This window comes from Pirellulaceae bacterium (assembly GCA_019636385.1).
Lineage (GTDB): Bacteria > Planctomycetota > Planctomycetia > Pirellulales > Pirellulaceae > Aureliella.
The window spans coordinates 230687-692059 of the sequence record JAHBXT010000003.1 but is presented as its reverse complement, the minus strand read 5'-3'; the positions used below and the strand labels follow the sequence as shown (position 1 = coordinate 692059).

Annotated in this window: 351 protein-coding genes, 4 tRNA genes and 1 pseudogene (1 of these 356 running past the window's edge); 193 read left to right on the top strand and 163 right to left on the bottom strand. The window is 54.5% G+C overall.

Annotation, left to right across the window (positions count from 1 at the left end; genetic code table 11):
• From KF752_13410 to KF752_13380, 7 genes are all read right to left on the bottom strand, one after another.
• On the bottom strand, positions 1-1554 hold the 5' portion of the coding sequence (locus tag KF752_13410) for a biotin/lipoyl-binding protein (protein MBX3422546.1). Its footprint begins 129 nt before the window's first position; the window shows 1554 of its 1683 coding nt (coding positions 1-1554); the start codon lies at positions 1552-1554; its stop codon lies off the left edge, out of view.
• Between the two features lie 333 nt (positions 1555-1887).
• Positions 1888-2100, bottom strand: a complete 213-nt coding sequence (locus KF752_13405; protein MBX3422545.1) for a hypothetical protein — start codon at positions 2098-2100, stop codon at positions 1888-1890.
• Positions 2101-2581: 481 nt separating this feature from the next.
• Positions 2582-4384 (bottom strand): tetratricopeptide repeat protein, encoded by a 1803-nt coding sequence (locus KF752_13400; GenBank protein MBX3422544.1) that lies wholly within the window; start codon positions 4382-4384, stop codon positions 2582-2584.
• Entirely contained in the window at positions 4308-5381 is a 1074-nt protein-coding gene (locus tag KF752_13395) for a TIGR03032 family protein (GenBank protein MBX3422543.1), read from the bottom strand. The genes KF752_13400 and KF752_13395 overlap by 77 nt, the downstream gene beginning before the upstream one ends.
• 24 nt (positions 5382-5405) lie before the next feature.
• Complete coding sequence (locus KF752_13390) at positions 5406-6746, bottom strand: DUF1552 domain-containing protein (protein MBX3422542.1); 1341 nt, start codon at positions 6744-6746, stop codon at positions 5406-5408.
• A 235-nt stretch (positions 6747-6981) separates the two neighbouring features.
• Positions 6982-7758, bottom strand: coding sequence for a glycosyltransferase family 2 protein (locus KF752_13385; protein MBX3422541.1), 777 nt, complete (start codon positions 7756-7758; stop codon positions 6982-6984).
• Between the two features lie 12 nt (positions 7759-7770).
• Positions 7771-8679, bottom strand: coding sequence for a class I SAM-dependent methyltransferase (locus tag KF752_13380; GenBank protein MBX3422540.1), 909 nt, complete (start codon positions 8677-8679; stop codon positions 7771-7773).
• A gap of 44 nt (positions 8680-8723) precedes the next feature.
• Between KF752_13380 and KF752_13375 the strand changes: the two genes are divergently transcribed.
• The 5 genes from KF752_13375 (at position 8724) to rfbA (ending at position 16030) form a co-directional block, all read left to right on the top strand.
• Positions 8724-9020, top strand: a complete 297-nt coding sequence (locus tag KF752_13375) for a hypothetical protein (protein MBX3422539.1) — start codon at positions 8724-8726, stop codon at positions 9018-9020.
• Between the two features lie 91 nt (positions 9021-9111).
• Positions 9112-11598: a tetratricopeptide repeat protein gene (locus KF752_13370; GenBank protein MBX3422538.1), complete on the top strand. Its 2487-nt coding sequence runs from the start codon at positions 9112-9114 to the stop codon at positions 11596-11598.
• A gap of 123 nt (positions 11599-11721) precedes the next feature.
• On the top strand, positions 11722-12591 hold the full coding sequence (locus tag KF752_13365; GenBank protein ID MBX3422537.1) for a sugar nucleotide-binding protein: 870 nt from the start codon (positions 11722-11724) through the stop codon (positions 12589-12591).
• A 64-nt stretch (positions 12592-12655) separates the two neighbouring features.
• Positions 12656-15148 carry a tetratricopeptide repeat protein gene (locus KF752_13360; protein ID MBX3422536.1) on the top strand — a complete coding sequence of 831 codons (2493 nt, stop codon included), beginning with the start codon at positions 12656-12658 and terminating at the stop codon, positions 15146-15148.
• Positions 15149-15169: 21 nt separating this feature from the next.
• Positions 15170-16030, top strand: coding sequence for a glucose-1-phosphate thymidylyltransferase RfbA (rfbA, locus tag KF752_13355; protein ID MBX3422535.1), 861 nt, complete (start codon positions 15170-15172; stop codon positions 16028-16030).
• Here the strand turns inward: rfbA and KF752_13350 are convergent.
• The 8 genes from KF752_13350 to KF752_13315 form a co-directional block, all read right to left on the bottom strand.
• Positions 16016-17707: a dihydroxy-acid dehydratase gene (locus KF752_13350; protein ID MBX3422534.1), complete on the bottom strand. Its 1692-nt coding sequence runs from the start codon at positions 17705-17707 to the stop codon at positions 16016-16018. The genes rfbA and KF752_13350 overlap by 15 nt on opposite strands.
• A gap of 9 nt (positions 17708-17716) precedes the next feature.
• Positions 17717-19003, bottom strand: a complete 1287-nt coding sequence (gene nqrF / locus KF752_13345) for an NADH:ubiquinone reductase (Na(+)-transporting) subunit F (GenBank protein MBX3422533.1) — start codon at positions 19001-19003, stop codon at positions 17717-17719.
• Between the two features lie 126 nt (positions 19004-19129).
• Positions 19130-19750, bottom strand: a complete 621-nt coding sequence (nqrE, locus tag KF752_13340) for an NADH:ubiquinone reductase (Na(+)-transporting) subunit E (GenBank protein MBX3422532.1) — start codon at positions 19748-19750, stop codon at positions 19130-19132.
• 5 nt (positions 19751-19755) lie between these two features.
• Positions 19756-20382: an NADH:ubiquinone reductase (Na(+)-transporting) subunit D gene (locus KF752_13335; protein ID MBX3422531.1), complete on the bottom strand. Its 627-nt coding sequence runs from the start codon at positions 20380-20382 to the stop codon at positions 19756-19758.
• Positions 20363-21193, bottom strand: a complete 831-nt coding sequence (locus KF752_13330) for a Na(+)-translocating NADH-quinone reductase subunit C (protein MBX3422530.1) — start codon at positions 21191-21193, stop codon at positions 20363-20365. Before KF752_13330 ends, KF752_13335 begins: the two co-directional genes overlap by 20 nt.
• Entirely contained in the window at positions 21183-22448 is a 1266-nt protein-coding gene (locus KF752_13325; protein MBX3422529.1) for an NADH:ubiquinone reductase (Na(+)-transporting) subunit B, read from the bottom strand. The genes KF752_13330 and KF752_13325 overlap by 11 nt, the downstream gene beginning before the upstream one ends.
• A gap of 8 nt (positions 22449-22456) precedes the next feature.
• Complete coding sequence (locus KF752_13320; GenBank protein ID MBX3422528.1) at positions 22457-23806, bottom strand: Na(+)-translocating NADH-quinone reductase subunit A; 1350 nt, start codon at positions 23804-23806, stop codon at positions 22457-22459.
• Between the two features lie 648 nt (positions 23807-24454).
• Positions 24455-26725: a penicillin acylase family protein gene (locus tag KF752_13315; GenBank protein ID MBX3422527.1), complete on the bottom strand. Its 2271-nt coding sequence runs from the start codon at positions 26723-26725 to the stop codon at positions 24455-24457.
• Between the two features lie 248 nt (positions 26726-26973).
• Between KF752_13315 and map the strand changes: the two genes are divergently transcribed.
• The 8 genes from map (at position 26974) to KF752_13275 (ending at position 35827) form a co-directional block, all read left to right on the top strand.
• Positions 26974-27786, top strand: coding sequence for a type I methionyl aminopeptidase (gene map / locus KF752_13310; GenBank protein ID MBX3422526.1), 813 nt, complete (start codon positions 26974-26976; stop codon positions 27784-27786).
• Between the two features lie 490 nt (positions 27787-28276).
• A complete protein-coding gene (gene hemL / locus KF752_13305; protein ID MBX3422525.1) occupies positions 28277-29512 on the top strand; it encodes a glutamate-1-semialdehyde 2,1-aminomutase in 1236 nt (411 codons plus the stop codon).
• A gap of 338 nt (positions 29513-29850) precedes the next feature.
• Complete coding sequence (locus KF752_13300) at positions 29851-30552, top strand: FKBP-type peptidyl-prolyl cis-trans isomerase (protein MBX3422524.1); 702 nt, start codon at positions 29851-29853, stop codon at positions 30550-30552.
• 14 nt (positions 30553-30566) lie between these two features.
• Positions 30567-31586 (top strand): biotin synthase BioB, encoded by a 1020-nt coding sequence (gene bioB / locus KF752_13295; GenBank protein MBX3422523.1) that lies wholly within the window; start codon positions 30567-30569, stop codon positions 31584-31586.
• Positions 31587-31591: 5 nt separating this feature from the next.
• The gene (hisF, locus tag KF752_13290) at positions 31592-32377 is read left to right on the top strand and encodes an imidazole glycerol phosphate synthase subunit HisF (protein ID MBX3422522.1); all 786 of its coding nucleotides are present in this window, start codon (positions 31592-31594) and stop codon (positions 32375-32377) included.
• Positions 32378-32506: 129 nt separating this feature from the next.
• Positions 32507-33643: a PilT/PilU family type 4a pilus ATPase gene (locus KF752_13285; protein ID MBX3422521.1), complete on the top strand. Its 1137-nt coding sequence runs from the start codon at positions 32507-32509 to the stop codon at positions 33641-33643.
• A gap of 8 nt (positions 33644-33651) precedes the next feature.
• The gene (gene tadA / locus KF752_13280; GenBank protein MBX3422520.1) at positions 33652-35025 is read left to right on the top strand and encodes a Flp pilus assembly complex ATPase component TadA; all 1374 of its coding nucleotides are present in this window, start codon (positions 33652-33654) and stop codon (positions 35023-35025) included.
• Between the two features lie 16 nt (positions 35026-35041).
• Positions 35042-35827, top strand: coding sequence for a hypothetical protein (locus KF752_13275; GenBank protein MBX3422519.1), 786 nt, complete (start codon positions 35042-35044; stop codon positions 35825-35827).
• Between the two features lie 10 nt (positions 35828-35837).
• Here the strand turns inward: KF752_13275 and KF752_13270 are convergent, their stop codons facing one another.
• The gene (locus KF752_13270; protein ID MBX3422518.1) at positions 35838-37697 is read right to left on the bottom strand and encodes a M20/M25/M40 family metallo-hydrolase; all 1860 of its coding nucleotides are present in this window, start codon (positions 37695-37697) and stop codon (positions 35838-35840) included.
• Positions 37698-37931: 234 nt separating this feature from the next.
• Between KF752_13270 and KF752_13265 the strand changes: the two genes are divergently transcribed.
• Together KF752_13265 and trpE are read left to right on the top strand one after the other, a co-directional pair.
• Complete coding sequence (locus tag KF752_13265; GenBank protein ID MBX3422517.1) at positions 37932-39092, top strand: hypothetical protein; 1161 nt, start codon at positions 37932-37934, stop codon at positions 39090-39092.
• Between the two features lie 543 nt (positions 39093-39635).
• Positions 39636-41297 (top strand): anthranilate synthase component I, encoded by a 1662-nt coding sequence (gene trpE / locus KF752_13260; protein MBX3422516.1) that lies wholly within the window; start codon positions 39636-39638, stop codon positions 41295-41297.
• 183 nt (positions 41298-41480) lie between these two features.
• Here the strand turns inward: trpE and KF752_13255 are convergent, their stop codons facing one another.
• Both KF752_13255 and KF752_13250 read right to left on the bottom strand, forming a co-directional pair.
• Positions 41481-41978, bottom strand: coding sequence for a hypothetical protein (locus KF752_13255; protein MBX3422515.1), 498 nt, complete (start codon positions 41976-41978; stop codon positions 41481-41483).
• A 477-nt stretch (positions 41979-42455) separates the two neighbouring features.
• Positions 42456-43859, bottom strand: a complete 1404-nt coding sequence (locus KF752_13250; protein MBX3422514.1) for an undecaprenyl-phosphate glucose phosphotransferase — start codon at positions 43857-43859, stop codon at positions 42456-42458.
• 207 nt (positions 43860-44066) lie between these two features.
• Here KF752_13250 and KF752_13245 point away from each other — a divergent pair, with 207 nt between their 5' ends.
• The 4 genes from KF752_13245 (at position 44067) to KF752_13230 (ending at position 48468) form a co-directional block, all read left to right on the top strand.
• A complete protein-coding gene (locus KF752_13245) occupies positions 44067-45407 on the top strand; it encodes a hypothetical protein (protein ID MBX3422513.1) in 1341 nt (446 codons plus the stop codon).
• A gap of 103 nt (positions 45408-45510) precedes the next feature.
• A complete protein-coding gene (locus KF752_13240) occupies positions 45511-46323 on the top strand; it encodes a DUF1080 domain-containing protein (GenBank protein MBX3422512.1) in 813 nt (270 codons plus the stop codon).
• Between the two features lie 76 nt (positions 46324-46399).
• On the top strand, positions 46400-47503 hold the full coding sequence (locus KF752_13235) for a Gfo/Idh/MocA family oxidoreductase (protein ID MBX3422511.1): 1104 nt from the start codon (positions 46400-46402) through the stop codon (positions 47501-47503).
• Between the two features lie 77 nt (positions 47504-47580).
• Positions 47581-48468, top strand: coding sequence for an RNA methyltransferase (locus tag KF752_13230; GenBank protein ID MBX3422510.1), 888 nt, complete (start codon positions 47581-47583; stop codon positions 48466-48468).
• Between the two features lie 4 nt (positions 48469-48472).
• Here KF752_13230 and KF752_13225 read toward each other — a convergent pair whose 3' ends face one another.
• From KF752_13225 to KF752_13195, 7 genes are all read right to left on the bottom strand, one after another.
• The gene (locus KF752_13225) at positions 48473-49936 is read right to left on the bottom strand and encodes a hypothetical protein (GenBank protein MBX3422509.1); all 1464 of its coding nucleotides are present in this window, start codon (positions 49934-49936) and stop codon (positions 48473-48475) included.
• Positions 49937-50413: 477 nt separating this feature from the next.
• Positions 50414-51889: a hypothetical protein gene (locus tag KF752_13220; GenBank protein MBX3422508.1), complete on the bottom strand. Its 1476-nt coding sequence runs from the start codon at positions 51887-51889 to the stop codon at positions 50414-50416.
• A gap of 254 nt (positions 51890-52143) precedes the next feature.
• Positions 52144-53001 (bottom strand): PEP-CTERM sorting domain-containing protein, encoded by an 858-nt coding sequence (locus KF752_13215; protein MBX3422507.1) that lies wholly within the window; start codon positions 52999-53001, stop codon positions 52144-52146.
• Positions 53002-53378: 377 nt separating this feature from the next.
• A complete protein-coding gene (locus KF752_13210) occupies positions 53379-55715 on the bottom strand; it encodes a tetratricopeptide repeat protein (protein ID MBX3422506.1) in 2337 nt (778 codons plus the stop codon).
• Positions 55716-56166: 451 nt separating this feature from the next.
• Positions 56167-57624, bottom strand: coding sequence for a hypothetical protein (locus tag KF752_13205; protein ID MBX3422505.1), 1458 nt, complete (start codon positions 57622-57624; stop codon positions 56167-56169).
• Positions 57625-58237: 613 nt separating this feature from the next.
• On the bottom strand, positions 58238-59113 hold the full coding sequence (locus KF752_13200; GenBank protein MBX3422504.1) for a PEP-CTERM sorting domain-containing protein: 876 nt from the start codon (positions 59111-59113) through the stop codon (positions 58238-58240).
• 586 nt (positions 59114-59699) lie between these two features.
• Entirely contained in the window at positions 59700-60632 is a 933-nt protein-coding gene (locus KF752_13195; protein MBX3422503.1) for a PEP-CTERM sorting domain-containing protein, read from the bottom strand.
• A gap of 669 nt (positions 60633-61301) precedes the next feature.
• Between KF752_13195 and KF752_13190 the strand changes: the two genes are divergently transcribed.
• Positions 61302-63908 (top strand): tetratricopeptide repeat protein, encoded by a 2607-nt coding sequence (locus KF752_13190; GenBank protein MBX3422502.1) that lies wholly within the window; start codon positions 61302-61304, stop codon positions 63906-63908.
• Between the two features lie 89 nt (positions 63909-63997).
• Positions 63998-64840: an alpha/beta hydrolase gene (locus KF752_13185; protein MBX3422501.1), complete on the top strand. Its 843-nt coding sequence runs from the start codon at positions 63998-64000 to the stop codon at positions 64838-64840.
• Between the two features lie 46 nt (positions 64841-64886).
• Here the strand turns inward: KF752_13185 and KF752_13180 are convergent, their stop codons facing one another.
• The 7 genes from KF752_13180 to KF752_13150 all read right to left on the bottom strand — a co-directional run bounded on the left by KF752_13180 (position 64887) and on the right by KF752_13150 (position 75525).
• Complete coding sequence (locus KF752_13180; GenBank protein ID MBX3422500.1) at positions 64887-66101, bottom strand: glycosyltransferase; 1215 nt, start codon at positions 66099-66101, stop codon at positions 64887-64889.
• 294 nt (positions 66102-66395) lie between these two features.
• Positions 66396-69314: a phosphoribosylformylglycinamidine synthase subunit PurL gene (purL, locus tag KF752_13175; GenBank protein ID MBX3422499.1), complete on the bottom strand. Its 2919-nt coding sequence runs from the start codon at positions 69312-69314 to the stop codon at positions 66396-66398.
• 97 nt (positions 69315-69411) lie between these two features.
• On the bottom strand, positions 69412-70272 hold the full coding sequence (locus KF752_13170) for a prephenate dehydrogenase/arogenate dehydrogenase family protein (GenBank protein MBX3422498.1): 861 nt from the start codon (positions 70270-70272) through the stop codon (positions 69412-69414).
• 5 nt (positions 70273-70277) lie between these two features.
• The gene (locus tag KF752_13165) at positions 70278-71438 is read right to left on the bottom strand and encodes a Gfo/Idh/MocA family oxidoreductase (protein ID MBX3422497.1); all 1161 of its coding nucleotides are present in this window, start codon (positions 71436-71438) and stop codon (positions 70278-70280) included.
• Positions 71439-71733: 295 nt separating this feature from the next.
• Entirely contained in the window at positions 71734-73053 is a 1320-nt protein-coding gene (locus tag KF752_13160; protein MBX3422496.1) for a trypsin-like peptidase domain-containing protein, read from the bottom strand.
• Between the two features lie 297 nt (positions 73054-73350).
• Positions 73351-74541 (bottom strand): glycosyltransferase, encoded by a 1191-nt coding sequence (locus KF752_13155; GenBank protein ID MBX3422495.1) that lies wholly within the window; start codon positions 74539-74541, stop codon positions 73351-73353.
• A gap of 111 nt (positions 74542-74652) precedes the next feature.
• A complete protein-coding gene (locus tag KF752_13150) occupies positions 74653-75525 on the bottom strand; it encodes a polysaccharide deacetylase family protein (protein ID MBX3422494.1) in 873 nt (290 codons plus the stop codon).
• 379 nt (positions 75526-75904) lie between these two features.
• Here KF752_13150 and KF752_13145 point away from each other — a divergent pair, with 379 nt between their 5' ends.
• Positions 75905-77299 (top strand): O-antigen ligase family protein, encoded by a 1395-nt coding sequence (locus KF752_13145; protein ID MBX3422493.1) that lies wholly within the window; start codon positions 75905-75907, stop codon positions 77297-77299.
• Between the two features lie 8 nt (positions 77300-77307).
• Here the strand turns inward: KF752_13145 and KF752_13140 are convergent, their stop codons facing one another.
• On the bottom strand, positions 77308-78057 hold the full coding sequence (locus tag KF752_13140) for a hypothetical protein (protein MBX3422492.1): 750 nt from the start codon (positions 78055-78057) through the stop codon (positions 77308-77310).
• A 326-nt stretch (positions 78058-78383) separates the two neighbouring features.
• On the opposite strand from KF752_13140, the gene KF752_13135 reads away from it, so the two are divergent.
• On the top strand, positions 78384-80252 hold the full coding sequence (locus tag KF752_13135; GenBank protein MBX3422491.1) for a hypothetical protein: 1869 nt from the start codon (positions 78384-78386) through the stop codon (positions 80250-80252).
• Between the two features lie 20 nt (positions 80253-80272).
• Here KF752_13135 and KF752_13130 read toward each other — a convergent pair whose 3' ends face one another.
• The gene (locus tag KF752_13130) at positions 80273-81358 is read right to left on the bottom strand and encodes a lactonase family protein (GenBank protein ID MBX3422490.1); all 1086 of its coding nucleotides are present in this window, start codon (positions 81356-81358) and stop codon (positions 80273-80275) included.
• Between the two features lie 616 nt (positions 81359-81974).
• On the opposite strand from KF752_13130, the gene KF752_13125 reads away from it, so the two are divergent.
• Positions 81975-83498, top strand: a complete 1524-nt coding sequence (locus tag KF752_13125) for an ATP-binding protein (protein MBX3422489.1) — start codon at positions 81975-81977, stop codon at positions 83496-83498.
• Here KF752_13125 and KF752_13120 read toward each other — a convergent pair.
• Positions 83495-83644 (bottom strand): hypothetical protein, encoded by a 150-nt coding sequence (locus KF752_13120; protein MBX3422488.1) that lies wholly within the window; start codon positions 83642-83644, stop codon positions 83495-83497. The genes KF752_13125 and KF752_13120 overlap by 4 nt on opposite strands.
• A 24-nt stretch (positions 83645-83668) precedes the next feature.
• On the opposite strand from KF752_13120, the gene KF752_13115 reads away from it, so the two are divergent.
• A complete protein-coding gene (locus KF752_13115; protein MBX3422487.1) occupies positions 83669-85129 on the top strand; it encodes a tetratricopeptide repeat protein in 1461 nt (486 codons plus the stop codon).
• Between the two features lie 133 nt (positions 85130-85262).
• On the opposite strand, the gene KF752_13110 is transcribed toward KF752_13115, so the two are convergent.
• Entirely contained in the window at positions 85263-87803 is a 2541-nt protein-coding gene (locus KF752_13110) for a hypothetical protein (GenBank protein MBX3422486.1), read from the bottom strand.
• 355 nt (positions 87804-88158) lie between these two features.
• On the opposite strand from KF752_13110, the gene KF752_13105 reads away from it, so the two are divergent.
• Positions 88159-89862, top strand: a complete 1704-nt coding sequence (locus tag KF752_13105) for a divalent metal cation transporter (GenBank protein ID MBX3422485.1) — start codon at positions 88159-88161, stop codon at positions 89860-89862.
• Between the two features lie 78 nt (positions 89863-89940).
• On the opposite strand, the gene KF752_13100 is transcribed toward KF752_13105, so the two are convergent.
• The 9 genes from KF752_13100 to KF752_13060 form a co-directional block, all read right to left on the bottom strand.
• Positions 89941-91125, bottom strand: a complete 1185-nt coding sequence (locus KF752_13100; GenBank protein MBX3422484.1) for a phosphoglycerate kinase — start codon at positions 91123-91125, stop codon at positions 89941-89943.
• A 251-nt stretch (positions 91126-91376) separates the two neighbouring features.
• Entirely contained in the window at positions 91377-92621 is a 1245-nt protein-coding gene (locus KF752_13095; GenBank protein MBX3422483.1) for a DUF1501 domain-containing protein, read from the bottom strand.
• 166 nt (positions 92622-92787) lie between these two features.
• A complete protein-coding gene (locus KF752_13090; GenBank protein ID MBX3422482.1) occupies positions 92788-94401 on the bottom strand; it encodes a DUF1549 domain-containing protein in 1614 nt (537 codons plus the stop codon).
• Positions 94402-94564: 163 nt separating this feature from the next.
• Positions 94565-95737 (bottom strand): exo-alpha-sialidase, encoded by a 1173-nt coding sequence (locus tag KF752_13085; protein MBX3422481.1) that lies wholly within the window; start codon positions 95735-95737, stop codon positions 94565-94567.
• A gap of 257 nt (positions 95738-95994) precedes the next feature.
• Positions 95995-97716, bottom strand: a complete 1722-nt coding sequence (locus KF752_13080) for a sigma-70 family RNA polymerase sigma factor (GenBank protein ID MBX3422480.1) — start codon at positions 97714-97716, stop codon at positions 95995-95997.
• A 117-nt stretch (positions 97717-97833) separates the two neighbouring features.
• Positions 97834-99777 (bottom strand): DNA primase, encoded by a 1944-nt coding sequence (gene dnaG / locus KF752_13075; protein ID MBX3422479.1) that lies wholly within the window; start codon positions 99775-99777, stop codon positions 97834-97836.
• Between the two features lie 470 nt (positions 99778-100247).
• Positions 100248-102263 (bottom strand): hypothetical protein, encoded by a 2016-nt coding sequence (locus KF752_13070; protein ID MBX3422478.1) that lies wholly within the window; start codon positions 102261-102263, stop codon positions 100248-100250.
• A gap of 195 nt (positions 102264-102458) precedes the next feature.
• Positions 102459-102827: a hypothetical protein gene (locus KF752_13065; GenBank protein MBX3422477.1), complete on the bottom strand. Its 369-nt coding sequence runs from the start codon at positions 102825-102827 to the stop codon at positions 102459-102461.
• A complete protein-coding gene (locus KF752_13060; GenBank protein MBX3422476.1) occupies positions 102803-104065 on the bottom strand; it encodes an HD domain-containing protein in 1263 nt (420 codons plus the stop codon). The genes KF752_13065 and KF752_13060 overlap by 25 nt, the downstream gene beginning before the upstream one ends.
• A gap of 486 nt (positions 104066-104551) precedes the next feature.
• On the opposite strand from KF752_13060, the gene KF752_13055 reads away from it, so the two are divergent.
• The 13 genes from KF752_13055 (at position 104552) to KF752_12995 (ending at position 115627) form a co-directional block, all read left to right on the top strand.
• On the top strand, positions 104552-104974 hold the full coding sequence (locus tag KF752_13055) for a prepilin-type N-terminal cleavage/methylation domain-containing protein (protein MBX3422475.1): 423 nt from the start codon (positions 104552-104554) through the stop codon (positions 104972-104974).
• A gap of 34 nt (positions 104975-105008) precedes the next feature.
• Positions 105009-105404, top strand: coding sequence for a response regulator (locus KF752_13050; protein MBX3422474.1), 396 nt, complete (start codon positions 105009-105011; stop codon positions 105402-105404).
• Between the two features lie 128 nt (positions 105405-105532).
• Complete coding sequence (locus KF752_13045) at positions 105533-106972, top strand: PAS domain-containing protein (protein ID MBX3422473.1); 1440 nt, start codon at positions 105533-105535, stop codon at positions 106970-106972.
• Positions 106973-106988: 16 nt separating this feature from the next.
• On the top strand, positions 106989-107324 hold the full coding sequence (locus KF752_13040; GenBank protein ID MBX3422472.1) for an STAS domain-containing protein: 336 nt from the start codon (positions 106989-106991) through the stop codon (positions 107322-107324).
• Positions 107321-109084: a Flp pilus assembly complex ATPase component TadA gene (gene tadA, locus KF752_13035; protein MBX3422471.1), complete on the top strand. Its 1764-nt coding sequence runs from the start codon at positions 107321-107323 to the stop codon at positions 109082-109084. The genes KF752_13040 and tadA (KF752_13035) overlap by 4 nt, the downstream gene beginning before the upstream one ends.
• 24 nt (positions 109085-109108) lie before the next feature.
• Complete coding sequence (locus KF752_13030; protein MBX3422470.1) at positions 109109-110368, top strand: type II secretion system F family protein; 1260 nt, start codon at positions 109109-109111, stop codon at positions 110366-110368.
• A 26-nt stretch (positions 110369-110394) separates the two neighbouring features.
• On the top strand, positions 110395-111579 hold the full coding sequence (locus tag KF752_13025) for a hypothetical protein (GenBank protein ID MBX3422469.1): 1185 nt from the start codon (positions 110395-110397) through the stop codon (positions 111577-111579).
• Positions 111580-111596: 17 nt separating this feature from the next.
• A complete protein-coding gene (locus tag KF752_13020; protein ID MBX3422468.1) occupies positions 111597-112196 on the top strand; it encodes a hypothetical protein in 600 nt (199 codons plus the stop codon).
• Positions 112197-112220: 24 nt separating this feature from the next.
• Positions 112221-112814 carry a type 4a pilus biogenesis protein PilO gene (gene pilO, locus KF752_13015; protein MBX3422467.1) on the top strand — a complete coding sequence of 198 codons (594 nt, stop codon included), beginning with the start codon at positions 112221-112223 and terminating at the stop codon, positions 112812-112814.
• A gap of 4 nt (positions 112815-112818) precedes the next feature.
• Positions 112819-113433, top strand: coding sequence for a hypothetical protein (locus KF752_13010; GenBank protein MBX3422466.1), 615 nt, complete (start codon positions 112819-112821; stop codon positions 113431-113433).
• Positions 113420-113959 carry a hypothetical protein gene (locus KF752_13005; protein MBX3422465.1) on the top strand — a complete coding sequence of 180 codons (540 nt, stop codon included), beginning with the start codon at positions 113420-113422 and terminating at the stop codon, positions 113957-113959. Before KF752_13010 ends, KF752_13005 begins: the two co-directional genes overlap by 14 nt.
• Positions 113956-114960, top strand: coding sequence for a prepilin-type N-terminal cleavage/methylation domain-containing protein (locus KF752_13000; GenBank protein ID MBX3422464.1), 1005 nt, complete (start codon positions 113956-113958; stop codon positions 114958-114960). The genes KF752_13005 and KF752_13000 overlap by 4 nt, the downstream gene beginning before the upstream one ends.
• Before the next feature lie 64 nt (positions 114961-115024).
• The gene (locus KF752_12995) at positions 115025-115627 is read left to right on the top strand and encodes a hypothetical protein (GenBank protein MBX3422463.1); all 603 of its coding nucleotides are present in this window, start codon (positions 115025-115027) and stop codon (positions 115625-115627) included.
• On the opposite strand, the gene KF752_12990 is transcribed toward KF752_12995, so the two are convergent.
• Entirely contained in the window at positions 115606-115791 is a 186-nt protein-coding gene (locus KF752_12990; protein ID MBX3422462.1) for a hypothetical protein, read from the bottom strand. The genes KF752_12995 and KF752_12990 overlap by 22 nt on opposite strands.
• Positions 115792-115918: 127 nt before the next feature.
• Between KF752_12990 and KF752_12985 the strand changes: the two genes are divergently transcribed.
• Positions 115919-116134: a transposase gene (locus tag KF752_12985; GenBank protein MBX3422461.1), complete on the top strand. Its 216-nt coding sequence runs from the start codon at positions 115919-115921 to the stop codon at positions 116132-116134.
• 415 nt (positions 116135-116549) lie between these two features.
• Entirely contained in the window at positions 116550-117131 is a 582-nt protein-coding gene (locus KF752_12980) for a transposase family protein (protein ID MBX3422460.1), read from the top strand.
• Here KF752_12980 and KF752_12975 read toward each other — a convergent pair.
• On the bottom strand, positions 117118-117522 hold the full coding sequence (locus tag KF752_12975; GenBank protein MBX3422459.1) for a hypothetical protein: 405 nt from the start codon (positions 117520-117522) through the stop codon (positions 117118-117120). The genes KF752_12980 and KF752_12975 overlap by 14 nt on opposite strands.
• A 1574-nt stretch (positions 117523-119096) precedes the next feature.
• Here KF752_12975 and KF752_12970 point away from each other — a divergent pair.
• The 10 genes from KF752_12970 (at position 119097) to KF752_12925 (ending at position 133305) form a co-directional block, all read left to right on the top strand.
• A complete protein-coding gene (locus tag KF752_12970) occupies positions 119097-120302 on the top strand; it encodes a hypothetical protein (protein ID MBX3422458.1) in 1206 nt (401 codons plus the stop codon).
• Positions 120303-120631: 329 nt separating this feature from the next.
• A complete protein-coding gene (locus KF752_12965; protein ID MBX3422457.1) occupies positions 120632-123694 on the top strand; it encodes a PSD1 domain-containing protein in 3063 nt (1020 codons plus the stop codon).
• A 144-nt stretch (positions 123695-123838) separates the two neighbouring features.
• Positions 123839-125275, top strand: coding sequence for a DUF1501 domain-containing protein (locus KF752_12960; GenBank protein ID MBX3422456.1), 1437 nt, complete (start codon positions 123839-123841; stop codon positions 125273-125275).
• A 115-nt stretch (positions 125276-125390) separates the two neighbouring features.
• On the top strand, positions 125391-125672 hold the full coding sequence (locus KF752_12955; GenBank protein MBX3422455.1) for a hypothetical protein: 282 nt from the start codon (positions 125391-125393) through the stop codon (positions 125670-125672).
• 274 nt (positions 125673-125946) lie between these two features.
• Positions 125947-127041 carry a tRNA-dihydrouridine synthase gene (locus KF752_12950; protein MBX3422454.1) on the top strand — a complete coding sequence of 365 codons (1095 nt, stop codon included), beginning with the start codon at positions 125947-125949 and terminating at the stop codon, positions 127039-127041.
• 305 nt (positions 127042-127346) lie between these two features.
• Entirely contained in the window at positions 127347-128873 is a 1527-nt protein-coding gene (locus KF752_12945) for a hypothetical protein (GenBank protein MBX3422453.1), read from the top strand.
• 13 nt (positions 128874-128886) lie between these two features.
• Positions 128887-129927 carry a hypothetical protein gene (locus KF752_12940; protein ID MBX3422452.1) on the top strand — a complete coding sequence of 347 codons (1041 nt, stop codon included), beginning with the start codon at positions 128887-128889 and terminating at the stop codon, positions 129925-129927.
• A 301-nt stretch (positions 129928-130228) separates the two neighbouring features.
• The gene (locus tag KF752_12935) at positions 130229-131116 is read left to right on the top strand and encodes a universal stress protein (protein ID MBX3422451.1); all 888 of its coding nucleotides are present in this window, start codon (positions 130229-130231) and stop codon (positions 131114-131116) included.
• A gap of 25 nt (positions 131117-131141) precedes the next feature.
• Entirely contained in the window at positions 131142-132596 is a 1455-nt protein-coding gene (locus KF752_12930; GenBank protein ID MBX3422450.1) for a TrkH family potassium uptake protein, read from the top strand.
• A 52-nt stretch (positions 132597-132648) separates the two neighbouring features.
• Positions 132649-133305 carry a TrkA family potassium uptake protein gene (locus KF752_12925; GenBank protein MBX3422449.1) on the top strand — a complete coding sequence of 219 codons (657 nt, stop codon included), beginning with the start codon at positions 132649-132651 and terminating at the stop codon, positions 133303-133305.
• A 25-nt stretch (positions 133306-133330) separates the two neighbouring features.
• On the opposite strand, the gene KF752_12920 is transcribed toward KF752_12925, so the two are convergent.
• A complete protein-coding gene (locus KF752_12920; protein MBX3422448.1) occupies positions 133331-134380 on the bottom strand; it encodes an aminoglycoside phosphotransferase family protein in 1050 nt (349 codons plus the stop codon).
• A gap of 294 nt (positions 134381-134674) precedes the next feature.
• Between KF752_12920 and KF752_12915 the strand changes: the two genes are divergently transcribed.
• Positions 134675-135730, top strand: a complete 1056-nt coding sequence (locus tag KF752_12915) for an HD domain-containing protein (GenBank protein ID MBX3422447.1) — start codon at positions 134675-134677, stop codon at positions 135728-135730.
• Here KF752_12915 and KF752_12910 read toward each other — a convergent pair.
• On the bottom strand, positions 135715-138699 hold the full coding sequence (locus KF752_12910; GenBank protein ID MBX3422446.1) for a hypothetical protein: 2985 nt from the start codon (positions 138697-138699) through the stop codon (positions 135715-135717). The genes KF752_12915 and KF752_12910 overlap by 16 nt on opposite strands.
• A 1-nt stretch (position 138700) precedes the next feature.
• On the opposite strand from KF752_12910, the gene KF752_12905 reads away from it, so the two are divergent.
• Entirely contained in the window at positions 138701-139483 is a 783-nt protein-coding gene (locus KF752_12905; protein ID MBX3422445.1) for a sugar phosphate isomerase/epimerase, read from the top strand.
• A gap of 224 nt (positions 139484-139707) precedes the next feature.
• Here KF752_12905 and KF752_12900 read toward each other — a convergent pair whose 3' ends face one another.
• Positions 139708-140535: an NAD(P)-dependent oxidoreductase gene (locus KF752_12900; GenBank protein ID MBX3422444.1), complete on the bottom strand. Its 828-nt coding sequence runs from the start codon at positions 140533-140535 to the stop codon at positions 139708-139710.
• Between the two features lie 409 nt (positions 140536-140944).
• Between KF752_12900 and KF752_12895 the strand changes: the two genes are divergently transcribed.
• Entirely contained in the window at positions 140945-141844 is a 900-nt protein-coding gene (locus tag KF752_12895; protein ID MBX3422443.1) for an NAD(P)-dependent oxidoreductase, read from the top strand.
• The gene (locus tag KF752_12890) at positions 141834-143078 is read left to right on the top strand and encodes an MFS transporter (GenBank protein ID MBX3422442.1); all 1245 of its coding nucleotides are present in this window, start codon (positions 141834-141836) and stop codon (positions 143076-143078) included. The genes KF752_12895 and KF752_12890 overlap by 11 nt, the downstream gene beginning before the upstream one ends.
• 31 nt (positions 143079-143109) lie before the next feature.
• Here KF752_12890 and KF752_12885 read toward each other — a convergent pair whose 3' ends face one another.
• From KF752_12885 to KF752_12870, 4 genes are all read right to left on the bottom strand, one after another.
• On the bottom strand, positions 143110-145068 hold the full coding sequence (locus KF752_12885; GenBank protein ID MBX3422441.1) for a trypsin-like peptidase domain-containing protein: 1959 nt from the start codon (positions 145066-145068) through the stop codon (positions 143110-143112).
• A 226-nt stretch (positions 145069-145294) separates the two neighbouring features.
• Entirely contained in the window at positions 145295-146083 is a 789-nt protein-coding gene (locus KF752_12880) for an SDR family oxidoreductase (GenBank protein ID MBX3422440.1), read from the bottom strand.
• Between the two features lie 78 nt (positions 146084-146161).
• Entirely contained in the window at positions 146162-146611 is a 450-nt protein-coding gene (rnhA, locus tag KF752_12875) for a ribonuclease HI (GenBank protein MBX3422439.1), read from the bottom strand.
• A 92-nt stretch (positions 146612-146703) separates the two neighbouring features.
• Positions 146704-148749, bottom strand: a complete 2046-nt coding sequence (locus KF752_12870) for a preprotein translocase subunit SecA (GenBank protein ID MBX3422438.1) — start codon at positions 148747-148749, stop codon at positions 146704-146706.
• Between the two features lie 304 nt (positions 148750-149053).
• Here KF752_12870 and KF752_12865 point away from each other — a divergent pair, with 304 nt between their 5' ends.
• A complete protein-coding gene (locus KF752_12865) occupies positions 149054-150442 on the top strand; it encodes a BBP7 family outer membrane beta-barrel protein (protein ID MBX3422437.1) in 1389 nt (462 codons plus the stop codon).
• A 30-nt stretch (positions 150443-150472) separates the two neighbouring features.
• Here KF752_12865 and KF752_12860 read toward each other — a convergent pair whose 3' ends face one another.
• The gene (locus KF752_12860; GenBank protein ID MBX3422436.1) at positions 150473-151792 is read right to left on the bottom strand and encodes a hypothetical protein; all 1320 of its coding nucleotides are present in this window, start codon (positions 151790-151792) and stop codon (positions 150473-150475) included.
• A 300-nt stretch (positions 151793-152092) separates the two neighbouring features.
• Here KF752_12860 and KF752_12855 point away from each other — a divergent pair, with 300 nt between their 5' ends.
• The 4 genes from KF752_12855 (at position 152093) to KF752_12840 (ending at position 157542) form a co-directional block, all read left to right on the top strand.
• A complete protein-coding gene (locus KF752_12855) occupies positions 152093-153208 on the top strand; it encodes an acyl-CoA/acyl-ACP dehydrogenase (GenBank protein MBX3422435.1) in 1116 nt (371 codons plus the stop codon).
• Positions 153209-153535: 327 nt separating this feature from the next.
• The gene (locus tag KF752_12850) at positions 153536-155194 is read left to right on the top strand and encodes an FtsX-like permease family protein (protein MBX3422434.1); all 1659 of its coding nucleotides are present in this window, start codon (positions 153536-153538) and stop codon (positions 155192-155194) included.
• On the top strand, positions 155187-155990 hold the full coding sequence (locus tag KF752_12845; protein ID MBX3422433.1) for an ABC transporter ATP-binding protein: 804 nt from the start codon (positions 155187-155189) through the stop codon (positions 155988-155990). Before KF752_12850 ends, KF752_12845 begins: the two co-directional genes overlap by 8 nt.
• A 163-nt stretch (positions 155991-156153) precedes the next feature.
• Positions 156154-157542 (top strand): Gfo/Idh/MocA family oxidoreductase, encoded by a 1389-nt coding sequence (locus tag KF752_12840; GenBank protein ID MBX3422432.1) that lies wholly within the window; start codon positions 156154-156156, stop codon positions 157540-157542.
• Between the two features lie 106 nt (positions 157543-157648).
• Here KF752_12840 and KF752_12835 read toward each other — a convergent pair whose 3' ends face one another.
• On the bottom strand, positions 157649-158062 hold the full coding sequence (locus KF752_12835) for a hypothetical protein (GenBank protein ID MBX3422431.1): 414 nt from the start codon (positions 158060-158062) through the stop codon (positions 157649-157651).
• A gap of 403 nt (positions 158063-158465) precedes the next feature.
• Here KF752_12835 and KF752_12830 point away from each other — a divergent pair, with 403 nt between their 5' ends.
• Together KF752_12830 and KF752_12825 are read left to right on the top strand one after the other, a co-directional pair.
• On the top strand, positions 158466-159098 hold the full coding sequence (locus KF752_12830) for a response regulator transcription factor (protein ID MBX3422430.1): 633 nt from the start codon (positions 158466-158468) through the stop codon (positions 159096-159098).
• A gap of 137 nt (positions 159099-159235) precedes the next feature.
• The gene (locus KF752_12825) at positions 159236-159916 is read left to right on the top strand and encodes a tetratricopeptide repeat protein (GenBank protein ID MBX3422429.1); all 681 of its coding nucleotides are present in this window, start codon (positions 159236-159238) and stop codon (positions 159914-159916) included.
• A gap of 109 nt (positions 159917-160025) precedes the next feature.
• Here the strand turns inward: KF752_12825 and KF752_12820 are convergent, their stop codons facing one another.
• The gene (locus KF752_12820; GenBank protein MBX3422428.1) at positions 160026-161453 is read right to left on the bottom strand and encodes an aspartate aminotransferase family protein; all 1428 of its coding nucleotides are present in this window, start codon (positions 161451-161453) and stop codon (positions 160026-160028) included.
• Positions 161454-161512: 59 nt separating this feature from the next.
• Complete coding sequence (locus KF752_12815; GenBank protein MBX3422427.1) at positions 161513-162817, bottom strand: Gfo/Idh/MocA family oxidoreductase; 1305 nt, start codon at positions 162815-162817, stop codon at positions 161513-161515.
• A 163-nt stretch (positions 162818-162980) separates the two neighbouring features.
• On the opposite strand from KF752_12815, the gene KF752_12810 reads away from it, so the two are divergent.
• The 4 genes from KF752_12810 (at position 162981) to truD (ending at position 166961) form a co-directional block, all read left to right on the top strand.
• The gene (locus tag KF752_12810; protein MBX3422426.1) at positions 162981-164066 is read left to right on the top strand and encodes a 23S rRNA (adenine(2503)-C(2))-methyltransferase RlmN; all 1086 of its coding nucleotides are present in this window, start codon (positions 162981-162983) and stop codon (positions 164064-164066) included.
• Positions 164067-164517: 451 nt separating this feature from the next.
• Entirely contained in the window at positions 164518-164961 is a 444-nt protein-coding gene (locus KF752_12805) for a RidA family protein (GenBank protein MBX3422425.1), read from the top strand.
• Positions 164962-164983: 22 nt separating this feature from the next.
• Entirely contained in the window at positions 164984-165778 is a 795-nt protein-coding gene (locus KF752_12800; GenBank protein ID MBX3422424.1) for a crotonase/enoyl-CoA hydratase family protein, read from the top strand.
• A 4-nt stretch (positions 165779-165782) separates the two neighbouring features.
• On the top strand, positions 165783-166961 hold the full coding sequence (gene truD / locus KF752_12795) for a tRNA pseudouridine(13) synthase TruD (GenBank protein ID MBX3422423.1): 1179 nt from the start codon (positions 165783-165785) through the stop codon (positions 166959-166961).
• Positions 166962-167169: 208 nt separating this feature from the next.
• Here the strand turns inward: truD and hemW are convergent, their stop codons facing one another.
• Together hemW and topA are read right to left on the bottom strand one after the other, a co-directional pair.
• Positions 167170-168375, bottom strand: coding sequence for a radical SAM family heme chaperone HemW (hemW, locus tag KF752_12790; GenBank protein MBX3422422.1), 1206 nt, complete (start codon positions 168373-168375; stop codon positions 167170-167172).
• Between the two features lie 160 nt (positions 168376-168535).
• Positions 168536-171247 carry a type I DNA topoisomerase gene (topA, locus tag KF752_12785; protein ID MBX3422421.1) on the bottom strand — a complete coding sequence of 904 codons (2712 nt, stop codon included), beginning with the start codon at positions 171245-171247 and terminating at the stop codon, positions 168536-168538.
• 287 nt (positions 171248-171534) lie between these two features.
• Here topA and KF752_12780 point away from each other — a divergent pair, with 287 nt between their 5' ends.
• The 3 genes from KF752_12780 (at position 171535) to KF752_12770 (ending at position 177703) form a co-directional block, all read left to right on the top strand.
• Positions 171535-173985 carry a hypothetical protein gene (locus tag KF752_12780; protein ID MBX3422420.1) on the top strand — a complete coding sequence of 817 codons (2451 nt, stop codon included), beginning with the start codon at positions 171535-171537 and terminating at the stop codon, positions 173983-173985.
• A gap of 205 nt (positions 173986-174190) precedes the next feature.
• The gene (locus tag KF752_12775; protein MBX3422419.1) at positions 174191-176182 is read left to right on the top strand and encodes a DUF1592 domain-containing protein; all 1992 of its coding nucleotides are present in this window, start codon (positions 174191-174193) and stop codon (positions 176180-176182) included.
• Positions 176183-176329: 147 nt separating this feature from the next.
• Positions 176330-177703 (top strand): DUF1552 domain-containing protein, encoded by a 1374-nt coding sequence (locus KF752_12770; GenBank protein ID MBX3422418.1) that lies wholly within the window; start codon positions 176330-176332, stop codon positions 177701-177703.
• 37 nt (positions 177704-177740) lie between these two features.
• Here the strand turns inward: KF752_12770 and KF752_12765 are convergent, their stop codons facing one another.
• The 9 genes from KF752_12765 to KF752_12725 form a co-directional block, all read right to left on the bottom strand.
• Positions 177741-178133 (bottom strand): CoA-binding protein, encoded by a 393-nt coding sequence (locus KF752_12765; protein MBX3422417.1) that lies wholly within the window; start codon positions 178131-178133, stop codon positions 177741-177743.
• 220 nt (positions 178134-178353) lie between these two features.
• Positions 178354-179643: a methyltransferase domain-containing protein gene (locus KF752_12760; GenBank protein ID MBX3422416.1), complete on the bottom strand. Its 1290-nt coding sequence runs from the start codon at positions 179641-179643 to the stop codon at positions 178354-178356.
• 183 nt (positions 179644-179826) lie between these two features.
• Positions 179827-181251 (bottom strand): DUF4910 domain-containing protein, encoded by a 1425-nt coding sequence (locus tag KF752_12755; protein MBX3422415.1) that lies wholly within the window; start codon positions 181249-181251, stop codon positions 179827-179829.
• Positions 181248-182576: a glutamate-1-semialdehyde 2,1-aminomutase gene (locus KF752_12750; protein ID MBX3422414.1), complete on the bottom strand. Its 1329-nt coding sequence runs from the start codon at positions 182574-182576 to the stop codon at positions 181248-181250. The genes KF752_12755 and KF752_12750 overlap by 4 nt, the downstream gene beginning before the upstream one ends.
• Positions 182577-182674: 98 nt before the next feature.
• Positions 182675-183784 (bottom strand): CDP-glucose 4,6-dehydratase, encoded by a 1110-nt coding sequence (gene rfbG / locus KF752_12745; GenBank protein MBX3422413.1) that lies wholly within the window; start codon positions 183782-183784, stop codon positions 182675-182677.
• Complete coding sequence (locus KF752_12740) at positions 183781-184515, bottom strand: class I SAM-dependent methyltransferase (protein ID MBX3422412.1); 735 nt, start codon at positions 184513-184515, stop codon at positions 183781-183783. The genes rfbG and KF752_12740 overlap by 4 nt, the downstream gene beginning before the upstream one ends.
• A gap of 171 nt (positions 184516-184686) precedes the next feature.
• Positions 184687-185478, bottom strand: a complete 792-nt coding sequence (locus KF752_12735) for a GNAT family N-acetyltransferase (GenBank protein MBX3422411.1) — start codon at positions 185476-185478, stop codon at positions 184687-184689.
• Between the two features lie 451 nt (positions 185479-185929).
• Positions 185930-187063 carry a GNAT family N-acetyltransferase gene (locus KF752_12730; protein MBX3422410.1) on the bottom strand — a complete coding sequence of 378 codons (1134 nt, stop codon included), beginning with the start codon at positions 187061-187063 and terminating at the stop codon, positions 185930-185932.
• A gap of 166 nt (positions 187064-187229) precedes the next feature.
• Positions 187230-188840: a hypothetical protein gene (locus KF752_12725; protein MBX3422409.1), complete on the bottom strand. Its 1611-nt coding sequence runs from the start codon at positions 188838-188840 to the stop codon at positions 187230-187232.
• 508 nt (positions 188841-189348) lie between these two features.
• On the opposite strand from KF752_12725, the gene KF752_12720 reads away from it, so the two are divergent.
• The 16 genes from KF752_12720 (at position 189349) to pheT (ending at position 206297) form a co-directional block, all read left to right on the top strand.
• On the top strand, positions 189349-190707 hold the full coding sequence (locus KF752_12720; GenBank protein ID MBX3422408.1) for an O-antigen ligase family protein: 1359 nt from the start codon (positions 189349-189351) through the stop codon (positions 190705-190707).
• Positions 190704-191897: a glycosyltransferase gene (locus KF752_12715; protein MBX3422407.1), complete on the top strand. Its 1194-nt coding sequence runs from the start codon at positions 190704-190706 to the stop codon at positions 191895-191897. The genes KF752_12720 and KF752_12715 overlap by 4 nt, the downstream gene beginning before the upstream one ends.
• Positions 191898-192031: 134 nt before the next feature.
• The gene (locus tag KF752_12710) at positions 192032-192757 is read left to right on the top strand and encodes a WecB/TagA/CpsF family glycosyltransferase (GenBank protein MBX3422406.1); all 726 of its coding nucleotides are present in this window, start codon (positions 192032-192034) and stop codon (positions 192755-192757) included.
• A 50-nt stretch (positions 192758-192807) separates the two neighbouring features.
• Entirely contained in the window at positions 192808-193851 is a 1044-nt protein-coding gene (locus tag KF752_12705; protein MBX3422405.1) for an NAD-dependent epimerase/dehydratase family protein, read from the top strand.
• Positions 193852-193898: 47 nt separating this feature from the next.
• On the top strand, positions 193899-194915 hold the full coding sequence (locus tag KF752_12700; protein MBX3422404.1) for a glycosyltransferase family 2 protein: 1017 nt from the start codon (positions 193899-193901) through the stop codon (positions 194913-194915).
• Positions 194912-196180 carry a methyltransferase domain-containing protein gene (locus KF752_12695; protein ID MBX3422403.1) on the top strand — a complete coding sequence of 423 codons (1269 nt, stop codon included), beginning with the start codon at positions 194912-194914 and terminating at the stop codon, positions 196178-196180. Before KF752_12700 ends, KF752_12695 begins: the two co-directional genes overlap by 4 nt.
• Entirely contained in the window at positions 196170-197537 is a 1368-nt protein-coding gene (locus tag KF752_12690; protein ID MBX3422402.1) for an oligosaccharide flippase family protein, read from the top strand. The genes KF752_12695 and KF752_12690 overlap by 11 nt, the downstream gene beginning before the upstream one ends.
• 1 nt (position 197538) lies before the next feature.
• Positions 197539-198372, top strand: coding sequence for a hypothetical protein (locus KF752_12685; GenBank protein ID MBX3422401.1), 834 nt, complete (start codon positions 197539-197541; stop codon positions 198370-198372).
• Positions 198373-198378: 6 nt separating this feature from the next.
• Positions 198379-199032, top strand: coding sequence for a PIG-L family deacetylase (locus KF752_12680; protein ID MBX3422400.1), 654 nt, complete (start codon positions 198379-198381; stop codon positions 199030-199032).
• A 46-nt stretch (positions 199033-199078) separates the two neighbouring features.
• Complete coding sequence (locus KF752_12675; protein ID MBX3422399.1) at positions 199079-199789, top strand: methyltransferase domain-containing protein; 711 nt, start codon at positions 199079-199081, stop codon at positions 199787-199789.
• Between the two features lie 558 nt (positions 199790-200347).
• Entirely contained in the window at positions 200348-200959 is a 612-nt protein-coding gene (locus tag KF752_12670; protein ID MBX3422398.1) for a sugar transferase, read from the top strand.
• 411 nt (positions 200960-201370) lie between these two features.
• On the top strand, positions 201371-201985 hold the full coding sequence (locus tag KF752_12665; GenBank protein MBX3422397.1) for a sugar phosphate isomerase/epimerase: 615 nt from the start codon (positions 201371-201373) through the stop codon (positions 201983-201985).
• A 273-nt stretch (positions 201986-202258) separates the two neighbouring features.
• Positions 202259-202465, top strand: a complete 207-nt coding sequence (gene rpmI / locus KF752_12660) for a 50S ribosomal protein L35 (GenBank protein MBX3422396.1) — start codon at positions 202259-202261, stop codon at positions 202463-202465.
• 165 nt (positions 202466-202630) lie between these two features.
• Positions 202631-202987, top strand: a complete 357-nt coding sequence (rplT, locus tag KF752_12655) for a 50S ribosomal protein L20 (GenBank protein MBX3422395.1) — start codon at positions 202631-202633, stop codon at positions 202985-202987.
• 50 nt (positions 202988-203037) lie between these two features.
• A complete protein-coding gene (gene pheS / locus KF752_12650) occupies positions 203038-204105 on the top strand; it encodes a phenylalanine--tRNA ligase subunit alpha (GenBank protein ID MBX3422394.1) in 1068 nt (355 codons plus the stop codon).
• Between the two features lie 158 nt (positions 204106-204263).
• Positions 204264-206297, top strand: coding sequence for a phenylalanine--tRNA ligase subunit beta (pheT, locus tag KF752_12645; protein ID MBX3422393.1), 2034 nt, complete (start codon positions 204264-204266; stop codon positions 206295-206297).
• 104 nt (positions 206298-206401) lie between these two features.
• Here pheT and KF752_12640 read toward each other — a convergent pair whose 3' ends face one another.
• Complete coding sequence (locus KF752_12640; protein ID MBX3422392.1) at positions 206402-208141, bottom strand: tetratricopeptide repeat protein; 1740 nt, start codon at positions 208139-208141, stop codon at positions 206402-206404.
• 149 nt (positions 208142-208290) lie between these two features.
• On the opposite strand from KF752_12640, the gene KF752_12635 reads away from it, so the two are divergent.
• From KF752_12635 to KF752_12620, 4 genes are all read left to right on the top strand, one after another.
• Positions 208291-208812, top strand: coding sequence for a histidine phosphatase family protein (locus KF752_12635; GenBank protein MBX3422391.1), 522 nt, complete (start codon positions 208291-208293; stop codon positions 208810-208812).
• Positions 208813-209262: 450 nt separating this feature from the next.
• Complete coding sequence (locus tag KF752_12630; GenBank protein MBX3422390.1) at positions 209263-209703, top strand: DUF2203 domain-containing protein; 441 nt, start codon at positions 209263-209265, stop codon at positions 209701-209703.
• Positions 209704-209842: 139 nt separating this feature from the next.
• Positions 209843-210418 (top strand): sigma-70 family RNA polymerase sigma factor, encoded by a 576-nt coding sequence (locus tag KF752_12625; protein MBX3422389.1) that lies wholly within the window; start codon positions 209843-209845, stop codon positions 210416-210418.
• On the top strand, positions 210415-212043 hold the full coding sequence (locus KF752_12620) for a zf-HC2 domain-containing protein (GenBank protein ID MBX3422388.1): 1629 nt from the start codon (positions 210415-210417) through the stop codon (positions 212041-212043). The genes KF752_12625 and KF752_12620 overlap by 4 nt, the downstream gene beginning before the upstream one ends.
• A gap of 227 nt (positions 212044-212270) precedes the next feature.
• Here the strand turns inward: KF752_12620 and KF752_12615 are convergent, their stop codons facing one another.
• Together KF752_12615 and KF752_12610 are read right to left on the bottom strand one after the other, a co-directional pair.
• On the bottom strand, positions 212271-213713 hold the full coding sequence (locus tag KF752_12615; protein MBX3422387.1) for a tetratricopeptide repeat protein: 1443 nt from the start codon (positions 213711-213713) through the stop codon (positions 212271-212273).
• 133 nt (positions 213714-213846) lie between these two features.
• Positions 213847-214020, bottom strand: a complete 174-nt coding sequence (locus tag KF752_12610; protein MBX3422386.1) for a hypothetical protein — start codon at positions 214018-214020, stop codon at positions 213847-213849.
• Between the two features lie 55 nt (positions 214021-214075).
• Here KF752_12610 and KF752_12605 point away from each other — a divergent pair, with 55 nt between their 5' ends.
• The 3 genes from KF752_12605 (at position 214076) to KF752_12595 (ending at position 216910) form a co-directional block, all read left to right on the top strand.
• Positions 214076-215725 (top strand): acyl-CoA dehydrogenase family protein, encoded by a 1650-nt coding sequence (locus tag KF752_12605; GenBank protein ID MBX3422385.1) that lies wholly within the window; start codon positions 214076-214078, stop codon positions 215723-215725.
• A gap of 405 nt (positions 215726-216130) precedes the next feature.
• The gene (locus tag KF752_12600) at positions 216131-216337 is read left to right on the top strand and encodes a helix-turn-helix domain-containing protein (protein ID MBX3422384.1); all 207 of its coding nucleotides are present in this window, start codon (positions 216131-216133) and stop codon (positions 216335-216337) included.
• Positions 216338-216367: 30 nt separating this feature from the next.
• Positions 216368-216910, top strand: a complete 543-nt coding sequence (locus KF752_12595) for an SAM-dependent DNA methyltransferase (protein ID MBX3422383.1) — start codon at positions 216368-216370, stop codon at positions 216908-216910.
• Between the two features lie 349 nt (positions 216911-217259).
• Here KF752_12595 and hemB read toward each other — a convergent pair whose 3' ends face one another.
• The 4 genes from hemB to KF752_12575 all read right to left on the bottom strand — a co-directional run bounded on the left by hemB (position 217260) and on the right by KF752_12575 (position 221004).
• Positions 217260-218276 carry a porphobilinogen synthase gene (gene hemB / locus KF752_12590; protein ID MBX3422382.1) on the bottom strand — a complete coding sequence of 339 codons (1017 nt, stop codon included), beginning with the start codon at positions 218274-218276 and terminating at the stop codon, positions 217260-217262.
• 167 nt (positions 218277-218443) lie between these two features.
• Positions 218444-218920, bottom strand: a complete 477-nt coding sequence (locus KF752_12585) for a hypothetical protein (GenBank protein MBX3422381.1) — start codon at positions 218918-218920, stop codon at positions 218444-218446.
• Entirely contained in the window at positions 218917-220251 is a 1335-nt protein-coding gene (locus KF752_12580; protein ID MBX3422380.1) for a prepilin peptidase, read from the bottom strand. The genes KF752_12585 and KF752_12580 overlap by 4 nt, the downstream gene beginning before the upstream one ends.
• A 228-nt stretch (positions 220252-220479) precedes the next feature.
• The gene (locus tag KF752_12575; GenBank protein ID MBX3422379.1) at positions 220480-221004 is read right to left on the bottom strand and encodes a shikimate kinase; all 525 of its coding nucleotides are present in this window, start codon (positions 221002-221004) and stop codon (positions 220480-220482) included.
• 138 nt (positions 221005-221142) lie between these two features.
• Between KF752_12575 and KF752_12570 the strand changes: the two genes are divergently transcribed.
• The 5 genes from KF752_12570 to KF752_12550 all read left to right on the top strand — a co-directional run bounded on the left by KF752_12570 (position 221143) and on the right by KF752_12550 (position 228306).
• Entirely contained in the window at positions 221143-223542 is a 2400-nt protein-coding gene (locus KF752_12570; GenBank protein MBX3422378.1) for a PSD1 domain-containing protein, read from the top strand.
• Positions 223543-223551: 9 nt separating this feature from the next.
• Complete coding sequence (locus KF752_12565) at positions 223552-225018, top strand: DUF1501 domain-containing protein (protein MBX3422377.1); 1467 nt, start codon at positions 223552-223554, stop codon at positions 225016-225018.
• A 41-nt stretch (positions 225019-225059) separates the two neighbouring features.
• Positions 225060-226367, top strand: coding sequence for a hypothetical protein (locus KF752_12560; GenBank protein ID MBX3422376.1), 1308 nt, complete (start codon positions 225060-225062; stop codon positions 226365-226367).
• Positions 226367-226840 (top strand): tRNA (adenosine(37)-N6)-threonylcarbamoyltransferase complex ATPase subunit type 1 TsaE, encoded by a 474-nt coding sequence (tsaE, locus tag KF752_12555; GenBank protein ID MBX3422375.1) that lies wholly within the window; start codon positions 226367-226369, stop codon positions 226838-226840. The genes KF752_12560 and tsaE overlap by 1 nt, the downstream gene beginning before the upstream one ends.
• A gap of 251 nt (positions 226841-227091) precedes the next feature.
• Positions 227092-228306 carry a GNAT family N-acetyltransferase gene (locus KF752_12550; GenBank protein ID MBX3422374.1) on the top strand — a complete coding sequence of 405 codons (1215 nt, stop codon included), beginning with the start codon at positions 227092-227094 and terminating at the stop codon, positions 228304-228306.
• Between the two features lie 13 nt (positions 228307-228319).
• Here KF752_12550 and KF752_12545 read toward each other — a convergent pair whose 3' ends face one another.
• From KF752_12545 to KF752_12530, 4 genes are all read right to left on the bottom strand, one after another.
• Positions 228320-229219 carry an endonuclease/exonuclease/phosphatase family protein gene (locus KF752_12545; GenBank protein ID MBX3422373.1) on the bottom strand — a complete coding sequence of 300 codons (900 nt, stop codon included), beginning with the start codon at positions 229217-229219 and terminating at the stop codon, positions 228320-228322.
• 177 nt (positions 229220-229396) lie between these two features.
• Complete coding sequence (locus KF752_12540; GenBank protein MBX3422372.1) at positions 229397-230014, bottom strand: hypothetical protein; 618 nt, start codon at positions 230012-230014, stop codon at positions 229397-229399.
• Positions 230015-230062: 48 nt separating this feature from the next.
• Complete coding sequence (locus KF752_12535; GenBank protein ID MBX3422371.1) at positions 230063-232225, bottom strand: AAA family ATPase; 2163 nt, start codon at positions 232223-232225, stop codon at positions 230063-230065.
• Between the two features lie 93 nt (positions 232226-232318).
• Positions 232319-233527 carry a hypothetical protein gene (locus KF752_12530; protein MBX3422370.1) on the bottom strand — a complete coding sequence of 403 codons (1209 nt, stop codon included), beginning with the start codon at positions 233525-233527 and terminating at the stop codon, positions 232319-232321.
• Positions 233528-233843: 316 nt separating this feature from the next.
• On the opposite strand from KF752_12530, the gene KF752_12525 reads away from it, so the two are divergent.
• Both KF752_12525 and KF752_12520 read left to right on the top strand, forming a co-directional pair.
• Positions 233844-234542 carry a phosphoribosylanthranilate isomerase gene (locus tag KF752_12525; protein MBX3422369.1) on the top strand — a complete coding sequence of 233 codons (699 nt, stop codon included), beginning with the start codon at positions 233844-233846 and terminating at the stop codon, positions 234540-234542.
• A gap of 185 nt (positions 234543-234727) precedes the next feature.
• Positions 234728-236056 carry a DUF1015 domain-containing protein gene (locus KF752_12520; GenBank protein MBX3422368.1) on the top strand — a complete coding sequence of 443 codons (1329 nt, stop codon included), beginning with the start codon at positions 234728-234730 and terminating at the stop codon, positions 236054-236056.
• 105 nt (positions 236057-236161) lie between these two features.
• On the opposite strand, the gene KF752_12515 is transcribed toward KF752_12520, so the two are convergent.
• From KF752_12515 to KF752_12500, 4 genes are all read right to left on the bottom strand, one after another.
• Positions 236162-237448, bottom strand: a complete 1287-nt coding sequence (locus KF752_12515) for a beta-ketoacyl-[acyl-carrier-protein] synthase family protein (protein ID MBX3422367.1) — start codon at positions 237446-237448, stop codon at positions 236162-236164.
• A gap of 84 nt (positions 237449-237532) precedes the next feature.
• Positions 237533-238198, bottom strand: coding sequence for a 1-acyl-sn-glycerol-3-phosphate acyltransferase (locus KF752_12510; protein ID MBX3422366.1), 666 nt, complete (start codon positions 238196-238198; stop codon positions 237533-237535).
• 289 nt (positions 238199-238487) lie between these two features.
• A tRNA-Gln gene (locus tag KF752_12505) sits at positions 238488-238558 on the bottom strand.
• A gap of 48 nt (positions 238559-238606) precedes the next feature.
• Positions 238607-239299, bottom strand: a complete 693-nt coding sequence (locus KF752_12500; protein ID MBX3422365.1) for a redox-sensing transcriptional repressor Rex — start codon at positions 239297-239299, stop codon at positions 238607-238609.
• A gap of 449 nt (positions 239300-239748) precedes the next feature.
• Here KF752_12500 and KF752_12495 point away from each other — a divergent pair, with 449 nt between their 5' ends.
• The 3 genes from KF752_12495 to KF752_12485 all read left to right on the top strand — a co-directional run bounded on the left by KF752_12495 (position 239749) and on the right by KF752_12485 (position 245301).
• Positions 239749-241395: a hypothetical protein gene (locus KF752_12495; GenBank protein ID MBX3422364.1), complete on the top strand. Its 1647-nt coding sequence runs from the start codon at positions 239749-239751 to the stop codon at positions 241393-241395.
• A 622-nt stretch (positions 241396-242017) separates the two neighbouring features.
• Positions 242018-243040, top strand: coding sequence for a DUF1573 domain-containing protein (locus tag KF752_12490; protein ID MBX3422363.1), 1023 nt, complete (start codon positions 242018-242020; stop codon positions 243038-243040).
• Positions 243041-243540: 500 nt separating this feature from the next.
• The gene (locus KF752_12485; GenBank protein MBX3422362.1) at positions 243541-245301 is read left to right on the top strand and encodes a hypothetical protein; all 1761 of its coding nucleotides are present in this window, start codon (positions 243541-243543) and stop codon (positions 245299-245301) included.
• Positions 245302-245600: 299 nt separating this feature from the next.
• Here KF752_12485 and KF752_12480 read toward each other — a convergent pair whose 3' ends face one another.
• Entirely contained in the window at positions 245601-250793 is a 5193-nt protein-coding gene (locus tag KF752_12480; protein MBX3422361.1) for a tandem-95 repeat protein, read from the bottom strand.
• Positions 250794-251800: 1007 nt separating this feature from the next.
• On the opposite strand from KF752_12480, the gene KF752_12475 reads away from it, so the two are divergent.
• The gene (locus KF752_12475; GenBank protein MBX3422360.1) at positions 251801-252520 is read left to right on the top strand and encodes a hypothetical protein; all 720 of its coding nucleotides are present in this window, start codon (positions 251801-251803) and stop codon (positions 252518-252520) included.
• 106 nt (positions 252521-252626) lie between these two features.
• Positions 252627-253394, top strand: coding sequence for a segregation/condensation protein A (locus tag KF752_12470; protein ID MBX3422359.1), 768 nt, complete (start codon positions 252627-252629; stop codon positions 253392-253394).
• A 19-nt stretch (positions 253395-253413) separates the two neighbouring features.
• Here the strand turns inward: KF752_12470 and KF752_12465 are convergent, their stop codons facing one another.
• Positions 253414-254274 (bottom strand): hypothetical protein, encoded by an 861-nt coding sequence (locus tag KF752_12465; GenBank protein MBX3422358.1) that lies wholly within the window; start codon positions 254272-254274, stop codon positions 253414-253416.
• Between the two features lie 374 nt (positions 254275-254648).
• Between KF752_12465 and KF752_12460 the strand changes: the two genes are divergently transcribed.
• The 3 genes from KF752_12460 (at position 254649) to KF752_12450 (ending at position 259032) form a co-directional block, all read left to right on the top strand.
• The gene (locus KF752_12460) at positions 254649-255383 is read left to right on the top strand and encodes an ABC transporter ATP-binding protein (protein ID MBX3422357.1); all 735 of its coding nucleotides are present in this window, start codon (positions 254649-254651) and stop codon (positions 255381-255383) included.
• A 9-nt stretch (positions 255384-255392) separates the two neighbouring features.
• Positions 255393-257756 carry an ABC transporter permease gene (locus KF752_12455; GenBank protein ID MBX3422356.1) on the top strand — a complete coding sequence of 788 codons (2364 nt, stop codon included), beginning with the start codon at positions 255393-255395 and terminating at the stop codon, positions 257754-257756.
• Between the two features lie 67 nt (positions 257757-257823).
• Entirely contained in the window at positions 257824-259032 is a 1209-nt protein-coding gene (locus KF752_12450; protein ID MBX3422355.1) for an HlyD family efflux transporter periplasmic adaptor subunit, read from the top strand.
• A 48-nt stretch (positions 259033-259080) separates the two neighbouring features.
• On the opposite strand, the gene KF752_12445 is transcribed toward KF752_12450, so the two are convergent.
• Complete coding sequence (locus tag KF752_12445; protein MBX3422354.1) at positions 259081-260742, bottom strand: Na/Pi cotransporter family protein; 1662 nt, start codon at positions 260740-260742, stop codon at positions 259081-259083.
• A gap of 159 nt (positions 260743-260901) precedes the next feature.
• Positions 260902-262551: a citramalate synthase gene (cimA, locus tag KF752_12440; protein ID MBX3422353.1), complete on the bottom strand. Its 1650-nt coding sequence runs from the start codon at positions 262549-262551 to the stop codon at positions 260902-260904.
• Positions 262552-263066: 515 nt separating this feature from the next.
• Here cimA and KF752_12435 point away from each other — a divergent pair.
• The 5 genes from KF752_12435 (at position 263067) to KF752_12415 (ending at position 268590) form a co-directional block, all read left to right on the top strand.
• Entirely contained in the window at positions 263067-264770 is a 1704-nt protein-coding gene (locus KF752_12435) for a hypothetical protein (protein MBX3422352.1), read from the top strand.
• A 118-nt stretch (positions 264771-264888) separates the two neighbouring features.
• Positions 264889-265698, top strand: a complete 810-nt coding sequence (locus KF752_12430; GenBank protein ID MBX3422351.1) for an ATP-binding cassette domain-containing protein — start codon at positions 264889-264891, stop codon at positions 265696-265698.
• A complete protein-coding gene (locus KF752_12425) occupies positions 265695-267914 on the top strand; it encodes a CPBP family intramembrane metalloprotease (protein MBX3422350.1) in 2220 nt (739 codons plus the stop codon). The genes KF752_12430 and KF752_12425 overlap by 4 nt, the downstream gene beginning before the upstream one ends.
• Before the next feature lie 123 nt (positions 267915-268037).
• Entirely contained in the window at positions 268038-268241 is a 204-nt protein-coding gene (locus tag KF752_12420; protein MBX3422349.1) for a twin-arginine translocase TatA/TatE family subunit, read from the top strand.
• Between the two features lie 70 nt (positions 268242-268311).
• Positions 268312-268590: a twin-arginine translocase TatA/TatE family subunit gene (locus KF752_12415; protein MBX3422348.1), complete on the top strand. Its 279-nt coding sequence runs from the start codon at positions 268312-268314 to the stop codon at positions 268588-268590.
• An 80-nt stretch (positions 268591-268670) separates the two neighbouring features.
• On the opposite strand, the gene KF752_12410 is transcribed toward KF752_12415, so the two are convergent.
• The 4 genes from KF752_12410 to KF752_12395 all read right to left on the bottom strand — a co-directional run bounded on the left by KF752_12410 (position 268671) and on the right by KF752_12395 (position 273947).
• Complete coding sequence (locus tag KF752_12410) at positions 268671-269297, bottom strand: DJ-1/PfpI family protein (GenBank protein MBX3422347.1); 627 nt, start codon at positions 269295-269297, stop codon at positions 268671-268673.
• An 80-nt stretch (positions 269298-269377) separates the two neighbouring features.
• Entirely contained in the window at positions 269378-269953 is a 576-nt protein-coding gene (locus KF752_12405; GenBank protein ID MBX3422346.1) for a DUF1801 domain-containing protein, read from the bottom strand.
• Between the two features lie 207 nt (positions 269954-270160).
• Positions 270161-271996, bottom strand: a complete 1836-nt coding sequence (locus tag KF752_12400) for a UbiD family decarboxylase (protein ID MBX3422345.1) — start codon at positions 271994-271996, stop codon at positions 270161-270163.
• 190 nt (positions 271997-272186) lie between these two features.
• Positions 272187-273947, bottom strand: a complete 1761-nt coding sequence (locus tag KF752_12395) for a tetratricopeptide repeat protein (protein ID MBX3422344.1) — start codon at positions 273945-273947, stop codon at positions 272187-272189.
• Positions 273948-274366: 419 nt separating this feature from the next.
• Between KF752_12395 and KF752_12390 the strand changes: the two genes are divergently transcribed.
• Positions 274367-277228, top strand: coding sequence for an exo-alpha-sialidase (locus KF752_12390; GenBank protein MBX3422343.1), 2862 nt, complete (start codon positions 274367-274369; stop codon positions 277226-277228).
• Between the two features lie 43 nt (positions 277229-277271).
• On the opposite strand, the gene KF752_12385 is transcribed toward KF752_12390, so the two are convergent.
• Complete coding sequence (locus tag KF752_12385) at positions 277272-278360, bottom strand: calcium/sodium antiporter (protein ID MBX3422342.1); 1089 nt, start codon at positions 278358-278360, stop codon at positions 277272-277274.
• Between the two features lie 164 nt (positions 278361-278524).
• Here KF752_12385 and corA point away from each other — a divergent pair, with 164 nt between their 5' ends.
• On the top strand, positions 278525-279487 hold the full coding sequence (gene corA / locus KF752_12380) for a magnesium/cobalt transporter CorA (GenBank protein MBX3422341.1): 963 nt from the start codon (positions 278525-278527) through the stop codon (positions 279485-279487).
• A 9-nt stretch (positions 279488-279496) separates the two neighbouring features.
• On the opposite strand, the gene KF752_12375 is transcribed toward corA, so the two are convergent.
• Positions 279497-280837, bottom strand: a complete 1341-nt coding sequence (locus KF752_12375) for an MFS transporter (GenBank protein ID MBX3422340.1) — start codon at positions 280835-280837, stop codon at positions 279497-279499.
• Between the two features lie 14 nt (positions 280838-280851).
• Positions 280852-281607, bottom strand: a complete 756-nt coding sequence (locus KF752_12370; protein ID MBX3422339.1) for a pyridoxine 5'-phosphate synthase — start codon at positions 281605-281607, stop codon at positions 280852-280854.
• A gap of 244 nt (positions 281608-281851) precedes the next feature.
• Here KF752_12370 and KF752_12365 point away from each other — a divergent pair, with 244 nt between their 5' ends.
• Positions 281852-286306: a neutral/alkaline non-lysosomal ceramidase N-terminal domain-containing protein gene (locus tag KF752_12365; protein ID MBX3422338.1), complete on the top strand. Its 4455-nt coding sequence runs from the start codon at positions 281852-281854 to the stop codon at positions 286304-286306.
• 355 nt (positions 286307-286661) lie between these two features.
• On the opposite strand, the gene KF752_12360 is transcribed toward KF752_12365, so the two are convergent.
• Both KF752_12360 and KF752_12355 read right to left on the bottom strand, forming a co-directional pair.
• Positions 286662-287825, bottom strand: coding sequence for a hypothetical protein (locus KF752_12360; protein ID MBX3422337.1), 1164 nt, complete (start codon positions 287823-287825; stop codon positions 286662-286664).
• 141 nt (positions 287826-287966) lie between these two features.
• Complete coding sequence (locus KF752_12355; GenBank protein MBX3422336.1) at positions 287967-289457, bottom strand: hypothetical protein; 1491 nt, start codon at positions 289455-289457, stop codon at positions 287967-287969.
• A 592-nt stretch (positions 289458-290049) separates the two neighbouring features.
• Here KF752_12355 and KF752_12350 point away from each other — a divergent pair.
• Both KF752_12350 and KF752_12345 read left to right on the top strand, forming a co-directional pair.
• On the top strand, positions 290050-292047 hold the full coding sequence (locus KF752_12350; protein MBX3422335.1) for an ATP-binding cassette domain-containing protein: 1998 nt from the start codon (positions 290050-290052) through the stop codon (positions 292045-292047).
• A gap of 50 nt (positions 292048-292097) precedes the next feature.
• Complete coding sequence (locus KF752_12345; protein ID MBX3422334.1) at positions 292098-292559, top strand: thioredoxin family protein; 462 nt, start codon at positions 292098-292100, stop codon at positions 292557-292559.
• 128 nt (positions 292560-292687) lie between these two features.
• Here KF752_12345 and KF752_12340 read toward each other — a convergent pair whose 3' ends face one another.
• The 4 genes from KF752_12340 to KF752_12325 all read right to left on the bottom strand — a co-directional run bounded on the left by KF752_12340 (position 292688) and on the right by KF752_12325 (position 298284).
• Positions 292688-296131, bottom strand: coding sequence for a pyruvate carboxylase (locus tag KF752_12340; GenBank protein MBX3422333.1), 3444 nt, complete (start codon positions 296129-296131; stop codon positions 292688-292690).
• Positions 296132-296290: 159 nt separating this feature from the next.
• On the bottom strand, positions 296291-296521 hold the full coding sequence (locus KF752_12335) for a carbon storage regulator (GenBank protein MBX3422332.1): 231 nt from the start codon (positions 296519-296521) through the stop codon (positions 296291-296293).
• Positions 296522-296583: 62 nt separating this feature from the next.
• On the bottom strand, positions 296584-296820 hold the full coding sequence (locus KF752_12330; protein MBX3422331.1) for a hypothetical protein: 237 nt from the start codon (positions 296818-296820) through the stop codon (positions 296584-296586).
• Positions 296821-297024: 204 nt separating this feature from the next.
• Positions 297025-298284, bottom strand: coding sequence for a 4Fe-4S dicluster domain-containing protein (locus KF752_12325; protein ID MBX3422330.1), 1260 nt, complete (start codon positions 298282-298284; stop codon positions 297025-297027).
• A 765-nt stretch (positions 298285-299049) separates the two neighbouring features.
• Here KF752_12325 and KF752_12320 point away from each other — a divergent pair.
• Positions 299050-303567: a hypothetical protein gene (locus KF752_12320; GenBank protein MBX3422329.1), complete on the top strand. Its 4518-nt coding sequence runs from the start codon at positions 299050-299052 to the stop codon at positions 303565-303567.
• Positions 303568-303721: 154 nt separating this feature from the next.
• Here KF752_12320 and KF752_12315 read toward each other — a convergent pair whose 3' ends face one another.
• The 4 genes from KF752_12315 to KF752_12300 form a co-directional block, all read right to left on the bottom strand.
• Positions 303722-304762 (bottom strand): hypothetical protein, encoded by a 1041-nt coding sequence (locus KF752_12315; protein ID MBX3422328.1) that lies wholly within the window; start codon positions 304760-304762, stop codon positions 303722-303724.
• Positions 304763-304968: 206 nt separating this feature from the next.
• Positions 304969-305649, bottom strand: a complete 681-nt coding sequence (locus KF752_12310; GenBank protein ID MBX3422327.1) for a hypothetical protein — start codon at positions 305647-305649, stop codon at positions 304969-304971.
• 49 nt (positions 305650-305698) lie between these two features.
• Positions 305699-306694: a 50S ribosome-binding GTPase gene (locus tag KF752_12305; protein ID MBX3422326.1), complete on the bottom strand. Its 996-nt coding sequence runs from the start codon at positions 306692-306694 to the stop codon at positions 305699-305701.
• 378 nt (positions 306695-307072) lie between these two features.
• Positions 307073-307585 carry a glutathione peroxidase gene (locus tag KF752_12300; protein MBX3422325.1) on the bottom strand — a complete coding sequence of 171 codons (513 nt, stop codon included), beginning with the start codon at positions 307583-307585 and terminating at the stop codon, positions 307073-307075.
• A gap of 403 nt (positions 307586-307988) precedes the next feature.
• Between KF752_12300 and KF752_12295 the strand changes: the two genes are divergently transcribed.
• Complete coding sequence (locus KF752_12295) at positions 307989-308495, top strand: EVE domain-containing protein (protein ID MBX3422324.1); 507 nt, start codon at positions 307989-307991, stop codon at positions 308493-308495.
• Between the two features lie 109 nt (positions 308496-308604).
• Positions 308605-311022, top strand: coding sequence for a penicillin acylase family protein (locus KF752_12290; GenBank protein MBX3422323.1), 2418 nt, complete (start codon positions 308605-308607; stop codon positions 311020-311022).
• 158 nt (positions 311023-311180) lie between these two features.
• Here KF752_12290 and KF752_12285 read toward each other — a convergent pair whose 3' ends face one another.
• The 7 genes from KF752_12285 to KF752_12255 form a co-directional block, all read right to left on the bottom strand.
• Entirely contained in the window at positions 311181-311576 is a 396-nt protein-coding gene (locus KF752_12285) for a response regulator (GenBank protein MBX3422322.1), read from the bottom strand.
• A gap of 250 nt (positions 311577-311826) precedes the next feature.
• Entirely contained in the window at positions 311827-312495 is a 669-nt protein-coding gene (locus KF752_12280) for a hypothetical protein (protein MBX3422321.1), read from the bottom strand.
• A 37-nt stretch (positions 312496-312532) separates the two neighbouring features.
• Entirely contained in the window at positions 312533-313444 is a 912-nt protein-coding gene (locus KF752_12275) for a ParA family protein (protein MBX3422320.1), read from the bottom strand.
• A 241-nt stretch (positions 313445-313685) separates the two neighbouring features.
• Positions 313686-317120, bottom strand: a complete 3435-nt coding sequence (locus KF752_12270) for an aminotransferase class I/II-fold pyridoxal phosphate-dependent enzyme (GenBank protein ID MBX3422319.1) — start codon at positions 317118-317120, stop codon at positions 313686-313688.
• Positions 317121-317514: 394 nt separating this feature from the next.
• Complete coding sequence (locus KF752_12265) at positions 317515-318003, bottom strand: transcriptional repressor (protein MBX3422318.1); 489 nt, start codon at positions 318001-318003, stop codon at positions 317515-317517.
• 107 nt (positions 318004-318110) lie between these two features.
• Entirely contained in the window at positions 318111-318947 is an 837-nt protein-coding gene (locus KF752_12260; GenBank protein ID MBX3422317.1) for a TatD family hydrolase, read from the bottom strand.
• A 109-nt stretch (positions 318948-319056) separates the two neighbouring features.
• The gene (locus tag KF752_12255; GenBank protein ID MBX3422316.1) at positions 319057-319284 is read right to left on the bottom strand and encodes a hypothetical protein; all 228 of its coding nucleotides are present in this window, start codon (positions 319282-319284) and stop codon (positions 319057-319059) included.
• 157 nt (positions 319285-319441) lie between these two features.
• Here KF752_12255 and KF752_12250 point away from each other — a divergent pair, with 157 nt between their 5' ends.
• The 6 genes from KF752_12250 (at position 319442) to KF752_12225 (ending at position 328220) form a co-directional block, all read left to right on the top strand.
• Positions 319442-320848: a hypothetical protein gene (locus tag KF752_12250; protein ID MBX3422315.1), complete on the top strand. Its 1407-nt coding sequence runs from the start codon at positions 319442-319444 to the stop codon at positions 320846-320848.
• 399 nt (positions 320849-321247) lie between these two features.
• Positions 321248-323338, top strand: a complete 2091-nt coding sequence (gene glgX, locus KF752_12245; GenBank protein MBX3422314.1) for a glycogen debranching protein GlgX — start codon at positions 321248-321250, stop codon at positions 323336-323338.
• A 543-nt stretch (positions 323339-323881) separates the two neighbouring features.
• Positions 323882-325099 (top strand): DUF1080 domain-containing protein, encoded by a 1218-nt coding sequence (locus KF752_12240; protein ID MBX3422313.1) that lies wholly within the window; start codon positions 323882-323884, stop codon positions 325097-325099.
• Positions 325100-326015: 916 nt separating this feature from the next.
• Positions 326016-326567, top strand: coding sequence for an RNA polymerase sigma factor (locus KF752_12235; GenBank protein ID MBX3422312.1), 552 nt, complete (start codon positions 326016-326018; stop codon positions 326565-326567).
• Between the two features lie 2 nt (positions 326568-326569).
• A complete protein-coding gene (locus KF752_12230; GenBank protein MBX3422311.1) occupies positions 326570-327484 on the top strand; it encodes a zf-HC2 domain-containing protein in 915 nt (304 codons plus the stop codon).
• Between the two features lie 181 nt (positions 327485-327665).
• Positions 327666-328220, top strand: a complete 555-nt coding sequence (locus tag KF752_12225) for a hypothetical protein (GenBank protein MBX3422310.1) — start codon at positions 327666-327668, stop codon at positions 328218-328220.
• A 327-nt stretch (positions 328221-328547) separates the two neighbouring features.
• Here the strand turns inward: KF752_12225 and KF752_12220 are convergent.
• Positions 328548-329623, bottom strand: a pseudogene (locus tag KF752_12220) (IS3 family transposase).
• 374 nt (positions 329624-329997) lie between these two features.
• Here KF752_12220 and KF752_12215 point away from each other — a divergent pair.
• From KF752_12215 to KF752_12205, 3 genes are all read left to right on the top strand, one after another.
• Positions 329998-331569 (top strand): TolC family protein, encoded by a 1572-nt coding sequence (locus KF752_12215; GenBank protein ID MBX3422309.1) that lies wholly within the window; start codon positions 329998-330000, stop codon positions 331567-331569.
• Between the two features lie 31 nt (positions 331570-331600).
• On the top strand, positions 331601-333685 hold the full coding sequence (locus KF752_12210) for an efflux RND transporter periplasmic adaptor subunit (GenBank protein MBX3422308.1): 2085 nt from the start codon (positions 331601-331603) through the stop codon (positions 333683-333685).
• 151 nt (positions 333686-333836) lie between these two features.
• Positions 333837-337334, top strand: coding sequence for an efflux RND transporter permease subunit (locus KF752_12205; protein MBX3422307.1), 3498 nt, complete (start codon positions 333837-333839; stop codon positions 337332-337334).
• Positions 337335-337538: 204 nt separating this feature from the next.
• Here KF752_12205 and KF752_12200 read toward each other — a convergent pair whose 3' ends face one another.
• Together KF752_12200 and KF752_12195 are read right to left on the bottom strand one after the other, a co-directional pair.
• Positions 337539-339047, bottom strand: coding sequence for a DUF1501 domain-containing protein (locus KF752_12200; GenBank protein ID MBX3422306.1), 1509 nt, complete (start codon positions 339045-339047; stop codon positions 337539-337541).
• A gap of 9 nt (positions 339048-339056) precedes the next feature.
• Positions 339057-341900: a PSD1 domain-containing protein gene (locus KF752_12195; protein ID MBX3422305.1), complete on the bottom strand. Its 2844-nt coding sequence runs from the start codon at positions 341898-341900 to the stop codon at positions 339057-339059.
• A gap of 493 nt (positions 341901-342393) precedes the next feature.
• On the opposite strand from KF752_12195, the gene KF752_12190 reads away from it, so the two are divergent.
• Positions 342394-343812, top strand: a complete 1419-nt coding sequence (locus KF752_12190; GenBank protein MBX3422304.1) for a hypothetical protein — start codon at positions 342394-342396, stop codon at positions 343810-343812.
• Positions 343813-343986: 174 nt separating this feature from the next.
• On the opposite strand, the gene KF752_12185 is transcribed toward KF752_12190, so the two are convergent.
• The 6 genes from KF752_12185 to csrA all read right to left on the bottom strand — a co-directional run bounded on the left by KF752_12185 (position 343987) and on the right by csrA (position 348283).
• Positions 343987-346266, bottom strand: a complete 2280-nt coding sequence (locus tag KF752_12185) for a DUF1553 domain-containing protein (GenBank protein MBX3422303.1) — start codon at positions 346264-346266, stop codon at positions 343987-343989.
• A 235-nt stretch (positions 346267-346501) separates the two neighbouring features.
• Positions 346502-346801, bottom strand: coding sequence for a DEAD/DEAH box helicase family protein (locus KF752_12180; GenBank protein MBX3422302.1), 300 nt, complete (start codon positions 346799-346801; stop codon positions 346502-346504).
• A complete protein-coding gene (locus KF752_12175) occupies positions 346780-347283 on the bottom strand; it encodes a hypothetical protein (GenBank protein ID MBX3422301.1) in 504 nt (167 codons plus the stop codon). The genes KF752_12180 and KF752_12175 overlap by 22 nt, the downstream gene beginning before the upstream one ends.
• Before the next feature lie 206 nt (positions 347284-347489).
• Positions 347490-347562, bottom strand: a tRNA-Glu gene (locus tag KF752_12170).
• Between the two features lie 111 nt (positions 347563-347673).
• Positions 347674-347823, bottom strand: coding sequence for a hypothetical protein (locus KF752_12165; GenBank protein ID MBX3422300.1), 150 nt, complete (start codon positions 347821-347823; stop codon positions 347674-347676).
• Positions 347824-348079: 256 nt separating this feature from the next.
• Positions 348080-348283: a carbon storage regulator CsrA gene (csrA, locus tag KF752_12160; GenBank protein ID MBX3422299.1), complete on the bottom strand. Its 204-nt coding sequence runs from the start codon at positions 348281-348283 to the stop codon at positions 348080-348082.
• Positions 348284-348561: 278 nt separating this feature from the next.
• Here csrA and KF752_12155 point away from each other — a divergent pair, with 278 nt between their 5' ends.
• On the top strand, positions 348562-350313 hold the full coding sequence (locus tag KF752_12155) for a hypothetical protein (protein ID MBX3422298.1): 1752 nt from the start codon (positions 348562-348564) through the stop codon (positions 350311-350313).
• A 131-nt stretch (positions 350314-350444) separates the two neighbouring features.
• Here KF752_12155 and metF read toward each other — a convergent pair whose 3' ends face one another.
• From metF to KF752_12140, 3 genes are all read right to left on the bottom strand, one after another.
• On the bottom strand, positions 350445-351326 hold the full coding sequence (gene metF, locus KF752_12150; protein ID MBX3422297.1) for a methylenetetrahydrofolate reductase [NAD(P)H]: 882 nt from the start codon (positions 351324-351326) through the stop codon (positions 350445-350447).
• A 202-nt stretch (positions 351327-351528) separates the two neighbouring features.
• On the bottom strand, positions 351529-352083 hold the full coding sequence (locus KF752_12145; GenBank protein ID MBX3422296.1) for a hypothetical protein: 555 nt from the start codon (positions 352081-352083) through the stop codon (positions 351529-351531).
• 6 nt (positions 352084-352089) lie between these two features.
• Positions 352090-352887 (bottom strand): methionine-R-sulfoxide reductase, encoded by a 798-nt coding sequence (locus KF752_12140; GenBank protein ID MBX3422295.1) that lies wholly within the window; start codon positions 352885-352887, stop codon positions 352090-352092.
• A 323-nt stretch (positions 352888-353210) separates the two neighbouring features.
• On the opposite strand from KF752_12140, the gene KF752_12135 reads away from it, so the two are divergent.
• Entirely contained in the window at positions 353211-354134 is a 924-nt protein-coding gene (locus KF752_12135) for a helix-turn-helix transcriptional regulator (protein ID MBX3422294.1), read from the top strand.
• 31 nt (positions 354135-354165) lie between these two features.
• Here KF752_12135 and KF752_12130 read toward each other — a convergent pair whose 3' ends face one another.
• On the bottom strand, positions 354166-355005 hold the full coding sequence (locus KF752_12130; protein ID MBX3422293.1) for a sugar phosphate isomerase/epimerase: 840 nt from the start codon (positions 355003-355005) through the stop codon (positions 354166-354168).
• A gap of 430 nt (positions 355006-355435) precedes the next feature.
• Here KF752_12130 and KF752_12125 point away from each other — a divergent pair, with 430 nt between their 5' ends.
• Positions 355436-356488 (top strand): zinc-binding dehydrogenase, encoded by a 1053-nt coding sequence (locus tag KF752_12125; GenBank protein ID MBX3422292.1) that lies wholly within the window; start codon positions 355436-355438, stop codon positions 356486-356488.
• 25 nt (positions 356489-356513) lie between these two features.
• Here the strand turns inward: KF752_12125 and KF752_12120 are convergent, their stop codons facing one another.
• Entirely contained in the window at positions 356514-357050 is a 537-nt protein-coding gene (locus tag KF752_12120) for a sigma-70 family RNA polymerase sigma factor (protein MBX3422291.1), read from the bottom strand.
• 546 nt (positions 357051-357596) lie between these two features.
• Between KF752_12120 and KF752_12115 the strand changes: the two genes are divergently transcribed.
• Positions 357597-357875 (top strand): ferredoxin family protein, encoded by a 279-nt coding sequence (locus tag KF752_12115; protein MBX3422290.1) that lies wholly within the window; start codon positions 357597-357599, stop codon positions 357873-357875.
• Between the two features lie 34 nt (positions 357876-357909).
• Here KF752_12115 and KF752_12110 read toward each other — a convergent pair whose 3' ends face one another.
• The 8 genes from KF752_12110 to KF752_12075 form a co-directional block, all read right to left on the bottom strand.
• Positions 357910-358767 carry a hypothetical protein gene (locus tag KF752_12110; protein MBX3422289.1) on the bottom strand — a complete coding sequence of 286 codons (858 nt, stop codon included), beginning with the start codon at positions 358765-358767 and terminating at the stop codon, positions 357910-357912.
• 125 nt (positions 358768-358892) lie between these two features.
• Positions 358893-359084 carry a hypothetical protein gene (locus tag KF752_12105; GenBank protein MBX3422288.1) on the bottom strand — a complete coding sequence of 64 codons (192 nt, stop codon included), beginning with the start codon at positions 359082-359084 and terminating at the stop codon, positions 358893-358895.
• 1 nt (position 359085) lies between these two features.
• On the bottom strand, positions 359086-359667 hold the full coding sequence (locus KF752_12100) for an RnfABCDGE type electron transport complex subunit A (GenBank protein MBX3422287.1): 582 nt from the start codon (positions 359665-359667) through the stop codon (positions 359086-359088).
• On the bottom strand, positions 359664-360335 hold the full coding sequence (rsxE, locus tag KF752_12095; protein MBX3422286.1) for an electron transport complex subunit RsxE: 672 nt from the start codon (positions 360333-360335) through the stop codon (positions 359664-359666). The genes KF752_12100 and rsxE overlap by 4 nt, the downstream gene beginning before the upstream one ends.
• Positions 360328-362190, bottom strand: a complete 1863-nt coding sequence (locus KF752_12090) for an RnfABCDGE type electron transport complex subunit D (protein ID MBX3422285.1) — start codon at positions 362188-362190, stop codon at positions 360328-360330. Before KF752_12090 ends, rsxE begins: the two co-directional genes overlap by 8 nt.
• On the bottom strand, positions 362187-363557 hold the full coding sequence (gene rsxC / locus KF752_12085; GenBank protein ID MBX3422284.1) for an electron transport complex subunit RsxC: 1371 nt from the start codon (positions 363555-363557) through the stop codon (positions 362187-362189). Before rsxC ends, KF752_12090 begins: the two co-directional genes overlap by 4 nt.
• Positions 363557-368527 (bottom strand): 2-oxoacid:acceptor oxidoreductase family protein, encoded by a 4971-nt coding sequence (locus KF752_12080; GenBank protein ID MBX3422283.1) that lies wholly within the window; start codon positions 368525-368527, stop codon positions 363557-363559. The genes rsxC and KF752_12080 overlap by 1 nt, the downstream gene beginning before the upstream one ends.
• Positions 368528-368581: 54 nt before the next feature.
• Complete coding sequence (locus KF752_12075) at positions 368582-369448, bottom strand: RnfABCDGE type electron transport complex subunit B (GenBank protein MBX3422282.1); 867 nt, start codon at positions 369446-369448, stop codon at positions 368582-368584.
• A 356-nt stretch (positions 369449-369804) separates the two neighbouring features.
• On the opposite strand from KF752_12075, the gene KF752_12070 reads away from it, so the two are divergent.
• The 12 genes from KF752_12070 to hypE are packed head-to-tail and all read left to right on the top strand — an operon-like array spanning position 369805 to position 380857.
• Positions 369805-370278: a cyclic nucleotide-binding domain-containing protein gene (locus KF752_12070; GenBank protein MBX3422281.1), complete on the top strand. Its 474-nt coding sequence runs from the start codon at positions 369805-369807 to the stop codon at positions 370276-370278.
• 13 nt (positions 370279-370291) lie between these two features.
• The gene (locus tag KF752_12065; GenBank protein ID MBX3422280.1) at positions 370292-371434 is read left to right on the top strand and encodes a 4Fe-4S dicluster domain-containing protein; all 1143 of its coding nucleotides are present in this window, start codon (positions 370292-370294) and stop codon (positions 371432-371434) included.
• A complete protein-coding gene (locus tag KF752_12060; protein MBX3422279.1) occupies positions 371431-372300 on the top strand; it encodes an FAD/NAD(P)-binding protein in 870 nt (289 codons plus the stop codon). Before KF752_12065 ends, KF752_12060 begins: the two co-directional genes overlap by 4 nt.
• A gap of 2 nt (positions 372301-372302) precedes the next feature.
• Positions 372303-373127: an oxidoreductase gene (locus tag KF752_12055; GenBank protein ID MBX3422278.1), complete on the top strand. Its 825-nt coding sequence runs from the start codon at positions 372303-372305 to the stop codon at positions 373125-373127.
• Positions 373120-374433 carry a Ni/Fe hydrogenase subunit alpha gene (locus KF752_12050; GenBank protein ID MBX3422277.1) on the top strand — a complete coding sequence of 438 codons (1314 nt, stop codon included), beginning with the start codon at positions 373120-373122 and terminating at the stop codon, positions 374431-374433. The genes KF752_12055 and KF752_12050 overlap by 8 nt, the downstream gene beginning before the upstream one ends.
• A 6-nt stretch (positions 374434-374439) precedes the next feature.
• Positions 374440-374985, top strand: a complete 546-nt coding sequence (locus KF752_12045; GenBank protein MBX3422276.1) for a hydrogenase maturation protease — start codon at positions 374440-374442, stop codon at positions 374983-374985.
• Positions 374986-375045: 60 nt separating this feature from the next.
• Positions 375046-375414: a hydrogenase maturation nickel metallochaperone HypA gene (locus tag KF752_12040; GenBank protein MBX3422275.1), complete on the top strand. Its 369-nt coding sequence runs from the start codon at positions 375046-375048 to the stop codon at positions 375412-375414.
• On the top strand, positions 375411-376109 hold the full coding sequence (gene hypB / locus KF752_12035) for a hydrogenase nickel incorporation protein HypB (GenBank protein ID MBX3422274.1): 699 nt from the start codon (positions 375411-375413) through the stop codon (positions 376107-376109). The genes KF752_12040 and hypB overlap by 4 nt, the downstream gene beginning before the upstream one ends.
• Positions 376106-378424: a carbamoyltransferase HypF gene (gene hypF / locus KF752_12030; GenBank protein MBX3422273.1), complete on the top strand. Its 2319-nt coding sequence runs from the start codon at positions 376106-376108 to the stop codon at positions 378422-378424. The genes hypB and hypF overlap by 4 nt, the downstream gene beginning before the upstream one ends.
• Positions 378415-378669, top strand: coding sequence for a HypC/HybG/HupF family hydrogenase formation chaperone (locus tag KF752_12025; GenBank protein MBX3422272.1), 255 nt, complete (start codon positions 378415-378417; stop codon positions 378667-378669). The genes hypF and KF752_12025 overlap by 10 nt, the downstream gene beginning before the upstream one ends.
• On the top strand, positions 378666-379796 hold the full coding sequence (gene hypD / locus KF752_12020) for a hydrogenase formation protein HypD (protein MBX3422271.1): 1131 nt from the start codon (positions 378666-378668) through the stop codon (positions 379794-379796). Before KF752_12025 ends, hypD begins: the two co-directional genes overlap by 4 nt.
• Before the next feature lie 5 nt (positions 379797-379801).
• A complete protein-coding gene (hypE, locus tag KF752_12015) occupies positions 379802-380857 on the top strand; it encodes a hydrogenase expression/formation protein HypE (GenBank protein MBX3422270.1) in 1056 nt (351 codons plus the stop codon).
• A gap of 347 nt (positions 380858-381204) precedes the next feature.
• Here hypE and KF752_12010 read toward each other — a convergent pair.
• The 5 genes from KF752_12010 to KF752_11990 all read right to left on the bottom strand — a co-directional run bounded on the left by KF752_12010 (position 381205) and on the right by KF752_11990 (position 387288).
• Positions 381205-381286: transfer RNA gene (locus KF752_12010), tRNA-Ser, on the bottom strand.
• A 294-nt stretch (positions 381287-381580) separates the two neighbouring features.
• On the bottom strand, positions 381581-382894 hold the full coding sequence (locus KF752_12005; protein MBX3422269.1) for a cytochrome c: 1314 nt from the start codon (positions 382892-382894) through the stop codon (positions 381581-381583).
• Between the two features lie 182 nt (positions 382895-383076).
• Entirely contained in the window at positions 383077-385209 is a 2133-nt protein-coding gene (locus KF752_12000; protein ID MBX3422268.1) for a penicillin acylase family protein, read from the bottom strand.
• A gap of 91 nt (positions 385210-385300) precedes the next feature.
• Positions 385301-386926, bottom strand: a complete 1626-nt coding sequence (locus KF752_11995) for a radical SAM protein (GenBank protein ID MBX3422267.1) — start codon at positions 386924-386926, stop codon at positions 385301-385303.
• Positions 386920-387288, bottom strand: a complete 369-nt coding sequence (locus KF752_11990; GenBank protein MBX3422266.1) for a hypothetical protein — start codon at positions 387286-387288, stop codon at positions 386920-386922. Before KF752_11990 ends, KF752_11995 begins: the two co-directional genes overlap by 7 nt.
• A gap of 286 nt (positions 387289-387574) precedes the next feature.
• Here KF752_11990 and KF752_11985 point away from each other — a divergent pair, with 286 nt between their 5' ends.
• From KF752_11985 to KF752_11945, 9 genes are all read left to right on the top strand, one after another.
• Entirely contained in the window at positions 387575-388756 is a 1182-nt protein-coding gene (locus tag KF752_11985) for a hypothetical protein (protein MBX3422265.1), read from the top strand.
• A gap of 132 nt (positions 388757-388888) precedes the next feature.
• Positions 388889-392050 carry a c-type cytochrome gene (locus tag KF752_11980; GenBank protein ID MBX3422264.1) on the top strand — a complete coding sequence of 1054 codons (3162 nt, stop codon included), beginning with the start codon at positions 388889-388891 and terminating at the stop codon, positions 392048-392050.
• A 45-nt stretch (positions 392051-392095) separates the two neighbouring features.
• Positions 392096-392710: a 5-formyltetrahydrofolate cyclo-ligase gene (locus KF752_11975; GenBank protein MBX3422263.1), complete on the top strand. Its 615-nt coding sequence runs from the start codon at positions 392096-392098 to the stop codon at positions 392708-392710.
• A gap of 237 nt (positions 392711-392947) precedes the next feature.
• The gene (gene fhcD, locus KF752_11970; protein ID MBX3422262.1) at positions 392948-393877 is read left to right on the top strand and encodes a formylmethanofuran--tetrahydromethanopterin N-formyltransferase; all 930 of its coding nucleotides are present in this window, start codon (positions 392948-392950) and stop codon (positions 393875-393877) included.
• A gap of 6 nt (positions 393878-393883) precedes the next feature.
• The gene (locus tag KF752_11965) at positions 393884-394621 is read left to right on the top strand and encodes a hypothetical protein (protein ID MBX3422261.1); all 738 of its coding nucleotides are present in this window, start codon (positions 393884-393886) and stop codon (positions 394619-394621) included.
• A gap of 340 nt (positions 394622-394961) precedes the next feature.
• A complete protein-coding gene (locus KF752_11960) occupies positions 394962-396131 on the top strand; it encodes a hypothetical protein (GenBank protein ID MBX3422260.1) in 1170 nt (389 codons plus the stop codon).
• Positions 396076-397371 carry a hypothetical protein gene (locus tag KF752_11955; protein MBX3422259.1) on the top strand — a complete coding sequence of 432 codons (1296 nt, stop codon included), beginning with the start codon at positions 396076-396078 and terminating at the stop codon, positions 397369-397371. The genes KF752_11960 and KF752_11955 overlap by 56 nt, the downstream gene beginning before the upstream one ends.
• Before the next feature lie 90 nt (positions 397372-397461).
• Entirely contained in the window at positions 397462-398886 is a 1425-nt protein-coding gene (locus KF752_11950; protein ID MBX3422258.1) for a YcjX family protein, read from the top strand.
• A gap of 421 nt (positions 398887-399307) precedes the next feature.
• Positions 399308-400360, top strand: coding sequence for an IS481 family transposase (locus KF752_11945; GenBank protein ID MBX3422257.1), 1053 nt, complete (start codon positions 399308-399310; stop codon positions 400358-400360).
• A 606-nt stretch (positions 400361-400966) separates the two neighbouring features.
• Here KF752_11945 and KF752_11940 read toward each other — a convergent pair.
• The 20 genes from KF752_11940 to KF752_11845 all read right to left on the bottom strand — a co-directional run bounded on the left by KF752_11940 (position 400967) and on the right by KF752_11845 (position 414584).
• Positions 400967-401413 carry a hypothetical protein gene (locus KF752_11940; GenBank protein MBX3422256.1) on the bottom strand — a complete coding sequence of 149 codons (447 nt, stop codon included), beginning with the start codon at positions 401411-401413 and terminating at the stop codon, positions 400967-400969.
• Between the two features lie 75 nt (positions 401414-401488).
• On the bottom strand, positions 401489-402070 hold the full coding sequence (locus tag KF752_11935) for a hypothetical protein (protein MBX3422255.1): 582 nt from the start codon (positions 402068-402070) through the stop codon (positions 401489-401491).
• A gap of 37 nt (positions 402071-402107) precedes the next feature.
• Complete coding sequence (locus KF752_11930; protein MBX3422254.1) at positions 402108-402743, bottom strand: hypothetical protein; 636 nt, start codon at positions 402741-402743, stop codon at positions 402108-402110.
• A 327-nt stretch (positions 402744-403070) separates the two neighbouring features.
• Entirely contained in the window at positions 403071-403895 is an 825-nt protein-coding gene (locus KF752_11925) for a DNA adenine methylase (GenBank protein MBX3422253.1), read from the bottom strand.
• Positions 403892-404101, bottom strand: coding sequence for a hypothetical protein (locus tag KF752_11920; protein ID MBX3422252.1), 210 nt, complete (start codon positions 404099-404101; stop codon positions 403892-403894). The genes KF752_11925 and KF752_11920 overlap by 4 nt, the downstream gene beginning before the upstream one ends.
• 28 nt (positions 404102-404129) lie before the next feature.
• Positions 404130-404432: a helix-turn-helix domain-containing protein gene (locus tag KF752_11915; GenBank protein MBX3422251.1), complete on the bottom strand. Its 303-nt coding sequence runs from the start codon at positions 404430-404432 to the stop codon at positions 404130-404132.
• 2 nt (positions 404433-404434) lie between these two features.
• Positions 404435-405637 carry a hypothetical protein gene (locus KF752_11910; GenBank protein MBX3422250.1) on the bottom strand — a complete coding sequence of 401 codons (1203 nt, stop codon included), beginning with the start codon at positions 405635-405637 and terminating at the stop codon, positions 404435-404437.
• A 12-nt stretch (positions 405638-405649) separates the two neighbouring features.
• Positions 405650-406411: a hypothetical protein gene (locus tag KF752_11905; protein MBX3422249.1), complete on the bottom strand. Its 762-nt coding sequence runs from the start codon at positions 406409-406411 to the stop codon at positions 405650-405652.
• The gene (locus KF752_11900; GenBank protein MBX3422248.1) at positions 406411-406590 is read right to left on the bottom strand and encodes a DUF3820 family protein; all 180 of its coding nucleotides are present in this window, start codon (positions 406588-406590) and stop codon (positions 406411-406413) included. The genes KF752_11905 and KF752_11900 overlap by 1 nt, the downstream gene beginning before the upstream one ends.
• A 257-nt stretch (positions 406591-406847) precedes the next feature.
• Positions 406848-407180, bottom strand: coding sequence for a hypothetical protein (locus KF752_11895; protein ID MBX3422247.1), 333 nt, complete (start codon positions 407178-407180; stop codon positions 406848-406850).
• Between the two features lie 55 nt (positions 407181-407235).
• Positions 407236-407571 carry a DUF3307 domain-containing protein gene (locus KF752_11890; GenBank protein MBX3422246.1) on the bottom strand — a complete coding sequence of 112 codons (336 nt, stop codon included), beginning with the start codon at positions 407569-407571 and terminating at the stop codon, positions 407236-407238.
• A 36-nt stretch (positions 407572-407607) separates the two neighbouring features.
• A complete protein-coding gene (locus KF752_11885; GenBank protein ID MBX3422245.1) occupies positions 407608-410070 on the bottom strand; it encodes an AAA family ATPase in 2463 nt (820 codons plus the stop codon).
• Positions 410067-410537 (bottom strand): hypothetical protein, encoded by a 471-nt coding sequence (locus tag KF752_11880; GenBank protein ID MBX3422244.1) that lies wholly within the window; start codon positions 410535-410537, stop codon positions 410067-410069. The genes KF752_11885 and KF752_11880 overlap by 4 nt, the downstream gene beginning before the upstream one ends.
• A gap of 318 nt (positions 410538-410855) precedes the next feature.
• Entirely contained in the window at positions 410856-411158 is a 303-nt protein-coding gene (locus KF752_11875; protein MBX3422243.1) for a hypothetical protein, read from the bottom strand.
• A 173-nt stretch (positions 411159-411331) separates the two neighbouring features.
• Positions 411332-411913 carry a hypothetical protein gene (locus KF752_11870; protein MBX3422242.1) on the bottom strand — a complete coding sequence of 194 codons (582 nt, stop codon included), beginning with the start codon at positions 411911-411913 and terminating at the stop codon, positions 411332-411334.
• Between the two features lie 165 nt (positions 411914-412078).
• Positions 412079-413098: a hypothetical protein gene (locus tag KF752_11865; protein ID MBX3422241.1), complete on the bottom strand. Its 1020-nt coding sequence runs from the start codon at positions 413096-413098 to the stop codon at positions 412079-412081.
• A 57-nt stretch (positions 413099-413155) separates the two neighbouring features.
• Positions 413156-413226: transfer RNA gene (locus tag KF752_11860), tRNA-Met, on the bottom strand.
• Positions 413209-413538 carry a hypothetical protein gene (locus tag KF752_11855; GenBank protein MBX3422240.1) on the bottom strand — a complete coding sequence of 110 codons (330 nt, stop codon included), beginning with the start codon at positions 413536-413538 and terminating at the stop codon, positions 413209-413211. Before KF752_11855 ends, KF752_11860 begins: the two co-directional genes overlap by 18 nt.
• Positions 413531-414313, bottom strand: a complete 783-nt coding sequence (locus KF752_11850; GenBank protein ID MBX3422239.1) for a ribonuclease H-like domain-containing protein — start codon at positions 414311-414313, stop codon at positions 413531-413533. The genes KF752_11855 and KF752_11850 overlap by 8 nt, the downstream gene beginning before the upstream one ends.
• Positions 414314-414350: 37 nt before the next feature.
• Entirely contained in the window at positions 414351-414584 is a 234-nt protein-coding gene (locus KF752_11845) for a carbon storage regulator (GenBank protein ID MBX3422238.1), read from the bottom strand.
• Positions 414585-414888: 304 nt separating this feature from the next.
• On the opposite strand from KF752_11845, the gene KF752_11840 reads away from it, so the two are divergent.
• Entirely contained in the window at positions 414889-415197 is a 309-nt protein-coding gene (locus KF752_11840; GenBank protein MBX3422237.1) for a hypothetical protein, read from the top strand.
• A gap of 170 nt (positions 415198-415367) precedes the next feature.
• On the top strand, positions 415368-415949 hold the full coding sequence (locus KF752_11835) for a superinfection immunity protein (GenBank protein ID MBX3422236.1): 582 nt from the start codon (positions 415368-415370) through the stop codon (positions 415947-415949).
• A gap of 106 nt (positions 415950-416055) precedes the next feature.
• On the opposite strand, the gene KF752_11830 is transcribed toward KF752_11835, so the two are convergent.
• Positions 416056-416364: a hypothetical protein gene (locus tag KF752_11830; protein MBX3422235.1), complete on the bottom strand. Its 309-nt coding sequence runs from the start codon at positions 416362-416364 to the stop codon at positions 416056-416058.
• Positions 416365-416492: 128 nt separating this feature from the next.
• Between KF752_11830 and KF752_11825 the strand changes: the two genes are divergently transcribed.
• From KF752_11825 to KF752_11810, 4 genes are all read left to right on the top strand, one after another.
• Positions 416493-417374: a hypothetical protein gene (locus KF752_11825; GenBank protein MBX3422234.1), complete on the top strand. Its 882-nt coding sequence runs from the start codon at positions 416493-416495 to the stop codon at positions 417372-417374.
• Positions 417371-419530, top strand: a complete 2160-nt coding sequence (locus tag KF752_11820) for a hypothetical protein (GenBank protein ID MBX3422233.1) — start codon at positions 417371-417373, stop codon at positions 419528-419530. Before KF752_11825 ends, KF752_11820 begins: the two co-directional genes overlap by 4 nt.
• Positions 419531-419928: 398 nt before the next feature.
• The gene (locus tag KF752_11815) at positions 419929-420210 is read left to right on the top strand and encodes a hypothetical protein (GenBank protein ID MBX3422232.1); all 282 of its coding nucleotides are present in this window, start codon (positions 419929-419931) and stop codon (positions 420208-420210) included.
• 674 nt (positions 420211-420884) lie between these two features.
• A complete protein-coding gene (locus KF752_11810) occupies positions 420885-421451 on the top strand; it encodes a hypothetical protein (GenBank protein MBX3422231.1) in 567 nt (188 codons plus the stop codon).
• A gap of 148 nt (positions 421452-421599) precedes the next feature.
• Here the strand turns inward: KF752_11810 and KF752_11805 are convergent, their stop codons facing one another.
• Both KF752_11805 and KF752_11800 read right to left on the bottom strand, forming a co-directional pair.
• Entirely contained in the window at positions 421600-422184 is a 585-nt protein-coding gene (locus KF752_11805; protein ID MBX3422230.1) for a hypothetical protein, read from the bottom strand.
• Entirely contained in the window at positions 422184-423161 is a 978-nt protein-coding gene (locus KF752_11800) for a hypothetical protein (GenBank protein MBX3422229.1), read from the bottom strand. The genes KF752_11805 and KF752_11800 overlap by 1 nt, the downstream gene beginning before the upstream one ends.
• Positions 423162-423249: 88 nt before the next feature.
• Between KF752_11800 and terL the strand changes: the two genes are divergently transcribed.
• From terL to KF752_11690, 22 genes are all read left to right on the top strand, one after another.
• Entirely contained in the window at positions 423250-424770 is a 1521-nt protein-coding gene (terL, locus tag KF752_11795; protein MBX3422228.1) for a phage terminase large subunit, read from the top strand.
• Positions 424734-425204, top strand: a complete 471-nt coding sequence (locus KF752_11790) for a hypothetical protein (protein ID MBX3422227.1) — start codon at positions 424734-424736, stop codon at positions 425202-425204. The genes terL and KF752_11790 overlap by 37 nt, the downstream gene beginning before the upstream one ends.
• A gap of 256 nt (positions 425205-425460) precedes the next feature.
• Entirely contained in the window at positions 425461-426345 is an 885-nt protein-coding gene (locus KF752_11785) for a KTSC domain-containing protein (GenBank protein MBX3422226.1), read from the top strand.
• Position 426346: 1 nt separating this feature from the next.
• Positions 426347-426592, top strand: coding sequence for a hypothetical protein (locus KF752_11780; GenBank protein ID MBX3422225.1), 246 nt, complete (start codon positions 426347-426349; stop codon positions 426590-426592).
• Between the two features lie 65 nt (positions 426593-426657).
• A complete protein-coding gene (locus KF752_11775) occupies positions 426658-428163 on the top strand; it encodes a DUF935 family protein (protein MBX3422224.1) in 1506 nt (501 codons plus the stop codon).
• A 3-nt stretch (positions 428164-428166) separates the two neighbouring features.
• A complete protein-coding gene (locus KF752_11770; protein ID MBX3422223.1) occupies positions 428167-431496 on the top strand; it encodes a hypothetical protein in 3330 nt (1109 codons plus the stop codon).
• Positions 431497-431498: 2 nt separating this feature from the next.
• The gene (locus tag KF752_11765; GenBank protein ID MBX3422222.1) at positions 431499-431816 is read left to right on the top strand and encodes a hypothetical protein; all 318 of its coding nucleotides are present in this window, start codon (positions 431499-431501) and stop codon (positions 431814-431816) included.
• A 3-nt stretch (positions 431817-431819) separates the two neighbouring features.
• On the top strand, positions 431820-433352 hold the full coding sequence (locus tag KF752_11760) for a hypothetical protein (protein MBX3422221.1): 1533 nt from the start codon (positions 431820-431822) through the stop codon (positions 433350-433352).
• Positions 433353-433460: 108 nt separating this feature from the next.
• Complete coding sequence (locus KF752_11755) at positions 433461-435029, top strand: hypothetical protein (protein MBX3422220.1); 1569 nt, start codon at positions 433461-433463, stop codon at positions 435027-435029.
• Between the two features lie 82 nt (positions 435030-435111).
• Positions 435112-435513: a hypothetical protein gene (locus KF752_11750; GenBank protein ID MBX3422219.1), complete on the top strand. Its 402-nt coding sequence runs from the start codon at positions 435112-435114 to the stop codon at positions 435511-435513.
• A gap of 125 nt (positions 435514-435638) precedes the next feature.
• On the top strand, positions 435639-436679 hold the full coding sequence (locus KF752_11745; GenBank protein MBX3422218.1) for a hypothetical protein: 1041 nt from the start codon (positions 435639-435641) through the stop codon (positions 436677-436679).
• Positions 436680-436721: 42 nt separating this feature from the next.
• Positions 436722-437228, top strand: a complete 507-nt coding sequence (locus KF752_11740; GenBank protein MBX3422217.1) for a hypothetical protein — start codon at positions 436722-436724, stop codon at positions 437226-437228.
• Entirely contained in the window at positions 437229-437834 is a 606-nt protein-coding gene (locus KF752_11735; GenBank protein MBX3422216.1) for a hypothetical protein, read from the top strand.
• A 15-nt stretch (positions 437835-437849) separates the two neighbouring features.
• Positions 437850-438302: a hypothetical protein gene (locus tag KF752_11730; protein MBX3422215.1), complete on the top strand. Its 453-nt coding sequence runs from the start codon at positions 437850-437852 to the stop codon at positions 438300-438302.
• Entirely contained in the window at positions 438299-438790 is a 492-nt protein-coding gene (locus tag KF752_11725) for a hypothetical protein (GenBank protein ID MBX3422214.1), read from the top strand. The genes KF752_11730 and KF752_11725 overlap by 4 nt, the downstream gene beginning before the upstream one ends.
• Positions 438790-439623, top strand: coding sequence for a hypothetical protein (locus KF752_11720; GenBank protein MBX3422213.1), 834 nt, complete (start codon positions 438790-438792; stop codon positions 439621-439623). The genes KF752_11725 and KF752_11720 overlap by 1 nt, the downstream gene beginning before the upstream one ends.
• Before the next feature lie 211 nt (positions 439624-439834).
• Complete coding sequence (locus KF752_11715) at positions 439835-440518, top strand: hypothetical protein (protein ID MBX3422212.1); 684 nt, start codon at positions 439835-439837, stop codon at positions 440516-440518.
• A gap of 54 nt (positions 440519-440572) precedes the next feature.
• Positions 440573-440899, top strand: a complete 327-nt coding sequence (locus tag KF752_11710) for a hypothetical protein (GenBank protein ID MBX3422211.1) — start codon at positions 440573-440575, stop codon at positions 440897-440899.
• Positions 440896-441288: a hypothetical protein gene (locus KF752_11705; GenBank protein MBX3422210.1), complete on the top strand. Its 393-nt coding sequence runs from the start codon at positions 440896-440898 to the stop codon at positions 441286-441288. Before KF752_11710 ends, KF752_11705 begins: the two co-directional genes overlap by 4 nt.
• Positions 441289-441311: 23 nt before the next feature.
• Positions 441312-441494, top strand: coding sequence for a hypothetical protein (locus KF752_11700; protein MBX3422209.1), 183 nt, complete (start codon positions 441312-441314; stop codon positions 441492-441494).
• A gap of 6 nt (positions 441495-441500) precedes the next feature.
• On the top strand, positions 441501-443369 hold the full coding sequence (locus KF752_11695) for a hypothetical protein (protein ID MBX3422208.1): 1869 nt from the start codon (positions 441501-441503) through the stop codon (positions 443367-443369).
• Entirely contained in the window at positions 443369-445642 is a 2274-nt protein-coding gene (locus tag KF752_11690) for a hypothetical protein (protein MBX3422207.1), read from the top strand. Before KF752_11695 ends, KF752_11690 begins: the two co-directional genes overlap by 1 nt.
• Before the next feature lie 9 nt (positions 445643-445651).
• On the opposite strand, the gene KF752_11685 is transcribed toward KF752_11690, so the two are convergent.
• Positions 445652-446494, bottom strand: coding sequence for a hypothetical protein (locus tag KF752_11685; GenBank protein MBX3422206.1), 843 nt, complete (start codon positions 446492-446494; stop codon positions 445652-445654).
• Between KF752_11685 and KF752_11680 the strand changes: the two genes are divergently transcribed.
• The 10 genes from KF752_11680 (at position 446488) to KF752_11635 (ending at position 460825) form a co-directional block, all read left to right on the top strand.
• Entirely contained in the window at positions 446488-446841 is a 354-nt protein-coding gene (locus KF752_11680; GenBank protein MBX3422205.1) for a hypothetical protein, read from the top strand. The two genes, KF752_11685 and KF752_11680, sit on opposite strands and share 7 nt — an antisense overlap.
• Positions 446842-446843: 2 nt before the next feature.
• Positions 446844-447929, top strand: a complete 1086-nt coding sequence (locus tag KF752_11675; GenBank protein ID MBX3422204.1) for a hypothetical protein — start codon at positions 446844-446846, stop codon at positions 447927-447929.
• Complete coding sequence (locus tag KF752_11670; protein MBX3422203.1) at positions 447926-451426, top strand: hypothetical protein; 3501 nt, start codon at positions 447926-447928, stop codon at positions 451424-451426. The genes KF752_11675 and KF752_11670 overlap by 4 nt, the downstream gene beginning before the upstream one ends.
• Positions 451427-451441: 15 nt before the next feature.
• Positions 451442-452530 carry a hypothetical protein gene (locus KF752_11665; GenBank protein ID MBX3422202.1) on the top strand — a complete coding sequence of 363 codons (1089 nt, stop codon included), beginning with the start codon at positions 451442-451444 and terminating at the stop codon, positions 452528-452530.
• A gap of 3 nt (positions 452531-452533) precedes the next feature.
• On the top strand, positions 452534-453094 hold the full coding sequence (locus KF752_11660; protein MBX3422201.1) for a hypothetical protein: 561 nt from the start codon (positions 452534-452536) through the stop codon (positions 453092-453094).
• Positions 453091-455190 carry a hypothetical protein gene (locus KF752_11655; GenBank protein ID MBX3422200.1) on the top strand — a complete coding sequence of 700 codons (2100 nt, stop codon included), beginning with the start codon at positions 453091-453093 and terminating at the stop codon, positions 455188-455190. The genes KF752_11660 and KF752_11655 overlap by 4 nt, the downstream gene beginning before the upstream one ends.
• 2 nt (positions 455191-455192) lie before the next feature.
• On the top strand, positions 455193-456707 hold the full coding sequence (locus KF752_11650) for a hypothetical protein (protein ID MBX3422199.1): 1515 nt from the start codon (positions 455193-455195) through the stop codon (positions 456705-456707).
• A gap of 79 nt (positions 456708-456786) precedes the next feature.
• Positions 456787-457926, top strand: a complete 1140-nt coding sequence (locus tag KF752_11645) for a hypothetical protein (GenBank protein ID MBX3422198.1) — start codon at positions 456787-456789, stop codon at positions 457924-457926.
• Positions 457927-459530: 1604 nt separating this feature from the next.
• The gene (locus KF752_11640) at positions 459531-459860 is read left to right on the top strand and encodes a transposase (protein ID MBX3422197.1); all 330 of its coding nucleotides are present in this window, start codon (positions 459531-459533) and stop codon (positions 459858-459860) included.
• An 80-nt stretch (positions 459861-459940) separates the two neighbouring features.
• Complete coding sequence (locus KF752_11635) at positions 459941-460825, top strand: DDE-type integrase/transposase/recombinase (protein ID MBX3422196.1); 885 nt, start codon at positions 459941-459943, stop codon at positions 460823-460825.
• Positions 460826-461373 lie beyond the last annotated feature (548 nt).

Sequence of the window (461373 nt, the reverse complement as noted above, 5' to 3'; positions counted from 1 at the left end):
AGGAGGTCCACGACGCTCCGATGAAATCGGCTGACCATTGGCCGGCGACTGGGACTCGGGCGATACAGTTGATTCTGCTGACGAACCAGATGGCAGTTCGCGGTTCGTGAACTTGGCCAATTCCACCTTTTGACTTGGGTCTTCCAAAACCGGCAGCGTCATCAGCGATAGAAAGTTGCGTGGATTCAAGGCGACCTCATCCTTTTCCGCCAATCCCGCCAGGATGGTCACCATTTTTTCATTGGTAGCACCGATCTGAATCTCACGTGTCTCCCACTGCTGGCCGCGTTTGACCAGACAGAAATGATGGTCGCGATACTCATAAATTCCGTGCACCGGAATCTGCAATGCATCGGGCAATTGCTCCACGAAAATACGCACTTCTGCCGACATACCAGTGCGAATAGCCTCTGGTGGGTCAAGTATCTCCAGGTAGGCTGCATATTGCTTTACCGACGAGCTAAACCAACTGCCCGGCTCGGCATATTTGTTGACTCGTAACACGCGTGCCAGCAGTTCCTGGGAAAACGCGCTGACGCGGATTTTGGCCGGCATTCCGGCAGAGATGCGCACGACTCGCGATTCATTGATCAGCGCCTTGACCTGCATCTTGGTAGGATCTGGTAAGCGAATTATTGCTTGCCGCTCGCGAACAATCGCACCGGGTTCAACGATAAACTCGCTTCCACCTCGACCACTACGCTGGTTGTAATATACCACGATACCATCTGAGGGCGACTTGATGTTGCACTTGCGAATCTGGTCCTCAATCTCATTCTGTTTGGATTGCTCCTCGCTCAACACATTTTGGTCGGAACTGAGCTTGGCGCGCGCAGATTCGATATCGCTTTCCAACTGCACGCGATTCTTTTCTTTGGTCAGATTGTCAAGCACCGACAGCCTGGCTTGGGCCGATTCCAAGACATTGCGAGCATTGGACACCGAGAACTCTTCCGCTTCGATTTGCAAACCTTTTAACATACCCTTAGCAGCCAATCGACGAGCACTATCCAAATTCAGTTCGGCGTTACGCAGTTGTTGCTCGGCCACTGCAATCTCAGACAAAATGGCCTTACGTTCGGATTGATAGGTGCCGTTGAGGTACTCCTGCAGGGCAATCTCGTTGGTGCGTACGGTAGCCTGGCTACTAATGACTTGCGCCTCGGCGCTGGAGACCGTGATGCGCTGTCGTTTGAGTTCGTCTTCCAGAGCGGAAGAATCGAGTTCAATCAGCTTGTCACCTTTCTTGACAAAAGCCCCTTCTTCGATGACCCACAGAATAGCGGTACCGGTACTGCCCCGCGATTTGACTTCATTGATCACATCGATATTCGAGCTGCTCTCAATCTCGCCTTGTTCCAGCACAACATGATCAAACGGCGCTTTGACGGCAGCGACCGTCAAAGGCTGCTCTTTGAGTGACGTTCCGCTAGCGTTCCCGCTAAATTGACGCCAAGCGTAGAAGCTCAATGACACCACGGCCACTAAACCAATTAGCCAAATCAGGCCGCGACCGTGGTGGGAATTTCGCCTGAGTGATTTGATTGCAGACACGCTGGGGCCATCCTGGAAGTGGAGGGGAGCTTAGTAGCTGGGGAACGGCCGGGCTTGACGTTGTTGGCCCACCGATCGAGGAACTTCCATTCTAATTGCAAACTCGCCCCACCGCAGCCCCGAACATCGGCACTTTCGGCCTGCCGGAAATACCCGTACAGCCACAAAGACGCTCTGTAATCAAAATTCCATGAACATTTACGATAAATCTTTATCGGTCAGCTTGCGATGCTGCGCTGAACCTAGGAGCGGAATCGCGCGAGCCACCCCATAATTCGGAAAATTATCTGCGTGAACGGTCTCAAAATACTGCGCCCTAATCATCTTGCAGATTTACTGCGAGTACAAATCGTCCATGGCTTGATCAATCGACTCAACTGGCATCCTGCTGTCCAAAAGTTCGCGCCGGCACTTGAGGGTGCGATGATTCGCGGTATCTGCTCGAGCCAACAGCCGATCGCGAGCTGCTAGGACATTCGTAGCTGGCTTGGCTTGAGCTAACCCCAGCCGAAGCGTGGTACCGCGCTTATGGATGAGTGCTGCCACCTGCGTAGCTGCGCTCGCCAATTCACTTTGAGTCCAATCGGCGAGCGTGGTAGTTGGGGACTCTCTGCGAAGAGCATATACATTCTCCGGAACACTTCCGGTGTACCTAGCCCCGTCTCGCCGTTAGCCTTAATCGTCACTCGCCGCCAGCGATTGACGATCGCATTATCGGGCCACTCGATAACGACGCGCGACATAGCACCGGGGAGAACGGTGATTGCCGATGGCAGGGGACCTGGGGCCCAGGCCGATGGCGGATTGGCACCGACATTTTTCTTTGCAGTTTGTTGCGGTCCGGGGCTTATCGCGACGGTTGCTGGCGATACTGACGCACTGGTTCTGGATGACGCTTCGCACAGTTTTCTGCTTTCAGCAGCTCTAAGCCTCGAACTCCTATCGGCCGTCGATTGGCAACTTCGTTCACACGTGTTGAAACGCAAAGATCGGCTACGGAACGAACTCATACCATCGACCGTGATGCTCAGGAGCACCACCGGCGTAGCATCTCGGCAACATCTACCACGTCTTGAGAGTTTTCAAAAAGTACGTCGCGCGTATCAACGATGGCTTGTCGCATGGCATGCCGATAGTCGCCATCCGTGGCAAGCCAAACGGCGGTTTCCACATAATGCTCCAGACTGTCGGCAATCAAATCTTCCATACCCATGCGGTGGTACATACCCAGCGCCAAACGCCCTCGCAGAAACTGCGCTCGGCTGGTGACAACCGGCGTGCCCATGGCCAGAGCTTCGTAGGTCGTATTGCCACCGCCAAAGGGAAAGGGGTCTAGCATGACGTCTCCCAGGCTGAGCAGTTGCAGGAAATCCGGCTGAGCAACGGCCGGAATGAATCGCACGCGGGGCAATGTATCTTCCAAAGTCTGCTGCCATCGGGCCAACAGCGCTTTGGTCCAAACGGGTACGCGGCCTTCGATCACAACCAGCTCGCCAAGCGGATCTGCCTGTAAAATCCCACGAATCACCGCATCGTATTCCGGATGGAACTTAAATAAGGTCTGCGGACACAAGTATAAATGGCGACCCGGGCTCAGTCCAAAATACTCGCGGCTGCGCGATGGTCCTTCACATTGCGGGCGATAATAATAGACTCCCATCGTCGGCAGCCTGACCAATTGCTCGCTGTAGTGCCCGTCGGCATCGATTGGTTCAGCCAACGCTGTCGAAATGAAGTAGTCGATGTGTGGACTGCCGGTAGTATCAGGATGTCCCCAGGTAGTGGCTTGAATCGGTGCCATACGCGAATAACACAGAGTTTGAGTTAGCGCATCCATTCCAATGTCAGAAAAAATCAGAATATCCAAATCCAACTCGGCAATCATTCGTCTGGCCGCTTCCGGGGCACGCGGCACCTCCACGTAGCTCTCGGCGGCGCGTTTAAATCGCCGCGAGAAATCGTCGTCATGATGACGCAGAGCGACGACAGAGACTTCAAACTCTGATTTTGGCAGTAGTTCGATCATCCCTAAATTCAGCCGCCCAATCGTGTGATTGCAGTAGTGTGCCGACAAGAATCCGATACGTGGTCGCGATCGCTGGGGCCGCCAGTTTGTACCCATGGCGGCCGGACAACTCTGAACCCCGTGATAGATGCGGGCCAAATTCTGCATGACGGGACGATCATTTCGACCGTGGTAAGCAAAGTTGAAACTGCTGGGAATCATCGACCGGCTAGTATCCACCTTCACGCCGGAATCGGCCAGTGCCGCTACTCGTTTTTCCAGGCGCTCACGCCAATAGTCGACCTGCTCCTGAGACTGATACATGATCGGCAGCATGGTCGCGCCCAACACCAGATTCACTGGGCTCGGCTGGCTGGCCTGAGCGGCTTCGTAGTGCTTGAGCGCCTCGTGGGGCTGGTTGTTCGCAGCACAGATGACACCCAAATTCTGATGCGCAGGGGCGTAGTCAGGCTCCAATTCAATGGCTTGCTGGTAGCAGGCAATAGCTGCACTCTGTTGGTGCAAGTCTTGCAGTAAATTACCCAGCAGATTGTGCACCTCCACATTTCTGGGCTGAAGCGCAGCCGCTTTTTGAAACAATTCTAAGGCTTCATCCAAGCGACCTTGCTCATGAGCAATTTTGCCTTCCGTGATATAGCTTAGGAAATTCAGCGACGACTGGCCGGCCGCTTCCCGCAACTCGTGTTCAGGCGATGGTGCGGGTACTACCCAAATTTCCTTTTCGCCATCATCTGCCAGCGAGGGCCCACACAGCTTTGGGGTTGCGTGAGCCCGAAATAACTTCGACAGCGAAAATTTCTTCAACGCCGGATCGAAATTGCAGAGTAGCCACAGTCCGGCCAGTCGCTATATCGATCACTCCTACACCACATTTCAATTCTTCAGCATGCTGGCCAATCGGCAAACCGCCGAAAATATTGGTCTCGCGAATGCGCGACAGCCCGATAAAGGCTAGGCCACCGGCGAATGCCAGTCCGCGCGTGTAACCGGGCAACTGGGCAATGGAACGAGACTGCCCGCAGCGTCTGTCGATCCACACCAGTTCGCCTCGCCCTGAGTTCAGTACGAACAATTGCCCGTCGTGGACACGCGGCGAGTGTGGCATACATAACTCCCGCGATACGACCCGACCGCTGGGCACCTCCAGAATCGCGCCACCACTGACTTTATTGTCGCGCCAACCCGCCGGTTGATCGGTCTGGCCTAGCACGGTAACAAATCGAGGCTGTCCAGATTCCATCGCCAGGCCATTGAGGTGGCAGCGATCCTGATCGACCAACTGCGAAATGAACGGTGGTTGCCAGCGCGGCACAAAATTATATTGGTTGCTGAGCGTACAGAGGCTGGAGAACAGCGTATTGACGACCCACAATCCATCGCTGCCCCAAGCCAGGTCGTGAACATGAATGCTACCGGTGATAAAAGACATCCGCGATAGCCAGCAACTGTCATAGGTTCCTGAAGGTTCAATGCGCGGTGCCAAATCCTGAGCAGAATTCAGAAAATAAATCTGTCGGCGCGTCCCCACAGCAAGGCGATCTGGGGCGACAGCCACTCCCATCACTTGCTCGAAATTGTGGAACGCAAAAGCCAACTGTCCTTGATGAGTACCAATCGAAATCAGCTTGCCAGCTTGGTAAGTCGACACCAACAGCGATACACCCAATTGCTCAAGCACCGCTGCAAAGTTGCTGGTATGCGTATATTCGACCTCCCGCTGCAACGGAGCCGCGACGTTAGTCTTCTCTGGGTCGACGGGGGAGTCTCTGTGACCGCCGGCCGAGTTAACTGGGGAATCCATCGGTGATGGTCTTGACGAAAATATTTATGCGAGATCCGACAGTGCATGAGTGCTATCACCCAGCCGGTCTACGGAGATACCAATGATGCCTAGCATACTCAGGTACAGATTGGTTAGCGGCGTACCGTCGGGATAGGCTAGATGACGGCCTGGTCGTACGGCTCCTGCGCCTGAGCCAGCCAACAAGATGGGCAAATTGTTATGAGCGTGAGCATTGCCGTCTGCGATTCCACTGCCATACACGATCAAGCAATTGTCCAGAAGTGTGCCGCCACGCTCGGGCACTTCTTTCAGTCGCTGAAGAAAATAGGCCAGCTGGGTCACATGAAACTGATTGATCTTTTGAATCTTAGCTTGCTTCTCCGCCTTACCTTCATGGTGCGATAGATCGTGATGACCTTCGGGAATATCTAGGAATCCGTAACTTCGATTACTGCCTTCATTGGCCAGTACCAGCGAAGCTACGCGCGTTGAGTCTGTCTGAAAGGCCAGTACTAACAGATCGGCCAACAGTCGCAGATGCTCAGCATAGTCAGCGGGAATTCCCGCCGGTCGCGACATGGGCAGTTGATCGACTGGCGGTGCCGAACCGGCTTTGGCGATTCGCAACTCAAGCTCGCGTACCGCCGTTAAGTATTGATCCAGTTTGCGTTTGTCGGATTGTCCTAGTCGGTGGTACAGCCGTCGAGCATCATCTGACGCCAAATCGAGTATGCTTTGGCTGTAACGCAACCGTCGCTGGCCGGCTGCAGCCGTCTCGCCAGGCCGTCCCGAGCCAAATAGCCGATCGAAGATTAATGCTGGGCTGACTTCCTTGGCTAAGGGTTGCGTCTCGGTCATCCAAGCGATGTTCGACGAATAGGCGCAGCTATAGCCTGAGTCGCAATTACCCGACTGAGCGCCCGCGTCGGCTCCCATCTCCAATGATGGTAAGCGTGTCCATTGTCCTAAGTGACGCGCGGCGACCTGATCCACTGAAATACCGGCGCGAATGTTTGCTCCGTCGGTCTTCTTGGCTTGAGTGCCAGTTAGAAAAGTGGTAAGCGCACGAGCGTGATCGCCACCACCATCTCCATTGGCTTCTGCTTTCTTGTGCGATAGGCCGCTCAGCACACAGAAATCTGCCTTTAGACCTGCCAGCGGCTGCAGAGTGCGCGGCAGTTCGTAGTCGTAACCCTCTGTGTGTGGTAACCAATCGGGCATGTGTTTGCCGTTCGGAGCATACAGAAATGCCAAGCGGACTGCGGCGGCCGATTCCTGAGCACCCAACAGCCGACGTGGTTCCATCGCTTCCAGCAGTGGCAAGGCGATGGCGGTCCCAATTCCTTTGAGAGTCGTGCGTCTGGAAATAGATCGTCTCAACATGTGCAATCCTTGTTTGGAAATCGCTTGAGTTCCAAGCAACTCTTCGAATTGGCCACTTTGGTACACTCGACGCCGAACTATTATAGCAAACCCTGCGGAGCCTATAAACTACAGTGTCGCCAAGTTGAATGCTGAACGCTGACAGCCCCCACGCCAGAGTTCATTCGCTTGCAGAGAAGTTGAGCTCAATAGTGCAATGCGCGCAAAGGAAAACCCGCCGAGGCACCGACGAAACTCACACGTCCTGTGGTGGCACTCTGAGCCGCTGGCCCGTGGGACTGAAGATTGGCGATTGATAGACTCCCCATTGCGACAGTCGATAAAGACTGGCGGTACCCAGGCAGCCAAGACCATAGATGCAAGATCTACGGAAATTGATCGACGAGGCTTCAGCAAAGTACTTCGTGGGACAGGAGACCTCTCCAATTTGGAATCCGGCCCGAATAATCTGTGCCAACATCTGATTGTCGAACACGAAATCATCTGAGTTCTCCTCCAGCGGCAGCTCCTCCAGAATCCGTTTAGAAAACGCACGATAGCCGGTATGAAACTCGGTGAGTTTGGAACTCATCAGCAAATTCTGAGCAAAGGTTAGTCCACGATTGGCGACATACTTGTATAGCGGCATTCCGCTGCGCCGCGCTTTTCCACCCAGGATGCGGCTAGCGATGACGCAGTCGTAAAGTCCATTGCCAATCAGCGGCACCATGGAAGGGATTAACAGCGGCGTGTACTGATAGTCCGGGTGCAACATCACCACAATGTCGGCACCCAGCTCCAGCGCTTTGGTGTAACAGGTCTTTTGATTGCCACCGTAGCCGCGATTGCGTGGATGCTGAAGAACATGCAAACCAAGTTCATGAGCTATGCGTACCGTATCGTCCACACTAGCGTCGTCCACCAAGACAATTTCGTCCACCAACTGCCGATCGACCTCGCGGTACGTCTGCAACAACGTTCGAGCGGCATTGTAGGCCGGCATAACCACGACGACCTTTTTATCTTGAAACATTCAACGACTTCCTTACAGATCTCGGCGTCGAGCAAAAAAAATAAGTGTCCCACCGTGGCCCCGCAACCCGCACAAGCCGACTGGAATAGCGGCAACCGCACACAGCCAGCCGCCTAAGACAAAGTTAGTCAGTTTTAACCAGGTGGGCTGTTGGACGCGGCGTTTGGTCAACAGCTTGAAGAATGTGTTCGGAGCGAACCCCAGCCAATTCAAGGTGCTTTGCGCGAACCCCAGCAGATCGTATTCATATTCCGAGCGACGTAGTTGTTGCGCTTCAAATCCTGCCGTCGCCAACAAGCCACCCAAACTACGGGCTGAAAAGTGATGCAGATGGCGCGGGACGTCCCAGTGCAGCCAATGCCGGCCAAACCAACGCGCCACCCAGCTCCCGGCGTCCGGGACTGCAATGATGAGAACGCCGCCGGGTTTCAGCAGAGAATGAATTGTCTCTAAGTCCTGCTGTGGCTCAGTTAGATGTTCCAGGACATGCCAGAGCGTCACACAATCGAATGGACCTTCAGCCCCAGCCTCATCTAGACTTCCAAAGACCGTTAACCCGCGCTTGCGCGCCAGTTCTGGAAACCGCTCGACGCCATATACCGACCACCGCTGGCGACGCGCCGAATCAATCAACGTTCCATCGCCGCAGCCGACATCCAACCATTTCGGTGACGCACTTGCCAGCCAGCTTCGGACGATGCGCAAGCGACGCCAATCACAGTAGCGTGCGGTAAATCCATGGCGATCTCCGTGATAGCTGGCCGAGTAGTAACGATTCAAGTCATTTGGCACTGGGTGCGTGGTCAGATGCCCTGTCTGGTCCGCTTGAACAATCGAAAAAACGTCACCGCTGTCGGCATCGACGACTCTCTCAAGTACGACACGCGCGCCGGTAACAGCAGTCGTAGATTTCTGTGGCACTCGCAGTTCTCGCAGCCCGTAATGGAGACAAGGTGAAGATTATCGTGAATTTTTCACTAACCGCAGCCATGTCGGCCGGCGGATTGGAATTCATTATTTTAGACACCCGTCCAGGCCGTGGCGAGCATTGCTGCGAGTCGGCGGTTTTCTTTCGATGGCTACCGTCGCCAGAGGGTGGAGAAGTATTGGTTGTCCCTAACCTAACGTGCGCCGATGCGTTTCGGCGCGCCGCCGATTTCATTGGTACAATTGGAATAATCGATTCCAAACTACCTGACGCTGATCCGGATTGGATAGATTCGCTCGACAAACGTTTCGGTCTTATAATGGGTAGTTTCTAATGGCAGTTGGCTGGCGATTGGCCACCACAGACATAGCCTTTAGCCACCTTGTGCCCACAGCGGCTCGCCCCCCACCAGCAAATCCCTGTCCATGCCGAAGCGCAAGAAAAAGCACAATCAGCCAGTTGCTAGATCAGCGCCGGTTGGCAATAAGACCACAAGCCCTGCACTTCTCAGTGTCTTGTTGGCTGCAGTCACACTTGTCAGCTACCTGCCGGTCTATCGAGCTGGGTATATCGAGTTCGACGATCAGATGTATGTGCGCGATAACGTGCATGTAGCTAGTGGATTGACGGCAGACAATATCGCTTGGGCAATCACTTCGACCGATTACGCCTCGAATTGGCATCCGCTAACGTGGATCAACCACATGCTGGATGCCGAACTGTTTGGAACAGCGCCCGCAGGCCACCATGTGATGAATGTCCTGTTCCATGTGGCTTGTGTTGTCTTGCTGTTCTTGCTATTGCGAAGAATGACGGGACAAACGATCGCCAGTCTAATCGTCGCCGGCTTATTCGCAGTACATCCCATGAATGTCGAGTCGGTGGCTTGGATAGCGCAGCGTAAGGCGACGCTCAGTACGCTGTTGGGCATTTTGACAATCTGGTTTTATAGCGACTACGCACAACACCGCAGCCTGCGAGCATACGTTGTCAGCCTGGTCATGTTCGCATTGTCACTTTCGGCCAAGCCAATGCTGGTAACACTACCCTTTGGGTTACTGCTCTTGGACTACTGGCCGTTACAGCGTCAGGCAATGGAGCCGGCCACCGATAGTGCATCGGCTCGGTTGCAAGCACTTATTTGGGGTGTGGTGCGTCTGCTTCCAGAAAAAATCCCGTTTTTTGTGCTGACGATGGGTGGCGTGTGGATGACGCTCGTAGCTCAATCGGATGCGATGAATCCATTTGACAAATATCCATTATCGGCTCGGCTAGGTAATGTCACGATCGCTTACGTTGAATATCTATGGATGATGATCTGGCCAGTCAAGTTGGCTGTCTTATACCCGCTGTACGCCGACACCATCACGGTCATCAGGGTTGCTGGAGCAACGCTTTTCGTAGCAACTGTCTCTGTGGCATGCCTCTGGTTGGGCCTGAGGCAGCGTTATCTGTTAGTGGGCTGGTTGTGGTACTTGGGGATGCTGGTTCCAGTCATCGGTTTGATTCAGGTGGGTGCTCAGGCACTGGCAGACCGTTATGTATACGTGCCAATTTGGGGCATCTGGATAGGACTGGTTTGGGCAGGGCACCACGGATTGCAACGCCTGACGATTTCGCAGTCCTGGAAATGGGCCCTGGCACTGGTGGCAACCGTGATGTTTGGCTGCTTGAGCTGGCTGACATTTCGGCAAGCCGCAAGATGGCATGACACGGAAACACTGTTCGGTTCGGCTGTCGAAAACACAGAGCGCAATTGGCTAGCGCATCGCGTACTAGCCAATCACTATCTGCAACTGGAGGACTATCGCCAGACCATCTACCACTGCCAACAGCCAGAAACCTGGGGACGAGAAGACCCGCATTTCCTATCGGCATATGGGCGCGCGTTACACGCCATTGGCTCGGCTACGGAAGCCATCGTGCGGCTGGAACGCGCGGTCGAATTAGACCCCAGCATGGCACTGGCTCGTGCCAATTTGGGCTGGGTTTACCTGGATTTCGGAAGATACCAAGATGCCGCCGATCAGTTGTCCGCCGCTGCGCAACTCTTGACCGACAAGGATACGGTCTATTCAAAGCGAATCACCTATGCCAATTGGGGAATTGCGTTGTCCGAGTTGGGGCAACCAGCCGAGGCATTAGGGAAATTTGAGTACGCGTTGTCGCTTGAACCTAACCAACCTGATTTACTTCGGGCTGCCGCGCAGCTGGATATCCGATTAGGGGCATTGCAGCGTGCCGAGCAGCGAGTGCACTCCATTTTACAGGGGAATCCAGGCGATTTAGCAGCTTTCCAATTGTTGACTGAAATCTACCGGGTTCAGGGGAATCTGCCGGCAGTCATCCAAAACCTACGACAGTTAGTCGAATCCATTCCGAATCATTATGACGCTCGATTACAGTTGGCCAATGCGTTGCAGCAGGCGGGTCAAGTGGATGAGGCCCGCGCCCGGTGGCAGGCCCTAATTGACGAACTATCAAAATTCGATCAGGCTAAAGTTGCTTCTTTTCTGTCGCGGGTCTATTGTCAATTGGCCGAGTCGTGGACAAGGGCAGACCCCGCAACTGCCGTGCAGCTACTCACGAAGTCTCTCGACTACTGGGCGAACAACGCCATGGCAATCAACAATCTGGCATGGTTGTTGGCCACGTGCTCCCAAGCCGAACTGCGTGACCCCCAGCGAGCCTTGACTTTGGCTCAACAAGCCCTCGAGCTGTCTGGTGACAACGAGTGGTCGGCACATTCAACTTTGGCAGCAGCCCTGGCGGCAAACCAGCAATTTGATCAGGCCGTTACCAGTGCCGAGCGAGCCAGGCAGTTATTGCAAATTCACCCCATACCAGATGCAGTTCAGTCGCTGAACGAGCAGCTAGAGAAATACAAGAACGGTCAGTCACACCTGGAGTAAGCGCATGCCGTTTGAACACCGCATCCATTGCCGACAAAATAGGAACACAAACGTTCAATTCGCACCAGTACGTTTGCTACTACAACAAATTAGGCTCAATGGTCTGGCTTCTGCGAGGCTGCTATGCTTCTGATTCTTGGCAGCAGCGGCTATGTGGGCTCGGCCCTCACTCGCTTTCTCGATTCCAGGGGGGTCGCCTATCGCGGTCTTTCGCGTCGGGATACCCGCAACTATGCGCTCGAGAATTTAGACCAAATAGTCCGTGAGTTGCGTCCAGATTTTCTGATCAATGCTGCAGGCTATACCGGCAAACCCAATGTCGACGCTTGCGAGTTGCACAGGACGGAATGCTTGTCGGGAAACAGCGTTCTGCCCGGCGTCGTTCGGCAGGTTTGCGAGGCCAATAATCTGGCATGGGGGCACATTTCGTCGGGCTGCATTTATAGCGGCGCACGCCCCGATGGTTCTGGGTTTACCGAAGCCGATCCACCCAACTTTGACTTTCGACACAACAACTGCAGCTTCTATTCAGGCTGCAAGGCACTGGGCGAAGAACTCCTGAGCGGAAGTTCGCAGACGTACATTTGGCGCTTGCGAATACCATTTAATCATCAGCATTCAAGTAGAAACTATCTCTCGAAATTGCTCAGCTACGATCGCTTGCTGGACGCTCGCAATTCCGTGACTGATCTAGACGATTTCGTGCGAGTGTGCTGGGAGTGCTGGCAGAGGCAGGTTCCGTTTGGAACCTACAATATTACCAATCCAGGTTCGATTACGACGGCTGAGGTGGTCGAACTGATTCAGCAATTACTCCGTCCTAACAAGCGCTTCCAGTTTTTCGAAAGTGAACAGGAATTCATGCGTCTAGCGGCTAAGACACCACGCTCCAACTGCGTGCTGGACACTTCAAAGCTTTTGGCCACCGGCATCGAGATGTTGCCGGTCCGCGCGGCAATTATTCGAGCGTTGGAGAATTGGTCCGTGAACTAACTTATTGCGCCCCACAGGCGGTCACTCGTACCCCAAAACTCACTGTTGCTCTCCAGTTCCATCTATGCCTAAGCGAAAGAAACCAGCACGGCCCGCTCAACCATCAACCAGTCTACCGTTGGCTGACAGATGGATAGTGATTGTATTGTGCTGTGCGTTGGTACTGCTGACTGTGGTCAGCTACATACCAGCGTATTTCGCAGAATTTGTCAACTACGACGATCAAACCTACGTCTTTGGTAATGCACGAGTACTGTCGGGCCTGTCTATCCCAAACATCTTATGGGCGTTTAGCGACGCCAGATCTGCGAGCAATTGGCATCCATTGACATGGATCAGCCACATGCTGGATGTAAGCCTGTTTGGCCCGCGTGCAGAATTTCACCACGCCGTCAATGTCGGCTTGCACGCAGCGAACGTCGTATTGCTCTTTCTGTTGCTTAAACGACTGACTGGTACCGTGCTACCCAGCATACTTGTGGCTACGATGTTTGCAGTGCATCCCTTGAATGTGGAATCGGTTGCTTGGGTCGCTCAACGGAAGACTGTCCTAAGCACCTTGTTTACAATCCTATCAATTTGGAGCTACGCACGCTGGACCGAACGCTCGCGCATGATTGATTATGCGGGGTGTATCGGCCTGTATGCATTATCGCTGATGGCCAAGCCGACGATGGTCACCCTACCATTGACGTTGCTTCTGCTCGATTTCTGGCCATTGCGAAGATCGCCTTTCCAAAAGGAGCTGCGAAGTGGATGGCCAAGTGCTGTCGACCTGATAAGAGGCTGGTGGCACCTGCTACCGGACAAAATTCCCCTAATCGTCATGGCGATGGCCACCAGCCTGTTGACATTGTATGCACAAGACAACGCGATCGCCCAGTCGAGCAAGTATCCATTCCAAGAGCGCCTGGCCAATGTCGTCGTGTCCTACGTCGAGTATCTGCGGATGATGGTTTGGCCAGTGAAATTGTCTGTGCTGTATCCTCTGTACGGCATCGACAATCATGCACTCAAGGTCGCGGGCTGTTTGATGCTGTTAATTACAGTGACCGCAGTGTGCGGTTGGTATGGGCAGCGGCGACGTTACTTACTAGTTGGCTGGTTGTGGTACTTGGGGACGATGATCCCCATGATCGGGATCGTCCATATCGGCGCCCATGCAGTCGCTGATCGTTACGTTTACATTCCCTTTTGGGGACTGTGGATTGCATTGGCATGGATGCTGTATGATTCTGTGAAACATTCTCAGAACCGCTGGCTAACGCTATCTGGATTGTCAATAGCGGGTATTATCATGGCCGTCGGGCTAGGCTGGATGACCTTCCGGCGCGCGGAGAAGTGGCAGGACACGGTAACGCTGTTCTCGGATGCAGCAGCCAATACCGAACGAAATTGGCTAGCCCATCGCTATCTGGCCGAACATTACCTGGTAAATGAAGACTATCAGCGCTGCGAGTTTCACTGCCGCCAATCTGAGCAATGGGACGACGAAGATGGCCTGTTCTTAACGACCCATGGTCGGGCGCTGCATGCCTTGGGGGATACGGGGCGAGCACTACCCAAGCTGCAACGGGCGATCCAATTGCGTCCTGACTTGCCGATGGTTCACGTCAATTATGGGTGGGTGTTATTAGATACAGGGCGCTATTTTGATGCTGCCGATCAATTTGCGGCCGCTTCGCGCTTACTAACCAAGGTACATCCCGACGCCGCCTGGCGCACCACACTGGCCAACTGGGGAGTTGCACTTGCTAAGTCGGGACGACCTCAGGCAGGCTTGGAAAAATTCGAGTTAGCTCTGCTCCGCGAGCCGGATCACCCGGATTTGCTGCGCGCAGCGGCTGAAATAGAGTTGCAAATGGAACAGACAACTCAGGCGGAACAACGAATTCGCAAATTGCTCAGCGCGAATCCGCAGGATGTCGCCGCCATCGAACTGCTAGCTCGCGCTTTGGCTGCGGCTGGCAAATTGCCGGCCGCCGCCGATACGTTACAGCAGTTGATTCGCGACATCCCGACGCACTTCAGCGCTAGAATGCAACTGGTCGGGATACTAGACCAATTAGACCAAGGCGACGCGGCTCGTAGCCAACTGCAGGAGATCATCAGGCAGTTGTCCGGCAATGAACGGCCCGACGCCAAGCGCTTCTTATCAGGAGTCTACATGCGACTTGCGGAACTGGATAGTAAATCCGATGACGCAACTGTAGTGATGCACAGCTATCAGCGAGCAATCGAGCTGTGGCCGGACAACGTTCCCGCGAACAACAACTTGGCATGGCTGTTGTCCACCCACCGCGACTCGGCAGTTCGCAATCCATCGCGAGCCATCGAGCTGGTTACCCAAGCGCAGAAGCTGCTCGACCAGCCCGATGCCCAGTTGCTGTCAACTTTAGCTGCTGCCTATGCGGCCAGTGGACAGTTTGACCAAGCTGTCGCGACCGGTCAGCAAGCCTTGCAGTTGGCCGAGCAAGCCGGTAATTCACAGTTGCAAACATCACTTGGCGCGCAGATTCGCCTGTATGAACAGCAGCAGCCTTACGTCGAACCGTAACCCCACTGAGGAGACACAATTTTGAAAGGTATTATCCTGGCGGGCGGTTCGGGCACCCGACTCTATCCTCTAACACGGGCGATCAGCAAACAGTTGCTGCCAGTCTACGACAAACCGATGATCTATTATCCGTTGTCAGCCCTGATGTTAGCTGGCATTCGCGACGTGCTGATCATCTCCACGCCCGAGCACTTGCCGCTCTTCGAACAACTGCTGGGCGACGGATCCGATGTGGGCTGTCGATTCGAGTATCAACCGCAATTGGTACCCAATGGATTGGCGCAGGCATTTGTGATTGGTCAAGAATTCATTGGTGACGACAAGTGCGCGCTCATCTTGGGCGATAACATTTTTTACGGTGCGGGACTTGCCAAGACGCTGGCCAGTTGCAGCGATCCTCAGGGTGGCATTGTATTCGCCTACCGCGTGGCCGACCCCGAGCGGTATGGCGTTGTAGAATTCGACCAGCGCCAGCAAGCCATCTCGATTGAAGAGAAACCCGCGCAGCCCAAATCCGACTTTGCCGTGCCGGGCATATACTTCTATGACAATCGTGTCATCGACATCGCTAAGTCTCTTAAGCCCTCACAGCGCGGCGAATATGAAATTACCGACGTCAATCGGCGATATCTTGAAATGGGCGAGCTGCAAGTTCGATTGCTGGGGCGCGGTACCGCCTGGTTGGATACCGGCACCTTCGCATCACTGTTGCAAGCCAGCGAATTCGTGCACGTCGTCGAGCAGCGCCAGGGGTTGAAGATCGGCTGCGTCGAAGAGGTCGCCTGGCGCCAAGGCTTCATCGATAACGCTCAACTGCTACGCCTGGCCGCCCTAACGCAACATAGCGGCTACGGACGGTATTTACAGTCATTGCTCGACTAACAAGATCGCGCGGCTGACGCAGCCGTCGTGGGCTTGGGCGACTGTGGCTGCGAAGTCGGCCAGATAACAACGCGTGTGATCGAGCTTGGGCGCACGCCAGGCGGCGCGGCGCTGAGCTAACTGTTGATCGCTGACGTGCAGCGTAATGGTACCGGCTTGCACGTCAAAGCTAATTTCATCACCGTCCTCGACCAGTGCAATAGGCCCTCCCACTGCAGCTTCGGGCGAACAGTGTACGCCAATGGCGCCGTGAGAAACACCTGAGACGCGCGTATCCGAAACCAGTGCTACCTTGCCGTCTAATTCCGGAACCGCCAGCGCCGCTGACGCAATCAGAACTTCAGGCATCCCGCTGGCTACTGGTCCAAGATAACGCAGCACGATCACATTGCCGGCTTGAATGCGTCGCGATTGAACGGCTTCGGCTACACGGCGCGCATCATCAAAGCAGATGGCAGTGCCCCGAAATTGCGGAGCCTGTAAGCTACTGACTTTGAAGACAATCCCCTGTGGAGCCAAGTTGCCAAAACAAATCTGCATGTCGGCATAAGGCTTAAACGGCTGGCCGATAGGTGCCATCAACTTCTGCTGGCGCGGCACATCGGGGACGTCTTTCAAGTTGTCGGCTAAGGTGCGGCCAGTTACGGTCAGGCAACTGCCGTCCAACAGACCTGCCTTCAACAAGTGTTTCAACAGTACCGGCGTTCCACCCAGATGATGCAAATCCACCATCGTCTGATCACCGCGTGGCGCAAAACTGCACAGGATGGGTGTGTTGCGAAATATCTCTTGCACCTCGCGCAGACTCAATGGTACCTGAGCTTCTCGAGCCAGCGCCAACAGGTGCAGCACGCCGTTGGTCGAGCCACCGATGGCGGCGATCGTTGCCGCTGCGTTGCGCAGAGACTGACGAGTCACAATATCGCGCGGACGCAGATTCATTTCTAATAGTCGCCGCACCGCCGCGCCCACTTCCAGACATTCTTGTCGTTTTGCTGGGTCAACCGCCGGTATCGAACTGCTGTAGGGCAACATCAACCCCACGGCCTCAAGTAAGATGCCCCAGGTGTTGAAGGAGGCGGCGATACCACAGCCGCCGGGTCCGGGACAGGCCACGCGACGAATCGCATCGGCCTCGGACTGTGAGATGGCGCCGACATTGGCCTGAGCCTGCGAATCGTAGACATCCAAGATGGTGACATTGCGACCCTGGTGACACCCCGGCATGATGCTGCCACCACTGACAATCAGGCCCGGAAAGTTGGTGCGCGCCAGGGCCATGGCAAAGCCCGGACCATTCTTGTCGCAATGGTGCATACCCACAAGCGCATCGTAATAATGCGAAGTAACAACCAATTCAGAGCAGTTGGCGATTACGTTGCGCGATACCAGACTCGCGTTGCCGCCATCGTGACCTTGAGTGATATTGTCGCTGACCCCAGGCGTTCCGAATGGGAAGCCAAACATGCCAGCTTGCCGACAGCCGTCAGCAATCAGTCGTGCCAATTCATAGGCATGAACATTGCAGATGTTGCCTTCCAGCAGGGGCACGCCAATTCCAATTTGCGGCCGATCGAACTCGGCTTCGGTCATACCCAGACCGTAGTAGAAAGCGGTGATCGAGCGCTGCCAACCTTGCGTCAGAAAGCGACTGTTCCAATTCAGAGGCTGCGTCATCGACTTGGTCTATCCGCCGAAATCGTCGTAGGCAATATTGTCTCTCTCGACGCCCATGTCATCCAACATCTTGAACACCGCGTCGTTCATCATTGGCGGTCCGCAAAGATAGTACTCGATGTCCTCTGGCGCTGGGTGCTTGGAGAGATAGTTATCGCGGACGACTTGGTGAATGAACCCCACGTAACCGGTCCAATTGTCTTCCGGCTTGGGTTCGGATAACGCGATGTGGAACGAAAAATTGGGGAATTCCTTCTCGATAGCTCGGAAATGGTCAATGTAGAACAGCTCGCGCGTACTGCGACCGCCATACCAATAAGACACCTTGCGGTTGGTCTTGAGGTTCCGAAATAGCTCGAAAATATGGCTGCGGAGCGGTGCCATGCCGGCGCCACCACCGATGTAAACCATTTCGTTTTGCGTGTCTTTAATAAAGAATTCACCATATGGTCCCGAAATGGTAACTTCATCGCCGGGCTTGAGTCCAAAAATGTAGGAACTCATTTTGCCAGGAGGCGTCCCTTCGGGTGCTCGCGGAGGCGGGGAGGCCACGCGAACATTCAGCATGATGATGCCCTTCTCCCCAGGGTAATTGGCCATTGAATAGGCGCGAATCACCGGTTCGTCGACTTTGGAAACATACCTCCAGACGTTGTACTTATCCCAGTCTTCGTGGAACCTTTGATCAATTATGAAGTCCTTGTATGCCACCGAATGTGGTGGAGCTTCGATCTGAATATAGCCGCCGGACTTAAAATCGACTTGCTCGCCAGGCGGCAACTCCAACACCAACTCCTTGATGAAGGTAGCCACGTTGTCGTTGGACCGCACTTTACAGCGCCATTTCTTGGTCTCGAAAACCTCATGCGGCACTTCGATCTTCATATCCTGCTTGACGGCCACCTGGCAACTCAATCGATAACCCGCCTTGGCATCGCGATTGTTGATATGGGAGCGTTCGGTATCCAGAATATCGCCGCCGCCGGAGTGAACTTTGACTTTGCATTGAGCACAAGTTCCGCCGCCGCCACAGGCGCTAGAAACGAAGATGCCTTGATCGGCCAGAGCGCCCAGCAGCTTGCCACCGCACGGAACCGACAATTTCTTGGATTCGTTGATCTCTAGCGTTACATTGCCCGAAGGCGTCAGCGATCGTCTAGCGACTAAGATCACGGCCACCAGAGCCAAGACCACAGACGTAAAGGCAACTACGCCAACAATGATCGTATTGGGTGCCGCCGGTGCGGCAACAGCCGCCACAGCTTCAGCTAACACTACTGCGTCACTTGTGACCATAACCACCCGCTCCAAAAGGAGACCCCGCGAATTCTTAGTCAAACTCTAAACTGTAACCGCCACTGGTAACCGCGCCAACCAAGCACGGGCCAAGCCAATTCAGCCGCCGCGTGCTGGCGAACACCGCTACATACCGGAGAAGGCCATGAACGCCATAGCGATCAAGCCCACCGTTATGAACGTAATTCCTAAACCTCGCAGGCCCGCCGGAATGTCGGCGTAACGCAGCTTTTCGCGAACTGCAGCCAAACAGACAATCGCCAGCGCCCAACCGAAACCCGAGCCAAGTCCGTAGACGACGCTCTCGACAAAGTTGTAGTCGCGTTGCTCCATAAACAGCGTGCCACCTAAGATGGCACAGTTCACGGTGATCAACGGCAGAAAAATCCCCAGCGTGTTGTACAAAGCTGGAACGAAGCGATCCAAGATCATCTCCAGAAGCTGCACACTGGCCGCGATCACTCCGATGTAGGTGATCAACCCCAGAAACGACAGATCCACCGTAGCGTAGCTCTGGCCCAATAAACCAGCCAAAGCGCCCTCTTTCAGCACATGCTGAAACAGCAGATTGTTCAAAGGTACGGTCAACGCCTGGACAACGATCACGGCAATTCCCAATTGAATAGCCGTCTTCACGCTCTTGGAGACCGCAATAAATGTGCACATTCCCAAGAAGAAAGAAAGCGCCAAATTCTCGATGAACACCGCGCGAATAAACAGGCTAGTCAGTTCCCCTAATTGATCCATAGCGACTACTCCTTCTCGACCTGTTCAGGATTGAAGGTTCGAATAATCCAAATGATGATGCCGATCAAGAAAAAGGCGCTTGGCGACAACAGCATCAGTCCGTTGGGCGTGTACCAACCTTCAGCCGTAATGGGCTTCAAGAGGGCCACTCCAAACAGACTGCCCGAGCCAAACAGCTCCCGGACAAAAGCCACGCTCATCAGGATAAAGCTGTATCCCAAACCATTGCCGACTCCGTCCAAGAACGACATCTTGGGGTCGTTCTTGAGCGCAAACCCTTCGGCTCGCCCCATGACGATGCAGTTGGTGATAATCAATCCCACAAACACGCTAAGCGTCTTGCTAATGTCATACAGGAACGCCTTAAGAACTTGATCTACCAGAATCACGAACGAGGCAATGATGACCATTTCCACGATGATGCGGATATTGCCGGGAATTCGGTGCCGGATCAGGCTGACCGCCGCACTAGAAAACGCGGTAACCAAAGTTACGGCGATACTCATCACCAGTGCGGTGTCCATCTTGGTGGTCACGGCCAGCGCCGAGCAAATGCCCAACACCAACAGTCCAATGGGATTGTTTTTAAAGATTGGCTTAAGGACCACATCCTTAACTGTTTGCTTTGCCATCGGCGGCTCCCTGTTGTGACGCCAAATTCTTCAGGAACGGCCCAAAGCCTTCCTGACTGAACCAATACTTGAGCAACATACTCACGCCGCGACTGGTAATCGTAGCGCCCGACAGCCCATCCACTTCGTAAGCCTGATTGGCCTCGCTGGGCGCTCCCTTGGCAACGCCCACTCGCAGATTTTCATCAACCGCCGGTTTGCCTTGCTCCCACACTTGCTGACCGATCCACTTGGCCTTCCACAGTGGATTCTCAACTTCGCCGCCCAGGCCGGGCGTTTCCGCATGTTCGTAGAAGGTCAAGCCGGCAATACTCCGCAAGTCCTTCTCCAAGCACACGAAACCATACAGCGTGGACCACAGCCCTTTACCGTAAACAGGCAGAACGACCTTTTCGATTTGGCCAGCACTATCTTTGACCAGGTAAACCCACGCCTGAGGCTCGCGATTGCTGAGTCCAATCGGATAACTGCCTTTAACCGGCTTTTGCGACTGCGGATCTTTAGCAGCTTTGCGAGCATCATAGTTGGCATCAGCATCTTCAACGAACTTTCCCGAAGCGATGTCTACCAGCTTGCGTTCGATGCGTGATTCGAATACCTGATTGATTTCGGCAGCCGTCATTTCGCCCACTGAACGATCGCCGCTCAGCCCTGCTGCCCCAACCACATTCTTCTTCAAATCCAATTCTTTGTTGGCAGCCTGCTGACTTTTCAGCCCCACAGCGGCGGCGCTGACCAACAAAGCGCAGACGACGCACAATGCAATCGTCACCAACAGCGTGTTTAACAGCGAATCCTTATTAAGCGCCATAGCGGATAGCCCTCCGTTTGATATTCGCCTGCACCACAAAATAGTCGATCAGCGGCGCAAACACGTTGCCAAAGAGAATGGCCAGCATGATTCCTTCTGGAAAGGCCGGGTTCATCGATCGAATCATAATGGTCAGCGCTCCAATCAATGCACCGTAGATCCACTTGCCGGTCTCGGTCATCGACGCGCTGACAGGATCGGTAGCCATGAACACGGTACCAAATGCAAAACCGCCCAGCACAAAATGCCACCAGGGAGGAATGCCAAACATAGGATTGGCGGGATTAGGTATCAGGTACAGCAGCGATGAAAGCACCAATGCTCCGCCACACACGCCAGCCATGATGCGCCACGAACCGATGCCGGTAGAGATCAACACCAGCGCGCCTAATATACAAGCCAAGGCGCTCGTCTCGCCCATCGATCCTGGCATCACCCCTAGGAAGGCATCCCACCAAACCAAGGACTGAGTTCCGGTGGTGGTCGCGATATTCTGCATGCAGTCCATAACCACATTGAGTTGCCCTGGCTGTACGGCTGCCAATTGCCCTAAGGGTGTCGCGCCAGAAAAACCATCGACGGCGGTCCACACTTTATCGCCACTCATGTGGCCCGCATAGGCAAAGTACAGGAAGGCTCGTCCGGTCAGGGCCGGATTCAAAAAGTTTCTGCCGGTGCCGCCGAATATCTCTTTGCCGATCACCACGCCAAACAAGATTCCTAAGGCGACCTGCCACAGTGGAATGGCTGGCGGCAAGGTAAGCGGAAACAGCAAGCTCGTGACTAAAAAGCCTTCATTGATTTCATGCTTGCGGATCACACTGAAAATCAATTCGGCGGTTCCACCGGCTGCCAAGGTGACGATGTAGACCGGAAAGAAAAACAAAGCACCGTAAACGATATTGTCCCACAGGTTCTGGGGGTCATGCCCCAAGCCCAACCAGGTGTGCAGATCATGATGCCAATCCAACTTTGGAGCAGCCCCCACTGCCTCCAAGCCTGTGATTGCCAAGTTCGCCTGATAACCGGTGTTCCACAAGGCCATGAGCACACAAGGAACCAATGCCATAACCACCATACTCATCATGCGCTTCAGATCCAGCGCATCGCGAATGTGGGTTAGACCGCGCGTTACGGCACCAGGCGCGTATAAGAACGTATCGGCAGCTTCATAGACTGGATACAGCTTCTCAAACTTTCCGCCCTTATCAAAGAGCGGATGCAGTTTATCCAGCATATCGCGCAATAGCTTCATGACTCAGACTATCCTTCCTTTTCAATTCTCAGCAAGTTGTCGCGGAGAATGTCGCCATAGTCGTACTTGCCCGGACAAACAAAGGTGCACAAGGCCAAATCCTCCTCGTCCAATTCCAAACAACCCAGCTCCTGGGCTGTTCCCGTATCGCGCGAGATCAGCGACCGCAACAACAGCGTTGGAATTAGATCCAACGGCATAACTTTCTCGTAGACGCCAATCGGCACCATAGCGCGCTCGCTACCGCCCAAATTGGTTGTCAAAGCAAAACGCTTGGCAGCCACGACTGCAGAAGCAAAGGCGCGCGTGGCTGAGAACTTGCCAAAGCCCGGCTTCTGCCAACCTAAAAACTCACGCGCAGTGCCCTCAAGCAGCACGCTGACCTGCAAGTGATAACGCCCCAAAAAGCCGCAGGGTGAATGCAGCTTGCGACCGCATAGCACAGACCCCGAAACGACTCGCTGCACACCGTCCTTCAGTTTTCCGGCGGTCAGTTCGTCTAACGATGCTCCCCAAACAGTCTTTATCAGTCGCGGCTTTTGGACTCCCGGACCTGCTAGAGAAATAACGCGAGTCGCATCCAGTTTGCCATTCAAGAACAAATGCCCAATTGCAATCGCATCTTGATAATTCAAGTGCCAATTGGTGCGTTTACTGCTGACCGGACTCAAGAAATGCATCTGCGTGCCGACCAAACCGGCCGGATGCGGACCATCGAATTCAGCGATTACAGTTCGGCTGCCAAAGTCGGTCGGTGCGTCGCTGCCCGGCTGCCGACAGACGTAGGTCTTGCCCTCAGTCAACCGAGAAACCAAGCGCACACCAGCAGCAAATTCTTCACGACGCTCACGGATGATAGCATCCGGATTGGGTGCCAGGGGATTGGTATCCATCGCGTTGATAAACACAGCGTGAGGCACCGATTGCGGCGCCGGTATCCGAGAATATGGCCGCGTACGCAGCGCCGTCCACAGTCCAGATTGCACCAGTTGGTCGACGACCTGCTGGCGCGACAGGGATTCAAGTCGGCTTGCCTCATGAGTGGCAAACAAGCGACTGGCCTGACCATCGCGCTCGATGACCAACGACTGAAACAGCCGCTTCTCGCCTCGATTGATCTCTACAACTTTGCCGGCGATAGGACTGGTAAACAGTACGCCCGGCGTCTTCTTGTCTTCCAACAGAGGTTGCCCAACCTCGACGCGCTCGCCAGTGGCCACCAGCATGGTAGGACGCATCCCGATATAGTCTTCCCCGACTAGTCCAACGCGACCTGTATCGATAGCATCCATGTGCTCGGCGGGCTGACCTTCAATGGGAATGTTCAGTCCGCGGCCAATCTCAATTCGTTCAACCATTACTGCCGCCCTTTAACTTTCCAGTGGCTGTAACAGACGCGCCTGCCCACCAGCGACCTTCCTGCATACGCGATAAATCGCCCTTTTGCAGCCAGAAACATGCTAGTTTGTGAAACCTTTCACATAGGCAAGCCAAAAAATTAGGCCGCCAAGAACTCTGCTCGGTCCAGCCCATGTTAAAGTCGCCTGGCGCATCCAGCCCAACGACCATCTCTCCAATATGACGGGCAAACTAGGTGCTGGCAATCGCAGATTCGTCCGAACTTTGCCACAGCCGACACACCAAACGCCAAAACCCCCAAACATCGCAGCTTAGCAGGCCGGCGCCGCAACGTTTCCCAGCGACGTTTTCTAGGGAAGAAATTTGCTAGCCGACGTCCACACTAAGGTTCGGTCCATTGCGATAAGCATCGCCAGGTCACGGTGAGTTTTGGCAATAAGTTTTGGCAATTCCTGAGCCTTATTTTGCACGGTCGGCTCCTGAGTGTGCTTGGGGTATACGAATCTCCCAACATAAACTATCGCAAATGGCGGTGGCTGCTGCGCACGCTGCAACCACTGGGCGCTTCACGCTCTGGCGAAAGTAGCTACTGGGGAACAGTTCTATAGCGAACGTAGCGACGGGGGTGCCAATTTTGCCGTAGGTAGCTACCTTGAGGCTGCCGAGCCGGCATGATAGCTGCGCGGCGACTGCGCGCGAATTTGCTGCCAGTCGAACAGGGTGTCTTTCATGCGACTCTCGGACATCAGTTGAGCCTGATCGAAATAGTGAGGTGAATTCGGGTCGCTGCTACTGCCGTAATTATGCAGTGACTTACTACGCACTCCCTGACTCGAAAATTCGACCACGCCAGAATAGGACGCACCAACCACCGCGTATTGATTGCGTGTCTCGCGCAACAGCGGAATAAAGATGCTGGGTGTATAGTAGACTGTAAACACAATCCCCAGTGGACCGGGAGCGCCGGCACAGGGAATGCTGGGCTTGCGGTCGCTAAATGGGATGGCGATCAGATTGGCCACATTCGGATGCCGCTGCAAGCGATAAATGTCGCCCCACCGCACTTTCCAATTCTTGAAATTCGATTGCAGCTTATTGGCAGCCTTGACCAAGGCCTCAAATTTCTTATCCGGGTTTTGGACATATTCGGGCTTGAGCGTCTCTGCCGGATAGCCGAAGCCATACAGTTCTTCGTACCAAGCAACGCACAGCGCCGAGCGTGTGCAATCGACACTCACGCGGCAATCCCAGCCGTCAAAGTGCTGTAAATAAGGCCGGGCTTGTTCGGCCAGCGCCGGCGTGGATTGCTCAAGCCGAGCGAAGTGCCTGCGTAAGGCGGGCAATTCATTGATTGCCCAGTACAATCGGGTGTCAAAGGCCAGGTTTTCGAATTGATCCAGAGTCAAGTCTTGGGCAGCGCGGAGAATCGATCGGCTGACCTGGGCGCGGCGCTTGTCATCGTGCTGATCGGTCACCATATACGGCGGGAAATCAAGTCGCGATGGATTTCCGTCATCGGTCGTGGTAAACGGTGTTGCATTGCAACTCTGCACATATCCGGTTGGCGGATTGATCACCTGCGGCAGTTCGTCTACGGTGTGTAGCCCGCGCCAGTCGGTGCGGGGATCGTTGCCGTCGACGGGCTTAGTCCAATCCCAGGCCGGATCGCGGCGCGGAACGACACCGCTGTACAGGTACAGGATGTTACCCTGATCATCGGCAGCCACCGTATTGAAAATGGGCAGACCCTGCATGCCCATGGCATCACGCACTTGATAGACGTTCTCACTACGCAGCATCTGCTTGAGCTGACTAAGGAAATCATGCTCAAACAGATTGGCGCATTGATATGCCTGGAATGTGCCATCCTTATTCTGTTTGACGATCGGACCATGATGCGTCTTGCGCAGCACCAGCCTGCGCGTCGGCTGCCCCTTGACTTTGATTTCTTGCTGCCACTGAGTGGCTTCCCGTAGCTGCTCCCCATGGCGGTAATGATTGGGCTGATCCGACTCGAATTTGACATTCCAGACATCGAACACATCCGGCTCGTTGACTGTAAAACTCCAGCCACAGCGGTGGTTGTGGCCGATGGCTGGCAGGGGACTGCCGAAGAAGGCTGCTCCATAGAAGTCAATCCCGTCGTCGGTGCGAATGTGCCCCTCGTACCATTGGCCGTATCCATAAAATGGTTGATGCGGATTGATGAATAGCATCGTCGAACCAGCCGCCGTTTTCGATGGCCCAACCGCCCAGGCATTGGAACCGATTTGGGCCACAGCATCACCAGAGCCCATGGGATTCATGCCGGTGTTGATGTGATTGGACAGGCACGACAGCTCCAAGTAGACACGACGCCCCAGCGCCAACAGGTGCCAGGGCTCGAATCGGGTCAGCAGTCGCGGTTTGACGTCCGGATTCTTGGCCAGGTAATAGTTCAAGCCTTCGATAAACGCCTCACCGACCTCGCGGTTTTCTCCCGTATATTGAACGTAGTCTTGTTCGGTACGGCGAGGTATCTCGAAAGCATGTGTCAGGGTGTCGCTATCGACGCCCGTCGCGCCATTTAGCTCGGCGTAACGGCCCAACGACCAGACGATGCTGTCTTCGACTTGCCAAAAGTAATCCTCGCACTGGCAATAGCCAAACGCAAAGGCTGCTGCCGGAAGATCACGCGCGTCGATATGCGGCACGCCAAACTGGTCGCGGTAGATGGTCGAGCGGCTGGCCAGCTTCTGGGCTAATTCGGAAACCTCCGCTGCGGCGGCCGGACCCGGCACAAGCCAGCATACGGCCAATCCACAGCTTACCAGCCAGCCTGCCAGCGGTAGCCCAATAACGCGGCACCTTCCACGTACTGACGAGAGACTGCTAGCTATCACGTTATCCAGCTGTGTATAAGAACCATTCAAAGGCATCGAATCGACTTCCAGAAAACTTGTGAACATCACAAAAAGGCGGCGTGATTGGCGGTGGTCCAACCAACTTACGAACGCCGCTCACGGTACGACCATTCTAATGCAAGCTGCCAATATGGGAACGCTGGGCGACTCAGACAGCCCTTGTAGACTATAATTCTTTCCGAGTATCATCTTTTCTCAGCCTCATCCCGTTCAATTGCGCGCCGCATTTCCATGCGAGCGGTCGACCATTTGACACCTAATCCATGCTTCAGCCCGACAAACAAACACGCAAGCTCCTCTTGGGCTACGAAGGCCGTGAAAGGATGCGCACGGCATGCCGATTCAACGCGCAGTTGATGGACGAAGTCCGTCGTCGGATTCGTCCCGGCATAACCACGGAGTCCATCGACTCGCTAGTCTACCAATACACGCGCGACCACGGGCATCAACCGGCCACGCTAGGATACATGGGGTTTCCTAAGAGCTGTTGCATCAGCGTCAACGATGTCATCTGTCATGGCATACCCGGCCCACAATCACTGCGTGAAGGCGACATCGTCAATATCGACATCACCACGATCGTCGAAGGGTGGTATGGTGATCAGTCCGAGACGTTCATTATCGGCAGTGCCAGCGCCGAGGCCATCGCGGTAACTCAAGCGGCATTTGACTGTATGCACTTGGCGATCGACGCGCTCTCGCCGGGCTGTCCCGTCAGCACGATTGGCGATGCTATTGTGCGCGAGGCACATCGGCGCGGGTTTTCGGTGGTGCGCGAGTACGTCGGGCATGGGCTCGGTCAAGTCTTCCACCAACCACCTAACGTCCCTCATTTTCCGGATCGAAAATCGCGTCAACAGCGGCTACTGCCCGGCATGTGCTTTACGATTGAGCCGATGATCAACGCCGGCACACGCTTTACGAAGCTGGACAAGTCCGATGGCTGGACGGTGCGCACTCGAGACGCACGCTTGTCGGCGCAGTTCGAGCACACGATACTCATGGCCGAGGATGGTCCAGAAATACTGACTCAGACCCAAGACGGGCCACAACGCGGCCATCGCTTCAGCACCTGACTTTGCATCGCAAGGTAGGGTATGCGGTGGGGGTACACAGCTACGTAGGGTGGGACCAGCGGGGTCGTGAATGGATAAATATGTTTGAGGCAGTTGGATTTTTTTCACAGCGCATGAACTTCAGATGCAGAACCGTCCAGATGCAGAACAGTTCGGCCCCGCGCCGGCCCAGCAGCAGCTTTGCATCGTAGGGTCGGACGGGATTTATTTCAGCCCCGATGGTGGGCCGGCGGTCGCGGGACTGTGGTGGTGTGATAATTAACGGTTTTGGATTGAGTTTGTTGGCTATTTGCGCCGCGACCGAGACCCACCTAACGAAGCTAGGCAGGGTTTTCGCCGTCTGGCGACGGTAGCTACAATAGCCCGCTGGCTGTGGTTAATCGAATCATTGTGTACGCAATTGCCCCTGGGAGCATCGGAATTGAACTCACCATCCGCCGGATTTCAGCAGCAACGTTCTCTGGCGGCTTTCGAGCGCGCTTGCAACAGGATGCCGGGCGGAGTCAACAGTCCAGCCCGGGCGTTCGGGGCAGTCGGTGGCCGGCCACTGTTTATCCAGCGCGCTGCAGGGCCATTCCTGTATGACATCGATGGCAATCGTTTGATCGACTATATTGGATCGTGGGGGCCGATGATTCTGGGTCATGCTCGCAAAGAGGTCATCGAGTCGATTGTGCTGGCGGCTGAGCGCGGTACTAGCTACGGTGCACCTACCGAATCGGAATCACAATTGGCAGAGTTGATCTGCGCCGCCATGCCCAGTATTCAAAAACTGCGTTTGGTCAGCAGTGGAACGGAAGCCACGATGAGCGCCATTCGCTTGGCGCGCGGAGCGACCGGGCGCGATGTCATCGTGAAATTCTCTGGCAACTATCATGGTCACGCCGACAGTTTACTGGTAGCCGCCGGCAGTTCGGCAGCTAATCTGGGTGTGCCGGATTCACCAGGCGTGACCGTCGGCACCAGTCGCGATACTTGCGTCATGCCCTACAACGACATTCAAGCGCTGGAAGCGCTGTTCGCCGAGCGTGGCCAGTCCATTGCGGGAGTGATCTTGGAGCCGATCGTTGGCAACATGGGCTGTGTAACGCCGCGAGAAGGTTTCCTACAAACCGCACGCCGCCTATGTGATCTATCAGGTGCAGTGCTGATTTTTGATGAAGTAATGACCGGCTTTCGCGTGGCTTATGGCGGTGCGCAACAGTTGTACTCGGTCATCCCGGACATCACGACTCTGGGCAAGATCGTAGGCGGTGGCATGCCGCTGGGTGCCTACGGTGGCCGCGCTGACTTGATGGACAATGTCTTGCCTGCAGGCAAGATCTTTCAAGCGGGCACCCTCAGCGGAAATCCGGTTGCCACTGCGGCTGGCATTCGCACCTTGGAATTGTTGCGCGACGAGAATCCCTATGACTTGCTTGAGCGACAATCGCGGCGACTGGCTGAGGGACTGTCGGCGGCCGCGACTGCTGCGGGGATTGCCCACCAATTACAGCGAGTTGGCAGCATGATGACGCTGTTCTTTAATCCGAAGCCGGTGTGGAACTGGGACGACGCCGCCAAGTCGGACCGCACGCGCTTTGGCAAGTACTTCTGGGGGCTGATTCGCCAAGGAGTCTACATGCCGTGCAGTCAATTTGAGGCTCTGTTCGTATCAACCGAGCACAGCACGGAACTAATTGACCAGACAATTGCGGCAGCCAGGCGCGTCCTAGCTGACCTGTAAATCCTTGGGTCTGGCAGCATGCGTGCGGACGGAATTCGTTCCCAGAATCCGCAGGGAAGGCCCTGATTTTGAGGCTCCGCTCGGACTCACGGTGCGACCGCAGGTCTGTCGAGCCGCCCAAAAGCCGCCAAAGCCTGGAAGACGGTCGGGCTACCTGCCGAAGCCCAGCAACCAGAGGGTGCGGAGACGAGTCACCTCAGGCTTTTTGTCGGATGCATCGGGACGACCCAATTGACCTGTGTTTTTGGTAGGTTTGCGATATAACTCTGGGACACCTGGGTCGAAACAGCGACCGGCGGATTAGGCTGGCAGCTTTTACCAATCAAAAGGACAAGTGAATGCGAAGTATCATTGTGTGTGCCCTCGTAGCGCTAGTGGCGGTCCGAGTCGGCGGTCAAGAGAAGCTTGAAATTCTGGACACTAAACCGGCCAAGCCAGTTGGTGATGTGGTGTCCTATGGCCTAGGTTTCAACTATGGCGCGAACCTGGCCAGTCAAGGCGTAAAGGCCGAAGATATCGTAGAAGCTGATTTCGTGCGCGGCCTGCTGCGAGGATTGAACTTGGTCGAGCCAGAGGCTACGAACGAGCAACTGCAAGCTGCCATGCAGCAATTCGTGGGCAAACTTGAGAAGCGAAGGAGCGAGATGATTGCTGCCAAGCTCGTTGAGTCGATGAAGTTTATTGAAGAAAACAAGAAGCAAGAAGGGGTTCAGGTTACTGCCAGTGGCCTGCAATACAAGATCATCAAGTCTGGCAGCGGCGCGACCCCGACGGCGGAAAGCACGGTCACGGTACACTATGAAGGCAAGCTGACAGATGGACGCATTTTTGATAGTTCAATCAAACGCGGCGAACCGTTCACAACCCCCGTTGGCAAAGTCATTCCCGGATGGACCGAAGCCTTGCAGCGAATGAAGGTTGGGGACAAGTGGATGCTGTACATTCCACCCAATTTGGGCTATGGCGAACAGGGCTCGCAGGGCGCCATTGGACCCAATGAGGTCCTGATTTTTGAAGTCGAACTATTAGAAGTTAATTAACTACGGATTGGACGATGAGCCTCATACATGAAGTCGCCGCCGAGAGCACCCAGTGGCAGCGGTTGGCCGAACAAGTTCTGGGCGGCCAACCGCTCGACGACCGTCAAGCGCTCAGCATATTGCAGTCAGGTGATGACCAATTATTGGACCTGATCGCCGGTGCCTTTCGCCTGCGACAGAAGCACTTTGGCAAGACAGTTCAGCTCTATTTTCTAGTCAACGCCAAGAGCGGCCTGTGTCCTGAAGACTGCGGCTACTGTTCACAGTCGAAGCTCTCGTCTGCTCCGATCGAAAAATACCGGATGCTGTCGCCCGACCAGTTACTTGAGGGTGCACAATTGGCTCATGAGCGCGGGTCCAAGACCTATTGCATCGTGATCAGCGGCCGCTCGCCCAACGAGCGTGAAATGAACGCCGTGGAAACTGTGGTGCCGATGATCAAACAGCGCTTTGACCTGCATGTTTGTGCGTGCTTGGGACTGTTATCCTCCGATCAAGCATCACGACTAAAATCCTGCGGCGTGGATCGCGTGAATCATAACCTCAACACTAGCCGCGAGCATTACGCCGAAATCTGCTCGACCCACACCTACCAGGATCGGCTGGATACGTTGCACAACGTCCGAGCCGCTGGCTTAGAATTGTGCAGTGGTGGCATCATTGGCATGGGGCAATCGCCGGAAGATCTAGTGGCCATGGCCATGGAGCTGCGCAATTTGAACGTCGAGTCGATTCCGATCAATTTTCTGCATGCGATCGAAGGCACGCCGTTGGAACAGCGCGATGAGCTGACCCCGCAAGATTGCTTGCGCGCTCTGTGCATGGTGCGGTTTGTCAATCCTGCCAGCGAACTGCGAATTGCCGGCGGTCGCGAAAAGCACTTGCGGTCGCTGCAGCCGCTCAGTCTGTACGTGGCCAACAGCCTGTTTGTGGGCGACTATTTGACCACCAAAGGTCAACCGCCTCAGGCCGATTACGATATGATTCGCGATCTGGGCTTCCAGATGACTCGTGTTCAGACCCCGAGCAACTGAGTATCATGCTGGCCAAACGCGTTATCCCGTGCTTGGACGTGACCGAGGGGCGCGTCGTGAAGGGCACCAATTTTGTGAATCTGCGCGATGCTGGCGACCCGGTCCAGGTGGCTGCGCGTTACGAGCGCGAGGGGGCCGACGAGCTGGTATTTCTGGACATCACGGCCAGTCACCAAAAGCGGGCCATCATGCTGGATGTGGTCCGTAGGACCGCCGAACAGGTCTTCATGCCGCTGACTGTCGGCGGAGGCATTCGCAGCCTAGAGGACATTCGAGCACTGCTGCAGGCCGGATGTGACAAAGTCTCCATCAATACTACGGCGGTCACCCACCCTGAACTAGTCGCTCAAGCCGCAGACCGTTTTGGCAGCCAGTGTATCGTCGTAAATATCGACCCTAAGCGTGTCTATCGAGACGGTCAGGAAATCTGGGAGGTTCACACCCACGGAGGGCGAACTCCCACCGGCCTGGAAGCCGTATCATGGGCTAGGCAGGTCCAGGAATTGGGCGCTGGCGAGATCGTTTTGACCAGTATGGACTGCGATGGCACCTGCAACGGTTACGATCTAGAGATCACGGCTGCGGTCAGCCGAGCCGTTCAAATCCCGGTGGTGGCCAGCGGAGGAGCGGGTTGTCCTGAGCATTTGGCTGATGCAATTCAGCTTGGAAGGGCCGATGCCGCTCTGGCAGCCAGTATTTTTCACTTCGGTCAGTTTACAATAGAACAGACCAAGCGCATTATGGCGGACAGGGGTATTCCGGTCCGCCTGCGCCGGACCACCCCCGCCTGATGTGCGATATGGCCTGCCGTCGGGTTGGGGATGTTGGAGCGGTCGTCAACCTTTTCATTTGTTTCGTTGTGACGGAGAGTTTAACACGTGTCCGACGCTGAAGAAGTACGCGGAACAGGCGACGCCACCATGGATCGCCTCATCGGCAGCCTGCTCAAGAAGCGCGAGGCGCTGGAGGTAGACAAGTTCTTCCGCGCGCTGGTCAAGCTCAAGGGCAGCGACTTGCACATGAAGGTCGGCAATCCTCCCATCGTTCGCGTTAACGGAACGCTCAAGCCGCTGAATCATCCGGCGATCGAAAACGAGGAGATGGTGCGGCTGCTGGTGCCGATGCTGGACGACCGCAACCGAAAGATTTTTGAGCAGGATGGCGGAGCGGACTTTGCGTATGTGGTTGAAGTGGATGGCATCCACTGGCGATTTCGCGTTAATATGCTCAAGCAATTGGGCCAGATCGGTTTGGTGGCCCGCCGTGTCAACAACCAAATTCCACCGTTTGCCGGTTTATATCTGCCACCATCGATTGAGCACTTATGCCACCATGATCAAGGCATGGTTTTGTTGGCTGGTGTCACCGGTTCGGGTAAGAGCACGACCATCGGCTCGATTTTGAACTACATCAACTCGATTTATAGCAAACACATTTTGACGCTCGAAGACCCCATCGAATTCGTGTTCACGGAGGATAAATGCCTGATCAATCAGCGCGAAATTGGCCAGGACGTCAGGGATTTTGAGATTGGCATGAAGCACGCCGTCCGCGAAGACCCAGATATTATCCTGGTGGGCGAGATGCGCGATCAAGAGACGTTCATGACGGCCATCCATGCTGCCGAAACCGGCCACCTGGTATTTGGAACCATTCACGCATCCAGCGCACCAACCACGATCGGTCGTATTCTGGACTTATTCCCTGAAGAGATGCACGGTGCCATCCGCTCAGCAATTGCATTTAACATGAAAGGCATCGTGGCACAAAAGCTGCTCAAGTCGATCAAGCCTGGTGTCGGTCGAGTACCGACTGTCGAAATCATGACCTTCACACCCATGATTCAGAAATTGGTGCTGGAAGGCAAAGATTCGAAACTGCCTGACGCAATTCGCATCGGCGCGGCCGAAGGCATGCAGGACTTTACGATGAGCTTAAAGCAACTGATCGACGACGAACTGATCGATCGACCGACCGCGTTTGCCGTTGCGCCTAATAAAGACGCGCTGAAGATGGCGCTCAAAGGAATCGAAGTTAGCTCTCCAGGAATCATCTAAGGCGCAGCATGTTTGGCAGAAAGAAGAAGCCGGCGTCCAACGAACCGACGCTCTTGGCGGGCACAGACCCCAAGGTGGCTTTGCCACCGGTCGAGTTCAAACCGGACGCCCCGGACAAGCAACAACAGCAGGGGGTATTAATCTCCAGCCGCGCCATGCCACATTATCCGGTGGCAGTAATGCTGGTCGCTCATTCACTTCGTAATCGAGCCGACCAAATTCTGCTGGACTTTACCGCCCAAGGTGCCAGCCTGCGCTGCCGCGTAGACGGAGTATGGGAGAAGCTACCACCGCTGGACCGCGAAAATGGTGATGGCATGTTGGCGGTACTGAAGACACTGTGCTTGCTGAATCCTAGTGATCGCCGATCACAACAAAAGGGCAAGCTACCGGTGAAGTTTCAAGGCATCGACTGGATTTTTCGCTTTGCCAGTCAAGGGGTCGCCACCGGCGAGCGTGCGCTGATCACCATCGCCCCCAAGAAGCCGGTGCTCAACACACTGACAGACCTGGGCATGCGCGACGGCATGCAGGAGCGATTCAAACAGTTGATCAATAGTTCCGATGCGCTGTTCCTGTTCAGCAGCCCTCCCGGACAAGGGCTGCCGACGACTTGGCGAGTGGGACTTGAGGCAGCCGATCGCTTCATTCGCGACTTTCATGCGGTATTTGAGGTGACCAGCGATGAACCGGAAATCATCAATGTGACCAATCACACCTTCAGCTCCGCCGCCGGCGAGACCGCCCAGACGGTGCTCAAGAGCCTGCTGCTCAAACAACCCGATGTGTTGGTCATGCCCGATCTAGGGTCTGCGGAATTGGCCGAATTGATCTGCGAAGAGGTCAAAGATGAACACCGTTACGCCATTACACGACTTGTGGCAGGCTCGGCGGTCGAAGCACTGTTGAAACTGTTGGCCAATTACCGCAAATCAGCCAAGTTGATGCTGGAGATCACCTGTGGAGTCCTAAACCAGCGCCTCGTGCGGCGACTGTGCGTTGACTGCAGACAACCGTTTCAACCAAGTCCGGCTTTGCTGCAGAAGCTAGGATTGCCACCGGGACGTATTCAGGTTCTGTACCAGCCCTGCATTCCACCGCCTCCAGAACAGCGTGTCGACGCCAACGGCAAGCCTATCGAAATCCAGATTTGCAGCAAGTGTGGCGGCCGTGGCTATTTTGGGCGAGCAGCCGTTTTTGAGCTGTTGGCTCTGAACAACGAAATACGACAAGCGATTCTCAAGAATCCTGAACCAAGTCACGTACTTTCGGTGGCTCGCAGGCAAGGTTTCTTGACGATTCAAGAAGAAGGCGTGTTGGCGGTAGCCACGGGCATTACCAGCCTGCCGGAATTGCAGCGCGTGCTGACAGCCAAATCTTAAACGAGGTACCGTTCGGATGACGAACCCGACTCCAACTATTCAGTTTTCATTGGGCGCATTCGAAGAGGAAAGCCTCAACACCCGACCGGTCAGCAACGTAGCGGTGCTTTCGTTGATGGTTGGGCTGTGTAGCCTGTTGGTCCCGCTGTCTGGATATCTGCTTCCGTTGTCTTTGCTGGCCATCGTGCTGGGTGGCGTGTTAAGCTATCGTCTCAGTCGTCCGGACGCCGATGCCGGCGTGTGGATGGCCAACGTGTGCTTGGGCTTGGGACTAATGAGCGCCGTCTGGGTCATCGTGGCCAATCGCATGCACTCCGATTATTTGTCTGCGACCGCCAGCCGCCACGCCGCAGAATTCTTAAGCTTGGTCGCTCAGGGCAAGAACTATGAAGCCATGGAACTGCGGCTACCGAATGCCCAGCGCCAACCTGCGGATATGAACTTGCAGGACTACTACGAAGCTTATGAAGGCGTGGTTGTCCCTGAAATGGCAATGCTCGGATTATTTGGCGGTGGGGAAGAAACTCGCGATCCACTACGCGAGCGCAAGCTGTCGAGTCTGATGTTTCGCCAGGATCCCGTGATAACTCACATCCAACACAACCCGACTGCAAACTGGCGTTATCAGGCTACTAAGGAGATTCAATACAATAAAGAAGTCACCAGAATCCAAGTGGTGATGCGCAGCGATCAAGACGCCTCCAAGCCGGTTGTGATCGAATTAATGCGGAACCTCACCCAAGAACATGCCGACATTGCCGAGTGGCGCGTCAATCGGATTTTCTTTCTCGATAGCCACTAGTCCTTGTCGCTTAGCTCCCCAGTTGGATCGAGACCGTCAGCAAGTTTTCTTCGCGAGCGAGTTCGACCCGCACTACCTCACCGGCCCGAAAGCGGCTCATGACACGGGTCAGATCGCGACTTGAGTCGATCACATGGTCGTCGATGCGGACGATCACGTCACCAGGGCGCAATCCAGCTTGCATCGCCGGACTATCCAGGCTGACGCTGGCGACCAAGCAATTCTGGGCTCGCGAATCCATGGTGATTCCTAAAACGGCTCGCTGCCACCCAGGATTAGTAGCGATTTTGGCTTGAGAACGGTTCACGCGCAGCGTGGGTGGCACCGGATGGGTCGCCAGATGCTGCATAACGCTTACCGTAAACTGGGTCACGCGGACCATGCCGGGGTAGTCAATCAAATGCGAATCGTCGCTGGGGCGATGGTATTGATTGTGCATGCCGGTAAACAGGTGCAAGACCGGCATACCGACCTCGTGAAAGCTCTGATGATCGCTGGGACCATAACCTGCCGATTGAAGGCTAACCTGGATGTCCAAGGGACGCCGCAGATCTTCAACCCAACCCGGAAATTCGCTGGCCGTGCCGGTACCGTAGACGATCAACGCACCGTCGTGCATCCGTCCAACCATGTCCAAATTAACCATGGCCTTGGTTTGTTCCAATGGGAATCGGGGATGTCGGACGTAATGCTTACTACCCAGCAAGCCGCGCTCTTCTGCCGCAAAGGCGATCAACACAATATTCCGACGATCGACTGAGGTGTTGACCGACAATTGCCTGGCCGCCTCCAGCAGAACCGCTGTACCGGATGCGTTATCATCTGCGCCGTTGTGGACAGCGATAGTGCCGGGCGCTAGCGAACCGGGACCGCCCATGCCAACGTGATCGTAATGCGCGCCCAGAACCACATATTCATTAGCCAGTGTCCCCGAACCAGGCAACAACCCCACGACATTGTGAACCTGCGACTGGCGCGGTTCGATCAGTACAGCGCCAGAGACGGTAACCCCCGCAAGTAATTGACTAGCCGGCTTGGAATCGGCGTCGATTTTTTGCTCCCATTCAGCCAGCGGACGACCGGTGCACTGCTGGATCAGAGGATCGATGGCATCTCGCAGCACATGCATGACCGGTATTCGAGTGGTACTGAGCGCCTTGCCAGCCTCATCGATCAGGAACAACCGCTCTGCTTCTTGGTCTTGCAACGTCTCGCGATCGTTGACGAAGATGATCGCAGCCGCGCCTCGCGCCGCTGCATTGGCCAGCTTTGTAGAAAAATAGGCATGTCGCGTCGTGCTGCGAGTGCTTCGGAAACTACTGTCGGAGTTCATCAATCGCGGCTGCTTGCGAATGATGACCACTACCTTGCCGTCAACATCCAGTCCTGCATAGTCGTCATACTGATGCTCCACACTGCTAATGCCGTAGCCGGCAAACGCAACCGGACCTGAAAAACTACCGTTAGCCCCGAGGGATAGCGGAGTCCAGTCGGTACTTAACGTTAGCTCCAGCGGCTGAACCGACTGAAAGACGAGCCGATTCTTGGGGGGCAGGTCGGGAGTGCTCTGTAGGGCCACTTGAGAGCCATTGGGGATCGAAAACGATTGAAACGGGGATCCGGCGAACAAATCGGTGGTTAGTCCCAGTTCAGAAAAGCGAGTCGCAATCATCTGTGCAGCCGCCTCCAAGCCGTGGGTCCCCACGCCGCGTCCCTCACGCTCATCGTCAGCCAGAAACGTCACGTCGGCCCGCAGTCGCTCCTGGACGGCTTCGGGCGATTCCTGCCCCCTCAGGCCGGTTTGGCAGTTCAATAAACCCAGTACAATAACAGTGGTGTAACCGATAGTGCGAAGCAAAGGCTTGATCATAGTCGTGTCGCTTTACGAGTCGGCGGATTTCGAGCGTCAACCAACCAATTCGTTGAGCTGACAAACCCCGGCGGCCCACGTTCTGGTCAACGTAGCTACCCCCAAGGCTGGGACGGAATGTCCTTGGCTGCTAAAGTGTACGTGCTTTTGCGTCAAACGCAAAGTTCGGTGAAGCCTGAAATTAATACCCCGTTGAACGTCGCCAAACTACCCAACCACTGAGAGATTTGGATCATGAGTGCCAGCTTAATTTTTCACGAACATCTGCAGGACATGAAGTTGGCGAGGCCCCGGGCTGGAATTCGCACTTATGCAATACGAACCCGCGCGGTATCGCTACGGTCATGCACCCTATGCCTGGCGGCGGTCGCCTGCCTATCTTCAACCCTTTTTGCTGAAGATCCGCCCACAACCGCCCCCGCAGTCGAAGCATCCAGACCGCAGTATCGCACGAACTCTGGCAAAGAAATTTCCATGGTAGTTGAGGGGTTGCTCCACCCGACCGGCGTTGCCTTGCAACCTGAGACTGGACTGGTTTGGGTTGCCGATTCTGGAAACGGCCAGATCGTGCGCATTGTCGACGGCAAGTCCGAACCAATGATTACGGAGTTTGTTCGACGTGAGCAACCCGCTGGTATTGCTGGGCTGGGTGGACCGCTAAGCATTGCGTTTCTTAGTAAGAATACGTTGGTCGTTAGTTGTGGCGCCCACGGCGAGTCGGCCTCCACGTTGAAGGTCTTTACGCTGCCCGACCCAATAGAACCGCTGAAGGCGGAAGCGGCCAAGACAACACTCACTTTGCCACAGGACAATCAGAGCGATGGATCGGGCGATTTCTTTAGCTTGGCGATAACTGCCAACGCAGTTTTCGCAGCCACTGCCGGTGATACTGCTCAAACATGGATCGCGCGGGCCAGTCGTAACGGCGATGAATTATCTGAGTTTGACAGATTTGCCGATGCAACCAATGCCCTGGGAGTTGGCAATTCTGGTGGTGCTACGGTTAGTCCACATGGCTATCTGGTGCTTGGTCAAATGTTCCAGCTTGGGACAGAAAAGGACAGCCTGATCGCTTTTTTCGATACGGCCACAAAAGAGGCTTTGCTGAAATTGGATTCCGGACTCATGGACATCTCGGCTGTGGCGTATAGTGCCCGGCGTCAGATGTACGTCTTAGACGCCGCCTGGTCACAGCCGGATGCAGGCGGACTTTATCGAATTGTCGCCGACGCGACAGTCACCAGCGGCATGAAAGCCATCAAACTGGCCGATCTGCTGCATCCGATTTGTATGGCCTTTGATGGCGAAGGAGGGCTGTACGTGACCCTGCGCGATGCGGCAGATCATTCGGGCGGTGGAAGATTAGTGAAAATCCCGGCTGACGAAAACCTCTAAACTGCCATCCTGGAGCCCCGGCCAGGCTTGGATTGGCTTTAATTTGCCAAGGGTTCTCGGTACGCCTCTGTCGAGACAGGCAGTTTTCGTTTAGGATTTCCGCTGTGTGACAGCGATCCTCCCGTCTGATGTGGCAATCGGCGATAGCGGATTGCTCATTGCGCTCCACCTGCAACCGTAGCTACTCAATGGACGGCACCGATATGAGTTCCGCAGATGATCCGGAAATCGACTACCCCGACAATCCAGTTTTGGGAGCAGAAATCGCTTCTGCGGCTGAAGAGAACGACGCGGAACGGGCGGAAACGCTGATTCGAGCCAACGATTTTATCGTCTTACAGCAAATCGACTTGGAAACCGGTGAAGTCGAGATCGATGAGGACGAGAACTTTAGCGTCGTGCTGGCCGAAGTTGATGACGATTTGGCGGTGGTTTGCTTTACCAGTTACGCTGCGGTGGAAAGCTTCATGGAGATGATTTGTGAAGAGGTAACCGACGGCAAGCGCCTGCCGGCCGTAGTCATGGAAGGCGATCAGTTGTTAGATGGTTTGCCAACAGGCATTGGCTTGTTGGTCAATCCGACGTCAGATCAAGAATGTTATTTTTCGCCATGCTGCTTCGAGTTCAGTGAAGAGTCAAACGAGGACGATGAAGGCTCGATTTTTCCCGACCCCTGAACGATTCTTGGAGTTAGCACGCAGCTTCGACATCGTTCCCGTCTATCGGCGACTGCTCAGCGATACGTTGACGCCCGTCTCGGCGTTTCAACTATTGGAACCTGATAGCCCGTCGGCAATTCTGCTGGAAAGCGTGATTGGCGGAGAAAAGGTTGGCCGTTACAGCCTGGTGGCCGTCGCGCCCTATCAGCGCATCTCCGCCAGCGGCAATATTTTAACCATCCAGCGCGGACAGACCGTTACGGAAGAACAGGTCGCTGATCCATTGCAGGCTCTATGGGAAACCGTCTCGGGAAAGCGCACCGCCCGTTTGCCAGAATTGCCTCCCCTGACCGGTGGCGCATTTGGGTATGCCAGTTACGACGTAGTGCGCTATGTGGAAAACTTGCCGAATCCTCCGACCGATGACCGCGGTTTGCCCGATCTGGATTTTTCGCTATTCGACGACCTGGTGATTTTCGATCACGTCACCAAGTCGCTGTTTGTCGTAGCCTACGTGCGACTGTCCGAGTTTAAAGATGTTGCTGACGCCTTGGCAGACGGTGCCTATCGAGTGGACGAATTGTGCAAGCGCATGGAGCGCCCGTTACCGCCCAGTCCGTTAGAAGATTTTGAAATGGATTCCTGCATGCAGTTGACTCCCACTAGCAATTTTACGCAGCCTGAGTTCGAGCTGGCTGTCGGGAAGTGCGTTGAATACATCCGTGCGGGCGATATTTTTCAGGTGGTTATCGGACAGCGGTTGGAGCTGCCGCAACTGTGCGATCCCTTTGAAGTTTACCGTACGCTGCGAGTCGTGAATCCCAGTCCTTTTATGTTCTACGTGCGCACACCAGCCGTCACTTTGGTTGGCTCGTCGCCCGAAGTAATGTGCCGCGTCATGGACGGTGTAACCACAGTGCGCCCGCTGGCAGGTACCAGACGACGTGGCAAAGATGACCGAGAAGACGCTGAATTGGCTGCGGAACTGCTGGCCGATCCCAAAGAACGAGCTGAGCACGTGATGCTGGTAGACCTGGGCCGGAACGACATCGGTCGCGTCGCCCAATATGGCAGTGTTGAACTGAGCGATGTCATGGTTGTCGAGCGCTACAGTCACGTCATGCATATTAGCTCGAATGTACAAGGGCGGCTCAGACCCGAGCTGACCGCGATGGATGCGCTCAAGGCTTGCTTGCCAGCCGGTACCGTATCGGGAGCACCCAAAGTGCGGGCCATGGAAATTATCGACGAAATCGAACCACATCGCCGTGGGCCTTACGCTGGTGCCGTCGGCCACCTGGATTACAACGGCAACATGGATACCTGTATCGCTCTGCGAACCATCGTCTTTTGCAATAACAAGATCTATATCCAAGCTGGGGCCGGAATCGTGGCCGACAGTGTTCCGTCAGCCGAGTACCAGGAAACGCTGAACAAGGCCGGAGCAATGCTGCACGCCATACAAATCACGGTCGGACGAAGTGAAGACCGCCGGCATGAGGCAGTGACTGAAGATCAGCAGCCAGCCCGACGAGCCGCGAATTAGCAACGAGTGTCGCTTTCGCGTTGGGTCAATGCTTTTGCGTTGGTTCAATGGATTGTCCTCCGTCTAGACACTGGGGTTGCTGGTCTAGCCCTATCGGCCTCCCGCCCAAATGACAGCCCGCAAGTTGACAGCCCGCTAGTTGACAGCTTGGCTAGTTGACAGCTTGGCTAGTTGGGAGCTTGGCTAGTTGGGAGCTTGATTGGCCGGATAGACCCACAGCTCTTGTTTTTCAGGATTGTAGCGATACACCATTCCCTCCTTCAGCTCTGGCAGCGAAATTGAGTTGGCTTGCAGAATCTCGCGCACAAATTCATCGTGACTCTTAGGTGCGGCGCCATTTAGCGCCTTGTATAGATTTAGTGCATGAGGTATCTGCACGTCAAACACAGCGCGCTGGCGAGCTTGAAATAATTGAATCGCCGGCCCCGTAATGAGCCTGTCGGCGGCCGTGTCATTCTCCATACTCGCCCCCTGCTTACCGACGCCCACCTCGGCAGGTTGCGCTGCCATAGGCGGCGGGGCGGGGGCTGCGTTTTCGGCCGCTGGTTGTTCAGGCTTTTTGGATTCGCAAGAGATACACATCAGAACCAATGCGTTTAGTGCTATGGTGATCGCCAAGTTCGGACGTAAGCGGTGAAGCGCCGGTTTGGCCCCAGCAAAGTAGGTTATTTTCGACAACATGTTAGTTAGCTCCGATTGTGAACTGCGCTGAAAAGACAATGCCGGTATTTTGAACCGAGTAGCGACCACGACAACCCTGAGGTGCATACTGCCCATAATTGTAGCTCCGTAGCCAATGTCAGCAGATGGTGGTCACCCCATTGGACAACCGCGCGAGTTTTGAAGTTGCGCTTTTGGTCCTGGAATCGTACTTGTACTCAATGCAATGGTACTCCTGCTCGTACTCGAAACGCACTGTTCGAGTATGAGTACGATGACCGCCAAAGGCTGAGTACGAACAACCAGCTCATGGGGTATTTCCGGTCCACAAAACATGAAGTGCGCAACTACAAAACGCGCGAGCGACTTCAGCTACATCACGGCGCTTATCGTAGCAATCAGAGCCTGTGCGCCAATCACCGGCAGTGACGGTGCATTTGTCCTGCATTTAGAAACCGCCTGTGGAGCGATCCGAGCCCCACTGCAGAAAACTTTGCCCTAGTAGGCGTTTTCCTGCCTGAATACCACCAGGCAGGTGCGTAGCAGAATCTTGACATCCATCCACAGCGACCAGTGCTGTATGTATTTGTGGTCGAATTCAATGCGCTTTTGCATTTTGTCTAGGGTTTCCGTCTCGCCGCGACACCCCTGAACTTGGGCCAAGCCGGTAATTCCAGGCTTGACTTTGTGGCGCAGCATATAACCGCGAATGAGCTTGCGATAGTGTTCATTGTGCGCGCTGGCGTGTGGCCGTGGCCCAACCAACGACATACTGCCTTCAATCACATTCAGCAGTTGCGGCAGTTCATCCAAGCTCGTTCGACGCAAGACTGCGCCAATAGCTGTAATGCGCGGGTCGCCCTTAGTCGCTTGACGTACCTCCGCGCCATTTTCGCAAGTGCGCATGGTGCGGAATTTCCAAACCCAGATTTTCTTGCCATCAAGACCATAGCGCAACTGGCGGAAGAACACCGGTCCGGGCGACGATCGCTTGACCAGCAATCCGCATACCACGAACACCGGCAGCAAGGCAACTAAGGCTGCTGAGGCGGCGGCGATATCAAACAGTCGCTTGACTAAACCATCCACTCCATACAGCGGGGACTCAAAGACGGAAACGGCTGGCAGTCCTCCGATCGAATTCCATCGCGAATGCAGCAATTCGAATACGAAGAAGTCGGGTACGATATAGACGCTGCTCGTGGTATCTGCCAGCTCATCCAGCAACCATCGTATGCGGCTCTCCGCTCGCATCGGCAACGTCACGAAGACTGTATCCAACCTTCCTGCTTTGGCTTCTGCAACTAACTCTTCCAGTTTACCGCGATACAGATTGACGACTTCATCGCCTAACTGGTGGCGGCTCTTGATACGGTCGTCATAGAATGCAACTACATCTAAACCGCATTCTGGATTAGCCTGAGAATTCTGTAACAATTGCCAGCCCAGTTCGTTCAAGCCGGCCACGGCGCACCTACGTCTACTCCAAGCGGCTGAGAAGAACATGTCGGTTGCGAGGCGCAGGAGGATATTGACTAGGCCCAAGCTGGCACCAGTTAACGCAATCCAACTTAGTATACTGCTACGTGCGAAATACTCGCCATGGCGGGTAAAGAACGCGACTAAGGACAAGCACAACACCGTGAACGACCAATTGAATGCAGTCTTGAGCAATTCCGAATTTGGAGTTCTTTCCGTGCTTGTGCTGACGGCAGCCGAAAATTCGCTGACCAACAGGTAAATCACAATTGCAATTGCAATCGCGGCTGCCGTGCTTTGGCTGGTAGGCTGGCCAGCCAGCCATTGACTGGCATACAAACTGACTGCAATGGTGATCGCGTCGCAAACTCGTAAAACCGCGCGGAGCGGGGACTGCGATTGTTTGATTCGAAAGTTTGTCATTTTCGAGCGATGCGGACGGCTTGATGCGGGCCAATAGATTCAACAATCTTCGAATCTTAGGCCATATTCAGCCTCGCCACTTGGAAAACATGCAATCCCAGGCAGCCCAGGCCGCCCAAGAAGTGTGCTGTCCTTGGTATCGGGATTACAATCGCTAGAATCGATATCAACTGCTGCGCGATGCGGCTTGAAAATGTAGGGATTGAAATGGCGAAAATACCCAGTCGGTTGGAAGACTTGTTGCCCGTAGCTGCGTTTGAAAAGGTCGTGGATGCCCTGCAGCGTCCCGAACTGTCCCATAAAGTCCGTGATGCGCTCAGCAAAGTGGGCTTGAAGGATGTCAATCCGCTGCAGCAGGCTCATGAAGCTTGGCAGCAAGTACGCAGTTGGCTAAGTTCCCTTGCTGGGGACAGCGTCGGCCCAGATAGTGAATTGCTGAATGCCACTGGCAGCTTATTTCTGTCAAACGCGGATCGCTGGCCGATCATCTCCTCGGCCGCATGGTCGTATGCGCGCGCCGCAACCGCCTATCATGACCGACAACGAACTATGCGACGGTCCAACGAGGCGGTCAGACATTGCTTGGCTGGCTGCAATCATTTGTGGTTGAGCGACATGTTGGGCGGACTGCAGTTGGTTTCTCGCACGTTAGCTCCCGGCGGTTTGGTAATGGCTCGAACCGATTGCGTGCGTCTGGCTGGCGTAGGTGACGTTCAACGGCAAGCCGCTGCCTGGGGCAATTCAGTGTCCGAAGTTGGTACCGTCAACGGCGTAGAAGCCAGCGACTGGCAACAAGCGTTGTCCAATCGCCACGATCAGGCGATCTTGTTGGTGAGTCCGAATAACTTAGACTCTCAGACGGCAGCGGCGCAGCGTGCTCAGGCATTGACTGCTGCGAAAAAACACAATGCGCCGGTCATCGAACTGCTGGCTGATGGATGTCTCAGTCCGCAACTGAGTCAGCAGATGGGGTTCCCACTGGCCAACCAGCGGTGTGGTGACGGCACAGATGTGGTATTACTACCTACCCATTTGTTATTGGGTGGAATGTCCGGCCTGCTGTGCCTGGGTGGCACGCATCCGCTCGAAAGAATCAGCCAAGCCGCATCAAGCCTGGGAGCCGGGATGGATGCCTCGACTGTCGCAGCTAACGTCCTAGCGATGCAGTTGGCAAGCGTTGAAGATGATCTGGAATGTGGCCTTGTTATTGGAGGGTTGGTTGCCAATCCACAAGTCTTGAAGAATCGCAGTCAACGACTGGCGGTGCAGCTGAGTGGTCTAGGTCCAATTGCTGGCGCGAATGTTGTCGATCGCTCGCAACCGCTGGGACCAGCACCGTGGTGTCGATACCAATTGGCAGGCCCGGCCATCCAGGTGCATGTTTCCGCAAATGCTTCTACATTCTTCGACTGGCTGGAGACTGGTGGAGAACAACGAGCAGCCATCGCCATGGATCGCCGGGTTGACCCAGCCTACATCGACCTGCGGTTTGTAGCGCCAGAAGATGACCATCGTATTGTGGCTGCGGTGGGCGAGTGGACGCCCTAGCAGGTGCTACTACATCCGCGTACACCACGCTAAAATGGGCATTGGTTACCGAGCGCGATGTTGCTTTACAGATATTATAGGTTTTAACTTGGAGCAGACAGCCATGAAATTGGTCTTGAACTATAAAGTCAAGAGTGCTTGGAGACTAGCACTGTTGCTGCTGTTTTTCGGTGCGTCACCGGCAGCGGCCGAAGAATACTTGTCTGGTATCAGATGGGAAAAACCCAAAGTGCTGACCCCAGGTGCCACTTCCGCTGATGCTCCATCAGACGCAGTCATTCTGTTTGACGGCACGGACCTTTCTCAATGGAACAATGCGGACCAGTGGCGGATCGAAGAGGGTGCCATGGTATCTGGCCGAGGAGACATCTTTAGCAAAGAGACATTTGGTGACTGTCAGTTGCACCTTGAATGGTCCGCGCCAACGGAGATTCGCGGCAGCGGTCAAGGTCGTGGCAACAGTGGCATTTTTTTCATGAATACCTATGAGATTCAGGTGCTAGATTCGTTCGAGAACGAGACATATCCCGACGGCCAGGCGGGAGCCATCTACAAGCAGACTCCGCCGTTGGCCAACGCGATGCGACCTCCCGGTCAATGGAATGTTTATGACATTGTTTGGACGGCGCCGAGATTCAATGAAGACGGCTCGCTGAAGTCTCCCGCATACATTACCGCCATTCACAATGGCATCTTGATCTTGAACCATTTTCAGCTAGAGGGGGACACACCCTATCATCGCCCGCCAGAATACAAACAACATGCGGATGCCGGACCGATTCGCTTACAGGATCACGGCAATCCTGTTCGCTTCCGCAATATTTGGGTCCGACGGCTGCAGCCAATTCAAGGCGAACGAGAGCGCGGTCCATTTATTCGTCGCGGCGCCCAGGAAATACCTGTGCAGGACAAATAGCGATAGCTCGCGGCTTCCATCGAACCTGCTACGCTGGATTTTACAACCGGAATACATCTTGAAGTAGGGATTTGGAATGTCCGATCGCGTGTGTCGGTTTGGGATATTGAGTACAGCCGGAATCGGCCGCAAGAATTGGAAAGCCATGCGCTTGGCGAGCAACTCTCGAGTGGCGGCCGTAGCCAGTCGTAGCCAGCAGGCCGCGCAGCAGTTTATCGACCAGTGCTCCAGTGAAGTACCGCAGACCTCGCCACCACAAGCCTTTGGGTCTTATCAGGAATTGCTCGATAGCGACCAAGTCGACGCCGTTTATATACCGCTGCCCACAGCCCTGCGACACCAATGGGTGATTCGAGCTGCCGAGGCCGGCAAGCATGTGATCGGCGAGAAGCCATCGGCATTGCACGCCGGTCAGTTGAGTGAGATGCTGGAGGCCTGTCGCCAACACGGCGTGCAGTACATGGATGGCGTGATGTTCATGCACAGCCAGCGTCTACCGCTGGTTCGTCGGCTGCTGGCCGAACCAGGCAAAATTGGAGACGTGCGCCGCTTGGTATCCGAGTTTAGCTTTGCTGGTGGCGATGAATTCGCGCGCGAAAATATTCGTACCAACAGTCTACTGGAGCCCTATGGATGCTTGGGGGACTTAGGCTGGTACTGCATTCGAGCATTCTACTGCCTGATGGATGAGCAGTTGCCCGTTGAAGTACGTGGCCGGACGCTGACCACCATGCGCGGCCACGCCAGCCCCGGCGATGTGCCCGGTGAATTCTCCGGAGAGCTACTTTTTCCCGGCGGAGTAACCGCCTCATTTTACAATTCATTTCGTACGGCGCACCAGCAATGGCTGCATGTTAGCGGTTCGCTGGGATACTTGAGGATTGACGATTTCGTTCTGCCCTACCGCGGAGCTGAATTGTCGGCCATCGTTGGTAACGATCATTTTGCCATCGACAATTGTTCTTTCCACATGGAAAGCCATGTGCAACGCCACACTGTGAACGAATACGATGCCGGACATACTTCAGCGCAGGAAGTCAGGATGATTCAAGCGTTTGCTGCACAGGTACTATCAGGTCAATTGAATTCGCAGTGGCCTACTTGGGCGCTGCATACCCAACAGATCATGGACGCATGCTACCGGTCTGCTCAGCGTGATGGGGCTGCCGTTACTTTGTAGGCGTTGCACCTAAAGTGCAACTAGATGTTTGCACGTTCGACTCGACACCACACGCGATACGCGGCGATGTTCGCTCAATGAAAGAAGATTCGACATCTGCTAATGAGGCCTATATCCAGGACTTACACCATCCGCTACTGGCTGCGTATTATGACTTGCGCAACAGGAATTGGACCTGGCATAGCGGGATTTTTATCGCCGAAGGGCCGCTAGTTGTTCAGCGGCTGCTGAATAGTCACTATCAGGTGCAAAGCGTACTTCTGGATCAAAAATACTACGCACAATACCGTCCGCAGGTACCGGATTCCATTCAGTTGTTAGTAGTTCCACATGAGTTAGTCGAGCGACTGGTAGGCTTTCATTTTCACCGAGGCGTACTAGCATGTGGCGTTCGACCGGCAAGAAAGTTCATCACGGACTACGACCTTTCGCAAGTCGATTGTGCAGCACAAGCAGAATGCAGTGACCTTCAGAACCGAAACGAACCGAGTTCCACCAGCGCCACAAACCAGACATGGTTAGGACTGATCGGTGTTCAGGACCCGGAAAATGTGGGCGGAATGCTGCGAACCGCAGCTGGACTTGGAATCACGGGGGTTCTGATCGGGCCCAGTACAGCCGACCCTCTGTCGCGACGCGCCTTGCGTGTATCAATGGGTAATGCGCTCAGCCTGCAGCTAATCCACTGTTTAGATTTGAAACGCGACCTACAGTCATTCAAGAAACGAGGCTTTTCCTGTGTAGCCACAACCCTCAGTTCCAACAGCCTGCCGCTGACCAGTGCTCGGAGGTCCGGACCAGTACTTTTGCTGATGGGAAACGAGCGTTATGGATTACCGAACGACGTACTAACCCTGGCAGACCAATGTGTGCGAATCGAAATGCACCACTGCACGGATTCTCTGAACGTGGGCGTTGCCGCAGGCATCGTCATGCATCACTACTGCGGCCATTCCGGAACATGATCCGTTAGGGATTGGCTGGGATGGTAATCCGCGTTAATTGAGCAGAAATATTGTCACGCATCGCCGTAATGTCCGCAAAGGCTACCGTTCCGTTCTTGTCGATGTCGGTCAGCCCACCTGCGCCAACAATCTGGGCGACGGTGTTCTTGATCTCAGTAATGTCTGCCAATGAAACCGTAAACGTCGGCGTTGCATCTGGACCTGTGGTTTCACCTCGCAGGTGCCCCACATACAGCTCCCGAGTATTTTCTCCGACAGTTGCCTTGATGCACAGATAACGGTTGGCGATCGCACCGTCAGCCCACAAAATCCGTACGCGGTCATTTCCGCCCGCCTCGGCCAAGTCCGGATGCAGCGTCACCGATGTCGGTGCCGGAGCGTTAGCCCAGCCTGACACTGGATTGGCACCTTCGTTGAACGCACCGGTAGGACTCATCTTGTATTCCAAACTAAGATCGCTCAACGATGCTAAATTATCGAAATCTAACACAACTCCAGTCAGTCCACGAGTATCGTTGGTCAGGTTGATCAGGCCAACTTGAACCGGCGCAGCACCGCGTTGAATCAGTTCCTTGATCGGGTTGACTGCGTTCCAGGGCGGGGTCCCACCACCACTAAAGCCATTGTGATAAACCAGTTCGGACGCTGGATTAGACAGAGTAGCTGTGGCCACGATTTGCCCGTCAAATCGCGAGTTTTCAAAGGGCAAGTCGAAGATGAACAAGGTGAATAGACAATGGATGCCCATTGTCAGCTTGCGGTTCCGTCCTCCGGTGTTTTCAATCGTCAAATTCCCAGTGTTGGTTCCCTGAGTGGTCCCAATTCTGATCCGATCAGGAAACGTTATGAAAAACGCCCAGAAGTCAAGAATTGCACCATCCTCTCCACCAACCGTAAGCGTGCTCGCGTTACCCGTCCAGGGGCCCGAGCCGCTCAAATTCACGGTACCATCAGCATCGAAGTTTATCCTCCACATAGCGCAGGGAGCAATTCTTGAAACCCCACCCAATGTAAGATCAAACGCAACTGCCGCTGGATGGCCATTGGCGGGGAGAGTATGGTAGTCGAAGCGCTTTGGTGGTCCCGGATTGTAGAAATTGCGGTCCGGAATAAAACTACCAACTTCTGCAATTCTCATATCGTCATTGCCAAATGTAAATTGAACGCGAGAGCCTTCGGTGTAGTTTGTATTGAACGTTCCCTGCAGGCGTGACAACCTTCCTGCACTATCCTGCCAGTCAGCTACTGGATTTGGCATAGTAGGGTCATTGGGGTCGAACGGCGTGGGAGCACCCCGCAGATACACAGGAAGCAAACTACTTCCAACGGCAAACACCTGATCAGGAATTGTAAGTCGAATCCAACTCTGGTTCGAGTCGATAGTCCAATTCACCTCGGCCGCTTTAACTTGGCTTGCAAGGCCGTTAGCAAGCGCAACCGTCCAAAACAATACATTTCGAACCTTCATACGCTGATACTCCTGAAGGTAAACGAAGTAGAATTAAAACCGCTAAGCTCGCTGCAATACAACCGCTGGAGCTATGATTCTTCTGGAGCTTAAACAACTGTCATTGGAGCATCATCTTGAATTGTCTCTAGTTGTTCAGTCCCGTCAGGTTCTACTGTATTTCAGGCGTGGTAAGTAGAGAGAGTGTCACGTACGCGCGGACGGTTCTTTGTGTAGCCGATGAAATCAGATTATCTGCAACATACTTGGGTCAAAGCGAAAGCTTCGGCGACGCCTCGTTGATCCTGCCCGATGAATCGCCAACCCAGCGCTACGTGATTTATCGTGACGTGGCAGAATTCGCCCGCACTTTGGTGCTAACCCCATTACACGAAGGCCATAGCAAACGTACCTACGAAAAACTGCTTGGGGTCATCCCCCAAGCAGTTGTAAAATCTCAGATTACATTGGCATCCAACCTGCCCAGTACATCATCCATTAGGGACTGACTGGGATGGTAATCCGCGTCAACTGAGCAGAAATATTGTCACGCATCGCCGTGATGTCCGCAAAGGCTACCGTTCCGTTCTTGTCGATGTCGGTCGGTCCACCTGCGCCAACAATCTGGGCAACTGTGTTCTTGATCTCAGTTATATCAGCAAACGAAACCGTAAACGTCGGCGTTGCATCTGGACCTGTGGTTTCACCTCGCAGGTGCCCTACATACAGTTCCTTCGTATTTCCTCCGACCGTTGCCTTGATGCACAGATAACGGTTGGCGATCGCATTGTCGGCCCACAGAATCCGCACGCGGTCATTTCCGCCTGCCGCAGCCAAGTCCGGATGCAGCGTCACCGATGTCGGCGCCGGAGCATTGGCCCAACCTGATACTGGATTGGCACCTTCATTGAATGCTCCCGTTGGACTCATCTTGTATTCCAAAGTAAGATCGCCCAGCGCTGCCAAGTTATCATAATCCAGCACAACCCCGTTTAGTCCGCGGCTATCGTTGGTTAGGTTGATTAGGCCAACTTGAACCGGTGCGGCACCGCGCTGAATGATTTCCTTGGTCGGGTTAACCGCGTTCCAGGGTGGCGTCCCGCCACCACCAAAGCCATTGTGATAGACCCGCTTGGCGACCAGATTGGCCGCTGGACTTGGCAGCGTAGCAGTAGCCACGATCTGCCCGTCAAACCGCGAGTTCTCCAACGGCAAACCGCTAATCAACACAGTGAATAGGCAATTAATGCCCATTGTCAGTTTGCGGTTCTGCCCTCCGGTGTTTTCAATCGTCAGATTCCCGGTGTTGGTTCCCTGAGTGGTCCCAATCGTGATCCGATCAGAACCTGTTATGGAGAACGCCCAAAAGTCAAGAATTGAACCATTCTCTCCACCAACGGTAAGCGTGTTCGCGTTACCCGTCCAAGGGCCCGTACCGCTCAAATTCACGGTACCATTAGCATCAAAGTTCATTCCCCAAATGGCACAGGGAGCAATTCGTGAGAAACCACCCAAAGTTAGGTCAAACGCAAATGCTGCTGGATGGCCATTCCCAGGGAGCGTATGGTAGTTGAAGCCCTCTGGCGGTCCCACCGTATAAAAGTTGCGGTTGGGAATAAAGCTACCAATTTCCGCAATTGTCGCAGCGTCATCGCCAAATGTGAACTGAACGCTAGAGCCTTCGGTGTAGTTTGAATTGAACGTTCCCTGAAGGTGTGACAGCCGCCCGGCACCGTCCTGCCAGTCAGCTACTGGATTTGGAGTAAATGGGTCATTGGGGTCAAATGGCGTCGGGGCACCCCGCAAATACGCAGGTACCAAACTACTTCCAACGGTAATAAGTTGATCTGGAATCGTCAGTCGAATCCAGCTTTGCGCGGTGTCAATGGTCCACGTGACCATTTCAGCCTGGCCAACATTGGACAGACAAACGGCAACCAGTGCCGCAAGCGCCATCGTCTTCTTAATGATCATTTAATACTACTCCTATGAAACTACTATTGTAACTGAAATTACGATTGTAACAGTCAATTGCTATAAGGACACCGATTTGGCGAGCAGCAAGCTCAACTGACTAGCCTGACTTCAACAGCTTATCAACGGACAGCCGAAAAAAAACCTGAGACGACCGTCCAGCACACAAACACCACAGACATACCACAAAACCCCAGTTCGCCAGGTCAACGCCCGCCAAACTGGGGTTATAGTCATTTCGAATTTCCTGAAAGTTACACCTTACGGCGACGACGCAATGCGCATGCCGAAACTGCCAATCCCAGCAGACTCAAACTAGCAGGCTCAGGCACTGTGGCCGTCGCCAGAATCCGGGATTGGAAGCTGGCATTTACCGGCAATCCATTGATGAAAGTGACAAACGGCACGGTATGCGTAATCACCATTTCACGGTTCAGCCCACCGGTATTAACGATGTTAAGCGAACCGTTCACACCCAAATTGGAATTACCGACCAGTGCACCGAGATTCGTGCGACTGTCAGTGATCAAAAACAGTGCGTCCAGGTCGAGAATCGTCCCCAGTGCGCCGACTGCCAATGTCCCTGCACCGGTTCCAGCATAGCTAGATAGACCCGTCGCAGTTCCAGCGTAGTCTGTATTGACATTGTAAAAATTCAGAAAGGCGATCTTGAAGGCTCCGGTGTGGGTCAAGTCCGCAGCGAACACCGACGGGCTGACCGCGCCATTGGCGGTGTTAAACGTACTTCCATCCCAAGACGCCGCATCCGGTCGCCAATTTCCAGTCGCCGCTGCAGGTGCCGCGTGTGTACCGGAAGCAAAGGTTATCGAATTGGAGGTCATATTCGACGCAATCACGCCGGATACTGACGCTAATCGTTTACCGGAGTCCGTCCAGCTGCCGGCCACCGGATCGCCTGGGTTGGCGGTTTGATTACGGAGATACGCAGGCAGAGTATTGCCACCACCGATGTTAATCACCTGATCCGGCACGCTCAGCCGAATCCAACTCTGGTTGGAGTCGATTGTCCAATTCACCACGGCCGCTTGACCTTGGCTTACGAGGCCGCAAGCAAGCGCCACCGTACAAAGCAATAAAGTTCGAATCTTCATACGCCAATACTCCTGAAGGTAAACGAAGTAGAATTAGGGCCGCTATGCGCCCCGCAAACATTGCGCTAGCGGGACCAGAGTAGACCTAAGTCCAATTTAGCTGGCGGAAGAAATTACTCAATGCTCTCAAGCCATATTTCCGTCAAGAAACGTAATGTTTCTATAAACAGACCACCCCACATTACAGGGGGCTGCAAGTACCATGGCGAGCACAAGCCGTCTGAATTTGCTTTTGGATACTTTTTTGGTTCCCCAACTAAGATTTGCCAGGGACGGCAAAAAACGGCTCAGCTCGTTCGCACCTGCGAATGGCGTCCATGAGGTTATGGTGCTGAAGAAACTCAGTACCTTAAGACCCTTTTCAGACGGCTGATGAGTCAATTCTTGGTGGTATACTCCGGATCGCGATACCTTTGGCCACTGCGATACAGTTTCAGGCGCTCGGCCAGCGGTTCAGCGGCCTCTTGGCCATCTCTGGCTGCCAGAGCCTCCTGTGCCTGTTCGGCGAACTGTACAGCGGTCGCAAAATCTCCCGCTGCTGCGTGAGCCGCCGCAAGGGTGTCCACCAGCTCCGGTGTCTTGTACTGGACCTTTCCACACGCGTCTGCCGCTAGTTCAATGGCCCGTTGGGGGCGGATCACAGAGTCAGGCCCCGTAGCCAGGATCCACGCTAAGTTATTGGCGATCAGGATTTGAGTTGGCCGCAGTCGCAGCGATTCTTCAAACTCGCCGACGGCTTCCACCAACTTCCCTTCGGCCAACAAGACGATTCCCATTTCCGAATGAACTTCGGGCGACTGGCGGTCCACGGCCAGCGCCTGCTGAAGATACTGCATGGCCTTGGCCGAGTCACCTCGTCGCGTTTCCAGTCGGCTGAGCGACTTGAGCGCCAAAATTGAATAGGGATCCAGCTCGACCGACCGCTTGAGTAACTTTTCGGCCTCATCGAATTTGCTTAGTTCAATTTGCACAAACGCTAAATTGGCCAGGGCGTTTGAATTATTGCGATCAATGGCCAGCGCCTTTCTCAAAAAGCCTTCAGCAACTTGCCATTTCTTTTGAGACATGGCACCAGAGGCCATGTTATTGTAGGCAGGCGCAAAGTTAGGCCGAATACGAATCGCCTCCTCGAACTGCTCCAAGCCCTCGTCGTAACGCTCCAGATCGTTGAGCGCCGAGCCTACACTAAAGTAGGTTACTTCGTCACTGTGCAAATCCGGCAACGGCCAGCAGGTCGCAATGCCAATTAGAAATGCCAGAAGTGTGGCTGGTACAATTTCCCGGAGCGCCGCTGGAAATTGGCGCTCGGTCCACAATTGCCAGGCGCTGACCAATCCGGCGGCAGCAAACAATGTAACCATGGGGACCAGCGGATAGCGATAGCGGGCAAAGACATAAAACAGCGTTACCGCCAGCGCGAAAGCCAAGGTCAGTCCATACAGCCACAACAACTGTGGCCATTTTTTCCTTGTCAACCACATCCCCGCCCCAGCCAGCGCGTTCAAGATGCCGAAATTCATGACCCAACTCAAGCCCATCAGAACTGGCGAATAGCGCGCATGAACGCGAATTCCTTCACCGTCGACAGTCTCCAATTGATTCCAAGTCAAAAACCACTTCCAGGCCAGCAGCTTCAGCCAACCTACGGGATCGTCCAGGATATCCCGGCGCGTGCGCGACATCCAATACTGCGAGACCTCACCTGGAGTCAGCGAGCGGCCTGCGGCCGCTTCAGCCAAGAGCCGCGCGTCTGTACGTTCAAAGCGTGGATCCCCTCGATCCGGGCGTAGCGAGACGTACTGCCCGCGGGCTCCACGATGATTGCCAATAAAAAAGTTGGGTCCCATTTGAGCCGTTGTTAGCAGGAATTCGCCACCGACGTGATAGTTCCGCAGTCCAACCGGCAGCAACACCAGCGACAAACCAGCTACCAGCATAACCAGATTCACGGCTAATCCGCGCAGCAATTCCCGCTGCCAGCTCAACCAACCGACCCAACCGACCAACACCGGAAAAAGCACCCAAGCGTTTTCTCGATTGAGAATTAGCCCGCCTAGCAAAACACCGATTGCCAAAGCACTACGGGAGCGCATCTGGTACTGACGGCGGCTCACAACCCACAACAACGCACACATCAACAGCAAGTCCAGCGAGGCCTTCTGCAAAATGCCGTCAAAGAAAATGGCTGGAGGATAGGCCGCCAAGATAATTCCTGCGCACCAACCAACGCGGCGATCAAAAAGGTGACTGCCAGCTCTGGCCAACAGTGCACTGGCCAGAGCACCAAACATGGCTTGTACAATGCGAACTGCCCAAACGGAATGTCCGGTAATGGAATAGATCACCGCTAACAGGTAGGGATACAGCGGCGTTTGATAGAACACTTCGCTGCCCATCCACTGACCGCCAGCGATCTCGCGCGCCCAACGATCGTACTGCCAAGCGTCTCCGATCAACACCTCAAAGATCAGCGAGCGAGACATGCCCCAATAGTGTAACAATCGAATTACCAGAGCGACGGCAAACACGACGCCAAACTGCAACCATGCGCCAGACGATTTTAGATCACTCGGATGTGTTGTATTCAGGAAGGTCGCTTGGCTTGCCTGCTGACCAGCGGTTCCAGCCTCAATCCAGGTTTTCTGGAATTTGGGTGCAGTGCTGCGATCGCCACGGAAATCGACAGCTTTGCCTTTTTTTTTACCACGCGTCACGTTCGACTATGCCTGCTGGGGCTTGAATACTTCTGGAGCTGAAATAAGTGGCCGTGGAGCATCATCTTGAATTGCCGGCGGATGTCCAGTCCCATCAAGTTCTGCTGAATCCAAGGGGTGGCAAAATAGAGTTGAGAAGGTCTGGCTTTTATCGAACGATCTGTGACCTCAACTAGTCCAACATTGTCGGAAGTGCATTGATTCTTCGAAGCTGAGCCTTTACCGGTAACTGAGCCATAGGGGCCAGAGGCTGTTCACGCCAACCGTGGGCCGACGAATCGCGTCGTCGGTTACATCAAAGGTTAACTGACTTGCTGAATCGTCCGCGCTTGTGGCGATTCCTACTACACTAACCTGCAACATGCAGAAAAAAAACTGCTTGGGGTCATCCCCCAAGCAGTTGCAAAATCTCAGATTACATTGGCATTCAACCTGCCCAGTACATCATCCATTAGGGACTGACTGGGATGGTAATCCGCGTCAACTGAGCAGAAATATTGTCACGCATCGCCGTGATGTCCGCAAAGGCTACCGTTCCGTTCTTGTCGATGTCGGTCGGTCCACCTGCGCCAACAATCTGGGCAACTGTGTTCTTGATCTCAGTTATATCAGCAAACGAAACCGTAAACGTCGGCGTTGCATCTGGACCTGTGGTCTCACCTCGCAGGTGTCCTACATACAGCTCGCGTGTCACTCCTCCGACCGTTGCCTTGACGCACAGATAACGGTTGGCGATCGCATTGTCGGCCCACAGAATCCGCACGCGGTCATTTCCGCCTGCCGCAGCCAAGTCCGGATGCAGCGTCACCGATGTCGGTGCCGGAGCATTGGCCCAACCTGACACTGGATTGGCACCTTCATTGAATGCTCCCGTTGGACTCATCTTGTATTCCAAAGTAAGATCGCCCAGCGCTGCCAAGTTATCATAATCCAGCACAACCCCGTTTAGTCCGCGACTATCGTTGGTCAGGTTGATTAGGCCAACTTGAACCGGTGCGGCACCGCGCTGAATGATTTCCTTGGTCGGGTTAACCGCATTCCAGGGTGGCGTCCCGCCACCACCAAAGCCATTGTGATAGACCCGCTTGGCGACCAGATTGGAGGCTGGTGCGGGTAAAGTGGCATTGGCGACAATTACACCAGTGATAGTCGCTACCAGTGGCAAGTCTTCAACGTCCACCGCGAAGGGCATGCTGATAACCATTGTCAACCGGCGGTTGTTACCGCCCGTGTTTGTAATCGTCAAGCTTCCATTAGCGTTGGGGGCAGTTGCGCCAGCGTCAAGAGTCACCTCCCTATCGCTCAACAGAAATGAATCAAGATCCGCGAAGGCACCGGCCTTCAACCCAACATCAAAGATATCACTAGTTGTCCATCCGCCACCTCCAGGAGACAGATTGACTGTTCCCACCACGTCATAGTCGATGTTCCGCAAGGCGATGTCCCCGAGGACGAATTGCCCTTCTTGGCCAGGTCCCAAAATGACGTTCGCACCGAATGCTGCAGGTGCACCGGTATTGGGGGCGTAGGACCCTGGAGGACCTGGATTCCAGGCAGCCGGATCAGGTCTAAGTATGTTGTTCTCGAGCGCGTTAACATCTTGCTCACCAGCGACAAACGCCAAACTTGAACCTTCGACATAATCTGTCTTGATGGTCCCGCCAACAAAAGAACGCCGGCCACCAGCGTCTGTCCAATCAGATGCAATCGCAATGCCATCCACATAATCTCTCAGGCCAAGCGGCAGTTCACCAGCCTCCCCAAGCGGAACAATCTGATCCGGAATACTCAATCGAATGTAGCTATTAGCCGAATCAATAGTCCAATTTACCGTGGCGGCATGGGCTTGGCCGATTGCGCCCACCAGCAGCGCGGAAGCCCACATTATTCTTCGAAGTTCACATCTCATTGCTCTGTTTGCTCCCAATTAAAAATGAGTACCAATTTGAATTTACGGAAAACACGTCAAAATCACGAGTCACCCGCCCTTAATGGACTACCTGACGTCAGCCTCAACGCTTCTAGCGACTGTTAAGGAATTAGGCCCTCCTTAGCGTCACACTTTAGCAAGACTTTTGCTCCCGTAGGACTGTCGATTGTAACCGATCTGCGAGATATAATCAACAATCTGGATTGGAATTTCAGGGCAAAGTTAACTGGAATCAGTTTCCATAACGGCAGTGTAGCCGGGTTGCCGAGAGTAATTAGCCTGAAAGCTGCAGCCTTCGGCGGGGAGCCTGGTAACAGCACCGAGTCGGCAGAGGTAGTACAATGCGGCGTTCACCAGCATTCCACTACGGGCCTCGGCCGTAACTGACACTGTCCCAAGCGCGCTCTCGGTCAATGCTCAGCTACTTTTTGGCTCCGCTCGGCCACTTCCTGGCTCCGGTTTCGCGTATAAGTTGCGAGCAACAGCCCATGACGCTGAGCGCCGTGCCTGACGCACAAAAAAAAGCGGGACGAGCCATTCAACTCGTCCCGCCAGTTTTATCCAAGCCGGAGACAATCTCGATCTGCGCCAGCTAATAACCAATCGCACGCCGACGTCGGAAGACACCCATCGCCAAGGCTGCAGCCACTAATCCCATACTTGCGGGCTCCGGAACAGTGGCAAAGGCCACGATCTGACCGGTGATACTGGCAGTTAGAGGCAGGTTGTTCAGCTCAAGGGCTACTGGCAGATCTACAACAATGGTCAGTTTACGCTGCAAACCACCGATATTTTCGATCATCAGCCCCCCTACATTCGTGCCCAGCAACGGATCCAGAGCCACCCCAAAGTCGGTGATTAAATCGATTAAGTCGACATCGATCGTGGCACCAGCTAAGGTACCTAGGTCCAGCGAACCGCTGGTCTGGCTCCAAGTACCCGTCGGACCTTCAGTCAAGCCTGCGGTACCGTTTACATCGTATTGAATATCCAGAATTCGCACATGACCCAATCTCAAATTGGCATAAACTCCAGGTAGTTCTTCAGGATCCACTTCGCCCGAGAGCCAAACATCCGCCGCAAACGAGGCAGGTCCAGGCGTACCGGGAAGGAACGAACCGCTCTGGACAGCAGTGGCGTTGTGAGTACCAGAAGTGAACTGTATGCTGGAGCCTTCAGAGTACCAGCTGGACAGCGAACCGGTAACAAAATTCCTTCTCCCACCATCGTCGGTCCAGAGCAACGGTTCATCTGGATCACCCGAAAGTATCGGATTTTCCTCGCTACCACCGTTGGTCTGATAATCCCTCAACGCAGCCGGCAAGGAAGTATCCTCGGTAACCGGCACCTGCTGGTCGGGCACATTCAGTCGAATGAAGCTTTGCGTGGAGTCTATCGTCCAAGAGATTAAAGCCGCCTGAGCTTGGCTGGAAAGCAGAACGCTTAGACAAAACAAGACCGCTCTCATCGTTACACCTCGAACGTAAAACACAAATGAAAAACATGCGTATCGAGCGAAAACATCCATAAGCGGTGGCACTACGGAACCGCTTTGCACACCACAGACTCGTTACAATGCTCTTACTTTAACTAAGTGCGCAATAGACGCAAGCTATTGTGAGTCTAGGAACCGGACTTTTCTCCGTAATTTCTACAATCCGGTGGGATACGGGACATCTCCCGATACATCAACCTTGCTCATCTTGATAACGGCGGCGTTAGTTTAATGGCTGATTCTGGTCGTGATATTTCTGGACCAGGCTCATCTTCCTCAGTTTCGTTTTACGAGCGAGTCGGCAGGGATTGGCTTATGTGGCGGGCAAGGGCTTTCGTTCATCAAAGAATCAATCCACGTGTATTTGATTAGCTACTTCTTGGCTTGCTTTTGCTTGCCAGTTGCGAGCGTCAGTCAATGACGCCCCGTTTCATACCTGAAGGACGCACAACGAACAGAGCCCTTGGGACTTCGGGGAAGTCCCAAGGGCTCGTATGAGAAAGTTGCCAACTAAACTTGGCTGCCCAGCGGCAAGCTGAGTCAGAAATTTAGCGAATATTTAGCAGGATATCCGTCGGCGGCGACGGAACAACGAGCATGAGCCCGCTAGACCAACCAGGGCCAAACTTGCAGGCTCGGGAACGGTAGCAAAGGCTCGCATGTGTCCGGCCAGCGAACCGCTAATCGCAATTCCGTCACCCAAATCAAGAATGAGCGGGATATTGATGACCTGATCAAGCCGGCGATTAAGTCCGCCTAAATTGGTGATCGTAAGTCCACCTGAATTGCCGAACAGCGTGTTTCCAAACAGACCGGTTACGTCACCGCCTGCTTCGTCAGGCAACAGTTGGCCGAGCCCTAAGCCGATATCGGCAGCGTCTATGTCGTACAAACCACCTGATAGACCAAACTGCCCTCCGGTTCCTGTGTAATTACCACCAGAGCCCGACATCGCTACTACGCCACCGGCGTTGTAATTCAAATCTCGAAGGCCGATGAAGCCCACGGTAGCATTCACAAAAACCAACGCGTTGATGTTAATTCTGAGTGCGAACGAGTGAGGCGATCCACTAGTATTTGTGAATTGACCTCCAGGATTGGAAGCGTTTGTTGCGGTTGGATCGAACGCGGCAGGGTTGGGCCGGAAGGACCCGAAGTTAATGGAGGTCAAGCTGTGAAGACCGGATGCGTACGCAAAGCTGAGCGGACCACCGAAAACATTTGGCGGACCTTCTTCATTGTACCAAGTTGCCACTGTACCACCGAACCGCGACATACGTCCGCCAGCATCACTCCAGGTTCCGTTGTCAGCATTGCGCAATCGAACGTTAATGGTCGTACCGGATACGTTCGATGCGGTATTCAATGGCAAATTGATACGAATGTAGCTATTCGCCGAATCCACGGTCCAGTTCACGAGCGCAGCGTCCGCTCGACTGGCCATTAGGCTCAGCATTGCCGCCGAGCACATTAACAACATTTTTCTCATCATCTTCAAGGCACTCCCTAAAAACACACTCGATGTAGATCTTGACTGAATCAACAAGATCCAGCCAACCAAAACTAAGTACTCACGGCCCTAGGGTGTATTAAATTGCACTCTAGGGGCCAGCAGGGTAGAGTTTAGTTACATTGGAAGCTAGTGCAAGCATCCTAAAGCTGAGAACTGGAAAATTCGGAAGATTTTCCGATCCACTACCACAAGGGGGGTTACCTAATGGAACTGGTTAACCGGTTTTGCAGATATTGGGCTTAGTAGCAAGTTGAACTTGCCGTACCATTGCGTCGGCCCTTCGGGTTGAGTGACACATCGCTGCCTGGCCACCGTTGGGTTGCGCCAATTGCCGTCAAGCAGAACATTCAGCAATCCCTTGTGAACCAAGTTAAAGCCGGCGATACAGTCAAATAAACCGGGCCGTGCAGGTGAACCTAGCAACGCAATCCTCCTGTAGGGACCAAACATTGCTAAAAAATGGCGTATACCGGGCAAGAGTCGTCCTGTAGGGACGAGACGGAATTGGCGGGGCTGATCGGAGCTACCAATATTGTGTCCCTTCGGGACACTGCCGATGCGGCGTGGCGGATGGGTTCTATTAAAACATGTGTTCCTTCGGGACGAAGCGAGTGACTGTCCGTTTTCTAGTTCGTGGTTCGTCCGTGCATGGTTTGGTACGAGGTGGATGTGGGTAAGAAGACAAATCGCTCGAACTCGACTCAGCCCAGCGTTTTGAGTTCCAAATTTGGCGAATCGCGACAATCAAGAAGCGATAGCGTGCCAAGTGCCAGCAGTTCGCCAAACGAGTTTCGAGCCACTTTCTGGTGGAGCCGCCCGTGGATACTGTGTGCGGTTCTAGCGGTGGGTACGCTGGCGGCCTATTGGCCAGCCACTCAGGCGGAATTCTTGCCGTTTGACGACCAAGAGTACATCTTTCGCAACCCCCAAGTCTTCGATGGTTTCAGCCGTGACTCCATCGTGTGGGCGTTTACGAAAGTGCACATTTCCAATTGGCATCCGCTGACTTGGTTGAGCCACATGTTGGACTCGGAGATGTTCGGGGTCCAGCCCGGCGGGCATCATGCGATGTCCATTCTATGGCACGTTGCCAACGTCATGCTGCTGTTCATAGTGCTGACTAAGTTGACTGACAAAGCCTTACCCAGTTTTGCCGTGGCCGCCTTGTTCGCGGTTCATCCCACGCACGTCGAGGCGGTAGCCTGGGTAGCGCAGCGCAAGACGCTGATCAGCACGTTTTTTATTCTGCTGTCCATCTGGACCTATTTCAATTACGTACGTCACAAATCGTGGCGATGGTACGCAGCGAGCCTGCTACTCTTTGCCTTATCGCTACTGTCCAAACAGACCTTCGTGACCATGCCGGGGCTGCTGGTTCTGTTGGACTTTTGGCCGATTCGTCGCGGGCTGGACAACGCTGGTGCCCAGCATAGTTCACTCATCAAGATGATTCAGGACGCGCTACGATTTCTGCCCGATAAATTGCCGTTTGCAGCATTGGGTGTGGCGGCTGCGCTAGTTACTGTGCTGGCCCAGACAGATGCCATCCAGTCGCTAGAAAGCTTGCCGGTGCCCTTGAGGCTGAGCAACGTGTGCGTGGCCTACGTCAGGTATTTGGCGGGAATCTTTTGGCCGGCCAAGTTGTCGATCTATTACACGTTCCACGCCGAGGATCTGACTACGGTCCGCATCGCAGGGGCAGTGTTGCTGATCCTGATACTCAGTGGCGGCGCATTGTGGCTGCGAAACCGACTTCCCCAACTTGTAACGGGCTGGTTCTGGTTCTTGGTATCCATGCTGCCGGTCATCGGGATCATTCATGTCGGCTCGCAGTCCATGGCTGACCGCTATCTGTACAACGCTTCTTTAGGCATTTTCCTGGCAGTTGTGTGGATGGTGGCCGATTGGCTGGCAAAGATTGAGCGGCATCGACCGTTGTGGATCCGCAGCACGATGTGCGTGGCCATGGCTGGAATCATGGCCTTGGCCGTGTTGACCTATCAGCGCACCAGGCAGTGGCGTACTGTGGAAGGCACGTTCGGCGAGGCCATCCAGCATGACCCAACCAATTGGTTAGCTCACTGTTTACTGGCCGAATGGGCCATCGAGAAGCGCGAATTCGAAAAGGCCATTCCGCACGCGCAGCAGGCCCTTGACGAGTTGGAACTGCCGCGCTTTTACGTGATGTACTCGGTAGCCAGTCGCGAACTGGACGATCGCCCGGGGGCGATTGAAAAACTGCAGCGCGCACTGGAATTGGAACCCGACGATGCGCTTGCCAGCAGCCTGCTGGCGGTAAATTTTCTGGAGCTGGAGCGCAATGATGAAGCCGAAGCCATGCGGATCCTGGCCGAAGAAAAGATCCAGCTGCCAGCCAATCAGGCGCATCCGCGAATTCCTGCGCTGGCCCTGCGCAATTGCGGGAACGTTTTACTGCAGTTCAATCGTCCGGCAGAGGCGATGGAGCGTTTTCTGGCGGCTCTCAAGTGGGATCCTCGCGAGCCGCTGCTGATTCATGACCTGGCGCGAACCGAGCTACGGCTCGACCGAGTGCAGCCTGCAATTGATCGGCTTACGGAATACCTTCACCGCGAACCCAAGGACGCCGCTGCCCGGGCACTGCTGGCCACGGCCTACAAACAGGCCGGCGATCGGGGGCGAGCTGAAGAGCTACTGCGTGAGGCGTTGCAACTGGATCCCGAGGACACTTTCGCGACGTTGCAGTTGACCGACATGCTGGTGCAAGCTGGCAAGATCGAACAGGCCGATAAAATGTTGCGTGAGACCTTGGATAAGCAACTCCGCCGGCCAATATCCCGCGATTCCAAACATTGGATTGGCGAGTTGAATACGCAACTTGGCGACATTTGCCTGGCGCGAAAATTACTGCCCGAAGCGGTCGCTCATTACCAAGTCGCCTTGGAGAATTGTCCAGAGCAGTTTGTGGCTAACAACAATTTGGCGTGGCTACTGGCGACTGAGCCCGATCCGCAAATTCGTAATCCGGACGAAGCCTTACGATTGGCTCAGAAGGCGATCGAATTGCCAGGCGCTAAAGACAAAGGAGCCTTGGGGACATTGGCGGCTGCACTGGCCGCTGCAGGCCGCATGCAGGATGCGGTGCAGGCCGCCGAACAGGCACTGACGGTGGCTCGAGAAAAGGGCGATCCCGCCGCGATCAGCCAGCTCCAGCAGCAGTTGCAGTTGCACCAAGCTGGCCAAGCGCTGGTCGAATCGGTACTATCTAGTCCGTGAGGTGGAGGTGCCAAAGGCGGGTTCGCCACTAAGCTCTCCACGCTCTGGCGAGTGTAGCTACGTAGTGCCAGTACGTCGGTCTAGCCAAAATGAATCACTCGAACGAGTTAAAAGTACAAATTCCTGGAACCGGTGGTCCGCTGCGCGGTAGCTTGTTGACTCCACCGTCTGCGCAGCCCACAGCGGCCGTCCTGATTTGCAACGCAACTGGGGTACCGGCTCGGTATTATCTGCATTTCGCTCGCTGGCTGGCGGCAGAACGCGGGATGGCGGCGTTGGCTTGGGACTATCGCGACTTTGGTGAATCCGGACACCCGCGACGATCGCGAGCAACCTTGGCCGATTGGGGTATTGACGATGCCGCCACGGCTCGACGCTGGCTGGCCGGCCGTTTTCCTGGAATCCCAATATGGATTGTGGGACATTCGTTGGGGGGATTGGCCATGCCGTTTCAACCCGAGCTGGAGGCTGTCGACCGAGTGATCACGGTTGCCGCTGGGCCGGTACATTTAAGCGATCACCCCTGGCGGCACAAGGTTTTAATCGGTTCAATCTGGCATGGCCACGGTCCATTGTTAACCGCCATGCTGGGGCATTTTCCAGGAACGCGATTGGGGTTTGGCGCAGATATTCCTGGTCCCGCCTATTGGCAGTGGCGGCGGTGGTGCAGTCGCCGGGGTTCCGTAATGGCCGATCGAACTCTGCCTCCACTGGCCAGTGATCGCTTGCGAGCCCCGGTGACGCTGGTAGCATTTTCGGATGATCCACTGGTTCCCCCCCCAGCAGTCTGGCGACTGGCCGACCTGCTACCGCAAGCTCCGGTGACTCGCCGATTAATTCGCCCAGAAGAGCATGGCCTGAAGAGTATTGGTCACGTGGGGGCTTTCGCGCCGCGTTGCCGGAGTGTGTGGCCGGCCCTTGTTGAGGCGTAACAGGCGAGAGCCAGAAGGCCTTGGCCCTGGCCAGTGTAGTTAGGGGTCAGCGCTGGGCATGCCCAAGGATCGAGGCGTAGACTTGGGCAACGCGCTGGGCCATGATGCGGTCGGTATAGTTTTGGCGGTGACGCTCCAACGCCGCGCGGCTCATCTCCTGCCAGCGCCGTCGATCGCTGACCATCTGGATGATTTTCGCTGTTAGACTCGTTGCGTCGCACGGTTCAGCTAACAGCCCTTCTGTGCCATCACGAACAACTTCTGGCGTGCCTTCAACTCGAGTCGCAATGACCGGCACGGCGGCAGCCAGCGCTTCGAGTACGACCATGGGCATACCTTCACCGAACAAGCTGGGCAGCAGTAGCGCGTCCAAGCGGCGTATTGCGCTGGCGATGTCGCTGGTAAAGCCAGTCCAAGTGACGTTACCATCCAATCCCCAAGAGTCGATGTGGGCCTGGATTTGATTGCGATACTGGTCGCTTTCGAAGCCGCCGATCAATTCCAGTTCAATCGGCAGATCGCGCCGCTTGATCTCGGCCATCGCTTCAAGCGCTACTTCAACGCCTTTGCGCGGTCGCATGAGTGCGATCAGTCCCAAGCGCCAGCGTTGTCGATCCAGACGCGCATGGGAGTCGATGGGCTGGATGGCCGGCACGCCGTTAGGTACCACACTCAATCGCTGTCTGGGAACTCCCAGTCGCAGCATTTCGCGGCGCAGACTGCGACTGACTGTCAGCAATCGTGTGCAAGATCGAATTGAGTAGCGCTCGATCCAATCATTGAGACGATTGACCAGCCCGCGCGTGCTGTCACGCGAAGTCGGGCTGTGAACATGGTAACACCAGGGCCGACCCGTGCGTTTAGCCACCAGCGCCGTGATCAACGCCGATCGTGGTGTGTGGGCGTGCAGTAGATCGAACTCCTGCGCGCACACTTTTTCAGCCAATTGATGGACGACTCGCAGATCCGCGCGCCCGCGCATGGGTATCGAGGTAACGCGATCAGGCTCCAACCCACACAGCGACGGAAACTTTCCCGGCTTAAGGCAGACAAACTCGGACTGAACGCCAAAATCTCCTAAGCACTTCCCAAGCAATTGCTGCACGCGCTCCGCCCCCGAAAAATGCTCGCCGTTGATCACGTGCAGGACTTTCCCGATATGCGGCACGGCCTGCACCGTCAGCTCGACCGGAGCTGCATCGGCAGTGGGCACAAACGGTGAGAATGGTGTCAGGTTGGAGGAGATCTCGGTCGCGGGCATGATTGGAGGATGTTCTGTAGTTAGGAAGTTGGCAGACTGCAGTACCGCTACACCTTGGTTGCGACTTGCAAATCTAGGCTACAGCTCAGCCGGCCCCCGTCGACAGGCAGCGTGAACTGCTGTAGCGCTTGTTTGACTAGGGGGATCGCTGCCGGAGGTAGCGATTATTCGGATGGGAGCGAGCGTCCAGGTTCGGATTTGCTCTAGACGGGTTCGGCAGAAGGTCGCTCGAAAAACGCAGATGGCCGACCAGAAAATGTCCACGCTCTGGCGAGCGTGGCTACGCTTGCCAAGCTAAGCCCAATCGAGGGGCGTGCGCCAAGCGGTCAACAGCTCAGACCAGGGTAGGTCGATGAGCATTCGCTGGGCGGAACGAATCAGGCAGCGGTCGTTTGCCGCCACTTGGCCAAGCAGCCACAGTGGTATTCCATGCATCTGTTGCTGAAAGGCTTCTTCAAATTCCGGTGCCACTTCGACAACAAAGCGACTGTTGCTCTCTGCAAACAACAGTTCGACGGGACTCAAATTGGCGTCGCGGACGGCTTGAGTAATGTCAACATCAATTCCCAGTTGCCCGCCGAAGGACATTTCCGCCAGAGCTACTGCTAGTCCACCTTCGCTGAGGTCATGGCATGCACGAACATGGCCATTGACGATGCTGGCGTGCAGCGCATGGAAAGTAGCACGCGCCTGCGACAGATCAACTTGCGGCACTTGACCACCAACCAGTTTCAAGATCTGAAACAGATGTGATCCGCCAAACTCGCAGCGACTGTTGCCGATCAGGTACAGTCGATTGCCGGCTTGTTTCAAATCCATCGTCACGCACTGGCGCACGTCACTCACTTGGCCGAGCGCGCTAATCAGTAGCGTACTGGGGATAGCGATCGTTTGACGCTCGCCTGCAGAATTAATCCACGTGAATTCGTTGTTCAGGCTATCTTTGCCGCTGATAAACGGCGTTTGCCAGGCAATGGCCACATCATGGCAAGCCAGCGCCGCGCGAACTAGCGTTCCCAGCGTTTCAGGACGATCGGTATTGCCCCAACAAAAGTTGTCCAGGATCGCGATGCGACGGGGATCGGCCCCCACTGCCACCGCGTTGCGAACCGCTTCGTCAATCGCACTGGCGGCCATGTGATACGGGTCAAAATCGCCGTAGTTGGGATTCATGCCGCAACTGAGCACGACGCCTCGCTGGCTGTCCAATCGCGGTCGTACGACGGCGGCATCGCTAGGCGCCTGGCAAGCCGGACCCACCAACGGTTTGATGGCGCTGCCGCCCTGCACCTCGTGGTCATACTGGCGAATGATCCAGTGCTTACTGGCCACATTCAGTGAACCGAGAATGCTCAGCAGGCTACTCTGGCACTGCTGTTGATCCAGATCGGGAACGTGCGCGATGATGGATGCCGGAGGTAGATAGGCGGCTTGACGGACCACGGGTGGTCGGCCGCCGTGTAGAAACTCCATTCCTAGATTGCCCACCTCGTGGCCATCGTAACACAGTCGCAAGCGGCCCGAATCGACAAATTGGCCAATCACAGTCGCCTCGACGCCTTCCGCCGCGCATAGTTCTTGCATGCGATCCAATTTGCCGGGAGGTACGGCCAGGATCATGCGCTCCTGTGCTTCGCTAATCCAAATCTCGGTGTAGCTCAGGCCTTGATACTTCAGCGGCGCTCGCTCGAGCCACACCTCTGCTCCAACGTGCTCGCCCATTTCGCCCACGGCACTGCTAAAGCCACCGGCACCGCAATCGGTCACAGCGCTATACAGCGCTTCGTCGCGGGCTTGCATGAGAACATCCAACACCATCTTCTCGGTGACCGCATTGCCGATCTGGACGGCCCCACCCGAGATCGACTCGCTTTCGCTAGTCAATTCGGCGCTGCTGAACGTAGCGCCATGAATGCCGTCGCGTCCTGTGCGTCCGCCGACAGTCACAATCCAATCACCGGGCTGAGCTTTCTTGTCAACTTTATCAATCGGCAACAGTCCCGCGTTTCCGCAATAGACCAACGGATTACCAAGGTACCGGGAATCAAAGTAGACCGCACCGCCCACGGTAGGGATACCCATGCGATTGCCATAATCTCGTACGCCGGAAACCACTCCTTTCATGACGCGGCGCGGATGCAAAACACCGGGAGGCAGCGCGGCGGGATCGACGTCAGGTGGTGCAAAGCAGAAGACGTCGGTATTACAAAACGGTTTGGCACCCAGTCCCGTGCCCATCGGATCACGGATCACACCTCCAATACCGGTGTTCGCTCCGCCATAGGGCTCAATGGCGCTGGGATGATTGTGCGTTTCGACTTTGAAGACCACATGATAATCGTCGTCAAAGCGTACGACACCCGCGTTATCCGAAAAGACCTTCACGCACCAATCGTCTGCGCCCAATTGAGCGCGAATCGTTTGAGTGGCCTTGAAAATGGTCTCTTTGAGCATATTGTCGAATTGTCGCGTACCAATTTCATCGGTGTAAGCGATGCGCCCAGCCAACGTCTTGTGGCTGCAATGTTCGCTCCAGGTTTGCGCAATTGTTTCCAGCTCGATATCCGTTGGCTCGCGGCCTAGCTCTGCGAAATGCCGCTGGATCGTCTGCATTTCGGGCAAGGTCAAGTAGAGCTGTCCCTGCTTGCTGAGCTGCAGCAATTCCTGCTCATTCAAGGTAGAAATCGCAACCGTGCGCAAGCGGAAGTCGTACTGAGAGCCGACATCCAAGCTACGTAGCTCGAGCGGGCCGAGCACCACACGTTCGATGGAATCGTTGGACAGAAGCTTTTGAATGAGCCTCTGCGATTGTTGAGGCGTGAGGTCACTGAGCCAGTACTTACGGTAGGTGGCCACAAAGTCGACTGGCAAGCTCATATCTTGCAGGGCCTGCAGCGAGCTGATCGCCACCGGATCCATGACACCTGGGCGCAGCAACACATGCACCAATTGGCTCAAGCCGTTGCGGGACTCGGCCATCACGGGATCGCCAACTTGGGCGATTGTAGTCGATTCGACAATGGCGTCAGACAAAAGCGAACTGGCGGCTTGCTGGGCCAGTGTCCGGTCTAGTTGACCTTGCAGTAGAAAGCCGTGAGCGGCCGAGATGGACAAGTGGGCATCGAGTCCCAGATCGCGTGCTTCAGCTTGAAGTCCCTGGCCGACAACATCGGGCTGACCAGGTGCTGGAAGGATTTCAATCTGCCAAATCATCTCAGAAGTTGCATCGTGCATGGCTGGAACAGGTCAATGGAGGCGTCATAAAAGTGAAATGGAATTTGAGCGCAGTTGGGCGCGCTGCGGATGTTGCTCAATCACCCGATGTTTCGCGTGAACCGACGACGCTGTCGCGTCGGGTCTTGCCCGCCTGCAACAACTCGACTAACTGCTCGGTATCGCCGCGCTCGATTGCGCCGATCCACTGCTCAAGTGAGCGAGCGTAAACTCGCATGGCTTGCTGAACAGGCTGCCGATTCTCACTGATGATTTGCTGCCACAATTCAACATTTCCAGCGGCGACGCGGGTCGTATCGCACCACCCCGAGCCGACCAGCGGTAGCAATTGCTGATCCGTGATGGCTGCCAGCGCCGAGGCGACGATGTGCGGCAGGTGGCTAACGTGGGCCAGGGCCTGGTCGTGCTGATCCGGGCTCATTACTACCGTGCGACTTCCTAGTGACTGCCACAGCAACTCAGATTGCCGGGCCAACTCGGGTGGCGTATTGGAATCTGGGGTAACGATGGTCAGTCGATCAACCAACAAATCCTCCCTAGCAAATCGCACGCCACTCTTTTCGCTGCCCGCAATGGGGTGTGAGCCACAAAACCGAGCGCTGGCCGAACGGAGCGATTTGCAAATATTGGCTTTAGTACTGCCAACGTCAGTAATCAAACAGTTGTCTGACAGCTCGCACTTCAAGGCCTGCTGCACATAGTTGACAATGGCCTGAACTGGGGTGCACACAATGATTAAGTCGGCAGCTTTGCAAGCAGTCTGAATGTCGCTGCACACACAGTCGATGGCTCCCAGCTCGAGCGCCGTTTGCAAGGTTTGCGGGCGATGCCCAAGTCCGACAACAGTCCGCGCCAGCTGTCTGCGGCGCAGGGCCAAGCCGATGGAGCCGCCTAGTAGCCCAACTCCGATGATTACGGCGCGATTGTACTGCGTCATAACGTTCAACGACGAGCTAAAGCATAGCTAAATGGCAGCCATGCGCCAGCCTGCTGGCTGCTGGCCACCGACTGTTGGATAAACAGCATACCTTCAACGCCATCCAGTACATTGGGATAGACCGTATCTCTCTGCTCGACGGCCTGACCTTGGCTGTGCGCCAGCATGGCATCAAAAGCGGCAGTGTAGACGTTGGCAAACCCCTCGAAAAATCCTTCCGGGTGTCCGCTGGGCAATCGGCAGGCGGCTGCCCCGCTACCGGCCATGTGCGCAGCGTTGGGATCGCGCGTGTACAACCGATGAGGCTGGCCGTTCTGCCGGACAATAAGCAGGTTGGGATCCTCCTGTCGCCACTGCAACGCAGCCCGCGTGCCATCAATTTCGATGAACAAATCGTTTTCGCGACCGTGACTGATTTGCGACGCGGTGACGGTGCCTAAGCAACCATTTTCGAACTTGATAATCGCTGTACCGTAATCGTCCAGCTTGCGTCCAGGTTCAAAGACTCGTAAGTGAGCCGAGATCTCCGTTGGCCGCAACCCAGTCATATACCGTCCAAGATTATAGGCATGAGTCGCAATGTCGCCGAAGCAACCGGCGGCGCCACTTCGCGCTGGATCCGTTCTCCAGGCGGCCTGTTTTTGATCCGCGTCTTCGAGCCGCGTGCGCAGCCAGCCTTGAATGTAATTGGAGCGAATCGCTTGAATCTCGCCCAGTTCGCCGGCCAATATCATTTGACGTGCCTGGCGAACCAGGGGATATCCCGTGTAGTTGTGCGTCACGGCAAACACCAAACCGCTAGCAGCCACCGTGGCTGCCAGGTCCTCCGCTTGCGCCAAGTCGAACGTCATGGGCTTGTCGCACACCACATGAAAACCTGCTTCCAAAGCAGCCTTGGAGATTTCGTAGTGCGTGTGATTGGGAGTCGTCACGCTGACAAAGTCGATGCGCTGGTCCGCGGGCAGCGATTTCTCCTTTTCGAACATCTCGCGGTAGGAACCGTACGCGCGATTCTTGCATACATCGTAGTCAGCGGCGGACGCGTGGCTGCGCGCCGGGTCGCTGGAAAATGCCCCGGCCACCAAGCTAGCGCGGTTGTCCAGGCAGGCAGCAATCGAGTGCACGCGTCCGATAAACGATCCCTGTCCTCCTCCCACCAATCCCATCCTGAGTTTACGATTGAGCGGACCGTTGGTCATGTCGAAATTGCTCCCATGAGGTGAAGTGCTAAGTCGGCAACCTGAAAGTGTCTGTTCTACCACATTTTTCTCGATAGTGGCAGGACCCGCCGCCGCGACTGCAATCACAAGCCTCGGCTGGTGTTGGAGCGGATGGGGGCGGCTGTGCAGCGGGATTTATTCGAGCCTGCACGAGTCTCAGAGGCCTGTCCGACATGTGCAGCCAGACGTCGGACGATTCGCAGAATGATTTTTGGGGAGCTGACAATCCCCGGGTAGCGCGCTATTCAGGGCTAGGTTGCAGCAAGGCGGAAACCTTGTGGACCGCACCTTTGCGGAACAGGGACAATTCCGCTTGACTGCCGGCCGGTGTCAGACTGACCATCTTGACTAGGTGGCCATCATTCTCGACAGCTCGGCCATTGAACTCCAAAATAACATCGCCTACCTGAATTCCTGCACGTGCTGCTGGCGAACTGGGCAGAACCGATTTTACAAGTGCACCGCGGCCCAGCGGAAGCCCGATATCTTGCGCTGCTTGAGAACCGAAATTGACTTCCAACTGCACCCCTAGATAGCTGCGGCGCATCGAGCCGCGACGAACCAACTGTTCGGCGACAACCATCGCCATGTTGATGGGGATCGAGAATCCAATACCTTCGTTACCACCCGAGTTGCTGGCGATGGCTGTATTGATGGCGATGACTTCGCCGCGCAAATTAAGCAATGGGCCGCCACTGTTACCGGGGTTGATGGCCGCATCGGTCTGAAAAAAATCCTGGACTTCAATCTCCTTCGAGCCCAGTTCCAAATTGCGCCGCCCGCGCGCACTCAGGATCCCGTAGGTCACACTATGACTGAGTCCAAACGGACTACCGACAGCCAACACAAAGTCGCCAATACCCATCCGGTCGCTATCGCCCAGTCGCGCTGCCGTGAATGAATTGCCATCCAACTTCAGCACCGCCACGTCGGTGGCAGGATCAGCCCAAATGCCTGATGGACGCAACGATGTACCGTCGTTTAGCTCAAGCCGTATCGATGACAGCTCTGCCGGGTGCACCACGTGACGGTTGGTCAGCACATACTGACCGCCCGGCAAATCCACAATGACCCCGGCACCGGCTTCGTCGATGCGACTGCTAGCAAAGCCCTTGCCGGCCCCCGACTTCTTGCTGGCCTCAATGTGCACGATGCTGGGGCCAGCAAACCGTACAATGCGACGGATCAAGCCTAGCTGGCGATCCAGTGCCTCAGCCTCGCGAACTATGGATTCAAATTCTTGGTCGCGATTGTCGGTGGCAGATCCGCTGGCAGTCGTTCTGCTGGGGTCATTGCCCCGCAGTTGGAGGGACAAACCACCTGGTACGGGCAACTCGGCAAGCGGCTGCACCATGGGCTCGGGCAGCACATTGCGGGACACCGAGCGCTGACGGCGCGACGAGGAGCTATCGGCCGACGACGGGCCCCAGGCAATGTCTGCCTGCTGGTCCGCGCCCGGTTGCAACGTGATCTGTGCCGAGCAAGGCAAGCTGCAACTGGCCATCAGTGCGCAGGCTATTGCGTAAGCGCTGAAGCAAGTGAGCCGACGAAATCTTGACATCTGTACTCCTCGAAGATGCCTGCTGAGCCGCAAATGCCCGTATGCGGCGAGCACTTGCCGAATGCGACTGCCAGGACCATTGGGCTCGTCCACGCACCGTCCTGCCGCGTAGCTAAGCTTCCAAGTCGATTGGTGAATCGGCAGTCCAGCCGAGTCAGATAGACGCGAATCGCCGTCCGCGCCATTGATAGCGAAAAACTCCCCCCAATTGTGCAAGCAATTCAACCAATGCCGATCGGTCGGATTTTTCGTGCCGCTCCAAACAGACGGGTGGCGCATAGCAAAACGACCTACGCACTAGGCTTGCAGCAACTTGCTAATCGTATGCGGCTGCGATCGGCAAGTCCACTCGGGGCGCCCGCAACGTCGCGCCTGCTGGTTGTAGAGTCGCTGGATCAGATGCTGATAGCCTTCAATCATTGCCTGTAGACTCCAGGAAGCGCTGACCATCTGACGTCCATTGACCCCAAGTTGCCGGGACGCTTCTGGATCTTGCAATAGTTGACAGATCGCCTGACAGGTATCGCCAGCATCCAAGGGCTTGGTAAGTATTCCGGTCCTTCCGGGTTGTACAGTTTGTGAGATGGACCCAACGTCGGGACTCACGACGGGGATGCCACACGCCAGAGCTTCCAAGATGGAGACGGGATTGGCCTCATTGCGACTGGTCAAACAGAAGACATCTAACCCTGCCAATACTTGCGGCGTGTCCTGTCGGCTTCCCAGCAGATGAAAACGCTCGGCGTGACCGGTCCGCTCAATCTCCATCAGAATCTTAGAACGCTGTGGACCATCCCCCACGATGACCCAGTGAGCGTTGGGAAAACGCTGCAGCACGCCGGCGGCGGCTTGCACGAATTGTTCGTGATTTTTTTCTTCGCGGAGCGCGGCGACGATACCTACCAGCGGCGCGTCAAGGGGAACGCCCAGTTCACGACGCAGCCATGGACGTTGCTGTGGCTGTGGTACAAAACGATCGACGTCAACTCCGTTAGGAATCATAAACACGCGTTCTGCTGGGAAACGTTCTTTCTTGACCAGATACTCTGCATGTGGAGTAGCGACGGCAATGAAGCCGCTGGTGATCGAGGTCAACAGTCGATTCAGTCGTCCAACTCCATCGGGCCAACCTGTCGAATGCAATGCGCTACAGATTACGGGAACGCCTGCCAGTTTAGCGCCCAGTCGTCCCCAAAACATCTTGTCTCCTGCACCAACCGTGATCACCGCATCGGCTTGCCGCTGCTTGAACAGACGTTGCAGTCGAAACACTACGCCCACATCCCATTTGCTGCCTATCAATCGGCTGTGCACTGGAACATGCTGGGACATGCTCTGCCCAAGTTCGCCAGGCTCTTTCAAACAAACTACTTCCGGCGCAAAATTATGGCGATCCATGCCGCGTACTAGATTCAACAGCAGCGTTTCGGCGCCACCCACCGGCAAGCTCGTTACTACAAATTGAATTCGTAAAGGTCGATGATTCATGATGGCGCGCCTCCAAGGCGCGACTGCAATTGAGTCTTTAGTGATATGCCAAAATGGCTAGCGATCGGTGGAGGTTAATCACCTACCGCACGAGCCGTGCGGGGAATTCAATCAAGTGAAGTCGGCCAGACAATGTGGCAAGGCGGGTGTTTGGTCAACAAAGGGCAAAACAGTGCGATCCAGCAGCTTGCGTGAATCCAGCGTGAGCCAGTTTTTCAGCCGTTCCAGCCCCGGATCGGCGTGGATTCTGCGCAAGTGATAGCCCTCGTGCCCTGGCCAATTGAACGCTCCATAAGCGCTGCAAAACCCCGCCAGTCTCAGTTGCCGAATCAGATTCACGGCCTGTTGAGTCATATTGCGTGGCTGGCCGTACGGAAAGGCGAAATAGCGGCAGGGATGTCCCAGCCAGTGATTTAAAGCTTCAACGCTGCCAGCAATTTCATGTTTCAAGATTTGGGCATCTGTCACGTTCCCTAGATCCACGTGAGATCTGGTGTGCGCACCCAATTCAATTCCCTGCCGCGCAAACTCCTGCAGTTCGTCCAGCGAGTTGGCCGCCAGGGGCTTGCCCAAATCCGCATCATGCGGGAAGGGTACATGTGCACCGACAAAGTCGGTAGCAACAAAGTAGGTCGCTGGCAAGCCTCGCGCAACCAGCTCTGGAATCGCATAGCGCGCGTTGTCTGAATAACCGTCATCAAAGGTGATGGCCACTGCCAGCCGCTGGTTGTGTGGCGAGCGTATTCGCTGTTGAGCTGCGCAGAGTGACACAATATCACAGTTTGTCTGCAGCCAATCTAAGTGCCGTCTGAAATCGCCTGCGCTGATTGACCATGGATTGTCAATATCGCTGACCGCCACTCGATGATAAAACAGAATGGCAACAGGGAACTGGCTGTCGCGGCGCAATTGGCGCAGCAACTGCTGACGATTTCGATCGGTCATCTGCCGATAAAGCCAAATTGCTGCGTCGCGAATACGCATGAGAGTCCTCGTAGGGTGCCAGTCCGTGTTTTGATCCGGTCCTATGTTCGTTCAAGCACAGACCATCAAGTCATCTAAACTTGGGATACGAATGCAGGCGATCATCCACAGATCCTGCCGCCAGGGACAAAACTTCGACTGCCTGCAACCAGTCATGACGATCGAAGCGACTTTGAGGATTTGCTCCGCCGATCGGGTGCGGTAGCGTTTCAGTCCAACCCGCGCTGGGGGCTAACTGGAAGCTAAGCTTGCTTGCTAGTTCTACCCGTAGCGATTCCGCTCTTGGCGTCCGTTACCTAACCTTCAGCGCGTAACTACAGAGTCAGCGTGTAACGACAGGCTACCGACTAAACTCATCAAGCATATCGGCGAATTTGACATGGAAACGCTGGCGCTATTCGTCCTGCCTGCAGTGCTGGTGTGGGGGGCAATTTCAGTTCGATACAGTACGGCATTTACCTTGTCCGCGATCTTCTTGGTGGCTGCCTGCGTTTTTCCGGCTGAGTTCCAAGCGATCCAAATTGGTGGTTTGACGTGGACCGCCGATCGACTTGTGCTGTTGGCTGTGGGGGCCAATTTCATCTGCGGTTGGAAGCTGGGGAAATACCGAATTGGCAGCTGGGAAGCTGTGGACATGCTGGCGTGTGTGTTCCTGTGTTGGCTGACGTTTCGCACGTTAACGCAACCGCTTGGTTCCATTTCGCCCCGACAACCCCATACGTTGATGCACATGATCAATGGCTACTGCGTGCCCTTTGCGCTGTATTTTGCTGTGCGCTGCTCGTCAATCAACCGCAGTAGTTTGAAGCCCATGTTTTGGATTCTGGTCGCCTTGGGAGGTTTTCTAGCGATTACCGCAATATTGGAAGTCGCCAAATTGTGGCCACTGGTATTCCCGCGTTTTGTGGCTGACCCAACGTTGGGCATCCATTTCGGTCGCGCTCGCGGACCGATGTTGCAATCTGTGCGGCTGGGCACGTGCTTGCTGTCTGTCATCAGCCTAGTGACGGTCTTTTCTCTGTGGATGAATCCACAATCCAGAGCGCATTGGACAATGGCGTTCGCAGCGCTGCCCATCTTTTTGGTTGCAATTATTGCAACCTACACGCGGAGTATTTGGCTGGGGCTGATCTTCGTTGCCGCAATTCTGGTCATACTGGGTTTGCAGGGTGCCCTACGGCGTGGGCTGATCGTCTCGGGTGCGCTGGCAGCAATTGTGCTGGCAGTCACTCTAGGCCCCAGCCTGGTGGCCTTCAAGCGCGAATATTCGGCCGCAGAGACTCGCGAGAGCACGTTGATGCGCGGCGCGTTCGCCTACGTCTCTTGGCAAATGTTCAAAGAGCGACCGGTGGCCGGCTTTGGCTTCAATCAGTTCTGCGAATCCACCCCCGAATTTCTTTCGGACCGCAGCACCGACATGCGGCTCGAGTCCATTCGCGGATATGTGCATCACAACAGCTACTTAAGCCTGTTGGTCGATTTGGGGCTGGTGGGCTTCAGTCTGTACTTTTTGATGTTGGTGGCGTTTATTCGCCGGACCTGGCGGCTGTGGCAGCATCCTCACGCCGAAGACTGGGCACGCGGTATCGCTCTAGTCACGCTGTGTGTATCAGGCGTGCACTTGATTCAGATGGCCTTCCATGAAGTCTCGTACTCTTCGATTGAGAACAGCATCTTACTGATCGCCTTCGGATTGGTAATCAGTTGCCTTCGCCAAATCGAAGCTGAGGCCCAAGTGGGCCAGGCTCAGCCGGCAGCTATCGGCCTCCAGTAGCGCCCCCATCAGGGTTCAGGTCGAGCCTCTTTGGCTGAATTATCCGTCGAGCCCACCACCGGCTCTGTGTTCGGCTGTACTTCAGTCAGTACTAACCGAACCGGCGTCCCAGGTTTGGGAATCCGCGAGCTGTAAGCCACGTACAGTAGCCCAGCATTGGCTTCGGTACTCTTAGTAGGAATATCCAAAGTCGCCGTCGAAAAATTCGATACGCAGATCAAGTCGCCGGACTCGGCCAAATATCGCTTTAGCTTGCTGTCGGGATCCTCCCAGAAGCCGCTGCCGGCAAAAACCCAGTGGTGCTGCAAGTGCTTATCGCCCGGTCCGGCCTGTCGAATCCACTGGCGAACGTCGATTTTGTGCCGCTCTCCACCCTCATCGAGCCACAACGCATGTATTTGAATTTGACTGCCCGATGGCGGACGGTACTCGGGATCCCACTGAACCGGCTTACCGACCCGTGCCCCAATTGCCAGCAGCCCTGCGTGAACGGTTGCAGCCTTGCAAAACAGAGCGACAATCGACTCGTGTTCCTTCGTAAATACTGGACAGGCCAGCATTTCCAGTGGCCCTTCCTGTACGGCAATGTAACCATCGACAATCAGCCGACCATGTTGGCGATCGACCCAGACTCGCTCTTTAGGAGTCAACAGCTTCGCATCTTTGGGAGGTCCAAACGTTTTTTCGACTGACGCCAATAAATCCTGACGCCCCTCCCATTGGGCCAGAGCCCGATCACAACTCAGACTCAGTACCATGCAAATTGGTAGCGAAAGCCACCGGCAGCCAGCTCGCAAATTTCTGCACATCTCTACCATCTACAACCCAACGAACTGCAATTGAACAACTTCGACATTGGGGGGACTAGGACAACGCGACAACTCCAAGCACAATAGCGGGCTAGCTGATAGGCGTTTCGTACGGCCCAGTATATCACGAATGCGGAACTACGAGAGACCATCGCACCCTGAGCGCCCTATCGGTTAGCTAGCACTGCCCTGCCGATCAGAATTGAATTTCGCGAAGCTTCGCGCGTGCACCAGTAACACTCTGCCTGAATACTCAGCTTGAAAGTAGTACGATCGTGGATTGGATTGATCCCAAGGCGTCAGCGCACTCGCGCAAGGCCGACAACAAGCCTAAGAAATCCAAGAAGTCGGGAAACCTGGGCAAACAAGTGGCAGCCGCATTGGCTCAACCAATCGACGTCTGGTCTGCAGCATTCGAATATGAAATAGCCAGCTTGAAATGGCCAAGCCAGATCAACCTGGAAAGTACCTGGTTGTGGTCGGCCTTGATCCCTGAACAGGCCGAAGTGCTGGTACGGGCCGGGGTCAGCGGGCGGCGCATCGCAGAGCTGACGAAGAGTCAGTCTGCTTCCGACGATAAGCAGCGATTGAGCGCCGTCAGTGGCCTGATGCATCAGCCTCTGGAAGATTTGGCGATGCAATGGTTGGACCAAGCCGATTCTTATCCGCGCGCGGCACTGGGCGTCATTGCCACCGCGTGGCATTTACCCAGTCACGCCCGGCGTCAAAACGGCCAGCACTTCGCCGAGTGGTTACGTGAAGCCTGTAAACGGACCGTGGAGAATTGGGATGAGCCCAGCCAATGCCTCCTGGGCAACCTGGTGTTTCATTGCGAGTTGCCTCTTTTGCTTCAACTGTTAACCGCCACCTCATCGGCCGCTGCTCAGACCGGTGCCAGCCGCTCAATGGATGATTTGGCCGAGTATCTGGAAAACAGCCAGGATCATGTCGGATCTTGGCTCGACCACGGAGCAATGTACTTGCGAGCTGCTCTGGCCAGCGTAGTTCGGTGTCGGACCATTGCCGATCACCTTGGATTGCGCGAGTGGTATAAGCCTCAAAAGAAAGCTTTGGAACAACTGTTAGAACATGCGGCTCGGTGGGCACGCAGTGACGGCTCTCAGCTGCTGACTTCTGCTGCAGGTTCCACACGCTGGTCCAGCGCGATCTGGAGCGCGTTGTGCAAACAAGCATCGGCTGGCCCATCTGTTCGGTCAGCACTAACGCTCAGCGGTCTGCTGCCCGGAGACCGCAACGCGGCCAAGGTGCGCAGCTTGCAGCGGATTCCGAAGCTGTCTCATCATGATGACGAAGCTCTGTGCGCCGTCTTCCAGCACGCCTGGCACCATCGCGGTGCCCGAGTTGCCGTCGATTTCTCCGAGCCGCTGGTAAACCTGGAGGCCATTGGACCCAAAGGCTCGCCACTGATCCAAGGCGGTTGGTCAGCCACCGTTGACAGACGTGGGCAAGTGCAACAGCACGTCGATAGCTGGGAACACCAGTGTTGGCACTCGGACGAGGATGTTGATTATTTGGAAATGGAAACGCGCTTTGGTGATTCTGCGCGATTGCAGCGCCAGTTGATGCTATTGCGCAAGCAACGCCTGCTGTTGGTCGCCGACGCGCTGATCTGCGATCACGTTGATGACTGGAGGTTGACATCGCGATTAACCATGGGCCGCGGTGTCGAGTGGCAAACGGATGGCCGACATACCGAAGGCTGTTTGCGGCTAGGTTCGGCTGGCTGCCTGGTGGTTCCACTGTACCTGTCGGAATGGCGCTCCGCCACGAATCGCGGTAGTCTGTCTGCGCAAGAGCATGAACTGATTGTGGAAAGCTCCTGCACCGGCGGACGCGCCATCTTCATGCCGCTGGTCATCAGCCTGTGCAATCGCCCGGCTCGTCAGGATTACACTTGGCGACAATTGACTGTGGCAGAAGACCTGCAACTGGTCGCTAGAGATCAAGCAGCCGCGTACCGTTTGCAGCTTGGCAAGCAGCAGCTCGTGTTCTACCGCAACCTTTCACAGGTGACTCGTCGAACCGTGCTTGGCGCGCATCTACTGTGCGACTTTTATGCAGGCACTTTCGATAAAGACAGTGGTTTATGCGACGAACTGGTGGAAATCGCAGTCAATCATTAGCGCCTGCCAAGGCAGCTCCCTTACTCGTGGGCAAACAAAACGCAGATCGGCGCAGGTGTCGAAATAACACTGTTGGCGTAGGTGATTATGCCGGTTTGTTGATCAATGGCAAAACTGGCCAGCGTGTGTGAGTCTTGACCGGCTGCCAACAGCCACTGTCCAGAGGGATCCAAGTTGATATTTCTGGGAGTCGCTCCACGCACCGGTTCGTTCTGGATCTCTCGCAAGCGTCCGTCGTCACCTACTGAGAAGACCGTAACGGTATCGTGGCCACGATTGGCAGCATAGATAAAGCGCCCACTGGGATGAACTCGGATTTCGGAGCAGCTTTTGTTGCGCAGCCGCTCAAGCTGGGCCTGAGGCACGGTCGGGACCGTCTCACGCAATGTCATCTGGCCACTGACCGCATCCCAGTCAAACAGTGAAACGCTCAGATTCAATTCGTTCAACACGTAGATCCATGTGCCGTTGGGATGAAATTTCATGTGCCTGGGACCCGCGCCTGGCGGTAGTTGACCGGCTCCATGTTCGACCAATTCTGCCGATTTCGTTTCGACGCGGTAAATCACAACTTTGTCCAACCCCAAATCAGGTGCAAACGCGAATCTCAAATCCGGCGAAAAGCCGACCCAATGCGCATGAGGCGCATCTTGTCGTCCAGCCACAACGCCACTGCCGCCACGATGCTTAACTAGCGCTGTCCGCCGCAAGATCTGTCCGTCTGATCCAAGCGCAAAGGCGGCCACCGAGCCTGCACCGTACTGAGCGGTCAGCAGCGCTGCGCCATCGCGCGACACGCTAATGTGAGTCGCTCCACCATCGCCGATCTGTGCGGAACTTGAAAAGCGAAGTTCTGGATAACCGTCATTGCGCTGGATGTGATACTCGGCTACAACCGCTTTGCCATCCAAACTTCCAACCGCATACAGTCGAGCAAGCACAGGATGCATCGCCAGGAAGCCCGGCGAATTAATCTCGGCTGCCAAGCGCGATGCCGACAACTTGCCCGTCTGTGCATCCAAAGAGCAATGGTAGATACCCTTGCTGGGCGCACCGCCCGTTCCGATCCACACGTCTAGCGATTGTCCTTGGCAGTCGGTGTGCATAGCGCAGACAAAACCAGTAAGTATTACCCAAAGCGCACAGTCGCTGACTCTTCTCATGTTCGCGTCTTTCGTTGGCTAGTATGGACAGCAATTCGACAGACTGCAATTACCCGGCTTGCAAGCTAGCATTACCGATCGGCTACACAAGTCGTTAAGCGGCTGGCAGTTGCGTACGGGAGCGGAAAGTGTGTTCCGACATCACCCGTCAGCGACTGACAGTTTTTCCACCGAATCAATTAGTCAAAAAACAGTTTCCGTGGTACGATGCCCGATGGCTTAATGATGAAGGACAGCCAGTAAGTTGTTGGCTTTCCGACGTTGCTTCCGTCCCTTGGGCCTGTCGCACTTCAGACAACTATTTGACATGCATGATAGCAATTCTACAATCGCCCCTCGCGTGACGCTTACTGCGTCGTGCAGATTGATGGCAACGTTCAGCGGAACAGGTCTGTGCAGCAGCCGATTGCCGGCGACTGCGTGGCAATCCATATGGATTCATTTCCGCCGCCACTGGACGTTGCTCTGGAGCGTGGCAAGGTATGCCACATGCGTCAAACACACTCTAGTTTGTGCAGGAATTGCACGACGATTTGACCGGTAGGAGCACGCGGCGAGTATGGCACACGAAGTGATCCACCATCGACAGAATTGGGTAACTGGTATCCAAGCTGCGCTGTCCCAGCGAATCGGCAGCGAGCGCTATGAGCTATGGTTGCCCTCAGATACTACGTGGGATTTCTCAGATTCGGTTGTGAGTATTGGCTTTACGTCCGAGTTTGCCTGCCAGTTGTGCCGCAAGATGTTGGGGGCCGATATCGTGCATGTCGTCCGCCAGGTCTTGGGCGACCCTGCAGTTCAAGTGCGGTGGCAGGTACAACCCCAACCGCTCGCACACCAGCCGTCATCCCTGCAGACATCAACGTCACAGTCCGCACGATGCCTGCCAAACGCTGCGCAGCCCCCAGTTACAACTCTCAGCACCCAGCCAAGCAAACAAATCGTGGCTGAGCCGGCCGCCAAGTTGGCGAACCTGAAAGTACCTCGCACCCGACCAGCAGCCCCCAGCGCAATACCTTCGGTCAGCGCGAAGGCTGCTAACGTCACGGACGCTTCCGCAGACCTGTGGCCGCGAATTGTTCAGGGCAGCTCTAATCAATTGGCCTGGACTTCGGTCAACATGGTAGCCGCCGAACCCGGGCGACTAACCCCCGTCGTAATTCACGGCCCCACCGGTACAGGCAAGAGCCTACTCTTGGCGGCGCTGGCTCAGCGACTGCGGAGCGCGCGACGCTTGAAACGGGTGCTGTACTTGACCAGCGAACAGTTCACCAACGAGTTTACCGAGGGGCTACAAGGTCGCGGCTTGCCGATGTTTCGTCGCCGTTATCGCGATGTGGACGCGCTGTTGCTGGATGACATTCATTTCTTCATTGGCAAGCGCTCCACGTTGGCCGAAGCGCGTTACACGATCGACTATTTATTGCGTGCCGGTAAGCAAATCATAGTCACAGCTGACCGACCTCTGAGTGAGCTGTCGGCGCTGGGTGGCGATTTATTGGGACGCTTGCGAGGCGGACTGATAGCGCCCGTCTATCCGTTGGATCAGTCGATGCGACTGACCTTGCTGCGACAACAAGTCCTGGAATCGGGCATTCATATCGCTGGAGAAGCACTGGAGCTGTTGGCCGATCGGGTCTGCGGCGATGGTCGGCTAATTCGCGGCGTGGTTCATCGACTGGTGGCTACCGCATCGGTCTCTAGCCGCCCATTAACTGTCGACGGCTGCTGGAACGCCGTGGCTGATCTTGTCCAGGCAGCCCAGCCGATCGTGCGTCTTTCGGACATCGAACGCGCCGTTTGTGGAATGTTTGGGCTGCAGCAGGACAGCTTGCAATCGAAATGCAAAGTCCGTACCGTCAGCCAACCGCGGATGTTGGCCATGTTTTTGGCGCGGAAATACACCTCAGCAGCCTACAAAGAGATCGGCGACTATTTCGGTAGCCGTCGCCATAGCACCGTCATCTCGGCTGAGAAAACCGTCGCCGAATGGCTCAGCCAAAACGTGCAACTGGATGGAAGCCGACGCTGGAGCGTGCGAGACGTGATTCGTCACGTTGAATCGCAATTGCAGGTGGGTTAACATGGCAGCTCCAGTGCACTTAGTCCCTCGACCCCAGACTTCGCAATCGTCGGACGCTGGAATCTCAGCATCCCCACCGCGCAGGCGACGGTCGCTACTGATACTTGGCGAGGGTCGCTACCGGTAAATTCGTAATAGCTGCTCATCCCACCTCACCTGCTACGTTAACTATGTTGCGTCAACCTGCTTGGTCTTGCCTGTTGATCGTTGGTCTGGTGATCGCATTGGGTCAACGCTGCACGCCGCTAGCCGCTCAAGAAACTCCGGGAACAGACGCGGCGACGACTGCTGAAGCTCCTCCAAGCGATGGCCAATCCAGAGGCGACCAGTCAACCACCACCGACTCAGCCGCGGCGGAAACTCCAGCCGGCAGCGACCATTCTGAAAGCAGTGGTGAGCAAATACCCCCGCCCGTTCCACCGACCAACCCCACCTCTCCCGATCCAATCGTGGCCCGCATCGACATGACTCTTCGGCTGAAGGACGAAATCATTGACACCATCCACAAGGGCGACTTGCTGACGGTCGTCGCTGAGCGGGCCAATGACTATGTCATCGCTACGCTCTCAGGTCGCAAAGGTGCAGTCGCCAAAGACAATGCCGCGCGGCTCTCCGAGTCGATCCCAATCTACGACGAACTGATTCTGCAATCGCCTGAAGAAGGGCGACTGTACACGCTACGAGCCAGCGCCCACTGGGCTCAAGGCGATCCGGAAAGCGCACTTGCAGACTTCGACAAGGCCATCCAGTTGGGCTATACCGAATCTCATGCCTACGCCAGTCGCGGCCTGTTCCATTCTACGATGGGACAGCACGACAAAGCCATCGAAGATTTTACGCTGGCCATCGCCAAGGATCCCAAAGACCAAGTACCGCGCATGAACCGGGCCAGCGTCTACATGGTGGTCGGTAAGTACGATCTGGCAGTGGCGGATTATTCCGCTGCTTTAGAGACACACTCACAGAATCCGGTGCTGTTTTCGCAGCGAGCTGTGGCCCACAAGTTGCTGGGTAAGCTGGAATTGGCCGTTAAGGACTATGATTCTGCGATCGACTTGGTTTCCAACGATATTTCGGCTTGGATGGGGCGCGGCTTCATCAAATTTCAAATGGGCCAGCATCAGGCCGCCATCGACGATTTTACCAAAGTCATTGAACTGGCCCCGCAATCGGCAGTGGCCTTCAACAATCGCGGCTACAACTACCAGATGCTCGGTAACTTTGCTCGTGCGACCGCAGACTACCAGCGCGCCGTCGAACTGGCTCCGCGATTCGTTTTAGCCCTGGTCAATCGCGCGTGGTTACTGGCCACTTGCACCGAAAGCCAACTACGCGATCCGGTAATCGCCATCGAATTGGCCAAAGTGGTGAACGATATCAGCCAGTACAAAGACGTCAACGATTTGACTCTGCTGGCTGCATGCTTTGCGTCCGCTGATGATTTTGAAACCGCTATTGGCTGGCAAGAAAAAGTTATTCAGCTAGCCAACGCAGATCAGCTTCCCGTCGCGCAAAAAATCCTGGAGCTGTATCAAGACAAGAAACCCATCGACCCACAGTTGCTAATTCCTCCGCAGGCAGCCGGACAAGAACCTACGCAGCCAACCGAACGACAACCTGAGTCAGAATAGTCATGACCGCCCCTGGGCAATTCCGCAGAACTCCATTTTCCGGCCACTGACATGCGTGGGCGTAGTTCTAAGTGGTGCCTAGATTCATTTCTGGGGCAATGTCGAAGATAAGAGGCAGGTCGCATACGGCTATCTATTCGCTAGCCTCACCCGCTAATCGGTTCAACCTTTGCGCCCAGAGTGCGTTTATTTGCGGCGCGGTCGCCAGGAACAATCTCGCCGAGTTCTTAGCTTCATCGATGGCGCCGCTACGCACAAGCAGCCTTACTAGGCACAATCGAGCTGCCGATTGCAGGCTACTGCCTGCCGGGGCGAACGCGGCGATGCGTCGAGTTCGCTCGATGGCTGGAGCCAACTGCTCAAGCTCGGCCAGACGATAGGCGTACATGAGCTGCACGAAACCGTGCTTGGCATGTTGCTCCGCGAATTCTTGTAAGCTTACGTCAGCCCCCTCGGTTTGCTGCCAGGCCGCGACCCGCAGTAGCGCCATGTGAGCCAGGGGGTTGAGCTTCTGCGGCTTCAAGCCTTCGCTTGACGGGCGACTCCAGTGCGGTTCCAAAGTCAGTTGCAGCCATGCCGCGCGCCGCTGGTCGGGAGCACACCAATCCAGAACCGCCACCAATGCCGGTGCCACGCCAGCCCGTCCCAGAGGTGTCAGTTGGTTAAAGGGATTGTCTTGCCCGTTAGGCTTGGATTCCGGCTGCAACGGCAATTCTTGATACCTACCTTGGCGAGAATCTGGACTCAGAGTTGGTACCACTTCACGTTGCAGTCGTAGCTCATCCAGCGCCACGGCAATCGCCACGAATCCGGTTACCGACCATTGGCTGGCTGTCGAGTCACTCAACCAGCCGGTCATTTCTTGCCATCGCCGCCGAATATCTTCCGGCTCGCTCCACGAGCCACCGAAGGCACACTCAGACAATTCCAGGGCTGCCAAAGCTACCAACCGAGCGGCGTACGCAACCTGCGGTTCGGCAAACGGAACGGCTGGCGTCTCGATCCAGTCAAGAGCTGAATCGGTTGTCAGCGATGCACCTCGATTGAGCGTCACCTCAATCCACTCATTCAGCATCGCATCGGCAACGCTCGGCTGGTGAACTCGCGGCAATTCGGCTTGCATGAATTCCAAATACTCAGATGCCTGCCCCCTGGCCATCATCCAATTCTTTAACCACAGCCTAGCCTGCGAGGTTGCCTGTTCATCGGGCCACAGTCGCAACTGTTGCTGGATAGATGCTTTAAACGCCTGCCCAGCGGTGGGGTGAGCGCTCGGCTCGCGCAACACCTCCGCACGAGCACGAATCGCCCACAAATGCGTCTCAGCCGCCTCGGGCGCTTGTGACCAATCACCGGCCGACTGCTCGATTACCTCAGCGGCTCGCTGCCACTGTTGACTGCGTCGCAACATGGCAGCCGCCATGGACAACCACTGCAATGCATCAGCCGCATTGCCCGCCGACAACTGAGCTGTGTAAGCCTGTAAAAGTTTTTCTATCGCCTGCTGTTCACGACCAGCAGCAATCAATTGGCGAATTTCAGCCATCAGCAGCACCGTCCCTAACTGCGCATCTTCGGAACGTTGACTGGCAAGGTGACTCACTAGCAGCGCCTCGGCACGAGTCCGCCAATAACCACCGAAACGCTGGCCTAATTGCTCAGCCTGTTGAGTCAATTGACCGGCAACTGCGGCTTGCTGCTCGGGCTGCATCTCCGCCATACGGCCGAGAGTGAGTTCGATTTGCGAAAGCTGCCACAGTGGCTCCAAGCTGGCATCGTCACGCAGCAACCATTGCAGACGGTTTAACAGTTCCTCAGCTTGCCTGAAGTCTTTGCGCTGCGTGAAATACCTGACCCCGAGAACTCCGGCTTGCAGACGCAGCGCTGGTCGGTCAGCTCGTTGGCTCAAGTCAACCAAACGCTGCAACGCCTGCGGATCACCAAGTTCCACCTGGGCGGTAGCCTGCGCTACCAGCAACGCATCACTGCTTGGCAAGCGTCCGCCGCCACGACTTTGGAGAGCTTGAACTTTCTCGAGCATTTCGGACAGCGCAGCCGCGCGATCTGCTGCATTGGGTGGGTAAAGTTGGCTACGAACTAGGAGCGCTTCGCATTGCAACAGCTCGGTATCGGCCAAGAGATTCCGCAGTTGTTCTGCGGCTGCTTCGGCGCCATCTTGAGGCGACTGTCGAGCCGCGATGGGTTGTCGTCGACGAATTTCGGTAAGCAGCCGTTCTGATCGCTCGATAAGACCCCGTACTAATTCCAGTGCCTGATCGCGCGCCTGAAGTTGCATCGGGTTGGCCAGAAAGGTGGCCAACACGGATTGAGCGTGCACCAAGTCACAGCGAGCCAATTGCCACTCGATCCACGGTCCTCGTCGGTTTTTAGTCAAGTCCGAATCCACGTCTGGCCGCTGTCGGTACCGCTCGGCTGCTGCTCCACATTCTTGCCAGCCATTAGAGCCAGCCATCACACCATGTAACGCGGCTTGAGCCAGGAATTCCATTTCGCGCATAGTCCACCAGGCCACAGCGTCAGACTGGCGAGCCACTGCACCGCCCGGCACATCACGACGAGCCCGGGCATAGCCGACGGCAATGTCAGGCAATCCATGTTGGCAGATCGCCTGTAGAACCCGATCATCCTGGGGGCCAGCAATCGCCCACAACATCGGTAGGCTCACTAGACAAACCAACGGCAGCGCACATGATTTCCAAAGGACCTTCACCATCTAACTGCCCACGCCCAGTCTCCTACCTGGTTCACTCAACCCATGAATGCCGACATGTAGGACGCCGGCCGTTACGATTCTAGCAACTGTGATTGGCTGAAACCAGCGACCTGCATTGTGCGTCTGGGATAAGTTGAAAAGGTTGCGAAACAGCTTCAAAAAATGCCGGACCTATCCCCTTCCTCGGCTTAGGAAGCTATTGTAATGACCTAGCCAACGACCTAAGCGCCCCTATGTCCAATCCTGATTGATCGATCAAGATTGAACGTCACCGCGATTCGACCTCCGAGGTACCATGAAAGACCAATCAGAAATTGATCACAATCGACATCAACTGGTGTCAGCCCAAAAGCACGGTCCATTGGCAACGCTGGGAGTTTACGTGCGGCTATCGGGCCCCGGCTGGCTGCAGAGCGCTATTACGCTGGGTGGAGGATCGCTGGCAGGAGCGTTGTTCTTAGGCGCTCTGGGGGGTACGCATCTGTTGTGGCTGCAGTTGGTAGCGATCACCATGGGAGTGATCATGCTTAGCGCCATAAGCTATGTCACTTTATCCACAGGCCAACGACCATTTCCGGCAATCGCCCAGCATATCAATCCAGTACTGGCCTGGGGATGGCTCATTGCCACCATGATGGCCAACATGATTTGGTGCATGCCGCAGTTTAGCTTGTGCTACGCCTCATTGAATGAGAACTTGGTGGGCTCGGCGATGAGCGACTCCTTCGCCAATAAACTGTGGGTCTCGGCAGTACTTCTGGTCGTGTGTTACGGCGTCGTTCACATGAGCCTGAAAGGTGGTCTTGGCAGAAAACTGTTCGACCTCGTGCTCAAGGCGCTCGTCGGTATGATTGTCATTTGCTTTTTCGGTGTCGTGGTACTGTTAGTCAGCCAAGGAACGATGCAGTGGCAATCCATTCTCAGTGGCTTTGTACCCGACTTGACGGCTATGTTTCGACCCATCGGCAAGTTGGCAGAGCTAGTGGGTCATCTAAGTCCCAGCCATGCCGAATTTTGGTCTGCGCGAATCGTGAAAGAACAACGCGCCGTGATGATTGGCGCAGCCGCCACCGCCGTGGGCATCAATATGACCTTCTTGTTGCCCTATTCCATGCTGACTCGCGGCTGGGACAAGCCGTTTCGGGGTCTTGCCCGATTTGACTTGGCAACTGGCATGGCGATACCCTATTTGATTGTAACGAGCTGCGTGGTGATCGCCTCGGCAGCAACCTTTCACGGCCAGGAGCTAGACGACAAATTAGCCAGCTCTCAGCCCGACGTGATGGTCAGCAGCCCCATGTTCAAGTCCGTGGAAAAATCGCTGGCGGCTCGCATATCACACGAAGTAGGATCGGAAGCCTATGCGAATTTGAGTCGCGATCAGCAATTGGCAGCCATGGCCACACTCGACACAACCGAAAAGCAGATCGCATTGACTTTGGTGCAGCGCGACGCATTCCAGCTCTCGAAATCCCTATCACCATTGTTGGGCGAAAAACTGGCCAGCATTATCTTCGGACTGGGTGCCTTTGGCATGGGTGTCTCGACCATTATCATCCTGATGCTCATCAATGGCTATGCGTTGTGCGAGGCATTCGATCATCCACAAGGTACACAGCCCACATTTACAATTGGCTGCCTTCTGGCCGGAGTGTCTGGCGCGTCGTGGCCGCAAGTTTGGGACGGTCCTTCGAAGTTGTGGTTGGCCATTCTGGCTTCGTCTTTTTGCATGTTGCTACTGCCGATTGCATACATCACATTTATGATGATGATGAATAGCCGCTCGCTGCTAAAGGAGGAAAAGCCCGTCGGCGCGTCGATGTGGATTTGGAATATCTTGATGGCGGCCTCGGTGCTGGGTGCCATTGCTGCGGCCACCACCGTGCTGATCGACAAGTCCAGCGACCCAACGGCGGGCACTGTGGTCTTAGCCGTCACCGCAGGTTTTATCGTGGCCGTGTTGATCGGCTTTGCAGTGCGACTGGGGAAGCAGCGGTAACAAATACGTGAGCCGCTTCAACGCAACAGGACAGCCCGAACTGTGGCCAACGCCGCATCGGTCATGCACAAGCTTGGGCTAGGCGTTATCCAGCAGCTCGACGGCGGCAAATTTTTGACCTTCCAACATCGACAGACTGGCGCCGCCCCCAGTGCTGACGTGCGTGATCTGATCGGCCAGTCCCATTTGTTCAATGGCCGCAGCCGAATCGCCTCCGCCGATAATGCTTATTGCGTGACTCGCGGCAATGGCCTGAGCGACGCGCTTGGTCCCCGCGTCAAACGGCGGCATTTCAAATACTCCCATCGGTCCGTTCCAAACCACGGTCTTTGCGCTGGCCAATAATTGTCCGTAGTGTTCAGCCGTCTTGGGGCCAATGTCCAAGCCCTCCCAGCCATCAGGAATCTGTCCTGCCGGTACCACTTGTTTGGCGCAATCGCTAGAAAACGCATCGCCACAATGCGTGTCGCTCGGCAGGACCAGCTTAGCACCGCCAGCGGCGATGAGCTGCTTGGCCAATTCCAGCTTGTCGGCCTCAACCAAACTCTTACCCACACGACCGCCTTGAGCCAGTGAAAAGGTGTAGGCCATCGCGCCACCAATCAGCACATAATCGCATATCCCCAGAAGATTGCTGATCACGTTGATCTTGTCACTGACCTTAGCACCACCCAGGATCGCCACAAACGGGCGTGCAGGGTGTGCAATCGTGTCGCTCAAATACTGTATTTCTTTGGCAACCAGAAATCCCACGACGCGCGGCTTGCCGGCCATGGCTTGCGGCACAGCCAGCATGGACGCATCCGTGCGATGACAGGTTCCAAAGGCGTCGTTGCAGTAGATGTCCGCCCAACCTGCCAGCGTCTCCGCGTATTCGCGGGACTCCGACGTTTCTCCGGCATTGAATCGCACATTTTCCAGCACCAATACCTGTCCGTCTCGCAATGCCGCGATCTTGTTGGCTGCATCAGCACCGACCGTGTCGGCAGCAAATGCCACGGGCTGATTCAACAATTCAGCCAGTCGCACTGCGGTGGGTGCCAAGGTGTATTTCGGATCGGGCTTACCCTTGGGCCTTCCCAAGTGGCTCATCAGCACCAGCCGGCCTCCTCGCTGGAGCACTGACTGGATCGACGGCAGCGCCATGCGAATCCGGCGATCATCGGTGATCGCTCCCGAGTCGTCTTGCGGGACATTAAAGTCCACACGCATCAATACAACTTTGCCTTGGGGATTAACGTCTGCGATGGTCTTCTTGGCCATAATACGTGCTCAACTTGTAAGCGAAATGAAATAATGCTGAAATAGTTCGCGCGACACGCCGGTCGTTGGCCGCGCGGCCGATAAGAATGACAGGTCGCCACCTGCACCCGTCGGTGGAACGCTCGTTCGTCCACCGCCCGCGTCACGGAAACTACCAACAGTCCACTGGCCCATTGAGGTGTGGCGGGGCAAGGATTATCCCAGACATGCGGCGACTGTCGAGTCCCTCTCGAAATCGCTGCCCGGACTGTCTAGCCAAACAGCGGTTGAATGATTTTGCCACCACCAGCAATTTTGATGGGCCGACCGTTGGGACTGCGATAGGTCGTCTCCAGGGAAATGCCCAGCGCGTGGCAGATCGTGGACATCAAATCCTCGGACGAATAGGGCTGACTGGTGACGGCGCGACCTTCCTGATCTGTCTCGCCGATAGCTAACCCACCGCGCATACCGGCACCGCCCAGGACCGCGCTCCAGGCCCGCGCGTAGTGATCTCGGCCTGCATTGCCATTGATTGACGGAGTCCGACCGAATTCACCCATCCAGATTACAGCGGTATCCTTGAGCAGTTCCCGCTGTGCCAAGTCTTCCACCAAGGCGCTCATAGCCTGATCTAGAACCGGCAGTCGTTGGTTCTGAAGGATTGGAAAAATGCCCTGATGATTATCCCAGCCGCCTAAATCAACTTCGACAAATGGCACACCCGTTTCAACTAGCCGCCGCGCCATCAAACAGCCGCGGCCAAAGGCGCTGTCACCGTAACGCTCACGAACCGCCAGCGGCTCGGAGGAGACGTTAAAGGCTGACATCTGCTGGCTGGTCATCAATTGAAAGGTCTTTTGAAGGATGGTTTGATGGCTCTCGGCGGCTGACCCGCGGTTCTGACGGACGAAGCCTTGTTCGATGACCTCCAATGTCTTCATACGCTGAGCGATTCGCGGATCGTTCGTCCACTGCTCAAGATTTCGTATACGACCATCGCTAGACACGCTGAATGGCGCGAAGCTCATACCCAAAAACCCAGGCCCAGGACTTGCTCCGCCGATAGTGATAAATGGTGGAATCTCTAGATCGCTGCGGCGCGCCATCAATTCTCGAGCCACCACAGAACCCACGCTGGGATGCTCGACAGTAGGATTCGGAACATAGCCTGTATGCATGTAGTAGCGTCCACGGTCATGATCGGCTTCGCGAGTACTCATCGACCGCACCACGGACAGATGCTGCATTTGCTTGGCGATCTGTGGCAAGTGTTCGCAAATCTCCACATCACCCGTGGTACGAATCGGCTGGAATGGACCGCCAGTGGCCGCACCGGGTTTGAGATCCCACAAGTCAATCGTCGCTGGACCACCACCCATCCACAGCAGGATGGCAGATTTACGTTGTCGCTTGAGCTGATCAGCATGAACCGTCAGTGAATGGCCCAGCGCCAGAGCCGAAGCCGCCAGCGGACAGGCGCTAGCCGCATGTTGCAAGAAATGCCGCCGGGACATGCCAGGCGGCTGACTGTACATCTTCCAAAGCATCGTTAGTCGACTCCAGCTAGAACCTCAGTTTCGACGATCGGCCTACTGGCCACTACCATCGTCAGATGGTGGTAGGCCAATTCTTCCACCGTCTGGCGACGCTAGCGACACTTATTTCAATTTGTGGCGCAGCTCAGTGCACCAGAATGAATTCATTACTGTTGAGTATCGCCCACCACAAGTCCTGGAGGGCCTGAGTGACATTGCCACTACGGGCCGTCAGCAACTGAGCCGCGATATCCAACTCGCGCTGGTTGGCACGCCGCGCTAGCCCCAGAGTAAACAACATCTGCACCTTATCAGGATACCTGGACGGCCTAGCAGCCAAATCGTTTAACAACGAACCTGGTTCAGCCTGAATAGCCCGCTTGACTAATTCGCCGTTGAACATCATCAGTGCTTGAGGAATGGAGCCATTGAATGTCGTGGCTTCGTCGCCGGCATCGTTTCCAAAGGCGACCACAAACTGATTTAACCACTCTTCTCGCTGTCGTTGCTGATCCTGGCTTGATATTTCTCCCTGATCTGCCACCGTCAACAGTGATTGATACAACTGCTCAGCCGTCATCTGTCGCATGTAGAAGCGGCTGAACTGCGGCGGGACTCCCAGGGCCGGATCGTCTTGGCGGTTACCACCGGACTGGACACTGGAGATCTGATAGGGCTGCGATAGCACGATCCACCGCATCAACGCCCGCAAATCATAGTCGGAGTCTATGAAGGCTTGGGTCAGGTCGTCCAGCAATTCGGGATGCGATGGGACGTTATGGGGACCAAGGTCGTCGATGGGTCGCGTGAAGCCATACCCCAGAAACTGCGCCCAAGTTCGATTGACGACTGCAGTGGCCAAGTCTCGACTACCCACAATCAGTTTCCCCAATTCCTGACGGCGGTTGACTTTGGCTACCAGTCCACTGCGACCAATGGCGGTTCCATCTACGAACACGGGGTACGCACTACGCACCACTTGATTGCGTTCTTCGTAGAATATGATTGCCTCTTCGGGCTGCGCGCGATTGCCTTCGCCGCCAAAGTCTTCGTCAACCAACTCAATGAAATCTACATTCTGCGTGCCAGGGACAAACCGCCGGAGCGCTCGAGTCTGCCGAAAGAAGGCATTCAGTTGCCAGAACCTTTCTTGTTTCCATTGATTGAAGAAATGGTTGTGGCACTGAGTACACTGAACCTGCATCCCCAGAAAGATGCGGGCGGTGGCGGCGGTGGCCAGCGTCGCATTGTCTTGATTGACTTTGTCAGCTAAGTAGTTGGTGGCACCATTAAAATCACTCTCGCCCGGCTTGTTGGTTCCGGTGGCCGTAATCAACTCGAAAGCCATGCGATCGTAGGGCTTTTGCTGGGCAAAGCTGGTACGCAGATACTCAAACATACCGCCACGATTGGTCAGCGAATTAGCGTTGTTACCGCTAGAGCGACCGATCAAGATATTGCTCCACACGCCAGCCCAATAATCGGCAAACTGAGCAGCATATCGCTCGTCGCTCAGTAATCGCTCGACCAATTTGCGGCGTTTGTCGGAACTCTTGTCGCGACCGAACTCCTGTTGCTCTTGATCAGTGGGAATGCGACCGACTACATCCAGCATCAGCCGCCGCATCCACTTCAGATCGTTCTCGTTCTTGGATGCGACCAGTCCGGCCGCTGTCCAGCTCTGCTGAATCGCCTCGTTAATTCGCTTAACCTCTGGCAGCTCAGAATCTGCCCCGGCAGCCGGACCCAGGCAGATCATGCCGCACGCCAGCAGCAGGCAGCTGGCGATAACGCCCCGCCTCAGTGGCAGGAACCAAATTCCCGTTACGATACGCCTGGACACCGTCGGTTACTCGAATACAGTAAGCCAAATTCACTGGGTGCTCCTGAGAGCCATGACGACCACGTCTTGACATTATACTCTACTGCCCCAGCAAATAGGCCTCTTCAAACTCGACATGCTTCATGCTTTTGCCCTCATCGCTGAAGTAACTGTAGACGGCGTGTATTTTGCCGTCGCGAGTCTGAATGATGGCCGGATAGTGGTACGCTCCCTTGGGCTGATCCTCTAACAGCACCGTGATCGGCCAAGATTGTCCCTCGTCTTTGGATACGGAAATGGCCAACCGATTGCGACCGACGATCGTATTGTTGGAGATCAGTAGCCAATTGCCACTGCGAGTCTGCACAGCATCCAGTCCCGAGCCGGGATTGGCTATGGGGATCGTGCCGACCGGTCCCCAGGTCTGGCCATCGTCGCTCGATTCGCTCACGCGGACTTGTCTGCGAGGCCCGTTCTCGCGCATGTAGGCCACCAGCGTGCCATCGTTACGTCGCAGGACACTTGGCTGGATGTTTCCGAATCCCATTAGTGGTTCCGAAGCATGCCACGTTAGCCCACGATCGTCGCTGATCGCCATGATGGAGAAGGAGAAGGTGTCCGAATAAAGCGGCAGTAGAATACGTCCGCTGGGCAGCACTGTCGGCTTGCAGCGGCCTTGCCAACCTAGTCGCTGATATAGCTTATCCTGAACTCGCTCGCGAAACTTTACCACGTCATCCAGTTCCGCTTTGGCTGACTCGGGCAACACGCCCAGCAGCTTATCCAACCCCTCCAATGCTTGCGGGCTGAAGTCCTTGGGCTTGAGCCACAGCGAATCGCGCCGAGTCCACTGCGGCGAACCTATTCCTTCCGGCTGCTCAGAAATCAGCATTTGCGTGACACACGACTCCCACGTATTGGCCAGTACCAACGGCCAGAACAGAAACAGCCTACCGTCTGTGTCCACCATCAGGCAGGTGTTTCCATCGGGAAAGCCGGGGGTGTCGACCATCACGAATGGCTCGCTCCATTGCCGTGATCCGACGGGTCTCCGGGCTCCGTACACGGCGACATCGTCAGCAGTTCGTTCACCAGATCCGCGAAACCAAGAGACGATCAATTCACCACTGGGCAACTCTGCAATCCCCGGAGCATGATTATGTTTAGGATGCAGCGGGAAGATCAGCTCCGACTGCACCGCCTCCTGGGCACCACTCCAACTACCAACCAGTGCAATACAGCCAACGCAACACAGCAGTCGCAGAACATTCATTCCGATACACTTTTCTTGTCAAGCGAGTATGCAGGAAACCAGATTGCCAAGCGGCTCTGACAATAAGACACAATGCAGCCACGTTCGCCAGACGGTGGAGACCGCGTCACTCCCCATCTGCTGGCGAACCTGGCTACAGAGATTGTGGTTTACCCAGTCTGCACTCGCAACCGCCGGCGAACCCCAGTGCCAGAAAAACCTGCGTTTTTCTGGCATTTCAGGCTGTTGTCGTCAAGCGGCTTGACTCGGCGGAATGGCTAGGCGGCCTCGCTGCGCAGATAGCCTGCCAGTTGTTGCGCACGGACCGGATTCTGCATCTTAGAAACCGCTTTGGCCTCGATTTGTCGTACGCGCTCGCGAGTCACCTTGAAGATACGTCCGACTTCCTCCAGCGTGTATGAATAGCCATCCACGAGACCGTACCGCAAGCGAATAATTTCGCGTTCACGAAATGTCAGCGACTTGAGCATCGTATCGATTTGCTCCCGCAACAAACCATGGCTGGCATTGCGAATCGGGTTACCGTGGTCGTTGTCTTCAATGAACTCACCGAACGAGTTGTCCTCGCCTTCGCCTACCGGACGATCGACACTGACAGGGTGCCGGCCGATATCCAGCACGCGCCGCACCTCTTCTACGGGAATGTCAGTCTGCGCCGCAATTTCTTCGGTGGTCGGCTCGCGATGCAATTCTTGAGTCAACTGCTTTTGGATATTGCGCAATCGACTAAGAACATCGATCATGTGCACCGGAATGCGTATGGTCCGCGCTTGATCGGCAATGGCCCGCGTGATCGCTTGACGAATCCACCAAGTCGCGTAGGTGGAGAACTTGAAACCGCGTCGGTACTCGTATTTGTCCACAGCCCGCATCAGGCCGGTATTGCCTTCTTGAATTAAGTCCAAGAAGCTCATGCCGCGATTGCGATACTTCTTAGCGATGGACACCACCAACCGCAGATTGCCCTGGCACAATTCGCGCTTGACGGCCTCGAAATCGGTGTAGTGCTTGCGGAATTCCTGGCAACGACGGCGCAACGCCTGCGGACTCTCTTGAGTCACAATGATCAGCCGATGCAACTCGCCACGCAGTCGTCGATATTCCGACTGCCGATCGGGTTGACTGGCCAACTCTGCCACCAGCGTTTGCAGATTCTCCATGCGCGTCGCAAATTGTTCCAATTGCTTCATATTGGGAACGACGCGGCGCGATCGAAGACTAAGTTCTTCTGCCAGGACAATACACTTGTCTCGCAGCCTGCGATGACGTTGAACCAAGACCGGCTTTTCTTCGGCTGGTGTGTGGCGATTGACGATGCGGGCAAACAACTGACGCCGCATCGCCGTCAATCGCTTGAGGGTTGCCAGATTGGCGGGCATGCGCAAGCTGATCTGCTCTTTAGTCAAACGCTCGGTCAGCGATACTTTGATCGTGCGATCAAACGGCAGATGGCCCTTATGAACGCGATTTAGAATTTCCACTGTCTGCCGTAACGCAAAATCGCTGCCTAACAGGCTGCGTCGGAATCGCTTGCGAGTAATTTCGATCTTTTTGGCGAGAGCGATTTCCTGTTCGCGCGTGAATAGCGGAATTTCCGACATCTGACTGAGATACAGGCGAATAGGATCATCGCTTAACTTGGCAGTCGAGCGTTTACCAGCCTTGCCGTGGGCCTCAACGTCCAACAGGTCATCCATCCGAGCATCGGCGTCGACAGCTTCCAAGGCGTCCAGTTCCACCAAGCTCTCATCGCCGGGAAATCCATCTTCCATAGTCGCCAGCAATTTGATTTTGCTGGTGGCTGGCGGTTGATCGACCAGCTTGATGCCCTTCTTTTCCAGGGCGACCAGCAAATTATCCAGCTTTTCGCTGCTGCTGGCTTCGTCCGGCAGGTATTTCCCGACCTGTTCGTAGGTCAGATAGCCTTGCTGACGCCCGGTGTTAATTAGTTGCCGCAAATCTAGGTCTAATAATTCCACAGTTCAACTCCTTTTGAAAATCCCTGGGTCGCGCCGACAGCGTGCCCAAGTGTGGATGGGGTTATGTCCTGAGTGGCCCTTGAAAGAGCGTCTCGTCACTGGCGATGCGTGGACCGACTACCGACTGGCGGGTACGTCCGAGTCCTGTTCAGGCTGCGACGGAACCGCTGGATCGGCGGATAACGCGGCAGTCTGCAAACCTTGACGCAGGCGAGCTTGACGAATCACATCTTGCAAGAGATCCATTTCCTCCTTCTCAGAAACACCTTTTCTCAATTGTTCCACCAACTGCAGTCCGCGCAGCTCGTCGTGCCGCTGCCCGATGCGCTGCGTCAGAGCACGCAACCGCTCGTCCGCAGACGCCTTCGTGCTGCTGGACTTGGCAGCCGCCTGATCGTGCAGCGTCACCAGCAGACTCTTCAGTGATGGATCCTCAACCGCCGACAGCACGCTATTGAACTCCAGCGATACGCCGCTGAAGTCCAACTGCTGATAGGCGTCCAACATGGCTCGAGCCGCTTTGCACTCAAGCCATCCCGATTGCACTCTTTCCAGTACAATCGGGGCAACTTGCGGAGCGATGATTAACAGCTCTAACAATTCGCGTTCAAACGGCGACAAATCGCTGAGATGAAAGGCGATGGGCGGAGCAGTTTCCTGCGGCTCCTGCGCTCGACTGCGAACCGACTGAGTCAGTTGGGATTGCCGCTGGCGCAGTGCGCTTAACTGCTGCCGCAACACCTCTTCACCAATCGTAAACTGCCGCGACAACCTGGTCAGCACTTGATTTTGGCGGATGCGAAAGGCTTCATTGGATATCAGCCCCGAGTGCGGCACTTTGGCCAACAACGACAACATCTCTTCGATGGCACGGTGCACTCGATGGGTGTCGACCAGCGGATCGATTCCGGCGGTGGCTCGCCGCAACCGAAACTCCAGTGCATCACAGGCTGTGGCCACACTGCGTTCAAACGCCTCTAGTCCATACTTATTCAAGTAATCGGCGGGGTCCAAGCCTTCAGGCAACGTTACAATGCGCACGTCCAACTGTGCATGCAGGAACAACTCCAGCACCTCATCGCTGCGCCGCTGGCCCGCCTCGTCGCCATCCAACAGCAAGACCACCGAATCGCAGGAATGCCGCAAGGTGCGCAGGTGTGCCGCTCCCAAGGCGGTGCCCAGCACGGCTACAGCGTTATCGACGCCAACTTGATGCGCCACAATGACATCGGTATAGCCCTCCATGACCACAGCCTGTCGCTGTCGATGAATGGGTATGTGAGCCACATCAAAACCGTACAACTGCCGGCTCTTTTGAAACAGCCGGGTTTCCGGCGAGTTGATATATTTGGCCCCCTCGCCCGCGCCTGGCATGATTCGCCCGCCAAATGCAATCGTCCGATTCTCGCGGTCGCGAATCGGGAAAATGATTCGCTCGCGGAAACGATCGTAGTAGCCGCCTTGCCCTTCGCGCTTGACCACCAGCCCAGCAGCCTCCAGTAGCGTCGGCGAGATTCGTTCGCCAGCCGCTGCTTCCAATAAGGCAGACCAACTATTGGGTGACATCCCCAAGTGAAATTTTTCCTGGGAATGGTGGGTAATCCCGCGCTCGTTCAAATAATCCCGCGCCGCCGCTGCTTGTGGCGACTCCAGCAGATAACGATGGAAGAAATCATCAGCCCAGCGCAAAACGCGATATAGTTCGGCTTTTTGGTCGACTGTCGCATCCTGGCCACCGCGACCTGATTTGCCCGATGCACCGCGGCGGGCCATATTGATGCCCGCGCGCTCAGCCAAACGATGCAGCGCATCGGCAAAGCTGCACCCTTCGATGCGCATCACGTAGTTGAAGACATCGCCGCCAATATCGCACACCCAGCATTTCCAAGTCTGCCGAGCGGGATTGACTTGGAGACTGGGTCGCGAGTCGTTGTGCCACGGACAGTTGGCGACGTACATCGCCCCCTGCCGGCGCAACTCCAGACGGCTGCCAACCAGTTCCACAATGTCCGTTGCGGTGCGGACACGTTCTTTGATATCAGGGTCGAACGAAAACGACACTGGCACTCCGTTAGCAAGCCTGCCATAGAAGAATCGAAAAACAACGCGACGATCTGCGGAGCAATCAGAGAGCCACTGCAGGCAATCCGATTCATTACAGTCACACAAATTGTAACGCGCTGCCAGTTCCTCGCTAAGTCCTGGCCTGCTGTGTCGCTGAAGGTTCCATTTTCCTCGCGCCGAAGTCACGAATCGGGGGTTCATGCGTCTCCAGCGGTGCAATCCATTACACGGCCAAACAATATGAGCCCTGCAAGCACCCGGAGTCAACGGCAGAATGAGGACTGGTGAATAATTGGCAAAGAATTCACGCGGCCAAAGACAGCATTGCCAGAACATCTTTAGAGCCTATTGCGCCTGGATTTAGGCTCGAGTGCTGCTCAGTGCTCAGTGCTTCGACTCGCTGTACAGGCAGATGGGCATGCTGGACTGGAAGTTCGAGCAGCGTGGAGACCTCCATGCCCTTCCCGCTAAAGCCTGGCATCGCGCCAGGAAGTAACGGGCTTGTTAATGGCATCGTACAACGTAGGCTCCGGCCGAGTTGCCTTTAACAATTCGGGAGTCAGCAGAGGCATTGTCGCGCGTTCGAGTTCCAACTGCTCACCCTCCGGCGGGCACTGAGTACAGTCCACGATACGCGGCAACAAGGCGACGATTACTTCAGTTCGTTGCCGATCGACACTACGTCGCTGGAACAGTCGGCCGATGACCCATAGATCGCCCAATAAGGGCAGTTTCGATTGCCGCTCGATGTCCGACTCTTGAATCAATCCCCCAATTACTATCCCAGTACCATCGGGTACCATCACACTCGTGGTCAATTCGGTCGTTTCTTCATCAGGCAGTTGCGTGGTGGGATTGACCTGACCGCTGGAGACTTTGGGGCTAACATGCATCAGAATTTGGCCGTTGTCCGTGATATGCGGTGTGACGGTCAACAGCACGCCCACCTCTAAGAATTGAACGCCTTGCACGGTTGTCGTTTGGGTTGTGGTGCTAGTGGTATAAGCCAACTTCTGACCGATTTGAATCTTGGACTCTTGACCATTGAGCATCAACAGCTTGGGAGCTGCCAACGTCTTGGCGTCCGTTGTGGTATTGAGTATGTCCAGCAGTTTGTCAAATCGCGTGCTGTCTACTGAGAACACCGCACCTGGGCCGGTCGAGGATGCAAATGCTTTGGTACGAAACCAAATCTCATTGCTGCCACTGCGGCTCAATAGACCATCCAGGTTCACACCGTGCTTGCGATCGTCAGTCAATCGAACTTGTAAAACTCGCACCTCCACCATCACCTGTCGGGGCGGTTGATCGGCGCGCGCGAGATATTCACTAACGCGCGCCACGTACGGTGGCAAATCTTCGACAACCAGTTGTTCGTTACTGCGTCGCTTGTCGGATTTGTCCAGTTGACGCGAGAATACTTTACCGACTGGCGATAAGATGCCGGTAACCACTTTCTCGGCATCGTTAGCAGACATGTAGCTGAGATCAAACACCTGAATCATTCGGCCTTGTATCAGAAAATTCTGGTTTGCCTCCTTATTCAGGGGTGTTACATAGACCACATTGTTATACTGAGTCCAGACGCAACTGCTAACCGCCATGATGGCGTCCAAGGCATTCTCCAGATTGGTTGGCTGCAGAGTCATCGTCAGTTTGACATCTAGTTCAGTCGGCGAAACGATGCTCAATCCATGCTGCTGGGCAATCATGGACAGCACAGAATGCAGCGTCGCGTCGCGAACACTTAGTGCCACCCTGCCATCGACAGTGCGAACTTGATCGGACCCCATTTCGCTGCCCTGGATGGGGATCTCTATCGGGTCTGCCAAGGCACTTGGGGAAGGCAATATTGGGGGTGGCGGCGTCGTCACAACTGGAGAATCAGTTTGATTGGGAATCAATTCCCAGTCTTCCAGCCCGCCGTCAGTAACAACACTGGCACCGAGTGAAGTACCGGAGTCGCCATCTGGCATGGGCAATTGCACCGCGACCGTCTTAAACGGTGACCTGGGAGAATTTGAGCTGAACCTGCCGTCATTGACCACTGATCCAGGTGCCGGGGGAAGATCGACGAACTTCAGTGCATCAACGTTTGACTCTGCCAAAGATGCGTTTCGCTCAGCCCGTTGGCGATCGGTCAGAATGAAGTTCGGCGAGGAAGCCAGCTTGAATTCCGAGGCAGATTTGGCTGACAAATCAGGTGATTCTCGAACGAGGGGGACTCTCGGCAACTGCCCGTCGCCAAGCGGTGCGTGGGCGCGGTCATCTATCAGTGCATGGGGTGGTTTAGAATCTGCAGTTCGTATTGCCGATTCTACTGGGAATGCGACGGTGCCTGTCTTATATGGCTTGGATTGGCTTGAATCACAGCCGATGCTCGGCAGCAGAACACAGATGGCCAGGCTGGTGGCCAACACCAACAACCCCCAGGTTCGGCGACAGCACGAGGCAAGTAGATTGTGTTGGTGCTGACAAACCATGGCTGGTCCGCGAATTGAATGCTAGCTCAACGGTCGCCGGCAGCGGCAAACGACATTGGCGCGCTGGCAGACTGTATCAGCTGTATCGGTTCTAACGACTTGCGGTGTGTGGAATTCTGAGAGATTCACTCAGGAAACTTCGCTGGGCCAAAGTTTCGAGTGCTAGCAAAGCTTCGCTCCCTCTAAAGAAATCCATCAGGAACCTAACAGTTTGGCCGCGGCAGCGATTTTGCATGCGACGGGGAAAGAATGAATACTGGAGCTAATCTGGTTCGGCTTGCAGAATTGATTCTGCACGTCTCGCCAGTGGCTGATGATATTCATGATGGTGTCTATTGAATCCAGAAAGGCCTGCACAACCACTGGATCCCATTGGCTTCCGGCACCGCTGATAAGAATGGAGATCGCCTTGTCCGCCTGCATACCAGGCCGATAGGGGCGATCGCTGGTCATGGCATCCCAAGCATCGGCAACCGCCAGCACGCGAGCCATTAATGGAATTTTATCACCGCGCAGCCCTTCGGGATATCCTGAACCATCTACGGCCTCGTGGTGATAGAGCACGCCGGGAAGTAGTTTGCCAAGGGCTTAAGTCCGCGCAACAAATGAGCCCCGATAACCGGGTGTTGTTTAATCTCGTTAAATTCTTCGTAGGTCAACTTCCCAGACTTGAGTAACACTTCATCGCGCACGCCAATTTTACCGACGTCATGCAGCAACCCCGATGTATAGATGTCTTCGCATTCGTCAGCCGGCAAGTTCAACTGTTGGGCGAGTTGGCGGGCAACCAGTGCAACGCGGTGGCTGTGACCGCAGGTATATTCGTCCTTGGCTTCAACAATGCCTACCAGCGTATGGATCGAACTGACCACTAACTGTTCTAGTTCTTGAAACAGCTGACTATTCGAGGCGTGTGAGGCCAACAACTGGGCGGCCACTTCCAACAGCGATGCCTCCATCGACCCCAATTCATCATGACCCAACGAATTGATAAGCAAGTCCTTTTCACCCCCATGAGAACGCTTGTTGACTGCCAACAGCCAGCCAAATACTTGGCCTTCCTTTTGAATGGGGACTAAAGCCATAGAGCGCACACCCTGCGGGGCCTTGATCACTTCCTGCGAGTTCATCTGACTATTGAAATTCTTTACCAAGACGCGACGACTGCGCGGACCGAGTTCAGCAATGAACTGTCGCCATTGCTCAGCATCATGCGGCAAGGCTCCCTCTGCGACAGCAATATCCACGAAACTCTCGCAGCGTACCGAGTCCTGATTGTTAATTTGTAGCAAGGCTAAGCCTTGGACCTGAATCAAATCGAAAAGCTCGGTCAATGTGGTTTTAGCCACATCTACCAAGGAGCGATTGGCCATGCAAAACTCGACATGCTTGGACAAGCGGCGCAGAAAACACAACTCTTCGTAACTGGTTGACAGCCTGGCTGCATACTGATCGTGCAGCTCGTGTAGATCGGCCGCATCCACTTTTTGGACAGCCAATTCAGCGGCGCGCGTCGCCAGTTGAAGCGGATCGAGTGGCGCAACACCTCCCACAACTTCGGTCACACCAACGTCATTCATTGAAACTGCCGCCACGAATACTCGCTGTCCGTCCAGTGGCAACACCTGCGGCATATCAGGCAATTGTTCGACCAAATCGTCCAACCACAATTGCACACTTGCCCACCGCGACTCTTCGATCGCCGGGTTTGACTCCCAAGGTATCTCTGAACGCCATCCGTCAGAATGACGACACCAGATACTGAGCTTTGTATTGAAAGCCTCAGACAATACTGATTGCATTTGCAGGGTCCGACTGGATGAACTGCCGGGGCCAACAGACATGAAAAGCTGGGAAGCAGTCTCGATTGCGTTCATAACAGGTGCACCTACAAGCAGACCAATGACTAATGACCAGAAATGTTTGGAGCGAGCGTGCGGCCAGTCCGCAGGCGTTCTCAGCTGCAGAAAGGGTAGTTTGCGATAAGCGCTGGCACTCCTGAGTCTCCGCACTTTTGCTGCGGTTGGTTCATGCACTTGGCCAACCGCGCACTTACAGCCCCTACAATCGGACATCCTTTCCCAAGATGGGTGCGATAGTAGAGGTTGCAAGGCTTGTGAATCGGTTTGCGATGAAATTCAACACTAAAGCCAATATCTGATTTTTGACAAACCAGCCCTGAAACCTAACGTTCACTGGCCATCGGTAGGCCGACCCACCGGGTAGCCCGGTCGGCTCGCAGTCATCCTCGTTTGAAATACTCTCCAGTCAACCGTAAAGGAAATCCAATGAGATACGAAGTTGAAGCAACTCGCCGACGTAGGGCCTTCACACTGGTCGAGCTGGTGATTGTCATCCTGATTATAGGGATTTTGGCAGCCGTCGCGGCTCCCAAGATGTTCGACACGACAACCGCTGCGCGATCAAATTCAACACGGCACAGCTTGTCAGTGCTGCGCAATGCGGTGGAGCTTCATCGCGCTGCGCTGGGAACGCTGCCAGGTGATGCGGGGACAATGGCCGATCTCAAGGCTGATCTGACGCCGTTTCTGCAAGGGCAATTTCCGTCATCAGAAATTGGCAACAAAAACTCAGACGTACGCATACAAAACACCGGCGCGGCGCTGGCAGTTTCTGGAACACAAGCTTGGGCGTATGACAATCAGTCAGGCCAATTCATCGTAAACCACGCCTCCGCCAGCGACTGGTGATCCAGTTCACCACAAAGTATAAGAGACGACTACCATGATAAATCAACGCAGGGCTCTAGTTGCCGAAGACGATCGCGCACTGGCGGACATCATGCGCCTGTCGTTGGTTCGCGCGGGCTACGATGTCTTGGTTGCGCATGATGGTCAAAAGGCACTCAATCTGGCCCGAGAAATTAGATTCGACGTTATTGTCAGCGACCTGCAAATGCCGCGTTTGAACGGCGAACAGTTCTTGACCAGTGTCCGAGCTGGCAGCGAATCCAGCGCAGCCAAGCTGATTCTGTGTTCGGCCAAAGCCTATGAACTAGGAACAGAAAGCTTTGCACCAGAACTCAATTTAACCGCCGTGTTTTACAAGCCCTTTAGCCTGTGCGAATTAATCAATACCTTACAAGCTGCCATCGAACCGACGCCTGAGGTACCGGCTTAAGTGGCTCGCTTGACGATTTCCGACAGCCAACTGGAGTAACTAAGGTCCCAGCCCAAATTTCTCTATTGCATAGCAAACGGTTCATTCCTCTGGCAGCGACTTGACCACTTTCAGCCCAACATGCACTGATGATGAACACTCAGACGACTCTGGCACATCGCGATTCGCGAGCGGTGCTCATCATGTTCGGTGCCTCCCTCGTGGTGGTTGGCTTTACTGCCTGGGCCGCCGATGCGGGTCATCAGTATCTGCCAGAGTACGTGTGCTGGTTGGCAACAGCGGTCTGTCTAGTGGGTGGCGGGCTATTGGTCCGCGAACGGCTCAGTCGGCTTTTGCAATGGAATCAATGGCTCTCGAGTTTGTCACAGTGTGACCCGCAGGCCATAGATGCTTTTAGTCTGCCGCAAGCCAACGAAAACGAACCGGCAGCTCGAGGCTGGAACCGGTTGATCGAAATTGGCCGCCGGTGGCAGACTTTGAATGAGCTGGAAGGTTCACTATCGCGAATGTTGGCTGGAGCTGAGCGACGCCATGGGCCGCCGTTGTTGGACGCGCTGTCCGAAGGCGTGGCCACGACCGATCAGTCCGGGACGATAACCTACGCTAACGCAGCCTTGGCAGCCATTTGCGGTGCCGAATCCGGCGATGCGTTGCTCGGTAGACCGTTCGTCGAGGCTCTGACTACGGACAATGACGCCGCTGTTGAACTCCGCACCGCCAAACCACTTACGGCAATTCAATGGGAGGTAGCCACCGAGTCTGGCAAGCGCACTCTGCAAGCGCGCTTTCGTCAGGGCCGTAAAAGCGATGGCGCGGCGATTGCTCACGTGTGGACCATCCGCGACATTACTCAGCAGCGCCTAGCCGACCAAATGCGCGACCAATTCTTAACTACGGCGACCCACGAATTCCGGACGCCGCTGGCCAACATCCGAGCCTACGCCGAATCGCTGGACGTCAGCGATGATTTGGATACCGAAACTCGAAAGCGATTCTACAACGTCATCCAATGTGAATCGGTGCGGCTATCTCAACTGGTGGACGATTTGTTAGATATCAGTCGCATGCAGGCCGGAGCATTGGCCCTGGAATCACACGAGACAGATTTGGGACGGCTGGTTGAGGAAGTAGCCGCTAAAGTTCAAGGCCAGGTGGCTGAGAAGCAGCAAGAATTCCGCTGTGAAATACCGCCCAAATTGCCGCCCAAAGTCTGTGTAGACAAGGGCAAGCTGGTTGCATCATTGGTCAACCTGTTGGGCAACGCCGTCAAGTATACGCCGGATGGTGGCTGTGTCACGTTTCGCGTGGATATAGCTGAACACAAAGTGCAGTTCACTGTGACCGACACTGGAATTGGCATCAGCCCACAGGAGTTGCCCCATGTATTCGATCGTTTCTATCGCAGCTCGGACGAACGCGTTCGCGAATTGACCGGTAGCGGCCTAGGCTTGGCGCTGAGCCAAGAGGTGGCTCGGCTGCACGGTGGCGAAATCACGGTCGAAAGCCGACTGAATCATGGCAGCACCTTCTGTCTGACTATTCCGCTGGAAACCAATTCGGCCACTTAGTCGGGAGACGTTTACGATGGCCCAGCGCTACCAACAAGGTTCGGTCGAAGTCATTCAATTGGACGACCGCCTAACCACAGATGAAGTTTCCAGCGTGAGCGGGCTGCTGGAAGCCGCCCTGCGCCATCGACTGCCGCAAGTTGTCGTCGATCTGCGCCGCCTGCGCTTGGTCGATAGTTTCGGACTGCAATTGCTGTATGACACGCACAGTCAGTGCATGCAACGTGGTGGAGCGGTTCACTTAGCCGCACCATCGGCCATGATACGCGATGTGCTTCGCGTCACCGGCCTCGATCAAGAATTCTCCATACACCGCGATGTCGTGGCAGCGGCAGGAGTGTTTGCGCTATGAGCGTCACCACTCGCACAGTACCGACGTGCAACTCATCGCCTCGCACGCTCCCCCATGAAATGCGCTCCGCCAGTGCTACCAAGCCTCGCTTGGGCGAACGGCTGATCAACGAAGGCATCATATCCCAGGAAGACCTGGAAAGCGCGCTCAGCCAACAGTCGCACGGAAAGCGATTGGGGGAAACGCTGGTGGCCCTTGGCTTGATCGACGAAGTCGATTTGCTGCCGTTTCTGGCCGAACAATTGGGGGTGCCACACGCGCTGTTGCGCGACGGTCTGATTGACCCGCTGGCTGCACGCCTAGTGCCGCGTGAATTGGCTGAAGCTTGTGCGTGCCTGGCTCTCTTCCGCGTGAATAAGACACTGACAGTTGCCCTGGCCGATCCTCAAGACTTGGATGTCATTGATCGCCTGGAAAGCGCAACCGGCTTACGTGTCCGCCCTGCATTGGCACTACGTTCGGCCATCGAACTACTGATTCCACGTGTCTACGGCGAAGGCTTTCAAGCCGATACTGTAACGGCCGATTTAGATCACGAAGCAGTAGCACTCAACGACGAAGCGGTGAACTTGGATATGGAATTGATGTCGGCGGCTGACGACAGCAGTCCCGTCATCAATCTCGTCAACTTTATTGTCCTGCAAGCGGTCCGACAGCGGGCCAGTGATATTCACATCGAAGCCGGTGGACAAACCAGCAGTGTGCGCATTCGGGTCGACGGAATGTTGCGAGAAATCTTGCGTCCGAGACGAGAATTTCATCCGGCGATTATTTCACGCTTGAAAGTGATGGCCAAACTAGACATCGCCGAACACCGCCTGCCACAAGATGGGCGCATCCATGTGGTCGTCGACAAGCGACCAATCGACCTGCGCGTTTCCACGTTGCCGACGGTCCTGGGCGAAAAGGCCGTGTTGCGAATCCTGGATCGCTCTAGCGTGACATTCCGCTTAAATGACTTGGGCATTCCAGCAGATCAGTATAGTACAATTCGGTCGATGCTCGATCGGCCCAATGGACTGCTGCTGGTCACCGGGCCTACCGGCAGCGGCAAGACCACTACGTTGTATTCAATGATCGAACTACTGAAGTCCGTGGAGCGGAACATTGTAACGGTGGAAGACCCTGTCGAGTATCGCTTGGAATTGATCAATCAAGTTCACGCCAACGCCGCTACCCAGATGACGTTTGCCAAGGCGCTGCGGGCGATCCTGCGGCAAGACCCAGACGTGATCATGATCGGCGAAATTCGCGACCTGGAGACTGCCGAAACCGCCATCCAGGCTGCGCTGACCGGACACCTCGTGCTCAGCACGCTGCACACCAACGACAGCGCCAGCGCCATTACGCGATTGTTGGATATGGGCGTAGCGCCGTTTAAAATCTCAGCGGCCTTGGTAGGCGTGATCGCCCAGCGGTTGACGCGCAAGGTTTGCAGCGAATGTCGCACTGCCTATTACCCCAATCCCGCCTTGCTGGATGCCATTCAATATGCAGGCGATCGCAATCGTGCGTTTGTCCGGGGCAACGGCTGCAATCACTGCTTCGATACCGGCTACTCCGGTCGCATCGGCGTCTACGAGCTACTATCGGTCGATCGTTCCATGCGTGAACTGATCGCCACAGGTGCTCCCGTTTCCCAATTGCGCGAATATGCACAGCGGCAGGGACTTCACAGCCTGGCCGAACAATCGGTGGCTATGGCCGAAGCCGGTGTGACATCGTTGGAGGAAATTCTGCGAGTCGCCGTGTTCGAATAATTCATGCAGCTCAGGCGAATTCCAATGAAAACTACGCTCCCATCACTGACAGCCAAACCCAACCGGGCACCGGCAGTAGGTGCAACCGCCAAGTCAGCGCTTTACACGGGCGGGCGTGCAAGCACCGTGGCCAGATCGGGTACGACTTGGAATTCCAGCCCAAATGGCATCAGTACCGCGACCGTCGCTCAACTAGCCGGTCGCATAAACAACCTGGGGAGCCGCAATCGCGCTGCAGCACACAAGCCGCTACGAATCCGCGAGCTCCTGACGATTGTAACACAATTGTCGATCATGCTCCGTTCGGGAGTAGATCTAGCCGATGCCGTGCGCAGCATTGCGACGCGTTCCAAACGAGAGTCCATCCGACAAGCGATGGCAGCTGTTTACAGTTCGCTTGAAAATGGTTGTCGCCTTTCCGATGCTCTTCAAGCTCAGCAGCGTCAATTCGGGGCGCTCATGGTTGCCTCTGTGGCAGCCGGCGAGGCGTCGGGAACTTTGTCTGACGTGCTCGCTCGCGTTACGCAAGTCTTAAACGACGAGCTGCGGATGCGAAATTCAATTCGTTCCGCTCTCAGCTATCCGCTGATTCTGACAGCCGTCACCAGCTTTGTCTTGGCGGCGATGATCTTTTTCGTGTTGCCGCAGTTTGGTGATATCTATGCATCTGCCGGCGCACGAACGCCCGCTATGACTCGCATGCTGCTTGATGCTTCCGAACTGGCACGCAGCTATTGGTGGCTGCTGCTGGCTGCTGCCGGCATGGTGGCAGCCAGTGTCTGGAGGTATTTCGCTTCCTCCAATGGCCGATTAGTCGTGGATCGCGTTCTGCTGAACACACCCCTATTGAGGTCTATTTGTGGTCCTCTTATTTCCGGTCGCGTGTTTCGACTTCAAGGCGCGATGCTGTCCAGCGGCGTGCCCATGGTCGATGCTCTGCAATTGACCCGAGAGTGCGTCAGCAATCAATGCTTCAAACACATGCTCGACCATGTCGAATCGACTGTCATCAATGGTGAAGGCGTCGCAGTGGCCCTCCGAAAGTACCCGTTTGTGCCCGATGAAGCGACAGACATGATTGCAACGGCTGAGTCCAATGGACAACTGGCCAGCGTCCTACAAACGGTGGGCGAGTTCTACGAATCGCAAGGAGAACAAAATCTGCGTGACACAATCAAATTTGCCGAACCAGCCATCATTATTGGTATGGGGTTGATGATTGGTGCCATCGTTTTAGCCGTGATGTTGCCCATGTTGGACCTGTCTACCGCCGCCCAGGCCTAAGATAGCTCATTACACAGTAAGACTTTATGATGAACCTCCGGTCACTGAATTTCCTAAATGACAACCACCGCCAGTCTGCCCCAACCTTTGGTTTGGATATCGGCACACACGCGGTCAAGCTGGTGGCCGCGCAGCTTAGCGCTGGCCAGTGCAACGTCACCAATTGCGGCCGGCTGGAGCTACCACCCCACGCATCTAAGGATGCCGTACGGCTTGGCACCTTGATTGCCAATTGGTTGGACGACATGGCCATATCGGCAGATGCTCAATTTGCGTGCTCCCTGCCATCCACATTGGTCGACTACGCATCGGTACCACTGGCGAATTCGCCAAGCGAGCCGGAAGTTTCCGATCTGGCATATCAGATGTTGGGGGACCTGCTGGGCGATAAATTGCCAGAGATGACTCACGATTATTGGCATGGGGATGCGTCAACATCCACCGATTTGCACCTGGTGTGGACATCGGCAAGCTTTGCCAAAGAACTGGTACAGCGCATCGCGCAGCACGGACCCAAATGCCGGCAGTTAGACGCACCAGCAACTGCCTTAGCACGACTGGGGCAATGGACACAGGAACACACGCTATCAACCAAACGCCGTGGTCGGCAGCAAACAAGTGCGGCGTCGCCGACACACGTAGAGGCCTGCTTGGTGGTAGATCTAAGCGGCGATCAAGCAAGCTTCGTATGGTCACGAAATGGTCAGGCCGTCTATGTCCGCAATCGCATCCGCTTTAGCGATCAAACGGCCATCGACACATTGTCTGCCCGCCTCAGCATTTCGCCGTCAGCTGCCGAAACGCTGTTGAGCACGTGGGGCGTTTCAGACGACCAGACACAGCCACTGGCATGTGCCAACAGTCGCTGGCTGTCCGATTGGCTGGACGGATTAGAATTTGAACTTCGACGCACAACTGGTTTTCTACACAATCGCCACGGCACTACCGCTGTGGGTCGATTGGTGTTGTGCGGAGGCGGGGCTTGCATCTCGGGGCTGGCCCCCTGGTTGAGCGCGCGACTGGAATTGCCTGTAGCTCTAGCCGAACCTGCCGTGGGCTACCGCTGGCGAGCCGCACATCCCTATCGCGCATGCTACGCTCAAGCTCTGTCGCTGGTTCAGCTCCAGTTACCACAACCATCGCTTCCTGCTCGGGCGATTGAAGTATCCCTGCCAACCACCGCCGGCCAATATGCCAACACCGGAGCATAATCGCCACAAGTACCGCCATGATATCCTCAGTTAACCTTTTGCCACTATCGACGGAATTACGATTCCTGCGCGCCAGGCAGTTTCGCTTTTGGTTACGCATGTGGATGGGCTCTGCACTGATATTCGGTTCCATCTTCGTCATGCTGGACCATAAGCGTCGACTGGCCGCCGAACAATTGCTGTCTATTGAAGCTGAGGTAGCCGAAGTGCGACAGGCTGCATCTGACGTTCAACGGCTCACAGAAATGACTGAGCTTCATCGCAAGCTGGTAAACGATAGCCAGACGCTGGAGCAGACCGATGTTCCACTGGCTATTTTGCAGACCATTGGTCAATGCTGTCGCGAGGCGGGGGATTCTATCCTCCTTAGCTCGTATAGGGTCAGTGAAATTAATACGACGGCTCCCACGACCAATGCTCAGAGCGCCCAGTTGACAATTGTCACACCGCGGAAACAGGTACAACTTTCAGGCCAAGCACATTCCGACCAGTGTTTAGGGCTGATCGACAACTTACGGAGTTCTGGAGCGTTCACCAAAGTGGAATTGCTGAGTGCGCAGACTAATTCGGAACAAGTCGGTTCCAGGCAGACCTTTCAAATCGTTTGTGAACAGTAAATCAACCAGGTTTAAATGCCAATCATGTTTGGACTCTGTCAGCACAACTGTCAAATTCAACTGCACCGTGTGACGAGTGTCTTGGGCGGAAGCATCACTTGCGCGCTGATGGCTGCTGGCTGGTGGTATGGCCTCATTCTCCCCATTCAGGCCACGATTCATCAAAGTCAGATCGATCAGCAGGCCGCTCGACAGTTGCAGTCCGAGCGGCCTGCCATTGTGCAGCGCTTGGCGGAAGTCCGTTCGGAAGCCTCGTATTGGCAAGCCGCCAATAACGCTCGGCTGGAACGTGTATCACCAACACTAGACGATGCTTCGTTTCTGGGCTGGCTGCATCAACAGGCAGACAACTGCGGATTGACTGTACACGACTTTCGACCGCAATCCAAGATAATGGACAGCGGTTATGTGAGCTGTGGAATTGCGATTTCAGCCCACGGATCCTACACAGCGGTGTGCCAGTTCTTGGATTGCTTGCGAAGTTGCCCGCGCATGAATCGGCTGACTACTATCGACTTGGTCCCGCGAAATCCCGAAGGCACACATTTCAACTTGAACCTACACGGCCTGTTGTTTACCCAATCTTCTGCCTCCACCAGTTCAGGTGCAGGAGCCTAATACAATGTCGCAACCGCAGTCAAAATCCACTCCATCAGAACAACGCAAGAAGCTGCTAGCCGCCGCGCTATTGGTGGCCCTGCTGGCTGTCGCGCTGATGAATGCTTTCAGCCCATCGGATTCTGAAGCAATCGACTCACTTGCTTCAGCTCAGCCGGCCTCCGGAGCAGCAGCGCCGGCAGTGCCTGCACCAAGCGTGCCCGTAGTCACTGCCGTTACCTTGCGGGACGGGGCTGCCTCATTTGGTGTTGCACAGCAGCCGATGGCCACACTACCCGAGGTCCATTTGGATCTAATCCTGGAGGCTAACCCTTTTTTCAACGCTGAAGCCGCTCGCCAGACCGCTGAGGCATTCGCGAAAACCAAGGCTAGCCAACTGTTGATAAGTGCTGGCATTGACGGCGCGGTTACCCCACAGGCCACTGTAGCGGAATTGTTGACGGCTCAAGCCGGTAGTCTGTCGGCCATCGTGAGTGGTACCGAGCGGCCTGCAGTGCTGATTGGCGATCGCGTGTATTACGAACAAGACGTTGTGGCTGATCGGTGGCAAATCGTATCCATCCGACCCAACAGTGTGGTGGTGCATCCGGTGGAATCACCAACAAATGAGATCAACTGAGCCTGCCATGGATCTGATATTCTCAGCCCTACGTTCGATGGCACGAACCATGTTAGGTTCCTCCAAACGCAGCGCCGTGACATTGCTGGAACTGGTGATCGTCTTACTCATTCTGGGCGTATCAGCCCTCATGGCTGCCCCGCGATTTTCTGGAGCTCTGAATCGCTATCGGCTACAGACCGCCGCCGAGCGCATCGCGTTAGACTTGCAAATGGCGCGGCGAGCCGCACGAAACTCAGGCATGGACATAGCGGTCATATTCGATAGCGCCACGCACTCCTACTCCATGCCTGGCGTTCCGCATCTGGACCATTCGCATCAGCCCTACGCAGTGAATCTGACTCAGCCACCTTACACGTGCTGGATACACTCGGTCGACTTTCCTGGCGGGTTGGGTGGTAGTTCCCAGGTAGTCTTTAACCGCTTCGATACTGCGGATGGTGGAGGGACTGTTGTATTGCACCGCAGTGGACAAACCAAATCAGTCGTCCTGAATGCCACGTCGGCGGAGGCGACCGTCCAATGACGAATTCTTATTCGATTACCTGGAACTTGGAACTAAAACCTGACAATCGAAAATGGATGGCCTTCACTCTGTTAGAAATGGTCATAGCCATGACGGTTACTAGCATCGTGATGGTGGGTATGGCGGCTACATTGTCACTGGCGATCCAGTCGGCCAAACCGCCAACCACGGCGACTGCTGCCGCAACTACTGGCGATCTGGCCGATCGACTGCTAACCGATCTTGCTACGGCGAATGCTTTTTCAGTTCAGTCGGCCAATGATGTGCAGTTCTCCGTTCCCAGCAGAAGTGGTGGTGCAGGCCTGGATACGTTGCGCTACCAGTGGACAGGTCCAGTACAGAAGCAATTGCTGTGGTCAATCAATAGTGGAATTCCTCAAGTCTTGGCCAGCGACGTTGACATCTTGCGCCTGAATTACTTTACTCGCGCCATGGGCCCCACGGTTCCGGCTCCCATCGAAACAGGGGAATTGCTGCTGTTCCAAGATGTTACGCCACCGGGCAGCCCCAGCAGCTTCACCATCTCCCTTACCGATCAGTGTGCCCAATGGTTCAAGCCTCGGCTTCACCCGGATGCAATTTCCTGGTCAATCACCCGGGTTGAAATGATTGTTCGTAAGAGCAGCATCAATCTAGGCGGCCAGTTCATGATCTCAATTCGCCAAGCCGACCCCATCACGAACAAGCCCATGCCAGGCCCGAGTACATTGGGCTCAATAACTGTGCCAACCAGTTCATTGCCCACCAGCTTTCAATGGGTTTCGTTTAGCCTAGGCCCGATCACGGGGCTGGTGCCGGAAAATGCGTATTGCTTGGTGGTTTCCCACGCCTTTATAGACATTTCCTTTCCAACGATCCAATACAAAGGCTCTGGAAGTGCACTGACCCCGCGTGCGCACTGGCTGAGTTCTAACACTGCGGGGTCAATATGGTCGAATCCTAATGACATTCAAGACATGCGGTTCAAGGTCTATGGAACAATCACCTATCAACCCTGGTAAGTGGCACAGGCGAACCACATCTAGTCAGATAAACTCGCACCGCAAAAGGCGATGCGGGTTTTCGATGATCGAGGCTATCGGCAGTACGCTGCTCGTGGGCACTCTGGCCGTCGCTAGTATGCGCAGCTCGGCTGCCACGGTGCGTTCCTACTTTGAACTGAGCGATCAACGGCGGGCGGCGGCGTTGGCTGAGTTGTATCTGACGGAGATTATGCAGAGTTACTACGAAGACCCTGTGTCTCCCCTCTTTGGCCCTGAGCCTGATGAACCGCGTACAAGCCGAGCAGCCTTTGATGACGTAGACGACTTCCATGGTTGTGATGAGTCACCACCACAATCAAGAACTGGCGCTCTACTGGATGGATTCGGAAATACGGGACAGTGGCGTGTGCAAGTAACTGTAAATCTCCTCCCAATTTCTAACTCTACATCGGGGACCGCAAATTCGGACACTGGGCTCAAACGAATCACCGTCACAGTTACCACTCCAGCGAAAAAGATTGTGAGGGTACAGGGACTGAGAAGTCGCTATGGAGGCAACGATCGCCCACCGAATGTGGCCTCTAACTTCGTGCAGGGAGTTGAGCTATCGATCCGAAAGTCGGGATTGAACTATAGCCACTTTGGTGGCACACAGACGCTCAATCACGCTACCAGCGCCCAGTAGACAATAATGACGAACATATTGCTTTCGATTCCTTGGAAACGCCAGCCGCTGATCGGACCACCGAGAGATTCCGGCAGGAATACATGGAGCCATTCGCGGCACCTGGGCCCATCGAATGGCCGCCGCGCCAGCACGTATTTGCTGGTCTTGATGGTCACCAGCATCGTATTCACCATCAGCCTAGCCAGCCTGACGGTAGCACGCGCATTCCGACGCAGCTGACCTGCTCCCCAAAACCTGATCCAGGTGATATGAAAGTCGAAGAGCCCGAAACGGGCAGGAGGACTTTCAATGACAAGGCGAAGACGCAAACACACAAGCGAACAGATCATCAAGAAACTACGAGACGCCGACGCGATGCTTGCGGCTGGCAAGAGTGTGGGCGAGGTGCTGCAAGCGTTGGAAGTGAGTGAACCGTCACTGAGCCGCTGGCGCAAGCAGTACGGCGGCATGAAGAGCGAAGAGGCCAAGCGTTTAAAGCAACTGGAAGATGAAACACTCGGCTGAAACGACTGGTGGCGGACCAGGCGTTGACATTCAGATGCTCAGGGAGGTCGCCCGGGAAACTGAGCACCCTCAGCGCGTCGAGAAGCAGTGGAGATGCTGCAAGCGAAGTATCAAGTATCGCAGCGTCGAGCCTGTCGGGTGTTGGCACAACCAAGATCCACCCAGCGTTATGAGGGGCATCCGAAGGACGAAGACGAGCGGCTAACAAACGCATAATGGAGCAAGTTAGGCGTAGACCGCGTTGGGGCTATCGCCGGATTGGACAACTACTGCGTCGAGAAGGGAGACAGCCTCAACATGAAGCGTATGTACCGACTGTGGAGATCGGCAGGGCTGAGAGTACCAAGGAACGCAGGAAAGCGAAGTCAAGGCCAAGCGGTGAACGCCTGTCATCGGAAGCCAGCCAGCCAACCGAATGATGTATGGACATGGGATTTTATGGAATCGACGACGCTCCAGGGCACAAGACTCCGATGGCTCAATGATCGACGAATACACGCGGATGTTCTGGCGATCAAGGTGTCACGAAGCATCACCAGCGAAGACGCGATTGATACGCCGGGCTGAGCTATTCTCGATGTATGGAGTCCCCAAGATGTTGAGAAGCGACAATGGGCCTGAATTCATGGCCAAAGCGATCCAGCAGTGGCTAAGCAGACTATCGATTCAGACGCTGTATATCGAGCCAGGATCGCCGTGGCAAAACGGAGTGTGCGAGAGTTTTAACGGCAAACTCCGAGACGAGTATCTGCAACCGAGCGAGCTGGTTTCAGTGGCAGACGCAAGACTCAAATCCCGACAGTGGCAAGACGACTACAACAGAGTCAGGCCCCACAGCTCGCTGGGCTACCTGACCCCCAACGAGTTCGCCGCTCGCTGTGCTGATTCCGTTCCGTTGTCGAGTAGGCACGGGGGATTGCTCCCCCGCACCTCTCACAGAACCGGACTTGTGGGCCCACATCCGGCTCCTCAAGCTGAACATGTTAGAACAGCATAAGCTGTCCTTGGACCTGCGCGGCTGGCTGGAGTTCTTGCCATCGGACGGAGAGCGATACAAGCCGTTGCTCGAACCATGCGTTCGAGTAGGCTTTGTGGACACCAAAGCTGCTGCTTCGCTTCCAAACGCTACGAATCTGATAGGCGGTTTTCCAAGCTTGGCCCCGGGATACGCCGCGGGTTTGCAAATGACGGTACAGGTGACGTGAGCGTTTCTTCTGGCGGACTAAGATGGCTCGTAGCCGTCGCCGGATATGAGCATCAAAGTTGCTGAAGGAACTTGGGCTGGTGCATAACCGAAAGTAATCAACCCAACCCGTTAAATAGCGGTTGGCACGTTCGACGCAGCGAGCGAATGAGTTACCCCATGTGCGAGGTGTTAGCTCGCGAATGCGGCAGACAAACGTTGCTTTGTCTTAGCGGAGATACTGACTGAGATTGAGCCATCGGATGCTTTCCGCAGGCTAAAGCCAAGGAAGGAAAGGTCAAATGGCTGACTCACCGAACTCTTTCCGTATTCACCTGGAGGCGAAGACGGTCTCGATGAATCGTTGCACGGATGCCATCACGCGTTCTCCAGCCCTGTGACTGCGGACGAAAATACGGAAATCATCAGCATGCGCACGAAGCGAAGGCCACGACGACTTAACTCCCAGTCGAGTTCGTCAAGGACGACGTTCGAGAGGAGTGGTGAAAGCGGACCGCCTTGCGGGGCCCCTTCTGCGTCGGAGAACTACTGCCATCTGGTAAGACGACTTTCGCTTTCAGCATCAAGTGAACGCTTCGGGATACGTCCATCGCCGACCGCTGGGCCAAGCGGCTAAGCAAGCGTTGGTGATGAACTCGGTCGAAGAACTTGAAAGATCAATATCGACCGAGGTGCCGTAACCTTCGCGAAGTAACCCCTTAGCTTCGGCGATCGCAGTCTGTGCACCGCGACGACGGCGAAACCATGACTGCTGTTATGGAAGCTTGGTTCAAAGATCGGCTCCAGAACCTGGAGGACCGCCTGCTGAACAATTCGATCCACGACATTGGGAATGCCTAAACCTCTTTCGCCACCCCCGGGCTTGGTATCCAAACTCGGCGGATGTCTCCAGGATATACGCACCCTCGATCAAGGCTTGATGAAGATCGGCCAGCAACTGTGGAGCATGCTCGACAGCCGATTCGACGCCTCTCCATCGACGCCGGGAGCACCTTTATTCGATGCAACCTTGAGCAAGCGCGCGTGCCAGTTCGGCAGCCATGCTACTGTTCCAACAACTGACCGGGGTCAGTTGCTCGTGTCTGTTTCGTTCGTCAAATTGACTTCCGCTTGATGCTGCAAGTACTCTTGGCCTGGCAGATACGTCTGTGGACCGCGCGAACTCGCCCCTGAACTCTGCATAGTGTCAGGACTGTCGGCAAACACGAACTTCAGTTGACGTGATTCAGAACTTTCAACTTGTCACTCCTTCGCTCCACCGGCATTACCCGGCTTCAACGCTACTACGAAGTGATCCGACTTCTCCATCGACTTTGGGCAGTTGTCGTTTCCTGCGTGCCCTACCACATGCTCGTGGGAGTCTGATTGTGGACCGATAGAGATCTCTTGGGGTAAGGTTGAGTAATGTATTGCCGCGCCCGCCTCGAATACTTCCTGGCCCCGATCGGATATTGGGCGTCGTGTATAGCGGCACACTAACCCGGGCCAACAAGCCTACAATGAGGTTCACTTGCGTTCGGTGCTGCAGTTCGCTAACAGCTTCCATCCCACATGGCCTCGCGGCGTATGAAACAGCTAGATTTAGTTGTCCATTCATGCAGTTGCCTTCGCTCGCGGTTACCTCCGATAGGTCCCGCAAAGGACTTTCACCTTCAATTACTCAACCATGCCCAACGCACCGCTGCGCTCACTCCTCTCCATCAGCACAGCGAACATTCCATTCCCTTACCTATTTCCTAACCCAATCTTTCATATCACGTGGTACAAATAAATGGGGCAGCTCACAGCACCCTAGATGCCAACGATGCGCAGCAAGCCATGTGGATTGCCTACTCAGGGATGGAACATTGTATCGCCACGCTTTCCAATAACCCCAACTGGCGAAGCACCTACTCCAATGGCACGCCCATATCTCAAATCACCATCGGAAATGGCACCTTCACCTGGAAACTTGTGGACAGTGATGGCAATCTGTCTGACGATGCCAACGATCATGTTACGGTAATCGCCACCGGTAAAGTTGGCACGACCACCCGCGTCTTGAAGCAGGACCTGGAGCCAACCGGACAGGGTTTTGATGTTCTGCAGACTGTTGTGCATTCCAGCGACAAAATGGAGGTCTACTCCGCAAATATCTGGGGTGGTAAATTCTCGAGCAACGTTCGCCTGAAACTTCCATCAGAAAACGTGCTCACCGGAAACAATCAGGGAATCATTGCCCAAGGTACTTCTATCGATATTAAAGGCACCCTCATCGGCGGAACCAGCGCAACGTTTCCGAACGCCATGGCCATGCCTGCAGATTCAGTCTTTGAATCGTATTTGTCGCGAGCCGCCATGCTCGATTACGCGACCGTCACCAGCGGTCAAGGATTCAGCGGCAAGCTAATAACAAGTCAATTCAATCCATGGGGCACACCCAGTCCGGACGGCATCTACGCCATTTCGGTACCCAGCAACGGTCTGTTGACCATCGCCAATTGCCGCATTCGCGCTACCTTGTTAATCGCACTCAATAGTGGCTCGGCACTTCGAGTAACAAACAATGTAATCTGGGAAGCCCCCTCGAATCGGCAACCTGCCAACATTACGAAGGCCAGTTCTAAAGGTAACACAATTGAATTTGACGGTACGGGAACACTCATTGAATCTGCATGGTCCATCAATTTCAATCCGCCAGGCACCCCCTATCGAAATTCGCAGAATGCCAATACCACCGATTGCCTGCCCGCCACACTGCGAGGGTTATTCCATATCATTCGGCCATCTGGTGACAGTACGGAGACCCTCATTAAAGGTGACCTACCGCACAGCGGTTGTTTCTTGATCAAAGGCGGTGCCCTGATTCAAGGCACCCATTTCACCAACAACATGGCGATCTGGCAGGAGGCCCCCATCGGCTACATCGCCGCTCCCATCATGCGCCCACGACAAAGTACGATGTCTTGGGAACCGACCAACTAACCCGGCACGCTCGGCGTCCCCGAAGCGTGGTTGCTACTACGGCAGGTTGCCGCAATTTAGACAAGCGACCTACTCGTAGCTATCGTCGCCAGCCGGTGGCAAGCCAAATCTCCAACGACTGGAAACGCTGGCTGCTGGCGCGATCTTGTGAGGCCGCCCATGTTATTTCGGCGTGGGGCCGGTGTGAAAGTCAATTCTACTGTCTAAAATGGAGGGCAGCAGCTGCGGTCTGAAGTTTCAGACTGTGAGTTTTACGATTTCAAATATGACATGAATCCTTAGTGAAGAGTCCAACTGGACTCCACTTGCCAACAGATATGAATGCGTCAGTGAGTACACGCGATTTTCGTATGTTCGTCGGAATTCTGGTGGCCAGTGCGGCCATCGGGCAATTGGCGGTGGCGAACGTCGATTTTGACACGCAGATTCGACCGATTCTGGTGGAACATTGCTTGGCTTGTCATGGACAGGACGAAGCCGCGCGTCATGGCGGACTGCGGCTGGATATCCAGCCGGCAGCGATTGAGGGGGGCGACAGCGGTCGGGCAGCCATCGTGCCTGGCGATTCCGAGGCTAGCGAACTGATGCAGCGCGTAACGTCCCAGGACACAGATGCGCGCATGCCTCCTGAGTCGCATGGTCAGCCGCTTTCGACACAACAGATTGCGGTACTACGACAGTGGATCCAGGAAGGTGCGCATTACGCCCAGCACTGGGCATTTACACCACCTCGTAAGGTAGACTTGCCAACCATAGACAACTCACAGCGACTATCCCGCGATGCGCCACTGCAACCGCATCCGATTGATGCTTTGGTGCACTATCGCCTGGCCCAACAGGGTCTATCGCCCTCTCCGCCTGAATCACCTTGGACACTGTGCCGCAGACTGTATTTGGACATCGTTGGCTTGCCGCCATCGATTGACGATCTGAATGCATTTCAGCGCGACGGGTATCTTGCCACTGTTCAGCGCTTGCTGGCCAGTCAGCGCTATGGCGAAAGGTGGGCTCGGCCCTGGTTGGACGCCGCGCGCTACTCGGATACCAATGGCTACGAAAAGGACCTGCGTCGCGAACAATGGGCCTGGCGTGACTGGGTCATTCGACAGCTCAACGCTGATTTACCATATGACCAGTTTATCATTCAGCAGATCGCCGGTGACCTATTGCCGAATGCCTCGCAAGACGAGATTGTCGCCACCGGCTTCTTGCGCAACAGTATGATTAACGAAGAAGGAGCTATCGTTCCCGAAGAGTTCCGCATGGTCGAGATGTTCGATCGTTTGGACTGTCTGGGCAAGGCGGTACTGGGGCTGTCCGCACAATGTGCACAATGCCACACCCACAAGTTCGATCCGTTGTCGCAGGACGAATACTACGGCCTGTTCGCTTTTCTGAACGACACTTACGAAGCCCGGTCCTGGGTCTACACGCCAGAGCAGCAAGCGCAGATCGACCACATTACCGCCCAGCTAGTGAGTATCGAGCAGCAGATTCGCGACCAACGCCCAGCGTGGCAATCTGAACTCGATCAATGGTCTCAGTCGGTGCAGGCCAGCCAGGCCCATTGGCAGCCTATTTCCTTCGACGACATGAATAGCATCAGCGGCTTGAATCACCCGGTACAACAAGCAGACTTGTCGCTGTTGATGCTGGGCCACAATAGCGACGACGTCTATTTCATAGGCTCACCGGAGTTAACTGAAGCGACCGGTTTGCGTCTAGAGGTCTTAACGCATCGAGACTTGCCTTTCGGTGGTCCCGGTCGCAATTCTGTTGGCGGTTGGGGAATTCGCGAGCTGGAGCTGTTCATACAACCGCCCGATAGCGACAAATGGGACAAGGTCAAACTCGTCGCCGCCACAGCCGACTTTTCTGAGGCAGAGCAGAAACACAATTCTGACAAGGATCGCAGTGGTCCTGTTCAACTGCTGATTGACGGCGCAGACAATACCTGGTGGCGAGCCGACCGTGGAGTTGGCCGACGCAACACGTCGTCGGTCGCCGTAGTTCAATTTGAGCAGCCGCTGAGCGCTCCGGCTGGCACGCGGGTCAAGATCGCCATGCGCATGAACGACATGGCCGGTTGCTGTCGACTATCGTTGACCAAGTCACCGCAACCAGTTGCCGCCAACGTGAACTATGATGCCGTGCTGGCGATGGCGACAACACCTGAACAACGCACACCTCAACAAGCGGCTGCACTGTTTTGGGCTTGGCACAAGAGTGTGCCGGAGCTGGAGTCATTCAGCCAGCAGATTGACCAGTTGTGGCAACAGTATCCCTCGGCGCTGACATCTGTATTGCATTTGGCTGAGCGGCAGCCGCACCAGCACCGCGATACCCATTTCCTCAGCCGGGGGCAGTGGGATCGCCCCGAACACGTGGTCGCGCCCCATGTGCCTGCAGCGCTGCATGATTTACAACCTGCGGACGATCCCCCACGATTGCAGTTTGCTCGGTGGCTCGTGGACCGGCGCTCGCCATTGGCAGCTCGTGTGGCCGTCAATCGTGTCTGGCAGAATATCTTTGGGCGCGGCTTGGTTGAGACGGCGGAGGATTTTGGATCGCGAACACCGATACCCGAATACCGCGACCTGCTGGATTGGCTGGCCGTCGATTTTATGGAAAACGGTTGGAGCACCAAACATTTGATTCGGCAGATAGTGACCAGTCAAATCTATCAACAGACGTCACGAATATCCGAGGCTGCTTGGCAGGCCGACCCCGATAATCGTTGGTTGGCGCGTGGCCCGCGTTTTCGGGCTGATGCCGAAGTAGTGCGCGATATGGCGCTGGCGCTGAGCGGACTAATTCACCATGAACTGGGCGGACCAGGAGTCATCCCACCGGTGCCGCAAAACGTGTTGGATTACAACTACGTTTATCCCAGTTATTGGACTCCGGCCGAGGCCCCGGAGCGATATCGGCGGACCGTGTACAGCTTCCGCAAACGCTCCATGCCTGACCCCGCCATGTCCAGCCTGGATGCGCCCAATGGCGATTTCGCCTGTGCACGTCGCGTTCGATCCAATACCCCACTAGCTGCGCTAACCGGGTTGAACGAGCCAATCTTTGTCGAATCGTCGCGGGCCTTGGGACTGCGTATTTTGTCCGAAGGCGGTTCAGATGACTTGCAACGCATCAATTTTGCCTATTTGTTATGTATGGCGCGCTATCCGTCCTTAGCCGAACGGACTGCGGTGCAAGAACTGTTAGCCGCACAGCGTCAACGCTTGGCCGAAGGTTGGTTAAACGCTCGCGAGATCATTACCGGAAAACCCGATACCCTGCCCAGCCTGCCGCCAGCAACCACGCCGCAAGATGCAGCCGCCTGGGCGCTGGTAGCCCGAGTGCTGTTGAACCTAGACGAAACCATATCCAAGAATTAGCCGCCTAATCGCGTTGGCCAGAAGTTGTATAGAGCCCAACAGCCCTCGTGTTGGCGGACGTCGCTGCCCCAGCCACTGTGTTGCAATAGTCCTAAGAATATTTCCGGCTGCATTTGAACGTCGCACCTTATTGAGAACTGTGTTATGAACCTTGTTCAAGAATTACGCCAAGCCAGCGCCCAGTATCAGCGACGCCGCTGGTTCTTTCGCGATTGTGCGGTTGGACTCGCAGGCTTGGCTGCGGCGACTCTTGGTAGTGAAAGCGGTGCAGCCGAATCAGCAATCGCTGCCGACAATCCGCTGATGCCCAAGTCACCTCACTTTGAGCCCAAGGCGCAGCGCGTGATCTACATGTTCCATGCGGGCGCTCCCAGCCAGTTGGAGTTATTTGATCCCAAGCCAGAATTGCAGGCGCGAAGCGGACAACTGCCACCGGCGAGTCTCTTGGAAGGCTATCGCGCGGCCTTTATCGATCCGCGTTCTGCGCTGTTGGGCGGAAAATTCAACTTTGCGCCGCGCGGCGAGTGCGGCATGGAATTGAGTGAAGTCATTCCGCACATTTCCACAATTGCAGATGACATCTGCCTGATCCGTTCAATGCACACCGATGCTGTTAATCATGCTCCGGGTCAAATCTTAATGAACACCGGGACACAACAATTTGGCCGCCCGAGCTTTGGCGCTTGGACGTTATATGGCCTGGGCAGCCACGCCAGCGATCTGCCTGGTTACGTCGTCTTAACCAGCGCCAAAGGTACCAGTGGTGGCGCCAGCAACTACGGGGCGGGCTTTTTGCCGACGGCCTATGGCGGCGTGCCTTTGCGCAGCGCGGGCGATCCCGTTTTGTATCTTTCCAATCCGCCTGGCATTGATGCAGTGGCCGCGCGCAGCTCACTGGATGCCATCAATCGACTGAACGAACTGTCGCTGCAATCGCTGGGGGACCCGCAGACGGCAGCGCGCATCCAAAGCTACGAAATGGCTTTTCGTCTACAATCGAGCGCTCCGGAACTGATGGATTTGTCTGGCGAACCGCAGAATATTTTGGACATGTATGGCATTCGCGACCCCCATGCGGCCAGCTATGCTCGCAACTGCTTATTAGCCAGACGATTGATCGAACGCGGCGTGCGGTTTGTCCAGTTGTTCCATGAGGCTTGGGATCAGCACGGCAATTTGACGTCAGGAGTCAAACAAAATGCGGCCGATACCGACCTAGCCAGCGCCGCATTGGTGCAGGATCTCAAGCAGCGCGGCCTGCTGAAAGATACGCTGGTGATTTGGGGTGGCGAATTCGGCAGAACACCGATGGTCCAGGGCGGCAACGATGGACGCGATCACCACAATCGCTGTTTTAGTGTGTGGCTAGCCGGTGGCGGCGTACGCGGCGGCTATGTGCATGGACAGACCGATGAACTTGGCTTCAACGTGGTGCAAGATGCGGTACATGTCCACGATCTAAATGCCACTCTATTGCACTTGTTGGGCTTGGATCATTTACGATTGACCTATCGCTTTCAAGGCCGCGATTATCGGCTAACCGATATTCACGGTAATCTTGTCAAGCCTCTGCTGGCCTAGATCAAATGTAGCCGTTCACTCCCAGACTCCGTTCTCGCGCGTAGCATTCTGGAGTCGCTGGCCCGCGCCCTCTACCGCGAGTGGTTCGTCCACTTCCGCTTCTCTGGCCAGATCGATGTGCAGGTCATGGATTCATGAGCCCCCCGCCTACTCCGAAGACCAGCTCGTTGAACAACCCTCCATCGGGCTGATTGCGGCGCTTGGCTGGCAGACGGTGTCAGCGCTGGAAGAGACATTGAGCGCGGACGGCACCGTTTCGTGCAATCTTAGCCGCGAGACCAAGGGCGAGCTGGAGCTGGTCAACCTCGAACTCAATGAGGACAACTGTCAGCTTATCGAAGACGCCGCCCTGGACAACGAGCAGGAGCGCCTTACCGAGTGGCCACCGATCCCCTGAGAATTATTGGCGTTCGATCATCTTGTTCGGGAGCAATGTCACCTCTTACAAGTTCGCACTCGGCACGTTGCTACTCGGGCGTTTGCAGCCAAGTTGGTCCGTCTTCATAGGAACGGACCAGGTCTGCGGCCAGGCTTGTCATTCGATGGTCTCAGGATTCAACGGGTAGTCATCAGATGCTTCCCAGGAGTCAATAACCGTTTGGGATAGACCCAAGTGGTGCCATCGTTGAAAATTGCTCAGAGCTTTCCAGCTCACTAAACGGAGGAGAACCATGCTGCTGAGCCCCCAGGTAGCCGATCTTGAACAACCGCTGCCTTACTTACGAATTGGTAATGTGGACATCGGGTTTCCATGTGTCCAGGCGGCGCTCAGCGGCTACAGCGACTGGCCGATGCGATTGATCGCGCGCCAGCATGGTGCCAGTTATTCGCTGTGCGAAGTCATGTTAGATCAATTTCTAGTGACGCTCCGTGACCGTCAGCGCAATCGACACTTTTTGTTTAATACTGCTGACGAACAGCCGGTGGCTGGGCAATTGATGGGCGCGGAGCCCATTCAGTTTGCAGCCGGCGCGCGGCGTCTGGTCGAGGCTGGCTTTGCGGTCATTGATATCAACTTTGGCTGTCCAGTAAAAAAGGTGCTGGGGCGTTGCCGAGGCGGCTTTCATTTGTCGCAGCCGGCTGTGGCGTTGGAAATTGTGCGACGAACACGTGACATTGTCCCGCCGGAAATTCCAGTGACGGTCAAGATGCGCCGCGGTCTGGATGACACGCCGCAAAGCCGTGATCGGTTTTTCGAGATACTCGAAGGCGCATTCCAAGCCGGCATCGCTGCGGCCACGATTCACGGCCGAACCGTACTGCAACGTTACAACGGTCCCAGCCGCTGGCAGTTTCTGCGCGAAGTTCGAGATGCTTTTCCGGGACGTACTCTTTTGGGCAGTGGTGACCTGTTTACCGCTCAGGATTGCCTGCGCATGATTCGGCAGACGGGCGTGGACGGGGTCACCGTCGCGCGCGGTGCCATTGGCAATCCGTGGATATTCGAGCAGGCCCAGGCGCTGGCCAGTGGACGACCGTGCCCTGCACCACCTGACTTGCGGCGGCAACGAGAAGTCATGCAGCAGCACTGGCGGTTGGCCGAAAGCCTATACGGCCCCGAAAGGACACCTACGTTGATGCGCAAGTTCGGCATCAAGTACTCCGCTAGTCACCCACAGCACCTAGAAGTCCGACCTCATTTCGCTCAAATTCGTTCGCATCAACAGTGGAACGCCGTGTTGGACCAGTGGTACAACCATGACGGGCCGGGAGTCTTTCCCTCCCTCGCCACTGCCCAGGAAAATACAGAGGGTTGTAGCGATTGAAACCTTCAGGAGGTCACCGCCAACGGTACAAATTGGCCGACTTGGCCCAGAATCGCCAACGTTTGCTGCACAATGGTTGACACTCGGCCTGGCGCCCAAATAGCCTATAATGATAGGCATGTCGTGTGTCTTCGGTTCTTAGGGAGCGTAGCTGCCCCAACTGTAGCTACCTTCGCCAGACTTGTAGCCACCTTCGCCAGAGGTTGGATGTATCAGAAACTGACCACGTTGCGTTCAACCCCACGTTCTGGCGACCATAGCTGCGCAAGACATCCCAAGTAGAATTTGACCGGGAACTGGAATCCATGGATAAGTATTTAAGGCGGTTGTCGCTGATATTAGCGCTGAGCTGCACCCTGACTCGTGGCGTATCTCTAGCACAGGCCCCGCCCGCACAGCGCCCGCTGGACAGCAAGACGATCAAAGCTGCCAAAGATTTCATGGAGGGACCTGCCACAGACAGCGCGGGTCTGGAAGCCCTCAAGCAGTGCTGCGTTGCTTACCTCAGAGAGTTTACTCTACCCTATCAAGAAAAAGAAGCGCTCCCCAACTTTCGCACCACCTGGAGCAAACTGCAGGAATTGACCAACCACCCGAAGCAAACACCCGAAGCGCGTGCCGTGCTGGTTGCACAGCTCGTTCCGCTGGCTAGGAGGCTTGCCGATGATTCAAAACAGACTGCGGCGGCGCGCGTCAATTGTGTCGTCCTGCTGGGCGAGCTAGACGACGCTCGCGACATGCGCACCAACATCCGCATGCCTTCGAGGGAGGCGCTCAAGGGGCTAGGCGAGCTATTGAAGAACGACACGACGCCGGCCTACTTACACGCGGTTGCCTTACATGCTTTAGAGCGCCACACCAAGGACGGATGGGCTAGATGGAATGATAATGCGAAGAGTTATGTGAAGACCTTGGCACTGAAGTTCGCCGGCCAACTACCGGCCAACCCCACCGAAGCTCAGATGAATGCTTGGCTCGTTCGTCGCGGTTTGGATGTGCTGCGCATTGCTCGCGCCCCGGATGCTATCGACTTGGCTCTCGGTTATGTGGCTGATGCGGAGCAACTGCCCAGTATCCGATTATCGGCGCTGCAATATCTATGCGTACAGGATGCCACAGCGCTTACCCCAGAACAGCAAACGCTGTACGTACTGGGACTAACTCACTTTCTGCGCAGCCAATTGGTTGCTTGGCATCAACATGAAAACGATCTTCAACGCCGCACGAGCGGCTTTGCCGGCGGCGGAAACGACCAAGGCCTGGGTGGCATCGGGCGCAGCATGTCACTTGGCGGTGGCCTGGATGGTGCAGGCTTTGACAATCCGGCCTCGGACCGTAGCGGAGCGACACGCGGTGGACGCCTGCGTCCTGGGCGACCAAATCCCGGTGGTACAACGACCGTTCAGAGTCGCGATTGGGAAGCCACGAACTCGCGGCGGCGATTGAATGAACTGCTACAACCCGCGCGACTCGCGTTGGAAGGCCGCCGTATCGAGGCCGAAGAGAGCAAGCTCACCAATCACCTGACCTCCGACAAACTCGAGTTGGACAAGCAATATGATTTGAAGCGGTTGATCGAGTTAGTTGATGCCATACAATCGCAAATCAACAACACCTCGCGGGCCACATCCGTTCAGGCAATCATGAACCTCGCCCGAAGGGATATTGAAGGCATCATACGCTACTCAAACAACCTGTCTGGCTTCTTAGCAAAATACCCTGAACTCAGGGAAGGTGATGAGGAGTTGGAGGAAACAGAGGAAGAGCCGGCCGAGACACTTGGCGAAGACCAAGAACCAACTAGCCAAGACACTCCCGCCGCCGGGACGTAATGTAGGGACTTTGATGGACAGGTGGTCGCGAGGTCTGTTTGGCCTGATGACGGTCGGCTTGATTCAATGCTTGGCGTTGTGTCGCGAAGTTATCTCGTGGTACGCGCCGAGCACACCTCGGGGGATGCTGTGTTGCTTGACGATTGTAGTGCTTTCAGCCAATGCTCGACCTTGCCACGCACATGAACTGGTAGCCAATGCAGCCGGTTCGCTGTTGGAGTTGTTGCTGGGGCCAGGCATTGAGGTAACTGCGCAAGTACGCCAGCCGCTGCCTGGAGCTTTGTTGACACCCGCGGATAGTTTAGCCGAGCGCCGCCAGAAGCTGAATGCACTTGCAGCCCGACACGGTTGGGAACGTTTTGCTCGCCGGTCCGCGATGGCTCCGGTGCATGTCGAGCTGAATTACATCGTCGATGCAGGCGGACAGCGCGTCGGCCATCACGTCTATAGCGCCTTTGTAGCCTACGCTAAGTTAGAGCAGCTTCGCGACCAGCAACTGATGGAGGGCCTCTTCGGCTCGGCAGGTGCCGATCAAGAGCAGGTTGGCTTCGCACCCGAGGCGGTTTCCACCGAACTGTTGCAACAATTGGGTATTCAAATAGCCGACGAGTCTATGGAGCGTTACGCGACGTTCTTTGCGCCACTGATGAATAGGGTCGAGCTGCGCGGAACGGCTCGCGTGGAAAAAATCGAATCCGCTGGATTCGTGTTAATGGCCTGGCAGTTGGATCCTCGATTTACCTTTGCAGCAGATGCCACGCCTACGGACGAACTTCAGTCCCTAGCCAATCGTGCGTTTAAAGTGCAAAGAGATGAGCTGGGCCAAAAGACGCAATCGGCGCCTACTCCCTACTCGGGTTGCGGCGGATATGTGAGTGTTCAAGAAACAGGACTGGAGACCGACCAACTGCTGATCGAGACGCGACTGGTTCTGCACGAGCCACCCGATTGGTTCTCTGGAAGCAATTTCTTGAGGTCCAAGTTTCCAGCGGTATTGCAAGAGAGCGCACAGACATTTCGGCGGAAGTTGGAGTTGGCGCGCACCAGGCAGTAGTCATGGGATCAGCCGTCGAGCATGTGTGGTTAATCATCGCAGCGTCGTACTGAAGTGCTCTGGCCATAGAATTGCCCGCAGTGTGTTTAGCGGCAGCGCTCCAGCAGCCCAACTTTGGTCATTGATCAGAGATCAGCGTTACCACCGCCCTAGCTTCCCTCATTACCATTTATGGCTATCCGCACAACCGATAGGGGCCTGACGGCGAACCACTGCGTCTGGAGTTCCGAGTACGAATGCTGTATGATAGGGGCGCGCAGACGAGGTTAGTGTCGTATCAAATTTGAGGAGGTTATGTGCGATGAAAGTCTTACTGGCGACGGACGGTTCGGCCAACGCGGAGTTGGCTGCGTGGTTTTTGGCTCACCTGCCTCATCACGAAAAGCTTGAACTGGATGTGATGGCGGTCATTTATCTGCCAGACATACACGGCAGTCTTGAGGCGCAGACGTGGGTAGCTAAGAACGCTGACGCTGAGCGGCAACAGGCCGGCAAAACGCTGGAGAAGGTCCAGCAGATGTTTCAGGGTGCCAATGTTGTCATCAAACGCCACGTCGTCGAGGGACATGTTGGCAAGACCATTGTGGAGAAGGCACGTGAATTCTCGTCGGACTTGATCGTACTGGGCGCCCAAGGGCATTCGGCACTCTCGCGGCTACTGCTGGGCAGCGTGAGCGATTTTGTAGCGACTCATGCACCGTGCTCGGTGATGGTCGTACGCGATACCGGACTGCGCAAAGAGAATCACCGTCAACTGAGAATCTGCATCGGCTATGACGACTCTGCGCCCAGCCGACACGCCATCCAAGAGCTAGGACGATTTGGTTGGGGCAAAAACACGATCATCGACGTAGTTAGCATGGTCGCTTTCCCGGTGATTGGTTTAGACGAGATTCCGCTGCAACTGGACATACCGCAGATCATGAGCAGCACCGAAGAAATGGTTCGCGACGCAACAGAAGAATTGCAGGGGTTAACGCCTAATCTGACACCTCATGTGCGTCAATGCAATCACGTTGGGCTGGGCCTGTCCGATTTTGCCGACGAAATGAAGTCCGACTTAATTGTCGTGGGTGATACAGGCCGCGGCAGACTCGAGAGATTCTTCCTGGGTAGCGTTTCTCGCAATGTGCTCCGCAACGCCAATTGTTCGGTGTGGATTGTGCGCCAGCGAGCGAGCGCGGGCTAAAGGCCCTCGGCAAAATTGATCAACTATGCAGCGAACTGATCGACGTCCCGCAAGGCATCGTGCGCGCGCAAAATGGACCGCCACCAATCGGCGGTGGAATTTGCCTCGCGGCAAGCGAGTCTACTTCTGGCAGCGACTGAATCCATCGCAGTTGTTTGTGCTATCGTTTGTAGGCTTGATACTGATGGGAACTTGGGGCTTGATGGGTCTGCCAGGCCTATATCAAGGCCAACCTCTGGGCTGGCTGGATGCGCTGTTTACGGCAACCAGCGCTGCCTGTGTGACCGGATTAACCGTGGTTGATACCGGCACCTACTTTACGGCCTGGGGCCAAGTCTATTTGCTGATTTTGATTCAGCTTGGCGGTCTAGGAATGATGACCTTAACGAGCATGATCATTGCTACCCTGGGGGGCCGACTATCGCTGAGAACCGAGGCGGCGACGGTAGGCTACAATCAGATTGGGCCCTACGTTGGAGCTCGGCGCCTGGTATTGGATGTTCTGAGATTCACAGTAGTGATTGAATTGTCAGGCGCACTACTGCTATATCTGCTGTGGTCGCGCGATATGGGGCACGCCCGAGCTGCCTGGCATGGATTGTTTCATTCGGTAAGCGCCTTTTGCAATGCCGGCTTTTCGACATTCAATACATCGATGATCGAATATCGCCATTCGCCAGCCACGACTACCACGATTATGCTGCTGATCGTGCTTGGGGGCTTAGGTTTCTTGACGTTGGAAGAACTCTATGTGTCACGAGCACGACGGACTCGGGCAACACAGGTCCGGCGCCCGATCTCCATTCATACACAACTGGTGTTGTACATGACTTTCCTGTTGAGCTTGTTAGGGGGCCTGGCGTTTTTGGCGTTTGAGTGGAATGGTACATTGCAAACTCTGGCCTGGCAAGACAAGCTGCACAACGCGCTGTTTATGAGCATTACAGCACGTACCGCCGGATTTAGCGTCATCGACTACGGCCAAGCCTCGGATAGCACGAACTTCATTACCATCCTGCTGATGATGATTGGCGGCGCGCCTGGTTCCACGGCCGGAGGAATGAAAACAACAACCTTCGCCCTATTAGGGCTGCTGGCATGGGCACGCATACGAGGCCGAAGTTCGACGACCTTTGCTAGCCGCTCGATTCCGGACGAAACGATTCAGCGGGCCGTGGGCCTGTTCGTTATAGTAACGGGCACGGTCATGTTGGGGGTACTGCTAATGACCTGCACTCAGCCAGTATCGCAAAAACTACAACCATTCCTGTCTGCAGCTTTCGAAGTGGCCAGCGCGTTCAATACGGTCGGATTATCCATGGGGGTGACTCCCGAACTAACTACATCGGGTCGATGGCTGGCAATTGTGCTGATGTTCCTGGGACGCGTTGGGCCGCTGGCGCTTGCGTCTGCTTTTATAGTACGCCGAGGTCGCGTGGTAGCGTTTCGTTATGCCTACGAAGATGTGATTGTAGGCTAAGCCCGCTACGTCTATAGTTGATTTCTCACACACCAGAGTTGATTGATCCTCCATGAAACGCTTCATTATTATCGGTCTCGGGAATTTTGGCTCAACGCTGGCACGATCGCTAACGGATAACGGCCATGAAGTTGTCGCTATCGACATCGATGGAGAGGTGGTGGATCAAGTGGCTCCACATGTTGCTCGCGCGGTAGTTGGCGACGCTACGGTACTGGAGACGTTGGAACGATTAGGTGTTCGCGAAGCTGATGCAGGCATCGTTTCGACAGGAGAAGATATTGCGTCCAGCATCCTGGCGGTCATGGCGCTGAACGATCTGAAAGTACGTGACGTATTTGTGAAAGTCATTTCCGTCGATCACGCCCGCGTCATGAATCGGATCGGAGTTACGGAAGTGATCTTCCCCGAGCGAGATTCGGCCCTTGAATTGGCCAAGCGCATGGGGGGCGACGCACTGCTCAAGTATGTCAGCTTAGGTATTGGTTTCGGTCTGCAAGAGATGGGCGTGCCGGATGCATGGTGCGGCAAGTCCATTCGCGAGCTGGCGTTACGTCAAGGTTATGACGTGACCATCGTGGCCGTGCATGACATGCTTAAAGATCGCATCACCGCCTCTCCCAACCCCGACACTAGGCTGTTGGATTCCGATACTTTGCTACTGGCGGGCACCGATGAAGCCTTGGCGCGCATTGCCAAAGTCAAATAACGCAACCTTGATGCCGATGCGCACTTCACCAATCGGCACAATCAAGTCGCTCAAGCAATCCGGCCCAGCGGCGATAAAGCTGCAGTACAGGCTGCTTGAATTGGCGTTCTTGCCAGACTAGCCAATCCAACCATTGCATCGCCGAAAGTAGGGTCGAAACTTCATCCAACACACCAAATCGCCAAGCGGCTTCGCGCTTCCAGGAGTGTAACACGGAGACGCCAATTCCTTCACTAGTTGTCTGATTAAGATACCACTCAAGCGTCTCGTATCGCGCAGACTTGTCGCGCGGTGAAAGGCTGGTCAACAGGCGTACTAAGTCAATAAGTGGCTCGTCGGCCTGTACAGCTCCGAAGTCGATAACGCCGCTTACTTGATCGCCCGTAAACAGTACGTGTTGGCAATGGATGTCCCGCAAGGCAACGTGTACCAGCGTGGGAAATTGCAGCGCAGTTAGTTGCGTTTGTAGTCGGTCCGCTGAATTCCGAAAATGCTCAATTGTCCGTCGCGACAAGTCTGATAGCTTGGTGCCGGCAGATTGACCAATTCCTTCGGCAGACCATGGAAGAATCGCGGAATTGGTGCCTGCTGAATCCCATTGCCGTAACTGGGTTCGATAGTATTGAATCTTTTCGATACGAATCCCAACGGCCGGGGAGGTCGCCACTCGGCACTCGTTTTTCCTCCAAATACGGTGAATGCTGGCGAGTGCTACGGAGGCAGCTTTACGCCGCACTGGCCCGGCGGATTCACTACCATCGGGTTGGCCAGCTTGCCAAGAGGTGACCTCCCATAAATGCTGGCCAGATTCAATCCAGGTGCCTCCCAGCGGGCTGTTGGCCAATGCAGGAATGAAACTCAAGCCCGCGTCGGTCAGCATTCTTTGACAGTGATGGATGCGCGCAAGCCTGACGACGGGTGTGCAGGCCAACGGCCAAGCCTTTAAACAGCCATCACCTGCGGGGATCGCCAGTCGCCAAACACCAGCACTGGACAATCCGCTGTCGCAGGGCTGAATATGCTCCACACCAAGCGGTTGCAACCAATGCTGTTGAACGAACGAAGAAATCTGCATACAGTTTACCTGTAAGGTTTCAGGGGCTATGTAGGGTGGGACAAGCGGAGCCGGTAATAGCTGTTCGACGAGATATCGCGTATGCGTTTGGCGCATGAATCCATTCATGCATCATTGGTTTAGCCACGTGCCGGCCCACACTTACCCAAAGCAGCATTCTGCCTGAACTGTTACGTGAATCATAGTTGATGCTCAGTTGCTCAATAAATCCATGTTCCACTTTACAATATGAATCAGCCTGAACGTTCTTCCAGCAAGTTACGGCGGCAAATATGTCATGAAGCTGCCCGGTTCATGTACTATCGGCAAGAGTCAGAATACTATCGCGCTAAACAAAAGGCGGCCAGTCGCATCTGTAAGGGCTGGATCAAGCCTGCCGATCTGCCGAGCAACGCTGAGATTCGCGACGAAATTCAGGCCTTGGCCAGGTTGCACGAGGGCTCACAGCGCCTGAATCACCTACTGGATATGCGGCTGGTGGCTCTGCGGCTGATGCGTCAGCTGGATCGCTTTCGACCAAAGCTCATAGGTAGCGTGTTGACCGGTCATGTGCGGCAAGGTTCCGATATCGACATCCACTTATTCTCGGATAATCTGTCCGCCATCACCATGTGCCTGGATGGGATGCTACTGCCCTATGATGTCCAGCGGAAGCAGGTGCGCAAAGAAGGAAATTTTCAGGTCTACACGCATATCCATCTGCGCGATCAATTCCCAATTGAATTGACGATCTATCCTGCGTCGCTATCCAGCCATCATTTCACCAGTTCGATCACGGGCAAGGCCATTGAGCGGGCCTCGACGGCGGAACTTGAGCAGCTACTTTACCACCAATACCCGGACTTGAATCTGTCACAGAAGCTCGACGAAATGGAGGAATTGCCAGATCGTTTTCAGTTGTACATGGCGCTGATGCTGCCGCTGGAAAACGTCAAGCAGCATCCACGATATCATCCCGAAGGAGATGCACTGTACCACAGTTTGCAGGTATTTGATCTGGCCTATGAGCAATTGCCGTATGATGAAGAGTTCCTATTGGCTGCACTGCTGCATGACGTAGGCAAAGGGCTGGATATCGACAATCACGTTGCAGCTGGCCTGGAAGCACTGGCAGGCTTCATCACACCACGAACGGCGTGGTTCATTGAACAGCACATGCATGTTCATCGCATCTACGACCGAACGATCGGCTCCCGGGCTCACCGCAGGCTGCGTCAACATCCATCGTACGACGAACTGCTATTGTTAGGAGAGTGTGATCGCGGCGGGCGAGTGCCAGGCGTGCAGACCAGCGAATTGGAGGAGGCGCTGCAGATCATTCGCGACTTGGCCGATTACTCCGACGCTTGATAGTTCAAAATCAACTTGTCGCCAATCTTTTCGCAGCGAATCCACATCGGCACCGACTTGGAGCGTGATGAGGCGGGGATCTTCAGTTGTCGAACATGGCTGCTACTGCCGGTGGGCGCATCCAGAATTTGTATTCTCTGGTAAGCCACCGCTTGCGGAAAGAGCTTGCAGTCAAAGCTTACCGGCTGGTCCGTATGATTGACCAGTTCGGCCTGCATTTCGACCATCTCTGCATTGATTCGCCTGGCTTTCCAGGTGATCTCGTAGTCACGGTGGCCGAGCTTCAATGGCCGATACAGGCTAAAGGCATAGCTGCGATCGGCATCCAAGAAAAACGCGAATTCTAATTGATGGATGCCAGCAGACGCATCTTGCCGCAATTGAAATGGCACCTCCAGGCGAGAAGCACTGCGCGGTCCCAATTGCAGTTCTTGACTTACGCTTCCGCCCTTGAACAAAGTCTCGCAGTGCACCGTCAAGAATCCACTGGCGGGCTGCGCCAGGCTATTGTGTATTGAGACCGGTAGTTGGCCTTGTGCTGCAGATTCGCTAGCGATCAGATCAACCAGCAACTCGAAGTTCTGCTGCCAGCGAATTAGATTGGCGTTGATGCCGCGCACGATGACCGGCCACTGTGCCACAGGCACGCGACTGACCAGACTGCCCGACGGTAGCTGCTCAATCTGGATGGCCACTGGGCGGCCAAAGACATCGTAAGCGGTCAGGTCCTGACAGCCAAAAAGCTCCTCCTGAACAGGACTGCTATTCCAGAGTATCATCACACTGTCGACTTCATTTTCAAATATGTGATTGTGGCTGCCTTGCGGAAGCTCGATCGAGCCGATGGGCTGGCGGAGTGCAATTGCATCGGCAATGAGCGTCCAGGGCACCAGCAACTCATTCGCCTGAAGGTGACGACTGAACAATCCCGAATCATCGTCAACTAGCTTGGTTACAAAAGCCGCCTGAATACTGGACTGCTTTACGACAATCATTTTCTGCAACAAATCCAGCACGCGGTCCCGCAGACTATATTTTTCAGCCGAAACGGGGTTGATTGAAACCCAGGTCTGGTTGCTGGCAGGCGTTTGCTGAATGTAGGCGGCCAGTTCTTGAGCGGTAAGATGGGGATTGGTGGAGTAATGCACTGCGTTGGACAATGGTCTGCCAGCAAGTGCTGCACCAGGACTAGCTGAGTTCGCCCACGGCATATTGCCTGCGGAATTACTTGGTTCAGGCCGAGCGGCATGCGGTAAAATGTCGATAGGGTGCAACCAGTCCCAAACTACTGTCCAAGGCGCATCGTGTCCAATCGAGCGAAGCCGGGTCAACATCTGCGAAATATGTTGCAGCGCCTCCGGATTCTGAACGAAACTGAAATCCTGTTCATCGCCCAATTGAATGCCAGACAATTGGGCACCCCAAGCAGCCAACGCTGGCTCGATGGACTGCTCCCAAATCGCAGGGTCGCTAAAAGCCATGGCGGCACTAGGCAATTGATTGTCGCGCGATCTTCCTAGGAATTGACCATCTCGCGCGTGATCAAAACGACCCACACAGCGGACACCTCGCCTAGAAAGTTGTGAAAGCTGTTTGCGGAGCGTATCAACGTCTGGAGGACTGTGCGCATCATACCATATAGGCAACTTCACCCAGCCAACCGCTGCCCGCTCAGCCATCGTGACCAGCGGACCCAATTGAGTACCGGAAGACTCGGAAGGGATGGACCAACCGAACGGTCCACCCGATTGTGGTCGAAGATCCATCACTGCCAGCGGAATTTCTGTTGTGAAATCGCCATCAACGCTTGCCCGGACAAAATAGAATCCCTGCCGCTCAGGAACAAACTGCCATTTGGCTGCTAAGGCGAATGCATTTTCTGCTGGTGATGTACTAGGACCGGATGCCAAGTCCCGTTTGGCAACCAACCTATTTGTGGGTGGTGAGGATGTGCTTGGGGCGGATGGCTTGCTTATCAGACGAGTACCCTCTGTGGATTCAGAACCCATTCGCTGATTACCTTGGGACTTAGTATCTATTGATTCCAGGGGCACGTTCGTAGCTTCCACAATCTGCCGCTCTACGTCCAATAACTCGCAGCGAAGTGTCTGATAGGGACGAGGCAGTCCCTTGGCAATGAAGTTGAGTTGCACTGACCGCCCCGTTTGAGTTATATGGTGTGCGGCGTCCGTCGTAAGTGTTAACCGGGGGAACTGCAGCACCTTGATGTTGTCAAACCGAACTACCCCCCGTGAGAACGCATCTATGGTTGGACGAACGCGAATGTGAACCTCGCCTTGAATCAACTCGTCAACTGGTAATTCAATCAATTTGGACCGCACAGTTCGCCAATCAAAGTCACCAGTCTGCCCAGGCGTACATAACACTTCCACCGCTTCCGCACTTGCGCGATAAATATGTAGTTCAATTACTGCCTCATGCCCGGCCAACTTCTGACAGGCAATGTCTGCCTCCATGCAATAGCAATACTGCGAGTTCAGATCAAACCGCGGACTGACCAATTCGAAGGCCCCGCCATCGATCTGTACTTGGTAGCAATTGGTTAGAGCGACACCATCCATCAGCTGAGTGATCAGCGGAGGGATAGTCTCCGGCACATAGTTCGGGTCCCAGGACTTGGTTTTCCAGGCTTGCCACAGCCGAGCTAATAAAATTTGAGTGCTCTGTGCTTCGCGAAACTGCTGCGGGTTGCGAGGTACGATCTCAGCCGTCAGATACGCCGGATGATGTCGATCGCGGCGCCGGCGCCATCCGTCAGGCTGACGATCGGAGTTGGCATCGTAGCCACTCTGAAAATTGCATTGAAAGACGGCTTTCGCGGCCTGGCGGTGACTGTCGGCGTGAATCTGGCCGCTAGTCAACCCGGCGAAAAACAACACAATAGCGACCGTCCAACGCTGGTCGCGCGGGAGCCGACATGCACGTTTCAGGCTGAGAAGAGGATTCATTGTGCCAGAATTGAAAATCGCCATCGCCTTATCCGGTGTACGTATGCCGTTTAAGAAAGCTTTGCACACAGCGGCCAAAATGGGTGCCAGTGGTATCGAAATCGACGCCCGAAATGGCATTCAGCCCAGCGAAATTAGCGATACTGGACGTCGCCAGATTCTCAAGATGCTTACCGATCTGAATTTAACGGTTGCAGCGGTTCGCTATCCGACTCGACGCGGTTACGATGTGATCGACGACCTGGACCGGCGACTTGAGGCAACCAAACAGGCCATGACGTTTGCCTACAGTCTTGGTGCCAGGATCGTCATCAATGCAGTGGGGATTGTCCCTGAGGACGATCAACACCCGGCTCGCTCTCAACTACTGGCCAGCTTGACCGATCTGGCCCGCCACGGTGAGCGTGTTGGAGCCGTCTTGGCCTGTGAAACAGGGAGTGAACCCTGCCCAGTACTGGTTCGACTTTTGGATCAAGTGCCAGGGGGATCGCTGGGCATCCACTTCAATCCAGCACGATTGATCCTGGCCAATCACTACACCCCCCAAGACATTCGCATCTGCGCTCATTACGTGCGATCAGTGGCAGCGCGTGATGCTGTACGTGATTTTTCACAACGCCGGGGAATTGAAGTCAAAGTCGGACGCGGCTCGGCTGAGTTCCCTGAAATCCTGGGCGTACTGGAAGAGCACCGATTTAATGGCTGGTTTGTGTTGGAACGCGCTGGTGCAGGTGACGCCATCCAAGAGATGTCTGATGCGCTGGCGTATTTGAGGGCACTGTAATTGGCGGTGGTTCAGCAGATGCAGCGCGCCAAGGTAACCATTCACACTATTGGCAGGGCAGGACCAGCGGGGTGATGAGCAACCACCAAGCAATGCAAATACTGAACTATTTGCACAACAATCAAACACGACTACGCAATGATCTCGCCGCGCGCCGGCTCACCCCGCCAGTCGATAGGTTTGATAGGCATGCAGTGCATTACCCGCTAGATGTTGCCTAGCGGTTATACGAAGAAGTCGGGGGCCAGTTTTTCGGGAGGAAGGCTGTCGTCGACTTGGTAACTACGCAAGTCGACAATGCCTTGCTGAGCTAGCACTTCATCGTCGATCGCAAAATTGCCGGTGAATTCGCGACTGGGCTTGGTCAGAATCGCATGGGCAGCATCGGCCATGATATCGGGCTTGCGGCTAAGTCGCATGATTTTGTCACCACCTAACAAATTCTGAATTGCCGCCGTGGCAATCGTAGTTCGTGGCCACAGCGCATTAAAGGCGATACCTTCTTGACGAAACTCCTCGGCCATACCCAACACACACATGCTCATCCCAAACTTAGCCATAGTGTACGCGACATGCGGCGCAAACCAGCGAGCTTCCATGTTCAGCGGTGGTGAAATCATCAATACGTGTGGATTGGTAGCCTTTTTCAGGTGAGGCACCGCGTACTTGCAGCACACGAACGTCCCGCGTGTGTTAACACCATGCATCAGGTCATAACGTTTCATTTCAACCGCTTCTGTACCTACTAAGTTGATGGCACTGGCGTTGTTGACCAAGATGTCGATCCCGCCGAATTCAGCGGCCGCTTTAGCAAAAGCATCTCGTACCTGTTCTTCATGCCGTATATCGACGGCCAGAGGCAGCGCATTACCGCCTGCTTGACGAATCTCATTGGCAGCAGTGTAGATCGTTCCTGTCAGTTTGGGATGAGGTTCGGCAGTCTTGGCTGCTATCACTACATTCGCCCCGTCTCGCGCAGCACGTAACCCAATGGCCAACCCAATCCCCCGACTGGCTCCGGTAATAAACAAGGTCTTGTTCTTAAGGCTCATTGCCGTTCTCCGCTAAGTGACGTCAGATCCAACCACACCTGGGCGAGCGCCCCTGCAGACCCCAACCGTAGCCACCATCGACAGACAGTGGCTGGACTGAAGCTCCACCATCGGGCGACGTTGGCTACTACACTGGCCGCTCGCATCACGCGGCCAGCAAGTTTACTCAGGAAATGACTGGTTTTGGATGGGGGCGCTTGGCTCGCAGCCAATCTTGAGTCGAGAATTTCCTTTCATGCGTATTCCCATACGTCTGGCCGTGAGTGTAGCTCTCTCCATCCAATGGTCAGTGGCGGTTTAGCAATCCCTGGTCGTCCCTGGAAACTTCAATCCGTCAGTCTGTGGTGGGGCGGTGCGACACGCTATACTGCCTGGAATGAGTGGATAGCATTTCCAGCGCGGGTGTAAATTGAAAGCTGATAGCCAGGACTCGACGGACGGTTCTCTGCCTCCAATTGTTGGACTGATTGGCGTTGGCTTGATGGGCACCGCTATTGGCCAGCGACTGTTGGATCAAGGATACCAGGTGTTTGCCTGGAATCGCAGCCGCGACGAAGCCCAAGCATTGCTGGACTACGGCGCACAGTGGAGCGACAACCCGTTGGAATCCTGCGATCGCGTCATCGTCAGTTTGTACTCAAGCCCAATCGTCCATGAGGTCCTCCAGAATCTGCAGAGCGGTTTTCGACCTGGTAGCATCTTGATCGACACAACGACCGGCGATCCAGACGACGCCTGCCGCGCCAGTCAATGGCTGCGCAAATACCGAGTTGGATATCTGGAAGCCCCAGTCTCTGGGTCGAGCGTACAAATGCGAACTGGAGAGGCGGTCATCTTGGTGGGTGGAGATCGAGCTGACTACGAAGCCTGTGTTGACCTGTGGAAGTCACTTGCACACGCTGCGTATTACATTGGCCCTTCCGGATCAGCCGCGCGGATGAAGTTAATCACCAATCTGGTACTGGGGCTGAATCGCGCTGCCCTGGCTGAAGGGCTGACCTACGCTCAAGCTTTGGGAGTCGATCCAGCGACCGCCCTGGATGTCTTGAAGCATAGCGCGGCTGCATCACGCGTGATGGAATCGAAAGGCGATAAAATGCTGCGAGGCGACTTTAGCGTTCAAGCTAAGCTGTCACAGCATCGCAAAGATGTGTACTTGATTCTCAAGACGGCCCGTGAAGCTGGTCTAGACCTGCCGCTGACGCTGACCCATCGTCAACTGCTTGATCTGGCTCAGCAGGCAGGTCTGGGGGAATTGGATAATAGCGCGATCATCTCCGTGTACCGCAGGCGGACTGATGAGCAATGATTCACAGCTGACTCGGCCCACAGGTGCGTTGGTTCTGATAACGACGCTGTTGGCCCTATTTTTGGATGGAGTCGAGTTGGGTCTGATGCCGGTTGCGTCGCTGTCGGTTTCCAAGAGTTTACTGGGTACCGATTTCACACCGCAGCTTGGTGGCGATTGGTTCGCACGTTACACCGCCGCTTTGATGCTGGGGGCCGCCCTGGGCGGCATCGCGCTGGGGTGGTTGGGGGATCGCATTGGCAGGTCGCGTGCAATGGGACTGAGCATTCTGTTTTATTCGCTGTTTGCCGGCTTGGGCTCGTGGGTACAGACTCAAGAACAGATGCTGCTACTTCGTTTTATGGTGGGACTGGGAGTCGGCGGGCTGTGGCCTAACGGTATGGCGCTGGTCAGCGAATGTTGGCCAGGGGCTTCTCGACCTTTCGTTTCCGGCATCATGATGGCCGGCTTGAACGCGGGAATCTTGGCGCTGTCACAGGCGGTGCGACTGTGGCCCATCACCGCCGATTCGTGGCGATGGGCATTTCAATTGGCGGCGTTGCCTGCGGTGCTGGGAGCCTTTACACTTGTCTGGTTACCCGAATCGCCGCAATGGCTGGCGACGCGACATGCACTTTCTGGCTACTCGCCAAAGCCACCGCTGGCCGAGCTATTTCGCGGAGGCCTCCTAGCCAGGACACTCACCGGAATTGTCATCAGCGCTATACCGATGGTCGGTGCGTGGTCGGCCAGCAAATGGATGATCCCCTGGGCAGATAGCGTAGCGGGCTCGAGCAACCTGAGCTACAAAGCGGCCACACAAGGCTGGTGGGCGCTCGGCGCAACCCTGGGAAGCTTTTTTGGCGCTCAGCTCGCACACTGGCTAGGCCGTCGTCTAAGCTACTTTTTGATTAGCCTGCTGACCTTTGCTAGTACGATGACGATGTTCTTGTGGTCCGCGCCTTTACAGCCTTCGTTTCAACCAATCGTATTCGCACAGGGTTTTCTGGCGACGTTGTTTTTTGGTTGGCTGGCGCTGGCATTGCCCGAGTTATTCCCGGTTCGCGTGCGCGCGACTGGTAGCGGCCTGTGCTACAACTCGGGGCGCTTCGCAACAGCCACTGGAGTGCTGTTGGCCGGAGCTATCTTCACAGCGCTAGGCGGAGATTACTCGCGCGTTGGTGCCATTTGCGGATTGATCTATGCCTTGGGCATAGTTGTGATTTGGTTGGTGCCCTGGCAGGAACCACCATAGTTCGCAACAGGTCGATTGATTTTGATAAGACCTAGCCTCCGTTTTGTCGAACGAAATCTACCACCGCACTTTGGGGCACCGCAAACGATCGCACTCGACTGTAGCGGGCAGTGTTCAAGCCTACCCAATTGCCTTGCAGATCGAACACAGGACCTCCGCATTCATGGACGCCCAACGTCGCATCGTGACAAAAGACCTCTGGAAATCCATCGCGCCGGAGACTCTTTGCTACGAGATCGGCGGCATGATTGGCCGACGAGGGAACAGTACCCAGCACGATTTCAACCTCAAACTGCTGTGAATTGCGAAGCACGGTGGCTTGCAACTTGGCATGCGGATCGCTGTTTCCCAATTGATGCAGCACATCTCCACGCTGGCGAATGGCACGCCCATCCAATTTGACGATCACATCGCCAACGACCAAGCCGGCCCGCTGGGCCGCTCCGTCGTCGACCTGAATTAACACGGCTCCACCTTGGGGATGATCGCGGAGCACGACCCCTAAATAACCTTTGCTTGCTTCACGCTGTGACTGAAAAATTGACGAGCCTACGATGCTTACATAGCCCGGACCTTCTGGGTCAGCTGAAACTAGCAGTTGCCCCGGGCGGGGTTGAGACGCGGATTTGACCAAATGAACGCCATCTGCGTTCGGCTGCGGTGAACGCAATAGAACCAAGTCCCATTGGGCATCTCTAGCAACCACCTCCAACTCAATCCTCTGTCGGCCATCGAGCAAAATCGGAAGTTGCTCGACAAGTGAACTCTTGCCGACTAACCAGCGACTTTGCGCAATCGCAATTACAGGACAGCGCAACAACCTGTCGTGACGCTGCTCGGATTCCGTAGTTACCGTGCTCGCCCGCTGACTTTCGACGATCCGGCAAACATCATCCAGGCGGTCTTCCAGCGCCGCGAATTGTTGAGGGAAGGCTTCCAATCGCTTCAAGGATTCAGGCAAATCTGTGATCACTGCAGGTGGTGAATCCAAACCGGCAAAGCGTTCAGCCTTTGGCGTGCTCAACCGTTCTCTAGGGACCCAATACTCAACTTGATCCATGCCGCGCAACACGGCAACATTAAATTGTTCGGCCTGGGAATCAATCGCTTTTTCGAGTTGCGGTCGCAGATCGTCCAAGCAGGTTAAGTTGGCGTCATGCACGCGAGTCAGCACGTCCGCAGCCTGCAATCCAATTTGCTGAGCAAGGCTTCCGTCGAATACTTGCACAATGGTAATGCCGCTACGATCAGGAGTATCTTCGCCGACAAACCCAAGCTTGGGTACGGCGCGACCATGCAGACTACTAAACGTCTCAGGAATGTTCAATTGATCCCAATACTGCCGAAAAACTTCGACGGGCACATCAAAGTTCTGGTCCATGCGCGCACCAATTCGCGAATGAATGGCAATCAGTTGCCCGTTTAAATCGACCAATGCTCCACCAGAATCACCGGGTTCCATCAGCGCACTGGACTGCAACAAACGCCCTGGGCGCAGCGAGCGCTGTACGAATCCTAGCCGAACCACTGGCTGGCGGTCGGCGCGCTGTCCTCCGGGGTAGCTGAGACTCAGGCACGGCTGATCAGACCGCAATCCGGCCGTACTTCCCAAAGGCAGATACGGCAAACTGTCGGGGTATTCGATTTTTATCAGACCGCAGTCGATCCGTTCGCCCCGCATCTGTTCGCATTTACCCAGCGCTTGCCCCCTGAAACGTCGGCCATCAGGCAGCGAAATCGTATACGTCAAACCTGGCTGAATGGTATGACCAGCGGTGAACACATGCCCCTGAGGGCTAACAATCACACCGCTGAATGCAGATCCTGGCCGGTGTATTTCCACCACTGCGGGTGAAGCTGCTTGGACTGCGGCATAGATGCGCTCCTGCAACTGTCCGACAGAGCTCGGCTGTCCGGAACAGTGCGCGGAAAATACACCAAGTGCAAAGGTGCTCCACAGTACCATCGTCCACAAATGTCGAGTCGGCATAGCTGGTCTCCTGAGTCGAGATCCAAAGGTCTCCGTCATTCTAACGAAGGGGATCCCTCAATGACAATCTATACACTTTGGGTCGATAGCCCAATGTATCGACCTCGGTTGGCCGGAATAGCAAGTCAACTCTGACGATCGCGGGCCAATACAGGTCCGTCGAAGTTGCTTTATATCGACCCGGTGGTTTACAAGCGAGCGGGGAAACGGCTTGTGTCGGTGGACACTAATGTGCCGTCCAACCCCCGTCGACCGCCAACATGCTGCCGGTCGTGTAGCTGCTGGCGGGGCTGGCCAAATAGATGGCCGCTCCCTGAATCTCTTCCATCCGCCCCCACCGCTTGAGGGCAACGCAATCATCAACCAGCTGCCGGCCTTCATCGGTGTCGGCAATCGGTACGTTCATCTCGGTTAAGAATGGTCCGGGGCACAGTGCGTTGCAAGTGATACCGCTATCTGCCAGTTCAAGCGCCAGCGAACGTGTCAACTGCGCGACCGCCCCCTTGCTACTGGCATAGGGCGTGCGCTTGGCCAAGCCAACCGATGCCAGCGCGCTGGCCAGATTGATGATCCGGCCGTAGCGGGCTTGCTTCATCTTGGGAACCACGCTACGACATGTGTTCCAGGTACCGTGTACATTGGTTCGTATGACCCGATCAAAATCTTGTGGACACATCTGCTCGATCGCCCCACGAATGTTGATGCCAGCGCTGTTGACCAGAATGTCGATTCGTCGCCAGCGCACCCAAGCCGCCTGAACCATCCGCTCGACAGCCGCCAGATCGGTAACGTCACAGCCGTATCCAAACGAATCCAGCGCATAGCGATCGACCAGATCCATAGCTGCGGCGACCGCTTGACTAGTAGCGCGACTAACCAACATCGTTCTTGCACCCGCAGATGCCAAGCCAGCGGCGATGGCCAGTCCTAGTCCTTTCGAACCTCCCGTAATGATTGCCGTCCGGCCGGCCAAATTGAACAGTTCGACTCCCGGTAATTCAACGGATGCTGACATGATTGGCACTCACTGATGAAATGCGACGCCACAAAATGACTGAGCGCGGAAAAATTTGACAATTTGCAAACGGACCGATCAGCGATAGTTCTCGCTGGCGGCCACGGCCAGTTCGTCACAGCGTTCGTTTTCCGGGTGACCGCTGTGTCCACGCACATGATGGTAGCTTAGTTGATGCTGCTGGACGAGCTGATCCAGAGCTTGCCATAGCTCCACGTTTTTCACCGGTACCCGGCGGCTCCCGTCCTTGCGTTTCCAACCATTACGTTTCCAACCCGCCATCCACTCCCGCAATCCCTGCAACACATAGGTACTATCAGAGTATAGCTTAACCTGACAACTTTTCTTGAGCGTTTTCAGTCCCTCGATGACCGCCATCAGCTCCATACGATTGTTGGTGCTATCCCGTTCACCACCGCTGCCTTCCAGTTCTTTGCCGGTTTTAATATCGCGCAGGATAAACGCCCAGCCACCTGGTCCAGGATTTCCGCTGCAGGCACCGTCCGTATACAGATACACTTCACGCAAAGTGGTGCGGGAATGAGCAGATTTGGGTGTGGTGGATGTCAAAGAAATCTCCAGCGAGCTGCACGACACGGTTGAAAAGAGGTCAAGCTTGATCACTCGGCTGTATCCAAGTACGGATCCTGGCCAATTTCGCGCTGCATCTTGGTGCGTTCGCGCTCATGATGCAACAACATCATACGGTCGCGAAAGTGCTTCCGTTCGACTTTGCGCTGTGCCTTGCGAAACATGCCGGCCAGCGAGTGAAAGCTGCGGCCCCCCGCCTCGCCCAATTTCTTCAACGCTTCAAACCGCTTGTACCCGTAAGCGTTGCGCAGGATATCATCGTCCAGCGAGAGGTATTGGCAATACGAACCGGGATCGCCCTGGCGTCCACAGCGCCCGATCAATTGCCGATCAATCCGAGCTGCGTCGTGTAGCTCGGTGCATATCACGTGCAGGCCCCCAAGTTCTCGAACATCGTCGGCGATTTTGATATCCGTCCCGCGGCCAGCCATATTGGTGGCCACGGTCACTTTGCCACGCACCCCAGCCGCCTCGACGATCTCGGCCTCGCGAGCCACCTCGTTGGCGTTAAGTACCTGATGTTCGATGCCGGCCTCGTTCAATAATTGAGACAGGATCATCGACTTGTCAATGGACCGAGTACCCACGAGTACCGGTCTTCCTTGCTGGTTCAAGTGCGTGATCTCTTGGACGATCGCCCGAAATTTCTCCAGCATGGTACCGTACACTTGATCGGGCAAGCGTTGGCGGCGGGGCGGGCGGTTGGTCGGCACCAACACGACGGGAGATTTGTAAATCTTAGTCAACTCACGGGCGCTGGTGGCCGCTGTTCCGGTCATGCCTGCAATGTGCCGATAACGATGGAATAAATCCTGTACGGTGATACGAGCCGCCTGACCGGTCGGAACCGATACTTCGATTTTTTCCTTGGCTTCGATGGCTTGATGTATCCCGTCACGCCACTTGCGTCCCTCAGCCAGTCGCCCCGTAAACTCGTCGACAATCACAATCTCGCCATCACGCACCACGTAATGGCGGTCCAGATAAAACTCATGATGCACCTTGATTGCCCGCTCGGTGTACTCATACAAGTCGATCAAGGCCACTTGCCGCATCACGTCGTCACGAGGCAAACTGCGAACCAGCGCGCGACCACGACTGGTCAATTCGACTTTGCGTTTATCTTCATCCAGTGTCCAATGATCATCTCGCAGGTACTTTTCAGCGTGCTCAGCGGCCCAACGGTATGTAGCGATCACGGTTTCGCGTGTCTCGTCGCCCAGCGACCCGATGATCAGTGGTGTGCGTGCCTCGTCGATCAAGATGCTATCGGCCTCGTCCACCAGCGCAAAGTGTAGCGGCCGCTGAACAGGTTCGTCACCATGCCCCGTCCAACGCTCCGAACTACCTTCACCCAAAAAATCGCTCAGCAGTCGCCCTTGGGCCCGAAGCAATAGCCGATCGCGTAGAAAATCAAAGCCAAACTCTTTGGCTGTCCCATAAGTAATATCGGCTGCGTAGGCCGCACGGCGCTGATCTTGGCTGCTGTCCGTTAACACGACCCCGACGCTTACGCCCAGTCGGTCGTAGATGGGTTTCATCCACTGGGCGTCGCGCGCGGCCAGATAATCATTCACCGTCGCTAAATGTGCGCCCTTGCCGGACAGACAGTGCAAATACAACGGCAATGTGGCCGTTAACGTCTTGCCCTCCCCGGTCTGCATCTCAGTGATACAGCCGTCAAACAACGCTGCGCCGCCGGCGATTTGGACGTCGAAATGCCGCATTTGCAAACTGCGCCGTCCAGCCTCACGCACCAGAGCAAAGGCTTCTGGCAAAAGCTCCTCCAGCGCCTGACCGCTCATCGCGCGGTATCGCAACGAAAGACTACTCTTGCGAATTTTATCGTCAGGCAATTGCCGCATCGCCGGCTCGAGACCGGCGACCATTTTCAACGCCCCTATCCATTTCCGTACTCGCAATGCAGCCAATCCAGGCAGTGCCAGACCCGATGTAACTCTGGGATTGGATGGCAGCTTACCGCTATCGGGCGGAATAGCAGTACCGAAATCGGGCACAGGATTGACGTCGGCTGCAGGCGGCAGGGCTTCAGATTGGGTCGAACTGCTTGGCATAGGGTGTTGCTTGCAATTGCTCAGCTAGAAGTACGGCCAAATATGCCTCAGCCCGTCGCCACGACATCCGTCAAACTCGATGGCCTTCCTTAGCCAGGACCGCTCAGACCTCAATTGTATCAGCATTTGCAGCGATCCGCAGGGCAAATCCGGACCGAGACAGGTCTCTCAGCAGTGCTACTGTCAAAATGCAAAACCTGCGTTGAGTGTTCCGGATGTTCGATTTTTTCTTGCGGTATCGGTAGCACGGACCGATCTATGTGTAACGACTGTGAGACTCGATCCATTTAGTGAGAATAGAACGATGAAAAGTAGAATCTTGGCATTGATCACGTTGCTTTCCACTTGGACTTGGCAGCCTACCGCCGTGGCCCAAAGCGACATGCACTTCACTCCCAGCGCTGCAGTGCGTAGCCTCCAGGACGATTCGGGCAGTGCTACCCCGACCTTCAGTACCCCTGCCGCCAAGTCTCGAAACGTCAGCTTGGCATCGTCGAGCGGCCAGGATGTCGATCTGAGCGTAATTGCACCGTCCGCGCAGAACTATACACCCTACGATTTGTCGAGCCAATCGATTGGTGGCTGCGCGCAATGCACTTCGGACTGCGGCAGCGGCGGCTTGGGATGCGGTCGCTACGGATGTGCCATCCCCTCGTGCGGTTGGCTTTCTGCCGAGACACTGCTGTTCTTTGCGGCTGACCGACAGTCACCACCGCTGGTCATGACAGCTCAGGACGGGGTGAATCCTTTGGATGGTCAAGTTGCATTTGGCCAAACCTTCGAATCCGGCGTGTTACCCGGATTTCGTGTCTCTGCAGGTCGCTACTTGGGATCGTGCGGCCGCTTGGGCGTGGGTGCGCGAGCTTACGGAATTTTTGACGACCGCAATGATTACTCTATAACCAGCGACGGCTCAACTTCTGTTGGAGTACCGTTCTACAATCCCCTGCTGACACCGAATGCTGGCACCGATGCTTTTATCGTGGCGGGCAATCTGCCTAATAGCGACCCCATTTCGACTGGCAGCCTGCAAGCGGGTGAGCGACTATCGATGATCGGAGCGGAGGCTTCCGGATATGTATTGCTCAGCCGTACAGCCTGCCACCGTTTCGATATGGTCGCGGGATATACCTACAATCAATTGCGGAACTCGGTATTTCAAAACTTTGTCTCGACCAACCTGTTCGACGGGGATGGCATCGTTGATGGAACAGTGTTTCAATATAATGATCGATTCGCGACGGAAAACCAATTCAATGGAGCCCACCTGGGCGTGCTAAGCTCGGTGGTACGTAAGCGTGTCAACCTGTCGACGCTGGCCAAAGTTAGCTTTGGCAACATGAGGACGCGAACACAGATCTCGGGCAGCGGGTCAACGACAGTACCCGGTAATCCACCGGATGTTGATCAGCATGCTGGCTTTTTTGCACGGGCGAGTAACATTGGCAACCAGGAAGACAATCGCTTCGCATTCATTCCTGAACTAGGAATCAAGCTGGGCTATTGCGTCCGCCCCAATGTACAACTGAGCGTCGGTTATACACTGCTGATGTGGTCGTCAGTTGGACTAGCCGGACAGCAGATTGATCCGGTCGTCGATACACTGGATCAAACTGGCTATCCACGGCAACTAAATCAATTGTCCGCCTACTGGATGCAAAGCGTAGACCTTGGCTTGACTTGGTCCTATTGATCGTGACATCTCCACTGCGTTCCAGCCGCTTTACTGAACAGGATCGGTTGCCAGCCGAGTTGCGACTTGTGCCGGCACCGCATCCAGTTCGCGTAACTGCTCTGACAATCTCTGCAATTCTCGCGCGGTCTTTTCCAATTGTTGGCTGAGCGCTAGACGCAATTGCTGTTGTCGCTCTGCTGCTGACTGCTCAATTGCCAACAAGTCATCGGGGGCGGATGGCGAGTGGACAGTAGCACCGCTGCCAGCGTCCCAGGAATCGCTACTGACACCAGTCTGTTCACTGGTTGTTGACGGCGCACTGTCGAGGGCCGATGAAGTTGATGCAAACGACGGGGAAGATGAATCTGCGGTAATGCTGGGAACATGACTCCACTGTCGAACCTGCTGAGCTGGCAACAGAAATTCACGACCGTCAAGCGGTAGAATCACGAACAACGGGTTGCTGGATCGACTTCCACCCTGTGTGCGACGGTGGCTACCGATAGATTCAATTTCGCTGCTGGTGGCCGGGCTTGATAATTCGGCCGCCAGACGCAACCCACGTTGCCATGCATGCTGGCCCAAGCCAGATACGTTCGGGCTCAGTTGCCCGGCCACCATGCCGATTCGCGAAGCAGTTTGGCGTTCTACCGGCTTGTCGAAAACTGCAATCCAGAACGCCACTGCTTTGTGTAAAAATTCTCGAGCTTGAGCCAGCTCAACAGGCGTCGGTGAACTGGGGACAGGCTCTGCAATTGCCAACTCGCGGTCGGGAATGACCGTCACAAAATTGGTTGCCAGGTCCTGGATCGAAAACCCGTCCAAGCGATTCAAACCGCGATAGCTTTGATCGACTCGCCAGTCCCAGATCCCTGTCACGGCCGGCTTGGCTAACGCAACAGCCCTTTCGGCAGTCAGCGGCAGGTCAGTCAGTGGCAGGACTGCTCGCCCGTCAATCAGACCAGGTTCGAACTGCACGCAATCCTCGATTCGTTGCTGCTGGTTCAAGTAGTTGGGGCCAATCGTCCAACTCGGTGGCTGAAGACTCTCCAAAGCTTCGATCGGCACGACCGCCGTCGGTGGCAGGGCCATAGGCTTTGGTAGCAGAGCAGGCAGCGAAGCAAGTTCCGTCACGCTGGGACGCAGGTCCAGAATGGTAGGCTTGCTGGCAAATTGCCTTGGGCCGAGACCAACTTCGGCCAAGTTTTGCAAAGTAATGGCATCCGCCAATCTAAACGAAAGGGGCGAAACCGCTGCTCCCGACTCCAGGCTGGGAAAATCATGCGCTGCGCCGAACTGGCATACGCACGCCAGCAGTGCTGTTGCGACGAATGGCCGCCAACACATGTATGCCAATCCCGTTTTCATGCGAAGCACTCTCTCCTAACTACAAAGCTTGCCGATTTGGAATACTCAATCGTCTTTAGCTAGCATGACAATTCCCATTTCCTGCGAAATCTGCCAGTAGCTAGTATTAAACAGTTCCGAACGGGCAGTTTTGAACGGCTGTTCCTGTATTAACGACAGTGAATTGCAACGGACATTTCAGCTCGACCGACCACCGCTGAACCGTGCTGTGGTTTACAATGATGGCATTGGCCTGTGCGTCTGAAGTACCGGCATCTTCAGACCTCGCACGTCGCATGCCCCAAGTGAAGGCGGTTCAAAGTGCTGGACGATACGAGATTCTCAGTAGAGCAGCTCGCCAAGTCACCAGGTATTGCCGATCGGTTGTTGCCTGTGTGCCAGGCGCTCAGCGAGCGTGCCGATGAAGTTGATCGCGGTGGTGGTTGGCCATCCGAGTCGTTGGAGTGCTGCGCTGCTGCTGGCGTCTATCGTTGGTTTCTGCCGCCCCAGTATGATGGCTGGGGATGGAACCAGGCGCAAATTCTGGCGGGCCTCTTGGGGTTAAGTCAAAGCTGTCTGACCACAACATTTATAGTTACACAGTGGCACGCCGCTTGCCGCCGCATCCAATCAAGTACCAATTCGGCGCTGCGAGATCGAGTGCTGCCACAGATGGCCAATGGCCAGCTGTTCGCAACCGTAGGCATCAGCCATCTGACCACCAGTCGTCAGCATGTGTCTACACCTGTCCTGCGAGCCACCACGGCAGGTGAAGGCTATCAGCTAGATGGCTTTTCGCCTTGGGTCACCGGAGCTAGCGCAGCGCATTTGCTGGTGCTAGGTGCCACACTGCCCGATGGACAACAGATTTTGGCTGCAGTACCACGCCAGGCAACGGGAGTCACCTGCCATCCCGGCCAGAGTTTACTGGCGCTCAGTGCGACCTGCACTGACCGCGTGGAAGTGGCCGGTGTCACGATTCGAAACGAGGACATTGTGGCCGGTCCCGCTCAACAGGTCATGCAAGTGAACACCGGTGGCGAGGGAGGAGCCGGCGGTTTGCACACCTCAATTCTGGCCATTGGCCTTTCGATGCGAGCCGTCGAGTTCTTGCAACACGAAGCGCGTCAGCGTCCCGCGCTTCGAGCTGTGGCCGACAAGTTGGCCAGCGACGTCTCACGCTTGCACCGAGTTCTTCAAGCTATGTCGGCTGGCCAAGCTGTGATGACTGCCACCGGACTTCGTCAACAGGCAAACTCGCTGGTACTGCGAACCACCCAAGCCGCCTTGCAAGCCGCCAAAGGCGCTGGATTCGTTCAAGGACATCCCGCCGGACGCTGGGCGCGAGAAGCGCTGTTCTTCCTGGTGTGGAGTTGCCCACAAACCGTCGTAGACGCTAACTTATGCGAATTAGCTGGGTTGGATTCACTAGGCTAGTGTCACGTAGCCTGCCGTGAAGCCTTAGCTGTGACGCAACGCCTGAGCGGGATGCAACGTCAGCCGCCGTGTAGTTGAAGACAGATGACACAGTATTGCAATTGCCCATAGCCTGACGCGGATCATTGGTCACCTGGCTGCGAACTACTATGCTAGCTTTACCAACGCGCTGGATTTGAACTACTTATTGGCAATTCTGCCGCTCGCAAAATCTCCGTATCGCCCGTAGAACGGGTTCAGTACACTCGCGGCAACTTGCAGCCCTGCTCGCTAACTGCGACCGGTACAGGGCATTACATGAGTACTCAAGGCTACAGGGACCGGTAGATGTATCGATGGCTGTTATGTTGGCGATATCTGCGCACACGGTTCATTGCGTTGGCAAGCGTAATCAGTGTGACGCTGGGAGTTGCCACGTTGCTCATCGTCAATGCAGTGATGGACGGCTTTGTGACCGAAATGCAGGATCGCATACATGGCATTCTGTCGGATGTGGTCATTGAGAGTCACAGCGCCAGTGGCATGCCCAATCACGAACAACTGCAGAGCCGCATCCGGCAAATCGTGGGCGATCAAATCGAAGGTATGACCACCGTTGTTCACGTGCCGGCCATGGTCTGTATTGATCATCGTGGTGAATCGATCACCCGACAAATCAACTTGATTGGCATCGACACCCAGACGTATTCCAAGGTCAGCGACTTCAGCAAGTACCTGTTGCATCCCGAGAACTGCCGATTACTTTCCTTCGGACTGCGTGAGTCCGGTTACGCACCCGATCGACAAGGCTTCCCTGACTCCGGTTGGCAGCATCGTCGGCAAGTTGCGGCCGGGCGCAAGCGGATCGCTCAGCTACAAGCCGAAATCGAACAACAGCGTCAACAACGAATTCAACTCTTGCAGCAGCATATCGATAGCCAACCCTTGATTGGACCTGGCGAAGGGTCACTGGCCACCGACGAAAGTGACGGCGACTCACGGCAGTCGTCCGAAAGTCAAATACCGCTACTCACCACCGATGCCACTGTAGATTCTCCGCCAGTCGCGTCGTCACTCTTGTCCGGCCCTGGGCTAGATGCTGTGGACACACGTCCCGAAGATGTTGGCAAATTGTTTGATCCTGAAGTGGATCAGCATACCGGCATCGTGATGGGGATAAGCATCGGGGCAACTCGTTATCGAGATCAATACGACGAAGTGCACGACTATTACTATGTGCAGCCCGGAGACGATGTCAAAGTCACCTTTCCATCGGCGGGCACCAGCCCACGAGCCATCGAGCAGCGTTTTACGGTAGTCGATTTCTACGAAAGCAAAATGAGCGAATACGATTCGACCTTCGCCTTTGTGCCCCTGGATCAATTGCAGCAATTCCGAGGCATGTCAGCTGATGCCGTCAGCAGTATTCAACTCAAACTCAAACCGGGTGCAGACCTGGAAGCGGTTCGAGATCGACTGCGAGCCCAGTTTCCGCTGGAGATGATGATCCAAGTCAATTCTTGGCGAGATCTGCAGGGCCCGCTGCTAGCCGCGACGCAGATGGAGATCACCTTGTTGAACATCCTGCTGTTCCTGATTATCGCTGTGGCAGGTTTCGGCATTCTGGCCATTTTCTTTATGATCGTGGTCGAGAAGACCAAAGATATCGGCATCTTGAAGTCCCTGGGAGCCAGCGGTCGGGGTGTCGCGTCGATCTTTCTGGGTTATGGCCTGCTGCTGGGGTTGGTAGGCGCCGGAGCTGGGGCTGTGGCCGGGTTATTGTTTGTTGATAACATCGATGGCGTGGCCGAGATGACCGAGTTGATAACCGGCCGCGAAGTTTTTGATCCTACGATCTATTACTTCCAGTCGATACCCACGATCGTCCGTCCTGTCATGGTAATCTGTGTGGTGGCGGGAGCGATTTCCATAGCCGTCTTGGCAAGTGTTTTACCGGCGTTACGCGCCGCACGCATGCATCCTGTGGAGGCACTTCGTTATGAATAGTGCTGCCGGCCAATCGCCGCTAAAAATCGTCGCCGACGAAACCACACCGTGGTATCGCAGTCCTTCGCAACCGTCCTATCCGGCCAATCTGCGCGTCGTCGATGCGTGTCTGCTAGAGGCGCGCCAAGTCAGCAAGACCTATCGCAAGGGTCGCCATGAAGTACCGGTCTTGATCGACTGCGACTTTCAGGCCGCTGCCGGCAAGGTAACCGCCATACTTGGGCAAAGCGGCTCCGGCAAAAGCACCTTGCTCCACCTGCTGGGTACTTTGGACCCACCCGACCAAGGCGAAATTCTCTTTGACGGTCAGCGAATTGATAATTTGCCGCGCCGCCATCGCGATCATTTTCGCAATACTAAGCTGGGCATGATTTTTCAGTTTTATCATCTGCTACCCGAAATTACGGCCCTGCAAAACGTGCTCATGCCGTTGATGATTCGCAGTGGCGTATTTTCCTACTTGCGACATCGCCGCGAGATCATTGATCGAGCCAAAGAGCTGTTGGTGCGCGTTGGCCTGGAGCATCGAATGCACCACAAGCCACGTGAACTGTCCGGTGGCGAAATGCAACGCGCAGCCATCGCTCGGGCGTTGGTGACTCAACCTCAACTGCTGCTGGCCGACGAGCCGACCGGGAATCTGGATCGCAAGACGGGTGGCGCCATTCTGGATTTAATTCTGGAGCTGAACCAGCAGGACGGCCTGACCATTGTGATGGTCACTCACGACGAGTCGATCGCGCGCACCTGCGATCGCACCATCCGCCTCCAGGACGGCCGCATCGAAGGCGCTTGAGCCGACCCAAGGACCAACAAAAACGGCGGCCAGGGCGGTTGCCATCACTGGCTGGAACAACCACAATAACTGAGTTGTCTAGCCGCTCCCTGTGGTACTGCAGAAATGGAGCGGTCCCGCCTTCAGCTCCCAATCGATAATTCCATCCATCCGAGGATTCCACATGACCGCCAAGCGTCGCCTGACCACTCGCCGTCAATTTGTTCAAACCGCTGCTGCAACCGGGTTGGTTAGCAGCGCACCCTGGATACTGCCCAAACTTTGTGCGGCTCAAGCACCGAGCGATCGACTAGGCGTGGCGTGCATCGGCGTGGGCGGCCGTGGTTCCGGAATTGGAGCAGAAGCCGCCGACTTGGGGCAAATCATCGCCTGTTGTGACGTCAGCGCATCCAACGCTCATAACTTTGCCGACGGCCAGGCAAAAAAGGAACGGCAGTGCAAGGTCTACAACGACTATCGCGAAATGTTGGAGCAGGAACCGGGTATCGACTTGGTCACCATCGGCACGCCCGACCATTGGCATGTGAAGATCGCCATCGACGCCATGAAGGCTGGTAAACACGTTTATTGCGAGAAGCCGCTGACGTTGACGCTTGAGGAAGGACAATTGGTCCAACAAGCGGTACAGAAGTATGGCAGAATATTCCAGGTTGGAACCCAGCAGCGCACCGAGCACGAAGGACGATTTATCAAAGCAGTCGCGATCGCTCGCAGTGGTCGCTTGGGCAGTAAGCTGGAAGCGGTCAGTTCGGTGGGTAAGTCATCCTCTCGCAGTCCAGACAAGAACAAGCCCTTTGGGCCGTTCGAAAATTCGCCTCCTCCGGAAGGCTTTGATTGGGATTTGTGGTTGGGCCCAGCACCCAGAGTCGATTTTTGTCCTGAGCGCGTCGGCTGGAATTTCCGCTGGTGGTTCGAGTATTCTGGTGGGCAAGTGACCGACTGGGGCGTGCATCACACCGACATCGCTTTTTGGGCTTTGGCTGGCGACGAGGGACAGGCAGTCGAAGCTGAGGGAACAGGCGAGTTCATGGGTACAGAGCGTCAGCAGTCGCTCGATTTTCTACTTGGCAAGATTGCGCCCGATCAGATGCCAGTGGCTTTCAATGTGGCTCACTCGTTCGATGTCGACGTCACGTTATCCACGGGCAATAAGATCAAGGTGCTCAGCGGAACCAACGAACTAGTGATCACCGGGGAACTTGGCAAGATTCGCGTCAATCGCGGGTCGCTGACGGGTACTCCGGTCGAAGAGGTCGATGCAGACCCGCAAGCCAAACGCGAAATCGAAGAGGCGATGGTGCAAATCTACGGCGGCGAAATTCCCAGGAGCCACATGGTAAATTTCTTCGATAGCATCCGCAGCGGTCGCCAGCCTGTAGCCAATGTCCGTGAACACGTGCGCGCCGTTAACGCAACGCACCTGGCCAATGTTGCGCTGCTGACCGGACGCAAAGTGCAATTTGATCCGGCTGCAATCAACTTTCCCGGTGATGCGGAGGCTAATCAGTTAGTTCGTCGCACGCGGCGAGCCGGTTTCGAGATTGAGATTTAGCACGGGTATCTGCTGACCCGGCCACATTATCGACACAATGCTTGGTCTGGCGATGATCTATTGCCAGTCAGCATCTGCTTGCGACAGTCAATGGAAAATCTGCTGGCTACCGCTGCCACTGCAGGTTCGGCGCGTTGTCACTGAAGTTAGCTCGCACAACCGGGGGCGTGTCCACAGGGTATGAGCTGCCGTCAGGTAAAGTATTGTTGAGAAGCGGAGCTGGGTAGCTGGATGCCGCTTGGGCTGGTACCGTGAATTGAGCTGCGGCGACATCTGCACTAGGTGTAGTGCTCAAGTATTCGGCGTTTGCCAGACCTGCGGCGGGTTGAATGGCAGGCGAAACTGCCGATTGAGCACCCATCGTATTGTTATAGTAGGCACCTGGCATTGGGTAAGATCCAGTGCCTGGTGGCGGCACGCGTGTCATGCTTTGCATAGGATAGCCCCCGCCGCACATGTTTTGGCAGCCACTCAGAGCCAATAGGCTCATTCCAAGGATTCCGACGATTCTTGTACGCATTGCAAAGACTCCTTGACGTTTTGATCCTGGCCAGATTGAAAATTCCACGACCCCGCATGTCAGGACGTAAGTCCTTTATCTACTGGACTCTATAGCTTTTCGGCCCCCGAACCAAGGTCATTTTCAACCATTCTCCGTAGCACGGACCCTCATTCCTGAGCCGGCTTCCAAATGCGCTCGGAAATCTAGCAAATTCAGTCCGATAAACATGCTCGCCAAAACACGCGGCTTGCGCTCCCGCCCCACTCCCCCACCTTTTGACCGTGCCTGTAGCTAATGATGCCTTCCCAATCCAAAATTGAGGTAGCTCGACGAATTGCATCAATGGTTTACTCGCTGCCGAAAGCTATTAAACTGATAACTAGTCCAACTTGGTACCATCGTACCACCTGAGAGAATCAGAATGACCATTTCATTGATCGTCGCCGACGACCACCACATCGTCCGCATCGGAATCCGTAATTTGCTGGCGGACAGCGGTGTAGAGGTAATTGAAGAGGCGGCAACGGGCGACGAGTTGCTGGCGAAACTTGCGCAGCGGCAACCGAATGTTGTGCTGTTGGATGTACGCTTGCCGGGCGGCGATGGGCTGCATTTCCTTGGTCGAATTAAGATTTCCCACCCAACCTTGCCGGTAATACTCTTCTCCACTTATGACAATCCGACCTACATCGCCCGGGCGGTCGCGCTGGGGGCATCGGGTTACGTTTTGAAGAGTGAACCTCGCGAACGTCTATTAGAAGCAATCCAAACCGCGTTGCGTGGCGAATTGGCCTGGACACGCGAAGAGTTGCGACGCGTGACTGGAGCGTTGGCCACGCCGCGGGTCGTCTCAGACATCGAAGTCCCCCTGACACAGCGCGAAAGCGAGGTGTTAGAGCAACTGGCTAGTGGGCTCACAAACAAAGAAATTGCTCAGTCGCTTGGAATCAGCTACGAAACCGTGAAGGAACACGTTCAGCATATTCTGCGAAAGATCGGCGTTTCTGATCGAACTCAAGCTGCTGTGTGGGCAGTGCGCAAAGGATTGATATAATCAGCCCTCAAGGAGACACGCGGCTCCGATTTTGTTCTTCACAGTTCGTGCATTGAAAAGGGGCAGCAATGTGCTCTCGCCGTACAATCGTCTGTTTGATTCTGTGGGCTGGTATCGGTTCCAGCTGGTCACTTTCAATGCCACTGGCAGTGGCGCAAAGTGAACTGGCACTGGCAGATGAAGTTTACGCTGGTGGCGACCTCGGTGCTTACAAACGCTCCGCCGGTATGTACGCCAAGATTTCTGACGGGACACCCAAGGATTATGAGGCTGCCTGGAAGGCAGCTCGCGCTTATCGCCAGTACGCCAGTTACTCCAAGGAGCAAGACGTTGACGATTGGGAGACGATTTGTCGCGAGTACGGCAAACAAGGCATGAAATATGGCGAGCGTGCCATCGCCAATAATCCGAAAGGTGTCGAAGGATATTTTTGGTACGGATGTGCCGTTGGAAACTATTCAGACGGTGTCAGCATTGCGACGGCACTTAGCGAAGGGCTAAAGGGCAAAACTCAGGCCAATCTCGAAAAGGCGTACGAGATCGACAAGACGTATCGAGATGGCGGTCCCATCAAGGCCATTGGTCGATTCTGGTATGTATTGCCTTGGCCCTTGACCGACAAGAAGCGTTCCCTTGAGTATCTGCGCGAGATGCAACAACTGTATCCTGACGATCCAGAGGGGCAAGTGTTTTTGGGAGAACTTCTGATCGACATGAAGGAAAAAGCGGAAGCCAAAAAACTTCTAGAGAAAGCCGCCAGGTCGGAAAACAGCTACTATGCGAATGAGGCCAAGCGTTTGTTAGCCAAAGTGAATTAGCCAGTTCACATGAAGCTATGCTCGCCAGAGCCTGGTCAATTCGCCCCGTCTCCTGGTGCTGCCTCCGCGTTTTGGTGAACGTGGCTACAGGGGTTTCTGGCAAATACGGCTACAGTAGGTTCTGGCTAACGATCCTGTACATCGCCTCCAGGTACCGCTGGGCCTCGTCGCAGGGCATGGTCAGTGGCGGACTGATGCGAATCACTGTGCCTGCCAGCGGGCCGAGCAAATGAATGGCCAATCCGTCGGCGCCACCTAAATAACAGGCATGAACAATTTCCACAGCCACTTGCTGGGCGGATCGTCCGCCTGCTGCTTGACACTCGATTCCCCACACACAACCTTCCCCGCGCACATGCGCGATTAGCCCGGTGTCTTGGAGTCGCAATAATCCTTGACGAATGACTTCGGACAATTGGCTGGCGTGCTGCAGTACGTCGGTCGCTTCAAACTCATCCAGCGTCGCCAGCACGCCGGCGCTGGCCAATGGATTGGCGCTCCAAGTGTCTGAACCTTCGCCATAAGCCAACGCCGCAAAAACGTCGGACCGGCCAACGGCTGCGCTAACTGGAATACCATTTCCCAAACCCTTGCCCAAGCAAACGATATCCGGCTGGATGCCATAGCGCGTGTACGCGTACATCGGTCCCGTGCGACCAAAGTTGGCTTGGATTTCATCCAGTATCAGCAGGGCTTGGTGTTGGCGACAGAAGTGCTCCAGCAATTGCAAGTATTCAGGTTGCGGGTGAAACGAACCACCTCCACCCAGATACGGCTCGGTAATCAAGCAAGCAATGCGATTGCCGCACTGCTTAGATATCTCTTCTAGCTCGCGCTGATAGATTGCCAAATCAATCGGCTGCTCTCGACGATGCACATTGATGCATTCTTGTTTGGGGAAGCCGATAAAGCGTACTCGTGGATCACGATCCGCATCTTGTTCGCTGCCGGTCACCGCTCCGGCCAGCCCCTTCTTGCCATGAAATCCGCCGCGCGTAGCCAAAATCAGATTGCGATTTCGATCCAGCGCCAACGCTGCCCACAGCGCCTTTTGAATGGCTTCGCTGCCACTGGCCGCCCACATCACGCGCTCCATCCGCTGGCCGCCAGGCTGCCCTTGCATATTGGCCAACAGACGTTCGCAGGCCATGACCTCTAATTCTGTCACGGCGTTGTAGGCGGTCAGTGGTAATGCGGGAAAGTAGCCTGCTGGACTTTCTGGTTGGCCTGCAGGTTCATTTGGAAACCGCTCCAGTCCCAAGTACTTCAGAACCCTCTGCCACCAACGGGTCGGGTTGTGACCTAAATTGGCAACCAACACACCCGAAGTGAAATCGGCCAACTTGCGGCCATCGGATGTCCAGTGATAGCTGCCCGCGCTGCGTGCCAAGATGGCCTGAGTGGGCGTAAAGGTCCGCAGTGCCAGCGGTTCAACCCGTTGCATTCTCTGCCGCCACTGGTTGGACTGCGGTTCAGCGGGATGTTCAATGGCTGGAGTTTCCATAGCAGGAACCGCAGTGGCATGCTGTTTCGTCATAAAACCCAATCCTACAAATTGTCTACGCGCTGAAAATGTGCATCCATTCACATCAATCGTTACACCGCAGGCTGGTACAACACATGACTTGATCCACTAGGCTCACGCAGAACGACACCACCCTCGGGCGCGTTGATATCGACCACACAATTTGCGACTCCCTGGACCTGGCGCTTCAGAATCGCTTCCAGTGCTTGCACAGCCGCAACTATCTGGCGATCAGCCGACAGGTCATTGTAATCGAGCGCCTGGACCTGGGCTAAGCGATCACCGCGTTCTGTTTGTGCGCCGCCAAATTCAACTAGAGCAACTTCTCTGGCAAACCTTTCGATGGTTTCGATGCCATAGCCGCGCTGTGCTCGTATCCCATACGGCTCGAGGACTTCTGCGTTGTAGTGATTGTTCATCGTGATCTTGGTTTCCAGTGGCGTGCGGCCCTCGATCGTACACTCGACGCCTCGCTTGCGGCTGTGCCCGTTCCAGACCCCATTGTCGAAGCGAAACTGCACTTCCTGCTCCACATAGCCAGGAAAATTGTCGGGCGTCACCCAACTGGTGTGGATATCAAATGCCGCCTGACGGCCGTCGGAGTACTGGTAAATCAAACGCAATTGGGTCGAATCCCAGGTCGAGCCATCGGCGGGGCCGACCAAGCCTCGTTGGCCCGAGCACAGAACATGCCGCAGCCGCCCACCAAAAGTAAAGTCGATCAGCTTGACATAGTGCACCGCCACATACGTTCCAGGATTGCGGCCCGTGATCCACTCAGCGAATTGCGAGCCTGAAATCACTTTGGGCTCCAGCAGCGAACAGTAGCCGTGGTTGACATGCCGCAATAACCCGTCCACAACCAACGTACGCAGTTTCTTGTGATCTGGATCTAACAGCTTATGGTAGACAACTTTCGCCAGGACACCGCGCTGACGAGCCAACTCGGTCAAGCGATCTAACTCGGCCAGCGATAGCACCGAAGGCTTTTCGATTAGCACATGCTTACCGGCCTCCAGTGCGGCCAGTGCAGCCTGAAAGTGCCGATCGTCCGGCGTGGCGATGCAGACAAAATCCACCTCGCTGCTCAGCAGCTGCTCGATAGCCCGCTCGCCAGACCAGCTCGTAAAATCACCGATTCGCTGGCCTGCCGACTGACGATACGTCTCGGCGCGTGTTCCCGTGCGGCTGGCAACTGCGGCCAGTTCGATCTCGCACACGCCGAATCTTCGGTCATATAGCGCATCGCGACGAACCTTCTCGAAGAAAGGACGATAGGTTTCTTCAAAGATCATTCCCATTCCCACCATGCCGGCGCGGAGGCGATGGGGGGCCGGCGAGTTCGTCAAAGCGGGGCTTGAGGCTGGTTTTTTCATGGTCAGCAGCATACTCGATAAACATCGTTCTGGCTACTTGCATTGGGTTTCCGTCGAGTCAGGACTGATGCTGTTTCAAGCTAGTCGAATAGAGAGATTCGACTAAACTTCTAGCCTCGCTGGCCCGGCCCGCACACAGCCAAATGCAATTCGACTGACGAGCATGTCTTCACATCCAGTTCAAATTCAAAAACCAGAGCGTCCCAGTCTGCATCAGCCAGAGGCCGTCGAGCAATTTCGGCGTGACCTGCGACTGGATCCCGAACGCGTCCGCAAGTTTCGCTACCTACTGTACCAGCAGCATCGGCCACTGGACCAGGCGCTGGATGCCTTTGGCCAGCCGGCCCGAAGCGTAGCACAGGAGACATTTGACACGCAAGTATTGAAGGTTGTCCAACGATTGGACTCCAGCGTCGATCCATCGGTCAAGCTGATTCTGGAAACGCATGACGGGCACCGCTTGGAAACTGTTCTGATTCGATCGGGACCATCGCGTGCAGCGGTCTGCGTGTCCACGCAAGTTGGCTGTCAAGCCGGCTGCCCCTTTTGCGCAACAGCCAGAATGGGATTGCGCCGCAATTTGACCGCCTCGGAAATTGCTCAGCAGGTTTTGTTGGCAGCACAGATTACCCGCGCCGATAACCGAAGATTACGAAACATCGTCTTCATGGGCATGGGGGAACCGCTGCACAATGAAGCCGAGCTGTACGAGTCGATTCACTGGTTTACCAATCCGCGCATCTTCAATTTACCGCCGCGCAGACTGAGTGTCTCCACTGTCGGTGTACCAGACGCCATGCGACGGCTGATCGATACGTTCCCTGGAATTCAAATGGCCTTCAGTCTACACAGCGCCCGGCCTGAGCTGCGCGCCAAACTAGTACCTTGGTCGCGACGCTACTCGTGGCAAGAAACACAGGAGGCCTTGCGCTATGTTGCTAGTCGGCCCAAGCTACATCGACATCAAGGTCCAGTGATGATCGAGCACATTCTGATCGAGGGTCTGAACGACAGCGATGCCGACGCCGACGCTCTCATTGAATACCTGGACGGTATGTACGTGATGATCAATTTGATTCCTTACAATCCAACCGATTTTGTCCAGAATTGGCAGCCCACATCCCGCGACCGGCGAGGCGAAATTGCCAAACGACTGCGCGAAGCTGGCTTCTTCACGACCATCCGCTATTCGATGGGCTCGGACGTCCAAGCCGCCTGTGGACAACTGGTCCAAAAGTCGTCGTTATAGTATTCGCAGAGTGGGACAAGCGAGGCGGCGAACTATGTTGGATGTTAGCCCTTGATTGGTAGATTGCGTAACTCTGGAACTTGCAATTCAAGCTGGTCCCGCCCTACGCCGGCCCACCACCCGCATGGCAATAATCCGCAGTCTTGCACTGCGGATATTTCAGTTGCTCACTACACAGCGGAGCCCCAGAATGAAAGTCGCCCGTGCCTCGGATTTGCCCCACTAGACAAATCCGAGGCACGGGCGAGAGCTAGTCATTCGCAAGCCTCTTAGCGAGAAGCCGAACGATCCGCCCGTCGCGGGGTTTTGGTGGTGTGAATTTGCTTGGTTTGATTTATGATGGATCGCTGCGCCACCGCGACCTTGCCCTAGCCTACGAAGACTAGCCCCAGCCTATTAAAGATAAATCCCACCTGACCAGAACCATAATCAAACCATGAGGAGTACTGCTGTGAGTCCCGAGATGTTGGCACGCAATCTGGGCATTGAATTTCCTGAACAGAAGCCTGGCTATCTGAACATGTGCATCCGGTCCGGCAATTTGCTGATAACCTCCGGTCATGTCAGCACGCTTAAAGGCGTTCTTGGACAAGACATGACTGTCCAGCAAGGCTACGAAGCCGCTAGAGATTGCGCCATTAAGATTCTTCAGTCCGTGCATTACCAACATGGAACACTCGATGGCCTACGAGTCATCAAGCTGCTAGGCTGTGTGTACTCGGCACCGACCTTTACCGATCAGCATCTGGTCATCAACGGAGCATCGGACCTGTTGCATGAAATTTTTGGCAAGGACGGTGATGGCTATCACGCTCGCAGTGCACTGGGATTTGCCGCTCTACCAACTGGTGCGGCGGTAGAGGTGGAAGCGATTTTCGAAATCAAGAATCCGTAAACTTTACAGCCAAGACTATGCCATGCCCTTACTCGAAACGCTGACACCTCGCGCTGGCGTCGTCCAAATCCAGCTCAACCGGCCTGAGAAGCGCAACGCGCTGAGCTTTCAGCTATTGGGGGAATTGTACGCAGCAGGACGCGCACTGCGACGCCGACGCGACATACGTGCCGTGATCCTTACGGGAGCCGGACCATCGTTCAGCGCTGGCATCGACTTGAGCGATTTGCGCAATCCGAAGAACAAATTCAAAGCCCTGCTGGCACTATTGAGTCCTCGGGCCAACATGTTCCAGAAGGTCTTTCTAGTGTGGCGAGAATTGCCAGTGCCGGTGATTGCGGCAATACATGGGCATTGTTATGGTGCCGCCATGCAGTTGGCTTTAGGAGCGGACTTCCGCATCGCCACGCCAACTGCCGAACTGGCGATTATGGAGGCCAAATGGGGACTGCTGCCCGATATGGCGGCCTCCGTAACTCTGCGAGGACTGGTGGGGCTGGATCGCGCTAAAGAATTGACGATGACAGCTCGCGTCGTTTCGGGACTGGAAGCCCATCAATTGGGATTGGTCAGTCACGTCGACGATGATCCGCTGGAACGTGCCTTGCAACTGGCGGCCGAGATTATGGAACGCTCGCCGGATTCGGTTGCGGGCGTCAAACAATTACTCAACGCCATGCAGTCTAAATCTGAGTACCGCACGTTGGCACTGGAGCGCAAGTGGCAACTGCGTTTGCTGCGCAGCAGGAATTTTGTGCGCGCAGCGAAACGCGCCGCCGACCCGGCTGTCGCCTATGAGCCCCGGCAATGGGATTAGGTCGATGAAGCTGAAATCCTTGCCTGACGACTTTCAGGTTAGCGAAGTCGTCCAGCTGACGACCGGAAATGGCCCGTTTGCACTGTATGAATTGCATAAGCGTTCCTTGGGAACACCAGAAGCGATTCAAGCCGTCTTGCGCAGTTGGAATCTGCCTCGTCAAAAGATCAGCTACGCCGGACTGAAAGATCGCCACGCCACGACAGTTCAGTTCATTACCATCCACCATGGCCCCAAACAAGACTTAACTCAGCGCTCGTTTGAATTGCGCTATGTCGGACAGGTCCAGCGTCCAATTGGCGCCAAGGACATCGTCGCCAATCGCTTTAGCATTCTGATACGCGGAATTGCTCGAGGGCGGCAAGCGGACTTAGCGACGCGACTACACGCCATTCAAAATTTCGGGGTAGTCAACTACTTCGACGACCAACGTTTCGGATCTTTAGGGGTTTCTGGACGCTTCATCGCCGAGCCATGGTGCAAAGGCGACTACGAAGCGGCCTTGTGGCTGGCAATTGCCGAACCCAACTCACATGATCGCCCGCGCGAGCGGCAGCAGAAAGAGATTCTTCGCCAGTCATGGGGACAATGGCCACGCTGCAAGCAAGGACTCGATCGTTCGCACCGTCGCAGCATCGTCACTTATTTGGTCGACCATCCGACCGACTTTCGTAGAGCCATTGGACTATTGCGTAGCGATCTACGCAGTCTGTACGTCGCGGCCTTCCAAAGCGCTCTATGGAACCAGTGGCTCAGCCGAATCATTGCCCAACGCTGCGGCACTTGGGGGCGACACTACCATTCTGCCATTGGAGCATTGGCGCTGCCAAACCTACAGCCTGATACCGGGTGCACGCTAGTTGAGGAGCTACAGTGGCTGAGCGCTTTGCAGTTACCACTTCCGTCCGCCCGCCAACACGATTGGCCACCTGAACTTGTCAGCGTGTTGGACGATGTATTAGCTCAGTACGATTTGCAGAGAAGCCAAATTCGCTTGAAATATCCACGCGACACCTTCTTTTCCAAAGGTCAGCGAAACTGTTGGCTGCGACCGCGTGACCTGCAAAGTCACTGGACTGATGATTCGATCAATCTTGACTGTCTAGCGCTCAGCTTGAGTTTTGACCTACCACGTGGCGCCTACGCCACCATGCTGATCAAGCAATTGCAAACCACATCGTAATGTCTGCCGTAGGGTGGGGCAGACAGAGCGGTGAGCGTCCAGAAAACGTTACATTTGGTTGGTCGTGAAGTACCCGCTGCTCTTCAAACACATACTGATCCCACCCTGTGACGCCCCACCCTTTCATAACTATTGGTGGTGCACTAGTTACCGGTTGAGTCGATGTTTTTGCTTCGTTCCTGCGGTATTTTATGCCATCCTGCGAACGCTACCCGAACAGCCAATCTGGCCATAGGCTGTCGCTGACCACCAGACCGGCGCGAGTTAACCTCAACTGGTTGCCAACCAGCTCTAACCATCCCTGCTCCAAATAGCGACTCAATTGTGGCTCCAGCAACGGCTCGACGGGCTGCCCCCAATCAATGGCTAGCTGCCTGAGGTCGACACCAGCTAACTGCCTCAATCCGAATACCAAACGCTGGCGCAATACCTGTTGGCGATCTAACCATTCTTGTTCTGCAATCGGCGACTGGCCGGACCGAAGGCGTTTGACGTACTGTGTGGTACTGCGGTGATTCGTAGATAAGGCCCACTGTACTTCCAACCGGGCTGTTGCATGTTCATCTATACATTCAGCCCAGTCGCTGGCTAGAAGGCTAGCGGCCCCCGGTCCAAAGGCCAGCCAGGATTGACCGCGCCAATAGGCCACATTGTGACGACACTGAAAACCTGGCAGACAAAAATTGGAGACTTCATAGTGCTGCCACCCGTGGTCGCCAAGCTGATCGAGCGTATGCAAATACATCTCGAGCTGAATTTCGGTGGGCACTTCCGACAATTGCCCGCGCTGTGCAAGTCCATAAAAAGCCGCGCCGCGCTCGATCGTTAAGCCATAGGTGGACAAGTGAGTCAGCGGTAGCTGGAGCGCCTGCACCAAATCCTGCTGCCAGTCCTGCAGCGATTCGCCTGGCGAGGCGAATATGAGATCCAGCGACAGGTTCTCGAAATACTGTGCGGCCAATTCCAAGGCGCCAATTAACTGGCGGCCACTATGATCGCGTTCCAGACGCTGCAGCTTCGGATCGCTGAACGATTGTCCGCCAACACTCAACCGATTGACGCCGCCCTCGCGCAGCAGACCGAGCAACTGTGGCGAGCAATCCAGTGGATTGGCTTCGCAAGAATACTCGCCGCCTGGTTGCACAGGCAACCACTGATTTAACAGCTCAAGCAATCTGCACAGATGCTCGGCTGGCAGATGCGTTGGCGTTCCGCCGCCTACAAACAGGGTTTGCACCGGATGCGGACCATGCAATTGCCGACGGAGTTCCCGCTCAAGGCAGTCCAGATAGGCCGCCATTAAATCATCGCGACCGGCGATCAACGTGAAATTGCAATAGCCACAGCGACGACGGCAAAAGGGCACATGCACATAGACAGATCGGGGGATTGTTTCAATCACATTGCTAAACATTCAGGTAGGCGATGTCTGCCGTACACGTCAGACTCTGCTGGCCAATGTGGCGGGCCGACGCGGGGCGCACTGAATCGGATTTGACCAAACTGTCGACTTCCGCATTTTGGGGACCTAACCCCCGCTTTGCGTCAGGACGGCTTGCCCCGGCCTTACGAGCCTAACTGTCGTTAGCCTTTTTGACAGACTTCTTGGTCGTCTTTTTAGTTGCCTTTTTGGTGCCTTTGTTGGCCGGCGTTTTCTTCTTGGTGGCTCGCTTGGTGCCAGTTGACTCTTTGGCAGCCCCGCCACGTCTAGCAACCTTCTTCTTTCCGCCACCCATTGCAGCTCGCGTCGCCAACAGGTCCAGCGCAGCTTCAAACGTCAATTGACTGGGGTCGGAGTCTTTAGGGACCGTGGCGTTGGTGGTGCCATCGGTGACATAGGCACCAAAGCGACCATCCAAGACCTGTACGATATTTCCGGTGACTGGCGACTCGGCAAAACTTTTGATCGGCTCGCGCTTGGCAGCTCCACGACCACGGGTCTTGGGCTGATTCAACAGCTCGATTGCCTGATCGGCGGTGATGTCCAGAGGCGACAAACCTGTGGGAAGGCTTCGATTCTCGCTGCCGCATTTGATGTATGGCCCAAATTTTCCATTGAGCACCGTGATGGACTCTCCTAGGGTTGGATGTGGCCCCAAATCGCGCGGTAGCGACAACAGCTTTAGGGCCAAAGCCAAGTCAATTTGGTCACCCGTCATTCCGCGCAGCAAACTGGCGTTGCGCTTTTCGGGATCGTCGTTGTCGCCTAACTGAATGTAGGTTCCAAAGCGACCGTTCTTGATGTAGATCGGCTTGCCTGAATCGGGACAATGCCCCAGCGGCTGCTCGGCCTGTGCCGCCCCCTGCAACAGCTCAAGCGCCTTAGCCAGTGTCAATTCGTCGGGTGCCAATCCCTGTGGAATACTGGCCTTGCGATCGCCGTGTTCGATAAATGGTCCGAAACGACCGTCGCGGACAAAGACTTCAGTATCACTGCCGGAATCGGCGGGCTTGCCCAAAGAATAGCGACTGGTGACCTTGGGATCGATTTCTCCCAACTTCGACGCCAGCAGCGGCTTGAGCCCAGCGGCGCTCTCATTGCCAAAATAGAAGTTGCGCAAGTAGTCCAAGTAGTCTCGTTCATCGCGACTAATTTCGTCCAACGATTCTTCCATCTGCGCAGTAAAATCGTAGTCCACTAGCGAGCCGAAATGCTCCTCCAGCATTCGCACGACGGTAAATGCCGTCCAGGTAGGCACGAGTGCGCTGCCCTTCTTGAACACATAGTCGCGATTTTGAATCGTATCGATGATCGATGCATAGGTGCTGGGACGACCAATACCGCGCTCTTCCAAAGTCCGTGTCAACGAGGCTTCGGTATATCGGGCCGGGGGCTGAGTCGTATGCGACTTGGCTTCCAGGCTGCGGCAATCGAGCACCTGGTCAGCCTGCATTTCCGGCAACAGCACCTCCTGTTCGGCCAGGGCCTCTTCGGGATTATCCGTGCCTTCTACATACGCTCGCAGGAATCCTTCAAATTCGATGGTCGTGCCGCTGGCCTGGAACACGGCTCCATCGGCTTCGATAGTCGCGATCACGCGGCGTTTGCGGGCGTCGGCCATCTGGCAGGCGATAGTCCGCTTCCAGATCATATCGAATAATTTGAACTGTTCGTCGTTCAACACACCTCTCACAACACGTGGCAATTCGAACGTATTGCCTGCTGGCCGAATGGCTTCGTGTGCCTCCTGAGCATTCTTGACTTTGGTGGCATAAACGCGAACGCTGTCGTGCAAAAAGCCATCACCGTATTCCTGACGCACCAGTTCGCGAGCCGCTTTGACCGCTTCGTTGGATAACGCGGTCGAGTCGGTACGCATGTAGGTAATATGCCCGTTTTCATACAGATACTGGGCGATTTGCATGGTCCGTCGAGCGGTAAAGCCGAGCTTGCGATTGGCCTCTTGCTGCAGCGTACTTGTGGTGAACGGCGGCTTGGGGCGCTCCGCAAACGGCTTAACTTCCACTGATCGCACATGGAACGGCTTGGCCCGCAATTGATCCGCCAATTCCTGTGCCTGTTGCAGATTCAGCCACAGCAACGCGGGGTCTTTCAGTTGCCCCGTAGCGGGATCGAAATCCTTGCCAGAAGGGATCGATCGACCCTGGTAACTGATCAGAGTTGCGTTAAATGGACTGCTGGACTGTGTAGCCAAGCCTGCCACCAAGTCCGCGTAGGTGGCACTATGGAACGCCATGCGCTCGCGCTCGCGGTCAACGATCAGTCGCACGGCCACACTTTGAACTCGGCCTGCCGACAATTTTGGGCGGACCTTAAACCACAGAATGCGAGAGACGTCAAAACCATACAGACGATCCAGAATTCGCCGTGTTTCTTGAGCCCTCACCAGGGCTTCATCGATTTCCCGCGAGTTCGCCAATGCACTTTGAATGGCTTCACGAGTTATCTCGTGGAAAACCAATCTACGTACTGGCACCTTGGGTTTGAGCACCTCTTGCAGGTGCCAGCTTATGGCCTCACCTTCGCGGTCTTCGTCAGTCGCCAGATACAGGTCTTTGCACTCCTTCAGTTGCTGCTTGAGCTTGGCCACCTGCTTTTTTTTGTCGGCTGGAACCACATAGACCGGCTGGAAATCTTCCTCCGTGTTGACGGCCAGGTAAGCCCAGTCCTTTTTCTTGTATTCGTCTGGCAACTCGGAAGAACGAGGCAAATCTCGAATGTGGCCAATACTGGCTTCCACGACAAATTCTTTGCCTAGGAACTTGGAAATTGTGCGTGCCTTGGCGGGCGATTCGACAATTACAAGGGATTTTCGGTCACTCATCGTTGCCTTGGGTTCAGTGCGCGAGGATGGCGAAAGTTTCAGTTCATTTTTTGAAAATGGCCTGCCAAGGCCAGTTGGTCAAGTGGGGTTAGCGGTTAATTATTTTCCGCGGCAACTTGCTATCGGTGGATTTGGACGTACCTGTTATCCTTGTGTTCCCAGTTTAGAACCATAGAATTGCAGGTTTTCGGTCGCCGCAGCTAGGCCACTGCTGCCGCCGGTTTTCGACAGTGTCGGCCCAAAAACTTAAACTCATTTCGCGCAAAGTCACGTTAGGAATCCGCAGGATGTCGAGCCCTTTTGCAACGTTTCGGAAGAATCGAAGATTTTGGATGGCATTGTTGACGCTATTGGCTGTCATTTCATTTGTTGTCTTGCCAACGATTGATCAGGCCCGACAAGCCCTCCAACGTGACAACTCAGCTGCGGCCGTCTACGTGCGATGGAACGGCGGCCGACTGACCGTGGGTGAATTGCAGAATGCAATGTCGCAACGTCGACAATTGATGGACTTTCTGGAAGCACTGGCTGAAAAAGTCATTGAAAAAGGTGGAGAACCAGCAGTTCCGTTTTTCTCGCGAGCGGCTGACGGCAAAATCACCAGTTTGGGGATCGACACGAATGTGAGTCCTGAGCGCATTGCCTTCACGCGAATCATTGCCTCGAAGGCGAGCCAAATGGGAATCGAATTCGACGATCTTTCGGCTGATGAATATCTCAAGGCCTATATTGACGGCCAAATCACGGACGCCGAATTCAACGAAATTCTAAAGTCGAGCACCAACGGCTTGACCATCTTTAATATCCGCGAGCTACTCAAGCAAGAATTGGCCTTCGTAGTAGCGCAAAGCGTAGCAGTTGAAGGCGTCAACGCCATGCCGCCCGGCAAGACATGGATGGATTTTTTGAAACTGACCCAGACCGTCAAAGTTGAAGCCTATCCAGTCGAAGTCAACAGTTTCATGGACAAGGTGACCGGTCAGCCTAGCGAATCTGAGATTCAGGCCCTTTACGATCAAGGCCATCAGCGGCCATTCGACCCGAACTCCTTTCAGCCCGGCTTTCTTCGTCCCGAACAAGCGAATATCGAGTACATCGAGTTTCGATTCAAAGACTTTGTTGATCGCGAGAAAGCCAAGTTAACCGAAGAGGAGATTCGCGCCGAGTACGATCGCATGGTCTCACTGGGACAACTGCGCGTTCCGGAAAACCAGCCTCCGAAGGATCCGTCCGATGAACAGGCTGCTCAGCCCACTGCTGATGCCCCAGCAACAGATCCAGCAGCTCCCGCCGAGAGCGCGCCGGCTGCCCCAAGCGACCCGAACGAGCAGTCGGCGGCGACTCCAGCCAGCGATACTTCGGACGCTCAGGCTCCGCTCAATCCACAAGCCGATGCACCAGCTTCAACTGACGAGACTCCTACGGAACCATCCGCACCCGAGGCTCCACAACCAGCGGGCGATCCTCAGGGGGCAAAGCTGCGCAAGTCTGCAGTGCGATTGGTAAGTCTTTCGCAAGAGGAATCTACCCCTGCGACCGATGCATCCGCCAGCCCTGAGCAACCCCCAGCGTCAACATCCAATTCGTCAGATCAACCACTAGCCGAGAGTCCAGCATCAGTTTCGACCGATCAGGCTCCGGCTGCTGCTCCATCGACTGCTGAAGGCGAAGTTCCTCAGGCAACCGCCTCGACTGCAACCGTCGCTGACAGCAGTCCCGAAAGCGACGCGGAGCAAGGCATCGCGACTGCCGAGCCAACTCAGCCAGCGATGCGAACTCAGACCTTTGAAGAGGCCAAGGACGAAGTGGCCACAAGTTTGGCTCGCACGAAATCGTCGCCAATTTTCGAAGCATTGGATGCACAACTTAAGCAGCTCATGAGGGACTTCAACCTCAAGTATCGCCAGTATGTGACGCTTCGAAACAACAGCAATGGTGCCAATGTAGATTTGGCAATGCCTTCAAAGCCTGACCTCAGGAAATTTGCCGAAGATAATCAGCTCAAATATGGCGAAACGGGCTTGAGTGATCGCAACCAGCTTGCAGCGACGCCGTTAGGCAGTAGCAGTCTGTTTCGAGAAGGTCGCTCGCTGGGAAATGTGGCCAATGTCATTCCCTCGGTGTCTATCGAACTGTTTGAGCCCATGGATAGCGTCTACTTTTCTCCAGAAGGATCCGAGTACATTCAATTCTGTTTCTGGAAAATCGATTCCCGGCCTCAATCAATTCCGTCGCTGGAAGAAGCGCGTGGCGACGTGATTGCCGCTTGGCAGCGGGGCAAGGCCCAAGTATTGGCCGAGACGGCAGCCCAGGAGATGTCGCGTAAGGTTGGCGATCCCGACGACCCTTGGAAGTCAGCATTGGCCGGCATGTCTCGCTCACTGGTCATCACCACAGACCACTTTCCATGGCTAACCCGCATGGGCAACAATATCGTGCCATCCACCATTCCCAACTTGGATCGCACCGGCTATGAGTTCATGCAAAGAGTGTTTACGACCGAGGTCGGCCGTACCGGCGTCGCTGCCAATAATCCAAAGAGCATCTACTATGTCTATCGCGTGGTCGAACGCGCTCCGGATATGGCAGAATTGCGGCAGCGCTTCGAATCCGATCCGACCAAACAAGGGGCAGCCATGATTGCAAACATGGAATTGTCGAATTGGGGTCAAACTTGGTTAAGCCGGATCATTACCGAGCTGGACGTCCAGTTCAGCAACGACGTGTCAGCCTTGTAAGATTTCTAGTAACCTAGTGTGGGACCGGCGGGGTACGACACGCTGGGACCGGGCCCCTGGAATCAAGATCACTGTGCAGCATGTCCTGAAAATGCTAAGAGCAGAAGAGGTCGCTTAAGAACAAGTGATCGCTTAGAAACGATGGGCATGGCGTCGCGCCAGCTCCCGTCACTTCGACGAACAAAATTGGGCGCCAACGGTTACCATGACGGTCTGGAAGATAAACAGCGGTTGGGGGCAGCCTGCGACGTCATGCTGCACATGGCTGACCGCTTTGTGCGTTCTCTTAAGCCCAGGCGCGTCATCGGTCTTCTGCCAACAGACCGCTTCCGAAGTGGAAACAGCTGCGACCACACCCCTGGAATCTGAGCAAGCAGCGATCGCCTTTCTAAATGATTACTGCCTGGACTGCCACGCAGCCAACGATCCACAAGCCGGCTTGAATCTCGCAGGCTTTTCGTCGGCAGCTCAGATCGCCAGCGATGTAAGTACCTGGAAAAAGGTGGCTCACCGCGTCCACGATAGCTTGATGCCTCCGGTGGACAGCCAGCAACCGTCCACACAACAGCGTAAGGAGTTTGTGCGATGGCTGCGACAGACGATGACCGACAGTATCTGCGGAGGGCCAATTGACCCCGGACCACCGCGTTCGCGTCGCCTGTCCCGATTCGAGTACTCCAATTCTGTCCGTGATCTACTAGGCATTCCTGTCAACTTCAGCGCGCTATTGCCTGACGAGGGGGCTGGCGGCGAAGGATTTGACAACGCCGCAGAAACGCTTTTCATTTCTGCGACGCATGCAGAGAAGTACATTGCCGCCGCGCGTGTCGCTCTGGATTACGCCGTCAAAGATCCGCCAACTCGCCAGGCCTTGCTGGTTGCCTTTCCAACAGCAGATCGAACCGCTGACGAAGCCGCCAGAGAGGTGCTGCAACGCTTTCTCCCACGCGCCTTTCGCCGCCCGGTGGCGGACATTGAAGTTGACGAATATTTGCAACTGTTCCGTGACGCAATCAACGACTCGGTCGACTACATGACGGCTATTCAATACTGCCTTGAGGCCGCGCTCGTCTCGCCGAAGTTCCTTTTCTTGAATGAAGCTCCGTGCAACGATGATCAAATGCAACCGGTGGCAGACTACGAAATGGCGTCGCGGCTATCGTATTTTCTATGGGGCACCATGCCCGACGCTGAATTGCTGCAACTGGCACAGCAGGGGCAGTTGCATGATTCGACAGTATTGCGACAACAGGTTTCTCGCATGTTGCACAGTCCGCTGAGAGATGATGGCATTCGTCCCGGCGCGCGAGTGCGCGACTTTGTTTCCAATTTCGTCGAGCAATGGCTGGGGACTCGGGCACTGGGTCGTGAGTTCCAACCTGATCCGTCGATCGCCCGTCGTTTCGATTCCGAACTGGTCGGAGCGATGAAATACGAGCCGATACTGTTCATGGAAGAGCTGCTGTCCGAGAATCGATCGCTGTTAGAAATAGTCGATGCCGACTTTACCTACGTCAATCGGCAATTGGCTCGACACTATCGCGTGTCAGGCGAATTTCGCGAACAGCCCAAGCGAGTCAGCTTGACGGTAGATGACAAGCGCGGTGGCGTGTTGGCTATGGGCGCGGTGCTGGCCATATCTTCGCTGCCACACCGTACCAGCCCGGTGTTGCGTGGAAAGTGGATCCTTGAATCGCTTTTGGGAACGCCTCCGCCGCCGCCCCCTCCCGGCGTGCCTCCGCTCGAATCACCGGCAGGGGAAGTCGAGAAGCCGACGACTTTGCGCGAGCGGTTGGAACGGCATCGGGCAGATCCCGCCTGTGCCGGGTGCCATAATATGATGGACCCGTTGGGGTTTGGCTTGGAGAACTACGATGTGCTTGGACGATGGAGAACCAAGATCGACGATCACGACCCCGTGGACGCTCGTGGACAGCTAGCCGACGGCCAACAATTCGATGGGCCGGTGCAGCTGAAACAGGTGTTGATGGAACGCAAGCAGCAGATCGCCCGCAATTTCACTTCGAAAATGCTGGGATACGCCTTGTCACGTCAACTGACCGATCACGACCATTGTACGGTCGAGTCGATTGTCGCGCGGCTGGAGGCTGACGACTACAAAATGCAGACTTTGGTGTTCGAAATCGTCACCAGCCTGCCGTTTCGATATAAAATGAACAGTTCCTCAGCGCGGTAGATGGATCGGTTATTTGTCGCGTGACGATACAGTCGTAGAAACACCATTTGACGTGTACTATCTGGGTTAGCATGTACTTTCTGGGCCTCTAGCTTCGAGACTTCAATGACAGGCAAACGAAGAATTCGGCCGACACCATCACCGGCCATGAAGTTCGCTTCAGGACGCTTACAACTTTCCCGTCGATGTTTATTGCGTGGCTTAGGGGTTTCTCTGGCGCTGCCCTGGCTAGAAGCGATGCAGGGCTCCCATGGTCCCAGCCGAACGATGGCCGCTGAAGCCGAAAGTGCGTCAACCGCACCAGTTCGCATGGCGGTACTGTATGTCCCGAACGGCGTTCGGCAGGATACCTGGACCCCAATAGGTGAAGGTACTGAGTTTGAGCTGTCTCCGACGCTTGAGCCTCTCCAGGAATTCAAAGATCAACTCCTGGTACTAACTAACTTGTGGAATCAAGGCAGCAAGTTTGGTGACGGTCATTACGTGAAAACATCGGGCTTCTTAACCTGCACCACGATCTCTAAATCGCTTGGCATTGACGTAAGTTGTAATGGCGTTTCTATGGATCAGGTTGCCGCTGCGGCGGTTGGTCATCAGACTCCCATTCCATCCTTGGAACTGGGAATTGACCCGGTGACAACGGGAGTCGATACGAACGTGGGCTACACGCGCGTCTACGGATCACACATTGCATGGAGTGGCCCGACCAGCCCGCTGCCTCGCGAACTTAATCCGCATTTGGTCTTTGAGCGGCTTTTTCGAGCGTCGCAACCCAATAGTCAGGCGGCCAAACGCGATCAATTGTTGCTGGATCGCGTTTTGGGCGATGCCCACCACCTGCGGCAGCAACTGGGTAGCGGGGATCGACAGCGTATCGACGAGTACTTGCAATCTGTGCGATCCATCGAACAACGCTTGCAAAATTTTCAACGCAACGCAGGTCAGCCCTGGCGACCACTGGCACCGTTGGACCCTGCGCAGCGACCAGCTGAACAGCCGCCCGAAGTACACATCGACCATGTGCGATTGATGCTGGACATGATTGCGTTGGCATTCCAAACTGACTCAACGCGGATTGCAACCTTCATGTTTGGTAACGCCGTTAGCGGGCGGAATTTTTCATTCCTGGAAGGCGTCACCGGTGGCCACCACGATATCTCGCACCATCAAAACGAAGAAGCCAAACTTCGCGAGTATCAGATCATCAATCGCTGGCATGTCGCCCAGTATGCATATCTCCTGCAACGGCTGCAGTCGATGCCTGAAGGCGAGGGCACAGTGCTGGATAACTGCATGATCCTATATGGCTCGGGGCTTCGCGATGGCAATAGCCACAATCCACGCAATCTGCCAATTGTCGTTGCTGGCCGTGCAGGCGGAAGAATTGCCACGGGCAGACATGTGAGCTACGCCCCAGATACACCACTGGCCAATCTTTACACCGCCATGCTCAACGCAATTGGATGTCCCCTCAACTCCTTCGCAGACAGCACCGAACTGCTGCCCGGCGTGCTGAGTTAGTGCTGTTAAACTTGCACTTACCGGAGTCCACTGGCGATTACCGCTTGGCAGCCAATGCAACCAGGATGCAACTGCCGTCGTCGATGACGTTTAGCCCGGCGGTCCGGGCGGCTTGGCTGGCTTGGGCATCTTCTGCGCCTGGCTGCATCCAGATCTGCCGGACGCCCAGAGCGATGGCATCTTCTACCACTTTCCGTGTAACCTGTGGCGGAGTGATGATCGACAACGCCTCAGGCACCTCTGGTAGATCAGCCAAAGAAGCGTACGCCGGCACGCCTTCTACGTGATCTGCTGTAGGATTCAGCGGATAGACTGTATCACTCCATCGCCGGAGTGCCAACAAGACTTTATTGCCGTATTTGGACCTGTCGGTAGAAGCTCCCGCGACCGCAAAGCTGGCCGCATCAAGAAATTGGTCGATTCGATTCACATTTTGCCTTTCAATCACTCGGCGGAGATATAAAGTCGCGCACTCTTGTTCAGGCAAATGTTACGCATCCCGCCAAATGTTGACCAGCTCGCCAAGGCTACTAAATCGGAAAGCTTCACGACCCTGGCGGGTATGGCTCGCAGAATAAGCGCAGACCAGACCACTGACGCTTTGGGAGACTTGCGGCCTGCGCTAACTATTCTGTACGAACTACCAATCTCTACGACGGATCGAGTATCACCGCTTCGGGAATGGGAAGTACGAATTTGCCGCCCCACTCGCGAATATAGCTGAGTTGCTGCATGATCTCGTCTTTAAGATTCCACGGCAGAACGACGACGTAATCGGGGCGTGTCTCCCGAATTTTTTCGGTTGGGAATACCGGAATTCGAACACCTGGCATGAATCTGCCGTGTTTGTAAGGATTTCGATCAACGGTGTAGGCAATCAGGTCTTCGCGAATGCCGCAATAATTCAAGAGGGTGGCCGCCTTTCCAGGAGCTCCATAACCGGCAACCTGTTTTCCTTCCCGCCGCAATCGAATCAACAGATCCAGCAGCTTGTGTTTGGTTTGGATCACCTTTTCACCAAACTCACGATAAACGGCCAGATCACCATAGCCCATTTCCAATTCCCGTCGACGAAGGTCTGTCACGTGCTGTGAAACCGGTTTTGAATCATCCTCAGCATGACGTGCATAAATACGTAGTGAGCCGCCATGCGTCGGAATTTCGTCCACATCGAAGAGCGTTAGTCCATGGGCTGCAAAGACTTTTTCGATCGTGTGAAACGACAAATAGCAATAGTGCTCCTGATACATGGAATCGAATTGGTTGCCTTCCATCGTGGTGACCAGATGCGGAAATTCCATTGTATTGACTCCCCGGTCGGCCAGTAGAACCTTGATTCCGCCTACAAAGTCGTTGAGATCAGGCACGTGTGCCAATACGTTATTGCCGATCAACAAGTCCGCGCGACAGCCTTGCTCGCGTAGCTCGGTTGCCGTTTTGACGCCGAAAAACTTGCAGAGTGTGCGGATGCCTTTTTCAATTGCAACCGCCGCACAGTTTTCGGCTGGCTCGATCCCCAGCACCGGAATGGCCTGTTCGACGAAGTACTGTAGCAAGTAGCCGTCATTGCTGGCCAGTTCCACGACTTGGCTGTGGCTACCTAATTTCCATCTGTCGATGGCCTGATGGGCGTAGCGTTTGGCGTGCGCCAACCAAGAGTCCGAATACGATGAGAAATAGGCATACTCGCCACCGAAGATCTCCTCACCGCTGACGTATTCGTTGACTTGCACCAAGAAACACTTATGGCAGACATACACATGCAGTGGATAGAAAGGCTCCATCTTGTTCAGATCAGAAGCCGCCAGCCAACTTTCGCACAATGGTGAGACTCCGAGATCAACACAAGTTTCGCGCAGTTGCTCGCCGCAAAACCGGCACCCCTGAATGGGTTTTAAAGACGTGGTCGAAGAGGTAGGCAGGCAGTTAGCTGTGTTCATAGTCTCGTTGGATCTGAAATGGACCAAAAGGGGACTGAGCTGTGCTCGAGTTCCGGAGGCTGGGTGAATTGAAACGTGGGAGCGATGCCGAGCTGGTCATGAACACCAGATTTTCGATTCCAGGTCAGTAGTACTCTGGAGCCGATCGGTCGATTTTCAATTGTGCTTAGCATCTTGGCGAGTTCAATTGATTTTGGTCAATAAATTGCAGTCGCTTAGTTTTTCAATGGCTCGTCGAAGCAACTGAGCATCAAGACCGCTACGAACAACAATATCGTCAAACGTGTGCTTGCCGTCAGATAGATTCAAGGCCCATAAAACAGCTTGCTGGAATGCCATGTTCTGCACCTGCCCGTAGCCTTTATACAGTCCGTAGCGATCTAATTTGGGCTCGCCAAAGGGATGCAGGTTTACATAGACGTCACTGCCCGAAATTGATTTGCCTGCACTACTGGAAGATGATTCTGCCACGGACTGGGCTGCGTGTATGTTTTCCGATTTCCGCGGGAACGACTTGGCGAACTCGGAGATAATCCAACACAGCACTTGCAAAGATTGACTCAGGTAGCCCGGCTGAATCAGGTTTAGGTCATCGGCAGAAGTATGATACTGTGGATACGCACCTTCTGGCGATCGCGTGAACCGTCCAATAGGAAGATCAAATCCCGGCGAGCAGAACTGGCGTTCATCATACCCCCAGGGTACAAAATCTCGCAGCCGTGCGCCAACCGTCAGGCGTTTCAAGACCAAGTTGACCGTTTGGTCAATCAAGGCCGTTCGCTGACGGCTGGATTTGTAAGTAAAGGCTCCTGAATCCCCCAGATTAGAAAGCACCAAACCACCGCAGATGCGCGAAACGTTTTCACGATTCTGATCGAGCCAGGCGATTGCTCCGATGGTCGCCGGTATGAACAAAAATCGAAACGAAAATGGCAATTGGGGCAGGGCGGCCAAGCGTCGAGCCAATTCCGTGGCGATCACGATTCCGGATAGATTATCGTTGGCCAAAGAAGGGTGACAGATATGTGTTGAGATCAGAAACTCTTCGGACCGCTGACCTGCAAGAAATACTTCGCCCCATTCAAGGTGCCCTGGCTTTTGCTGCGCGTCAATCAATGCGCGGAACGTACCCGCTGGTGGGTCGCTCTCCAGACTTTCCCAATCTCGATGACTCAAACAAAATCCCCATCGCGTTTGGAAATGGGCCGTCCGATAGGGAATCCAGTCGGGATGTTCTGGTAGCGTATACAGGAATGGCTTCAACTCTGGCCAGGAAAGCTGTTCATCCACGCCAACACTGTAACTGACTACATGCAGATTCGATTTGGCCAGCTGGATTACTTTGTGACCGGCCGGATGCTGCACATAGGCGTCACGAAGCTCCCATTCACTGGGCACTTCCCAATCCAGAACCGGAAGTCCTGTCGGAAGCCGCCGCACCTCCAGCGGGATGCGTTGCGCAATTGCGGTCAATGTGGAACGCACGCCGGCACCGGTGATCGCTCGATGAAAAGGAAACAGCTCCGCAGCAAACTGCTGCATTGACTGACCTGCTACCCGCGAATCAGCTACTTCCAGCATCAAGTTGCCCGTTGAATCTACCGTCATTTCGTGTGGGGCTGAGGATGATTGAAGCGGCGATAAACCACCTGCGAAGGCTTGCCCACTAAGTAATTCTGCGGTCCATTTTCTAATGCCTGCCGGTAGACCACCAGTGCCTCATTCATGGCGTCCAGAGTCCGATCAATGTCTTCCTCGGAATGCGTGTAACTGACTACCAGCGTCGTCATTAAGATGCCACGTTTGATCGTCTCCTGCAGAAACAGCGAACGCATTAACTGGGAAGGCTGAAGTTCAGCGTCCAGTGTTGAGAACACCAGGCAACATGGCCGACCGATGATCTGAATGTGATCGGACAAGCCATGACTGGCGATGATTTGTGTGCCCTCTTCCTGCAATCGACGCCCACGAGCATAAAGCGTCTCGATCACCGGTTCGCGTTTATAAAACTCAATGGTCGCGATTGCCGCGGCCAAGCCATGCGTTTCTGCTCCGTGTGTCGTCGAGAGCAGGAAAACCCGTTCGCGGTCATGGTGCATCCCACCCAGTTCCATAAATCTCCGTTTACCGGTCAGTGCAGACACCGAAAAGCCATTTCCAAGTGCTTTGCCCCAGCATGACAGATCGGGATCGACCCCATATTCGGCCTGGCCGCCTGCGCGATGCCAGCGGAAGCCTGTAATCATCTCGTCAATGATGAATAAACTGCCCTGCTGATGACACAAATCGCGAACCTGATTCAGGAAATCGCTGTGCGGTTCGTCGTATTTGGCCGGTTCCATAATTAGCCCGGCAATTCGGTTGGGATGCTCGGCAAACAGGCGATGAACACTCTGAATGTCGTTGTAACCAAATGTTACTGTCAAATCTTTGACGCATTGTGGAATGCCAGCATCCAGTGGGGTCGTACCGATGAACCAGTCATTGGTTGCAAAGAAGGGTTGGTCATGGCAGCAGGCCACCAGATCGCGCCCTGTCCAGGCACGTGCCAGCTTCAAGGCAGCGGTAGTGGCGTCCGAGCCATCCTTGCAGAACTTGACCATTTCAGCGGTTGGAATCAAATCCAACATGGCTTCGGCAGCCTCCACTTCGATCACCGATGGCCGCGTGAAGTTGACTCCCTTTGCCAACTCACGCTTGACGGCATCCAAGACTGCCGGAAAGGCGTGCCCCAAGGCCACGCAGCGATTGCCTTGTCCGTACTCAATGTACTGGTTGCCGTCGACATCCCAGACATGCGAACCCGATCCACGAACGACAAATCCAGGAGAAAGTTCCGGATACTGATCGTCGCCTTTGGCGTAGGTATGACATCCCCCCGGAATTATCTGATGAGCGCGCCGACGAAGCTGATTGGAATATTCGAAGTTCATGGCATCCAGTTACAAATCCGAAAAGGATGATGGTGGGATGGGGTGAGGATACAGCAAGTTACGTCCGATCAAATCAAACTGGCTTGCTCTGTTGAAGACTAACGCGCCATACGATTTCGCAGGAGCGATTCGTATTCTTCAATCTGTTTTAGACTGGTCTCTTGCATCGAAGCCGTACCGCGTTGTTGTTGAGTTCGATACCAATGCGCGGTCTGCCGAATGGTTTCACGAACGTCCCAGCCGGGCTTCCAGCCCAGGTTCCACAGCGCCTTGTCGATCGACAGCCGCAGAATACCAGCCTCTCTGGGCGCGTGAGGATCGCCAACATCAATCCATGAGCCTGACCCCCAGGCTTGAATGAACAGATCGACTACTTCGCGAACTGGAATCTCGTTGCCCGGCAGCGGCCCTATATTCCAGCCACTGCAGTACATCGGATCATCGCTGGACATAAGTTCTGCCGCCAGTGTCAGGTATCCGCTTAACGCTTGCAGCACATGCTGCCAGGGTCGAAAGGCCCCCGGACTGCGAATCGTAATTGGCTGGTTCACGGAGAGTGCTTTGACGACATCCACAATCAGCGCGTCCGGCGTCCAATCACCTCCGCCGATCACATTTCCAGCCCGGGCACTGGAAATCTTGATTCCATGTTGGCTAATCTTATCCACTGGAAAAAACGAGTCGCGGTAGGAACGAATGACCAGTTCGGCGGCACCTTTACTGCCACCATACGGATCGTGATCGCCCATTGCGTCGATCTCTCGATAGCCCCAGGTCTGCTCGCGATTCTCATAACACTTGTCGCTGGTTACCAACACAGCACTGCAAGGTTCATTCCTCAGCCGAATGGCTTCCAGAACACTAGCAGTTCCCATCACGTTGGTCGAGAACGTTTCCAACGGTTCGCGATAGCCCTGACGTACAATGGATTGGGCAGCCAAATGCAGAATCAGGTCAGGTTGACAACTGCTGATGGCCCGCAGCACGGCATCTGTGTTGCGCACATCTTCGATGTAATGATGTTCCAACACGTCCGCAATGCGGCTTTGCGTGAAGTGGTTCGGATCCGTCGGTGGTTCCCAGGCGAGGCCGGTTACCTTGGCTCCCAGACGAGCCAACCACAGGCACAACCAGGAACCTTTGAATCCGGTATGACCAGTGACCAATACCGACTTACCCTTAAAAATTCCGTTCAACACCGGTCTCATGGCTGGCTCTCCGAAGCTGGTATTTCAGCAGTATAAACTAAACTCCGAATGTGGGTCCAATAGCCTGTCGGCAAGTCAGCCTCCAGACGTAACCAGGGAACTTGAGTCATTGGGTTTTCATCTTCAAGCGGTTGCAGATATATCAATTTCAACGTTCGCGGAAACTTCTCTAGTGAGCGTTTGATTTGCTCCAGGGTTTGCCACAGCACCGTACCGGTGAAGGAATTGAACAAAAAAATGTGATTGATGTCAGCCGGTACTTCGAATTGAGTCGCATCCTGCTCAATGATCTCTACCTGCTCAGCGCGAAACCTCCCCTGAGATCTCAGGCGCCGCAACATCTCGTTTCCCACTCGCGCTAGACTCTGACTGAACTCGATTCCCATTACAGTTCCGTAGGGTTGCATACCAGCCAAAATGACGGCCCGGCCCATGCCGCAACCATAGTCGAGAAATCCGTCGGCTCTGGTAATGGGCTGCAAATAATCCATGATCTGATCGAAGCAGCGATAGTCGATAGGCTCGTAGCCAAGTTGTTCCCCTTCCGTTTCCACAACGATGCCATGCGCGAATTCGCTGGTATTTGCCCCCAAGCGCCATTCGCGATAACGCCATTGAAACTGATACCAGACCCAGCCACAAGCATCGCCCAATCCGCGCTGTCGCAGACGAACCATCCACTTCTGTGGAGCAGCGCACAGTTTTTCAACCAGGGACCTGCGGACAGTCATTAGCCGTTTTCCGGTTGGATAGTATTGTTTGAGTCAAGCGGGTGTGAGGCATCGGTCAACGGCGGTCCAGAGGACCTGAGCGAGCCAACATTCAAGGATAATCAACCATGCTACCACCGACCGAAAATTGACAACCCATCATGGCAGCATGGCACATCAGGGGCCTGCACGTTAAGTGAGATTGCATTTAACCTCTGCTTTGTGACGCTGACGATCCCCTTGAACCGACTTGGGGCGCTTATAGACCCCCACAAGCCACTTTTTTGTGTGGAACAGTGTGCGTGCCATTCGTTGCCGCCATTGGTTTCGAAATATCGCTCCAATAGCCATTTGAGAGGTCGAATTTGCCAGTTTTACTTTTAGCGGATTCTCGCCACGTCCCAGGTTGATATGAGTGATTCCCCGCTCCGAGCTACATCGCAGTAATTCCAAATGCAACAATGCCCCAGGGGAATAAGAGGAAAACTCCGGATGGTGCGTGGGAATCCAGGCGTTCAAGACCTGCCCGCTGCGTTGACCGAGATGAACGGCAACCAATTGACTTCCGGCGTACAAGGCAGATAGCCATCCAGCAAAATTCGGCGTCTGCTCGCGAACCGTCTCTTTCAGCAAATCCCGAGCCCATGGTGAGTGAAACACATTTTTCCAGCCAGCCGCCAGAATTTGTTGTTGTTTCCACTCTATCAGAGCCTGCAAGACAGCGTGATTCTCCGTATGCAATTCAAAACGCAGACTGCCGACTTCTCGTGCTAACTTTCTTTTTTTTCTCTCCAATTGCTGACACCACTGGCGGTGTCTGCTTTGCAGCCTGCACAGATAAGAAGCATAGCCTTGATCTAGGCACACCCAGTAGCTTTGATCAAGGTAGAACCGCTCCACTTCGGTCCAGCCGTTTTCAACAGGGACATGATCAAAACGAAATCCAGAAAGCCCGCAAGCTGCCAATAATTGGCGAACATCCACAGGAGAAACGCCCGAAGCCAGGATTGCTTGGAAGTCTGAAAAATGCCCACTTATTGGCGATGCCAAGTTAGCATAGCGTTCATATACAAACCATCCTGTGGAACCCTGGCATTCAAACTCGGCCGCTTCGACAGGGCGACCGATCCGTTCGGCAATTCTACTCCATTCTATGGTCATTTGCGGATGACATCGCCACAACTGAGTATCCATCAGTTGCCGCCAATGTTCCGTTTGTCGCATAGTTAGCTGGCTTGGTCTAAAGATTCTGGCGCGCATAGTCATTCTTACTTTTGAACCTGCCCAGCGGTTGCAGCATCAGCGAAACCGTGTGCTGGATTAGCAATACGCACTGAGTCGCGAACCGAGTTCTTTACAAAGCAAGCCGCCCAGGTTGCATGCATAGATGCGAACCCAGATGTCTGTCCAGCAGTCGTGCGCAGGCTTACGCGTATCATGGCGCTACTCCTTTTTGCCGACCGCGCATGTTGCGAATCCATTTCAAAGGCATGCGGAAATACGAGTTCGATGAGGCGACTTCTCGCGCTCGAATCCATGCGGACAACAACATCTGGTCCAATTTCTTTTGGCAAACGATGCCTTCGCCCACAGTCAATGAACCATTGCTGAGACTTGCCTTATACCGCTCGTCGCCTTGGCCTAGATCGATGCGTTCAATTCCGTAGGCTGTCGCATCTTCAATCAGTTTATGCATGACGATCCGACCAGGTGAAAATGCAGCGTAGGTTGGATCATAGGCATGAAACCAACTAGCCATTACCCGATTATCGCGCAGCCCATAGTGAATCGCAATCGGCTGCCCGGCGACGCTCAACGCTGCCATGACCCCACCAAACCGCTCGCTGGCCTGTTCCAGCAAATGACGGAGCAGATCGCGAACCGCAGGAACTCCCAACACGTCCAACATTCCGGTTCGTCGATACTGAATGCGCTTCCAGCGTATCAATTCGTCCAGCAGCTTTGAATCAGCTTGATGCCAAACCCAACTGAGAGGGCCTCGTTCGCGCTCGAGCTTTCTGGATTTTCGCGCGTTCTCTGCAAATTGCCGACAGTTTCGAGCGAGAAGCGACTCGCGATAGCTGTCATATCCATCTTGTAAACTGATGAAGCTCGAACTCATGTTCCGTATGATGAACGGCGAGAATGCAGATTGTGTTTCCGGTACACAGTCAAATCGCCAATGATGCAGTCCCATAGCAGGCAATACATCACCCAGATTTAAGGGACGACTGGCATCAAAAATCAATCCTGTCAGTTCGGTCACTAGCGAAGCGACGGGGCGTCCAGAACGCCGCTGAACTTCAAACGGCCAAAACCCTACAATCGACTCTTGGTCGCGCAGCACGGCAATACGCACAGCTGGGTTGAAATGGGCAACAGCCCGGACAAAATCAGCTGCGAAGAACGGTGAGTCTAACCACTTGGTCGTAGTGCGTAACGATTCCCAGACTTGCCATTCATCGCAAGTCAACTCGGCGGGCGTCTTAACCCGAACCAAGCAGTCGCAAGCTACACTGGTGATTGCCGCTGAATCGGGAGAATCGTGCTTCAGAATTAGTTCAGACAATATTGCGGAGTTCCCAATTTCAATACAACTGGCTGTGCGCACAACTCCAACTGAATATCGATCGGCATTAGCAGAAGAGAAGTGGGGCGGGTTAGGCAGGTGCTACCGGTGATTTTGCTACTGAGAACGTCTCACGAGCGACTAGAGCCAGTGAATTACAGTGTCCTCATTTCACTTGAAACTCGGATTCTTGGCTATTTTCGGAGAGGGGCTCCAGTTCTTCAGTTTCAAAGGGTGCAAGAACGGAAGAGCGAGATTCGCGAGCCCTCTGGAAGTAGGGTTCGTCCAGTATTGGTTCTGTTTCGTCAATGTCAGCGGAGGCTTCTGCCATAGCGAACCAATGTTGCAGGTCAGGAATTATTAGGATGCCTATGCCGCCCATCATCGCCAGTGCGTAGAATGCCAGCAGCAGAACAAGACGCGGCAATCCGACCGGTTTCTCCATATAGTTGGCTGGTTGGACTACGTTTAAGTTAGAGATGTTCTGAGAACGTAATTCCTGGTCCAAACGTGCCTGCTCCAAACGATCCGTGTAATTGCGAAGGCTGCCTTCAGCCATTTCAACTTCCCTCTGAAGAGCAGAGATGCGAATTTCACCCTCATTCAGCAGAGCCATGTCGCTCTGCGTGGTTTGAATCTGACGTTTGAGTTCATCAATCCGGCTAACCAGGGATTGAGCCATTGACTTTTCAGTCAAATACAGCAATTCCAAATTCTGCTTCGACGGGTGAATCGAGGTGGTTATCTGCTCTCGTTGCTGACCTTGGGCCTGATAAACCGATTCTGCCTCAGCAACTAGTTTTCTGACCTGTACGACCGCTGGATGATCCTCAGTATATTTCGCCAGAAGTTCCCGTTCGCGAATTTCCAACTGATAAAGCTGCTCGCGCATTCGATCTGTAGCTTCGTTGGGCAGACCTGATACATTGGCTGCAGGGAGTCGGTCGGGAAGTACCGACATCTCTCCTTGCAAACTGGCGATTTTCGCTTGGGTGGCAACTAGATTCGTATTGGCTTCAATGAGTTGCTTGGAAATCAACGCATATTCATCTTGCAACTTAGCACGTGCCCCTTCGATACTAACTAATTGCAATTTATTCTTTTCGCTTCTTAGAGCTTGTTGTGCCGCCTTCAATCGCTGATCCAAAACTTCACGCTGTCCCATCAAAAACTCGTGAGTTCCTACTACACGATTGATCCGAGCGTGCTCCTCCTGGAAGATTTCTAGGATTCTGGCCAAGACTTTTTGTGCCATGGCGGGAGACCTGGTATCGTACTGCAGTACCAACACCGTAGACTTTTTGGGGATGGTCACGCTGAGATTCTTGATCAAGCGACGTGTCGCACGTTCACGAAGTGAGACATCACGACCGTCATTAAAACGGCGAAGGGAATCGATAGCGGAACCAATCATTTGCTTAAGCTGCGATTCCTGCTCGTTTTCCGAATTGGGCACGAAGCCAGACAGAATATTCTCCGGACCAAACTCATCGACGACCCGTTCAGCTATAGCGCGGCTGCGCAACACTTCCATCATCGACGTGACTTCTGTTTCCCGTGTTTCGTTGAGGGCAACCGTGGAAGTCGTGGTTACTGTCGGGTCCAGTGCCACGCTCTCTCGCCCGAGTTTCACGAAGACAGATGCTTCTGAGCGATATACATTATTCTGCAGCAGTACTACAGCAGTACCTAACCCGGCCAGTAAACAGAAGAGTGCAATGCTGAGTTTCCAGTTTCGTTTCGGACGTTCAGCAACATTTGAGGCTGCCAAGTTCACTGGACTGCGATCCTTCGGTTGGGTGTGGCTGTGTGCTGATTTTCGGTGTTGCATAGTTGACCCAAATGATATTAAGTGGTCAAACTTGGACTTCATCAGGCAGCCGTAAAGCCATTCCAAGCAGAGACGAGACGTACTTCCAGGCATACCTGGACAGGGTTCTGGACATTATGTTCCGGCGAAATCTGATTTACAAGGTCGCCTACAAGTCCATGTATGATTCCATGTCCAGGCGAGCGAACAGTCATCAGAATCGTCACAACCCGGACTTTGCCCAGTAGCAGTGCCGTTGCGTCAGCTGGCGAGCATCAATTTGCCATGGTATTGCAAGGCCGAAGTTTGCGGGGCCAATGCGTCCGTCTATAATTACGAACGTCGTCCAAATTGGCTCGACAGCTATCGTTAACACGACAATGACAGTCCGGTGAGGGCCGCATGCTGCGACGGAACAATGGCTGTTTGCATTGCCGACCACGACGTTTCTGGCACCTCAATTTGACGATTCTCCATGCCTTCTTCGCCCGTCCGTACTTCGCAGCTCTATGAACATCTAAAGCTGGCACTCGGCGTTTCTATCAGCCTGCTGTTGATCAGTGCGTTTCGCGCGCCGGATGGTATGGAAGGTCTGCAATCGATTGTTTCAAAAATCAAGATTCTGATCCGCTTCTCAGTGCTAGGTGGGCTTGGATTCCTGCTGCTGACCTACGTGACTCGCAACCGTTTGAAACCGCAACTGTTGTGGCATGTGCCATTCTTCGGATTTGCAGGCTGGGGCATGGTCTCAGTCTTGTGGTCCGCTCGGCCGGACGAATCATTCGGCCAAGTCATCAGTTTGCTGACGTTAATTCTTGTGTCGCTGGCAGTGTCGATTGTCTTGCGACGGGAACGTGATGTGTCCGATGCAATTCGATTCATCACGCTGAATTTGATGGCCTTGTGCCTGTTTCTGTTGGTGACTGGAATTCTGATTCCGTCCTCGCATCACATGACGCGTAACGGCATGGGATTAGGACACTCCACCAACTCGGGTTCTACAGCCTCGTTGGGGCTGGTGTTACTGTTGGGTTGTGGCGCACTTTGGAACTGGCGCTGGATTCGGTATCTGATGGTTCCCGGATGCCTGCTGTTTGTGTCCGTGGCACTCTTTTCAGCCAATCGCTTGTCGATGGCCATTACAGTCTGTATGGTTCCCAGCCTATGGCTTCTGTATGGCAGCCGCAGATCCCTTGGGATCGCCTTGGTTTTGGCGGCGGTGGTCGGGAGCGTTTTCCTAATATCTGACCCCAATTTTTCTAGCATCAGCGATACGCTACAAACCGTAAATCGTAACCAATCGGCTGATGAGATTAGCTCGTTTTCAGGCCGTCAGCAAATGTGGGCCGCGATGTGGACCTCGTTTTTGACGTCTCCGTGGATTGGTCATGGATATTTTTTGAGTTCCCAAACCGGCGAACTCGAAGTCTGGTACCTTTACGACGAATTGACGGGAGTCAACTGGACAGCCCACAATCTTTGGCTTCAGGCCATGGTCAGTACGGGAATGATTGGGCTGGCCTTATTTCTGCTGGCTATGCTTGCCCCAATCACCGCTTTATGCCTCAGAGCCTGTTTCAATCGGACTTGGCAGAGAATCGACAGCTGGTTCTTTATTCTGCTGTTCTGGTACTTGTTGTGGGGCATGCTGAACGAATCGTTTCTGGGGCCTGTTCAGCCTGAGTCAGTCGTCTTCTTTTTTGTGCACGGGACGCTGATTGCCAGGCTTTGCGGAAATCTAAAATTGGAATCGAAAACAGCTAGTGGACCAACTGAATTGAAAAGTCGCTCCTCAGCTTCGTGGACCAGGCAGGAGGTCCTGCCGTCATTATGAGAGTGTTAGTGTGTCACAACTACTATCAGCAACGCGGTGGCGAGGACCAAGTCTTCGAGGACGAGGCATGGATGCTACGCGAACGAGGACATGACGTCATACAATTTGAGATGAACAACCATGTGATCCATGGTATGAAGCGGACCGACATAATTCGCAAGACTTTTTGGAACGCGGAAGTCGAGAAGGAGTTGCAACAGAAGATTGGGCAGTTTCGACCCCATGTCGTGCACTGCATCAATTTCTTTCCGCTCATTTCACCAGCGGTATGCCAGGTAGCAGTTTCCATGGGTTGCGCGATGGTTCAGGTTTTACAAAACTATCGTTTGATTTGCCCTAATGCCCAGCTTCTGAGAAATCATCAGCCTTGCCAACTATGTATCGGCAAGCGATTTGCTTGGCCAGCCATAGTGCACGGATGTTACCGTGAAGATCGCATGGCGACCTCTGTCGTGGCCGGAATGTTGAGCTACCATCGGTGGCGTCGTACGTGGGATCGGTTTGTCGATCGATTCATAGTGCCCTCACATGTGACTTGCCAAAAGTACGTTGAGGCAGGCTTTCCCGCAGAGAAGATCGCAGTCAAACCCAATTTTCTCCGGCCTGATCCTGGCGCAGGCGATGGCGCGGGAGACTACGCCATTTTCGTCGGTCGATTGTCGGTTGAAAAAGGCTTACTAACACTACTGGATGCATGGAAGAAGGTTCCTGGCAATCGTCGCTTGGTGATCGTCGGCGATGGCCCCTTAGCTGATGCCGTGACCCGGGCTGCGGCCAGCGATTCACGAATCCAGTGGCAGGGCCGATTGCCTCTGGAGCAAGTCTGTCGCCAACTCGGCAGCGCTACGTTTTCGATCATGCCTTCCATCTGGCATGAGCCATTTGGTCGCACGGTGATTGAATCGTTTGCAGTGGGCACGCCCGTATTAGCTTCACGAATGGGAGCGATGTCTGAGTTGATACTGGAAAATGAAACCGGTCGCTTCTTTCGCCCTGGCGATGCGGACGATTTGGCCCTTAAGGCTGTGGAAATGTTCGCCGATTCGACATTATCAGAAACTGGCCGGCGACTAAGAGTGCGACAGGAATACCTAAACAAATACACGGCAGAAAAGAATTGCGTTCAACTGATTGCAATTTATAATGACGCGATTGAAGCGCATTTAATGCGCAAGCAGATTTCTTCCTGATACACAGCATGAATTCTCTTACTCCCATAGCCGTCGGATCACCGACGTCGACCAAGTTGCCTTCACAATCTGCCCACCAACTTCAACAACGTCAGGTTTTGTGGCCGACGAAGTTTCGGGTACTGAATGTTCAAGTGAGTGCTACCAACTACCTTGAACTAACCCAGACGATTCTACAAGCGGCTGCACTGCATCAGTCGGCGATTGTCAGTTGTCATGCCGTTCATGCAATTGTGACGGCCTCAGATGCTCCTGAGCTTTGCCACAAAGTGAACTCATTCGAGGCTGTTACCCCAGACGGCCAACCAGTTCGCTGGGCTTTGCGTTGGTTGCACGGCATAAAACTTAAGGATCGAGTTTACGGACCTGAATTGACCCTCCGAGTTTGTGAAGCGGCAGCCAAAGAAAAGGTAGGTGTCTACCTGTACGGTGGCACCCCTGACGTCCTCGAAAGACTGAATCGTGAATTGTTACGAAGATTTCCCGATCTTGTGCTGGCTGGCGAAGCTCCGCCATTTCGACCGTTAACGGCAGCGGAGGACCAAGCTGTCATAGAGCGCATTGCTGCCAGCGGTGCCGGAATCGTGTTGATTGGTTTAGGCTGTCCGAAGCAAGATGAATTTGCGTTTGCACATCGCCACCAGATCGACGCTGTTCAAATTTGCGTTGGTGCGGCCTTTAATTTTCACGCCGGGGTACAGCCCATGGCCCCCTCGTGGATGCAGCGGAATGGCTTGGAATGGTTGTTTCGATTGTATCAAGAGCCGCAACGACTTTGGCGGCGTTACCTGCACACGAACAGTAGATTTTTGTATCTCTTGTTGTTGCAAATGCTGCGAACGCGGGGAGCAGCTGATTAGGATAAGTCCATATAAATATTACTTCTGAATCGAATCGAGAATTCGCAGCCATGAATAATAAAGTCATCTTGGTAGCCGGTGGAGGCGGTTTTATTGGAGGCCACTTGGTAGCCAGTCTACGACAGCGGCCCCATGTCGAGGTCCGCTCTGTGGACATCAAACCACTGGAGGAGTGGTATCAGGTGTTTCCAGATGTGGAAAACATCGCGGCTGATTTGCGAAACAAGTCCGATTGTGAGCGAGCTTGCGCAGGCGTGTCAGACGTCTACAACCTTGCCGCTGACATGGGGGGCATGGGGTTTATTGAGAATAACAAAGCCTTGTGCATGTTGTCGGTGTTGATTAACACGCATTTGTTGCAGGCCGCTACTGCAGCCGGTGCCAAAAGATTCTTCTATGCCAGCTCTGCCTGTGTGTACAACGCCGACAAGCAGGTGCAATACGATTTAGCACCATTGAAAGAAGGAGATGCCTATCCCGCGATGCCGGAAGATGGCTATGGTTGGGAAAAGCTATTTTCAGAACGAATGTGCCGACATTTTCAAGAGGACTTTGGCATCCAGACTTGGGTTGCCCGATTTCATAATGTCTATGGAGCCCACGGAACCTGGGACGGTGGACGCGAGAAAGCTCCAGCTGCTATCTGCCGAAAAGTCATCGAAGCAGTCGCCAATGGTCGGCATGAAATCAAGATTTGGGGCGATGGCCGACAAACACGCAGTTTTACCTACATTGACGACTGCATTCACGGAATCGACCTACTCATGGGGAGCGATTTCCACGAGCCGCTCAATCTAGGCTCAAGCGAAATGGTTTCCATCAATCAACTAGTCGATATCGTCGAGGGGTTCTTTGGTATCCGACTGAAACGCCACTATCAGCTCGATGCCCCTAAAGGTGTCAATGGGCGCAACAGCGACAACACGCTGATCAAGTCGCTGTTTGACTGGGAGCCGAGTACCAGCTTGGTACATGGTATGCGGCGAACATGTGCTTGGATTCGAGATGAATATATCGCTCGCTTAATGAAATCCGGAAGTGCTGCACAGGAAATCGACCGATTGCGTCAGGCGGACTTAATCGCTGCCAGCTAGTGAAGTGGTAGTGCAACCGGCGTCGCCAAACAAGTCGATTGTTGAACATGTCCCCCAGAAGACCAAAAATCAGTTTGGGAATGCCCATCTACAACGGCGCCGCGTTCTTGCGCGAAACGCTGGAGTCGCTGCTGGGACAGACCTATGGCGATTTCGAACTAATCATTTCAGATAATGCCTCGACCGATGAAACCGGCGAGATCTGCCAAGAATATGCCAATGGCGATGATCGAATCCGCTATCAACGCCTGGAGGCCAACCTGGGAGCAGTTGCCAATTTTAATCGCCTGATCGGTTTGGCTGGTGGCCAATATTATAAGTGGGTTGCGGCGGACGATATGTGCCAGCCAACTTTCCTGGAAGCTGCTCTGGAATTGATCGAATCAGACCCAGATTCCGCCTGGGTGCATTCGGCGTTCGGAAAAATCGACCAGTATGGCACGATTTTGGATGCAGGGGATGATGCGGCCGATGGGTTAGCTCACTCGCGGCAAGCCGGACATCCGCGAATTCACCATGATTCTCAGGCCCGGCACCAGCGATTTCAGGGAGTGTTGCTAGGCACATCGTGGTGCTTTGATGTCTTTGGCTTAATTCGCAAAGCGGTCTTGGACAAAGCGCTTCCGATGCCGGGCTGCTATGGTGCCGAAAAGGTACTATTGGGCGAATTGGCCCTCTGGGGCAAATATCGCCAAGTTCCGGAAACCTTGTGTTACCAACGGGTGCATTCGAAAGCGGCCGGCGAGATGGCCACTCGGGAACAGCAGGAGGCTTATATAGCACCCCAGCGCAAGAAGAAACACTTCGCTGGAACTCGATTGGCGTTGTTGAAAGGACACTTGAGATCGGTGCAAAACGTACCTATGAGTGGCCTCGAGCGCTGCTTGTGCTGGTCCGTCATCGGTAGGTACATGGGACAAGTATCGAAATGGCCACAGCTTGTACGTTCGGAACTTTATCACGAACCGATTCGGGGTACTTCTCACATTCCAGCCGCAGCAGGCAAACAGCCTAAGAAATTCCATTCGCTGCCGCACAATCAACCAGAACTGCGGCAACCATGAACTTGACTAGCTCCAGCTCCCTTACGCAGGCTCCGGCAGCTCAAATCGTAGCCTGCAATGCCTGCGGTTCTTCGGACACGACGCCGTTTTTCGACCTGCCTGAATTGCCCGTGCATGTCGGCAATTTTTATGATGATGCTGCTTCAGCTAAACGGACCCCGCGCGGAAGCATTGAACTGGCTTATTGCCAGGGGTGCGGTCACGTCTTCAATCAAGCCTTCCGTTCAGACTTAGTCGATTATCAGCCGGGCTATGAGGTTGCACTGCATCATTCGCCGGGTTTCCGAAACTTCATGCAGTCCGTCGCTGAGCGGCTCCGCGACAAGTATCAATTGAGCGGGAAGACGATCGTCGAAATTGGTGCCGGTAGCGCCTGGTTTCTGGAACTGTTGTGTCAGTTGGGCGGAAACAAAGGGATTGGCATTGATCCAACCATCGGCCGGCCTGGTTGCTATGAACAAAACGGTGTCCAGTTGGAATTAATCCAGGCTCGGTTCGACCGACGACTCCATTCGAGATTCGAAGAGTGGCTGCCAGATTTTGTTTGTTGCTTGTCGGTGCTTGAACATATTGCCCAACCACAAGTGCTGGTTCAAGATTTACGAAGTATGGTTGGTTCGCGTAACATAGGCATTTATTTTGAGATTTTCAACGCGTTTAGGGCCTTTCAACGTCAGGAGATCTGGAGTATCCACTACGAGCAATGCAGTTACTTCTCGGAAAGCTCCTTCCGCCGGTTATTCACGTCTTCAGGGTTTCAGGTGCTTGAGGGTGGGGGGTGCTATGGTGAAGATCAATACTTGTACCTTGATTGCCTACCCGCTTCGGTTGCTGCGCCAGTATACGGTCAGAGCAACCTTCGACCAACGGTCATAAGCGATTATCAAGACTCAGGCGTCATCAACAATCTGCCACCAGAGATATCCCAGTTCGCCTGTTATTTTCGGCAGCGTTGTGAAATTTGGAGCGAGCGATTTCAGGACTACCGCCGACAAGGTAAGGCCGTTGTGTTTTGGGGTACAGGCGGCAAAGGAGTGACTTTCTTGAATTGTTGCCCATGCGCGTCAGCCATTGAAGTCGTGGCAGAGATCAATCCCGCCAAACAAGGCAAGTTTGTTCCCGGCAGCGCCCAAAAAATTGTAGCGCCAGAGGACTTAATAGACTATCAGCCCGATGTGATCATCGTCTCCAATGCACTCTATGAACAAGAGATACGCGATCAGGCATCTGCGCTGGGATTAAGGAGCGAGATTCATGTCGCCTGATTCCAGTTTCGCTGATACTGCTGCGCCCAATTCGAATACTGGGCTGCAACGCCTAGTTGCCCAGGGCCATCAGATATTCGACCGCTTGTGGTACTCGCCGGCCAGTTGGGCTCTCTTGGATCAGATGATTGTCAGCGGCTTGAGGTTTGCGACAACGATGATGATCGGGCGGTTTTGCGGCCCGGAGGAATTGGGCATCTATGTCTTGGCCTTCTCAGCCATCCTGTTTGTTTCCTTATCCCATGAATCTTTAATTGCCAAGCCCTATCAAGTCTTTTGCCAATCCATGAAAGCAACTCGCCAGCGGGTTTACACCGGCAGCGCGTTAATTCAGCTAATCTTGTTGGCAGTGCTGGTTATCACCGTGGCTTTGCTGTCGGTGATGACTATGTGGCTCAATTCGCTGAGCCCCAAATTATGCTGGGTCGTTCTGACACTGGCAGCCACCATGCCAGGCATTTTGCTGTGGGAGTTTGTTCGTCGCCAAGCCTTTGCGATGATGGATATGCGTTCAGTGGCAATCCTTGATAGCTGTCTGGCGTTTTTGCAACTGTCCTCATTGGTCATCATGGGATTGCTGGGGCACTTGACCCTCGTGCGGGCGTTAATCCTGATTGCCATCTGCTCGTCGGTGGTTGGTATGACACGTTTGTGGCAGCTACGTTCTCGGTATCGGGTACTACGACGCCGATTGGGATCAGACTTAGTCAAGAACTGGCGGTTCGGACGCTGGTTTTTTGCAGGACAAATCGTCGGACTGGTGCAGTCCTATGCAGTACCTTGGATTCTAACGTTCTACTATGGTGCCGAGAAAACGGGGATTCTGATGGCGTGCCAGACGCTGGTGTTACTTTCCAATCCACTCTTGATAGGACTGGCAAACTGGCTGGGACCGGCTTCGGTGCGCACCTATGTGACTGCCGGTGTCCAAGGAATGAACCGATTGCTGCTGAAAGTCTCTCTACTATCTAATGGCTGCATGATTTTCTTCGCACTGATGCTCTACCTGCTAGGTGAGTGGGTGCTGGTGTTAACGTTTGGTCCTGACTACAAAGGCCACGGGCACTTGGTAGCCATTACCGGCGTCACGGCCTTGGGGTTCAGTATGACAGTTTCTGGAAGTAGCGGTCTCTCCGCAATCCTGTACCCACGAGTCATTTTACTGGGCACACTCACGGGCTCGTTGGTCTCCGTCTTAACACTGCCATTGATGGTACAGCAGTGGGAATTGACGGGTGCTGCCTGGTCCTTGGCGGCTGGCAGCTTAACCTCAGGCAGCATTCATTTGTTTGGTTACTGGCTGTTTTCCAAGGCAAATCATTTGCAGCAGGATGCACCAGCTACGGAGGTGCCTTGACATGAAGGTAGTACTGTTTTGTGGCGGATTTGGCATGAGACTCAGAGAGTACTCCGAGGCCATTCCCAAGCCATTGGTGGGAGTGGGTCATCGACCCATTCTCTGGCATATTATGAAATACTATGCACATTTTGGTCACCATGATTTTATTCTGTGCTTAGGTTGGAAGAGTGAAGCCATCAAAGATTATTTCTTAAACTACAACGAGTGTCTGGCCAATGATTTTGTATTGTCGAAGGGTGGCAGTTCGGTCGTGTTGCTTAACAGCGATATCCAAAATTGGAATATTACTTTTGTAGATACCGGTATGCGAGCCAATATTGGCGAACGTCTCAAGGCTGTGCAATCGCATTTGGCAGGCGAAAAGACCTTTCTGGCCAACTACGCAGATGGTCTCAGCGATCTAGATCTAAACGCTCTGATTGACTTCCATCAGCGGAATGAAGCCATCGCGTCTTTCATGACCGTGCGACCAACCCAAACCTTTCATTGCGTGAGTTCGCAAGAAGATGGTCTGGTGACTCGCATCGAAGCGATCTCGGACACCAACACACGAATCAACGCAGGTTTCTTTGTGTTAGACCAAGAGATTTTTTCGTATATGCGCCCAGGCGAGGAGTTGATCCTTGATCCGTTTGACCGGCTGATTGCCAAAGGAAAACTGTTCACGATGCCACATGAAGGTTTCTTTGGCTGCATGGATACCTTCAAGGAGAAGCAAATGCTGGATGACATGCATGCCGCCGGCAACACGCCATGGGAATTGTGGCGTGCCAATGGTGCCCTTCATCGTGCAGACCCGTGTGAAACGAACAGCCAACAGATGCCGCACTAGTCCACTATGCATTCACTAACTCTATCGAATATTAAGCATGTTTTATGCCTGGGCGCCCATCCCGATGATATCGAAATCGGTTGTGGCGGATTACTATTGAATCTGTTAGCTGCGAATCCCAAGATACAAATGGATTGGGTAGTGATGTCCGCTAACGAAACGCGGAAACGAGAGGCCGAAGCAAGTTTTGCGACCTGGTGCCAGAATCGAACGCAATGTAGGCTAATTTGTCAGACATTTTCAGATTCTTTTTTTCCTTGCGAGAGTCGAGAGCTTAAGCAAGCGCTGCACCGTTTAGCCAGTGAATTGCGCCCAGACCTGATTTTGACGACGCGTCGTGCAGATTTGCATCAAGATCATAGACTGCTGGCAGAACTAACCTGGAATGCATTTCGAGATCACCTAATTTGGGAATACGAAATTCCTAAGTATGATGGAGACTTGGGGAGACCCAACCTATTTTTTCCGCTAACAGAGGATGTGGCTCGGATTAAAATTAAGCGATTGATGACGCACTTCGAGTCGCAACACGCCAAAAGTTGGTATCGACCGGAAACGTTTGAATCGCTGATGCGCATTCGTGCCATCGAATGCAATGCTGCGTCAGGATTTGCTGAGGCGTTTGAGGCTGCTAAGGTTAGCCTGACGGTAGCTAGTTGAATTGAAAGTCCCTTCAAACGCAAACAGTTGAACAAGGTATTGCAAGATGAGCCTAAAATTCACCATCGAGAAATTACGACAACAACCTTCGCGGATGACCAAGCGAATTCGCGAGCAAGGTCTCGGAACGTTTGTGCATTGGAGTCTGTATCAACTAAAATTCCGACGGCGTGAACGCAAGCTAGGGATTGATACGTTGGAGCATGCGTATGGGATCAATGTCTGGGGCAAGAACGGTGGGCAATACTACGACCCCATTGATTACAACTGCCTAGATTTGATTTTGGATTACATGGATCCCAATCCAGCCAAGGATGTCTTTATTGATTACGGATGTGGTTTGGGTCGTCCCATCATAGCTGCGGCTCATCGCCCATTCAAACGCGTGATCGGGGTCGAGAATAATGAAGTGTGTCTTGATCTATGTCGCAAGCATGTGGCCAGCGCCCAGCGCAAAGGAAAATTTCGCTGTCCGGTAGAGATCGTCGAGACCAATGCGGAAGACTATGAATTGCCTAATGATGTGACCAAAATTTTGATGTACAATCCGTTCGTCGAACAAAAAATGATGGATCAAGTCTTAGCGCGGATCGAGCGCTCGCTGCAACAGCACCCCCGCGAAATTGATCTGGTCTATGCACCGCTTCACAAATACTCTCATTTCCTTGACAATTGTCAATTCTTGGAACACGTCAAGGACTTACCAACCGTATTTTGGGACCACGTCAGCATTAAGGCATACAAAAACAAACTGTGAAGTTGTGTGGATTGTTGACGGCTGAGCCATCCAAGAGCAATACACCATTGAGTTTTCTGCGAATTGAAGATGACTACGAAGCGAGTAGATTTTCGCGAATCAGCGGCGATTTCTGCGGATTCTGGCGAAACGGGACTCAGTGCTAAGGAGTCGGCCGGCGGAGTTCGGCTGACAACAAAGCCCGCTAAGCTGCTACCAGCAGACGCGATGAGGGCGGAATTGGAATACTGTCGAATTCGTGCCGATGAACATGAGACACCGTTTTCAATGCTTGTTTGCACATTTCCAAAAGCGGAAGGGATTGAGGCATTTTGGGAAGTGTTGTCTGAAGTTCTAGCGAAGTTTGAAGTGCGCGGACCGGTGGGATTGTTGAACCCAAATCAAATAGGCATTGCCATCGACCGCCCAAATTGGAAAAGCATCGATGATTTGCTTGAAGTAGTCGAGCTTGGCATCGGTTCTGGTAAATGCAGATTTGATTTGTATACCTATCCGATTCCGCTTGTGCTCGACAATCCATCAGGACATCTGCATTCAGATCGTCTTGGTCATAAGTCCATGCAGCCTGTGTTTTCGATACCACTTCCTTGGCAGAAGCGGGCTGTTGATGTGATTGCTGCGTCCATCGGCTTGTTGCTACTGTCACCAGTGTTCTTGATTGTGGCGATCTTAGTGCGCTGTACTTCTTCAGGGCCAGTCTTCTTTTGCCAGTTGCGGTCAGGCCTTGGTGGCGTTCCCTTTGTGATCTTCAAGTTTCGCAGTATGGTAAATCAGGCTGAATTGCAGCAATTCGATCTTATGAGTCTCAATGAGCAGGACGGACCCGCTTTCAAGATAAGCAGCGATCCGCGGGCTACGCGGTTTGGTCGGTTTTTGCGAAAATCATCTCTCGACGAACTGCCACAACTTCTGAATGTGTTGCGGGGCGAGATGTCATTGGTCGGCCCGCGTCCACTGCCGTGCAATGAAAGCGATGCTTGTCAATGGTGGCAACGTCGTCGCCTGGATGTGACTCCCGGTATCACCTGCACGTGGCAGGCCCGTGGTCGAGAATTAGTATCCTTCGATCAGTGGATGCGCATGGACTTGGAATATGTGCAAAATAGGTCTCTGCAAACGGATTTGCGGATCATCCTCAAAACCTTGAAGTTTGTTTTGCTGCGTCGGTAATGAGAGGCAATGGCGTACTCTAGAAAACGCACTGTTCGGGAATCGCCAGCGTTACATAGCTGGTGCTGAAGTCGTGCCTGGTCCACACCTGCTGGCGCAGCCAAAATGGACTTTCCATCATCCGCCTCAGGGTTGCCCCCAACGCTATCACCGGAGCGCTGGTCGAATGGATGTTGCCAGAATGGCTATGGCGAGATACTCTGTGAGCTACGGTGTGGCGGTGCTCTGGCTTGTATCCCGCCGGTAGATAATTGGATCCCCAGGAGTTGTGGGCAAGTGTATATAGCAGCATCAACGGATTGTTGGCCCGATCAGCCTTTGCAAGATGTGGCCGATTGGCTGGCCGATTTGGAGTTTTCGCATATCGAAATCTCGCTGCGCGAGAACGGTTCGTCGCTGTCACCCAGTCGCATCGACGCTGAGTTTGATAAAGCGGTGTTTTTGGCTCAACGCAGTCACCGGCTTGAGGTCTGTAGCTATGATGTGCATATCGAAGCAACTGGACCCGAGTATTTCGAGCAATTCTCAGCGATTTGCCGATTAGGGAAGGCTACCAAGGTGGTTACACTGACGATTCCGTCGGTGGAACTGGGTACGCCCTTCAACGAAGAAGTCGGGCGTTTACAGCGGATGGTCGAGATCGCGGAAAATGAAGGTGTGCGCGTAGCCATGAAAAGTCACGTGGGGCACCTGACCGAAGACCCCGATACGGCCAAGATGCTATGCGACACCATTAAGGGCTTGGGGGTGACAATGGACCCCAGTCACTATCTGTGCAGTCCACATGCCCACAAGAGCCTCGACAAACTCATGCCCTATGTCTTTCACACCCACCTTCGTGATTCGACCAAAAACAAGCTTCAAGTCCGTGTAGGGCAGGGCGAGATCGAGTATGGTCGATTGGTCACGCAGCTGAGCCAAGTGGGCTACACTCACGCCTTGAGTATCCAAATAGCCCCCATGCCAGATGTCGATCAACGAGGCGAGCTTAGAAAGCTGCGACTTTTGTTGGAAACGTTGCTGTAAAACCAGCAGGGCCGTGCGCTTGCCGTGGCCAGACGGTTTTTCAGTTGAGTATCGCGCGTCTGCTGATATTGGGCTGCTGGCATGTTGCGATCCGGCAGCAGGCTAGTCGCGTCCCGTTTCAGTAGGCCTTGTGGGGGATTTTGGCCTCCGGTACACTGTCTGCCTTGCGGTCAGGATTCAAACATCACCCCCAATTTGGGCCTGGAAGTTCGTAAGATCGGACCTGTCAGGCGACTTTGGTTGTTGGAATATTTTTGACGAAGTGAAAGTCCAATCATGCACAAGATGAAGACCCACAAGGCAACGAAGAAGAGATTTCGTGTCACAGCCAAGGGCAAAGTGAAACATCGCGGAGCTGGTACCAGTCACTTAGCTGTTCGCGTTAGCAAGAAGCGGCGGCGCAATCTGCGAGGCACGCGTGTTACTGCAGATGCTTCGACAAGAGCGGTTCTGGATTGCTTGCGAGGAAATAGTTACTGACCTGCGCTCGGGGCGCAGCCGTCTGAAATACGAAATGAACTGCGGCAGTTTTTAGTCAAGTTACCTGGGTTTCAACGCTAACGCATAAGCGAGCCGCCGACTTGCCCGACACGGTCAGGGCAATGCATAGCGACCTGAGGTATACAATTTTTCAAGGATTCTCCGATGAGAACCAGAAAAGGTGCGGCGCGGACACAAGCCAAGAAACGGCTTCTCAAACGCGCCAAGGGTTACGTTAGTGGTCGTCGCAAGCTGTTGCGATCTCGAAAAGAGACACTGCTACGTGCTGGTGCATTCGCTTATCGCGATCGTCGCGTCCGACGCCGTCAGTTCCGCCAACTGTGGATCATTCGGCTGAGCGCCGCATGCCAAGAGCATGGCATGCGTTACAGCCAATTCATCCACGGCTTAACGTTGGCGAGCATAACCCTGGACCGCAAGCAGCTTTCCGAAATGGCGATTAACGATCCGGCCGGTTTTTCCAGCGTCGTTGAGAAAGTCAAAGCTGCTTTGGCCGCCTAGGATTCCTTGGCTGGCTACCATTGAATCTAGCTACCATTGGAAATCGCAAAGTGGATTTAGCACAGTTCGTCCAGCAGCTTGAATTGCTGGCCACGCAGGCCGAGCAAGCGTTTGCGGCGGCAGCCGATCGTGATGCCTTCGAGGCGGCGCGGGTCGAGTTCGCCGGGGCGCGTAGCGGCAAGCTCAAGGCAATTCAAAAAGAACTGGGCGGACTGGCCACTGCCGACAAGCCGGCTGGTGGTAAATGCCTGAATGATGCCAAGGCGCGCATTGAGTCGGCATTGGATAGTGCTTCGCAGCGGTTCGCCTCAGGTGCCGCGTGTGGATCGTTTGTCGTGGGTGGCGGCGGGTCGATAGCGGCACGGGGTCCGATATTGGACCCCACGTTACCTGGGCTGCAACGACACCTTGGGACGACGCATCCGATCACCCAGACGATCCAGCATCTGCAAGAGATCATGGGGCGGCTGGGGTTTTCGCCTGTCGAAGGCCCCGAGGTTGAAGACTCATGGCATAACTTCATCGCCCTGAACATCCCCGAAGATCATCCGGCCCGTGATCCTCTGGACAACTTCTACCTGTCGGTAGCCGGACGGAGCGTGGATGCCAGTGCCGAGTCAGCTCGATTATTGCGGAGCCAAACCAGCACGGTACAAATTCGGGTCATGGAGCAATCGCGGCCGCCGATTCGCGTCATTTCGCTCGGGCGTGTGTACCGTCCCGACGAGGCAGACCGGACGCATTTTCCGATGTTTCATCAGATGGAGGGACTGTGGGTCGATCGTGGCGTCACGATGGCTCATCTCAAAAGTGTATTGCGGATGTTTGCCACCAGCTACTTAGGCAAGGATGTGCACATTCGCTTTCGCCCCAGTTTTTTTCCATTTACCGAGCCAAGCGTAGAAGTGGATTATCTGTGGAATGACAGTTGGGTCGAGTTCGGCGGTGCCGGGATGGTCGATCCTAATGTGCTAACCACAGTCGGCTATGATCCAGAAGAGGTCACCGGATTGGCGTTTGGACTGGGCGTCGAACGGCTATGTATGCGGCGTCACGGCGTGGAAGATATTCGCGACCTGTTTCGGGGTGACCTGCGATTCTTGCATCAGTTTTCGTGACGTAAATCGGACCTCCAGCGACTGGGGGGTGCAAGCCGAACTATTGGTGGCCCCAGTCCGATGAAGGGTTTTCACAACTTTTGGTGAAGTAGCAGATCCTCTAGATTTGGCTTGCCTGTCCCACCCTACGAAACCTTGAACTAACGAGATTTTTGGCGATGCTTGTAAGCTGGCAATGGTTGAATGATTATGTCGATCTGTCCGGAATCACAGCGGATGATTTGGCCAGTCGTTTTGCCATGTCTGGACTGAATCACGAGCAAACGCTGGCGGTTGGCAAAGACACGGTGATTGACTTGGAGGTAACCAGCAATCGCGGCGATTGCCTGGGACACATCGGCGTGGCCCGCGAGGCGGCCGTGTTGCTGGATCGCAGTTTGCGCGTGCCTGAGCCTCAGCCGCTTGGTGGCTTAACGTCCTGTCGTCTGTCAATTCGAATCGAAAATGAATTTCCCGAGGCGTGTACTCGTTACATTGCACGCGTGATTCGTGGCGTCCAGATCGGCCCCAGCCCCAGTTGGTTGGTGCAGCGTTTGGAGGCCATTGGCGTCAAGAGCGTCAACAACGTCGTGGATATTACGAACTATGTGATGTTCGAATGCGGCCAGCCATTACACGCTTTTGATTTGAAGCAAATCCGAGGTGGAAAGATCGTCGTTCGACCGGCCAGTCCCGGGGAACAATTCATCGCCATCGACCATCGTACCTACAGCCTGGACCAGACAATGGTGGTGATTGCAGACGCTCAGCGGCCAGTGGCTCTGGGGGGTATCATGGGAGGAGCCGAAAGTGAGATTTCGTCCCAAACCACTGATCTGTTGATTGAGGCCGCATTGTTTCAGCCGTTGGCGATTCGCCGTGCGGCTCGCCAGTTGAAGCTTCACAGCCCCTCGTCGTTCCGGTTCGAGCGGCGGCCTGATCCCATGGGGACCGATTGGGCTAGCCGACGTTGCTGCGAGCTGATTTTGCAGATTGCCGGAGGCAGCTTGGAATCAGACAGCGTTTCTACTGGCCAAGCCCCGAGTACTCCTGCGGCCATTCGATTGCGCCTGAATCAGATTCCGCGATTGCTGGGGATTGAAATTGATCGTAGTCGGGTTGCGAGCATCTTGTCGGCTCTTGGGTGTCGAATTGCGCAGCAGAGCGATAGCAGTGATGGAGAACTGTTAGTTACAGCGCCTAGTTGGCGCGGAGACGTATCGCGCGAAGTGGACTTGATCGAAGAAATCGCCAGAATTCATGGCTATGATCGCATACCTGAGGACGCGCAAGTTCCCATGTCAGTAGCTCAGCCACGTCCGAAGGATTTGGCGGTGGTTAAGATTCGCCATGTACTGAGCGCCTATGGTATTGACGAGGCCATGACGCCCAGCGTGGTGCAGGACCGGCTGGAATCACACGGCAGCCCGTGGACAGACCAAGCTCCGCTCGCGACCGAAACACCGCTTTTGGAGGGCGCACGGATGTTGCGGCGTAGTCTGCTACCCAGCCTACTGGCCGCGCGGCAGGCGAATCAGGCTCAGTCTATTCGCAATGCTCAGTTGTATGAAATCGCCAATATAGTCTTGCCCGACCCAAACCCTGGTCACTTGCCTCGCGAACTGCCTGCACTAGGCTTGGTAACGGCTGGTGACTTGCGACAAATCAAGGGTATTGTGGAAGCTATCTTGGATAATTTGGGCGGTGGACAACGTACCATCTGGGCAACTGCCGACCATCCCATGTTTGCGCCGGGTACCTTGCAGCGATTGGAGTTGGATGGGCAATTGCTGGGCTGGTTAGGACTGGTAAGCGCTGCCATGCTCAAGGCTCATGACTTGGACGGTGCTTGCGCGGCTGCCGAGCTGGATGTTGGCGGCCTGGTGAATTGTTTAGTTGAAGTGCGTCGAGCGGTGCCGTACAGCCTGTTCCCAGCCATCGAGCGTGATCTGAATTTTATCGTCGACGAAGCGCTGCGCTGGGATGATCTGCAACGGACCTGCCGCAGCCAGGGTGGAAATCATTTGCAGCGAGTGACCTATAGGGAAACGTATCGCGACAGCAAGAAAGACGGAGCGGACAAGAAGCGAGTGCTGTTGTCGTTGAGCTTTCAGGACATGCAGCGCACGCTGACCGGTGAAGAGGTCGATAGTGCCGTAGCCAGCGTTGTTGCGGCCTGTGGCCAACAATACGGAGCCAAGCTGTTAGGTTAGTGGCATTCCGTCAAATCGAAAAACTCAATAGCTTCCGTGACGACAATGTAAAAACGGTCTACCGGCCTGGCGATCCATGTACTGGCGAACGAAACTAAATTGAATTAGGTATCGATAGCTTCGGCAGCGGACAGCGGCTTCTTGTTTTCTTCAGTAGATTGCTCTTCGCGCCACGGTTTGTTCTGTTGGTAGGATTCCAGCTCCTTCTCTAACTGGTCGATCTGATCGTGCTTGGATTCGCGCCCCAATTCGACTGCTTTGCTAGCCCACTGTCGAGCGTTTTCGAAGTCGCCTGTTTCCGCGTAGGCGGCAGCCAGTGTGCTCAGGATGTGCGCTTCTTTGTATTCAGTGGCCTCACAGGCCTTGAGGGCTAACTCAAGCGACTCTGCTCCATTGCGGAGATCATCTTTAGGCGATGTTGATAGCAGCCAGGAAAGGTTGTTGTAGAGCCCACTCAGCTCAAGCATCAGGTCCTTGACGTCGCCTTTTAGATTCGGATCGTCCTTAGAAGCCTCCGCGATGCGCACCGCCCGACGATAGTCCTCAGCAGCTTCATGGTGCTGGCTGATGGCCAGCTTGGCGTCACCGCGCGTTCGCATGGCGCGCCACTCTTTATTGTTCTCGGCCAGCAGTTGGTCTAATAACTGGATAGCCAGTCGGGGCCGGTTGTCCAACTGGTAGAACGACGCCAATTGCATAATCCAACCGAGATTACTGGGATTATGTCGAACCAACATTTCCATGTCTTTGATGGCATCTGCATATCGCTTCTGTCGCGCTGACACATGGGCACGCAACAAGACGCCAAGCGAAGAGTCTGGTTCGATGAGTAACGAATCGCTGACATCGCGACTGGCCTTATCGATCTGTTCCTGGCCGAAGTAGATTTGACCTCGGAATAGCAGAGCTTCGAAATCTCGCGGATTGAGTTCAATCGCTTTTGAAAAATCAGAGATCGCCTCGTCGTTACGATCGCGGCTCATTTCCAATCTGCCGCGCCAACGATAGTAGTCCCCGTTTTCGGGCTGTTTTTCGATGCGTTTGGACAGTATCTCGTGCACCTCATCCAGCCGCCCCATTTCGATCAATGTCTCGACGACAACTTGAAATGCGAAGTCGTTGCTTTCGTCGTCAGCCAGCAGTTTTTCGGCATCTTGGCGTGCCTCCTCGAATTTGCGCGACGCTAGTTGCAGAGCGATCTTGGCCTGCCAGGCGTCTTTGTTGGTCGGGTCCAATTCGAGAGCCTTTGAAATATCGGCAATTTTGTCGTCGTTACTCGAACGCAAGCCAGCCCGCAACAGGTAGGCAGCAGATTGATCGACTGGTTTATCTTGCAGTGCTTCGATAGCCAAATTCATGTGATTCAGTGCCCGATCTCGGCTGCCGCCAGGCAACGTCTCTAATCGGGCCAGCAGCATGTGCGCTTCGGCTAGTTTATCGTTGTAGGAAATGGCCTTTTCCAGATCAGCTCGCATATTCATAGTCAAATTGCGCAGCGCGCTGGCGTTGTTGACGACCTTGGGCAGTTGCTGCAGCAAGAGCTGCGCCCGTTGTAACGATGAAGCGGCGATCATACCCTTGGCCAATTGGGTACTGACTTCGTCCAGCCCAGCCTCCAGCGCCTGTTCGCACAATTCGACCACTTTGGCCAAGTCCGCTTGGCTATTGGCGTTCAACTTGCGAGCCGTGGCTTCGTCCAGCTTGGCTTGGCCGGCATCCTGAGCCGTAGCCAGCCCTGCAGTTAAGGAAGCAGCCATCATCAGCGTTAGTAGGCCAAGACCTGCGCGTCGCGCAGCGCTTTCCAGGCCAAGTGTGCTACTCAACCATCCAAGTGCATGGCCCATCGATTATCTCCCTGAAATTCGCGTGGTTCTGGTCTTCGGCCGATTGAAGCCGCTTGCTGTTGCAGTACTATCCTACGCTGCCTACCGGAAAAGAAGAATACCAGCCCCCCGGCATTCTCCAGCCCTCACCAGACTCCTTGAGCCGCCACATGCAGCCACGAATCGTCATCTTAATGCGTCATGCCAAGAGTGACTGGAAGAGCGGTGTCACTAGCGATCACGATCGACCGTTGAACTCGCGTGGACGTCGCGCCGCCGGGCAGATGGGAAGACACCTAGAGAAACTGCAGATTACAGTGGATGCCGTGCTGGCCAGCACGGCTTGTCGAGTACGGCAGACGCTCGAATTGATGCGACAAGAGTGGCAGCGCCTCGATCCTGAGATCGTATACTGTCAAGGACTCTATCTGGCGACTCCCGGTCAGATTCTGAGACAGATTTCACAAGCCGACGAATGTTGGCAGCACCTGCTGGTGATAGGACATAACCCTGGAATGGAGGACTTGGCAAGCTCTCTGGCGGGTAGGCCGATCGAGTTTCCGACGGCCTGCGCGGCTCTCTTCGAGGTGACTGTGAACCGGTGGCAAGATATTCTGTCGCTACCTGGCGATCAGGTTAGGTCTAAGTGGATCTTCAAGCATGCCTATCGCCCCAAGGAGTTGGACGAGTAACGGCTTCAACTAGCCTATTCAGTCACTTTGGTCTGGATTTTGCTGCCAGGATTTTGGCCCGACGGAAAGAAATATCTGATTCCAGGGAAACGTGCAAGCCTTTTGTTAGCAACGACTTGCGAAAATCCACTGCCGCAGCTGCTTAGTTCTGGGCACCCCACAGACTGCCAAAACTACTTGTGGGATTATGATGTTTGTAAAGAATGTTTGCCGATGAACAGACCCAGGCGCTTGCCTGGTGCGTACAGGTACTATAGGTAGTGTTTCCTAGTTGAGCTACGAATTGGGAACTTTTGCCTTAAACAGCTTGTCACACCAGCTAGCTAAAGCAATTGCGGAAACCGTCACTCGTTGGCGCTTTCTTAGTGTTGCTATGCGCTTGCAGATGCTAAGGTTGAATTAGGATTGCCGGTCACGGATCGAACAGGACGAATTAGTAGAGTCCACGCGATGATCAACGACATGACCTCACCGCAAACCATTACCAAGCGATTTACGCTTGACCAGGCGACCGCGATGTTGCCTTTGGTCCGGTCGATCGTTTCGGACATCTGCGGCGTTTTTCGTGACGTTACCTCGCGCCGCGTCGAACTTCATCGTCTACTGCGCAAAGGCAGCCGTGGCGCAGGTCGAATGTACGACGACGAAATGGCCGAAAGCCGCGCGGATCTGCAGGCCCAATATGATCAAATCTGGCGATATCGCGAGGAACTAGAGTCTCTAGGAATATTCCTGCGCCAGCCCGAGAACGGCCTGATTGAATTTCCAACCCAGATTAATTCCCAGGAGGCCTTCTATAGCTGGCAGCTTGGTGAGACCAATGTCTGCTACTATCGACTCGCGTCTGAGCCGCAAAACGCACGCTGGCCGGTATCTTTAGACCAGAATTAGCGACCGGCGCTTGTTAGCCAGCTGTTACACTTAGGTATCGCCTGTCAAAACTATTGCGCTTCATGTAGCGTTCTATTGGGAACTGCCCAAGCCAGGCGATCGTCTACCACCTCTAGCGCCAATTCAGTCAACACCACGGATGCCGAGCGACCAGGAAATTATCGACGCCGTTCTAGCTGGCGACGCGGACCAGTTCGACGAATTAGTCAGCCGGTACCAGCGGCGACTGCTAGGATTGTTATGGCACGCCTGCGGAGATCGGGAACTGGCCGAAGATATCGGCCAAGAAGCCTTTTTTCGAGCCTACCGAAAGCTTGGGTTGTTCGCTGGTCAGTGCCAGTTTTTCACATGGCTATCGCGGATCGGACTGAATCTGATGTTCAGCTATCGTCGCCATCGTCGTGTGGAAAGCCAGCTTGGTCGAGTAGGCTATGATGCCGTGATTGACCGGTTAGGAACCGACGGTGCTAGTAGCGAAGCAATCGAGTTGTCGGAAACGCAAACCGTTGTTCGCCAGGCGCTGGAACTGTTAGACGAACAGCGACGGGTCATCCTGCTGCTTAGGGACTTTGAGGATATGGATTACGATACAATCTCGCAAATCCTCAAGATACCGATAGGCACCGTACGCAGCCGGTTACACCGTGCCAGAATGGAATTGAAGCAGATTCTCCAGCAGCGTTCCGCGCAACTTGGCATATCGGAGGATCCATGAATCACATTCGAATTCTTCCGCAAGGTTTTCCTGAAGACTGGCTAACGGCCTATCTGGATCGGCAGCTTAGCCGCGAACAAAGCCAAAAGGTCGAACAGGCTCTAGCATCCTCCCCTGAACTCGCGGAACTCTTGAAGGAGCTGAAGGCCGGCCGTGCGATGGTCGGACAATTGCCGCAATTTCCGCAGCCATCTGCCGCCATAAGTCCCACAGCCCAACCCATGAACTCGGCAGAAGATGCTCCGAGCAACTTTCGGACTTTCGCCTCAGAACTGGATGACGGCTTGGAGGGAGCGGCAGACGCACAACCACTCCGCGATGCGCTTTCAATCACACCAATGCAATCCGACCGCCCAGAGAGTCACTTATCGGTCGAGAGTCTTGATGCCGCATCACAGCCTGAACCTGAGACTAAGACCGATACTCCAGGACAGCTGGAGGCTGGCAATCAAAACACTGCCGCGCAAGCTCAGTCTGATAACCCAGTAGAACAAGAAATCGTGGGAGAACAGCCTCAAGACGATTTTGTCGAGGTTAACCAAGACCCATGCGCCGAAGAGATGTTCGCAGTGGCTCATCTCGATATCGCAACTCACCGTCCACCGTCCGATTTTACTAGCGGCACACTTATCACTCGGCGCTGGCCGTTGACAATCGCCGCTAGCTTGATTGGCATTTCGATTATCGTCGGTGGGCTGTTGATGATATCCCGTCCGCGAAACGGTATTGAACTGGCCAAACAAGAATCATCGGCTGCCCGTGAGTCGGAATTGCGGGCTGCAGAAACTTCGATGGCGCAGGCGGATGTTGCTTTCGATGCGACACCATCGAACAATACCGCGCGGGTGTTAGCAGCTGACAGCGCACTAAGGGCACCGGTCCCGATGTCAGCAGGCTCTGAAACACCTTCTGCTACAAGCAAATTAGCACGCCCGCAAGCAGACCACAAAATTCTCAATACTCCTGCTCCTGGTTTTGGGGACGCTCTAGCGTACTCTGAGCTTGCCGACATCGCCGCTGAATCCAACGCTAACCGGTACTCGAAAATGCTGGATGCGACTGCTGAGGCACTGGCACCGCCAGCGCAGGCCGCGCCACAAACCATTGCTCAATCTAATCAGGACCAAAGCCAGACATCAAATGAGACATCACAAGTCGATGACAGGAGCCGAGTTGGCAATCGAGCTCGTCGCGGAAACGCGACCTGGCACCGTTCAGCTAACTGGAGTGAAAGTTCCGTTGCCTCGCAAATTCAGTCAAACGATGTGCTGACACCGCTTCGGCGGCAGTTAAGCTCTCCACCTCAAAACCCCGCCTTCGCGGAAGCGGATAACACCCCAGCGAATACGCAATCAAAAGCAAGCGATGAGGCTGTTCCCATCGCAGTTCTAGCGGTCCCCAATTCGCAGCAACGAGTACTAGCGACTTGGGCTGAAAGCGTCCAGTTACAACCCGGCGTCACAGAGCAGGCGGATGTTGCCAGTCGCGTGCTGTTTTTGACTAACCAGGAATTGCAGCGATTACTCGACAGTCAACCCGAATTATCAGCGCAGCTTTTCTGGATTACGCCAACGCAAGCTGCTCAACCCACAGAACAGCGCATTTTGATCATTAACCAACAGTGACTCCACCGAGCGGATTTACATCCTTTGGCGGGCCGGTAGCGAGCATGGTGTTCTTGCAGGGTGGGTCAAGGTAGTCGCAGCAACACAACCGCGAAATGCGTGACCCTATTCAACCATCATCACGTGGCCAACAACCCGCCACCCAAAGCCGGCACTGACGGCGACCTCCGGTGATCGCAGTCGCACTGCTTGGCCGCACTACATTCCGCCAAGGAACAACTACGATATCATTTTCCAGTCAGTTCGCGATTTACCTGTGCTCGCTGAGGAAATAGACCGCGAGTGTTCGCGGCGGCCGCCAGCAGCCTGTGGCTATCGTCAAACTTGCCTTGCTTGGCGAGCAGGCGTGCCAGATAGTAGGCGGTCTGCGCAGACATTTGTCCGCGTGACGCCAATGGCTGTAGCAAGGTAGCTGCAGGACCCAGTTCACCAGAATGCGTTTTAACCCACGCCAACGTGGCTATTGTGGCCTCAGATGCTGGGGAACGCTTGCTGTTGGACTCCGCTAATTCGGCTGCCCGCTTCAGTTTGTCGGCATCGCCACTTTCCACCAAAACTTGTGCTAATTGGTCACTGAAGTCCAGATCGTCCGGATGCACCGCCATCGCTTCAGTCAACAACTGTTCTGCGGTTGAATAATCTTGCAGATAACGGGCCGCCAGACAGCGCAATAAGGTAACGTTGCGATCCAATTTGTGCGGCTCTGAGAGTGTTTGATACAGTGCAATTGCTTCCTGCGGTCGATCCGACAACAGCAGCCAGTGCATGTAGCTTGACCCGGCCGAAAGTTCATCGGGATGCTCTTTCAAGGCCAGTTCCATCCAACTGTCGATGCGCACCACATGTTCCCTATCACGGACCCAATCGGTATTGGCTTCCAGAACCTGTGCGATGGTTAATTCGGGTAATGGCAGATTGGGGTGATTTTGGCGAGCCTGTTTGAGAAGTTCGTAGCTACCCTTCAGGTCTCCAGCCAACACCTTCGTGCGTCCGGCACGCAACATAGCATATCCCTGCCCTGGCAGTAACTCATAGAGTTTGAGAAACAACTGCTCGCTCTCCGACCACTGCTGCCTACGTTCGGCGACTTCCGCCCGTAGCTCGGTCAGGCTAGGCAGTGCAAACTTGGTGCGAGCCTCAGGCAGCTTGCCCCGATCCACTAACCGCTGAGCGTACAGCGACTGCAGCCACGCATCGCTGAATCGCCCAGTCTTCATGGCGATGATCCCCAAGGCCACGTGAGCTTCGGCATCTTCTTGATTCTTGAGCACGTATTCTTCTAACATCTGAGTCGCATCGGCAATTTGATTGTTTGTAATCAGCAGCTTACCGAGGAAAACTTCTACTGCCGGCAAGCTGGAGCTAGTCGCCGCCAATTCGTCATAACCCTTCCTAAAATTCTGTATGTCGCCAATTTCAAGCGAACGAAGCGACGTCCCAAGTTTCGCAATGTCTTCTTCAGGCAATTCCCTGGCCACTAACTCGGATAGGCGATTCTGACGTTCGGTGTTTCGGGGGCCCTCTTGGGTAATTAGATCGCCAGTGACACGGGACGCTGCGCACCAGCATGCGATCCAAACCAAGAAGCGAACAATGCTCCGTGAGCACACAACCCCCTGGCGTGTCGTGCGTTTACAGACCGACCACGGCCCGTCGTTAGAGCGACTCATCACAGATTCTCCTTGGCTACGCTATCAATTAGGAATCGCGGCTGGCCCCGCGATATTCTTACATACACACAAACGCACTGGCCGACTACCAAACTACGTCCCGCTGTCATACGCTTCAGCCTATAATCGTAATCTAGCCCATGGCCACCGCAACGCACCCCACGCATACTTGCAACCGCTCACGAAGACCTTGGATAACGGCTTTCAGTGTAGAGCCATTGTCGCCAATGGCTTGATATCCTTGACGAGGTCGATCGATCTTGGTTCCGAAAATTATCGGGGCCATGGTTGTAAGTGACGGCAGCATGAACGGCTGCATAAACGCGAACACTCACCTTCCACCTTCTGCGACTTGCTCAATCATGACTCCAAGTGCCCTAGAATCCTCGTTTACCACGCATCAGGTTACCAATCAGTCACCAGTTTTCGGAGGGCACAATGCCTACGCAGATGATCCATTGATACGACACCTGACCAGCGACCTTTCAACCGCCGTGCGGCAGCAGCTGGATGCCCACGGCCAATGGGCGGGGCAGCACGACACTCTGGAACTTGCGCGACTGGCCAATCGGCATCTGCCGCAATTGAAGTCATTTGATACCAAAGGGCATCGCATCGACCAAGTTGAATTCCATCCCGCATGGCATGAGCTGATGCGGTGCAGTATCCAACAGGGGATGCACTGCTCGGTATGGCAGGATACACCAGCCGAAGTTGGCCAGCGTCATTTGGCACGAGCCACTCGTTACTATTTAACAGCCGGCGTTGAAATGGGCCACTTGTGTCCGATCACCATGACGAATGCCTGTGTGGCAGCGCTCAATGAGAGCCCCGAAATTGCACAGCAATGGCTGCCTCAAATCACCTGTCGCCACTATGATCCCTCCAATCGGCCTGCTAGCACCAAGCAGCAAGTCATATTGGGTATGGGCATGACCGAGAAGCAGGGGGGAACCGACGTTCGCGCCAATACCACGCGAGCCGAGCCGACCAGCGATGGTTGGTGGCGCATAGTTGGGCACAAATGGTTTATGTCCGTGCCCCAGTCCGATGCTTTTCTTATCTTAGGCCAGACGGCGGACGGACTGAGTTGTTTCCTGTTGCCTCGACTGCTGCCCGATGGCAGCGACAACGGCTTGCGATTTCAACGCCTGAAGGACAAGCTCGGCAACCGCTCGAATGCTTCCTCGGAAGTCGAGTTCCATGGTAGCCTTTCTCAGCTTGTGGGCCAACCGGGTAAGGGCGTGCAAACCATTATCGAAATGGTGACACTCACGAGGTTGGATTGTGCAGTGGCCACCGCAGGACTGCTGCGCGCCTCGCTGTGGGAGGCCGTCGAGCACTGTCGCCATCGCGAGGTACTTGGTAAGCGGCTGATCGCCCAACCGCTGATGCGGCGTGTGCTGGCTGACATGGCTTTGGATTTGGCTGCCGCCACCGCCTTGGCCTTGCGTTTGGCTCGTGCCTACGATCGCGCAACCCACGATGCTGCAGCGGCAAACTTTTCTCGTTTAATGACTCCCGTAATCAAATACTGGACCTGTAAGATCGCTCCAGGTCTGGTGTACGAAGCCATGGAGTGCCTGGGAGGCAACGGCTACGTAGAGGAGGGAAACCTTGCGAGACACTATCGCGAGGCACCTCTGAACGCCATCTGGGAAGGCTCAGGCAACGTCATGTGTCTGGATGTCATACGCGTGCTCAGCAAGGACCGCGATGCAATTGAAGAAGTTTTAGTCGAATTGCAGAATCACCTGGATACTCAACAACAAGCCGATGCTTTGAATCCGGTGCGAACTGCAGCCAAGCTGGTAGCCGATGATCCGGGCGGCTGCCGAGTACTGACCGAACGCCTAGCTTTGGCTGCTGCAGCCGCAGAATTCAATCGAGTTGGTCTGCCAGAACTCGCACAAGCTTTCATCGACAGCCGCCTTTGCGGCCCGTGGCGCAGTACCTACGGCATGATCGACGGTTGTTTTGAAGACGCCATCCTATCGGCAACTTTCATTTGACATTGGCCTTGGTAATGGTCATTGTTGCTTAAGATCGCCTGCCCTGGTTGATGCACGGCGTTCGCGCCATGCCCATCTGAACCCAAATACCCTTGCTTTGCAGCGTTGGTCGATGCGACCTCGTGCGCGTTGTGGTGGCGATTGGTGGGGTGCGTTCTACTTGCGCCGGGCCAGCGTTTGGTCTCCTAGTGTTTGGGTTTCGAATTCGTCTGAATGACGACACACATGGAGCCATGGGTTTCGGGACAGCTCAAGCGTTCGCTGACCACAATTCGGCTGAAATTTCCACGATTTCGGACCGGTGGCCAGAATTGGCCATGAATGGCGGGGTGGTGTCCCAACCGTGCAGGGTTTAATAGACTGGGACCCTGGCGAATTCACGCGATTATAAGGGGGACGTATCCCATGACCAAATTGACCGAATACCTACACACGGCCGCAGCAGCGGAATACCTGGGTGTTGCTCAAAACACAATTCGAAAATGGGCAGCTCGTGGCGACATTCCGATGCATCGAAACCCGGCCAACGGCTATCGCTTGTTCAAGAAGTCGGACTTGGACAAGTTTTTGAAGCAGGCGGCTAAACCGGTGAAACCAACCAAGGCGAAGTAGCTATTTCGAACAAGCAATCAAAGGCAACCTATGGCAAAGCGAACAACGACCAACGGCAGTTCCGCCAACATCGGCTTTGAATCCGAATTATGGCGGGCAGCCGATGCGCTGCGATCCAACATGGATGCGGCGGAGTACAAACACATCGTACTTGGGTTGCTGTTTTTGAAGTACATCTCGGATGCCTTCGAGGAGCAGCACGCCAAACTGGAAGCCGACCAAGCCAACGGTGCTGATCCGGAAGACCCCGACGAGTATCGTGCGGTGAATATCTTCTGGGTGCCCAAGGAAGCTCGTTGGTCGAAGCTCAAGGCCGAAGCGAAGCAAGCGACAATCGGCAAGACGGTTGATGACGCCATGTTGGCCATCGAGCGAGACAACCCGTCGCTCAAAGGCGTGCTGCCCAAAGAGTACTCGCGTCCTGGGCTCGACAAGCAGCGGTTGGGACAACTGATCGACATGGTTGGCAACATCGGCCTGGGAGACAAAGCCAATCGTTCAAAAGACATTCTTGGTCGCGTGTACGAATACTTTTTGTCGCAGCATTCCCAGGCCGTTGGCCTGGGCTGGTAGAACCGGCCTTTCAGGCCGAACGACGGTCTACGCAAACCCATACCCGGAAATGACTTCTGAATGTCGGTGGTCAAAACCGATCCGCAACTCGCCGTCTTGGCAGTTACCCATCGAGTTCCAATGTCGGCGTGGCATGTTGGTGGCTAGTACCGCTTGTTTTCAAGGGTCTGCGGCAACCGCGTGCCATGCCGGCGGCGTTCATGTGTGAAATGCCGGTCTGAGAATATCTCTCGCTCGGATGCAGGGCTCGCGAAGTTCGACTGGCTTGTTTCCCTGGCGGGCATTGCTTCGTAGCTTGATCGTGATTCCATAGGCCGTCATAGCTTTGCCGGTCGAAATATTTTCGTCATCACCCTAGCTTCCGCAGCTCTAACGCCGCCTCGCGCGCAAAATAGCTCAAAATCATATCGGCTCCCGCTCGGCGGAATGCCCACAGGCTTTCAATCATGCAGGCACTGCGATCCAGCCAGCCGTTGGCAGCGGCCGCGCACAACATCGCGTATTCGCCGCTGACCTGATACACGGCGGTCGGTACTTGAAACTCTGCCTTGATCCTGTGAACAATATCCAAATAAGGCATACCGGGCTTGACCATCACAATATCAGCGCCTTCGCCAAGATCCAACGCAACTTCGTGCAATGCTTCTTGGGTGGCTGACGGTGACATTTGGTAGGTTTTCTTGTCGGCCGCTCCCAGGTTGCCTTTGGACCCCACTGCGTCACGAAACGGCCCATAGAAGGCCGACGCGTATTTGGCAGCGTAACTCATGATGCACACGTTTTTAAAGCCTTGTTCGTCCAACGCTTGACGAATGACTCCCACCCGACCATCCATCATGTCGGACGGCGCAATCACACTGGCTCCGGCAGCCGCTTGCACGACCGCCTGCTGTTGCAACACCTCCAATGTTTCATCATTCAGAATCACGCCGTCACGCAACAATCCGTCTTGGCCATGGCTGGTGTAGGGATCCAAAGCCACATCACACACGATGCCAATCGAGTCCCCAAATCGCAGGCGCATGGCCCGCGCCGCCGTACATATCAGGTTGTCGGAATTAAGTGCTTCGCAACCGTCATGAGTTTTCAGCTCGGATGGTGTCACTGGAAATAGCGCCACGGCGGGGATGCCCAGTTCGATGGCGTGTTGCACATCGTCCAGCAACAGGTCGACCGACTTACGCGAAACCCCCGGCAAACTGGCGACAGGCTGTTCCTGCCCTCGTCCTGGCAATACAAACAACGGCCAAATCAGATTATTGGGCCCCAACGAAGTCTCTTGGACTAATGCTCGTGACCACGGATGTTGCCTCAGGCGACGCAGTCGAGTAGCAGGAAAACTGCCACGAGCTGATTGAAAGGTCATGGGATACTTCCGATTGAAGGAATTGAACACTAGCATCCACGGTAGGCCGGCGCGGGGCCAATTGCACTCCGCCGCACCTTTTACCGTAAATTACTGACCATATGGAGGGGGAAGTCTCAGGCTAGTCTGCGGCCCCGTGTGTCCCTCCCCACAACGCCTACGGACGACTAGTCATTGTCGGTGGATAACCGTCCGCGCCAATAGGCTGGTATTGCCGGATAGACGCCGTAAAAACGTTTGATGTAGTGCCGGCCTGGCCAGCCGCTGCAGTGCGGCTGCCAGCCCCAACGCCGCATCAAGCGGTCGGAAATTCGATCGTTGGTTACATGGCAAACGATGGCGTCTGCGCCGCGAATTCGTGCCTGCTCGTCTAGCCCCAGCAGGGCGACGTACACTGTGCTCAACGATGTGCGCGCGCTTGAGCGCAGGTAGCTGAGCGACAGAAATTTTCCAGTCCCATGCGGCTGATGAAAATACAACTCACAACGATCACCCCAGCCGGGGCGCCAGCGTCGGTCCAACATGGCTTGCAAGCAATTGCCGCGATAGGGCCACCACCTGATCTGGACGCATTGCAGACTTCCGTCCTGGCTGATGATCCGACCGCATCGCCAACGGTGATTGTTCAAAGCCTTGGTACTCATTTCGGCTTACGCGTTGCGAACACCGCTCGTTTGATCAACTGCCAGACCCACAGGATGATTCCGATTAACAGGACGCAAACGACGATAGCGGCCCAAATAGGGCCAACTCCAATGGCAAAGATCGGAGCCGCCCAGCCGATCCAAATGCTCTGCCATCCGACAGCCAGCACAACTACTGCCGCGCACAGATAGGGACCATAGGGTGTGGCAGTGTCACCCGTCAGCATCCAGCGAGCCATCACAAACACCAACGCAACCACTGGTGCCAAGAAGAATACAATCAAGCTGGGTTGCCATCCGATGTACGCCCCGATCATGGCCATCAGCGTAACATCGCCAAAGCCTAACGCTTCAGCACCGAAGCCGCGGCTGGCAGACACACGCACTGCCCACGTTACGCCACCGGCCACCGCAAGCCCGATCAGGCTGCTCATCAGAAATGGCCAACGGGCAACATGTGCCAGCCAGCACCAAGTCACCAGGCCCATCAAACCGCCAGTTGTCAGCAGTACGGTGGCCAGGAGTACTCGATTGCGAATTAACCGCGCTACGAAATAGACCACCGCCCTGTACATTCCACGTCGAAGAATGACTCGCCGATCCAGCAGGGCAAACCCCCAGACGGCCACAATGCCCATGGCCGTCAACCAGCCTTGCCAACCGCTGATCCACAGTGGCGCAGAGTCCGGCCAAGCGGCGTCCAGTTCAACGACACCATCAACGCCAGCGACTCCCCACTGGACAGTTAATGGTAGCCAAACCGGCGACAGGGCGGCACCCATCAAACCAATTACGGTTCCCGGCAGGGTCACGTAGTCCGGAATCGACTGCTCGTCGAAGTCAATAAACGTAGCGATCGTCATCAGGGTCAGCAGTACCCAGTGGCCAACGAACTGCCAATGCATCTGCGTTGCCAAAGGCAGCAAAAACCTGGCCGCGCCCGGTGGAAGCGCACAACCGGTTACCTGAAAACGGTAATACCAGGCCAGCGCGATCGGATACAGCAGCTCAACTAACATCGGTCGGACCCAATACAGCTTTCCATGCACTGCCGATTCGCTGCGCAGTCGCCACCAGCCGATGGCTGGTAGATGATCCAACCATGACCGAGCGCGCCAGTGCAGTTTCCGCCCGGGCGTTTGCTTTTTTCTGGCCTGGCGAGGTCGCGACTGAGCTTCAATGAATTGTTGCGCAGGACTCCAGGGGCCAAGCTGCCGGGGAAAGTAGGCCCAGGTGTAGATCGCCCAATTGATAAATCGCGCGCTTGCGATACCAAGTAGCGCCACGACCAGCACACGCAAGGCTAGCGGTAGATCCACGAAGTTTTGCACTAGGGATTCCCCACGCGCGCTCAACGGCGCGGCAACGCGACAACGGTGAAGTGGTGGTGTGCAGTCCGGTGCAACACCATGCATTCACGGGTGAAACGTCCGTGCAAAATACGGGGTTCATTCCATTGATGAAGATTGGCCCGCAGAGTTCAGCGATTGCCGGCGCAGAAGCTCAAGTACTTCCGCACGCGCTAGCCAGCGCATTTTCCTGGGGAGGTCGGACGCACGTTAAGCTAACGAGCGCAGCCAGACTACGATATCTTCGACTATCTCATCGGGCGAGCGCCCGGTGGTACAAACAGTCAATTCTGCCAGCGACTGGTAAATCGGTCGGCGTTGGGCCAGAACTTCCGCGACTTCCTCAAGACCGCCGCGATCGGTTAAATCGGGACGACGTAGCACGGTAGAAGAATCGGCACAAATGCGCGTGTACAGTTGTTCCACTGAGGCATCCAGCCATACACAATGACCGGTCTGGCGTATGACCTGTTGATTGGCAGGGCGTAGGACGGCACCGCCACCCAATGCCACCACCAGGGGCTCGGCCGATTCTGCTACTTGCCGGATCGCAGTTTGCTCCAAGTCGCGAAATGCTTGCTCGCCTTGAGTCGCAAAAATGTGGCGAATCGTGTCACCGGCCGCCGACTCGATCCAGTCGTCGGTGTCCACCATGTGCCTATCCAGGGCCTGTGACAACAGTTTGGCCGTGGTCGTCTTGCCCGAACCGCGATATCCCATCAAATAGGTATGCATGCCACTTGTTATCCTTGGTGATCCAGATTGTCGACTACTACAGTCGCCAGGGTCACGATTATAATGACGCTGTCCGGCGCACGGGGCGTCAATCCGGCATTCGCTGACCGACTCGTTGAACAGAATTAGACCTTTCCAATGACACGCCGCTGTTTGCTGCTGCTCGCTTTCGCATGGGGACCGGGTTGGACCTGCGCCGAAGATGTGAATTTTGCTAGCCAAATTCAGCCCCTACTGGCGCGGCGCTGCTACGCGTGCCATGGTCCAGAGCAGCAGCAATCGGGCTTGCGATTCGACCAACGCGAATCGCTGTTAGCAACCCCAGATAGTGGCGACACGGTCGTTGACCCAGGAAACCCCGATGGCAGTTCGCTGATCCTCCGCATCACAAGTGATGACCTGTCCAATCGCATGCCTCCCGAGGGCAATGCGCTCACCGACACTGAAGTTGCGCTGTTGCGCAATTGGATTGCTCAGGGTGCGCCTTACGAGCGGCACTGGGCATTTCAACCAATTACGCAGCCGATTCCGCCAATTGTCCAGCGTTTGGAATCAATATCTATACCCATCGACCTATTTGTGCAGAGCCGCCTCGAAAAGGCTGGTATTGGCTGGAGCGATCCGGCTGAGCCGGCGGTGCTGGTACGTCGAGCCTTCATGGATGTGGTGGGGCTGCCTCCTTCGCCGGAAGTGGTCGCCAGGTGGACAGGGGCCTGGAGCGACGAGACCTACCAACAATTGGTGGAAGACCTGCTGGCCAGCCCGGCGATGGGTGAGCGCTGGGCGCGTATGTGGTTGGATGTCGTGCGATATGCCGAATCAAATAGTTTTGAGCGTGACAACCCCAAGCCCAATGCCTGGAAGTATCGCGACTGGGTGATCCGGTCCTTCAACAGCGATAAGCCCTACGACCGCTTTGTCCGCGAACAGATTGCCGGTGATGAACTAGACGAAGTCAATTTGGAGACATTGACTGCTACCGGATACTATCGGCTAGGAATCTGGGACGACGAGCCAGCCGATCCACTGCAAGCGCAATTTGACGAGTACGATGACTTAGTCAGCACCACCAGCCAAGCCTTCCTGGGACTGACGATGGGATGTGCACGCTGCCACGATCACAAAATCGATCCGTTGACCCAGCGGGACTATTATTCGATGGTGGCTTTCATGCGCGATGTCACCTCATACGGCACGCGATCTGACCAGGAATCGAACAATCAACTCGACCTGCGACCCGACATCGTGGAAGAACACAAACGGGCGCAATCGAAGGTCAATCGCCTCAAGCGACGCCTGGAAAAAATGGAGCAAGCCGCCATTGAGAAGATGCCCGCGCCCGATCAACGCGCCACTGAGGGCCCAGAGCGCGAGGCGGTGCTCAACGCCAAGCTTAAGGACTTCATGGATGGCGATACCTGGCAGGCGTACAGTCAACAGAAACAAGAACTCGTTGCAGCACAACATGAGCTGAATGCCTTACCTCCGCGCATTACCACACTGGGGCTCGCGCGATTGGAGTCCCGTCCGCCTGCGACTTTCGTGCTGCACCGCGGCAGTCCCCACAGTCATGGGGCTGAAGTTTCGCCAGCCTTCCCTGAGCTGCTGGGCGGAGGCAACCCCGAGATATCACCAGCAGGCGAGGACGCGCGTTCTGCAGGACGGCGACGCGTCTTGGCGGAATGGCTGGCAGCCGAAGACAACTGGTTAACAGCCCGCGTCATCGTCAACCGAATTTGGCAGCATTATTTTGGCCGTGGCATTGTGCGTAGCCCAAACAACTTTGGATTGATGGGCCATCCGCCAACACACCCCGAACTCGTGGATTTTCTAGCCACCGAGCTGATCCGCAATGACTGGAGCCTCAAGCATGTGCATCGCCAAATCCTGCTTTCGGCTACCTATCGCCGGAGCACACAGAACTTGGATGCTGCTGTGGCTGCTGATCCAGAGAATAATCTATTCTGGCGTCAAAACCTGCGTCGCCTGAGTGCGGAACAGTTGCGTGATGCGATCTTGACGACGACCGGTCAACTCAACCTAGCCCAGGCTGGACCACCAATGTATCCCGAGTTGTCGGCGGAAGTGTTGGCCAGTCAGTCGCAGCCTGGCCGGAATTGGGAAAGATCTTCGGCCAGTGAGCAAGCGCGACGCAGCGTCTACATCCACGTAAAACGCTCGCTACCAGTGCCGTTGCTGAGCGTATTTGACTTTCCAGAAACGGACGTTGCTTGCGAGGCTCGATTTTTAACCGTTCAGCCCGGTCAGGCGCTCTCATTGCTCAACAGCCACTGGATGCAACAGCAATCGTTGGCGCTTCTGGGCCGCCTGGAACGCGAGGTTGGACAGGACTTGCAGCGCCAGGCCGAACGATGCTTGGAATTGGTTCAAGGTGTCCCCGGCACGCCAGAAGATGTAGGTAGCCTGCTCCGACTGGTGGATCATCTGCAACATCAACTGCACCTAGACGACACCGAAGCACGGCGGCGCATGTGCTTAGTAGCTCTCAATCTGAACTCTTTTTTGTATCTTGAATAGGAATCCACCATGAGCCACAAGTCGAAGCACAGGCGTTTTTGTCGTCGAATGCGGCGAGAATTCCTGTGGCAAGCCGGAGCGGGCATGGGGGCCGTGGCATTATCTGCCATGCTGGAGCCAAGTTTTTTTGATCACGCAGCATCGGCTGCGCCATCCTCTGAGCCAACGGATCAGCCAACCACCAGGGCCACGCATTTTGCGCCGCGCGTCAAGAGCGTCATCTTTCTGTTTATGTATGGCGGTCCCAGCCACATCGACACCTTCGATTACAAGCCGACAATGGTTGGCATGGACGGCAAGACCATCGGAGTGAAGACATTCGGTCGCGGCGGCCATCGCAATGAAGGCAGAATTGTAGAGCCGCGTTGGAAGTTTCAACAATATGGCCAATGCGGCAAGTGGGTCAGCGATTTATTTCCAAATCTCGGCCAGTGCGTTGACGATATTGCCTTTCTTCACAGCTTGACAGCCGACTCACCCATTCACGGCTCGGCCATGCTGATGATGAATTCAGGCAAGATCCTCAGCGGTTCGCCGGCTCTCGGTTCCTGGGTTAACTATGGCTTGGGATCGATTAACGAGAACTTACCCGGCTTTGTCGTCATGCTGGATCCAACCGGCGGCCCAATCAGCGGTGCCAAAAACTGGTCGTGTGGTTACATGCCAGCCACGTTTCAGGGCACGGTACTGCGCAGCAATGGCAGCCCGATTGTAGATCTTAAACCCGCCGACGGCAGCAGTCGGGAAGCTCAGCGCGCCATGCTGGATTCACTAGCTGAAATCAATCGGCGGCATTTAGCCGATCGCTCCGGGCATGATGAATTGAGCGCTCGAATCGCCAACTATGAGCTGGCGTTTCGCATGCAAGAACATGCCCCAGAGGCAGTAGACCTGTCTTCAGAAGATGCCGCAACATTGGAAATGTATGGTGTCGGACACAAGAAGACGGATGACTTCGGACGCCGCTGCTTGATCGCTCGCCGTCTGGTCCAGCGCGGCGTGCGTTTTATTCAGCTCTATAGTGGCGGTGCACACAACGATGACAATTGGGATGCACACGGCGATTTGGAAGAAAACCACAACAAACATGCTGGAGCGACCGATCAACCCATTGCTGCGTTGTTGAAAGACCTGAAGCGCACCGGACTGCTGGAATCTACCCTGGTGGTTTGGGGCGGTGAATTCGGCCGGCAGCCCACGGCCGAATACGCCAAAGGCTCAGGCCGAGATCACAACAGCTACGGGTTCACCATGTGGCTGGCCGGTGGAGGTATCCGTGGAGGCATGAGTTTTGGCACCACCGATGAACTAGGGGCCGCCGCAGTAGAACATCCGCTACATGTGAAACATTTGCACGCCACCATTCTTCATCAACTGGGGATCGATCCCAATCGTCTAAGCTACTTCTACAATGGATTGGACCAAAAGCTTGTCGGTGTGGAACACATTGAACCCGTTCGCGAGATCATGGCTTGAACCTTGAAACGCGATGGTCGGTGGTTGTCCAAAGGATTTCAATGGTCAGCGGACTGGTTCTGTTGGCCGCCACCTTCCGCTTGTGGGTGCCTGGGTGCCAGTCGTCCTTTCCGCAAGTTCCCTTGCTCGGCTGGGCGGTGTCCGCCGGGCCAATTTGGGATTGGGTTGGGCTGATCGTGCTTGTCAGTTGTTTACTGGCATCCGCAGTGTTTAGTGATCAATTGTCGATTCAGTCGGATACTGGCCATTGGTCGTCACGCTCGATTGGGGCACCAGTGCATCGGCTACTGCTCTGGGCAATCGTGTGCTCGGCCAGCCTGTTGGTTGTGCTGAACCAACACCGACTTCAGGCTTGGTTCTTTCAGTTGTTGCTCTTTTCCTTTGTTTTCCTGCTGTCGGACGAAAAGCGTCGCCTGCGTTGGCTTCAGTGGTTGGTCGTTAGCCTGTACGCATATTCAGCATGCGGTAAGTTGGATTACGAATTCTTGCATACAACAGGTCAGGATTTTCTGCGAGCCACTGTAGCGCCGTTGGGCCTGGACATTGAGGATTGGCCACAGAGTCGACGCTTGGCTGTCACCGCGTTAGCTCCCCTGTCCGAGCTTGCCATGGCGGCTGGCCTGCTATGGCGGCCCACGCGGAAGTTTTGCGGCTTCTTGGCCGTCGGTTGTCATTTGTTTATGGTCTGGCTGTTAGGATTTCAGCTCCACCAGTCCTTAGGTGTGTGTTTGTGGAACCTGCAATTTGCGGCGCAATCGCTGGCGCTGTTTGCACTACCGAGCATTGCCGGCGAGAACTCTAATTCACCCAAGCCTTCAATGCACAGACCTGGTATTGTATTGCGCGAGTACGCGATTCAGACACTATTGGCAGCTTCGCTGGTACTTCCATTGAGCGAGCGATTGGGCTGGTGGGATCACTGGCCAAGCTGGGCGTTGTACTCGTCTCACAACAGCCGGCTATATATAGTGGTCGCGCCTTGGGCAATCGACCGCTTACCACGCGAGCTGCAATCGCTCATCCAGCAACACCATCCAACCACTGTCGGTGGATATACTGTACCGTTAGCCGAGTGGTCGGTGCGCACTCTGGGAGTTCCAGTGTATCCGCAAGCTAGATTCCAACTTGGCGTAGCGCGCGCTTTGAGCGATACTGTCGACGCCAAGTTTGCCATCAGTGCCCAGGTGTGCTCGGCAGCGAACCGTTTGAATGGTCAGCGTGACAAGACCCGTTGGCTCTTGGACGATCAACTGCACGCTGCCAGCCGAAACTTCTGGCTCAACAGTCAGCCGCGTCAGGTCTGGATGCCATCTTCGCAAACTCAATCCTCGAGCCTAGCAATACGTTAATGGACGGCTCATTGACTATCAATCTGCCGGACTTGTCTGCTACTAAACGTATAGCGGAGCAGATCGCTGCTCTGAGCCAGCCTCCCCTGACCATCGCCCTGGTTGGCACGTTGGGAGCTGGCAAAACGCAATGGGTTCGCTATTTTGCCGCTGCCTGTGGAGTTTCTGAACAGTGCGTTTCCAGCCCCACCTATGTTCTGCTGCAACGCTACATGGGCCGCGACTGCTCCATCTACCATCTGGACTTCTATCGACTGGATTACGAAGCCCAGGTCTGGGATTTGGGATTGGATGAACTGCAGGAGCAAGCCGTGCTGATATTAGTTGAATGGGCCGATAAGTTTCCGCAAACTCTGCCTGGTGATCGCCTAGAACTCCGCTTTTCGCTTTTGCCCAATGACACGCGACGTATCGAACTACTGTCACATGGCAAGCGTTCGGCGGAGTTGCTCAGAGCCCTCCAAGCACCATAAACTGGACTTAGAACTCTTCTCGCGTTGCGACCGCCAGCCTGCCACATTCACCAACTTGTGAGCAATGTAGCAGTTATGACCTCTTTTCCGGAAGATCGGCGACGGACCCGGCTGGAATTCCTGAGAACCGACGACGCAAGTGCACTTCAAAATCCTAGATTCTAGGTGGCGAGAGCTTGTTCGATCAGGCTCAATCGATCGCCAGCCACCACAGCGCCGCATGATGTCATATCCAATGGCGAGACCCAGAAATGTTCAAAACCGAGTTAGTAGCGGCTTCAGAGTGGGCAGATTGGCTGACGGGGCAATGGAATCAATTGTGCGCTGCCAGTCGGTATGGACATCCTAGCAGCAGGTCCGAAATGTTGCGCTGCTTCCAAGCCCATTTTGCCCCGGGACAACGTTTGCATTTGTTGACCGTCCGTGACCAAAGCAACCGTTTGATAGCCGGCCTGCCCATGCTGGCCGATGGCACCTCACCCAGAATTCTCAAATACCAAGGTGTCAATAACGAGTGGTATCCGACAGGGCATTTGCTCGTTCACCAAGAGGTGCAACTGGCCACTGCCATCGCAGGCTTGGTCGAAGGTCTGGCCCAGCTTGGCGCCTGCAGCATCTGGCTTGATTGGATTCCGATTGACCGACCGGATTGGCGAGCGCTTATTGAACAGGTTCGAGGAATGGGCTGGGGGGTACAGGCCAGAACCAAGTTCGAAGTGGGAACCACCAGGCTTCCAACGACCTGGTCCGAATTTGAAAGCGAACTATCGAAAAATAGTCGCAAGCGTGTCCGGTCCGAATGGAAGAAGTTTTCGGAAGCGGGGCAGATGCAACTGCAGGTGTTCGCAGGCGTCGATCGCGTCCGGCTTGCACAAGCCATGAATACCGTCCTAGAAATTGAAGCCCGCAGCTGGAAAGGCACCGCCGGCACTACGATAGGCTGTAGGCCGGCAGCCAGAGGCTTCTATTGCGAATCCGTGGCCACACTGGATGCTATAGGTGCACTTAGGCTGTTTCTATTAACGCTGGACGGACGCCCAGTGGCATTTGACCTTGGAATCGTCGGCGGAGGAGTCTATCGAGCTAAGAAGGTGTCCTACGCAAAAGAATATGCAGAACTGTCGCCCGGGCATGTGCTGAATCAATTGGTCTTTCGGCACTTCATCGAGTCGGGCCATGCCCAGATCGTCGATACGGTAGGCCCCATGAACGATGCCAATCGCCGGTGGAGTAACGGCAGTTATCGTTGTGGTCGGCTTGTCCTGGCACCCGGCAATTGGTTCACCAATGCCACGGGTCGATCGACGGTCACCCTCTTAAGAGCCAAGGCAGCTTTGCACAGCGTCACTCCAGAGCTAACGCTGCCAAACACCTGGGCTGACGATATCTGGAACAGCACACGGAGTTCTGAGTTACTTCCGCATGCGCCAATCTCCGTGCCCGAATCAAGTCCAAGCTGCGTCTGACTGGAGGAGTCTATCAGTTGTATTCTATTTCGGCCAAGACAGGCAAATGATCACTGGCGAAGCGACCAGCTGGTGTGCGCGGATCCAGGGTGGTGTAATTGACTACTCTGATACCTTCGCCTTGATAGAGTATATGGTCAATGCGCTGTCCGTCAGCAATCTGTTTGAAACCATTCCAGGTGCTATTGGGGCCAGTCGCTGGGTTAGCCGTATGAGCTTTCGCGTCCACCAAAACTGGAAACGGAGCTGCTTCGGCCAACAACAGTTCGTCTAACGGTGGCGAGCCCACGGTCGCATTCAGGTCACCGATCAAGATCGCCGAAGATGGACCTCGGTTTTGGCTGATCCACTTGCGTAGTAGTGCCGCTGATTGTTTGCGGGCTTGAACGCCACGATGATCAAAATGAGCGTTGACGACTAAAACGGTAGTTGGCTCTCCCTGGGCACTCTTGCGTCGAGACGTCAAACGCACCCAACTGGCAACGCGGGGCAGCGCGGCATCCCAAGCAGCCTTGCCAACGCGATATGGCGAATCGCTTAACCAAAACGTGCCTTGCTCCAGCGCAATCAACTTCTTGGTGTTCCAACCTACCGCTGCCATTTCGCCGGCCCGCAGTCCATCGTCACGACCAACACCGTACCATTGCCATCCTGGCAACTGCTGCTGAATCTGGTCAAACTGCCCGGCTAGCACCTCCTGAAGCCCGACCACATCCGACTTTCCGATGGTCTCAATGACGATGTCACTACGATTCTCCCAGATGTCTTCTCCATCACTGCGATTTTGGTAGCGGATGTTATAGGTCATTACCTGAATAGGTTCGCCGGCCACCACACCACCCACGATCCACGCCGCGAACAGGGTTGCGACCAATTCAATTCGTGCGGCTACAAGCAGATGGCAGCAGTTCATAGGAAAGCTTCTTATGGGCCAGAGTGGAGGGAGTGGTAATTGGCAACTAAGAGTTTGCGACTAGCATACCACGACAAGCGGAGAATTGTGGCCCGCCACGCGTCCGAACATGGGTAGACGCAGTTACCAGCACAATCCACCCTCGGTCAAGCGACTTCGCCTTGCAGATCAAAGCTACTAAGCTGCCAGCGAACTGACCAGTGTACCGGCGATGTGCGACCCGCAGTATGCATGATAGTCAATAAACTGCATCAGCCACTGAGCGGAAGCGCAAAAATTAGGGCCCAATAGAAGAAAATTCTGATCGCACAGGCGGCCCAGCATGCGGCTGGGCACCAGATGAATTGGACCTAAATCTAGCAAAATAAGACTGTAGCCCAGTTTCCAGTTTACAACCCACCGAGGCAATTGCTGAAGTGCAGGGCTGGCGGTGCTGCCAAGTTGAATGGAGATTTCCGTTTGATGCCACGCTCCCAGGGCAGATTTCTGGACCAGGGGCTCGACCGACTCCTCTACGCCCGACTTCATGCCGGGTAGCTTCGAATACATACTCAAACGAATCAACAGTAACCCTTGATTCCCCGGAATCGAATTTATCGCCAGCGACAGTTCCTTCGCAACCATATACACGGCCCGTAAGTCACACGCATCGCGATGGCCACTGATCATACCAATCGATATTCCTCGGCCTGGCACGCGACCCACGACCATCCCCTCAGCCCAAGTTCTAAGGCTACTCGGAAACGACCCGGGTGTGCGATCGCATGGCTCAGTCGTCGTAGTTTCAGCAATCACGGTATCCTCAATCTCTTTGATAAGTCATCAGCTAATCAAAATGCCGATCTATTTTCGCAGTTTGGTAAATAGCTGGGAATATGGCGTCGTATGCGTAGTTGGCTGTGCAGTTGTGGGACGGCTCAGCAGTCGCGTGCTGCTTGGAATTTCCTCTTCAACCACCAGTAAATCGCGATCGTCGTCATATGCCTGGGAAGCGAACCAATGATCAGGCGACTGTTCGCTGCCAGCAGTCAACTTCGTACTGTCGGATGCTCGAAACGGCAGCAACTGTACCGGACTTTGGTTGTTAGAAAACCGTTGTTTCTCGGCAATATCCAGGGGAATCTGTTCCACGCTAAACGGCTCGACCTGAAACGCCGAAAAGTTCATTTGCGAGACGATCTCGGCAAGCTCGCGCTCAATTGGCTCCGCCTGACCGCTGGTTGGGGCCACGTTGTAACGCCACAGAATTTGTTGACTGGCGTCAGTATTTTGCTGATCCGGCGGCAAATTATTTAGTGCTTCCTGGCCATCCAATTTGGTGGAAGAGGTTGGCTCCCTATTCACACCACTAGTTGGTGACTGCTCGCTCTCCAACTGGCTGACCTGTATGATGGTTTCGGCGTATGCATTCATCCGCCTGACGTAATCATGGTCGCTTGTCGCCTGTTGAATTCTTGCTGAACTGGTACCAGCGTTTGCCGATTGCGTCGGTTGCACGAATGCACCGTGATCCGGAATAATTGCTTCGTCTTCAAAATCAGAGCCGAACAGATCACACGGCTGGGACGCTGGACCTGGACCTGGCGCCTGGAGTGCCATAGTTATTGGATTGTCACCAATCGCCAGGCCTGTCGGCTGAGGCGTTAACAACGGTGGATCGTTTTCCCATACGCCCATGGCGTCGTAGCGTTCGGGCTGCGCAACTCGATTGTCAGCGCACGAATGATCGCAAGCGCCAATCGAGTCGCAGCATTTCCGGGACGAATTCGGTTGCGAACATGAAAGCTTCTCAGCAGCAAGATTTGGATCGTCCAAGGGCTCAGCCGCGAAGGCTGAGAAGTAATTGAAATCGGTGGATGATAAATTTGGGTGAGGACTCAAATCTGATTCACAAGGCGGAGTGGACTCGGTCGCTTGGACAGGTTGAGCCAACTCGACTGACGAATCAGGCCATGGTTCAAACGTAACTCTTTCTTCACCAGCCATCTTAAGGTCACCGTTGTTGGTCCCGGTATCGGCATCCATATCATCAGCCAAATCGTCGGACAGTTCACCAAACTCGATGGATCCGGCAGGCTGCGAAAGTTTGGTCGATGCTATTGCCGAATAGCTTCCAAAGCTTGGCCTTTCGACATGTGCATCTTGCTGTATAGTTCCTGGGGTTTTACTGGATGCGGCGTCAACCCATTGTACTGGCAACTGTTGCAGATCCGCCCAGGCCTCGCCGATCATAGCCACCGAGATGGGGCTTTGAGCTTGCGCAAGTGCCATGACTTGAGCGTGATCCATTAGTTGGTTGGCCAACCGCGGAATACCCTGGCTGGCCGCATGAACCGCTTGCAACGCCTCGTGGGTGATCGTGGAATTCGGTTCCTGCCCAGCCACTCGCAATTGGTGTCGCACAAATTCCATCGTTTCGGCTTGGCTCATGGGTTGCAAATAGCAGCGGGCTGCCAACCGCTGATTGAATGATTCCAAGTGATGACTAGCCAGTGTCTCTTCTAAACGCATAGAACCTAGCAACATCAGGCGGACACGTGGCTGATGTTTTCGTGTATAGTTACTCAATAGTCGCAGTTCGTCCAATAGTTTCCAGTGCAGCAAGTGAGCTTCGTCGGCTATGATCAAGATGCCGTCGGGAGCAGTCTCTGGCGAGGGTTCCAAGCGGTCAAGAATTGACAGTCGCAGTTCGCCTTCGGACAGATCGCGGTAGGGAAGTTGTAGTTCGTAGAGTAAACACTGCAGCAACGCGCGGCGACTGCACAATTGCGACGCTTGCAAGCGCACCGTGTCCATTCGGTAGCTTAGTTCATCGGCTACCAGTTCTGCGAGCATACTCTTTCCCAGGCCGGTTCCGCCGATCACCAAGACCGGGCCCTCGGCTCGTATCAAGGCACGCATCGAAGTTTCGCGCGCCGCCTGAATGCTGGAGTGCGGAAAATAGAGACGCACATCTGGTGCTGCACAGAAAGGTCGATCTGAAGTTGGGTTCCAAGTATCGCTCATGGCATTCTCGTTTTGCAATTCTGGCGAGTAGTGGAATTCGCGTGACGGTGATTACTAACTTTTCCGAATCAAATTTGCCAGTTGAAGTTGACTCTAGTGCAGGCCCGTTACCAATCTTCCAAAGGCTGCCAAGGGATTGTCAAAGGCCAACGATCGCCAGATCGGATCCAGGGCGATTCTGCCCGCGATCAGCAAGCACCACGCAGCCAAGGTCAATTCGCTTAGCCAAATCAAATTGCGGGCGGTCCGACGTCCCGCTTCGCTCGCACGGCGTCCAGCAATTTCCATCCAATCTGTAGAGTCGATAAGATCACTGGGCAATTCGATTCGAGCCAGTGGGCTGTAGCCGCGACTGGCCAAATGAGTGGCCACATCTGCTGGGTCGTGAACGCCTCCGGATTGCAATCGCCATTGGAACCAGCCTGCGCTGGCACCCGCCGCTAGTCCGACGATAATGACACTGGCTGCGATCCACACTGGGATTCGCCCTGCAATGGGAGTGATCCGAGGTTTGTCGGTTATCTGCAATTGTCCCAAAAAACGCTGCATCCATAGATCCACCTCGGCTTGGCTGCGTACGACGCCTTGTTTCGCCCGATCAACTTCTTGCGCCAGGTGGTCACGCTCCCGACTCGCGTCAAGATAATCATGTCCGGTACGTAGTGGTGCAGATGCTAAGCGTCCTGTGCCCACAGCGGTTACCCTGGCTGGGGCGGCATCGCTCATGGTGTCGCTCAATGCAGGCTGGGTTGTGTCGAAGGCCAATTGCTTAGCTTCAAGCTGTTCAGCTAGTTCGCTGGGCGAATGACTCAGATAGTTATGTTGCGCTCGGTAATGCTCGGCAGCAGTTAGCTCCCAGCGTGCCATGCGCTGGGCCGCGACTAGTTGTGTTTCACGAGATTGACTGCTGGGCAGTTGCGTAATCGACTCAACCCAACTCCGAAACTGGTCTGAGTCACAACGTTGATGCCAAATACTGCGTATCGTAAGATAGATGCGGTCAGTCCCATCCAATATCTTCGTCGGCTGTTCTTTTAGGCCCGTTCGATCCAGGACGCGAAAATCCTGTAACCAGGCGGGAGATGCCAGGTTGGTGGCCTGCTTCAGATTGCGCATCAGCGCCTCGACACGAGCAGGCTCAACCATCAACTTGGCCTCGACGCGATAATGCATCGGAACGGGCGGCAACACGTTCAGTACCGTCAAGAGTATTGCGAGCGCGAACACCACGCCACACCACGTGGACTGGCGCGCAATTTGACGCGTGTAGATCGCTAAATCCATGCGTTCTAGTCGCTGCACGGTCAAGACGACTCCTTGTCTGAAACGCTGCCTACAGTTCGAATGGTCCGGGCTCCGGATCGCCGCGCCTGCAAGCCAGCCAGTACCGGATGGACCTTCCGGGCCCACATCGTAGTCCGTTATCGTCGGAATAATCGACAAAGATTAACGCAATCCACCTGCTGCAGGCCTAAGTTCGCTGGATTGACTGAAGTGCCGACCGTAAGATCGCAGTTGAAGATGCACCGTTTTGTCCCCGAGAGACACTTTGATGGATTCCGCCCCGAGAACCACTCGAATCTGTTTCCCCCAAATTAAAGTCTGTGGCGTAACCCGGTTGGAAGAGCTAGCACCCTTAGCAGCAGCCGGAGTTGACACTGTAGGCTTCAATTTGGTTCCCATCAGCCAGCGACGAGTGGATGTTGCGCGCGCCGCAAAACTGGTGGCGCGCGCCCACGAACTGGGGCTGACGACAGTTGCCGTCGTGATGGATCCAGGTCCGGCCGAGCTTACAGAGGCCCTGAACGCTGCTCCATGGGATTACGTCCAATTGCACGGTAGGGAGTCCCCAGACATCTCGGCCTACTGCCCGCGCGTTGCTATCATCAAGGCGATTTCCTGGAGCGGTCGAACTGAGGAGATCGAGTTGGCGGCGGCCTGGTCGAAGCGATTTGGCAAGCCCAACCTCGCAGCCGGTGGCGCTGGAGAGAGTCGGTCGCTGGGCTGGCCCGGATCACTAGCAGGATTCTTGGTCGATGCCTACGCACCGGGTGTCGGAGGTGGCACAGGAATGCAAGCCGATTGGGGCACGCTGAACCCCCGTCCGGCCCCGCTATGTGATTGGCCGCTGCTCCTGGCTGGCGGGCTGACGCCCAAGAATGTCCGTCAGGCAATCGTGTTGACGGGCTGCGACGGAGTCGACACCGCCAGCGGAGTCGAGCTGAGTCCGGGGGCGAAGTCAACCGAACTGGTGACCGCGTTTTCCAAACAAGCCAGACAAGGTTTTGCAAGCATCAGCAGCCAGAGGCTGAGTTAACTTGCCACCAGCAGGCGCATGGCACCACTAGAAATTCGCGTGGGCTTATCCTGCCCTCCCCTGCAACAAATCGGCAGCTTCCAGTAAAACGGTGCAACCTCGTCGGACCACTTCGGATTTGCCGTGGCGAAACTCCTTCGCCTGCCTTAAACGCGTCGAGGCACTCGATCCCGCAAACCACTTAAATGCCTCAAATCCAAGCACTGCGTGGACTACGATACAATCTGGCCCGTGTTGGTTCCCTAAGTTCGGTTGTCGCTCCGCCGTACGATGTGGTCGATGCTCAATTGCAACAGCATCTCTATGATCTTAGCCCGTTCAATTTCATCCGCCTGGAACTCACTCGCTCCGAACCGGGAACCATGGATCCGGATGGCGTCTACCAACAAGCCGCAAACTTGTACCGCGATTGGATCCGGCAGGACGTGCTGCAGCGAGAGCCCGATCCTGCGCTGTACGTCTATCACCAGATATTTGAGTACGCTGGTCGAACCTATACCCGCCGTGGATTCATGGCCCGCGTAAAGCTAGTACGATTTGGTGAGGGCGAGATTTACCCGCACGAACAGACTCACGCCAAGGCAAAGGACGATCGACTGAAGCTAACGCGGGCCTGTCAGGCGAACATGAGCCAGATTTTTGGGCTGTATCCCGACGCTGACAATGCGGCCCAGAATGCTCTGGAAAATTGCATAGCTGGCCAACCAGCCGTTGAGGCCGTCGATCACCTGGGAGTAAAACATCGTTTGTGGGCGGTTACGAACCCCGCGATCATTGCTCAAGTCTCCTCAATCGTCGACAGCAAGCCCATGTTTGTGGCTGACGGTCACCACCGATACGAAACGGCCTGCAATTACCGCGATGAATTAGCCCAGGCTGCGGGTGGCACTCTGCCAGCTGATCATCCGGCAAACTATGTGCTTTCCATGATGGTCAGCATGGATGATCCTGGACTGATCGTATTGCCCACACACCGTCTACTGCACGGCATTCCGGCGATGTCCAGTGCACAGTTGACTCAAAAGTTGACTCCGGTTCTCGATTGCCAGCCGGCAGGCTCAGGACCAGAGGCAGCGCCAGCGGTATGGCGGCAGATCGAGGAACTGAACGATCAGGGTGCGTTTGGATTGTATTCTGCAGCCGATAAGACCTGGACGCTGGTGACGGCGTCCACGGGCACTCAACATGCAATGGCTGACGCTTCGCCCAACCAAAGTCGCGATTGGCAGGGGCTGGGCGTAGCCATGCTGCACAATTTAATCATTGATCGCCTACTTGGACTGGCCGGACATCCAAAGCCAACCTACGTCCACTTAGTGCAAGAGGTAATCGACGGATTGCAAGGCAGATTAGAAGGCAACCTGGACTACCAGCTCGCAGCCCTTGTCATGCCCGCATCAGTCGAGGACATTCGTCGCGTCAGTCTGCACAACGAACGCATGCCAGCCAAGAGTACCTATTTCTATCCAAAACTGCTAAGTGGCTTAGTAGTGCACTCGCTGGAAAAAAACTGAGCGACGCTCATCCGAGTTTGCCTTCTGGAACTGCTGAGCTGCGTGCGTAGAATTGGCCGAAGGCAGCGATCGTTTCCCATGGAACACCGGTAGCGACTAGCGAAACTAGCTGCGAAAGCGACCTACGACCAAGGAGACATTCTGTCCGCCGAAGCCAAAGGAGTTATTCAGCGCGATGTCCAGCTTGGCTTGCCGAGCTACATTGGGAACGTAATCCAAGTCGCACTCCGGATCCGGATTTTCCAGGTTGATAGTCGGCGGCAAGACTCCGTCCCGAATCGCTAACAGACAGACGATCATTTCGGTCACGCCAGCGGCGGCAATCAAATGCCCCATCATGCTCTTGGTGCTGGAGACTGGAATGCTAGAAGCCAGTTGGCCAAATACGGCCTTACAGGCAACGGTCTCTACACGGTCATTGACAGAGGTACTTGTACCATGCGCGTTGACGTAGCCTACCTGCTCGGGTGAAATTCCTGCATCGCGAATGGCAGCCGACATGCATGCGATGGCACCACGCCCTTCAGGATGGATATCGGTAATGCGATACGCATCTGCGCTGCAGCCGTAGCCGAGGACTTCTCCGTAGATTGTGGCGCCACGCCGACGGGCGTGTTCCAGCTCTTCTAAGATTACCACGGACGATCCTTCCCCCAGTACGAATCCGTCGCGCAGCCTGTCGAAGGGGCGCGAGGCACCGGTCGGATTGTCGTTATTGGTCGATAACGCCGTCAGCAGACTGAATCCTGTCAATCCGAACGGATGAATCATGCTGTGCGCTCCGCCGGCCAGCATGGCGTCAGCGTCACCGCGACGGATCAATTCCGTAGCCTCGCCCACCGCCTGACTACTGGCTGCACATGCGGTCAAGCAATTAAGGTTTGGCCCCTGAAGATCATACAAACCGGCTACGTGGGCCGCCGGCATACTCGGCTCTTGTTCGATTTCCATGGCCGGATTGAGTATTTTAAGACCTCGCGCCATAAAGCGATCCAAGTCGAAATGTTCGGGCACCTGGGTCGCGTCGGCGATCATCTGCGTAAAGTTCGCAAAGTCCTGATTGCCCTCACCAGCTCCAAAATACACGCCGACTCGCGACCGATCGTTGATCGCATCCAGGAGACCCGAGTCCAAAATCGCCTGCTTGGCGGCTCCAGCGGCAAATTTGGCATGACGCCCACGATTGGCCCATTGTTCGGCAGTTTCTCCGCAGTCCGTAATGTCCCAGTCGCGGACTTCGGCGGCAATTCGCGTGGGATAGTTTTCGGCAGGGAATATCGAAATGTATCCGACGCCGCTTTGGCCATTCTTCAAGGCCGCCCACACGGTGTCGACACTGCTGCCCAACGGATTGATCATCCCCAAACCGGTTACTACGACTCTACGCCTCATCTTCCCCCTCACTCCTTGAACCACGAGCCAGCATGCCGGTGGAAGAGACCACTATAACCAGCGAATTGGCAGATCGGAAGGTCTCTAAACGTCTCGAAGTGCTCGGACCGCTTGTCGAGCACGAGCCAGAAAATCAGCCTTGGGCTCGCCAGCCTCGAGCCACATTGGCGGCCCAATTGTAATGCTGCTCAGCAGAGGTACTGGCAGGTATTCGCCGCGCGGCAATATGCGGTTTAAATTGTCCATATAGACCGGCACAAGCTCGATGTCTGGTCGTTTTTTTGCCAAATAGTAGATGCCGCTCTTGAACTCGCCCATCGAATCGTCATCGCTGCGTCCGCCCTCAGGGAAAACGATCAACGAGTAGACATCGCCAATGGCTTGAATCATTAGGTCCACAGGACTATGGTGAACTTTGATCGCGTGGCGATCAATTTGGAGCGCGTTGAAAGAACGGGCCAGAAATCGTCTCCATTGCGTCTTGTTCCAGTAGTCTTGGGCTGCTACGGGACGGGTCAGATTTCGTATCTCTGGCGGCAGCGCAGACCACAGAACCACGGCATCTAGGTGACTGGTATGATTGGCAAAGTAGATTCTCTGGCAAGTGTCTGGCTGGCAGTCTACCCAACGCACCGAGTAACCACTGAAGAACCTAGCCAACTGGATGACAGTCTCACTAGTCAGCTTATTGAGCCAACCTGATTCGCTGACAGTTTGCGGAAGAAATTTTGGGTTGATGGCGGCGGTCATAGCAATTCTGTCTCAGTGCTTGTCTGGCATCTCCGCAACAATTCAGCACTGTAGCCTCGAACCAAGTATCTAGTGCCCCACGCGTAAAATACACGCTAGAAATATACAGCCAGGAAATCGGAACATACTGCGCCGCAGCACAAAGACCGGACTTAGATCAGCTTGGCAACTCAACTGCCTTCCCAAACTACCTATCACGCGGCATATACCACGCCACAAACCCCACCAACGGTAATAGATTACCCTTCTGCGGAGGGGATTAAGTTTATGGAATTTCTGTGGTGGTCAGCTACCGGGCATGGACTCGAACCATGAATGACTGAACCAAAATCAGTAGTGTTGCCATTACACCACCCGGCAGTATGGTACGATTTTCTCGACTAGAGCACGTACAGGACTGACAATAATCTAGCTATGCCTCTCGGAATTCACAACGGCAAATGCCAACCGCTGCATTTCGATGCTCAGATCAACGTCAACTGTAGACAGTCCCGAAACGTGTGACAAGCTGACCGGCGAAAAGTTCAATATTCCGACAATTCCAAGATTGGACAGTCGCTTGGCCAAGCCGGGAGCAACGGCGGCGGGGACGGCAAGAACCGCCAGTCGCACGTGCAGTTTCGGAAGCACCTCTTCGAGGTCGTCCACCGAATAGACGGGGATTCCCTCGATTGGAATTCCGACTTTGGTGATATCAGACTCGAAGATCGCCTGAAGAACGAACCCCTGCATGGGAAATCCCCGATAGCGAACCAAGGCGCTTCCGAGGTTACCCAACCCGAGCAAGACTGTATTCCACTGGCCATCGGTACCTAAAGCGCGCCGGAGCGCCTGGACCAGACCCGCTACGTCGTAGCCAACTCCGCGTGTGCCAAATTCGCCGAACAGCGCCAAGTCTCGACGAATTTGCGAGTCGCTCAATCCCAGGCGATTGCCTAGGGCATTGCTCTTGATGGTTTGGATACCGCTGCGCAGAAAATGCTGCAGCTCGCGCAGGTAGAGTCCCAGGCGACTGGCGGTTGCGGCTGGGATCGTGTCGGGCAGGACGGCTGGTAGTTGTTTCTTCCTGGGGCTTGCCGTGGCTTTTTGTCGGTGTTTCATAGTGCATCGGTGAATGTAACCGCAGTGCTCTGAGCAACTTCGTCCTCCCTATTCTAGCTTAATCCGTTAAGCGTGCCGCTTAATGGCTGCACAGCCCTCTCGATTGCTACATCCGTCAAACGCCAACAAAACCAACATTAAATACTAGCCATTTGACACATATTTCCAGAACACCCCAAATCCCCTGAGCAATGCTTCTTCACTGGTCGATCTAAGTGGTGCTAAGAGCACATTCTCGGCGTAAGGACCAAACTCCGCTGGCCTAAGCTCCCACCTAATCAGCATGGCTTCGGGAGGAATGCCGGTGAGGTTAGATGGCGTAGCTCATTTGTATGAGAGCGGAATTGGACGCGCCGCGAGGATGCTTGCTTAACACCACGGGCGAACTGGCGCCCAACCAGAAAGTCACCCAGTTACAAACACGTTTCGATAACTAAGGAGAACGGGAGATGAGAAGGCTGTTTGTGGTACCGGTCTTAGTAGCCCTGCTGGCTGCTGTGTCCGGTCGAGCCCATGCCGGATACTGTGGAGCTGTAAGCTACCAGGATTGCGGCGGCAGTGCAGCCGGATGCTGTGAAGCACCGGCAACCCACACTGTCATGAAGACTGTACGTCGTACAGTCTATGAAAATCAAACTGTGCAGCGCACGCGCACCGAGTGGCAAACGGTTACCGAAGACAAGGTAATCAATGTAACTCGCATGCAGCGTGAGACTCGGACACGAACCGTCAATCAGACGATTCGAAAGCCGGTCTATGAGACGCGGACTCGTGAATACACCGTCATGAAGCCGGTCCATAGCACGGAAGTACGACAAGTAACGTACAACGTTCGTCGTCCCGTGTACGAAACGCACACCAAGGAAGTTCAGTACACGGTCCTGCGACCAGTGCACGAAACTCATGAAAAAGTAGTCAATTACACGGTCATGAAGCCTGTTCGTGAAACACACGAGAAGGTAATCAACTACACCGTTCGTAAGCCAGTCTACGAAACTCGTCAGCGCGTCATCAACTATACCGTGATGAAGCCAGTTCGCGAAAACCACGAAAAAGTTGTGAACTATACCGTCATGGTACCAGTTCAAGAACAGCGTACACGTGAAGTTGTTCGCACGGTGGTTACCCCTGTGAACTACACCAAGACGATCACTGTTCGTGGCGGTCACTGGGAAACTCGTACAGAAGAAATTCCTGGTCCTGTAGTTCGCCGAGTAGTTCGCGAGCCAGGTACTTGGACTTGGGACGAGTGCCGTTGCAAGTGCGTCTATTGCCCAGGTGCCTGCCGCACGGAATGCGTTCAGTGCCCACCGCGGACTGTCTGCAAGAAGTGCTGGGTTCCCACCTGCGAGACCAAGGAAATCAACTGCGTACGTCACGAGCGAAGCTGTGTTACAGAATCGGTTCCGTATACCGTATGCAAGATGGTTCCTGAGTGCCGACAGAAGACGGTTTGCTACACGACTTGCAAAATGGTGCCTGAGTGCCATCAGAAGACCTGCAACTACACAGTTTGCAGCTATGTTTGCGAGCCACGTAGCCGTACCGTTTGCTACACGACCTGCAAAATGGTTCCTGAATGCCATCAGAAGACCGTTTGCTACACAACTTGCAAGATGGTTCCTGAGTGCCGCACTCGAACAGTTTGCTACCGCACCTGCAAGTGGGTCTGCGAGCAGCGCACTAAGGACGTATGCGTGCGAACCTGCACCATGGTTCCTGAAACCCGCACTTGCAACTACACGGTTTGCAGCTGGACTTGCGAAAACGTATGCAAGGAAGTTCCTTACACGGTCTGTGTACCTGTTTGCGAACAGCGTACCGTCAAGTGCTGCAAGCGAGTTGCGGTATGTGTACCTTACGAAGTAACGGTTTGCGTACCTCGAGTAGTCTGCGAACAAGTTCCAGTTGAAGTTTGCTGCGGCGGTTGCGACCAATGCGGAAGCTGTGATCCTTGCTGCAACGCTGGCCGTCCAGGCCTGCTCCGCCGAATTTTCGGTGGACTGCGTGGCGCTCTGGGTTGTGGCTACCGAGCTGCGGCCTGTGACGCTGGCTGCGGCTGCAACGCCGGTAGTGACAGTGGCTGTGGCTGCTAGTCCAACGCCAGTCGATTCGAATCGTCCCCGCTGACCCAAGTGGTCAGCGGGACATTCGGAACGGGCCATTCGGGGAATACCGAACGGGCACCTGACCTGGCAAGATTCGGCATGAAACCATAGGTAACGCGACTTGGTCCAGGAGGCTGTCCCCAGCCTGAAGAAATACCACACTCCGCTGGTGTGGATTCGACCTTCGGGTCGACTACAGAGCCGGTAATGAACCTTCCACCCGTCCGGATGATGATCTGGTGGAGTTAAGCAAAGACGGTCAGTTTGCCATGGAGGTAAAACTGGCCGTTTTTTTTTGCTCTGTCGATTCTGCCAACCGCGACCGCATCCCGCGATCGGACTTGAACAAATCCAGATTTTTTTGGAAATTAGTGGCGGGGCTGAATACGATAGTAGTTGACAAGTTGTCCAGGAGAAATCGTGGCACAGCTCGTCCACCATGCACCCGCTCCAAATCTCGTGCATGGAATTGAGGTCACCTGAAGTTGCTCCGCTCCAAAACTCAGCAGCTTCCTCGTAAACCTCTGCAGTGGACGGCAACCTGTGGTGTTCGTTCGGTTCAGGCCCGAACAGAAGTCGCTCCCTGTCAATACCTTCCGTGGAGTATCGTATGCGAAAGCTCTTAATCTCCTGCGCGATAATCGCGCAGGGCCTCGGCGTTGTCTGCGCCCAGTCCATTTCGGATGTCATTCCCCAAGAACAACGGCACCATGACTTTGGGGCGGTCGCCAAAGCATCTCGGGCAGAACATCGTTTTGTGCTGCACAATCCGTTTTCTACCGACTTGGTAATTCAATCGGTCCGCGCCAGTTGTGGATGCACGACTCCCGTGCTCGAGACACAGGTCATCAAACCTGGCCAGTCAGGCAGTCTCATGGCTAAGTTTAACACCGACCGTTTCAATGGCGAAAAGAAGGCTACACTGACCCTGTCCATTGCTCAGCCTTACTCCACCGAGCTGCAATTGAACGTGCGCGGCTATATCCGTACCGATGTGGTATTGCAACCAGGTGAAGCGGTTTTCGGCAGTGTCCCCGAAGCCAGCCGACCAACTTTGACGTTAGATTTGAATTACGCTGGCCGGTCTGATTGGCAAGTCTTGGATATCTCCTGCCCCTTCGCCTACGTCAAAGCTTCCTTTACAGAAGTCAGCCGTGGGGGCGGACGCGTCAGGTATACCATCGAGATCTCATTGGAGCCGTCAGCTCCGGAGGGCTATCTGGAAAGCCAGTTGGTAGTTCACACCAACGATAATCGACTCAAAACACTCCCCATTCGATTAGCAGCCACCATCGAAAAGCCTCTGCGTGTCGCACCCGCAACCATTGCCTTGGGACGTGTGAAACCGCATGAGCCCATACCGCAACGGTTGACCATTACCAGCAAATCTGATTTCCGAATCAGCGACATTAAGAGTGAAATTGCTGAAATACGCTTTGACAGCCCTGGCAAGCCCAGTCGTGTACACATGTTGCCGCTGGTCATCGCCCCCAACCCGTTAAGCGACTTTTCCGAGGGCGAAGTGAAGGGCAAAATCCTGGTCCATATCGACACCAGTGAGACGCCAATTGAAGTTCCGCTGTCGTATACATTAGAGTCCGACAAGCTGGCCGATGCCCAACTTGCACCCTAGCATCAACACCAGGAATCAGGCCATCTAATGTAGCTGACTGGCCAGGTCTCCTTCCAAAACTCGATGCAAACCAACCCCAGCCAGCGGAAGAAGAACCGCTGGCTGGTTTATTTGCTGAACCTGAAGCGCGTTTTGACGTCGATACATTCAGGTCACAGGCCGTCTCGCTAGCTAGAGACGCTCGCCGCGTTGTGATCTGCTGGCAGGTTCGTTTTGGAGTCATGGATTTAGGCAGCAAAAACTGAGAAACCTTCCTCAATTTTGCGATTGTCCAGACGATGCACCGGTCCCGGCAGTTGCTTTCGATGGAAATCTTCTATCGCTGTCGGGCACTGCGTCGATTCACTGACCGGATAGCAGGCGCTATGGAGTGCGCAATTCGAGCATTGTCTACGCGGCAGATGGGTTAGTACCTTGTCTGCAAAACAATGCAATTGAGCCGGCGAGCCAACAGCTCGCTGCGTTCGGAACTAAGTGTCATACTCAGGGAGGAGTAAAAAGTGAAAAGCTATTTGGCTTTTGGTCTTGCCTTAACCTTAGGCATGGGAAGCGATCAATCGGCGCGGGCACAGTACGCGCCCTATCATTACAACACTGGCCCCAGTTCTTATGCGGTCCAGTCGCCCTATGGGCCGCCGGTTCCCGGCTACCATTTGGCAGCGGTACAGGACAATTCTGGAGCGTTCAACCAATCGGGACAAGCTTTGCCAGTTGTTCCAACGCCTGCGGCCAATCAGCCGGTTCCCATGGCGCAACAGTACGCTCCAGTACCCATGGCTGCTCCTCCGCTGCAGCAGTCGTACACATCGCCTGCAAACACCGAATCATCGTATCAGTCGATCGCGCCCGGCTGTACCTCGTGTGGTACGCAACCGGTCGGTCAGCCAGAATCGGGTGGCTATTTTCCTGGTTACGCCTACTCTGCTCCGAGTGTCGGCTGCGGACCTGCATGCCAGGCCGCTCCTGGTTGCGGAAGTGGTTGGGGCCACGGTAGCTTTATGGGTCATGGATTTGGTGCAGGTTGTGGCTTAGGAGGGATGCCGTGCGGAGCAAAACCCTGGTTTGCGGGCGGCAGCGTACTGATATTCCGACGAATCGACGACCACAATCGCCTGCTTTCGGTGGACGATTCTGGCGCAGGTGTTCTCTACACCCAGGATGCCCAGCTGGGCACTATGGCTGGGTTCGAGACCATGGCAGGTCGCTACTTCAACTGCGGCCGCAATGCAATAGCGGTCAGCTATTGGGGATTGTTCCCAGAGACGCAGTCAGTTGCGGTGTATGATGACGGAGGCGGACTGCGTTCCAGCCTGTTTCGCCCCTGGGGTGGACCGGATCCCTGGACTGGTGAATACCAATGGCAAGCAGGTCCTGTAGCTGACGACACCACCGACCCGGATGTGTACGGCCTGTATGACACGGCCGATACTCACCAACTTCGACGCTCCAGTAGCTTCCATAATGTGGAAATTAACTTGTTGGGATTTGGTGTAGGTGGTGCAGCTCGGAACTTCAATCGCTCAACGGCGGGTAGCTGCTTCTCTGGTTCTCGGGCAATGGCTGGACCTTGGCGAGGCGGCATGGCTGCTGGAGCCGGTCACAGTGCATACAATTCCTGCGGCGACTGCAACTCGTGCGCACCAAGCGCTGCCTGTGCACCGTGTGGTCCGCCAAGCAAATTTGCGACCGGGCCTTGCTGCTATGTAGCCCCCGCCTGCGGTTCACGACTGAACCTGAGTTGGTTGGCTGGCGTGCGCTATTTCCGCTTCGGCGATGATCTATACTACGACGCTTCGGACATTGCAGGATATCCAGCTCAAGTATTGAGCTACCATGTCTGCACGGTAAATCACTTAGTGGGTTTCCAGATTGGTGGCCGATCCGATTTTTGCGTAGGCAATCGATTGAATCTGTATTCTACCGCTAAAGCCGGCATCTACGGCAATAGTGCTTCCCTGGATAGTAACCTGCGCACCGCAGGCTACTTCGCATACGTCTCAGGCGATCCATCGACGCAGTTCAACATTGAACGAAGTGGTAGCGACGTGGCCTTCCTGAGCGAACTCGGAACCGGCTGCGGTGTTCGCCTGTCCTCGAAATGGACTGCCACGGCAGGATATCGCGCAATGATTGCTACCGGTGTCGCCACCGCAGTCGGCAATATCCGCCACCAAGGGCAAACCCTTGCACAAACGCAGATCTACAATCGCGATTGCCTAGTACTACACGGATTGAATATAGGAGCATTGTATAACTTCTAGGTTACCGACCAGTCTCCAATAGCAGCCTTTCCGTTGGCTGCAGCAACGCGGATTGTCGGCAAGCTGCAACTCTTCTCCCGAAGCCTGCCGCACACCCATCCTGGTCGCCTAGAACGTGAACCCAATCCCTATGCATCTGCTCGCGAAGCGTAGAACGCGAGTGTGAACTCAGGAAAGCACAAACGGCCACGACTCCATGTCGTGGCCGTTTTTCGTTGTGCGCCAGGCATGACGCGGAGCGTCATTGACTGACGCTCGCAACTGCTAAAGAACCAGAAAGTTCGGTACTAGCTCTCGACTCAATGCGCAGTGTTCAGTCGCACCGAATTTGCCATCTCGTCAAAAAACCACTCAATATCTTCGTCATCCTCATCCGCAGACGCAAACCAGCGGTCGACTTGATTCGCAAATTGTGAATAGTGTTCGACTTGCGGCTGTGACTTGCCGGCTGGTGCTGGCGTCACCAGCGGCTGGGCACTAGAAATTGGTTCTACTGGATCAGTGGCGCTTCGAGTCCCAACGGCGTCGAGCCGGTTGCTGCCGTTGCCAAGAGGTGGAGCAGCCAGGCGTGAGCTATCGCTTGGAGCAGCGACCATACTTTGGACGACGTGCGCCTCAAGGATCGCATTGGCACCTCCTTCACCCTCGCCAGAGCCTGACATCGCTCTGCGGTTAGAATTCAAGTAGTTGATCACCAACAAGGCATCGAAGGCGCTGATTCGACCGTCCGCATTGGTGTCAGGAAATATTCGGGTAGTCGCTTCGCCTTCGCCGCTGCGAAGAACTCCAGTACCATTCAGATGGTTAATGATCAGCAGTGCATCGATCGACGAAATGCGACCATCATTGTTCACATCCAACGGCCGTCCCGCATTGTGATATTCACCGCCAGCCCCACTGCTACCGGACGCGACAATTTGCACCTGGTCAAATCCATAGCGTATACGATCTGGCGTTACGACCTCGGGTGGCAAATAAGTCAGTGTATCGTGGAAAGGTGCGATGTCGGCTGGGTCGGCAATAAAGGTCGCTGTGCCCAATGCATTGGCCGTCATGGTAATCGTGTACAGCAGGAACCGTCCACTGCCGACCGGAGCCCCCAGATTTGATACCTGGGCTCCAATCTCATTAACGATTCCGGGTACACGAATATCACCTTCACGAACATCTGTGTAAGGCTCGGCAAAGCTAACCAAGAATCCCAGATTGGGATCATTGGTGCTGCTGAGTACCGGCGATACTAGACTGGCGTTGTACAACATATCCATGTAGGCCGTGAACAGCCCACGATCACTGCCCGCACCGCGCACATCTTGGATGTAGGCTCTAACTTGGAATCGGCTGCCCAGAGCCACCGTGTCAATCGGCTGGCCACTGAGGTCCGTTACAACGATATCAAAATCGGCGGTCGTATTGGCAGCTGGCTGAGGACCAACCCGCACACTGACCGTGGCTGTAGAACGAAATCCACGACCGTCCTGAATGGTGTAGGTGAACTGGTCGAATCCTGAGATTCCGAAGTTAGGCGTGTACTGAACTATTTGACCGGGAGTTCCACTGCGGCTGGCAAAGGCCACCGATCCACGCGTCCCTTGAGTGACCTCGACGATCGTAATGCTGCCGGTCAAGCCCGGTCGGTCGTTAGCTAAGACGTCAATCGGGAACTGAATCGCATTGACAGGAATCACCGTCGTCAACGAATCATCCACGGCCTGTGGAAACTGTACGCCGTCAGCGAAAATCTGCAACTGAGTTCCCAGGTAACGAATCCTGTCGATCGGGACCGCCGAACCAGGTACGTTAAACAGCAGGGTATCTGAAAGCTCGGCCAAATCGGCTGGATCTGGCATGAAGTTGGCAATACCGGCGGAGCGCGCGGTGAACGTTATTTCCGCCAGTCTGATTGGATCCGGGTTCTGCAAATTCGTTCGACTGCTTGTGGCCCCAAACTCATTGACAATTCCAGGAATCGATGCATCACCGGTTGTCGCCGCGTCATAATTATTCAGGAAACTGACTTCAAAATTGAACCGCGAGCCAGGGGTATTGTTAGCCTTGAGAGAAACCAACTGCATGCTGTATAGCAGGTCCATATAGGCTGCAAAAACTCCGGAAGCTACACCAGGGTTTGCCGCATCGAATCGCAAGTCGTCGACCTCGACCGCAATCTTAAAGTCCCTGCCCTGCTCGATCACCGAAATCGGAGTGCCAAACATGTCGGTCGCGATGAGTCGAACCTGAACCTGATCATCCAGGCGATCCCCCGGAATGGTGTGCAGCGTCACCTTGGCCGTGGAGCGTGCTCCCGACAAGTCGATCACTGTGTACGTGAAGCTCTCTGTGCCACCAAAGTTGCGCGCTGGCGTGTACCGCAAGCTCTTGCCGCCCGTGGCAATTGAGACTGCCCCGCCACGATTGGGCTGAGTTATCGACAGAATGGTTAATGCACCATTCTGCCCTTCAATGTCGTTGGCCAATACATTCAGAGGGAAGTCGACCGAATTGACCGGAACGTCAAAACTGTCATCGACCGCCAAGGGATTTTCGAAGAACAGATTGACGTTGACGGTCACCGTCGCCGTCCCCTGCTCGCCCAGCGAGTTTTGCATGGTATAGGTAAAGGTATCGATGCCAATGAAGCCGGCAGCGGGACGATAGAGGACGCCGGTACCATTGGGTGCCACCTCTGGCGTTCCTCCAGCAGCGGTCGGGCCGCTGGTTCGGATTACCCGCAATGTTTCGCCGGGTGCCCGAAAATCATTTGCCAAAACGTCGATCACATTCAGTACCGATCCAGCCCGCACCGAGGCTGTATCGTCGATGGCTAAGCTGAAGGAGTCGACAATGGTTAGACGATGGTCTTCCACTTCGCCACTGCTGCTGGCGCCGGTTGGCCCCAAACCGCGCTCATGACTGTAGCGTAAGCGAGTTATCACGTTGCCTAACTGGGCGGTTGCTGGAATGCTGAACGTGACGATGTGACTGCCGGAACCCAGCACCTGATCTGACACGAATTTTTCGTTGCTGTCGAATACGCCATTGCCATTGAAATCGGCCCACACACTCAAATAGGCTTCGCGACCTGTCGTATTGGTGGCCGTGATACGCAGTCGATTATCGTTTCGCCCACGGACCAACGGTCGAATCAATTCGACGCCATCTTCGTCGTCGATCACTGAGGCATCTGGACCAATCGTCCCACTTAAGTCATCAGCGTCGGCAGCAGCCGAAAACTGCGGGGCCGGATCTGCATCCCACTCGGTTCCCAACCGCAAACCGTCGGTAAAGCCATGGCTAGCCACGCCGTAGCTCGCCGGAGCGTCGCCGTAGTCAACCAAGATGCGATTGCCAAAATCCAGGCCAGTCAGTCGGGCCGCATCCGTGACTGGATTTCCAGTCAACGTCACCGTGTGCGCAAAATTGCTTGCGGAGCCGGGGAACGACTGAATCCAGCCAGATTCAATTACCTCTCGTATCTGAAACGTTCCCACGCCTGGATGTGGCAAGACGTAAGTACCGTCGTCCTTGGTTCGGACAGACGGCTCGCCGATATCCAGACGCCCATCGCCATCCAAGTCGATATAAACCCAAGTGCCACCAATGTTCGGTTCATCGGAATCTCGCAGCCCGTTACCGTTCAGGTCGTTCCACTTGCGGCCGGTGACGGTGGTCTCCACTAGCTCGAGACCAAAATTGCGACCAGTGATTGTCCCGGTAGCTCCAACGGTTACAACCTGGGCATTTGTTTGAGGGGCGACTAGGCGGAAGCCGGTAGGTACAACGACTCGAATCGTGCGAGATCCCGAGGGCACCAACAGACTGTAGGAGCCATCTGCTGCAGTACGGGCAGAAGGCTCGGAATTATCCAATACGCCGTTGCCGTTAAGATCCGCGTAGACCACGATATTCGAAAGCCGTGTGTCTATGGCATCGAGCGTCCGATTAAGATTGCGATCCTGAAAAACCACACCACTGACTCGCGCACCCTGTTGTCCTCCAATCAGGCCCCAGCCCAGCCAGTTGACGACATCGTTGACTCCTCCGTCAAAAAACGGCTGCGCACCGCCAAATCCATCCGCCGCAAACTGGATTGGCACATCGTCGGCCGTGCCCCAAATCCCGTCGCGGCCCGCACCGGTGCTGATCACAGGGTCAAAGAAAGCATCCATTATGGACAGAGTCGTATTAGAAGGATCCTGATGCCAGGCACCAAAATAGTGACCGGCCTCATGCGCAATGACCACTGCCATGGCTTCGGCAATGACGTTCATGCGAGGAACGGCTGAACTAATTGGGACTGAATTCATAGATGCGATGAGTGTATCATGCATGACCAGCGCAGTCTCTTGTGTGTCATAGTTGCCGGGGTCGATTGACTGTGCAATACCCAGCAATCCGCTGGGAGCTTCGGGGTCTCCTACGAGCTGCTGGAAGGTTCCCGCGATGACCACGCGACTAACATTCGATTCGCCCCAAGGATCAAAGTGATCCTTGCTGTTGCGAATCTCAATCGCGAAGTTTGGATTGGTCGTGAGGGCTCCCAAAGCCTGGAACTTGGCGGTTACTCGACTGACGATTTGGTCGATAAAGGCCGCTTCATCGCTCGGCTGCAGCCCATACTGCTGCATAAAAGTTCGCATTGGCGACATCCGCGCACTTCCGATGCCAAACCCAAAGAGTGAGCGACTGACAAAACCGCCTTCAAAGTCTAGATAGAGAATCTGTTTCGTGCCTGCCGGTTGCGATTCCATGGGCGGCCGGAATCGTCGCATATTAAGGGTATAGTTGTTCAGAGTGCCTGTTTGAGTCACACTGGCATCGCTGGTCCGCAGATAATACAGGCCGCTACTTGGAATCACGTAGTGAAAGGCTACCTCGCCACCGGTTGCTCCGGAACTTAAGCTGCCAGTTAATGGCGAATCATCCGGCATGCTCGACACCTGCGCGAGGGGACGCCACTGACTGGAAATCAGCTCTTTCCGACTAGCGTCAAAGAGCGACAACACCCCGGGGCCATTAACTCCATTTCTCAGGCCGCTCAGCCGAAGGTCCAGGATATCCCCAGCATTGAGTTGGGCGCGATAATAATCTTGATCAATGTTGCTCGACACTGAACCGGTCACAATGATGGTCGAGCCATTACCAAAATTCAGAAGCTGTGCCGTACTGAATCCATTGTTCGGCTCCGCCTCGACGACAGTCGTTACGCCGGCATCGTAGGCCCCCTCGGGAAAGGTCGCCCGTGAGTTGGAGCCGCTCGAACCGTTTGTCTGGAGATAGGAAATCACCGCCTGCTGCGACTGACTGTTCGTAAACCAACCTGTCTGTAGTATCTGCGGAACATCAACAGCCAAGAGTTCTCGCTTTTCCAGCGACTCCAGTAATCCCTGACGCAGCTGCGAACGCCTACTTCCTGCCTGCGCAGTCCGGCCAGCGGTCCTGCCAGTGATCCTGCGGATGAAGCTAATTAATCCTGATTTCCGAGACTTCACTTTGGAATCCTCTGCCCACCGCAAGGCCCAGGCCGGGTCAAACTGTGGTAATTAGAAGTTGCTACTGGGCCGTAATTTTGAAAAGTGCGCAGCTCCGCTTTGGCAACGCCCCCACCTTTTGGTGGCTGGTAATCTGGGAGCCCTGGGAAGAGCAGTCTCGATTCTAATTCCACCACCCGCTCTGTCAACGAAGCGTCCCGTGCCTAGGACGCGCTGGGGTCATGCGTAGTTCCACGTTTTAACAGTTTTAACGATTGCGCACGCCCCGCACGAGAGCCCACCACATGGCGGGTCAACTCATTGGCAGCCATGGCGTCGGTTCTTGCTACCGCGCTCGTCGGCAGCCAGACCGCTCTATGCACCATTGCGTCGGCAGCCTGAATCGGAAGCTGAGCCCCCAACAGCACACAGCGAACCTCAACTGCGGACCCGCCTAACAACCTGATTCCAAACCCAACTCGAGGCCGAGTGAACGGCTAGCTAACCACCCTCTAAGCGAACACACAATCAACAACCATATCCGACACGACGGAGATACACAGACACATCAGACATCCGATATCACACCGAGAAACGCAAAAAACCCAAAAAATTGGGCAACAAAAACCAATTCAAGACGGAACTCACAGCAAACAGCCAGAGACAAAGAACCAACAAGGATGTCAAATAAACATCCGAATACAAAAAGGAGAATAACGTACCTTCTCAGCCGTGGAACCCTGAGACAAGCCGCACAAGTTAGCCGAATTTCGATAGCTCCACTGGGATCCGCCCGATTGGACACTTGGTTTCTGGTGCATTTCGGCGACTGCTCATTTATTAGGCAGTCGCCACGACTAGTCATTTTGGGTGGATGCCAAAAACTTGCGCAGCGGACAGATCTGACTGTAACCGCTTGCAAGCAAATGGTTTACGAGCAATCGATTGCTTGCGTTAGATGATTGAACTGAAAGTCGAGCGACGGAGGCTCGGCGCTTTTGCTTCACTTTAACGCATTCGAGGACGCCATGAATCCAACTTCCCTCCAGCAACCTTCGGTCGGCCTTATGACCGGCACCGCCCCCCAGTACGTCGATGGCAACACCAGTCGGCAGCCCACCATTCGGACAGGACTATCAAGCTTCCCTAATCGGCTTGCGATGGAGTTGACTCAGTTTAACAAAGTCGCTCAAGGCATTCGTCAGGGCCTTCAGCCTGCCTCGGACTTTGGCGCTCGTTGCCAGCAAGCGTTTGAAGTTGCAAATGACCTGTTTGTGCATGCGCCAACTTGGGTGTGCTTCTACCGCGAATTGATGGGCGGTTCCGGCCTGATCAACGTGCTGTTTGCAGATGCCAACGACTTTGGCCGGTTCTTGCGGTCGGATCAGTATCATCAGATCCAATTAATGCTCACCGCACTTCGCAGCCGAGACCTGCCCGAAAACGATCCCAACGATCCTCAGCGGATGATTACCGTCCGTCTACCCAAGAGCCTTCATGAAGCGATGTGCGAAGAAGCTGGACGACTGAATATCAGCGTCAACCGACTGTGCATCTCCAGAATGCTGCAGCTGCTGGATCCCAAAATGATTCCCGAGATTCAGTCCAAGCCTCGTGGACGCAAGCCACGTACGCGCTCCAGTAATGAGGCCCGGCAGGATGAGGCCACGATGACCTGCTCGACCATGCCGCAAACACCACCAGCCACGCAGGCTACGCATATGCCGCAAACTGCACAGCTTAGCTAATCTCTCTGTCGGCAAGCAGAAGTGCCCTGCGCTGGTCGCAACCTCGACCCGCGTGGGGCATTGTGTGTTCGTTCCACCATTACCGCAGTCGATCGCTGAGCCTGAAATGTCTTTTCAAGTCGACATCGACCTGTTCAGCGGTCCGCTTGACCTGCTGCTTCACATTGTTCGCCGAGAAGAGTTGGATTTAGCCCGACTGCCGCTGGCTGCCATTATCGACCAGTACCTTGACTACCTCGAGGTGTTGGTCGAGTTGGAAATTGACGACGTAGCCGATTTTCTGGACGTCGCCAGCTTGCTGATCGAACTGAAGTCCAAACAGGCAGTGCCGACCTCCGAGTTGCCCTCCGAAGGCAGTGATCGCTCTCCCGTGGATGAATTGGGCGAGGACCTAGTTGAACGATTGGTGCAGTACAAGCAAATTCGAGATGCTGCAAGCGTTCTGGACGACCAGTCCCGTCGTTGGCAACTCCGCTACTCGCGGTTAGCCGATGACCTGCCAGTGCCTCGGCTTCAATCCGATCAACAGCCGATCGAGCCCATCGAAATATGGGACTTGGTTAGTGCCTTCGGCAGAATCCTTCGCGAGCGGCAAGCCCCAAAATCCGCCGAAGTCATCTATGACGATACCCCTATTTACACCTACATGCAGCGCATTCACGGACTAATCAGACAGAACCAGCAAGTCGAATTGACCTCACTGTTCGAAGGCGGAATGCACAAAAGCGCGCTGGTAGCTCTATTCCTGGCAACACTTGAGCTTACCCGGCACTACGGAGTTAGTACTCGACAGGCTGAACCCTCTATGCCGCTATACCTGACCGCCGGGCCCAACTTTCAACCGGATGTTCAGTTGCCTCTAGCATCCGCGTAGCTGAATTACAGGCGGACGCTCAGTTGTGCCTGCCATGTGAAACCCGCGAGTCGCCTGCGTGATCCTGCAGCGTAAACGAACTGAGCGCTTGCAAGGCTTTGACGACGGTGTCGGGAGAGACCTCAGCCCAATCGTTGCTTCGATGATGAATGATTGCTAGCTTGAACTGCTCCACGGCGTCCGACAGGTCCGGCGGCAGTTCGGGCAATCCTGCAAACGGTGACTGTATGGAAACGGATTTGTTGACATCTTCCCAGGGCGCGGCATCGTCATCTGCCGCCTGGCTACGAGTATCATCGGCATCGCCGAAGTCTGGATCGTCGTAACGCGGGCCGGCCTGCTGGATGTCGCGCGGCGCATCGTCAGCATCGGCCTGTGAATCGGAAGTGCGCGTGGTGGTCTCGGCAAGCGGTACAAAGTCTTCGTCTAGGCTGCTAGCCGCAATCTCGGCATCTTTGGGTTCGGCTGCTGGATCTGCCCCTTGGACTTCCCAGCGTGCACGACGCATTTCCGAAACGCTCCACTGGCTCTGCACAGCACCTTCCAACCACATCTCCGCATCATCCCACTCCAGCGCCGCCAGAAAATGGCTCCAGTACAGTCCTTGGAACGTCGAGAACTGCTGGGCAAATCGCTCAGAAACCCTCCTCAAGCGTCCGACGTGCTGTGAAGTGACTCCGCCCACACGCTGGCTCCATGCCTGATCGGAGTAACTGGCTGCGGGGGCACCGGAATCGACGAGCGCCTGACGCCAACCGCAAATGATTTTGCCCTTTTCCCAGTTTGTGGTGCTGATCAGTTGCGTCCAGCGTCCCACGTACTGTTCCGACAACTGATTTGTGGCTGCATCGCTGATGTCCACAGGTGCATCTATTTCCAATATTGCATCTCCAGCTCTACTCAAACGATCTTTGGTACCACTAGCTACCTGTGTGTCAACAGACGAATTTTTCCCTGATCCAGTCAATTGGCTTTCTCCTGACGAGCCTTTGAGTATTCCATAACAGTTTGCGCCACGCTTAGTTCACCTGTGCGGTTTGCCCGAGCGACGATCTGATGTTTTACCGAGTATGCTAGCAAGCAGAAAGCGATTGGAGTACAAAAAGACGTTGCATGGAGGTCTGCGCGTGAGCAAGTTACGCACTGGATAAACTTTACGGTGCGCCGCCAATTCTGACCCTCCGCTGAAATAATTTGATTCCAACGGTCAATCCATGTGGATCATTTGTCAATTAACGCCGCTGAGTTGCTTCTATGAATAGAGGTCTTCAAGCAACAGAAACTCGTGCGGTAGTTTTTGAGTCCCGCGACATCACCCGGGTTTATCGGATGGGCGAAGTGGACGTGTGTGCACTACGTGGAACGAGTTTGACACTGTTCGAAGGGGAATTCGTAGTTCTGGTTGGACCATCGGGCAGCGGCAAATCGACGCTACTCAATATCTTGGGGGCACTGGACTTGCCTACATCCGGTCAGGTGTTCTATCGCGGTCAAGAATTGACGAAGATGTCCGAAGCCCAGTTGACCCGATTCCGTCGAACCAACGTGGGCTTTGTCTTCCAATTCTATAATCTGATTCCCAGCCTGACGGCCGAAGAAAATGTAGCATTGGTAACTGAGATTTGCGAAAACCCGTTAGCGCCCAGTGAAGCACTGGAGCTGGTGGGGCTCGCCGAGCGACGTCATCATTTCCCATCACAGCTTTCCGGTGGCGAACAGCAACGGGTTGCCATTGCTCGCGCCATTGCTAAGCGCCCCGGTGTGCTGCTGTGCGATGAACCTACCGGAGCGCTGGATGTGACCACTGGAGTGCGCGTGCTGGAGGTCATTCAGCGCGTCAATGAAGAATTGGGCACAACGACGGCCGTCATCACGCACAACGCCATGATCGCCGAGATGGCCGATCGGGTAATCAGCATGTCCGACGGTCGAATCGTCAATCAGCGTCAAAACATGCGACGCCTGGCACCTCATGAAATCCAATGGTGAGACAGGCGTATGCGAGCCATAGACAAAAAGCTATTGCGCGACTTGTGGACCCTGCGCGGCCAAGCATTGGCGGTGTGCTTGGTGATTGCCTCTGGCATCGCCATTTGCGTCATGTCCCTCAGCACACTCGATTCCCTGACGGAAACTCGGGATACCTATTACAGTCGCTACAACTTCGCTCACTTGTTTGCTACGGTACGTCGCGCACCGTTGAGTGTAGCGCAGCGGATCAGCGAGATAGATAGCGTGGCACAGGTTGACCCACGAATTGTCCAAGACGTAACTTTGATTGTCAGCGGTATGGACCAGCCCGCCACTGCGCGCTTGATTTCCATACCGGACCTACGACAACCGGCGCTCAACCAGATTTACCTTCGTCGCGGCCGAATGCCCGAAGCGGGCCGAGGTTTGGAAGTCCTGGTTGGCGAATCCTTTGCAGAGAAACACGGTTTTCTCCCAGGGGACAGCGTTCAGGCAATCTTGAACGGACGCTTGCGAACGCTCAATATCGTGGGCATCGCGTTGTCCCCAGAGTACGTACTACAGGTTAAGCCTGGACAGATTTTGCCCGATTCCCTCCGGTTTGGCATTTTCTGGCTACCCAGTTCCGTCATGGAAGCGGCGTTCGACATGAAGGGAGCCTTCAACGACGTTAGCATTTCGATAATGCATGGGGCCAACGAGACAGAAGTCGCACGACGCGTCGATACGCTGTTGGATCCGTGGGGAAATGCAGGCTGTTTTGGTCGCAGTGAACAGATGTCGGCGCGGTACCTGGCCGACGAAATCCGGCAATTGCGCGGGACGGGCATGATTGTGCCCACTGTATTTTTAGCGGTCGCCGCTTTCCTGTTGAATATCGTGCTTTCGCGGCTCATACAGACTCAGCGCGATCAGATTGCTGCGCTCAAGGCATTCGGGTACTTCAATCTACAAGTTGGCTGGCACTACTTCAAGCTGATTGCAATTGTTGTGTTGGCCGCCTCAATTTTGGGGACGTTGGTGGGGTCGTGGATGGGACGCGGCCTAACCCAAATGTACACCACGTTCTACCGTTTTCCACTGTTCTATTTTCAGTTGGATCTTCGATCAACAATTGTCGCAACGCTGCTGAGCTTAGGGGCCGCATCCCTAGGTAGCCTGAACGCCGTCTTAGCCGCAGTACGATTACCCCCGGCCGAAGCAATGCGTCCCGAGTCGCCCGCGCGATACAGCGTGTCGCTGATCGAGAGGTTTGGTCTGCGTCGCCTAACTACACGCACGATGCGCATGGTACTGCGACAGCTTCAGCGTCGTCCCTGGAAGTCGGCTCTGAGTTGCATTGGCATCAGTCTGGGAACAGCTGTCATGGTTGTGGGTGGATTCATGACCGATGCGCTGGACTATCTGGTAGATTTTCAGTTTCGCTTGTCACAACGAGATGACGTCACAGTGGTCTTTCGCGATTCAATGCCAATCAGTGTCGTGACCGAACTGCAGCATCTACCCGGCGTAATGCGTACCGAGCCCTTTCGATCGCTGGCCGTGCGACTAACTCATGGTCCACGCTGGCGGCGCATGGGCATCATGGGCTTGGATGGACAGCAACAACTCTTCCGCTTATTAGATTCCAACGAACAACGGCAGGAAGTGCCCGAACGTGGCCTGCTGGTGTCGGAGAAGGTCGCACAAGTACTTGGCGTTCAGGTTGGAGACATGGTCGACATGAGCGTACTGGAAGGCAAGCGCCCGCGCTGCCAGGTTATGATCACAGGGCTGATCCGTGATTTTGGAGGCATGAACGCCTACATGCCAATTTCACAAATCAATCAGCTCATGACTCAACCGCCGGTTGCATCCGGAGCATGGCTTAAAGTTGACAGTCGTTGGCAAGACGAACTGTATCGGCGGCTTAAGGCCACACCGGGCGTGACCGGAGTCACTGTCAAACAGGCCAGTATTCAAAGCTTTATTGATACCATCGCCGAAAACCAATTGAAGATGCAGGCTTTCAATATTGCTTTTGCCTGTGTGATCGCCTGCGGTGTCGTCTACAATACAGCCCGCATATCTCTGTCCGAGCGCGGCCGCGAATTGGCGACTCTAAGGGTACTTGGCTTCACCGTAGCCGAGGTCTCGGCAATTCTGCTGGGCGAACTGGCCGTGATAACGTCTCTAGCGATACCATGTGGACTGCTGATTGGCAACTTGCTAACGTGGCTGACCACGCTGGCAATGCAGACCGAGATGTACCGCATTCCGTTCGTAGTCAGTTGGAACACCTGGTTTCGAGCAGCCTTCGTTGTATTGCTTGCAAGCGTGATATCTTCACTCATCGTCCAACGTCATGTCAAATTGCTCGATATGATTAGCGTGTTGAAGAGTCCAGAGTAACGGATAGCGGCTGTTCGGCCGCACAGGATCCTGAGCGTTCCCAGAAGAGTGAGGAAGTATGCGCCGCATGGCGATCTTAGCCGGACTGATCCTTGCTGCTGGAGCGGCCTGGTATTTATTTAGCGAGCAACCGGTGACTGTTGATTTAGCGACGGTTGCCAGAGGTCCGCTACGCTTGACCGTGCATGACGACGGGAGGACTCGCATCCGAGAAAAATACACGGTTTCTACGCCCGTTGGCGGCCGACTGATCCGCATAGACCTGAAACCTGGCGATTCAGTATCGGCCGGCGAGACAATTCTGTCGGTGATCGAACCAACAGATCCCGCCTTATTGGACCCACGCTCCTTAGCCGAAGCTCGGGCTCGCGAAAGCGCAGCAGAGGCTCGTCTCGCACAAGTTGAACCGCGACAGCTACTTGCCCAAGAACGATTGAAGTTTGCAGAGTCTGAGCTGCAACGTCTGCGCACACTACATGGCAGTCAAGCGGTTAGCCAACAAGAGGTTGACGCTGCTGTGCTAGCGCTGGACGCTGCACAATCAGAATTGGCAGAGTCCAATTATGCACACGAAATTGCCAAATTTGAGTTGCGGATGACTCGGGCAGCCATGATTCATACAGGTCAACAAACAGGATATTCAGACTCTGATTCATTTCGGTTTCCGATCTTAGCGCCGATCAGTGGCAAAGTCTTACGTGTGTTGCAAGAAAGTGCTACGATTCTGCCAGCCGGTGCACCGCTACTCGAAATTGGCGACCCTAACGACCTGGAGATCGAGGTAGATGTATTGTCCACCGATGCTGTAAAGATCCGGCTGGGGGCATCGGTTTACGTGGAGCATTGGGGAGGTGAACAGCCATTGCGCGGCAAAGTCCGACTGATTGAACCATCAGCATTCACTAAAGTCTCTGCCCTAGGGATTGAAGAGCAGCGTGTAAATGTGATTATCGACTTCGATCGCCAGCAAGATTTATCGGTGCTGGGGGATGGCTATCGGCTTGAAGCGTCGGTCGTAGTCTGGGAAGACGACGACGTACTAAAGGCACCCATCGGTGCTCTGTTCCGTTCCGATTCGGACTGGGCAGTGTTCGTGAATGCTGCGGGCCGGGCCGAGCTGAGGCGAGTAACCATCGGCAAACGCAACGACCTTGAGGCTCAAATCCTGGATGGACTATCCGAAGGTACGCAGGTAATAGTGCACCCCGGAGATCAGATATCCAGCGGTGCTAGGCTCAAGCCCCGACCACCTGAGGGCTCGACTGCCGGCCCATGATGCCGCCAACTCCAATCCGTTCCACGCAATTGAAGCTACCGGCCGACTCTAACCCGTGACCGTCTCTGCGATGTTCTCCAAGTGATCGCGAATGCGCGCATAAGCATTAAGTGCGGCCAGAAAAGCGACGCTGATCTGAGGCGCGATGTCACCCTTGGATAGGTCCTCCAGGTGCTGTTTGCGAAACTGCTTGATGCGTGACCTGATTTCCTTGGAAGTATTGTCGGTATCGCGAGCGACATTCGGATCATTGCGGGCAACTCCGGAATTTACCGCCTTCAAGTAGTTGAGCGTCATGCCGTTCAATTGCCCAAGCTGTTCGCGCTGACCTAAGGTGTATCGCAACCCGGATTTTCGTAACTTGCGATCAAACTTATCCAGGCCTACAAAGTAGTCACTGATCGACTCATATTCGTCAGCCATCGTCAGTTGCCGTCGTGCCTCATCGGCCACTTTGTGCGGCAAGGCTTTGGCTAACAGGTCGGTTACGAAGGAGGAGACTTCATCTTGAACGGAATCGAATACCTGTTCACGGTGTTTCAGTCGGTTTTCGAGTTGCGTATCCAGCACCTCCTGATCCTGCAGTTCCTCCAACCAACGAAGCATTTTTTCGCATCCGTCGCCCATCTTCAGTACTTCATTCCGAGAACGTTCAATGGCCAGTGCGGGTGTGTCCAAGTAGCGAATATCTAAGTCCGTCAATTTGGGTTTTTCTTTGAATTCTTTGTTGGGAGCGACGCTCTCCAGTATTTTCACGATCAATGGAACAAACGGCAGAAACAACATCGTATTGGCAATGTTGAACAAGCTGTGCGTCAGGGCGATTGAGGAGCTAATTTCGGTCGACGATAAAGTCGCTTGGCCTGGTTCGATACCGACGAAGTATTCAATCAGCCGAATGTAATACGCAAAGATCGACGAGATCCACAACACTCCCAGCACGTTAAATATCGAGTGAAAATAGGCGGCACGTCGAGCGGCAGTGGTTGTGCCGATCGAGGCGAGCAGCGCCGTAATCGTTGTGCCAATATTTTCGCCCAGCACAAGTGCACCGGCAGTCTGGTAGTCGATTAAACCCTGTGTTGCCAATGAAATCGTGATCCCCAAAGTTGCCGAGGAGGACTGCACAACGGCCGTCAATACACACCCGATCAACACGCATTTCAGTACGCCCAAATAGCTGTCGGCATGAAACTGGTGGAACCACTCAACGAACTGCGGGTTGGTCTTAACAATCGCGCAGGCCTCCTTCATGGTCTCCAATCCGAAGAATACCAAGCCGATTCCTAAGGCCGCCAGTCCCACGTACCTCCAGCGATCTGCCCTGGAAAACAGATACAACAACACCGCTATCCCGATGATTGGCAGTCCGTACTTGCCGATCTCCAGTACCAAGATCCAGCCGGTAATCGTAGTTCCAATATTGGCGCCCATGATGACGCCCACTGCTTGCCGTAGCGTCATCAAGCCGCTATTGACAAACCCAACTGCCAGAACGGTGGTGATGGAGCTGGACTGGACAATACAAGTAGACAATGTACCTACTGCAGCGGCCATAAGTCGATTGTTAGTCACGAGCCCTATCAATCGCCGGAGGCTTTCGCCGGCAATAGCTTGCATGCCGTCGGACATGTTTTTCATGCCCAGCAGAAACAGCCCCAATCCGCCCAACAACGTGCAGAATAGGTGAACTAGCGTTGAAGTATCCATGTGGTAACGGTCAAAGAATAGTGGACGGCCGCTGCGATTCCTCCAGCGGAGTGAACCGCCAGAACGATAGTTTTGAAGCGCGGCAGCGGCGCCATATTATCAAAAGCAGCGGTTTGACAAACCGCAGAGCGACCTCCAAATAGCCAATTAACCTATTCTTCACAATCCAGCTTGGCCCGACGATCCGACCTTGCTATGCCTAGAACTGGGCGGAGCGGTGGAATGTCGCAATTCTCCTTCCGCCAACGCCAGCTTGTATTCCACAGCGTCGATGAGCGCCAGCCAGCTGGCTTCGATTAGATTTTCACTTGCGCCAATAGTACCCCAAGTATGTTCGCCATCGGAGCTTTCAATGTTCACGCGGATCCTAGCGGCCGTTCCCGCTTCGCTGTTAACCACACGCACCTTGTAGTCGACCAAGTACATGTCCGAAAGCACTGGATAGAAGCGTTCCAGACACTTGCGCAAGGCAGCGTCCAGCGCGTTGACCGGTCCATGGCCTTCGGCCGCCTCGAAGCATTCCTGATCGCCGACTCGCAACTTTAGAATTGCTTCGGCAAATGCCGCATGTCTAGGGGCATCTCGATCACCGGCCACGACACGGTATTTCACAGTCTGAAAATGCGGCTTAAACGTATTGGCGACGCGCTGCACCAACAAGTCAAAGGAAGCTTCAGCGCTTTCGTACTGATAGCCGCTATTCTCCCGCCGTACTACTTCGGCCAAGATCGCGTCCATTAACTGTCGATCGGAGTCGATGTTATGCTTGGTGGTCAACGCTATGATGTTCGACCGCCCGGATAGTTCGCTGACCAAGATGCGTCGTTGATTGCCCACGAGGCTGGGGTCTAGGTGCTCGTATGAGTGCGCCGCCTTATTGACCGCATGCACATGCATGCCACCTTTATGCGCAAAGGCGCTTTGCCCCACAAACGGCTGATTATTACGGTGCTGCAGATTGGCAGTTTCATAGACAAACCGCGACAACTCGGTTAAGTGTTCCAACGGCCGACCGCCGCAGACTTCATAGCCCTGCAACTTGAGGGCTAAATTGGCCATGACGGGAATCAGATCGGCATTACCGCAGCGTTCGCCAATTCCGTTGATGGTGCCCTGCACCTGATTACAGCCAGCGTCTACTGCCGCCAACGAATTGGCGGTCGCCAAGTCACCGTCGTTGTGACAATGGATTCCCAGTTGCACGGAGTACTTAGACAGCTCGGCCAACACAGTTCGAACGATCTGCGCCACGTCCGCGGGTAGCGTTCCACCATTGGTATCGCAGAGCACGATCCACTTTGCACCAGCCTGAGCTGCCGCTTGCAGCGTTCTCAACGAATAGCCGGGGTTGGCTTTGAAGCCATCAAAGAAGTGTTCGGCATCGTACAAAATTTCAGCATGGCGTCCCAGAAATTCGATGCTGTCGCCGATCATCGCCAAATTCTCATCCAAGTCAACGCCCAGCACGTCGGTAACTTGGAAATCCCATGTCTTGCCAACGATCGTACAGGCCCCGGTTCCGGCTGCTAACATCGCCTGCATACCTGGATCTTCGGCCGCCTTGAAACCGCGACGTCGCGTCATTCCGAATGCGCTCACCACAGTCTGGCTCAAGTTCAACCGCCGTACATTCTCAAAAAAGGCAACATCCTTCTCGTTAGACAGCGGGTAACCACCTTCGACGTAGTCGATGCCAATCTCCGCCAAACGTTGACATATATTCAGCTTGTCTTGGAGCGAAAAACTGACACCTTCCCCCTGGGCTCCGTCGCGGAGCGTTGTATCGTAGATGGCGATCGTGCGCTTCATGAAAGACTGTATCCGATCTCATTGCGAAACTTTTTTGCCAGACGCAGCACTTTTGTCGTCGACACATAGCATCAACAAAAAACCCTGAAGCTGTATACGGCCTCAGGGTGTTGACGAGTCCCGTACATCGCTTTCGTCATCAATTCTCCGCCGGCACTGTCCCCTGTTTGACAGGCTTGCGTGTGGCAAAATACTAACGTGGTGGTTTGCAAACTAAGGCACACTCTCCAGGCTGTCAACTCCTAATGGTAGTCGAATTCAGCCGTAGCCCTCTCGGCAAATCAACGAATTCATGCCGATAGTCGCCGCGACTACTAATTTCGGCACTGTCGGCAATATCCGCAGAATGTGAATCGCGCGTTCAGCGACTAGCTAAACGTTGGCTGATTTCCAGCTCAGGCGCTCGGGTAGACAATTCCAATGGGCTACGGTTCCAAGAATCGTTTCTCTACGCGCGGTTTTGCCCGATTTCCCCTGCAATCCGTGCCAGGAACCCGTATCGCCCCGACTGTATCATGAATCGCGCAACATCGGAATCGTCAATCGCACAACTCAGTTACCTTGTCAATTCATTCTGGCAGTGGCGGAAGCTGTGGATCGGTTGTACCCTGGCATTTGCTGCAGCGGGTGTGCTCTACGCCATCCTGCTGAAGGACACGCTGTGGGTAGCCTCCCAGGGCTTCATCGTCCGGGACGAAGTCACAGGCACGATGATGAAGCTGGGGCGTTTCGAGAGCCAGTCGCAAATGAAGGCATCTCAAGAGACCATCCTGGAAATGGCTCAAAGTCCTCAGGTCGTCGCACACGCTCTAAGCGCCGTCGGGCGCAAGTCTGTGTGTTTTGGTCTATGGCAAAGCAAAAAGCCCTATTCTGCTGCCGAAATTGAAAGCTTTGCCAGGAACTGTGTCAAAGTTCGAGCGCCTCGAGGTGCAGAATTGGGCACCACCGAGGTTATCTATTTGGACGTCAAACACGACTCACGCGATCGTGCGATTGAACTCACAAAAGCAATCTGCGATAGCCTGGAAGCCCAGCTCCAGCAAGTGCGCCGCTCGCGGGCAGAATCGGTTTTGGTCGAATTGCAAGCGGCAATGACTGTGGCCGAAAACGAATTATCTGTAGCCACCCAGAAACTGCAACAAATCGAACGCGATGCCGGTGCCGACTTGGCCGACCTGCGCGGCATGACCGATTCCAATGTTGGTAGTACCTATCGTCTGATGTTGGACTTAGTACGCGACGATCTCAGAAAATGTGAGTTCGAATTGCAAAGTCATTGGCAAAACATCGAAGCCTCTCAGGCTGCCATCGACCATCCCGAAATGCTATTGCATGTCGCCGATCGACTAGCCGCAACTCTGCCAACTTTCGCTAAGCTCCGTGACGGACTGGCCGAAGCCAAGACTCGCACGGCTCAAATGCAAGGCAAATTCGCTAACTCGCACCCTGAGGTAGCCACGGCCCTGAATATCGAACGCCAGTTCGAGCAAAACTTGCGCGAACAACTGGCGGCCGCCATCACTGCCCTGCACGGATCGATTGACCTGTCCAAACAGCGCATCGGGGTACTGCAGTCCCAAGAAATGGAACTTGGTAGGCGTCTCAATCGCCTGGCCGACATCCGTGGACGATACACCAACATTGTGTCAGAAGTTTCTGCTCGCAATCATGAGTTACAAGAAATCAATCGTGAGCTCACTCAAGCCACAGCGGCCCGAGATGCTGCATCGGCCAGCAGCCTATTGACGCGGATTTCGGAACCATCTCTGGGAGATCGCCCCGTGGGTCCCGGCCGGACTACGATCGTCGGTGGTGCCACCCTGGGCGGTCTGTTCTTCGGATTGGGAATCGCATTTATGTTGATTCCGCTGGAAGGGGTTGTTGCGACTGTGCCTCAGCACACTTCGCCCACATCAACTTCAAGAAAGTCCCAAGTGTCTGGCGACGCTGGCAGGGAGTTGCAGAACCCTGGCCAGACTAAGTCAGCGGTCGCGGTCGAGTTAGCCAAAGCGTTGTCAAGTTCGAAAAGCACGCCTGAAATGCTGTCGGGAACACCCCAATCGGCAAAAGCCCCTAGGCCTGCGGACGAGATTGCATCGACGAGTATCACACCAACCGCTGCAGCCTCAAGTTCGGGATTTGATCAACAAAGACTTTCTGAAGTTCAAGCGATTATCGCCAGCGCCTTGAAATGTCAATCATCGGCAGCGCGCACGTAAACTGACACCGCACATTGCCCCGTGCAAAATCACGGCACAATGACCGGCAGACAACTACCACGCCAACGCTATTCCACTAACGATCCCTTCGCGGTACGCCTGCGACAGAGCCCAACCAATGGTCGAAGCAGATGGTCTCACGAAATCGTATCCAGATTATGAGGCCGGCCAGTTCCTAGCGCTGGACCGAGTGAGCTTCCACGTTGGGCCCGGTGAGATATTTGGTCTATTAGGGCCAAACGGTGCCGGCAAGACGACGGCTCTGCGGATTCTGAGTACCGTCCTGAAGCCCACCGGCGGCTGCGCTCGCATCAACGGCTTTGACGTGGCGACTCACGCCGATCAAGTGCGATATAGCATTGGTTTTGTTTCCAACAATACGGCTACTTACGACCGATTAACCGCCTGGGAAATGGTGGAGTACTTCGGCAAGCTGTACGGAATTCCATCCGAGCGACTGGAACAACGCATGGAATTAATCTTCGAGCAACTGCAAATGCAGGATTTGCGCGATATCGCATGCGGACGCATGTCCACCGGGATGAAGCAGAAGGTATCCATCGCCCGCGCCATCGTTCACGACCCGCCCGTACTAGTGTTTGACGAACCATCTTTGGGACTGGATGTGATGGTCGCTCGGGCTTTGCTAGAAATTATCGCTGAATTCCGACGGCATGGAAAATGTATTATCTTCTCCACACACATTATGCGTGAAGTAGAAAAACTGTGCGATCGCGTGGGAATTCTCTACCGTGGCAAGATGTTAGCTACCGGAACATTGCCAGAATTGGCAGCGCGTTACCAGCAAGACGATTTCGAAGAGTTGTTCTTTCACTTGCTGGTCGAATCCGACCGTCAACATCGCCAGCCCCAGCCGGTAAGCAGCTTTCCTCTTGCCGGCGAAGGACTTGATAAGGTGCGTTCGTGAACTGGAAGCATGTCCATCTGATTTTCAAGCGTGAGATGCTGGATCAGCTCCGCGATCGCCGGACGCTGTTTACCATTACCGTTCTGCCGCTGTTGCTGTATCCGCTGCTGGGCATGTTGATGATGCAGGTAGCGCAGTTCCACCGCGAAAGCCCTGTCCGCGTCTATGTGCTCGGCCATGAAAACTGGCCCGCAAGTCTGCCGTTGCTCGACGACACTGGACAAATCGTGTTAGCCAACGCAATGGACGAATCTCGGCAGCTGCTGGAATTCACCTTGCTGGATTGTCCTGACGATACCAAAGGTGGAATCGAACAATACGCCCAAAAGTTTCTGAATGCTCAACAAGCTGATGCCGTAATCATCATTGATCAACGTTTCACAGACCGTCTAGGAATTGTACACGCCAAGGAAGCACACGCCGACGGTGAAGAACAGACTCACCAACCGCCAGTAGCTCAACTGGCAGCCCTCAATGCCCAATCAGGCATAACATTGCTGACGAACATGGCCCGTGATCAGTCTATGATCGCCCATACGCGACTATCTCGCTTGATCGATCAGTGGTGGGACCAGTGGCGTATGCAGCAATTGGTCATCGCTGGTCTGCCGCCAGTCTTATCAGCTCCCATCCAGCTTCAGCACCTGGATACTTCCGTGTCGACGGTACGACAAGCTGTTCGCTGGACCAAAATCTTGCCATTTGTGATGTTGGTCTGGGCATTGACGGGGGCTTTCTACCCTGCCATCGACTTGTGCGCCGGCGAGAAAGAGCGAGGTACCCTGGAAACACTGCTGTCCAGTCCCGCCAGGCGGCGCGAAATTGTGTGGGGCAAGCTGTTAACGGTCAATGTGTTTAGCATTGCCAGCGCGCTGCTGAATCTGCTGAGCATGCATCTTACCACGGGTATGGTCGTCAAAGGATTGTCGGCTGGCATGCCCGGTGGACTTTCAGAATCATTCGGACCAATGCCCATCCATACCATGGGCTGGCTGCTATTGCTGCTGATTCCAATGTCGGCATTTTTCAGCGCTCTAGCTTTGGCTGTGGCCGCTTTGGCTAAGAGTACCAAGGAAGGACAATACTATTTGATGCCGCTGCTGTTGGTAACGCTGCCACTGGTGGGTGTGCCAATGATCCCCAGCGTGCAAATGAACTTGGGCACCAGTCTGATTCCAGTTTCCGGCGCCATTCTGCTGGTTCGATCGCTGATCGAAGGCCGATATGCCGAAGCCGTTTCGCATCTGCCGGTCGTGTTTCTAATAACCGGGCTGTGCTGCGCGTTTGCCGTTCGCTGGGCCATCCGCCAGTTTGAAAGCGAATCGGTCATGTTCCAGGAAGCGGGACGCTGGGATATGCGTAGCTGGGCTCGACATCTGTGGCGAGATCGCGAAGCTACCGCTCAGCCTTCGGTGGCGTTGCTGTGTGGCGCCTTGATTTTGGTAGTCCGTTTTTTCGCTCAGTTCTTTGTGAGTGCCGACACCTCGTTCATCACGCAAACCCTGCTAGTTCAATTGGGCATTATCCTTCTGCCGTGCATCCTCATGGCCTGCCTTTTGACTCGCAAGCCGCGATGGGCGTTGCGGATCCATCGCACACAAGGCTCACATTTGGTGGCCGCCATGCTAATTGGCTTTGCGTTGCACCCCAGCTATCAGGTGCTGGGACAAGCGATCGTCGAAGTCTATCCGATCAGTCAGGATACGCTGCAAGTTGTAAAGCAATTCGAAGGCAAGATCTTCGAACACAAACTGTGGGTTATCCTGGGATTGCTGGCTGTCCTGCCAGCCGTGTGCGAAGAACTGGCATTTCGCGGTTTCATCTTTGGTGGACTACTACGCCGACAGGGCGTGCTGCGGGCTGTCATTGTCAGTTCGCTGCTGTTCGGCTTTGCCCATGCCATACTGCAGCAGTCGATCACCGCGTCAGTAATGGGGCTACTACTGGGCTTGATCGCCTGGCGAACTGGCGGTGTGTTGTGCACTATCGTCGTCCATGCCATTAGCAACGCGCTCAGCCTGTCGCTTGCTTGGGGCAGCCGTAATTGCACGGAAATTCCCGATTTCCTGAGCTGGGCCGTTGAATCTGGGCCTCAGGGCTGGACATACGTTCCACACTGGCAATTTACCAGTGTTGTACTGTCGATCGCGCTGTTCTTGATTCTGTTCCAACGTAGCCAAAAAACAGAACGCGTTGTCTTGGCCGAGACGGCCTAGTGCGGTCTATCGCCGAACGGTTTGACTGGCCGGGCTGCTGTCTCTAGAATATTGACTCATGCAGCTACGAACCGCAATGGCTGCATCCTGCCGCCGAACACTAAGTAAAACCTGGGGTTTTCAATGACCTTACTCGCCATTTTAGGGCTGGGCACCACTGAACTGTTGATCTTCATGGGCATTTTGTTGCTGCTTTTCGGCAGTGCAAAATTGCCCAGTCTGATGCGCAATTTGGGCCGTAGTGCCAATGAGTTCAAGGCTGGTATGAGCGACCCCATATCGGCCACCAAGGACGAATCTGACGACGATGCCGGCGCCAAGAGTTAGGCGATTCGTATAGCATCTGCTAGTTATCGGCGCTGATTGGTGCTCGGTTCCTGCCGTAAAGGTTTCGCCAATGTTTTCCAGCTTCGGCTACACGGAAATGCTCCTGCTGGGGGTCATTGCGCTGATGCTGTTCGGTAGCCGATTGCCCGAGGTAGCACGCAATTTTGGTCGGGGATATCGCGAGGTTCGTCGCAAATTGGATGAGGTCCAACGTGAATTTCGCGATTGGGACAAGCCTGAACCCAATCCACCCAGTCGTCCTCAATCTTTAATTGGCCAAACGGACGATGTCCAACGCTACCAACCGGCCGCGCCCAGGTTCGTGCCTCCCACAGACAACGACGACTAAACGATCAGTCTTCGAACATCATCTCGCTTGGAACGTCCCCTCGCCTTGGTCAGGCAACATTGGGCGATGGGCGATGCGGCTTAAAGAACAATCCGGCGCGCATCGCTTGCTGGATAGGGATACTCCATGTGCCTCGCGGTAGCCTCAGCAATCGAACGGCTGTAGTAACGCTCGACCACCTTCAATGACATGTCAATGCCTGCTGATATTCCGGCGGACGTGAAAACATGGCCGTCGACCACAAAATGCTTATCCGATTGAACCTTTACCGCGGTCAGCGACTCGGCCATCCATGCCAATGATCGCCAGTGCGTTGTGGCTCGCCGGCCGTCAAGCAATCCAGCAAACCCCAGCACCATCGAGCCGGTGCAGACGGATGCGACGACTTCCGCCGACTTGGAACGGCTTTTCAGCCATTCGAGTAACACATTGTTGTTGATTTGAATTCGCGTTCCCCAGCCACCAGGCACCAGCAATATGTCAAGGTCTGGACAATTGGCGAAACTGCAATGGGGTTGAACGACCATGCCACCGGTGGTTGTGATCGGATTCAGATGCTCCGCCACCAATTGCACGTTAAACGGCGACAGCGTTTCGCGCCGTTGCGGCTCGTCTAGTCGCACCGCCGAAAACACCTCGTAAGGTCCACAGAAATCGAGAATCTCCACGTCGTCGAAGATGACGATGCCGACTTGTTTTCGTTCCATGCCAAACACCTCTTTAGACGCTTCTCTGAGCCGCAGTGCGCGCGCGTAATACCAAGCACACTATCATAATACCAAGCACACTATGGGGTCCAACCCGGCAGCGCGGCGGCCTGCCTTACCCAGCTGGCCAACTGTTTCTCATCGACTTGATCATTCTCGTAGATATCGATCCAGCGGGCATCCTTGCTGCGTTCGGTACCGCCCGGAGGCAGCGGTTGCAGAGACACTCCGTTAAAGAACGTCACTTTAACGTAGCGCGTGAACACATGGAATGACAAAAAATATCCTTGTCCCTGGACGCCATAAACTGGGGAATTCCACCGTACCGCTTTGTTCACCTGTGGAACCTGACGATCAACGATCGCATCGAGCCGCTTGCCCAAAGCACTTTTCCAACCAGGCATGGCTGCAATGTAGGCCTGAACTGGAGCATCGCCATCGCCCTTAGCAATCTGCGGATTTCCACCAGATAGTAACACGACGCCCGAAGCTTCACCGATATGCTTGCCGGTCTCTGCCTTGGTTGCAGCCGTCTTCTTCGAATTCGATGTAGACCTCCGGCCTGGGCGACAGTGGCATGGAATCGCGTTGTTCGGTTTCTGACTCTTTTTCGCCATCCGACGGCTCCCATTCAAAGCCCTATCGCTCATGCTCATGCTGGCAGACCGCCATGCAGCCTACAGTATATGAATGTTGACGCCTCAATGCAGCACGAAGCCGTACTGCATCATGATGATATTCGCCTCGATATTCATCCATCAATGACGACTCCACATAGCGGCAGGAAGCATACGTGATAGTCCGCTAAGTTTTCTGCCGCGTCAGACAGGAAGTGCAGATGATCCGAATTGCGAATGATTCATCTACAAATACCTGGCCAGTGCATCGTTGCGGCTGGCGCGGGCGTCGACCTGGGCGGATATTTGTGGGTCTTCAATCAGCGGTGGGGCGTGATGCGCTTTTCGGCGGGCGTCGATTACCAGCGAACCGAGGCAGCCAAAATGCTTGTCTACCAACTCGGCACCCAGCCCATATACATCTACCGCTGGATCGCTGCGAGTGAACGTTGCCCACAGCCAATTGTCCAGCGACTGCGCACAGAAGCGGCTATCATCAACGACCACAATCAACGGAAAACCCTGGGGATGTTGTGCGGTGGGCCAGTGATCACATTGCTGCCGAACCCAATCGGTACTTTGACGCGCAACATGAGGTTGCGTCTGAACGACCATGACCCCTGGCAAAACGACAGCCGGTTGACTCCAGCCAGCGGGCAGCGTCAAATCCGCAGGAATAGTGGCAGCGAGATTCCTCGACGGCTGGCGGCCACAGGCAACTATCAACTTCGAGCCTTGATTGAAACCAGTACCAGAGTAATCCAAGGTGTCCATGGTTGTGTGCGTTACGAAGTGCAAGTCCCGCTGCCATAGCACACGCTGCAGGATGTAGATGAAGAATTCGCGAATTTGGTTGGCTCTCGGAGCCTCCGGATCCAAGCCATCGATGATCCACAGATACTTGGCTAGGGAAAGTTGCCCTTGTCCCAAAATGGCGCAGGCCTGTGTCATCAACTCTTGCGGGCGTTCTGGTCGTTGATATGGCGTGTAACGCTCGCTACCGACGGCCAACAACAGCGGGTGGACTCCAGAAGCGTCCACGGCGTGCACTTGTCGCACTCCCGGCAGAACAGTCGGGATTACCGGATCGGTTAACTCGTGAATCAACTGTCCGAACGTCGTGTCTTCTTGCGGTGGTCTGCCGACAACGGTCATTGGCCATACGGCATCGTCGCGATGATACACGGCTTGCACTTGGAAGACCGGAAAGTCGTGAACTCGAGCATAGTACCCTAAGTGATCGCCAAACGGGCCTTCGGGCTTGAGTAACCCCGTGACTACTCGACCAACGATGCAGAAATCCGCGTCGGCGTATAAAGGTGCCAGCCCTGGCAGCATCAACATCGGAATGCGATGACCGGCCAGCGCACCGGCGAAGCCCAACTCGCTCATGCCCTCCGGAAGCGGCATGACGGCAGACAGCGTCATGGCCGGTGTCCCGCCAATGGAAATATTGACCGGTAAGTCCTGCCCACGAGCAATTGCTGCAGCGTGGTGGACACCGATGCCGCGGTGAATTTGATAATGCAGTCCGCACTCACGATCGGTCGCATATTGGTTCCCGGACATCTGCACCCGATACATGCCTAGATTCAGCCCGCTCAATCCACTGTTGCCCGGTGCTTGGCTGAGTACCTGGGGCAAGGTTACGAATGCTCCACCATCATCGGGCCAGCAGACGACGTGGGGCAGTTCACTTAGACGACATTGGTTGCGCATGACGGCTGCACCATTCGCCCTGCGCGGCATCATTCGCCAGCCGACAGCGGGCAATCTCCACAGTCTCCAGGGACGCCGCAATGCTTCGTGTGGATCAGTCTTGACTTGCACCGCTTGGCGCACAGCCTCAATTTGGCGCCGAAAAATAAAACGGGCTCGCTCGAGCGTTCCGAATAGATTCGATGCCACCGGAAAGCGGCTACCGTGGACATTGGCAAACAGCAGTGCAGGACCCGCATTGCGATAAACGCGGCGATGGATTTCGGCCAGCTCCAAGTGCGGGTCCACCGGATCGTCGATAATCAGCAAATGACCGTGCCGATGGAGGTCCTCCACCAATTGCCGAGTGCTTCGATATGTCATGTTGTAGAACGCTAGAGACAACAACGGGCTAGTAGTAATCTTCCAAGCCGCAGACGCGTTGCCCGACCAACTTAGTATACGTATTCCTCGGAATCGTCGCGATGAGGGAGTACTATGAAAACATGTCTAGTGCCATTGGGAAAGCTGGAAAATCCACCAGCCTAAAGGCTGCCACACCGGCTGTGCCTGGCTACTCAAGGTAAGGCTGCCCACGCATGTAAATTTCCCGGCGAGACTGGATCGAGCTGGCTAGCTGCGGATTTCTTTGGTCTACTGCCAGGGCAATCGCGCGATCAGCCTCGAGTACTGCCTGGTCAAACCTTCCGCCAGCAGCATAGGCGGCTGCCAGCGTATCCAAAATTGCCGGGTTCTCCGGCGACAGCTTGTTTGCCAACTCGCCAAGTCGAATCGCTTCGACTGGGTCACGCAACTTGCTATCTTTGACTGTGGCCAGAATCCAGGCGAGGTTGTTGGCCAGCTTCGAATTATCGGGGTACGTTTGAATCAGATTTCGGAAGCTCTCAATGGACTCGGCGAATCGGCGCTGAGCCGCCAGGGCGGTTGCCAGACCAGCTTGTACGTCCTGAGCGGGATTGATTGATTCTGCGCGCCGATAGGCCTGCACGGCCTCGTCGGCCCGGCCAGTCATTGTCAACGCCGCGCCCAGGTTCGACCACGCCAAGGCACTATCTGGACTGACTTGTGTCGCACGAGTAAACAATGCCTCGCTATCGCGCCAGAAACGCTGCTGGCGAAGAGTGGCAGTCACCAAGAGCGCTAACGCCACTGCAAGGCAGATCAAAATCGGCAGTCGCGTTTGTGGCGATCGTTGAACAAGCGTTGCCAAAGTCCAGCTGATGATCCAGGCCACTCCGATTGACGGTAAATAGGTATAGCGGTCGGCGTGTGCTTGACCGCCTACTTGCACCAGACCAATCACGGGAATTAAAGTGCCCAAATACCACAGCCAGCCAATCATGAAAACTGGAACACGACGCCGTAAGACTACGGCCGCCAGAATCGCTAAACTGAGTGCCATGCTGGCAGCAAACACAACGGGCCAACTTATTTGCGCAGTGCGAAATGGATAGAAGACGGCCAATTGCTGCGGCCAGATTAATTGCCCCAGGTAGATCCAATACGCCGACAGTGCGTTGGTCAACCTTGCCGCTAGCGAAAGCCTGTCGGTCACTACCGCTCCACTGACCCATTGAGAGTAGTAGGTTAGACAGCCAGAAATCAGGACCAGCCCCCCAAGCGGCAACTTTTCACGTACCAGTGGCACCAGGGCTCGCAGATCCGGCACACGCGTCGTCCACGAAAATCGACCAAGCGGCCAATAGTCGAGCAACAACAGCACGAACGGTAGAGTGATCACCATTGGCTTGGCCATCACTCCAGCCGCAAAACCAACCAATACAGCACAATACCGCCACCACGAATGACTGCCTCGCACATAGTGCACGTACAAGCCAATTGTGACGATCCAAAATAGCCCGCTCAGTACGTCCTTGCGTTCCGCAATCCAAGCGACACTTTCAACTCGGAGCGGATGCCAAGCAAACAGCGCCGCCAGCAGTGCACTGCTCCACAAGCTTCGGGTCATCATCCACCACACGCCGAACAGTAAGGCTGCATTCATACCGTGCAGTACTACACTGGTAAGGTGATGGCCAAAGGCCGACTGCGGGTTGACTCCCCATATCGTCGAATCCAGCAAGTGCGAAAGCCACGTCAGCGGATGCCAATTGCTGACCTCGGTGCTAACGAAGGCCCAGCCAATTGCCTCCAGGCTAAGCCCACGGCGCACGTGAGGATTTTCAGTGACATATAAATTGTCATCGAAATTGACGAAGCCACACCTGGTGGCTGGCCAGTAGATGGCTACTGTGGCCAGAGCTAGCCCCAGCGCCACGGCAACGATCTGCCATTGCCATAGACTTTCAGACACTATCGACGTCGACGGGCTTACCTGCGCCGATTGACTGGTCCTAGCCCGCGCTCGCTGTTTCGCTGTCGGCTCGTGTTTTTTCTTAGACGCCATGCCCGGCAACTCAAACTAGCGATTTCTAACATCAAGCCGCGATAATCATTATCAATTCGCATGATCTTAATCGGCAAGACATGTTAAACTAGTGCTCCCTAGTGTCAAGCAAAGCTGCCTTTGACAACATTGGTGCTCACCGCTTTCATATCTGCCAGAGGAGATCATCCGTGCAACCTTCGTTCATCGCTCCTTGCCTGTTAGCACTTTGCTGGGCAAGTAGTCAGCACCAGGCGGTGGTCGCTGCCGAATACAAACTACAACCTCTTCAGTACAACCATCCGAACTTGACTGTCGATTTAGGAGTTGGACTATGGGCTTGGCCAATGCCGCTAGACTACAATCAAGATGGCAAGCTGGACTTACTGGTCGCTTGCCCTGACAAGCCATCCAACGGCGTGTGGTATTTCGAGAATGCGGGTCGAGCCGGCGAGAAGCTACCGCTTTTCAAGGCAGGTGTGCGACTTGGACCTGCCAGCCACAACATGCAAGTGTCTTATGTTGCTGGACAACCTCGCATTTTGATTCCTAGCGCCGAGTACACCGACTTCCGTAAAGTGGGATTCGAAAGTCCAACGCCTATTTACTCGCGATCGAACGTCCACGATCCGGCACGGCGCATTCGAGCCAACATGTGGCGTTACGTGGACTTTGATGGCGATGGAGCCCACGATCTGATTGTGGGAGTTGGCGACTGGAGTGATCTGGAGTGGGACCACGCTTACAATGCTCAAGGCCGCTGGCGCAATGGTCCTTTGCATGGATACGTGTATTGGATGAAGAATCACGGCACGGACGACCAACCAAATTATTCGCAGCAGCCTGCGCTGTTAACCACCACCGATGGAAGCGCCATCGACGTATTTGGTTGGCCTTCGCCAAATTTTGCAGACTTTGATAACGACGGCGACTTAGACCTTCTGTGCGGCGAGTTTTTGGATGGCTTTACCTACTTTGAGAATATCGGCACGCGCCGGCAGCCAGGCTATGCCACAGGCAGAAGACTTACCACTACCGCCGGACTTCCGCTGGTTATGCACGTGCAAATGATTACGCCCACAGCCATAGACTGGACCGGTAACGGTTATATGGATTTGATCGTTGGCGACGAAGACGGGCGAGTTGCACTGATCGAACACTCTGGCACCTTCGAACACGGCGTACCGCAGTTTCACGATCCTGTCTACTTTCAACAGCAAGCCGACACGTTGAAATTTGGTGCATTGGCTACCCCGTATATCGTTGACTGGGACGCCGATGGGCAAGCGGATATCCTATGCGGCAACACCGCTGGCAACATCGGCTGGTTCAAGAATCTTGGGCGAGGCCAAGACGGATTGCCCAAATGGGCTGCACCCGTGCTGCTCGAATCCACGCTAGACAAACAGCCCTTTCGCGTCATGGCTGGCGACAACGGATCGATCCAAGGGCCCTGCGAGGCCAAATGGGGCTATACCTGCCTTTCGGCTGCCGACTGGGACCGCGATGGTCGCTGCGATATTATTTACAATTCGATTTTTGGGCGCTTGGGCGTGCTGCGAGCAACTGCCAATCCGCAACGCGTAACACCCACGGTCTTCGATTCTGGAGTTCGTGAGCTACCGCCTAAGTGGGCATGGTGGCAAGCACCAGCCAGCGATACTTTGACTCAGTGGCGCACCACGCCGTTAGTGTTAGATTTCAATGGTGATGCAAAACTGGATTTGATTGCGCTAGATCAAGAGGGCTACTTAGTACTTCGCCCAAATTGCGGTCCTGCCGAGAGAATTTTCGTCGACGAAGACAATCAACCTGTGCGTCTGAACGCCGGCTCGTGCGGCAAGAGCGGTCGGATCAAACTGGCCATGGTCGATTGGGACAGCGACGGGCGGTTGGACCTGCTGGTCAATTCGCGCAACGCTACTTGGTATCGCAATTGTGAGGATCGCGAGGGAAAGTTGGTGCTCAAGAAGGTGGGCGATCTGGCTGATCGCGATGTTTCTGGACACACCTGCAGCCCAACCGTCGGCGATTTGGACGGCAGCGGTAAGCCAGGACTCTTACTGGGCGCCGAGGATGGACGACTGTACTACATTCGACACCAAGATTGTCAACACTTCTCTAACGAGCAAATACAGGCCCGCCCAGCAGCTCCGACGGAACCAGCCAAGTTTCCGGGTTTTGTAAGCGAGGAGTTCATCTATCAGAATGCAAGTTTTCCGCAGTGCCACGCCAGTACCTTGGTCGAGACCAGTCGCGGCCTCGTGGCCGCTTGGTTTGGGGGAACCCGTGAAAAACATCCGGACGTTGGAATTTGGTCCAGCTACCACGATGGTCAGCAGTGGAGTGCGCCCGTCGAGTGGGCCAATGGAGTTCAGCATGACGGCAAGAGACACCCCTGTTGGAATCCGGTGTTGTTCCAACCGCCGGGTGACGCACCGACCTATTTATTCTTTAAAGTCGGTCCTGATCCGGATTCTTGGTGGGGCGAAATGATGGTCAGCTACGATCGCGGTCGCAGCTTCCGAGATCGTCGGCGTTTGCCTGAAGGAATCGATGGTCCTGTGCGCTGCAAGCCGATTCTATTGCCTGGTGGCGTACTGCTGGCTGGTTCGTCGACAGAATATGACGGTTGGACGGTACACTTCGAGCGGATTCAACTGCAGAACGGCATGATCAGCGGCCCCTGGCAGCGCATCGGCCCCATCAATCACAAGCAACAGTTTAATGCAATTCAACCTACATTCTTAAATCACCCCTCTGGCAAGATTCAGGTTTTATGTCGCACTAAGGAAGGCGTCGTTGCGACTAGCTTTTCTGACGATCGAGGACTAACCTGGTCGGAGATGAAGGCCATCGACCTGCCCAACAACAATTCAGGCGTCGACGCAGTGACACTGGCTGATGGACGGCACCTACTGATCTACAATCATCTTGGTAGCGGTGTCACCGGCTGGGGCAGACGAGGCCTCTTGAATCTGGCCATCTCAAACGACGGCATGCAATGGCACAAGGTTGGCATCCTAGAACAAGAAACTAGAGCCGAATTTAGCTATCCTGCCATCATTCAAGCGGCCGATGGCCTAGTGCACATGACCTGGACTTGGAAGCGCCAACGAGTAAAGCACGCAGTCGTCAATCCAACGCTGATCGAGGTTGGTGAGCCACTCGGTTTGGGGCCTTGGGATGCAGCCAGCCCTGCGCCATAGAGACAGTTGACTGGCATGCACTGCAAATGGCTTCAATATGGCTTCAATCATAGGTCGCAGGCGGTTGACCCCACGCGCGAAAGACTGTTACCAACAGCGTAATCACCGTAAGGGGTATGACAAACACCAGCATGATCAACGCAAACCAGCCAGCTGCGCCGGGCGCGGCTGCGTTTAGGATCAGGAAGACTGTATACGCAATATAGTATCCGAAAAACAAACCGCCTTCCCAGCGAGCGATCGTGTTGCCTGTGAAAAAAATCGGCAGGCAGGCCACAGTCACGGCAATCATGATTGGAATATCAAGCTGCAGAGCATCGCGGGAAACCGCGATGCCTTGTGGCGAGGCTAGGCTGGCAATCCCTAACACGCTCATAATGTTGAATAAATTGCTGCCCACAACGTTTCCAACTGCAATATCGCGCTCCCCACGAATCGCAGCCATTATCGACGTGGCCACTTCGGGCAGCGAGGTACCGACAGCTACGATCGTCAAGCCAATAACGAGTTCCGAGATTCCCAAGCTTCGCGCAATATCTACGGCTGCTTCCACGAACCACCTTGAACCCAAAATCAGCATTGCCAGCCCAACCGCAATCAAAGCCAAGTTCTTCAATATGCTGCTTAAGCCTGAGGATTTTTCAACAGGCCCAAATTCTGCTTCGTATTCTGCTCGAATACCAGCCTCTTCTTTGCGGCTCTTGACCACGGCAAAAGCTGTATAGGCAACCAATCCGGAAGCCAATAACAATCCGTCCAGCTTGCCGATCAATCCATCGTAGGCCATTGCGCCCATAATCAGACTAACCAAGACCAATAAGGGAACATCCAGCCGAATTAGCTGCTGCGACACACGCAGCGGCACGATCAGGGCTGAGATACCCAAGATGAAGAGTATGTTGAAGATATTGCTACCAACAACGTTTCCCAACGCCACATCGGGTTTTCCAAGATACGCCGATTGGACGCTGACCACCAATTCTGGCGCGCTTGTTCCGAAAGCCACGACTGTCAATCCAACTACCAGTGGTGAGATCCCACAAACCACAGCCAGCTTTGTCGCTCCGCGTATCAACAATTCTGCACCAGCGGTCAAAATTACCAAGCCAGCGACTAACATCAAAAGCGCCATCGAATCTCTCTTCGTATTGAGAACGCGGTAAACTACGCGGACTGAATCGGAAAACGACAGTCTACGAGACTTGGCTGAAGGCGATAAGGGGCCTTGCCCAACTTCCCAGCGCTGGTAAAGATCAACAGTGTGGTCGGCATCAAACGCTTAAAAACCAGTAAAAGATGTTTCGCACGCTAGAAACTACACATTCAGGCTCGATCTTCGGCACTAGCGACCTGGCTAGCGTTGACCTACCTGCCACGGGGTGCATCCGTTGGATCGACTTAACTGCTCAAGACGAAGCACAGCTTGCTATATTGGCAGAGCGTTTTAGGTTCCATCCGCTGACGATCGAAGACTGCGCACATTTTGATCAACGTCCCAAGCTGGAATCATACGGCGAGTATCTATTTGTCGTACTGCATGGTTTTCGACCGCTAGCCGACGACAATCAAGTTCCCGACCCTTATGAACTGCATATTTTCTTAGGCAAAGATTACTTGGTGACGGTCCACGCCGAGCCGATTCCGGCACTTGAGACCGTGTGGCGCAGAATCGAGTCGGACAGCAAGTTGCTTCATCGAGGCAGTTCGTTCATCTGCTACTTACTGGCCGACGCAATTATTGACGCCTACTTCCCAGTGCTGGACCAGATTTCCATTCACGTGGACGATATTGAAGAGCGTGTGCTGGATCGTCATCACTTGGTCGATCTTAGTGAAATCTTTCTATACAAGAGGCTGTTGGTGGCCTTGCGGAGAATCCTGTCGCCACAGCGCGACGTTCTGCTGATGCTGGCCAAGCAGGGCGATGGCTGGGTGGACGAACGTACCTCGCTTTACTTTCAAGATGTGTATGACCACGTACTGATTCTTACCGAATCGGTGGAGTCGACTCGTGATCTGCTGGGCAATGCACTAGAGGCATACTTGTGGAACGAATCGCAGCGGACCAACGAGATCATGAAGCGGTTGACGCTGTTAAGCGCGATTTTTCTACCGTTAACTTTTGTTACCGGTTTCTTCGGGCAAAATTTTGCAGATATTCCGTTTGAAAATCGGGCCTTGCTAGCGCTCATGCTGATAAGCTGTGCCGTCATACCTGCGAGCATGGTCTATTACTTCAAACGCAGTCGTTGGTTTTAATGCCCAGCTTTACCCTTCTAGTTCGGCCTGTTGATGACCGCGCTGGACGTTCACCAGAAGTACAAAGAACCAACCAATGATGAAGAAGACTAGTAAGCTCAAGACAGCGTAGTGGGCGCTGTTGGTCACATGCAAAATGGTGGCAAATAGGATCGGCCCCATCATACTGACTGCTCTGCCTGATAAGTTAAAGAATCCCATAAACTCGGCAGAGCGCGACGGCGGTGTCATCATCGCCATCAAAGCGCGGCTGACCGACTGGGCCCCCCCCATCACCAAGGCCAGCACTCCCGCCATCACCCAAAACTGTGGCTTGGTGGTCACAAAAAAGGCAGCCACCAACAAGCCCACCCACACGGCTAAGTTAATGTGTAATGTTAGCTTGGTACCAATCCTATCCGATAACCAACCCATCATCAGCGAGCCCGGCAGCGATATGAACTGAACCATCAAAATCATCATCGACAGTTCACCTGCCGCCATCTTCAACTCGCGTTCGGCAAATACCGAAGCTTGAGTAATTACCGTCTGCATACCGTCGTTGTAAAACAGGAAGCCAATCAGAAACAGAGCCAGCGGAGCATAGCGGCGCACACTACGCAAAGTCTGAAACACCTGTGCAAAGGCAGCTTGCGTTTGTGGAATTAGCGAAAGCGGCTGGATCTTGGGCGTGGCCTTGTCGCGAAGGATAACCAGTGTTGGAATCGAGAAAATCGCCCACCACAAGCCCATGATGACGATGCCAACTCGCAAATGCGGGACCACATCAATACTCGGGTCGGGTAGTCCCATGACCTGTCCGTATTGCAGCACCACAATTGCCAAGGCCAACGCCAGTCCTCCACCGACGTACCCCAGGCCGAAGCCCCAAGCCGAAACACGATTGATACTTTGCTGGTCCGCAATTTCCGGCAGGAATCCGTTATAGATTCCCCACGACAGCTCAAAGCCCAGGCAGGTCAAAAAGAACAGAACGGCTATCAACCACGTCTCTGTAGGCGGGACAATCCCCATCAACGTTCCGCAGCCTGCTCCCATGACCGTTGCAAACACAAGCCAACTGCGTTTGTTGGCTCGGGCATCGGCCATAGCGCCAATCACGGGCGATGCCAGCGCAGCCAAGAACATGGAGATTCCAATACCGTAGGCATAGATGTTGGCGCCTGTAAAAATCGTTCCTTCGCGCGGAAAAACAACGGTAGTGATGTAATAGACCACAATGGTGATCTGTATGGTCGACCAGGCGCTACTGCCCCAATCATACATTGCCCAAGCGATCTCCTCGCGGCGTGTGCCTGGTATTCGAACGCCATTCACAGTGGTGTTTGAATCGACAGCCGGCTTAGACATAGTTGTTCACCCGTTTAGGATCGTGATTGGCTACCGCTGCACGCCGCCATAAATCTTTGAACCGTTTCAGTCATTCCAAATTCCAACGCATCGGCGGTGAGCGCATGGCCGATCGAAACTTCCAACAAGTTCGGAACTGCGGCGACCAGGGGGGGCAGGTTGTCGACGGTCAGATCGTGGCCTGCATTGACACCAAGCCCCTGCTGACTGGCAAATCCGGCTGTGCGCACCAGCAGCGATAACTCCGAGCGCGCCGCTTCGGCATTGTCATACGTGACTCCGTAAGGCCCCGTATACAGCTCGATGCGGTTAGCACCGACATCCTGAGCCGCTTCCAGCTGTTGCTCAGTAGCATCCGGGTCGCAGAACAGCGAAACGCGAGGAACCACCTGATGAAGTCGGGCTACGATCGACTTCAAGAAATCCCGATGCGCAATACAATCCCAGCCGTGATCCGAGGTGCTCTGCGAGGGATCATCTGGGACAAGCGTTACTTGATCAGGCCGGTTCTGGCTGACAAGCTCCATGAATTGCGGCGTCGGATAGCCTTCAATGTTCAGCTCAACACCGCGGCGCGCAGTCAGCTCACGCAGCGGTTGTAAGTCGGTGAATCGAATGTGACGCTGGTCTGGACGCGGGTGAACCGTTAGTCCGTGCGCGCCTGCATCCAGCGCCAGCCCGCCCAGATGCAACAGTGAAGGCCAAGGCAAGTTTCGCCGGTTTCTCAGCATGGCCACGGCGTTTAGGTTGACCGAAAGTTGTGCAGCCATTGCCTTCTCGATATTACCGCTTCTGCGGGTCTGCTCAGTCGCCGACCGAAGTTGCAGATTCTACGAACCGGACGATACTTCCTCAAGCCACCACGCGCCCTGCCTTGTGAGGGTGGTGCTGATTTTGCAACAAATACTGAATTACGTTGCCCAGAAGTGTTTGGGCAAGTTGGAGCAGGCAATGTCGACGGGTATCCTAAATTGCTTTACGAATGAAGCGCTGGCCGTAAGAGAGGCTCCACCAATGATTAAATTCCTGACAAGAATGATATGTGCCGCGACAGCGTCCGTTGGATTGCTGCTCGTTTCGGTAAGGGCTTCAGCGAGGGAGAGAGTTTTTCAGGCCGGAGCGGCTGCGGTGAGCATCACTCCGGAGAATCTGCCGGTACATTCCGCTGGCAGCATGACGCCGCGATTGGCCAGGGCAGTACACGACGATTTATTCGCACGGTGCCTAGTGCTGGATGATGGCCAGATGCAAATCGCGCTGGTGACTTGTGACAGTTGCATGCTACCGCGCGAGCTGATGGATGTGGCCAAGGAATTGGCTCAGCAACAAACCGGCATTCCTACCGAAAACATATTGTGCAGTGCGACGCATACTCATTCAGCGGTCTGTGCAGTGCCGGTGTTCCAGAGCCCGGCCGATGAGCCTTATGTTGCATATTTGACCAAGCAAATTGCAAAGGCAATAGCCACGGCACATGCTCATCGACAGCCAGCACGCATCGGTTGGGGTGTGGGCAATGCGCCCCAGCATGTTTTCAACCGTCGCTGGCACATGCGACCGGGAGTGGCCAATACCGACCCCTTTGATGCTGGAACTGACCGTGTGCGCATGAATCCACCTGCCAACCACAGGGAACTGTTGCGACCGGCTGGCCCGACAGATCCAGAAGTCTCTGTGCTGGCCGTACAATCGCTGGAGGGTCATCCACTGGCGATCTGGGCTAATTACTCACTGCATTATGTCGGTGGAATTCCAGGCGACAGCCTGTCCGCTGATTACTTCGGCTACTTTGCTCAAGAAGTCGCGCGACACATTCAACCCGATACTAAGGGGACTCCGCTGATTGCGGCGATGACCAACGGTACTAGCGGCGATATCAACAACGTCAACTTCTTCGAAACTACCACCAATCGCCAACCCCTGCAGCAGATACATGTGGTAGCCGGCGATCTGGCTCGCGTCGTGCATGGAGTTTACCAACGTATCCCATTCCACGACTGGGTACCGTTGGCCATGCGACAATCCAAGCTGACTGTTGGCGTTCGCAAACCATCGCCCGAGGAAGTCAGCAAAGCCAAAGACACGCTAGAATCCGCAGGTCCAGCCCCATGGAGCAAACTTAATGCCATCTACGCCAACGAGACGGTACACCTAGCCGACTTTCCGGACCATGTCGAAATTCTACTGCAAGCAATTCGCATTGGAGACCTAGGAATTGTTAGCTCACCCTGCGAAACGTTCGTTGAAACCGGACTGGCAATCAAGCAACTTAGCCCACTTCGCCCCACGTTCACCATCGAATTGGCCAATGGGTATAACGGCTACCTGCCAACTCCCCAGCAACATGCACTGGGGGGCTACGAGACATGGCGCGCCAAGTCGAGCTATTTGAGCGTGGATGCCGAGCCGCAAATTCGTCAAGCGCTGTTGAATTTACTGCAAACGGTCTCAACACCTGAACAACCCAGGGTGGATACGGGAGCCAAACAACCCGCACCGATCCGCGACGCGCTGACAACTATCGAGAGTACACGTGGTGGCCGGCATTGGGTGGATACGCCCATTCAGCCGCCGCTCCGCCCCGAAGAATCGTTGGCCGACTTCCTGGTCGAGCCGGGGTTGCGAGTCGAACTAGTGGCGGCCGAGCCCTTGGTCATGGACCCGGTATGGATCGCCTTCGACGAACACGGACGCATGTTTGTGGCCGAATATGCGGATTATCCCACAGGACCAACCGACGACGATAGCCCGCCTCTTTCGCGCGTGGTGATGCTGTTGGACGAAGACGGAGATGGCCAAATGGATCGACGACATGTATTTGCAGATCAGCTCGATTTTGCGCATAGCCTGATGCCGTATCTCGGTGGATTGCTGGTAGGTGCCAAGACAGAGATTCTGTATCTCAAAGATACCGATGGCGATCATCGAGCTGATGTCCGAGAAACGTTGTTTAGCGGCTTTACCCCACCACATCCGCAAATGCAAATCGGTTGTCCGCAGTGGGGAATGGATAATTGGATTTACTTCACCTATGGATCAGGAGATATTAGCCTTCACGAACACTCGACGATTCGAGCGGCCGGTGTTGGCAGTCCGACACCCACTGCTACCGCGCCCGGCAACACCTCCATTAAACTTGTCAATCAGGACTTTCGCTTTTCACCGCTCAGCTTTGGTTTTGGAGCTGCCAGCGGTTTCGGACAATTCGGCAACACGTTCGACCAGTGGGGGCGCAGGCTGCTGTGTACGAATCGAAATCCAATCATCCATGCTCCGATTGAATTGGAATTGTTAAGTCGTAATCCGCTGGTCGCGCCACCACCCCAACAATATGACGTGGCACCCTCGGGTGCCAACTCACGGGTATTTCCCCGTGTGAAAATGAAAAGCAACTACCTGTCACACGCGGGCACATACACATCGGCCTGCGGCACCACCGCCTACGTCGGGGATCAGCTAGGCGCGCAGTTTGACAACAGCGTGCTGGTGTGCGAGCCCATTGGGCATCTGGTGTCGCGATATGTGTTGGAGCCCAATGGAGCTGCACTGGCTGCCAACCGGGCTCGACCTAGCCAAGAATTTCTGACATCGACTGACACTTGGTTCCGCCCGGTCAGCCTAGCCAACGGACCCGACGGCACGTTGTATTTGGCGGACATGTATCGCTTGTGGGTCGAACATCCGCAGTTTCTGCCGGCTGAGGTTGCACAGCGTTTGGATTGGCAGGCGGGTAAAGATCGCGGCCGGATTTGGCGGATCGTTTCAGCCGACCACCGCAATTTGCCGGTTGCCCTGACTAGCACCCCCAGCAATTGTCAGGCAGTCAATATGCTCGGCGACAGCAACGGCTGGCGACGCGAGTTGGCTCAGAGGCTAATTGTTGAGCGCAACGCTATTGAACTTGCTCCGCAGCTTCGAGGCTGGATCCGTCAAGACTCAAACGCTCACGCTGCCCAGCGGTCGCTGTGGATACTGGATGGATTCCAGCAGCTAGAGCCAACGGACGTCCAGGCCGGATTGAACTCGAAACATGAGTTCGTTCGACAGGATTCTGTTCGCCTAGCCGCACGGTTTTGCGACAATTCGAATGTAGCTGAGTCTGTATTGGCTGCAGCTAGCGATGCTAGCCCATACGTGAGGCTGTGGTGTGGGTTGACTCTGGGTCAGTTACGCGATATCCGAGTGCCCGGTGCTCTTGCACGTCTGGCGACGACGCATCCACTGGACGACCTGACCGTTTCCGCGATCATGAGTTCTGCGTTGAATCAAAGTGCACGGGTGCTGGAGAGATTTGCATATGAGACGGATACCTCACACCAACTTGTGGCCAGCTCGACAGCTCGACGATTGGTCCAACAGCTCGCAGTCACTTCGGCTGCCTGTGGCGATCCGACTGAGTTGACTAAGCTTCTTGAGGTTCTATCGGCTCCAAGCACTGCCCAAGAATGGTGGGCCAGCGCTGCTCTGAGTGGCCTCGATGCGGGACTGAGACGTCATCAAGGCCCCCTGGGACGCACTTCCTTGGCACAACTCTTAACTAAACCCTCTGATGAGTTTGCTCCGTTCGTCGAACCCATCCGTCAGTTGTTGCTCAAGGCAACCGTCGCTGCCAGCGTTCAATCGGCTGACATGAATCAGCGATTGACAGCTATTGAACTTATTGCTCATTTACCAAAACAGTCAGCGATGGAGACATTAGCAGAGCTGTTTGCGGATAAACAGCCCACCGAAATTCAAACTGCGGCATTGGAGGTTTGGATGCAGCTCGACCGCTCATCTGCCGTCGCCGCACTACTGCGGCGCTGGCCGTCGCTCAACCCAGGCGTTCGCAGGTTTGGACTCGACACACTGTTGGGTCACCGCGATACGACGTCTATAGCCCTTCAAGCCATGGCGGATGGGACGATTCAAGCGGCATTGGTCGGTACAGATCAACGCGCTGTGCTGCTGGCCCATCCCGATCCTAAAACTCGACAGGCGGCACAACAGGTCCTGGGCAGTGCGGTGTCACTGGATCGCTACCAAGTTGTCCAGAGCTATTGGGACTGCCTGAAGCTGATTGGGGATCGCAAAGCGGGCGAACAGCTCTTTAGGAAATCTTGTTCTGCTTGCCACCAACTGGGCGGCTATGGCCATCAGGTAGGCCCAGACATCAGCGACTCCCCCAACCGCTCGCGCGAGGCGCTGCTGATGGATATCTTGGATCCCAACCAAAAACTGGAGCCGCAGTTTATCGCCTACCAATTGCTGACTGTGGATGGGCGGTCACTTCAGGGATTAATGATTGCCCAAGATGCTAATCAAATCACTTTGAAGCTGGCCGACGGCGTCCAGCACACCGTAGCCCGATCAGAAATTGAACTTCTGCAAGCCACAGCCACATCCCTGATGCCAGTTGGATTTGAAACGGACATTCCAGTCCAGAAAATGGCTGATCTCTTAGAGTATTTGCAAGGCAGTAGTTATTAGATGCATCCCAGTTAGGGGTCTAACCCAACGTCCCAAGGTTAGACACATAACGTTGGGCGTTTTTCCGATACTATTTGGACGCGATGCCCGGTACCATTTTGACACACTGGCCCAAGTTGCAAAACATCGATGCGATTAGAGAGGCTCCGACTCTCGACGGAAGTGTGGCCGTGACTTGGATAGTATGTCGCAGCCAAGTCCTGGTAAAGCATCTGCGACCTACGGCACAAGTTGGTGGGTGCTCGGCCGACAGAGGCCCGCAGTGACTTGGCAGTCGCTGGACTCACTAAAGACAAAGACCACAGGTAGTCCCTGTGGTCTTTATTTTATTAAGTTCTTTGACTCTAGCTAGCGATTAAGGGGCAATTACTGTTGGGGGAGGAGGAGTACTGCCACCGCTACTGGCTAGGGCTACTATCCCAGTGGCCAGACCAGCTGCGCCAAGCAAGCCACCGCCAGCAAATAGCCCGCCACCGCCGCCACCGCAGCAGCCGCCACCACCTGCAAAGCCTCCACCGCTACACGGTGAACCACCGGCACCATACGCCTCGACGATACCGCAGGACTCGCACGGGCCACCAACAATCACGCCTTCCGATGCAGCAGGAAAGACATCGGACTGATGAACTAATTCAGTGTTCAATGTATCAGCCGCTACCATGTTTGCTGCGTTGGCCGCTACAAGATGTACTTCCGATTGATTTGAGGCTTGCTTGACTTCTGAAGCAATGTCATCGTCTACTGCTTGGAACTTGAAGGCCGCAAACCCATCTGGACCAGCTACCAGCATGTCGTACACACCCGGCGCAACGTCTGCAAATTTGTAGAAGCCGTCCTTGTCAACCAGCGCTTTGTCCAGCACTTCCCCACCCTTAATGATGTGGGCAACGCTTCCGGACAAATCTTGCTCTGAGTAACTCCAACCTGGACGGGACACTCGTCCAATCAAATCGCCATCCTGCAACTTAACTTGATGATCGCGATTGAACTGTCGCTGTGTCGCGATCGGGTCAATCTTGTGTGTGCGATAATATTGATCTTCGCCAACCGTCAAGTCGGCAGGCACCATGCTACTGACCATCAACTCGCGGACCTTATTGCCAATCGTGGTAGTGTACACATCCAATGTACTCGCCAAATGGCCGGCATCAGCAGGCAGGATATGCAGGGCGAACGTCGCAAATGTGTAATCGCCTATCGCCTGCAAGGCATAGGAACCTGGATCGACTCCTTCGATCTGGAACCAACCATCAGTGCCAGATACGGTTTCAAAGACGATTTTGCCGTCGCGGGAGAGAACGATCTTATTATCGATGCGTCCCCGAAGAGTGTCGGGCGACTCGATCACCACGATGCGTCCAACAATCTTGCCGTCTTCTTGCAGCCTAACCCATTCACGTTGGTGCAAACGGTTGATCATGTCCACGCTCTCAATGGCGACTGGTCGCTCATTAGCTTGAGCGTACAAAGACGATCCAGCCGCTAGCAAAACTCCGCACAGCAGGTATTTCAGATTCATTGCCGGTTCTCGATTCTTGATGCAGGTTAGAAATGAAGCTGTTTGAGTATGACATTATTATGAGACTCGCAGCCCGAGTTTGTTCTGGAAACCGCTGAATCTCTAGTTCTATTACAATTGGACTAATACTAAAAGTCAAGCCTATGGTTTAGAGGAAGTTGAATATATCTCACTTACGCCACCCGCACTTCGGGGGGGCGAGATCGGACTGCGAACCTTGAAGTCCTGCCCGCGTGTGCGTTCGCCTAATGGAACGACTCTGGCCGACTCATCAACCTTTAGCAGTCCCAAAAGCTTCTCAATAGAGATGGTGGTCAGTCCGTTTTGTCGAGCTTTCTCTATGAAACGCGCATACTCCTTGCTGCGTTCTTCTGCCGTCGCGCTTTCGGCAACGCTAGACACGTCACTTCCAATTACCAGATAGCTGGTACTATGGGTAATCCCTGGCAGGTCGCCCGGTGTGTCCGCACGAGTCGGAACTTCGGCATCAATTGTTCCGCCAGCGTTGAGAATCAATTGCCTAATCTGGCTTATATCGTCTGTGAAGTTATCCTTGATCCCCATTTTGCCAACCAATGCAAAGGCAACTTTGCGTCCAGGGCGCCAGGCGGGTGAGTATATTAAATCCCCGGTCTTAACGATATTGCGATAATAGCGCGTCCGGGCTACCGAATCATCGGTATCAAAATAGACTCGACCGCGGGCATGATTCTCTGCCACCTCTTCAATGATCATGTTAGCCTTAGGAACAGCCTTAGCGGTATGAGTTTCATTAGCGTCCAGGATCGCAAATGGAACCCCGCGAGTCAGCCCTTGAGCCTTCCCAATATTGATCCACACCAGTGACCCCCCGTCGCGAACGTCGATGATTCTTCCTTGCGGAGTCGCATAGTCGGGATTGAGAAACTCTTGCAGTTGCTTGGTTTGTTTGGCGATGGCCTCCGATTGACTCTTGTTCACTTCTTCAAGCCGCTTGTTGTCGCTGGTGATTGCGGTCAATTTCGAGTCAAAATCAGCCTTATAGTCGTTGTATTTTTTGATCGTATCAGCCATTTGGCGATTGAGCTCTTGCATCTTCGACTCAAACGTGGCACGCACTTCCGCCAGGTCGTTTTCGGCCTGCTTTTGGGCCTTTTCGGCTGTTTCGCGAGCTTGCCGATGGTCTTCGATCTCCTTCTGCATTTGCTGCTGGAGCGCGGTTGTGCGCGTGCGAGCCTCAGCCACTTCTTCGTTGCGCTTGCGTATCGTCTCAAGTAGGTGTTGGGGCAGCTTCGAAAGGTTTTTATCGCTCAGCGGGGTGTTGACCGGAAACAGCGCTTGGGCTTTGCTGAATTCCAGTTCGGCATCTTTCAGCTTGGGATCCTGCTTGAATTTTTCCGCCATGCTCTCCAAGTCCTGCTGAGACCACTGTCCAAAACCCAGCATTGACAAAAGGCGATCAACTTGTTGGTTGGCCGTGGTGAACTCTTGTTGCGCCGTCGCCAGTCGTTGGGCCTGGGCATCGAACTGGGCCACACGATCGCTGTAGGCGCGCCACAGAAAAAACAGCCCGACCAACAACATCAGCGAGACGATCGAACTGGCGATGACGTAGGCTTGCCAAACAAAGAGATTCCTATCTCGAACTGCCATGTGTGGGTCCCGCTTGGGGGTGATGAGTATTTTGGTCGATGAAACACGAGATCATGGCGGAAAAGCTGGAGATGGCCGCCTACCTTCTCAAACCTTCCAGTGTATTTAAGCACGTTTCGATCGTCAAATACTCTCCAAACTTCCGGGCCCCACCAAAGCGCGTTCCACCCGTACAATCCGTGCAATCGTTACTAATTATACGGGCTTGGGGACCGAGGGTGGTCATGGTGAACCCATATTCTCAACCCGGGATCCCTGATGCGGTAGTTGAGGGCCACGCTGATGCGCTGCCCGGCCGCAGCTGACTTCAGGCACATGAGATGACATTTTTACCCGTGTCAGACTCGGACGTATTGCATGGCGTTCACATGCTAGCAATCAGGCGATCTTGCCCTGGACGCAGCCAGTCCATTTCGCCACAATCCCCCCCGTCCATCGGACTTTCGATGGTCCACACTTTGTCGGGACTCCAGAGTCCGGAAGGAAACTTCGGCTATCGGGTGATTTCGCACCCCAACGTTCTGTCAGGAGTGCCTGAATCGTGATTCGTTGTGTGCAACAGCGGTAGCCCCTGTCAGTCGGTATTCACTCCATGAATAGTTTCATTCAGTTTCTTAAGGGTGCCAAACGCTACTGGGCCTCGCTCGTCACTGCAACCGTGTGCTCATTCGCAGTAGCCGCACTGTGGGGAGGCAACATCGGTGCGTTCTATCCCATATTAGAGGTCACTATTCGGGGCAAGTCAGTCCACCAATGGTTTGATGAACAGATCACGTCTCTTGAATCCCGCCTAGCAACTTTGGACGAGCAACTGCTGGACATACAGGCTCAGCGTAACGAGATCGTTCACTCGACCCAGGAAGTACAATCAACGCCTGCTTCCCCGAAGACTGAGGAACTCGCCAGACAGCTGGACGCAGTCACATACGAGAAGAATGATCTGTCACGGCAGTTGAGCGGCTATCATCGAGCGCTGCCGATAGTACATCAGTGGGTACCCGAAGACCCTTTCACCGTGATTGTTCTGATCGTCGCCATTCTGTTGGTGTCGACCCTCGTCAAGCATGCGTTCATGATCGCCAATGACTACCTGGTAGGACGCGTGGCGGTGGACTTAACGCGAGAAACCCGTGTTCGATTGTTTTCGAAAGCGGTTCACCTGGAACGCGCTGCCTTTGCCAAACACGGCTTGAGTGCATTTCAGTCGCAGATATCACACTCATGCGATCTGCTGTCCCAGGGACTATCGGCCACCTTTGGGGCCGCTATTCGCGAGCCACTCAAGCTTATTGCGTGCCTGATTGGCGCGGCCATCATCTGCCCGCGGTTGTTACTGTTGAGCCTTATCGTCGCCCCCGTGTTGGGATGGATACTGTATGCAATCACCCGCCAGATTCGTAGCAATACCGGAAGGATGATCGGTCGTGTAACCGGATTTCACGGAATCATGATCGAATCGTTGGCCAATGTGCAGACGATTCAAGCTTTTGGGATGCAAGATCATGAAGTCCGGCGTTTCGAGGAGGCGACTTGGGCCACTCGCAAATTCCGATTGAAGTATATCCTCTTGGCCGCCTTGACCAAACCGGTCATTGAGTTTCTGGGCGTTGGAATGTTAGGTACGACCATCGTGGCCGGTGCGCATTTGGTACTGAACCGCGAAACACAACTCTTCGGGATCACGATATGCTCCGAACCACTGAGCGTCTCGGCGCTGCTTGTGTTTTTTGGAATGTTAATCGGGGCCAGTGATCCGCTACGTCGGTTAAGCGCGGTGTATGGCCAGATTTACGCGGGAATCGTGGCTGCCGAATCGATTCACAACCTGCTTGACCAACCGATCGCGATCCGCGACCCCGAGACTCCTGGCAGCGTCCCACGCCACCATCGAATACTTTCGCTATGCAATGTGGACTTCGGTTATTGCCCTGAGAACCGACTGCTGCGCGGAATTAATCTCAACATTCCGTTTGGTACAACTGTAGCCATCGTCGGGCACAACGGCAGCGGTAAGTCAACTTTGATCAATCTGCTGTGTCGCTTTTACGACCCACTATCTGGGTCCATCAAACTGGACGGTGTGGATTACCGCGATATGCGACTGGACGACATTCGCTCGCGCATTGCTCTGGTCAATCAGCAAACCGAATTGTTTAACGAAACGGTAGCCTACAACATTCGCTACGGAAACCCTGCGGCCAGCGATGAACAGGTGCGCGCAGCAGCTTGCGATGCTCAAGCGTCAGAATTCATTGAAACTGTTCTGGAAAACGACTATCAAACACGAATCGGCAGCAACGGGCAGCGTTTGAGCGGAGGGCAAAGACAGCGAATTGCCCTGGCGCGCGCCCTACTTCGGGAGCCGGAGATATTAATCTTGGATGAGGCCACGAGCCAGGTCGACATGCACAGCGAGCAGTTGCTGCGGCAGGCATTAGCTACGCACCGAGGGCGACGCACCATGATCATTATCACACATCGTGAGAAATTACTTGAATTGGCCGACGTAGTTTACGAAGTCCGCGCGGGACAGCTTGTGCAAACATCGCAAGCCAACGTTCATTCGACACTTCAACGAGACGTGGCATGACCATGAATTACATGACCGATCTGGACAGACAGGCTACTAGGAGTTCCTGAATGAATTACGTCCGAACATTCGTCTGTGGCTTGACGTGGCTGGGTCTAACGTCAATGGCCATCGCGCAAGCAACCGATTCCGATGACGGACGGATCGTCTGGTTGCGCAGCGCAAGCGAGGCAGCCGAGTTGGCCCGTGAAACCGGTAAGCCAATCTTGGTCTATGCCCGATCGGAGAACTGCTACTATTGCGACTTACTACAAAAGAAAACATGGCAAGATCCGCGCATCGCAGCTCAAATCAATCGCGACATGATTCCGCTTAAGCTGACGCTAGAAGAGAACAAAGAAGCGATTGAAGCCATGAAGATCAAAGGCTTTCCCAGCACCATCGTGTTTTCGGCCGACCGGCAGTACGTGGCACGTATTGATGGCTACGTGACTGCTGGCGAGTTCATGTCGCGAATGGCCAAAGTCCGATTGACACTCGCCCAGCAATCTCCAGTTACGGTTGTACGGTAAGACTTGCGACCAATACGAGCATACCGGCCCGCTCCCCTTGCCAGCCTGTAGAACCCAAGCTCACTCACCGTCTGGCCACGGTAGCCAGTCAGGAGCCGGGCAGCCAAACACTCACATTCGACTGGGTGCTAGTCGACGACCATTACCAAGTCGCCCGTTTCGACAGGCGTCCCGGTCTTGACCAAAATTCTCTTGACGATGCCGTCGTGATTAGCTTGGATCGTGGTCTCCATCTTCATGGCCTCCAACACAACCAGCTTGTCGCCCTTCTTGACTTCTGCCCCTTCGCTTACTGCAATGCTGATGACCATTCCCGGCATATTTGCCGCAACGTGAGTGGCATCGGCCGAGTCCGCTTTGATCGCCTGCACAGCCGGATTCTCTAACGAGCGATCTACAACCTCGATTTCGCGCGGCTGGCCGTTCAGTTCAAAGAAGACCGTGCGCGTGCCATCAGGCTTGGGTTGTCCGACAGCCAAAAAGCGAATGATCAACCGTTTGCCGGTTTCGATATCGACCGCCAACTCTTGGGTTGGGTCGGGGCCATACAGAAAATCGGGAGTCGGCAGGATGCTCAAGTCGCCAAATTTCTGTCGGTTGGCGATGAACTCTTCATACACCTTGGGGTAAAGTATGTGAGTCACACAATGATGATCGTTGGCCTGCTTGCCCAACAGTTCCGTTAGCTTGGCCCGAGTACCCTCCATGTCTGCGGCAGGCAGCGATTCGCCGGGGCGTCCCTTGACGCGCGGTCGATCGCCCAACACCGCCTTCAACACTGGCTCAGGAAAACCGCCGGGTGGCTGCCCCATCATCCCGCTCAATAAGTCCACGACCGAAGCCGGAGGCGCCAAATCGCGATCGGCGTTCAAAACATCATTGGCACTTAGGTTATTCGTCACCATAAACAGCGCCATGTCACCTACTGCTTTGGAGGTTGGCGTTACTTTGACAATGTCGCCAAACATTTGGTTCACGTCAGCGTACACTTGGCACACTTCCATCCAACGATCGGCCAGTCCCAACGAGTGGGCTTGGTGGTACAAATTGGTGTATTGGCCGCCTGGCATCTCATGTTCGTACAGGTCGCCGCTGGCCGCTAGCGATTCGCTTTCGAATGGCTTGTAGAATTCGCGCACCGCCTTCCAGTAGTCGGAAATCTGAGTCAGTGCCGATGTGGATAACTGGCTAGCATGTGGACCGAATCGCAGCGACTCAACCAGAGTGTTCAAATTTACTTGACTCGTTCCACCAGACATGCTGCTGAATGCAGCGTCGGCAACGTCCAAATCTTCCTCGGCTGCCGCCAGGATCGAGGCGGCTTGAATGCCGGCCGTATCATGGGTATGAAAATGAATGGGGATGCCTATCTCCTGACGCAAAGCCCTGACCAACACGCGGGCAGCAGCCGGCTTAAGCAGCCCAGCCATGTCCTTGATGCCCAGCATGTGCGCGCCCATTTTCTCCAACTGCTTGGCCAAGTCGACATAATACTTCAAGTCGTACTTGGGACGCTTGGGATTCAGAATGTCACCCGTATAACAAATAGCAGCCTGGCAGATGGCACCGCTGTCAACGACGGCTTCCATGGCCACGCGCATATTGTCCACCCAATTGAGGGCATCAAATATACGGAACACGTCGATTCCGGCCTGTGTTGCTTCGCGGACAAAAATTTTGACCACATTGTCCGGGTAATTGGTATAGCCCACGGCGTTGCTGGCTCGTAGCAACATCTGAAATAGAATGTTGGGGACCAACTGTCGCATGTCGGCTAGTCGCGTCCACGGACTTTCTTTGAGGAATCGCATGGATGTGTCGAAAGTTGCCCCGCCCCACATCTCCAATGAAAAGAATTGCGGAGTGAGCTGTGCGTAGGCGGTGGCGATCTGCAGCATATCGTAGGTCCGCAACCGGGTGGCCAGCAACGATTGATGCGCGTCGCGCATGGTGGTGTCGGTCAGCAGCAGCGTCTTTTGCTGTCGCACCCACTGGCAAAACTTCTCGGGCCCCATCTCTTGCAACAGATTACGGGTTCCCGGCGGTGGCGGTACGCGATCATCGTAATCCGGGATCGGTGCTGGCTGACGGCGGGTTGCCTCTGGTAAACCTTTGACCAGTTCGTTGCCATTGACAATGGTCTCGGCCAAATAGGTCAGCAGTCGAGTCGCGCGATCCCGCCGCTTGGGAAGCTCGACCAAATCGGGAGTAGTATCGATCAAGCGGGTTGTCGCCTGCCCTTGCAGCAGAATCTCGTTGGTGACCATCTTGATCAGGAACGGGATGTTGGTCTTCACGCCGCGGATGCGGAACTCTTGAAGCGCCCGCTCCATGCGTGCCGCAGCCTCGCGCATCGACAAACCACGTGCGGTGACTTTGACCAGCAGCGAATCATAGAATGGATTGACTACGGCACCGCTAAATGCACTGCCGGCATCCAAGCGAATGCCCATGCCTCCAGAGCTACGATAGTGTTTGATCCGCCCATAGTCGGGTCGGAATTGGTTCGTGGGGTCTTCCGTGGTAACGCGACACTGCAACGCAAAACCATTGACCCGCACGTCCTGTTGTGTGGGCAAATGGACCTGAGGGTCGCCCAATGCATATCCCATGGAAACCAAAATCTGCGCGCGAACGATGTCAATTCCGGTAACCTCTTCGGTTACGGTATGTTCCACCTGAATCCGAGGATTGACTTCGATGAAGTAAAACTGCTGACTATCCGTGTCAAACAGAAACTCGACCGTCCCAGCAGCCCGATACCCCACGGCATTACCGATGGCCAGGGCAGCTTCGTGCAGTTGGCTGGCAATCCTGGCAGACAAGTTGGGTGCTGGAGCAATTTCAATCACCTTTTGATGGCGTCGCTGCACGGAACAATCTCGCTCGTGCAGGTGAATTAGATTGCCATGATCGTCGCCCAACAATTGAACTTCCAAGTGCCGCGCGTTGCGCACCAGCTTCTCGACGAACACCTCGCTACTGCCGAACGCAGTCTGGCTCTCGCGCTGAGCCGACTCCAGGGCTGTTGCCAACTGCTCCGGGCCATCGACCATTCTCATACCGCGCCCACCACCACCCTTGGCGGCCTTGAGCATGACGGGATAACCCATTTTTGCAGCGATGTCGCGAGCTTCGTCCAAGGACGCTACCGCCTGGGGACTACCAGGTAGCACAGGCACACCCGCACTAATGGCGATTTCTCGGGCAGCGACTTTGTCGCCCAACTGACGCAACGCGGTGACACTGGGGCCGATAAAAACAATGCCCGCAGCCTCCAGCGCAGTGGCGAAGTCCGGATTCTCGGAGAGGAACCCATAGCCTGGGTGAACCGCATCCACCTCATAACGTTTGCATATGCCGACAATGGCGTCGATGTTCAGGTAAGAGCGAATCGGCTCTCCAGGCTCACCAATCTGGTACGCTTCATCGGCTTTGAACCGATGAAGCGCAAAACGATCCTCATGCGAGTAGATCGCTACGGTACCAATGCCTAACTCGTGAGCCGAACGAAATACGCGGGTCGCAATTTCGCTGCGGTTAGCAGCCAATATCTTCTTGATGCTTCTCATTTTGCCTAATTCGCGGTAACCCGACCACTTCCACGTACCCAACCATTTGGCTCACGCAGCGACAACCGGAAACTCCGGTTGACAGTGCGTGTACTAGCTAAAGTTATATCCAGGCGGCACGCTTTGGCTAGGCAGGATCAGGCCGGGTTTTGTCAGTCACTAGGCGGCTTTGCGGTGCGGCTGGATCGCCGTTGTCTGCACAGCCTGTTGATTAGGCAGCGGCAACGGTAGCGTCGCACTGTCGACTTCCAATTCGCTACGCAGAATACGCACGCCCGGGGGGGCCTGTACTCCGATTCGTACGCGGTCATTTCCGAGGGCGACGATCGTCAGCACAATATCATCGCCTAAACAAATACACTCCGCTTCGCGACGTGACAAAATCAACACAACTAACTCCTCCGTGATAATGGTTAAATGAAATCCTGTTCAATATATTTTTAAGCTGTGCCTCAAATGCACATTGGAACTGGTTGGCTAGATGAACGGCGACCGAGTGAATCGTAGAAGAATATGGCTGCTTTCTGAAAATCCCAAACCGCTGTCAATCGAACGCTACGTGGACCATGGATGCAAAAGTAGTACCCGCAGGGATTACCTTTGCGAGTCAACACACGCTGGGACATGCCAAACGCATCTTTCTCCAAATAATTCCTGTGACATAACTCGTCCCGAACAAACTCGCTCACAACCTCTAGGTTTCCTCGCTGAATGGCAGGGGAATCGACCATTGTTCGCTAAGTCCTCTATGGTGTAATGGGGGCACTGCCAAGCGGCGCAAACCGCCCGACAGAATTATCTCATGTTGCGCCAAGCTCTTGGTTTTGCTTGACGCCCAATGCTATCGGCAAGCCACCATAGAATCATTAACCGGGAGGCTTAGGTAATCTGTACTACAGGTCAACTTGCCTGTAGGCACGATCTAGGACCTGTACAGTGTGCAAAACCGGTATGACTTGCTGCATCTCGCGAAGGTGATTTTCGATTTGAGCCAGACAACCGATATTTCCCGTAGCAACAATCTCGGCCCCAGAGTCGATCACCGATCGGGCTTTGCGAAGCCCCAATTTGCCCGCAAGCTGGGGCTGTTGGATATTGTAAATCCCCGCACTGCCGCAGCAGGTATCGCTGTCACCCAACTCCACCAGTTCCAGTTTGGGAACTAGCTTCAAGAGTTCACGTGGTGGCTGGCGCACGCCTTGAGCATGTGCCAAGTGACAGGCATCGTGATAGGCTACCCGAATTGCCCGGCGTAGAGGCGGGACCGGCCGAATACCGACTTGGCTAAGGTACACTGAGATATCTAGGGACTTCTTAGAAATTTGCTGTGCTTCCAGCAAACTTTTATCTCCAGCCAGCAGTAGAGGATACTCATGAATTGCCGATCCGCACCCGGCAGCCGTAGTAATCAGTGCATCTATATCCTTGGGCATGGAGCCCATTAATCGCCGCGCAAACCGCTCCGCCGATCGGCTGTTTCCGGTATGCCAATCCAAGGCGCCGCAGCACGACTGCCCTGGTGGCACAACGACTTCGATTCCGTTGAGCGACAATACTCGGACTGTCGCGGCGTTTATGTCAGGTGCGAGCACTTGTTGTGCGCAGCCGGCCAACAAGGCAACACGACCGCGCCGTGGCCCGACCGCAGGCGTGATTACCGGCAGCCGCTGGGCGGTTGGCAGCGTCTGCGGAATCATGTCTAGCATTGGTCTCAAACTGCTGGGAACCAGCATTCGGAGCGTTTGGCCAATTTTGCCCAGTCGCATCGCCAATCGAAATCGCGCTGGATAGGGAAGCGTTTGTCGAGCCAACCAATCGCGCAAGCTGAATCGCGCCGATGTTGAATTCTGTGAATGCGCGCGGTACGAGCTAATCAAGTCGCCATAGGGCACTCCGGATGGACAGTGCGTGACGCAAGCCAAACAACCCAAACAACGCTCGATATGCGGCCTGGCCTGCTCCTGAGTCAACTCACCCTCGAGTACTGACTTCATTAGCAAGATCCGCCCGCGCGGCGAATCCATCTCGCTTTCGACTTCTTGGTAAGTCGGACAAGTTGGCAGGCAAAACCCACAATGCACGCACTTACCTACCGCATCCGCCATCGCTTGGCCGCGCGGACCGAGTCGTTCAGGTTCGATCTTGTGGAGCATGATTTGTGTGCGGTGAATGCGAGCCGGATGCTGTGCACAAGAACTCTGTTGAGGACGCGTCCAGCGATTGGTAGAGCCGACACTATTCTGGAGGTTCAACCTAATGTTCACAAGGTCCCACCGATCAGCAGTTTCGAGAACTAAATAGCCACCAAGGCAGACCGGTGGCGATTCCAGCAAATGGCCGACATATCCCGGTTTGTGGCGATTTCGATTGGTTTTGCTCCAGTCTTCGCTTGTCTAAAGTCGCGGGCCAACTAAACTCGTGGCTTGAATTTGGATGCACTGTCCTGTAATTCTGTCGAAGGCGTTCGGCTAATGCCCGAACGCTAGGCTATGAACAGAACGCATGCAGAAGGAATCAGCCTTGCGAGCAGCCCGCACTCAGTCATTTTGCGCTATTGACTGCCAACGCTTTGCTGCATTACCCCGCGCCCCTCGTCTGCGGATCGTGTGTCCGTAGCGACCCAGGGCCGCCTGCCAATTCTCAAATCATCGTGGCCTGCATGGCGAAATGACATGGATCGAGCAGGGCCGACCATGTGTGGCAAGGTATCGCGGACAACTCCTGACCGACAATCGACTTGACCCCCGAATAAACCATTGACTATGGTCACTCGCTATTGGACTAAGTTTGTTAACATGTGGAATGAATTCGTACATTTAGTCCGGCACAGAATTCGGCAGCGACACAGCCACCTCCGGCGCACAGTAAGGCGGGCCCGATTCCAACTGTCATTTGAGAGACTGGAAAATCGCGCGTTATTGGCAACGCTCGGCCCTGGTGATTTGGTTTTCACAGGCTACCAAGCTTCAACCATCGACAAGATTTCCTTTGCCTTATTAAAGAGCGTAGACAGTGGAACGGTGTTGACGATCACCGACAACGCTTGGACAGGTAGTGCGCTTTCGACTAGCGAGGGAAACAGCGTAATTACCTTTGGGGGCAGCTTTGCTGCAGGCACTCAATTCAATTACGACGCTAGCCGAAGTGCTGGCTTGAGATGGACAGTTGATTCCAGTACCACGAATCTGTCGGATGTGACCGGTGGAAATTTTGCGTTGAATGCTTCCGGTGATAACCTGTTTGCTTACAACGGTTCAACGCCACCAACCTCTGGAAGCAGCTCTGCTTGGGTATCCGCGTTTGCCAGTAACGCTTACTTGAGTAGCGGTTCATCGACCGCCAGTTTGACATTGCTCCCTAGTGTACTTGCCTCAACGCATTTGTCTTTCTCGCTGGGGCTTCCCACTGGAGCGGCTAACGAGAATGGCGTGTACACTGCTGGCAGCGTGACAGGGACGACCGCACAGATTCAAAACGGGGTATACAGCGTTGAGAACTGGACCACATTCACCGCTGCAGGCGCTCAGGCAATCCCTCCGAACGCGGTTTTCACCGTGCAATCGTCGGGCAACAGCCCTCCGTCGGGTCTTGCTCTGTCCAATTCAACGATCGCCGAAAATGCCGGCAGCAATGCTGTCGTGGGCTCATTCACGACAACCGATCCAGACCTCGGCAATACGTTTACCTATTCCCTGGTTTCGGGCATCGGCAGTGCCGACAACGCCAGTTTCAACATTAGCGGTAATCAACTGCGTGCAACCAACTCGCTCGATTTTGAAACTAAGAGTAGCTACAGTATTCGTGTTCGAACCACAGACCAAAGTGGCTTGACATTTGATCGGCCGTTCACAATTCAAGTTATTGACTACAATGAGAGCCTCAATTTGAGGCTCAATGAGCTGAAAGTTAATCCACCCGGCAATACGGCGGCCGGAAATAAATTTCAGTACATCGAACTCATTGGCACTCCCGCTCTCAGTCTCAACAATACGCAGCTCGTGATGCTTGACGGCAATGGTGCTACCAGCGGCACTGCGGGCTACGTGATCGATCTATCAACATACGCGCTGGGAAGTAACGGACTGTTGATTATTAAGAGTCCGACAGGTGGCCACAATGCCGCTATAGGCACTAGTGTGGTGACGGACATTCAATTCGATTCACCAACTGGCATCCTTAGTAAACAAACCGTCTCCTTCTTTTTGGTGACTGCGACCGACACTTTCGTTCAGGGGCACAATTACGATCTGAATCGTGATGGCCTGCTAGACAATTTGCCAAGTGGATTTTCGATCATCGACCACGTTGGTTGGTCTGATGGTGATGTCGGTGATTTTGTGTATGGAGACGTTGTGTTGACTCAGTCGCAGGGCACACCGGCCGCAGCTACGCGGATCGTAGGAAACACCTCTGTGGTAACGTCGGCCTGGTTCAATGGCGATTTGGAGGCTGCCGATAATTTGCCGTCGCAAATTGTATATGCTGCGACTCGCAGTAGCCCCAACTTACCGGTAAGCCCTATCGCATTTCTGACTCCAGGTGCTGTAAATTTTGTCGATCCCGCCGCAGTTGCGACAACTTTGCGCATTGTAAACTACAACTTGGCTGCCGGATCCGAACCGAATATGCTCAGACCCGGACTGGCTACAATCCTGCAGGCGATTGGTAGTGAAGTGGTGGCTGGGATCTCCAGACCCATCGACATTCTGGCGGTGCAAGAGATTTACAGTCAAGCGAACACCTCGTCGGCAGTGGCTGGCCTCTTGAACGAAATCTACGGAGGCGGCATCTATGCTCACGGTGTGCTCAACGGAAATAGCTCGGGGTCTGGGACGTTGGGAGTGGTTTACAATACGCAAGTCCTTCAGTTGCTGGGCGAATCTGCTGTAGGCACCGTCTCTACGTCAGGACAGGCGCGACAAACGTTGCGCTATCATTTTCAGCCACTTGGCGGCGGCGAAGCAACCGACTTCTATCTCTACAACAGCCACTGGAAGGCAGCTAACGACCAGGACTCTCGAAACCGCCGCCAGATTGAAGCGCAGGCCATTCGCGCCAACGCCGATGCGCTGGGCAATGGCAAGAACATTATCTATGTCGGAGACTACAATCTGTATGCGGCTAGCGAATTAGCGTTTCAAACAATGATCGGAGTAGGTAATGGCCAGGCCAACGATCCGATCAATCGACTGGGAAGCTGGAGCGACAATTCCAGCTTCATCGATGTGTTTACCCAGTCTCCGGCTGTATCGCCACCATCGGGCTTGGTTGGTGGAGGACTGGATGATCGCTTTGATTTCCAGCTCATAAGCGGGGAACTAATGGACGGGCAAGGGCTGGATTATCGCCCAGGCAGCTACCGCACTTTTGGAAACAATGGATCAGTGTCCATTAACACCAGCATCAATAGTTCCAGCAGCACTGCGTTGCCTGGCCTAGCCAATCGCATGACCGTACTGAACCTGCTGACCACCGTCACAGACCACTTGCCTGTGGTCGCTGACTATACGCTGACGACAGCGCTGTTTGCCAATCAACCGCCAAGCGGAACCGATGGCTTCGTTACTACCGACATGAACGTGCCATACACGTTTACAATGGCTGACTTCGGTTTCTCCGACCCCAACAACACCCCGTCCAATACATTCGAGTCGGTCGTGATCGCCAGCCTGCCTACGTCTGGAGCCCTGACCCTGGACGGCCAACCAGTAACCGTTGGACAATCCATCTCAGTGTCCGCGATTGAAGCTGGAAATCTAAAATTTACATCGGCCATCAACGCAACTGGCACACCTTACTCGTCCTTCAGTTTCCAGGTACGAGACAATGGCGGCACCGCCAATGGCGGATCGAATCTTGATCCATCTCCCAATGTCTTGTCGATTAACGTCAACCCCATCGTCCTACCGGCAATACGAATCAATGAAGCATTGATTAACCCCAGCGACGCTGACGACGTGCGTGAGTTTGTTGAGCTTATTCGTTTGTCACCGAACGAAACGTTGGACAACGTATGGTTGCTGGAGCTAGAAACAGATCACGCAACCGGGCGGGGTACGATTGACTTTGCGCTGCCTCTGTCGAGCGCCAACTTCGGATCAAATGATCTGTTGCTGATTGGCCATAACTACCAAACGTCCACGCCATACAGCGTACCAGCGGCTACTGGGCGCTTTAATCTGAATCGTCCAGGGTCAACGACCATCGAAAATTCTGTCAATCTGCTGTTGGTCTACCAGTTTAGCGGATCGGTCGGTGTTGATTACGATGCCAACGACGACGGCATTCTTGACACATTGCCGTGGATAGCGGTGATCGACGCAGTCGCCATGGCCGCCGAACACGAACCTGCCTATCAACCCGGCACGCGGATACTGAATTCCGATAATAATGGCGTTGTAGATGCAGTCGTTCGGTTGCCTGGAGTCACTGAGGCAGCGACATCGACTGCCTTCTACGGGGGCAAGATTCTTGACACGGGTAATGGAGCGATCGACCTACAGTTCCAAATGGCACCAGGACGCACCGCGAACTTTCCGGCAGGCGGCATACTCACTCCCGGCGATCACAACGCGCCGGAAAGTAATGCTCAAGTGGTTGCGGCGTATATCTACCATGCCCATTCCAGCCTAGCATCCGGTGGAATCACCTCGGCGCTCGATACTAGCAAGATGCTAGCCAAACAAGGCCCCGCATCACAGACGCTCAGCTTTGACAATTTGATCAACTCGGCGCGTGGTATCAACGGTATCGTGTTCGACATCGACAAGCTGCCAGCCAACGCTGTGACTGAAGCAGACTTTCAATTCCAGATCAGTCCGCAGGGTACGTTTAATGAAGCCGCTAATCCGCCAGCCAGTTGGCCTGCGGCTCCAGCACCGGCTTCCGTCTCGGTCCTACCAGGCTCGCCAAAGCGAGTCGTTATTGAGTGGCTGGATAACGTGATATCGAATCGTTGGCTGCGTGTAACCATCAATTCCAACGCCAACACTGGCTTGGCTCAATCAGAATCCTACTATCTAGGTCACTTGCTAGGAGAGACGACCGGACATTCGTCTGGCGTTTACACGGTATCCTTCGCCGATGCCACTCCCATTCGAAGCTCGGTGTCGCAAGTGGTTGGCCCCGGCAGTATCTACGACATCGACAAGAACGGGATCGTCGCCTTCGCTGACATAACTGCCATGCGAAGCAATATCTCAGCACAGCTCACCAACATTACGATCCCGGCTGTAGCAGGCGGCGAAAATGAAAGTCTAGCTTCTCGGAGCAGAATTGAAGCTGCGGTTTCAAATGACTCAGACAACTCGGAAACTAGCCTGACGGGCCTCGATGTCGATGTAATCCAATTCCAACAGCTCGCCTACGCCGCCGCAGTGGACATTGCGTTTGAGGATTCGTTCTACTCCGTGTCGCGCCTACGCAAGAAGCGCTGAGGCGGACCCCGAAACGTGCGCAGCGGATTCATCCAATCCAGTCATATGTTGCTGATGGTGATGAATTGAGGGTTGCCTCCTGCGGTCGTCTATTGAGCCACGATCCATGCCGTCCCATAATCCCTCGAATCTGACGTATATTGCGTCGCGTTTGCTACTTGGTGGGACTGGGCGGTGACTGCCCCGCAGCGGTCTGGGCCGCTTGCAGACCGGCTTCGTGCCAGGATGCAGTGTCGACGATCATCAGACCATGTTTACGGGTGCCAACTGCCAATCGCTTGCCGTCGGCAGCCAATTTCATATCCCAGATGCCACTTTTCGCGACCTGTGTAGTCTGAACGGGTAACAGTGTCGCGTAGTCAACAAGTATCACGTCGCCGCTGAGCGTCCCTGCCGCAACCAGCGAACTGTCTGGCAATGGCACGAGGCTGGTAACCCAGTCGCGCGTGCTGGTAATGGCAACCACGGGATCACCGCTGGCTACCTCCCAGACTTGCAGCTTGCGATCAGCACCGCCACTCATTAGTCGGCCACCATCGGCGGTATACACGACTGACCACACCGCAGCGCCGCCTCCGCTGATCGTTTTGACGGGTTCAAGCGCCGGCCAAGTGCGGATGTGTAAATTGCCATCTCCACAGGCCACCGCCACAGAAGTCCCGTCCGGGCTGACCGCAACATCGAAAATAGCGGCTGCGGCTATCTCGGCTCGCCGCAGTTCCGAGCCATTCTCAGCCGACACCACCAACAGCTTGCCGTCCTCAGTGCCGGCCAAAATAGAATTTGGATCACCAGGAATAGCCACCAACTTGCGAATCCAGCGTACGCCGAGCTCAAGTGTTTCTACCTCCGAGCCCTTCACTCGCAGCAAGCGGCCTTTATAGTCGCTGGCCAACAAACCAAACGGCGTCGATAAGATCGACCACAGCGATGTTTCGGCTTCCGTAAGCGCTTCAAGTTCCTGAGTATGTTCAGCCGACACACGGACAATCTTGCCTGGCCGCAACAACAGCCCCTGCGACTGTGTAGCTGCCAAGTGATTCTCATCCAGCCAAGTCACCGACGAAATCCAAATATCCGACACTGCCGACTGTTGGTCCTCGGCCATACCAAGGGGATTCAAACCTATTAGCAGCGTCAAAGCCAACAGCAGCTTTCCGCAGTTTCTTAATACTCGATCAACATCACAGCTCATCTCATGCCACCTCACACTCACCAAATCTTAAAGTCACCACAAGTGGTGGGCCGGCACGGGGCCGGACCAATCTTGAATGAAGTACTGCAGAAAGCCCCAGATATTTTGGGGCAAGTCTCGCAAACTACCAAGGTCCGCTTGTCCTACCCGAAAAATGGCGGGACGGTTAACAGCAGGGTTCCACACTGGCCAACGACAGACTGATTCTAGTCTCCATGCTGCGGATTGCTATCAGTACCGTGAGACCAATCGCCAAACGTACGCAGATTGACCAAATGCACCGACACGCCTTCCGGAACCGAAGAGGCGAAATAGGCGTCTACGATTCCTCGCTCAGCTGCATCGGGCAGTTGACTATGCCGCTGTCCGACCGCAAACGCATCGGTTGACTTGAGAACTATCAGCTCCTGTGCGCCCACCACCCGTGCCAGCAGTGCACTTATGCTATCGCTGGTGGTATCCCAGGATTTAGGGAGTGCGTCGGCGTTACATTGTCGGCTGTAGAACGTAGTCGGTAAAACGATGGCAACACAGGTCTCTGTCGGGCGGCCAGCCCGCTGTTCAGCCGCTGCAGTTACAGAGGAATCCACACCATTCTGCGCGACCCAATTCTTAAGTTCATCGGACTGGTATATGCATTGCCACTCTGGAAATAAACTGTGCGCGAGCCACGCCGTCACATCCATTAGTTCAACACATAACCAGTGGCATAATTCGCCCTCCAAGCAATGGGCTTTGTGCAGGCTGCGCACGGCCTCCACTAAATCGCCGCCGCCGACCACGATCAACGTCGGCTCGTTTGGTGTCAGTTGATCGATGAAACCACGCAATCGGCTGGGCAGTTCCGGCCAGTTCAGCAGACTGCCTCCCAATTTAACTACACGCATTGCGCGCCCCTCGCCGCTTGAATCACGCCGTTAGAGTGGCCATTGGCTGTTAGCTCGCGTGCAGTTCGACGACATCGCCGTCGTGTGGTTGGTAATCTGGTTTAACCTGAGTCCCATCGTGAACCGCTGCGCCCCAGACGCGAGCCGACTTCAGCGAAGCTGCCATGTCGCGGTGAACGTGTTCGGCGACTTCTACCAACGTCTGGCCACGCCGAATGGTTAGTGGCTTGCTTCGATCAGGCTCTTTTTGCTTGGGATGTTTGGGATAAACACGCACGATCTCCAACCGATCAAATACTGCCTTGCGCACCGCATCCAAGCCGATGCCTTGCGCACCACTGATAAGCAAACGATCGAAGGGCAGTGCTAAAAACTCGTCCAGCAGCGCCAGTCGATCCTGGGCGTCGGGAGCGTCGCACTTGTTCAGCAATGTCAACGTCATGGTAAAGCTGACACCGACATCGTCTTCATCCAAACCCGTCAGGCGCCCTAACCGCGTTTTGGAGCCGGAGAATCGGTCCAGTACGGCTTGCGTATCCTCGATCAGCGAATCGCTGGCCAAATCCACAACCAGCAACACCAAGTCAGCGCCACGGACCAAACCGATCGTCGACTGTTCCAGGAAATCCGCAGCTACTGGCGGCAGGTCAATCAATTGAAACGGGCAGTCTTCATACAACATCATGCCTGGCTGCGGAACCTGTGTGGTGAACGGGTAGGCTGCGATCTCTGGATGCGCCCTGGTCAGTGCGGCCAACAATTGACTCTTGCCGCTATTGGGTGCTCCCAACAGCACTACACGTGCGGCGCCCTGTTTGGGAATCTTCGTCGCACGTCCCGCCTGTCCCGTTGTCGGAGCCTTTTGGGCATCCAGGCGAACTTTGGCGATCTTCGCCTTCAGTTCGGCCTGTAGTTTGTCGGTGCCCTTGTGCTTAGGGATTTCCCGCAACATGAGCTGCAAACATTCCAGCTCCTCTTGCAGACTTTCCGCCTGTCGATACGCAGCTTCCGCTTTGTGATACTGTGGAGTTAGATTTGCAGGCATGAAATCGAGCCGATCCTCGGGCGTCGGTGAGAACTACCAGGCTCCACACATTCTAGCAGCTCACAGCCCGGGCACGAAGCAATGGCACATAGTGCCAAGTCCCGTCGGGAGTATGGTAGGCCAACGCTGGGACTGAACCGATCTGTATTTGTGTTACGGTATTGTAGGTCGCGGCAGATTGAGGCTTGCATTTTGATCCAGCCATTGGATCCTACACCGCCACAAGTTCAGCGACCGCAGGCCCACCATGAACGCTCTGCTATGACTGTGCCAAGGTTGAGCGTTAGGTCACCATCAAGCACAGTTCCAGCGCGGCTGACGACGGTCACGCTGGTCCCATTCCACGCCGCTCCGACCTGCCAGCCGGGCGAACATCCGCTACTTCTTTGACAATTCCTTCTCAATCGCAGCAATGATTTCTGGATCGTCTGGTTTGGTTCGTGGAGAAAACCTGGCGACCACCTGACCATCGCGTCCGATGAGGAACTTTTCAAAATTCCAACTGATGGCGCCGCTTCCCACCGGCTTGGTGTCCAGGGCGGTCAACGTTTTATAAAGTGGGCAGGCACCGTCCTTATTGACATCGACCTTGGCAAACATATCAAACTTGACGCCATAATTCTTATCGCAGAAACTGGCGATTTCATCTGCCGAACCTGGTTCTTGCGCCCCAAATTGATTGCACGGGAACCCCAAAACCGCCAAGCCGTCTTTGCCATACTTGTCGTGCAACGCTTGCAACTGTTTGTACTGAGGTGTCAGCCCGCACTTGCTGGCGACATTTACGACCAATACCACCTTGCCTTGGTACTGCTTGGCGAGTTCGACATCTTTGCCATCCAAACTCTTCATGGTGACGTTCAGTGGCGAATCAGCTTTGTCTGCGGCCATGGCCCAACCTACTACGGAGAGTGTGCCCAAGAAAATCAAACTTCGTAACATGACGGCACCTGCCTTGTTTTAGGAGTCGAAACGGACAACTTGCATGCGGGGTCATTGTATAGTACGCGGCATTGGAGAGGGAAGTCACCAGGATGAAAAATCAGTAATCGTTCATGTCAAAATGCTGCTTCTGTAAGTGGCGGACCAGCCCGGGGCAAGGATTTCTCATCCCAGCCTTCCGCGACACTTTCCCAGACACCATCGTTTGTCCAACAGAGTTTGCGAACTCTACTGGCCCCTCCCCACATACTCGCGAATGTCGGCAAAGTAGCGACTTGACGCACCCAGTTGTGGCTTTCAAACCTACTGTGAACCCTTTCCGTTTCTGGTGTTGTCAGGTACCGTGTTATACATGGCGAAAACAAACAAGAAGTACCAATCCACATCCGGCAGATATTGGCTAGTCAAGAGCGAGCCGGATACATTCAGCATCGACGATTTGGCAGTTGCTCCCAAACGCACCACCCACTGGGATGGCGTGCGGAATTACCAAGCTCGAAACACGCTTCGCGATCAGATGCAACTGGGGGACTACGTGCTGTTCTACCACTCCAGTTGCGACGAGCCGGCAGTGATGGGCGTTGTGCAGGTCGTCCGCGCTGGTTATCCGGACTTTACAGCGTTTGACCGGCATGATCCGCACTTCGATCCCAAATCACGGACCGAACAACCGACTTGGTACATGGTGGATGTACAGCTCAGGGAGCGGTTTGCACGCCCTGTGTCGCTTCGACAACTCCGCCAAGTCAAGCAATTAGCCGGGATGGTTCTGCTTCAAAAGGGCTCGCGGTTGAGCGTCCAACCTGTTCGTCCAGCCGAGTTTGCCACGATTGTCGAATTGGCACGCAGTTTCACGTAACTACACAGTAAGTACGATTCGCATGACGGCCGACAGTCCTCAAACGTCTATCAAGCCAGCTCGAAATAAGTGGCGGAGTCGACTTAGGAACGTCACCTTCAGCCTATTCGTGATAGCATTGATTTCCGTCACGGCCATCTATGCCCTGTTACGCGGATCATTGCCGCAAACACGCGGCCAAGTCGAAATTAAGGGTTTGGCAGCCAAAGTCGCGATTCGGTTCGACGACCAGCAGCGCCCATTTGTTCAGGCACAGACTGCTGCCGACGCGCTAGCCGCTCAGGGTTGGCTGCATGCCCAGCATCGGCTGTGGCAGATGGAAATGTTTCGTCGAGCGGGCCAGGCCAGATTGTCTGAGCTACTGGGTGGCAGCATGTTGGGGACCGATCAACAATTGTTGAGAATTGGAGTGCCCCAGTTGGCGAGGCAGCTTGAAAAAAACGCCACCACGGAGCTTCTGCAGTACATCGATGCCTATCTGACTGGCGTCAACACTGCCATTGAGCAGTTGCGAACCCGGCCGGTCGAACTCTTGTTGCTGATGCATCGCCCTCAAAATTGGACACGCGCAGATGTATTTGCGGTAGGCGCCGTAATGGCCTACCAATCGGCGGGCAACATGCACCATGAACTATTGCGTTTTGAACTATCACGCGTTCTAACTCCAGGGCAACTGGAATATTTCTTGAGCGACGGGTCCGAGACAGCCGCCGACTATCCGTATGTCTTACCGCGCCAGGAACTGTCATGGCAGGAAGAATCGCCACCCGTGAATGGACCCGCCGGCCTGTCCGCAACAGATTCACAAAGAGCCCAAGATGCACTTTCCAAATTGCCGTCAGTCGCCTTGGCGATCGATGCTCTATCGGCACTGGACGCAGCCGTCAATTTACAACTGCCTCGGTTGAGCCTGGGCAGTAACGGCTGGTGTGTTGCGCCAGGTCGAAGTGCTACAGGCCATGCGCTATTTGCGTTTGATTCACACGACGAACTTGGCCTGCCGAACTTATTTTACGAGGTTCATCTGTTCTTCGGCGACGGGCGACAAATTCGAGGCTGGTCTGCGGCGGGCTTACCCGGCGTGATCAATGGCTACAATCATCGCATCGCTTGGGGATTCACCAATATCGGAGACACGCAGGACCTGTTTCTTGAAACGCGACATCCGGAAAACCCAGATCAGTTTCTCGATGGGCAGCAGTGGTACACCGCCGAGAAACAGGAGTACTTGATCCCGGTCTCCGGGCGAATGGATGCGGAACGATTCACGGTTATCTCGACGAGAAACGGACCACTCATTAGCGAACATCCACCAATTTCGCTCCGCTGGACAGCCCATCATATTGGTGACATGGGTTTGGAGGCGTTATTGGAACTGAACTTTGCAGAAGATTGGCAACAATTCACCGGCGCACTCGACCGATTGGCAGCGCCTAGTCTAAACGCGACCTACGCCGACGTGGATGGAAACATCGGATTTCGAACAGCCGGACTGCTACCAAACAGAGCTGCGGGCAGTGGGGTTCAACCACTGCAAGGCCACGACATGTCTAATCGCTGGCTGGGAATGGTATCGCCTACTGATCACCCTCGGCTTTTCAATCCGCCCGCAGGCTACGTTGCGGCGGCCAACGCACGTGTGAACGCTGCCGGGCAGGGGCCGCTGGTTTCTGCCGACAATGCCGCCGCTTATCGTATCGCTAGAATTCAATCTGTGCTCGCCTGCAGCCAGACGATCAGCGTCGACCAAATGCGAAAGCTGCAAGTCGACAGGTACGACGGTCAGGCTGCTAAACTGTTGCCTGCCCTGCTGAACAGCACGCCCTGTCAGACGTTGTCGGAACCGGCACAAGAGGCCTGTCAAATGCTGAAGAAATGGCAGACTTTACCGATGGCAGCGGCCGATAGCGCTGCGGCACTTATCTTTCAGGCTTGGTACGTCCAGCTGGCCACCGAAGCTTTCAGGCAGCCACTGGGTGATAGTTTGTTTGCCAGCTTGCTGCGTCGCGGATATATGCTCAATCACGCGTTGGATCGCTTGCTGTTGGAAGAAGCTTCAACGTGGTGGCCTCGAGGCAAGGCTCAGCATCTGGCGGCAGCGCTTGAGCGAACGGTGACAGACCTGATGGATCGCTTGGGACCTGAACTGAAGTCATGGCGACTGGATCAACTACAGAAATTGACTTTGCAACATGAACTGGCAACTGCAGCGCCCCCTCTTGAGATGCTATTGAATGAGTCGTCGCGCGGCTTAGCTGGAGGACCGTCTACGGTTGGTCGCGCGGGATATCGATACGATCGCCCGTTTCAAGTATCACACGGCGCGACGGTGCGCGTGGTGATTGAAATGGCTGCACCCCCGCAGGCTCAGGCGATCATGCCCGCCGGACAATCCGGTCATCCGCTCAGTAGGCAGTACACCGACCAGCTTGACAATTGGCTGGACGGCACACTACAACCAATCGCTGCCACTGCAGACACGGTCCTCGGCGATAGTCTGGAACTAATTCCAGCAAGAGACAAGTAGTCCGACCAGAGTGAAGTGGCCCGGCGCGAGACCGTACTAATCTCCAATAAACGCAGTTTGTCATGAGCAACTTGCGTTGGGATTGGCCACCGATTGAACAGGTCCGACTGGTCCCACTCTACGAATCAGTAAAACGTTACGAACAATCGGCCGGATGACTAGATTTCCCAACCGTAAGAGCGTCTTAGCGCCTCTTCTACAGTAGCTGTCAGGTCGCGCAGCGTGAAAGGCTTGGCCAAAATCCCGGCCGGGTTCAACGCTTGGGCCTCGCGCACGATGCGATCGTCCATTTGAGCGCTCATCAAGATACAGGGCAGTGACCAGCAATCGTGAACGCGCAGGTGTTGCAACGCTTCCAACCCGGTTACTCGAGGCATGTGCACATCGAAAATCACTAAGTGCAACTGGGGTCTGGCGTGACAAATCTCCAACGCTTCCTGACCATCAGCAGCCAGATGGGTAGCGTACCCTCGGCGATGAAACACCTCCGCCAGCGTTTCGCGAAAATCCCGATCGTCATCGGCAATCAGCAGTTTAGGCTCGATCCACTGCACCGCTCAGTCTCGCGCTATTTTGGAATGTTGTTCACTTAATGGAATCCACAGATTTCAGCCAATGCTGACGCGGACGCCAATTTGGCAGGTCACGGCTCTGGGTCCAGCACACAGCGTTCCCAATTATTCCCATAGTAGTTCAAAATGGAAAGATAGGCCGAAGGAATTGTAACTAGCGTCGCCAGAAGGTGGATTTCTGAATGCAGTCCCGGCAGCCTCCACGTACTGGCAAACGTAGCTACCAAGAACGTTAGTGACGACCGAGTAGACCATGCTTGGGCGGTTGGACGTTGGAGATCCGACCTAGTATTCCAGCCATGATCCGCTGTTCCAGGTCTGCATCCCGGCCAATCTCGAACCAGCCCAGGGTCACCGGCAGCTGCCTCTGCTGATTTTCATTGCGCACGATGGTGCCATCATGTCGCTGTGCAGAAGACCCGGCCGTCGAAGCCTGCGCTTGATCGACATCCTCTTGTTCTTTGAGGACCGTAACGTCAATTACATAGCCGCTTTCTTCGGGAATAACCCGAACGGTAGCGGTGCGACGAATCGTTTGAATTGTGCTTTGCAGCCGCTCGATGCCGCGTGAGGCTTCCCGCCTCCAAGGTTCCAGGCTAGTGCCGCTGACTTCAGGATAGGTCGTTAATCTACCTTCCAGCCAACCATCTTGATCGCGACGGACCCACTGTTCGCTTTGAATGCGAAAATGATCATCCACAGCGTCTACGACTTGCAGCCACAGGAATTCAGGATCATGTGGGCCTACACGAGATGGATTGGACACCGGTACTTCAATTGTTGGAACAAACAACGTCGGCAGCGCATCTTGGCAAGCCTGCTGAAACCGTTGACAACCCGTGACGGCCACCAACAGGCCGCCGAGGCAATACGCTTTCGCTACGGTCGACAGTGATAACACAAGTCTTTCCTATTTGGGCCGTTGCTTGGGTACCGGTTCAACCTGCTATTGGCAGCACCAGTTGCCCCCGATTCATCGCTCCCACAGTCTGCGCGGTGGGCCCAGCCGCAGCAGAGGCACTAATGGCTTGTGCCTCCGTCCGATCCGTTGAGTCCGAAGCCATCGATAGCCCCATCAATTCACGGGACAATTGTCGATAATCATCCGCTCCGTTGGATCCGGGCGCGTACTGAAAAATGCTCTGGCCAAAACTGGGCGCCTCGGCTAGACGAATATTGCGCCGAATGCGAGTCTGGAAAAAACGGGCTCCAGCCCAGGCTCCGCTCGTTCGGGTTTGCATGGACAAGAATTCATCGACATCGCGAGTCACTTCGGCTGCCAGTCGCGTGGCCGATTCATACATGCACAACACTACGCCGGTCAGTTTCAAATCCGGATTGAGCCGCTTGGCAACGACGTCGATCGTTTTAAGCAGTTTACTGAGCCCGTGCAGGGCCAGAAAATGGGGCTGCAGCGGTAGCAGGACCTCATGAACGGCCGTCAGGGCATTGAGGGTTAACACGCCCAACGAGGGTGGGCAATCCAAAATCAAATAGTCGAATTGCTCAGTATCAGCCTCGAGCCGATCGCGCAAGATGACTTCGCGGCCAACTTCGCCCGCCAGCTCTAGTTCGGCGGCGGCTAAGTCCAAATTGGCCGGTACGATGGATAAGCATTCGTTTATCCATTGCCGCGTCTGTGCGATGGTGGCTTCGCCACAGAGTAGATCATAGGTACTTAGTTGATGGCTGGTAAGCGACAAGCCCAGATGCAGGGTAGCGTGGGCTTGCGGGTCAAGGTCGAACAAACACACGCGGCATCCCTGTTCGGCCAACCCCGCAGCCAAATTCACTGCTGTTGTCGTTTTCCCGACTCCGCCTTTCTGATTGATGACTGCGATCGAACGCATACGGCAACTCCTTTGGCTGGGGCGACGCGTATTGGCACTAGCCACGAGCTGGTTAGCCACTTGTAGCAGGTCAATGGTTTTGGTCGCGATGCGGACAAACAGATTATTGTCGGCTTATAGTGCATCGACAGAGTCTAGGACTAGGGCAGTTGCACTTTGCTAGCGCCCAGCATTGCCAGCATTCGGCGGCGCTACTGGGACGGGGCTCGACAAACTGGGCCGAGAGAAAACGCGACTTGACTCAGCCCGCAAAATATCCTGGATGAATTTCGCGGAGCGCAGCCGCAGTATGCTGTACTGCATAGCGAATCTGTTCTTCGCTGTGTGTACAGTTGATAAAGAATCTCAGCCGGGCAGCTGACTCCTCAACGGCAGGATACAAAATGGGCTGCACGTTAACTCCAGCTTCAAACAATTTGCGTGACAACATCAAAGCGTGCAATGAGTTTCCGGTGATCACGGGAATTACTGGGGTTTGGCTGGAACTACCGGTATTCAGCCCTAACCGCTGAGCTTCGTTCAGGAACAGACTTGAGCGGGCATGCAACGTCTGCACGCGCTCGGGATGCGACTTCAGGACAGACAATGAAGCCAAGGCCGCAGCCGTATTGGGTGGCGACAGGCCGACGCTGAAGACGAATCCCGGCGCGGTATATTTCAACAGTTCGATCAGTTCCCGACAGCCAGCGATGTATCCGCCACAACTACCATACGACTTGCTGAGCGTACCCATCCAAATATCGACGTCGCGCGGTCTGGATCCAAAGTGCTCGGCGATACCGCGACCGGTTGGTCCCATCGTGCCTGCAGAGTGTGCCTCGTCGACCATCAGCCAAGCATGATGGCGCTGCTTGACTTCGATGAACCGCGGCAGTTCCGGGAAGTCGCCGTCCATACTGTAAACGCCCTCCACCACGATCAGAATGCGTCGATAGCTGGACCGAACCTCGGATAAAATGTTGCCCAATTCGCGCCAGTCGTTGTGCGGAAACGGACGCCGCCGGGCACCGGACAAGATAGCTCCCTGGATAATGCTGTTATGTGATAGCGCATCGTGCAAAATCAAATCGCCATGTCCCACCAAATGGCCAATGGTCGTCTCGTTAGTCGCGTGACCGCCTACCATAACGACTGCGTCTTCGACGCCTACCCAATCAGCGATCGCTTGTTCTAATTGCCGGTGCAGAGGCTTTTCTCCGCTGACCAACCGCGATGCACTTACGCTGGTTCCGTACTGCGCAACGGCGTCCTGCACAGCAGACGTTATGGCTGGGTCGCCAGACATTCCTAAATAATTGTAGGATGCAAAACTAATCAGTTCACGACCAGCGATACGCGTGGTATCGCGGACAACGCCCTCATGGACCGAGAAATAAGGATTAGGGACACCGGTCATATCAAACTGTGCCATGGTCCGCTTCAGCCGACGATATTCCGGCAAATGATCGAAGCAATATTCGTCGGGTTGAACCAGTCGACTGTCGGCGGGACGCAGTCCTGACTCAGTCGGTATCAACTCCAGACGCATGCGGTTCTTGCCTAAATGGCGCTCGATGGCCTCCGCTACTTCTTGGACCGTTTCAATTTCAGGTAGCACGCTCTCGGGGAAGCGGCCGTCGAAGGTCTGTTCCAGCGAGTGAACGATTTGCATTCGTTCCAAACTATCCAGCCCCAAATCAAGCACGATGTTGGTCTTGACGTCCAGCTCCTTGGCACGCTCTTGAGCCACCGCGCGAATGGCGTCCATGACTACATCGATGATCTCGTTGTCAGGTAAGTCGCTCGATGCAGTGGCTGAAGCCGATTCGGGAGATGCCGAGGACAGATTCTGAGCGGAGCCAGATCGCAAGGTCGAAGCCGCAATCATCGGCTCGCCAGGCGGCAAATCCAACTCGAATGAGCGCCACTGGGCGACTACTTTCAACGAACCACGCACATACAATTCTCGGCAGGCATGGCGTTGAATCTTACCACTGGATGTTCTGGGCAAAGTCCCGAAACGCACCAGAACTACAGCATCGGGGGGCAAGTCATGCTGCAATGAAACATCGCGACGAATTGCTTTGATGACCTCGTCCCAATTGGTCCCGCCCTCGCGTCTCTGCACTTCGGCGCACACGACCAATCGCTCGCGATCGCCGCTGTCATCGGCAAAGGCCGCCGTCATGCCGCTCTGCATAATCTCGTGAGCCTGCTCGGCGGTCTGTTCGATATCCTGTGGATAGCGATTAACGCCTCGGACGATAATGACGTCTTTCAACCGGCCGGCGACATACAACTGTCGGTCATAAACAAATCCCAGATCGCCGGTCCGCAAATATGGCCCCTTGCCATCTATCGTGCGGGCACCAAAGGTTTCCAAGGTATCCGCTTCACGCTGCCAATAACCTTGCCCGACACTGGGGCTGCGGACCCAGATTTCGCCGATGCGATCAGGTGCCATTGACTGCCTCAACTCCGAATCGACGATTAATACCTCTTCGCCGGGCAAAATCGCGCCACTGCCAACCAATTCGCGGGCGTCCGCGTCCGATGCGTCACACGGAACGATGCGACCCAAGTCCAGTTGCTTGCCGTCAAATGTTTGAAAGACTGGAGGTTCCGGCTGTGGGCCGCCCGTTACGATCAGAGTCGTTTCGGCCATACCGTAACAGGGCAAGAAGGCCGCTGGGCTAAAGCCATAGGGTTCAAAGCGCTGGATAAACTGCTTGAGCGTCGCCGCCCGAACCGGTTCGGCCCCATTAAACGCTGTCTTCCAGCTACTCAAATCGATCCCGACCAGTTCTTCGTCACTGATTTTGTCCACGCACAGTTGGTATGCAAAATTGGGCGCACCAGAAATCGAAGCGCGAAAATGGGAGATTGCTTTGAGCCAACGAATCGGCTTTTGCAGGAACGCCATCGGACTCATCAGAGCCATTGGGCAACCGATAAACAAGGGCTCTAGAATTCCTCCGACTAACCCCATGTCGTGATACGTCGGCAGCCAACTGACGCCCACCGAGCTTTGGCGAGTCTCAAAGGCCACCATGATCAGCTCGGCGTTACGCATCAAATTCGAATGCGAGAGCATCACGCCCTTGGGCTGACCCGTCGAACCTGAGGTATATTGCAGTACCGCCAAGTCCTCCGGCCGTATTTGGGGTGGCTTCCATTGGCTGGAATATTCTTGAGTCAGCGAGTCAGACGCCACGATCGAGATCGACTCCCATTCAACCCAGTTGTCGTCCCCTTCGATTTGCTGTCGCACCTGTTCGTTGGTAAGCGCTAATCGGACCTGACAATCTTGAGCGATGCCATGGATGCGCTGGCCCTTGCGGTTGCGTCGAGGAGGAAACGCGGGCACAGCGGTTGCCCCCGCATACAAGCAGCCGAAGAATCCGACCAAAAAATCCATGACCGGTGGGTACACCAACAGCACCCGCTGGCCTGCGACATTCAAACGCTGCAGATACCCAGCTAGATTTCGGGCCGCCAAATCTAACTGACCGTACGTGATGCATTGGCTATGGACGTAGTCCTCGCCGTCGCTGAAGTAAAACGCTGGCCGGTCTGGGTAGTGGCGAGCCCAGTGCTGGAGCACGCTTACCAAATCCGTGCGCGGCGGGACCGCCTGGCCAGTGAAATGGTGAAAGTGCGATTCGTCGACGCCAATGACTGGCTCTACTACTTGCATTGAAATTGGACGCCCAGCGTTACAAATCGTACTCGACATTTAGCAGCCTCTCTCGAGACAAATAAACGGTTATACTGTCCCCTGTCGGACCAATTCTGGCAAGCCTGGCAAGCTGCATAGTGTACACGGGATCACTATTTAGGGGGCAGTACGATGCGAAATGCTCGCATTCGCATAACAGAGTATCGTGCCTCTAGTGGGACAACAGTCGTGGCAATTGCTTGAAAATAGCGATTCGCTAGCGAATTGAACCTTCAATTCCCTTGCAAATGACAGAGTTTATCCAGATTTTGGCGGTTGGCATAAACTCTGACTGGTCTATCGGCGAGTCCTTTTGGGGCAGCTTTAACCATTGCAGTAGCCGGAAACTAATCACCATTGACCAATTGCGACGCTATTCAGGGGTGGGTTCTCCGCAATCCGGGCACTGGCCTTTAATCAATACATCAACCACTTTGCCAAGTTGCGGCGCAAGCTGAACATTTACGTCTGCCTGATTCAAGCAGCGAACAGAACCACAATCCACACACAGCAGGTGTGGATGCGTATGCTCGGAGTCACTTTGCTGGACCAACACCCCTTCCTGGACAAGCTCATAGCGCCACAAATGGTCCCCCAGTTCCAAGCGATGCAGCAATCCAGCTTCGGTCAGATCCTGCAAACCACGAAAAATGGTCGACTTTTCCAAGCCCAAATCGTGCAGTTTGAGTGTCAACTCCTGGTGCGTGACAGGACCGGCGCAATTGCCCAGTTCGTTCAGGATTGCAACTCGCGCGGGCGTTGTGCGCAGGCCCTTGGCTCGCAGAATCGTACGTGCTTCCTGTCGCTGCTGCTGGCCGCTCATTGCCTTGACCGCCTGGGGATTATGATGTTCATCTGCCACTGTCGCTCAAGCCCGCAGAGGTTGGAATGTTTGCGCTGACAGGCAAATTTGCCTGTCAGTCACCTCGTAAAATCTGTTGACAGATTGGCAATCTGAACTCGCATGCGTCAAACCCCAACTGCACTATCATACTCGACGCGAACCGGCTGAATATCAAACTTTGGATTCTGCCCCAAAAATCGACAGGGGTTGTTGTGAAACACTTCCAGAGCTTCTTGGAGCGAATGTCCGCGGCGTCGGAATTCTACAACGCACTGCTGTAAGGTAAATGGATCGCTGGGCCCCCAGTCAGCCGACGAATTCACCAGAATTCGCTCCCAACCATACTTTTCCAGCATATCCACAGCTCGCTTGGGCGAACACTTGGTAATCGGATACAGGGTAAATCCAACCCAATAGCCCGCATCCAAGCACGGGCCGATGGTCTGTTCTTCCACGTGATCAATCCAGATGCGTTGAGGATCGACGTTCATTGCGGCTAAGACTTCGAGTACGCGCCGTGTACCATGAGCTTTGTCTGCCAAGTGTGGCGTGTGAATCAGCACCAATTGACCATGCTTCATGGCCAGTTCAACGTGGGCCTCCAACGCTTCACACTCGTTCTTAGTCGATTTGTGCAACCCGGTTTCACCCACGCCCAAGCATGTCGGCTTTGCAAAGAACTCTGGCATTTGCTCCAATACCGCGCGCGTCAACGTCACGTTCTCTGCTTCTTTGGGGTTCACCGCGACCCAGCAAAAATGTCGGATGCCGTATTCCGCCGCTCGCGTCGGCTCAAACTCGCTGATCTGGCGAAAATAGTCAATAAACGTTTCCGGATAGCGGCGATCAAAGCCGGCCCAAAACGCAGGCTCAGCGACTGCGACCACTCCGGACATCGCCATGCGTTCGTAGTCCTGAGCCGTTCGGGCAATCGCGTGATAGTGGGGCTGGATAATTTGCATATAGAAAAATACCTCCGTAAAGGCAGTGGCTCTGACTAAGCACTCGCGAAGCGCATTGGGAATCTATGGCTAGTATAGTCCGTTCCGCGTCAAGCTTGAAGACATTCTGCTACGACGCAAACAGCTCCAACAAATCGCAGGCTCGACCGCGTTCTGAGGGGGGCGTTCGCAAGACAGCTAGCGCCTGGTCAATCAGTTTCAGCTTGTGCGGCACGGGCCCCGACTGGCCGGTGCGCTGCACTGCGGCATCGTAACGGTCTAGGTAGGCCGCAATCTCCAACAATTGGTGGCGATGTTCCAAAAAATCTTTGTCAACGACTTCGGCTGGCGTCAGCACGCTTAACTCCTATGGCAATTGCTGTAATCGCGAGGACTCCGGGAATCAATGCTAGTAATCTTATAACACACGGCTTGGCAATTTGCTATTGAATGCGTCGTACCGTTTTGCGAAAAGGCGATTCTGAACTGGCTGTCGGTCGGGTGGAGTTTAACGTATGAACGACGATTCTGAGCTGATGGAACGCATCGACCTGCGCTTTCGGGCGGCTCCCACACGGCCTCTGCCTGGTGGTCTGCTGCCCAAAGGCGGCTGGATATGGTTCTGCCTCGGACTGGTGGCTGGAGTCGCAGGGTGGGTTTTCGGACAGCGTCAGCTCACTAGCCAACTGACACGCCAGATTACCCCCAAAGGCTCGGCTGCCGAAGTGTTGTGGTCTCTGGAAGCCTTGGGAATTCTGGGCGCTGACACGGAAGTCGTCTTGGCCAAAGGGCTGCAACATCAGGACACGCGTGTGGCTCGATCAGCCTGGGAGAAGTTGAACCTCTGTGTGGATCGTTGGGAGCAAGACGACACGAAAAATCATTACGCGGCGATGCAACGCTTGGCCGAACAACTGCAGAGCCAACCGTCCGACCTGCCTGCGGAGAATCAACGACTGGCGCGCAGCCTTGCAGCCCGACTGTATGCGCGCTGTGTTGCGCTGGACGATCCGCAGCTATCAGCGGTAACCGATCTTTGCCAACGCACGATTGCCAACAGTACTCTCAGCGAACCGGCTACCGTGATGCAGTCCGCGGCTCGCCTCGGTGCTCTGGCCACTCCGCCTACGCCCCTTCCAAACTTTCCCGCCCCCCCGCTCCCGCTTGAGCAATCCAAGCCGCTGACTGAAACGATGTCCGTACACAGTTCGACCAGCTCTCCACTGACTAGCCAACGCGTACTTTCGCTACCGACTGGTTTGGAAACCAGGAGTCCCGCTGGCCGAAATGAAGTTCCTGCAACACCCATGCAACTTTCTGATTCGTCCACCGAACCTTCGGCTGCCAACCGATTCCAATATCAATATCCGTCTGGCGATCCATCGCATGGATGGGCGCAGGCTGACTCAGCGGCGCAGCCAGGAGCAGTTCCGTCTGCGTCTGTCGATTTACCTATGATGGTCAAGACATCGGCTTCTATCTCACAACACTCACCTGCCCAATTCCGCTTGATTTCTAACCGCTTCGACCGGCAGGGATTCGAGCAAGGAGAAATCGCTGGTCTGGTTCGATTGCTGGGTAGCCAACAGCCCAATGTCGCCAAATCAGCCGCGCTGGCCCTGCGTAAACATGGTTTTGATGATGAACGCATCGAATTGGCTACTCAATTGGCGGTTGGCTCTGCCTCGCAGCGACTGGCGTTGATCCAGCAGCTGGCGATTTCAGATTGTTTAGATCCCCGGCCTTGGCTGATTTGGATGGCACAGGACGGGCAGGCCGAAGTTCGCAGCATGTCTGTCTCGCTACTGGCGTCGATGTTGGACAATGAAGTTCAGCGCAGTCTGCGCATGTTGATGGCGACTGAGTCCGACACTCATGTAAAAGAACAGATACGTAAGGCCCTGCTGAACGCCGGACGCTAACTCAGTAGCTACGCTGACCAGGGCTCTGAAGCTACACTGGCCAGAGTGTGGACGTATTAGGTTGGCCCCTAACCCTCGAGGGACGGTAGCTACTGGACGTCGACGGTAGCCGGACGGGTCGGTGCATGAGGCAAGCCTGTTGTCATCGCACTCACCACTAACCGCTACAGCTTGACTCGGCTACACTCTATAACAGTTGCCATTATGTCGCGCTGGATGAATCGGAAGTTCTTAGCTGGTTGCTAGGCTTTGGTTGCTCGAACTATCGCGTCGTGCTGCGACGCTTATTCGGTGCTGCCAGACGCATTTTTTCCTTGCACTTCTTGAGCCGGTGGTATGCTTCCCTGTGTCACGATCCTCATCCGGAAGCCAACTCGCTCAAGAAGGACTACTTGAAGTATGCTCATGCGACACCCGCATCCTGAATTGCAATTTACCTATTCGCTACCCTACGGAGCGATCGCAACGGAACGGGGCGTGCAGTTCGTCGTCTTCAGTCGCAGCGCTACGGCGATGCGTGTCCTGTTGTATGATAAGGTCGAGGATCGCGAACCGGTCGAGATTATCGAACTGGATCGTGACACGGATCGCTGGGGAGACGTATGGAGCGTTTTTGTTCCTGGTCTCAACCCAGGTCAGTTGTACCACTTTCAAGCCAGCGGACCCTATGACCCCGAGTCAGGTCAGTGGTTTGACGGACAGGCGCGGCTGATCGATCCGTATGCGAAAGCACTGGCCGGTTGTTTTCAACCGAGCACCGATGGCATCATCCGCCCACCAAAGTGCGTTGTCATCGACGACTACTTTGACTGGGAGGGAGATCGCCATCTGCGGCGTCCGTTGACCGACACGGTGATTTACGAGACTCATGTTCGCGGCTTTACGCAACATGAATCCTCTGGTGTCAAGTATCGCGGAACCTACCTCGGTTTAATCGAGAAGATTCCGTATCTACAAGACCTGGGAGTCACCGCCGTCGAACTGATGCCGATACACGAGTTCCCAATTCGCGATATCCATGGAAACCAGCCGGATCAACCCAATTACTGGGGCTATGATCCCATGGCCTTCTTTGCCCCGCATCGTGGCTATGCTCATAGCGACGTGCCGGGGGCTCAAGTGACTGAGTTCAAGCAGACGGTCAAAGCACTGCATCGTGCCGGAATTGAAGTGATTCTGGATGTGGTGTTCAACCATACCTGCGAGGGCAATCAGCACGGGCCGATTCTGAGCTTTAAGGGACTCGAAAATCAGGTTTACTACATCCTCAATAGCGGCGGCAGTCACTACAGCAACTATTCAGGGTGTGGTAATACGTTTAACGGCAACCATCCGATTTGTCGGGAGTTGATCTTCCATTGCCTGCGGCACTGGGTGCACAACTACCATGTGGACGGTTTTCGTTTCGACTTGGCCAGCATCTTGTCTCGCGATCGATTTGGTAACCTGACGCCTAACCCGCCGATGGTTGAATTCATCGCCGAAGACCCGATGTTGGCCGACACGAAGATCATTGCGGAAGCTTGGGATGCGGCTGGTGCTTACCAGGTCGGATCCTTTGGCGATCGGCGATGGGCTGAGTGGAACGGTCACTATCGCGACGATGTTCGCAGATATTGGCGCGGCGATCCCGGCATGATCGGAGCCATGGCCACGCGCCTGGCCGGGTCTTCAGACTTGTACGAACATGCCGGCCGCGCGCCGTATTGCAGCATCAATTTCGTTACCAGCCACGATGGGTTTACCTTGAATGACTTGGTCAGCTACAAGGACAAACACAATCTGGCTAATGGCGAAAACAATCGCGACGGCGACAACAACAATTGTAGTGACAACTATGGAGTCGAAGGTCCGTCGCGCCGCAAAGCGGTGGAGACACTGCGGGTGCGACAGATCAAGAATATGTTGGCGACCCTCCTGATGAGTCAGGGGGTTCCCATGATCGTCATGGGAGATGAAGTTCGTCGGACGCAGCATGGCAATAATAATGCCTACTGCCAAGACAACGAAATCTCCTGGTTCAATTGGTCGTTTGTTAAGCGCCACCAACACATACGCAACTTTGTGAAGGGCTTAATCAAACTGCGCAAAAACCAACCCACTCTGCGTCGTCAACGCTTTTTGACTGGCCGTCCTTTTGATGGTCGCGGTATTCCGGACGTGAACTGGTTTAACCATCAAGGCCTGCCGTTTAATTGGGAACACCCCAATGGCGGTTTGGTCTGCTGGCTACCGGCTCCGGCCGCCGCCGACGATCCGCAAGGCAAAGCGCGCGATCTACTGTTCCTGTTTAATGGGACCGCTGAAACGCTAACTTTCCGACTGCCAGAACAGACGCGGCAACTTCGCTGGAGCTTGTTGTTTGACACCACTGCGGACTCACCTCTGGATATTTTTCCGGATATGGATGGTCCGCCCGCACCGGCAAATCGACAAGTTGAATTGGTTTATCGCAGTCTGATGGCCTTCGTCGCAGAGCCTCACGCGTGATGCGTTGGCAGCCGGCAAGCAGCTTGGCCGAACTCGAATTCCTTAACCGGAGGCGAGCCACCAATGCCTGCGGCCTGCGCGGACTGACAAACGGTAGTTTTCACCGGCCCGGCCCATGGGAGTTATCGCGCCCCGGACCGACCGGCGATCGTGAACCCTTTTTTTCGGCGGCAAAGGCGCTGAACGAGAATGAGACGGTTGTCGTGAGCTATCCTCGGATGGCTTGGTTAACATGTAAACTATAACCTTCACATCCAAAACCCTTTTGAGCCCGAGGCGTGCGGTCCGTCCGCCGTCTCGGGTTTTTTCGTTGTCTATCGGGCAGGGCAATGCGGTTTGGGACCATCGCTTGGCCGCAAAGAACTTGATTAGCGATCACCCGCATCTGAGGTATCGACATTCAGGCAGTGTCATCCGGCTAACCGCTGGCGGCGGCAGAGTTATTCACAGTATCCTGTCCTGTTTGGCTGTCGGGTTGAACTATGCATGGTCGGCAATCACAATAGACATTTGTCTATTTCTTTCTCCTGCATGAAGAACATCATGACAATTCAGTTGAGAGTTGCGGTCATCTTGGTGGCCGGGATAGCGACTTCCAGTATTGCTTGGGGCCAGGAGCCGGCTGCGAAAGGGATCGGTGAACGCCTGGAGCGTGTCGCCTACACCCAGCCGCCTGAAGGTGACTTGGACTACGAACTGTTGGGCGAGTTCGTGGGCCTGGTCAATGTCGGCGATAAGCCCGCCGAGCCGTTGGGACTTCAACTTCGTCCGGTCGGCCTCGGCAATTTCGAGGCGCTGCAGTTTATTGGCGGATTGCCAGGGCAAGAAGGTGTTCAAAGTCAAGTACTGCCCTTACTGGGACGGCGTTTTGAAGATTACTTGGTACTGTCCGGAGGTCCCTGGGTGATCGTGGTCGAGGCTGATGCCTGCCGACTGTCGGATCGTCATGGCAATTCGATTGGTCGCCTGGAGCGCATCCGTCGCGGCAGTCCGACCATGGGTGCACTTCCGCCGACCGGTGCTGTAGTACTGTTTGATGGCACCAACACCGCCCAGTTCGTAAGGGCTCGAATGACCGACGACGGGCTGTTGATGCCGGGCGCCGACGTGCTACCGATGTTCCAAGACTTCAATTTGCATGTGGAATTCATGGTGCCCTACATGCCCAACTCGACCGATCAAGCTCGCGGCAACAGTGGTTGCTATTTGCTCAGCCGCTATGAGGTACAAATCCTGGATTCATTCGGAGAGCTGCCGACATTCAACGGTGCCAGCAGTCTGTATCGCACGAAGCCGCCCGATGTGAACATGAGCTTCCCGCCACTCGTGTGGCAGACCTACGATATTAAATTCACCAGTCCTCGGTGGGGTGCGGACGGTGCCAAGCTCCAATCCGCCCGAATCACCGTCTGGCACAACGGGGTCAAGACGCAAGACAACTTTGAAGTACCCAACAAAACGGGGGCTGGCCAAGAGGAGGCGCCCACACTGCTGCCTATTCGCTTCCAAGATCACCGCGACCCGGTGCTCTTTCGCAACATTTGGATCGTCGATCGCGGTCTAGTCGATTTCTCGCCGTTTCCCGTGCTGTCTCCCACGCCCGAAGAGCTGGCCGCCGTAGCGGCAGCCAAAGCTCAGGCCGCCGCACAGAAATTGGAACAAGAGCAAGCGGCTCAAGCGGCGGCTACCAGCGACAGCGCTCCAGTCACTGATACAGCAGACAGTGTTATAGGCGAAACACAGCCGAGTGAGGCCAACTAAGTTGCCTTGACCATGACAGTTCGTTGTCGCTTTCGCCCTGCCTTGGTGAGTATACTTCAACTACTATCGGCTTATAGATTCCGCGCCTATTAAGCTGTCAGTCGCCAGAACTGCGTTTGGAGATATTGAAGCCAAGCTGCCCAAATGCCCAACGGACTGGAGGTTGGCGTTGAAATTAGCATAGTGTCGATTGAAATGAACAGCATCGAACGGCAGCGCGTTGTGTGACTGCCAGAGGCGAGACCTACCAGGGAGGAACCGGCCAGGTCGTTCGCTGCGGAATTGTCGCGCTTCGCAGATCAAGCACCAGTGGCAGCAATGGTCCGAGCTGCCTTGGAGATAATAGCATCGCTACGTGAACTGGATAGGATTCTTAAGGAGGGCCGGCAGCGACAATATCAAAACAGGCTCCCATTTTCTAGCGCAGTTGGCGCCGCTGACACTGGCGGTAACTAAACAGCCATGAGCATGGTGCAGGCTGGCGAGATCGTCTAGGAGAACTTATCGACTTACTAAGTGGCCCATGAAGTGGTTACGACTTGGACGGAATTGGAGATTGCGATACCAAAATGGCCAGTGGCAAGTTCGCTTGGCGAAGCTTGATCCAGATCAACGCGCGCACAAGCTAATGAACGTTCAGGCAAGACGCAGCTGCGCTGCGTATAGCAGGTATCGGCGGGAACCAAGGCCCCCTAGCCACCACGGAGCTCAGTTCCACCGCAACACCGCTCGCCTGCTCATTCAACAGACCTGTCCGCTTGAAAGCGGATAGTAGGTTTGGGGAACGCAGGTGAATCCGACAACAAAAACCCCAAAAGTTGTCGCTTATTCGTGAAGAAATACGGTTCAGCGAGCATCTAAGGCCGCGACGTAGATTTCCGCGAGTGTCTGCGGTAGCACGAAAATCGGGGGTCTAATGTCAGACAGTGATGAAACAATCCAAGTCAAGGTCATTAGCCGTGCAGCGGTCGGAGATCGAGATGCGCAGCGACAGATTTACGAATGTTTCAGTGGTCGAGTCTATCGAATGGTTCAGCGAATTGTGGGCGAATCCGATGCAGCGGATGTGACACAAGATGTGTTTCTGCATTTGTTCGCTAGATTGTCCACGTTCCGCTTTGAGTCGTCATTTACGACCTGGTTGTATCGTTTAGTAATGAATGAAGCGGTTCAGCACCTACGTAGACGAGGTCGCCGGGTCACAAAAACTCATTCGCTGCCGAAAAACGGTGTGGCTGCTAGCGATTGCACCTCGCATAGCAGGGAATTGGCAGAGATTTTAACTCGCGCGATGGAACAGATCGAACCAGAATTGCGCTTGATTTTTCTATTGAAAGAGGTGGACGACTTGTCCTACGCACAGATTAGCGAGATGGTCGGAATACCCGAGGGCACCGTAGGATCGCGGTTGAATCGAGCGCGAAGGGAGTTGCGTGACCAGCTATTGAAACTCGGATGGGTACCATAACTATGAATAAGAAATGTCACTTTGTTCGCGAGCAACTCTCGGCATTCCAGGACGGAGAATTGCCAATCGCTGTAGAGGATCAGGTTCAGAAGCATCTCGATATTTGTTTAAGCTGTGCGCACGAGCTAACCCAGTTTAAGCAGCTCGGCAGGCTCGCTAATGCTTACGTCGAACCTTTGAGCCATCGGCCGCCGGCCTTTGCTTCGATTTCGCAAAGATTAAGCGACATGGCATTACCCACCGATGGGACCAGCAAAGCATTGATAATGCCCAGGCGATCACACATTCTTAATCGAAAATGGAAATTGACCATGGGGGCATTAGTCGCAGTCGCCGCAACTGCGTTGATAATCGCAATCCCCATGATGCCGTACTATCAGAATGGTATTAAGGTGAGGCACCCATCCATCGCCACCCTTGACTTGCAGCCGGTCCTTGAGATATTTCGACACGATGCGCAAACAGCAATCGACGCTCTAAAAGAGCAGTATACATTAAAGGATGTGGCGTTAGTCGATGCTGAATCAAGCTTCGGGCATCCGATTTTCGTGAGCATCTTATCGAAAGACGCTGGCTTACCGGGCAATGCTAAGGTGGCATCGACTAAAACATTTTCGTTTCCGTCATGCCAATGCCTCGAAAAACAATGCATGTGCGGTCCGGGGTGTTGCAAATGCGTCACGGTTGTATGCGAACGACCTGATGGTTCAACCTATCTCATCCTTGAACAGTGTACGTCGCAAACTGTCACTTTCGGCAAATTCCCAGTTCAGTCTGTCACGCGGAACGGCCTGGAAATCCAGCAAGTCATTGTCGATGGCACAAGCACCATCTCAGTCAATCGTCCCACCGGCCAAGTTACCGTGATTGGTCTGCGTGACAATGTTGAGATCGACACCATGCTCACGAGTCTCTGAAGGCAGCTCTGAAAAGTATTGTTTTTTTGTGAAGAACCTTGCAAGGCTGTGCATCTAATACTAAAGGCCAAATGTGTTGGCTCTTTTTTGCATGAGCGTCGGCTTTTTCTGTTAGTTTAGTCGAGTTGACAACTTCTGTCGCTGGCGTCGAACTGGCAGTTTGCATGAAAGGAACCGTACAATGAAGTTTCGAAATTTCGGATTCCTGGCGTTGACCAGTATCATGCTTACCGCATGGATTAGTGCCTCTGTGCTGGCTCAGAGATCGAGAGGTGTCGACGGTACGGGTCGTGGTTACACCGCTGGTCTGTCGAGCGGTCGGCAGATTAATCACGCGCGACAGAGTTCCAGAGCCCTCTATTCGTACACGGCTCCAGCTGCGATCACTGCCGGCGTTGCGGCAAATGCGTCTGTGGTTCATGCTGAGGTTATTCGCCCAGATGTCGAAGTTATTGGTCATAACATTGCCGCTGCGCAAGCAGGCATTAAGGTGATGAAGAAGGAGTTCCCAGAGGAGGACATTCAGAAACGCATTTCAGCCATCGAAAAGCATTTGTCGGAAGCGGCGACACTTCAGAAAGCGGCACATGCAGAATGTATGAGGGAATCTCCCGATGGAAAAATGGTTATGTCCTGCTGCAACGACCTGACGAAGGAACTTGAGAAGGCACGCGCAGAACACGCGGCCTTGATGCGTCATCTCGAACCGGCACCCCTTAAACCCGATGAAAATTAGAGCTGTTCGAGCATTGCATGCAAGATTACCGACGAATGTTGAATCGACTAAGTATCGGTGCAACTTTTGTCGGGCTGGTAGTGATTTGTAATCGTTGACGACGAACGTTCACCATCGGCACATTCGCTGACTCAAGTAGCTTGATGGTCTGATAAGTCGACTTTGGTCGCAAATGTGAGCTGCCCCATTTATTTGTACCACGTGATATGAAAGATTGGGTTAGGAAATAGGTAAGGGAATGGAATGTTCGCTGTGCTGATGGAGAGGAGTGAGCGCAGCGAACGGAACGGAATCAGCACAGCGAGCGGCGAACTCGTTGGGGGTCAGGTAGCCCAGCGAGCTGTGGGGCCTGACTCTGTTGTAGTCGTCTTGCCACTGTCGGGATTTGAGTCTTGCGTCTGCCACTGAAACCAGCTCGCTCGGTTGCAGATACTCGTCTCGGAGTTTGCCGTTAAAACTCTCGCACACTCCGTTTTGCCACGGCGATCCTGGCTCGATATACAGCGTCTGAATCGATAGTCTGCTTAGCCACTGCTGGATCGCTTTGGCCATGAATTCAGGCCCATTGTCGCTTCTCAACATCTTGGGGACTCCATACATCGAGAATAGCTCGGCCAGCGTATCAATCGCGTCTTCGCTGGTGATGCTTCGTGACACCTTGATCGCCAGACACATCCGCGTGTATTCGTCGATCACATTGAGCCATCGGAGTCTTGTGCCCTGGAGCGTCGTCGATTCCATAAAATCCCATGTCCATACATCATTCGGTTGGCTGGCTGGCTTCCGATGACAGGCGTTCACCGCTTGGCCTTGACTTCGCTTTTTCCTGCGTTTCCTTGGTACTCTCAGCCCTGCCGATCTCCACAGTCGGTACATACGCTTCATGTTGAGGCTGTCTCCTTCTCGACGCAGTAGTTGTCCAATCCGGCGATAGCCCCAACGCGGTCTACGCCTAACTTGCTCCATTATGCGTTTCGTTAGCCGCTCGTCTTCGTCCTTCGGATGCCCCTCATAACGCTGGGTGGATCTTGGTTGTGCCAACACCCGACAGGCTCGACGCTGCGATACTTGATACTTCGCTTGCAGCATCTCCACTGCTTCTCGACGCGCTTGAGGGGTGCTCAGTTTCCCCGGGCGACCTCCCTGAGCATCTGAATGTCCAACGCCTGGTCCGCCACCAGTCGTTTCAGCCGAGTGTTTTCATCTTCCAGTTGCTTTAAACGCTTGGCCTCTTCGCTCTTCATGCCGCCGTACTGCTTGCGCCAGCGGCTCAGTGACGGTTCACTCACTTCCAACGCTTGCAGCACCTCGCCCACACTCTTGCCAGCCGCAAGCATCGCGTCGGCGTCTCGTAGTTTCTTGATGATCTGTTCGCTTGTGTGTTTGCGTCTTCGCCTTGTCATTGAAAGTCCTCCTGCCCGTTTCGGGCTCTTCGACTTTCATATCACCTGGATCAGGTTTTGGGGAGCAGGTCAAATGGAACTTAGGGAATCTGGCCAATGCAAGATAGCTCGAAACGATGATTTATCTGCTCTGCGTTAAACCTTATTTGATCGCAATTACCCTAAATGTCGATGAAAGGTGGTAGGGTCTGATTTATAAGCGGTGTTGATCGATGACAGGACTCCGAATTGCTATTGGCTTTGTACGCTCACTGCCACGGTTTGCTTAATATGGATGCTGATCACGCAATGGTAACCAGAGCTAGTCTGCCGCACTATGCTGGCATAAGCGTCGCTTGCAAGCAAAAGTGAAATTGTTCGCGGAGTCGAGAATCATGATCGTGCCGAACAGACAGCAGTCGGTTTGCCGAGTAGCATTGGCATGTGCGGTCTGCTTGATCGGTGGCTGTCGTAGCGATCCATCGCTGAAACTTGGTAGCACGCTTGCCAAGGTCGGCCAGCCCAGTCAGACAATTCTGACAGAAGCTGCCGTAGCATCCCATCGATCGACTGCCAACACGGTGTCAACAGTTGAGACGCCGCAGCTGAATCTGGTTTCGCTAGCGCAGTTCAATACACAAGTCTCTCAAGCTCCAGAACTGCTCGACACTCTTACCGGACCTGTGGATAGCCAGGTAAGCAACCAAGAAGCCGCAGCGTTCGGCAGTAGCAACGGTCAGGCACTGGTGGAGCTCGTCGACTTTGCAATTGCTAATCATCCGGAGATTCGTCGGCTGCGGGCTAATACGCGAGAAGCATGGGCACGGGTTCCGCAATTAAGAGCCTTGCCTGACCCGATGGCCCGAGGGAGTGTCTTCGGCGAGCCGATGATGATGGTCGACGGCCAGACACGTGGCACGCTGATGATCAGCCAAACGCTTCCGTATCTCAAGCGACTCGATGCCCGGGCACAACAAGCATCCTTTGAGGCCATGATCAACCAGCAGATAGTCCGCGCGGCTGAGCAGCGGATTGCCGCTGATGTCCGCGAGGCGTGGTATCGGCTGTACTTGCTCGAAAAGTTGCTGCAGATCAATGAGGCCAATGAGCAGTTGATCCGTTCGCTAGTTTCCGTCGCGACGGCTCAAGTGGAGGTAGGACGCGCTACATCAGGTGACGTCATTCTCGGTACGGTGGAGCTGAGCCGGACTGAGGAGGAACGCCTGCAACTGCGCCAGCAACTGGCGTTACGCAAGGCGATTTTTAATCAATTGCTCAATCGACCAGCCGACTCGCTGGTGACGATCCCAGATGCTTTGGATAATCCAAGCTTTGAACTGTCGCTTGAAACACTGCGGGAGATTGCACTGAATCAGCAAGCCGAAATCGCGCTGGCTCAACTGCGAACCCAAGCAACCGCCTGGGGTGTGCAAATTGCAAAGCTTGAGCGTGTGCCGGATTTAACACTCAACTATGAGCACATGTTTATGCGAATGAATCCGGGAATGAGCAATTCCGATCCCTGGCAAATTGGAGCCGGAATTAATATTCCGCTGTGGCACCAGAAATATGCGGCGATGCGGCAAGAGGCCTCCTGGAAGCACTGTGCGGCTCATTTGGAAATAGAAGAGGTCATACGGGCAAACGAAGTGATGCTGTTGGACTATAATGAACAGGTTCGAGCAGCTGATCGAACTGCCAGGCTCTACCTGATTACGATTCTGCCTCAGATTCGCCAAGGGTTCGAAGCCGACCAACGTGCTTATGAACAGGGAGCGGTGCAGTTCGAACGGGTCATTGCCAATGCACGCAACCTACTGACTGCCGAATCGGCATACTACCGGGCTTTGACGGACAAGGCGATTGCTTTGGCAAGGCTGGAACAAACCGTGGGAGGACCGTTACCGGTTTCTGACCAAATTCAGAGCACTGGTTTGCTTGAACCAATGACCGTGCCGAGCGATTGAACCTACTGGAAATCAACCAAAGCCTGTAGTGATGGCAGACGCAAGCAAAGTCCACTCGTCTAGAATTGAGCCTGTCGACTCCGATCAACCTGGGGTGAGTTCGATGGGGGCTTCCCAAGATCCTTTACCACCGCCACCTCGACCAGACTGGCTACATCTTAAGCTCTTGGCTATTAGGGCGGCAGTATTCCTGTGTGTAGGAATTCTATTGATCGTGTTGGTCGGTCTTGCTCAAAGAGTTGGCTGGATTAGCGCTGGCGGAATTGGCGCTCGCGGTGACACAGCGGATGCCGCCGGGGCGGTATACAGTTGCCCGATGCATCCGCAGATTCGCCAGCCCAATCCAGGTCGCTGTCCGATCTGCGCGATGCCGTTAGAACTAGCGACTACTGGTTCAGAAAGTCAGCTAGATCAATACTCGGTCACCATCGAACCGGCATCGCGACGACTAGCGAATATTCGTACCGCAACAGTTGAGCAGCGGGCAGTCGAACGCAGACTTGAATCACTCGGTCGGATTGCTATCGACGAAAGTCGTCAAGCCACCATCGCGGCTTATGTCTCCGGTCGCATCGAACGGTTATTCGCCGACTACACTGGGGTCGAAGTCATGCAAGGCGATCATCTGGCGGTGATCTACAGTCCGCAACTCTATTCGGCCCAGGTAGAGTACTTGGAAAGCCGGCGGGCAGTCGAGACCTTACAGGGCGCAGCCCTATCCGGCGTCCAGCGTACACAGCAGCGACTGGCCGATGGTGCCCGGCAACGGCTGGTTGAACTGGGAATGACCGCAGATCAGCTCGCGGAACTCGATCACACCGGTCAAGGGCAATCGCGCATCACCGTCTATTCGCCCATCGGAGGAACGGTGATTCAGAAATTGCTGGTCGAAGGAAAGTATGTTGAAGTGGGTGACCCCATATATCAGATTGCCAACTTAAGTACGGTTTGGCTGCTGCTGCAACTGTTTCCCCAAGATGCAGCCATGATCCGCTTCGGCCAACGAGTGGAAGTAACTGTCCCGTCCACTCCCGGAATCCCGCGACAGGGACGAGTAGCGTTCATCAGTCGCGTTGTGGATGACAATACGCGCACGGTTGATGTGCGAGTCGAATTACTCAACACCGACGGCACTCTGCGCCCAGGAGATTATGCCAGTGCCATGGTCCTTGTCCCGTTGGGCCAGCAGGGCCTAGTCTACGATGCCGATCTGGCAGGCAAATGGATCAGCCCAATGCATCCGCAAATCATTCGCAATGAACCGGGGTCGTGCCCAATTTGCGGAATGGATCTGGTGTCGACCGAGCGATACGGCTACTCCGCTGAGCCGGTAGCGCAGCCTGAAGTACTGGTTGTCCCAAGGCGAGCAGTGTTGATGACCGGCAGCACGAGTCTGGTCTATGTGGAAACCGAGCCGGGGCGTTTCGAGATTCGTCCTGTCAAACTAGGACCGCTTCTGCGCGACGAAGCGGTTATTCAAAGTGGTGTCCAGGTCGGTGAGCAAGTTGCCGTTAGTGGAACGTTTTTGATCGATTCGCAAATGCAATTGGCGGGAAAACCTTCGCTCATCGACCCGCAACGGGCGATCGCCCGAAAGCCTGAGGCAGTAGGACCGATGAACCTTCCTGTCGCCGTTTCGAAACGAGTTTCGGGCTCATTGGGCGACGACATCGAGCTGCTGTATAAGAAGTATTCCGCACTGGTGACCAGCTTTGCATCCGATCAGCTTCCAACTAGTGCTCAAGTCGAAACCTTACAAGCTACAGCCCGCCAACTAGCTGCCGCCGACTCTTTGCCACAGGCGGTGCGAGATCTGGCCTCGCAGATCGATCGTACCGTAGCCCATATTCATCATCGGTCGCTAGAGGAGGCACGCGAGCAGTTCAAAAGCGTCAGCCACCTGACACTACAAATCGCGGCTGCAGTCCGCGGCGACAATGCCACCAGCGACATGATTCACTTTTACTGTAGCATGGTACCCAGCGGTGGGGCCGACTGGCTTCAAATCGAGAAGCCAACCGCCAACCCCTACATGGGAAGCAAGATGTTGCGCTGTGCCACACATGAGAAGTTGCTGAGTCTGCCACCTCCAGCAACTGGAACGGAACTAAAGTAATAAGTCCTCAGCTCTTAATCTGGATGCAAGCAGTCTCTTGGTGAATATCCAGTCAATCAACATAGTGGGATCCACCTGGTAGTGGTACCGACCGAATGATTTGCTTCAAACCCACCCGCAGCAACGCTACCCAAACGATCGGCTTCGAGTGATGCTACCATCCGTGCTGCGTTTTGTCGTTCGCGAACGTCTTGTCGTGCTGCTGCTGGCTGGTGGGCTAATCGCAGCCGGTTACCATTCGACCCGAGTCGTTCCGGTGGACGCGATCCCGAACGTTGGTGAGAACCAAGTCATTGTTTTTGCTGATTGGCCGGGTCGCTCTCCGCGTGACGTCGAAGACCAAGTCACCTATCCGCTATCGGTGGCCTTATTATCAGTACCTGGGGCCGAAAGCGTGCGCGGTAAGAGCATGTTCGGATTTAGTTTTGTCCAGGTGACCTTCACTGACGACACTGAGTTTTACTGGGCGCGGACACGCGTGCTGGAGCGACTGGGTGGCGTGGCTTCACTGTTGCCCGATGGTGTGACCCCGATGCTGGGCCCTGACGCTACTGCGCTCGGCCAGATACTTTACTACACGCTGCAACCGCCAGACGCTGGGATGGATCTGGCCGAATTGCGATCGTTGCAGGACTATGTCGTCAAGTTGGAGTTGCAAGCCATTGATGGAGTCAGTGAAGTCGCCAGCATCGGGGGATTTGTACGTCAGTATCAGATCGAAGTTGATCCAGATCGGTTGCGCTTCCATGAAACTCCTCTGGCAGAATTGGTCGACGCCGTTCGTGATTCCAACATTGACGTCGGTGCCAAGACCGTTGAGAGTGGTGGAATGGAGTTTGTCATCCGCGGCCGGGGATTCCTGGGCAGTGGTTCGCCCGCAGAGACGGTGCCTGACATCGAAGATACGGTCGTCATGTCACGTAGTGGCGTACCAGTTCGCGTTCGCGACTTAGGCAATGTTCAAATGGGGCCCGAGTTCCGACGTGGTGCGCTCGACCTCAATGGCGCTGAGGCGGTCGGCGGCATCATCGTGATGCGATTCGGCGAAAACCCGCGACACGTCATTGACGCGGTGAAGGAACGGATGGCCTCGTTGGAACCAAGCCTAGGTGGCGTGACCTTTCGAGTGGTCTATGATCGCACGCAACTGATCAATGAGACGATTGCTACTCTCACCGAGGCGCTCCAAGCAGAGATCATCATCACTGTTGTGGTTGTGTTGCTGTTTCTGCTGCATATCCGTGCTAGCATCGTCGTGGCAGTGACACTTCCGATCGCTGTGTTAATGACCTTTGTCGCGATGCGAGTTTTTGGTATCGACGCTAATATCATGTCACTGGCGGGAATCGCCATCTCAATCGGCGAGATCATCGACCTGTCGATTATTGTGTCGGAGAATATCTATCGTCATCTGGCCGATTGGGAGGCTGAAGGGGCTCCCGGCGGTCAACGGCGAAGACAAGCGATCATCGTTGAGGCAACGCATGAGGTAGCGCCAGCGGTAATGACGGCCATCTCCACGACCATCGTCAGCTTTCTGCCGGTCTTTTTTTTGGTTGGTCGCGACTACCGTTTGTTCGCACCGCTGGCCTACACAAAGTCATTTGCCATGGTCGCGGCCTTGATCGTTGCAGTGCTACTGGTGCCGATGTTAGCCCGACTATTGTTGCGATCCAAGCCAATATCGCGTTTTACATCTTTAGTCGTGGGGAGCGGACTGGCAGTGATCTTTGCCGCTCTGGCTGGTGTAGTTTGGTTCGAGGCGATTGGCCACTGGATCGCCCTATCGCGAGTGTGGTTAACGCTGTTAGCTGGACTGGTTGGATTCGCGGTTGGGTACATGCTCGGGCGAGAACGCTTGCGCCCCATTGAAGAAAACCCGGTCAGTCAGTTGATCCACTGGATTTATGAACCGCTGCTTCGACTTTTGTTAGTACACAAGCTAAGCTTTCTGACTGTGCCTGCTGCAGTAGTCTTGCTGGGAATTGGAGCCTGGATCGGATTGCCGACGATTCTGAGACCGCTCGAACGCAGTGTGGCTTATCTTGGTACAGACCTCAATGAATTGCCAGGTTATGTTGAGGCCAAACATCTGTTTACCGGACTAGAGACTGACGACTGGATCGCGCTGGACGAGGGTACTTGGTTCTATATGCCAGTACTTTATCCCGGTGCCAGTCTTTCACAAGCGCTCGAGGTACTGCAAACCCAGGGGGCTCTCATCAAGCAAATTCCGGAGGTGGCGGATGTCTTGGGCAAGATAGGCCGCGCCGAATCGGCTCTCGATCCCGCCCCAGCCGCGATGATCGAAACCTACGTCATGCTATTGCCCAAGGGGCAGTGGCGTCCTGGGACCACAGAAAGGATGATCTGGGACGAGATCAATAACGTAGCCACGTTGCCTGGCGTGACTCGCGCATCGCCTCTACAACCGATCGAGGGGCGAGTCGTCATGCTGCAATCCGGAATTCGCGCCTCGATGGCGATTCGAATCTATGGCGATGATCTATCGCAGCTGGCTCAAGTTTCCTTGGCGGTTCGCGACCATCTGCGGCGATTGCCCCAGGTTCATGCCGAGACCGTCAACCCCGACATCGTCCTAGGCAAGCCCTATGTCGAGTTTGAGATCAATCGTGAAGCTGCGGCACGATTCGGAATGTCGGTGACCAGCGTCAACGAGATTGTAGAGGTGGCCCTGGGTGGCCTAAACGTCACCCGCACGGTTCATGGGCGTGAGCGATATCCCATCCAAGTACGCTATCAACGCGATTTGCGTGATGAGATCGAGCAACTTGAGAGAATTCCAGTTGTCACTCCCAAAGGCGAGACGGTACCGCTAGGACAATTGACGCACATGACCACCACTTGGGGCCCGGACGAGATCAGTAGCGAGAACGCACGTTTAGTAGCCTATGTAATGTTTTCGCCCTCGGGTTCAATGGGCTCACTGGAAACCGCGACTTCAGTGCAACAGTCGCTGCGCGAGGCCATGCTGTTACCGCACGGAGAGCATGGTCGACTCGATTTGCCAGATGGGTATTTCATAGAACCGGTGGGATCATTTCGAGAACAACTCGCATCCAATCGGCGTCTGATGTTGATCATCCCAGTCGTAATTTTGATCAACTTCCTCTTGATCTACTTTCAATTTCGCAGGCTGTCGATTGCATTAATCATCTTCGCTGCGATTCCTGTTGCTTTCGGCGGTGGCATGATTTTGGTCGCCCTGGCGGGAGTGAAAATGAACACTGCAATCTGGGTTGGCTTTATCGCCGTATTTGGGCTGGCCGTCGATGACGGACTGGTGATGGCGACTTATCTTGACCAGGTCTTTCGTCGTCGCCGGTTCGACTCGATCTCTCAGATCCGCGATGCGGTAGTCGATGCAGGTCTAAAACGCATTCGCCCCTGCCTGATGACCTCTTTCACCACCTTCGCCGCATTGACACCGGTACTATTAGCGACTGGCCGAGGGGCCGATGTTGCCAAGGCAATGGCTTTACCAGTTTTCGGAGGCACGCTGTTCGTGCTGATCACGCTGTTCGTCGTTCCGGTACTCTTCAGCCTCTTGATGGAATCTAAAATGCGAATGAACATGCACGACGATTACTGGGCGGGTGAAGAACATATCGAAAATGCGGACAATTGATATCAGCATATAAGCACAACTGGTTGGTTATCCGCCAACGTGCCCGAAGCACCACCCTGCTGTTTGCGGCGCGCATCGCGAACTGCGGTGTAGCTGATTTTGATCGCCATGTGCCAGTTGGGAGACTCATGCCGGATGTGCGCAATTTTATCTTTTATGAACCAGCCTTGGCCGGCTGCATCGGCAATCAGTTGGCCACGGGCCTTAGGCCAGAATCCCTGTTGCGACTTGGCCGGCCACGTCGGTCAGCCGAAAATCGCGGCCGGCGTATGGAAACGTCAATCGCTGATGGTCCAGTCCCAGCAGATGCAGCAGCGTGGCGTGGAGGTCGTTGATGTGCATTTTATTTTCGACCGCGTAATAACCGTAGTCGTCAGTCGCGCCATAGGCCATGCCGCCGCGTACGCCGCCCCCGGCCATCCACATCGTAAATCCGTGCGGATTGTGATCGCGACCGTTACCTCCTTCAGAGGTTGGCGTGCGGCCGAATTCGCCGCCCCACAACACCAACGTATCGTGCAACAGTCCGCGCTGTTTTAGGTCAGCCAGCAACCCGGCGATCGGCTTATCAACTTCAGCGGCGTTCTTAGTGTGGCCCTGATAGAGATTCGAATGCTGGTCCCATTGGACTTCGCTATCGGAATGCGTCACCTGCACAAATCTAACTCCGCGCTCCAAGAAGCGCCGAGCCATCAAGCACTGGCGGCCAAAGTCGGCTGTGATCGGGTCATCGGTGCCGTACAGTCGATGTGTGAGCGCCGTCTCTTGTGATAAATCTTGAGCCTCCGGCATCGAGGCTTGCATCCGAAAGGCCAACTCGTACGATTGCAAGCGACCTTCTAACGCCGCACGATCGGCCGCACTGCTGATTCCTGCTAAGTGGTCCGAATTTAATCCACCTACAAGGTCGATCTGCTGCCGTTGTATCTGCGTCTCGAATCGCGGATTGCGAATGTGGCGTACCTGAGCTGTCAGCGACGATTGGCTGGCGTTACCAATGGGTGTGCCCTGGCAATAGGCCGGCAAGAAGGCGGCCCCCCAATTGTTCACTCCGCCGTGTGCTAACGTGGGGCAAATGGTCACGAAAGCAGGCAGATTGTCATTCTCGGTCCCCAAGCCGTAAACCACCCAAGCGCCCATGCTGGGCCGCACAAATTGGTCGCTACCAGTATGCAGTTTCAGCAGCGCTCCGCCATGTGCCGGATTGGTGCCATGTACCGATCGCAACACGCAGATACTGTCTACATGCTGGGCGACCTTGGGAAATAGATCGCTCACCGGCAAGCCGCTCTCACCGTATTGTCGAAAATGCCAGGGAGATTTTAGAAGATTGCCCTGTGCCGCAAATGTCACGCGCGGCAGTGCAAACGGTGGCGGCTGACCATGATCGCGATCCAGCAGCGGCTTGGGATCAAACGTATCAACGTGTGACGGCCCACCCTTCATAAACAAAAAAATAATCCGCTTGGCCCGCGCTACGAAATGCGGTTGCTTGGCGGACAGTGGGGATAGACCCACAGTTGGGTCAGCCGCTGTATCGGCTGCATGGGCCACTGTCGGCGTAGTGCTCATTCCCAGTAGAGCTCGCAGCGCCACACTCCCGAACCCAACCGCAGTGGTCTGAAGCAACATGCTGCGGCGACTCAGCTCCAACGACTGACGCTGGCTGGCCCCAGCACTGCAAGCTGCGCAATCGAGTTGGTGGTCGTGCATCATTGCTAGTTACCTCACATACAGAAAGTCGTTGGTGGCCATCAGGCCCTGAGCCAACAGCGACCAGGCGATGAACTCGGGCGACGATTGACTCTCAAGCACTCTGGAATCAATCGCAACTTTGGCCTGAGCCAAAAAACTGGTGCAGCGCTGACGCTCGGATTGTCCAGGCAGTCGGGCCAAAAGGCGAACGTACATCTCGTTAATACGCTGATCGGTGTCCGAGTAATCGTGCGTGATCTGCCGGGCCAATTGACTGGCAGCATCCATGACCAGATCGGCATTGAGTATCCACAAGGACTGCGGCGCGACGGTTGTAGTCTGCCGCCAGCCGGTCGGCATCGTCGGATCAGGAAAATCGAACTGCTCCAACAGCGTGTACAGATTGTTGCGAATGATCGGCAGATACAGCGTGCGTCGAGGACTGTCGTAACGCGTGTGATCAATTGAAGTATGGTCGAATACGAATTGGTGATTTCGCAACGGCACCGATTTGCCGCCAATACCAGCATCCATCAGGCCGCTGGCAGACAGTAAACTGTCTCGCAACTGCTCAGCATCCAGCCGCTGTATGCGGAATTTCCACAATAGGTCGTTGGCAGGATCATGCGCCTCGGCCTGCGCAGCCTGCGGATGTTGCGAGTCCATCTGGTAGGTACTCGAGTTCAGAATCAGGCGATGTAACTGTTTGATCGACCAGCCCGACTGCATAAAACTGCGCGCTAGCCAATCCAGCAACTCAGGATGCGTGGGTCGGCCCCCCAGTGCACCAAAGTTTTCGGTCGTATTCACCAATGGCCGGCCAAAATGCCAGCCCCAAATGCGGTTGACGATCACCCGCGCCGTAAGCGGATGTGTGGTACTGGCCAGCCATTGAGCCAATTCCAATCGCCCGCTCTGATGATCTGGCAAGATAGGCTGGACTGTTGAAGTCTGCATGACGATCGGAAATCCACGCGGTATCGGCTCACCCAAGTTCAAATGGCTGCCGCGAATGTGAATCGGCAACCAGTTGAGAGGCGTGCCATCGGCCACACCCATCGCCGCCGACAAGTCTTCAGCACCACTTTCCAGGATTCGAGCTTCCTCCATCAGCCGGTAATACTCGCGCAGTGTATCTTCGTCAAACGCATATTGCGGTTGCGGAGGAACGACCAGCATGCCCGAAGGATCGTTCAGTTCCTGGCGAGCCTGCTCCAGTTGTCCATCGCTCAGATTGGCAACCTTGGGCTCGGTTCGCTGTGCAGCCTCCCATGCAGCCCAAGCGCGACTAAACAGATCGGCATAATGTTGTTGCACGGCAATTCCGTCGTCCCGCAACCTATGCCAAGCGGCAAAAAACTCCGATTCGCGCTGATTCTCCAAGTGCTGACGGCAGTGGTATAGAATCCGCGGATGCAATTTCAGTGGCCGGGCTACCTCGGCAACATCCACCAGCGACGCACCCAGCGGGATTTGAGTAGCCGCCATCAAATAGTCGGCTGCCTGCAATACGGCCTGGCTGCGAATCTTTGACATCGCCTGCGACTTGTAGCTGGCTGCTGCGCTCTTGGCGGCAGCCACCCGCGCGTCAACGCTTTTGATGCGTTCACGTTCGGCCGGGTCGGCCATCGAGTGTTCGTACCAGTACTTGATGGCGCCAAATCGCTCGCCGGAAAATGTGCGAGTACCTTTGAAGATCGCTGCCAAGGCGTAGTAGTCGCGTTGTGTGAGCGGGTCGAATTTGTGATCGTGACAACGGGCGCAGCCCAGCGACAAGCCCATAAACGCCTTGCCAACACAGTCGATCTGCTCGTCAACCGTGTCCATCACCAGCTTTTCCATATCCGGTTCGGCCAGCACCTTGGCCCCCAACGCCAAAAAGCCGGTGGCCACGCGCGACTGCTCGTTCGCATCCGGCAACAGATCACCAGCGATTTGTTCGATCACAAACTGGTTGTAGGGTTTGTCAGTATTAAACGCTGCAACCACATAGTCGCGATACCGCCACGCATTTCCATACGCCATATTTTCATCCAAGCCATTGGAGTCCGCGTAGCGCGCCACATCCAACCAATGCCTTCCCCATCGTACGCCGTACTGCGGCGAGGCCAGCAACTGTTCCACTAGGTCCGCAAATGCACCGGGCGAGGGATCGTTGACAAACTGATCGACTTCCACCGGCGAGGGTGGTAGGCCAATCAAATTCAGGTAGACGCGACGAATCAGCGCTGCCCGACTGGCTGGTGGTGCTGGCACGATCCCCCGCTGCTCAAGTTTGCCGAGCACAAACGCATCGACGGGCGATTGCAGCCATGACGGATTGTCAACGCTTGGCAAGTGCGGATTAGCAACCGGTTGGAATGCCCAGAATTGTCGGCCCTCGTCTAGGCTCATTCCCCTGAGCGGTTTAGGGGATTGGCCTGTATTGGAGGGGATTCTGGTATCCGCAGCCCCCGTTGTAATCCAACGAGTTAAAGCCGCGATTTGAGCATCCGACAGCTTTCCGGCGGGCGGCATTTTTAACTCATCATGCTGGTAGCTGATCGCAGCAACCAACAGACTCTTCTCTGGCTCGCCCAGGCGCATCGCCGGTCCCGAATCACCACCGGCCAGCATTTGCGCACGGGACTCAATCGACAGACCTCCGCTCAGCTCCGTGCCCGAATGACATTCGTAGCAGTGATCGACCAAAATTGGCCGAATCTGCCTTTCAAAGAACTCCAGGTCGTTGTCGCTAAAGCCTAACTTCTCAATTGCGGGCTCCGGATCGTCGCCGGCTTGAACAAATGATTCAGAAGTTGTTGCTCCGACAATTGTCGATCTCAGCTGATCCGGCGACTGGCAGTTGCCGACCGCCGAACAGAAACTCACTGCCGCACCAACCAGCGCATGGGTTATCGCGTTCCAGAGAACACAAGTCGATATGCAACGAGCCAGTTGATTCATTCCAATAGTCACACCGCTTTTGTCGGACAAGATCAATATCAATATCAATACGGGCAATCCATCACCAGTTCCATTCTAACATTGATTCTGTCCACTTTCACTGGACTGTCGTTTAAAACGGACCTCCGGGATAGCAAACTGAACGTAGTAACCTGCTGTGGGTTGGGTCAGACCGAGAGGCTCGGCCAATCGTATCCGCTCACGCCGGTGGTGGGTCGGCGCGGGGCCAAGCATCAATCGCTCACTTGTACTTGCCTTCATCCAAAAAACGTTGAATTAGATTACCGGCCTGCACTGGCCCCACCCTACAATATGCGTGAATTGTTACCACAAATCTACACATGCGTACGCTACAATCTATGGGGTAGTTGCTCAGTCCACTGACTAACGAAAGCTTGTTGTACAGACTGGTTTCCCTATGACTCTACAAAGCCTCCTCCAGTCAACCGGAACGACCATCCGCACGAAATCGACTGTCCTAACTTGCCTGACATGCCTGGCAATCGCCGGACTAATTGGATCGGCGCAAGGTGTCTCAGCACAGTGGGAGGCGGGTGTTGCGCGGGCGGATATCACTCCCGCACAGTCGGTGCCTCTGGCCGGTTATGGAGGCGCGACGCGGATGTCGCAACGCGTCGATCATCCCATCTGGCTCAAGGCCCTGGCGCTGCGCGATGCTGGTGGCCAAACGAGCGTGTTGGTAACTGCCGATTTGGTCGGCCTGAGTACCAAGATGGTCGAGCGCATTGCCAGTCAAGCGCTGGCCGAATATGGATTGCCACGCGAACGGTTAATTCTGAATACGTCACACAATCACAGTTGCCCTATTACGGAGGATGTGCTGTGGTTGTACTACGAACTGTCGCCCACCGAGGCGGTTGCCCGCGACCGGTACACTGCAATGGTTTACGAGCAATACCATCGCGTTATTGGCCAGGCGATCGCCGATTTAACAGCGGCTGAACTATTTTTTGAACAAGGCTTGGCTGGTGTGGCTGTCAATCGTCGGCGCTCGCGCGGCCCTGACTCACGACCGCTGCCCGGTCCTGTCGACCACGATGTGCCGGTGCTGGCCGTCAAATCCGCTGGCAGGCTGCGAGCTATCGTGTTTGGCTACTCTTGCCATACAACAGCCTTGGGCGGATTGAGCGTCAACGGCGATTATGCTGGCTTCGCACAGTTGGCATTGGAAGAAACCTATCCAGACTGCACAGCCCTGTTCATACAGAATTGCGGCGGCGACGCCAATCCGCTGCCGCGCATCCGCGGCCGCGAGGATGCGGCTGTGCAACTGGCTGCGATGTACGGCGATATACTGGCCGAATCGGTGCGGCAAACTATCGAAGCGCCCATGGTTGCACTCTGTGGACCACTGAGTGTGACCATGGCGCACACCGAACTACTACTGGAGCCCGGTCCATCCTTACAGGAACTTCAACAGCGCTTACCGACCCTGCGCGGTATGCCACTCCGCGAGTGTCTACACTGGATTCAGCAGTATAAAACGTGGGGGTCTTTGCCCGATCGTGTGCCCTATCCAGTGCAGGTCTGGAACTTTGGGCCGGAACTGACGCTGATTGCGCTGACCGGGGAGACGGTCGTGGACTACTCGCTGAATTTCAAGCAACTGTTTGGATGGAACACAACGTGGGTCTGTGGCTACAACAACGATTTGTTGAGCTACGTGCCCAGCGCCCGCGTACTTCGCGAAGGCGGCTATGAGGGTACAACTGGCATGCACGAATACGGTCATCGCGCGCCCTACACCCATGAAGTGGAAGAGCGCATTCGTACCACGGTTCAAACCTTGGTAGAACAGGTCACGTCGAAGAAATAATCATCGGTAGAGTGTCGACCGTGTTGTGCTGTTCCCTCGGGTCGAAGGCATGCTCTTTGAGCCATCGCGTGTGTTTGTAGAGCTGCCTGAAGCGATTGTCAACAAATGGGCATGTACCCGCGAAGCAGCAGAAGGCGCGCTTGAACACGGGCCGGACAATGGCGGTGCGCTCTGCTAGTCGATGAAATAGAATTCTGGTCCGTTGAGCAGCGCCCAGGCGAGATCTTCAACGGCCTGCCGACGACTGGTCGATGTCTCTGCCGGAAATAGTTTCATAGCCACTGACAATTCTGTTTCGTTCGGCGGTCGGCTATAGAAGCACAGGTACAGTTCCTCAACTACCTCCTGGCTGGCCAGCAATCCAGCAGCCAGGGCCGCAAGTCGACCCTCATCATGCGAGATTTTTTCGTGAACAGCCTTCGAATTCATCAAGTGCAAAATCTGAGGTGTAGTCAGCTCATACGAGCGTTCGTAAGGAGGGTCCAGGTTTTCGTCTGGACGACCGAAGGTATCCAAGAACAGGCTGGGCGTACGGTGAGTCCAAAGCTGCATGGCTCGCGAACCGGGCGGCAGAGCAGCCAACTTTTCTTCTGTCCCCAGAACATCATTGACTGCGTCCAGGAGCGATTCGGCTCGCATTCGCTGGCGATAATAGCGCGAAAAGTTGCGTGTGTCCGCGACGTTGTTTGTACTGGGGTGACTTGAGCGGGCAAACGTTGCTGAGGTGGCTATCAGCCGAATGAGTTGTTTAATATCGAAGCCTTGTCCTCGAAACTCATTGGCCAAGTAATCCAGCAGCGGCTGGTTGGACGCCGGATTGGTTGCCCGCAAGTCGTCCACCGGATCGACCAAGCCCACGCCCATCAGCTCGGCCCACACTCGATTGACCATTACGCTTGGAAAGTGACGATTTGACGCGCTGGTCATCCAGGCGGCCAGCAATTGCCGTGGATCATCGTCAGGCCCCAATTCCAACGGATCACCGGTCAGCGTCTTGGGTTTGACAACTTCGCCTGTACGTTCGTGCACCAGCTTGCCCGAGGCTGCGCTGAAGATCATCTCTTCACTGCCAGAGATGGGCGGTGACAGACCAGTTCCCTTACGGCCAACTCGAGCGAAAAACGCTGCAAAGCCGTAAAAATCATCCTGGCTCCAGACCTCGAATGGATGATGGTGACACTTGGCACACTCCAGGCGAATTCCCAAGAACAGTTGGCTGATCGACGACGCGACTTCGACAGTCTGTGGTCGATCTCGATACAATACCGTCGCACCGTTGTGCCAGGTGCTACCCTGCGCGGTAACTAGCTCGGTGACAAACTGATCGTAGGGCCAGTTCTCACGAAACGCGCGGCGCAGCCAGGCGTCCATATTCAGTACCGCCTTCATGCCGACGCGATACGGGTTGGGACGCAGCAGATCAGCCCATTTGTTCGCCCAAAAATCTGCATATTCGGGACGTTGCAACAAAGCATCGACCAAGTTGGATTGTCGATCAGGATGGGGATCCGCCAAGTATTGCCGGGCCTCATCGGCCGTTGGCAGGCGACCAATCAGCCGCAAATAAGTTCTACGGACCAGCGTCGATGGCAAAGCGGGGTCAGACGGCAAGATTCCCAACAGCCGCAGTTTTTCGTGAACCAGACGATCAATCTCGCCATTTGAAGGTAGCGAAGCGTAGACTTCTGGCGGCGCAGGATTGGGTAGTGGGATGGTAATACCGCAAACTGCAATATGGTTCATATACCGCGCCATCACTGCCGTTTCTCCTGGCAGGTCGCCGGCTTGCAACATCCCGGTCGCCGACACGTCCACAATATTGCGGTCGTTTGAATCAAAGGCAGTCGCGTCCGTCACTTCGCGCTGCGAACCATCCGAATACTCGGCCCACACGGTTAGCGATTGTGATTGACCAGCACTCAAACTGCATTCAGGTGGCTCGACGCGCACACGAATTAAACGCGGAGCCGTTTCGGGAGTGCGTGGAGCACCTTGGGCGATCCAGCTATGAAACATTTCGTAGTGTGGGCTGTCGACGTCAAATCGTACACCGCCTTCATGGGGCTCCTGGCCAGTCGCCTTGCGCAACAGCAGGCTATTCTCGGGCGATGTGAACTGGACTCGACGTCCTCGAGCCTGCAGCACGATAGCTGAATAGTCAAAATCCGAGTCGAACCCCAGTAACGACAGCGCGAAACCGTTTTGGCCACGCGACTTACCGTGGCACGCTCCTGCGTTGCAGCCAAAGCGTGTCAGCAGCGGCTGAATATCATTATCAAACGTCAGTTCGACTGGTCTCAAGCGTTCTACACCAGCCTCCCCAGCCTCATGACCGCTGCCGTCGCCAAAGGGTAGACCAGACCCCACCGCATCTGCATCCTGCGCGCGCAACTGCCCAGCTAGCAAGATTGCCCCAGCCAACCACATCCAGACAATGCCACACCTGAATATCAACGCAGCCCCATCCTTATTCCGCCAACACATAAACCGTCGCTCCGGCGCCGCGAACCCCTCAAGAACGCCAATTCTTGATTATCCTCTATTCCGAACCAAGACGCAAACGCCCTCTTACCCATCAGAAAATCACGCCACCCTGCTCCTGGCTCACCCGGACGAGGCTACCGTTAATGGCTGAAAACCTTCTGCAAATCTTTAAGCGGTGCACGGACGCGCAGCCTTTTCTAGCGGCTCAACCTGTCAGCCCTTCGATTCGAGGCTGCAACGAGTCAAAGTAGCGAAATATCGCGCCATACTTCTGGTAGACCGACCGATGGGCTTCGTCGATGATCACCAGGTCGAAATGCCCCGTGCCGAATCGTACCACGCCTCCCGAAGTTTTGTCGATCATGCCCATCATCGTGGGATAGGTGCAGACGTAGACCCGCCCCTCGGTCTCCCTCTCGGTCATCAGATTCACCGGACTGGATTCGGGCAGATGGTTCTTGAACACACCTACAGACTGATTGACTAGGGAAACCCGATCTTCCAAAACAACGCCCGCTTAACGCGGCCAGCTCGCTGCAGCACATCCACCGGGGCGATCGCCGTTCGCGGCTTGCCCTGCTGAGGATCGACGGTTGCCTTTTTCGCTTCGACCACCGCCAGTGGCTTGCCGACATCGCCCCATAGCATATAGTCGGCGTAGCCAATGCCCTGCGGTTTGGGCATCCCGGTGACCTTGTACTCCCGGTCGCGGTGTTGATCGAGAGTCCAGCCGGCGCGGCCCAGGTCCACATCGATCAGGTAGTGACGCGTTTCGGCCTCGAAATAGTCGTGCGAATCGGTCTGCTGTGCGGTTTCCGCCCGAATCTCGGCCGGTTGCTTGTGCAGCATTTGCAGCTCGGCATCCAGCTGGTCGCGCTCCTGCAGCTGTTTCAATGCCGCCTGGTTCTGATCGGCTAATTTTCGTTCCAGTGCCTCCAGGTCAACTGCTCGATCACCGACAGTGGGTTCGAGATACCGCCGGACCACATCGTGTCCCAGATGCGGTCTACCTTGGTTTTTAGTTGGCCAGTAATCATGGAAAGTTGGATTCTCCTTTGATCAACCGCTAGCAACTTTCGTGAGTGGCGCCTTCATTGACGATGCCGAATCCCTGACCAAAAATTATGGCACAAAAAAACCCTTGGAAATCATCGGTAGTGATGGTTCCCAAGGGTTGGTGATGGCCGACCTAATGACCCCTATGGGGTTCGAACCCATGTTGCCGCCGTGAAAGGGCGATGTCCTAGACCACTAGACGAAGGGGCCGCTGGTTTGCGATGACGACTTCTACGTGATTCGCCCGCGCCAGTACTTAAGCCGGAATTTTTATCAGCCACGTTGCAGTCAGTCAACCCTAGTGGTCAAACTGTTTTCAATTCATTGAGTCGAATGGGTGTAGCCGCTGCGCGCGTGAGGTAGGCGCTGGTCGTTGGCCAGTTCATCGCTACCCTCGCCAAACGCATGTTCATAGCTACCGTCGCCACACGGTGAAGGATCTGTGGTTCCACCGTCCGATATTGCTAACACCTAGTACGGTGGCCATACGAACTCTTCGTATGGCTCAAGCACCTCGACGACGAATTGCCCCCGCGCCACTTGGCGAGCGTGGCCAACTGTTAAAACGCTTTGAGCCCATATCGCAGTGCTCGGGAGGGCCGAACATCGCGATACAGGCTCGAAGTAGGCTACTATGGATGCGAGTCGAACTTAGCAAAAACGAATCGGCAAACAAACTGGGGTCAAGCAGGCACTTCCCCGTTTGCAAAGTTGACGTAGTTGTGTTCTAATCCTGAGCAGCACTGGCGCTCGAATCATCAGCTTGATGATTCCGCTGAATCGCTTCGTAGACCTCACGACGATGTACCGGAACTTCACGGGGAGCTTCCACACCGAGACGAACCTTGTCACCGCGAATCTCTACGACAACGATGGTGATATCGTTGTTGATGACGATGCTCTCGTTTTTCTTTCTTGAGAGTACTAACATACGTGACCCTTCCTTTGGTATTAAATTGACCAGTCCCCATTCGCTGCGGATCTGGGTTCTAACTGCTGTCGGTCGCGGGCAGTTCCCTAGCCAGACTAACATTTCAGCCTTCTCAATATATTCACTCTACGCACAATGTCGGTTGAGTCAAGAAATCAAGCCGACCTCAGCCATCTTTTTGTTGATTTTTTGCAACTTGCGCTCCAAAACCGTCAAAAATTTCCCAGCTCTCCTCAAATCCGGCAGACATAGCCTAGTTTAACTCGCCAGCCTGAACGATGACGCCCACCACCTCAAACGCTGGAAGATCTCGATTTTTGGGGTATTTAGGGAGCTTGGGTGAGCCGCTAATTTACCTGACCCTGGCGATGGTATTGGTGGGCAGCCCGACACCGGGAGTTAACGAGTCCCACTACCTCCCCAAGGCAAAACACGCTTGGAATGCGACATTTGCCAATGGTGGCGACCTGTTTCTTGAGTCAGGCGACTCCCATTTTCTTACGACCACTGTAGCTGGACTGGCGGCTCGGCTGTGGGAATTGCCCACCGTAGCTTGGGCCGGACGATGTGTGGCTTGGGGGCTGATGGGCCTGGCTTGGATGCGGCTGGGGTGCGTCTGCGGGGTCGCCGGAGCGATTCGACCACTGGCTTTCAGTCTGTGGTTCCTGCTCGTACACTACGGTAATTGGGCGGGCGAATGGTTTCTGGGCGGCTTCGAAGCCAAGGCGATTGCCTATCCATTAGTACTGTTGGGTTTGGCTGCCGCAATTCAGGGGCGGTGGCATTGGGCGTGGCTGTGGTTGGGCAGCGCCGTGGCGTGGCATCCGGTTGTGGGGGGTTGGGCTGGAGTCACTGTGGCCGGGTTGTGGCTGACAGAACCACACCGATTTGTGCGCGTGCGTGAGCAGTGGATTGCGTTGGCCACCGCTGCCGCCATCGGGTTGTTAGGGGCTCTGCCGGCGCTGCAGGGATTGGGTGGCAGCGGTCAGCAAGACCAGATATCTGCGCCACAAGTGCATGTGTTCTTTCGCTTAGCTCATCATCTGTTGCCACGTAGCTTTGCCATGGAGCGGCACATGGCTGCCGGTGCAGTCTTGGCAGCGCTGATCACAGCGACTTGGTGGATATTGACTCGGAGGGCTCAGTGGCGTGAGCGACCGGTATCGAAGCTAATGATCATCGCCTGGCTGTCCGTGCTCATTAGTTTGATTGGTGGCTTAATCGACTTGGCAATCCAGTTGGGTTTGCGGCAGGATATGGCTGCACGGTTACTGAGGTTCTACTGGTTTCGTTGGTCCGATGTAGCTGTGCCCTTGGCACTGGCGCTAGTGGCTGGCAATTGGCTGACGAACATCAGCTATACGGGCAGCTATTGGAATTTGAAAGATATTTCGCCGGCTGGCAGGCGCTGTATGCCGTTGGCGATAGTTGTTGTGTGCGGGCTGGTGACGCTCCACTGGGCGCGATTTACAGCCCCAGCTGTTCCGCCGGCTGATCTACTGCTGATACAATCGCCTGGGCCTCACTCCGTCAGTTGGGACGATGAGGTAGACGACCAGGCCGAGAACGATCGGTGGGAGGCTGGGGCGTTATTGACGCGACGGTCAACGAGCAACGACCAGTGGAGACGCCATCGTGACTGGCTGGCTGTGTGTGATTGGATTGCCCAGCATACGCCAACGGATTCGCTGTGGTTGACGCCTAAGTACCAGCAAACTTTCAAGTGGTACGCCGGTCGTGCTGAGGTGGTGAGCTGGAAAGATGTGCCTCAAGATAACGATTCCATTATCGAGTGGTATCGCCGGATCGAAGCCTGCAAGCCGCCGCGAGACGCTAGTGGAGCACTGCGGGGATGGACAACCGAAGAGCTGCTAAAACTCGCCCGGCAATATGGCTTCCGATGGGTCTTGGTAGATCGGACCTATCAGCCGGAGCCGCCGCTGCTGGAGTGCAAATACCCGCTCTTGATCGACAACCGATCTTTCGCAGTACTGGTGATTTCCGATTCGGCGCTGGCGGTTTCGCCATAGCAATGTCGACAGCTGTTTGAAGCTTATGGCGTGAAGGTTGAAAGGTCCTAGTTAAATGGAACCCGAATGATCTGGTTTTCATTGCCGGGAAGCCGCTGGATCGAAAACGCAAGGTAGCTCAACGAGCTGGCTTACCGTGCGGAAGCGGAATCGAGCGACAGGTTATCCAGAATTTGACTGGTAGCAGTTGAGCGATTCAGCACGTAGAAGTGGATTCCAGGTACACCCGCCTCAATGAGCTCTTGGGCTTGCGCCAGCGCATGCTGGACGCCAACTTGAAACTGCCACTGGGAGTCGTCACGATGACTGAGTCGCTCGACGAGCGTTTCCGGTAGTTTAGCTTTGCAGAGTTTCGTAATGCGTTGTACTTGCCCGAGGCTCAATACGGGCAGCAGCCCGGGCACAATCGGCACGGTGATACCGGCCTGGACACAACGCTGACGAAACTGAAAAAAATCAGCATTGTCGTAAAACAGTTGCGTGATGACGATGTCGGCACCGCATTGCACCTTGCGCACTAGATTTTGCAAGTCGACGTCCGCATTGGGTGCCTCCTGATGCACTTCCGGGTAGCCAGCTACGGCCACTCCAAAATCGGGGAACTCACTCCGAACTAAAGACACTAGCTGATTGGCGTACTGCAATCCACCTACCACCGGTTTGAACTGGGTGTCGCCTTGAGGGGGATCGCCGCGCAGGGCTACGATGTAGTCGATGCCTGCCGCGCGCGCGTCTGCCAGATATCCGCGCAGCTGATCGACTGTGGAACCCACGCAGGTTAGATGCGAAGCAACTGGAATGGAAAAATCCCGACGAACATTGGCAGCAATCGACAGAGTACGATCACGCGTCGATCCACCAGCACCATAAGTACAGGTGAAATAGTCGGGCTTGTATCGAGCCAATTCTTCGACGGCTCGCATCAAATCTCCAACGCCCTCCTCGGACTTGGGCGGAAACAATTCGAAAGACAAGACCGTCTTGCCCGAATCGTACAAACTTGACAGGTTCATTCGTTATTGCTCGAAGACAATTTGCCGCCAGATGTTGCATATTGGTGCCCCCGTGAAGGCCGATCATATCGTGCATTCCTGGGTTCAGTTTACAAGTGGATAGTATAGTCGCGACGGGCAACATTGCGGCGACCCCAATTCCATTCCACGCCAAATAATTCCTGGCAAATCACTGTTCTCAAGCAGTTCAAACGGCTTAGGGTTACGGTTGTAGTGCGTAAGCGAACAGCAATTGCCACTCCCACCATCCAACTAGCACCATTAGATCAGACCGCGCGGATGTGCAGGTGCAGGCATAGTGAACTGTATCCACCAGCGATTCAACCCAGGCTGCATCGGAATTGGACTGCCGACTCGCCGTTGGTTGATTGGCCAGTTCTTCAGCCAATTCGGGCTGCCGCTGTCTGACGACGTGCGCTAACTGGCTAAAAACCGGGTGCCTGCCCGCCTGCCGAATCCAGTATTTGCTGTTGGAGTAGTCTCCTTCGCGACGATGCATGATGGCGTGCCAATACGAACCGCTTGGGTCATGTAGCAACTGGCTAATGGCGTGTGAACGTTCCAGGTCACAGGCCAACAACCATAGCGCGGCCGCAACGTGGCCACTTACCGACTGCTCTGAAATCAGTCGAGCCACACGTTTCGTGGTTAGCGAACACTTCGGCTGATCGTCCAGGCCGGGCAGTGGGGCCGCCTGGACCACAGACAAAATATCTGTGCCCAGCAACGCAGGTTCGATTACATCCAACTGAGGCATGAACGATTACTGGTTGTCGGCAGCCCGGTCAGCGTCTGACAAATTGTCATTCGCATCCGCCTTGGCTCTGTCGTCTCGCCCCTTATCTTTGTCAAGCGTTTTGCTGATGGCCTCTTGGGGCGCGAGCAGGTCCGGTAACGGTTGGTCGCTGGGTACGAATTTGATGGATACAGAGTTTACGCAATGCCGAGTATTCTTGCGAGTAAAACCTTCACCGTTGAACACGTGACCAAGGTGTCCACCACAGTTCGAGCAAACGATCTCAATTCGATAGCCATCTTTGTCGGGAACTCGTGTGACGGTGTCAGGGATTTCGTCATCAAAACTGGGCCATCCGCACTGGCTATCGAACTTGTCTGAACTGTTGTAAAGCGGTGCGTTGCAGCGCCGACAGATGTAGGTCCCCTGAGCCTTGTGATTCCAAAATTCTCCCGTGAAGGCTCGTTCAGTTCCTTTGTGAACGAGAACCCAACTTTCGAATTCGTCCAGCTTGTTGAATGTCCCCGGCTTGAGTTTCCCTCTGGGGTTGGCAGCAATGGCTTTCTTTTTTCGCAAAGCTTCAATCTGTGATGGATGATCGGCTGGAAGTTCGGATTTCACTTTACCCTCGACGGATTTCTTTTGGTCAGCAGAATTTGACGATTGGTTCTTAGATGTTGCTGCCTGATTCACGTCAGTCGATTCCGCAGCGGAAGTTGCTGGATCGGACTTGGAGGTTGCTGTCGATCCAGCAATTGAATCTTGAGAGATCAACGGCGGTCCAAAAATCGACAGTGCTATCGATGACGCCAGCAGTGCCAACATCAGTGCAATTAAGTTTGTTGCGCTACGTGATCGCGGCATATCAGGGTCCTCCTCTGGTTGGCAGTGATATCCGAAGCCGATGATGAATTCTAGCAGCAATGGCCGTGAAAGTTTAGTAAATTCCGGGAGCACGTCGCGCAAAATAAGTAGCCAGCAGCAAGGTCTCTGACTTCAAACCAATGGGGAAATCTTTTCTCTAAGACCTTGGCTAAGGGAACCTGACCAACTATACTTGCCTCAAAGGGTTTAAATGAGCCGTGCTGACGCCCACGGATCACTCTCAGGCGGTGAGAGAGTCTGCTTGGCGTCGGAGCCCTTATAAGATGTCTTCGTTGCCCCACACCCTGCGCGGGAGTGAGCTGGGGATTCTCCACCTGAGCGCTGAGCATGCCAGCGCTGAGACTGGTGCGGGAAACTCACAGTCATTCGCGCCGCACGAGCCACCTCAGCTGGCGGTTCTATTTGTTCAAGATTCCCCGACGGCCGATAGTGCGGTTTCCGACTTCGAAGCTGTGGCCGACACCGATTGTGGTGACAGACTTGGTCGGAGCGCCCGGGACGATGCCCACGGTGACAGCCGTGTAGTAGCTGTCAATGGAATAGCTGACGATGTAACAGCGGACAATGAGCCTTGTGACCCAGGTAGCACTGACGCTCGTACGCCGATAGCATCCGATTTAACGGTCAACGCGCATGCAAGTACCACGAACTTGCCGATCGACGCTGGTGCTCGGACCAGTAGTGCGTCGAAGGCTAATGATGACTGCGGGCACAATCAACCTCCAGATACTGCACCGCGCAAACTGAATCGGCTGGCCGAAGTTCGCACTAGCCAAGGCCTGAGCGAGAAAAGCATGTGCAAACGACTCGGCATCGACCTAGCCGAGTTGCGGCGAATGGAAGATCCGATGTGTGACCTGAGCCTGTCTCAAATGCGCAAGTTTCAAGTGGCCCTAGATGTCCCACTGGTTGATCTGTTAGAGGATAGTGGCGGATTATCTCGACCGGTCTATGAACGTGCCCAGTTGGTCAAAGTGATGAAGACAGCGGCCTCAATCGCCGAGTGCAATTTGACGCCGCGCGTTGAACGATTGACGCAAATGCTGCGAGAACAATTAATTCAGCTCATGCCGGAGCTGTCAGAAATAACCAGTTGGCCACAGTTTGGCTCGCGACGCAACTCCGGCGCAGTAGCACGAATTTTGGAACAAGAAATAGACGTATCGCGTCTCAGGCCCAACGACTGACGCGGGCCTGTCAGTTGGTTACTAATGCATCTTAAACCGTCTGGCGAAGCTGTGTTAGCAGACGAACAGCGTGACCGATTTCTACTTTTTGGCGTTCCGGATCTTGCGGGATTTCGCGTTCAATGGTTAATGGCCCGTGATAGCCAATTTCCTTGAGCGTCCGGAGGTACGCTGCCATGTCAACCTGCCCCTCGCCCAACGGCATCTCGCGGCCCCAGGTCACACCGGGTTGGTCGCTCCACAGAGCGTCCTTGCAATGCACGCTGCGGACGAAGGCCCCAACCCTCTTGAGTGCCTCAATCGGCTGACCGGTGCCATATAAAATCATATTTGCCGGGTCAAAGTTAATAAACAGGTTTTCGCGCTGCGTATCCTGCAAGAACTGCAGTAAGCCATCGGCGGTCTCCTGCCCGGTCTCCAAGTGCACGCTTTGCTGATTTTTCGCAGCGTGGTCGCACAATTGACGGCTTACCTGCACCACATCTTGATACACCAAAGACGTTCGATCGTGAGGTACAAATCCCAAGTGCAGGCCAACCACCGAACATCCCAGCAGCTTCGTGAAATCACTGATTTCCTGCATTTCTTTCAGCCGTTGCGCCCGAGTGGCGGGAGGCACTAGCCCCACCGTCCGCTCAACAGTTGGTATATCGGCGTAGCTTTCTCCCTCAAAGCCGCCAAAGACACATGTTAACTTGATCCCGAACTCCTCGAGTCGCTTTAAAAACCGCTGGGCGTGCTCAGCGGTTCGCGTTTCACGATGTGGCGCATGCAACTGTATTGTGGGAATAGCAAGTTCATGTGCCACATCCAGTTGAACACCTAATCCCGCATCGATACTAGTAAAAACGCCGATGGGCCAAACTGACATAACTGGAGACTCCGCGTGGAAGGATTTCGATTGGATAGACGTATGGTTCTTCCGTCCGCAATGGGAGGTTGGCTGGGGTACATGCATCCAAGATACTGGACTGCGTGCACTGGGGTGCGCCTACCGGGTACGGAAATAAATGGCACTACCTGCTGCCCAAATACATTCCTCCAGATTCTATGCCCAGTTGCACTCTCACGAAACGCCCCCGAAGGGACATAAACGACCCTGTCGCGATGCTCTAAACGAATTGGCGTGTTTCGTCTACAATGCCATTCTTCAGCCATGCCGATCAAACCAGTTAGGCAACTTGATCGTCAAGCATGTGGGCACCTACGAGCCGCTTGAAGGATGCTTCAAACGCCCCGACTAGTGCCCTTGCGCCAAAATATTACACCCTTCTCAAAGCCTGGATTAAATCAAGATCATCATGTCGCAGCTTCAACCGGCCGTCGTCAATTTTGCTCCACAACCGCACAGTGTCCAATTACGAGAGATCGAGATTCCAACGATTGGTGCCGATGATGTGCTGTTGGAAGTATCCGCTGTGGGAGTCTGCGGAAGCGACCTGCACCAATGGACGGCAGAACACAGTTGGCCCGTGAACTACCCGGTAACGCTGGGACACGAATTCGCGGGCTTCGTGGCACAGCGCGGCGCAAACGTGACGACTTATCGCGAAGGCGATCGCGTGTGTAGCGAAACGGCCGCAGTGATCAACCCCGATAGTCCGCTGTCACGCGTGGGGCGTTACAATCTGGACCCATCGCGTCGCGGATTCGGCTACGGAGTCAATGGCGCGATGACTCGATTCGTGCGCGTGCCCGCTCGATGTCTCCACCGGGTGCCAGATTCACTGCCATTGCGTTTCGCCGCGCTAACCGAACCTTGCTGTGTGGCCTACAGCGCCGTGGTTGCCAATGTAACGATTGCTCCTGGCGATCGCGTCTTGGTACTGGGACCAGGACCGATCGGATTGTTGTGCGCGGCGATTGCACGGCTGCGCGGGGCCGAGGTCGGAGTGGTTGGATTGCCTCGCGACGGCGAGCGGCTGCAATTGGCCAAACAATTTGATTGCCTGCCGTTGTTCAATGAACAAGCCAAGGAGTGGGCATTGCAGCGCGATGGCCTGGGCTGCGAAGGCATCGTCGATGCAGCTGGCGTTTCTGCCACGCTCAAGGTTGCCATGGACTTGGTACGCCCGGACGGCTGGATCAGCAAGGTTGGCTGGGGTCGCGATCCCGTCGGCTTTTCACTCGACCCCTTGGTCCAAAAGAACGTTCAATTGCAAGGCAGTTTTTCGCACACTTGGGCCACATGGGAGCGAGTTCTTTATTTGCTTAGCACGCAGGCGCTCAAAGTGGATCGGATTGTCGGCGGTGTTTGGAAGCTGGAAGATTGGCACGATGCCTTCGAGACCATGCACAGCGGTCAGATCGTCAAGAGCGTATTGGAGGTCAAGCCGGAGACGTGCAGCAGTTAGACGACATCTCCTCAACGGACAACCGTTACGAACCTGGGTCTTGATTCCCGTCCAGCATTTTCATGTGATTGCGAGCGCTAGAAAGCAAAGGACCAATCGAGTTTTCAGGTATGCCCATGCGTCCCGATATCTCGTTGTAAGTCAAGTGTTCTAGATGAAATAGTCGAATCACTTTAGCCTCTTGTTCAGGCAAGCGTTTCAGCAGCGATTCAATGCGCTCGACCCGCTCTAGTTGCAACGTTGGCGAGCTGTGGTCGGCGGAAGCGGCCGCGACCCGCAGGTGGGGTGGGGGATGTCCATTGCCATACGATGCCAGCCGGCGGGCTACCACGCGTCGAGCGACCACGACCAGATAGGTGCCCAGAGAACTATGCCCGCGAAAGCCTCGCAATACGGCATAATTACGATCGATCAACGCCACAAGAACGTCCGCTACCAAGTCGTCGCGGACGGCCTCCGGAAGTCTCCCCAATCGTAGGCGACCGGTCTGATTGACAACATGGACAATCAGCGGCAAAAAGCGGTCGATCAGGTGTTCCCAGGCTTCTTTGTCGCCCTTCAAACAGCGTTCCAATAGCGTTCGATCTAAGTCGGACAGAACCACAAGAGCTGCTATCGTCGAATGAGGTCTAAGGTTGGCCAGGCCCACCGACCGTGAATGCCAGAATCGCAGAAACGATGCTGCCAAGTTCACTTACGGTCACGTCAGGGTAGTTGATCTAACAACATTAGCATAACTGCAAATCGTGGCGATTGCCATTTCCGCAGATTACCTCGGCAGCCAATTGCCGACGAATGTACGCAGAAGTGCGTGCGAAGTACAAAAGTCACTAGGTATAGACGGTCCGGACTACTGGCTTGGCGGTGGAAAACTGTCCGAGGTTGAGCCCCGGCACGCTAGCTTGACAGCCAGTGCGGGGCTGCATAACATCTGGCACCAAGGGCCGGTATAGATTGCCCAGGTGGCCAGCTAAACCGGGTGGACCAAACGAATTCCGGGCGTGAGAACCACCGGGACTCGCCGATACCTGTAGTTACCTCCCTCAGCTCGCGGCACCACCATGTGGTCGGGCCGCTGACATCACCATCTAAGAAAGGTTGCAGCCAGATGGCTCACGTAGTTACTCAGCCTTGTGACGGATGCCGTTATACCGATTGTGTCGTCGTCTGCCCGGTAGAATGCTTCTACGAAGGCGAGAAGATGCTATACATTCATCCCGATGAGTGCATTGATTGCGAGGCTTGCGTGCCCGAGTGTCCCGTCGAAGCGATCTACCACGAGGACAACGTGCCTGAGGAGTGGAAGAGCTACATCCAGCTCAACGCTGAGCAGTCGCTGGTTTGCAACGTCATCACCGAAAAGAAAACGCCTTTGGCAGATAGCTGATCTCATCGGCTTTGATATTCGCCCTGAACCGGTGTTAGTAGAGCAGTTCTACCCAGCGTTTTCCGGCAATCAGTTCGGCTTTGCGGCGTTGCCATTTTTCTGGTGACCCCGCAAGCTGCGATAACATACTGTCCAGTTGGTCCCGAATTTTTTCTAATCCAGCCACGTACACATACGTTTTCGCGTCGGCTAACAATCGCCAAAGTTCCTGACTGCGGTCGCCGATGGCCGTATGCCAGTCGATCGAGTCGGACCAGTGTGGCTGACTACTCAGCGCTGCCAGCGCTTCAAAAGTTCGGTTGTCGTAGTACTGCGCAAAGTCATTTTGCACGTCGTTCATATACAACAGCTCCAATCCAGTACGCGCGCCGTGTAATAGCCAAACTCTGCCGTGAAAACCGGCCGTTTGCCGAAAGAGATAGTTGACGAAAGCCCGAAACGGAGCGATGCCCGTGCCGGCTCCAATCAGGATCAGCGCTGCATCTTTCTCTTCGGGTACTTCAAACGCTTGACCGTAGGGCCCAGTCAGTGTTAGTTGATCTCCCGCCTGCAAATCGCACAGGAAATGCGAAGCTACGCCGTTATAGCGTTCGCCGTTGTAAGGGTCGACATACCAGCAGCGTTTGACGCACAGATGAATCCGGGTATCGCCGGTGGCAGTGCGGCTGGGTACGTCGGCCACGGTGTACAATCGCAAATGGTGTGGCTGACCAAATTCCTTCTGCCCCGGTGCCAGAACGCCAAAATTCTGACCAATTCTGACGGGGAAATGGCCCGCCACATCCAGCGCAATATCGCGCACTTCCTCGGTGGACTCTGGGGGTGTAAGTCGGACCGATTGCACTACGCGGGCGACAAATCGGGTGCTGACATCAAGGTCTTGCAAGCGCATAGTTTATCCTTTCAGGCAGAATCTGTTGATTGTTCCGGGATTTGTAGGCGGTGACTTGTTGTGGCCCACCATGAGTGTGACCAGTGTTGTATCTGCAGGTTTACATAACGGCTTGGTGGGTGTAGCTAGCACCGGCTGCTGGCACCGTCCTGACCATGGCAGTGACGACTACCGTCGCAGCCACCACACCCAAGCGACGGCGAGTCGCTGTCTTCAATGGGCGTGTCTTGGGGCGAACGTCGCAATTGCTGGGCTATCACCCAGCCACAGGCCAATAGCGTGATTCCCACAAACGCTTTCAAGAAGCTGACGATCACGCTAGCCTCCCAGCCCTGCAAAACCCATGAAACACAGCGACAATAGCCCAGCCAGTATCAGTGTGATCACTGTTCCCCGAACCGCATCGGGCACGCTGGCCAGTTCCAGCTTTTCCCGTAGTCCAGCCATCAGCACCAGCGCCAGCGTAAACCCCAGACCGGCACCCAGTGCAAACACCAGTGATTGCCCCAAGCTGTAATTGCGGCTGGTTTGAAACAGGGCCAATGCCAGAATCGCACAATTGGTGGTGATCAGTGGCAGAAAAATCCCTAATGCTCGAAACAAGCTGGGGCTGGTGCGCTTGACGAACATCTCGACCAACTGCACCGTCGATGAGATGACCGCAATGAAGGAAATGAGTTGCAGATAGGGTGCGTCAATCAATACCAGCACGTGATGAATACCGTAGGCACAGACCGAGGTGATCAACATGACAAACGTCACGGCACCACCCATCCGGGCTGCCGTGGCAATCTTGCCCGATACTCCTAAGAAAGGACAGATCCCCAGAAAATAGGCCAATACGAAATTGTTTATCAAACAGGCGTTGATGAAGATCGCTCCCAACGAATCGGTGTTCATATAGCCTCCTGCAGCGATTGGCCACGCTTGGACATTCCTGCCCGACGTCGACTGGAAATAGCATGGATGACCATTAACCAGCCGGCGAGCGTGAAGAAGCCGCCTGCAGGCAGGATCATCACCACCCACGGCTGAAAACTCTCTCCCAACAGTCGATTGCCAAACAGACTGCCACTTCCCAGCAGCTCACGCACACTGCCTAAACACAGTAACGAGGCTGTAAAACCGGTCGCCATTCCTAAGGCATCCCAAAATGACCGGCTGACCGAGTGCTTGGAAGCAAACGCTTCGGCCCGGCCGAGTATCAGACAATTGACTACGATTAGCGATATGAACGCACCCAACGCTCGATGCAGCTCCAAGCTCAGTGCCTGAATCAGATAGTCGATAATCGTTACAAACGTGGCGATCATCAGAATAAAGGTCACAATCCGCACCTGCTTGGGCACAAGACTTCGCACAGTCGACACCACTACGTTGGACAAGACCAGCACCGAGGCGGTGGCCAGTCCCATAGCCAAAGCATTCCAGGCGGAATTGGTAACAGCCAGTACCGGACACATCCCAAGTACTTGGACAAACACTGGATTCTGCTGCAGAATTCCCTTGATCACTTCATCGGTACTGGACACTGATTCTTCGCTGGGTGCTGATGGTGAATTATTCATGGACCGAACCTGCTTGCGAGTATTCAAAATCGACGCGGCGCTGCCACAGTCGTGGTATCCAATAGGCGGAACCCTCTGACAATATTCTGGTAATGGCTTTAGAAGTAATCGTCGCGCCGGAAACACCATCAACTTGCCAATTGGCGGTCTTCTCACCCGGCTTGACGTATTGAATCACGTTTTCCAAACGATCGCCGTCGGCAGTCAACCGAACGTCCAGTTGCTGGAAATTCTTCAAAAAGCCGGCATCTTGAGGAACACGATCACCAATGCCTGGCGTCTCGCGGCTGAACAAAACTTCAAATCCCAAAATGGTCTGTTTGTCCAGTGAATAGCCATATGCAATCTGTACCATGTCCTGATAACCGGCACTTTGACCAAGCATGGCCAGTCCAACGAGCTTTTGCTGCTGGTCGTAGCCAGCAAACACAACCTCAGCACCTGTCGTCTGCATCGGCACTGGCTGAAAATGTCCGTCTGCGGTTAGTTGAAAAGCTTGTGCCTGGATCGCCGAAGGCAGAACAGCCAATACCGCCCGCTGGCGCTGCGCAATCTGATTGCGCGCGATGGCAGGTGCGGTTGCCAAATACGCGCTGACGATGGCCAGCGAGCAGACAACGCCCACCACCAGCAAAACTGTGAATATCTGAACCTCGACTGATCCAGCGGGGCGGTTGCGGTCAACTGTCACCAACGAGGAACCCGCCGGCGCGGCAACAGCTAGGTTCGTGTCGACCGCGTCAGCGGCGACCGGCTTGGCATGCACCACAGCCTGAGCCGCCGGGTGAGACATTGGTTGGGCAATCGGTTGCGCTGTTGTAGAGGCTGCAGCAACGGTGGGTGCGATTCTGCTTACACTACCGTAGACACGCGGTTGAATCCAATTGTCGATATGTGGTGATAACGCGTTGCCTAACAAGATGGCGTACATCACGCCTTCCGGCATTCCGCCCCAGGATCGAATCAAAACAATCATTGCCCCGATGAGCGCACCGTACAATACACAGCCCTTATGCGTCATTGGTGAAGCCACCATGTCGGTGGCCATAAATACTGCTCCCAGCATCAAGCCGCCTGAGAACAACATGAACTGGGGGCTGGCATAGTGAGCTGAATCCACCCAGTGCAACGCAGCCGACAGCCCGGCCACCGTAGTCAGGATCGTGACGGGAATGCGCCAATTCATCATCCGTCTGATCACCAGATAAACACCACCCAACAGAATCATGGCCGCCGATGTCTCGCCAATCGAACCGGCCGTAGAACCCAAGAACAGGTCGATACTGCTGGCTGCCTCGTGGTCGAATTTCCATTTCGTTAGTGGCGTGGCAGCCGAAACACCGTCATACTGCGGCTGGCACAACGGCCAGGCCAGCAGCGAGCCAGGCAGGCTGGTCAATCGCTGGCTGTCGTGGGCCAACCAAGTGGTCATCGCTGTCGGAAAGGCAGCTTGCAGAAACGCTCGGCCAACCAGCGCCGGATTGAAACAGTTGCTGCCCAAGCCGCCAAACAGCAATTTGCCAATCCCGATCGCGAAAGCTCCGCCTAAAACGGTCATCCACAGCGGCAGGCCGGGTGGCAAGGTCAGGCCAAACAGCAGCCCTGTCACCGCAGCCGATCCGTCGCCGATCGTGGTCCTGTGACGGGTCAAGCGGCAACATAGGTGCTCCATCAACACACAAGCTGCCGTCGCGAACACCAGCGTTACCAATCCCGCCCAGCCAAACAGAAAGCTGGCGTACAGGGTTGTGGGCATCAGTGCCACTACCACTGCCCACATGATGCGGTCGGTGCTGGCTACCCCGCTGATCTGTGGCGAGCTGCTAATCTCCAGTGTCTGACTCAGTTGTGTCATACGCGGTTGGCCTTTCGGATAGCGGCCTTGGCGACGCGAAACTGTTGAACCAGCGGGATGTGAGACGGACAGACATAAGTACAGCAACCGCATTCGAAGCAGTCCATCAAGTGATACTGCTCGGCCATTTCCGCATAGCGACCGGCTTTGGCCAGCAAACCCATTTGCGAAGGATTCAAGAAGATCGGGCAAGCATCTACACAGTAGCCGCAGCGAATGCAGGGATAGACCGTTGGTTCCACATGACTGTGTAGTTCGCGCTGCGTCAGGGCGATGACCCCTGTAGTGCCCTTGGTAATCGGAATATCCAAACTGGCCGCAGCCTGTCCCATCATCGGCCCGCCTAGAAATACGCGGGCGATATCCTCTTCGACTCCTACGGTCTCCAAAATGAATCGCAGCGGAGTCCCCAGGGCAACGCGATAATTTCCTTTGCGCTTAATGGCCGAACCTGCAACGGTGATGACTCGGTCCTGCAGCCCTGCGCCGCGCGGCAGAAGCTGACCGATTTCAGCCGCCGTGGATACATTGATACAGATCACCCCCACATCCAGCGGTAAGCCCCCCGAGGGCACCTGCTTGCCGGTAAGTGCTGTAATCAGCATTTTTTCGGCGCCCTGTGGATACTTAACAGGCAACACAACCACCTGGATGTCAGGCTGGCCTGAACCCAATCTCCGCCGGTCGATTTCGCGTCTCAGTGTTTCGGCTGCGTCCGGCTTATTCGCCTCAACGGCAACAATCACCCGCCGCGCACCAATCGCCTTGTGAACATAGCTTATGCCCGTGAGCACATCGCCGGCATGTTCTAGCATAACGCGATGATCGGTCGTCAAGTAAGGCTCGCATTCGGCGCCGTTGATCAGCAATGTGTCTACTGGTTTACCAGTTGGTATACGTAACTTGGCATGCGTTGGAAAGCCAGCTCCACCTAGCCCCACAATACCGGCTTGCTGAATAGCCTGTACAATGTCATCCGCGCTGGCCGTTTCCAAGTCGCACGCTGCGCCGGGCAGAACCTCTTGAGTCGAACCCGGATGCGGTTGAATGACTAGCGCCGGCACCATGCGACCGAGAATGCTGGGCACCAGTGTCTGCTGCGTCACGACCCCTGTGGCCGGTGCATGCATGGCTACCGACATAAATCCATCTGGCTCGGCGATGCATTGACCGCGTTCTACCTCCTGACCTTCTCGAACTATCGGCACGGCCGGTTTGCCCAAGTGCTGCGACAGGGGCACAGCCAGTTGCGGCGCAAAGGGAAATTGCCGTATGGGCAAACCACAAGTATCGCCCTTGGCTTCAGGTGGATGAATGCCATGCGCAAATGTCGGATTCGGGAAGAGCCAGTGCCACAGGTCCAGCATCAGTTATATTTCGCTCCACGCGCAATCCATTTCTCTACACTTTTCTCATAAGGCTGCGGTGGCAACCCTGGATGAATAATGCGAGCTGTACACCGCTCGGCGGCCTTGACCAGGTCTTGGTAAGGACCCGCCTGAGCATCTTTGATAATGGCTTTCTTCTGCGAGTTGTACTCAAAAATCTTGGGATTGATTTGGATGCACTCGTTGCATGAGGTGCAACGCGGGGTTTCAATCCATGGCGGCTGATAGCCTGCCGCGGCGGCGGTCTGGCCATGGCTGACTGGTGCGGTGTCGGCGACCGTGCTTGTGGCGCCGGCGGCTGTGGCATCCTCTGTCAAGCCTGCCGCCAGAGCTACCTCTGTTACATCCACGTCCCCTGCTTCGCCCAGCGCCAATTGCAAGATATTGCTGGCCAATCGCTGGGCGACCTGGCGACGAATTTTGGCTTCCATGGCCGTGCTATCCAGCTTGGATTCTCCGACCCGCGCCAGCGAACGCAACATCGTCCAAAAATTGCGGCGGTCTTCACACGAATGCACGATAGGACTGGCCACCAACAATCGCTGCAACTGTCCCTGGCGGTCCACGCTCCAGACAAATGGGAATCGATCTTGACGATCCTCCACGGATAGCTCCAAGAATTCAGCGATTGGCAGCATGTTCTCGTTCCACGTGTCGGGTGGGGCAACGCGAAAATGCTTGCGGAAGCGATTCTCCGTAATCGCGAAATCAGCAAAGGTCATTGGTAACTCCATCGTCCGCTGGCGGTGCCCGTCTTGGTAGGGTAACCGGTAAACGGGCCAATCGCGCTCCAGATCTGGGTTGCCTTCCAGATCAAAACATTCCTCGGGTCGCACACCCGCGTCAGGGTCATAACGGAAGAGCGGGTAGGCGCGAGATTCGACCACCAGCTTGGCTTGATTAAAACTCTTGTCGTCCCCAATGCCATGTTCGGGCTGACAGGATGTATACAGATTGAACAAGGCGGGGCGGCGCGAGTTGAGTCCACGCACAAAGCCTTCGATCATGTGGTTGGCGTGCGCAATCGTGCTTTGCATGACATAACTGGTGCGATGCGCCATGGCGATCAGGCCGATTTCCTTGCGGATTTCGGCTTTACCCTGCAGCGTCTGACCGTACTGTGCCATATCCGAAATCTGCCCCCAGAAACCGGACGTGCAGGCCTGCCCACCGGTATTCGAGTAGACTTGGGTATCCAGAATAAGCACCTTGATTGGCTTGCCCGTCATCATCATTCGCGACAAGTTCTGGAAGCCGATATCGTACATTGCACCATCGCCTCCCACGGCGACTACGGGCGGGCAGAGTTGCCATTCCTGGTCGCTGAACTGTTGCCAATTGAAGTAGGTCATCTCCCGGTCGTGTACGGAAGGATCATAGCGACCGTCCAGTTCCAATTCGGCCAGACGAATCGCCTTGAAGCCCTGCGCCATCTTCTGCATGTGGCCCTCAAACACGCCCATGGCCAGCGAGGTAGCATCTTGAAACAGATGATTAGCCCAAGGGAACGGATAGGGGTTGTACGGATAGGTACTACCCCAGACAGAGGAGCAGCCGGTGGCGTTCAGCATTCCCAGGCGTGCCCGTCCGCGGCGCGTATGACCTTCGGTATACTTCCAGCGCAACTGCTTCAGCTCAGCAATCAATCCGCTGATGCGCCGCAGCCATTGCGGGTCGATCGCCTGCCCGCCGGTGCGCTGCTGCAAGTCGTCGGCGATGGTAGCCAGCGTAACATCACCCTTACCTGCGTCGCGCAACAGGTTTTCGACCACTGCCGGATTGCTGACATCAACGCCGTGCATCAACTTCAACCGTAGATGTTTCTCAAGCCGCTCAATCAGATCGCTCAAATGCTGCACATGCTTGTCGATACGCGGCTGCATGAGTGCCTCTACGGTGCTGACAAATAGATGCATCACGGTCTTTTCACCGCAGCCCAAGCAGGCTCCTTCGCCGCTGGCAAAGGCTTGATAATTCTGTTTGTCCAGCAGAATCGTGTGCAGGGCTCCGACACATTCATTTAGGTCGTCTACGCGTATGAAGCGACGCGGGGTATTGGGCAGGTCCAGCCAGAACTCCCAGCCACGCCGTAGTTGCTGAACGCTGTCGGCCGTTTGGGGTGTGACGCGCAGGGCATCGTCGTGGCAGACGGCTACACATTCCATGCACCCTTTGCAGGTGTAGGGATTCACGGTAATACTCAACAAGCCGCCACTGCCCGGCTGCGAATTTTCGTGAGCCGTAAAATAGGGCTGTGACAAGGCGAATCGGAAATTGGACAGATCTTCACGAAACCAATTCAATTCTTGCTTAAGCTCAACCCGCTGAGCCTCGTCGAGTTGGGACTGCTCCAGAGTCTTGTCGATGGCGTCTTCCAGTAGCCAGGCCACCTTGTCTTTAGGCGAGCTTTCCACCAGCATCGGTCGGAGAAGGCGTTCGATATCGCGCACCGCTTTGGGCAAATGATGGATAGATCGACCTTGCTTGCGCAGGCGCTGGATGACCGTCTCGAACACTTGCGACACTTCGCTAACCAAACCGGGGATGGCAGTGTCGGGGCAGACGGTATAGCAATTGCCGCAGGCCGTGCAGTTTTCCGAAATCCACTGAGGATGCGAAAAGCGAATGCCTGTCATATCGCGAAACAGCGTGGTCACTGCTGGCACAAGACTCAGCCCGATGAACGGATCGCTGATGCTGTCTTGACCCTGGCCGCGTGCATAGAAGCTGCCGGTCTGTTCCCAAAAGCGATGGATGTCGGACGCAGCCAAATGACTCTGGGGCTGGCGTTTGAGCAGCATGGGTAACTGTGGATGACCCGCAGTTGGCTTGGCCACTGACGGATCATCGGCGACAGGTCCGTGGGGCACCGCGTGCAGCTCCATGAAACCTCGCTGGACCACACGCATGTTATCTTCGACGATTCGTGCGCCCTTGCTACCGAATTTCTTTTCCAGTTGCTGGCGTATGGCTGTCAACAGTCTTTCGTCGCTCAGTCCGGCCTGCTTGGTGATGGGGGCTGAAGCGAAGAAGGCCCCCTGAAAGGCAATACCTTGCATCCGCAGTTGCAAATCCGGATCGTTAGCCTCTTGTCGCGCGATGGCAAAGGCGTCCAGATAGAACAGCTGCACATTCTTCTTCACAATGATTTCGCGGTAGGGGGCCGGAATACTGCGCCACACGGCCGCCGCATCCGGCAGGTCGCTCTGCAAAATCAGCACACCACTTTCCTTGATGCCTGCCAGTGCGTTGGTGTGATGGAATACGTTGGGATCGGGTGACAAGACGACATCCACATAAAAATACTCGCTGTTGATGCGAATCGGTTCAGGCGCAGCTGACAGGTAATAGGTGGTGGGCTGGCCCTTTTTCTCCGAACCGTACTTGGGATTGGCCTTGATGTGGTAGCCCAACAAGTCGAACAGCGTCATCGCTAGATTCTTGCCGGTGGTGATGGCTCCCCAGCCACCCACCGAGTGCATCCGCACCGTGATACTGCCAGGTGGCATCAAGTTGGGATTCTCCGAGCCGCGCAGGGCCAATTGTCGCACCTGCGGGTAACTGCTCTCGATCTCCTCCTGATGAATGCGCTGCTTGGGACTGGCCGGAGGGTCGCGCAAGAAGTCGATCGACAGATAGAAGAACTTGCGTTTCGCACCGGTTGGCAACATGTTCTCGATCGCGGCGATAATCCCTTCAGGCTGTAAGTCGCGGCTGCCCAGTCCGAACGAGCCGGAGTACAACCATGGCGCATCGTCCGGCTTGGCGTAGCAGGCCAAACCGGGAAAAGGCTGATGCTGGGGATCACGACCGTTTTCTAAACAGCGGCTGACGGTGGCGCGCACCTCACGCATGATCGGCAGTTCAACAGCCAATGGCTGATCGACGCGTTCCAAAACGGCCACGCCTTTTTTGCCCTTCAGCATGTGACTGAGGGCATCATCGGGAAACGGACGAAACATCACCAAGTTGACCACGCCGACTTTGATGCCGCGCGTATTTCGCAGGTAGTCCACGACTACTTCGGCGTTGGAAACCAGGCTGCCTTGCCCCAATAGCAGATAATCGGCGTCTTCGGTGCGATAGCCTTGGACGCGATCATAGCGCCGCCCGGTCAGACAATAGTATTCATCAAACGCCTGCTGAGACAGTTGTGGTATGTGCTGGAAATAAAAAGGCCGCTGCGCTGCCACGCTTTGCATGTAGGCATCTTGATTCTGGACGACGCCGATCATCAAAGTATTGTCCACGTCCCACAATTCGGGAATCCTTCTCCGCTGTGGGCCGAAAACGATACGCTGGGCGGGGGTTGGCGTGTCGATCATGTCCTCGGCGCGTCCCAGATACTCGGCAATCAACCCCCGCTCAGGCACCCTAATCGACTCGATCAAATGCGTCGTTAAAAAACCATCTTGTGCAACCGCTCCGGGCGTCAACGCTAATTCGGCCAGCCGATGGGCGATGAGATTGAGATCGGCGACAGCTTGGGCATCCTTGGCGAACACTTGAAAGAAGCCAGTGTCGTCAATACAGTGGTAATCGTCGTGGCCAGCATGAACGTTCAAGCTAGCTTTGGTCATCGCCCGAGCACCGATATTCAGCACATAGGTCAACCGCTTGCCGACCGCCGCGTACAATGACTCGTGCATGTAGGCGATTCCCTGGCCCGAAGAAAAGTTGATGGCTCGTAACCCGGTCATCGACAGCCCGGCGGTGACTGCGGCGGCGGCATGCTCGCCTTCCGGCTCGATGAAAATCAAGGGACGTCCGGAGATATTCAGATGGCCGCGGGCCGTCTCCTCAGCCCACATTTCGCCCATCTGTGTTGAGGGAGTAATCGGATAAGCTCCGGCAGCATCGCTGGCTTCGCGTTCACACAAAATGACCGCAGTATTGCCGTCAACCGCTGCTAAATTTCCCGGGTACTTGAAATGCATCTGTTTGTTCATAACGGATTGAAAGTCCTGAGGGTGTTCGATGCTAATGAATTGATGCGTTGCCTTTTAAGTTGGAACATCTTTCAATGGCTGTTGTCGAAAGATAGAGGCGGCCGCCTGCCCCTTCGTACTGCCGCTTCGGGGATTCATCCAGACGATGGCACCCGTGGGGCAGCGTTGCGTAGCCGCAGCGCTGATACCAACGTGGCTGTAATCCACCACCGGCAAATTACCGGCCATCTGCACATACTGTGGAGCATCCATCGCACAGCGACCACAAGCGGTACAACCAACTTGGCATTCTTCCAAGACTTGATCGCCGGCCTCTTGAGATCGACAAGCGACCCACAGGCGATGGCTGACAGCGTGGATAGAAAATAGGTCTTTGGGACAAGCACGCACGCAATCCCCACAGGCGGTGCACAAGTCCTCGTCCACCACCGGAATGCGATGCTCATTCATCGTAATGGCGTCAAACGAGCAGGCCTGCTCGCAATCGGCCAGGCCCAAACAGCCCCAGAAGCAACTCTTGCCTCCACCCGAGACCAGTCCGGCGGCCGCACAGGATTGTAAACCCCGATAGCGGGCTCGATGGCGAGCCACATTGTCTCCACCTGCGCAGGCCAAGCGAGCCACTCGCTTTTCGAATACTCCCGCCTCAACCCCCAACAGCGCGGCAATTCGCGCGTGACCCGACGGAGGGCTCACGGTACATTGTGCCGGTAGCGCTTTTCCGGCGACAAGCGCTTCAGCAAACGCGCGACAACCTGGAAAGCCACAACCTCCACAATTGGTATGTGGCAACAACTCTTCAACCGCATCGATGCGAGAATCTTCTTCTACCGCCAGCCAACGATTGGCTAACACCAGCAACACGCCCAACGCTACCGCTAGCGTAGCGATGGCCAACACGGCTGTGAGCAACGTTGTCAACGCACTACCCTCTCTATCCGCCGCAGACCTGACCAGCTACTCCGACTGCCAATCTGCGTCTCCGTTATCATACCTCATCGTTTCGATCTCGTCACACTCCACACATCGCGTATGCCGTGATGCTTAGTCGCAGCGCTTGAACCTAAATCGTCGGCACGTTTTCGCAGCGCGCGATTTGAAAAATCGCAGATTGTGAAAATAACGCGCGTCAGGTGGTAAATCGACTTGATCGCACCGCATTCACAAGCCCCTGTCGCCAAGAACTGTTTCGAAGCGATATAATGAGCGACCGCTGCTGGTATCGGTGTAACCTGCGATCTTACGATTTCTTTGGTCTTCTATCCGGAAGTATTGTCGTGCATAACAAATTCCGCGAGCGAATGGACAAAACGATTTTTGGCGAGCACTTATCGCCACAGAATCTCAGCCTATTGGCGGCACAGGCCACGGCAATCGACTTGGACCAAGGTCAGTATCTGTTTCGCGAAGGCCAGTCGAATCATTATGTCTACGTCATGCTGGAAGGACAGGTCGACCTGTTGATGTCGGTGCCAGGCCGAGGTGCTCAGCGCATATTGAGTCTAGGCGATGGCGACTTGGTTGCGTGGTCGGCGGTGCTAGCCGCAGGTACTATGACCTGCTCGGCTGTCTGTGTGCGACCTGCCAGGTTATTGGCGCTGGATTGTCATACGCTGCAAGATTTGATGGGCGACAATCCTCAGCTCGGCTACGAATTCATGAAGGCCGTGGCCACCGCACTGGCCAAGCGGCTGCTGGCTACGCGGCTGCAGTTGCTGGACCTGTTTGTGACCAGCTCGGTAGGCGCCTAGAGGGATGCACGGCATGAGTCCACAACAATCGACGGTTGCAGAAGCAGGGCTGCCCCACACCGTTTGGTTCATGAGCACCCAGGAGTTGCAGACTTTGCTGGACGTTGTGCAAGCCCAAGGCTACGAGGTAGTGGGGCCACGTGTGGATCAGCAGGCGATCGTCTACGATCAGGTGGACCGAGTTGACCAATTGCCAGTGGGTTGGACCGATGTGCAAGAGCCCGGCCAATATCGACTCCAGCGGCGCGATGACGACGCTATCTTTGGCTATGTCGTCGGCCCGCATTCTTGGAAAAAATACCTGTTTCCTCCCCTTCAGCAGTTGATGACCTCCAAGAAGACGGCTGATGGCTGGACCATGCATGAACTACCGATTGCGGAGCGGCGCTTTGCGCTGTTGGGTGTTCGTGCCTGCGAACTGGCGGCGATTGCTATCCAAGATCGAGTGTTCATGAACGGGGAGTATTGCGACCCGGTCTACAGTCAGCGGCGACAGGCACTGCTCATCATTGCTGTCAACTGTACTCAGGCTGCCTCTACCTGCTTCTGCACCTCGATGAATACCGGTCCGCGCTGCACAGCAGGCTTTGATCTAGCCCTGACCGAAATTGACTCGGGATTTCTGGTCGAAGTGGCAACGGAGCGGGGACAGGATATTGCCCGTCAACTGCCGCTTCGAGCGGCTAGTGAGCACGAATTATCTGCGGCGCAGGCAGCTCGACAGCGCGCGGTGGATCAAATTCAGCGACACATGCCGACGGAAGACATTCACGACAAACTACTCTCACGGCTGGAACATCCACAATGGTCCGATGTGGCACAGCGCTGTTTGGGCTGTGCCAATTGCACGCTGGTCTGCCCAACTTGCTTTTGCCATTCTGTCGACGAAGTGACCGACTTGACCGATCAGCAGGTGGTTCGCCAACGCCGTTGGGATTCGTGTTTCAATTTTGACTTTAGCCATGCCAGCGGCGGTTCGGTTCGCGGTGATATTCGCTCACGCTATCGCCAGTGGTTGACTCACAAGTTGGCATCGTGGATTGATCAATTTGGTTCATCAGGCTGCGTCGGCTGCGGTCGCTGCATTACTTGGTGTCCGGTCGGTATCGACTTGACTCAAGAAGTAGCCACTCTGTGTGCGGAGTCCACGGAATGAGTCCTGTTGTACCCCATTCAGTATCGCCAGCCCATAATCCGTGGCTGTCTCAGGTAGCAGTGATCGAGTCCATTGCGAACGAGCTGGACGCGGTAGCCACCTATAGCCTGCGACTTCTGGACGCCGGCCAGGCTGCCGCCTATCGGTTTCAGCCTGGCCAGTTCAATATGTTGTATCTGCCAGGTTGCGGAGAGTCAGCGATTAGCCACAGCGGATCACCGGCCAGCGACGGTAGTCAGATGATTCACACCATTCGCGTGGTTGGGCGAGTCACCGAGGCGATTGCCCAGCTGTCCATTGGCGATCAATTGGGTGTTCGCGGTCCATTTGGCACGCCCTGGCCCATGGAAGCTTGCCGGGGACGCGATGTGGTATTATTGTCAGGTGGCATCGGACTGGCACCACTCAGACCAGTGATTTATCAATTGATCCAACACCGCCAAGACTACGGTCGCGTGGTGCTGCTGCACGGTGCGAGATCGCCAGACTTGCTGCTGTATGCACCCGAAATTCCTGGCTGGCAAGCTCACGATATCGATGTACAGACCACCGTAGATCGCGCCGATGCTCAGTGGCAGGGAGCGGTGGGGGTGGTACCACTGCTGCTGGATCGCTTGCCTCTGTCGCGACCCCAGGAAACGATGGTCATGGCTTGTGGACCGGAGGTCATGATGCACTACTCGGCGCTGAGCGCCTTAAAACGCGGAGTGCCCGAATCGATGATCTGGCTGTCTATTGAACGCCATATGCAGTGCGCTGTGGGACTATGCGGCCACTGTCAAGTCGGCCCGCAGTTGGTCTGTCGCGATGGACCAGTCTTTCGCTATGACGCGATCAAGACTCTGATGAATGTGAGGGATCTGTAGCCATGCCTAACAAGCCCCGACTGGCAGTCATCAAGTTTGCATCCTGCGACGGTTGCCAGCTGACTTTGCTGGATGCCGAGGACGAGTTGTTGTCCATCGCCGAGGCGGTCCACATCGCACACTTTGCCGAAGCGTCCAGCCATCTGGAACCCGGGCCATATGATGTTGCCTTGGTGGAAGGTTCCATCACGACCGAGGAGGATCGACATCGTGTACGAAGGTTGCGAGCCGATTCGAAGTATCTGGTTACGATAGGCGCCTGTGCTACGGCTGGCGGCGTACAGGCGTTGCGCAATTTTGCCGACCACCAAGATTTCTTGCGAGCCGTTTATGCTCACCCCAGCTACATCCAGTCGCTGGCCACATCGACACCCATTTCGGCGCACGTAAAAGTCGATTTCGAACTGCGTGGCTGCCCGATCGACAAACATCAACTGCTGGAAGTGATCGCTTCGTTAGTCGCAGGTCAGCGTCCTCGCACCTCGACCGAAAGCGTGTGCCAGCCTTGCAAGCGGCGCGGTACCGTCTGCGTAGTTGTAGCCCAAGGTCTGGCTTGCCTGGGACCAGTCACGCAAGCTGGCTGTGGCTCAATCTGCCCTGCCTACGACCGAGGTTGTTACGGTTGTTTTGGTCCCACACGGCAGCCCAACATGACCAGTCAGAGCGATCATATCCTCCGCCCGCGAATGCCGGCCGCCGATGCTGCCTTGTGTCTGCAGAGTTTCAATACCTACGCGCCGGCATTTTCTCAGGAAAGCCAGAGGTTGTGGAACATCGCGGGCCAGCCCAAGCCGTTGCACCCTAGCCTGACTGTTGACCATGACTGATTCCTCAGCCAACCAGCGATTGATTCGCGTCCCCGTGTTGACGCGCGTCGAGGGCGAAGGCGCTCTAGTTGTCAAGCTAGATGGCGATCAAGTCCGTGACGTGCAGCTCGCCATTTACGAGCCACCACGTTTTTTCGAGGCCTTTCTGCGCGATCGCAGTTTTGAGGATGTAGCCGATATCACCGCCCGGATTTGCGGTATCTGCCCGATCGCCTATCAAATGACCGCCGTCCAGGCGCTGGAGGCAGCGCTAGGCGTGACTATTCAACCCGAGATTCGCAACTTACGGAGGCTGATTTATTGTGGTGAATGGATTGAGAGCCATGCCTTGCATATTCACCTATTACATGCACCGGACTTCTTTGGCTGTGCGAGCGGGATCGAGTTGGCGCGGCAGTTTCCAGAACAAGTCCAACGCGGCCTGCGCATGAAGAAGTATGGCAATCGCTTGCTGGAAGTTTTGGGAGGGCGCGCCATCCATCCGGTCAACTTGGCCGTGGGCGGATTTTACCGTTTGCCGCCCCGCGCTGATCTGCTTGGCCTGATTCCGGATTTTGAGTGGGGCCTGCAAGCCGCCTGTGAAACCGCGCGCTGGGTAGCTGGCCTGCCGTTTCCCGACTTCCAAGGCAACTATGATTTCGTAGCGCTCAAGCATCCCGCCGAATACGCCATTATCGAAGGCCGCGTTGCCTGTTCGGACGGCCTCAGCGTACCGCACGAGGAGTACGAGCAACACTTCGACGAACAACATGTGCCACATTCGACAGCGTTACAGTCGCGTCGAATTCCGTCGGGCCGCGAGTATTTTGTGGGCCCACTGGCTCGAGTCAATCTCAATCGCGATCAGCTTTCGGACACCGCCCGCCGAGTGGCAGACGAAATTGGCTTCACGACGCCGTGTTACAATCCACATCGCAGCATCATCGCTCGTGCGATTGAGCTAGTTCACGCTTTTGAGGAGGGTCTGCGGTGGCTGAAAGACTATTGTCCGCCACCTGTGCCTCGCGCGCCTCATACGCCTGGTCCGGGCGGCACAGGCTGTGCAGTCACCGAAGCCCCACGCGGATTGATCTATCATCGCTACCAGGTCACCGACCAAGGTCGCATCGCCTTTGCCAAAATTGTGCCGCCCACGTCGCAGAATCAAGCTCAGATCGAAGCCGATTTGCGACAATTGTTGCCGTCGATCGTCCAGCAGCCGGAAGCAGCGATTGCGTTGAGTTGCGAACAGCTAGTTAGGACCTATGATCCGTGCATCAGTTGCTCGACGCATTTTTTGAAACTACGTATCGAAAGGGGAGGATAACGCAGGGTGTGCGACGTCGGCAAATCTGAAAGCGGTGTTTCGCCAGACGGTGATTGGGTAGTTCGTTCTGAATTCGATCGGTCATGTGAATTGCCGCCGCACCGCGCCACTTGTCTGGTGGTCGGCGTTGGCAGCACACATGGCGATGACCGCCTTGGCTGGGAAGTAGCCCGCATACTCGCAGCGAAGCCGGACTTGTCCGTAATCGTTCGCAGCGCCCAAACGCCGCTCGATCTGCTGAACTGGTTAGAGGGAGTTACGGATCTGCAGGTAGTGGATGCCTGTATAAGTAAAGGCACCCCGGGCTCCGTGCGGCAACTAAAATTCCCCAACGATCAATTGGACGATTTTCGCTGGGCAGGTACGCACGATTTTGATTTGAAAGCCACCTTGGAGTTAGCTGAAGCCGTGGGGCAATTACCTGCGTCCGTCACGATCTGGGCCGTGCAGGGCGCCTCCTTCGCGGCACAACTTCCGCCCAGTCCGCAGATCAACCATTGGGCCGAGAATGTGGCCTTGATGATCGCTGAGCATTGCCAGTTACAAACGTAGCCACCGTCGGGCGACGGTGGCTAAATTTTGTCAGAACCAATAGGCCAAGGACTAACTTCGATGCACGAATTTTCGCTAGCCCAGGCATTGTTGCGGCAGGTGGGCCAAGTTCATGCACTACACCCCGATACCGAAATTGCTGCTGTGTGTGTTCAGGTCGGACCGCTTTCTGGAGTCGAAGATTGTCTTTTGCAATCCGCATTTCAGCAGTGCACGCTGGACGAATATGGTCGCCAAATCGAGCTGATTGTCGAACGTGTGTCGCTGAGCGTCGAGTGCCAACACTGTGGCCGCTCGGCCACGCTCGAAAAAGCCAATTTTATCTGCCCGCATTGCAGTAGCCGACAGCTGCGCGTTACTGGCGGTGATTCGCTGATACTCGTCAGCGTCGACCTACACTCCGTATCGCCGACAGGAGCCTTCTCATGAATACCACAGAACATCTACGCGTGACAGTTCGTCGAGACGTGTTGGCGGAACAGAGGGCTGACGCAGCTGAACATCGTCGGCGTATGACAAAGCGCGGTACGCTGGTCGTGAACATGGTCTCATCTCCCGGTGCCGGAAAGACAGCCCTGCTTGAAGCGACCGCCAAACATTGGCAAGGGCGTCATACAATGGCGGTTTTGGTTGGCGATTTAGAGACCGATCGCGATGCCCAGCGACTGTCGCCGTGGACTCCGGTGGCGCAACTGACCACCGGTGGAGCCTGTCACTTGGAATTGCCATTGGTTGGTCGAGGGCTCCAAGCTCTCGGAGATCCGCAAGTCGATTTTCTATTTATCGAAAACGTGGGCAATCTGGTCTGCCCGGCCAGCCACGATCTAGGGGAGCACCTGCGGGTCGTTATGCTGAGCGTTACCGACGGCGATGACAAACCCGGCAAATACCCCAAAATGTTTCGTTCCAGCCACACGTTAGTCATTAGCAAACTGGACTTGTTGCCCTATGTACCCTTCAATGTATCCAATGCCATTCAGGATGCTCGGCAAGTTCAGCCGGATTTAGAAGTGCTGCAGATCAGCGCGCTGCGCGGTCAGGGCATCCAGACATGGTATGAGCACCTAGAAGAAAGACGGCGAACTCTGCTGGGCTCTCAAGCAGAGACTAGGCTAACCCCATGAGTCTGACTGACACCGACCACCAAGCAACCGTAGGATCAACCGCGGCTCTGCGTCTGACGCTGCTGGGGCAGGTCCAAGGCATCGGCTACCGCCCCGCGCTGGCGCGACTGGCTGAACAGCTAGATCTGCATGGCTGGGTAGCCAACACGCCGCACGGTGTTCAGGTGCATGTCGAAGGCCAACCCGATAAGATCAGGCGTTTCACTGAGCTGTGTACTGCAACCTGTCCTGAGGGAGGCCATGTCGCGGATATGCTTTTGGAGTCCGCTCCGCCTAGCCACACCTGCTCGTTTCACATTGTCGAACACTCACTCCCAGTCAACCTCCGCACGTCTGTTCCCGTCGATCGCGTCGTCTGCGGCGCTTGTCGCCAGGAGATAGCCAATACAGATAATCATCGCTATGGCTATTGGCTGACCAGTTGCAGCCAATGCGGACCGCGTTACTCGATAATCGAGACGATGCCATACGAGCGATTTTCCAGCAGCATGGCAGCGTTCGAAATGTGCGATGTGTGTCAACGTGAATACCAGTGTAGCTCGGACCGCCGCTTTCACGCACAAACCACTTGCTGTCCGCGCTGTGGACCGTCCTTGACTGGCCTGGACCAGAGCTTGGCCTGCTTGCAATCCGGTGGCATTCTAGGTGTCAAAGGACTGGGGGGTTATCAGCTCATAGTCGATGCCTCTGATGATTTGGCAGTCAAGCGTTTGCGAACCTGCAAGGGACGACCGGCCAAACCACTGGCAGTAATGGTCGCCGATTTGGAAGCGGCGCGAAAACTGGCCATCCTGCAGCCAGACGACGAAGTAACGCTGGCCGGACCCGCTGGGCCAATCGTAATCTGCCAACTACGCAGCCCGCAAGTCGGCAGTCAGACGTTGCCTGAGAGTATCACCTGCGGTCTGGGCAGCCTAGGCATCATGCTGCCGACAACGCCGCTGCATGTCTGGCTAGCCGCGCACATCAGCCCACTGGTGGTTACTAGCGCTAACGTGGAAAGTCAGCCGATTCTCTATGGCAGCCTTGAAGAGTTAGACCCCGAGTTTCCCTTGGCTGATCATTGGATCGACCACGATCGCACGATACGGCGACCAATCGACGATAGCGTAGTTCAAAATGTGGGGAGCCGGCAAGTCACGGTGCGGTCAGCTCGCGGCTTGGCTCCTTTGTCATTGCCAATACCAGAACGGTTATTACGACACCAGGTCGTAGCGGTCGGTGGGCATCAAAAGGTTGCCTTGGCGCTGTGCAATGGTTATCAAGCGGTCTTGGGACCACACATGGGCGACATGGTTACAACTCAATCACGCCGCAGACTGATACAGCAAATCGACGATTGCTGCACACTATACGGCTGCCGACCGACGGTCGTTGTACATGATTGCCACCCGGATTATTTCACTACTCAATGGGCCAGGGAAGTGGCCGCCAGACAATCACTGCGTCTGGTTGCTGTCCAGCACCACCACGCACATATCGCCAGTGGCATGTTGGAGGCGGGTTGGTGCGAACAGCAGGTGCTTGGACTGGCTTGGGACGGTACGGGTTTGGGCACCGATACGTTGATTTGGGGAGGTGAGACACTTGTCGCTTCGCTCAGTGATTTTAAGCGCGTCGCCTCGCTGCGACCGTTTCAATTGCCCGGCGGCGAGATCGCAATTTCCGAACCTTGGCGCATTGCAGCAGCCATGATTAGTGAGGTTCAGAGATGGGACGGATCGTTTCAAGCTCAACCTTTCGTACCAGCCACTAGTCGTGGGCGGGCGACGGCCTGGCTGGCAGACAGTCCGTCCACCGTTTGGAGCACGAGCATGGGTCGCCTGTTCGATGCGGTCGCCGCACTGGTTCTGCCTGGCGAACTAGGTTGCCAGTCAGTGGGCTATGAAGGACACTTCGCAGCACTGCTTGAAACGCTGTGTGATCCAGCGGCCACCGGTCACTATCCATTGCCCATCCACTCCATGGAGCTAGCTCACTCGGAAATCGAGCATGAACTCGATTGGCGACCGATGATGCGTGCAGTTGTCTGCGACCTTCAGCACGGCCTGCCGCGATCGGCTGTAGCCATGAGATTCCACCGCACCATCGCTCGACTAGCCAGCCAAATCCACCGACTATTTCCAGAGTTGCCGATGGTGCTGGCAGGAGGCGTGTTTCAGAATCGAGTTTTGTTGCAATTGATGATCGAAGACCTAGAATCATCGGGTATAGCGCTGGCCATCCCCTCCAAAATTCCGATCAATGATGGTGGCTTGGCAGCTGGGCAATTGGCCGTAGCGCTGGCTCAAGTGGAGGCCACAGCATGTGCTTAGCGATTCCGGGACAGGTGGTGCGGTGGGTTGAAAGACAGCCACCGTTCTGTGAAGCGGAAGTGGATTTTTTGGGCGTGCGCCGCGTGTGCAATCTGTCGTGTGTGCCCGAAGCTCGCGAAGGCGACTATGTGATCGTGCATGCCGGTGTGGCTATTAGTTTGGTTGATACTAAGGCCGCTGAGCAGTTGCTGAGTCAACTATCGCAACCAGAGGTTTTCGAAGAACTCGGCGGAGACCAGCCATGAAACATGTCGACGAATATCGCGATGCGCGCACGGCCACGCAGTTGGTCGAAAAGATTCAGCGTTTGGCCACGCGTCGCTGGACGTTGATGGAGGTCTGTGGTGGGCAGACACACGGCATTTTGCGACACGGGGTGGATCAAGCGCTGGCCGACGCCGTGCAGCTACTGCATGGCCCCGGCTGCCCGGTGTGCGTATCGCCCGTGTGGGCCATCGATCAGGCCATTACCTTGGCTCAGCGACCGGGAACGATCTTGGCCAGTTTCGGAGATATGCTCCGCGTGCCGGGAACCGATGGCAGCCTGCAGCAGGCTAAGAGTCGCGGTGCCGAGGTGCGCGTCGTCTATTCGCCGCTGGATGCGGTGACCATGGCTCGCCAATCGCCTCAGTCACAAGTCGTGTTCCTGGCGGTTGGCTTCGAGACGACAGCTCCAGCGACCGCCTTGGCCGTATTACAAGCGGAGCGACTAGCACTGAAAAACTTCAAAGTATTATCGGTCCATGTGCGTGTGTTGCCGGCGATGGAAGCGATCGCCAGTGCGCCGCATAACCAGGTTCAAGCATTTTTAGCTGCTGGGCATGTCTGTACGGTGATGGGCCATCAGGTTTACCAACCGTTTGTCCAGCGTTACAACATGCCAGTGGTAGTGACCGGCTTCGAGCCGGTCGATTTGCTACAAGGAATTTTTGAATGTATACGGATGTTGGAATGCGGGGATGTTGATGTGGTGAACGCCTATCCGCGCAGCGTCCGTAGTGCCGGCAACGAGAATGCTCAGCGGCTCCTGGACCAGGTCTTTCAGATCAGTGATCAGACATGGCGCGGCATGGGCAGGATTGCCCATGGAGGGCTGGTGCTGCGTCCTCAGTACGCACAATTTGATGCGCTGGCGCAGCTTGATCAGCCCGCCTGCACCGTCGACGTAGACCATGGATGTCGCAGTGGTGAAGTGATGACCGGACGCATGCGTCCGCCACAATGCCCTCACTTTGGCCTGACCTGTACACCTCAACAGCCGCTGGGTGCACCGATGGTGTCTAGCGAAGGGGCCTGCGCGGCCTACTTCACCTACCATTCACCGGCGGCTGTGGATACAACTGCGGGCTCGCCCCAACCGTCAGAAAGTTAGACTTCATGAATCGCGCGGAGGGTGGCTTGCTCTGCCCAGTTCCTCTACTGACCGATGGCCAAAGGATCAGTTTGGCTCATGGTGATGGAGCGCGGCTAAGCCAACGACTTATCCAGCAATGGATTCTACCCATCCTGGGTGGAGATACCTTACGCGAACTGGGCGATGCCGCTGTATTGCCAGCCGTGGATGGTCCATTAGCCATGACGACTGACGCCTTTGTCGTGTCGCCACTGGTCTTTCCTGGCGGGGATATCGGCTCTCTGGCAGTGACAGGTACTCTGAATGATCTGGCCGTTTCAGGCGCGCAGCCGTTGTGGATTGCCGTCGCACTGATCTTGGAAGAGGGATTTCCGCTGACTCAGTTGGAAACGTTTCTACGCAGCATGAAGCGCGTGGCGGACGAGGCTGGTGTACAAATCGTCGCTGGCGATACGAAGGTCGTACCCGCTGGCGCTGCCGACCAGATGTTTGTGACCACCACCGGTGTTGGCCGAATGCTGCCTGGACTGCGCAGCCAGCCGACGCTTCTGCAACCGACCGACCAATTAATTGTTACCGGCCCGATTGCGCAGCACGGCTTGGCAGTCATGACTGCTCGCGAGTCCTTGGCCATTCAGCACACGATCCGTAGCGATTGCGGATTGTTGCTGCCCGCTGTCCGGGCGCTGCATGCAGCCGGCATACCGGTGCGAGCCATGCGCGACGCCACCCGTGGCGGGGTAGCCGCCGTTCTGCACGAATGGGCCACCGCCAGCCATCACACGCTGACCCTGCACGAGCGGGACATCCCGTTAGCCGATGAAGCTCGCGGACTGTGCGAACTGTTAGGACTCGATCCGCTGCTGGTGGCCAATGAAGGCACCATGCTACTGGCCGTACCTCAAGAGTGCGCCCCGTCCGCGATCCACACCCTGCGCCAAACAGAAATTGCCAGCGCCGCAACCATTGTCGGTCACGTTCGCAGCCGCGACGTTGCCCCCGTAACCATCATCCGCTCCCTAGGTCGCGATGTTCCACTGGATCTACCCGCCGGGGCGATGCTGCCCAGGATTTGCTGAGAGCTTCATTCGGTCGTGACCGTTCATGCAATTTGTCGGGTGGGACAAGCGGGGCGGTGCTGAATGGTACTCTCCTTCAAAGCGTGTGGCAGAAGGCAAACACGCCTGGGTACCAGAAGCCTGGCCTCGCGCCGGCCCCGCACAAACAAAAAGGGCTACATCTATGCTAATGCATTCCCAAGCTGGGCGTGCGTGGCGGCTGTTCAACCTTTTGCACGAATGCGTCACGCAGTCACTGCAAGGTGGGGACGACGCATGGAGGCTACAGAATCAATAGCACTTCGAGCCTCATCCTGCAGCCGAGCGACGGTTGGGCACGCTCCAGTTGCGGTCGAGAATTCTTGCAGCGGAGGGCACGGGACTCGAACCCGCAACCCCTTACGGGGCACTTCATTTCCAATGAAGCCGCTAGCCATTCGCTTACCCTCCATTCCGGTCAGCCATGCCACTCAACAGCTCACCGGTCCCAGACCAAATGCAGCTTAGCGATCGCCTGAACGAAGTCACAAACGGCTGGTGTGCACCAGACCTTTGCGACAGGCAAGATCATAATCTGCTGGCAGGAATTCGTGAAGTACCGCAGTCACAGGCTCAGGGCAAGCTTGCGAATCAACTTGCCGTACAATGGGCGAGCACGTTTAGAGTACACAGTAGATGGCGTGTACGCTGCGTCAAATTCAGCTGGAGCACCGTCTGGCGACGCTAGCTAGATGGGGCGACGGTCTAGAGCGTCTTCAGGTACTCCAGCAAGGCTCGCTTGTCATCTTCGCTGAGAGGGTCGGGGAAAAAATGGCCGGACGCGCTCTTGCTCGGAAGCGCGGTGTCGAAATATCGTCGCCTTTCCTCGGCTGAAAGGTTTTCGGCTGGCAGGCGATCGAAGGTGACGATCTCCAGCCCGACGCGTTGCTGATCATAACCGTCTTCGGTGCGTGACCACACGCGCGGTCGCTCGGCTGAATGCAGCACATGCCACAACGTTGGCACTGCTCCGTTATGAAAATAGGGCGCACTGGCCCAAATACCATTCAATGGTGGCGCGATGTAGCCCACGGGCTGCTCGACAACTTCCAACTTTCCAAACTCACCAAACCAACTCTCGCTATAGAAGCGACGATGCTCGGCTGGCATGCCGGTCAAGCGTACGCTGTCGGTACCAACCTCGTCGATCGGCACCATCACCTCCGGATAGTCGGCGTCGGCACCGTGCGTGCCGTGACATTGAGCGCAGCTTTGGCGATAGATGACCTCGCCGCTGTTGGCCAAAGGCTGGTCAACCGGCCAGGGATATTTAGGTGCGGGTAGCGATTCGATCCAATCCAGAATGTCGCGGAAGGCATCTTCACGCTGAATGAACGCCTGACGATCATTCGTGGGTACTAACGAAAACTGCATGATCACGCGATGCGTCTTGGGCACAAATCCATCGATATACAGATTGCGTTTAATTTTGACATTCCACAATGGCGGAGCGTCCAGGTCGTGATGTTGGAACTTGGGTATTATTGGTAACGGCAGTTGATTCAGCTCTTTATCGCGCATGGCCGTCAGAAAGACGCTAAACGTCTGCGCATTGGTCGTCCCATTGGAGCCACCCAACGGAAACATCTGATTCATTGGATTTCGCGGCTTCTTGAACAGCAGTTGAGCGCGATTGACATCATCGACCAAGGTTTGAAAGGCAAAATGTGAATTGCCGACACCGGGAATGACTTGTCCAGCAACTTTACCTTGGTGACACGACAGACAACTCATTACCCAACCGCCGTGGCCATCTTCCACGACTCCAATCGGTGGACCATCGGGCCGAGCAGGATCTGTGATCAAACCATAGCGCGAAAACGACATTCTCCGTCGCTCGGCGTCGGAGGCGGCTTGCGCTCGCTGCTTAAGAGGCTCAGGCCATACCTGCCATAGCTCGGCAAACAGTTCAGCCTGTAGGTCAGCTTTGGCATAGGGCTCGGTGCGCAACCGCTGCCAGCCACGCTCGGCCTGCGCAACGGTCGGCGACGGGTCGGCAGACGTTGCTACGTGCGGCATAGATAACGCAACTGTAGCCCAACTCGCGAGCCTCCAGCCGATTCGAAATAGCCGCAGGTAACTTGTTGGCGTGGAATTTATTGAAAGTTTTAACCTAGTTGACATCATGGACACGCACGAAGTGCCTGGACCACCAACTAAAACGCACAAGAATTCGTGTGCAGCGACGAAAATGGGCAGGTCTACTTCGCCGTCAGCACCACTTCGCTCTCCGCGTTCTGACGAATTTCTTCTGGTAAGAACCAAGCTGGTTTGTATTTTGTCTCTGCGTACAGCGGTAATTGGTCAGCAAAGTGAGGCGACTGTGGATTCTCACTGACGCCATACGGCAAGATACTGATCGACCTGGTAGCACCGCTAAAATCGACGACCATTGCGTAACTGGTACCTACCTGACAGTAGCGCCGGCCCTCTTTGATATCTCCACCGGTGGGCCGTAAAGCAGTCAACCCCAAACGATCCAGGGCTGCCTCGCGGACTCCGTTGCCGGCCACTCCCAGTTCAACGTCACCTCGGCGAATGCGACTGAAATCACCCCAGGGGCAATCCAGCCTTCCAAACGTTGTCTGAACGTCTGCAGCAGCCTTCACGACCGCGCCTACAATGGCCGCTTGATCGCTTTGGCTGTTTCCCGTCTGAAAATCCCGGCGCCTGACGATACTGGAAAACAGCACCGCTCCGCGCGATTCGACGTCGGTGCGGCGGTCCCAGGCATTGAGCACTGTTCTAACTTGCTCCAGAATTTCACGTTGATCGGCTAATTGCGCAGCGCCCTCGTCGATGGCGGCTATTATTTTGGGAACGAGCGTATCGGCACCGATCAAGTGCGTGTCGGTCGCATAAGTCTGTACCTCGTCCCAACTGATCGACTTGTCGGCTGATAACAAATCGGTCAATCGTCGGCACCGAGAGTTCATCTGCTGGCTCATGAAGTAGGGCGGGAAATCTTCGGGCCGCGGAGCAACCGCTTCGGTCACATTTTGCGGTCCGCTGTTGGTATTTAGCAAATAACCGCATGGTGGATTGAGCACCTGAGGTAGCTCAGCGGTGCGGTGGTAGCCTTGCCAGCGGGCCCACTGTTCATCACCAGGGCGAATCGAGTGGCTGTCGATTCTCAAATCGCGCTTGGGTAGTCGAGAGTTGCTAATGATAAAGATATCGCCATCGACGTCGGCGTACAGAATATTGAACATCACCAGACCGAGAGGCTCCAACGACTTGCGAAATTCTGCTACGTTCTTGGCTTGGGCCATCGCCATCATCTGCGCCGAACGGTCGGGAGAATCCGAGAGTGGAACAGCGAAGGCATATGCGACATTGTCCTTGCTGACCATGACCGGACCTACCGGCGATGATTGCCTGGGCAATTTCATTTCCGTAACTCCCAAAGGAGTTTTCACGCGATAGACTTCTTGAACGATGTCAAACCGCTCCCAGCCCTTGGTCGTCTTTAGCAGCGCCGGATCCGACGGATCGCGTTGAAAGCTAAATACGTCCCCCAAGTCGGGCCCATTGACGGTCATGCACCAGGCGCTGCGTGCGGTGCGGCCCATGCCAATCGTCGGCAAGCCATAGAAGCAGGCTCCCATCACGTTGATATCTGGTCCAACCAAATGCATTTCATACCAGCGGAAGAAGCCGGTGTGCGGTAGGTGAGGATCCATCGACAGAATTGCGCTGCGGCTGGCCGAGCGCGATGGCGCGACCGCGAATTGATTGGAACCCAACAGCGTCGGCTCGTGTTCGGGCAACTTCTGCATGTCTGCCAGGCGGATTCCCGCCTTGGCCAAATCTTCTTGGCAATTTCGAGCGGTAAAAATCACATCCACATAATCGGAAAACGCCAGCACCTGCTCAGCAGTTACCGGCTGAATCCAGTCGGCGGTCGTCTCGCGGTGCGCTGCGAGATAGTCGTTGATACCCGCAGCAAACGCATCTAATATCAACTTGTCATTGTCCGTCAGCAACTTGTAGTGTTCAACCGCGCGGCCCGGCAAGTCAAGGCAACGCACCAAGTGATCCAATGGCAAGGCAGACAAACCATCGTACTCGGCGCTTCGCCCCTGCCCACGCAACATATTTAAGGCAATATTTTCAATCTGGTCTTCGGCTTGACAATAGCCAGCTCCATAAAACAGGCTTCGCATATCGCGAGCCACAATGTGCGGCACGCCGTAACGATCTCGAGTCACGCGCACCGAGCCGTTAGCTGGTGGACTATATTCCTCCAAGCCAGTTGCCAGAACAGCCATCGATGGAACCAGCACCAGCCAGCCAATCAAAGCACGGGCCATGAAATGCAAACTACGAAACATATCGCCCTCTCCGTTTTCAACCAAATTCGCGGCAACAATCCACAACTATAGCAGAATCAAGCGGCAATTTACATCCTTGAGGTAACTACCACTACTCCGCGAAGGCGCCGGTGCCGCGACGCTTACCGCCTGCACTGGCGACTTGCACCGATTTGACCGATACGAAGCCGCTTGGCGAAGGACTTGGCTGAACTGCGTCCGCCACACTAACCGACACCAATGGTAACTGGCTTGTTGACTTCGCACCGCTACTGCAGCCACTGCTTTTGCAACCACCGGAGCTACAGCCGCCGGAGCTGCATCCGCCACCACTGGTACGCAATCCGGCTGCGGCTTCGCGCTCAATCCGACAACCACCACCGCACAGTTGCAGATCGGGGCACTTCCAACACATCTCTGGCAGCCCAGCGGCCTGAGGATCCAGCTCTCGGTCGCGAAAGCTATGAAACAGCGGGCTATGCCAGATCGACTCCCATGGATCGCGCAGCAAATTGCCGGCAGCTACGTAAAACGACTGGCAAGGCAGTACATCCGCATTGGGCTCGACGCACAGCGAGTACTCACCGGCATTGCAACGTTTAGCACCAATTTCCAATTCCACCGGAGACAAGCGGCAGTACATCGTCGGTGTATACCACAAGAACTTCATGCCCAATTCGGCAGCTCGATCGCGAATGCGAATCAGCAGTGGCGGCATGAGTTCTTCACGAATGGCCTGTCCCGTATCAAATCCGCCACCCGAGTAGATCATGCCGTTCACAGCAAACGTGCGTATGCCCAGCGCGTGTAAGAATTCGATCGTCTGCACGATCTCGCCAGAATTCATTTGCATCAACGTGGTGTTGGTAATCGTATGCAGTCCAGCCTCTTGAGCATTACGTATCCCTTGCACAGTCTGCTCGAATGACCGGGCGTTCATCATGCGGTCGTGAACTTCGGCGCGGTGCGAGCCGAGAGTTACTTGCACGTGATTCAGTCCAGCTTCGGCCAATCGCCGCGCATACTGTGGCTGGGCCATGCGACGACCGTTGGTGTTCAAGCCACAAATGGGGCCGAGCTGATTGGCGTATGCAATCAACTCTGGCAAATCCGGATACAGCGTTGCTTCACCACCCGTAAAGATCAGATGCGGTACACCGACATGGTGCAGTCGGTCGACAACACGCATCCAGTCTTCGACGGGCATCGACTGCAGCGTTAGTCGATCGGCCTCGTTATAGCAGTGAGGGCAGTCGTTGTTGCACTTATAGGTAATTGCCAGATCGGCCTTGTAAGGCGCATGGATCGGCGTGCTGAACAGTGGTTGGCGATGTTCGGTTCCCACTGCACAGGTCGTGCAGCCACCACCGGCATCGGCCAGCCGCGCGATCATCGAGTATATTTCGTGAATGTCCTGGGCAATTCCCTTGGCCGATTGGCGCCTGCGCAGCCCCCGACCGCTACGAATTTTCCAGCGTAGCTCGGCTTGGGTTTGCGGTACACCATCTAGGGCCCATTTGGCCAACTCAGCGGCGGTTTGATTTAGATGCACGACATCCGTTACGTCGACAAACATCACACCACTGCCATCGGCTTCAATTCGCAAGTGCACCCGTCGCTCACCACCCGCAGGTTTCAAACGGTAGGTGTACATGCCAGGCTGGATGCGCAGGTCTGCACGCGTGCTGTGGACGAATGACTGCCAATCGCGCTGTAACCAGCCAAGCAGGGTTACCACTTAGGTGCCTCCTCCAATTGATAACTGCTGCCGCAGTAGGGGCAATTGACTTGAGCAGCGCCCGACACAATCTTCAGCGACTTCGAATCCAGGGAAGCCCCGCACGATTTGCATTCAAAGCCCTTTATGGAGACCTGGCCTGGCATGTCCAATTCCATCCTGTGGACATGCGTGTGCGCGATCGGCTGCATCCGCGGCAGATAGACCAGAGCTGCGGCAGCGGCCAAACACACGCCGCCGATCACTAGTCGAATGACGGCATTGCCCTGCCCAGCTGCGATCAAAAATACAATACCCAGGCCCGCCAGCAACAAGGCTAGCAACCAAAACGCCAACTTCATGGTACCTGCCGAGTCACTCATGGACGTTCGAGGTGATGATCAAAGAATACCTACAGATTCAAATCGTGTCGGTGACGGTTTGCCGATGGAACTAACGCCATCACGAGCCAAATTTTGATAGCCATTGTACAGCATTTCAGTCAGCACAGGGCCAGTCAGTCAGCGCTGGGCCAGCGGCTGGAAACGCTGCAATCCGTACGATCCTCACAAATTGAATTGCGGCCAAGCCGCGTCGAATGCCGAATTAATGGTCTCGGGGGCGGAGGCATGTCGGTTCTGAACGCTTCGTAAGGGCGGAGACAGGCGAGTGGAGCGTTCTAGTCAAATCCGACTTGGATTTCCAAGTCGGCTGAGTATCGGAATCCGCGTTCAGGCCCTGTGCATTTGGAGCCTGACGGTCTTGGGGCCGCTTACCGGTTACGTGGCCTTGGCAGCCGAGCCGTCTGGCGAAATGCGGATCAGCCGCCGTCAGCGCTTGGAAGCCGCCAGTTCGTCGATACCGCTGGGACAGCTCCAGGAACATCACGCTGCCGAAGTCCGCGACGTGGTCAACAATCCCAGCTTCTATCGCCAGATGCCACCACGGATGATGAACTGCGATCCGCAGCTCTTGACGTACCTGATCCGACGGCCGGAAGTGATGGTCAACATCTGGGAGATGATCGGCATCACGAACATCCAAGCTCAACGCACAGGCACCAATACGTTTTACGCGAACGATGGCGCTGGGACTACCTGCAACTGCGAGCTGATCCATAGCAGTGATAGTGTGCACATCTATTATGGCACTGGCAACTACGAAGGCATTCTCGCACCCCGGCCTATCACCGGACGCGTCGTTTGCGTGGTACACTCGCGACCGCAGCCCAATCCACAAGCCCACAGTGGTTTTCTGGTTCAGGGAACAATGGACGTCTTTATGAAAGTAGATAACCTGGGGGCTGACTTGTTAACGCGAACGCTGGGGCCACTGGTTGGAAAAGTGACTGAACATAATTACGACGAGACTTCCCGATTCGTGTGCCAACTATCCGAATTCTGTGCAGCCAACCCGGGTGCCAGTCAACAGATCGCCGGCCAATTGTCGGTTCGAGACGAAACCGCAGGCCGTGAGTTCTCGCAGATCGCAGCCCGGATTGCGATGCGCAAACATGCACTGCGGTCAAACCCTCAGCAACCATCGCGGTTAGCCCAACAACCGTCACAGTCCAGCCAACCTGAAATTGTTGTCTTTAGCGACCAGCCCGGTGAAGCTCTCCGCACTCTTGGGCAAGTTCGATTGGCCACCTTGCCCGATCTAGAGCTTCAAGCTGCGACTGACGATGCGGACTCGTCCGGCAATTACGCCGAAGTCCTCCAACCCGCTGAATTGGCTGCGTCGCGCCCGGTCCCGACTGACCAGGATTCAACCCAAGCTGCCGGCGCTGGAAACTTTCAGCGTCAAAGCGACCTGCGTCCCAGCAAGCCCGGTCCCAAGCCGCGCCGGTAATCTAGCAGTGACTGACGCGATGCACTGACAGTCATTCTAATCCTGCGGTGGCTGCTGCATGTATTGCCCGAATGCAACTGGACAGGTACGGCGCTGCCGGTCACAATGGCGGACGACGTACGGGGAAGAATCTTGCATCGCATTTCAGCACAGTATTTAAGCGCACTGTTCTTTAACGCACAGTGGCGATCTCTCATTGAAAATCGGATTCGGATTGCCTTCCGACTGTGGCGGCGCGTACTGCTGCCGCTGGTTGTTTGGTGCGTGTTCGGTTCTGCGGGACTAGACGAGTCCCAAGCTGACGATTTTGTTCAGCCTTTCAATACCGAGCCTGACAGCCTTGCCGCGCCGATGGATGCCCATGAGGCAGCGGCGGGGTTTCAAGTTCCTGACGGGATTCAGGCTGAAGCGTTTGCCTCTGAGCCGGACGTGCAGAATCCGATTGCCATGGCCTGGGATGGACAAGGTCGTCTGTGGGTCGCCGAGAACTATACCTATGCCGAACGTACACAACGGTTCGAGTTGGGTCTGCGCGATCGCGTGATCATACTCGACGACACCGACCGGGATGGACGCAGCGATCAACGCTCGGTGTTCACAGATCAGGTGCAAATGCTAACGGGGCTGGAGTTGGGCCATGGTGGAGCGTGGTTGATGTGCCCGCCGCAATTACTATTCATTCCCGACGCAGAATTAGACGGCCAGCCCGACGGACCGGCCCGCGTTATGCTAGATGGCTTCGATGTCGCCTTGGACAATTACCACAATTTTGCAAATGGCTTGCGCTGGGGGCCCGACGGTTGGCTGTATGGTCGCTGCGGGGGTTCGTGTCCGGGCCGAGTCGGTCTGCCCGGCAGCTCTGACGCTTCACGCACACCGCTCGAAGGTGGCCTGTGGCGCTACAATGTTCAGACTCAACACTTCGAAGTACTGTGCCACGGCACGACCAACCCCTGGGGGCACGATTGGGACGCCTGGGGAGAATGCTTTTTCATCAACACCGTCAACGGCCACCTGTGGCATTTAATTCCAGGTGCGCATTTTGCTCGCCCATTTACGCTGGACCCCAATCCGCATGTTTTCGAGGCGATCGATATGCACGCCGATCATTGGCACTTTGACACGACCGGCCAGTGGTTTCAGTCGCGCAATGGCCAAGCGGATTCGTACGGCGGTGGTCATGCACATGTGGGGATGTTGATCTATCAAGCCGACAACTGGCCCGCAGGCTTTCGCGATCGCTTGTTTACCTGGAACATCCATGGACGACGAGTCAATCAAGAGATCCTCCAGCGGCATGGCAGCGGCTACATTGGGCGGCATGGGCCGGACATCCTGCAGGCCTCCGATCCATTCTTTCGAGGCATGGATTTGAGCTGCGGGCCCGACGGCGCAGTATATGCAATCGACTGGAGCGATACCGGGGAGTGCCACGAGCATACCGGTGTGCATCGCACCAGCGGCCGCGTCTTTCGCTTCGCCACCAGCCAGTCACACTCGCAGCTGAGTGGCGATTTGCGCAGTCGATCTTGCCAACAATTGGCACAGCTCCACACGCACACCAACCAATGGTTTGTACGGCAGTCGCGATTGATTCTGTCCGAACGAAGTCGGGGAATTGGCGATTGCGCTGGGATTGAAGAACCCATACAGTGGCTGTCGAGCGCTGTGACGGGTCAAGATGACCGCTTGGCGTATGAATGCTTGTTGACCCTGCATGCCATGGGACGTCGCGACCATGCTCGACTTCTGGATTGCCTGGCACATCGCAACGAACACCTGCGAACCTGGGCCATCCGCTGCCTGCTGGACGATTACCCCATCGACGATGTGCTCAGCCACAATCTTAATCCAAAGCCGCTGGCGACAGAGGCGCTGGAACGCCTGGTGACGATGGCCAGGCACGACGAGAGCGGATTGGTGCGGCTGGCGCTGGCCTCGGCACTACAGAGATTGCCCGTGCAGTCGCGGCCAGTTCTGGCCGAGTCGCTGTTGTCGCGCGGCGAGGATGCTGAAGATCACAACTTGCCGCTGATGGTCTGGTACGGACTGATTCCGGTCGCCGAAACGATGCCGCTACGAGCCGCAGAACTGACAGAGTTTTCTCAATGGCCCAAGACGACTCGGCTGATCGCGCGACAATTGTCCAGCTACAGCGACATGAACCCCCAGGCGGTCGAGCGACTGCTTGCGATCGCGACGGCGCATCCCGAGCGGCGTTTGGAAATTCTACAAGGCATATCAGACGGCCTGCGTGGCTTGCGCCAAGTCGATCAACCGTCCGGTTGGGTCGAGTTGATTCGTGTAACTGCCGCTAGCGATGACCATCCTGCCCAGCTCTCAGCCCTGATTCAGGAGTTGAGCATACTGTTTGGCGACGGAACCGGCATGGACCAGATTCGTCAGCAGGTGCTAGACAGCCAAGCCGATATTTCGCTGCGTAGGTCGGCACTCGAGATGCTGGTACGCCACGCGCCACCTGATATCGTTGATATATGCCTTCCTTTGCTCAAGGATGCCCGGCTGAATTGGATCGCCGTGCAGGGCCTGGCCTCCAGCAGCGATACTGGAGTGGCCGATGCACTCATCAAGCATTACTTTCAATTTCGCCCGCCTCAACGACCGCAAGTCATCGCCACATTGACGGCGCGAACTGAATTCGCAGAGCGACTTCTGACAGCCATAGCCGCTGGCAGGATACCAAAGCATCATTTGACCGCTTACGATGTCCGGCAAATCCAGTCGCTGGGCAGTGACGCATTGATTGCACAGGTCGAGCAGGTCTGGGGACGCATCAATCAATCGACCGCTCAACGACGGCAGCGCATCGAGCAGCTCAGGGCTATGTTGACAGCCGGTGATGCGCCGCCGGGTGACCCAAGCCAAGGGCGGGTGCTGTTTCAGCGCCATTGCTCCCAGTGCCATCGCCTGCTGGGCAGCGGCAGTCAAATTGGCCCCGACTTGACCGGTGGCAATCGTCAAGACCTGGACTTCTGGCTAGAAAACATAGTCGATCCCAGCGCGGTTGTCGCCAGAGACTTTTACATGAGTACGCTGCAGATGGTGGACGGTCGCGTGCTCAGCGGTCTGGTCGTGTCTCGTAGCGAAAATGCCATCGAGCTGCGAACGCCCACGGAACTATTAACTCTGGCTACCGCCGAGATTGAATCGCAGCGCACTTCAGCTATTTCTCCCATGCCCGATGGGCTGCTAGATGCTTTGGACATGGGGCAAATTCGGGACTTGATCAGCTACCTGCGGCACCCCACACAAGTTGCATTGCCGCTACAATAGCCAGTCGCGGAATTCAGTTTTCTTTCATTGTTTGGAACTGTACAAATGACCAATTCGCCTCCAACGGCAACCGACACGGCCTCGCGGAAACAAGCCATTCGCCAAGCGGCTCACGACAATCGACGCAAACGGCCAGATAAAGATAACGTCAGCCGGCTGATCGTCGATCGCTTTATGGGGTTGCCCGAATACGCTGCGGCCAAGACAGTCATGTTTTACGTTGATGTGCGCGATGAAGTGCGCACTCGGCACGCACTGCCCGAAGCGATTCAGGGCGACAAACGAATTGTGATTCCCTACTGCGTCGATGGCGAACTAGAGCTGTTTCACTTGCAGTCCATGGATGAACTGGATGTGGGCATGTATAAGATTCTGGAACCGAAGGTGGAGCTGCGTCAGGTGGCCGCCAAACGACTTGAGCCGCAAGATTTGGATTTGATCATGGTGCCCGGAGTTGCCTTTGATCGCATGGGCGGACGCACCGGTCATGGTAAGGGTTACTACGATAAACTGCTGCAGCACGCTCGGCGCGATGCTCCGCTGGTTGCCTTGGCCTTCGAGTGCCAATTGTTTCCGGAAATCCCCTGCGAACATCACGACATCTACATGGACAAAGTAGTAACCGAAGCAGCGGCCTATGCGGGGCGCGGCCGCAGCTAGTCGCAGAATCGGGGCAGAAATTGGGCAGTATCTTTGCAACAGTTGACGGATGGATAGTATCTGTCAAGCGCGGCCCGCATCCACGGCTGGATCGAAACCGCCAAGATACTCCAGACGTGCACGGTTCGTTCACATGCGAATAGCGCCGCCCGCAGCCGACCCGCCAACTGGTTAAGCAGAGCTGGGTATGTAGGACCACAATTTGGCACATGTAATAACACGGGATGAAACCAGTCGATGAATCCAAAAATCCAGACCCTAGTAGACGATACGTTTGCCGAAGGGTTTCGTAGCATCTATTCCGAGTTTCTCATTACTGCGCGCGATCGCCGTTGGCTGGACCACTGTTGCCACGCGGTGACCGGACATGGTAGCAGCACCATCATGTGCGACTCGGAAGTTGGCGTATCGCAGATACTCGATGGCACCAGTCCTGGACAAGAAACGCCTGACGGTCGCATCGGCGCGGTGATTCAAGTTCATGTGCCCCGATTTCGTAAGGACCGCGAGACGCACTTGGAGAAGGTGCTGATGGCGCGCATTGGGCAGAACGTTCTGACCTGTCCAACGGCCAGATGCTTCAATCGCCTTGACACACAAACCTATTTCAAACTCGGACGCAAAATCGCTTTTTTTGGAGATGGGTACCAGTTCCGCGACGAGCGGTATGGGACTCGCGGCTGGGTCATCCCGATCATGGGCGGCGAATTTTACCTGACGCGTCGGTTTGGCATGTCCGATGGAATCATGGGCGGAAATCTGTGGTTCATGGCCGACAGCGAAGCCGCCGCCATCGAGGCCGCCGAGCGATCAGTCGTGGCTGTCGATCAATGCCCCGACACGGTGCTAACGTTTCCTGGAGGCATCGCCTCCAGCGCATCCAAAGCCGGCAGCCGCTACAGCTTTCTCATCGCCAGTACATTCGCTGAATATTGTCCGACACTCAAGGCCCAATTGGGTGCTCAATCGCGAGTACCCGCTGGTGTACTGTCGATCATGGAGATCGTGATCAATGGCAGTAGTCTGCAAGCGGTCACCACGGCCACGCACGCCGCCATTGACGCCGCGCTGGACACGCCCGGGCTGATTCGCATCAGCGCGGGAAACTACGGAGGTCGATTGGGCAAGAGTTTCATCTACTTGCATCGCGAACGTCAAGGAGCTTAAGCGGGCATGCCAATCATTACCCCCTGCACAGGCTGTGGCGCACAACTGACGGTGGCCGACGAACATGCCGGCAAGCGCGCTCGTTGTCCCTCATGTGGCAATGTCTACACGGTTCCAAGTTCAGGGTCGGGATCTGAGGCCCCGGCATCGACGCCGGAGTTGGCTGCCACACCAACTGCACAGTCGCCAGCGACGACTGAATCGCCTATTGTCTCAGCCTCTGACTCCCAAACAGCACAACCGATCGTAGATTCTTACTGGCTACTAGCAGCCGATGGGCAGGTGTATGGTCCCACAGATCGTGACACGCTCAATCGCTGGTTTCATGAAGGTCGAATCGGAGCCGGCTATCGCATCCGTCAGGGCGAAGCCGGGCCGTGGACAGAGGCTCATGTTTTTCATCCTGCCAACGCCTTTCATACCGCTAGCGGCAATCCGTATGCCGTCTCACCGACCCTCGCATTGGGTTCCGGTGTCGCGTCACCCACCTATGCCAAGCCCGACCGCGGTGTGCTGGTACTGGTCATGGGCATCCTCAGCTTTGTCGTTTGCGGATTGTTCTCCATCATTGCCGTCGTCATGGGTGCACGAGCCTTGAAAGACATCCAAGCTGGGCTGGCAAATCCCAATGACAAAACTATGGTTCAAATTGGCTTCTGGTTAGGCGTCGTTAATCTGGTGTTGCACTTGCTGGTAATTGCATTGATTGCCCTAGCTATTATTATCCCTGCGATTTCTCAATAGGCACCGCTTCTTTCACGATACCTGCCTGGCTCAGTACTTCGAGCGGGCTGTCGGACCTAGAACTGCTTGCGCGTCACACAAGCTGAGCGCTCGGTGCGTCTCATGCTTGGGTCACACTCTCCTGTGCAGCAAGGCAGTTTCAACCAGAGTCCACCAGTCCTGGTCCGCACCAACAACGTTGTTGACAACAATCGTATCTACGGCAGTTATACTTCCGGTAAACCGCGACTACTACTTGAGCAGCACCATGCTCAGCCCGATTCACGTCCCCTTTTTTCTAGTATACACTGCTCGTCTCGTTTCCGGTCACATTACAAGTTGGTAATGGAGGAGATTGCCGATGGAATCAGGTACGCCACAGATGACGGAAGCTCAGAAATATCTACCCTGGGTGAACCTTGCGATCTTGATGTTGCTTTTGCCGCTTGTTGCAGCAAACTCGTGCACTAGACCGAATACAGTATTGGTCGCCGATACTACTTCGTCCGTAGTCGTCGGGAACGATGTGGCAGATGCCCTCAAGAAAGCGAGAGGCCTGCTGGAAAACGACGACTTTGCTGGGTCATTCGATATGCTGCTGGTTGCTTCAAGGCTTGCGCCGTCCGATCCAAGTCTCTTCGACTTGGTTGCTCAATTCGTCGAGCAAGCATCTGCGTCAAAGTCCGAAGAAGCTCTGGGGATGGCAGAAGATTTGCTTGGTCGTGGGGACTCTCTGGTCTATTTCCAGCGACCGCAGAATGTGGGAGCCACCCGCAAGCGTCTTTCAGAGCTTCGGCAAAAGTTCATTGAAAGCGAACCAGCTTTTGTGCCTGTTCGACCTCTCGACACTGTGATGCAGTTCATTTCAGTTGGGAAAGACCCTACGATAGGAGCGTCAATAAGAACACGAGCGGCTGACCAAGCAAGATCGCTCCTTGATGACCTTCAGTTGCAAATTGCGGTTGGAGAGCAAATGGAGACAGAGGAGCTTAACCAAGCCATGTTGAAAGACATTTACGAGCAAATCGATTCGATTGAGCAAAAGTGCATCGAAAGCCTATTTGGCGAATTGCAGCCAAGAGTAAATGAATGGAAGGACATAGCACCGACTTTAATGAAAGAGGCTGAGGCAGCCACGAGTGAGCAGGCGCCGGAGATGAGGCAAAAGCTCAACGGCATGGCCGATAGTGGCTTCGACCTTCTCCAAGAGCTTTTGCCCTACACGAAATCCGCAATAGCAACCGCCAACGTCGAACTGAAAGCCGTCGAAAAGTTGGTCGAAGAGTTACAGAGACAAATGAACTGGTTGTACAACAAAGCGTCTCTGGAGCGAATTCGGAAGATCGAATCGGCAGTTAAAGAAACTCCGCAAGAGAAAATAAGGTGGCTTGCGGAGATCCATGAGGAGCAGTTGTCGCCTTATGTCCTTCGAAGGTACAATGAACTTTGGGAAAAAGTCTTTGAGAAGCTTTCCAGTGAAGAAGAAAAAGTCAATGCAGTGCGACTACGAATACTACGTGCCAACAAATAGGGGGCTCGTTATGCAACGAGTGCTACCGATGCTCTTGCTTTACGCTGTTGCCGCCATATCGCCCGCTATTCTTCTAGCTCAGGGAAGTGTATTTGAAGCTGGCCCACTTGTGGACCATCCCGTATCGCATCCGATAACATCACGATCTTCAGGTACTTGGCGGACCAGCGTTGGAGCATGGGGGGAGAATTTTTCTGATCAAGTCCTGAGACTTCGTGGCTTTAACGAGATTCATGAAGTCAAGCACGGTAGCAATAATGGGATCGACCGAATTGCCGTAAAAAGAAGCCCAACTGGACAAATTAAGGATGTCAAATTTGTCGAGGTAAAAACGACTCGCTCGTCCAGGCCTAAACTCGGACATTCACGGTACGGTGGGAGGCAAATGTCTCGTCGTTGGTTGGCTGCTAACCTCCGCATCATGCGAAATTCTGGCGATCCAGCACTTAGATCACTGGCACTAGCCATCAGCCGATTTCGCAAGGCTGCGGATGTTCCGATTGAATCCATGGGCGAAGTCATACACGTCAACTCAAAATCGGGCAGACTGACCGGGTACACTGCCGACGGACGAACTATGAGTTACGGACAGTCCATTGAGCGACTTCTGAAGAATATCCAAGCAAAGGCGGGGTCAACGACAGCACGATACTGGGCTACTCGAACGCTTGCCCAGTTTGATCAGATCCGAGCTACAGGAATGACTGATTATCTTGGAAAGACTGCTGCTCAACAGAGTCGTAGGACAATCGTTTCAAACTCCAGCAGGAATATTAGCTCGGTAAGGGCAGCAAGCTCTGCCGTCCTGAGGCAGTCAAGGAGTCAATTTGCATCCACGATTTTAAAGCGATCAGCAGGGCGTGGTGCAGTATTCATTGTTTTAGTAATGGGCGCCAAAGAAATATTTGATGTCCAATACGCCTACCGAAACGGAACGATCTCAGTGCGACAGCGGAATATTCAATTGGCTTCAACGGTTGGAGGCATGATAGGAACATTAGCGGGAGCGAAGATGGGAATGGTTGCTGGGGCATGGATTGGTACCCTTGGTGGCCCTATTGCTTGGGCCACCGTACCGGTCGGAGCATTCACAGGAGGAGTCGTTGGTGGGATCGGTGGCTATTTAGGAGGCTCAGCGTTGGCAAACTATGGAGCAACAGCGTGGTATGAATCCATAGACGGTTCAGTTAGGGAAAAATTCGAAGTGAGTTGGCTTAACGATAATGGGATTGGCAAATGACTAAGTGGTTATGCAGCGTTGTCCTCACAGCCTGCTGCGTCGTCGTAGTGGGTTGCGGGTCATCCAAGGAGGAATTAACAACAATCGAGCATGAAACGAAACCGGCAAGTAATCAGGACGGTGGCTTGGACCTTCCGCCACTTCCTGATCCAAACTAGCGAGCAAATGATGCGTCCTCCAAAGATCTTTTCAAGCAAGCACAACATTGCCGTGGTTGGGCTTTATCGGTCTGGAAAGACAGTTTTCATTACGTCTCTAATCAATCACTTGATGCACCATCGTCGCGATGAACTAAAAATCGGCGATGGAAGCATAAAGATCACGTTTGATGAGGAATTGCCGACGCAGAATGGTTTTGCACGTTTCCCATACCAGGTATTTCGGTACGGGAACAATGGGCGGTGGCCCACCAAAACCAAGGCCACTTTTCAGTATCGCTGTACTTTTTTTAGAAGTGATTGGGGCTGGATCAAAGGTGAGTTGTCTCTTGTGGACATCCCCGGCGAAAGACTTTCCGACATTGCAATTGCCAAGTTATCTTTTGACCAGTGGTCTGACAGACTTCTCCAGAAGGTATTTCAAGATAGTCATTACCGGGACGCTGCTCAGACTTACCAACAACTGGCGTCAGATCTTTCGGCGACTGAGGAATCTGTAGTTGCGTCCTACCGTGAACTTCTAGCCAAACTTTATCGATCATTTCGACCTATCATTTCCCCGTCCACATTTCTTCTCACTGCGGAGGGGCAATTCAATGGCACGTCCATTATGGGAGGTGACCACTCTTCAGCGTTTTGCGGGCTTTCGGCTGATTTGCAATTCGCCCCCTTGCCACAGTCCATTCGCCAATCAAACCCTGAGCTATCGAAGATTTTTGCGAATAGATACGCCGATTACCGGAAGAAATTGGCGGCACCGCTGGTTAAGTCCCTTTCACGCTGTAACGAGATGGTGGTCCTGCTCGATGTAACAACCTTGTTGGCAGCCAATACCGGGATGTACAACGGAAACCGAGCTTTGCTGGAGCTTCTTTTTGAAATCCTCTCACCCGGAAAAGGGCTGCTTGGGACTAGCCTCGACCTTCTTCGAATGAGTCTGGGGGGCAGGATTGGTCGTCGTGGAATCTCGAAGATTGCAATGGTTGCTACAAAGGCTGACAAAGTTCATGACAGCCAGCGAGACAAACTGGTGGATCTTGCAAGGGACATGTCTGAAGGAATTGTCGAGCGACAAAGACAGCGAACAAACAATCTCGACTGTCGTTACTTCGCCTGCGCAGCAGTAAAATCTACCTTCAGTCAGGCTAACGGAACCCTTCGAGGTAATTTGCTCGGTGATGATGGACCGGTCGAGTATGCGGTATCTGGATTACCCTCACGTTGGCCCGGAAAATGGAATCAGGGTGAATTCGTTTTTCCTGATGTAGCTCCTTTGTTTCCCGAGAACGCTGCCTTGGCACCGGATCACCTTGGGATGGACCACATCATCGACTTCTTGATGAAATCTCAGGTGTAGGTGAGTGGATTGAATGAACACAACGAACTAGATGCAGGCGTTCCGCTTCAAAGGCCGAATAAGCACACGAAGATCATATCGGATTCCCAAGACGAGGAGACCGGACGGAATTCAGCAAAGAAACTCGGCGATGACGAACGTGCTGGCGTCCCTAGCCAACGACCGTTGCAGGAGCGTAAAGTTAATTCGTTGGTGCAACCAGTGTTTGAGAAATTTGAAGATGCTGGGGACGAATACGAGGAACAGGACAGCAATGGGCTAAGTTGTAATAGTTAAAACTTGATCTGACATTAACCAAGGAAAGAGGTTAGTGTATGCCGGTTGCTAGCAGTAGTGCAGTTGCGCAGCAACGAAACGAATGCTAGCAGCCGGCGCGCGAGCCTCACATAGGCTCCCTCTACAAAGGGACAAGGAGTGTCAGATGACTAACGAACGTAAGATCATTGAAAACAAACTCGGCATGCTTAAGCTGGCTGAGAAGCTCGGGAATGTCTCCGAGGCTTGCAAGGTGTTCGGTTACTCCAGAGATAGTTTCTATCGCTTCAAGCAGCTCTACGAAAGCGGCGGCGAGGAAGCTCTCAAGGAGATCTCTAAGAAGAAGCCCGTGCTGAAGAATCGCGTGGCTCCTGAAGTTGAACAGGCCGTGCTGAAGATGGCCTTTGAGCTGCCAGCCTATGGCCAAGTGCGTGTCAGCAACGAACTCAAGAAGCAGGGCATTCTGCTATCGCCTGGCGGAGTCCGCAGTATCTGGCTGCGACATGACTTGGAGACTTTCAAGAAACGCTTGACAGCACTCGAAGCCAAGATCGCTCAGGAGGGTGGCGTGCTTACCGAAGAGCAAGTCGTTGCTCTTGAGAAAGCCAAGCAGGAAAAGGAGGCGCATGGTCAAATCGAAAGCGAGCATCCTGGATACCTGGTCGCTCAAGACACCTTCTACGTGGGAACGATTAAGGGTGTTGGACGAATCTACCAGCAGACCGTCATCGATACCTACACGCGGGTCGCGTTTGCAAAACTCTATGATCGCAAGAACGCACTCGTAGCTGCCGACATGCTCAATGATCAGGTGATTCCATTCTTTGAGCAGGAAGAAGTACGCGTGCTGCGTGTTCTCACCGATCGTGGTACTGAGTACTGCGGGGCGCGTGAACATCACGAGTACGAGTTGTACTTAGCTTTAGAGAATATCGACCACACGAAAACTAAAGCTAAGAGCCCGCAAACCAATGGTATCTGCGAGCGTTTTCACAAGACGATTTTGCAAGAGTTTTATCAGATTGCCTTTCGCAAAAAACTCTACGAATCGATCGAGCAATTGCAACAGGATGTCGATCAATGGTTACAGCACTACAACGAAGAACGTCCTCACAGCGGACGCTACTGCTTCGGAAAAACTCCGATGCAAACTTTCAAAGATTCTAAGCAGTTGGCTGATCAAAAAATGCTCGACCAACTCTTACAGCCCAGTGCGTAATCTGGGCAATTGTCGTCAGATCAAATACTGGCTACTACAGTTGATGTCACGCTCGCATCTGGTCTAACTGCGGCGGTTGGGATTTTCCTATTTATGGGGCTTTCCGTCTTCTGGGTCAATTTGCCCGTAATGATTGGGATTCAATTGATTTCTGACAAACACCCTTTTTGGAAACGAATCGGAATTACGCAATTGGCTTTGGTGATCGCAGTTGTCATTCTGTTCCTTGGTTTCGGATTTTCATGGTCGCTGGTCTGGCTGGTCGCACTTGTAGTTCTGTATCTGGAGTCGGCGATGTTCTTGTTTCCGATAATTATAGAGCGCTTTATCAAACGAACGGGCAAACCTGTCGCAACCCAAATCGAGGAATCATATCAGCAATCCGAGCCTCCAGACGCTTACGAGATTATTCGGCAATTCGTTGGCCCTAAACAGTACATCTTGTTTGTGCTGTGCCTCCCCGCTTTCCTGGGAATAGGCTATCTCGCGGGATATCACGACGCACGTAAGCAGGTCGCGTTTTACAACTTAGAAGAAACGGACTTCGTCTGTGTTGGCCGATATGGCACGCATTTTGTTTTTCGAAGATACGACGCAAATCAGCAGCTATTCAAGAATGAATTCATGGCCTTGGAATCGGGCGATATGTCGTCGCGACGCATCAAGAAGACTCTCATCAAGTCCCCACAATTCGAGAAACAGTGAAGAAGCGATATAAAAGTGGTGAACCGGCGTTGGCTGGCCTTTCGGTTTTTCAACGTCGATTCCTTCGTTTACAATTCTAGGCGTGCCAACGTCAACTCCTTCCCGTTTTGTGCGACTCCAATCCGCCCACCATTGGCAAACGGAAGCGTTTTGATCAATGACGATTGTGTGTTCTGCTGGTTTGATGTTTCTAACCACCCCGCAATGCCCTGCAAATGGAACGATCAGGATCCGGTGACGCGGAATCAAGTTGATCAACCGCTGGAAGATGCCCGCTCCAGACTTTCCGCCTGGATAGTTGCTCTTGTCGCGTTGGATGGTGTCACTAATCATTTCACGTGCTAACAATGAATTGGTCCGACTCGCGAATAAGGTGTTTTCATTTGGTCCGAGTCACCCGCCACAACTCGGACAATCAAAGCGTTAGACCGACACTTCCCAACTGTGTGTCGGCCACCATTTGCCGTTGCCACCTTTGACGCACTCGCGAATCAACCACGGTGCGAGTTGCAACGACCACTCGCGAAACGTGATCCAACCACCCACGCACATTGCGTTGATGTCGAACGCCATCTCATCACTTCCGGTGTATCCGGCTGACGCATACGCGATCCAATGCGACTTGCGGTATCTTGCTGGCACTGGAACACCCGCGTTGCACCACGAACCATCCCACTGAATCCGAACCAACCCGAACTGCGGGAAGATCGGCATTGCCAACGCATCGCGAGTGCAATCGGCCTTCGCCTCCCAAACTCGACGCCACGTAGCGCCGACACCTCGCAAAATGTCTGCCATCATTGATGGGCTTGTGTATCCCTTCGACTCGAAGTCTCGAAGATGCGGACGCAATTCGTCCGGTGTTTTTGCTAGTACCGCGCACAATGCACCTGGACCGCAATTGAATCCCCATTGATCCGCTGCGGTCTGTGCCGCTTCAAGATCAAACCGGGTGCGGTCTAACAACACCTTGTACGCGAGTTGCGTATCAGGTTCTTTCGACATGGTTAATCTTTCTCACGCAACCGCGTGAATGTGAACGTTATGCGGACCAATGGGCAGGCAACTGCCACCCGAGGCCAAGTATTGCGTTTCTTACTTCTCCGTATGTGGGCCATTCACAAATTACCATTGTCTTGTCGCCACATCTGAGCCACAGTTCACGCGGTGACCACTTCAAAACAAAACCGTCTCTTTCGACTGCCCACCATTCCTCAATCTGAACATCGTCCGCATAACAGCGCGATGCAGCCGGAGCACTCGATTGCGCTTCTTCTGTAGTCATACATTTCCTTTCATGCCCGCTGATCGCGGGTGTTCGCATGACGTACTCGAACTCGATTCGCGTTACCACCTGATCCAAATCGCCGCCCATGTGTTGGCAAAACATCAGAGCAAATTCATGCCCTCGCATCTGCGGGAACCCCTCTCGCTTCGCCTCATTGCGTCCATACGTGCGGTCGTCGCACAAGACTCGCAGCGATTCCTGAGTGACGCTGGTGACGCGAATCTGCCCTAGACGTTCGATCTTTTCGCTAGGCTTCAAGCCCATGCACTTGACGCACGCATTGAGAATCTGGCCAGGCTTCAGGTTCTTCCAGCCCAGGCGACGAGTAACCGTCTTGGTTCGATTCCGAATCTGATCTGTTGTCAACGCAAAAGAGATGTTTCTTGGCATAAGGCACGATGAACAATTAAATGAACAATCACTGGCTTCACTAAAACAACTCAGTCACGTCTTCTCTCGATTTGATCTCGGTGACTTCTTTGGCACCTTTTGCGTGTCCAAGCTTTGACAAAATCGAGCCAATCAGGGTCCAAACGGAACAGTCTTGTCGACGGAAATTTGTCCGCCGAAAACCTCGTGTGCCATATTCGGCTTTCAGTGTTCCGTAGTAGTTGCCTTCGCTACAACTGCCAGACTTGTCGTTCGCAATGGTCATGCGACCAAGCTCTCTGATTGATCCGTCTCGCGCCGAATGAAGCTCGACTTTAACAACAATCATCATTGCTCCACAATAAGTTGATTGGTAATCCAGATTTCACCCTTGACTGCGTTGCATTGATCGCGACTCTCGGCCTGGATAATGCTCCAGCCCATTTCGCTGTAGTAGCGACGAATCAATGGATGATCGCCGTATCGAACAACGACGGTTGCGGCTTCAAACCTCGAAAGACAATTCGCCAAATCAATGTGATCCTGTTCGCTGAATGTGTGCAAATACGCATCGCCAGCGCCAACCCACGGAGGATCGCAATACACACCGCATTCGCGGTTATCCGCTACCTTCGGTAGAAGCTTGCGGAAACAAACCGATTCCCATTCACATCGCTCAAACTGCTTTGCCCACTGGTGTAAATCGCTTGCCGCTGCACGAATGCGGCTTGCGTTGGTTCCGCCGCTTGCTGTTCTGCGAACGCTTGGCATTGTGGCGGGTGAATCAGTTCCTCCCTTTCCCTTGCGCCCGATCCAGCATTGTGCCCAATACGCCCACGCTTTCGGCAGCGCGGCGACGTTTGGCGTTGCTAAAATGCGAGCCGCTTCTGTGATTTCGCTTGGGTGACTCAGCGTTGATTCGCACATGGCAATCAATCGGTCTCGCGGCCATTCCGTGTTGCTCATCACTCGGTAGAAATTGATTGCGAGATCGTTCTTGTCGTTGGCAACGATCGCTCTTGCCTTGAGATGCGGAAGGATCGACGCACCACCAACAAACGGAATAGTGACATGACTACAATGGTCGAGCATTGCTGCCAGCGACTGGGCTACTTCGCTGTCGCTTCCAAAGTAGGACAGTGCCGATTTTGTCTTGAGCGCTGATGTACTCATTTGCTTGGATCGCTTGAAGTTAAATTGACGTATGCCGACACAATGGCTAAGGCTCCGATGATGGGCCACAAGACTGCGTACAACGCGCTAAAGCCAAGACCAATCAATACTGCGTCTAGCAGGGACATGCCGTCCCAGCAGGCCCGGAGGGAAATCACCAAAAACACCGTAAGTGCAACTGCGGCTGTGAATACTATGTAGTACATCGTGACCTTACTTTCTGGTTGCAATTCTTCAAGTCACAGTATTGGACTTGCCCCAATTTCTGATGTATTCCTGATCATCGTCCGCACTGGCAAGCGGCAGAGGCGCAGGGTCTAACTGGATGTCAAGGGGCGAGTCGTGAACGAGCCGATCAATCGCCTGGCGGTGTATGCGGTAGGTGGTGCGCCCACCAGGAACGCCAATTGTGATATGCGGGTTCAACTCTCCGCGATCGCACATAGAGCGAACGGTCTGCGCCGTGACTCGCAACTGAATGGCAACTTCGGCTGGCGTCAAATACTCGCTGGGAGGCTTTCTGGTTTTTCGTGTCATTGCTAGAGGTCCATGTTCATCAAAGCGGCAATCCAGCCACGAATCCATTCTGTCGCTTCTGCCTGGTGGGAGGATTCGTAAGGACAGTCTTCAACCTCGAAGCCGTTCTCTTGCGCTTTGTAACCTTGGTTCCACTGTGAGCTATTCTTGCTATGGGCGTTAAGGCCCCAAATGGTTTTTTGATCCTCTGGTGAAGCACTGATCTTCACGTAGAGGTTTTGCAGCCAGTCAGCACCGCCAAGGGTGGGATCGACGACTGTGTCCTGTAGCTCGTTGCCGCCAGCCTGGCTGTCGGGTTCATAGTCCTCATACTGAAGCGAGTCTTCGTCGTTGTCGCTAACATCTAGGCTGGCCAAAGCGGGTTGGTCTTCGTCGAGCTGGTCGCTAGGATAGGATTCTGATTCGTCGTCGGTTTCGGGGATCGGTGGCTGGATTGAGGCATGTGGATCGCGAGACGAATCAACATTTCGCGAAAGGCTGCCTGGTAGCTGCTGAAGGCTACTCATAGCGTCAAAAATGGCATCGGCTACGTTTTCGCCGAATCCCTTCGGCAGGAGCTTTGACCAATGAACACGAGCCTCGACAGCGCTGGCCTGGAGTGATTCCAGATCGCCGAGGGTTGGATATTTTTCAACAAGAATATCGGCCTTCTTTTTCCCGAGACCGGCGACTCCAGCATCGACCAGTTTTTGCGTTGGAAGCGACTTCCACTGGTCGTAGGGGTATTTTTCGGATGTTGGCTGGGTGGAAATATCGCTCTGCGCGAGCGTAGTTGCATCGCCATGAGCAAGTGCGTTTACGGAAACAGATTCGATGATGTCTTTGATTTCAGGATTGCGAATGCGAACCAGCTCTTCGGGGAGCGTTTTCAGAATGGCCTCAAAGGCTTCCTTCGCGCCACGAGTTTCGTCTTGGCAGGAGTCGTACTGAGTCTGCGCTTCGGCCAGTGACTTGGAGGCTTGCAATTGCTGCTTGGAAGCGGTCAAGAATCTGACGTAGGATTCGTAGAGCGACTGCAACAAGCCAAACTCATCGGCAGTGACACCGACCAGGGTAGTTGTGCCAGTTGTGACATCACTACAGACGTCTGTAGTATGGGGAGCTGTGGATTCATGCGGCTGTTCAGGTGAAACATTTGTTGCGGCGGCCACTACGGGAGTAACGACTGAGGACGAGGCAATTGACGAAGTGTCGATGATGGTCATTTCTGAGGTTCCTTAGACTAGAGACAGGTCGGATTGGAAGGTTTTGGATTTGGTAGCGGCCGCCTTGCGCTGGCGAAGTTTGTGAGCGTAGAATTTTTCAAGCAACCGGTACGTTTCTGTTTCAGCCAATCCGCGCGTATCGCAAAACAGCCAATGGACTGAGCTGAATTTCATGATCCAAGACAGGTAGGTTGAATTGAGGGCTCGCCGGTTTTCTACTTTCGATCGCTTCCCGTGTTCTGGAGCGCCAGACAGCAGTGTGCCGAGAGTGCATTCGACGACGACGGCACCAAAGTCGATTTGATTGAGGAATGACAACGTGGCCTCGAAACGCTCCCGACGATCACCCCAGCCCAGCATAGTGCTGTGGGCGTCTTCCATTGACTTGCGCTCGATGTGAATCTGCCCAGTGAAACCGTCGATCGAGTAATCGCCACGAGAGACGCCTAATGCCTGGCGGTGACTGCGCACTACGATCGGTCTGTAATCTTGAGCGGCACCGGCCTGGAGATTTGAGAAGGTGAACGGGTGTTGTTCGCCGGTGTCAATCAGTATTGTAAAGGGGCTGACAACAGACTTTCCGGCAGACTGCGATAGCCAATACTCTGGCGGCAGATCTCCCAATAGACTCAGATTTTGTTTGGCCAGCCAAGTTCGCAAGCTGAGTAGAGTTCGATCGCCGGTGCGCGGCTGTGATAAGACTTGCTCAGGTGTGACGCGAGTCCAGTCACTTGGTCGATGGATGTTTAGTAGAGAGGCTAGTTGGTTGAACATTATGATTCAGATTCCTTTCGTTTTTCGCCAATTGGCGATCGAAGGTATGATTGGAGCTTGAGCGTCGAATCAGCGAGCCAGCATAGGTATTCAATCGGTACGTCTTTGAATTGTTTGCCTTTGTGCGCCCCGAACGGTATCCCTGTTTTCTCAAATTCTCTGGCTTCTTCATCTGACATGACTAATACTTGCGATTCGACAGGTCCTAAAATCGTTTCCGCGAATTCGCGAAAGTAACGAGCCAATCCAAGTTAACGGTTTCACAAAATTGTCACAAACTGGATGAATCGTTCCACACTTCTTGCAATTCAAACTTGCCATGTCTAAACCCTTAAAAAAACGACGAACAAAACAATGCACTGGAGCCGCGATAACGTCTTTTTCTTATGGCTGGCTTTCACGGTCGCGGCCCCGTGATTGCCGCCGTTCTACCGACCTACTCCCACGCCATCGTGTCGTCGCGATTCCATCCCGCCTTTCTCATCGCGTCGTCGAATCCATCTGGTGGAATGAAATCCCAGTCGCCTTCGACTTTCGTTTGAACGCAAACCAAGTTTCGCTGTGCAAAATACGTTGAGTACCACACCTTCACCGTGTCGTGATCCCAACACCAAGCAAGCCCTTCTGCTTCCTCAAAAGGAATGACGCCTGTGCCTTCCGCCGGAACGAATGCGATCTCTTTCCACCAATAACCGAACGTGCTGTAATTGGGGTCGAAATGCAACTTAATGCGTGGCGGTAGAACAACGGCGTGAACCGGAGCACTCATTTACGTTTTTCCTAAAGGTTGAAATCTATCGTTCGTGCCCGGTAAACATTAGGGCTCAACGGACGATAAGCCACACGGCCCAAATCGTGACGATGTGCCAAACGTTATCTACCACGATGATTGACCATGGGGCGCAAATCCCCGTGCGAAACTGCTTCTGCCCAACGAAGTCCATCCACCAATTGATTATCTGCGTTCTGTCCTGAATAAAATGCGTCACGAACAACGGAATCGCTGTCCACAGCGGCCACCACGCGAAAAGGACGACGCACACCGTCCAGATCGCACAGTGAACTGCACAATGCAGCGTTGACTTCTTTTTGTTCAACGCCATCCAATCGTTTTGGGCGAGGTAATCGCCAACTAGATGCCCTACTAATGCTGAGACCACAATCAAACCTCAAATCGTCGGTTCCAATTTCAAACGTCATATAGCTTCTAATTGATTACTAATCAGTGCTTCAACTATGCGCTCCTTGAGGAATGTTTTTCGCTCGCCAATCTTCCAGGTTCGACACCAGCGCTGAGCGGTTTCGGCATTGCCAATTAAGTGACACTGCTGTTTGGCTCGACTAATGGCAGTCATGACCCAACTGGCATCACAGATGGTTCTAGCGCCTGGATATTCGTCGATCATGATGTACACGAACGAGAATTCACTTCCCTGAGCCTTGTGGCAGCTGAGAGCGTATCCCAAGTCCCACTTGATGCCGCCAGGGGATAGTGAATCGGACGTGTCAGGCGAATCGGTCGATTCTTCGCCATCCGTGGCGGCATCCTTGCCGGAATCCTTTCCCACCGTGACGACGATAAATCGTTGCGGCGACTCCAATCGTGCTACGAATCCTCGCGGATGAAAATTAACAATTTCAGCCAATTCACCGTTAGCAATTCTGACTTCACCGCGATCGCTGATGTCGGCCTGGTCAATTTGCTGGCTGAGCTGGCCGCTGACTTGGTACCAGCCGTTTTTTGTGCAAACTATCTTGTCGCCAACGCGGAATTTTGTGCCACGCACCGGTTCGCCATCCGAGTTCAGTAGCCGCTGAAGTCGCTGGTTCAGGATTGCTCGACAGACCGGGCTTTTTTCGTTGACAGGCACAAGTACTTGGGCAGACCATTTGTCATGTTGGCGAACCAGGGTTTCCAAGTGTTCGATCTGCATGTCGGGATTGGCCGCAGAATGGCAAAGCACGTTGCCGACATTAAGCAGGTCGCCCCAACGATGGCCGTCGCGGATTCGCGCGCAGATTTCGACGATCTCGCCGCCATTGCGCTCAATCTGAGTCAGGTGACCAGAGGCGATCGACTCAGAATGGATCAAATCGCGAAACGGAGCACCAACACCCACTGGCGGTAATTGATACGGGTCGCCAACCAAGAGAGTATGAGCACCATTTGGCCGAGCCGAGAAAACGCGAGCCATCAATTCCAAATCGTTCATTGACGATTCGTCCGAAATCATCAATTTACAAGGCAGCTTGGCATTGTCCTTCAGTCCGAACAGGTGTGAGTGCCATGTCCTGGCAACAATTGGTAGGCCAGCTTGCTGGAAAGCTTCAGTTAACCTAACAGCAGCCTTGCCGGTTGGGGCGCCTACAACAATGTCGGTAGCACCAACACGACCATAATGAAGGACCGTTTTGAGAAGTTGAGCTACTACGTACGTCTTGCCCGTCCCTGGCGAGCCGGTAAGAATGGCGATTTGTGAATTGTCCTGGCCGATGGCAGCGGACAATTGTTCTCGCTGATGCTCCGAAATTTTAGCTATGCTGCCAGTGTAAGGCCAAATTGAATATCTGCTCGATTCAACCTGGCAATACTCAGATTGGCAGTCTTCGTCGCGATGCACTGCCAAGGCGTGTTTGCGCGGTTCAGCGATGGCACTGACAACCGACCGGACAATTGCCTGCTCGCGTTGATCGTTGCGATGTTCAGACAGCCACATGATTTGACCATCGGACCGCAATTGCTGATTAGAATCCGTACGGAGACTGGCGATAGCGCCGTAATGATGATCGGAAGTTGCTGCCAATTCCTTGCCATGAAGGATTGCAGCGCGGAAGTCGATTTCACAGCCGATCTCACGCGACAGTCGTTGCACGGCCAATTTGGCCGGGAACCAAGTACTGCCGGTTGTATCCGATGCCATGCCATACCACAGACACATGGCCAGTCGGTGAATGTCGTCAAGCGGCTTGCCAAGTAGCGCCCACAAGTTGTCAGCCTTCTTAAAACCGACCCCATGAAACTGCATTAAAGCAAACGGATCGTCGGCGATGATGGCCGCAGCACGATTGCCGAACTCCTTGATCAGCTTGCGTGGTAGTGACTTCGGAAAGCCTTTACCGGCCAGCAGTGAATCTAAGTCAAGCAGTGCCGACTCGATGGCTTTCTGCTCGATCAGATAATTTGAAAATCGCTCGGCCTGATCCTGCCTAACGCCGATCGCGGAAACAACCTCCAGGGGTTGTCGGCATCGATCTAAGACTTCATCAATGCCGAATTGGTCAACCAGCATAGCGGCCTTTCGTGGCCCAACGCCATTATCCTTGCCAGCGTGAGACAGATACTCGATTAACGATTTCCGGTCATGGGCAACGTGCTGGACGAAAGAATTAAAGCAGAACTGCTTTTCAACGGTCCCGTATCGTCGATTGTGGTAATCCTTCCAGTGGCCCAAAAAACGATAGGTAATCCCTTTCTCGAGCTCTCCGTCGTCAGCTTCGCCTTTGATCGCGATGTACGAATCATCGATTCCTACAACTTTGGCGATCTCTCGCGATTGCGGAGCTAGTTGAACGTTAGCGACCACGACTGACGAATTGGCATTGTCGAAGCGGAATCGCTCAGAGCGGTAGGTTGCAATGATTTCGAGTGTGTTGGTCACTGTGAATTCCTCAGATGATCAACATGTTTTTCCATTGGGTCGGTGATTTCCCATGAGCAAATGGAAGACTCCCGGATGTACATTGCCTGGAATTTGTTGGCGATTCTCTTAAGCATGAACCTTGCTCCAAATGGCCTGTCTTCCTGCCCGTCAGTTTTGATGCACGACGCGAGAAACATTAAAAAGTCATTTGTAAACTTAAGTTCGTGCATTCTTGCTGTTGCGGATTGAGAATAGGTTCGGATTGCCTTCTTTAGTTCTGAGTGTGTAGCTACGAGCATTTGCACAAATTCAACAGTCGCAATGTTGCGCGGATGAATGCCGTACACTAGAGAAATGTACTCGACAATTCTGTCAGTAGCTTCTGCCTTATGCTTCAGTGATTCAATCTGACGAGTAAGGCTTGACGCTTGAAGCTCAAGTGCATTTATTTTTTCAGTCAGTGTTAGTCTTTTTCGTTTCGCCATGGTGATTTCGTTTTGTGGGTTGCCTATGCACTGCCTGTGCCGACGATCTAAAAAATGAACCGCTCGTGATCCTGGTAGGGCTGCGGTTCGTCACCCCTTCATTTGCTTTGTTCGTGCTGGTAGTGATCGGTGCCGTCTGCCGCGAAATCACTTGCGACTTATGACCTGGGTTTCGCACTACTCCTAGCCCCAGGAAGCAAACCTTGCACGCTCTCAAAGCCTTTCTCTCTCTTTAGGTATTCGTTTGTTATGCAATGAATTCTTGTATTAAGCCAATTGCTTGAGTGACTTCCGAGATTTCGTGATTTCGGGTCATGGCTATTCTGGCAGTTCCGACTTGGGCGTATCTGGATTGGGAAGTTCGGACAATGCTGCCAGCTTTTTCTTTAGACGAGAAATTGCACTTCGATGGCCTGTCAAGCTTCTCTTTAACGAGTCACGTTCCAATGTCAATTTTCGAGACAGATCTTTGTAATAGTCGATGTCTTGTTGCAGACGCTGCCAATTCTTGGCCATTAGCTCTGTTGCATCTGCAATTCGCTGAAGGCTGCCAGCGTTGATTGAGTTAAAGGTGCCATCGCCATTCCAGATAGCCTTGCTGTTTTCTCGCATTGTTGCCATCAATAACTCCAGGTAGTGACGCTGATTGAACTTGACACGTCTGCCATCAGCATGATGGAGGCTAAAAAATCGGTTGAGGAAATTGAATCCTCGCACCTTGCGGCGCCCGCCTGGAACCGATTGCCAGATCGCTGCGGTAAGCCCAGACACAACAGCGATCACGTTCCGAATCATTACAGACCAGCAAAATCGTCATCGGTGGCTGTGGCGGCCGCCGTCACTTGCTTTTTTTTCATCAATGGGGCAAAGTACTCTGGCGGTTGGCGCTTGACTCCAACCAACTTCAAGACTGCATCGTCTCGCGGGTACTCTTTGGCGCGAGGATCATCGACGTGAAAGACGTTGGCGTACCGCAGATTAGGCGAATGCTTTGTCGGATCGTCTTTCCATGGGACCTGCTCAATTTCAATCAAGACGTGTTGGCCGATTGCGGCCGATAGATCAGCGTCCACAGACTGACCGAGCTTACTCAGATCAACAACACCCGTAGCGATAGCAAAGCTGGCTTGTTTAGCCTTGGCAAACTCGCCCTTGTCCTTGTGAGACAAGTCTGGATTGCCGAATTTGATCTTGGCGGTTTTTTCCGCGTGTTCTCTGGGTGCGATGACCTCAATTTCAGCGCAGAATCCACGAAATGGATTCTGGCCGATGAGCGGATTTTCTTCTACGTCCCTGATGACCACATGAAATTTACCGGCTACGTCCAGCATGGTTGAACCGCCGAGTGTTTCGGGCATGTCGATCGTGAATGTCATGATTAACTACCTTTCAGATGTGTTGATTGAAAAATTGATCTAGTTGCATTACTTCGCCGGTCCCAGTGACCAGCGTCGCTGGATAGCCCAGCTCAATCAGGCTCGCCCGCCAAACAGCAAGCTGGCCACGTCGAATGATTAGTTCTGCCAAGCAGTCGACTTCGATCAACCGGCCTGCTTGGCTTGTGTAAAACGGTCGTGATAGCTGCCGACCTGGCTAGCAGCCCAAGATTCGATTTCCTTCTGTTCTAGAGATCGAATCAGCGCATCGCCCGAAGCGATCGTCAGGTCTTTTAATTCCCGAAGACCGTTCTTGAGCAAAATTTCCTTGATCTTGGGAGCCAAATTTTGACCGGTTAAAGCCAACTCTCGCAGCTTGATCTTGATCGTGGTCACAGCTGCGTCGCTGATAGGGCCAGACGTGTGAACACTGGCGGTGTGTTCCGGTTTTGCTTGACTGGCTGCCAGATCAGACCGATCTGACTCTGCTGGTTGAACTAGCTGAGTTGGTTGACTAGAAGCCACCTTCGCAGCGGTGCAATTGGCTGGCGATGGATTGGCCGCTGGCGATGGACTGGCCGGAGATTTTGCAGCCACTTCACTGGTACCAACCGTCACATCCTCCAGTTCTTCAGGCGTGTAACGGCCAGCGGAAACCTGGGGAGCGATCGACCGGATAGCATCCGACACGCAGCGAGCAAACAGCATGATTCCTCGGCTGCGCGGCGTGGCATATTTGGCCTTGAGCGGCGGCTGTTCACCGCGAGCTAACTGGCCAAGGATTACCTCTTCCTTGCCAGTGTACGGGAAGGTCTCTTGCCGGGCATCTTCCCATGTCAGGCAGAATACCGATTCGCAAATGTCGCCTCCACCGCCAGGGTAATAAAAGGCAATAGACGCTTCGTCCGGCTCCTTTTTTAGGACAACATGGCGACAGCCAGGCAATGCATCGAAGTCCGCCAGCATCGCATCGTAGCGCATCGAAGGTCTACCCATGACCATACTGTTGCGAGACTGGTATTCCAGCAATGGCATACCCCGCACAAAACAATCGGCGGCAATTACCAACCCCTGGTGAACATCCTGGCAACCGAACATCCCGGACAGGGCAATGGCTTTGCCAAGCTCCTGAAGTTTGTCCATGTTCTGAATTGCAGTTTGATACTGCGAAATCACGGCGGTCATTTTTCTGGGCTCCTAAGCTAAAACATCAAACGTGCCAATCAACGTAAGATTGGCAAATCGCGGAGGCCAGATTCGCACTGGCGACCCCAGGTTATGAGCCTGGTGAGATACTACTTCTCCACTCCGCAGCCTTGGATTTTGGTTTCACACGTCGCGCGACCACACTTGCCAACACCTCGAATCACTTGGCTGTCAGCCCAATGATCCAGCAGTTCAAGTTCGTTACGAATAATCTGTGCCTGCGCTTGATCACTGACGGTTTTAGAGGCTAGAAGCGACATGGCACCACTGATGGCAAACGACCACTGATGCTCGTCGCCAGGCCGACAATGCAACGACGGCAGCAATTGAGAAAATTTCTTGCCGTTGCCAATTTCCAGGATCGCTGAAAACGGGTTGAACACGATGTTCGTCGGTCGAAGTACTGGTGAATTATCCACGGCTCGTAAACTCCAGTCCCAAGCGGCTGCCAACACTGACAACCATGTTTAAATCGTTCTTCAGGTACTCAATTGCCAGATCCGGATCATTGAAAAACAAGTCGGCAAACTGGTCGCCGCCGATCTTGTTTCCGTCCCTGTCGAATGTTTTCCCGTTGTCGCCAATAGCGCGAGCTACGGTATCAAGCTTGACCATAGCCCTGGCTGGTCTGCACCAGCGGCGCATCAGATCCACAAACGTACTGTCCAGCCAACCGGCATCGGAGAAAACGCGATCTGGCACGCGAATTCCCAGAATGGCAGAACGTTGACAGAGGAACGGCAGATCAAAGCCTTCGATATTCCAGCCCACCAGATGCCGACCTTGGTCGCGCGCTTTAATGAATTGAGCCCAAAATCGTCGAATCAACTGATCCTCGCGAACCGAATCGCCAACACAGTCGATCAACACCTTTTCACCGCAGTAGCCGATCGCCAACACCTGGCCGGTGATAGCCGACAGAGCCGCCTTGGCCTGTTGGTCTGCCCAGTAAGCTGGTTCTGCAGAGGCGGTCTGTTGCTGGTAACGCTGCACAGCCAGAGCGTGAGCGTTTCGGGCGTCGGCGATTTTAGCCTCGATCTTGGCCTGATCCTTTATGTTGCCAGTCTTGACGCTGGCCGGATCGAAATCACCCGGGGGCGGTCCGAGGCTGCTGGAATCAAAAGCTGGCAGAATAAATTGCAAACGGTCCAGCGGCAGCGGGCCGGTTTCGATATCAAAGGCAATAGCGGTCATGGGCTTTGGTCCTTGTATTGCGTAGCTGCCTTTTTCTTCAGGCAGACACGGGTTGCGGGGCTGGAACTGGAGCGGATCGCGGCGCTGAAAATGGCGACAGACCAGCCTTTTCCAGCAATTCCTCGCGCAGGACGCGGACGCCGCTGGGAGCGGTAATACCCAGCTTGGCCCGATTGCCAGCTAGGTTGACAATCTCGATGATCGTCTGCTGACCTGTAGCCTGGTCGATGAGCATGACTCGTTGATCTTCTTTGCGGGTGATGACTAGCATTTCTGGCTTCTCCGTGTTTTCTGGTGCAAAATTCGTCATGAAATCCATGCAGCGAGTGAATCTGGCGGTCATTCCATGCTGCCAACGTGAGTAAGTGTATCGACAGTTAAGCGTAAAGTCGATAGCACGAGACGCAAAATAGCAAATAAAAGCAAAACTGCACCTGCATGGCAAGCCGAAGTGCTTGATTTTGGGAGACTTACGCTCCATAAATATTTTTTGAGATGCGTTAATTTGCTATATTGACAGCATGGTCCGAACTCAACAAACCGCTGAACTCATTACTCTCGCTGAGTTAGCTGCAATGAAAGAGCAGCTAGGAGATGCCATCAGACTGTGTGAAAACGCAGAGGCATCTATTAAAGAACATGGCGCTGACGGACTGTTCATGTGGTACAAACCAACCCTCGCTAAAGCATTGGGTTTGTTACGCAGAAGCCAAGGAAATCTATACGATTCCTTACTGGCCTTGAAAAAAGGCAGTCCATTTACTGCCGAATCAATCTCAGAACGAGCTAGGCGAATTCGCGAGGCCAAATCGCAAGTCATTCAAGTGCGAGCCGAGGTCAAGGAATCACGTGCGAAAAACCGCAAGGGCGCTGCAGAAAAATGAGCGATACGCGATTTGCCCAATGCCCTGGTTGCCAGCAACCGATCGAGTTCAGCACTGCCGATCATGAGCAGCGAATTCTATGCTCAGGCTGTGGGAAGACGCTAAAAATCACCAGACCCAAATCGCAGTCGCCAACAACCAACCGCCGACCAGTTGCAAGCGGGCCAGTTGTGAACAAAGCTGGATCGGTTCCTAAAACTGCACAATCCAAACCAGCTCCGCAGCCAGCCATCAAATCGTCACCGCCAGAGGGTACGTCTACTGCAGCGCAGCCCGCAGCTCAGTCACATTCCAAGATTGAGAAAATCCAAGGCTTAGGTGCAGCACTAGTCAGCAGAAGCATAACTGCCAAATGGACTCGCCCCAAAGTATTAGTGGCAGTGCTAACAATCATTTACTTGGCGATAGTGATCATCACAACCTCGGTTTCACTGGTAGGCGTGGTGATGTCCCTTGTGAGCGAGGGAGAAATGCCACAAGACGTTTACTGGTGGCAGTTTTTTACTTTGCCAATCGTCTGTTTGGTTTTAATGATCGGAATATCGCTGTACGCGATGCCAACAATCGTGGCATTCTTGCGATACCACAAGAATGTGATCCCAATTTTGATCGTTAATGTTTGCTTTGGCTGGACATTCCTGGGGTGGGTGCTATCGCTAGTGTGGTCGTTCACCGATCATACGAAATTTAGTGAAGATGCGAATCGAGCTCACATCCACACGCACGTTTACACGCAAGATAATGCCAAGTGAGTGTCACACGATCGTCAAAATGCCCTGGTTATCAATTCGCGGTCGTTTTTTGAGGTATCACCAGAGCCATATCCATCGACCCAGCTATTTCCGTAAGAGACGATCACTAACCACAATCATCGGGCCAGAACACGCAAACGCCACCATCATGCCGCTCACGCCATTGGCGCCAGAATTCGATCGCCTGGCGCTTGGTAAACGTGGCTCGCGTTCTGGTTATCTGACCATCGACTAGTGAAATCACAAATAAACGCCACGTTGCGCGCGGTATCTGCCTGACAATCGCTCGACGGCCGGTGGCTAGTGCAATGGATCGAGCAATTGCCTTGGCCGATTGAAAGTTGCGACAGCGCACGCGTCGCATTTGACCGCCAGGGATGGCGTATTCCACTATCGATATTCGCCCTTGTGTCATCGTTTTCGCACCCCTTTTCCTTGCTAGCATGTCGTTAAGATAGGGCGATTGTGCGACTTGCGTGGACAACTTTGGTCCATTTGATTTTGTCTGCAGAAGAATTCTGCGGAAATGTCTAGCTGCCGGTCTTGCACAGTGGACGGACTGCCGATAATCTGTGCCACGTCCTGGCGGACATTCTGAAAAAATTGCTGCCGTTTCCCTTCGAAACGAGCCTCTACATAGCGGCGCTGTTCCTGCGCGCCGAACGAGCCACAATGAGTTACGATATCGACGATATCAAGCGGGTCGCGCATGGTCGTTGGCCTGAGATTCTATCTAACGTTGGTGGTATTGCCGACGATTATTTAAGCGGTCGCGCTGGACCCTGCCCAAAGTGCAGCGGAGACGATCGCTTCCGTTTTTCCAATCGCGATGGCCATGGATCGGTCTTTTGCAATAAGTGCGGCAAGGGACTGGGCGACGGAATAGATTCTGTTAGCTGGGCGCTGGGGATTCGCCAGGGGGAGGCCATCAGGCGGATCGGCGATTATCTAGGACTACGCGGAAGCCACCGTCGCCAGGGACAAAGTAGTAGCCAGGCGGAACACGGCGCGGTGAGAAATGGAATCGCCTCGGCGGCAGGTGATGGCCGGTCCGCGGCGGCTACAAAGAAGGCCAAGGCCGACGCTGATTTTGCGAAGATCGCAGCGAGCATAGTGCCGATCGGCGATGGTTGGAATCATCAGTTGGTCGCCTGGTGGTGTCTAAAGCGCGGGAAGCTGTTTACACCAGAATCGCTACGAGCCAGCGGGGCGTTTGTGGCGCGATATAGCAGCCATCGTCGCCAATTCATCGTCCTGGCGGTGCCCTCCTGTAGCTACGTCTGTCCAGAGCGCGGATCAAATACGGTTGGTTATTTCCTCTACAACCTGAAGGAACGAACGCTTCCCGGGCGACGACTGGAGGATGGCAGCTACGAACAGTTGAAGGTCAAAGCGGTGGGTACCGGGTTCGGAGTGACAAGATGAAATCAGTATCTTCACAATCCAAATTTCCAACCTCTGGTGATGGTAGCTACCAAGACGACAGCTACGAATTGGTCACACAGGTAGATGATTCGCTGTTGGAACTGCTTGGCAAGCCCGTTGTGTGGAAGACGGAAGGCTTGCCGGACATGATCGGTCTGAAGTCGTGCATGATGGACCTGCACAAGATACACCCTCACGGGCATTGGTGCTGGACCAACAAACATGGCGCTGGTGAGAATCCGCTGAGCATCGATGCGCGTGGAGAATCGAAGCAGTGGATACTGGACCAGCATCGCGGCAAAATCGTGTATGTCGTGCATGATCTGGACAAGCCTGGCCAAGACGGAGCAACGTGGGTAACAAACGGCGATGGGCGACGGCGACCTGGCTGGGCAACGGTGCTGGCCGGCTACGCCGACGAGTGTCGCAATATCGTTCTGCCCGGTGAAATTCAAGAAACCAAAGGGGCGGACCTGGAAGATTTCTTAAGCGAAGTACTGGCGAGGTATTTGGAGCTGGGCTACGAACTGGACCAAGCGCGGGCCTACTGCTATCTAACATTGCTAAAGTATGCTCAGAGCCAGCCGGTGATCGATCGATCTGCAGAAGCACAGGAGACAGCCACCGAGTTATCTGGCGATGATTCTGCTGATGTTGATGTCGCGGAGCAGTTGCCCAGCAAATCCGCCGATTCAAACACCGAGTCTGATGATGATGCAATATTCGAGGCCGATGATGATCCACACCGGTTGGCACGAATTAACTTGGAAAGGTACCAAGATTTACACGAAGGCAATCTGGCCTTTTGGGCTGGTGAATGGTGGAAATATCGCGATGGACAATATCGCAAAATTGAGTTGCACAACCTGAAGGCAAAGCTGAACGCCACCATTCGACAGGAATTTGAGGAGCGCTGGCGAGAAAGTGAAGCAGCTAGGGTTGCTCAAGAAGCTGAGACAGGTAAGGAGGTCAAACGTCAACCGGTACGCAAAGTAACCGAAGGGTTGGTCAAAAACGTAATCCATGCAATGGAATCCATGAAGCTGGTCAGCGATTCTTTAGAAATGCCTTGCTGGATTCCCGATCGATCGAAGCGCGGAATGGTATCGATGCAGAACGGCATACTGGACTTAGATGCCTTATTTGCTGGAAAATCTGAAGATGAATGTCTGATACCTCATACGAAGGACTGGTTCTCTACCGTAAAACTGCCATTTGAGTTCGATCGCAACGCTAGATGTCCAGGTTGGGTCAACTTCCTGGAAACTGCATTCAACGGCGATGCGGAAGCAATTCGAGCCTTGCAGATGTGGTTTGGGTATCTACTGACCCAGGACACTTACCTACAAAAAATGATGATGGTCATTGGTCCCACGCGATCAGGCAAGGGAACAATATCGAGGACGCTCAAGCAATTGTTGGGCGGAAATAGTTCGGTCTGCAATCCAACATTGGCCGACATGGCAGACAAGTACGAGCTTCAATCCTGGAATGGAAAGTCAGTTGCCATCATCAACGAGGCCAGGCTACCGAAAAGTGCAGATGAAAGCATCATCGTCGAACGGCTACTGTCGATCGTTGGGGAAGATTCCCAAGAAATAAAACGGAAGTTTATGGTCAACATGAGTTCAGTGAAAATGAACCTGCGTTTCATGATGTTCACCAATCAAATCCCCAGGCTGAACGATTCATCAGCAGCAATTGTTGGTCGTTGCATCATTCTGGTAATGCCTAACAGCTACCTAGGAAGGGAAGATGTGACTATTGGCCAAAAAATCGAACGAGAATTGCCTGGAATATTCCGCTGGTCTCTGGCCGGTCGCAAGATGTTGATCGATGCCGGAAAGATCGAACAACCCAAATCAGGCTTGGAAGTTATCCAGGCATTCAAGTCGATCGCCAGCCCGATGACCGTATTCATCGAAGAAGAATGCGTGTTATCCCAAACCGCAGAAATCGAAGTCACGAAAATTTTCGAGGCATGGAAGCATTGGTGCCTACAGAACGGAATCCAAGATAAGGATAGCATCCAGTTGTTCGCAAGAAAAATCCACGACGCAATTCCAGGAATTCAAACAAGAAGACTTGGATATGGAGACAGGCAGAAAATTTTCATAGGAATTGACAGAAAAAATTCCGATCGAGATTTTTTTTGAAATCAACACGGCGTCGACGGCGCCGATGCGGCGTCGACATCGTGAAGGTCGACGCCGTGAGTTCATCAATGAATTACTTAACAAAATGAGCTTACGGCGTCGACGGCGTCGATACTTCCTACTAATTAAGTAAAGATTGAATGTATCACCAAATAGCAACGGAGAAAAAATAATGGCACGGAAATAGTTTAACTGTGAAAATATTTCGCATGGAGCCACTAGCCTTGGCTCTATATGGAGTCTGGTACTGGCAACATCGGCGCCGTCGACGCCGTGCTTTCATTTCACCAACGAAATACAAGGAAAACTCACGGCGTCGATAGCAGATACATCGAGGACGGATCGGCGCCGTGGTGGCGTCGCACAAAATTTAATCACCAAAAACCGGAAATCGAAAAATGAGCAAGAAAAAAATCTCGCTGGAAGAACATGCGGCTATCTCCGAGCACATTCGCCAAGCGTCGGAACATCTGCGGCAAATTTTTGGGGTCAAACTGAAGAAGAGCAGCACTCACTACAAAAAGCTGGTGAAGGCTCTCGAATCAATCGAGATCGCCAGATCATCGCTGGAAAACGAGTTTATCGCAGAGTATGAGGGCACTCCACTTGACCAAGGCAATAACCTCATCGAAGTCTATTACGGCAACGGCAATTACCCCAGCCCTCAATTGTCAAAGTAGCGGATATGTCATAGCTATGTCATTCTTAGATGAATTAGTAGAAGAATTTCGCGGGAGCGGCCAGTTCGCTCCTGCTGGCGGGATCAATGGCCAGTCCGGCGAGGATATTGTTCGCGACGCCCACTTGGTGAACGCTAGTTCAGTGGCCGATCCCCTGATTGCTTCAATTCTGCAATCGGGCGAATTGAAAAAATTAGACGCGGAAAATTTTACTGACGCGAAAAAAACTCCAGAACCCAAAAATTCTTGTAAGGAAATTTTTGACGCGAAAAATTTTCGCTGCGAGAAGTGCGGTGGCGCGTCGGGATGGGAGATGCTTCGTCCGGTGGACGCGATAATCAGCGGCGCAGCCGCTGCCTGGCGGTGTTTGTCTTGCGACCCTCCGCTGATGCGTGGATTGGTCAGGAGAATATGCGGCGCTGGATCTGAGGTTGCTGGCGATCGTTCTGGCGAGCGCGAAATGCTAAGATGGCCTCAGACGCAAGTTGTCATTGCAAACGAATCTCCAACGTGCCTAGCGTGCGGTTGTCGATTGGTTGTTGAATGCGGTAGAGCGGATGGTTCGATCGACTGGCAGTGTTGGGTTTGCCGACAGCCAATCACTTTCGAACAGATGATGGTTGCCAGGACGCAGCCGGTGTTAAAAAACTCGAGTTGGTGGAACCGAAATCGGGATGACAAGGAAAAAGCAAAAATTTGAAGTTCATGTAGGCGATGAAATCTATTTTCGGGATCGGCGTATCGTGGTACTGCAGGTGAATCGAGACTGCAATCCACACCGAGTGTTCATTACGTCGCGCAAACACAAAAAATCAGCTAGTCCATGGATGCGTTGGGTATGCGCGACAGAGTTGGCTAGAAGGCCAAGTCATTTGGTTGACGCTGACAAGACCGTTGCGAGTCTGTCGGAATTGGCTAAAAAAAACAACGGGTACGATTTAATCGATTGGGAGCCTGGGTGCAGAGGTAGGGAGCACAAGGATTTTCAGCCATCTCAATATCTACCGGGAAGTATAGGCAAAATTGAGGTTTTGGCTGAGCGAGTAGCGAAAGGGTTGCCGTTGTGGCATCCACGAGACATGACGTTTGGTGATGTGGGTATGATGATTGCAGACGGTCAGTTGGTACCAGACACACTGCTGAAGCATTTGCCGAACTATGTTCCTCCGCGTTGCCAATTATCAAAAATTGAACAGTATGGAGCAACGAAGATTGTCACCAATGGCAGCTCGGAAGATTAAATTGAACGCATTTCGCTGATTTAGGTTTCCCGCAAACCTCTGCCGAGATTCATAATCATGCAACCTGAGCTACTTATCGTGCTGTTTATTCTAGTGGTGTCGTCCTTGTGGGATACGTTAAAAAAACGGTAGGACTGCAGAGGTAATGTTATTCAGCGTCTTGGTCAGCGGATTCTGCTGGGTCAAGTACGATGGCGCTCTTGAGCTTGGCATAAGGCATGAGTTTGGGCAGGTGTTGATACTCTTCGCGTGTGGAGATTACGACTTCTAGGATTTGTTTTGGTTGTTCTTTGTCTTCATCTGAGTGGCTGTCTAGGCCCAGTAGCTTGGCTCGCTGTTCAACGCATTTCTGGATGACAGCTAGGAATCTGGGATCCCCCGATTGTGAATCTTGTCGCTTGGTAATACTGGAATGTTCGCCAGAAGTGGTTGATTTTGACCGCGACGGGCGTAGCGATTGCCGCCAGGCGGACCAGGCTTCCGATTCTACTTTGTCCAGTCTTGCAAGTTCTGTGGCGACGTGTTGCTGGTATTTGGCTGTAGATCGTCTGAGCCAGGCCTTACGCGCCTCATTGAGGCATCTGTTGACTGCTGCGATTTGGATCCCGAGCGTATCAGCGATTTCGGTTTTCGTCTTGCCTTCCAGGTAAAGATTGGCAACTACAAAGACAGCATGTAGTCGCCGTGCATTGGCCAGTTCGTTTGCGCGGGCTATCTGCTTAGGTTGAACCATTAGCCAACCAGGACGCCAGAGACGTCAGCTCCGGGAAATTTTTCAGCGACGACAAGAGAAATCTCTTCAGACGACTTCCCCTGCGATCTCAGGTCTCGGACTAATTTCGCAACTTGCTTGGACGATTGCTTGGCTTCTGTGACCGGTTTTGATTGACCAGTTTCATTGGCTTCTGCTGTGTTGGCATCGGGTCGCTTGTATTTTGCGTCGGGCAGCATTACGCCCATTTCTACGGCGGACTGTTCGACGTCTTCGCGAGTCAGTCCGGGTTTCATTTTCAAGATTTGCATAATTGGCACTCGTTGTCTGATCAATGTTTCCAGTGATTCTGGGGCTTCGGCGGAGCGGGTGAAGCTGTTTTGCTGTGTGGAATCGAGAAAATCCATTACTGGCGATCGGCCAGCCCATCGCTGGGCAATTTCTTGGCGGTGCTTCATTTCGACCGGTGGCAGCCAGTCTCCGCCGGTGTGGGTACCGGGATTGGCTAGCTCTTCTTCGACTTTGTGAACATCTGGCGAGCCATTTGAAGAGACAAATCCGTAGATTTTGGCGATTTGCTGAATTGGCACTCGCTGTTTGTTCAATAGGATATCGATTGACTCCAAGGGGGCAAATGTCGTTGGTTCGTAGATCGATCGGCGAAGAACGAAAAATGCGTTCCACATTTCCATGGTACCGGCCGGATGGCATGTTTCATCCATGGCGGCGCTGCGGGTCTGGTAGTCGGCGAATGCCCTGGCAAAATCGTCCAGTGCCAGAACAATTTCAACAGCCTGTTCGTGAATCAGCTCACTGGGTGTAGCGGCTAGACCGCACAGATCTGACAGTAGTTGAAAGGCCTCTTCGTTCAGAGCCTTAACTTGCTGGCCATTCCAGTTGATCAGGGGGCCATTGGTCGCGTTGAAGCGGTTGATGGCATCATCGGCCTTGTCAAATAACTTGCGAATTTTTCGGACGTCCAGAATTTGCGAAGACATTGATTTTTCCTTGCTGCGAAGTGTTATTGGCGACTGCCTATACGAATAAAAGTAGCGACATTTTTTAATGCGTGCTACGGTAATCAGCATGGTCAGTTCGCGGTGCCAAGTACTACCGATCTACAGCAAGCAAGCCGATTTTCGCCGGTCAACGGCGAAGCTACGCGGGTTCATAGGTGGTAGAGGTACTGGCAAGACGTTCATCGGTGGGCTAACGGTTAGCGCTGACGCGCGAAGAGATGAAGCTTGGGTATGTGTCGCGCCGGACTATGGAGTGGCGATCGAGACATCGTTTCCGGTATTCGTCGAGTTAACTCAGAAAACTGGCCAGTGGATCAAGGACGTTAAGTCGCCATTTCCTAAAGTGACGTTCCGCACCATGGATGGTGGTCAGGCGACGATCGTATTCCGTTCTGGCGAAAAGCCGGAAAAGCTTCGTGGCGGAAACTACGCTGGGGCTTGGTTGGACGAGGCCACGGTGATGCCAAAGAGCGTATTTGACTTGATTCGACCCACGCTCAGGTGGCGCGGGAAGATGGGGCCCATACTGCTTACGGCAACCCCCAAGGGGACGCGTCACTGGACGTTTGAACGATTTTATGCGCCGGTTGATGACGTCCTAGGTGGTGATGGTGTTTCATTATTGGACGGGATGAGTGAAGACTCTAAAGCGGCGATCATTAGGTCTATTGCTGCCGGAAACGTTGAATATTTTAGCGGCAAGGCTTATGTCCGCCGCAGTGGCTCAAGTCTGATTCGGGCTTCTACGCGAGACAATCCATTTCTTCCCCCTGACTTTTACGAGACGATTCGCAGCGATTATGGCACGATGCTGGCTGCGCAGGAGTTGGAGGGCGAGTTTGTAGAAATTTCCGGTCTGTTGTTTCGTCGTGAGTGGTTTTCGTTGGTTGATTCTGTTCCTCGCGAGGCGTTGCGAGTTCGTTATTGGGATCAAGCTGCAACGCCGGGGTCAGGATGTTTTACGGCTGGTGTCTTGATGGCTCGCGATGCGGATGGGCAGTACTACATTGAGCATGTCGTTCGCGGTCAGTGGGGGCCGCTGGAGCGCAATAAAATCATTGATCAAATTACCGCCAGTGATGGACGAAAGTACGGCGGTCACGTAGTCACGTTTGTTGAGCAAGAAGGCGGTTCAGCTGGCAAGGAAGTTGCGGCTCAAATGATTCAGCGCTTGCCCGGCTACAGCGTTTTTCGCGATGTGGTTTCCGGAAAACGGTTTAGATTGTCTGAAGGCGAGCAGTTGCCAGGCGAGGCAAAGGTAGTTCGCGCTATGCCATTTGCAGCACAGGTCGAAGCGGGCAATGTGGCAATTCTGCGATCGCCATGGTCCGAGGACTACATAACCGAGCTGTGCGCCTTCCCTGAATGGAAATACTGCGACCAGGTGGACGCGTCTAGCGGGGCGTTTAACAAACTGGCAAGCACAGTCACGATTGATCCAGGGCCGATCGGTAGGATTTCGCTGCAACCTACTGAAACCGGCCAACGGTTCGGAGCACTTGCAGCACTTCACGTTACATCAGAGCGACAATCACAATGGGAGAGAATGCCATGGGCCAGACAGGCGACACACCAGGAACATTACTGAGCGTTACGGACGCCAACGGAATCGTTGGATTCGGATTCCAGATCGAGCACGCTGGTCAAACGCAACTGTCTGTTGCCTGGCCAGATCGTCCGGCGGAGCGGTTTACCAGTGAAATGATTGAATTGCGAGGAATAACTGTCGCAGTGGCACGGATGGTTGGCGACGAATCCGTTGGTGAAGTCGCTGGCGATGAATTGTACGGTGACAGTAGCGGAAACAATGGAGGTGAATTGCTACCGCCGGTTGCGCTTTCGTCGTTTTCAGGTCTATCGCCAAAGGCGCTGAAGTATCTGAACGATGGTGGTTTGCAAACTATCGAAGACGTTCGCCAGTACATCAAGGCACACGGCTCACTAATTCCGCTTGGCGGGATTGGCGAAAAGATGAATCATGACATTCGAGAAGCTTTGGGACTGGTTCTGGCCGTGGATTAGCAGTTACCGATGTTCATCGTTTGGATCATCGTCACAGCGACGTTTTTAATAGTCCCGGTTTGGCTTGTACTTCAACACTTCGCGCCGCGCTGTATTGAGCCAACAAGGGAAATGGTGCGGCGCAAGCGACCGGATCGAAAGCCGAGCACATACGGTTAAGTTAACCTCATAATAAATAGAGGCAGTTCCAATTTCCCAGGGTCGCGTCAGGGTCGACGTTGCCCTGGGGAGTTTTTTCCATGACGGATTGTGGTTAATGAAGCTACTTGATCTGGCCAAGCAGGCTTGGCGGCGAGTGATGAGACGAAGGCGATTGCAAAAGCCGTCTGCGCCCAAAATTCAGCCTCCGCCAGTAAGCATTCCGCCAAAGCAGTATCGCCCCAAGATTTTGAATCCACCGCCTCCACCGCAGCCGCGAACTGTGCCAACGGCAGAAGAGTCTCGGGACATTAAATCAGTGCAGGAGGTCTACGACGAAATCGAGCTGATTGGCCGCGATGCCAGCTACAACCGCGCCGGCGCGGTCAGCCAGTTGATGGACAAAATGCGGCACGTCAAATCGTCAAACGTCTGGGGGTATTACTTCGAGATCGAAGGCAGTCCCCATACCGGGTTGTTGTACGTGACGTTCCTGAAGGAATCCTCACCTGGTGGTGCGCGACCCAATGCGCCTGGTTCCACTTATGTTTACTACGACGTTCCTACGAAGAAATATCAACAGTTCGCTAGGGCTAGTGAATCGAGCGCCGGCAAGGCCGTTTGGGATTATTTACGAGTTCGCGAAACGGTTTGGCAGCATCAGCACCGTTACAGGTTCCTGCAGAACGAAGGCGAATACGTCCCTCGAAAAGTCACGAAAACCGGATTCAGGTCTCGGGCGCAGACGAATCCGCTGGCCAAAAAAATTCCAAATCATGTTTGGTCTTCGTTATCCAGGCTAGAAAAATCGCCAGTTGACAGCATTCGCGACTATGCAACAAGAATGCGACGTCATCTATCTAGTACAGCCGGGCACCGTCGATCGACTTTGGCCCCCAGAACATTCTTGGATAAGAGTAAACAGTCAGAAACGCTGTTGAATGGTGGATCGCCCAATCGTGGCCGGCCAAATCGCGGCAGGCCGAATCGAGGTGAGGCGTAACATGAGATTGACCTTAGAGGCACATCCAAGCGGTAAGCGACTGGCAGGAGTAATTCTGGAAGCTGAAAGCTTTGCCGAAGAGAAGTTCCTGAGCGCCTTGGTGATCATGGTCGAGTCGCATGGTGCGGTCGAATTCACTAACGGCGACAATCCAATCAGAGGGAAATTTCTCCGCAATCTGGCGATTGAAAACGAATCGACGTTCTTTTTTGGTGAGCCTCCGGATGAATCTGAGGTTGGATGCTGAACTGTGGAATGCTGGCGACAGCATTTTTTGGCTGGACTATGTTGTAGCTGGGAGGATTTTGCAGAGTGGACAATCAGAACATGCCGGCCAAGATATTCGACGTTGCAGCGTTTGATCCAGCGGAGAAATACCCTGGCGCCCCACCGTTTTTTGGCCAAGACATTGTGCCACATACCTACACATCTATGGGGCGGCATGGCCTGACTTCGCAAGCCTATTTGTCGATCGACGAAGCTACGCTCAATTCTGTGGCTAACGCCGAAAGAATGCGCAAAGACTGTGGAATCATGGAATCGTTGGAGGGTCGCCAGCGGTCTACGGCGCTGCTGAATTGGCACATAGAGCCGGAAGATGGCAAGTCGTACGATCAAAAGATATTGGCTCAAGAGTTAACCAAAATCTTAAATCGAACCAGTCGCTTCACAGAAATGAGGCGATTTTTACTAGAGGCCGTGTGGTACGGACGTTATGCAGCGGCGATCAACTATGGCACTGACTGGATTGGTGGTAAGCGAAGGATATTTGCTCAGCGCATCGAGCCGAGACATGGCGACAAGCTGGTATTCCGCTACGACGATGGTACTCACCAGTATCGTGCCGGCCAGGTTGGAATTCGCGTTGGAGGTCAATACCGGCTAGTAAATCGACTGCGAGACGGGGAGACCAGTCAGCAGGTTCAGTATACCGAACACGGCATGGTCTACTGGTTGAATAGTCGCGAGCGAAAGACGCTGGTTCTTCACAAGCATCACATCGAAGACGCGCCATTCCACGAACCTCGCATGATGGGACGCATCCACGGCGTTGGCGTCCGAGATCGAATTTATTGGACATGGTATGCGATGACTGAATGCCTACAGCGTGTGCTGGAGTATCTAGACCGTTCCGCCATGGGGGTGGAAATCTGGCGATTCCCGGCTGGCAATTCGATAGCCGAAAATAGGGTTCGCCAGGCAGCCAAGGAGTATATCTCCGGTGGTAGATCCGTAGTGCTTTGCCCGGTGTACGCTGGCGAACAATCCGATATGTTCGGCGTCGAGCATATCGAGCCTGGCATGGCCGGTGTCGATTCGATGCTGACAGTCATCAAGGAATTTTTCGGCCACAAAATAAAGCGATACATTCTTGGCCAGACACTTACTAGCGAGGCCGATGCAACCGGCCTGGGTTCTGGAGTCGCAGACGCGCACCTCGCTACGTTCGCTGATATCGTGCAGTACGATGCGATTAACCTGGAAGAAACGTTGACGCAGGATTTTTTGAGGCCGATTCAGCTTTGGAATTTTCCGCGATCGGCCAATTGCTACATGCGGTTTAAGATCGACACGGAAAGCGAAGATGCCGACAAAAAGATGCAGGGCTTCAAGTCTGCATGGGACATGGGTATGCGTATCAAGGCATCCGACGTGGCCGACGTGATTGGCATTTCGATGGCAACCGGTGATGAAGACCAGCTCTTCAATCCGCAGGTCGCAACGGCTATCGAACAATCAAAGCGGGGTAAGAGCCTGAAAGATCAAGTGCTTGAAAGTTACTATCGTTCACAAGGCATGGTTTCGCAGGCGGGGTAAGTGATGGTGATTTTCGATGGTCAGCAGTTGGCTCGAGGCTTGGTATTGGTTCAGTGTTATTCGTCCGACCATTGGAAAAATCAAATTCGTGACAATCTCGGGCGGTGGGCACAAGGCGGAATCCCAAGAATTGACTTTCAACACGAAGACAAAAAAACACTGGCGAAGACACTGACAAAACTGGCTGCTGGCATGAAAGACCAAGAAATTGTCAACAAAGATACCGGATGGAAGATCAAAATTGATGACAATGCGATTGGAAAAATTGCGGGCAGAGGCAATCCGTCCGCGTATTCTCTATTGGTTCTACCGCAACTAATCAAGTCGGCGATGCCGCTCAGTTTACACGAGGTCCGCAGGAGTGTTGCCGGATTGAATGATGAGAAAGTTACCTATCATCAATTTGGGCATCCGGTAACCATTCACAACAAATTGCACGCTGCGAAGATAACGGTCAGAGAAATAACGCAGCATGGTCTAAGAGCATACAGCGTTCATGCGGTAGAAATAAAGGAGGGCGCACCCCAAGGGCCGACAGTCCGGAAAACCAGCCACACTTCGGCGGTAGGCGCGCCCTCTGCGATAAGTATCGACGATGCCTGGCAAAAAGTCAAGAAAAGTGGCAACGATTATTACTCGATGTTTTCTGGCGGACTGGCTGCGATTGAACGGTACGCTGCACGACGAAAGGTAGCTTCCTCTCCAGGCCAAATGACCTTCGATGATCATGATGGCGGGCGCTGGATTACCATCGGTTCAGAACATTCAGCCGATGGCGGCAGACATGGCGGTCACCCCGTCTACATCGGTAAAGACGGTGAAATGAAGACTGGAAAATTTGCAGGCAAGACGCTAGACGAGGCGTTCGGGAAAAAAGGCGATGCCGATCGCAAACAGCCAGACAATACCAAGCCCGGCATCACGATGGACACCCGCCCCAACCATTCCGCCAAGCCCAACGACCAGATGGGCCTGTTTGGCGATGTTGCTAACATCCCCAAAGGTAAGGTAGCGCTACCTCCTGGTGGTGAATCGAAAGGCAAGCAGCAATCGTTGTTTGATACCAAAGGCGACCCCGATCAGATGCTGATGTTTGATGATGGTGTTACGCCGGAAGATCGGCTAATGAAACCGGATTCTGCCGCAACTGTGTTTGACGATGCAATTTCATCTGGCAGCACTCCGCGCGAAGCGGCCGAGTCAGCTCAAAAGAAGCTGGACGAGGATTATATCTACGCTCGATCATCGGAGGTCGGCAGCGCAGGCGAAGACTTGAAAGGGTCGGCGCGGCACAAGATCAACGCATGGCGAGGATTGGAGCAGGCCGAGAAGGATGGCAGCGCCGAAAAGCTTGTAACTCGCGACAGCCTGCTGAGACTAGAGCCGACCAACTTTATGTCGCAGGCTCACGATAAGCCGTTGCTGAGTCTGACAATGCACTATGCCATGAGGGCGTTCCCCACTAAGCCTGGAACACGAAGCGGCACCCCGGAGAAGAACAGGCAAGAATTCCTTGATGCCTATCGAGACGTAAAAGCGAAGGCCGAGGAACTTGTTGAAAAGTACGATGACCGCAACGCGGGTGAAGCGATGCAGGAGCTTCGGAAGTTTGTTGGAGACAGGTTGTCGAAGCTTCGCGGCCAAAAAGATGCCGGTTATATGTCACGAATGACAGCTTCCGACAGATACAACCAGACGGCCAATGATTTGGTTTCTCTCTACAACGACCTCAATCCACATTCCAGGAACAAAACGAGCGTAGCGGGAAAATTCAACATCTTCGGCAAGGAGGTTGAGCGCAAGTACGGCCTATCCATTTCTGCAGCAGTACGAGGCGACATTGAGGCCAAGAAAGCATACTGGGCCAATCTCACAAAGCACGCTCAAGACATTATCGAAGGGGCATCGCTGAATGATTCATTCGGCAATGAAAAGAAGGCTGTTCGCAGATTCAACCCGTCAGAAGCTTATGTCAGCTATGCTAAGCGCGAGGGCGGTCGCGACCTGTCGAAGATCACGGCAGACCCCAATAAAGCCGTTAAGCACATGGTCGATGAACTCCAAATCAGAGGGGTTCAGTGGGGAAATTCCGTAACTGACGATGAGCGAAAACACCATGCAGGGAAGGTCGTAGAGGCCATAACCGATCTGGCCGACGTTGTTGGACTTCACCCCAAAGACTTCTCCCTTGGCGGTAAACTCGGCTTGGCGATCGGCGCTCGAGGTAAAGGCTGGGCATCAGCACACTACGAACCGGGAAGCAAGGTTATCAATCTGACCAGAGCAAGCGGCGTTGGGGCATTGGCGCACGAATGGGGCCACGCTTTCGATCACATGCTGGCCGATTTTAAGGTTGGCCCCAAAGGCCCCAGCTATATGTCGGAAAATAGTGAATTCACTCACGAAATTGTTGATGATTCTACTGGAAGAGCTTTCGACGTCCCGCACAACGCCAAGCCACATGAAGGCTATTCGATTCGAGAAAAACCAAGATCGGACGTCAGAAAAGCCTACAACGCCTGGAAAGAATCCTGCAAGCCATACCGGGAAAGACTGGGAAAAGTTCTCCAGGAAGAGGTTCGCAGCGGGACCATGAGTCACGCGAAAGCTCAAAATTACTGGGGCTCTGGACGTGAAGTCTTTGCGCGCGCGCTTGAACGTCACGTTAAACACAAGCTCGAAGAAGATGGGCGGCAAAACACCTACCTGTCGGGTCTGGGCGGCGATCATCGGCTGTGGCCAAACGCTGAAGAGGCTAGAGCTATGGCACCGGCATTCGATGCGATTTTTGAAGCCTATCGCCAAGAAAAGTACGGCTCTCCTGACAAAGTGAAGTTTTCACGGCGGGAGATGATGCAAGAGTTGATTGCAATTTTGAAATACCAGCCATCTGCACCGCAACTAGAAGCTGGCAATTATAAGAAAAAACATATTCGCTTGCATGGTCTAGATATCTCGATTGAGACCGCCAAGGGCGAGCATCGTAGACCAGAATGGCCGCCAATGCCTTGCGACTATGGCTATATTCGCGGAACAGTCGGCAATGACAAAGACCATGTCGATGTTTTTGTCGGCCCTAACAAGTCGAGCGAATTGGTAGTGGTTGTCGACCAAGTTAACGAATCCGGAAAATTCGATGAGCACAAAGTATTGATTGGCTTCAGCAACGAAGCTTCAGCTATCAATCAGTACCGCAAGGCTTACACTAAGGGTTGGAAGGTCGGGCCAGTGACTGTGATGACCATCGGCCAATTCAAGGCGTGGTTGAAAGACGGGGCGCAATCTAAGCCGGTCAGTGGTCAGGTGAGTCGCTATAGCTTTAAGGCGGGCTAATCATGTCGCGACAGCGGGGGCCAGGCAGGCCCAAAACCGGAAAGAGCAAGTGCCGTCAGATTGGGCGATTGCCCGATCATGTCTGGCGATCGGTAATGCGCGGATTCATGGCGTCGGGCTGTAAGAATTTCACGCGCTGGGCAACGTCGGCTATGCTCAAACAGGCCGAACAGGACCTGCGCATTAGAAAGCAGATTGATCGGTTGACCGACACAATTACTAAGTATGACTGCGGCGAAATTCACGGAATCAACATCGACCGATCCCGCAAGAAGCTAGCCAAGCTGCTGGAATTGATCGACCAAGCAGTTCAGGGGTAGTTGATGCAAAGCCCAGGCGGTCAATTAGCGCTGGTTTCGGATCTGATCCCAGTTTATCGCACGCTTTACCGATGGGTGGAGTCTGAGCATCCGCGCCACCCCGCAGGCTCTAGTCGGGGAGGTGAATTCACTGACACACCTGGCGGACAAGTGCCTGGCGGCCGCAAGCCATTGGTAGCCAGCACGCGCCGGCGGGAAATTGCCGCTATGCCAGACACAATCAAGCAGGGGCATCGATTGCACATTTCATCGCTGCGACCAGACAAAGCTACCAAGGCGATGGCCTGGAGTCGGCAGCTTCACGACATCATGCAGCAAGTCGAAGCTGCGAAATCACCGGAAGATGAGGAGCGAGCGTGGGAGGTAGTCGATAAAGATTCCATCCTCAGCCTGTTGGCAGAGATGAACCAGATGGATCGCCACCATTTAACGGAAACAGGAGAATTGCTGTCAGATTACGTCAACGCCAATCAAATGATTCCTCAATCCCTGGCGGTAAGATTGGATTCTGGACGTCGTTTTTTTGATCCGGAGAGAATCCGGGAAAAGTTGAAAGAGCATCCACCTCTAAATTCGGAGGAACTGGAATCGAAATGGAAATTGCAACATCGGCAACGCGGGAAAGTTGCTGTGACCGATCGCGAGCGCAAGCTGCTGTCTGAGTTTTCTAAGGCTGAGCGCGGATTAAGAAATTCGCTTTTGAAAAATCCTGAATTAGTGGCTGCGATTGAGAAAACTAGGGGACTACTGCCTGCGGTACCGAACTCGCTTCATGCAGAGCCTAGTTTGAATCAGAAGACCGGCGGTTCGACTGTTTTCGATGATTTGCAGGCCAGAGGATCAGCCAAAGACAACCGCCAAGCGGAGGTTGTAGTAAAGAAGCCTTCCCGTGCGTTCAACTTGACGCCGCAGTTATTTGGACGAATGCAAAAGGCAATTTCAGACTACATCGGCACCGATTCTCACGAACACCAGGCCGCCCTGGAAAATATGGTTCCACAGGCGTTTCGGGCACTCAACGCCGAGGCTGAGGAATGGAATGCTGGGTTGAGAGAGATTCTAGGGGCCCATTTGGGAGCTAAGAGAATTGGTGCGTTTGTAGCTAAGGTTCATCGAGCTGAAGATGGCGCGGGCGTTTTGCACTTCGACCAACTGGTTGATTTTGCTGAGAGACATTACCCGCATATCGTTGCTAGCCCTGATGGACCGGAGAGTGGACTGAAATCGGCAATTGAAGCTGGCATGAAGCCTACCTACAAAATCGACTCGCCAGAGTTGATAGATAAGGCGGTTGAAATGCTAGGACCAGAATTTAAGAAGTCGTTGGACCAATTGTGGAGCAGTTCAGATAGTGAGCTGCAATCGGTAATCAGCGATCGTTATGATCCGGTACCGTTTTCTATCCGTGCCATGATGCGCTGGATGAATTTGCCGGATTTCCCTTTTGGGAATTTGGAAAATAGGGCATCTTCTTGTCATGGACATCTCAAATCAAATCGACGAAGCGCTTGGCGTCTTCAAGCGCAAGGTGCTTGAAGCCTTGCGGCAAAACGATCGGGCTTATGGCGCATTTTCCGTTAAGCTAGTCGTCCAAGGCGGCAAGCTGGTCGTAGTGGAATCCACCAATACGGAGACCATGAAGCCATGAAGTTGCAAACACCGCTGCCAATTCAAGGTGAGTGTTGTGAAGACTTTTGCATTCGTGCTCATAGTCAAATGCTGTCGGCCGTTCCCGATGCCAAGCAGAGAAATCAATTAATCTGGGATGCGTGGGACATGATGCATCCAACGCCAGAGAAGTACGCCGCCAGTCAAAAATTTTCAGCGTACCGAATGGTCCCGGCGGTCTGCTACTTCGCCGAGCACACGATTGGTACTCGCAATGGACCGTTTACCGTTGGTCCGGTTGAGTTGAAGGCGATTTGCCAAAATCAGAATCGTCGAATTCGCGAAGCGGGCTTATATCCACCGCTGATTGATCGGCATACAGGCGGTATTGAACCGCAGATCGTTGGATATTCTGGCGTGTTTCGCATCGGAATGTTTGGCGATCAGGAGCAGAAATTTGGAATTTTCGGCGATGAATTCCACAAGCCGCAATTCCAGGCAGTGGTCGACAGCAAGCCGCGAAGATCCGTTGAACTTTTGCGATTTGCAGATTCGAGTAGAAATTTTTTTGACCCTATCGCATGTTTAGGAGCAGAGGCACCCAGGTTAGATATTCCTCCGGCCTACTACGGAGCCACGGAAGGGGACGAAGCCATCGTCGAGCGATACTCGGTGGTGGCCCCTCTTACTGCACTCCCTGGCGGTGGGAATACATACCTGCCAAGTGCAAACAAAGATGAACCCAGAAAATATCAGGCAGTGGAAATTACCATGCTTTCTCCCGAAGATGTGAACCAGATCATCAGTGCAATTGCCAACGTGATAGAGCCGCGATTGTCAGCTCTGGAATCCTTCATGAAAGGTGGTCAGGATAGCTCGCAACCGCAAGGCCAATCGGCTGCCGGTGCTAGTGATTCGTTGTCCATTGGAAATTCCACAGGCGGGGTTGTTGGAAATCCAATCCACTCTTCAGCACCGCAATTGCCCAGCCAACCTGGCGCGGGAGGAACGCCTCTGGCTGCGTCTCGAGATCAGTATGCTTTACCGGCCTTGGCCGCACCGGCGGCGGCCGCTGTTGGGGGGCTGGCGGGTTCGCTTATGAAAAATTCCATTTCAGAGGAAGAAGGCGTTATGACTGAAAAATACTCTCACGAGTTCGTGGACAAGCTGGTCAAGACTCACGAAGAGTTGTTGGCTGAGACCGCACAATTGCGAACTGCGGTTGGCAGTCTGATGCAAGAGCGAACTGATGCTCAGCGAGCTTATCGGTTGCAGGAGTTGGCTCAAAAATACTCGGCCATTGAGGCAAACATCGACGAGGAAATGGAGCGAGTGCTGTATTCCGCTGGATCGAAGATGACCGATGAGGAATTCAATTCCCATTTGGCCACGATCGAGCGATATGCCGCTCAGAGTTCACCGCCGGCGACGATGATTCCTGATGGCCAGGTACCGACCAAGGATGCTGAAAAAGTCATGTATTCCCAGGAGTTCAACGACGAGGTCGTTCGTCGATGCACTAGCCTGCTGTCGCAAGGCAAGGTTGCCGCGTTTGACGAAGTTGCCAAGGCCTTGGCTAGTGAATGGGGGATTGCAGCGGCCTAGTTCGCTGGCAATTTACCACCAAGCCACCACTTACCAAATCATTAGATATAACCTGTTAGTCCCCAGTTAGGGAGCATGAAAAATGCAGTCCAGTTCACGAACGTTTGTCGCCAGTGCCAATATTCGTCCATCGCGATTTGTACGCGGCAGTGGCAATAACAAGATGGCAGAGGCTGGGGCAAACGCGGTTGCCTACGGCGTTTCCGGCGAGGGCACTGTTGACGCACCCATTCCAGGGATGACCGACCGGTTTGCCGCGCGCACTGGCCAGGAAGTGCTGGTGTACGGTCCTGGCGATACCTGCGAGATCGAAGCTGGCGCAGCAATCGACGCGTCGGCTGGCCCGGTGTTTTTGAAGCCAGATGCTGACGGGCGCGCCATCCCGGCGGCTACCACCCAGCATTATTCGGCTGAGGCTCATACGTCGGCAACGGCGGCTGGCCAGCGAGTCAAGATAACAGTCGTTCGCGGCGTAATGCCCTGACGATTGACGTTTCAGTTCTGTCGTAATTCACGTTCACAATTTCTCACGGAAAACTTCCCAACCACTTTCAATAGTGTAGGCGACCGAACAACGGAGCTGGCACGCGGATTTTTGGAGAATCACGCATGACCGCTCTACCCGGTGGATCAAACACCTATGTTCGTAGCTATGCCGCGTCTGGCAAGCTGAAGGTTGAGTTCTCTCGCAATCCAAACAAGTTCGACTTGCCGGATTACGCTCAACTTAAGAAGACCTCGAAGGACGAAGGCTACTACCTGCGGATCAACGTTGAGCAGGCCGGTCGCCTAGTTGGTGGCGAACTGGATGAGACCGTTTGGGCTGATGGTGCCGATCGTCCACAGCACAACGACGGGACCGAGCAATTCGCCTGGTTGCCGTTCCGGACACAGCGACACGCCTTTCCGTTCAAGCTGGGCCAGAAGGCTCGCGAGCAAGCCGATTGGGACATCACTGGTACGCACGGAGCCATCGCAGCTCAGCGGGCCATGACCAGTCGCACTCGCATGGCGGTCAAGACGCTGACAACCACTGGAAACTGGGATGCCAGTCACATTTCGGCGGTGTCGGCAATCTCCGGCAATACCGGTCCGTGGGATGTCTCCACGGTGGCTCGCCAGGACATCAAGCGGTCACTATTCCATGCTGCAGAGTTGATCGACCTAGATACGTTAGGCGCAGTCAATCAAAGTCAATTGCACATTGTCATGGATCCGACGACGGCCAAGGCTATTTCGATGAGCCAGGAAATCGTCGATCACATCAAGGGGTCGCCGGACGCGTACGCACAAGTCATCGGCAAGGAAGGCAAGTTCCATAAGTATGGTCTGCCTGACACTCTGTATGGCTTTCCAGTCACGATCGAACGTGCGGTGATGACCACTAGCCGTCGTGGCACGGCCAGCGCTACCAAGTCGCGGGTCATGCCGACCGGCAACGTGTTCATGTTGTCTAAGGTAGGCGAGCTGGGTGCGGAAAACGAAGGGCCAGAATTTTCGACGTTGACGATTTTCGCCTACGAAGAAATGACCGTTGAATCAAAGGATGACACCGACCACCGTCGCCACCTAGGATCGGTTGTCGATGACGTCTGTGCAGTGCTGACCGCGCCAGCGACCGGATTCTGGTTCACTGGAGCTACAAGCTAACGATTACTAGCCCACTTCCTGGCGGAAGTGAAACGGAAGCAAATGTTTGCTACGCCTGAAGACCTTGTTGATCGTTATGACTATCGCGTCATTGGCGATCTGTGCACGGATGAAGGCAGTGAATTGGATCGCAGCCAAGTAATGACAGACTTGAAGGTCGAGTCGTCCATTCGGGATGCGAGTGGAGAAATCCTGGTCAATCTACAAATGGGCGGCAATTACACCCAAGCCGACCTGGAAAGTTTGACCGGACTGAATCGATCACATCTTGTTCGTGTGACCTGCGATATCGCGATGGCACTGTTGATTCAACGCAGGCCTAATCGGGTTAACGCAGAGATAGCTGACAAGATTTGCGAAAAGGCGAAGGATCACATCAATCGCCTAAAAAAGGGCGAAAACGTTTTTGGATTCCAAAGCAAATTGAATGCAGGCACATTGCAGGTCTCGCACATGGATGTTCAGCAGGTTGAATCGCTGAACCTGTTGCCGGATCGCATGGGCCGCTTTTTTCCCGATCAGGGGCAACGTTCCAGGAGATCATGGTAAATGGCTGACTACATCGTCGTTCCTGGAAAAATCGAAATCTATGTGGCCTGTAATTTTGCGTGGGTCTTGGGCGTAGCGCCAAATACCACCAACATTACCGCCAGAAATCTGATGAAGCTTGGCGAGTCAGCAGACGAATTGCGAATCGAACTCGAAGAGCAGCGCTACCCAGTTCCCGGGGATCGAAACGGCGGGCGTAATGGCGATCCAATCGAAGAACAGTTCATGGGGATGAGCGCCTCATGCAATCTGGAGTTGTCCACTTTTGACCCGCAGGTAGCCAATGCACTGCTAACCTCTGGCGGTTTGATAACCACGCCTGGCACTATTCCGCAGTCCGCCATTGGTGCGTTCACGCTGAGAGACCGTAGCTATCGGTTCTTATTTAAGGCCACAACCGACGTTACCAGGAGTGTCAACTTCCCAGCGACGGTGGTCAATCGCGGTCACGTTCTTGGCGGCGGAACCAAGTTTGAAATGTTCCGCTGTTCGTTGGCTATGCGACGGACGCCGCCAGGTCACTGGTACCTGCCAGAACCATCCGGCAGTCCACCCGTGGCGCCCAATCCAATTCTGTTCGACCGAGTGACTACGAATCCTGCGTGATTGAGCGGTGAAGCGATGCAAGATTTGATTCTGTCGAAACGATTGCTGGCGATGATCGCTAGCGTGTTAGCAGTTGCCTTGAAAGACACGTTGCCGCTAACCGAACAGCAGATCACCGACATTGTGATGGTTGTGGCGGCTTGGATCATCGGAGATTCGATCCGAAAAACCGACAAGAAAGGGGAGAGGCAGTCAGAAATGTTGACAGTTGAAAACGTAGCTGGAATTCCAAAACTGCCGTTTCGCCAAAGAAAGCTGGCTCGCAAGCTAGCCAGTGAATGCTACACAACTTCAGCCACCGATGCGGATCGTCAGAAGCTATTCGGCCAAAGGCTCCAGGCTTACGGATTTGACCCGCTGACAATTGCGATGATGCTGGCCTACGCGATCAAGCTGTGGCTGTGGTGGAAAGAGCAAAAAGCCAAAGACCCCGGACATGCGCCGATGCGCGGAGAGCCGCAAGAATGACACGTAAGACAAAAGCCGATTTGGAGCGAGAGCTTGCGGAGCTTCGCGTCCAACTAAATTCCAAGCCGAATCACTGGCCATCGCTTAATACGTTGGTGCCGGTGTTTGTCGCTGCTGGATGTTGTTTGGTGATATTGCTCGTTCAATGGGTCTCTGTTGCCCCGGGGCCAACCCCGATACCGCCACCAGAACCACCGCCAAAGGTGTTGACGATTGATCAGGCGGTGAAGTCGCATTTTCTTCGATTGCGGACCGGCCACCGCGATGTTTTTAACGCTGCAGCCGATGCTGTAAATGCTGACAAGATCAAGACTGACGCCGAGTTGTTTTCGTTTATACAGCCAGCGCTAGTTGAGTTGAGGGACCGAGTCAGCGGCGATTTTGATAAGGCGTTTGATCAATCACTACCTCGCAATGACGACGGCGCTTTCGCTGAGCATAAGCCACAAGTGTCCGAGTTTTTGCAGAAGATCGCGAGGGGTTGGTGATGTCTAGTTCTTCACCTCGACCAAACGATTGGGCCGTCGACCAAGAAGATTGGCAGTTTTTAGAGTCGTTGCCGGCGGCTGATGATCAATTGCGAGTGTTGTTTGGCAGCTATCAAGAGTTGCTATTTAATCCGCAGGAGGTGTTGCGCACCGAAAATCAAGGTCGTATGGGTAGCTGCCGTGGACATGGCGGAACTACCGGCATGGAGTGGATTCGCACACTGATTACGAAGGCAGTTGGCCAACAACTGTCCAGGATGATGCTGTACGTCGAAACGCAGCGACGCGACGGCATTCGTGGTGATCGTGGGGCGACGATCGCCAACGGAATCAGGCAGATGATAGAAATCGGTGTGTGCCGCGAAGAATTGTGGCCTTATCCGAAAGCGTATTCGCAGCAGCGTCCGTCCGATTGGCAAGAGGTGCTGAAGGACGCTGCAAAAAACAAGATCGGCCGAGCCGATCGGCTGCGAAGCTATGAAGCCATACGGACATTTTTGGGGGCAGGCCAGGGGTTCGTCGATGTTGGCACGGCGTATCGGCCTGAGTATTACGCAGAGGTAGCTGAGCGATTCTCTGGCGGCAATGGTGGTCATGCGGTGGTGTTGATTTATTTGAGCCAAAAGATCGACAGCCGTGGTAGGCCGTACATCTGGGGCGTGAATTCACATGGCCTAAACACTGGTCGAAAAGGCTGGTTCCAGTGGTCGCCGGATTTTATCGATGGCGCAATGCGTCATTCGCATACGGTGATGATCGGGTGCAGTGACATGCCTAACTTGGAAGTTCGTTCGACCAAATTTGATTTCGTGAAGCAATCAATCCTAGGCTAAAAAATGCGATGGCAGCCAGCACTGTTGCTAGTTCTGATTTTCCTCAGCTTCCAGGCTGGAAGCTGGATATCCAGGGAGTGGCGGCAGGCATGGGGCGAAATTCAGCAGAGCAAACAAAAGATCGACAACTTGGCCGACGAGGCAGCAAGCGTAATTAAACGGGTTCAGGCAGTTCTGGACCGATTTCCACGTATCCTTAGGAGTGAAGACGGTGAAGATTCAAATGATTGTAGTGGCACTGGTAGCGATGTTGACCGGAATGCTAACCAAGGGACCGGAGCTGATTCAGGCGTCCAGCAGCCCACCGGCAATGGTGCAATTAGATTCGGCTCTAACGGGCATGGAACAGCAGCTCGACAGCATAGAGAAACTGGTCGGCTATCGCGCGAGGTGGACACATCCTGGCACGATCGAAAGCCACCTGCGACAGCATGGCATTGATCCTACCGGCATGACACGAGATCAGATGCTCGCTGAGCACGACGCAATCCATGATGTAGTTGGGCCTGTGAAAGCCGGACAGCCAATTCCGCAAGTTAGCCAGGTGCGCTACGCGATTTCCGGCGACTGCCCTGGCGGTGCTTGCCCCATTCCTAGACCATCGCGACCAACCGCCAATGTTGTTGAGCAGGCCGCCAGCACAGCTGTTAACGTAGTTGCCGGCGCAGTAGCGCCGCCCTACCGGCAATCAGTTCATTCTGATGTCCAGAATTATGGTTCAACTGGCTATAGTTCAGGCAGCTATAGCGGCGGTAATGGATATTCGACAACAGTTTACAGTACGCAAAACTATGGCAGTGGTAGCCATAGCAATTATTCGAGCAGTCGCCGCATTCAGCCAGTTCGGTCGTTTATTCGCGGTTCGTTTTTCCAGAGGCTCTTTGGCTGGCGGTAGCGTAGCGTAACGTGAAAAGTTCTGGTGTAAGTTGAATTTCAAGGAACTTTTGCATTGAATTTCAAAAAGATTACAACACTGCTGGCGCAGGGGCCACCAGCGGAAACCCATGACAACTCTTTTATGAACTGGGTGCTGGGCGGGATCGCAGCTATCGTACTTGCACTGTCAAGTGTAATTGCCGGACTGTATCGTGTGCAGGTAAAGACATACGAAGATCGAATCAAGGATTTGGAAGGCGAAGTCGTTTCTCTTCGAGGAAATGCAGTCACATTGACAGAGAATGTTAGTCAGTGTCACCGAGAGCATGAGACAACTCGGATTCAACTGGCCAGGATGGAAGAGCGGCTCAAAGCGCTGGAAAATTGCAGTAAATCATGATGACCTGGATTTCGGTTCGCATTTCAAACCTACTATTTCGCTTGCGATCCAGAAGGCGCGTTCGATCGTCGCCGCGTATCTTCGCGTATTTTGACGGGCAGCGCTGGCGATCAATCGACCCGATCGAAGTAATCCATGCGCTGGAGACACACCCTAAATATTTGCCGGCCAAGCATCTCCAGCAGGCGAAGAATGGAAATCGCGAGGCCATCGAAATTATCGCAGGCGCCGTGTCGGACATCTTCGGCGTTCAGCCATACGCTGATGGGCGTGGACTGACTATTGCGGAGCGGAAGAGCTTGCTAGACACGTTCTATCTTTACTGCCAGGCTGTAAAAAAAAACATCAAGCCTGGGTCGATTGCTGCGCTCTCTACGGATGCAACATAGCCAGCATCCGCTCGCACGAACAGTTGTTCGCGCTGTACATCCTTCAGGAACGTTCGCAGATACGCGCGGCCAAAATCGTGCAACTTGGTATCGTGGCGGGTGCAGGCAAGCGTGTTGGCGCACAATTGACCAGAGTATGGTTCGAGGCACTGTATAACGATCGCGATCGAGCCGAATTTGAGTATCAACGATATCAGGCGAACTAACGACCAATGAACCATTATCCAGAATTTCAGCCGCAAATATTTAGCCGAGGCGATTCGGTCTGGGTAGAAGGTCCGGACGGGCAATTAGTTCGAGGCAGTGTTACACATAGTCGCCAAACGAAATATGGATTTGGCGACAAATCGGAATTTGAATACTGGGTCAAGGACGAAACCGGTCAGCAATATCTGTTGCCTAAGGAAAAGATCTATTCGTATGGCCAGAGGGCCGACTCACACTCACAATCTGGCGGATCGGAAAGCATAGCAACCATCGAATCGTCACCGCCGGAGGATGATTTCGGACCATTGCAGTTTGATTCGCCCGATTCGTTGGCCGATCACCTCCATGGTGGTGGCCAGGCGTACTACACCCCGGCAGATGGTGGCGGAAATTCATCGGTTCCCGTGCATGACGTTTGGCTGGGGCAAGCCGGGAATTTGTCGCAGTTCATTGACTTCGATTCTTTGCGATCTGGTCAATCGCGGCTAACGGCCAGAAATCCACATCCGCCAGCGACAGTTCCTAGGGTTAATGGTTTTACCGAAGGTGAAATTCACCATCGTATGCAGCATGGGCTGGATTTTGATTCGTTTGGCCCGCAGGAATTAGCAGCTCGAGTTGATGGTGGACCATCGCTGCAGGAAATGTTGGCCGATCGCGAGAATCTAGGGACTAGGGAAAACGTCTCCGCTTGGGTGCAACAGCAGGCCGCCCAGCAGGCTGCTGTGGTGCAATCCGCTTCATCTTCAACCTCTGTGCCTTCGGCAACGCAAGAAGCCCAGTCACCCAATTCTAGTAGTAGCAGCGGTGACAGCGATGGCGGTAGCAGCCAGGCCAAGCGGTCGTTTATGGACTATGCGCAGATGGGGTTGGACGCGCTTGGCGTCGCTGATCCAACGCCAATTGCCGATGGCGCAAATGCGATGCTGTCGCTTGGCCGCATGGTCGTTGATCCAGCCAACGCCGGTAAGCATCTGAAGAATGCCGGTATCAGCCTAGCGTCGATGATCCCGTATGTGGGTGATTCGGCCAAGTTGCTGAAGTATGGCTCTAAGGCGCGCAAGGCATCACACGCCGCATCGGATTCCGGAGGACTCGCAGAGTCTGCCAGTCGCATTGCCAAGATGTTTTCTGACTCCGATGCAGAGTTTGAAGGGCTGATGCAAGATTTCTTGCAGGGAAGCTCGGGTGAATCGCCAAATCAACCATCTGATGACCGGCTGTCTAGCAGCGGAAATAGCAGCGGTGATGGTGGCCGAGGGGGGAATGGTGGAGTTAACGACACACCACCTGGCGGTGATGATTCTGGCAGTCACAGTTCATCCGATGGCGATCCCGATAAGATATTGACCAGGAAAAACCTGTCTAGCTTTGGTGAAGCGATTGTGGAGTGGACGGGGATAATTGGCACAGCCGCAGCCGCAACGTACACTTTCAGTGAATTGCAGGGGAAAGTAAACCAGACATACATCGAATATCAGCGAGGTCTGGTTAAGCACAATGGTCAATTGATGGCGGCCTATGCTGATCTTGATCGAAACCGATGGTTCCGAGAGCGTGAGCAAGCTGACTATCAAGCTCCAGCATTGTCTGGGATGGTTCAATCGCAGGATAAGCTGGAAGCAGCGTTGCAGGGATTGCGAAATGACTGGCAAGTCATTGGCACCGATGCGCAAATGATCTTGACGGAAATTTCCGCAAGGCTTGTGTCGCTTCTTGATTACATGGAACCATTTTCGGAAGCTTACACAGCGATCAGGAGTTCAATTTTCGGAAAGTCTGAATATATCCCGAATGAATTTGACAAGCAAATCGACGAGGTCAAGCGCCAAGGGGCCCTAGAGCAGGAGCGACAGGGGAGGCGAAAACTATAATGAGTGGCACACACCTTTATTACAATGGAGTCGAACTACGAGACTGCGTGACGCACAAGTTCACACAGGATGCGGAAAAAGACGAGTCCGGGACAACGATTTACAGTAGGTTTCGCATTCGTGTCAGCTCGACTGTGTTTGGATTCATGGGCGGTGATGACAACGCAGAGGATTACGACGAACTAACATCACACCCATCTACTGTAGAGACGACAGAGAAGAAAATCACCACGGTTGATCGAATGCAAATCATACACAGGCGGCTGTCAACCCCTCGTCGTGATTTCTGGTATGCCGTGCATGATACATCGAAGGCGGACGAAGTTAGCCCTAACGGGATCAAGTACCAAGTTCTTCTAGCTGCCTGCGGAAATAATATCGGCAGCGAAGATGATCCCAAATACATTCAGGGTCTCTTCGGTGACGTGAAGATCGAATATGAAACAGGAGCGAACGCCGAACAGTTTAAGATTTTGCGTCATAAATGCGTAGACGCGAACAACGGTCCGAAACCGATTGACGTGTCCATTGAAGAGGTAATCAGCGGAAAAGCGTTTCGGATTAGTTTTGAAATTGAGGTATGCAGGACTCTTTGTCTGTCTATTAGCTCGACATCCACGGTCCCAAGTGGAATCTCACCATCGACAGATGGCACAAAATCAAACAAGCATGTCCTGTCAAATACCTGGAGCACAGAAGAAACGTGTGACGACGAATTTGTCAGGACTCAGATTATTCAGGGGGAATTGCGAGTTCGAGACCATCAAACATGGGCGCAAGCTATGCGATATTTATGCTTGCCTCATTTACGACCAGGTTACCGCCGAAAATCGGTGCGGTTTTCGTCAGACCCGACGAACATCGTTTTGAAGTATCGGATCGAAGACCAACAGGCGGAAGCTGCTCCGCCATGGCCTGCCGTAAAATGGAAAATGGAGCATACAGATTCGGCGATCAACGAAAACTGTCAAGTTACTAGGCAGTTGCGAATTGAGTTAACCGGGAAGCCGCGCACTCCCAGAATCCAGCTTGTTGGCGCTGCGCTTAGGCTACTGGACGCCAGGTTCAATAATGCCTCGGCAGTTAATGGCGATCCGCGAAGGACGAAGGACATTAAGCAGGCCCCATATCGGCGCAACGCTCTTGTCGTGACTCAGTCGATTGACAAGCCTATTGTTGGACTGTACTGCGAAATAATGATCCAAGGAGAGCCTACTGGCGGGCCAGCATCGCTTTCCCGGGCTTTGGTTGAATCCTCAAACCCGGTTTTGAATCCAGACCTATTCCCTAGCTACAGTCCTGATTATTGGCCGGTACCACGACCATTTGACTTGAACACGCCGGTTGGTATTTTTGCCACTTACCTTCAGTCACCGTGCAATCAGTGGCACGGAATACCTGGCAAGCAAACGATCAGCTTCGCGAACAATGTATATGACACTGGCAGCGACAATCCACCTGGCAACAGCACCCCAACGCCAAGCCCATTGACCACAGAGAAGTATTGGGCGCAGGCTGACTATCTTGTATTCAATTCCCCTGTTCCATTTGTGGAGGAAGCTATTGCGCCCGTAGATGCCTCGCCAGCCACGAACGCTGAGGCCAGGAAATTTATGTATACCCATGTCGATATCGACATGGAATATGATGTTGACCACGGAAAGGTGATTCTTCCGTTATCCGGGCCACGTAATATGCGGCCTCTAGTTGAGGGTAGTCAACAACCAAAACCGTGGAATAGAACGGCCATCTCGATCAATTTACATCCTGGAGTAATGACCAGGATTTTGACGGTCAACGCTACTAGGATTGGGCGGCCGCCAGAATTACCAGTGCCGGCGCAGTATCTGATCGATCCAAATGGCGTAGTAGAAGAACTGGTAGATTGCACCAAGATGATTCTCGATGCGCCACGAATGTCAATAGACAATGCTAATCGTGTGTTTACGGCGCAGATGAAATTAACCTACCTGTTAGCTCGACCGCTGAACATAAACGAAGTGTTTCGAGTTCCAAACAATCCTTCGCTTAACAGTTTCCCTAGCAATAATTGGACCCCAGGGATGGCAATCTTCTCGGCTGGTAGAATTGACTATTGCGAAACGATCGAGTCTGCTACCAGTCCAAGCCCATTAGTGCAGTTTCAGTATCCCATTCAATTAGATTCTTACGACGTCGGAGGCGAACAATACGCCACGCCAGTACCAGACGATCCACCGCCTGACTGGTCGCCAGTGCGCACCGGATACCCAGGTTTCGAGCGAACATTGTAGTATGCAGCACTACCAAAAATTACGTCGAGCTGGAGCCCAGCCTTCAGACTGCGGGACAAATAGATGAGCGCAATGTGGGCACTGAACCACTTCGGCTTGTAGATCACGAGGGACAGATACTTCGCGCCGGCAGACACCGCAAGTGTAATCTACCAAAGACCCGCAGAATCTATCCAGCATGTCTAGATGAAAGATTGGCTGGCGACCGTCTGGATGCCGATCCACCGCCATAGAAGTGTCCGGCTTGCTGCCTTCATCAAGTGCCTGACATTTGCAGTCATCCGCTTGTGTCGTGAGTGTAGCGGCAGCATCGGGAATTGCAGAATTGACCAGCAACCCACCGTAACGCCTGAGCTGCCAGCGCAGAACAAAGGCTCGTTCGATCTGTGCAGCCTGCGACTGATGATCGACCAGCGCTAGAAAATGGTACCGCTCCCGTTGATTGCGGATCAGTAAATCGTGAAGCTCGAAATGTTTTTCTTTCCAGCGGTCAAGCGGCAGTCTCCGTAGCTCGTCAATGTGCTGGCAGACCCGCAGTTTCTTTCCACGACCAACGTACATTGGCAAACCGTTAGGATAGCAGATGGCATACACGTAGTAGCGAGTGTCGGCGTGAAATCCAAAGCTTTTAGCGGCCTCCCATGAAAACAGAGGCCACAGTGGTTTCAGGTCAGCCGGGATAGCAAATATCCGCTTTTTCGAGGCATCGACGACCGACTCCATTCGCACCGCATACATACCACCACAGTGGGAGCATTGCCACGGTGCGGCCCAGTTCCAATGCCCTGGCGGTATTGGCAAGTCGGATTCGCAATGCGGACATTTTTCGGGGGTGGTAAATTGCGATGGCATACCGTTACTGTACCGACACAAATGCCTTTTTGCCACAAGTGGCAATGCCACCCACCAACGGAGATACCAAGTCCATGGCCGTTGCCGCGCTGCTCATAGCCAACGTATCAGAAGACCCAGTCGAATTGATTGGAGAATTCACGGTCTTTCCAACTGGGACATTCGCAGGCGCGCATATCGTATTGAAAATGAGCCCTACGGAGGAAGGCACGTACGAAGTTGCCGAGCGATACTACGACAGGACGCCACGGAATCTCAGCCTACCTGGCCGTGCTTGGTGCAAATTCGAGGTTGCGAATAGCCAATCTGGAACGAGTCTAGGTCTGACAGTTAGCACGGCGGAGTAACAATGCACCGGCCAATTAGCTACCCTATCTCGCATCCGGTTGGCAGGGGCGTGTCGGATCGCAGTCATGTACGGTCCGCAACCAATCCCTGGACACCATTGCAACTGTCTCCAGCGCTGATACTTCACGGCTTCGATTTGGCAACACTGTTTTCGGATACAGGCGGAACAACTCCGGCTACGCTTGGCGGTTCTGTAGCGAGCGTCCGAGATGTAAGCAATGCAGCACTGCTGGCGACGCAGGGTACCGCAGCCAATCGGCCTATCATGGCTAGGCATCCTCGTAGCGGCATTAGGCAGCTGTTATTACAGACCGAAGCGATGAACGTATCGCCGTGGGAAAATACGGGGCTAACCGCTGCGACAGAATCAGACCCTCTAGGTGGTAGTGCGGCCTGGCGATTGACCAGCAATGCGACTACGTGTCGGTTCGCTCAACCTTTTGTAGCGGCAACCGGGGAAAACGTAGTCGCGAGTGTATACATGAAGCAGGGCACAAGGTCAACGGAACGGTTCCGAGTCCAGTTGACCGGAGGAACCCCCTCAGCGCGAGACACCACATACACTTGGGCTACTGGAGAGTTTAGCAGCACGACTAGCGGGTTAACTCCTACTGCCGAAGTCATTGGCGGTGGGTGGGTTCGCATTAAGTTGGCTACCTCGATTCCGGCCTTCGCTCTAACGCCGACCTTCCAGTTTTTGAGGAATGGTACAGATTACACCAACGGACAATACTCGATCGCCTGGCGGCCGCAGGTAGAAATCGGCACTGCAGAAACCAACTACCAGAAGGCCGTCACAGCGTATGACCTCACGGAGGCTGACCAAGACGATATCCACTACCTCTGGCACGACCTAAGCAACGACAAACTGGTCGTTGATTTTGCTTCGGGACTGGGAAGCAATGTGACCATCTTTCGGCGGGATGCTGCTGGTCAGACCGTGCAGTCTGGCCAGTCGGTTGGCGCGGGCAATTGGGATGTCCCGTTTAATTCTCAAAGACTATACGCGGTGGTAGTTGTTCCGCGAGCGTTAGATGAAAGTGAAGCGACTAAGCTGACCAACTTTTATAACGGATTGTTAACGTGACGCTGGCCGGTTTAAGCTCCAAGGTTGTCGATGTCTCGTCGGTGTCGCCCATCGTGTCTCCGCCACGATTAGACGAATCGTTCGAAATTCCAATTCGCCTGGAAATGACTGGTAGCGCAAGCCGGATTGTTGGCGTCGGCATCCCGCTTAGGCCGGGAATGGTCAAAGTCATCAGCGGACTATTCGTCGTCAATTCTCAGCAACAAAAGGTGCCAGCCGCATTTTCCAGCAGAATGGCCTGGCCGGGAGGCGGTTCGATCAAGTGGCTGTGGTGCGATTTTATCGCCGACCCAGAGGAGACGTATCGGTTATGTGGTGGCAGGGTAAATGGAACTGTACTGACGCCAGGGCATGTCCTGACGACGTCTGAGACTTCACTTGAGTTGACCGTAAACACAGGGCTATCGCTGTTTGAATTTTCTAAGTCTGGTGCAACGCCAGTTACGATCACTCAAGGTGAATCGGAAATTGCGACGGGCAATGGCCTCGGTGCGTATCTGGTCGATCACAACGGTCAGAGAGCCAGTATTGGAGGTGAGTATTCTGAGATATCAGTAGTTGTCGAATCTCACAATAGCTTGCGAGCGGTCGTCCGCGTCGAAGGCTATTACGTGCGTGAAGGAACCAGCCAAAAAGTTGCCAAGGCAATCATTCGCTACGACTTCCGCGCTGGTGAACCGTTAGTGCGCATCCAGCATACTTTCGTCCAAACGCAGCGATCCGTTGTACCCATCTCTGGCGGTGAAAATCTGAATATCGCCTATCGAGAGATCGGCATTGAATTGCCTACAGGATTTTCTGGAACTAGCACCACCAACATTGGCGTTATTCACGCGGATTCCTTGACGGAAGAATCGCAGCCATTTTCGACGACTACTGAGGTGGTTGCCAAGCAAAAGGCATTTCCATTTCTGTATCGAATCAGTCCGCTACTGGAAATCGGGCACCGATCAGGCAGCATGTCAGAGCTAGCCGCAGTGCTAGAAGGTTGGCAATCGAATCATTCTGCCGCCGCAGAACGTGGGGTGTGGATTGGCGTCCAGGATTTTTCCGGTCAATTTCCGTGTGAATTTTCGGCTACACAATCTTCTGTTCGAGCCAGGTTGTGGGCCACGCAGCCCAGCGCAACTAAGCCGATTACTGACGTGACTAACAGCAGTGGGCTCATCCAGATCACTTGCGAAGACCATGGGTTGACGACCGGTGAAAGGGTTTTGATCAACTACATTATCGGCGTAGCAGCCGCTTGCGGTGTCTGGCATGTAACCGTGATTGATGAAGACACAATCACTTTACAGGGCAGTCAATGGCCTAGCGGAGCGGCTTACGTTGACGGAGGCCAATTACGCTCGGGCGGCGAAGGACCACTGGACTTTGATCAGCGAACGATGGCTTACGATCTATGGAAAGACTGGGCCAATCGTTTCGACAAAATTGCCGAAGCGGATGTCGGTGGAAGCGAATTCGGGACTCGCCAGCAGGTATTGGCTCGGCCTGTGGCAGACGCTACTGGAGTCGGGAAAACGCATCATTTGGCATTCGTCTATTACGCAGGTGATTTTTCAGCTGCGCATACTAGAGCGTGGATGGCAGAGGTCCAGTCGCCATCGTTTGCGTTGCCGCATCCACAGTGGATTACTAGATGCCACCGAGAATGTTTCCCACAGATCAGCTACCAAGGCGAGTTTTCAGCTTACCCAGACGTCGAAGAATTGATCGAACAATGGTTCGATGAATACACATTGCCAAATTCATCGACGCTAGCAACGAATCGTCTGTGCCTTCACGGTACCGGGGAACCCAGTCCAGCGATAGCCAACAGCAGCGAGCCGATCGACACTTACAACAGTCGCCCTCGCTGGCAATGGTCCGCTACCTACCTGGCGGTTACTGGCGGAGGTGGCAATGGCGGATCAGGTTCTAGTAGCAGTCCGGCTAAAGCCGACATTGGACCTATAGATACGGTGTTTAATGGACAATTGCAGTGGAACTATCAGCAGTCCTACGCCTGGCAATTGCAACATGACGGTACGCATTGGTGGCTACGAGGTTACATCAGTGGAGTACTTCAAGCTCAGTATCGCTTGACTGGTTCTGGGCCAACTGGCGAGTATGCGCCACAGTCTGGTGGTGTTGTACCACCAGCCAACACAGCCACTGTGTCACAGGGTTCTCACACTTGGCAGCTTTACTGGGACAATACACGTTGGGTCATCAATAACTCAGCAGGCGCCATTTACCACGGACCGTCAAGCGACAGTCCAGTCGGTATTTATTCGTCGCATTCTGGCGCGACCGGAACAGTTCGCGTTGGCATCGCTGGACACGTAGCGCCGTATACGGGTTGGTATTTATTCGGCAAAGAGCCAGAGCAGCGCTATGTGATGGCCAATCTGGAAGAGTCTGGCGAATCACAGCCAGGACGTGTTTACCCAGCGCACTGGCGCTGCAACTTCCTGAATCAATATGACGTCATTACTCACATGCAAGTCATGGGCCTGCGTGGTGGCGGCCGGCATTGGCTGGACACCGCCAGGAAACAGTTGCAGCATTTCGTAGATGTCATGTTTACCAAGCATGACAGCAGCGAATCGCCAGGCGATGACCCGCACGGAATTTACCGCATTCGCAAAGGCCGGTGGCATTGTTCCACGGCTGGATTCAGCAGTTACCTTCCATCGTGGCGCACCATCAATGCTGTGTCTCCATTCTCAAATCACCAGTTCATAACACCCATGGCCTGGCGATATCTGCTGTTTGATGATCGACAGCATTACGATTACCTGACATGGTACCGCACTCGTTTATCGCAAGAATGGCCCACATCAGGTTGGGGTACAAGCAGCTTGGTTAACATCTGGGTGCACCCCCACGCATCGCCATTGTTAGCGACAATCGTTGGACTATTGCGAGTATTTGAGGATCCTTCGCTAAGAGCGAAGGCTAAACAATTGTTCGAGGCATTTACTGACCCGGCTGACGCTTACGGAATGCGATCAGCCTGGTTTGCGCTTTATACGAATCCACCGCATGAGACAGACAGGGCCTACAAGCTTCAATTGAACGCTGTCTGGATCATCGACTATCTGGATGCTGTGTGCCGCGATTCGTCAGACATTGTCACCGCCAGGACCGTATTGGCGAAAGCTGGTGAACAATCGCATTTATCTAACGATAACGTTTTCGACTATCAAGACTGGAGCGGTGCAATCAATTCTGCGGTGGCAGCTATGCCTGTTTCCAGCGGGATTGAGGTTACTCGATCGCAAGCAATCCAAAATCAGCTAAATAATCTCCGGGCATTTGCTCAGTATTACAACGCATTGCCGGAACACGAGCGGTTGCAGGGTCATTTTCTGCGAGCCATTTCGACGAATTATCAGTCGCAGAGCACGCCAGCCAATCAATATCCGTTTTCACAACTTGGAACGATGGCTTTCTATTCCGGTACGGCTGCTGCGCTGCTGAGTGCCGTCTATCTCATGAAACATCAATAACACAGGTCGCGTCTCATGATTGAAATTTACTTTGAAAGCGAACACAGTGGCGTTCACTATGCTTATCCAGTTCCAGAGATCCATGCCAACGGATTTGATAATTGGGAAACCAAGAGAGTCTTAGCCAACGCCGGTGGCGCTGGCATGTATCGCGTCTTGCTCGATCCAAGAATTACGCATTTGTGGTTAGTGTTCGCAGGCGAGGACGCTCCAGAGAGTGCAACTGCCCCGAATAAGGCCGCCAGGATTGATACCGTCCTGCGATCAATCGTCGAAGGCGTGCAAGTGCCGATCGAAGGCAGCTATCAGGTGACTGGTGATGGTGGTGATCCAGATCCGACCATCGCAAATATCGGGGAGCCTGCTGGAACGATGTACGAGCATCCCTACTGGGAGTACTTAGGAGCAGGTGGCCGACTCTGGACGCTTTACTATCACGGTGGAAGGTGGAAGCTCGAAGATCAAGAGACAGATGTCGAAAATCCTGTTGAGTACTGGGGAGAACTGACAGACAGCGAATCGCCAGCAGGAGAATACGAAGCTCACGAAAACGCGACTGGCACGGTGAGTGTAGCGAATACGACGAGTACACAATATCGCCTTTCGGAATTAGCCATGCAGGCTGTACGAATCACCTTGCTGGAAGAGTTGATTCAGCAAGACGACAACGGCGATTGGCAATTTAAGGAGCGAGCGTTGCAACAGGTTCGTCGCTGGGCTGCGGGAACCATCTTGCCAAACGAACCGAATCCTCCACAGCGGCGCATTGGAGCAAAATCGCAAACGCTATTTATTCGAGAGAATATTCCGATGTCAATCCCGCTGGTTGGCAACATGGAAGCGCCTGAATTGGAGGCGATTGAAGGCTTAACTCTCCAATTCGTCGTCGAAACAACCGACCAACAATTAGTCCACGAGGAGGAAGTGAATGTTGACGGCGGAACAATCACGCTAGCCTCCTCTATGCCTCTGACCGAATTGCCAAGAGTCTTGGTTTGGTCACTTAGAAAGCTCGAAAGCGATGCTTACATTGCCGGTGGAAGAATCAGCGTAGTTTATGCGCCAGTTAAGCAGGTGGAGCCAGAGCCGGAACCGGAGCCGTAAGCCATGGACCCACAACTTCGACGGTTTACAGATGAGAGCGAAATACTGACAGCAATTCGGGATCGGATGCGCCAGTATTGCCCAGGCTGTCAGGAACCTAGGCATTGCTTTATTTCAGACCAGGCAATCCCGGATGATTCTATCTGGCCTACTGGAGGCCACTTTGTAACCATTGCGGTCGGCGCGGGCACGGTCGATCAGTCCCTCTACTCTGGCGGTGGGCATCACACGCTTAACGAAGACTTGCAGGTGATTGTGACTCCGTTTGTTCAAATGAATCTGGACCGGATACCATCTGGCGAACAACGCTTGTTACATCAGCATCGGGGCCTGTCAGCGTGGAAAAAAAACATCCTATCGGTGCTACTGCTCAATGATCCACACAATCAAGCCGACCCTCGGCACTGGGAACCGGCAATTGGCCAGCGACCATTGTTGCGCACTCCATTGCGATATATCCGTTGTACCGAAGCTGCCGACTCACCTCACGGACTCGGATGGTGCGGACGGCATTTGATGTTTTCATGCTCGTTTGACTGGCAGCTAGGAATTCCACCATCATGAGCGGTAGTATTACCATCGATGGAATGCCAATTCCGATCGACTGGAACCACCAACTAAAAAACTTTCTCAGCGTGCGACTGCCACCCGAGCGTATTCTGTTTGCGCGCGATCATCGCGAGCCGATCATCAACTCTCTGGGTTGCGACAGTCAAGACACCTACCTCAAACCGCTCTATCCACCGTTACCGCCGATCGAAATTGGCGAATATCAATGTCCGACAGGCATGTCACGGTATGGGCGAGCGTTATTGGTGGTGGATTGGTATGTGCTTTCTAAGATCGCGATCAAATGCTGGGGGTATTCTCTACCCGTCACTGTAGAAGGTCAGGAAGACATTCCAGAGCGATGGAAGGAAACATCATCTACGCAAGTGGAACAGACCGTTGTCGTTCAATTCTTGGCGGAAAAAACGCTGTCAATCAAGATGATACCGCTGGCCCCGCATCGCATCACAGGAGCTGGCGTCGACCTTTGGTTATTGCCGTTAGTCGATAGACGATATTTTTTCAATCAAAACGTGGTCAACGACTTCTTCGCAACTGGCATCCCCGAACTTGACGAAGAAGAGCCAGAACCACCACCAGAGGAACCGCCGCCAGAGGAGCCACCACCGTCACCGCCAAGCGCTTGGACTAAGTTTTTTCGCATCGTGCTCGAAAACATCGGAATGCTCACTGACAATCCCGCCACCAATCAATTCGACGAAAACTTTGCAATCAGCGCTGAGTATGGCAAAGTAGACCAACGACTGGTGAAGACTTCGCGCCCGCAATTTATTTCAACATTGCTCGACACAGCCGCACTTTCTGTTCAGCAGCGCATTGTTTACGAACCTTCAATGGACAAGTTCTATCTTTACGATGCCAGCATATCCACGCAGATTCGCAATCGGAGAATTCTGGGCCCTAAAAAGAATATAGCTGATCCTTTGTCGGGACATCTTCCAAACGCCACACTTATTGCTGGTGGCCGTTGCGGTGCCGCGCTAAGACCAAACAGCTTGCAAATCTGGCACAAGGTTGACGGCGACTGGACCGCCTTCAACTTTTTGAACACAACCATTGGCGGTGGAAACGCTCACAGCGATCCAGCCATATGGACCAGCTGGGAAGGCGATAGCGAGACAACGGAAGAGACGGAAGCATTTTGCGAGCGACTGTCCAGGGACATTCTTGGTTGGTGGGATTCAGGCGGACATTACTGCTTAGCTGGTGTCAATGTCCAATTTAGGACTACTGGAGAAGGACAATCTCAGGCAGCGGAAACCACCGATGGATTCGTAGACTTCTTTTCAATCCAAATTGGTGAACGGCAGCCAGGTGAAGGTTACTTCGTGACTCGCTATCACGAGCTCCCACCGCTATTTATGCCGCCGGCCGTTCTGTCTGGAGGTGATGAAACCTGCCAGTCAGCATTGTTTGAGACGCCGGAGGGTGGCATCGGGGAATCGTCTGGCACTGGTAATTGGGGGCAAGCCCTATGTGCGCGTATCAAGTTCGACGGAACGGAATCCAAGAAACAGAAGGTTTACAACACCTCCGACACTCCAATCGAAGGCAATGTAATTATCAAGGCTATCCGCGTTGATGGCCATTGGATCGCAGTCGTCGGCGGAGGCGGCGACCCCGCTTTTTTTAAGTTAACTGAAGCTGTCACAGATCAAATCCAATGTAAGGCTCGTCGCTGCAATTATATCGGTGATATCGTTCAGATACCAAACCCGGACTACGATCCTCGCGAAACCATTCCAGATCCCGAAGACCCGGATGGACCAGAGATTCCAAATCCGGATTACAATCCAAGCGAAAGAATTAACTCTCCTGAAATTGATGTTGTCAACTGGGAGAGATTGCTCGACGGCGCACCGTCAGGTTTCATCGCTATGTATGCGCCGGTCAATGATGAAATCGACAATCCAGATTTTGATGATGCCGAAACCATTCCAGATCCCGAAGACCCGGATGGACCTGAGATTCCAAATCCGGATTACGATCCTCGCGAGACTGTTAAGGTGCGAATCTGGGCGTTCATGCAGGCTGCCTGCATCGTCGTCCCTCCAGAAGAGCCTCCGCCGGAAGAGCCTCCAGAGGAATAATCATGACCAAGTACAGATTCTACCGAGTGAAGGACGGGATCGTTTCTTCCGAAAAATACGTCGGGCTTCGTTGTAATTACCTCGGTCAAGTTCGACCTGGAGCTCCAGACACATGGCTCTATAGGCGATTTAATCGTCCAGTTGCAGTCCAGCAAGGATATCTCGGGCTCTACGCGGACAGTGGATTTTTACAAGGCCCGTGCGTAAATCTCAAATGTGACAAAGGCGACAGTGAATTTCTGTTCAGCAGTTGGTCTGGCAGCGCTACCATAAATCAAGAGTTTGAAAGTTCGTTCACCTGGACAAACATCGACGATGTAACCGTAATGAGGTTGCCGCTAGGCTTCTATTTTTCGATCGAAGATGGTGTCTGCACAATCACAGGAACCCCGCAAGAACCAGGGATACGGCCTGGAACATATTGGCTGCTTGCCGTAGGGAAGACACGAGAAAACAGTTGCCACATTTTCCATGAGTTCAGTATCACCATTGTCCCCTGCGACCATGAAAATGCCGACATTGATATTGGAGAATTGCCGGAGGCTACTGAGTTTGAACCGTGGTTTTTTGAGATTCCCTACACTGACGTCAAGGACACCGGCCCTGACAGAATCGAGATTACTGGACTTCCCGAAGAAATCGAAGTCACGATTGAAGATGGCGTTATCACGCTGCAGACCGATGAATTGCCAGCTACTAGCGGATGGATCGTGACAATTCGTGGTCGTACAATTCCCAATGATTGTTTGATTGAAAAAGAATTCCTGCTACGCATCTTGCCATGCGACTCAGCGAATGCAACGATTTATTCGCCGGTGCTGATCAATGACAACGTTGTGTGGCAATATGCTCTCGACCCTGAAGGCGGCGCATACTGTTATCGCGGCATGCATAACACATTGATCATACCTACTGTAGATGTTCAGGATTTGACAGCTACTGGATTACCATCATGGCTGGAATTCTCGTTCCAGTCCGGGGCGGGAGTGATAAGCGGTGCTCCACCTACAGACAATTGCGCTGTCCATGAAAGCGCGATTACGGGCGCTACGCCAACTCCTGGCTATTCAAATCGCTACCACTGGGATGTGGTCTTGTCTGGCCTCGCGCAACCAAACGATTGCACTATTCGAAGGACAATTCGCGTTTACCTGCAAGTCAACTACTGCATGCATCCAAGCAACTATCCTTTGTTCGGCATTGATATCGTTGCCAGGGGCGTAGGTGAAGAGGATCCCTGGGTTAATCCACGAGTCATCAATTCCATAGGATCGAGCATCAATGAATTCTTGCTAAGTAATTGTACCTGGGATCGACTTGAAGGCAGTATTCCAGGGTTTGTGTTGTCCATAGACCCAGACACTAGCGCCGTGTACTACACTCGCGGCTTTGATCCCGAGACGCCACCTGGAACATACATCATTACCCTGGTAGGTCGGGTCTCGTCTGGCGTTTTCGGTGGCGCTTTCGCCGGTTGCCGTATTGACCGAACGTACACTGTCATCATCACTCCTTGACAACAAGTACGGCACCATGGTTGCTCACTACTCTTCGAAAATGTGCCAGGACAACGATACCAGCAAGTGTTGTTGTCGCATGAAGATCCAAGTACTCGAAGACGAAGCAACACACGAAAAGACGCTCAGATGGGAAGCGATCGACTGCGGGCCATGCATTCGTTTGGTTCAAAAGACCGAAGATGGCGACATCATCATTAGCACTAGTCCAGTCGGTGAAATAACTTGTCCTCTGCTCGAACCTGGAGACTACGAATTTCAAATCTGCAACCTACCTCGTTGCTTCGACTGCCAGGATGGCGACTGGATTACCATAGATTCCGTTACCATCGAAAATCCCTGCCAAGAAGATCCTCCGCCACCGCCGCCAAACGAACCTGGCTGTTGCGATGTACTCGAAGCCAGAGCACAGAACAACGAGATCGTTCTATCCGTTTCTATACCGAATTTTGCCCCAGCTCCATTGAATGTAGGCGGCACGATCATTCGTGCGAACGATATGTGTGGAGAAATAGAATTCCTTGACTACTACGTGAACCACGCTCCCAACGTTTTACCATGGACTGGTGTTCCAACGTTGTCAGCTGAAAATATACAGGAGATGTACACCGCCTTGTGGAATTGGGCGCCTTCAATCTCCTCATCTAGTGGGCAATCTGCTTCGCAAGAGTATAGATACGGGCAACTGACCGCTCATTCAAAAAGCAAATATGAACAAAAAGTATTTGGCAATTACGCATACCTTAATTCGTTCGGACATCAAAGTGATTGGGCTATTTACACCCGTACAAGCATGGTGTCGGTCATTTCTTTTGTGGTGATTACCAGATCCTGTTCACATTATAGGCAAAGGCTTCAATACCCACCATATAGCCTTGAAAGCCTGCCTGAATTTACTGACAATGACTGGTGGTATAGACATTGGTTTTTTAATTTAAGTATGCTTTACGAGCCGACTGAAGGATGCAACAACACAGATTGGAAGATTAAATCGTATCCAAATTACAACCAAATAGATTATCAAAAAAACATCCTAAAAGGCATCAATGACGCGTATATCACCAACAAGAGATACCGTCCAGTGGGTATTTATGATTTGATTGAACCAGGGTATCCATACAACTATACTCAAGTGACGGTCAGCAGCGAATCTCCAGGGCAAGAAATTGCGTTTCCGAATTTTCCCAAGACTGTAAAAATCAGATATCCGGAAATCTAGTGCCCATGCAATGTCCAAAATGTGGCTGGCAATTTCGCACGTTGATTCGCAAGGAACTCAAAGTTCGCTGCTTTGGATGTTCTTCCGTAATCACCATAGAACCTACTGGAGAAATTCGGCAAGTCGGAGTACAGCCTGCCAGAGTAGTGGCGATCCAGGTTTCGATTCCAAACTCACAAGCTATAGTTGACCTCAAGCAGCAAGGTCGCAATGCTTGGGCAGCGCTTCATCAGATGATATCACCGACGAGCGAGAAAATTGCCAGATGGTTGCAGTCGGTCCCCGCTATCAATTGCACTTGTCGAGAATTTGCCCGAGAGTACGTCAAGGACAATCCACCGCCATGTGAGGACGAGGACGCTTTCTTTGTCTGGGGATGGCAATTTCACGATACTGTAGATCAGAAGACCGGCGACACCCCGCGCATGACCCTTACTGAAGCCCGACGATTCTGGAACCGCCCTAAATCCGCTGGCAATATCCTACAATCCACGCTGACAGCACCTCTTTCAACTTCCTAGCTATCGCCCCTGGCATCTCGTACTAGCCACACTAGTCACTGCACCAAAAATGCACCATCAACATTGTTTTGGTGCACTTGCTTGGCTATTTCAGCCCAAAATATCATGGAAAATCAAGCAATTTTCAATTTTTATTGACCTTGGGGTGGTAGAGGTCGTGGGTTCGAATCCCGCCGGCCCGACTAGCGAAAACCCTGTAATTCCTTGGGAATTATGGGGTTTTTGCGCTTTCTGGTTGGGTCTCTCTAGTTCCCCTAAATTGCCAGCAGCTGACATGTTGCGCAACGTTTGGTCTGTAGTTAGTGCAACCAAACTTTCAGAGGGGTCGGTACCAGTCGCTTTCAATTCGGCTACGGTCGTTTGCGGTTCAGCGTCTAGTTGCAACGATGGCAGCAATTCAATAGCTCCAACAAGATCTAACAATTTGGGGGCGTTGTAGACATTCATCGTCTCAAACGTCAGTGGTCGTTACTTGCAGGTTTGGCGACTTCTGGCCGAAGTAGGCAAATTTTCAAGTGGTAACCGTTCTGATTCCCGGCCATACTCGCCCAGCGGTCGCCTACGTGCGACGTATGACAGTCGTCGCAATTCCTGATCGGTCATCGCTCGGCGTTCCCGTCGCCGGTCAGCTCTCTTGTCAAACTTGCCAATTCCAGCAAATGGATTTTGGGTTAACCGCTTTTCACCCAATTGGTTCGACCGATTCTTTGTTGTTCGTTTGCCGGTCAACCAGTAACCAAATGCAACCGCTGCTGCAATATAGCCATTTAGAACCGCAGCCGAGCGTCCTGTCGCCTGTTCGGTCGATAACCAGCCAAATAGCCGGACGGCACTCATGTCGCGCAATGTCGGGAAGCCGCAAGCGCTCATGAATTCCCCTAGTCGCGTTGCCGTTGTCTTTATCCGGTCAGGGTGCATCCCTTTTTATTTTAGATACTCGATATAATCCGTGACATGCTTAGCGGTCGGGGTCTCGTTGTGATCGGCAGTCCGCAACTCGGCTGTGGTCAAAGTGTCTTGCCTCTGATGGAAATGGAATTTCTCGGTAGTTGAGTTAGCATACCCACTATCGGGAGGTGTTCCATGGGACAAACAAGACGTAATTTTGGTGCAGAGCAGAAGGCGGAAGTGGTCCGTCGGCATTTGAAGGACAAGGTAGCGGTCAGCGATCTGGCCGACGAGCTGGGCATTCAGCCGAGCCAGATCCATCAATGGGTGAATGCCGTTCTTGCGCAGGCTGAGCAGGCGTTTGTGGGTAAGGGTGGTCGTCGCGTGAAGTCGGCGGCGAAGCTGGAAGATGCCAAACAACGTCAGATCAAGCGGCTTGAGGAGAAGCTGCAGCTGAAGAATGAGGTGATCTCCGAACTCATGGAAGAGAACGTCAAGGCAAAAAAAGAAAATGGGGACCTGTGACTGGACGCTGGGTCCCCCATGATACGCGTGACTCGATCGTTGATTACCTGAGGTATTGGAGCGATCGAGCTGAAATTCCAATGAAACGCTTGCTGTTCTGGCTCGGACTGGCTGCCAGCAAGTTCCACAGCTGGAAGCATCGCTATGGTATGGCCAATGAGCATAATGGCCAGATACCACGTGATTGGTGGATCGAAGAATGGGAAAAGAAAGCCATCGTCGATTACCACGACCAGCATCCACTAGAAGGCTACCGACGCTTGACGTTCATGATGCTTGATGATGACATCGTGGCTGTCAGCCCGAGCACCACATATCGCGTACTGAAAGCTGCTCGGCGATTGGATCGCAAGAACAATCTGCCCAGCAAGAATGGCACAGGTTTCGAACAACCCGAAAAGGCCCATAAACATTGGCATGTTGACATCAGCTACCTCAATCTAGGAGGTACCTTCTACTTCCTGATATCGGTACTCGATGGCTACAGTCGCTACATTGTCCACTGGGAAATTCGCGAGAAGATGGAGGAGCAGGACGTCGAAGTGGTGGTGGCTCGCGCACTGGAAAAGAATCCTGGTGTCAAGCCGCGAATCATCAGTGACAATGGACCACAGTTCATTGCCAAGGACTTCAAGCTCTTTATCCGGATCTTCGGTCTGAGTCACGTTCGTACGAGTCCCTACTATCCCCAAAGCAACGGCAAGTTGGAAAGGTTCCACGGGATCCTGAAGCAGGAATGCATCCGACCTAGTTGTCCAGCAACGGTGGAAGAAGCAAAACGCCGCGTTCACGATTTCGTCGAACATTACAACAACGTGCGTTTGAATAGCGCGATCGGATATATCACTCCGGCCGACAAACTGGCAGACCTCGGACGTGTGATTGCCGCCGAACGCGATCGCAAGCTGGAAGAAGCGCGAAAGCGCCGCGAACTTGCCCGGCAAACGCAGCCGCGAGTTGCATAGTCGATGACGACAGATTAAAAACGAATGCAGTTGTACGGAGGATAGGGCTCTGCAGAGGTGCAACCTGAGCGCCGCACAATCGCGAAGTTGGAAGCTGGGGTGGCGCAAGCCGAGCTTGCGTCACTACCTCCCCTTCCAACTTTGCCCAAAAGCGAAAAACCTCCGCATGGATGCAATCAATTCTCACGCAGGATGCGTTCAACAACTCGCTAACTCTAACCCCTTGCAAATTCCGATTCCCGGTGAACCAAGACAAAAGTTCCGCAGCGGACTTTATCAGCAGTGCGTTCCAGTTCTGCCAGCTTCGTTTGAGCGGCTTTTTTTATCACGGCAGCCGGTTGCAACTTCCCGGCTTATTCCTTCACCGTCACAATACCTGGCCCTGGTTAATCCAGTTGTGAATTTGAGAAGGTGGCACACCCAGCTAAAGGACTAGTTCGCTAACTGGTACCTAGTCGCACCAATGTCGACTTACTGCTGCCGCTTTTAGTTCGGGCGTGTGTTTTCTGTTTTTGCGTGTCATAGAGTTTGTCGTGGTTTCGAATATG

Excerpts from the sequence above, each read along its gene's own strand:
- KF752_12890 (MBX3422442.1), top strand. The coding sequence starts at position 141,834 with ATGAGCAATGATTCACAGCTGACTCGGCCCACAGGTGCGTTGGTTCTG.
- KF752_11655 (MBX3422200.1), top strand. The coding sequence starts at position 453,091 with ATGAGCGGTAGTATTACCATCGATGGAATGCCAATTCCGATCGACTGG.
- KF752_12375 (MBX3422340.1), bottom strand. The coding sequence starts at position 280,837 with ATGTCTAAGCCGGCTGTCGATTCAAACACCACTGTGAATGGCGTTCGA.
- KF752_12570 (MBX3422378.1), top strand. The coding sequence starts at position 221,143 with ATGACACGCCGCTGTTTGCTGCTGCTCGCTTTCGCATGGGGACCGGGT.
- KF752_12960 (MBX3422456.1), top strand. The coding sequence starts at position 123,839 with ATGAACCTTGTTCAAGAATTACGCCAAGCCAGCGCCCAGTATCAGCGA.
- KF752_12930 (MBX3422450.1), top strand. The coding sequence starts at position 131,142 with ATGCAGCGAACTGATCGACGTCCCGCAAGGCATCGTGCGCGCGCAAAA.
- KF752_12595 (MBX3422383.1), top strand. The coding sequence starts at position 216,368 with ATGGCAAAGCGAACAACGACCAACGGCAGTTCCGCCAACATCGGCTTT.
- pheT (MBX3422393.1), top strand. The coding sequence starts at position 204,264 with ATGCTTGTAAGCTGGCAATGGTTGAATGATTATGTCGATCTGTCCGGA.
- KF752_12295 (MBX3422324.1), top strand. The coding sequence starts at position 307,989 with ATGGCGAAAACAAACAAGAAGTACCAATCCACATCCGGCAGATATTGG.
- KF752_12780 (MBX3422420.1), top strand. The coding sequence starts at position 171,535 with ATGTCGAGCCCTTTTGCAACGTTTCGGAAGAATCGAAGATTTTGGATG.
- KF752_12405 (MBX3422346.1), bottom strand. The coding sequence starts at position 269,953 with ATGAGCATGAGCGATAGGGCTTTGAATGGGAGCCGTCGGATGGCGAAA.
- KF752_13165 (MBX3422497.1), bottom strand. The coding sequence starts at position 71,438 with ATGGGATTGGTGGGAGGAGGACAGGGATCGTTTATCGGACGCGTGCAC.
- nqrE (MBX3422532.1), bottom strand. The coding sequence starts at position 19,750 with ATGGATCAATTAGGGGAACTGACTAGCCTGTTTATTCGCGCGGTGTTC.
- KF752_12910 (MBX3422446.1), bottom strand. The coding sequence starts at position 138,699 with ATGAATCCTCTTCTCAGCCTGAAACGTGCATGTCGGCTCCCGCGCGAC.
- KF752_13270 (MBX3422518.1), bottom strand. The coding sequence starts at position 37,697 with ATGATCAAGCCTTTGCTTCGCACTATCGGTTACACCACTGTTATTGTA.
- KF752_11635 (MBX3422196.1), top strand. The coding sequence starts at position 459,941 with ATGAAACGCTTGCTGTTCTGGCTCGGACTGGCTGCCAGCAAGTTCCAC.
- KF752_11965 (MBX3422261.1), top strand. The coding sequence starts at position 393,884 with ATGCCAATCATTACCCCCTGCACAGGCTGTGGCGCACAACTGACGGTG.
- KF752_13070 (MBX3422478.1), bottom strand. The coding sequence starts at position 102,263 with ATGGTTTGTCAGCACCAACACAATCTACTTGCCTCGTGCTGTCGCCGA.
- KF752_13085 (MBX3422481.1), bottom strand. The coding sequence starts at position 95,737 with ATGAATGTTCTGCGACTGCTGTGTTGCGTTGGCTGTATTGCACTGGTT.
- KF752_12800 (MBX3422424.1), top strand. The coding sequence starts at position 164,984 with ATGCCCTTACTCGAAACGCTGACACCTCGCGCTGGCGTCGTCCAAATC.
- KF752_12685 (MBX3422401.1), top strand. The coding sequence starts at position 197,539 with ATGAAGGTAGTACTGTTTTGTGGCGGATTTGGCATGAGACTCAGAGAG.
- KF752_12830 (MBX3422430.1), top strand. The coding sequence starts at position 158,466 with ATGACCATTTCATTGATCGTCGCCGACGACCACCACATCGTCCGCATC.
- KF752_12230 (MBX3422311.1), top strand. The coding sequence starts at position 326,570 with ATGAATAAGAAATGTCACTTTGTTCGCGAGCAACTCTCGGCATTCCAG.
- KF752_12060 (MBX3422279.1), top strand. The coding sequence starts at position 371,431 with ATGAGTCCTGTTGTACCCCATTCAGTATCGCCAGCCCATAATCCGTGG.
- hypB (MBX3422274.1), top strand. The coding sequence starts at position 375,411 with ATGAATACCACAGAACATCTACGCGTGACAGTTCGTCGAGACGTGTTG.
- KF752_11765 (MBX3422222.1), top strand. The coding sequence starts at position 431,499 with ATGTCGCGACAGCGGGGGCCAGGCAGGCCCAAAACCGGAAAGAGCAAG.
- KF752_11650 (MBX3422199.1), top strand. The coding sequence starts at position 455,193 with ATGACCAAGTACAGATTCTACCGAGTGAAGGACGGGATCGTTTCTTCC.
- fhcD (MBX3422262.1), top strand. The coding sequence starts at position 392,948 with ATGAATCCAAAAATCCAGACCCTAGTAGACGATACGTTTGCCGAAGGG.
- KF752_12360 (MBX3422337.1), bottom strand. The coding sequence starts at position 287,825 with ATGAATCTGAAATACCTGCTGTGCGGAGTTTTGCTAGCGGCTGGATCG.
- KF752_13250 (MBX3422514.1), bottom strand. The coding sequence starts at position 43,859 with ATGACAAACTTTCGAATCAAACAATCGCAGTCCCCGCTCCGCGCGGTT.
- KF752_12225 (MBX3422310.1), top strand. The coding sequence starts at position 327,666 with ATGAAGTTTCGAAATTTCGGATTCCTGGCGTTGACCAGTATCATGCTT.
- tadA (MBX3422520.1), top strand. The coding sequence starts at position 33,652 with ATGTTTGGCAGAAAGAAGAAGCCGGCGTCCAACGAACCGACGCTCTTG.
- KF752_13105 (MBX3422485.1), top strand. The coding sequence starts at position 88,159 with ATGAAAGACCAATCAGAAATTGATCACAATCGACATCAACTGGTGTCA.
- KF752_12560 (MBX3422376.1), top strand. The coding sequence starts at position 225,060 with ATGGTCAGCGGACTGGTTCTGTTGGCCGCCACCTTCCGCTTGTGGGTG.
- KF752_11850 (MBX3422239.1), bottom strand. The coding sequence starts at position 414,313 with ATGACCGCTATTGCCTTTGATATCGAAACCGGCCCGCTGCCGCTGGAC.
- KF752_11780 (MBX3422225.1), top strand. The coding sequence starts at position 426,347 with ATGAGATTGACCTTAGAGGCACATCCAAGCGGTAAGCGACTGGCAGGA.
- KF752_12110 (MBX3422289.1), bottom strand. The coding sequence starts at position 358,767 with ATGCGCTTGCAAGACCTTGATGTCAGCACCCGATTTGTCGCCCGCGTA.
- KF752_12190 (MBX3422304.1), top strand. The coding sequence starts at position 342,394 with ATGACTCTACAAAGCCTCCTCCAGTCAACCGGAACGACCATCCGCACG.
- KF752_13025 (MBX3422469.1), top strand. The coding sequence starts at position 110,395 with ATGATGAACCTCCGGTCACTGAATTTCCTAAATGACAACCACCGCCAG.
- KF752_13120 (MBX3422488.1), bottom strand. The coding sequence starts at position 83,644 with ATGAGCAGCTATTACGAATTTACCGGTAGCGACCCTCGCCAAGTATCA.
- KF752_11760 (MBX3422221.1), top strand. The coding sequence starts at position 431,820 with ATGCAAAGCCCAGGCGGTCAATTAGCGCTGGTTTCGGATCTGATCCCA.
- KF752_13170 (MBX3422498.1), bottom strand. The coding sequence starts at position 70,272 with ATGACGCAGTACAATCGCGCCGTAATCATCGGAGTTGGGCTACTAGGC.
- hisF (MBX3422522.1), top strand. The coding sequence starts at position 31,592 with ATGCTGGCCAAACGCGTTATCCCGTGCTTGGACGTGACCGAGGGGCGC.
- KF752_12135 (MBX3422294.1), top strand. The coding sequence starts at position 353,211 with ATGTCTTCGTTGCCCCACACCCTGCGCGGGAGTGAGCTGGGGATTCTC.
- KF752_11675 (MBX3422204.1), top strand. The coding sequence starts at position 446,844 with ATGCACCGGCCAATTAGCTACCCTATCTCGCATCCGGTTGGCAGGGGC.
- KF752_12145 (MBX3422296.1), bottom strand. The coding sequence starts at position 352,083 with ATGCCTCAGTTGGATGTAATCGAACCTGCGTTGCTGGGCACAGATATT.
- KF752_12825 (MBX3422429.1), top strand. The coding sequence starts at position 159,236 with ATGCCACTGGCAGTGGCGCAAAGTGAACTGGCACTGGCAGATGAAGTT.
- hemW (MBX3422422.1), bottom strand. The coding sequence starts at position 168,375 with ATGTTTAGCAATGTGATTGAAACAATCCCCCGATCTGTCTATGTGCAT.
- KF752_13055 (MBX3422475.1), top strand. The coding sequence starts at position 104,552 with ATGAGATACGAAGTTGAAGCAACTCGCCGACGTAGGGCCTTCACACTG.
- KF752_12840 (MBX3422432.1), top strand. The coding sequence starts at position 156,154 with ATGACCGCCAAGCGTCGCCTGACCACTCGCCGTCAATTTGTTCAAACC.
- topA (MBX3422421.1), bottom strand. The coding sequence starts at position 171,247 with ATGAGTGACCGAAAATCCCTTGTAATTGTCGAATCGCCCGCCAAGGCA.
- KF752_12550 (MBX3422374.1), top strand. The coding sequence starts at position 227,092 with ATGTTCAAAACCGAGTTAGTAGCGGCTTCAGAGTGGGCAGATTGGCTG.
- KF752_12100 (MBX3422287.1), bottom strand. The coding sequence starts at position 359,667 with ATGAACACCGATTCGTTGGGAGCGATCTTCATCAACGCCTGTTTGATA.
- KF752_13360 (MBX3422536.1), top strand. The coding sequence starts at position 12,656 with ATGCCTAAGCGAAAGAAACCAGCACGGCCCGCTCAACCATCAACCAGT.
- KF752_12720 (MBX3422408.1), top strand. The coding sequence starts at position 189,349 with ATGCCTTCTTCGCCCGTCCGTACTTCGCAGCTCTATGAACATCTAAAG.
- KF752_11870 (MBX3422242.1), bottom strand. The coding sequence starts at position 411,913 with ATGACATTCACGATCGACATGCCCGAAACACTCGGCGGTTCAACCATG.
- KF752_13030 (MBX3422470.1), top strand. The coding sequence starts at position 109,109 with ATGAAAACTACGCTCCCATCACTGACAGCCAAACCCAACCGGGCACCG.
- KF752_12125 (MBX3422292.1), top strand. The coding sequence starts at position 355,436 with ATGTCGCAGCTTCAACCGGCCGTCGTCAATTTTGCTCCACAACCGCAC.
- KF752_12490 (MBX3422363.1), top strand. The coding sequence starts at position 242,018 with ATGCGAAAGCTCTTAATCTCCTGCGCGATAATCGCGCAGGGCCTCGGC.
- KF752_13325 (MBX3422529.1), bottom strand. The coding sequence starts at position 22,448 with ATGAAGCTATTGCGCGATATGCTGGATAAACTGCATCCGCTCTTTGAT.
- KF752_13220 (MBX3422508.1), bottom strand. The coding sequence starts at position 51,889 with ATGATCATTAAGAAGACGATGGCGCTTGCGGCACTGGTTGCCGTTTGT.
- KF752_13005 (MBX3422465.1), top strand. The coding sequence starts at position 113,420 with ATGAGATCAACTGAGCCTGCCATGGATCTGATATTCTCAGCCCTACGT.
- KF752_13320 (MBX3422528.1), bottom strand. The coding sequence starts at position 23,806 with ATGGTTGAACGAATTGAGATTGGCCGCGGACTGAACATTCCCATTGAA.
- KF752_13155 (MBX3422495.1), bottom strand. The coding sequence starts at position 74,541 with ATGAATCATCGACCTTTACGAATTCAATTTGTAGTAACGAGCTTGCCG.
- KF752_12695 (MBX3422403.1), top strand. The coding sequence starts at position 194,912 with ATGAACTTGACTAGCTCCAGCTCCCTTACGCAGGCTCCGGCAGCTCAA.
- KF752_11745 (MBX3422218.1), top strand. The coding sequence starts at position 435,639 with ATGACCGCTCTACCCGGTGGATCAAACACCTATGTTCGTAGCTATGCC.
- KF752_13045 (MBX3422473.1), top strand. The coding sequence starts at position 105,533 with ATGATGAACACTCAGACGACTCTGGCACATCGCGATTCGCGAGCGGTG.
- KF752_12755 (MBX3422415.1), bottom strand. The coding sequence starts at position 181,251 with ATGACGGTAGATTCAACGGGCAACTTGATGCTGGAAGTAGCTGATTCG.
- KF752_11735 (MBX3422216.1), top strand. The coding sequence starts at position 437,229 with ATGGCTGACTACATCGTCGTTCCTGGAAAAATCGAAATCTATGTGGCC.
- KF752_13225 (MBX3422509.1), bottom strand. The coding sequence starts at position 49,936 with ATGAAGGTTCGAAATGTATTGTTTTGGACGGTTGCGCTTGCTAACGGC.
- KF752_12345 (MBX3422334.1), top strand. The coding sequence starts at position 292,098 with ATGAATTACGTCCGAACATTCGTCTGTGGCTTGACGTGGCTGGGTCTA.
- KF752_11810 (MBX3422231.1), top strand. The coding sequence starts at position 420,885 with ATGACAAGGAAAAAGCAAAAATTTGAAGTTCATGTAGGCGATGAAATC.
- KF752_12470 (MBX3422359.1), top strand. The coding sequence starts at position 252,627 with ATGTCTTTTCAAGTCGACATCGACCTGTTCAGCGGTCCGCTTGACCTG.
- KF752_12925 (MBX3422449.1), top strand. The coding sequence starts at position 132,649 with ATGAAACGCTTCATTATTATCGGTCTCGGGAATTTTGGCTCAACGCTG.
- KF752_13040 (MBX3422472.1), top strand. The coding sequence starts at position 106,989 with ATGGCCCAGCGCTACCAACAAGGTTCGGTCGAAGTCATTCAATTGGAC.
- KF752_11695 (MBX3422208.1), top strand. The coding sequence starts at position 441,501 with ATGAACCATTATCCAGAATTTCAGCCGCAAATATTTAGCCGAGGCGAT.
- hemB (MBX3422382.1), bottom strand. The coding sequence starts at position 218,276 with ATGACCTTTCAATCAGCTCGTGGCAGTTTTCCTGCTACTCGACTGCGT.
- KF752_13335 (MBX3422531.1), bottom strand. The coding sequence starts at position 20,382 with ATGGCAAAGCAAACAGTTAAGGATGTGGTCCTTAAGCCAATCTTTAAA.
- KF752_12155 (MBX3422298.1), top strand. The coding sequence starts at position 348,562 with ATGACGCCCACCACCTCAAACGCTGGAAGATCTCGATTTTTGGGGTAT.
- KF752_12435 (MBX3422352.1), top strand. The coding sequence starts at position 263,067 with ATGAATCGCGCAACATCGGAATCGTCAATCGCACAACTCAGTTACCTT.
- KF752_12235 (MBX3422312.1), top strand. The coding sequence starts at position 326,016 with ATGTCAGACAGTGATGAAACAATCCAAGTCAAGGTCATTAGCCGTGCA.
- KF752_12670 (MBX3422398.1), top strand. The coding sequence starts at position 200,348 with ATGCAGCCTGTGTTTTCGATACCACTTCCTTGGCAGAAGCGGGCTGTT.
- KF752_13245 (MBX3422513.1), top strand. The coding sequence starts at position 44,067 with ATGGCGAAAATACCCAGTCGGTTGGAAGACTTGTTGCCCGTAGCTGCG.
- KF752_12310 (MBX3422327.1), bottom strand. The coding sequence starts at position 305,649 with ATGCGTGTAGTTAAATTGGGAGGCAGTCTGCTGAACTGGCCGGAACTG.
- KF752_12940 (MBX3422452.1), top strand. The coding sequence starts at position 128,887 with ATGGACAGGTGGTCGCGAGGTCTGTTTGGCCTGATGACGGTCGGCTTG.
- KF752_12990 (MBX3422462.1), bottom strand. The coding sequence starts at position 115,791 with ATGCTGGTGACCATCAAGACCAGCAAATACGTGCTGGCGCGGCGGCCA.
- KF752_12200 (MBX3422306.1), bottom strand. The coding sequence starts at position 339,047 with ATGCACGACCACCAACTCGATTGCGCAGCTTGCAGTGCTGGGGCCAGC.
- KF752_11915 (MBX3422251.1), bottom strand. The coding sequence starts at position 404,432 with ATGACACGAAAAACCAGAAAGCCTCCCAGCGAGTATTTGACGCCAGCC.
- KF752_11925 (MBX3422253.1), bottom strand. The coding sequence starts at position 403,895 with ATGAGTACATCAGCGCTCAAGACAAAATCGGCACTGTCCTACTTTGGA.
- KF752_13160 (MBX3422496.1), bottom strand. The coding sequence starts at position 73,053 with ATGTCAAGATTTCGTCGGCTCACTTGCTTCAGCGCTTACGCAATAGCC.
- KF752_12935 (MBX3422451.1), top strand. The coding sequence starts at position 130,229 with ATGAAAGTCTTACTGGCGACGGACGGTTCGGCCAACGCGGAGTTGGCT.
- KF752_11910 (MBX3422250.1), bottom strand. The coding sequence starts at position 405,637 with ATGACCATCATCGACACTTCGTCAATTGCCTCGTCCTCAGTCGTTACT.
- KF752_12520 (MBX3422368.1), top strand. The coding sequence starts at position 234,728 with ATGCCTCAAATCCAAGCACTGCGTGGACTACGATACAATCTGGCCCGT.
- KF752_13100 (MBX3422484.1), bottom strand. The coding sequence starts at position 91,125 with ATGGCCAAGAAGACCATCGCAGACGTTAATCCCCAAGGCAAAGTTGTA.
- metF (MBX3422297.1), bottom strand. The coding sequence starts at position 351,326 with ATGAACCTGTCAAGTTTGTACGATTCGGGCAAGACGGTCTTGTCTTTC.
- KF752_11725 (MBX3422214.1), top strand. The coding sequence starts at position 438,299 with ATGACACGTAAGACAAAAGCCGATTTGGAGCGAGAGCTTGCGGAGCTT.
- KF752_11790 (MBX3422227.1), top strand. The coding sequence starts at position 424,734 with ATGGGCCAGACAGGCGACACACCAGGAACATTACTGAGCGTTACGGAC.
- KF752_12740 (MBX3422412.1), bottom strand. The coding sequence starts at position 184,515 with ATGACTGTCCGCAGGTCCCTGGTTGAAAAACTGTGCGCTGCTCCACAG.
- KF752_11990 (MBX3422266.1), bottom strand. The coding sequence starts at position 387,288 with ATGAGTGACTCGGCAGGTACCATGAAGTTGGCGTTTTGGTTGCTAGCC.
- KF752_11720 (MBX3422213.1), top strand. The coding sequence starts at position 438,790 with ATGTCTAGTTCTTCACCTCGACCAAACGATTGGGCCGTCGACCAAGAA.
- KF752_12130 (MBX3422293.1), bottom strand. The coding sequence starts at position 355,005 with ATGTCAGTTTGGCCCATCGGCGTTTTTACTAGTATCGATGCGGGATTA.
- KF752_12025 (MBX3422272.1), top strand. The coding sequence starts at position 378,415 with ATGTGCTTAGCGATTCCGGGACAGGTGGTGCGGTGGGTTGAAAGACAG.
- KF752_13140 (MBX3422492.1), bottom strand. The coding sequence starts at position 78,057 with ATGGTACTGAGTCTGAGTTGTGATCGGGCTCTGGCCCAATGGGAGGGG.
- KF752_11785 (MBX3422226.1), top strand. The coding sequence starts at position 425,461 with ATGAAGCTACTTGATCTGGCCAAGCAGGCTTGGCGGCGAGTGATGAGA.
- KF752_12355 (MBX3422336.1), bottom strand. The coding sequence starts at position 289,457 with ATGGCAGTTCGAGATAGGAATCTCTTTGTTTGGCAAGCCTACGTCATC.
- nqrF (MBX3422533.1), bottom strand. The coding sequence starts at position 19,003 with ATGGTCACAAGTGACGCAGTAGTGTTAGCTGAAGCTGTGGCGGCTGTT.
- csrA (MBX3422299.1), bottom strand. The coding sequence starts at position 348,283 with ATGTTAGTACTCTCAAGAAAGAAAAACGAGAGCATCGTCATCAACAAC.
- KF752_12880 (MBX3422440.1), bottom strand. The coding sequence starts at position 146,083 with ATGTCAGCATCCGTTGAATTACCGGGAGTCGAACTGTTCAATTTGGCC.
- KF752_11960 (MBX3422260.1), top strand. The coding sequence starts at position 394,962 with ATGGAATCAGGTACGCCACAGATGACGGAAGCTCAGAAATATCTACCC.
- KF752_13125 (MBX3422489.1), top strand. The coding sequence starts at position 81,975 with ATGGCACACGAAGTGATCCACCATCGACAGAATTGGGTAACTGGTATC.
- KF752_11895 (MBX3422247.1), bottom strand. The coding sequence starts at position 407,180 with ATGAGTGCTCCGGTTCACGCCGTTGTTCTACCGCCACGCATTAAGTTG.
- KF752_12995 (MBX3422463.1), top strand. The coding sequence starts at position 115,025 with ATGATCGAGGCTATCGGCAGTACGCTGCTCGTGGGCACTCTGGCCGTC.
- KF752_12240 (MBX3422313.1), top strand. The coding sequence starts at position 323,882 with ATGACAATTCAGTTGAGAGTTGCGGTCATCTTGGTGGCCGGGATAGCG.
- KF752_12850 (MBX3422434.1), top strand. The coding sequence starts at position 153,536 with ATGTATCGATGGCTGTTATGTTGGCGATATCTGCGCACACGGTTCATT.
- KF752_12390 (MBX3422343.1), top strand. The coding sequence starts at position 274,367 with ATGCCGCTAGACTACAATCAAGATGGCAAGCTGGACTTACTGGTCGCT.
- KF752_13000 (MBX3422464.1), top strand. The coding sequence starts at position 113,956 with ATGACGAATTCTTATTCGATTACCTGGAACTTGGAACTAAAACCTGAC.
- KF752_13115 (MBX3422487.1), top strand. The coding sequence starts at position 83,669 with ATGTTGCGTCAACCTGCTTGGTCTTGCCTGTTGATCGTTGGTCTGGTG.
- KF752_12980 (MBX3422460.1), top strand. The coding sequence starts at position 116,550 with ATGATGTATGGACATGGGATTTTATGGAATCGACGACGCTCCAGGGCA.
- KF752_11750 (MBX3422219.1), top strand. The coding sequence starts at position 435,112 with ATGCAGTCCAGTTCACGAACGTTTGTCGCCAGTGCCAATATTCGTCCA.
- KF752_12610 (MBX3422386.1), bottom strand. The coding sequence starts at position 214,020 with ATGCTGCCGTCACTTACAACCATGGCCCCGATAATTTTCGGAACCAAG.
- KF752_13190 (MBX3422502.1), top strand. The coding sequence starts at position 61,302 with ATGGTTTGGTACGAGGTGGATGTGGGTAAGAAGACAAATCGCTCGAAC.
- KF752_13230 (MBX3422510.1), top strand. The coding sequence starts at position 47,581 with ATGAAAGAAGATTCGACATCTGCTAATGAGGCCTATATCCAGGACTTA.
- KF752_12040 (MBX3422275.1), top strand. The coding sequence starts at position 375,046 with ATGCACGAATTTTCGCTAGCCCAGGCATTGTTGCGGCAGGTGGGCCAA.
- KF752_12250 (MBX3422315.1), top strand. The coding sequence starts at position 319,442 with ATGAACGACGATTCTGAGCTGATGGAACGCATCGACCTGCGCTTTCGG.
- KF752_11770 (MBX3422223.1), top strand. The coding sequence starts at position 428,167 with ATGGTGATTTTCGATGGTCAGCAGTTGGCTCGAGGCTTGGTATTGGTT.
- KF752_11730 (MBX3422215.1), top strand. The coding sequence starts at position 437,850 with ATGCAAGATTTGATTCTGTCGAAACGATTGCTGGCGATGATCGCTAGC.
- KF752_11920 (MBX3422252.1), bottom strand. The coding sequence starts at position 404,101 with ATGTACTACATAGTATTCACAGCCGCAGTTGCACTTACGGTGTTTTTG.
- KF752_13315 (MBX3422527.1), bottom strand. The coding sequence starts at position 26,725 with ATGCCTTTGAATGGTTCTTATACACAGCTGGATAACGTGATAGCTAGC.
- KF752_12260 (MBX3422317.1), bottom strand. The coding sequence starts at position 318,947 with ATGCAAATTATCCAGCCCCACTATCACGCGATTGCCCGAACGGCTCAG.
- KF752_11875 (MBX3422243.1), bottom strand. The coding sequence starts at position 411,158 with ATGGCAACAATGCGAGAAAACAGCAAGGCTATCTGGAATGGCGATGGC.
- KF752_11900 (MBX3422248.1), bottom strand. The coding sequence starts at position 406,590 with ATGTCAGATGAAGAAGCCAGAGAATTTGAGAAAACAGGGATACCGTTC.
- trpE (MBX3422516.1), top strand. The coding sequence starts at position 39,636 with ATGGTTTGCCAACAGGCATTGGCTTGTTGGTCAATCCGACGTCAGATC.
- KF752_11820 (MBX3422233.1), top strand. The coding sequence starts at position 417,371 with ATGAAATCAGTATCTTCACAATCCAAATTTCCAACCTCTGGTGATGGT.
- KF752_12820 (MBX3422428.1), bottom strand. The coding sequence starts at position 161,453 with ATGACGAAACAGCATGCCACTGCGGTTCCTGCTATGGAAACTCCAGCC.
- KF752_13020 (MBX3422468.1), top strand. The coding sequence starts at position 111,597 with ATGATATCCTCAGTTAACCTTTTGCCACTATCGACGGAATTACGATTC.
- KF752_13145 (MBX3422493.1), top strand. The coding sequence starts at position 75,905 with ATGGAAACGCTGGCGCTATTCGTCCTGCCTGCAGTGCTGGTGTGGGGG.
- KF752_12000 (MBX3422268.1), bottom strand. The coding sequence starts at position 385,209 with ATGTTTCGTAGTTTGCATTTCATGGCCCGTGCTTTGATTGGCTGGCTG.
- KF752_12955 (MBX3422455.1), top strand. The coding sequence starts at position 125,391 with ATGTGCAGGTCATGGATTCATGAGCCCCCCGCCTACTCCGAAGACCAG.
- KF752_11880 (MBX3422244.1), bottom strand. The coding sequence starts at position 410,537 with ATGGCGAAACGAAAAAGACTAACACTGACTGAAAAAATAAATGCACTT.
- KF752_12090 (MBX3422285.1), bottom strand. The coding sequence starts at position 362,190 with ATGACACAACTGAGTCAGACACTGGAGATTAGCAGCTCGCCACAGATC.
- KF752_12475 (MBX3422360.1), top strand. The coding sequence starts at position 251,801 with ATGAATCCAACTTCCCTCCAGCAACCTTCGGTCGGCCTTATGACCGGC.
- tsaE (MBX3422375.1), top strand. The coding sequence starts at position 226,367 with ATGGACGGCTCATTGACTATCAATCTGCCGGACTTGTCTGCTACTAAA.
- KF752_12305 (MBX3422326.1), bottom strand. The coding sequence starts at position 306,694 with ATGCCTGCAAATCTAACTCCACAGTATCACAAAGCGGAAGCTGCGTAT.
- KF752_11975 (MBX3422263.1), top strand. The coding sequence starts at position 392,096 with ATGACCAATTCGCCTCCAACGGCAACCGACACGGCCTCGCGGAAACAA.
- KF752_12865 (MBX3422437.1), top strand. The coding sequence starts at position 149,054 with ATGAAAAGTAGAATCTTGGCATTGATCACGTTGCTTTCCACTTGGACT.
- pilO (MBX3422467.1), top strand. The coding sequence starts at position 112,221 with ATGTTTGGACTCTGTCAGCACAACTGTCAAATTCAACTGCACCGTGTG.
- KF752_12545 (MBX3422373.1), bottom strand. The coding sequence starts at position 229,219 with ATGAACTGCTGCCATCTGCTTGTAGCCGCACGAATTGAATTGGTCGCA.
- KF752_13255 (MBX3422515.1), bottom strand. The coding sequence starts at position 41,978 with ATGTTGTCGAAAATAACCTACTTTGCTGGGGCCAAACCGGCGCTTCAC.
- KF752_12750 (MBX3422414.1), bottom strand. The coding sequence starts at position 182,576 with ATGAACTTCGAATATTCCAATCAGCTTCGTCGGCGCGCTCATCAGATA.
- KF752_11945 (MBX3422257.1), top strand. The coding sequence starts at position 399,308 with ATGACTAACGAACGTAAGATCATTGAAAACAAACTCGGCATGCTTAAG.
- KF752_13350 (MBX3422534.1), bottom strand. The coding sequence starts at position 17,707 with ATGACGCAGCCTCTGAATTGGAACAGTCGCTTTCTGACGCAAGGTTGG.
- KF752_11705 (MBX3422210.1), top strand. The coding sequence starts at position 440,896 with ATGATGACCTGGATTTCGGTTCGCATTTCAAACCTACTATTTCGCTTG.
- KF752_12340 (MBX3422333.1), bottom strand. The coding sequence starts at position 296,131 with ATGAGAAGCATCAAGAAGATATTGGCTGCTAACCGCAGCGAAATTGCG.
- KF752_11690 (MBX3422207.1), top strand. The coding sequence starts at position 443,369 with ATGAGTGGCACACACCTTTATTACAATGGAGTCGAACTACGAGACTGC.
- KF752_12870 (MBX3422438.1), bottom strand. The coding sequence starts at position 148,749 with ATGCCAAGCAGTTCGACCCAATCTGAAGCCCTGCCGCCTGCAGCCGAC.
- KF752_13195 (MBX3422503.1), bottom strand. The coding sequence starts at position 60,632 with ATGATGAGAAAAATGTTGTTAATGTGCTCGGCGGCAATGCTGAGCCTA.
- KF752_12445 (MBX3422354.1), bottom strand. The coding sequence starts at position 260,742 with ATGGATACTTCAACGCTAGTTCACCTATTCTGCACGTTGTTGGGCGGA.
- glgX (MBX3422314.1), top strand. The coding sequence starts at position 321,248 with ATGCTCATGCGACACCCGCATCCTGAATTGCAATTTACCTATTCGCTA.
- KF752_11680 (MBX3422205.1), top strand. The coding sequence starts at position 446,488 with ATGGCATACCGTTACTGTACCGACACAAATGCCTTTTTGCCACAAGTG.
- truD (MBX3422423.1), top strand. The coding sequence starts at position 165,783 with ATGAAGCTGAAATCCTTGCCTGACGACTTTCAGGTTAGCGAAGTCGTC.
- KF752_13300 (MBX3422524.1), top strand. The coding sequence starts at position 29,851 with ATGCGAAGTATCATTGTGTGTGCCCTCGTAGCGCTAGTGGCGGTCCGA.
- KF752_12945 (MBX3422453.1), top strand. The coding sequence starts at position 127,347 with ATGGATAAGTATTTAAGGCGGTTGTCGCTGATATTAGCGCTGAGCTGC.
- KF752_12760 (MBX3422416.1), bottom strand. The coding sequence starts at position 179,643 with ATGAACACAGCTAACTGCCTGCCTACCTCTTCGACCACGTCTTTAAAA.
- KF752_13180 (MBX3422500.1), bottom strand. The coding sequence starts at position 66,101 with ATGCCCGCGACCGAGATCTCCTCCAACCTGACACCATTCTCACCGTTT.
- KF752_12810 (MBX3422426.1), top strand. The coding sequence starts at position 162,981 with ATGTCTTCACATCCAGTTCAAATTCAAAAACCAGAGCGTCCCAGTCTG.
- KF752_12275 (MBX3422320.1), bottom strand. The coding sequence starts at position 313,444 with ATGCGTTCGATCGCAGTCATCAATCAGAAAGGCGGAGTCGGGAAAACG.
- KF752_13240 (MBX3422512.1), top strand. The coding sequence starts at position 45,511 with ATGAAATTGGTCTTGAACTATAAAGTCAAGAGTGCTTGGAGACTAGCA.
- KF752_12055 (MBX3422278.1), top strand. The coding sequence starts at position 372,303 with ATGCCTAACAAGCCCCGACTGGCAGTCATCAAGTTTGCATCCTGCGAC.
- KF752_12460 (MBX3422357.1), top strand. The coding sequence starts at position 254,649 with ATGAATAGAGGTCTTCAAGCAACAGAAACTCGTGCGGTAGTTTTTGAG.
- KF752_13330 (MBX3422530.1), bottom strand. The coding sequence starts at position 21,193 with ATGGCGCTTAATAAGGATTCGCTGTTAAACACGCTGTTGGTGACGATT.
- KF752_12005 (MBX3422269.1), bottom strand. The coding sequence starts at position 382,894 with ATGCCGCACGTAGCAACGTCTGCCGACCCGTCGCCGACCGTTGCGCAG.
- KF752_12365 (MBX3422338.1), top strand. The coding sequence starts at position 281,852 with ATGATTAAATTCCTGACAAGAATGATATGTGCCGCGACAGCGTCCGTT.
- KF752_12700 (MBX3422404.1), top strand. The coding sequence starts at position 193,899 with ATGTCCCCCAGAAGACCAAAAATCAGTTTGGGAATGCCCATCTACAAC.
- KF752_12615 (MBX3422387.1), bottom strand. The coding sequence starts at position 213,713 with ATGAGTCGCTCTAACGACGGGCCGTGGTCGGTCTGTAAACGCACGACA.
- KF752_12115 (MBX3422290.1), top strand. The coding sequence starts at position 357,597 with ATGGCTCACGTAGTTACTCAGCCTTGTGACGGATGCCGTTATACCGAT.
- KF752_13010 (MBX3422466.1), top strand. The coding sequence starts at position 112,819 with ATGTCGCAACCGCAGTCAAAATCCACTCCATCAGAACAACGCAAGAAG.
- KF752_12210 (MBX3422308.1), top strand. The coding sequence starts at position 331,601 with ATGGCAGACGCAAGCAAAGTCCACTCGTCTAGAATTGAGCCTGTCGAC.
- KF752_12680 (MBX3422400.1), top strand. The coding sequence starts at position 198,379 with ATGCATTCACTAACTCTATCGAATATTAAGCATGTTTTATGCCTGGGC.
- KF752_12370 (MBX3422339.1), bottom strand. The coding sequence starts at position 281,607 with ATGGCTGCACAACTTTCGGTCAACCTAAACGCCGTGGCCATGCTGAGA.
- KF752_13130 (MBX3422490.1), bottom strand. The coding sequence starts at position 81,358 with ATGCACACCGACTGCCAAGGACAATCGCTAGACGTGTGGATCGGAACG.
- hypD (MBX3422271.1), top strand. The coding sequence starts at position 378,666 with ATGAAACATGTCGACGAATATCGCGATGCGCGCACGGCCACGCAGTTG.
- KF752_12300 (MBX3422325.1), bottom strand. The coding sequence starts at position 307,585 with ATGGCCGCAGACAAAGCTGATTCGCCACTGAACGTCACCATGAAGAGT.
- KF752_12415 (MBX3422348.1), top strand. The coding sequence starts at position 268,312 with ATGTTTTCCAGCTTCGGCTACACGGAAATGCTCCTGCTGGGGGTCATT.
- KF752_11800 (MBX3422229.1), bottom strand. The coding sequence starts at position 423,161 with ATGTCTTCGCAAATTCTGGACGTCCGAAAAATTCGCAAGTTATTTGAC.
- hypF (MBX3422273.1), top strand. The coding sequence starts at position 376,106 with ATGAGTCTGACTGACACCGACCACCAAGCAACCGTAGGATCAACCGCG.
- KF752_12915 (MBX3422447.1), top strand. The coding sequence starts at position 134,675 with ATGTACTATCGGCAAGAGTCAGAATACTATCGCGCTAAACAAAAGGCG.
- KF752_13205 (MBX3422505.1), bottom strand. The coding sequence starts at position 57,624 with ATGAGATGTGAACTTCGAAGAATAATGTGGGCTTCCGCGCTGCTGGTG.
- KF752_12715 (MBX3422407.1), top strand. The coding sequence starts at position 190,704 with ATGAGAGTGTTAGTGTGTCACAACTACTATCAGCAACGCGGTGGCGAG.
- KF752_12815 (MBX3422427.1), bottom strand. The coding sequence starts at position 162,817 with ATGAAAAAACCAGCCTCAAGCCCCGCTTTGACGAACTCGCCGGCCCCC.
- KF752_13395 (MBX3422543.1), bottom strand. The coding sequence starts at position 5,381 with ATGGATTCCCCAGTTAACTCGGCCGGCGGTCACAGAGACTCCCCCGTC.
- KF752_13185 (MBX3422501.1), top strand. The coding sequence starts at position 63,998 with ATGAATCACTCGAACGAGTTAAAAGTACAAATTCCTGGAACCGGTGGT.
- KF752_12400 (MBX3422345.1), bottom strand. The coding sequence starts at position 271,996 with ATGACATATCGAAGCACTCGGCAATTGGTGGAGGACCTCCATCGGCAC.
- map (MBX3422526.1), top strand. The coding sequence starts at position 26,974 with ATGCTTCAGCCCGACAAACAAACACGCAAGCTCCTCTTGGGCTACGAA.
- KF752_12675 (MBX3422399.1), top strand. The coding sequence starts at position 199,079 with ATGAGCCTAAAATTCACCATCGAGAAATTACGACAACAACCTTCGCGG.
- KF752_12500 (MBX3422365.1), bottom strand. The coding sequence starts at position 239,299 with ATGAAACACCGACAAAAAGCCACGGCAAGCCCCAGGAAGAAACAACTA.
- KF752_12215 (MBX3422309.1), top strand. The coding sequence starts at position 329,998 with ATGATCGTGCCGAACAGACAGCAGTCGGTTTGCCGAGTAGCATTGGCA.
- KF752_12585 (MBX3422381.1), bottom strand. The coding sequence starts at position 218,920 with ATGAGTACCAAGGCTTTGAACAATCACCGTTGGCGATGCGGTCGGATC.
- hemL (MBX3422525.1), top strand. The coding sequence starts at position 28,277 with ATGCCGGGCGGAGTCAACAGTCCAGCCCGGGCGTTCGGGGCAGTCGGT.
- KF752_12410 (MBX3422347.1), bottom strand. The coding sequence starts at position 269,297 with ATGGAACGAAAACAAGTCGGCATCGTCATCTTCGACGACGTGGAGATT.
- KF752_12640 (MBX3422392.1), bottom strand. The coding sequence starts at position 208,141 with ATGGGCCATGCACTTGGATGGTTGAGTAGCACACTTGGCCTGGAAAGC.
- KF752_12270 (MBX3422319.1), bottom strand. The coding sequence starts at position 317,120 with ATGCAAGTAGTAGAGCCAGTCATTGGCGTCGACGAATCGCACTTTCAC.
- KF752_12900 (MBX3422444.1), bottom strand. The coding sequence starts at position 140,535 with ATGAGCCTTAAGAACAAGACCTTGTTTATTACCGGAGCCAGTCGGGGG.
- KF752_13285 (MBX3422521.1), top strand. The coding sequence starts at position 32,507 with ATGGATCGCCTCATCGGCAGCCTGCTCAAGAAGCGCGAGGCGCTGGAG.
- KF752_13215 (MBX3422507.1), bottom strand. The coding sequence starts at position 53,001 with ATGAAGATTCGAACTTTATTGCTTTGTACGGTGGCGCTTGCTTGCGGC.
- KF752_11840 (MBX3422237.1), top strand. The coding sequence starts at position 414,889 with ATGAAAGAGCAGCTAGGAGATGCCATCAGACTGTGTGAAAACGCAGAG.
- KF752_11930 (MBX3422254.1), bottom strand. The coding sequence starts at position 402,743 with ATGCCAAGAAACATCTCTTTTGCGTTGACAACAGATCAGATTCGGAAT.
- KF752_12705 (MBX3422405.1), top strand. The coding sequence starts at position 192,808 with ATGAATAATAAAGTCATCTTGGTAGCCGGTGGAGGCGGTTTTATTGGA.
- KF752_11830 (MBX3422235.1), bottom strand. The coding sequence starts at position 416,364 with ATGACACAAGGGCGAATATCGATAGTGGAATACGCCATCCCTGGCGGT.
- KF752_13050 (MBX3422474.1), top strand. The coding sequence starts at position 105,009 with ATGATAAATCAACGCAGGGCTCTAGTTGCCGAAGACGATCGCGCACTG.
- KF752_11665 (MBX3422202.1), top strand. The coding sequence starts at position 451,442 with ATGATTGAAATTTACTTTGAAAGCGAACACAGTGGCGTTCACTATGCT.
- KF752_12885 (MBX3422441.1), bottom strand. The coding sequence starts at position 145,068 with ATGCCGACTCGACATTTGTGGACGATGGTACTGTGGAGCACCTTTGCA.
- KF752_12495 (MBX3422364.1), top strand. The coding sequence starts at position 239,749 with ATGAGAAGGCTGTTTGTGGTACCGGTCTTAGTAGCCCTGCTGGCTGCT.
- cimA (MBX3422353.1), bottom strand. The coding sequence starts at position 262,551 with ATGAAGCGCACGATCGCCATCTACGATACAACGCTCCGCGACGGAGCC.
- KF752_11660 (MBX3422201.1), top strand. The coding sequence starts at position 452,534 with ATGGACCCACAACTTCGACGGTTTACAGATGAGAGCGAAATACTGACA.
- KF752_12950 (MBX3422454.1), top strand. The coding sequence starts at position 125,947 with ATGCTGCTGAGCCCCCAGGTAGCCGATCTTGAACAACCGCTGCCTTAC.
- KF752_11805 (MBX3422230.1), bottom strand. The coding sequence starts at position 422,184 with ATGGTTCAACCTAAGCAGATAGCCCGCGCAAACGAACTGGCCAATGCA.
- KF752_13370 (MBX3422538.1), top strand. The coding sequence starts at position 9,112 with ATGCCGAAGCGCAAGAAAAAGCACAATCAGCCAGTTGCTAGATCAGCG.
- KF752_12050 (MBX3422277.1), top strand. The coding sequence starts at position 373,120 with ATGACTGATTCCTCAGCCAACCAGCGATTGATTCGCGTCCCCGTGTTG.
- KF752_12630 (MBX3422390.1), top strand. The coding sequence starts at position 209,263 with ATGATCAACGACATGACCTCACCGCAAACCATTACCAAGCGATTTACG.
- KF752_12565 (MBX3422377.1), top strand. The coding sequence starts at position 223,552 with ATGAGCCACAAGTCGAAGCACAGGCGTTTTTGTCGTCGAATGCGGCGA.
- KF752_13265 (MBX3422517.1), top strand. The coding sequence starts at position 37,932 with ATGAGTGCCAGCTTAATTTTTCACGAACATCTGCAGGACATGAAGTTG.
- KF752_11685 (MBX3422206.1), bottom strand. The coding sequence starts at position 446,494 with ATGCCATCGCAATTTACCACCCCCGAAAAATGTCCGCATTGCGAATCC.
- hypE (MBX3422270.1), top strand. The coding sequence starts at position 379,802 with ATGAATCGCGCGGAGGGTGGCTTGCTCTGCCCAGTTCCTCTACTGACC.
- bioB (MBX3422523.1), top strand. The coding sequence starts at position 30,567 with ATGAGCCTCATACATGAAGTCGCCGCCGAGAGCACCCAGTGGCAGCGG.
- terL (MBX3422228.1), top strand. The coding sequence starts at position 423,250 with ATGGTCAGTTCGCGGTGCCAAGTACTACCGATCTACAGCAAGCAAGCC.
- KF752_11935 (MBX3422255.1), bottom strand. The coding sequence starts at position 402,070 with ATGTCGAAAGAACCTGATACGCAACTCGCGTACAAGGTGTTGTTAGAC.
- KF752_12385 (MBX3422342.1), bottom strand. The coding sequence starts at position 278,360 with ATGGCGCTTTTGATGTTAGTCGCTGGCTTGGTAATTTTGACCGCTGGT.
- KF752_12065 (MBX3422280.1), top strand. The coding sequence starts at position 370,292 with ATGAGTCCACAACAATCGACGGTTGCAGAAGCAGGGCTGCCCCACACC.
- purL (MBX3422499.1), bottom strand. The coding sequence starts at position 69,314 with ATGATTTGGCAGATTGAAATCCTTCCAGCACCTGGTCAGCCCGATGTT.
- KF752_12450 (MBX3422355.1), top strand. The coding sequence starts at position 257,824 with ATGGCGATCTTAGCCGGACTGATCCTTGCTGCTGGAGCGGCCTGGTAT.
- KF752_11950 (MBX3422258.1), top strand. The coding sequence starts at position 397,462 with ATGAAACGAAACCGGCAAGTAATCAGGACGGTGGCTTGGACCTTCCGC.
- KF752_13390 (MBX3422542.1), bottom strand. The coding sequence starts at position 6,746 with ATGTTGAGACGATCTATTTCCAGACGCACGACTCTCAAAGGAATTGGG.
- KF752_11755 (MBX3422220.1), top strand. The coding sequence starts at position 433,461 with ATGAAGTTGCAAACACCGCTGCCAATTCAAGGTGAGTGTTGTGAAGAC.
- KF752_12325 (MBX3422330.1), bottom strand. The coding sequence starts at position 298,284 with ATGCTCCACAAGATCGAACCTGAACGACTCGGTCCGCGCGGCCAAGCG.
- KF752_13150 (MBX3422494.1), bottom strand. The coding sequence starts at position 75,525 with ATGCGTATTCGCGACGCAGCAATTTGGCTTTATCGGCAGATGACCGAT.
- rsxE (MBX3422286.1), bottom strand. The coding sequence starts at position 360,335 with ATGAATAATTCACCATCAGCACCCAGCGAAGAATCAGTGTCCAGTACC.
- KF752_12080 (MBX3422283.1), bottom strand. The coding sequence starts at position 368,527 with ATGAACAAACAGATGCATTTCAAGTACCCGGGAAATTTAGCAGCGGTT.
- KF752_12860 (MBX3422436.1), bottom strand. The coding sequence starts at position 151,792 with ATGAAAACGGGATTGGCATACATGTGTTGGCGGCCATTCGTCGCAACA.
- KF752_11845 (MBX3422238.1), bottom strand. The coding sequence starts at position 414,584 with ATGCTAGTCATCACCCGCAAAGAAGATCAACGAGTCATGCTCATCGAC.
- KF752_12140 (MBX3422295.1), bottom strand. The coding sequence starts at position 352,887 with ATGTTGGCACTGCTGGCGTCATCGATAGCACTGTCGATTTTTGGACCG.
- KF752_13095 (MBX3422483.1), bottom strand. The coding sequence starts at position 92,621 with ATGTCCCGGCGGCATTTCTTGCAACATGCGGCTAGCGCCTGTCCGCTG.
- KF752_12620 (MBX3422388.1), top strand. The coding sequence starts at position 210,415 with ATGAATCACATTCGAATTCTTCCGCAAGGTTTTCCTGAAGACTGGCTA.
- KF752_13275 (MBX3422519.1), top strand. The coding sequence starts at position 35,042 with ATGACGAACCCGACTCCAACTATTCAGTTTTCATTGGGCGCATTCGAA.
- KF752_12845 (MBX3422433.1), top strand. The coding sequence starts at position 155,187 with ATGAATAGTGCTGCCGGCCAATCGCCGCTAAAAATCGTCGCCGACGAA.
- rfbG (MBX3422413.1), bottom strand. The coding sequence starts at position 183,784 with ATGAGACCGGTGTTGAACGGAATTTTTAAGGGTAAGTCGGTATTGGTC.
- KF752_12510 (MBX3422366.1), bottom strand. The coding sequence starts at position 238,198 with ATGACCGCCGCCATCAACCCAAAATTTCTTCCGCAAACTGTCAGCGAA.
- KF752_12985 (MBX3422461.1), top strand. The coding sequence starts at position 115,919 with ATGACAAGGCGAAGACGCAAACACACAAGCGAACAGATCATCAAGAAA.
- KF752_12605 (MBX3422385.1), top strand. The coding sequence starts at position 214,076 with ATGACTCCAAGTGCCCTAGAATCCTCGTTTACCACGCATCAGGTTACC.
- KF752_13060 (MBX3422476.1), bottom strand. The coding sequence starts at position 104,065 with ATGCAATCAGTATTGTCTGAGGCTTTCAATACAAAGCTCAGTATCTGG.
- KF752_12770 (MBX3422418.1), top strand. The coding sequence starts at position 176,330 with ATGAAGTTCGCTTCAGGACGCTTACAACTTTCCCGTCGATGTTTATTG.
- KF752_12835 (MBX3422431.1), bottom strand. The coding sequence starts at position 158,062 with ATGCGTACAAGAATCGTCGGAATCCTTGGAATGAGCCTATTGGCTCTG.
- KF752_12625 (MBX3422389.1), top strand. The coding sequence starts at position 209,843 with ATGCCGAGCGACCAGGAAATTATCGACGCCGTTCTAGCTGGCGACGCG.
- KF752_11640 (MBX3422197.1), top strand. The coding sequence starts at position 459,531 with ATGGGACAAACAAGACGTAATTTTGGTGCAGAGCAGAAGGCGGAAGTG.
- KF752_13365 (MBX3422537.1), top strand. The coding sequence starts at position 11,722 with ATGCTTCTGATTCTTGGCAGCAGCGGCTATGTGGGCTCGGCCCTCACT.
- corA (MBX3422341.1), top strand. The coding sequence starts at position 278,525 with ATGTTTCGCACGCTAGAAACTACACATTCAGGCTCGATCTTCGGCACT.
- KF752_11905 (MBX3422249.1), bottom strand. The coding sequence starts at position 406,411 with ATGTTCAACCAACTAGCCTCTCTACTAAACATCCATCGACCAAGTGAC.
- KF752_13385 (MBX3422541.1), bottom strand. The coding sequence starts at position 7,758 with ATGTTTCAAGATAAAAAGGTCGTCGTGGTTATGCCGGCCTACAATGCC.
- KF752_12205 (MBX3422307.1), top strand. The coding sequence starts at position 333,837 with ATGCTACCATCCGTGCTGCGTTTTGTCGTTCGCGAACGTCTTGTCGTG.
- rplT (MBX3422395.1), top strand. The coding sequence starts at position 202,631 with ATGAGAACCAGAAAAGGTGCGGCGCGGACACAAGCCAAGAAACGGCTT.
- KF752_11815 (MBX3422232.1), top strand. The coding sequence starts at position 419,929 with ATGAGCAAGAAAAAAATCTCGCTGGAAGAACATGCGGCTATCTCCGAG.
- KF752_11740 (MBX3422217.1), top strand. The coding sequence starts at position 436,722 with ATGTTTGCTACGCCTGAAGACCTTGTTGATCGTTATGACTATCGCGTC.
- KF752_12600 (MBX3422384.1), top strand. The coding sequence starts at position 216,131 with ATGACCAAATTGACCGAATACCTACACACGGCCGCAGCAGCGGAATAC.
- KF752_12420 (MBX3422349.1), top strand. The coding sequence starts at position 268,038 with ATGACCTTACTCGCCATTTTAGGGCTGGGCACCACTGAACTGTTGATC.
- KF752_12635 (MBX3422391.1), top strand. The coding sequence starts at position 208,291 with ATGCAGCCACGAATCGTCATCTTAATGCGTCATGCCAAGAGTGACTGG.
- KF752_11645 (MBX3422198.1), top strand. The coding sequence starts at position 456,787 with ATGAAGATCCAAGTACTCGAAGACGAAGCAACACACGAAAAGACGCTC.
- KF752_12690 (MBX3422402.1), top strand. The coding sequence starts at position 196,170 with ATGTCGCCTGATTCCAGTTTCGCTGATACTGCTGCGCCCAATTCGAAT.
- KF752_12455 (MBX3422356.1), top strand. The coding sequence starts at position 255,393 with ATGCGAGCCATAGACAAAAAGCTATTGCGCGACTTGTGGACCCTGCGC.
- KF752_11865 (MBX3422241.1), bottom strand. The coding sequence starts at position 413,098 with ATGACCGCCGTGATTTCGCAGTATCAAACTGCAATTCAGAACATGGAC.
- rsxC (MBX3422284.1), bottom strand. The coding sequence starts at position 363,557 with ATGCTGGACCTGTGGCACTGGCTCTTCCCGAATCCGACATTTGCGCAT.
- KF752_13200 (MBX3422504.1), bottom strand. The coding sequence starts at position 59,113 with ATGAGAGCGGTCTTGTTTTGTCTAAGCGTTCTGCTTTCCAGCCAAGCT.
- KF752_13235 (MBX3422511.1), top strand. The coding sequence starts at position 46,400 with ATGTCCGATCGCGTGTGTCGGTTTGGGATATTGAGTACAGCCGGAATC.
- KF752_12350 (MBX3422335.1), top strand. The coding sequence starts at position 290,050 with ATGAATAGTTTCATTCAGTTTCTTAAGGGTGCCAAACGCTACTGGGCC.
- KF752_12430 (MBX3422351.1), top strand. The coding sequence starts at position 264,889 with ATGGTCGAAGCAGATGGTCTCACGAAATCGTATCCAGATTATGAGGCC.
- KF752_12535 (MBX3422371.1), bottom strand. The coding sequence starts at position 232,225 with ATGAGCGATACTTGGAACCCAACTTCAGATCGACCTTTCTGTGCAGCA.
- KF752_12315 (MBX3422328.1), bottom strand. The coding sequence starts at position 304,762 with ATGAGCTGTGATGTTGATCGAGTATTAAGAAACTGCGGAAAGCTGCTG.
- KF752_13090 (MBX3422482.1), bottom strand. The coding sequence starts at position 94,401 with ATGATCTGCCTGGGTCCGGCTGCCGGGGCAGATTCTGAGCTGCCAGAG.
- KF752_13110 (MBX3422486.1), bottom strand. The coding sequence starts at position 87,803 with ATGTTGTGGGCGATTGCTGGCCCCCAGGATGATCGGGTTCTACAGGCG.
- KF752_12515 (MBX3422367.1), bottom strand. The coding sequence starts at position 237,448 with ATGAGGCGTAGAGTCGTAGTAACCGGTTTGGGGATGATCAATCCGTTG.
- tadA (MBX3422471.1), top strand. The coding sequence starts at position 107,321 with ATGAGCGTCACCACTCGCACAGTACCGACGTGCAACTCATCGCCTCGC.
- KF752_12575 (MBX3422379.1), bottom strand. The coding sequence starts at position 221,004 with ATGCATACCTATTTGATGGGATATCGCGGTTCGGGCAAGACGACCACG.
- KF752_12775 (MBX3422419.1), top strand. The coding sequence starts at position 174,191 with ATGACGGTCTGGAAGATAAACAGCGGTTGGGGGCAGCCTGCGACGTCA.
- KF752_12920 (MBX3422448.1), bottom strand. The coding sequence starts at position 134,380 with ATGCAGATTTCTTCGTTCGTTCAACAGCATTGGTTGCAACCGCTTGGT.